Source organism: Sphingomonas sp. AAP5 (genome assembly GCF_004354345.1).
GTDB lineage: Bacteria > Pseudomonadota > Alphaproteobacteria > Sphingomonadales > Sphingomonadaceae > Sphingomonas > Sphingomonas glacialis.
The window spans coordinates 1,599,802-2,052,404 of sequence record NZ_CP037913.1 but is presented as its reverse complement, the minus strand read 5'-3'; the positions used below and the strand labels follow the sequence as shown (position 1 = coordinate 2,052,404).

Genomic DNA, 452,603 nt, shown 5'->3' with positions numbered 1-452,603 from the left:
TCGAGCCATCGGCGAGGTTGAACAGGCTGAGCACATGCCGATCGGCGATCCCCTGCGAGTTCAGCACGCTGATCGAGATCGGTGTCTTCTGCAGGTTTGTCTCGCGGCGCGTCGCGGTCACGACGATGTCGCCGATTCCAGCGCTTTGATCCTGGGGCGCTGCGGCGGGCGTGGTGGTGCCGGTGTCAGCGGCCGGCGTGGTTGCCGGAGCATCGCTGGCGGGTGCCGTTTGCGCGAGCGCCGGAGACGCCAGGACAGCAATCAAGGCGCTGCCGACCAACAAGTGAAGGCGCAGACCGGTTGCGTGAAGCATAAATGGGTTCCCTTAGCTTTGGACACTTTTGTCCTTGCCAGGCGGCCGCTACACGCGACGGGGGTCGGGGCGATTACATCGACCGTAACAAAAACGCCGCAATTTGCATGTTGGGGCGAATAACCGAAATATGGCGGCGACGGCTTGGATCGGCCTTATCCGATCTTCGCCGCCTTACGCCTCCATCACGGAGAGCAGGTCGTCGACGCTTCCGGTAGCGAAAGCGGTGTACTCATCACCAATGGCGTACGGTAGAAGGATGCGCCGTCCGTGGAGCAGCGCACCACAGCTGTAGGTCACGTTCGGGACATAGCCGCCGCGCTGTTCGGCCGAGGGGAACAGGAGCGGGGAGGGTGTTCTGGCAAGGACCTTGCTCGGATCGTCCTTGTCGAGCAGGCACGCGCCGACGCAATAGCCACGGATCATGCCGACGCCGTGCGTGAACAGCAGCCAGCCTTCATCGATTTCGATCGGCGAGCCACAATTGCCGATCTGGACAAACTCCCATGGGTATCTCGGCCCCATAATCCGCGTCCCCTTTTCCCAAGTGTGGAGATCGTCGGAATAGAGCAACCAGAGGTTCACGCTGTCCTGGCGGCCGATCATGGCGAACCGCCCGTCGATCCGGCGCGGGAAAAGCGCCATGCCCTTGTACCCCGCCATGTCCCCGGTGAGCGCGCGCATCTCGAAGGTTCGCTGATCGACGCCGCGCAGCAGTTCCGCGCGCGCCGCGCTGCCATCGAACGCAGTGTAGGTTCCGATGACGCTTTCAACCCCGTCATGATCGGTGAAGCGGACGAGACGCAGATCCTCGACGCCCTGTCGCTGGCTGGGGAGGATCGGGAAAATCACGGTCTCGGAAATGTCCTGACTGTCGTCGGCCCGCATCCGCACCCAGCCATCGTTGTCGCTTTCGATCCGGGGCGGAACGCCTTGCGCGCTCGGCGGATCGACGATCAGCCCGGTGCCCCCGTCCCACAGCCCGGTCCTGAACGTCACGGACGAGATATGACCCTCGCCGACGCCGCGCAACGAAACGATGAAGCGAACGCTTTCGTCGTTTGGATCCTGATCGGGTACGGTCACGATGCTCGGGTTGAACAATGCGGCAGACTCGAATGCATATTCCTGGCTGTAATACGCCCCAAGCAGAAGCCGATCACGCTCGGCCTCGACGTGGATGTCTGCGAGCTCGCCCTCCATTTCCCCAAATCGCCGTAGGAAAAGGTCCTTCACATTGTGGTGGCGTGCTTCCATCGCGTCCGTAAGGAGGCTCAGCATGCGGTCGCGGGTCTTGGGCTCGAGCGCAAGTACGCGCGTCGCGACGTCCTGGATACGGGTCGGTTCCTGTGCAAATGCATCCGGATAGGCAAAGCTGAACGGCCGGATGACGGTGCGCGAGGGGTCCGGCTTGAGTTCCACGTCTAGGGTCGTGAACACATCTGCTGCGATCATCAGCTCGCCTCCTTTGGATACCTTCCGAACGGAGGCGATACTCCCGCCGAGCGCGATGGGTCCGCGGTGGAGCGTCTGACTGGTAAAATTCATGGTGCGGCCAGCGCCGCATCGGCGACAGGGCCATGATTTGCCACGGTGGATTACGTCGGCGCCCTGCACGCCAACAGTTTGCCCGACGGGGGCGTTAGGATGCAGCGGCGGAGGCGGATCGCCCGCGGCGCTGGATGACGGCGCGCCTGGCCTTCGGTGCCGCGCCATCGCGCCAAGTGAAATTCATTTAAGATGCGCCACGCCTTGATCGGTGTAGGTTCAAGACCGTTATTCCATTCCGCCGAGTGCAAGACCCACATGCCACCGGATCGATCGACGAAGACTTCGACTAGGCGGCGTAAATATCGGTGCGCGGGGACGGATTTAGCGGCACAGTTTTGCTGACCTGAAACGATTGCCCATCCTCAAACACCGACGAAAGGCGATATTCAATATGATGCTCTTTGCAGCTCTGATCCTTGCCTCCCTCGATCCGGCGCAAGATTCGCATTGCTTGTTTACAGGATGGAGCACGGTCTGCCGTAAAGCGCGCGCTTCGAAGCCGGTGAAGCACTGCGTAGCAACGTCTTCCGGGGAGACCTGCTCGCCGCCGTCAACCGACAGAGCGACTGCGCCAGATGGCAAGGCCGACACGGCGCCGACGACCGCTCCCAAACCGTCAAATCCTCAAAACGACTAGTCGGTTCGTTTCACGGCGCATGAGCGTGCGGTCCTGGCGCCTGCATCTCGCAATTTCAGTAATCTCGTCATGCTATGTTGTTGCGACAACTTGGGGAAAGTTTCGTTTAGCAAGCGGTTGTGAGAAATTCGCTTTAGGTCGACGGCCGCCTAGGGGTGTTGCCCCTGGTTCTCCGGTGACCCCAATGCCGATCTATCCAGAGCCTCCCGAGCAGGTTTGGGACGTACAACCCGACGATGATGTTTGGGCGACTTGTTCACTATGTAACATGGAGTGGCATCCGCCATCGGCGCGGCCGTTGATGGGCAAATTTCTTCATCGAAGACGGGTGCTACTGGAGGATGGGCCGACGAGGCTGTGAGCCCCCCCAAACCGCCAGTGATGACCGCGAGATAGAGGTAGGCAAAGCTCATCCTTGGTTCCTTGGATTCGCAAGGCGCATGTTCGCGCGCGGGTTTTCGGATAGAGACCCGTCATGATCGGCATTCTGATGCATCAGCTATGCCATCCCCCACCGAGCGCGCGCATCAGGCCGATCGATGCCTGGAGCTGGCGCGTCTGGAGGTCGATCAGCGTTCGCCTGGTGCGCAACGCCGTGGTCTGCGCGGTGAACAGTTCGAGATAGCTGACAGCCCCCTTGCTGTACCGGTTGAGCGAAAGGCGTTCGGTTGATGCCGCCTGCCGCACGGCGTCGTCTTCAGCCGCCGCCTCATCGCCAAGATGGCGACTGCGGGCGAGATTGTCCTCGACCTGCTGGAAGGCGGCCAGAACCGTCGCACGATAGTCCGCACCGGCACTCGCCCAGCGCGCGCGGGCGACGGCGAGTTCGGCGCGACGGCGTCCACCGTCGAACAGGCTGAGGACCGTGCTCGGACCAATCGACCAGATCGTGTTCGAGGCCGAGAGCAATCCCGGCAGCCCGGTATTCTGAAACCCCCCGCTGCCGCCAAGCCGGATCGCGGGGAAAAAGGCAGCCTTGGCGATCCCGATCTCGGCGTTGGCCGAGGCCATGCGCCGCTCGGCCGCCGCAATATCCGGACGTCGCTCGACCAAGGTCGCCGGCACGCCGACCGGAATCGCAGGAATGGCGAACGCGGTCGCCGACGGCGCCAATTTAAAACTCGAAGCCGGGGTTCCGACCAGGCTGGCAATGGCGTGTTCGGTCAACGCGCGCGACGCGGCGACGTCGGCGAGTTGCGCGCGCGCCTCGTCCAGTTGCGCACCCGATCGGCCCGTTTCGATCCCGCTCACGATCCCAGCCTGGAAACGCCGCGCGATCAAATGGTCCGCCTTGGCGTACGCATCGACCGTCTGCTGCAGCAGGACCGCCTGGCGATCGTACCCACGCAGCGCCATATAGTCCGAGGCGAGCTCGGCCTGAAGACTGAGCCGTATCGCCGCAAGATCGTCGCCCGACGCTTGGACCTCGGCCTTGCCCGCAGCGACGCTGTTGCGGACGCGGCCCCACAGGTCGAGTTCGTAGCCGAAGCTCCCCTCGATCGTGTCCGCGCTGTAGATATCGGGTTGGTTGCTCCCGCGCAGCGGTCGGTTGTCCGACTGCCGGTTGTGCGTGACCGACGCGTCTGCACCAACCTGGGGCAGCAACCCGGCCTTCGCCTGGCCGAGATAGCCGCGCGCGGCATCGTAGCGGGCGAGCGCGCCGGAAAGCGTCGGGTTGTCGCTCGAGACCTTCTGCTCGAGCGCGTTGAGCGTCGGATCGCCGAACACCGTCCACCAATCGTCGCGGGTCGCGGCGCTGGCGAGCAGCGCGGGTTGCCACGGGCCCGCCTCCTTGAAGGCCGGCGGCGTCATCGTCACGGGCGGATGATAGGCAGGCGCGAATGAACAGCCAGCGAGGCTCGCCAGCGCTGCAAGCCCGATCCCAGCGCGATGGCGCTTACCCATTCGCGCCACCATCGATCCGCACAAGTTGCCCGTTGCTGAGCGAATCCGGCGGATTGTCGACGATCTTCTGGTTCGGAGCCAAGCCGGACTGCACCTCGACCGTCTGGCCGAGATCGCGACCCAGCGTGACCTGCTGCAGATGGATGTGATGATCCGGCCCGACCGTCGCCACCTGCGTTCCCTTCGCCCGGAACAACAATGTGGTCGAAGGGATTTGCACCGTGCTGGCCTGACCGCGGACGTCGAAATTGACCTGCGCAAAGCCGCCAGGGCGCAGCGCGTTGTTCGGGTTGGCCGCGATCAGCTGAACCTGGAACGTACCGCTTTGCGGGGAGATGGCCTGGGAGGTCCCGACCACCCGCGCGTCGAACCGGCTTCCGGGATAATCGGGCACCGTCAGCGTCGCGGCAAGCCCGGGGGTGATGACCGCCGAATAGCTTTGCGGGATGCTGACATACACGCGAATCTGGTGGGTGTCGGCGACCGCGAACATCGGCTGCTGCACGGTTGCGCCCGGGCCGACCAGGTCGCCGATATCGGCGGTGCGCGCCGTTACCGTACCCGCGAAGGGCGCGCGCACGGTCGAGAACGCCTTTTGTGCGAGCAGTCGCCCGAGATCGGCGCGCGCCGACAGCACCGCGGCGTTGCGCACGGCAAGGTCGCCGTTCTTCTCATCCGCTTCCTGCTTGGAGACCGAATTGTCGGTCAACAGATCGTTCCAGCGCGCCGCGGTGCTCCGCGCGAGTTGCGCATGCGCTTGCGCACTCACCAGCGCCGCGCGCGCGGATGTTATCTGCTCGTCGAGTTCAGGCGTATCGATCCGTCCGAGCGGCGTGCCCGCCCCGACCGAAGCGCCAATGTCCTTGTACCAGGCGCTGACATACCCCGGCACGCGCGCATAGAGCTTTGCCATGTTCCAGGCCTGCATCGTGCCCGAAAGGCTCAGCGCATCACTTGCTGCCGCGGCCTTGGGCGCGACCAGATGAACCGTCGGGATCGAGCGGGCATCGGACCAGGTCTGCGCCTCGCTGGTATCGTGAAAGCGGACGAACATGCCCGCGACGATCACGCCGCCGGCGAGCAGCAGCGCCACGACGCCCGCCGAGCGCAGGCCCTTGGGCGGCGGTGCCGCGATTGCATCATTCTGCATGGGCGAAGGTTCCCTGTGTGGTGGGGAGAGGAGCGGCGCGGCGTTCGCGCCGGTGAGCGATCGAGAAGATGACGGGGACGAACACCAGCGTGGCGAGCGTCGCGCAGATCAGCCCGCCGATCACCGCGCGACCCAGCGGTGCATTCTGCTCGCCGCCCTCGCCAAGGCCGAGCGCCATCGGCGCCATGCCGATGATCATCGCGAGTGCAGTCATCACGACGGGCCGGAAGCGGGTCGCGCCGGCTTCGGCAGCGGCGCGCAGCGCGTCGCCGGTCTCGGCAAGGCGTTCCCGCGCAAAGGTCACGACCAGCACCGAGTTGGCGGTCGCCACGCCCATGCACATGATCGCTCCGGTCAGCGCCGGAACCGACAGTGGCGTATGCGTGGCGAACAGCATCCACACGATCCCAGCCAACGCTGCGGGGAGCGCAGACACGATCACCGTCGGATCGACCCAGCTCTGGAAATTGACCACGATCAGCAGGTAGATCAGCGCGATGGCGCCGATCAGGCCGAAGACCAGTCCCGAAAAGGCAGTGTTCATCGTCTGGACCTGGCCGCGCAGCGTCACGGTCGATCCGGTCGGGAGGTCCTTCTTCGTCTGGTCGAGGACTTTCTGGATCGCGCCCGCCACCGCGCCGAGGTCGCGCCCCTGCGTCGTGGCGTAGACGTCGTACGATTGCTGGAGCGCATAATGCGTCACGACCGCAGGGGACGGCTCGCGATGGATCGTGCCGAGCGCGCCGAGGATCTGGTACGCGCTGGCCGCTGCCCCCGTGACTGGCAGGTTCTGCAGCGCCGAGAAGGAGTCGGTGCGATATTGCGGGGTCTGAACGACGATCGGGTAGGACACGCCGTTCTTGGGATTGAGCCAGAACGCCGGGGCGATCTGCGAGCTGCCGGTCAGATTGACGGCAAGGCTTCGCGTCACGTCATTCTCGGTGATACCGACGCGGTCGGCCTGTGCGCGGTCTACATCGAACCCCAATTCGGGTTGTGCATCGGTCTGCTGGACGCGGACGTCGGCGATCCCGGGGATGTGGCGCAGCTTGGCCGCCAATGCATGCGCATAGGCTTCGCCCTTCTTGGTATCGCTGCCCGCGACCATCACGTCGATCGGGGCGGGCGCGCCGAAATTGAGGATCTGGCTGATGATGTCGGCCGGCAGGAACGAGAAGACCGATCCCGGGAACGCCTCTGGCAGCACCTTGCGCAGCTTGCGAACATACCCTGCGGTCGGCTGGTGGTCCTTGGCCAGCGTGACCAGGATGTCGCCGTCCTGCGATCCGACCCCGCCGGTGTTCGAATAGGCGCGATTGATCCCCGACACGGGCATGCCGATGTTGTCGACGATCGAGACGAGTTCATCGGGCGGCACGACCGCGCGGATGCGATCCTCGACATGGTCGAACATCGCCGCGGTTTCCTCGATTCGCGTGCCGATCGGAGCGCGGACGTGGAGGTTGATCTGGCCCGCGTCGATCGTCGGGAAGAAATTGCGGCCGAGCATCGGGATGAGGGCGAAGGACAGCAACACGACCGCCATGAAGGCCGGCACGAAGCTGCGCCGACGCGCCAGCGCGAATGCGAGAATGGCAACGTAGTAGCTTCGCACGGCTTCGAAGCGGTGTTCGAAGTTGCTCTGGAAGCGGATGAAGACGTTGCGCGTGCCCGGACGCCCGGTCCGGGAATCGTGCGACGCCATGATCCCGGCCGTATGGGGCGTGCCATGCTCGCGCAGCAGGAAGTTGCCCATGGTCGGGACGAGCGTGCGCGACAGCACGAACGACGCGATCATCGCGAACACCACGGCCATCGCCATCGGCGCGAACAGGAAGCCGGCGATGCCCGGCAGGAAGAACATCGGCAGGAAGGCGATACAGATGCACAGCAGCGAGACCAAAGCCGGCTGGACGATCTGCTGCGCCCCGTCGAGGATCGCGTCACGAACAGACTTGCCCTGTTCGAGATGCCAATTGATGTTCTCGATCGTCACGGTCGCATCGTCGACGAGGATGCCGACCGCGAGCGCAAGGCCGCCGAGTGTCATGATGTTGAGCGTTTGTCCGGCGACCGCGAGCCCAGCCACTGCGGCAAGGATCGCAAGCGGGATCGATGCGGCGATGATGACGGTCGAGCGCCACGAGCCGAGGAACAACAGGATCATCAGGCTGGTCAGCGCCGCCGCGATCACGCCTTCGCGAATGACCCCGGAGACCGCCGCCTTCACGAACAGCGATTGGTCGGATAGCGGCTGGACCACCAATGACGGCGGCAGCGAGGCTTTCAGCGCGGGCAACAGGGCCTTTGCCTGATCGACGATGGCAATCGTCGAGGCGGCGCCCGATTTGAGGATCGTCATCAGGACGGCGCGGCCGCCATCAACTCGCACGACGTTGCGCTGCGGCGGCGAGCCGTCGCGGACATGCGCGACGTCGCGCATGAACACGGTCGTGCCGTCGACCGTCTTGATCGGCAAGTCGTTGAGCTGGTCGATCACCTCGGGCGAGTTGTTGAGCCGGACGTTATATTCATACTGTCCGATCTTGGCGGTGCCGGCAGGGACGATCTGGTTTTGCGCAGCGAGTGCCGCCCCGACATCGTTCGCCGACAGATGGCGTGCCTGGAGCGCGTCCGGATCGAGATCGATCTGGATCTGGCGTTCCTTGCCGCCATAGGGCGAGGGGATCGCAGCGCCCGGCACCGCGGCCAGCCCGGGTCGGATGAAGTTTTGCCCGAGGTCGTAGATCTTCTGTTCCGACAGGGCGCGCGACGACAAGGCAAGCTGCAGGATCGGAACGGTCGAGGCGTTGTAGTTGAGAATCTGCGGCGGGGTGATCCCCGGCGGCATCTGCTTCAGCACCGTCTGCGAGGCGGCGGTCACCTGCGCCGAGGCGGTGCGGATGTCGACGCCGGGCTGGAAGAAGATCTTCACGATGCCGACGCCGTTGAGCGACTGGCTCTCGATATGGTCGATGTCGTTGACGGTCGTCGAAAGCGAGCGTTCGTAATAATAGACGACCCGGCCCGACATGTCCTTGGGCGGCAGGCCGCGATAGGTCCATACCGCCGCGATCACCGGGATCTTGATGTCCGGAAAGATGTCGGTCGGGGTTTCGATCCAGGCGATCGAGCCCGACAGGACGATCAGAATCGCGAGGACGACGAAGGTATAGGGCTTGCTTAGCGCAAGCTTGACGAGCTGCAGCACAGGGGCCCCGATGCTTCCAAAGGAATGACGGGCGCCTATCTATGCGCGTGGGCGAGCAGCGCTAATTAAATGAATTTCACCTTGGGTTCGGCAGGCAAAATCCCGACCATCAGTCCGCTGAAGGCTTCGCCCACGTCCAGGGCATAGCCGTGAGAGGGAACAACCGGCCCGACGTCAAGGCCGGTGTCGAAGACGCGGGTATAGGATCGTCATGCACCGAATGGGCGACCCAAGGCTTCGTCACGTGAGGATACGCCCCGCGAGTCCGACTTGAGTGCGCTGACGAAATTTTCGCGCAGGCGCAGGCCTTATTCGAGCGTGCGGATAATCGCCCGCGTGACATTTCCCATGAATTGCATTCGCGCTGCGATGGGACGTCTCGTGCTGCCGATCATGACGGCGACCGCATATGTATGACCATCTGGCGCCTTCAAAAGTCCGACGTCGTTATACCCCGTCGACAAAGTGCCAAGATCCTGTCCCGTTCCCGTCTTGTGCGCAAAGGTCCACCCGGAACGTAGCCCTGACTTCAGTCGAAGCGGACCGGTCTTGCTGGCTGCCATCAACGTCAGGAGGTGCAAAGTCGAGCTGCTGCTGAGGACCTCACCGCGCTGGAGCCGGGCAAGCCCGAGGGTAACGCCGTTGGCGGACGCGCCATCATACGGAGCGGCAAGATATCTGTTGAGAGCCCTGCTGCGGGCTTCGACACTCATTTTCGAGCGTGCTTGCAGGAAGCCCCAGCCGCCGGCCCATTCGGGCTTCCAGTCGAGACCTGCGGTCTTTGCCTGGAGAAGCCACTCGCCGGGACCAAAACCTACCCCGGCGATCCCCTTTTGCATCAACATGCGCCGGATTGCGGGCGGGCCCCCGATTTTCCAAAGCAGCACGTCGTTGCAGGTGTTGTCGCTGCGTGTCATCGCGCCCTCGAGCAAGGCGGCAATCGTGGTCCTGTATCCGTCTGTTCCTACCAGTGGGAGGATGGGTTGGTGGAAGACGGTCAGGTCCGATCGGCGGACGGTGACGATGTCTGATAACGTCAGCCTGCCCCGATCAACCGCGTCCATCACTGCGATCGCCACCCAGAGCTTGCTCACGCTCTGCTGGGGCAACAAGCGGTCGGCATTATAGCCAACGATCCATCCTTCCGTTACGTCGCGAACGGCGATCCCGACCTGCCCCGGAAATCCCGAGCCGAGCGCTTGCACCGCATTGAGCAGGTCGGCTGGCGGTTGGTCGCGGCGCTTGCCCGGCAACCGGCACCGCCGAACCGGTGCCGTGCGCGATCCTCGAGGACGGCGATGACGCCGCCGCGATCGAGGCTTCGCTGATCGAAAATCTCGCGCGGCTCGATCCCGACGAGGTCACCCAATGGGCGACCTTCACGCGGCTGGTGCGCGAAGGGCGCAGCATCGAAGATATCGCCACGACCTTTGGCTTGCCCGATCTGGCGGTGCGCCGCACGCTTGCGCTCGGCAATCTGCTGCCACGGATCCGCGCGCTCTACGCGCGCGGCGAGATCGACCGTACCACCGTGCGCCACCTCACGCTCGCCAGCAAGAGCCAGCAAAAGGCGTGGCTGGCGCTCGTGGACGATCCCGAGCAGCGCCCCCCTGCTGGCCATCAATTGAAGGCGTGGCTGTTCGGCGGGGAGTCGATCGCGGTGTCGCGTGCGCTGTTCGACGTGACGACCTATGGCGGCGCAATCGTCGCCGACCTGTTCGGCGAGGACCGCTATTTTGCGGATACCGATGCGTTCTGGACCGCGCAGAACACCGAAATCGAGGCGCGGCGTGTGGCGTATCTGGAAGCGGGCTGGGCCGATGTCATGATTGTGCCCCCGACCGAGCAATTCGCGTCGTGGGAGTATGACAAGGCCCCCAAGCGCAAGGGCGGGCGTATCTATGTCGATGTCCGCGCCAGCGGCGAGGTGGTGTTCCACGAAGGCTATATCAGCCGCAAGGACGCCGCCCGGATCGCCAAGGGGGACAACAACAGCCCGGGCAAGGCGCCGCCGCGTCCCGAACTGACCACCAAGCTGCAGACCTATATCGATCTGCATCGCCACGCCGCCGTTCGCGCCGCGCTGACCGGCGCGCCGCACGTGGCGCTGCGCCTCCTGGTCGCGCACGCCATTCGGGGATCGCATCTGTGGAGCGTGCGGATCGAGCCGCAGACCTCGCGCAGCGACGCCATCGCCGAGAGCGTCGAGAACAGCACGAGCGAGGCCGCGTTCGACGCACGCCGCCGGGCCGTGCTCGATCTGCTCGGTTTTTCACCCGACGATCCGACCGTGATCGGTGGCAGTCCCTATCCTTACGATGCCGCGGGAGATCGTCTCTCGGCCGTTTTTCTACGCTTGCTCGACCTGCCTGACGCCGCCGTGTTCGACGTGATCGCGGTGGTGATGGGCGAAAGTCTGGCGGCAGGTAGCGCCGCCGTCGAGGCGGTTGGGCTGCAGCTTGGCGTGCGGATGGAGGATTATTGGCACGCCGACCCGATCTTTCTCGACTTGATCCGCGACCGCGAGGTGCTGCTCTCGCTCGTCGCCGAGGTGGCGGGACCGATGATTGCCGACGCCAATGCGGGCGAAATGGGCAAGACGCTGCGCCAGATCGTCGCCGACCATCTGGCAGGGGCGGGTGGCCGCACTGTCTGCGAAGATTGGGTACCACGCTGGATGACCTTCCCGCCGTCCGCCTATACCGGGCGCGGCGGCGTGGGCACCGTCAAGGCACATGCGCTGGTCGAAGCGGCGCGCCCCGCCGACCCGCCTCCTGAGCCCGGCGGCGCGTCCGCAGGGCCGGACCCCGACACCGATAGCGGTGCGCAGGCGCTGGTCGCGTGATCTGTTGGGACGGCGGCGGTGCCGCCGTCCCGCTTTTCCAGAGCGGGTTGAAATTCGGCCCCGCGGCTCGCGCCTCCGGCGCTCGCCGCGGGGTTTCTGTTGCAGGGCTGGTTCGAGAATCACTGGATCAGCCCCGCCCGGCGCGCTTAAGACTGCCGCATGGGGACAGACATCGATCACCGCGACCACGAAACCTGGCTGATCGACGCCGCGCATGCGGTGATCGAAAAGCGCTGCGCACAGGGCGATGACGCGCTCTCCCCGCGCGAGCGGCTGATCCATCGCTTCTGGGTGGTCGACTATGCGATGCGCAACGCCGGCGATCTCGCGACCGCGCATGACCTCGCCCCGCGCTTTCGCGAAGACGGGCTTTTGGCCGCGCACGCGCTCGATCTTGCGCACGCGCACGCCGCCTTCACGATGTCCGAAGGCGAATTGGAACGCCGGTTCTTCGACCTGTTCGAGGACGTCGTGCGCGAAGTGCGCAGCGTCTCCCCTGCGCCAGCGAAGGTTTGACGCGCGCCTGGCCGCGGCTACCACCGAGTCCGTCAGCTTAAAGCGGCAGCCTGAGTTGATCGGCATGGGCGGTGCGGTCCTGCTCGAACACCTGTTCGAGGATCGACTGCGCCAGCGCGTCCGCCGCGCGCTCGCGCATCCGCGCGTCGGGCATCGTGATCCCCACTCTGGCCCAACCGGGCGCCGATAGAATGGCCGAACTGAGATCGGCGGGGGCGGGTTGGGGGGCGAGTCTCGACATAACGGGACAGTAGAACGAAAGAAGAACGTACATCAATCCGGTTTCCGCATGGTCTGTCCACGGGAGGCTGGCCATGCGCTCCCGGTGAACCCGGATTACGCTGGCTCGCAGGATGACGCGGCAGGCTAAACAGGATGGATGCGATGGCGCGGTCGGAGGATTTGGGTGCGTTTGCGCGGTCACGCGATAGCCCGAAACCGCGGCGACGGATCGCTAGGCTCCCGCATACCGCCCCCATCGGCGCTGCGGTCTGCCGCGTCCTTCCACCCATTGCCATCGCTGGCGGCGCGGTGACGAGCGGGGCAGAGCGTCCTTGTCTTGCGGATCGGGGCATAGCCGATCGTGCGGTCGACGCTCTCCTGCGGCGTGTGCGCGCCCCGTTCCGGCTCCTCGGGCGCATGACCTGGGCCGGCCGCGACCCCTGCGAAACCATCGCCTCCGGCGTATTTCCCCGCCCGTGTGCCACGGGCTCCTCGCGCCCGCTTGCGCTCTCAAATACGCCTTCGGCTCCGGTCCTCCGCTGCGCTGCGGCCGTGCCGGTGCGCAGGGGTCGCTTGGTCCGGCCCTTAGGTCCGCCCATCGCCCGGAAACGGTTCGGGGCGACACTCGAAGGAGACTTTCAATGCCTGCAATCGGTTATGTCACCCGCGACGGCAACGGCTTCAAGGGCCAGCTCCGCACCCTCTCGATCCGCACCGACGTCGAGATCCTGCCCAACGGCCGCAAGGCCAACGACGTCCAGCCCGACTACCGCGTGATGGCGGGCGGGGCCGAGGTCGGGGCCGGCTGGATCCGCCGCAGCGAGAGTTCGGGCAACGACTATGTGTCGCTCAGCCTCGCCGCTCCGGAATTCGGTCCGCGCCGCCTCTACGCCAATCTCGGGCGCGCCGCCGGCCAGGACGATGACGACACCTACGCCATCATTTGGAACCCCGCCGACTGAACCGCATCGCCCCCGCGTCGCATCGGCGCGGGGGCCTTGCCGCATTTTTGGGGGCCGTTCTTCGTCTCTTGATGCCGTGCTTCCGGCACACCTCGTGGCACGCGCGGCGCGGCTACCCGTCGCAACATCTGTGGAGGGCTCGTCTCGGATCGTCCGAGTATGGCGGGCGCCGGCACGTCTCTCAAGGCCGGCGGCCCCTCCAATTTTGCTGTGAAGCGGAGGCTGCTGCGCAGCCGAGTCTGTTTGTACCAGCACAACAAAATCGGCTCCTCCGCCGCCGCTGCGCGGCACCTCCGCTTGCGCTCCGGTGGCCCTGACAGACGCGCCGGCACCCGCCGTCAGAGGGCTGTCCTTCACTCAAGAAGGCACAAGCAAGCGGAGGTTCTCATGACCATGGACAGCGTTATCGCGGGCTCGAACGACATCTTCCCAGCGCTGATGTCGGGGCTGGAAATCGAGTTCGGAGGCGGCGGACTGCAGGCGCTGGCGCGGCATTTCATCGAAGCGGAAAGCGCAGATTTTCACTGGGAGGCGCGCAGTGGAGAGCGGTGGTTGGGCCGGTTTGAGGGCCTGGATGACGCGGGCGAGGAGCGCGATCGGGTGGCGATTATCGGCTGTCTGGACGCGCATTGGTTCGTCGCGGTAGCGATCGTGGATGGCGAGGGTGAAGTCGATCGGATTAGCGGATTGCGGCGGTTCGAGAGCGTGTGGGATGCGCAGGAAGCCTATAGCGCGGCGCGATGACCAAGGGCGAGCGGGAGCGGGGTCGGTCAGGCTTCGTTCCCGCTTGCGTCGTGCTCTTGATCCCCCGTTCTGAGGCAAAGAGCGAAACGGCTGTCAGAGGTGATCGAGCGGTGAGCGGGAAGGTAGGGGAGGGCGCGTAAGGCAAGATAAAGCATGGCGCCATCCTCCGTACTTTTGCCATAAGCTATTGTCTGCACATCGTTTTCGAGAGGGCGCATGGCGCCATGGTGCGGGACATGGCGCCATGCGCCTCGGAAATGGCGGATTTCCGCGGGTTTCGGTAGCGCCAATTTCATCGGGCATCAAAGTGAGGCACCATCTCGAAAGATCACCCGGACGGAGCAGGGTAGGTGGCCGACGACGACGACTTCGTACCACATCTGGGTCGTATGCGGGCAGGCGGCGGGCGGCATGCCCGCCGCTATCTGCATCAGGTGCTCGCCGCCGCGACGCTGGCACGCGGCGGTCCGCTTTCCGGGAAACGCACAGGCTCGGCCAGTGGTAGTGCACGGATCGGTTGCGGCGCGGGGTATGGGGCTGTGCTCGCCCGGCGCGATGGCCAAGCGGCGGTTCATGCACGCCGCGTCGTGGTCAAGACCCGGATCGTCAAGCTCGGCGGCAACTGGTATGCGGGGGCACGCGCGCACCTGCGCTATATCCAGCGCGACGGCGTTACCCGCCAGGGTGATCCCGGCCGGATCTACGGGCCGGGCGAGGAGGGGGCCGACCCCAAGGCATTCCACGAACGCGCCGATGGCGATCGGCACCAATTCCGCTTCATCGTCTCGGCCGAGGACGGCGCTGAATATGACGACCTGCAACCGCTCACCCGGCGGCTGTTGGCGCGCATGGGAGCCGATCTCGGCACGCGGCTGGACTGGGTTGCGGTCGACCATTTCAACACCGGCCATCCGCACACCCACATCATCGTCCGGGGAAAGGATGACCGCGGTCGCGATCTCGTCATTGCTCCCGAGTATCTGACGAAGGGCATCCGTGAGCGCGCCGCCGAACTCGTCGGGCTCGATCTCGGGCCGCGGAGCGATCGCGAAATCGAGCGCACGCTGCGCGCCGAGGTCGAACAGGAACGCCTGACGTCGATCGATCGGCAGTTGCTGCGCGAGTGCGGCCCGGATCGGACGGTGGTCGCCGCAGTGCCCGAGCCGTTCCGGCAGACCCTGCGAACGGGTCGGCTGGCCAAGCTCGAACGTCTCGGACTTGCGCAGTCGCTGGGGGGTGGCCGCTGGGGGCTCGAAGAGGGATTGGAGGACACACTCCGCCGAATGGGCGAGCGCGGCGATATCCTGACGACGATGCAGCGCGAGATCGCCGCGAAACGCATCGAGCGCGCGCCGGCCGACTGGGTCGTCTTCGAACCCGGCACGGCCGATGCCAGACCGCTGACCGGGCGCCTCATCGCACGCGGCCTCTCCGACGAGCTCGCCGATCGTCACTATCTTATCGTAGATGCGGTCGACGGACGAAGTCACTATGTCGACATCGGTGCGGGCAACGATCTGGAACCGATCCCCGACGGCGCGATCGTCAGGCTTAGTCCGATCGACGCCAGCGTTCGCGCGGCGGATCGGACGATCGCGGCGGTCGCCGCCGCGAATGGCGGCGTCTACGATGTCGACGCGCACCTTCTGCATGATCCGAACGCGACTCAGGCCTTTGCCGAAACCCATGTCCGTCGCCTGGAGGCGATGCGGCGCGAGACCGGGGCGGTCGAGCGCCTGCCCGACGGGCGTTGGCAGATCGCACCGGATCATCTTGCCCGCGCGGCGCTATTTGCCGAGCGCGTAGCCGCCAGGAAGCCGGTAACGGTCGAGATCCTTTCGGCGATCCCGGTCGAGAAGCAGGTCGATATCGCGGGCGCGACCTGGCTCGATCGCGACATGGTGGCAACGGAGGCGGAGCCGGTGCGGGACGCGGGGTTCGGGCAGACGGTGCGCGCCGCCCAATTGGCGCGACGGCAATGGCTGATCGCCAACGAACTGGCCGACGCCGAGCACGGGCGGATCACGTACCGCGCCAATCTGCTTGCGATCCTGCAGCGGCGCGAACTCCTACGGGTCGGCGCGCAGATGTCCAAGGAGCTTGGCCTTCGCTTCGTGGAGACCGGGGAGGGGGAGCGCGTAGCTGGAAGGTTGGTACGGCACGTCGATCTTGCCAGCGGCCGCTTCGGGATCGTGCAGAAGGCCAAGGACTTCACCTTGGTGCCGTGGCGCCCGGTGCTGGAGCGGCATGTCGGGAAGGACCTTTCGGGCGTCGTGCGCGGGGACGGCGTCAGCTGGTCGTTTCAGCGATCCAGAGGTCCGGCGATTTAGAGGACGGCGGCGCTCGGCCCGATAACGGCCGGGCATGGGGGGTATACCCCGAATAGCTGTCGTTCGGACGGCTCCCGGCCGGGGGCAGCAATCGACCAAACCACGACGTTCACTGGCGTGGTTGCGAAGGTCAGGATCGGGCACGAGCGGCCGCCCGAGATTAATGACCTGTCCGGCGGCACACTAGCCCAGCTCGCCGGTTATCGCTGAGAGACTCTAATAATTCGGAGAGTTCCGATTTTGGCACGCGGATTGGCCGCCTATGATTGGGCGGAAGACCGTGCTCCAAACAGTGTGTCAAATCGGTCCGGTCGTGACACCGGCTCAACGCTGTCGGATAGCTGTGACCTCCGCCACAGAGCCGCGCATCCTCATAGCGAAGTCGACGCGCTGTCCGACTTTCACGGTCTTGAGAAGTGCCGGTGAAGTAGCCGTGAACGCCATCGTCATCGCAGGCCAGCCCAGTGCCGCGATCGGACCATGCTGGATTGTAACCTTGGCGGCTTTGGGATCGATCGCAGTCACGATACCACTGCCACGTCCGACCTTCACGGCCCACTTCATCGGCATGCCCTGCATGGAAGTGCTCGACTGCGCCGATGCTGTGGTCGTCGTGAGGCCCGCGAGGACGGCGAGTGCCAACAGGTTCTTCTTCATAGCGTATTCCTTTGCAGCGGTGGGACTGGGGCCGAAGGAAGGGTGGAACGCCGGGAGCACCGCAGCAGCAGGAACGCTGCCGGCAGTACCAGCATCGAGAGCAACGGTGCAGTGAGCATGCCTCCGACCATGGGAGCCGCGATCCGGCTCATCACTTCGGAGCCGGTGCCTGTACCGATCAGGATCGGAAACAGGCCAGCCAGGATCACCGCGACCGTCATAGCCTTGGGCCGGACACGAAGGAGGGCGCCTTCGCGCACGGCAGCCTCGACCTCGGCATCGTCCGGCACCGGGCCTCGGGCATCCAGCGCATGCTTGAGGTAGATCAGCATCACCACGCCGAACTCGGCCGAAACACCGGCGAGCGCGATGAACCCGACACCGGTCGCGACCGATTGGTTATAGCCGAGCAGATAGAGCAGCCATAGACCGCCGGTGAGCGCGAACGGCAGGGTGCCCATCACCAGCGCGGCTTCATCGAGCCGGCGAAAGGTCGCGTAGAGCAGCAGGAAGATGATGACCAATGTCGCCGGAACGACGATCTTCAATCGCTCGACCGCGCGCTGCAGATACTCGAACTGGCCGGTATAGGTGACACTGACGCCGGGCGGCAGTTTCACCTTGGCGGCGATCGCGTTCTGCAGATCACGAACGATGGTGGTGAGCGGCGCGCCGCGTCCATCGATGTAGATCCACGTCACCGGTCGGCCGTTCTCGCTGCGCAGCATCGGCGGTCCATCGGTGATGCGAACGTCGGCGACGGTGCCGAGCGTGATCTGCTGCCCTGCCGGCGTCAGCACGGCCAGATTGCGCAATCCTTCTATACTGTCGCGCAGCTCGCGCGGATAACGCACGCTGATCGGATATCGCGCGAGTCCCTCGACGGTCTGGCCGATCGTCTCTCCGCCGATCGCGCTCGACACGACCGACTGCACATCGGCGACGTTGAGACCATAGCGTGCCGCGGCGGTCCGGTTGATGTCGATATCGATATACCGCCCGCCGGTGAGACGTTCGGCGAGCGCCGACCCCACCCCGGGCACGGTTTTCGCGACCTGTTCGATCTCGCGCGCGGCCGCATCGATCTCGGCGAGGTTCGACCCCGCCACCTTGATACCGATCGGACTCTTGATGCCGGTCGACAGCATCTCGATCCGATTACGGATCGGGGGAATCCAGAAATTGGCGAGGCCTGGCACTTTCACCGCCTTGTCGAGCTGATCGATCAATTTGTCCTGCGTCATGCCCGCGCGCCACTGATCCTTGGGCTTGAAGCGGATCGTGGTCTCGAACATTTCGAGCGGGGCAGGGTCGGTGGCGGTGTCGGCGCGGCCGGCCTTGCCAAACACGCTTTCCACTTCGGGTACGGTCTTGATGAGCCGGTCGGTGAGCTGGAGAAGCTGGCCGGCCTTAGCGGTCGAAATGCCGGGCAGCGCGGAAGGCATGTAGAGCAGGTCGCCCTCGTTCATCTGCGGTATGAACTCGCCACCCAACTGGCTGATCGGCCAGAGGCTGGTTGCGAACACGAGGCCGGCGATGACCAGCGCCTGTTTCGGCCGCGCCAGTACCCAGTCGAGCGCGGGGCGGTAGATGCGGGTAAGGACACGGTTGATCGGGTTGGCGTTTTCCAACGGGATGCGACCGCGGATCAGAAAGCCCATCAGCACCGGTATCAGCGTGATCGACAGGATTGCGGCGCCTGCCATCGCATAGGTCTTGGTGAAGGCGAGCGGCGCGAACAGCCGCCCCTCCTGCCCCTGAAGCGAGAAGATCGGCACGAACGAGAAGGTGATGATGAGCAGGCTGAGGAAGAGCGCCGGGCCGACCTCGACCGCTGCGGCAGTGATCACGCGCCAGCGTTCAGCGCCCTCAAGCGTTTCGCCGGGATGATCGTGCGTCCAATGCTCAAGATGCTTGTGCGCGTTCTCGATCATGACGACGGCGGCATCGACCATCGCCCCGATCGCGATGGCGATGCCGCCCAGCGAGAGGATATTGGCGTTTAGTCCCTGCACGCGCATCGCAATGAAGGCGATGAGGATACCGAGTGGCAGGGTGAGAATGGCGACCAGTGCCGAACGGACGTGCCAGAGGAACAGCGCGCAGACGAGCGCCACGACGATGAACTCTTCGATCAGCTTGCTGCGCAGATTGTCGACCGCGCGATCGATCAGGCCCGACCGGTCATAGGTGGTGACGACCTCCACGCCGGGCGGCAGGCTCTTTTCCAACTCTTCAAGCCGAGTGCGTACCCCGTCGATCACCTCGCGCGCGTTCTTGCCTTGGCGCATCACGATGACGCCGCCTGCAACCTCGCCCTCGCCGTTTAGCTCGGCCAACCCGCGACGCATTTCGGGACCGATCTGAACCGTGGCGACGTCGCCGAGTGTCACGGGCACGCCGCCAACCGTCTTGAGCGGCACGCTGCGAAAATCGTCGAGCGTCTTCAGATAGCCGGTCGCGCGGACGATATATTCGGCCTCGGCCATCTCGAGGACCGATCCGCCGCTCTCCTGATTGCCGCGCTTCAGCGCCTCGGTCACCGCCTCGTGGGTGATGCCGTAAGCGGCCAGCTTCTGCGGATCGAGGACGACCTGATACTCTTTCACCATGCCGCCGATGCTCGCCACCTCGGCGACCCCCGGCACGGTCTTCAATTCGTAGCGCAGGAACCAGTCCTGGATGCTGCGGAGCTGTGCGAGGTCGTGACGCCCGGTCCGGTCGACCAGCGCATATTCATAGACCCAGCCCACCCCAGTAGCATCCGGGCCGAGCGATGCCTTCGCACCCTCGGGGAGGCGGCTTTGCACCTGGCTCAGATATTCGAGGACCCGGCTGCGCGCCCAATAGAGATCGGTCGCGTCGTCGAACAGGACATAGACGAAGCTGTCACCGACAAACGAATAGCCGCGCACCACGCGCGCGCCCGGCACGGACAGCATCGTCGTCGCGAGCGGGTACGTGACCTGGTTCTCGACGATCTGTGGTGCCTGCCCCGGATAGGTGGTGCGGATGATGACCTGGACGTCGGACAGGTCGGGCAGCGCATCGACCGCAGTCGAGCGCAAAGCGCCCACCCCGACGACGATCAGCGCGAGGGCTGCGAGCAGGACAAGAAAGCGCGCCTTGACGGACGCCTCAATAATCCGCGCGATCACTTTGTGTCCCCCGTGATCGGGCGCGCGGCGACGTTGGTCAGGCTCGCCTCGCTGTCGAGCAGGAACTGGCCCGATGCGACGACCTTTTCCCCTGCCGCCAGTCCTGCGAGGATTTCGGTCTGACCGCTCGCGTCGCGCCCGATACGGACCTCAGCTGGTCGGAAACGACCCTTGCCGTCGGCGAGCATGACGAGCGTGCGCTTGCCGGTGCGGATTACGGCTTCGCTCGGCACCAGCAGCGCGGTGTCGGACGTGCCGCCCAGATGAACGGTCGCGAACATGCCGGGGCGCAGGCGACCACCGGGATTACGCAGCTCGATCCGTACCGTCAGCGTTCGACTGTCCGCCTGCGTCGTCGGCAAGACGGCGATGACGCGGCCGGTGAAGCGCTCGCCGGGGAACCCCGCCAGCTCGGCATTCGCCGTCTGCCCGACTTTGACAGCGCTTGCGCGCACTTCCGGCACCGCGGCGTTCAACCAGACCGTGCCGAGGCCGTTGACCTGCGCGAGCGTCTGGCCGGGTGCGAGCGTAACCCCGGCGCGGGCATCGAGTGTCTGGATAACGCCCCCGATTGGGCTCCGGATGGTGGTCATCCCAAGCCCGCCCGCCACGCCGCCCGGAATGCCGATCAGTCGCAGACGCTGGCCTGCGGCAGCGATCAACGATGGATCGCCGGTTTTGCGCACCGCTTCATATTCGTTCTGTGCGCCACCCCATTCGGGGACCAACACGTCGGCGATTGGCGCCCCGGCACGGATTATGTCGCCCGGTGCGCGGCCATAGACCCGCTGGATGAACCCTGTGGCGCGTGACTGGATGACCGCGACATCGCGCTGGTTGAAGTCGATCGCGCCGGTCACATCAAGCGTGCCGGCCAACGTGCCGGTGGTCGCGGTCGCCAGCCGGATGCCGAGGCTCTGCATCGCCGAAGGGTCGACCGTGACACCTGGCTTTGCCGTCTGTCCGCTAGTTGCGTCGGCATATTTGGGAATCGTCTTCATCCCCATTGACGACAGGGAATCCGGATTGTCGTAATGCTCCTGCGGCACCATCGGGTCGTAATAATAGAGCGGCTTGCGAGGAGTATCCGGCGCCCCGGCGGCAGGTGCCCCATTCCGCGAACCGGCCAGATAATAGCCTCCAGCGCCCGCGACGAGGGCGACAGCGGCAAACGTCGCTGCGAGCTGCGACCGTTGAAGTGACGTGGTCATTGATCGACGCTCCCGAACAAGAGAATGAGCCGCGCGCCATCGGCGGCGACCGTCGCCTCGCGATCGAGCTTGGTGAGGACCGCTTCGGCAAGCGCGGAATGCGCGTCGGCGATGTCGGTGAGGGTGGCGCGCCCGGCGCTATAACTGCCGGTCTCGAGCGTCACCCGCTGCTCGGCGAGCGGCTGCAGTACGTCGCGGGCGCGCGACCATTGCGCGTGGTGCATCGCGTGATCGGCAAGACCTGCTTCGAGATCGGCGGTCAGCTCGCGCAAACTGGCATCTGCGCCGGCGCGTGCACTGTTGGCGTCGGCAGCGCGGGCCGCGATCAACGGTTCCTGACGCCGCTTTTTGAACAACGGCAGGCCGATCGTGACCCCGGCAGACACGTAATCGCCGAACCGGGGATCGCGGCGTTGGTAGGACAGATCGACGCCGAAATCGGGACGCCGTTCGGCCTCGGCCAAGCGAAGGTCGGCATCCGCGCGACCGATGGTGGCACCGGCCAACACCAACGTCGGATGCTCGCGAAGCGATGCGCGCAGGCGCGACGGCTCTACCGTGAAATCCGGGATCGGACCTGCGATGTCGGGGTCGGCTTCGCCCGTCCAGCGCGTGAGGTCGGCGCGCGCGCGGCCGACCATCGACACCAGCTCGTCGCGGCGGTCCTGTAGTTTTGCAAGGGCTTCGCGCCCGGCGAACACCTGTGCTGGCCGCGATGCTCCCGACGCGACCGCACCGGGCGACGCTTTGACGAAGCGGCCGAGCCCCTGGAGTACCGTGTCGAGCGCGGTAAGTCGCCGCTCGGCATAAGCGAGACTGATCCAGGCAAGCGCGGCCTGGACCTTGACGATGCGCGCCTCCACGCCGGTCTCTGCGTCGGCGACGCCAATGTCCGCCTCAGCGCGACCTCGTTGCGCGCGCCGCTTGGCGAGGTTGGGAATGTCCTGCGACACACCAATGCGCGCCCAGGTGAAGTTATCGCGCTGCGGCTCGAACGCGAGCGGTCCCGAGATCGGAAAGCTGTCGATCCCGAGCGCGAGCTTCGGATCGGGCAACTGTCCTGCTGCGCTTCGCGCCGATCGCATAGCATCTGCGCCGAGCGACTTCGCCTTGATCGACGGCGCGTCGGTAGCAGCTTTTCGGAGCGCCGTGTCGAACGTCAGCGGTCCGGCAATCGCCGGCATACTGACCGACGCGAGCGCGAGCCATACCAGCGCGCGCGACGCGCGGCGGCGTAAGAGGGTTCGCATTTCGTCATGTCCTGATCCTTGAGTTCACCTCGCGCCAGCCCCGTCGCACCGGCGACGGGGCCGCGTGACGGGCACGCGCGCGGACTTGAAATCAGATCAGGATAGAAGGCGGTTCTGGCTCGGGGGCGGTCGAACGGCCGCGCAAGGCTGCGCAAATGCCGATTTGCTCATCACGATCGGATCGGGCCGCAGCCTGGAGAATCATCGATGCGTCGGACAGCATCATCGGGCCGCCCGCCGCCATCATGGCGATGCAGCCAGCCAAGCCGCACTTGCACGGCTTGTGGGCTGCGTCCTTCTTCATCGCCGACATGCAATCCGGCATGGAGGCCATGTCGTTGGTTGCCATCGCTGCCATGTCCATCGCGCCTGCTGGGGCAGCAAGCGCCTGGGCCGGCTGCTGCGCAGCAAGCCCGACCATCACGCCGAACAGTATCAGGAAAAGGAACAGGCGCTTCACATGCACTTCCTGCGGGGCGCCTCTGAACCTGTCAATCGGCCAAGTCTTCTTCGTAGGTTTGTCGATTTGGTCACACGAAGAAAACGAAACTCCCGCCCTGTCGGGGAAAAAGGGAATAACAGGGCGGGTGAGCACCCGTTACTGCGGGCGCTTGTCGTGCTTGCGGAGCCAACCCTGTAGCTCGGCAATATCCTTTTCCTGCTTCGTGATCGTCATCTGCGCGATCTGCTTTATCTCAGGGTCTTTGGCATCGCGGACTGCGACGCGCGACATGGCGACGGCACCGCGATGATGCTCGATCATTTTGCGCGTCCACATTTCGGCCGCGTCACCCTGCTTTGCAGCCATCATCTTCTGATGCATGTCCATTTCGGATTGAGCGTAAGGGTTGCCAGCCATCATCTTCGACATGTCGTCATGGCGCAGGCCGGCCATCTGGCCGTGATCCATCACCTGCATCCCGCCCTGCTGGGCAAGCGCCGGGGTGGCGACGACCGCCAAGGCAGAAAATATCGGTGAAAATCGCATGTCCGTCTCCTCTGTTATCTAAAGGTTCTACGCGCGCGCGGCGCGTACCCCTCGCACTTCGGCAACTGCTCTATTTCGGCTCTGCCCTTCGTCATCAGAACCACACCCGCACACCGGCCACGAAGCTGGTGGTGGTCGGATCTTTGCCCTCGGCGCGGGTGAAATCGGCGGTACGTCCGGTCTGTGCGACATAGGAGACGCCGATATAGGGCGCGAACTGCCGCCTGATTTCGTAGCGTAGCCGGAGCCCCAGCTCGGCGTCGGTCAGCCCCGCGCCAAGCCGGTTTTCGGGCACCGCCTGCGCCGATAGATTGAACTCGATTCGCGGCTGCAGGATCAGTCGCTGCGTGATGCGCTGGTCGTAATACCCCTCGAGGCGACCGAGCAGGTCACCCTTGGTCGACAGGAACAAAGCACCCTCGACTTCGAACATATAGGGCGAAAGTCCCTCGAACCCGACGGTTGCATAAGTGCGGTTGGGTGACGGCTGGAAGTCGTGGCGAACGCCTGCCTGAAGGTTGAAGTACGGCCCGACGGCTCGACTGTAGAGCGCCTGGACTTCGGCACTTTCGACACCCTCGCGTAACGCGCCCTCGCCCTCGCTCTTCAGCCACAAGCGATTGATGTCACCGCCGAACCACGCCTCACCATCCCAACGGTAGCCGTCACGGCCTTGGCGCGCCTGATATTCGGCAAGATTGAACATGACCTGGTAGAAGGGCTGACCGCCTTGCTCGAACATCATGTCGTGCCGCGCCTTCGCCATGTCGGCCGGCGCGAACTGGCGGTCGGCGTAATGGTCCATCGGCGGCGCGGGGGCCGGTGCGTTTCCCGCAGGAAGCGCCGTGCCGGTCTTCTCCATTCCGGGCATCGTCATCCCTGCCATGCCCGGCATAGCCTGCATATCATGGCTGCCGTGCTGGTCGCCGGACATATTCATCCCCGGCATTGCTTGCTGAGCGCCCTGTGGAGCCGTTTGGCCGCTTGCTGGCATCTCCATTTCCGGCATGGATTGGGACGCGCCCTGCGCTGGCTGTGAGGCATTGCCGGGCATGGCCATGCCCGGCATCGACGAATGGTCCATCCCCGTCATGCCGGCCATCGGGTCTGCCGTGGCTTTCGGTGGCGCCTTGCGCTTCGCGGCAACGGGCTTCGCTCTGGCGCGCTTGGCTGGCGCGGACGATTTGGCCGCAGGTTTCTTCTGAGCCGGCATCGTCATGCCGGGCATGTTCATGCCCTGCATCGACTGCGCAGCGACCGGAGCCGCGAGGGTGAGCATGGCGACCGACGCCAACATAAGAGCGAGGCGTCTCATGCGACGTCTCCCCGCGGACGGACACTCACGGTTCGCATCATGCCGGCGTGCATGTGGTAGAGGAGATGGCAGTGGAACGCCCAATCGCCGACCGCATCGGCGGTAAAATCCCACGTCACCTTGCCGCCTGGCTGGACGATGACGGTGTGTTTGCGCGGCGCATGATCGCCGTGCCCCGTCACCAGCTCGAAAAAGTGGCCGTGGATATGGATCGGGTGCCCCATCATGCTGTCGTTGATGAGGTTGATCCGCACGCGCTCACCTTCGAGGAAGGGGATCGGCTTCATCATGTCGGACATCTTCACGCCGTCGAACGACCACATGAAGCGCTCCATGTTGCCGGTCAGGTGAATGTCGAGGCTGCGGCTGGGAGCCCGCACGTCCGGGTTGCGTTCCAGCGCCATCAAGTCCCGGTAGACCAGCACCTTGTGGCCGACATTCTCAAGCCCCTGACCGGGGTCGCCGGTGCGATCCATCGGGATCGGCGAAATCGTCTGGACACCCGGTCCTTTCTTGACCTGCGGGGCTTTGGAGAAGTCGCGCATCTTCATGGACCCCATGTCCATGCCGGCCATGCCCTGCTGGCCGCCCATCGAACTATGGTCCATCCCCGCCATGCCGCCCGCGCTGCCGCCCGTCGCCATCGCACCGTGGTTCATCGCCGAATGATCCATCCCTGACATTGTGCCGCCTTGCGGCATTCCGCCCATTGCCATCGCGCCTGCTACCGTGCCGGCGCCGGGGGTGGTGAGACCGGCGGACGGGTTTTTCTCATTGGTCGGGTCGGGGCCGCGCATCCCGCCGCTCGACATATCCATGCCGCCCATCGACGACATATCCATGCCCATGTCCTTCATCGTCGCGAGCGGGCGCGGACGAAGCGCAGGCACCTCGGCCGCCATGCCGGGGCGCGGGGCGAGCGTGGCGCGCGCCAGGCCGGATCGGTCGATCGCCTCGCCGACAAGCGTGTAGGCGCGGTCGTCGATCGGGGTGACGATTGCGTCGTAGGTTTCGGCGACACCGATCTGGAACTCGTCCACCTCGACCGGCATGACGTTTTGCCCGTCAGCCTGGACGATGCTGAGCTTGAGACCGGGGATGCGGACATTGAAGGTTGTCATCGACGATGCATTGATGACGCGCAGTCGCACGCGCTGCCCGGGCGTGAACAGCGCGGTCCAGTTGTCGCGCGGGCCGTGACCGTTGACGAGATAGGTATAGGCGGGGCCGGTCGCGTCGGAAATATCGGTGGGGTCCATCCGCATCTTGCCCCAATCCACGCGGTCCTTGAGCGGTTGATCCTTGCCGGAAAGCAGGCCGGCGAGGGTCTGACGCTGATAGTTGAAGTGACCGGGGTCGACTTTCATGTCGCGGAAGATGGTAGCGGGGCTGAGCTGGCTGTGGTCGGACAGCACGATGACATGTTCGCGGTCGGACTGCACCGGATCGGCGCCGACAGGATCGATCACGATCGGCCCGTAATGCCCAAGCTGTTCCTGAAGCCCGGAATGGCTGTGATACCAATACGTGCCGTTCTGCCGGATTGGAAACTCGTAGAGGAAGCTCGAACGGGGCTTGATGCCGGGGAACGAGATGCCGGGCACCCCATCGAACTGCGGGGGAACGAGCAGTCCGTGCCAGTGGATCGAACTGTCCTCGTCGAGATCGTTGATGACATTGAGACGAACGGTCTGCCCCTCGCGCAACCGGATTAGCGGGGCCGGTACGGTGCCGTTGATGCCGATCGCCTTGGACGCGCGACCATCGATCATCATCGTCTGGCGCGCGATGCGGAGCGTAATATCGTTGCCGGTGACGGTCGGCAGGGGCGTGATGATGCCTGCCGAATTGGTCTGCGCCCATGCAGGCATGTAGGCCGACAGCGCGAGTCCGCCGCCTGCAAGGGCGGCACCGCGTAGCATCTGGCGGCGGTCGATAATGCGGCTCATACGATCCTCAAGGCTTTCGATCGGGGATGTCCCCCTAGCCTTGATACGCGGTGCGTCGTGCTACCCCTCAACGATCGCCTAATTGCTCGAGCAGCTTGGCGCGCGCGCGATAAAGCCGCGTTTCCACAGCCTTCTCGCTGATCGACAACACTGCAGCGGTTTCCGCCTGGCTCAAGCCTTCGATCGTCCGCAACACCAGCGGCTCCTTCAAGGCAACGGGGAGGGCAGCAATGGCACGCGTCACCCGGTCCAGCTCCTGCCGATCGCTGGCGGCGTCGTCGATCGGCACCTGATCGTCCGTAACCGCCTCGGCCTCGATGCCGACCGGGATCGCGAATGAGAGGAAGCGGCGCACGGTCCGCTTGCGTCCCCAATCACGGCATTTGTTGAGCGCGATCGTGGAAAGCCACGCCCGCATCGACCGATTGCCATCGTACCGTGGCATGGCCTGGTGGGCAGCGACGAAGGTCTCCTGCAACAGGTCCAGCGCCTCGTCGGGTTCACCGACGCAGGCGCGGACCATCCGGAAAATCGGTTGCCGATGACGGCGCATGATCTCGGCAAAGGCCGCTTCCCGCCCCGCGATGCTGAGCGTCGCAAGCTCGGCCTCGGTGAGCGAGGTCCAGTCGAGGCTCAACGCTGATCGTCGGTGAGCGCCTTGACCACCGCCTGGTCGAACTGCCCGGTCTGGTTGGGACGGAGAAGCTGTCGCATGGCAAATATATGTGCGAGCGTAGCCTTCTGAAGCTCGCCCATGACGGCGTGGCTCCGATCGACTGCCGCGACAACGCGCGGTCCGTTGCCGTGTTCGACTTCGATAGCCTCCGCGAGACGGGCATTGTCGGCCCGCAACTCCAGCTCGAAGGCGCGGCGTTGGACCGCGAAGCGCTGTTCCAAGACTTGCAGGCGTGCCTGCTGGTCTGCGTCGAGCGCCAGCTTATGATGCAGCACCTCGTGCAGCTCCGCACCGGGCTGCACCGGCGACGGGAGAAGTGCCCGCCCGATGAACACACCGCCGATCGCTGCAACAAAGCAGGCGATCACGCACACTATCAGCCGGACGCGACCGCTCATGGCGCGCCAGCGAGCAAGATCGACGGGGCGAGCGGCGACATTGGCCCGAGTGGCGAGAGCGCAGACACCGCCCCGGCCTCTCTAGCCGGAAAGCCAGCGCCAAATACGCCCATGACGAGCGCTACGGCGATCGTCACCGCGCCGATGCCGGTGCCGGCTCGCGCCGCTGGCCGCGCCGCGATGCGCGCAAGCACCCTGGCTTCCATTCCGTCGAGGCTGGCGGGCACGGGAGCGTGCGCCATCCTCGTCAACACTGCGTCGAGGTCATCCATGTCGTTCACTCCACCCCTCTAGCATAGGTTACGCACGACGTAGCCCAATCCCTCAACACGACCTTTCAAGGGGTAGTCGATTGGGGCGCGTAACGAAGGATAGTCCCTATTACGAAGGAGCCATCCATGCGCCGCTTCCCTGTCCTGATCGCCACTGCCGCAAGCCTTGCACTCGCCGGCACCGCCTACGCGCACCCCAAACTGCTGTCTGCGAGCCCGTCCGCAAATGCGACCGTTGCCAAGCCGACGCATATCGAGCTGCATTTCAGCGAAAAGCTGATGCCAGCCTTTTCCAAGGCCGAGCTGACTATGGCGGCCATGCCCGGGATGGCCGCCATGAAGATGGCCAGCGTAGCAAAACTGGGGCCTGATGGTCGTACGCTGATCGTCACTCCCAACGGCTCGCTCCCGCACGGCCGCTATAGCGTGGCATGGCAGGTGGTCTCGACAGACACGCACAAGGTCGCCGGAAGCTATGCCTTTGCGGTGAAGTGAGACGATGAACGATTGGTCGCTGATCGGCATCCGCTTCGCGCTCTACCTGACGCTGGCGGCGCTGTTCGGCCTCGCTGCATTCGGCCTCTATGGGCTGCGGGCTGACGAGCGCGGTGATGCGCTCGCGCTGCGCGCATGGCTGGTCGGCAGCGCCGCCCTCGGCCTCTTATTCTCGGCCGCCTGGATCGTGCTGATGGCATCCTCGATGGCGGGAACGCCAGCGTGGCCGATCGATGGCGAAGCGATCGGCGCGCTGCTCACCGGCTCTGCGATCGGGGTGGCCTGGAAGCTCCGCATGGTCGCGCTCATCGTCGCAGGTGCGGCGGCAATGATGATTGCTCGCCACGGAATCTGGCTGTGCATCGTCGCGCTTTGCGGCGTCGTTGCAATCGGCACGCTGGCATGGACCGGGCACGGTGCGATGGATGACGCCGCGATCGGCTGGGTTCACCTTGGTGCCGATATTCTGCACCTCGTCGCTTCGGCGACTTGGGTCGGGGCCTTGTTCGGGCTAATCCTCCTCGTCTCCCGGCCCGCTGCGCGAGGCGGTGCAGCACACCTTGAACTGACGCACCGCGCACTGCACGGGTTCGGGATAGTCGGAACTATCGCGGTCGCTACGATCGTCATCACCGGCTTGATCAACGGCTGGATGTTGGTCGGTGTCGACCACCTCACGGACCTTGGCAAGTCGCTCTATGGTCGACTCCTGCTCGCGAAGCTGGTGTTGTTTGCAGTTATGCTCGGTCTTGCCGCCCTCAACCGCTTTCGGTTGACGCCGACTTTCGAGCGATCGATCGCCAGTGCCGATCATCGCAGGGCTCTCGGTACGTTGCGCGTGAGCCTCGTAACCGAAACCGGGTGCATCGTCGTCATCCTCGGACTCGTCGCCTGGCTGGGGACCCTCGCTCCCCCTGCATCGGCGATGTGAGGATCGGCCGCGCAGTAGTCTGGCTCCCGGCTTCCTGCTCTGATGGATCAATCGGCGTATCGCTACCGCTTGTTTCCAAGGGCAACCGACCCCGGCCGCGTAGAGTCTAGGTAGGCGGGCTTGACCTTGACACGATGTCAGGCCCTACATGCCCTCGGGTAGAAGGAGTCTCACGCCATAAACGACCCTCATTCCCATACGCCTCAAGCCAGCGGGTGCGGCTGTTCCGGGCGGAGTACCACTGAGCCTGCGGCCGCGACTGTCTCTCCCGCGCCAGCGGCATGCTGCTCGGGTGAAGCGGCTGAGGGGACTCCAGAGACGGCCAAACACGACGAGCATCACCCTGAGGCTGGAGGTTGCTGCGCTGGCGGCAGAATTTCTGAAGGCGCAGCGACGGTTACGGACCCGGTGTGCGGGATGACGGTCGATCCGGCGAAAACGGCGCATCATGCCGAGCACGCCGGCCAAACCTATCATTTCTGCAGCGCCGGTTGCCGGACCAAGTTCGTCGCCAACCCTGACGCCTATCTCGGCGACAAGCCGAAGCCTAAGGCAACGGCAACGCCAGGAGCTATCTGGACGTGTCCCATGCACCCGCAAATCCGCCAGGAGGGACCGGGAACATGTCCGATCTGCGGCATGGCGCTCGAACCGGAAGAACCGTCGCTCGATGATGGGCCTAATCCTGAGCTGATCGATTTCACGCGCCGGCTGTGGGTGGCGGGAGTGCTCGCGGTGCCGCTGCTGGCAATATCGATGGTCGCCGAAATGCTCGGCATCCATGTCGTCAGTCCTGCCGCTTCCCCTTGGGTACAGCTTGCGCTCACCGCGCCTATCGTACTGTGGGCGGGGTTGCCGTTTTTTCAGCGAGGATGGACCTCGCTTCGAACCCGCCATCTGAATATGTTCACGCTGATCTCAATCGGGGTCGGTGCCGCCTTCCTCTACAGCCTGGTCGCGACGGTCGCGCCCGGCATTTTCCCCCCGACCTTCCGCATGCACGGCGGCGTAGTGCCGGTCTATTACGAGGCGGCCGGGGTAGTGGTGGCGCTGGTGCTGCTCGGACAGGTCCTTGAACTGCGTGCCAGGGCTGCAACGGGACGCGCGATCCGCGCCCTCATGGATCTTGCCCCAAAGACGGCGCGCCGGGTGCGATCGGACGGGTCCGAGGAGGAAGTCAGCCTTGCCGATGTGGCGGCCGGTGATCGGCTACGCGTTCGTCCCGGGGATGCGATCCCGGTTGACGGCGTGGTGGTCGAGGGACGCTCCTCGGTCGATGAATCCATGCTCACCGGCGAGCCTGCCCCTGTCCTCAAGGAAGTCGAGGCTGCCGTCACCGGGGGAACGGTCAACGGCACGGGCAGCCTGGTCATGGAAGCCCGCGCTGTCGGGTCGGATACGATGCTGGCGCGGATCGTCCGCATGGTCGCGGACGCGCAGCGCAGCCGTGCCCCGATCCAGGCTGTTGCCGATCAGGTGTCTGGCTGGTTCGTGCCGTTGGTCGTGCTGGTTTCTATCGCGACGTTTGTAGTCTGGTCGCTGGTCGGTCCTGAGCCGCGCATGGGCCACGCCATGCTCAATGCCATTGCCGTGCTCGTCATCGCCTGCCCCTGCGCGCTGGGTCTCGCTACGCCCATGTCGATCATGGTCGGGACGGGCCGCGGGGCTCAGGTCGGCGTTCTGGTGAAGAACGCGGAAGCGCTACAGGGGCTAGAGAAGGTCGATACATTGGTCATCGACAAGACGGGCACGCTCACGGAAGGCAAGCCTAAGCTCATCGCGGTCCAGACTATCGGCTCGGTCGTGGAGAACGACATGCTAGCGCTTGCTGCGGCCGTCGAAAGGCAATCGGAACACCCGCTCGCACACGCGATCGTCGTTGCCGCCAAGGATCGAGAATTGCAGCTCGGCACGGTTACGGACTTCGCCTCGCAAACCGGTCTAGGGGTGAGCGCCAAGGTCAATGGCCGTTCGGTCGTGATCGGGAACGCCGAGCAAATGAGCCGAATCGGCGCTGATTCTAAGGCCGTAGATTCCGATGCCAATCGTCATCGTAGCGAGGGTGCAGGCGTAATCCTGGTGGCGATCGATGGCGCGCTTGCCGGCCTGCTCGCGGTCGCCGATCCGGTGCGTGCCAACGCCGGGGAGGCAATTGCCGCGCTCCGCCAGCAGGGGCTTCGCGTCATCATGCTGACCGGTGACAATCAAACGACCGCCAACGCGGTCGCGCGCGCCGTGGGCGGACTCGACGACGTGCGCGCCGGCCTGCGCCCTGAGGACAAGGCGCGCATCATCGGCGAGCTGAAAGCGTCCGGTGCCAAGGTTGCGATGGCCGGCGACGGAATCAACGATGCGCCCGCTCTGGCGGCTGCGGACGTGGGCCTCGCCATGGGCACGGGAACAGACGTAGCGATCGAAAGCGCCGGCATAACGCTTACGCGCGGCGATCTGTCGGCGATCGTGCGAGCGCGGAAGCTCGCCCAGGCGGCGATGCGGAATATCCGTCAGAACCTGTTCTTCTCGTTCCTGTTCAATGGGATCGGCGTGCCGGTCGCGGCCGGGGTGCTCTACCCCGTGGCGGGCATCCTCCTCTCGCCGATGCTAGCCGGCGCGGCGATGGCGCTCTCGTCCCTTACCGTGGTCCTCAACGCGCTACGGTTGAACACGGTGAAGCTATGAACATCGGAGCGGCATCAGATGCCAGCGGCGTCTCGCAGCGCATGATCCGCCATTACGAGAAGATCGGTCTCGTGCCCGCGCCGCCCCGGCGTGGGAGTTACCGCGACTATGCCGACCCCGACGTTCACCGCCTTCGCTTCATTGCCAACGCGCGTGACCTGGGGTTTCCGATCGAGGAGATTAGGACGCTGCTCGAGCTGTGGTCGGATCGCAGCCGATCTAGCAGCGAAGTAAAAATGCTTGCCCAAGCGCGCGCTGATGAACTTGGGCGTAAGGCATTTACGCTCGAAGTTATGCGGTCGACGCTGCTGGAATTGGTAGACCTCTGCCACGGAAATGATCGACCGGACTGCCCGATTCTTTGCCGCATGGAAGCATGAGGGCATCGCGCGACGCTCCTGCGGCCAGCCGACGGTTCGCGCGGTTGGCCACGCAGACTTGGAACTGACGGTCGCAGCCCGTCGAGGGCTGCGACTGTCTGGACCTATTCGGCAGGCACCGCCTCGCCGTTCCGCTGATGGGGACGCTTCGCCCCTCGAGCTGTGAGACGCGCCACCCAGGCGGTGATGGCGGGCAGCACAACCAGCGTCAGCACCGTCGAAGTAATGAGACCCCCGATCACGACGGTAGCGAGGGGACGCTGCACCTCGGCACCGGTGCCGGTGGCGAGCGCCATCGGCACGAAGCCGAGCGATGCGACCAGCGCCGTCATCAACACCGGGCGTACCCGCTCTATCGCGCCATCGGCAATAGCCTGATCCTCGTCTTCGGCATCCTCGCGGTGCTTGCGGATCGCACCCATCATCACGAGCCCATTGAGGACCGCGACACCTGACAGGGCGATGAACCCGACTGCAGCGGTGATCGAGAACGGTATACCGCGTAGCAGGAGCGCGAACACGCCGCCCGCGAGTGCCATCGGCACCGCCGAGAACACGATCAGGGCGGGGATGAAGCCGCCCAGCGCCATGTAGAGCAGCGCGAAGATTGCGAGGAAGCAGATCGGCACGACCAACATCAAGCGCAGACGTGCCGATTGCAGGCTCTGGAAGGTGCCGCCCCAATCGATGTACATGCCGGCCGGGAGCTGCATGGAAGCGATCTTCGCCTGTGCGTCTGCAACGAAGCCGCCGAGATCACGCCCGCGCACGTTGACCTGCACGGTCATCATGCGCTTGCCGTTCTCGCGGCTGATCTGATTCAGGCCCTCGGTGTACCGGAACCGCGCCACTTCACGGAGTGGGATCGAACGGGCGGTCTGCCCTTCCGCCGCAGGCAACATGACCGGAATCGATCCCAGCGTGTCGATGTCGTCACGCTGTGCGTCGGGTAGACGCACCACGACCGAGAAGCGCCGATCGCCCTCGAACAGCAATCCCGCTTCGCGGCCACCAAGCGCAGCCGAGACAGTGTTCGCCACCTCCTCGACCGACAAGCCGAGCCTTGCGACCGCCTGACGATCAATCTGAACGTCGAACGTCGGTGCACCGTCAGTTTGCTCGACGCTGACATCTCCGGCACCGGGGATAGTGCGGATGACGGCTGCGATCTTGCGCGCCTGCGCGCCCATCGCGTCCAGATCGTCGCCGTAAAGCTTGACCGCGACGTCGGCGCGGACGCCGGCGATCAGTTCGTTGAAGCGCATCTGGATCGGCTGCTGGATCTCCGTCCGGTTGCCAATCGTCGATTTCATCCGTTCCTCGATGCGACGGATGATGTCCTCCTTGCTGTGCACGTCCGCCGGCCACTCGCTTTCCGGCTTGGGGATGACGTAGGTGTCCGAAGCGTTCGGCGGCATTGGATCGGTGCCGAGGTCGGCGTTGCCGTTCTTGGAAAAGACCAACGCTACCTCCGGCAGGGTCTTCAGGACGTTCTCGATTTGCATCTGCATCTGCGTCGACTGGTCGATCGACGCCGAGGGCACACGGAAGTTGGTGACCGTGATATCCTTCTCGTCGAGTTGCGGCATGAACTCCTCGCCGAGGAAGCCGAAGCAAAACACGGCTGCGACAAAGACGCCAACACCGCCCAGGATGAAGGGCAACGGCCGTGCGATGGCCTTGGCGAGGATCGGCGCGTAACGCTCCTTGAACCAGCGAACCGGCTTCACCTCGGTTTCGCTGACCCGGCCCTTGATGACGATCGCGATCATCGCGGGAACGAAGGTCAGTGACAGGATGAAGGCGCAGGCGAGCGCCACCATCAGCGTGATCGCCATCGGCGCAAAGGTCTTGCCCTCGACACCCTGGAACGTGAGCAGCGGCGTGAAGACAAGGAAGATGATGAGCTGCCCGTAGACTGTCGGGCGGATCATCTCCTTGGCGGATGCCGTGGTCGTCTCCAGTCGCTCCTCCAGCGTCAGCAGCCTGCCTTCGGCCTGTTGCCGTTCGGCAAGGTGGCGCAGCGCATTTTCGACGATAATGACGGCACCGTCGACGATCAGGCCAAAGTCGAGCGCTCCGAGGCTCATCAGGTTTCCGGACACGCCAAGCCCGTTCATACCCGCCGCGGTCATCAGCATCGTGATCGGGATTACGGCCGCGGTGATGAGTGCAGCGCGGACGTTGCCGAGCAGCAGGAACAGCACCACGATGACGAGCAGCGCACCCTCGCTCAGGTTCTTCTCAACCGTGGCGATCGTCGCGTTGACCAGCTTGGAGCGGTTGTAGACTGGTTCTGCAAACACGTCGGGCGGCAGCGCCTTGTTGATCTGCGTCAGCTTGTCGGCGACAGCGGTGGAGACGATGCGGCTGTTGTCGCCGACCAACATCAGCACGGTCGAGATGACCGCCTCGGAGCCCATTCGGCTTCCCGAGCCGGTGCGAACCGCACCTCCGATCACGACCTGCCCCACATCCTTCACGCGGACCGGCACGCCGTTGCGGGTGGCGACAACCGCTTCCTGCATGTCCTCAATCGACTTCAGTCGGGCGTCGGCGCGGACGAGGAAACTCTCGCCGGCACGGCGGACGTAGTTCGAGCCCGCGGAGAGGTTCGCCCGCTCCATTGCCTTCGCCAGCTCAGTGATCGAAAGTCCGTAGGAGGTGAGCGCGTTGAGGTTCGGCTCGATCAGATACTGCTTCACATAGCCGCCGTTGGAATCGACGCCGGCAACGCCTTTCACGGTCCGCATCTGCGGCCGGATGATCCAGTCCTGCACGGTGCGCAGATAAGCAGCCTTGGCCAGCTCGGTGGTCAGCTGCTCGCCCTCTGGGGTCAGATAGCTGCCGTCCGACTGCCAACCGGGTTTGCCGTCGATATGCTCGGCACCGCCTTTGCCGTTGGGATGACGGAAGGCGATCGAGTAGAAGAAAATCTCGCCGAGGCCCGTGCTGAGCGGGGAGAGGTTGGGCTGCACGCCAGCAGGTAAGCTGTCCTTGGCTTGGCCGATACGCTCGGTCACTTGCTGGCGCGCGAAGTAGATGTCGGTCCTGTCTGTGAACACCGCCGTCACCTGGCTGAAGCCGTTGCGCGAGAAAGATCGCGTCATCTCCAGCCCGGGAATACCGGCAAGTGCCGTCTCGACTGGGAAGGTGACCTGCTTCTCGACGTCGATGGGTCCGAGCGACGGCACGAAGGTGCTGATCTGGACCTGCCGGTTGGTCACGTCGGGCACGGCGTCGATCGGGAGCTTCGTGATCTGCCATGCGCCGAAGCCAATGACGACGAGGGTCAGGAAAGCGACGAGCCAGCGCAGTCGCACCGAGGTCGATAGAATGCGCTCGATCATTCCTCGCCTCCCTCGTTCTTCTCGAGTTCGGCCTTGATGAGGAAGGCATTCACCGTGGCGATCGGCGTGCCTGCCGCGAGGCCGTCGGCAACCGCGACCATGCCCCCCGATCGGCTGCCGATACGGATCGACTGCGCCTTGAACCCTTGGCGGGTCCGGACGAACACCACGGTCCGGTCGCCGAGCGTCTGAACTGCATCCTGGGGAACTGTCACGCCCGCCTTGATGGCTCCGCCGCTGGCAGCAATGCGCGCCTGGACGAGTTGGCCCGGGACAAGCGTGCTGGTGCCCGCGGTCGGCGTGACCACGACGGTAGCCGTGCGCGACTGCGCATCGACGACGCCGGTCGCCGAGCGAACCCGTCCCTCGACCGTGCGGCCGTCATTGGTGGTCAGCTCCACCCGGTCGCCGACAAGGACGCGGGAAGCATCAGCCGGCGGCACATTGGCGGTGATCTGCAGGCGGCGCGGGTCGGCGACCCTGAACAGCTCGGTTTCGGCTGCGACGAACTGCCCGAGATTGGCAGCGGCACTCGTGATCCGACCCGAAATCGGGCTGACGATTGCGACCGAGCGTCCGTCGCTCGAAACGCGCGCGGCTCCCGCTGCGGCGCTGGCGCGCCTGGCGTCAGCCTCGGCGACCGCAAGGTTCGCCTGGGCGGACTCGTAGTCGGCACGGGGAGAGACACCTTGGCTGAGCAACGAACGCTCGCGCGCGAGCTGACGCGCGGCCAGCGTCACCCGTGCGGATGCGGACGCACGGTCCGCAACGATCTGCGAGGCGTCACGGCTTTCGACTAGCGCAATCGTCTGGCCGGCGCGGACCGGATCGCCGATCCGCAGGAAAATGCGTGTGACGGTGCCCGGTGCGCGCGCGGTTAGCACGGCTTCGGCGTCGGGCGTCGATCCCACGGTTGCGGAGGCGAGGATTGCCGCATCCAGTTCGCCAGAGCCAGCCGGTGCGACCGTGATCTGCGAGGTCGCGATGGCCTGTGGCGTAATGGAGAGTGCATCGGCCGTCTTCTTCGGCGCTTCCGCTGTCGTTGCAGGTGCAGGTGCAGTGGGAGGGGGCGGGGCCTGGGTGAGGCGTGCAGCCCCGAAGCCGAGTGCGGCTGCGGCAACCAGCCCGACGGCGGCGCCAGTGTAGGGTCGATCTCTATCGGTCATTGGACCGGTTCTCCGGTGATGCTGAGGCCTGACAGGCGGGCGAGATTGGTGCGGGCGTCGAGACGCGCGGCAGCAGCATCAAGGATGACGCCGCGAGCCACCCCGAGATTGTGGCGAGCGGCGAGCAGCTCGATCAGCGGCGATTTGCCTGCCTCATAGGCAATGCGTGCGAGCCGATAGGCTTCTTCGGCGGTCTTCATCGTCCGCTGCGCAGCGGCTGCGCGATTGTCGGCCGCCTCGATCAAAGCCAACACGGCGCGAGTACCGGCTTCGGCATCGAGCCGCGCCACTGCGGCTCGCGCCTCCGCGCCTTGCAACTCGGCGCGCGCTGCGTCGATGTTGCCACGATTACGATCGAAGAACGGCAGCGGAATGCCAACGCCGGCGACAATCGCCGGTCCGCTTGCGACCCGGAGCTGGCGTATGCCGAGCTGCGCGGTCATGTTCGGAACGGCAAGACGCTGCTGCACCGTCACCGCTCTCGCCGCTGCCTCGCGTTCGGCCTCGGCGACCTTGACGGTCGTAACCTGCAATGGGTCGATCGGACCGCTGGCGGGCCTGGCGTTCAAACGATCGAGCAGGGATTCCGACAGACCGGTAAAGGGCGTCGGCGAACCCGCAAGCGCCGATAGCCGTGCCAGCGCCGCCAGCTTTTGCGCGCGTGCCGTTTCGAGTTCGGATTCGAGGGTGTTCAACTCAGTCTCGGCCTGAAGCTGGCGCAACCGGGCCTCCTTGCCGGCATCGACGAGCGCGCGCGCCACCCTTAAGTCGGCGGTTGCCTCCTCCACCTCGTCCTCGGCTAAGTCGATGCGCCGCTCGGCGATCTCCGCGCCCGCATAGGCGCGTGCCAGCTCGGTGGCGTAGAGGAGCCGCCCTTCGAGATTACGCGCCTGCGCGGCTGCTATGCCGGCGTCGCCCGCGGCGATCCGCGCCGAACGCTTGCCGCCCAGCTCAATCGGCTGGTCGATCTGGAAAGTAGTCTGCTGCTGGTCGCGAGCATTATCCCTCAAATCGCCCGCAAAGTTTTCCGCGTAGATGTTGACTGTCGGATTAGGCCGCGCGCGCGCCTGTTCGGCAAGCCCCCGGGCACGCGCCACGTCGGCATCCAGCACCGTGACGCGAGGGGTCGTCTGGGCCTGACGCAAGAGTTGCGCGAATGGCGGCGCCGTCTTCGACCACGCCGTTCCCGCGGGGCATAGCGCTGCGAGTAAACCAGCCAGCGCAACCATGCGCTGCCGGCGGATAGTGCCGTTCATGATGTTCCTTCCAAGGGGTGTGAGCATGTCGGCGCCGAGCGCCGGCACGGCTCAGCCCTGTGGAGGTCGCAACAGTCCGGAAGGTCCGATCCCGCGGAGCAGGCCGGCGATGCCGGTCGGCCACGTCCTATCGGACACCACGGTCGCTCGCAGCGTCGCAGTGGCAGCGTCCAAGGTGAGCAACTGGCCGGTCGCGTGTGCGAGCACGTGAATCGGACCATCCGGATCGGTTTGGTCCGATCCGCCGTGGCTATGCTCGATCGAGACCGCGTGCACGGGATCGTCATCATGGACGATCGCACCGTGCCACCCCGACAGGCCGATCAAGCCAAGCATGGCGACGAGCGCCAGCACGGCACCGAGCAGCGCGGATCGGGATCGACGGGTTGGCATCCGCTTTAGAGTAGGCGGCACGTGTGTCCGCGGCAAGCATGTCACTGGCCCGGCCATTTCGGATGCCGGCGATAAAGGACGTAAGGATGGGTCTTGCCGGCTGCGTGCGCCAGGTGATGCGTATCGTCCGGGGCGAGGTCACCATGCTCATGGTCGAGCACGTCGGGATCGTTGGCAGGCCATAGCCACAGCGCCGCGACGACGCCGATCGCGGACAACACGGCCATGGCGGCGAAGGCCGCCGCCATGCTGACGCGCGCGCCGAGCTGTCCGACGAGCGGATAGCAGACCAGCCAACAGACGTGGCTCAACGCGAATTGCGCAGCGAACAGCGCGGGGCGATCGTCGGCGTTCGCCGAGCGGCGGAGCAAGCGGCCCGACGGGGTGACGCTTGCCGAATAGGCGATGCCCATGACGAGCCATCCGGCGAGCAGGACGTGCCAATAGGCCGGTCCCGGCGTCATCGTCACAGAGATCGCAGCAAGGGCAGCGAGCGCGAGCGTCAGCGCGGCTGCGGCGACCATCATCACTGTTCGATCGGCGATGCGATCGAGGACTTTCGGCAAGGTGAGGGCAGCGGTGATCGAGCCGCCTCCAAAGGCGGCGAGCGTCAGCGCGACGTCGCGCTGGTTAAGCCCCATGCCTCGTACGATGACGACGGTGTTGACGATGACCATCGCGCTCGCTGCCGCTGCCGAAAGCGTCAGCGCCAACAGTCCGCGCAGGCGCGGAGTCTTGAGGTAGATGCGTATGCCCCGCGTCGTCTTTTCATAGATGCCGCCCCGGTCTTCTACAGGGGCAGGCTTGGGCAGCACGGTCGAGACGACGAGCAGCGCCGAGGCGACAAAGCCGATCGCGGTGCCCGAAAAGAGCCAGTGGTAGCTCATTACCGTGAGCAGCCCTGCCGCCAGGATCGGGCTGGTCAGACTTTCCATGTCGTAAGCTAGACGGGAGAGGGAGAGCGCGCGGGTGTAGTCACGCTCCTCCGGCAACACGTCGGGGATCGTCGCCTGGAAGGTCGGGGTGAACGCGGCGGATGCCGATTGCAGGACGAAGATCAGGACATAGACCTCCCAGACCTGGTTCACGAACGGGAGGCAGATCGCGACCGCGGCACGGGTCACGTCCATGCTCACCAGCAACGCGCGTCGGGGAACCCGGTTGGCGAACGCCCCGGCGATCGGCGCAACGCCGATATATGCGACCATCTTGATAGCGAGCGCGGTTCCCAGCACGGCGCCCGCGCTGCCGCCCGCGATGTCGTAGGCGAGCAGGCCAAGCGCTACAGTCGCGAGACCCGTTCCGATCAGCGCGATGATCTGCGCGAGGAACAGGTGGCGATAGGTCCGGTTGGCGAGGACGCTCAGCACGGGCGGCACTCTGGCAGCCCACGAATATTGTCCAAGAGGAGCGCGAGGCTCATCAGATCGCGCCGATGCGGCTGAGGCCGCTCAAGCCGGAATAGGCCATGTAGCTCGCGATCACGATCATAAGGCCAGCCGATGCGTACGGTGCCTTGCGCGCGAAATCGCCGAAGCCGGACCAGTGCTTCTGAATCTGGTTGACGCTGAGGGCGGCAATGACGCCGGCGCTGACCATCGTCACCGCCAAGCCGACGCTGAACGCGCTGACCAACACGACACCCAGCGAGAGGCGCTTGAGTTGGAGGCAGAGCAGGAGAACGGTGACGGCTGCGGGGCAGGGGATAAGCCCACCCGTGAGGCCAAACAGCGCGATCTGGCCGGTCGTCACCTTCCGGTTGGCGAAACGGCGACTGATGTCGGAGGCATGGGCGCGCTCGTGCGCGTCCATGTAGGCGTTGTCGCCTGTAACCTTGAGGCCTTCGCTCGGCGCTGCGTGGTCATGTTCGTGTTCGTGTTCGGCGAAGGTGAGGTCATAGTCGTGGCTATGGCCGGCATGCCCGAGCGATACCCGTGCCGCGAACGCGTGCGGCTCCGGTATTTCTTCGACGCTCTCCAAGAAATCGCCACGATCGACGAAGCAGAACGTCTGCGAACGTCCCTCGCCGCGGTTCGTGGTGACGTTCACGTCCTCTGCCGACCATCCGCCCTTGTCGAAGCGCGCGCGCCAGCAGGGCGGAACGCCGTCCTCGAAAATCTCGAGCCGCATCATACCATGGCCGGTATCAATTGAGCGGACCTCATCCTCTCCGTGGTGGTGATGGTGGTCGTGCGCCGCCTCCGCCTTCTGATCCGCTCGCGTGCGCCAGATCATCCAGAGGCCAACGCCGAGGACGATGATGGCGGAGCCAAGTAACAAGTAAGGCTCGGTAGTCTCCGTGTTGAAGCCGCGGCCGAGATACTGCCCGCCAAGCGCAATGCCCCACACGATCGCCGTGTGAGACAGGGCCGCGCACAGGCCGAGCAGCACGGCTTGGCCGACCGTACCGCGCACCGCGATGATGAAGGCAGCCATCATCGTCTTGGAGTGGCCGGGCTCCAGGCCGTGCAACGCACCGAGCAGAAGCGCGCTCGGGATGAATAGCCAAAGGTTGGTGCTGCCCTGTTGAACGAGTTCGGCAAAAGAGGTCATCATGCGTCCCGATAGTATCAGGGCGTCCCAGCAGATAAGCGTACGTGGGTGCCAAGGTCCGGCCGACCTATAACCCCCCAGGGGGATGTCGTCTATCCCCCCAGGGGGTTAGTCGACAAATGCTCAATCAACGTTCTATATGAGGTCACATGTCGCACAACGCTCATTCCAGCCATCCCGCGATCATCAAGCGGCTGAACCGCGCGACCGGCCATCTCAAGAGCATCGTCGGGATGATCGAGGAAGAGCGACCTTGCGTCGACATCGCACAGCAACTCCAAGCGGTCGAAAATGCCATCGCCAGCGCCAAGCGCGCACTCATCAACGACCATATCGATCATTGCCTCGTCCACGCCGAAGAAGGCGAGGGCACAAAGCACGCCGTCGATGAATTTCGGGCGATCTCCAAATATTGGTGATCGAAACGCCGACGGCGTGGAGCCGGAAAGGAATGACGCCGTGAACGAGGCTACGAGGGAGAAGTTGGCAAGTAAGGTGCCAGCGGTCACGCTGGGCTTCTGGATCATCAAGATACTTGCGACCACGCTTGGCGAAACCGGCGGCGATACCGTCTCGATGACGATGAACCTCGGCTATCTGGTCGGCACCGCGATCTTCCTGACGGTGCTGGTCGCCCTGGTCTGGTTGCAGGTAAGCGCGCGGCGCTTTCACCCGTTCCTCTATTGGGCAACGATCATTGCCTCGACGACGGCCGGCACGACGATGGCGGACTTCGCCACGCGCTCGCTCGGGATCGGCTACGCCGGCGGATCGACGCTGCTTATGGCCTGCGTGCTCGCCTCTCTGATCGTCTGGTATTGGGCGCTGGGCTCGATCTCGGTCGCGACGGTGCGGGAGCCGAAGGCCGAGCTGTTCTACTGGGTCACGATCACTTTCTCTCAAACGCTCGGCACGGCGCTCGGGGACTGGACGGCTGGTACTGGCAACCTCGGCTATGTGGGCGCTGCCACAATCTTCGCGGGACTGCTCGCCGTGCTGGCGCTGCTCTACTACCTCACCAGCGCCAGTCGGGTGCTCCTGTTCTGGGCAGCTTTCATCTTGACGCGTCCCTTGGGGGCCGCAGTCGGCGATTGGCTCGACAAGCCGCTCGATCATGGTGGCTTAGCCTTCAGTCGTCCGCTTGCGTCGGTGGTGCTGACGGCTGCGATCCTGCTCCTGATCCTCGTCCTTCCCCAGCGCGCGGGGCAGCATCCGGATCACCGGGGTGATGCCTGACCATCATACCCGAGAAGGTAGCGGTCTGCGCCAGGTAGTCCGCTATGTTGCTCTGCTAAACCTCAGCTATTTTGCGGTGGAGTTTACCGTCGCCGTGGCAATCGGATCTGTATCGCTGTTTGCCGATAGCGTCGATTTTCTCGAAGATGCGGCCGTTAACCTCCTGATCCTCGCTGCCCTGCTCTGGTCAATGCGCAACCGAGCACGACTTGGCATGGCGCTCGCGCTGATCCTGCTTGTGCCGGGCATCGCGACGCTGTGGACAGCCTGGGCAAAGCTCAACGTGCCGGCTGCGCCCGATCCGCTGCCATTGTTGCTCACCGGGCTTGGCGCGCTCGCGGTCAATCTGACCTGCGCGTTCATGCTAGCCCGCTACCGTCATCATGGCGGCAGCCTGACGCGCGCGGCGTTCCTCTCAGCCCGTAACGACGCGCTCGCAAATGTTGGAATTATCGTGGCGGGGCTGGTGACGGCTACTCTCTGGCGCTCTGCGTGGCCCGACCTGATCGTGGGCCTTTACATCGCTCTAATGAATGCCGATGCAGCACGCGAGGTTTGGAAGGCAGCGTGGCAGGAGCATGCCGCCGTCGCTTGATCGCGCCATGCCTCGACCATCGAGATGAACGAGCGGCTGGTTCCGGGAGGTACAGCGTCCGAACCGAACGACCGCGAATGGGGTGCGCCGTGCAAAGGCGGCGCTTTCCAGTGGGTGCAAATCCCGCCCGGCGAACTGCTCCAGCCGGAAGCAACCGGGGCAGGCATGGAGGTAACGAAATGTCTGAAGCCCCCGGATGACGGTCACGTAGGTGACCGTGCGAGTGTGCAGGCCGCAACGTGAGTGAACGCTGAGCAATCCTCGAAAAGGACGATGTGCAGGCCGACCCGACACCCATTTCGGGGAAGGCTGATACAGACGGGCGAGTTTGAGCGACGTTTGGAGCTCGTCTGCTGCACCGGGGTAATGGCGGCAGCATGTACACAAGGAAAGCGCACGCAACACGGGAAGCCCCATCACGTGCTCAGGGATGAGCAACCGGACGCCCGCGAGGGATGGGACGGGCGCGGTGGGGTGGCGGAGAGGCCCGTAGTACCGGGGAAACCGGGTAATGCCGGTCGAGGGAAGGGGCCTCAGTTCAAAGCGAACGCAATACGTGGTGAGGGACAGGGGATTGGGAAACCTATCAACTCCGAAAAGCGTCCAGAAACTGCAGATGGCGTTGCACGCGAAAGCGAAGGCGGAAGCTGGCTATCGCTTCTACGCGCTGTACGACAAGATCAGCCGCGACGACGTTCTGGCGCATGCCTACGCCAAGTGCCGCTCTAACAAGGGCGCACCTGGGGTAGACGGTCAGGACTTCGCGGATATCGAGACGTACGGCGTCGAGCGGTGGCTGGCCGAACTGGCGCTTGCGCTCAGAGAGAAGACGTACCGACCGGAGCCGATCAGACGGGTCCATATACCGAAAGCCAACGGCAAACTCAGGCCGCTGGGCATTTCCACCGTGCGGGATCGGGTCTGCATGACAGCAGCGATGCTGGTGCTGGAACCGATCTTCGAAGCCGATCTTCCACCGGAAATCTATGCCTATCGCGCCGGGCGCAATGCCCAGCAGGCCGTGATCGAGGTGGAGGACCAGCTGTATCACGGCCGTCCCGATGTCGTGGACGCCGACCTTGCCGACTACTTTGGCAGTATCCCCCACCTCGAGCTGATGAAGTCCGTGGCGCGCCGGATCGTCGATCCAAGCGTGCTGCACCTGATCAGGATGTCGTTGGACTGCGCTGTCGAGGAAACGGACGAACGAGGGCGGAAGACACGAACCACGGCGGCCCGGGATCAGCGATGCGGCATCCCGCAAGGCTCACCCATCTCACCGCTGCTGGCGAACTTATACATGCGCCGGTTCGTGATGGGGTGGCGGAAGCTCGGCCTTGGGCAACGCCTCGGCGCTCGGCTCGTCACTTATGCCGACGATCTCGTCATCCTGTGTCAGAAGGGCAACGCGGAAGCCGCGCTCGATCAGATGCGCAGGCTGATGGGCAAGCTGAAGCTGACGGTGAACGAGGAAAAGACCCGCATCTGCAAGGTGCCGGGAGAGACGTTCGACTTCCTGGGCTATACCTTCGGGCGGATGTACTCGGCGAAAACGGGGCGAGCCCGCATGGGCTATCGGCCGTCGAAGAAGAGCATCAAGCGAGCGGTGGACACCATCCACGCGCTCACCGAGCGAAGGTCTACATGGCAGGATGCCACGGTGCTGGTGGCCAAGATCAACCGGGCGCTGCGCGGATGGGCCAATTACTTCTCGGTTGGAACCACGAGCCAGGCGTACAGGGCGATCGACAGCTACACAGTGGTGCGGCTGCGTCGGTGGCTTCGGCGCAAGCACGGGAAAGCCGGCAAGAGGGCGGGAGCCTATCTACCCCAGCACCTCTACGAGCAATACGGGCTCGTACGGCTTACCCAGCTTGGTCGGGGCGCGCCGTGGGCGAAGGCGTGATGCTTTGTCCGAGAGCCGGATGCAGGGAGATCCGCATGTCCGGCTCGATGAGCAGGGGGTGGAAACGGATCGTCTGGTAAGCCCCACAGGCGAGCCGCACGATACCGCGCCACCTCCTGACTCTACTCATCGCGATTTAAGGCTGGCCTAACGAAGGGCTGCTTTCTCAGACCCACCCCTGAATCCCGCCAGTCGCCTCGCGGCCCAGCCTCGGTCGTTCCTCGATCAACCTGCCCGAGGTCGCAAACGTCAGGTTTGGCTAAAACCCGATCTTCACGGCCGTGCTCGGGAATGACGGCTTCGTCCGCAAAGCCGGTCGTCCCAGACGTCGATGCTGCGCATGACCTTATGGAAGTTTTCACGGTTCGTCTCGGCGGCCAAGAACGACGAGGAATGGCGCGTAGCTGCCGCTGTTACGTCAACTGGAGCTAACCTGCCTCTCGAGCCCAATCGGAAACTGGCGGCAGCGACAAAGCCGGGCGGAACGACGTCAAGTTTGCATCGATATCGTCGCGCAACGTCACGCAGCGTCGTTCCTCTAAAGCCGGATACGCGCGATTTTACGTGATCGGCGCGCGTGGTGCGGCCGTAGCCGGATTTCGCGTAATGACACCCACTAGACTGCTCGTCGGCCAAATTGTGCTTGTCTTCGCGATCGTGATCGCGGGCGTCTGGGGCGCGACGCAGTGGGCGGCGGCGATGCTGGCGTTTCAGCCCCAACTCGGTCCGGCCTGGATAATTGCCTTCGGACACCGAATCTACCCCCCTTGGGCTCTGTTCGACTGGTGGTATCACTATGAAGCCTACGCGCCGCGCGTCTTCAACAAAGCGGGCATGCTGGCTGGAGCGAGCGGATTTCTCGCATGTGGCGCCGCAATCGCCGGTTCGCTCTGGCGCGCACGCGCGCTTGGAAACGTCACTACCTACGGGTCGGCACGCTGGGCAGCAGTCCATGAAATCGAGAAGGCTGGTCTATTCCGCGACGTCGGCGTCTTACTCGGGATCCTACACGGTCGCTACTTGCGGCATGACGGGCCTGAACACGTCATGGCGTTCGCGCCCACGCGCTCGGGCAAAGGTGTTGGGCTTGTGGTGCCGACATTGTTGTCATGGACTGGCTCGGTGCTGGTTCACGACATCAAGGGCGAAAACTGGCAGCTAACCGCTGGTTGGCGCTCGCTCTTCTCGCACACCCTGCTGTTCAATCCGACCGATCCGATGTCCGCACGCTACAACCCTCTGATCGAGGTACGGCGCGGCGAGAACGAGGTTCGCGACGCCCAGAACATCGCAGACATTTTGGTCGATCCCGAAGGAGCGCTCGAGCGGCGCAGTCACTGGGAAAAGACCAGCCACTCCCTGCTGGTCGGCGCGATCCTGCACGTTCTGTATGCAGAGGAGGAGAAGACGCTCGCGCGGGTCGCGACTTTTCTGGCCGATCCGCAGCGTACGTTTCTCGAAACGCTCAAGCGGATGGTGAACACCAATCATCTCGGCGACGACAAACATCCGCGCGTGCACCCGGTTGTCGCATCAGCCGCACGCGAACTGCTCGACAAGTCGGAGAATGAGCGCTCCGGGGTGCTGTCGACCGCAATGTCGTTCCTCGGCCTGTATCGTGATCCCACCATCGCCGCCGTCACGTCGCGATGTGACTGGCGGATCGCTGACCTGATCGAGGGCAAACGTCCGGTTTCGTTCTATCTCGTCACGCCGCCTTCCGACATTTCGCGAACCAAGCCGCTTGTCCGCCTCATTCTCAACCAGATCGGCCGACGGCTGACCGAGCATCTCGATGGCGAGAGATCCAAGACCGGGCGCCATCAATTGCTGATGATGCTTGACGAGTTCCCGGCACTCGGTCGGCTCGACTTCTTCGAGACCGCACTCGCCTTCATGGCCGGTTACGGCATCCGAGCCTTCCTGATCGCACAGTCGCTCAACCAGATTTCCAAGGCTTATGGCGAGAATAACGCGATCCTCGACAACTGCCATGTGCGCGTCGCGTTCAGCACTAACGACGACCGCACCGCCAAGCGCATCTCCGACGCGCTCGGCACCGCGACCGAGCAGCGCGCGATGCGCAACTATGCCGGGCATCGCCTTGCGCCATGGCTCGCCCACGTCATGGTCAGCCGGCAAGAGACCGCGCGTGCGTTGCTGACGCCCGGCGAGGTCATGCAGCTTCCGCCCACCGATGAACTCGTCCTGATATCCGGCATGGCGCCGATCCGGGCTACCAAATTGCGCTATTTCATGGACCGGAATTTCCGTGGTCGCGTGCTTGCGCCGCCGACTCTGGCTCTCCACGGCTATGCCGATCGTCCGTTACCGCGCACCAATCCATGGGGGACCCTCGCGCGCCGGCCAGATCCACGACTCGAGCGGATTCTCGAGGAAGCCGCGCCGACGATTAGCGATGCATCGAGCGAAGACGGGGGTGTTCAGCAACAACGCCATCCAGGGCTTGCCGAGGAGCCGCAGGCCAAGCCTATCGCACCTGAACAGCAGGTTTTCGCGGGAATGTTCGACGAGGTGGACGATCCGGGAACCGACCTTCGCGCGATCAACCAAACGCGCTCGACGAACGCCCTCACCAAGGCGGTGGCGATCGATGAAGGCGCGGGACGCGACGCCCCGGTGCCAGCATTCGGAAACGGTCGATGAAGCCCCGGCATCACATCTATTTGAGTGAAAGCCGGAGCGCTGAGCTCGCAGCACTCGCCAACGATTCCGGGGCGCCCAAGTCGGCGATCGTGGAGGATGCTTTGCGCGACTTCCTGCGAAAACGTGGAACGCGCGAGCTGGATCAGACCTTCGGTCCAAGGTTCGATCGCCTGCAGCGCGAGCTCGTAACGCTGAGACGCGACTTCGACGTCCTGTTCGAGAGCTTTGCAGCCTTCGTTCGCTACGAGCTCACCATCAACCCGCCAATGCCGGAGAACGACCCTGCCCGAATTGCGCAGGGGCGTGAGCGCTACCGCGAATTCGTGCGGCAGGTCGGACGTCAGGTCGAGGCGCGTCAGCGCAAGATCGCCGGTGGCGAAGCTGAGGTCCTTCCATGAGCCGTGAGGAATCCATCGACCGCCGCAGGGCGATGCTGCGCAGCGCGATGGGGCCTGCGATTGTCGCGGCACTGTCCGACCCGTTCGTGCTCGAGATCATGGTCAATCCCGATGGCTCGCTTCGGCTTGACCGTTTGGGCGAAGGCCGGACCGACACCGGGGTCCAGTTCGACCCTGTTCAGGTCGAGCGTATCATCCGCCTGGTCGCAAGCCATTCGCGCGCCGAGGTACATGGCGCCGCACCGATCGTATCGGCAGAGCTTCCGTCTCATGGTGAAGGGGCAGGCGAGCGGTTCGAGGGACTGTTGCCGCCAGTCTCGATCGCGCCGTGTTTTTCGATCCGCAAGCCGGCGCAGCGCGTCTACACGCTCATCGATTATGTGAACGACGGCATCATGTCCGCGGACACCGCACGGTTGTTGTCGCTGGCGGTGGTCGCACGTCGCAACATCCTTGTCGTCGGCGGAACGAGTTCGGGCAAGACGACGCTCGCCAATGCTCTGCTCGCCGAAATGGCACATCTCGACGAACGCGTGATCCTGATCGAGGACACGCGCGAGCTGCAATGCCCGGCTGCCGACACGGTAGCGCTTCGCACTCGCGCAGGATTTGTCAGCATGGCGGATCTCGTTCGCTCGACGCTGCGGCTTCGCCCTGACCGGATCATCGTCGGCGAGGTTCGCGGCCCCGAGGCGCTCGACATGCTCAAGGCCTGGAACACTGGTCACCCCGGCGGCATCGCGACGGTCCACGCCAACAGCGCGCTGTCGGCGCTCTATCGGATCGAGCAGCTGGTGCAGGAGGCGGTGGTCACCGTTCCGCGGCGGCTGATTGCCGAAGCGATCGACACGATCGTGTTCATCGCCGGCCGCGGCACCGCGCGCCGGGTCGAAACGCTCGCCCGTGTCGTCGGGCTCGATCCGGACGGCGATTACGCCGTGCTCGCGCTTTCCGAGGATTCCACCAGCGCAAACCAAGGAGATTGACCATGCGCACGTCACGCCTGCCTCGTCGTTCCTCGACCCTCATGCTGAGCGCCGCCGCCGCCGCCTTGGCGATGACGGTCACCCACCAGGCGACCGCCGCCGGAACGGGGATGCCGTGGGAGCAGCCGCTCCAGCAAGTGCTCGATTCCGTTCAGGGGCCGGTCGCCAAGATCGTCGCAGTAATGGTGATCATCACCACCGGCCTTACCCTCGCCTTCGGCGAGACCGCCGGCGGCTTCCGCCGGCTCATCCAGATCGTCTTCGGGCTTTCGATCGCCTTTGCCGCGTCGTCCTTCTTCCTGAGCTTCTTCAGCTTCGGCGGCGGGGCGCTGATCGCATGATCGGGTCCGGCCAGCACATCGCCGGCTTCGAGGCGCCGATCCATGGCGCGCTCGGGGTGCCCATCCTGCTCGGCGGCGCACCGCGCGGTATCGCGATCGTCAACGGAACGATCGCCGCCGCCTTCGGCCTCGGGCTCCAGCAATGGCTGGTCGGACTGGTCCTCTGGGCGGGCGGGCACAGCCTCGCGGTGTTCGCCGCCAGGCGCGATCCGGATTTTGCACCCGTCCTGCTCCGCCACCTCCGGCAGAAGGGGTATTTCGCATGCTGAACCTGCGTGAATACCGCCAGCGTGCCGACCGGCTGGCCGATCATCTTCCTTGGGCCGCTCTGGTGGCACCGGGGGTGGTGCTCAACAAGGACGGCAGCTTCCAACGGACGCTCGCGTTTCGTGGCCCCGATCTGGAGAGCGCGACAGAGGCGGAACTGGTCTCGGCCTGTGCGCGTGCCAACAACGTCCTGAAACGCTTCGGCTCGGGCTGGGCGCTGTTCTTCGAGGCCGAGCGGCGCGAAGCTATTGGGTACCCCGACAGCGTGTTTCCGGACGTCGCGTCGCGGCTGATCGACGAGGAGCGCCGCGCGACCTTCCAGGCTGAGGGCGCCCATTTCGAAAGCCGTTTTCACCTCACATTGACGTGGCTTCCGGGCGCTGATGGTGCAGACGCGGCAGGCCGGTCGATGATCGAGCGGCCCGAGGATGCAAAGGGCAGGGACTGGCGGGCAACTCTCGCCGCATTCGTCGCGGAGACGGACCGCATCCTCGATCTGCTCGCCGGCTTCATGCCCGAGATGCGTGGACTTGGGTCCGCCGAAACCCTCACCTACCTTCACAGCACGATCTCGACCCGCCCCCATCACGTCGGCGTGCCCGAGACGCCGATGTATCTCGACGGGGTGCTCGCCGACACGCCGTTGGTCGGTGGTCTTGAGCCACAACTCGGTGACCTGCACCTGCGTACCGTGACCGTGATGGGCTTTCCCAACCTTAGTCGACCCGGAATTCTCGACGCGCTCAACCACCAGGACTTCGGGTATCGCTGGGTTACTCGCTTCATTGCACTCGACAAGACCGAAGCCACCAAGGCGCTGACCAGGATACGGCGGCAGTGGTTCAACAAGCGCAAGTCGATCACCGCGATCCTGCGCGAAGTGATGTACAACCAGCCGACGCAACTTCTCGACAGCGACGCCGACAACAAGGTGATCGACGCCGATCTCGCGCTCCAGGCGCTCGGAAGTGATTATGTCTCGTTCGGGTATCTGACGACGACGATCACCGTTGCCGATGCCGACCGCGCTCGCGCCGACGACAAGGTGCGTAGCGTAGAGCGCATCGTCAATGGGCTCGGGTTCACCTGCTTGCGAGAGGGTATCAACGCCGTCGAGGCGTGGCTTTCTTCGCTGCCGGGACAGGTTTACGCCAATGTTCGCCAGCCGCTCGTCCACACGCTCAACCTCGCGCACCTGATGCCGCTGTCATCGGTGTGGGCGGGCCCCACCGAAAACACGCATCTTGGTGGCGCACCATTGTTGACTGCGCAGACGGCGGGTTCGACCCCGTTCCGGCTGTCCACCCACGTTGGCGATGTCGGCCACATGCTGGTCGTCGGCCCTACCGGCGCGGGAAAGTCCGTGCTGCTCGCCCTCATCGCATTGCAATTCCGCCGCTATCAGGGGCGCAACTCTATATTTTCGACAAGGGCTACTCGGCGCGCGCCGCGGTACTGGCCATGGGAGGCGCGCATCACGCGCTCGGCCTCGGCGCTGAAACGAGAGGGCAGGGCGGTATCGCGTTCCAGCCGCTGCGTGACATCGACGCGCCTGCCGAACGCGCCTGGGCGGCCGAATGGGTCACCGCGCTGCTCGCGCACGAAAAGATCGTCATAACCCCCGAGATCAAGGAGGCAGCCTGGTCGGCACTGGGGAGTCTCGCCTCGGCCCCGGAGGAAGAGCGAACCCTCACCGGCCTATCGCTGCTGCTTCAGTCCAACGCGTTGCGATCCGCGCTCATGCCCTACACGTTGGAGGGGCCATACGGTCGGCTGCTCGACGCCGCCGAAAGCGGGCTCCAGTTCGGGGATATCCAGTGTTTCGAGACTGAAGCGCTGATGGGGCAGGCGGGTGTGGTCGCGCCGGTGCTGACTTATCTGTTCCATCGCCTCGAGGAGCGGTTCGATGGTCGACCCACGCTGCTGATCCTCGACGAGGCCTGGATCTTCCTTGACCATCCATTGTTCGCCGCGCGCATACGCGAGTGGTTGAAAACGCTCCGCAAGAAGAATGTCGCGGTGCTGTTCGCGACGCAGAGTCTCGCCGATATCGGCGACAGCAGCATAGCGCCCGCCATCATCGAAAGCTGCCCGCAGCGTATCCTATTGCCCAACGACCGCGCGATCGAACCTCAATCGCGCTCCGCTTATGAGCGATTCGGACTCAACGACCGCCAGATCGAACTGATCGCCCGCGCAACGCCCAAGCGGCAATATTACCTCCAGTCGACCCGCGGCAATCGGCTCTTCGAACTTGGTCTGGGGCCGGTCGCTCTGGCGCTTTGTGGAGTGTCGGATCCGGAGTCGCAGAAACGCATCGATGCCCTGCTCGCCGAGCACGGTGCCGAGAGCTTCGCCACGCACTGGCTCAGTGAGGTCGGCCTCGACTGGGCAGCGACACTGCTCAGCTTTCTCGCAGATTCCCAACCGCAACCATCAGACTTGGAGATGCCGTCATGATTTCGCTCAGCCCAATTCGCCCGGTCCGCTTGCATACCGTCTCCAAACGGGGTTCCGGCGTGACCCTTGCCATACTTCTGACGCTTGCGAGCGTGCCGGTCCGCGCACAATGGACGGTGTTCGACCCGACCAACTATTCGCAGAACCTGCTCACCGCCGCGCGCTCGCTTCAGCAGATCAACAACCAGATCCAGTCGCTGCAAAATCAGGCGACGATGCTTACCAACATGGCGAAGAACCTCAGCCATATCGATTTTCCCGAGCTCCAAGCGCTGCGTGCGACGCTGCAGCAGATCGACACTCTGATGGGGCGGGCCAAGGCGATCGAATATCAGGTCGGCAATGTCGATGCCCAATTCCGGCAGATGTTTCCGACAGGCTTCAACGCGGCACTGACGTCGAACGGTCATGTCGCCGCTGCTAAGGCCAGGATGGATGCCTCGATGTCGGCCTATCAGGAGACGATGGGCGTGCAGGCGCAGATCGTTGCGAATGTGACCGCCGACGCCGCGACCTTGTCGGCGTTGACCGCCAAGAGCCAGCGTGCGGAAGGCGCGCTGCAGGCAGCGCAAGCGACCAACCAGCTGCTTGCGCTAATCGCCAAGCAACAGATGCAGCTCCAGAACCTGTTGGTATCGCAGGGGCGCGCCTCCGCGCTCGATCAGGCCCGGCACCTTCAGTCGCAGAGCGACAGCAGCGCCGCCACCGCAAAGTTTCTTGGTTCCGGCTCCGCCTACACGCCCAGGTAGGTGGTCGGACAGACGGCCGCGGTCCTCTCGCCGTCGCCGTCGCCGCGGGGCGCGCGGCCCCCACGCGCGCCTCGCGGCATCTTTCACGATGGGGAAGGCACTCCGATGAATGACCTCAACGTCGTCGACCAGTTCATGGCCACCTTCATTCGCTATATCGACAGCGGGTTCGGTCTGCTGGGCGGCGACGTTGCGTTCCTGACGAGTACGTTGATCGCGATCGATGTCACGCTCGCCGGTTTGTGGTGGGCAATGGGCGGCGATCAGGATGTTCTTGGCAAACTGCTAAAGAAGATTTTGTACGTCGGTGCCTTCGCCTTTATCCTCAACCGCTTCTCGACGCTCGCCGACATCATCTTCCGGTCTTTCGCAGCGGCAGGTCTGACCGCGGGCGGGGGTACGATCACCGCGGACGATTTGCTTAAACCGGGCCGCCTTGCCGCGACGGGCTTCACCGCAGCGTGGCCCTTGCTCGATCAGGTGCGGCAGCTGAGCGGCTTCACGACCTTTTTCGACAATTTCCTGACGATTGTCGTGCTGCTGTTTGCCTGGGTGATGGTGATCTGCGCCTTCTTCATCCTCGCGGTGCAGATGTTCGTGACGATCCTCGAGTTTAAACTGACCACGCTTGCGGGCTTTGTGCTGGTGCCGTTCGCGCTGTGGAATCGGACCAGCTTCCTTGCCGAGCGCGTGCTCGGTAATGTCGTCAGCTCCGGCGTAAAAGTCATGGTACTCGCCGTGATTGTGGGAATCGGCTCGGGCTTCTTCACGGATTTCACCACAGCGCTCGCGGGTCACGAGCCGGATATCGGCCAGGCCATGAGCCTGGTGCTGGGATCGCTCAGCCTGTTCGGGCTCGGCATTTTCGGACCGGGCATCGCCTCGGGTTTGGTGGCCGGCGCTCCGCAGCTTGGTGCTGGCGCCGCGATTGGGACCACGATCGGCGCCGCCGGCATAACCGCCCTTGGCGGCGGCGCGGTGGCCGGCGCCGTGAGCGCGGCCGGAGCTGGAGCGCTCGGCGCAGTCCGCGCCGGGACGGCGATGGGATCGGCGACATCCACCGCTTATGGCCTCGGCCAGACTTCCGCGGGATCGAACACCGTCGGTGCTGGCTTGAATGGCCTAGCTCAGGCGGCTGGTGGGGCCTTGCGGCAGAAGGCCAGTGCGACGCTTGGTCTCGCCGAGGCGCGGCAATCAGGTCGCGACGCCGCTTGGTCCGCGCTGAATGGCAGCTCTAGCTCTAGTCCGCGCGGTGGTCGTTCCGATGGTGACCCGTCGGTGCCCGGATGGGCACGCGCCATGCGTCAGGAGCAATCCGCGCGGCATCATCGCCACGCTGCCGTGCAGGCGCTGCGCGAGGGCGACCGCGGCGGCGCATCTGCAACCCCCGATATCAAAGAAAAGGAGGATTGATCCCATGGTCTTCAAGCGAAGCGTCCAACGCTATGGCCGCACTCCCGAACCCGAGACCCCCTATCAGCGTGCCGGCCAAGTGTGGGACAACCGCATCGGTACCGCGCGCGCTCAGGCCAGCAATTGGCGCTTAATGGCGTTTGGTGGCCTTGCCCTCTCGAGCATGATGTCAGCGGCTCTGATCTGGCAGTCGTCACAGAGCCGTGTTACGCCCTATGTCGTCGAGGTCGATCGCCTTGGAGAGGCCCGAGCGGTCACGGCGGCCGAAGCGGGCTACCGCGCAACTGATCCGCAGATCGCGTGGCACTTGGCCAAGTTCATCGAGAACGTCCGTTCGATTTCGCTAGATCCCGTGCTGATGCGGCGAGACTGGCTATCCGCCTACGACTTCGCAACCCCCCGTGGCGCCGTAGCCCTCGGCGATTACGCGCACACCGCCAATCCGTTCGCCGCAATCGGCGATAAGACGGTGTCGGTGCAGGTTGTCAGCGTCGTGCGCGCGTCGGATCGGTCATTTCAGATTAAGTGGATCGAGAATGCATATGACCACGGTGCCTCCGTCGGGGTATCGCACTGGACCGGCATCCTTACGATCGCCAACCGGACACCGTCGAACGCCGAAACGCTGCGCAGGAATCCGCTGGGCATCTATGTCGACGCGATCGACTGGAGCCGCGAGCTTGATCCGTCGGCGCCCGCGCCTGCGCAGCCTGCCCTTCCACCACCGGACCAAGCGCACACCGTTCCGGTCGGTTCGCCGGTTGACCCGACGCTCGCAACCCCATCCAACCAATCTCCAGAGGTTAAGCCATGAACCGCTTTCCTATCCTCGCAGTTCTGTCGACCGTGGCGATGATCGTGCCGCCCGCCAGCGCATTCCCCATCCCAGCAAAGCCAGTCCCGACTAGTGTCAAGCCTGGACCTGTGCCCAGCGCGGTGCCCGCCCGGGAGGGAGCCCGGGTCTCGTTGAGACCCGCGAGGCGCGTCAGCCGCCTACGTCGCCGCGCGTTGCCGTCTGCCTCGGCACATGTCGCAGCGGCCAATCGAGCAGCGACGCTCGAGCCGACGTCGCACGCCTATCTCAACGGAGTGCGGGTCTATCCCTATGCCGAGGGCATGCTCTACCACGTGTATGCAGCGCCCGAGCGGGTGACCGACATCGCGTTGCAGCCCGGCGAGGTGCTCGGCGCGGTCGCAAGCGGTGATACCGTTCGGTGGGTGATCGGCGATACCAGCAGTGGCACCGGCGCCGAAAAGCGGACGCACGTGTTGGTAAAGCCATTCGCGATGGGGCTCACCACGAATCTCGTCATCACCACCGATCGTCGGACGTATCATATAACGCTGGCGAGCACTGCCGCGGCCATGGCGGCGATATCTTGGATCTATCCGCAGGATGCAATGATCGCGCTGAAACACGTCGAGGGACAGGCTCAGACCGCGCTTACGGTGGCGACGGGAGTCGAATTAGAAGAGCTGCACTTCGATTACGCGCTATCTGGTGACCATCCGACCTGGCGACCGTTGCGTGCGTTCGACGATGGGCGGCAAACGTTTATCGAGTTCCCCGCTTCACTGGCTGTTGGTGAGGCGCCGCCGCTGTTCCTCGTTGATGGCCACGGCGTTGCGCAACTCGTGAACTACCGGGTGTTGGGGCGCTTCTACATCGTCGATCGCTTGTTCGATGCCGCAGAACTCAGGCTCGGGACCAAACATCAGGACGTGGTTCGGATCGCGCGCGCTGCCGGGCCTGCAGGTCCGCGAGGGAGGGCGTCGTGACCGAGGTCGCCGAACCCGCCGTCGAAGAACGGTCACACGAGCGAGAAATCGATGACGCCGGCGCCCCACCCAAGCTCGATCCCGAAGCGATGGTGCTAAGGGCAAGGCCCTCCCGTGCGATACGGTTCAAGCGGCAGATTATCATTGGAGGCGCTGCTCTTGCAGGGATCGTCTTCGTGGTGGTCGGTTACATCGCCATGAGGCCGACAGTGGCGCGGATGATTCATCCGGAAGATGAGCGCGCTGTTGTGGGCAAAGGTACGCCGGACGCGTTGAACGCTTTGCCGGCCACCTATGCCACAGCGCCAAAGCTCGGTCCGCCTCTACCGGGCGATCTAGGCCGCGGGATCCTTGAGCGCCAGCGCAGCCTGATGCCACAGGCCGCAATGGGAGAGGCGACCAAGGTCGATCAAGCGGAAGTTGCCGCGCGCGAGCGCCGCGACGCCGAAATTAAAGCAGCGAGAGAGTCGGGCTTGATCGTCCAATCCGCCAGCCGGACGGCAGCAAATGATCCCGTTGCCTCGCCCGACGCCTCTCCGACCGCGACAGAGCCGGTCAGGCTCGCGATGGACCCCGATCACGATCCCAATGCGCAGCAGCGCAAAGCCGATTTCGTGAGTGCCCAGTTCAAAGGGGGCGACGTCAACCCGCACGCCCTTATCGCTGCGCGGTCGCCGTACATGCTATCGGCCGGCAGCGTAATCGCGGCCAGTCTGATAACCGGGCTTCGCTCCGATCTGCCGGGGCTCGTGATCGCGCAGGTTACCGAACGCGTCCATGACAGCGTCACCGGACGAATTCTGCTCATCCCGCAGGGGGCAAGGTTGATCGGATCCTACGATAGCGTGGTGGCTTTCGGACAACGTCGCGCATTGGTTGTGTGGCAACGGATCATCATGCCGGATGGGAGTTCGCTGCAAATCGACAATGTGCCGGCGGCCGATCCATCCGGCTACGCCGGGCTTGCGGATAAAGTAGATTTCCACACCTGGTCGCTACTTAAGGGCGTGGCGCTATCCACGTTGCTGGGGGTCGGCTCAAGTCTGACTTTCACCGGCGAAAGCGATTTGGTCCAGGCGATCCGCGAATCAACACAGCAAAACATCTCGCGCGCCGGGGACCAAATCACCTCTCGAAACCTGCAGATGCAGCCCACGATCACGATCCGGCCGGGTGCGCCGGTTCGCCTCATTGTTCATCGTGATCTGGATTTTACACCGATCGCAAAATAGGAATTTGTCATGCCGGACATCAAACTGGCGCAACTGCCGGACCGAACGCCGATCAAAATCACCATCACGGTGCTGCCCGACCAACACCGGTCTCTTCTGGATTATGCGGCGGTCTATGAAGCGACCTATGGGCGCAAGGAAGAGGTTGCGGACCTCATCCCTGCGATGCTCAAGGCTTTCATCGAAGGCGATCGCGACTTTGCCCGGCGCGGGAAATAGGCGGTGTGACCATGGCGCCAACTCCGATGCCGACGCAGATTTTCGTGACCCCCGACGAGTTCGCTGCCATCGTTCGGCTCTCTCGGCGCCAAGTTGATCGACTTCGACGAAAACGTCCCGACGGCTTTCCCACGGAGTATGATCTGGGCAGTGGCAAGAGCAAGCATGGCCACTGCCCCAGGTTCAAGCTCGACGACGTGATGGCGTGGATGGAGAGCCGCGCTTTATGGTAAGGTGCCGTCTCGACCATGGCGGAAGAACCCCGATATCCGCCACAGCTTTTGGCTCGGGTACGCCGAGCAAATCCGCTACTCCCGCGCTCCTGGCGATATTGACGATTTCCGTCTCCCACCTGAGAAACCATTCGCGCATCTCGTCCTCGAGTTCGTATCCGTCGTAGACGCGCTCCAATCCCTTTTTCGCGTGATTGAGCATTGCTTCCGCGGTTTCGAAGTCGACCTTGAGCCGCTTTGTGTTCGATCGCGAAGTTCGGCGCATATCATGCGGGGTCCATCGCTCGATCGGGCGTCCTGCATATTCAGACATCCTCGCGAGGACACGGTTGCGCGATTTGTACCAGCCGCACGACGTCTGCGGGCCGTCGGTCCGCGCAGAAGGAAAAACCCAGACGCCGCTTGAGCGGAACAGGGAGAGACCCCAAGGCCCGAGTGCTATGCGATGGGCTCGCGAGTTTTTTACCCTGTTTTCAGGGATTGCCCACACATCTCCCTCCAGCTCGCCTGATCTGGCATGAATGACCTCTTTGAGCCGTGCTGCAGACAGCAGCAAAAGTAACAACCCACGCTGATACTTCTTCGGTTCCAGAGCCACGGCGCGCAGAAACCATCCTATTTCCTCCATACTCAGTTTGCGGCTTCGCGGTGCCTCCGCGAACTTGAGGTCCGTTAATCGAGCAGCGGGATTGGACGTTAGTCCGATTTCGGTGCCGCGTAACGAAGAGGCCCATCCGAAAAAGACCTTGAGTTCCGCCGCTAGCCGGTTCGCGCGAACGGGGGAACGTTTGCCCTTCGCCAGAACCAGCTTCGTCAAGTCGGATTCGACGATGTCATAGATAATCTTCTTAGCCAGCTTGGGCGCGATGTCGCACCCATAGATCGCAAGCTTTTCTGTGATTGTGCTGGGTTTGTTAATCCGCTTCGCTCGTGAGGCGCGACCCTCACGAACCGCCGTCATGTACAGCGCATGCGCGAACTCAACGGTCATCTTTGCGCGTTCGTTCGCGGCTGCCTCGAGAGCGCGTGGATCGATCCCGGCTTCAACTTGCCCATTCAGCTCGGTCGCCCATTGCCTGGCGGCAGCGATGCTGAAAGTGGGGAATGGGCCAAGCGTCATTTTCACGATCGCCCCATCGCCGGCGATCCTGCGGCGGAATTGCCACACTTTCTTGCCAGCCGATCGCACCTCGATGGACAGACCCGCGACCGACGGATCGGCGTGTTTGCCGTCCTTCAACGCCTCGATGGCGGCAGGGGTGAATGCTTTCCTTCTTTCCATTTTCCGACTCCAAGTCGGTCCGACGAATCAAAAATCCAGGTCACAAATCGGGACACAAACAGGGCAAAACAGGTCACAAATCGGGACACAAGACCTGTCTAAGTGAGTCTAGCCTGGTCTAAATCAGGCGAACCCAGTGGCCGACTTTAAATTTTCTGGATCAATGAGTTACGGTCCGAATCTCGAGGATTCGAAGTGGTGCCGGCTGCAGGAATCGAACCCGCGACATCCAGTTTACAAAACTGGCGCTCTACCAACTGAGCTAAGCCGGCACGTTGTCGCTCAATGCGTCAGGATATGCCGAAGGTCCAGCCCTCGGTGCGCGCAATTTGGGGGGTCAGCGCGCTCGGGTGCCAAAAATCGGTGCGTGCCGCGCTCTCGCGGAGCCAGGCGGCGGTGAGGATCGCGTCGGTCGCGTGATCGGTATAGCGCGCGAGCGGCGTGTGCGCGCGGCTGCCGAGCGTGGCGAGCGCCGTGTCGAGCGCGGCGGCATCGCGCAGCTTGCTGCGTCCCTTGCGCACCCCGGCGGCGCGCGCGGCGATCGTCGTGTAGATTTCGACGACGCACGCGCCGGTGTGGGGGGCGGGATCGATCGGCCAGACCGGGATGGCGGGCGCGAGATGGTGCAACAGACGCATGCCGGCAAAGCTCGCCTTGGCGACCTGGGCTGCGCCGATCGCATCGTAGACGGTCGAGGGCTTGCCGAACCCGGCGGCATTGTGATGCGCCTCGCAGCGGCGGAAGTGGAGGAAATCGGCCTTCGTTCCGTCGGCGGCGCCAAGATAGAAATGCGTCCCGCGGCGCGATTCGAGGAACGAGGCCGCGCCGAGATCGGCATCGGGGGCGTGCGCATCGACATAGCCCCAGAAGGCGGGCGCGGTCGTGGGCGCAGCCTCGCCGGGCAGATAGGCGCCGCGCTCGACATAGGGTGGCGCAAAGCTGAAGTCGAAGCCGACGAGCAGCGGCGTCTCGGCCTGATCGCGCAGCCAGTGCAGGATGTCGGCGCGCGACCAGACACCGCGCGGCGGCGAGACGAGCGTCGGGGCCGCCGCGCCAGTCTCGCACAGCGCGAGCGCGATGCCGGGGTGGCGCGCGCCCTTCGCTCCGGACCAATCGATCGCGGCAAAGCGAGTGAAGTGCGTCGGGATCACGCCCTTGTTCGCGGTTTGCTGCGTTTGCGCGTAGCCGCCTGGACGCGGTCGGGATCGTCGCTGCCGTGGCGGACGAGCAGGGTGGGCCAGCCGATCGAGACGAAGGTCCGGCCGTCCGATCCGACCTTCACCGCCGCGCCGTCATCAGGCGTCGCGGCGGTCGTGTCGGGCAAGGTCAACGCGGCGGCGGCGCGCGAAGCCCAGTCCTTCATTGCGCGTCTTTCAAGCTCGCCCACCATGCCATGCGGTCTGCGATGCGCTTTTCGACGCCGCGATCGGTCGGGACATAGAAGGTCTGCGGCTCCATCTCCGCAGGCCAATAGTTCGATCCTGAAAAGCCATCGGCCGTATCGTGATCGTACGCATAGCCCTTGCCGTAGCCGATCTCTTTCATCAGCTTGGTCGGCGCATTGAGGATGTTCTCGGGTGGCATCAGCGATCCGGTCTCGCGTGCCGATTTCCAAGCGGCCTTCTGCGCCTTGTAGGCGGCGTTCGATTTGGGTGCGGTGGCGAGATACAGGCATGCCTGCGCGATCGCGAGCTCACCCTCGGGCGATCCCAGGAAATCGTAGGCGTCCTTGGCGGCGAGGCACTGCGTCAGCGCGTTCGGATCGGCAAGGCCGATATCCTCGACCGCCATGCGGACCATCCGGCGCAGCAGATAGAGCGGTTCCTCGCCCGCGGTGAGCATGCGCGCGAGATAGTAGAGCGCGGCCTGCGGGTCCGATCCGCGCACCGCTTTATGGAGCGCGGAAATGAGGTTGTAATGCCCCTCGCGATCCTTGTCGTAGACCGCGACGCGACGCTGCAGGAAGGCGGAAAGGCCGGCGGGGTCGAGCGGCTCGGGCAGGTTGACCGCGAACAGCGTCTCGGCCTGGTTGAGCAGGAAGCGGCCGTCGCCATCGGCGCTGGCGATCATCGCATCGCGCGCGGGCGCGGTGAGCGGGAGCGGCTGGTCCTCGATCTGCTCGGCGCGGTCGAGCAACTTGCCGAGCGCGGCGTGGTCGAGCCGGTGGAGGATCAGCACTTGTGCGCGACTGAGCACGGCGGCGTTGAGCTCGAACGACGGATTCTCGGTCGTTGCGCCGACCAGGGTGACGGTGCCGTCCTCGACATAGGGCAGGAAGCCGTCCTGCTGCGCGCGATTGAAGCGGTGGATCTCGTCGACGAACAACAAGGTTCGCTTGCCCAGCCGGGCATGGTCACGCGCCTCGGCAAAGGCTTTCTTGAGGTCGGCGACACCTGAAAACACCGCCGAGATCGCGACGAAGCGCAGGCCGACGGCATCGGCGAGCAGCCGCGCGATCGTCGTTTTGCCGGTGCCGGGCGGTCCCCACAGGATCATCGACGACAGCCGCCCGGCGGCGACCATCCGCCCGATCGCGCCCTCGGGGCCAGTGATGTGCTCTTGCCCGACGACCTCGGCGAGCGTGGTCGGGCGGAGGCGATCGGCGAGCGGGGCAGTCGCGCTGACAGCCTCGGCGGCGGGCGGATCGAAGGCGGCGAAAAGATCGGGCATCAAAGCAAGATAGGCGTTCCGACGGGCGCTAACCACCCGTGGCGGATGGGGCGAGGGCTGGCTCGGGCGGGCGAGGCGCGAGCAGGGTCTCAAAAAAGTGCGCGGCAGCCCTTGCGAAGAGTGCATTAAGATATATCTTAGTGCCATCGTGTTATACAGAAGGAACGATATGTTTGGATTTTCAGAACGCGGCAGCCACGGCTGCCAACCCGGGCACGGCCGTATGGGCATGCGCGGTGGACCGGGCGGCGGGCGGCACTTCGGTGGCGGGCGCGGCGCCGGGCATGGCAGCGGTCGGGGCGAGGGTGAGGGGCGCGGTGGCCCGCGCGGCCGGCGGATGTTCGACGGCGGCGAGCTGCGGCTCGTCTTGCTCAAGCTGATCGCCGACGAGCCGCGCCACGGCTATGACCTGATCCGCTCGATCGAGGATCTCACCGGTGGCGCCTACGCGCCGAGCCCGGGGGTGGTCTATCCGACGCTGACGCTGCTCGACGAAATGGAGCTGATCGAAGCGCGGCAGGCCGAGGGAGCGAAGAAGCTCTTTGCGATCACCGAGGGCGGGACGGCGCTGCTCGCCGAAAATGGCGAATTGGTCGAGGCGCTGTTCGCGCGGCTCGCCGAGGTCGGTGCCGAGCGGGCGCGGACCGAGAGTTCGGCGGTGCGCCGCGCGATGGGCAATCTGCGCGAGGTGCTGGTGCACAAGCTGCGCCATGAGCAGGTCGAGCAGGAAACGCTCCACCAGATCGTCGCGCTGATCGACGACGCCGCGCAGAAGATCGAGCGGCTGTGATGGCCTATACCGCAACCGCCCGCGTGCCGACCGCCTCGGCGAGCAAATACCTCCAGCAGACGTGCAAGCATTGGGAGCATAATCTGGCGGTGGTCTTCACCCCCGAACACGGGACGATCGTCTTCCCCAAGGATGCGCGTGGCGCCGCGCATCCCGGCGATGCGACGGTGACGTTCGATGCGCATCCCGATGTGCTTGAGGTGCGGATCGACGCGACGTCGGTCGAGCAGCTCGAGGGGCTGAAGGGTGCCGTCGCACGCCATGTCGATCGCTTCGCGTTCCGCGAGGCACCGCTGAGCTATGACTGGCGCTAGGACCTGTCCGCCGTGTGGTTGACCCGCGATCCGCGCTTCCCGCAAGGGAGTGACGGATCGCGGGCAACGACCGTTTTACGCGGCGTGCGCGGCGCCGGTCGGGTGCTCGGAAGCGCGGCGCTCGAGCACTTTGAGATAGGTGTCGAGCACGACCTGGTTGATCCGCTCCCATTGATACGTCGCCGCTTCGGCATGACCTGCCGCGCCGGCGCTGCGGCGGAACGCGTCATCCTCGCAGAAGCGCTGGAGCGCATCGGCATAGCCTTCGATATCGGTCGGCGGGACGATCAGCCCGGTCACGCCATCGGCGATCAGCCCGACCGCCCCCGACGCGCGCGCCGCGACCACGGGCACGCCCGCCGCCATCGCCTCGAGCGTGACGTTGCCGAAGGTTTCGGTGAGGCTCGGGTTGAAGAACACATCCATCGACGCGACCGCACGCCCGAGATCGTCGCCGGTCAGATAGCCCGCGAACACCGCATTGGGCGCTTGCTGCGCGAACCAGTCGCGCGCGGGGCCTTCGCCGACGACGAAGGTGCGATGCTTGACGCCGCGCTGGTCGAGCGCGCGGAGCGCCTGCGCGAACACGTCGAGGCCCTTTTCCTTGACCAGCCGGCCGAGGAACCCGACCGCGATCTCGTCATCGGCGATGCCGAGGCTGCGGCGCCACGCGAGATCGCGCCGCGCGGGATTGAAGCGTTCGTGATTGACGCCGCGCGACCAGCGCGTGACCGGCGTCGGCACGCCCCAGTCGTGCAGGATCTCGCCCATCATCTGGCTCGGCGCGAGCACTTCGTCGACGCGGCTGTAGAAGCGCTGTTGCGCGCGGATCATCATCGGCACGAGGAACCCGAGCCCGTAATAGCTCATATAGGTCTCGAAGCGCGTATGGTACGAAGCGACGCACGCGATGTCGTGCTTCTCGGCATAAGCGAGCGCCTTGTGGCCGAGCCAGTCGGGCGCCGACAGGTGGATCAGGTTCGGCGCGAACGCCGCCAGATCGCGCCGCACGCGATTGCCCATGCCGCGCGTCAGCTTGTATTCGCCGCGCAGCGGGATCTTGATCGAGGGTGCGCTGACCAGGTCGCCGGTCGGCGGAAAAGCCGGCGTGCGGCTGGTGGGGGCATAGACGCGCACCTTGACGCCGCGGCTCAGCAAATGGCCGACGAGCAAATTGAGCGTCTGGTTCGCACCATCGCGGGTATAGTTATAGTTGCCGCTGAAGAGCGCGACACGGAGATCGGAAGCTTGCATCGGATGGCGCCATAGCGAAGCGCGGGGCGCGTGACTATCTCCTGCACGCCATCGTGGCGCGCCAAAGGAGTTCGCAATGCCCGATCTTTCCGCTTTCCCGATCACCAAGCGCTGGCCGGCACAGCATCCCGAGCGGTTGCAGCTCTATTCGTTGCCGACCCCGAATGGCGTCAAGGTCTCGATCATGCTCGAGGAAACCGGGTTGGCGTACGAGCCGCACCTGGTCGATTTCGCCAAGGACGACCAGAAGACCCCCGAATTTGAATCGCTCAACCCCAATGGCAAGATCCCCGCGATCCTCGATCCCGACGGCCCGGGCGGCACGCCGCTGGCCTTGTTCGAATCGGGCGCGATCCTGCTCTACCTTGCCGAGAAGACCGGCCGGTTCCTGCCGAGCGACCCGGTCGCGCGGCTTCAGGCGATCCAATGGGTGATGTTCCAGATGGGCGGCGTCGGCCCGATGTTCGGCCAGATGGGCTTCTTCGTGAAGTTCGCCGGCAAGGACTTCGAGGACAAGCGCCCGCGCGACCGCTATGTGGCAGAAACCAGGCGATTGCTCGGCGTGATGGATGTCGCGCTCGCCGACAAGCGCTGGTTTGTTGGCGCGGACTATACGATCGCCGATATCGCGATGCTGGGTTGGGTGAACGCGGTTGTCGACTTTTACGGTGCGGGCGCGCTTGTCGGGTTCGACGACTTTGCCAACGTCAAGGCGTGGCTCGCGCGTGGCCTCGCGCGGCCGGCGGTGCAGCGTGGGCTCACCATCCCGGCGCGCGGGTAGCGCTCAGGCGGCGGCGTGGACTTGCGCAAAGCCTTCGAAATAGCCGCGCACGGTCGGGTCGGTGATCGGCGCGACCAGCGTGGCGACGGTTTGGGAAAGCGTCATCGCATCGCCGCCGCCCGTGCCGCCGCGGCTGAAGCCCATCGCCCATTGGCCAAAGGTCGGCGTATCGATTGTCGTGCGCGAGAGGATGACGACGGCGTGGTGGCGCGGATCGGCCTTGATCCTGTTGAAGACCGTCTCGACGGCAGCTTCCGGGCCTTCGAGCGCCTGGAGGAAGCGGCGTCCGCCCGCGACGAGCAGGCCGGTCACGCCGACGGCGGCATTGTTACGGCGTGAGGCGATCAGGATAGCATCGAGTTCCGCCGTCGTGAGCGGGGATCTCGTGCTGCTTATATAGATAAGACGCTGCATGCTTACGCTCCAGATCTGGAACCTCCAATTTCTGCGCAAAGCGCGAAAGAACGGTTAAGATCTCGCGCTACGACATTTTGAAAGCGCATAAGGGTACAGCGTCGGAAAATCTGTTCCCCTCTCGTTCTCCGCTCGCTATGCTCGTCCTATGGCCAAACCTCAAAAACGCTATGTCTGCCAGGCCTGTGGATCGGTGTCGCACCGCTGGCAGGGGCAGTGCGCCGATTGCGCCGAGTGGAACACGCTGGTCGAGGAAGCAGGCGGTGGGACGGTGACGCCGTTCCAGGCCAAGCATAACCTCCAGTCGGGTGGGCGTACGATGACGCTGGTCGGGCTCGATGCCGAGATCGCGCTGCCCGAACGGATGACGTCGGGGATTGCCGAGCTCGACCGCGCGCTTGGCGGTGGCTTTGTCGAGGGATCGGCGACGCTGATCGGCGGCGATCCCGGGATCGGCAAGTCGACGCTGCTGCTCCAGGCGGCGGCGAAGATGGCGCTCGCGGGGCTGAGCGTTGCGTACGTCTCGGGCGAGGAGGCGGCCGACCAGGTCCGCCTGCGCGCGCGACGTCTGGGATTGGGGCACGCGCCGGTCCAGCTCGCCGCGGCGAGTTCGACGCGCGATATCCTGACGACGCTGGGGCAGGGGCAGCCACCCGCCTTGCTGGTGATCGATTCGATCCAGACGATGCACAGTGACCTGATCGAGGGCGCGCCGGGCACCGTCAGCCAGGTACGGGCTTCGGCGCAGGAGTTGATCCGCTTCGCCAAGGAACGCGGGACGGCGGTGGTGCTGGTCGGCCATGTCACGAAGGACGGGTCGATCGCGGGGCCACGCGTGCTCGAACATATGGTCGACACCGTGCTGAGCTTCGAGGGCGAGCGCAGCCACCAATATCGCATCCTGCGCGCGATCAAGAACCGCTTCGGCGGGACCGATGAGATCGGCGTGTTCGCGATGGTCTCGGAAGGCTTGTCCGAAGTCGGCAATCCCTCGGCGCTGTTCCTGACGCAGCGCGACGAGGGGATGACGGGGACGACGGTGTTCCCCGCGCTCGAGGGCACGCGGCCGGTGCTGGTCGAGATCCAGGCGCTCGTCGTACGGCTCGCGAGCGGGGCGACGCCGCGGCGCGCGGTGGTCGGCTGGGACAGCGGGCGGCTGGCGATGGTGCTCGCGGTGCTCGAGGCGCGGTGTGGCCTGAGTTTCTCGTCGAGCGAAGTCTATCTCAACATTGCGGGCGGCTACCGCGTGCAGGATCCGGCGGCCGATCTCGCGGTGGCGGCGGCGTTGATCTCGGCGCTGTCTGAGCGGCCGGTGCCCGCCGATGCGGTGGTGTTCGGCGAGCTTGCGCTGTCAGGCGAAGTCCGGCCGGTCGCGCACGGCGCCTTGCGGCTGAAGGAAGCGGGCAAGCTCGGTTTCGAGCGCGCGTTGCTGCCCGCCGCGGTGCAGGACGACAAGAGCGGGTTGAAGCTGACCGGCTTCCGCACGCTCGGGAGTTTCGTCGAGCATATGCTTGGACGATAGCAGCCCCTCGACTTAACCCATCGCTCGGCGATAAGGCGCGGGGATGCATCTTACCGCGCTCGATATCCTTGTCCTGCTCACCGTTGGCGGATCGGCCACGCTCGGGCTCGTGCGCGGGTTCGTCACCGAAGTGCTCTCGCTGTTCGCCTGGGTGGCGATCGTCTTTGCGCTCAAGCTGTTCCATGTGCCGCTGACGCACGCGCTGACCGGCATGGTCGGCACCACCACGGGCGCTGCGGTGCTCGCCTTTGCGATCCTTGGCGGCGTGACCTATTTCGGCGGGCGGATGGTCGCCAATGCGATCGGTGCGCGCACGCGCGATTCGATCCTCGGGCCGGTCGACCGCGCGCTCGGCTTCGGCTTCGGCGCGCTGAAGGGGCTGATCCTGGCGAGCCTCGCCTTCCTGCTCGTCGTGCTGATGACCGATACGATGAGCGGCGGCCCGACGCACCGGCCCGAATGGCTGACCCAGGCCAAGGTCTATCCGTTGCTCAACACGACCAGCGCGAGCATCGCCGACTTCGTCGACCGTCGGCGCCGTGGCGAGCCGGTGTTCGGCCCGGCCCATGTGCGGACGCCGCGCGCCGCCGAGCCCGACAACGCCGCCGACTGACCGCGGCGGGGTGACGCGCGCGGCGAGCCCGCCTACATAGGCGGCATGACCGCGCCGCTCTACACCACCGAGATCCTCCGCCTCTCGACGACGATTCCGCACCACCAACGCTTGCCCGATCCGATGGGCTCATCGGAGAAGCGTTCGCCGGTGTGCGGCAGCCGCGTGACGGTCGACGTCAACATGGATCGCGACGGGCGTGTCGCCGAACTCGGGATGCTGGTGCGTGCCTGTGCGCTGGGCCAGGCATCGGCGTCGCTGATGGGAGCCGAAGTGATCGGCAAGACCCCCGCCGAACTCGTCGCAGCGCGCGATGCGCTGGCCGCCTGGCTGGCGAGCGAGGGGCCGCCGCCGCGCTGGGCGGGGCTCGAGCTGTTCGCGCCCGCGCTGCCGCACAGCGCGCGCCATGCCTCGATCCGGCTCGCCTTCGAGGCGGCGGCGGAGGCGGCGCAAGCCGCTGCCGCCAAGGCACCGGCATGAGCGAATCGCTGCTGCTCGATGGCGTCATCCTCGGCGGCTTCGCGCTCGTCTTCGTCCTGATCTTCCGTCGCTTCGGGCTCGGTGCGACGCTCGGCTATCTGGTCGCGGGCGCGGTGGTCGGGCCGCAAGTGCTGCATCTGGTCGGCAATGCCGAATCGAAGATGGGCATCGCCGAGCTCGGCATCACCTTGCTGCTGTTCATCGTCGGGCTCGAGCTCAACCCGACGCGGCTGTGGGCGCTCAAGAAGGAAATCTTCGGGCTTGGCCTGATGCAGGTCGTGCTGTGCGGGCTCGCGGTGACGGGCGTGGTCTGGCTCTCGACGCGGCTCGGCGGATCGCCGCAGCATTTCTCTTGGGCCGCCGCTCTCGTGCTCGGCCTACCGCTCGCGCTGTCGTCGACCGCTCAGGTATTGCCGATGCTGCAATCGGCGGGGCGGCTGCGCACGCCGTTCGGGGAGCGCGCCTTCTCGATCCTGCTGTTCCAGGATCTGTCGATCGTTCCTTTGATCACGCTCGTCACGGTGCTGTCGCGCAATCCCGCCGATGCCGGTGGGCCGCCGGGATGGCTGCTGTTCCTCTACACCGTCGGTGCGGTGGCGGGGCTGGTCGCCGCCGGACGCTTCCTGCTGCGGCCGCTGTTCCGCATCATCGGCAATATGGGCGAGCGCGAGATGTTCGTGTTTGCCGCTTTGTTCACCGTGATCGGCGCGGCGGCGATCATGGAATCGCTTGGCCTGTCGACCGCGCTCGGTGCGTTCGTCGCGGGCGTGATGCTCGCCGACAGCCCGTATCGGCATGAACTGGAAGCAGACGTCGAGCCGTTCCGCTCGATCCTGCTCGGGCTGTTCTTCCTCGCGGTCGGGATGATGCTCGACCTTCATGCGATCGCCGAGCGGCCGTTCTTCGTCATCGGCATGGCGCTCGCGCTGATCGCGACCAAGGCGCTGATCATTTTCGGCATCGGCATGCTGTTCAAGATGAAGTGGCGTGCCGCGCTCGCGCTCGGGCTGTTGCTGAGCCAGGGTGGCGAGTTTGGCTTCGTGCTGTTCGCGCAGGCGCAGCACGCCTTCCTGATCGCGCCCGAGGCGGCGAGCCTGTTCGGCGCGATCGTCACGCTGTCGATGGCGACGACGCCGTTCCTGATGATGATCACGCAGCGCATCCGCGAAGAGCCGATCATCGCCGGCGAGCGCGACGGGCCGACCGCGGACGGCGCCAATGCGCTGATCGTCGGCTATGGGCGCTTTGGCCAGACGGTCGCGCAGATGCTGATCGCGCAAGGGGTGCCCGTCACGCTGATCGACACCGATATCGAGATGATCGACATCGCCAGCGAATTCGGCGCCAAGGTCTATTACGGCGACGGGACGCGGCTCGACATGTTGCGTCAGGCAGGGGCGGGCGAGGCCGAGCTGATCATGTTCTGCATGGATGGCGACCAGATTTCTGCCGATCTCGTCAAGGGCGTGAAGGAGGCGTTTCCGCACGCCTCGATCTACGTCCGCGCCTATGATCGCCGCGCGGTGATCAAGCTCAAGGGCGCGCCGCTCGACGGGGTGGTGCGCGAAGTGCTCGAATCGGCGGTCAAGATGGGGCGGATGGCGCTCAAGAGCATCGGCGTCGACCAGGCCGAGATCGACCGCACCGAGGATACCTATCGCCGCAAGGACAAGGAGCGGCTGCGCGCGCAAGTCGCCGCGGGCGACATCCGCGCCGCGCGCGAGAAGATCATCACGCAGGACGAACGCGAATCGGCGCTTCCCGAAGACGAAGCGTCGGTGGAGGAACCACGATGAACTGGATCGCCATTCTCGCTGCACTGTCGGGCGCGATCGCCGTCGGGGCAGGGGCGTTCGGTGCGCACGGCGTGAGCGGGCAGCCGGCCGAATGGCTCAAGACCGGCGCTCATTATCAGCTGATCCATGCGGTCGCGGCGCTCGTCGCGCTGAAGCTGGAAGCGCGCGGGCCGGCGTGGCTGTTCCTCGCCGGTGGCGCGATCTTTGCGGGCTCGCTCTACCTGATGGCGCTCGGCGCGCCGCGCTGGTTCGGCGCGATCACGCCGATCGGCGGCGCAGCGCTCATCGCCGGCTGGCTGTGGCTGGCCTGGATCGCCCGGGGGTAAGCGCCGCGCGGATCGGTTGACTCGATGGCCCCCTAGACGCGTGATTGACCGGGGCGATCGTTTCCGTTTTTGTACCGATGTCGGATCCCGAATGGTGTGCGCCCAATCGTGACGACGAGCCGGGATGGTGCTGGATCATCTTCACGCTCGAGGTGGGGTTTGTGGTGCTGTCGCTGGCGGTCTTTGCGAGCCTGATAGCGTAACGAGCCCGGGTGGCGATGTCGGTGGGATTGCCACCAGTTATCGCCGCCAAACCCTCCCGCGCGCCGTCACCCGCTCTTTGCGGCGCGGCGACAGCGTTCCGAGCAATAGACGACGTTGTCCCAGTCGCGCGCCCATTTCTTGCGCCAGGCGAAGGGGCGCTGGCAGACCGGGCAGGTCTTTTCGGGCAGGTTCGCCTTGGCGATGCCTTGGGGCATGAAGGGGGCCTTCCTGGTGCTGCGCGTGGACCGACGCTCAGGCGTCGAGAAACGCCCGGACGTCGGCGAGGTTCACCGATGTGTCGAGGTAGGTCCCGCCGATCCTGCGCGCGAGCAGGAAGGGGAGCTTGCCTGCGTCCATCTTCTTGTCGTGGAGCATGTGCGCGACGAGCGTCTCGCCATCGGCCTCGATCCCAGCCGCCGCTACGCCATCGGGCAAGCCGATCGCGCGCAAATGCGCCGCGACGCGCTCGGCATCGGCGGCGGGGGCGAGCCCGCGCGCCGCCGAAAAGCCGAACGCCAGCGCCATCCCGGCGGCGACGCCCTCGCCGTGGAGCAAGCTGTCGGAGAAGCCAGCCTCGGCCTCGAGCGCATGGCCGAAGGTGTGGCCGAGATTGAGCAGCGCGCGCTTGCCGGTCGTCTCGCGCTCGTCTTCGGCGACGATCCGCGCCTTGGCGGCGACCGAATGCCCGATGGCGTAGGCGCGCGCGGCGGGATCACCGGCGAGCAAGGCGGGCGCGTTCGCCTCGCACCAGTCGAAAAAGGCGGGGTCGTCGATCAACCCGTATTTCACGACCTCGGCATAGCCCGCGCGGACGTGGCGCAGCGGCAGCGTGTCGAGCACATCCGGGTCGATCAGCACCAAGGCAGGCTGGTGGAACGCGCCGACCAAGTTCTTGCCGGCGCGGGAGTTAATCGCGGTCTTGCCGCCGACCGACGAATCGACCTGCGCGAGCAAGGTCGTCGGGATCTGGACGAAGCCGCAGCCGCGCTTGACGATGCTGCAGGCGAAGCCGACCAGATCGCCGATCACGCCGCCGCCAAGCGCCACGACATGATCGCCGCGCTCGATGCCGAGGTCGAGCAGCCGGTCGGTGAGCTGTTCGAGCATCGCCCAGCTCTTGGTGCCTTCGCCCGGCGGGAGCACGATTGCTTCGCTTTCGACGCCCGCCGTGGTGAGCGACGCCTGCAGCGTCGCCAGGTGCGGCAGGACGTTTTCGTCGGTGACGATCGCCATCCGCCGGCCGCGCGACAAGGGCTTCAACCACTCGGCCGAACGCGCGAGCACGCCGGCTTCGATCACCACGTCATAACTGCGCGAACCGAGCGCCACTGGGATCGTCGTCATATCTTGCCGAGCGCTTTCAGGATGGCGTTGACGGTCGCGTCGTGCGGCGCACGGTGGCTCGAGACGCGGAGGTGTGCCGTCGCGTAGAACGGGTTGCGCACGCGCGCCAGTTCTTCGAGCACCGCGAGCGGATCGCGGTTGCGCAGCAGAGGGCGGGTGTCGCGGCGCGAGACGCGCTCGACGAGCACCGCAGGCTTCGCGTCGAGCCAGATCGCAAAGCCGTTCGACAGGATCGCGGCGCGCGTCTGCGGATCGACAAAGGCGCCGCCGCCGGTCGCGATGACGCGGCGCTCGCCGTCCATCAGGCGGGCGATCACGCGGCGTTCGCCGTCGCGGAAATGCGCTTCGCCGAATCGCTCGAAGATTTCGGATACCGCCATGCCGGCGGCGATCTCGATCTCGCTATCGGCGTCGACGAAGGGGAGGCCGAGGCGCGTGGCGAGCCTGCGCCCGACGGTCGATTTGCCGGCCCCCATCAATCCCACCAGCACGATCGGCTGGCCGGTCCAGATGGGCGGTTCGGGCGGGGAGGGGGCGGGGCTTTGCAACATCGAAGCGAGCGCTATACAGCGCACCTGCGTCTCGGGCAAAAGCTTGGTCGTTGCCCATTTTCAGTTTGTTGCAGGTTGTGAGCCCATGCCCCGTTCGATCGTCGCTCTCATCGTCGTCCTCGTGGTGGTGGTCGCTTTGCTGTTCGGCCTGTCGCGTCTGTCGCACGAAAAGCCGCTGAAGCATGTCGAGAAGGCCGTCCCGCTTGCGAATCTCCAGAAGTAAGGTCGCGATCGCCGCGCTGGCCGCGGCGCTGGCGATTCCGGCGCTAGGCCAGGACAAGCCCGAATCGATTCTTCCGCCCGGCTTCGGTGATCCCACGCCGCCGCCGAGCGCACCGCGTCCGCGCGCTGCCCAGCCGAATCGGCCCGACGCCGCGCCGACTGCGGTGCGGCCGGCGGCCCCTGCGGCGGCTCCGCTCGTTCCCGCCCCGCTCGGTCTCACACCGCTCGGTCCCGGAGGCCCAGATGCCGCGCCGACGCCGCTCGCGACGCCGGTGCCGACCGTCGCGCCCCCTGCGGCGACCGATTTCGCGGCGTTCGTTCGCGCCGACATGCCGGCGTACGCCCGCCGCTCGCTGGCGCAGGTCGGTGTCGTCGGGCCGGCGCAGGGCGCGATGGCGACCGACGCGTTCGGCCGCGCCAATGGCCGCTATCTCGAAACGCTGATGCGGCGGCTGAATCCGCCGGTCGCGTCGCGTTGGGTGTCGATCGTGTTGCGGCGCGCCTTGCTCGCGCGCGTCGATACGCCGCGCGGCGTCAACGGCGCGGATTTCGCCGCCGAGCGCGCGTGGCTGCTGGTGCGGATGGGCGAATCGGTCGCCGCGCGGGCGATGGTGCAAGCGGTCGATACCGAAGATTATACGCCCAAGATGTTTGTCGCAGCGATGCAGGCGGCGCTGGCTGCGGGCGACCCCGCGGCGTTGTGCCCGGCGGTCGAGGCGGGTGCGACGCTTGGCGCCGAGCGGGGGTGGATCCTTGCGCGGGCGATGTGTGCGGGCCTGTCGGGAATGCCCGCGAAGGTACAGCCGTTGCTCACCCAGGCGCGGCGGACGCGGCTGGCCGGGGGCGTCGACCTGTTGCTTGCGCAGAAGGTTGCCGGCACCGGGCAAAGCGGCCGCCAGGCGGTGACGATCGAGTGGGACGATGTCTCGCAACTGACCGCATGGCGCTACGGCCTCGCCACGGCCGCTGGGGTCGAGATCCCGGCAACGCTGCTCGCGACGGGAACGCCTGCGGTCGACGGCTGGCGTGCGCTTGCGCCGACGCTCGCGCCGAACGTCCGCGCGGCGGCGGCCGAGCTTGCGGCGGCACGCGGGATCCTGTCGAGCGCGGCGCTGATCGATCTGTACAGCGCGATCGACGCCGGGGACGACCAGTCGGTCGCCGAAGCCGGCATCGCCCGCGACTTGCGCGCGTCGTACGACGCGAGCAGCATGGCGGGGCGCGCCGATGCGCTCAAGCGGCTGTGGGACGAACCCAAGACCGATGAAGGCCGCTATGCGCGGCTCGTGCTCACCGCGGGCGCGGCGGCGCGGTTGCCGCAATCGCTCGAGAAGCCGGATATCGACCGCATCGTCGCGGCGATCCTCAGTGCGGGGCTCGATCCGCGCGCGATGCGCTGGCGCGAGAAGGCCGAGCGCGGCAGCAACGCCTGGGCGATGCTGACGCTGGTCGACCCGGCCGAGCCGGTGGCGAGCTATGACGAGGTCAGCGCCTATGCCGGCGCCAACGATTCGGACGGGCTCAAGCGGCGGATGTTCTTCGCTGGCCTGGCCGGCCTCGGCCGGATGTCGGCGAGCGAGATCGAGCGCGGCGCGCGGACGCTCAGCGTGCGCGTCGGGCGCGAGGACAGCTGGACACGCGCGCTCAAGACAGCGGTCGTCGACCGCGAGCCCGGCACGGTGGCGTTGCTGTCGGCGGTGGGGATGCAGACGCGTGCGTGGCGCGGCGTGTCGCCCGAGGCGCTCTATCATATCGTGACCGCGCTGCGTGCGGTCGGCTTGCCCGGCGAGGCCAAGATGGTCGCGGTCGAGGCGATGAGCCGGCTGTGACCGAGCCGTCGGCCGCGGGCGGTGACCGCGCGCTGATCGATCGCTTTCTCGAGATGATGGCCGCCGAATCGGGCGCGGCGAGGAATACCGTGCTCGCCTATCGCAGCGATCTCGAGCTGGCTTCGGGGTTTCTCGAGGGGCGGTTGAGCGCTGCGGGTGCCGACGAGCTCGCGCGGCTCGGTGGCGAATGGCTCGCACTGTCGAAGGCGAGCGTGGCGCGCAAATCGGCGGCGTTGCGGCGCTTTTTCGCGTTCCTGGTCGATGAGGGGTTTCGCAGCGACGATCCGGGTGCCGCGCTCCCACGGCCGGGCGCATCGCGCGGGCTGCCCAAGGTGCTAGACCATGCCGATATCGACCGGCTGTTCGCCGCGATCGCCGCGCGAATCGTCCGCGACCCGCCCGATCCCAACGACCTGCGGCTCGCCGCGTTGGTCGAGCTGCTGTACGGATCGGGGCTGCGCGCGACCGAACTGATGTCGCTGCCGCGCCGCGCGGTGGCGCCCGACCGCCCGTATCTCATCCTGCGCGGCAAGGGCGGCAAGGAGCGGCTCGTCCCGCTGTCCGATCGCGCGCGGGCGGCGGTGGCGGTGTGGCGGTTGCACGTTCCCGAGGAGAGCCCGTGGCTGTTCCCCTCGGGCAAGAGCCATCTCAGCCGGATCCGGCTGTACCAGTTGCTCAAGGGCCTGGCGGGCGAGGCGGGGATTCCGCCCGATCGCGTCAGTCCGCACGTGCTGCGGCATGCCTTTGCGACGCATCTGCTGGCGGGCGGGGCCGATCTGCGCGCGCTGCAGTCGATGCTCGGCCATGCCGACATCGCGACGACCGAAATCTACACGCATGTCGATGCGAGCCGGCTCGTGGAGCTCGTCAATACGCGCCATCCGCTGGCCGAGGCGACAGCGCGCGTTGACGCAAAGCGCGGCGGGCCTTAACCGCCGCTGGCTATGGCAAGTTTCCTCGATTTCGAAAAACCGATCGCCGAGCTTCAGAGCCGGATCGACGAGCTGCGCGAGACCGCGTCCGAAGGGACGGTCGATATCGGCGCGGAAGTCGGCAGGCTCCAGGCAAAGTCCGACAAGCTGCTGCGCGACACCTATTCCAGGCTAACCCCGTGGCAGAAGGCGCAAGTCGCGCGCCACGGCGAGCGGCCGCATTTCAAGAACTACGTCGCTGGCCTGTTCGAGGATTTCATGCTGCTCGCGGGCGACCGCGCGTTCGGTGACGATCAGGCGATCCTCGGCGGCTTTGCGACGTTTCGCGGGCGCCGTATCCTCGTGATCGGTCACGAGCGCGGCGACGATACCGCAAGCCGGCTCAAGCACAATTTCGGGATGGGCAAGCCCGAGGGCTATCGCAAGGCGATTCGCCTGATGCAGCTCGCCGACCGCTTCGGCCTGCCCGTCGTGACGCTGGTCGACACCAACGGCGCGTTTCCCGGCATCCAGGCCGAGGAGCGCGGGCAAGCCGAGGCGATCGCGCGCTCGACCGAAGCGTGCCTTGCGCTCGGCGTGCCGATGGTCGCGGCGGTGGTCGGCGAGGGCGGTTCGGGCGGCGCGATTGCGCTGGCGGCCGGCAATATCGTGATGATGTTCGAACATGCGATCTATGCGGTGATCACGCCCGAGGGCTGCGCGTCGATCCTGTGGCGCACCGCCGACAAGGCGCCGGAAGCGGCCGAGGCGATGAAGATCACGGCGCAGGACCTCAAGGGTCTGGGCGTCATCGACACGATCGTTCCCGAGCCGCTTGGCGGTGCGCAGCGCGATCCGGCCACGGCGATCGCGGCGCTCGGCGATGCGATCGAGGCGGCGTTGATCAAGCTCGACGGCAAGACTCCGGCCGAACTGCGCCGCAGCCGGCGCGAGAAGTTCCTGGCGATGGGGCGGCTCTAAGCCGCTCCGCCGCTTGCCGGATCAAGCGGACTTCGCAATTCCGAAATCTTGGTGAAAGTCGTCACGCGCTGATGACTGAAAGCCTTGCATCGCGGCGACGGCGATCCGCGCCGCGATGCGTGCGGATTCGGTCGCGGGCGCGGCGTTTGCAGGGCGCGCACACGAAAACGGGCGGCAAGACCATGGTCTTGCCGCCCGTCTGTCGTCACGTAAGCGCTAAAGCTTACTTGGCAGCCGAACCCAGCGTACCCGACACGTTGGTGAACGTGGTCTTGAGCGAGTTGCCCAGACCCTGCATCGCGGCGATGGCAGCGACGGCGATCAGCGCGGCGATCAGGCCGTATTCGATTGCGGTGGCGCCCTTGGAGTTCTTGATGAAATTGCGGATCGTCTTCATGATTTCGGTCTCCGTGGATAAGTGCTTCAGTACCCGGTCGGACCGGAGTGCCGGGCCAACACAGCTTGTGTAGAAGGCCAGAGTTGATAAAAGTTTAAGGCGACCGGTGGCGTTTGCGGGTCAGTTCGCTGGGGTCGCGGCGCCCGCGCTGCTGACCTTGGTGTTGACGTTGCCCCACATGCCGATGGTGGTATTGGCGAGCTGCGTGAACGACGCGATCAGCGCGATCACGACGAGCGCGGCGATCAGCCCATATTCGATAGCGGTGCCACCCCGGCGGTCGCCAAGCAGAGATTTCAGCAGTCGGATGATCATGGCGATACTCTCCGAGCCAGGTTCCGGCGTTTTGATACCTAAGGATGATTAACGAATGTCTAAACCTTTGGGCGCGGGCGAGACGGCCCCGCTGATGCCGGTGGTTGCGGCAGCGTTGATCGATCGCGACGGGCGCGTGCTGGTGCAGCTGCGCCCGCCCGGCAAGGCGATGGCGGGGCTGTGGGAGTTTCCCGGCGGGAAGGTCGAGCCGGGCGAGACACCCGAGGCGGCGCTGGTGCGCGAGCTCGAGGAGGAATTGGGGATCGTCGTTGCGCAGGACGCGCTGGCGCCGCTGACCTTTGCCAGCGCGGCGCTGCCCGGACGCCATTTGCTGCTGCTGCTCTATGTCTGCCGCGCGTGGGGCGGGGTGCCGCAAGCGCTCGATGCGACCGCGCTCGCGTGGCACGCCCCTGCCGCACTGCGCGACCTGGCGATGCCGCCGGCCGACCTGCCGTTCATCGCTGCGCTCGAGGATATCGGGGACGATCGCTAGGATCGTCGCGCCTGCCGCGCCGCGGGGCAGGAAAGAATATGGAGGCCCGACCGGGAATCGAACCCGGGTGCGAGGATTTGCAGTCCTCTACGTCACCACTCCGCCATCGGGCCACGAGACGCTGTGGGGCGTTTCGGGGAGGCGCGCTGATGCAGGGGCGCACGCGCGCTGTCAACCGCGGGCGTGCAAAAATGCCGCTACGCGTCGCTTGGCGTAGCCTTTCCATCACGATAGAAGCGAGCGCAGCAAACGAGTGTATTGCACAGCTACAACAGTTGTGCAAAGCTGGTGTCCGACAAGGGTGTGGTTCGATGACGGTGACGACGCAGGATTCCGAGATGGTGGCGATGCGCCACGCAATGGTGGCCAGCCAGCTTCGCACCAATGCGGTGAGCGATGCGCGCGTGGTGGCAGCGATGGACAGCGTCCCGCGCGAAGCCTTCGTGCCCGCCGATGCGCAGGCGATCGCGTATCGCGATACCGCGGTGCCGCTCGGCCATGGCCGCGCGCAGAACGTGCCGATCGCGACCGGGCGCCTGCTGACCCAGGCCGAACTGCGCGCGACCGACCGCGTGCTGCTCGTCGGCGCGGCGGGCGGCTATACCGCGGCGGTGCTGTCGCATCTCGTGGATTCGGTCGTCGCGCTCGAATGCGAGCCGGCCCTGGCGGCAGCGGCGCGCACGGCCCTGGCCGATGCCACCAACGTGACCGTGGTCGAGGGTCCGCTCGAGGCGGGCCACGCTGCCGGTGCGCCGTACGACGTGCTCGTCATCGACGGCGCGGTCGAGGCGGTGTCCGACGTTTTGGTTGCGCAAGTCGCGATCGGCGGGCGGGTCGTCACGGGGATCGCCGATCGCGGCGTGACGCGGCTGACCTCGGGCCGCAAGACCGCAGGCGGCTTTGCGCTGCTCGACTTTGCCGACATCGATTGCGTCCCGCTGCCGGGCTTCTCGCGGCCGCGCTCCTTCACGTTCTGATCAGAAAGACACGCCGAGCCATGCGCGCACTCTTTTTCGTCACCGGTACAGCGCTGCTCGCTCTGGTCGCAGCACCGCTGTCGGCGGAAACGCTGCGCGAGGCCTTGGTCAAGGCGTACAACACCAACCCGACGCTCGCCGCGCAACGCGCGAGCCAGCGCGGGGTGGACGAAAACGTGCCGATCATCCGCTCGCAGGGGCTGCCCGGCGTCCAGCTGCAAAGCACCTACACCGAGAATGTCGTGAAGGCGGCGAACAGCTTCGTCTCGCCCGATCGCCAGGCCGGGGCGAGCGTGACGCTCGCGGTACCGATCTACAGCGGTGGCGCGGTCCGCAACGGCATTCGCGCCGCACAGACGCGAGTCGAGAGCGGGCAACTGAGCTTGCGCGGGACCGAGGCGAGCTTGTTCACCACCGTGGTCGGCGCGTATATGGACGTGATCCGCGACGAGGCGATCGTCGGGCTCAACACGCAGAACGTCCGCGTGCTCGAGGTCAACCTTCAGGCCAGCCGCGATCGGTTCCAGGTCGGCGACCTGACCCGCACCGACGTCGCGCAATCCGAGGCGCGTCTCGCGGTCGCGCGCAGCCAGCTGCAATCGTCGCAAGCGCAGCTGATCACCAGCCGCGAGAGCTATATCCGCTTCGTCGGCACCGAGCCCGGCCGGCTCGACACGCCGCCCGACCTGCCCAATCTGCCGGCCGAACCCGATGTCGCGGTCGATGTCGCGTTGAAGAACAATCCGACCTTGCTCGCGGCGGCCAAGGCGCGCGATGCGGCGGGCTATGACATTGGCGTTGCACGCGCCAACCGCTTGCCGACGGTCGCGGTCAATGTTGGCGGCAACTATTATAATTATCTCGGCTCGCTCGGTTCGGGCACGGGGGTTGCGGTCCGACAGAGCGGGAAGGCGGCTACGGTCGGGCTCGGGCTGACGATGCCCTTATATCAGGGCGGCCGCCCGGCCGCGCAGATTCGCCAGGCGCAGGACGCGCGCGTGCGCGCGATCGAGCAAGTGACCGAGACCGAGCGCGGCGTCATCGCGCAGGCGCGGTCGGCCTATGCGGTGTGGAAATCCTCGCTCGAGACGATCGCGTCGAGCGAAGTCGCGGTCAACGCCAACAAGCTCTCGCTCGAGGGCGTCCGCGCCGAGAACAGCGTCGGCAACCGCACGATTCTCGACATCCTGAACGCCGAGCAGGAATTGCTCAACTCGCAGGTCACGCTCGTTACGGCGCAGCGCGACGCCTATGTCGCGGGCTTCGCCTTGCTCGCGGCGATGGGGGAGGCGGAAGCACGCAATCTCGGGCTCGACGGCGGTCCGCTCTACGATCCGGTCGCACACTATACCAGCGTGCGGCACCGGATCTGGGACTGGTCGTCGGACCCCGACCCGGCGGTCACCGGCACGCGGACCAACGCGACGCGCCCGCAGACCGCGAAGATGACGCAACCGCTCGACCCAATTCTCGAAGCGCCAGTTGACAGAAGCGCGCCGATCACTGCAGGTAATGCGACGAAGAACCGTTAACCATCGGATCTACGCACAAACTAGGAATGCGGTAATGGGTGATCTGAGCGCGGAGCCATCGATGGAAGACATCCTTTCGTCGATCAAGCGCATCATCGCCGAGGAAAACGACGCGACGCCGGGCCGCAGCAAGCGCCCACCGCGTTCGCTGCCGCCGCGCTCCGAAGCGGAACCCTTCGATCACGACATCCTCGAGCTGAGCGAGCCCGTCCATGAGCCGGAATATGCACGCGAGCCTGCCCCCCGTCCTGCGCCTGCAGCGGAGCCGGTAGCGGTGGCCGCCAAGCCTGCGCCAGCGTCGGTCGCGCCCGAACCGAGCCCCGAATCGCTGCTGTCGGCGCGCACCGCTGAAGCCTCGCGCAGCCCGCTCGACGCTTTGTCGCGGCTGGTGGTCAAGCCCGAGGTGACCGGATCGGACACGCTCGAGGGCGTGGTGCGCGAGATGCTGCGGCCGATGCTGCGTGACTGGCTCGACGCCAATCTCCCGACGATGGTCGAGGCAATGGTCGCGCGCGAGATCGATCGGATCACGGGGAAGTAAGACCTGCCCGCTTAGACCCGATTGCGGCGGCAGCTGCGTTCTGCTGTAACGTGCCGCCATGAAGATGCTTCTTGCCGCGACCGCCTTGAGCGCCGCTTTCGTCGCTGTTCCTGCAGCTGCCCGCCAACTCACCATCGACGACGTCGTCGCGCTGTCGCGCGTCTCGGCGCCTGCGGTTTCGCCCGACGGGCGCTGGCTCGTATGGCAGCAGCGCGAGACTGACTTGTCGATCGATGGCGGGCGCTTCGACCTGTGGCGGCTCGATCTCGCGCGTAAGGGCGCTGCGCCTGAGCGGCTTGCCGCCGAGGCCGAGGTCAATGAGACCGCACCGCAATTCTCGCACGACGGGCGGACGGTCTATTTCCAATCCGACAAAGGCGGCGACGACGCGGTCTGGTCGATCGGCATCGCGGGCGGCACGGCGACGCGGCTGACGCAATTCAAGGGCGGGATGGGCGGCTTCAAGGTCTCGCCGCAGGACGACAAGCTGCTCGTCTGGGCGGATCGCCGTCCCGGCGCGCCGAGCCTCGAGCCGGCAATGGTCAAGAAGGATGCCAACGCCGGCAACGGCCGCGTGTACGACCAGATGTTCGTGCGGCACTGGGCGAGCTGGTCCGATGGCACGCGCTCGCAACTGTTCGTGCTGCCGCTGACGCCGAGCGGCGCTACGGGGAACGGCGTTCCGATCGAAGGCGCGCTCGTCGGCGATGCGCCCTCCAAGCCGTTCGGCGGCGGCGAGGAAGTGTCGTGGAGCGCCGACGGCAAGACAGTGTTCTTCGCGCTGCGCGAGGCGGGGCGGATCGAGCCGCTCTCGACCAATCTCGACATCTTCGCGGCGCCTGCGGATGGGTCGGCCGCGCCGACCAACCTGACCGCGGCGAACACGGGGACCGACACCTTCCCGACCGTGTCGCCCGATGGGAAATCGCTTGCCTGGGTCGCGATGAAGCGGGCGGGGTATGAAGCCGACCGCCAGGTGCTGATGCTGCGCGATCTTGCGAGCGGGCAGGTGCGCGCGCTGACGCAGGATTGGGATCGCTCGATCGGATCGATCGCCTGGGCGCCCGACAGCAAGACGATTCTCGTCACCGCCGAGGATACGCAGGAGAATCCGATCTGGTCGGTCTCGCCGGTGAGCGGCAAGGTCACGCGGCTCACGCAGGCGGGCAACGTCACGGCCGTGCTGCCGACCGCGAGCGGCGTGGTGTTCGCGATGAATTCGCTGACCGCGCCCGACGATTTCTACAGGCTGACGGGCAAGACGACCGCGCGGCTGACCGCGGTCAACGCGGCCAAGCTTGCCGGCATCGACATGCCGAGCGTGACCAAGTTCAACTTCACCGGCGCGAATAACGACACGGTATGGGGCTATGCGGTCAAGCCCGCTGGCAGCACCGGCAAGGTGCCCGTCGCGTACATGGTGCATGGCGGGCCGCAGGGGTCGAGCAACAACAGCTGGTCGTATCGCTGGAACCCAGCGGTGTTCGCGGGCGCTGGCTATGGCCTCGTCGCGGTCGATTTCCACGGGTCGACCGGTTACGGCCAGGCCTTCACCGATGCGATCCGGGGCAATTGGGGCGGCTGGCCGCTCGAGGATCTGCAGAAGGGCCTTGCCGCAGCGACGGCCAAGTTCAGCTGGCTCGACGGCGACAATGCCTGCGCGCTGGGGGCGTCTTACGGCGGCTATATGATGAACTGGATCGAGGGCAATTGGCCCGATCGCTTCAAGTGCATCGTCCAGCATGACGGCGTGTTCGACGCGCGCGCCATGGCGTACGAGACCGAGGAGCTGTGGTTCGACGAGTGGGAACATGGCGGCAAGGCCTATTTTGAGGACCCCGCCGCGTTCGAGAAATGGAACCCGGTCAACCATGTGACCGCGTGGAAGACGCCGCAGCTCGTCATCACCTCGGAGGGCGATTATCGTATTCCGTACACACAGGGCATCGCGGCGTTCACCGCGCTCCAGCGGCGCGACATTCCGTCGCGGCTGGTGGTGTATCCGGGCGGGAGCCACTGGGTGCAGAAGCCCAATGAGAGCCGCCAATGGTATCGCGAAGTGCTGGGCTGGATGGGGAAATACACTGGCGGCGCGATCGCGCCGCGTCCGGCCGGCACATCCGGCGGGAAGGGCGGCTGACCGCCGCGCCGGCCCGGAGCTTTACCCGAAAAGCGGCGCGACGAGGATCGGCCATAGCATCATCAGCAGTCCGACCACGCTCACAAGGAAGATGAGCGTGCGGACATAGGGCGTGCCGGCGGCGTAGATCGGCAGATAGGCGATCCGCGCGCCGAGCCATACGACGGCGCCGATCGCGGTCCAGCGAGTTTCGATCCCGGTGATGCCGAGCAGCGCGATCGCCGCGACGACGAGTGGGAAGGTCTCGAAGAAATTGCGCTGGGCGCGATCGAGCCGGGCGATGAGCGGCGGCGGCGGTGGCATCGCCGCGTCGCGTGCTCCGGCGTTCCAGGCGGTGCCGTAGAGCTGCGTCTTGAGGACGACCGCGGCGAAGATGTGGACCAGCGCCAGGATACACCCCCAGGCAAGCACGGTGAGTTCGATGCGCATGACGGCTCCTCGGTTCTATGATGCCGTCACAATGCCGCGTGGCGGCGGATTGTTTCATCTGGCGTTCAGGTTGGTGGAATAGACTTTCCGCCGTCTTCAACCAACCGAGGAAACCATCCGATGACTCCGTTTTCGAAGATCCTTCTCGCCGGGCTGGGCACGTGCGCGCTGGCCGGGAGCGCGATTGCCGCCGAGCGCGCGACGCACGTGATGAACGTCAATCTTCCCGACGGCAGCGTGGCGCAGGTCCGCTATGCCGGGGATACGCCGCCGAAGATCGCGCTGGTGCCGGTCGAGCGCGCGATCCCGGTCGCGCTGATCGAATCGCCGTTCGTCGGGTTCGACCAGATCTTCGCCGACATGGATCGCCAGGCTGCGGCGATGCTGCAGCAAGCGGCCGCGCTGCAGGCGGCGGCACCCACGGGCGGCAAGATCGACCAAGCGGCGCTCAGGGCGATGCCGACAGGGGCGAGCTATTCGTTCACCGCGTACAGCTCGAGCAATGGCGGCTGCACGCAGAGCTATCAAATGACCGCCTACGGCACTGCCGAGCCCAAGGTCGTCTCGCAGAGCAGTGGCGATTGCAGCAAGGCTGGGCAGCTGCAAGCGGCACCCAAGCCGGCCAAGGCGATCGAAGCCCCGAAGACAGTGCCTCACGACGCAGTCTGACCGGGCTGCGCTACCTTCCCCCTCCGTTCGCCCTGAGCGTGTCGACGGGCACCTCTCCACCCGGAACGCCGGACGTCGGGAGGGCAGCGCTTCGACAAGCTCAGCTCGAACGGGGTGGGGGACGACGCGGGAATCTTGTAGGGCGGTCCGTACGGGCCGCCCTTTTCTTTTGCGGCATCGCGGCTAAAGCCTGCAGGCTATGACCGAGCTCTCCAAAACCTTCGACCCCGCTGAACTCGAGCAGCGCTGGTACGCGCATTGGGAGACGAACGGGCTGTTCCGCCCCGACCGCCCCGGCGCCGAGCCGTGGACGATCGTCAACCCGCCGCCCAACGTCACGGGTTCGCTTCACATCGGCCATGCGCTCGACAATACGCTGCAGGACATTCTCGCGCGGCATGCGCGGCTGCAGGGCAAGGATGCGCTGTGGGTGGTCGGCACCGACCATGCCGGCATCGCGACGCAGATGGTGGTCGAGCGCCAGATGGCCTCCGCCCAACAAAAGCGCACCGACTTCACTCGCGAAGAGTTTGTCGCGAAGGTGTGGGAATGGAAGGAAGAGAGCGGCGGCGAGATCACGCAGCAGCTCCGCCGGCTCGGCTGCTCGATGGACTGGGCGAACGAGCGCTTCACGATGGACGAGGGCTTCTCCAAGGCCGTCCTGAAAGTGTTCGTCGACCTGCATAAGGAAGGTCTGTTGTATCGCGACAAACGGCTGGTGAACTGGGATCCGGCGTTTCGCACCGCGATCAGTGACCTAGAGGTCGAAACGCGCGAAGTCGCCGGTCATATGTGGCACTTCAAATACCCGCTCGCGGGCGGGGAGACCTATACCTATGTCGAGCGCGATGCCGATGGGCAGGTGGTGGTCGAGGAAGAGCGCGACTATATCGCGATCGCCACCACGCGACCCGAGACGATGCTGGGCGACGGCGCGGTCGCAGTGAATCCGAAGGACGAGCGCTATCGTGCCATCGTCGGCAAACTGTGCGAAATCCCGGTCGGTCCCAAGGAGCATCGCCGCCTGATCCCGATCATCGCCGACGAGTATCCGGACCCTGATTTCGGTTCGGGTGCGGTCAAGATCACAGGCGCGCACGATGCCAATGACTATGGCGTTGCCCAACGCAATGGCATCCCAATGTACCGGCTGATGGACGAGATGGCGGCGATGCGCACCGACGGCGCGCCCTACGAGGAGGCCGCAGCGCGTGCGCGCGAAGTGGCCAGCGGTGCGACCGCCAGCGCAGCCGAGATCGACGCATTGAATTTGGTCCCCGACACCTATCGCGGGCTCGACCGCTATGCGGCGCGCAAGCAGGTGGTGGCGGATATCGACGCCGATGGCCTGATGCTGATGGTCGAGAACAAAACTATTATGCAGCCCTTCGGTGATCGCAGCGGTGTCGTGATCGAGCCGATGCTCACCGACCAATGGTATGTCGATGCGGCGACGCTCGCCAAGCCGGCGATCGAGGCGGTGCGCTCGGGCGCGATCCAAATCGTGCCCAAGACGTGGGAGAAGACCTTCTTCAACTGGATGGAGAACATCCAGCCGTGGTGTGTGTCGCGGCAGCTTTGGTGGGGGCATCGGATCCCGGCGTGGTTCGCCGAGGACGGGTCGATCTACGTCGCGCTGACCGAGGCCGAAGCGCAGGCGCAGGCCGGCGCGGGCGTTGCGCTGCGCCAGGATAGCGACGTGCTCGACACGTGGTTCTCTTCCGCGCTGTGGCCGTTCGCGACGATGGGGTGGCCCGAGGAAACCTCGCCGACGCTGCACGGCCGCTACCCGAACGACGTGCTCATCTCGGGCTTCGACATCCTGTTCTTCTGGGACGCCCGCATGATGATGCAGGGCATCCACTTCATGGGCGATGTGCCGTTCAAGAAGCTCTACCTCCACGGCCTAGTTCGCGCCGCCGACGGCGCGAAGATGTCCAAGTCGAAGGGCAATGTCGTCAACCCGCTCGGGCTGATCGACCAGTACGGCGCCGACGCTTTGCGCTTCTTCATGGCGGCGATGGAGAGCCAGGGCCGCGACATCAAGATGGATGAGAAGCGCGTCGAGGGCTATCGCAACTTCGCCACCAAGCTGTGGAACGCATGCCGCTTCGCGCAGTCGAACGGCATCGTCGCGAGTACGCACATGGAAGCGCCCGCGGCCGGGCTCGCGGTCAACAAGTGGATCATCGCCGAGACGATCGGTTGCGTCCAGGCGGTCGACCTCGCGCTGGCCGATCTGCGCTTCGATGGCGCGGCGAACGCGGTCTATCAGTTCGTGTGGAGCCGCTTCTGCGACTGGTATCTCGAGCTGATCAAGCCGGTGTTCGATGGTGACGAAAAGGGCAGCATCGATCCCGAGAGCAAGCTGGTCGCGGGCTGGGTGATCGACCAGATCCTCGTGCTGCTCCACCCGTTCATGCCGTTCATCACCGAGGAACTGTGGCACGCGATGGGCCCGCGCGAATACGATCTGATCGTCGCGAAATGGCCGATGGCGGATGCGCGCTCGCTCGATCCGGCGGCGAGCAAGGAGATCGACTGGCTGATCCGATTGGTGTCCGAAATCCGCGCCGCGCGGACTGAGGTCAACATTGCGCCGGGCACGCGGATGCAGATGCATGTCCGTGATGCCGATTCGGAAACGCTCGCGCGGCTCGAGCGGCAGGCGACGGTGATCGCCCGCCTCGCGCGGGCGAGCGTGGTGCAGGATGCGCCCGGTGGTGGCGCGCTGCAGGTGGTGGTCGATGGCGCGACCTTCGTGCTGCCGCTCGAGGGGATCATCGACCTCGCCGTCGAGCGCGAGCGGCTGACCAAGGGCATTGCCGCCGCCGCCAAGGAGCGCGACGCGCTCGCCGGACGGCTCGGCAATGCGAGCTTCGTGGAACGCGCGAAGCCCGAGGCGGTTGAGAAGGCGCGCGCCGATCACGCCGAGAAGTCCGCCGAGGCCGAACGGTTGACGGCGGCGCTCGAGCGGCTGGGCTGAAATCGACGAGTAGTCACCCCGGCCTTGTGCCGGGGTCCACCTTCGCGCACGTGCGGGCAGCATTGCGCTCGCGGGACGGTGGACCCCGGCACGGAGCCGGGGTGACGAAGGGGAGTAGAGACGATGATGGCAAACTCCCCGACGCGCCGCGGTCAGCGCGACCTGACGACCGGGCCGATCGCGATGACGCTGCTCGCCTTCGCGCTCCCGACGCTCGGCTCGAACATCCTTCAGTCGCTCAACGGCTCGATCAACACGATCTGGGTCGGGCGCTTCCTCGGCGAGGGCGCGGTTGCGGCGACTGCCAATGCCAATACGATCATGTTCCTCATGTTCGCGCTCGTGTTCGGCTTCGGCATGGCCTCGACCATCCTGATCGGCCAGAGCATGGGGCGGCGCGATGTCGAGGCGGCGCGCCGCGCGTTCGGCGCGTCGATCGGGCTGGTGATGGCAGGCGCGGTGGTGGTCGCGGCGCTCGGCTGGATCTTCACCCCCGACATCCTGCGCGTGCTCGCAACGCCGCCGAGCGCGATGACGCTCGCGCTCGCCTATCTGCGCGTGATCTTTCTCGGGCTGCCGGCGTCGATGCTGCTCGTTTTGCTCAGCATGGCGCTGCGCGGGATCGGCGATTCGATCACGCCGCTGTGGTTCACGCTGCTCAGCGTGCTGCTCGATAGCGGGTTGAACCCGGTGTTCATCCGCGGCTGGTTCGGAATGCCGGCGATGGGGATTGCCGGCTCGGCGACCGCGACGCTGATCGCGTCGCACGTCGCGGCGTTCGGGCTGCTTGCCTACGTCTATGCGCGCGACTTGCCGATCCGGCTGCGGGGGCACGAGCTGTCCTACCTCATCCCGAGCCTCGCGCTGACTCGAACGATCCTGTCGAAGGGCCTGCCGATGGGCGCGCAGATGCTCGTCATGTCGGTTGCCGCGCTGACGATGACCGGGCTCGTCAATCGCTACGGGATCGAGACGACTGCGGCCTATGCCGTGTCGCTCCAGCTCTGGGGCTATATCCAGATGCCCGCGCTGGCGGTCGGCGCAGCGGTGAGCAGCATGGCGGCGCAGAATATCGGCGCTGGCTTCTGGGACCGGGTCGACCGGATCACCCGCGCCGGGCTGATCTTCAGCGCGGTGCTGACCTCGACCATGGTGCTCGCGATCATCGCGTTCGACCGGCCGGTGATGGGGCTGTTCCTCGGTGGCGAGAGCCCGGCGATTGCGATCGCGCGGCATATCCAGGTGCTGGCGAGCTGGAACTTCATCATCTTCGGCATGACGATGGTACTGTTCTCGACGGTGCGCGCCAACGGCGCGGTGTGGGCGCCGCTGATCATGCTGTTCGTCGCGATGTATCCGGTGCGGATCGGCTTTGCGCTGTTGTTCCAGCCGACCATGGGGGCGGATGCGCTGTGGTGGAGCTTCCCGCTCGGCTCGTGCGCCAATTTCGTGATGGCGCTGTGCTATTATCGCTATGGCGGCTGGCGCAACCAGCGGCTCGTCGTGCCGGCGGAGCGCGCGCAGGAACAGGTGCCGAGCTCGGCCGAACCCGCGGGGCGGCTGCACCCGTCGAGCTGACGCGCAAGACCGCTTGCGCCCGCCCGCGCGAGGTTCCAGAACGCGCAACATGACCGCCCAATATCCAGCGCTTCGTCTTCGTCGTACTCGCGCCTCGGCCTGGAGCCGGCGGCTCTATGCCGAGACGGTGCTGACCCCCGCCGATCTGATCTGGCCGCTGTTCATCGCCGAAGGCACCGGCGTCGAGGAGCCGATCGCATCGCTGCCCGGCGTGTCGCGCTGGTCGGTCGACGGGATTGTCGCGCGCGGGCGTGAAGCGCGCGATCTCGGCATTCCGTGCGTCGCGCTGTTCCCGAATACGCCGGGGCATCTGCGCAGCGCGACGGGCGAGGAAGCGATCAATCCCGACAATCTGATGTGCCGCGCGGTGAAGGCGCTCAAGGACGCGGTCCCCGAAGTGGGCGTGCTGACCGATGTCGCGCTCGATCCCTATACCAGCCATGGGCACGATGGCTTGCTCGACGCGGCAGGCTATGTGCTCAACGACGCGACCTCGGAAGCGCTGGTCGCGCAGGCGCTCAACCAGGCGGCGGCGGGGTCCGACATCATTGCCCCTTCGGACATGATGGACGGCCGCATCGGCGCGATCCGTGAGGCGCTCGAGGCTGATGCGCACCACAACGTCCAGATCATGTCCTATGCGGCCAAGTATGCGAGCGCGTTCTACGGCCCGTTCCGCGACGCGGTGGGCTCGCGCGGGCTGCTGAAGGGCGACAAGAAGACCTATCAGATGGACTCGGCCAATGCCGAGGAAGCGCTGCGCGAAGTCGCGCTCGATCTCGCCGAGGGCGCCGACAGTGTGATGGTCAAGCCTGGGCTGCCCTATCTCGACATCGTCGCGCGGGTGAAATCGGCGTTCGAAGTGCCGGTGTTCGCGTACCAGGTGAGCGGCGAATATGCGATGATCGAGGCCGCGGTCGCGGCCGGCGCGGCCGAGCGCGACCCGATGGTGCTCGAGACGCTGATGGCGTTCAAGCGCGCGGGTTGCTCGGGCGTGCTGACCTATCACGCGGCGCACGCGGCGCGCTTGCTGGGCGCGTGAGCGACGCGGTCGTCGAGACCGAGCGGTTGCGGTTGCGCGTCCCCGGACCGGGCGACCGCGCGACGCTGCATGGCTGGTTCGGCGATCCGCAGGTGATGGCCGATCTCGCGCCGGCGATGGACGCAGCGGCGGCGGATGCCGCGATCGCGCGGCACCATGGGTATCGCGGCGAAGGCCTCGGCTTCTGGATGGTCGAGCGCAGGCTGGACGGTGTGCCGCTCGGCTTTTGCGGGCTGAAACGCGGTAACCCCGAGACGCCGCTGGCGGGCGCGCTCGAGATTGGCTGGATGTTCGGGCCCGAGCACTGGGGGCAGGGCTATGCACGCGAGGCAGCGGCGGGGGTACTCGCCTGGGCGTGGCCGAACTGCCGCGACGCCCAAGTCGGCGCGATTACCGCCCGCGTGAATGTCGCGAGCCAGCGGCTGATGGAGCGGATCGGCATGCACGCCGAGCCAGCGCTCGATTTCGAGCATCCCGCCTTTGCCGAAGGGCACCGGCTGCGCGACAGCGTGGTCTACGTGATCGACCGTCCACGCGCATGATCGAGACGCAGCGCTTGATCCTGCGCTGCTGGCGCGAGCGCGATATCGCGCCGTTGCACGCGATGGGGCAGGACCCCGAGGTGATGCGCTATCTCGGCCCGCCGCTGAGCATCGACGCCGCGCGCGAGGGGCATGACCGGATGGTCGCGTGCCAGGATGCGCACGGCTTCTGCTTCTGGGCGGTCGAACGTCGTGCCGACGGTGCGTTCCTCGGATTCTGCGGGATCAAGCCGGGCGACAGCTTCCTCGAGGGCGAAACCGAGATTGCGTGGCGGCTCGCGCGCGATGCGTGGGGGCAGGGCTATGCGCGCGAGGCGGCCGAGGCGAGCCTCGTCTGGGGCTGGGCGAACCTCGCCATTCCACGTGTCACCGCGATCACCGTCCCCGCCAATACGCGCAGCTGGGGGCTGATGGAGCGGCTCGGCATGACACGCGTCGTGGGTGGCGACTTCGACCGTCCTGATCTTGCCGTGGGCGATCCGCTCCGGCGCCACATCCTCTATCGAATCGATCGGCCGACCGCATGACGACCCTCCGAGCTCCCGTGCGCCTTGCCCGGCCGCTGTTCGTGCTGACGATCCTGGCGAGCTCGTTCCTGCTCTTCCTCGTCCAGCCGATGGTCGCGCGGATGGCGCTGCCGCGGCTTGGCGGCGCGCCGGCGGTGTGGAACTCGGCGATGCTCGTCTATCAGGCGCTGCTGCTCGCCGGGTACGGCTATGCGCACTGGCTCGGTCGGATGAACCCACGCGCGCAGGCGATGACGCATCTCGGCGTCCTGCTCGTCGCGGGGTTGTGGCTGCCGATCGGGCTGACCACGCTCCAGCCGAGCCCGACCGCGCAGCCCGCGATCTGGGTGCCGTGGCTGCTCGGTCTGTCGATCGGGCCATTGTTCTTCGCGATCTCGGCGCAGGCACCGCTGCTCCAGCGCTGGTTCAGCCTGACGCGGCACGGCGACAATCCGTATGCGCTATACGCCGCGTCGAACTTCGGCAGCTTTGCCGGGCTGCTGGCCTATCCGCTGTTCGTCGAGCCCGGGCTCGCTCTGTACGGGCAGCGCGTGGTGTGGAGCAGCGGCTATATCCTGGTCGGTCTGCTGGTGGCGCTGTGCGCGGCGACGCTGCCGCGCGGCGGGCCGGTGGCAGATGCTGCACCGCGCGCCACGTCTCCCGCGCCGGGTCGGCGACGCGTGGCGCACTGGATCCTCCTGGCGTTCGTGCCGTCGGGGCTGATGCTCGCGACCTCGACGCTCATCACCACCGATATCGTCGCGATGCCGCTGCTGTGGGTGCTCCCGCTCGGGCTGTATCTGCTGAGCTTCACGATCGCGTTTGCGAGCGACCGCACCACTGCCGATATCCAGACGCGAATCGCGCCGATCGCGATGCTGCTGTTCGGCGGCTTGCTCGTCGGTGGGATGGCCGGGATGCCGATGCTCGGCGCGATCATGGCGCTGGCGGTGCTGTTCCTCGTCTCGGTCGCGCTCCATACCGCGCTGTACCGGCTGCGGCCCGAGCCCGACCGGCTGACCGGGTTCTACCTCGCGATGTCGGTCGGCGGGGCGCTCGGCGGGGTGTTCTCGGCGCTGCTCGCGCCGCTGCTGTTCGACTGGACCTACGAATATCCGATCCTCATCCTCGCCGCGGCGGTGCTGACGCCGCAACGCGCCTTGCTCGGTGTGGTCGCGCAGTTGTGGGACGGCAATGCGCAGCGGCAGCGAATCCTGCTCTATGTCGTGGCGATCGCGGTCGTCGCGCTCGTCGCGCTCGTGCTCACCTATCCCGGCCCGATCGGTCGCCCCGGACCGACACAGCACATCACGCTGATGGTGATGGTGGCGCTCGGCTTGCTGACGATCGGATCGCGTCGTGCTTTCGCGATTGCCATGTTCGGATCGCTGATCGCATTCGGTGGCTATCACGCGGTGATGATCTCGCTCGAGCCCGATGCCCGCACGCGCAGCTATTTCGGCATCTACACCGTCCGCGGAAACCCGCGCGAACGCGAACTCGCGCATGGCACGACGGTGCACGGCCTGCAACTGCTCGGCACGCCCGCACGCGAGCGGACCGCGACGACCTATTACGTCCCTGGTGCCGGAATCGGGCAGGCGCTGCAGGCGGTCCCGGCGCTGTACGGGCCGGCGGCACGCGTCGGCATCGTCGGGTTGGGGGCAGGGACGGTGGCTTGCTATGCCAAGCCCGGACAGGACTGGCGGTTCTACGAGATCGATCCGGCGATCGTCCGAATCGCGCGGACGCGCTTCAGCTTCCTGTCGCGCTGTCTGCCCGATGCCCCGGTGGTGCTCGGCGATGCGCGGCTCAACCTTGCGCACGCGGCGAGCGGATCGCTCGATTTCCTCGCGCTCGATGCCTTCTCGTCCGATTCGGTGCCGATGCACCTGATGACGCGCGAGGCGTTCGCGAGCTATGCGCGCGTGCTCACGCCGCGCGGGCTGTTGCTGGTGCACATCTCGAACCGCTTCCTCGATCTCGAACCCGTCGTTGCGGGCGCTGCCGAGGTTGGGGGGTGGCACGCCGTCCAGCTCTTCTATCGTCCGCCGCAGGCCAACGCGGCAGGCGCGACCAAGTCGCAATGGGTGGCCTTGTCGCACGACTCCAAGATCATCGCGGCGTTGCAGCGCGGCAACGCGGCATGGGGGGCGGTCCCGGTCCGCGCGGGCTTCACGCCGTGGACCGACGATTATTCGACGATCCTGCCGCTGCTCAAAGGCGTCCGCTAGGCGCTACGCAGCTTTGCCGAGATTGCGGTGATGCGTGTGCTCTGCGCCTCGAGCGCGGCCTGTGCCGCAGTCTGGAGCGTCGCGATCGCGGGATATTCGGGTTTGCCGCCGGTGATGCGGTCCGACGCCATCGTATCCACCGCGGAGAGCGTGGCCGACGTCGTCGCGCGATAACCGTCGAGTTCGGCGAGCGCGGTCTGCGCCGCGATCCAGCGTTCGCCACCAGGCGCGTCGCCGCGGGCGGCATCGGCAAGCCGCTCGGCGCGCATCGCAGCGGGCGCGAAGTCGGCGCTCGTGCGGTCGAGCGTCTTGCGCAGCTCGGCCAGCGCCGAATCGGTCGAAGGCTCGGGTTCGGCGAGCGCGATCGGCGTTTCGGGTTCGGCATCGCTGCGCGATTCGATCGCGCGCGGGAGCAGCGAGGGATAGCGCGTCGACGTCTGCGCGGCGCATCCTCCGAGAATGAGGGTCATGGCCAGCGCAAAAGCGGCGGGGCGGGCGGGCAAAAGCGGCTGGTTCATCGATAAATTCTCTATGCTGGCAAGAAAGGTGACGCAACGCCCTTGCGTCCCCCGAAAGACGCCGCTAACAGCGCCACTCCACTGCACCCATAGCTCAGCTGGATAGAGCATCAGACTACGAATCTGAGGGTCGGGCGTTCGAATCGCTCTGGGTGCACCAACCTATTTCCGCGGGTTTGCGGGCTAAAGCCGGGTCAGAAATGATCCGGCTTTTTTGCGCCTAGCAATCACCCAGTAAGCACGGGTTTAGATTTCGTTCGGAGCGGCAGCTTCCGAAGCCGGGGATGCTGTCCAAGGCGAACGCCGATTTCGAATTGTGGCGCGGCCGCAACGGCATTAGCTTCCCCGAACGCAACCGCCGGGGGGCATTATGAAAATTGCATCAGGTCTGCCAGCGCTTATGCTGCTGTCGGCGTCGCCTGCGTTGGCGACCAACTATGTGCTGACTATCCAGCCGGCGCCGAATCAGGTCGAGCGCATGGATAACGGCCGCCAGGTCGTCGACGACGTCGGTGAGCGCACCACGATTCGCATGATGCCGCCAAAGGGGGCGACCGATAAGCGCAGCGGCGTCCGGCTCTACGTGACGAACCGCAGCGACAAGCCGTTCAACTTCGGCCCGGCTAACGTCACCCTGAAGCTCGCGGACGGGACCATTGTCGCGATGCTGACTAACGACGAGCTGATGCGGGAGGAGCGCCGCCGCGAAGGCTGGCAGCGGTTCGGCACTGCGATGGCCGCGGCGGGAAGATCGATGCAGGCCTCGCAGGCGGGGACCGTGACCAGCTATGGCAACTATTCGGGCAACACTACCGGCACGATCGGGACGACACCGTTCAGCGCGACCAGCAATGGCAGCGGCGTGGTGACGACCTACGACCCAGCCCGCGCGCAGATGGCGCAAGCAGCGGCAAACCAAGAGACGCAGGCCGACACGGAAGCGCTCGCCCAGGCGCAAGCCACAAACCAAGCGAACATCGACCAGTTCATCCAGACGACGACCGTCGATCCCGGCGCCACGTTCGGCGGCCCTACGATCTTCAACCCACCGAAGGTGGTGAAGAGCGGCAACGCGCCGGTGGCGTTGACGATCATTGTGGATGCCGGCGGCGAGATGCACCAGTTTGCGGCGACCCTGCAGAAAGCCCGATAATGACCGAATCACCTCGGCGTGAACTTGATTACGCCGATCTGCCGATCGACACTCCAAGCCAAGATCTGTTCGGCGTTGACGATTTCGTTTCGTCACTCGCTAGAAGCGTTCGGAAGATGAAGTCGCCGAAGGGTGTGGTGATTGCGCTTAATGGTCCGTGGGGGTCTGGCAAGAGCAGCGCGATCAATCTGCTTAAGCACCACTTGAAGGATCAGGCGGGCGTCGACGACCTGCAAACCGTCGATTTCAATCCTTGGTGGTTTCGTGGCGAGGAAGCGCTGGTTCTCGCGTTCTTCCGCGAGCTTTACACAGCGACCGAGCCCAGTTTAGGCGAGAAGGCGCGAAAGCTCCTCCCCAAGCTGGGCGCGCGCCTTCTGAAAGCGGGGAGCGTCGTGGCACCCGTAGCTGATGCCGCTGGAGCTAGCGGCGTGGGAACGATTGCGTCGGGTGTCATGACTTGGCTTGGCGACATGATTAAAGACGGCGAGAGCGTCGAGAAGCTCCACGCCGAGCTCGCGACAGCGCTGGCTGCGCAGGGGAAGCGGTTCGTCGTCATGATCGACGACATTGACCGCCTTGCGCCTGACGAGGCGCTCGCGATGTTCCGCCTGGTCAAATCCGTTGGGCGCTTGCCGAACGTTATCTATATCCTTGCATTCGATCGCCTGCTTGCAGAGCGCATGGTCGCCGAGCGTTTCCCGTCTGAAGGGCCGCATTATCTCGAGAAGATCGTCCAGGCTTCGTTCGAACTCCCGCCGCCCGTTGCGTCAGACCTTCATCTGTTGCTGATCACCAACCTGTTCGAGATTGCGGGGGCGCCCGAGGATCGGATGATTGTGCACGTAATGAATCTTTTTCACGAGATCGTTGCGCCGGAAATCAGCACGCCGCGAGACGCCAATCGTTTCATTAACGCCTTCTCGATCACGTGGCCGGCGGTCGAGGGTGATGTCGATTTCGGGGACTTCATGGCGCTGGAGGCTTATCGGCTGTTCCGCCCCGGCATTTATCAGGCGGTACGAGCGAACCAAGATCTCGTGGAAGGCGCCGCGGCGCTAGGAATGGGGCGCGCCGCCATGGACGGTGCACAACTGGATGCGCGATTGCTGTCATCGGTCGAGGATCCTGACCGATTCCGTCACGGTTTAATGCGGTTATTCCCCAAGCTGGAGAGCGTTTGGGCAAACGTCTGGCACCAGAGAGATGGTGCATGGGCGAGGATGCGACGCGCCTGCGCGCCCCAGCACTTTCAAACCTATTTTAGATTGTCGTTGCCTGCCGGCACCATCTCCAGGCGGGAGATCAACGAATTTATAGCACACGCAGGGGAGCCGGCATGGTCGGCGCAGCGACTAGTCGCAGCAGCATCTAATGTACGGCGGGACGGCCATACTGAAGCAAGGGATCTCCTTGACGCCTGGACCTTGCATGCCGCCGAGGTGCCACTCGACAAGGTCGAGCCGCTGCTGTCGGGTGTGTTTTCAGTCGTTGACGATTTAGATATCGAGGGCGACGAAGCGCGGGGGTTTGCGATCGGCAACAACAGCCTCCGGGTCCATTGGCTCGTGCGCGCGCTTTTGTTCGAACGGTCCGAGCTCGCGGAAAGATCTGCCATACTCAGTGTCGCCGCCAAATCTGCCCAACTGGGCTGGATGGCGGACCTTATGTGGTCCGCCTGGGGAGATCATCATCCGCGCGAAGGAGCAGAAGCCCACGGGCCGGAATCATGGCTTCTCACCAAAGCCGACACCGAGAAGCTGGTAGCCACAACCCTTGCGACGATCATCCGTGCTTCGGTGGGGAGCGAGCTGATAGAGCACGGGTCGTTGCCGCGATTGCTCTATACGTGGAAAGATTTCGGAGGCGACGACGGCGCGGCCGTTCAAGCGTGGACGGCCGAGCAGCTAGAAGATGATCACGCAGTTGCCTGCATTGCTCGGGCCTTCACCAGTCACTCTTGGGGACAGGGCATGGGGGGCTTCGGCGGCCTTGGCGACCTCGTTGCGAAGCGCAGCGACCGGGCCAACGTGGACTCTATCTCGACGCTGATGGACAGTGCGCGACTTCGGGCACGCGTTGAGGAACTGGATGCTGACCCTACAGGATCTAGCGACGACGCGGATGCGATTTCCCGTTTCCTCCAGGCATGGCGAGCCAGAGATCGCTTCGGCGACTGAGGCGTGCTAGTTCCGCGCCCGCTCCACCAAAGTCCGGAGTTCCCGATCCAGATCTGTCACCGCATTGTCGAGATACAGCCCGATCAGGCGACCCAGCTCGGCCGCAACGCCAAGATGCTCGGATGCGGCTACGGTCTCGGGATTGAGCATCGCCACGATCTCGCGAGTGAACGCGTCGCGCTGCTGGCACCAACGATCGACTACAATGTCGATCTGCGCTTCAACATAATCGTCCAACGATACGCCAGCGGGCGGGATCATCCCCCCGAAATCCTTAGCGAAGACAGCAACAGCATCAGCGCGGCGTATGTCCAGTCGATCCTGCCACTTGGCGAGATTGGACGCGACGTCGCCAAGCAGATGCTGCGCGATCGCGTAATGCAGGGGCTCGGGTAGGTTCATCGTGCGACCCCAGCAGCAACGAACCGAACCACGATCGGCATTTCGTCGGGCTTCAGATTCGCAGCGGCAACGACGGTGTCGCGATCTTCATGCGGGGGCACGAACACCGTTCGCACCTTAGGGACATGAACGCCAGCCGCATCTTCAAGGCCTTCGACTCGCTGCTTGATACCTCGAACGGACATGCTGAACTCCTAAGCTAAATGGTGTTGGTGACGACGCGGCTTTCGAACCACGCGCGCATATCTGCCGGCAGCGCGCGGATGGCCGCCGCATCCTCTTCGTTCGACCGGGGCGGTTGCGGCACAATTGACGCACGTTCTTCGTCGGTGATCGTTTCGCCGAGCCACAGCCGAACCTCCGGCGGCAGTTCGACCTTCCCCGCCTCGATCGCAGCCAGCCGACGCATCATGTCCTTGCTCATGCCCGCGGCTCGTATGGCCGGCCGTGCGAAGCCATTATCTGCGCGACGTTCGCCTCTTCGGGAGCGAATCGCATCGCCCAAGCAAAGTGCGCGGCGGGCGACATCCCGAGCTGAGCATCAAGAGCGAGCGCGGCGTCTTCCTGGTCCATCTGGTCCGCGAGTGCGGTCACCTTCTTTCGGAAGAGCGCAGCGTCCTCCTGCATTTGTCGTTTCGCCATGGGATCGGGCAGCAGCTTCACCTCCAGCCGTCCCATGCGGTCCTTGAGATTATGCATAGTCATTGCTTCGTCTCCAGTGCGGCTAGGCGGCGTTCGAGATCGCCGACTTCGATAATTGAGCGGTGCGCGGTGAGCAGGGCCATGACGCGGCCGGCTTCATCTGGGGTGATCTCGCCCGCGCTCATTGCGGCCAGGACTGCGGACGAGGCAGCAACCGTGTCCTCGGCGGATTTCACGGTCGGCAGTTCCATTGAAATGGGCGAATCCTTGCGCGGCGGCGCCAGCCGATCGAGGCATAGACGCAGTGCAGGGCCGTCGCCTTCCAACGCCATGTCTATCGCCTTGCGGGTCAGCTTCTCGTGCTCGCCCTCCAGCATCTCCTCGATCGCCAGCGTGATCTTGTGGCGCGATCCCTTGGTCCTCCCCCCAAGCGCGTTACCGGGAGCGAAGGTGCCGTCCGTTTTCCGGCCGTTAGATTTCGGATCCGTCATGCCGGTCAGGATTGCATCTGCCGTGGGCTAAGCTCGACGTCCTCGGGGTCGCAGCCAAGGACGATGGCGGCCTGATCGACGACGAAGATGACGTCGCTGCTACCGTCCAACACGTCCTCGCGCCCATCTGGAATGGCGCTGATCAGCGCTTGATTAGCCTGCGCGAGCGTCTTGCCGCTGGCGGTTGCTAGGGCCTGTGCGAGCCAGCCTAAGGTAATCGGGCGGAATCCCAGCGTCAGGCGCTTCTCTCGCGTCTCGAACCATGGGAGGCCGCCAGTGCCGATGCCCGCCAAGATGCTGCGCGCGCCTGGCAATGGCGCATACGGCGCGACGCTCTGGCCGTTCAAGTCCTCGATATAACCCTCTGGCTGGTTCTGTGCTTGGTCGGTCATTTCTGGTATCCTCTGATGGTGCGGAAGTTACTGACCATTGCCGCGGCCCCTCTGGTCTGGTGGTTCCTGCCCACCATCGCCTACATTGTGAGCGGCGGCCTTCTCGGGTGACCGCGAGATAGCGGTGCGAAGGAATTCGCGCAGGTCGAGCACGTTGTGGGCGATTGCTGGTTCCCGCGCTGCGATTGTCGACAGCTTCGATAGATAGGAGATCTGGCCGGCGCGATCGGCATCTTTTGGGATGCGGGTGAGCCAACGCAGCAGCCGCGGTGAGGTGAGCATTTCGGCGCTGATACGCTGGTATGCGGCCGGCATGGCAAGCCCAACGGCAACGATCGGATGCCCAAGTACCGCCACACCTGCAGCGCTCCACAGCGACATGCTTGTCTTGCTGAACTCGTTGATGCCGCCCGTGTTGCTGTGGCCAGCCAGCTTTTCCGATGCCTTCACGCGCTCTGCCAACAGCGCTAGATCGTTCATGGACGCACGAAGCTCGCCCCGGCCGAAGAGTACTGCCTTGGCATCGGGCGTCATGGTGTTCCAACGGGTCAGCCACCGCGAGATGCTGAAGGCGTCACCTTCGGCATTCTGCGCACCAGGCGAGGCGCGACCACCCTGATGGATAAACGTCGAACGCACCGCATTGGCTTCTTCCGGCGATAGACGCGCCATCGTCGCCTGGAAGCGCGCGGAATCGCCTAGGTTGCCGGCCATCGCATCGAGCTTTGCAAAGACCTGCTCGCCGCTGAGACCGGCAAACGGGCTGCGATTAGCGAGCGCGGCTTGTCCTGCAGCGTCATCCATCATCACCCGCATGCCAGGCTGCGGGAGCAGCGCCGATTTGCCGCGCTCAGATAGTTGTCCCCAGATCTTGGTGAAGGCCTGGGGATCGAACTCGCGTCCCCCTCGAGCGTCACGGACGATCGACGCGCGGACGGTGTTCGCATCCTCGGCCGGCATGGATCGCATGATTCGCGAGAAGGCGGCTGCATTCCCGGTCGAGCCCGGCTTGAGCATGGCCTGCACCGCCCCGAACGCCTCGTTTGGCGTCGCGTCTCCCTTCTTGCCCAGCACCATCGAAAACGTGTCGTTGATGCGCTTCATGCGGCCGTCGTAGTAATCGTTGGCGCGGCGCCAGCGTGCGAGCGCCTCAGGGCTGGCGTTGCGGGCGGTGGCCTCCATGTCGCTCGTCAGCGAGCCATACAGCGCTCGAAGCTGGCGCGGCGCGATCTTCTCGGTGAGATTCGGATCTGCGAGCATGTCCCCGACGCGGGTACGGAACTCGCTCAGGTCCTGCCACGAGAGCGCGCCGCCCTCGGTGACGTCGCGGGTCATCGGGTTGCCGGACGCGTCGAGCAGGCCAGTCTCGGTGCGCGTCACGTTGGGCGTGAGCGCGTCGAGGAAGTTCGACAGTCGCCCGTTGCGGAAGATCGCGCCAAGCTGGGGGTTGCTGCGCCATTCCGCCGTGAAGTCGTTCAGCAGGCGGCGGGTGCTGCCAAGCTGGGCCTGCTGGTCGGCAGCAATCGGGACCTGGTCGTAGAGCGCCGAAGCTCGCTCAGCCGTATCGTCCATGAAACGCGAGACACCGCGCTGTATGAGCTGGCCCGCGCCAGTCGAATCGGACGGCACTGCAAGCGCGCGCTCGACAGCGCCGCTAGTGTGATCGGCGGCCGCAACGCTGCGGGTAGAAGCCTCCGTTGCTCGGTCGCCGACGATATTTCCGGCGTCGCGAGGGGAGGGCGCGTCACCGGCCAATTCGCCGACCCGGCCGCTGAAGCTACTGTACAGCCGATCCGCAGCGTCGCCGACCACCTTCGCACCGAATGGCGACTGTGCCGCACCCTGCGTAGCGCGCTGCACTCCTCGACCACCGACGTCTTGCGGCAGGATGTCCACGCCTTGGCGAGCGGCAGCCTGCGCCACTAGCGCCGCCTCGGGGATTTCAGCGGCGGGCAGGGCGCGCGATGCGGCGCGAGACGCGTAAATCGTCGGCGCGAGCTTCTGCCCCGCCAATCCAAGAACGCCACCAGCAGCAGCACCTTCGGCTGCGCCGCCGATCGCGCCTAGAAGTCGTTCGCCGGGACCGCCATTCGATGAGCCGGCACCGTAGGCACCACCGTAAGCCGCACCTTCGATCGCGACGCGGCGCGCGATCGTCTTTCCGGCAATCGTTCGCGCCTCCTCGGCGGTGAAGCCTTCGAGCCGGGCCGCCCGGTACGAGTCCTGAGCAACCGCCGACATGCCGCGGGTAAGCCCAGCCTCCTCGCCAATAATAGGCAGGACAAGACCACCGGCAATGTTGCCAACAGTTGAGGCAATCGGGTGCTCCTGCTGGTCGGCGCCCAACTGCGCACGATCCTGGTCGACGGTCTGGTCGTATTGATCGCCGAAGCTCTTACCATGAATCGCGGCATCGATGCCATTCACCAAACCATGGATTTCATCGCTTGTGCCGAGGAGAGCCCCTTGCGACGCGCCGTCGAGGAAAGCAGTCCCCGCATCGCTATGCATCGCCTTCGGCAATCTATAGGTGACACCGAAATTGACCCGCTTGCCCGCCCGCAGCGACACATCGCGGTCGTGCGTGAATGCCGCCAGCGCCGCGTGGTCGCTAGCAAAAGCTCGTTTCTGGAGGAACTGCTGCAATTCGTCCGCGCTCGCGGTGTGTAGCAGCGCGTGATATTGCGCCTCGTCAGCAGGGCTCAGCTTCGATAGCGGCTGATCGGGCAGCTGATCATCGAAGCCACCAACGATTTGGTCGGGCGCTTCTTCCTTACCGCTATCATGTGCCTGCACAGCGGCCTGCACATCAGGATGCGCGGCGAGTTGCTCGGCAGACAAGCCCGCGGGCGCCTCGATGTCCATAACCTTACCGTTCCCGGCGTCGATCGTGTAAATCTGCGTCGGGGCACTATCCGGCGAGGGCGGCCCTAAATGTTGCACGGGTGCGATCACTTGGGGCGCACTCCAAGGATTTTAATCTGGAACGGGGCCCCACCACCGGGTTTGTAATTCCCGCCGACATTGTTGCGCAGATCGTTCCGGACATCGCGGGGTGCAGCTCTGGCGGCGGCGATTTCCTTCATCATCTGCTGGACGACAACATGGTAGGAGGCTTGATCTTGCGCCGTGTTAAGGATCTCGCGCGCATGATTCTGCGCGTCCACTGTCGGCACGCCGGTTGGGCTGACTGCCCGCGCGTAGGTGTTGACCAGCGCATTGTTGGCCGTGACGAACCGGCGTAACCGCACATCGTTCGTCCCGCTCTGGACCGACTGAACCGCCCCGGCAACCGGCGTCCAGCCCGCACGCGGGAGCGCGTCAGAAGCCGCCAGCGCCAGAGGGGCCAAGCGTTGCGCCTCGGTGGCGGCAAGCTCAACCTGTGCCGTTCGTGTGCCTGTCGCCCGCTCGCTCGCCACGACGCCGGAAAAGTCCGCCATCTGTGCGGCAATGTCGCGGCCTGTCATGCCTTGCGCCAGCGCCTGCTTGGTAATCGCGGCGCGGACCTGAGCAATCGCAGCGCCGCCCTGCTTGCCACGGCCGAGCCCCTGCAGAACGGTCTTGTCCCCAGCAAGATACTGTTGCGCCATCATGTTGGCAGATTCCGGCGTTAGCTGCGTCGCGTCGGACGGCCCGCCAGGGATAGGCTCAAGCGTGCCGTCTCCCTTGTAGCGATAGCCCGAGGGAGCCGGCCCACTGGCACCGCCTGGACGGCCCTTGGACGTGTATAGAACCTTGGTCCCGCTATCGTTGAAGTGGGCCTGAGACGTCACCGGCGCAGCGTTTGGGCTCGCACCCTGAATATGGAAATGGTCCCCGGTCGAATGCGGATCGCCCGCGTTTTCGTGGATCACTTGGACGCTAGCGCCCTGCTTCGCGTAATAGTCCTTTACCTGCTGCGTCGTGACCCCCTTGGGGAAGACAACGTCGATCGCGGTGCCAGCGACGTGCTGCGAATTGGGAACGCCACCCACCGCGGCGTTGTGCTGGGCAGAGCGAACGCCCGAAGTGACAGTGCCGCCGAACGGGACCGTCTGAGCAAGCTGCGCGCTCGACCAACGCGGCGAAGGATTAGCAGGCGTTCCGGGGCCGGTGCCCTGCGAAACAGCCGAGCTGCCGCCGCCGCCGCCTACCTGTACGATGGATTCGGAGCCGTCCCCGTTGGCTACCTTCTCGTAGGTCGGCTTTTCAATGCCGCGCGCGACAACGGCGTTATTGCCGTCGAAGCGAGTGTCACCAGCGCCGAGCGTGTAGCCATCCGGGCCAGCCATCGCCTTTTGAGCTTTAGCCAGACTCTCCGCAAACTTGCCGTCGGTATCGACCGCGGCAAGGTGCATCATCATCGTACCCTTGACGGCGTTGATTGCATCCTTGTCGCCCGATTTGAGAGCGGCGATTTCCTGGTCGTAATCGTCGGTCGGCTGACCCGCCTTGGCACTGGCATCCCGCAGCCCCTGCAGCGAGATAATCGCGAGATCCGGCCGATTGTTGTGCAGCGCACTGACGATCGGGGCGACAGCAGCGATGTGGCTTTGCCTGACTTCCGGGTCTTTGATCGCCCAGAATTCCTTTACCGCGTCAGTATGCGACGGATACTTGACCGCGATCTGGGCTAGGCCGTCCGTCGTCGGGTTCTTGAGATACGTCCCCCAATCATTTTGAAAGCTCGCGTCGGCAACGGCTTGCTGTTTCATCTGGTTAAGCTTGGCCGCGTTGAGCGCGATATTCTGGTCGTCAACCTGCTGCTTGCGTGCGTCGTTCTGCCCCTGCTGGAAGAACTGACCAGCAAGGCCCGAGTTAGATGCGAGCATATTCATTAGCTGTGTGGGATCGGTTGCCATGATTACCAGATCCCCGTCGCTGCGGTGTTGCCAAAGCCGTTCGCAGAAATTTGCGGCGGCAACTGTAAAGTAGGCTGCGGGTTGAAATACTTGCCGGCGATCTGGCTGAGGCTGTTTAGCGTGTTCTGGAAGGCGTTAGCCCCGCCGAGAATGCCCGACGAAGCCGTGTTGCCCCCTTGCGTGAGGATCGAAGAAATCGCGCTGCCCGTGTTGGTGGCGGCGGCGTTCGTGCCGGATGCGCCAGCCTGCCCGACATTCACCAGCCCCCCGAGGTTGCCTAGCTGCTGCTGGATCACGCTGGCGAGAAGGTTCGAGCGGTTATTGTATAGGCTGCTCTGCGTGTTGCCGCCCCGCAGCCCGCCCGTTGCCGCTGCGTTCTGCAAAATGGCATCGGTCCCGGTCTGATCGAGCGCCGTAAAAGTCGGAGAGGCTTTGAGCGCGTCAATCGCGCCCTGTTGACCTGTCGCACCGCCAGCCCCCAAGCCTAGCAGGTTCAACATGCTGGCAAGGCTCGACGTGCCCGCCTGCATATACGGCTGGTTGTTCGCCTGGATCGTGTTGAACTCGTTGCGCTGCTCACCGATGGCGGCTTGCTGCGCCTGCGCCTGGGCTCTGGCCGCGGCGCTCGACGCCTTGCCGCCCGTGATTCCGCCCAAGATCGAACCGGCCGCGCCGATTCCTGCTGCTGCTAAAGGCACGCCAATTCCTTCCTGAAACGTTCGACCGGGCCGAACTGATTGCTTTGTGAGATGCCGAGGGAATCCATTCCGAGCTGTCGGCAGAACCAGCGAACCGGAAGGTTATTGATCGGGCACGTTCCGAGCAGGACGCGGGCTCCGGTGGAGATTGCCAGCCAATCGAACATGGCGAGCGCAGCAGTGATCGCCTTGCGGCCCCGGCACGAACGGCGGAACATGCTGTGAAATTCCCAGCCTTTCGCGGTGTGGTCGAAACAGATCATCGCGCCGCTTCCGTCCGTCACGAAGACGATCGCGGGGTTGGCAATCCGGTCCGACATGTCGACGCACTCGGTTCCGGCGGGGAAACCACAGAATGGCAAGATGTCTGGATCGTTGGCGAAGCTGTTAACCAGCGTTGGATCGCGGGTGGCGAAGACCTCGACCATCACGAAGCCCAACCGGCGCGGCGGATCTCGAAGACGATGTCGGTCGCGTCCGATGTGGGCAACTCGCGCGCGCCGAGATGCCGGTTGAACCAGCAGGCCTTGCGGTTCGCCCGTGGGGTCGAGCCCCAGACGATCTGTGCGCCTCGCTCGAACATCCAGCGCAGCATCGCGCGCCCGGTCTCGATGGCGAGACGGCCGCGGCATGTATCGGCGAAGAGGGTGTGGACCTGGTAGACACCGGGGGCCGTTCGTTCGAACGCCGCAAGAGCATCATTGCCGTTGGATAGCAGAACTGTCCCGGTGAAGGCAGGTGAATGGCTGACGAGCGGCGCCCAGTCCATCGCAGCGCCATCTGGTCGAATGAACTCGCGCACGCCTTCGCTGTTCGCGATGCGATTAATAAAGTCGGGGCGGAATTCCAGGCTGATCAACGCGCCACTCCAATGAGTGCGATGTCCCCGGCGCAGGACATGATCAGCCGATATCTTGTAATACAGAATTTACCGTTTCGTCGCAAGCGCTATCTGCGACAGCAGCCTAAATAATTAAGCACGATACTTCTTTAGATAGTCTTCGGGCACGCGCGCCCCGACCTGATCGAGCAGGTATCTCGTAAGATTGTGGGTGTTCCCCGCCCGCTCATCGTCCGTCATGAAGCCGTCGAAGTAAGTTGCGAATGTCACATTGACCACGTCGACTGCGTCATTGCGAACGATGGCTGCCTTGCGGTCGATGGCACCTTTCCGGACAAGCTCCATCACATAAATCATATAAGCAATTGTGTGTCGGAACAGGAAATGATTGAACCTGTGATCAGACCCAGGCCATCGCAGTTTGTCAGGATGGGCGTCAAACGACTTAGCGGTTTCGTCGATGGCGACCTGCATAAACTTCAGCGCTGTTGCCCCGCTCCACTGCTCCAGGCGCCGCATTCGCTTGAGTTCATCAGGCGTAAAATGTGAGCAGAACGCTTCGATTGAAGATCGCATGTGGGCAGACTTCGCAAGCATTCGGTCCAAATGATCCTGTGCCCACTTCCCCCTCTGGAGCAGTTGCTTTTGTGTCCTCCGGTTCCCGGACTGCGCGCTGTCGATGACACGCGAAAAGTTCTCGAGCGCCTTGGTCTCCTTCTTATTGATCATGCGGTTTGCGATGCCGGCTGCGCGGGGGTCCACAAGCGCAGCGCTTCTTGTGTCTTTCAATGCAATCATCTGGGCCGGAAAATCCCTTAGGACCGTCCATGCAGACTGGATATTTTCTAGCGTGTCGCCTTTGAAGGCCTCGATCGCGGCATAATCGGTTAGAACCGCGATATTATCAGGTGCCAACGACAAGAAATCACGCAGCTCTTGGCTCGCCATGCAACAACGATCGACGACCACACGCATTGTTCGCTCCCCTGCCTTTGACTTTCACCATTCACGATTCAAATTCGAGCGGCTTCGCGACTTGCGACCGCGTCGTTAAAATAAAGTCTTGGCTGACGCACAGACCGAGGACGGTGCATATCGGCAGCTGTATCGACGAAACAGCCGCATAATCATGGTCCCGGCCGCGCGGCAGTCCAGATGGGCCTGATCTGAGGCGCGGACCCAGCGAAATTAGCGTTCCGAGGATTTGACCCGTCGCAGAGAGGCGAAAAGCCGCCGACCTTTCGATCGGCGGCTTCCTAAAGTGCTACCAGTGTGCTCGGTCTGGGCAATCGACGACGATCACTCCAGGATCGTAGATACAACGCTGGCAATGACCCCAGCGTCCATCCTCGGCTATGAACCCGTCCAGACAATCCGGGCATTTCACCTCGATCACACCGAGATCGAGGCATCGTGCACAACACTTACGCTTCGCCATTCCTTGGCTCCGCGCGCAGAATCCAGTCACTACAAGCTCGCCACGCCATGCGGCGAACAGAACAGGGAGGCTGCGCTTTCCCCCACCTGTGTTCCACCGTCCGCAGAAAGACGGGGGGCCGTGCGCATCGCCGCCAAACTGCCGCTGTGGGTCTGCAACTCTCCCTGGCGCAGACGATCTGGTGTTGAAAGCCGCGCAAAACAAGGCCTCCGCGCGCGAGTGACAGCGTTCGCTTCTCCCAATATCCTGGCGAAATGAAGATTATCGCAGGCGCAACGCGTAGACAGATCGTGATTCGGCGATGGCGCCGGTGGTGGGCGCCTTGGGATATCAGAGGGACGATCGGCGTCGCCGACCTGACAGGCCTCCACGAGCTCACCCCGCGGTTGGCGAGGCGACTGTCTGACTATGAGCTACACCTGTTCCCGCAGGTTCGGACTAACGACGCAGTGGCCCATTCGGTAGTCCAGGCCGAGATGCGGCGCAGGGAGGCGCGAACGGCTCGGCTCGCGCTTGGTGTTTCCTTGCTCGCGGTCGGCATCTCCTTTGCGGCCCTGTTGAGTCGAAGAGGCTGAGCATGTGCAACCTCGACACCGCCCGGAAATCGGCTGTGGAAGTCGCCGCGCATTTCCGCGTCTCCAATCCGGTGGCGTCGAATTCCGGCGAAAATGTCTATCCTAGCACTCCCGGCGTCGTTGTGCGCGAAGCTGATGGCCAGCGCATGATGCAGTCGATGGCATAGGGCTTTCCGCTCAAGCACAAAACGATGGCGCCGACCGCCATCGCAGAATATCGGGTCAGAATACGAACCCAAGCGGGATCAGATATTGATCGACGAATTACGTGAAGCCCGACGGTCGGCGGGCTGGTCGCAGCGGACCCTGGCCAGTAGAGTTGGTGTGGAACCGCAAACCATCAAGCGGTTAGAGGGTGGCGTCGGGTCGGTGCGAACCCTGGTCGCGGTGATGGCGGCGTTAGACTTTCATCTCGCGGGGCTGGGACCCGGCAAAACGTTGTCCGAGCAGTTGCTCACCCGCCGTCGCGCACGGTCCATGACGCTGGAAGCCGCGGCGATGAAGACGGGTCTTTCGCGGACGACCATCGCGAGTCTCGAGCGTGGCGGCGGATCGGTCGTCAGCCTTCTGCGGTTATTAGCGGTCGTCGCGCCCCACGCTCGTCGCCGTGCGCCCGAGCGATCGTATTGGGGGCAAGGGGATAAGGACGATCGCGATAGCCGTTTCACCCCTCCCGACTTCATGGCGAGCATCTACGCGGCGTTCGGTGAGATCGATCTCGATCCCTGTGCGCACCTGCTGAGCCCGGTCGTCGCAAGTCGCCGGATTTTACGTAGCGAGGGCGGAGACGGGCTTGCCGATACATGGTCGGGGCGTGTCGCGTTCGTCAATCCGCCCTATTCCGAGCTCCTTAAATGGTTGCGACGTGCTCACGATCAATGGCGGGTCGGCACGGTTGAGACAGTCGTGTGCCTGATCCCGGTTCGAACCGACTCCGCCTGGTTCCACGATGTGTTGAGCGCCGACGCGGACATTTACCTGCTGCAAGCGCGCGTGCGAGTTCTCGATCCGCGGGGCAAAGGCCAGCATACGCCGTTCTCTCTGATGCTCCTGACGCTCGGCGCGACGGCCGAGCAGAAGGAAAGGTATGAGAGCATTACGCCGGGATTTTGGCTGACACGCAGTGCCGCCGTTAGGCGCTAGCGACCAGCACCGCTAACCGAACGCTTACCCGCCCACGGTCGGGCTGGAGCGGTGGTTCGGCTGGAACGATATTGGCGGATTAATCGACTGACCGATTAGTCGGAAACCGCTTCGTTGCGATCAGGCCCCATCCTAAAACGCAGTGTGAGCCTACAGTTATAGGAGCACGCTCATGACGATTTTAAACCTCACCCCGGCTCAGCAGGACCTGGTCCACACCCGCTTTCGCATGACCGGCATTCCTGCGGAATTCGCCCACCGCTTCGACGACGATCAACTCGACAACCTCGAGGGGTACGTCGATGGCCATGCTATCAACACCTTGAAGTCGCTTCGCCGTGACCTTGGGCGGTGGTTTCCGTGGTGCCTCGCTCGCGGTATCGATCCGTTCTCGCCGGCGGCTCGCGATGTCCGCGATTTCCTTCGAGCCTTTGGCTGCGGGCGGCACCCAGACTCGCTGCGGCGCATGCTTTCGAACATCAACGTGTTCCTCACTCGTATCGTCGGCGGCCCTAACGTCACGTCCTGTGAAATGGTCCATGCGGAGATCGCCAAGACGGCACGCGCGTGGAGTGGCGACCATCGCCAAGCGCTCGCTATCCGCCGCCGTGGGGACGTGACGCACATCGAAGATGAGCCCGAGCCGTTCTCGATCTCCCGTATGGTCGACGCGCTGGAGCCTTACAGCACGGTCCGCGAAATTCGATCGCGTTTCATTCTTTCCCTCGGGGGCGATACCGGGCGTCGCGCCGCCGAATACATGGCTGCGACCATGGGCGACATCACCGAAGCCGAAAATGGCGAAGGCCTGTTCGTCGTGGTGCGCAGCAAGACCGATCAGGAAGGTGAGGGCATCACCAAGCTGCTTTCGGTGCGAACGATGCGCTTCTACCGGCAGTGGCGCTCCGCCTTGGCAGAACGAGGTGTCGACATCGGTCCCGCCAGCCCCCTGCTGCGGGGAATCAATATGCACGGCACCGTTGGCACGTGCCTTTGGCCGTCCGGCTTTCGCTACGTCGTTCGTTGCGCTGTGCGCGAAGCGCTGCGCCTGATCGACGCGGGGGAGGGCGTCATAGATTACAACGCGATTGCGCTCCAAGTCGGCGGGCACAGCTTCCGCGTCGGTCTTGCTCAAGACCTGGCGCAGGCGGGTGAGGGGATGCCCGCAATCTGTAATGAGGGCGGCTGGAAGGACGATCGTTCAGTGATTAAATACGTTCGCAATATCGCGCCCCAGTCGGGCGCTATGGCGAGGTTGCGCCGACGACTGGGCGACGAATAGCCGAGGGGCATCGGGGCCAGGGGTTAGATCAGGGAAGCGGGGCTGGTGGCTGGTAACCACCAGTGAAAGGAAAAATAGTGAGCAACACCCGTGCTTGGCGTGCGAAGCAGCGCACGTCTAAACCGAACGCGCGTCAGAAGCGAAATGGCCTGTTTCTCGACGCTCATCCCATTTGTCAGGGTTGCGGCGCCTCTCCTTCGGAAGAGGCGCACCACGACCTTCCTCATGGACACCCTGATCGCAATCTCGACCGGTACATGCGGGCGCTGTGCATTCCCTGCCATGCCGCCGTCCATTGGCCGAAAGCGCGTTATCAAAGGCAGCGTTAACCCCGAAGGCGCACCCCGGCGCCGGAGCTACTCTTTCCATCGCGAATAACAGCGCCGGGTGCGATGAACTCGATACCGCCGCGCTCGAGCGCTGACCGCATCTGCGAGATGCTGTCGGGTTGGACAGGCTGTCCAGACTCGAACCGAGCTACGGTCGCGTACCCGATCGCTGCCTGGCGGGCGAGATCGGCAGCGGACCACTTGAGCGCGGCACGCGCCATCCGACATTGCTCTGTATCCATTGATAGAGTTTATCTCACTTGCTTGCTTGTCACAAGCAATCACTGATGATAGAGACTCTATCACTCCACCAGTGGAGCGACCGAACGAGAGGCGTAGGACCCTCCCGCCCGGTCTGACCGAAACGATCGTTAGGAGATCGAATATGGCTTCGAATAGCTTACTGGCACCCGTGCGCCCGGCCAACCCCGAAGAACGCGATTTGGCAGCGTCCATGACCCGTCGCGCCATACTCGGCGGCGCCATTCTCGCCCCGGCAATCATCGCATGCGCTACGTCGGCAGTGGCGACGGCGCCCGTCGTATCGCGTGCAAGATGGGATCGGCTGGTCGCAACGTTTCACGCCACTGACACGAAAATGAGGGCAATCGGCATCGAGCACACTGTGGCGTTCGAGCGATATTATGCCGAAAGGGACAAGATCGGGGAGCGCCCAGTTGCACCGGACCGCCCGGCTTTAAAATATCCCAAGCCGATCGAGCAGATGACGATCGCTGAGATAAAGGCGACACCGGTCGAGCCCTCGGCAGGCTATGCAGCATACGAGGCTGCGCTTGCTTCATGGCAGGCCGAGGCCGAAGAGTTGGCAGCAGCCATCACCGGCGACGTGGATGCCCGTTGGGAAGCCGCTGTCGATGCACAGGATGCTGCGGCACAAGCAATTTTCGCTGAACCCATACCGGACACTGCGGCCCTACTGTTCAAGATCAATCTGGTCGAGGAAGAATATCGCGGCTGCGATCCCAGCGACAAGGTGACCAAGCTGGTATTTGAAGACGTTCGCCGCCTCATGAGCAGGGGCGCAGCATGAAGGCGCTGACCCGCCCGATCATGGGCACCGGCCTGACCGTTGGTGGCGCTGTGGCGATTTTAGCGGCAATGCCGGCCTTCTGGTCTGTTTTCGCACTTGTGTTTGTGGCGATGCCGTCATGAGCGCCGCTATCAGTCACACCGGGATCTGCGCGACCGACCCCCATCGCGGGTGGCTCGCCGATCGCAACCAAATCCTAGCGGCGATCAACAAGGAAGGTCTCCACACCGATGAGCAGATCGACGATCTTCTCAAGATCATGGTGGCGATCGAGAAGCGCATAAACGACACGCCAGCGCGAACGTCCGATGGACTCGTCGCAAAAATGGTACTCGCCTTTCAGATGACCGCAGAGGGGCACGAGCTCTCCGAGAAGGCGGCGGCGGATATTGTCCGCGAGGCGCAGTGTCTGCTGGACATCGGCAGCCTCGCTGGTGCGTCCGACGAGATCCAGATGCGGAGGGCGGCATGAGCCAGATGGAGCAGGTCCGCCCGGCGCCAGAAACCTTCGATCCCGCCGCCTGGCTGTCCGCGCTGGTGGCGATCGGCGGCGGCTACGCTCTGGCGTCTGGCCGCAAGCTCTGGTTCGTCGTGCAGGATTGCCCCGCGGACGAGTTGACCACCGTCATGTCGCACATCGTCGGCAACCCCGAACGCGTCGAGGCGGTGCGATGGACGATCGAGCGCCGGCAAGCTGGTAAGGTACTGTGATGGGGCATCCCGTCCACACAGTCCATAAATGGGGGCATCGGCGCCGGTCGATGAGCCGAACCCGCCACCGGCCGTGGATGCGGCCGAGCGACCCGCGCTACGCCAACGCGCTGCTCGCTCGCATCCCCAGCCTACCACGAGCCGCACTCGCGCATCTGACCATGCTGATGATCGACCGGCTGGACGAGATCGACGGTGATTCCGATCTCGAAGAACTGCGCGACGACGACGAAGATACGAACGACCAAGAGCAGGAGGACGCTTACGAATAGCCCCGCGAAATGGGAGCCGGCACCGTCCCGCGCTCCACAGCATCAGCCCGTTGCTCGTCACAAGCGGGTAGCGGGCTTCGACCGCGTGCACCGCTTTGAGGATAGCCATGCCCTTGCGGCCAGCTACGGGGCCGATTGGTGGATACCGATCTACCGTCGTGCTTTTCCGACGCTGATGTCGGCCGTCGCGATCGATCATGACGGCTGGGCGCAGCGGGCCGGGATCGACCGCCTGCTCACCTTGGCATGCGGCCGGACGTTCACGGTCGATGAGAAGATCAGGACGCAGGATTGGCCCGACGTGCTGCTCGAGCGCTGGTCGGACGAGAAGCGCCAAGCGCCTGGTTGGGTCCAGAAGCCGCTCGCATGCGACTTCATCGCCTATGCGTATGCGCCGGCCGCGACCTGCGTGCTGCTCCCGGTCCCGGCATTGCAGCGTGCATGGCGACAACACGGGCGGCAGTGGATTGGGCTCTACGGCCAGCGGCGCGCACAAAATCGCGGCTATACGACCATCAGTGTGCCGGTGCCACGCGGGGTCCTTATGCAGGCGATCGTCGAGGCTATGTTCGTCTCATGACCGTGCCTTGTGGGTGTACCCATGCGCGACGCCCAAGACGCTGCCGCGGATCGTCTCGACAGGGTGGTCGCGGTACTTTCGATACGCATTCTCGAATGCCCCTAAACTCATAAAGAACAGGATCGCCATGCTCGTCGGCTATGCCCGCGTTAGTTCGGCCGGCCAGTCCCTCGACGTCCAGATCGAGGCGCTGACCGCGGCCGGTTGCGAGAAAATCTATTCCGAGAAACGCAGCGGAAGGACGGCTGTTGATCGGGTTGAGCTTGCACGCACGCTCGACCAGTTGCGATCGGGCGATCAGCTCGTTGTGACACGTCTGGATAGGCTCGCGCGCTCGGTTGGGGACCTGCATCGCATCCTCGAGCAGGTCGCGTCCTCGAGCGCCGCTTTCCAATGTCTGCAACAGGGCGGCGTGGACACAGCCACCAGCACCGGGAAGCTGATGTTGGCAATCTTGGGCGCTGTCGCCGAGTTCGAGAACGACATTCGTCGTGAGCGTCAGCGTGACGGGATCGAGAAGGCGAAGGAGCGCGGCGTCTATCGTGGGCGCCCCGCGACTATCGATTACAAACGGGTAGAGGCGCTCTCGACGGCAGGGAATGGACCTGCTGCGATTGCGCGCTCTCTTGGGATTTCGCGTGCCAGCGTCTACCGCCTTATGGCCCGTCGACCTCGAAGCTAAATGCGCAAAGGGCCGCCCCTGCGACGATTGTCGGCCGGTTTGCTGATGGCTGAACGGAAATTCCGTGTTCGTGGGGCATGCATCAACCGTGTGGTTTGTGATAAGTCGCGAGCAATGATTAGGCAGGAACCCGCGACGGCGCTCATCACCATCCTTAACCAGGTGGATGAGCAAGAAGATATTGAAGTTAAAACCGTCACCGGCGAAGATGTTGGTCGCTCGGTTTTTGAAACGATCTGCGCGCTGAGTAACGAACCGGATCTCGGGGGAGGGACTATCCTGCTCGGCGTATCGCGAGACGAATCGTCGCTGTTCCCTCTATATTCCGCCAACGGTGTCGGTAACCCTGACAAGCTCAGCCTGGACATACAGTCCTTTTGTTCGAGCGCGTTCAATTCGCCAATTCGAGTGGACATCAAGACTGAGGCCGTGGGCCGCGCGGCGGTCATTCGGATCGATGTGCCCGAGCTGCCAAAGAGCCATAAACCCGCATACTTCCAGGCGACTGGCCTTCCGAAAGGCGCTTGGCGCCGGATCGGACCATCCGATGTTAGGTGTAATGATGACGATCTTTCCACATTCTACATCGGTCAATCGCACGAGGCATATGACACTCGGCTCGTGAAGGACGCGGATGCCGCCGATCTGGATGTCGAGGCTATCGAGAGCTACCGCATGGCCCGCGCCGAGACGTCGCCCGATGACGAGCACATTAAGTGGACGGACACCGACCTGCTTTACGCGTTAGGCGCTACCCGAAAGATTGAGGGCAAATGGCGTGTGACCATCGCGGGCATGCTGATGTTCGGCCGCTCACAGGCGATCAGACGATGCTTTCCGACGATGCGTGTCGACTACATCCGAGTTCCAGGAAACCAATGGATTCCCGATGCTGCAGCGTCCTATGAATCGCTCGACATGCGCGGTCCGATTATCCGCCTAATCCCCAGGGTGATCAGCGCAATCCTCGACGATCTGCCCCGGACATTCGACGTCGGAGACAGCCTATCAGGGCAGCGGACGGAGACCCCCGCAATACCGTATCGCGCAATTCGCGAGGCTGTGGTGAATTCGCTGATGCACCGTTCTTATGAAGGCTTTTCCCCGATCCAGATCATCCGGTATGCCAATCGCCTTGAGATAAAGAACGCCGGATACTCGTTGAAATCGCAAGATAGGTTCGATGACGCAGGCTCCGAGATACGCAATCCGACGATTGCTGCCATGCTGCACGAGACACGCTTCGCGGAAACCAAGGGTAGTGGCATTCGTGTGATGCAAAAGCTGATGGTTGAGCGCGGGTTGGCAAGTCCAACTTTCAACTCAGATCGGGAACGGTCGGAATTTTCGGTGTCATTTCTCTTTCACCATTTCCTTAATGAAAGGGACTGGGACTGGCTTCGTAGCTTTGCCGAATTCAATCTGAGCGAAGAACAATTGAAGGCTTTAATATTTGTTCGTGAAGTCGGAGCGATCGATAATTCGCGATACCGTAGCTTGAACAGCGTCGATACGCTGACTGCCAGTAAAGCGATGAGGAGCCTATGCAATCATGGCCTCCTCGCCGCCCGGGGCGCCGGAGTCTCGGCTCATTATCTAGCCGGCGGGGAAATGATCAGGCGGGAGAGTGAGCAGGCCAGGATGGCAACCATCCCAGTTAGCGCTCCTACCTCGGATGCTACCATCCTAGGTTCGAAGCTGAGGGTGGAGGATTTACCATTGAAAATGCGCACCCGAGTGCGAACAGCGTCTATGATGGCACGCCTCGAGGAGCCTTTCGCGCGCGACGTCATCTACGAAATTTGTAGGTGGCGCCCAATGACCGCTGCCGAGCTCGCCGACTTGCTGAACAAGAACCGTGACTACCTGTCTAGCAGGTATGTTGGCCCGATGGTCGCGGACGGTTCTTTGAAATACACTATCGCCGAGATGCCAAAGCATCCTGACCAGCGGTACATGGCGGGCGATAAGCTTAATTCTAAAGCGCCACCGAAGTAAGCGGCTTTCCTCCGTTTTACGCCGGTGGGGCTAATTTTCCCATATCCGTTCCGCCTTATTGCCCGCGGTCGAACGTATCGCTTGGGCTGCGCGCATCGCCTTCCTTATGGTGCTCGGTCTAGACGGTCGGCGCCGGGTGCGTCTCGGTCCCAGCGTTCTCGGCCAAGCCCCTCTTGCCCAGCTCGGTCTGGTCGATGCCGTTAATCAACTCGCACAAATCTTTTCCCGCCTTGAACCAAGGAATGCGCCGGGCATTTACTTCGACGGGCGCACCGGTGCGCGGGTCACGACCAGTACGAGCGTCGCGCGCCCGAGTTGTGAACGACCCGAAGCCGCGCACTTCGACTCGTCCGCCTTCCGCAAGGTGCGTCGTAATCGCATTGAAGAATGCGCCGACGGTCGCCTCGATGTCGCGCGCCGATAGATCGGGGTGCTGCGCTGCCAGCAGCGTGATGAGATCGGTACGGACCATGTTCGGGCTCCTTGGATCAGAGGGCGGATAGGCGGCGGAGGCTTAACGTCGGCCGAATTCCCATAGGGCAACGGGCGTGACGGTTGGGTGTGTGCCGTGGCGCATCCCGCCGCGGATGAAATATCTCACCTTGCCAATGTCGTCGGTCGCGATCGCTTGGACCTCATCCACTGATACGAGACGCATCCCGGCGAGCCAAACCGCCAACCCTTGGAAATCCCAGTCGTCGCGCTCCCCGACGCCGAAGATGTCGAGCGGGCTCCAGCCCAGATCTAGCGCATGCCGCGCCCAACCAGCGGCGGCTAGCATGAGCGCATCGCTTACGATCCCTTCCCAGACGTCGGGCCGCGTGATGATCGGTGCCGGCGCTTCTTTCAGCACACGCAGGCCGGCGAGGATGTCGGCCGGAAGGGAGCCAGGGTCATTGATGATATGGCACTCTCCCGCGGGGGGGATTTTGGGCAAAACTCCCCCGCCCGAAGAATTTATGTTACGCAATGACTTAGCGTATGAAATCGATGCGGGCGGGGGAGTTAGAGCCGCCTCCAGCGACGGATCTATGGGAAAGGGAATATTTTCGGATTTCTGGAAATGAATGTCCCCCTTCACGTATAGAGAAGAAGAAAAGCCCCCCAACTCCCCCTTAGCCGTCTGCAAGCTTCTGCTTAATGTGGATATTTCATCGGGGGGGATTGGCGGGGGAGTCTGCGCCAACTCCCCCCTTTCGGGGGGTACTCCCCCCGCATTCCCCGCTCGGTGGCGATGGTTGAACCTCATCGGATCGCCTTCTGCTCGATGAAGTACGTGGCGCTGTCCTTCTTCTTGCTGTCAGTGACAGGCTTCCTGCGAAGCGTCAGAATGCGGTCGCCGCTGTCAATGGCGCGCCCGACCAGCGACTTCAGCCGGAACCCTGCTTCCTGTGCGCCGATTTGCCCCCCCTGCAGGGTGCCGCCAACTGCTGCGCCCAGCGACGCTCGGAGCTGATCGATCTTGCGACGTGTGTCGTAATACGCCGTCAAATCGACGGTCATCGGATCTAGCTTCGGAGGATATTCCAGCATCTTGGAGAAATCCGCGGCTTTGAAGCAGCATCGAGGATCCGCAAGCGGCCCGGCACCCTTGTTCGGGAACTTGTCCCACAGCGCATTGAGCACCTCGCGAGTACCTTCTGCCTCGGTGTCCTCGTCTTCGTTGCTGCGAAGCAGGTCCTGAAAAGCGAAGGACGGCACGTCTTGGCCCTGCTCCCGCCGCCGCTTGGCCCACTCGTTGAAAACGCTCTCGATGGGGCCGCCGACGATCTGGTCCCAGAGCTTGAAACGGGTAGACGAGCCTGGCCCGGTGCACGGGACCAGCAGGATCGAATAGAGCGCGTTGAGGATTGCCCCGCGATGATCGAGCGTCCAGCCAATCGGATCGGAGTGGACAAAATCCCTGTTTTCCGGATCAGGCCTGCTGATTTCTAAGACAACGCGTAGGACGCGTGACGCCATGTCGCCGACACCCGCTATGCTGTTACCTGTGAAGACCAGTGTCGGGGTCGTGATGACCGTCACAATGCGCGATTCGTTCAATACGCGGTCGGTCATCTCCGGAGAGGTGAGGGAAGCCTCGATATGAGGGCAACGGATAAGCGTTCCGCGGCTGATATTATCGAAGGGCAGCATCGCTCTACCGACCATGAACGCCGACACGAGTCCTTTGCGGCGCTCGTTAGGGTCGTCCGACCAAGCCGCTGCCGCTGGTCGCACACCCGTAACGGCAACGTGGGACATAATGACGGTGGTCGTCTTGCCGCCCCCTCGCTGTCCCGCATCGATGATGTAGGCCGGTCGCTCGGCGAGCAAGTGACGCTGTATTGTCTGCGCCGTCATCGCTATGATCACCGCCTTGCCAGCGGGGCTCGTCTCGACGTCGACGAGCCAGTCGTTCATCAAGAAATCGATGCAATCGACGGCATAGTTGAGATCAACCTCCTCGGGCGCAGGCATCGCGGCGTGCAACTCGTCAGGGATGCGGAAGATGACCTGCCGGCGCGCGTCGAGCCCACGTCCCGTGAGGAGCTTCTGATTCGGCAGCACAAGGGGCAGCGTCACCAGCGCGGAAACACGCGGCAGTTTGCTGTCCATCCACGTGAGGTAAGCCTTGCCGTGGGGCTCGGGGATGCGGACGGCGTAAGTGTCGCCCTCCTTGGTCTGGCGCTCAATGCGGACAAACTTCTCTATCTCCAAAGCCGCATCGAGGTACTCGGCTGGCAGCAGTGCCGCTTGTGGGGGCACAGGGATCAGCGACAGGGTATCTCCTCGCCGTTGCGCTGCATCCTCAGCCTCGGTCAGCAACAGATGCAAGCCGCCGGGCGAGGTTTCTCGAATCAGTCCGAGGCGACCATCCGAAAGCCGAAATGGCGGTTCCGGAATGTCGATCGCGCATAACCTGGCATCGACCGCTCTAAGCGTGGGGCCTAGTTCGCCCGCTGTCGCCGGTGCTTCTAACGTCAGTCGATCGCCCTCGCTCGGTCGGCCGATAAGTCGCGCCGTGGAGCTGGCTTCACGCGCGATTTTCTGGGCGCTTTCCAATTCCTTCCGGACCGACCGCTTGCCGGCACCGCTGCGGAGCGCGGTTGCGGCGACGACGGCATCGAAGTCGGTTGGCGACAGCACCGCACTAGCCATCAGCCGCTTCACGTCCGCGATAACCGCTGCTGGCTCACGTTCGCCCACGACTCTTTCGATGACCGCGCGATCTGCGATCAGCTTAAGGGATGCACCACCGCGAGCGAAGGTGTTGATGATAACCTTGCCGCTGGCATTCACGAAGAGCTTGGCCCTACAGCGTCCCGTGTCCGGTTCCATCGGATCGGCCAGCGTCTCGTGGTCGAAAGTCGAGGGGTTGGCGAGGACCTCCCCGACGGTTGCCACGCTGGCATTGTCGAAATGGAGCTCAATATGAGGGTACAGCTTGCCCTGGTGGCGAGCAGCAACCCGCTCGCGGGCTTCGCTTTCGGAGACGCCGATCGCGCGGAGCTTGCCGACCTCAGCAGCGTCGACCGCTTTGTGGATCGGCGCCGCGCGTACATCGGCTTCCTCGCGCGCCGTCGCGATCATATCGTCGAACAATGCCGTCTCGCTCGGCGAAAGGTCGGGTATCGCTGTCCGACTATTTAGCAGCTTGCCTCGGGTGACAGCGCTCGAGCGCGGCTCTTGAACAAGCGGTTCCACGACCTGCGGAGGCCCCTCGAACACCAGCCGCTCGGGGCTGCCTACCGCTATGTCGATGATGCTGCGCTCCAGCAGCTGCCCCGCGCGGCCGACGAGAATATGACCAAAGCCGGCAAGCCAGCACCGCTGATGCAGCGCTTTCGTGGCGCGCGGGATGTCGGCGGCATCGGCTACCGCAAGATAGAGGTGGCCGCCGGCCTTATCGAAGCTGATGCCGGTCGCAGTGTTCCTTACGCCGGATGAGGTGGACGGCCGCCAGACGCGCGACGCCGCGAGGATGTCGGGCGCGACTTCGCCGAGTACCGCATCGAAGCCTTCCGACTGGATGCGAGCGAGCAGGTCGGCCGACATACCCTTGGTGTCGAAGTCGAGCAGCATGAGCCCGGGCCGACCGTTGGGAAACTGGATGAATTCGAGCGTTCGCGAAATGGTTGCTACGGCGACGGGCTCGGTGAGCTCGGCATGGCGGACAATCCGGGCGCGCCCATGGCTATCCAGGGCGTCTGGTTTGACGGTCCCCAGCGCGATCGCTTCGGCCTCGCCCAAGCCGCCGATCAGGTCGGCGAATTCCTCCATATTCGCGATGCTGATCGCGCGAGCCTCGCCATGCGACATCCTGCACGCACTGCCATCGGACACGAGCGCACCATCTTCATCGGCAGACAGCCGCTTGGTCAACGGGCCTCCTTCCTTGCGGAAGACCGTAAGCGTTATCGCGGGACGCTCCACCGGCGCTGCGGCATCGCCCTCTATCAGGGGCATGGTGAGCGCCATCATGCGTGGCCTCCTTTAACCGTGCTGAGCAGGATCGGGCGGCCAGGCGCGAGCTTCTGGATCAGCGCGACCCATTGGAACTCGTGTGCAAGCCGCGTTTCGATGATCACCGCGTTCTTGCCGCCGACCGCGGGAGCAGTCCCGGCCGCGTAAATCTCGGCAGTCGGCGCGCTTGAGACGACGGTGAAGGCGCTGCATTTCCGAACGAGACGGCGAAGCGATGGCATGTGGAAGCCATCGGGTCCGACCGACTGTTCTAGGTCATCACCTATCAGCACGATCGCCGGGCGGGTGCTTTCCTTCGGGATCGCGAATGAGCCCGCGTCCTGTCCGACGAATAGCATCCCTACGCGATGGTCGCGCACCGCGAGCAGGACGGGGTACAGATGCGGGGGAGCTTGCTCCATCGCCGTATCTAGCCGCGCCGTGGTGGCGCTGGCGTGGAAAACGCCGCTCACAGGAACACCTGCGGGGCGCAGAGCGCTTCGTCCACAAGAGGCGGCGTTGACCAGTCGTCGACTACCCACCCGGTACCCCAGTTCAAGCCGCGGGCATATGCTTGCGCGATCTCCCGATCTTCAAACCATTCTTCGGGATTGCCGTAGGTGGTGAAGAGGGACGGGGAGATGGTGACATCATAGCCGTAGGGCGCATCGAGAATGGCGATACGCATCGGGAAAAGGCGCAGCTTCATGCGACGCCTCCCGCGAATACGAGGGCGGCGTGGATCGTCGCGAGCGAATGCGGCATGCCGCAGGTCGCCGAAAGATATTGAATCCGGTAATCGGTAAGGCTATATTCCTGATTGTTGCTGTTGATGTAATTTGCGGGGGTCGGCGTGCCAGCGCCGGCCTTTCGCGTTTTACGACCGCTTGTCGCTGCTGCTGTTGCCATCACCGATCACGCCGCGACCTGAAATTTATCATTCTCGGCGGTTGAGGCGATACGACAGGTATCGCGCCATTCGGCTATGTCATCCGGGTCATAAAAGACGCGGCTTCCGATCTTCAGATGCTTGGGCCCAAGATTGTGATGAGCGCGCCACTTCTCGAGCGTGTGAGGCTCGACGCCGGCGTAAGGAGCCGCCTCGATGGTATTCAGGAGCGGCTTGAGGTTGTCCGTCAGGACCGCCTGTGCCGCGCGTGGCTTATTTTTGGAAGTCATTCATTCCGCCTCCCGTTCCCGGCCCGACAACTGCGTCGGGCTTCGGGGAACGCGAGGGAACGCTGGGTGATTCGCACGATTAGACGGGAGAACTTCCGCAAATCGTGCAAGGGGCCTTCAGACAAAACATAACAAAAACAATATGTTGTCGAATTGCCGACGCACTATTCGTGCGAGCATTCGTGTTTTAATCGTGTCCGGCCCGCGCCTTCGTGGCCTTTTCTTCAAGGAATTTATCAAGCTGCTTTTGGATCGTTCGCGCATCGTTTGGCCCGTTATACGTGCCGCGCCAGTGTCGCTTTACCAGGTCAAGCATGAGCGCAGCACTGAGCTGGCTCATGGCGTTCGAATGCGCCTCGAAGATGGCGCGCATGTTCGGAAGGATCGGATGCCGCTTGGCTCCAGGCCTCAACTGCGTGCGCAGCGTGATAGCGACTTGCGGGACGACTGGTTCTATCGGCGAGCTCCCCGATCCGACCGCTGGCTGTGGATCCGGCGGGGTCCTGATTGCGACCTCAAGAGCGCCCAGCCCCACAGCGTCTACGAATAAGAGCAACATTTCCCGCGGCCGCCGATAAGCGCTGGTGGGCCGTTGGGGATCGAGCGTGCAGTCCTCGAGCAAATGCTCCCAATTGCCGGCTACCCACCAAGTGCGCGGCCGCGCCGTATATTCACGCGGATCGCGCCGACTGGTGGAAATGACCAAGGCTTGCGCTTCGGCCGCGGCTATGATGCGATTGATGACGGCTTCGGATCGTGAACGCGCGCCGGCAGTCCTGTCCTCGGCTTTCTTCCGGTCCTCATCTTCGTATCGGGAGAGCTGCGCCGCGTCTTCGCCATCGGCGGGGCTCCACAGTTTCTTTTTTGGTTCGAGGACGCGATGGCCGGGATCGTCTGACTGCCAGTTCGCTCCAAACATGGCATGCCCAACGCGCTCGATGGCTTCGCCGAGGAATATGTGGCCCGTATTGCCCAATGGCCATTCTGCGCGCCCGCCTGGGGACCAAAAACGCTTTCGATGCAACGAATTGAGCCCCACCCGGTCGACGAACACGTCCGAGCCTACACTTGCAATTCTTAACCGTTTCTCATGCGGCGCCAGTGGGTCGATCTTGCAGTCATAAAAGACGTGCTCGAACCCGGGATTAATAAACCACTTCGCGGGCAGGCGAAAAAGTCCGTCCGCTGTCGGTATCAGTACACTCCTCAAGGGCGAGTCGAACGGTACCGGGATACGCAACTCAATGTCTTTGGTCTGGGCTTCTCGAGTGAGAGCGTCGAATACCGAATGGATGCGGATCCACGCGTCGCGATCGGCTTGCCCGCCCTGGTTGGAAGCAATGTCACGCTTTGACATAAACGGACGGGTCATATCCTCGTCCCGCCACGCTTGACCGTGCAATTGAGCTCCGAGAAGAAGAACGGCGTTGGGTAGGTAGACCGAATCGCTTAGATCGTCTCTCCAGCACGCGCGTGACCGCTCCGACCAGAACTCGCTAGGCCGTTCACGCCAAACCGCCGCGCAATTGCGATGGCTGTAAATCATCGAACCACCTTTTACGATGGTCGGAGCCTCGGGCGGTGGAGGGGCTCTTCGAACGGGCGCAACGATAGCGTGCTCCCTTCCGCCGTCCCGACAACTCGATCGATCCGCGGAAATGTTCTCGGGAGTTTTATTCATGCCGACGCTGCGATCGGAATGACGTTCGATGCCGAAGCGACACCCGTGACCAGGGTATTGAGCCACGAACCCCACGTTTCGAGCGCGCGAGTCTTCTCGGGCAAATACTCCCACAGATTGTAAATGCCCTTGATACCCTCGGCTGATCCGCCCTGATGATGATTGATGACGCGCTCGTTCACCTCAATGCTGAAGCCGAGCTGCTGTAGTTGGGTCGTTCCTGTTCGCCTGATGTCGTGGATACGCCAAGCGGGGAGGGTAACCTCGTGTCGGTCCTCCCCCGCTTCGTCAGCGCGCTCGTCCGCCGTCCGCTGCAAGATGCCGAGCATTTCCTTGTCGAGCACGGCCTTGATGTCGCTGAAGTTGCTGATCGCGGTCGAACCGGTCGAGGAGGGGAACGCATGGCCCCGCTTTTTCCATGCCAAGCTGGTCAGGATGGAGTGCGTAAGGGATGAAATCGGCACGATATGGTCATGCTTGTTTTTGGTCCGACTCCCGGGGAGGTGCCAAACGCCCCTGTCCGATACAATCTCGGGCCATTGTAACTCGGCAACTTCGGACCGGCGTTGCAACGTCGCCATGAGCACGCGAACGAAATGGCCGCGGGGATGATCGAGCTTGAAGGTGGCTTCCCACAGAGCCGACAGTTCATCCGGAGTTAGAACGCGCCTGCGGGGCTTGGCTCCCCCCGGGACGGCCATCTTGGCGAAGGGAGACCGCTCGATGTCATCACGCTTTTCGGCCCAGGCGAACATCTTGCGGGTGACCGCATACACGTTCCGCTGCAGTGCTGGCTGGGATCGCAGCTTGTCGAACACCGAGTTTAGATCGGAAACGGTGATCTTGTTGAGAGGTTGTGCGCCGAGGATCGGGGCGACGTGAAGTTCGAGTTGTCGTTTCGCATCTTTCCACGACGAGCCCCATTCGGGCTCCAGATAGCCTTTGGCGAACGTCTCGACGTAACTAGTGAAGGCTAGCGTGACGGCATCCTTCCGACGCTTCTTCTCCGCATCGACGGGATCGATCCCCTGGCCGACGAGTAGCGCCAGTCGCTCCGCTTCGTCCCGTGCTGAGGCGGGGCTCCAGGGATCGCCATGGCTTCCAATCGTCCAGCGCTTGGTCTTGGCCTCCCGTCCGCCGACCCTGTACTGATAGACATAAGATCGGCGCCCAGCCGGAGTGATCTTTACGCCAAAGCCGCGAAGTTCGTCATCCCACAAAAACTGGTCAGACGCGCCCACGAGCAAGGCGTTCACGGACCTTATTGTGATCTTTCCCGACGCCACCAATCTGCTCCACAGCAATCACCTAGCAATCACGATACGGGGAGTTTGGGGGAACATCAAGGAAACATAGGGAAGGATGCTTCTGACAGGATCGCCACTCGCGCGGCGAGTCGCGCAGGATGCCGTAATCTCGCACAAGACTACGAATCTGAGGGTCGGGCGTTCGAATCGCTCTGGGTGCACCACCTATTTCCGCCGGATGGCGGGCGATGAGCCGGGACAGAAATGTCCCGGCTTTTTTGCGTTCTGGGGGTGTCGGTGGGGGCACATCCTCAGCGTCCGAGGTCACCCCGGCCTCGTGCCGGAGCCCACCGTGCCACGCGCGCTTGGCGGGCATGCTGTGCGGCAGGGTGGACCCCGGGACGAGCCCGGGATGACGAAGATGGGTGAGGTGTCGCGCTATGAAAGCGCGGGCTTCGTGGGCCCGCTGTGCGGCACGGTTGGCCCCGTTACGAGCCCAGGCTGATGTAGCGGGGTCAGGGCAGCAGGTGTGTCGCTGCGGCAACCGCCGTGAGCACGTGCTCGGCATATTCGCGGCGGCAGATCAGCAGATCGGGGAGCAGCGGGTCGCGGCAATTGTAGACCAGCGGGCTGCCATCGATTCGCGACGCGAACAGGCCGGCCGCCAGCGCGACCGCGACGGGGGCGCAATTGTCCCATTCATATTGCCCGCCGGCGTGGAGGTAGATCTCGGCATCGCCTTGCACCACCGCCATCGCCTTGGCGCCGGCCGAGCCCATCGGCACCAGCTCGGCGCCGATCGCCTCGGCGACCGCGAGCACGACCGGGTGCGCGCGCGAGCGGCTGACGACCATGCGCGGGCGCTGTGGGGCTGCGGCGAACGGCTGGCGTGGATCGTCGGTCGCGAAGACGCGCTGGACCGCTGGCAGCGCGACGGCGCCCGTGACGGGCACGCCGTCGATTGCGAGGCCGATGTGGACCGCCCAATCCTCGCGCCGTTCGCGGAACTCGCGCGTGCCGTCGAGCGGATCGACTACCCAGACGCGTCGCGCGGCGCAGCGCAGGCCGTCGTCGGCAGCCTCTTCCGACAGGACGTAATCATCGGGGCGCGCTTCGTGGAGCAGGCGGAGGATCAGCGTATTCGCATCCGTGTCGCCGCGGTCGCCCAGTTCGGCATCCGGGCAGGCCCCCGTAACGCACAGGTCGCGCAAGAGCTCGGCGGCGGCGAGGGCCACAGAGCGGGCGAGTTGAGCGTCGGTCTGCTGGCTCACAGGTCGTGACTCCATACGCCCATGATATGCTCGACGATCCGCTCGGCCGCCGCCTCGGGGCTCTCGCGCGTGGTGTCGACGCGGATGTCGGGATGCTGGGGCGCCTCATACGGGCTCGAGATGCCGGTGAAGTTGGCGATCTGGCCGGCGCGCGCCTTGGCATAGAGGCCCTTCACGTCGCGCGCCTCGGCCTCTGCCAGCGGCGTGTCGACGAAGATCTCGACGAATGCCTCCGGCAGCATCGCGCGCACCATGTCGCGCTCGGCGCGGAACGGCGAGATGAAGGCGGTGAGAACGATCAGCCCGGCATCGGTCATCAATTTGGCGACCTCGCCGATGCGGCGGATGTTCTCGACGCGGTCGGCATCGGTAAAGCCCAGATCCTTGTTGAGCCCGTGCCGCACATTGTCGCCGTCGAGCAGGAAACTGTGGCGGCCGAGCGCGAACAGCTTCTTCTCGACGAGATTGGCGATCGTCGATTTGCCCGAGCCCGACAGGCCGGTGAACCACAAAAGCCGCGGGGTCTGACCCTTCTGGTCGGCATGCGCGGCGTTGGTGATGTCGATCGCCTGCCAATGGACGTTCTGCGCGCGGCGCAGCGCGAAATCGAGCATCCCGGCGGCGACTGTCGCGTTGGTCGCGCGGTCGATCAGGATGAACCCGCCGAGATCGGCGCCATCGGCAAAGGGTTCGAACACGATGTCGCGGTCGGTATAGACCTCGGCCACGCCGATATCGTTGAGCCCGAGCGTCTTGACCGAAAGCTCGGCGAGCGTGTTGACGTCGATCGCGTGACGCGGTTCCTGGACGGTCGCGCCAACCGTCTGCGTACTGAGCTTGAGCCAGTAGCTGCGCCCCGGCAGCAGCGGCGTTTCGGACATCCAGACGAGCGTCGCGCGGAACTGGTCGGCGACTTGGGGCGGCGCGTCGGCGAGCGCGATGACGTCGCCGCGCGAGCAATCGACCTCGTCGGCGAGCGTGAGCGTGACCGACTGGCCGGCAACCGCCTCGGGCAGATCGCCGTCCATCGTCACGATCCGCGCGACGGTCGTGGTGCGGCCCGAGGGCAGGATGCGGACCGGATCGCCGGGGCGGATGCTGCCGCTTGCGATCAGGCCCGAGAAGCCGCGGAAATCCAAGTCTGGGCGGTTGACCCATTGCACCGGGAGCCGGAACGGGCGGGCCTGGGCTGCGTCGGCCTCGACGTCGATCGTTTCGAGATGTTCGATCAGCGTCGGCCCATCGTACCACGGCATCGCGGCGGAGGCGCTCGCGACATTGTCTCCGGCAAAGCCCGAGATCGGGATCGCGGTGAAGCGCTCGATCCCGATCGCGCTGGCGAAGGCGCGATAGTCGGCGACGATCGTGTCGAATACCGACTGGTCGTACTCGACCAGATCCATCTTGTTCACCGCGAGCACGACGTGGCGCAGCCGGAGCAGCTTGACGAGGAAGCTGTGGCGGCGGGTTTGGGGCAGCACGCCCTTGCGCGCGTCGATCAGGATCACCGCGGCGTCGGCGGTCGAGGCGCCGGTCACCATGTTGCGCGTGTATTGCTCGTGGCCGGGCGTGTCGGCGACGATGAACTTGCGCTTTTCGGTCGCGAAGAAGCGATAGGCGACGTCGATCGTGATGCCTTGCTCGCGCTCGGCGGCGAGGCCGTCGACGAGCAACGCGAAGTCGATGTTCTGGCCTTGCGTGCCGACGCGCTTGCTGTCGGCCTCGAGCGCGGAGAGTTGATCGGCGAAGATCGCGCGCGAATCGTAGAGCAGTCGGCCGATCAGCGTCGACTTGCCGTCGTCGACCGAGCCGCAGGTGATGAAGCGGAGCAGCGACTTGTGCTGGTGCTGCAGGAGGTAGGCGTCGATATCCGAGGCGATGAGGGAGTCGGGGGCATATTCGTCACCCCGGCGAAGGCCGGGGTCGCCGGATGGCGGCGGGGTGGCCGGCGTTTCGCGCTCCAACGCGGCGGCTCCGGCCTTCGCCGGGGCGACGAGGTCTGGCTTGGCGCCCATCAGAAATACCCCTCGGCTTTTTTCTTCTCCATGCTGGCACTCTGATCGTGATCGATCGCGCGGCCTTGGCGTTCGGAGGTGGTGGTGAGCAGCATTTCCTGGATCACTTCAGGCAGTGTCGTCGCTTGGCTCTCGACCGCGCCGGTCAGCGGATAGCAGCCGAGCGTGCGGAAGCGGATCGAGCGATCGACCGGGACTTCGCCGGGCTCGAGCCGGAAGCGGTCGTCATCGACCATCAGCAGCATCCCGTCGCGCTCGACCGTCGGGCGCGGTGCGGCGAGATAGAGCGGGACGATCTCGATCTGCTCGGCGAGGATATATTGCCAGATGTCGAGCTCGGTCCAGTTCGACAGCGGGAAGACGCGGATGCTCTCTCCCTTGGCCTTCTTTGCATTGTAGAGGTGCCACAATTCGGGGCGCTGCGCCTTGGGGTCCCAGCGCTGGCTCGACGAGCGGAAGCTGAAGATGCGCTCCTTGGCGCGGCTCTTCTCCTCGTCGCGCCGCGCGCCGCCGAACGCGACGTCGTAGCCGCCCTGCGTCAGTGCTTGCTTGAGACCTTCGGTCTTCCACATGTCGGTGTGGCGGCTGCCATGGTCGAACGGATTGATCCCCTGCGCGACCGCGTCGGGGTTCTGGTGGACGATCAACTCCATCCCCGCTTCTGCAGCCGCGCGCGCGCGGAGATCGTACATTGCGCGGAATTTCCAGGTCGTGTCGACATGGAGCAGCGGGAAGGGCGGCTTGCCCGGAAAAAACGCTTTCCGCGCAAGATGGAGCATCACCGCCGAATCCTTGCCGACCGAATAGAGCATCACCGGGCGCTCGGCCTCGGCGACGACTTCGCGCAGGATGTGGATGCTTTCGGCCTCGAGCCGCTGGAGGTGGGTGAGGGTCGTCATGCTGCGTTGCAGATAGTGCAGAAACGCCGCCGCGCGATCAACTTATCCTGTTGGCGTCTAAAGCGCGCTCACGCCTCGGCGTTGCGCTCGACCGAGTCGAGGATGCGGGCTCCCGCCATGAACACTGCGATCGGGCAGACCGCGAACAGCAGCCAGCCACCGATGCCGGGATATTGCGAAAGATAGTGCACCCCGCGCTCGACCGCGCCGAGCGCGAGCGCGTAGATCACCGCAAAGGCTTCGAACTTGGTCTTGATGACGAACAGGCTGGAGATCTTGGTCCACATGCAACATTGATAAGCAAGGAGCGGGCCAAGCGCTGTTTCGCGTGGGTTTTCGTGTACGAAGATGGTTACCTGTCAGTTAACCCGACACCCGGGATCAGGTGCGGGCGACGTGGCTCACGACGAAATCCTCGCTCACGCGCAATGCATCGGCGGTGGCGTGATCGAGCACCACGCCGCCGTCGCACGGACGGACATTGCCATAGGCGCAGCGGAACTCGGCGAGTCGGCCGTGCGCGACAAGCGCGGGATCGCCGCCATCGCCGTCGAGCGCGACGATCCGCGACGACCGCGCATCGCGCACGGTGCGGACCTGGTCGGTCTTGGCGATCATGGTCGGGCCGCCGTCAAAAATATCGACATAGTTCTCGTAGGCGAAGCCTTCGTTCTCGAGCATGCGCATCGCCGCGCGGCCCGAGGGATGCGGCAGGCCGATCACCGCGCGGGCGCTTTCGGGGAGCATTGCGATATAGACCGGGTGTTTGGGGAAGAGGTCGGCGATGAATTGGTGGCCGCGCACCGCGTTGAATTGATCGGCGTCCTGGAAGTTCATCCCGAAGAAGCGCCCCGCGAGCCCGTCCCAGAAGGGCGATCCGCCCGCTTCGTCGATGATCCCGCGCAGTTCGGCCAGCACGCGATCGGCAAAGCGCGCGCGATGTGCCGCGATGAACAGGTAGCGGCTGCGCGCGAGCAGCATGCCAAGCCCGCCGGCGCGCTCGCCGGGATGGAGGAACAGCCCGCCGACTTCGCTGCAGCCCTCGAGATCGGTGGTCAGCCCGAGCATGTCGGCGCGGAAGGTGCGGCCGAGCTCCTTGCTGTGCTGCGTCAGCGTGCCGAGGCGATAGCTGTAGAACGGATAGCTCTGCCCAACATGCGTGAAGATCTGGCAGGTGCCGCGCACCTCGCCGGTTGCGACGTTTTCGAGCACGAGCACGAACAGGTCGTCGGCCTTGCCATCGTCGCTGCGGGCGAAGGCGGCGGCGCTGCGATCGAGCTTGGCCTTGAGCGCGGTGCGATCGGGCGGAAGGTTGGTGAAGCCGCCGCCGGTGAGCTTGGCCATTTCGTAGAGCGGCTGGAGATCGCTGTCGCGCGCGGCGCGGATCACGTGAGTCACAATAAGCCCTTTTCGGCAAGGCGCAGGATCGTCAGCGCCGAGAGCGCGGCGCGTTCGGGGAGCGAATCGACGATGAGGAATTCGTCGGTCGAATGGATCGCGCCGCCCCGCGCACCCATCGTGTCGACGACGGGGACGCCGCACGCGGCGATCGTGTTGCCGTCGCACACTCCGCCAGTCGCGCGCCACGCGATATCGAGGCCGAGCGCGGCGCCGCATTCCTTGACGAGCGCGAAAAGCTTGGCGGCGCCTGGGTCGATCGGTTTTGGCGGGCGGTTGAAGCTGCCGTGGACCGCGATGGTCACGTCGTGCGCGGCGGCGACTTCGGCCACCAGCGTGTCGATGGCCGCCTGCGCGCGCGCGATTTCGGTATGGTCGGCGGGGCGGAAATTGATTCGCAGCACGGCGTGATCGGGAACGACGTTGTTCGGCCCGCCGCCCTCGATCCGCGCGGGATTGACCGCGAGCGCGGGCGAGCGGACCGCGAACAGCCGCACCGCGAGGTCCGACGCCGCGACGATCGCGTTGCGGCCTTCGTCCGGGTTGCGGCCGGCATGCGCGCTCTTGCCGGTGACGACGATCGAGAAATTCCCAGTGCCGCCGCGCGCGCCCGCCAGCGTGCCGTCGGGCAAGGCTGGTTCGTAGGTCAGCGCGGCGAGTTTGCCGCGTGCCGCGCGCGCGATCAGCGCCGAGGAGGAGAAGGAGCCGGTTTCCTCGTCGGCGTTGATGACGACTTCGTAGCCGATGCGCGCTGCGAGCGGGCTCGCCTCGACGGCCTTCAACGCCGCGAGCATCACCGCGAGCCCGGCCTTCATGTCGGCGACGCCCGGGCCGTTGAGCGTGCCGTCGTCGCGGAAGGTCAGCGTCTGGAAGGCGTGGTCGACCGGATAGACCGTGTCCATGTGGCCGGTCAGCAGCAGCTGCACCGGCGCATCGGGGCGGACGACGAGATGCAAATGCTTGCCGTGATCGAGCGTGGTGACGGTCCCGTCGGCGGCGACGCTCTCGGCGGTGTCGCCCGTGACGAGCGCCAGTTCCCCCGGCAGCGCGCCGAACGCCGCCGCGAGCTGTTCGGCCACCGCCGCCAGCCCGGCCAGATTGCGCGTGCCGCTGTTGATCGCCGACCAGGCCTCGACCTGTTCCAGCATCGGCTGCGTCGCGACATAGGCGACGGCCGCGCGGTCTGTTTCTGTCATCCCCACCATAGGCTCGGTCTAGCCGGTCTGCGCGGTACGCTCCACCCCTGGCACCGCGTCAGGACAGATGCGGCGCGAAGGCAGCGAGGACGTCCTCGTACAGCGTCTTCTTGAAGGGGACGATGACGTCGGGGAGCGTCTCGGGGCGGATCCATTGCCAGGATTTGAACTCGGGATGCTCGGTCGCGATGTCGATATCGGCGTCGCTGCCAAGGAAACGGTAGAGGAACCAGCGCTGCCGCTGCCCGCGCCACTTGCCTTTCCAGACGCGGCCGACGAGCTCTTCGGGCAGATCGTAGAACAGTTCGTGCGGCGCGGCGGCGATCAGTTCGACATGCTTAGATGCGATGCCGGTTTCCTCGCCGAGCTCGCGCAAAGCGGTGGCCTCGGGGTCCTCGCCATCGTCGATCCCGCCTTGCGGCATCTGCCACGCTTCGACTTCGGCATCGATCCGCTGGCCGACGAAGACGAGGCCGTCGGCGTTGAGCAGCATGATTCCGGCGCAGGGGCGATAAGGCAGGGTGGTGGGGTCGGTCATTGGGGACTTTCGTTAGGAAATCCTCCCGCGCGGAACGGGGGAGGGGGACCCTGAGCATTCAGCGAGGGGTGGAGGGGGGCTATCCGCGAGCGGTACGCGTGTGACGGCCCCCCTTCACCACCAGCCTGAAGGAGGCTGGCTGTCCGCCTCCCCGGTTCCCGGAGGGGGGGATTAAAGGGCTTCGGCGATCAGCGTTTTTGCGGCGGCCAGCGCACCAGCGACATCCTCCGCCGAAGACGGGATCGCTTTGCGCAGCGTGATGAAACCGTGGATGTTGCCGACCGCCTCGCGGAAGACGACCGGAACGCCCGCCTCCGCCAGTGCCGCGGCGTAGGCACGGCCCTGGTCGCGGATCGGGTCGAGGCTCGCGGTCACCACGACCGCGGGTGGCATGCCCGCAAGGTCGCCCTTGAGCGGCGACGTGCGGATATGCTCGGCTTCGGCCTGATAGGCGGCGTTGAACCATTCCATGCTGTCGCGCGTCAGCAGGAAGCCGTCGGCGAACTGCGTGTAGGATGGATACTCGCGGCTCGTGTCGGTCGCGGGATAGAAAGGCAGTTGCGCGATCACCGGCACCGCCGCGGGCGCATCGCGCAGCGCCATCGCGGTGACGATCGCGAGATTGCCGCCGGCGCTGTCGCCGCAGACGATCAGGCCGGTGACCGACCGACCGAGCGCCTCAGGGCTCGCCGCCGCCCAGCGCGCCGCCGCCTCGCAATCGTCGGGTGCGGCGGGCCAGGGGCTTTCGGGCGCGAGGCGATAATCGACCGCGAGCACGGGCAAGTCGAGGCTGCGCGAGATTTCGGCGCAGAAGCTCGCATGCGTGTCGAGATCGCCGATCACGAAGCCGCCGCCGTGGAAGAACAGGACGAGCGGCCCCGCCGCGCGCGTCGCAGCGGTGTCGAACAGCCGCGCGGGAATGTCGCCGGCGGGGCCGGGGACCTTCAGGTCGGTGATCGTCGCGAGCTCACCGACCGGCGGATCCGCAATGTCCTTCATCGCGGCATAAGTCGCGCGCGCGGCGGGTGCCTCGAGCTGGTGCATCTTGGGGCCGGGAATATTATTGAGGAAAGCGAGGAAGCCCGCGACATCGGGGCGCACATACGGATCGGTCACGCTGCTCTCCATCTGGTCTATGCCGTGTTTGCTCCTACCTAGGGGGGATGATCGCGGTCGTCCATCACCCAGCCTATGTTGCGAACGGCCAGGCAGCCAACCCGAGCCAGCTCAGCAAGAATGCCGCGATCCGCGACCTGCTGCGCACGCATGGGAGCGCGATCGACTGGCACGAACCCGAGCCGATGCCGCTCCACTGGCTCGAGGCGACGCACGATCCCGGCTATGTCGCCGAAGTGCTCGAAGCCCGCGTGCCGCGCGAGAAGGAGCGGCGGATCGGCTTTGCGGTGACGCCGAGCGTCGCGGCGCGCGCGCAGGTCGTGCCGGCGGGCACGTGGCTCGCGGCGCGGCTCGCGCTCGAGCGTGGGTTTGCCGCCAACAGCGCGGGCGGGAGCCATCATGCGCTCGCCGAGACCGGCGCCGGCTATTGCGTATTCAACGATCTCGCGATTGCGGCGGTGCGGCTGGTCGAGGAAGGCGATGTCGCGCGCGTGCTGATCGTCGATTGCGACGTGCATCAAGGTGACGGCACGGCGGCGCTCACCGCCGGCCGGCCGGGAATCGCGACCTATTCGATCCATGCCGAGAAGAACTTTCCGGCGCGGAAAGCCCGTTCGAGCCTCGACGTGCCGCTTGCCGACGGGATCGGCGATGCCGCGTATCTCGCGACGCTCGAAGCGACGCTGCTGCCGCTGATTCGCGACTATCGGCCCAACCTGATCCTCTATCAGGCAGGGATCGATCCGCTCGCGGGCGACCGGCTCGGTCGGCTCGCGCTGACACCCGAGGGGCTTGTTGCGCGCGACCGCTTCATCGCCGAAGCCGCCGCAACGCGCGGCATCGCGCTCGCGAGCACGGTGGGGGGCGGGTATGGCGACGACGTCCGCGCGCTCGCCGCGACGCATGTCGCGGTGATCCTGACCTTGGGGCGCGCATATCACGCGGCGCGGGCCACTCCGGGAACGATGGCGCTCCCGTCAAGTTGAGCATGACGGAAGCGGGGCAGGGTGCCTAAAGAGGTGCCGCTCCCGTTCGTTTGTGAGGCAACGCTTGACCGATTCCGTTCTTCTCTGGCTGCGCCGCGACTTGCGACTGGCCGACCAGCCCGCCTTGCTCGCTGCGATCGAGGATGGGGCGGTGATCCCGGTCTACATCCTCGATGACGACACGCCGAAACACTATGCGATGGGCGGCGCGTCGCGCTGGTGGCTGCATCACAGCCTCGAAAGCCTCGACGCCGCCTTGCACGCGAAGGGATCGCGGCTGATCCTGCGGCGCGGGGTGTGCGATGTCGAACTCGCCAAGCTCGCAGAGGAAACCGGGGCGAAACGCGTCCATGCGATCCGCCATTTCGAGCCATGGTGGCGCAATGCCGAGCGCGCGGTGGCGAAGCGGCTTGATCTGGCGTGCCACGACGGCAATTATCTCGCGCCGCCGGGCTCGGTGACGACGGGCTCGGGCGGGCAGTACAAGATCTTCACGCCATTCTGGCGCGCATTGAAGTCGACGCTGCCGCCGCCCGAACCGACGCGCGTGCCCGCGCATATCCCCGCCCCGACGCACTGGCCGAAGAGCGATTCGCTGGCCGACTGGGATCTGCTTCCGACCAAGCCCGACTGGTCGACCGGGTTCGGCAAGGAATGGACGCCCGGCGAAAAGGGCGCGCACAAACGCCTGAAGGCGTTCGCGGATCATGCCGACCGCTATGACGAGATGCGCAACCTGCCCTCGGTCGAGGGCAGCTCGCGACTGTCGCCGCATCTGCATTTCGGCGAAGTGTCGGCGGCGCAAGTGTGGCACGCGGTCGCCGATGCGGGGGGCTCGGTCGATGTCTTCCTCAGCGAGATCGGGTGGCGCGATTATGCGCAGACCGTCATCCAGCAATATCCCGATTATGGCACCAAGAACGGTCGCGACGCGCTCGATGACCTCGCCTGGCGGACGGGCAAAGCCGCCAACGCCGATCTCGAGGCGTGGCAGCAGGGCCGCACCGGCTATCCGATCGTCGATGCCGGGATGCGCCAGCTGTGGACGACGGGCTGGATGCACAACCGCGTGCGGATGATCACCGCGAGCTTCCTGATCAAGCATCTGCTGATCGACTGGCGCAAGGGCGAGCGCTGGTTCTGGGATTGTCTGGTCGATGCCGATTACGGATCGAACGCGGTCAACTGGCAATGGACCGCAGGCACCGGGATCGATTCGAACATGTTCGTGCGGATTATGGCGCCGCTCGTCCAGTCGCCGAAATTCGATGCCGGGGACTATATCCGCGAGTGGGTGCCCGAGCTTGCCAGCATCAAGGGCGATGCCGTCCACGATCCCGAAGAGGCCGGCTGTCTCCCGCGTGGCTACCCCGCAAAAATCATCGGGCATCGCGAGGCACGCGAGCGGGCGCTCGAGGCGGCACGCCAGGCGCGCTGAAAATCCCGTTGCGGTACGCGGGCATGGATGCGAGGGGGCGCGCGATGCTTGGGGCCTTCTCGAAATTGTTTCACCGCCTGCTCGACCGGATCGACGCGGGTCTGGTCGCGGGATCGCTTGCCGCGCACTTGCCCGACGGGCGCGACCGGTTGCTGGGCGGCCGCGCGCCGGGGCCGGCGGCGGTGGTCGATCTGCGCAGCTGGCGCGCATTGCTGCGGCTGGCGACGGGGGGATCGGCGGGCTGGTACGTCGCCTGGTCCAAGGGCGAATGGGCGAGCCCCGATCCGACCGTGCTGTTCGAGCTGTTCATGCGCAACCGCGTGACGCTCGGCGGCACCGCGCGCTCGGGCGGGGTGATCCGCACGCTGCGGCGTATGGCGAACAGCCGGCGGCGCAACTCGCGCGTCGGCGCACGGCGCAACATCGAATTCCACTATGATCTCGGCAACGATTTCTACCGCGTCTGGCTCGACCCGAGCCTGACCTATTCGAGCGCCTTGTTCGCCGAGCCGGTGTCGGCGGCGGAAAGTCTAGAGGCCGCGCAGGCGACCAAGATCGACGCGATCCTCGACCGGCTGGCGGTGGCGCCGGGGGACCGCGTGCTCGAGATCGGGTGTGGCTGGGGGGCGTTTGCGGAAGCCGCGGCGCGGCGCGGGCTCACCCTCGATGCGATCACGCTGTCGGCCGAGCAGGAGCTGGCGGTGCAGCAGCGGATCGCGGCGGCCGGCTTGAGCGACGTGACGGTCTCGCGGATCGACTATCGCGACGTTACCGGCGAATACGATGCGGTCGCTTCGATCGAAATGGTCGAAGCGGTCGGGCAGGAATATTGGCCGGCCTATCTCGCCGCGGTGGCGCGCGCCTTGAAGCCCGGCGGTCGCGCGGCGCTGCAGTACATCACGATCGATGACGCGATCTTCCCGGCCTATGCCGAGAATGTCGATTTCATTCAGCGCTACATCTTTCCCGGCGGAATGCTTCTTTCGGAGAGCCGCTTTCGCGCGCTGGCCGAGGCGGAAGGGCTCGAGTGGCAGGACAATCGCACCTTCGGGCTGCATTATGCCGAGACGCTGCGGCGCTGGCGCGTGGCGTTCGATCATGCGGTCGCGGCCGGGCGGTTGCCGGACAAGTTCGACCGGTCGTTCATCGACTTGTGGCGCTATTATCTGATGTATTGCGAAGGCGGTTTCCGCGGCGGCGGGATCGATGTCGCGCATGTCACGCTGGTGAAGATTTCCCCTCCCGCTTGCGAGTTTGAGGTCGGTCATGCCCCCGGCATGACCTGAACGATGCGGGGCATCGTTCACCTCAAACTGGGTTAGGGGAGGGGCGTGCCTCGCGCGCCGCGCCCTCCGGCATTTCCCTCCCCCAGCCCCTCCGGCAAGCGGGAGGGGAGTTTTGAGGGCTTCCCTCCCGGAAGCGTGAGGGGAACTCTATTCGACTCGTGCGCTCTATTCGACGCGTTCGAAATGCCCGGTCGCGAAATCCTCGGTCAGCAGCGCGACGATCCGATCCGCCACCACCGACGGATCCTTGACCGACTTGGGGTCTTCGCCCGGATAGGCCTTGTGGCGCATCGCGGTGCGCGTCGCGCCGGGGTCGATGATCGCGGTGCGGACCTTGCTGATCAGCTCCATTTCGTCGCCATACGCGGCGAGCAGCGTCTCGAACGCCGCCTTCGACGCGCCGTACATCCCCCAATAGGCGCGCGGCTTGCGCCCGACGCTCGATGTGAGGCCGATCACCCGGCCGTGCGCCGATTTGCGCAGCATCGGGTCGAACGCCGCAATCAGCGCGGCCTGCGCGCTGACGTTGAGCGTAAGCACCTGCGCCATCTCCTTGGCGTCGATCGCTGGGACGGCGGACAATTGCCCGAGCATCGCGGCGTTGAGCACCAGGATGTCGAGCGCGGGCCAGCGCTCGCCGATAGCGGTGCCGAGGCGCGCGATGCTGTCGGTCTCGGTCAGGTTGAGCGGTGCGATCGTCGCCGAGCCGCCGGCGTCGAAAATTGCGTTCTCGACCGTCTCGAGCCCCGCCGCGGTGCGCGCGGTGATCACGACATGTGCGCCCGCCGCGCCGAGCGCGAGTGCGGTTGCAGCGCCGATCCCGCGGCTTGCGCCAGTGACGAGGGCAACTTGATTGGCGAGTGGCTTGTCGGTCATTCGGGGCTCTCTCCCTTTGAGCCCCTCCCCTTCAGGGGAGGGGTTTGGGGGTGGGGACGTGCCTCGCAGAGCGCCAGCGCCCGTTACCTCCCCACCCCAACCCCTCCCCTGAAGGGGAGGGGCTATATGTCGCTTAAATGACGCGTTCCGCGAGCAGCGCGAACTGATCGACCGAGGATACGTCGTCCTGGTCGGTCAGGCTGGTCGGGTAATCGCCGGTGAAGCAGGCGTCGCAATGGCTCGGCCGGATCGCGTTGCGCTGCGGCTCGCCGAGCGCCTTGTAGAGACCGTCGATCGAAACGAAGGCGAGGCTGTCGGCCTTGATATACGCTGCCATTTCCTCGAGATTCTTGGTCGCGGCGAGCAGCTTGGCGCGCTCGGGCGTGTCGACGCCGTAGAAGCACGAATGCCGCGTCGGCGGGCTGGCGATGCGCATATGCACCTCGGCGGCGCCGGCTTCGCGCATCATCTCGACGATCTTGAGGCTGGTCGTCCCGCGCACGATCGAATCGTCGATCAGCACGATTTTCTTGCCCGCAATCAGCGCGCGGTTGGCGTTGTGCTTGAGCTTGACGCCGAGATGGCGGACCTTGTCGCTCGGCTGGATGAAGGTGCGCCCGACATAATGCGAGCGGATGATGCCGAGCTCGAACGGAATGCCCGATTCCTGCGCATAGCCAAGCGCCGCCGGCGTGCCCGAATCGGGGACGGGGATGACGAGGTCGGCCTCGACTGGACTCTCGATCGCCAGCTGCGCGCCGATCGCCTTGCGCACGGTGTAGACGCTGCGGTCCTCCGAGATCGAATCGGGACGCGAGAAATAGACATATTCGAAGATGCACGGCCGCGCCGCGACGGGCGCGAAGGGGCGGTGCGAGGTGATCTCGGTCCCCTTGACCATCACCAGTTCGCCCGGATCGATCGAACGGACGAAGGTCGCGCCGACGACGTCGAGCGCCACGGTCTCCGACGCGAAGATGATCGACCCGCCATCCGGGCCATCGATCTTGCCCATCACGAGCGGACGGATGCCGAGCGGATCGCGGCAGGCGATCATGCCCTCGGGCGTCATCACGATCAGCGAATAGGCGCCCTCGACGCGCTTGAGCGCATCGATGAACTTGTCGACGGTGGTGCGATAGTTCGAGGTCGCGACGAGATGGATGATCGTCTCGGTATCGCTGGTCGACTGGAAGATCGACCCGCGCCGCACCAGATCGCGCCGCAGCCGCAACGCGTTAGAGATGTTGCCGTTGTGCGCGATCGCGAAACCGCCCGAGGCGAGATCGGCGTAGAGCGGCTGCACGTTGCGCAACGCCGTCTCGCCGGTCGTCGAGTAGCGGACATGGCCGCAAGCGACCGAGCCGCGCAACGGGACCATGATGTCCTCGCGGTCGAAATTGCCCGCGACATGCCCCATCGCGCGATGGGTGTGGAACTCCACCCCGTCGAAGCTGGTGATGCCGGCCGCCTCCTGGCCGCGGTGCTGCAGCGCGTGCAGCCCGAGCGCAACCAGCCGGGCCGCGTCGGTCGCGCCGGAAATGCCGAAAATGCCGCACTCTTCGTGCAGCGTGTCGTCTTCATGTGGGTTCGTGGTCAGCATATCGCCCTTCGGGGGTAGCGCTCGCGGTGGCATATAGGGAGGGCTCCGGGGTTTGTCGCGCTTTTGTAACAACGCGCGGAGCGTTTGGTCGCATCGCGGGTTTTTTGGCGTTGAATAGCAGGAGGTTGCGGTGGCGAAGGATCATGGACCGAGCGTCAAGGACGACACGCTCTACGAGGATCTGCGCCGCGACGGCGCGTCGAAGGAAAAAGCCGCGCGAATCGCCAATGCCAAGGCGGCGGGGACGATCGACCATCGCGCGACTGCGCTCGAGGTTCGAACGAAGGACGATCTGATGAGGGAAGCGCGCGAGATCGGCATTGCCGGCCGATCGAAGATGACCAAGGCGGAATTGGTGAAGGCGATTCGCGAGGATTGAGGATGCCACCCGTCACCCCGGCCTCGTGCCGGGGCCCACCGTGCAGCGCGCGCGGCCGCTTGAACCAAAACGCGGGATTGCCGCCCGGTGGACCCCGGCACCGGGCCGGGGTGACGGAAGGGGGGAGCGGCGCTATTGGCAAGCTATGCCTGATCCCCGCGAAACCGGCCTAGTGCTGGACCCGAAATACGATGCCGCCGGCTTGATCACTGCGGTCGCAACCGATCGCGTGACCGGCGACGTCCTGATGCTCGCCCATATGAATGCCGAAGCGCTGGCGCTGACGGTGGAAACCGGGGTCGCGCATTTCTGGTCGCGAAGCCGGGCTGCGCTGTGGAAGAAAGGCGAGACCTCGGGGCATGTGCTCCAGGTCAGCGACATCCGGATCGATTGCGATCAGGATGCCGTGTGGCTGATCGTCGATCCCGCTGGCCCTGCGTGCCACACCGGCGCGCGCAGCTGTTTCTACCGCCGCATCGAGGGCGATCGGCTGGCATTGGCGGAATGATGCCGAGGCGGCGCACGCGCGTATGGGGGAGGGCGCAGGTCGCGCTTGTCGTACTGACCCTGCTGCTGGCCGGATGCTATCGTAGCGCATCGGATCCGGCCGCGTCGCCGACCCCGCAGGGGCTCGAAGCCGCCGCGATCCAGGCGGGCGTCATTCCCGACCCGACAAGCACCGATCTCACCGGCGTCTATGCGACCGGGAACGACCGGGTCTGTATCGTGCCGAGCGCGAAGGCATATCGGATCGGCGTCTTCGTCGATTATGACGAGACGCAGAATTGCGGCGGATCGGGCGTCGTCACGCGCGACGGCGACACGCTGCACGTGACGCTCGGCGCGAGCGGCGATGGCTGCACCATCGATGCGCGGTTCGAGGGCGATCGCATCGTTTTCCCGCCGCGCGTCCCCGACGCGTGCCAGAAGGCGTGCCGCGGTCGCGCGTCGATCGCCGCGCTCGACGTGACGCGGCTGAGTGAATCTGCGTCGGAAGCTGCAACGCTGCGCGACGCGCGGGGGCGTTTGCTGTGTGGGGATGGCGGTTAGCCTAGCCGCGGGTTCGCGACGGATTGGTCAGCCCGACCCACGAAACGATCCCGAACCGGCGCCTTGCGGGTTGACGTTCACGTAAGCGGCAACTATTTAGCGGGCATGTCCAGCGATCCCGCCTATGCTTTGATCGAGCGTCATCCCGATCGCGATCATTTCTCGATTTCCGATCTCTCGGCAGAGTTCGACGTCACCGCGCGTGCGTTGCGCTTCTACGAGGATGAGGGGCTGATCGCCCCCGAACGCCGCGGCACCGCGCGCATCTATTCGCAGCGCGATCGTGCGCGGCTCGCCTGGATCCTGCGCGGCAAGCGCGTCGGTTTCTCGCTGTCCGAGATCCGCGAGATGATCGACCTCTACGATATCGGCGACGGACGCCGCGCGCAGCGTGCCGTCACGATCGAGCGCTGCCGTAGTCGCGTCGCCCTGCTCGATGCGCAAAAGCGCGACATCGACGCCGCCATCGCCGAATTGACCGAGTTCATCGAGCTCGTCGAACATAATCATCCGAAGGAAGCCTGATGCCCCAATATACGCCCCCCGTTCGCGACGTCCGTTTCGTGCTCGAGCATGTCGTCGGCCTCGAAAACTATTCGAACCACGCCGGCTTCCAGAACGCGACCCCCGACGTGGTCGATGCCGTGCTCGACGAAGGCGGCAAGTTCGTCGCCGAAGTGCTGTTCCCGCTCAATGCTTCGGGTGACCAGGAAGGCTGCACGCGTCACGAGGACGGTTCGGTCACCACGCCGAAGGGCTTCAAGGAAGCCTATGACGCGTTTGTCGAATCGGGCTGGGGCACGCTCAGCGCGCCGGAAGAGTTCGGCGGGCAGGCGATGCCGCACGTCGTCTCGACCGCGTTCCAGGAGTTCATGATCTCGTCGAACATGGCGTTCGCCATGTACCCCGGCCTGTCGCACGGCGCGATCGCCGCGCTGCTGGCGAAGGGCTCGGACGAGCAGAAGGCCAAGTACGTCCCCAACATGGTCAGCGGCAAATGGGGCGGCACGATGAACCTGACCGAGCCGCAGTGCGGCACCGATCTGGGCCTCATCCGCACCCGCGCCGAGCCGCAGGCCGATGGCTCCTATGCGATCACCGGCACCAAGATCTTCATCTCGTCGGGCGAGCATGATCTCACCGAGAACATCATCCACCTCGTGCTGGCAAAGACGCCGGGCGCGCCCGAGAGCTCGAAGGGCATTTCGCTGTTCGTCGTGCCGAAGGTCCTCGTCAACGACGACGGCTCGCTCGGCGCGCGCAACCCCGTCACCTGCGGCTCGATCGAGCACAAGATGGGGATCCACGCCAATTCGACCTGCGTGATGAACTATGACGGCGCGATCGGCTGGCTCGTCGGCGAGGAGATGAAGGGCCTCGCGGCGATGTTCATCATGATGAACGCCGCCCGCCTCGGCGTCGGCCTGCAGGGGCTCGGCGTCGCCGAAGTCGCTTACCAGAACGCCGTCCAGTACGCCCACGACCGCCGCCAGGGTCGCGCGCTGACCGGCCCCAAGGAGCCGAACGAGAAGGCCGACACGCTGTTCGTCCATCCCGACGTCCGCCGCATGCTCATGGAAGCCAAGGCGCTGACCGAAGGCCTTCGCGCACTGTGCCTGTGGGGCGCGCTCCAGGTCGATCTCGAGCATGCCGGCGCGACCGAGGAAGAGCGCCAGCTCGCCTCCGACCTGATCGGGCTGCTGACCCCGGTCATCAAGGGCTACGGCACCGACAAGGGCTATGACGTCGCGACCAACGCGCAGCAGGTTTACGGCGGCCACGGCTACATCGCCGAATGGGGCATGGAGCAGTATGTCCGCGATGCCCGCATCGCGATGATCTACGAGGGCACCAACGGCGTCCAGGCGATGGATCTGGTCGGGCGCAAGCTCGCGCAGAACGGTGGCCGTGCGGTGCAGGCGTTCTTCAAGGTCGTCGCCGACGACGTCGCGGCGGGCAAGGCCGATCCGGCGACCGCCGACTTCGCCAGCCGCCTCGAAAAGGCCAATGGCGAACTCCAGGCGGCGACGATGTGGTTCATGCAGAACGGCATGCAGAACCCCGACAATGTCGGCGCGGGCGCGCACCCCTACATGCACATCATGGGCATCGTGGCGCTCGGCGTGATGTGGCTGCGCATGGCGACCGCCGCGACCAAGCTTAAGGCGGCGGGTGAGGGCGATCAGGCGTTCCTCGACGCCAAGCTGGTCACTGCGCGCTATTTCGCCGAGCGCGTGATGCCCGAGACGGGCGCGCTGCGTCGCAAGATCGAGGCGGGCAGCGAAGCGATGATGGCGCTCCCGCCCGAAATGTTCGCCGCCGCGTAAGGCGCACGAAACATCCTCCCCCGCGGTGGCGGGGGAGGAATCCCCCGGTCACCTGGATTCGCGCTGCGAGCAGGCGCGGTAAACGACCACGGATTTAAGACTCGCCGTTTGTCACCGTGAGCATTTCCCGCCCTACGTCGGTCATGGTCCTATTCGTCGCCCCCCGGTATCTGACGCTCAACCGCGAGCTCGAACCCGCGGATTCCCCGGTGATCTCCAGCCGATACCGGATGACGCGTAGACCGAGGCGTTCGGCCTCCTCCAGCGAGATGATACGCGCATCATTGACCCACCCGTTGTGCGGCATCACGGCGATGGCCGGCAATTCGGCGCCCCTGAGATCGACGCCACGCCGGCTCGCCGCGAGGTCCTTCCACTGCCCGACCTAACCCGCGTCCGCCGTCCAGTTGGGCAGCCCGAAGTGCGTCTTGATGAGGTCGATCTGGGTCGAGGCCGGCGTCGTTTCTCCCGGCTTCGAGAGCAGGAACAGGAAGTCGCGGTCGCCAACGGTGGTGCGAAGGGCGTCCCCCGTGAGCCTGCAGGTAATTGCGCCCCAGCCTGGACCGCCAAACGCCTGGTTCCAATGCTGGTACCCGTCGAGGCGGAGGACGGTGTCGAAGGTCCGCTCGCCAGCGGCGGTTGCCACGACGACGACGTGCCGGAGACGCAGCGCGCCGCCTGAGCGCGTCGATCCACAGCTCCCTAGCGAGAGTGCTGCGATCATCACTGCCGCGGTCCTGAGTAGACGTCCCATGCGGCTTCGATCCTATCCCTGCGATCAAGACGCTAGAACGAAAGAATTAAAGTTCGATCACCTGGTGCAGTTGAACTAAAAAATCTCCAAAGCGTGGTCGTGTCGGAGTTCGTGGAAGATCGTTCTCGGGAACGGCGGCCGGCCATCGGTAGGGCTAGCCCTTCCGGCGTCGATTGTGCGCGTGGATCGCCTGAAAGCCGAGTGGCAGCTGTCGGGCGAAACAGCGCGCCGTCGTACATCGACCAAATTGCGGACATTGCGGCGCGAACAGAAAGGCGTAACGTTGCCTCTATGGTCTTGTCGCTAAACCCGTGGACGTTGTTCGCGGCCACTTTCATCGCTGGCTTGCTGGTGCAGATGATCTTTCCCCGGCAGCGATGGATCGCGGCAGCGGTGATTGCCGTGGGCCCCCTCGCTGCTCTCACGGCCACTGTCTGGTGGGGTGTTTGGGACCGTGATCCGCTCTACGCGGTCGCGTATTTCACGGCGCTGCTGATCTGCTGCGCAGCATCGATCTCGAGCTTGCTGATGGTGGATGTTGGAAGACGGACGTTGCGAAGGTAGCGCCGAGGGAGGCTGCTGGGCCTTTCGCGATCATCGCGCGCCGCCTGCCAGCGTTCAGCGTCCCTCGGCGACCGCGCCCGGCTTGGCGATCGGCGTCGCCTTGGCCGCCGGCGCGACCTCGGCCTTGCGCCGCACGCCGACCAAGCCGTCGGCCGCCGCCGGAACCCCCGGCGCGCGCTCCGCGACGGGCAGGGTCTCGAGCCGGAAGCCGTCCGCGCTGCGCGGCGCGGGCACATAGATCTGCTGCTTCATGCACTGCGCCACGTCGGCGCGCTTGAACTCGCTGCAATTCCACAGCGCCTTGTCGTAATCATGCGCTCGGTCGCGCAGATAGCTGAACGAAAGCGCCGCGATCTGCACTGGCTGGAGGGGCAGTGCGCTCGGCAGCTTGGTCTTGTCGGTCCAGCCCATCACCTTGCAATACGGCCGGTCGCCGCAGGTGCGCGTGGCGAGCTGGGCGAAGCCGTCGGCTGTCATCTTCTTCGCGTCGAGCACCAGCAGGAAGCTGTTCTCCTCGCCCGGCAGCGCGCCCGGCAGCGGCGTCGCCGCGGCGACCGGGTCGACATAGAGCGCTTCGTTCACCTTCAACTCTGCGGCGTCCTTGTGCGCGTCGGAATAGGGCGCGAGCGCGCTGATCAGCGGCTCGTCGTTCGACACGTGGCGGTTGAAGGCGGGCGGGGTGCCCCACCAGCCGGTCCAGCGGAAGAACAGATGCGTGTTCACCGCGGCGATCTTGTCGAGGCTCGACTGCCAATAGGGCACGACCCAGTCGGTATGGTAATGCGTCGCATAGCCGACGGGCTTGAACACCGCGCCGCCGAGCGCCGCGCTCGCAGTTTCGCGCGCGCGACCCCATTGTGCATCGAGCCAGCCATGGCGGGCCAGCGCGCCGTCGCAGGTGAAGGTGAACTGGCAGCCGGTCGAGCGCTCTGCGCCCTGGAACACCACGCCGCAGATCGTCTTGGGGAAGGCGGGATGGCGGACGCGGTTGATCACCACCTGCGCGACGGCGCGCTGCCCGACCGGATCGTCGCCGGCTTCGTAGAGGACGGCTGCTGCCATGCAGTCGATCGCGCGGGCACGCTGGATCGGGTCGCCGGCGAGCTTGAACGGGCGCGCGGCGGGGTTGGGGCCATCGACGAACGGCACGCTCGCGTTGAACGCGCGGGCGTCGTCGGGGTCGAGATCCTGGAACGCGACGGGCTCGACCGGCGGCAGCTCGGCGGCGGGAACGACGCGCTGCGCTGCGCTACGCGCGACATGGTGGCGCACGAGTGGCGGCGCGAAGCGGATCAGCAGGACCGGGGCGAGGATCGCGAGCGTCGCGATCGCCACGACGATCGCGCGCAGCGTGGCGCTGGGAGGGCGGAACGGGGTCATGCGATCAAGACCGGGAATTGAGAAGCAACGGGGGCACGAACGGCTCCTGACCGAAATGGGCCAGCGCCTTTAGCGCATTCCTGCGCGGATACGAAATGGGCGCGATGTCATCGCCGTGCGCGGTCCGGTTCGGTTCGGAAGGGTACATCGATCCCCCAACCGTCACCCCGGCCTCGTGCCGGGGTCCACCGTGCCGCGTAAGCAACGACGGGGTGCGTCCATCCCGGTGGACCCCGGGACAAGCCCGGGGTGACGTTCGGTGGGAAGCGCCCGGCCCGCGTATCGCGACGGGGCTCAGCTCTCCGGCAGGAAGTCCGGCACCGACAGATAGCGCTCGCCCGTATCGTAATTGAAGCCGAGCACGCGCACACCCTCGGGCAGATCGGGCAGCTTCTGCAGGATCGCGGCGAGCGTCGCGCCCGAGCTGATCCCGACGAGCATCCCTTCCTCGGCGGCCGAGCGGCGCGCCATGTCCTTGGCGACGCTCGCATCGACCTTGATTGCGCCGTCGATCGCCTGGGTGTGGAGGTTGGCGGGGACGAACCCGGCGCCGATCCCCTGGATCGGGTGCGGGCCGGGCGAGCCGCCCGAGATCACCGGCGAGGCGGCGGGCTCGACCGCATAGACCTTGAGGTTGGGCCAATCCTGCTTGAGCCGTTCGGCCACGCCGGTGATGTGCCCGCCGGTGCCGACCCCGGTGATGATCACGTCGATCGGCGAATCGCGGAAATCGTTGAGGATCTCGAGCGCGGTGGTGTGGACATGGACGTCGATGTTCGCCGGGTTCTCGAACTGCTGCGGCATCCACGCGCCCGGCGTCTGCTCGACGAGCTCGAGCGCACGCTCGATCGCGCCCTTCATGCCCTTCTCGCGCGGGGTGAGGTCGAAGGTCGCGCCATATGCCAGCATCAGCCGGCGGCGTTCGAGGCTCATGCTCTCGGGCATGACGAGCACGAGCTTGTAGCCCTTGACCGCGGCGACCATCGCCAGGCCGACGCCGGTATTGCCCGAGGTCGGCTCGATGATCGTGCCGCCGGGCTGGAGGTGCCCGTCACGCTCGGCCGCCTCGATCATCGCGAGCGCGATGCGGTCCTTGATCGAGCCGCCGGGGTTCGAGCGTTCCGACTTGATCCACACTTCGGCGCCGGGGAACAGCTTCTGGACGCGGACGTGCGGCGTGTTGCCGATCGTGTCGAGGATCGTGTTGGCTTTCATGGCGTGGCCTCCAGTTCGAGATCGCGGGAATCTTGGGCGCTTTTGGGCAGATCGAAAGTCTTGGCGTTGCGAATGCTGGGGAACAGATACGTCCACAGGATGGTAACGACAATCGCCCCGCCGCCGCCGACCAGCACCGCGCCGACCGGCCCGAGCGCCGCCGCAAGGAAGCCCGACTCGGCCTCGCCCAGCTCGTTCGACGCCGAAATGGTGAGCTGCGATACTGCGCCCACACGCCCGCGCTTGTCGTCGGGGGTGTGCAGCGTGATCAGCGACTGGCGGATATAGACCGAGAACATGTCGGCCGCGCCCGCAACCGCCAGCGCGGCGAGACTCAGCGCCATGATCTGCGACAGCCCGAACACCACCGTAGCCACGCCGTAGACGAGCACCGCGCCGAGCATCTTGGGGCCGACATTGGTCTTGATCGGGCGGAACGAGAAGAACAGCGCGACGACCGAGGCACCGGCAGCGGGCGCGGCGGCGAGCAGGCTCAGCCCCTGCGGGCCGACCTTCAAAATGTCGTGCGCGTAGATCGGCAGCAAGGCGCTCGTCCCTGCCAGGAACACGGCGAACAAATCGAGCGTGATCGCGCCGAGCACCAGCTTGTTCTGCCCCACATATGCCAGGCCGTCGACGATCTGGCGCAGCGGGTTGCCCTTGTTCGGGGTGATCGTGCGCGGCACCGGCGGGATCGTCAGCATGCACGCCAACGCGACCGCGAACAGCACCGTGGCGAGCGCATAGGCGCCCCACGGCGCGGCGGCATAGGCAAAGCCGCCGAGCGCCGGCCCGACGATCGTGCCGACTTGCCACGAGATCGAGCTCAGCGCGATCGCGGTCGGGAGGACTTCGCGGGGGACGAGATTGGGCGCAAGCGCGCCGAACGCGGGACCCGCAAACGCGCGCCCGAGCCCGAGCAGCACCGCGACCGAGAACAGGACCGGCAACGTCATGCCGCCCGAATAGGTGACGAGCGCGAGAATCAGCGCGCACGCCACTTGCAAGGCGAGCGTGCAGCGCGTGATCAGCCGCCGGTCGAATCGGTCGGCGACCCAGCCGGTGAGCGGCGTCGTCACGAACAGCGGCACGAATTGCAGCAGCCCGATCAGCCCGAGCTGCGCCGCGGCGCCGGCGGGGGACATCGTCGTCCGCGCGATCGTGTAGGTCTGCCACCCGATCACGATGATCATCGCATTTTGCGCGATCGTCATCGCGAAGCGAGCCGCCCAATACGAACGGAACTGTGCGATGCGGAGCGGGTGGCGAGCGGCGGTCATCTTGCCCTGCCTTAAGCGGTGCGATGCGGGAGGGGCAATCGAGGATGTGCTTGGCCTGTGGAAACTTGCGCTGTTCGCACGTCATCCGGGACTTGATCCGCGATCGACGCGTGCCACGCGCTTTCGCTACCCCGGTGGCGGTTCGGCGGAAAACATCGGCGATGCGCATCGTTTTGACAGGGGCGATTGATATCGGCGCAACATCGCGCCTATAGGCTCGGCGTCCCTCTCCCCAGGTCATGAGGTCTTCCAGACGTGGCAAAAGCCCCCGCTGCCGTAAAGGCACTACCCCCCGTGCCCAACCGCGAGCGCCCCGACGAGCCCAAAGCGTACGAGGCCTCGAAGGAAGAGCTGCTCGAATTCTACAAGCAGATGCTGCTGATCCGCCGCTTCGAAGAGAAAGCCGGACAGCTTTACGGCCTCGGCCTGATCGGCGGTTTCTGCCACCTCTATATCGGTCAGGAAGCCGTTGCGGTCGGCCTGCAGTCGGGTCTCGACGGCGACAAGGACTCGGTCATCACCGGGTATCGCGACCACGGCCACATGCTCGCTTACGGCATCGATCCCAAGGTCATCATGGCCGAGCTGACCGGGCGTGGCGCGGGCATCAGCCGCGGTAAGGGCGGCTCGATGCACATGTTCTCGACCGAGAAGAAGTTTTACGGTGGCCACGGCATCGTCGGCGCGCAGGTGTCGCTCGGCACGGGCCTCGCCTTCGCGCACAAGTATAACGAGGATGGCGGCGTCGCCATGGCCTATTTCGGCGACGGTGCGTCGAACCAGGGCCAGGTGTACGAAAGCTTCAACATGGCCGAGCTGTGGAAGCTCCCGATCATCTATGTGATCGAGAATAACGAATATGCGATGGGCACGAGCGTCAACCGCTCGTCGGCCGAGGACCAGCTGTTCCGCCGCGGCGAATCGTTCCGCATCCCGGGCATCCAGGTCGACGGCATGGACGTGCTGGCGTGCCGCGGTGCCGCCGAGGAAGCACTCGCCTGGGTCCGCGCCGGCAAGGGTCCGATCATCCTCGAGATGAAGACCTATCGCTATCGCGGCCATTCGATGTCCGATCCGGCCAAGTACCGCTCGCGCGACGAAGTCCAGGCGGTGCGCGACAAGTCGGACCCGATCGACCACGTCAAGAAGCTGCTCGACGCGCAAGGCGTGACCGAGGCCGAGCTCAAGACGGTGGATCAGGAGATCCGCAAGATCGTCAACGAAGCCGCCGACTTTGCCGAGCAGGCGCCCGAACCCGAGGCTGCCGAACTCTACACCGACATTCTGGTGGAAACCTACTGATGCCCATCGAAATCAAGATGCCCGCGCTTTCCCCGACGATGGAGGAGGGCACGCTCGCCAAATGGCTCGTCAAGGAAGGCGATGTCGTCAAGTCGGGCGACATCATGGCCGAGATCGAAACCGACAAGGCGACGATGGAATTCGAAGCCGTCGACGAAGGGACGATCGGCAAGATCCTCGTCGCCGAGGGCACCGATAACGTGAAGGTCGGCACCGTCATCGCGACGCTGACCGCCGAGGGCGAAGAGCCCGACGCTGGCGGCGACGCCAAGCCGGCCGCTGCCCCGCCTGCACCCGAGCAGAAGCTCGAGGCGACGCCTGCGCCCAAGCAGGCCGAAACCGGCACGCAGCAACTGGCCGATGCCGCCAAGCACAAGGCCGAAGTCAGCGGCCCCGCGATCCCCGAGGGGACCGAGATGGTCACGCTGACGTTGCGCGAAGCTTTGCGCGACGCGATGGCTGAGGAAATGCGCGCCGACAAGCGCATCTTCGTGATGGGGGAGGAAGTCGCGCAGTATCAGGGCGCGTATAAGGTGACGCAAGGCTTGCTCGAAGAATTCGGCGACAAGCGCGTGATCGACACGCCGATCACCGAATACGGTTTTGCCGGCATCGGCACGGGCGCCGCGATGGGCGGGCTTCGCCCGATCGTCGAGTTCATGACCTTCAACTTCGCGATGCAGGCGATCGATCACATCGTGAATTCGGCCGCCAAGACCAACTACATGTCGGGGGGCCAGATGCGCTGCCCGATCGTGTTCCGCGGGCCGAACGCCGCCGCAAGCCGCGTCGGTGCGCAGCATTCGCAGAACTATGCGCCGTGGTATGCGAGCGTCCCCGGCCTGATCGTGATCGCGCCATATGACGCGGCCGACGCCAAGGGGCTGCTCAAGGCGGCGATCCGCACCGAGGATCCCGTCGTGTTCCTCGAGAACGAGCTGCTCTATGGCCGCACGTTCGAGGTGCCCAAGCTCGATGACTATGTCCTGCCGATCGGCAAGGCGCGGATCATGCGCGAGGGCAAGGACGTCACGATCGTCAGCTATTCGATCGGCGTGGGCTTGGCACTCGAAGCCGCCGAGAAGTTGGCCGCCGAGGGTATCGACGCCGAAGTGCTCGACTTGCGCACGCTGCGTCCGCTCGACACCGAATCGGTGCTCAAGAGCCTCAAGAAGACCAACCGCCTCGTCGTCGCCGAGGAGGGTTGGCCCACTTGCTCGATCGCGTCCGAAATCCAGGCGCTGTGCATGGAGCAGGGCTTCGACGACCTCGACGCACCCGTGCTGCGCGTGACCAACGAGGACGTGCCGATGCCGTATGCGGCGAACCTCGAAAAGCTGATGCTGGTCAACGCCGACAAGATCGTCGCGGCGGTGAAGCAGGTGACGTACCGGGGCTGATCAGCCCCGGATACGGATCAGCTCGTATATTTGTCGCAGGTGGAGGCGGTCGCGGCTGGAGTTGGATTGTAGATCTGACGATAGTCGCGATTGTCTCTGACGAGCAGCGATCCGGTATAGCGAATGACTTGCGGGGCGACGAACATCGAGCCGAACAGCGGTTTGTAATTGTAGTTGATCTCGACGAACATCACCGCATTGTCTTGCGGAGCGCTGACCTTGCCGCCGACTGGCCCCATGCCCGCGGACGTCACGGTTCCGGCGTTGGCTGCGGTGTTGCTCGTCCCATCGGTGGCCTTTGTCGTGCCATAGGATGAGTCGTAATTGACGCCGCTCATCTTTCCGAAACACCGCTGCCAATGGATCCGCTGAACATAGGCGGTGTCGTAGGTCTGCTTCGTGTTCTCGAGGCTCGACAGGGTGACACGCCCGTTCGTGGCCAGATCGAGCGCGGTGCTGGCGAGGCGAATGCCCTGGAACGCATCGTTTACGTCCGCCTCGCGCAATTGGATCACGCCCCCGCCGGCGTCTAGCCCGAGACGCGACGTGGTGTCGGCGAGATTGAGCGCATATTGGCTGATGCGCATGTTCGTCAGCGCGACCGACGACAATTCGATGCCATATCCGCCGACCGTCAGCACGAGCGGCAGCGTGAGGGCAAACTCCATCAGGGCAAGCCCGCTCTTGGCATGGACGAGCCGGCGCGAACAGTCGCGGAGCGCGGCGATAGGATCGGGATGGATCACGGGCACACCAAAGTGGGAGTGTAGGAGACCTGCCCGGCATAAGGCTGGTTCTTCAGATAGGTCGTGGATGAATTCGTGACCGTTTGCGAAAGGCCGGCAAGGCCGGCCATGGGAAACAGCCGGGGGTAGGTGATCGTCATCTTGTAGACGACCACGTCGCTCGCGCCGCCCTGACCCGACGCGCCGGGATCGGCGTCCCACGTCTTGTTGCCGTTGACGTCGGTGAAGCATTCGGTCGCGGCGTCGTACACCTTGTTGCCGTTATCGTCGCGGAACGATTCGGGCGCGATGTTGCCGAACTGCGAATAGCTCTTGCGCGACGAGACATAGGTCGCGCTCTTCATCACCAGCCAGACCGACGCCATCACCTTCTGGTCGATCGCGGCGCCGCTCGGGGTCGTATCGTTGCCCTGGATCGTCGAATCGCGTCCGGCCTTCTGCATCGCCCCGTCGAGGATCGACATGATGTACCCCTGATAGGCCAGGTCGGACAAACCCATGATCAACAAGATCATCACGGGGGCGACGACCGCGAATTCGATGATCGTCGCGCCGCGCGTGTCGCGGACGATCCGCACGACGCGCCGCGCTTCACGCACGATCCTCATTGCGTGATCCGAAGCTGCGCGATGCGTTGCGCGATGCTCTTGAAGGCCTTGGTCAGATCATCCTTGCTCGATGCCTGGAACGTCTGCCCGGGCGAGGCGCAATAGGTCAGGTCGGTCGTGACTCCGGTGCCGACGGCCACGACATAGATGGTGATGCCGCGCTTCTTGGCGGCATCGCATTCCACGCGGAAGCGCGCGGTATGATTGTTATAGTCGGTGGTCGAATTGCCCGCCCCGCCGGTACGATTGTCCCACTGTTCGACGCCATATTGTCCGTAGGACGTCTGGCTCGGCGACATCGTGCCGTCGGTCATGAACACGATATTGCGCGTGGGATCCTTGCGGCCCGGCCATGCTGCCGTGTCACTGGCGAAGACGCCGGCGGGTGCCAGCATGCGTGTTCCCCAGATCATCCCGACATCGTGATACGTTCCGCCGAACGGCTTGAAATCGACATTGTAGACATAGTCGTTGACCTGTTGTGCGGTCCACACCTTCAGCCGCTGAGCTGGCATACCGCATGCCGACGAGCCCAATTTGTCCATATAACCGCCCGGGCGATAGTTGAGGTTGTAGTACGCGTTGGTACTGTCCTCGACGATCGCATCGTCCTTGACGTCTTGCGCTCCAATCGTGTTTCGCAACCATTCCGCTTCGGGCCAGCGCGGACGCCATTTGTTGGCGGTTGCGTTGGGAATGATATCCGGGTCGAGATCATCGGGCAGATTGGCGACATTGAACGACGACCCCGTGGTGGTATCGAGTTCCTCGATGCAGCCGCGCCAGGTCGACGTCGATCCGTCGAGCTTGGTCGGATTGGTGACGGGGGTGCCGGTGCTGAGGCTGGACACAAGCCCGCTCGTATTGAGCGTGGTCGGCTCATAGCGCCACAACGGGCGCAACGGTTGCTGCATGCCGGAACACGTTCCGCCATTCGCCGAAGTCCACGAAAGGTTGTAGTAATTCCGCGCCTGGTAATAGCCTTGATCGGTCCAGGTAAGCCCCGTCCGTGAATAGCCGGTCGCCGGCATGCGTTGCGCAACGCAAGAGGCGCTTGGAACACCGGTATAGCTGACCGAAGTGGCCCCACCGTAGTTGTAATCTCCCTGAACGTGCCGGCTCTGATACGTCCAGTTGGTGTTCTGAAGGTAGCTCGGCGGAATGACCCCGCCGACATTGACCGCAGACGAATAGGTCACGAAGCCATAGCGAAAATGCGTCGTCACGTCGGCGCTGGACCGCATCGTCGTATCGAACAGCACGACAGCCTGCCGCAGCGCCTCGATCTTCGAATTGCTGCTTTCCTGATTATAATAGCCGGTCGTTCCGTCGCCCCGCGTGTACGACACGGCTGCATTCGCGCAACTCGTGGGATCGCTCGGCTGACACGACATCGAACCGGTCGTGTCGAGCACGAACATCACATCGGTATCCGCGAGGTCAAACACCGCCTGGCACGCAACGGTCAGCTTTATCGCCGGCTGGCCGAAAAAGGTCATCAACGTCATCGGTACCGTCGCAGTGGCGCTGCCGGTCACCGCGTTGGCGACGGTCGAGTTCGTTCCGTTGACCGCTTTGGTCGGCGTGAACGCCACCGCCGTACTCGAATAGAAACCCGATTTGAAATTGTTGGCGAAAAAGCTCTGCGCCTGCGCGGATGCCGTGGAATCGAGCGCTGTGGTCGTCGATGTATCGGTCATCGTCTTGCGCCCGGCCAGAACGCCCGCATCGCACGCTTGCTGCAGCCGGACCTTGACGACGTAGAGCCGCCCCATGTCGATCGCCGAGCCGGCGAACCCGATCAGCGGGACCATCGCGGCCGCCATGATCGCCAGGGCGTTGCCGCGCACATCGTGTCGCAGGCGGCTCAAAAATGGTCGTACGTCGTCTTTGGGTTTCGCGATACGCCGGAACATGGTTACGCCTTGAACAAAAGATCGGGCCGCCTTGAACAAGAGGCGGCTAAATTGGGTACAAGATCGATGGTAAAAGGTGCGTTAACCGCGGGGCGGGCCAGGTCGGCCGAGCGGGCCCTGGCGCTTTCCTATGCGGCCGAGACCGCGCGGTCGGGGCTAGCCGCGCTTTTCTCGCTCGACGATACGCTGGGGCAGATCCTGCGGACGACGCGCGAGCCGTTGGTGGGACAGATGCGGCTGACATGGTGGCACGAGGCGCTGCGCGCGCTCGACAGCGCGCCGCCCCCCGAGCAGCCTGTTTTACAGGCGCTCGCCGAACATGTCGTGGCGCAGGGCGTTAGCGGCGCGCAGCTCGCCGCGATGATCGATGGGTGGGAAGCGTTGCTCGAAGCCGAGGCGATCGACGGACCCGCGCTGCAGCTCCATGCCGAAGCGCGGGGGCGCGGTTTGTTCGTCGCGGCGCGGACCGTGCTTGGCGGCGCGCCAGCCGACCCCGTCGAGGCGGCGGGGGAGGGATGGGTGCTGGCCGACCTCGCGCGCCACGTGCGAGACCCGGCGGTCGCACGTCGCGCCGCGACGGCCGCCTCGCAGGCGATCGCAGCGGCAACGGCGGTGCGCTGGAGCCGCGCCGGGCGCCCGCTCGGTGCGCTGGCGCAGCTGGCGCGGATGGACCTGGCGGTCCCGCTCGATACCGCCGTGCCGCATGGGGCACCGCGACGGGTCGCGCGACTGGCGTTGCACCGCATTACCGGACGATAGACTTTCGCAAGGCGCCAGAAAGGGTTATCCTGCCGCGACAATCGTGGGGGGACGATATGTGGCGCTATCTGGTGGGCGGGCTTGCGGCTTTGGCGCTGGCGGCGGCGGGGATGCTGGTGTTCAATCGGAACGCGCGCTCGGTCGCCGCGTTGCCGCTTGCGCCGGTCGGGCAGGGACAGGCGACGGGCGCGGCGGCGGCGCTCCCCGATACCGTTCCCGAGGCGAGCGACAGGACGCGCGAGCAGAAGCGCTTCGACCGCTACGACAAGGACCGCGACGGCAAGGTGACGCGCGAGGAATATCTCGCCGCGCGGCGCAAGGCGTTCGCCAAGCTCGACGTCAACCATGACGGCCTGCTGGCGTTCGACGAATGGGCGGTGAAGGCCGAAGGCAAGTTCGCCGCGGCCGATGGCGACAAATCGGGCGCGATGACCCCCGTCGAATTCGCCAGGACCGCGGTCAAGCGCAAGCCGCCGCGCGTGCGGCGCGATTGTCCGCCGGCGGCCAAGGACGACGCGCCGGCGAACGCCGAGGAGAGCTGAACGGCGGCGTTACGCTGCCATCCACACCCCAAGCGCGTCGCGGGCACGGTCGGTGTACATTTTCTTGCGATCGGCCTTCTTGGTGCGGCCCTCGATCGGCGGGAACAGTCCGAAATTGACGTTCATCGGCTGATACGTCTCGGCGACGGCCGCGCCGGTGATGTGGTGGAGCAGCGCGCCGAGCGCGGTTTCGACCGGCGGTGGCGTCATCGCGGCCCCGCCGAGCTCGGCCGCGGCGAAGCGCCCCGCGAGCAATCCGATCGCCGAGCTTTCGACATAGCCTTCGCAGCCGGTGATCTGACCGGCGAAGCGGATATTCGGGCGCGCCTTGAGCCGCAGCGTCGGATCGAGCAGTTCGGGCGAGCGGATGAAGGTGTTGCGGTGCAGCCCGCCGAGCCGTGCGAACTCGGCATTCTGCAATCCGGGGATCGTGCGGAACAGGCGGACCTGCTCGCTATGCTTCAATTTGGTCTGGAAGCCGACGATGTTCCACAGCGTGGCCGAGGCATTGTCCTGGCGCAGCTGCACGACCGCATAGGGCCAGCGCCCGGTCCTCGGATCGTCGAGCCCGACCGGCTTCATCGGCCCGTAGCGCAAGGTGTCGACACCGCGCGATGCGGCGACCTCGATCGGCATGCAGCCTTCGAAATAGGGGACGTTCTCCCATTCCTTGAACTCGGTCTTTTCGCCTTCCATGAGCCCGGTGTGGAAGGCGAGATACTCGTCCTTCGTCATTGGGCAGTTGATGTAATCCTTCGTATCGCCCTTGTCCCACCGCGACGCCATCCAGGCGGTCTCCATGTCGATGCTGTCGAAATGGACGATCGGCGCGATCGCGTCGAAGAAAGCGAGCGCATCCTTGCCGGTCGCGCCGCCGATATTGTCGGCCAGCGCTGGCGCGGTGAGCGGACCCGTCGCGACGATCGTGAGCCCCTCGGCGGGCAGGACGTCGACGCGTTCGCGGACGATCGTGATATTGGGGTGCGCGCTGAGCGCTGCGGTGACGCCGTCGGAAAAGCGATCGCGATCGACCGCGAGCGCCGAGCCTGCGGGCACCTTGTGGACGTCCGCCTCGCGCAGGATCAGCGAGCCGAGCGTGCGCATCTCCTGGTGGATCAGCCCGACCGCATTGCTCGTCGCATCGTCCGAGCGGAAGCTGTTCGAGCAGACGAGTTCGGCGAGCCCATCGGTCTGGTGCGCCGGGGTCATCTCGCCCGATCCGCGCATTTCCGAAAGCTTGACCTTGAAGCCGGCCTCGGCGAGCTGCCAGGCGGCTTCGGAGCCCGCAAGGCCTCCGCCGATAATGTGTACGTCGTGTGTCATGTGCTGGCTGATAGCGGGCGCGGGGCGGGGTGGCAAAGGCCGTGCGTGCGGAGCGTCCGGCGGCCCCGCGTCGACAGCAATGCGTTCGCGAGATGACAGAAACTTCACGCATGAATTTCGAGACTTAGCGCGCCCGCCCTCTACCGCTCGCCCCCGCCGCGCGATATGATTGCGCTCGGAGAACGTTCCTCGCGGTTGAAAGCCGCCCCTTACGGAGTCGTGTCATGGCGATCGGCCGGTATCTTGCTGCAGCGGTGATATGGTGGGGCGTCGCGGCACCCGGCGCGGCACAACAGCCGCCGGTCCAGGCCAAGACCGGGCCCGACATCGTCGTCCAAGGGCTGTCGGATACGCCGAGCGCATGGCGTCGCGCCGAGTCGGCGCATGTCATCGTCACGAGCAAGGGGAGCGAGGCAGAACTCAAGCGCGTCACCAACACGCTCGAGCGGCTCTATGCGTTGATGGCGCGGCTCTATCACCGGACCAATGCCGCCGACGACACGGTGAAGCTGCAAGTGACGCTCGTCGACTCGGCCGATTTCTTCAAGGCGATGAAGCTTCCCAACCTGCGCTCCGAAGAAGGCCCGTATGCGACGACCTTTGCGGGCGAGCGCTATTACGATCCGCGCGAGGACGGTCCGGTCCTCGCCGTCGCGCGGACCGATCAAGTGATCAAGCTTTCCACCGCGCTCGCCGAGGACCGCGATCTCGAAGATGGGTCGACGTCGACCAATGACGAGGCGAGCGGCGGGACGAGCATGATGGGCGCGATGGCGCGTGCGCCGATCGCGCGGCGATGGGAGGCGGTGCTCTATTCGGCGTTCGCGCAGCATTTCCTGCTGACCTACGTGCCAGCCGCCTATCCGCGCTGGTATCTCGACGGGGTCGGCGCGTTGTTCTCGACGCTCGAAGTGCGGCGGGACGGCAAGGTCGACTATGCGCGCGATCCGCTCGATTACCGTCAGGTGTTCAATGCCTATGGGCCGCTGCGCGTGAAGCCGATCATAACCGGGGAATATCTCCAGGGGGATACGGGCAAGATGCGCTGGACGCCGTATCATGCCTGGCTGTTGACGCATTTCTTCCTCTTCTCGCAGCTCAAGGCCGAGCGGAGCGCGCAATTTCAACGCTATATGGCGGCGATCGGACAGGGCGTGCCGATGGCCGAGGCGGCAAAGGTGTTCGGCGATCTCAGCCGTCTCCAGCACGATCTCGACATCTATCAGGAGCGTGGCACCGAATATGCCCGCGCCGACGCCGTGCCACCACCGGGCGGCGATCCGTCGATCAACGTCGTGCCGCGCAGCAGCGCCGCGGTGATCGAGGCGCGGCTCGAACTAGGGACCCGGCTTGCCGCCGCGCCGGCCGACAGCGGATGGGTGGCACGGCTGCACGATACGGTGGCCGATCTGCCGTATAATCCCGAGGCATTGCTGACCCAAGCCGAGGTCGAGTGCCGCGCTGGTCAGAATGCCGCCTGTCTCGAGTCGGCCGAGCGCGTGCTTGCCAGAACTCCCGACAATATTCGCGCGCTCGCGTGGAAGGGAATCGCGCTGACGCATCAGGCGCTGGCAGGCCCCACGGCCGATCGCGTGGCCGCGCTCAAAGCGGCGCGTGTGCCGATCGTCCGCGCGCTGCGGATCGACAACGATACGCCGCTCCCGTTGCTCGCCTTCTTCAACAGCTATGCCGAGGCGGGCGAGCCTGTGCCCGACCAGGCGATGCTCGGGCTCGTCAAGGTGACGCAGGAAGTCCCCGCCGCGCCCGGGCCACGGCTGCTGCTCGCGCAGGAGCTGGTGCGGCAGGGGCATGCCGATCTCGCGCGGCAAGTGCTGATACCGGTGCTCTATGGCGGGTACGATTCACCCGAAAAGACCCGGGCACAGGCGCTGCTTGCGGCGTCGGGGGCCGCGCAACACGCCGCGCGCTGAGCTGCGGTATCGCGGCGGACGCATTGATCGCGCGGCGCTTCGTTCCGACATAGCGGACGAGGAGTTGCGATGAAGATCTATACGATCGGGTATGAAGCCACGACGATGGCCGCGTTTATCGATGCGCTGACTCGTGCGGGCGTCGCCCGCGTGATCGACGTCCGCGCGCTGCCTTTGTCGCGCCGGCCGGGATTTTCGAAGACGTCGCTTGCGGCGTCGCTCGCCGAAGCAGGGATCGACTATGTCCATCTGAAGGCGCTCGGCACGCCCAAGCGCGGGCGCGATGCTGCCAAGAAGGGCGATGTGGCGACGCTCGAGGCGGTCTATGCCGAACAGCTCGTCCTGCCCGAAGCGCAGGCGCAAACCGCGCAGATGCTGGAACTCGCGGCGGAAAAGCCGAGCGCCCTGTTGTGCTTCGAGCGCGACCCGCGGCATTGCCATCGCACGCTGCTGCTCGAGGCCGAAGCGGCGGATGCCGAAGTCATCGATCTGTTCGCTTAAAGTGTCGTCATACTTTGCTAAGCATCAATCTTAGGAACAGAGCTGCGTAGCGTCTGTTATCGGTCGAGGGCCAATACCCGAGTAGACAGGATTATGGGCGTGCGCAACATCAAGGAGCTTCAGACGGCGCGGCGTGAGCAGCGGTACCCGACTCGCTTCGCCGGGACAGTGATCGTCGATCGCCAGCGACTTGCGATCGAGATCGCCGATATTTCCTGCGTCGGCGCATGCGTTCGTGGGCACGATTTGCCGCAGCGCGGCCAGGAAGTCCTGTTGCTGGCCAAGGATCTCGAAGTCGTCGGTACCGTGGTCTGGAGCGACGGCACCGCGTGCGGCGTCAACTTTCACAAGCCGATCGCGCCGCTCGCCGTCGTTCGCAGCAATCCCTATCTGCCAAACCTCAACACCTTCACCAAAGCGGTGGCGATGCGCGGTTGAGCCTTGCGCTCAGCCGGCGACGGGCAGCTTGACCTTGCCGTCGGCATCGCGCTCGAGCGGGCCGTAGGCGATTACCGTCTCGAGCAGCAGCGGACCGCCGTACAGATGCGGGAAGAGCTGGCCACCGCGCGACTCTTCCCATTTGAGGCCCGCACCGAACGATCCGAGATCGACCGCAGCAACGTGCAGATCGCTCTGCCCGGCGAAATGCTTGTCGACCGTCTCGGTCAACTGCTCGGCGGTCGAGAGGTGGATGTAGCCGTCGGCGAGATCGACCGGCGCGCCGGCGAAGGATTCCTCCTGCTCCAGCGTCGCCATCTGCTCGGCGGTGAGCACCTTGTACGCGGTCAGCGGCAAGTCGCTCATTCGCCATTCTCCGGGCCGGCGGCGAGATCGTCGCCGGTATCCGCCGTATCGTCGGGCGCGATCTCGACCGCGGTCAGGTCGCGGACGTCGGCCTCGGCATCGCCTTCGGACTCTTCGATCCGCGCGGCCGAGACGACATGCTCGTTCTTGCCGACATCGAACAGCTTCACGCCCGCCGAATTGCGGCCGATCACGCGCATCGAGCCGAGCGTGGTGCGGATCACTTTCGCCTGATCGGTGACGAGCATCAGCTGATGGCCCTTGGTCGCAGCGAAGCTCGCAACGACGAGACCGTTGCGTGGGATGTTGTCGATATTGGTGATGCCCTGGCCACCGCGGCCAGTACGACGATAGTCATAGGCCGAGGACAGCTTGCCATAGCCGTTCTCGCAAACGGTCAGCACGAACTGCTCGCGCTCCATCAACTCCTGATAACGCGCGGCCTCCATCGTTGGCTCGCCCTCGCGCTCGCCCTTCCACGGTGCGAATCGGAGATAATCCTCGCGCTCGTCGGGCGTTGCGCCGACGCGGTGGAGGATCGACAGCGAGATCACCTTGTCGTCGCCCTTGAGCGCCATGCCGCGAACGCCGGTCGAGTTGCGGCTCTGGAACTCGCGGACCTCATGCGCTGCAAAGCGGATCGCCTTGCCCGCGCGCGTGGCGAGCAGGACGTCGTCTTCTTCGCTCAGCAAAGCGACGCCGATCAGGCGATCGTCTTCGTCGATCCCCTCGAACTTCATCGCGATCTTGCCCGCGGTCGGGATGTTGGCAAACGCGTCCATCGAGTTGCGGCGCACGCTGCCGTTTGCGGTCGCGAACATGACGTGGAGCTTGGCCCATTCGGCCTCGTCCTCGGGCAGCGCGAGCACGGTCGAGATGACCTCGCCCTCGGCCAGCGGAAGCAGGTTGATCATCGGCCGGCCGCGTGTCGCAGCACCGCCCTCGGGCAGCTTCCAGACCTTCATCCGGTAGACCTTGCCGAGCGTCGAGAAGAACAGCACCGGCGTGTGAGTCGACGTCACGAACAAATTGGTGATCGCGTCCTCGTCCTTGGTCGCCATGCCGGCGCGGCCCTTGCCGCCGCGTGCCTGGGCGCGGAAGGTGTCGAGCGTGGTGCGCTTGATATAGCCCTGCATCGTCACGGTGACGACCATGTCCTCGCGCTCGATCAGATCCTCGTCGTCGATGCCATCGGCGGCAGCGGCGATCTCGGTTTTCCGAGGCGTCGCGAATTCGGCGCGGACCGCGACCAGCTCTTCGCGCATCACGGCGTACAGCTTGGCGCGGTTGGCGAGGATCTCGAGCAGCTCGGCGATCGAATCGGCGAGGCCCTGGAGCTCGTTGCCGATCTCGTCGCGGCCGAGCGCGGTCAGGCGATGCAGGCGCAAGTCGAGGATCGCGCGGACTTGCAGCTCGGACAGGCGATAGGTCGCGCCGGTGACCTCGGTATCGACCGCTTCGACCAGCCGGATGTACGGCGCGATGTCGGCGATCGGCCAGTCGCGCGACAACAAGGCTTCGCGCGCCGCGGCGGGGCTCGACGAGCCGCGGATGATCTTGACGACTTCATCAAGGTTGCTGACCGCGATAACGAGGCCGAGCAACAGATGCGCCCGCTCGCGCGCCTTGGCGAGCTCGAACTTCGAGCGGCGCGTGATGACTTCCTCGCGGAAGCCGACGAACGCTTCGAGGATATCGCGCAAGTTGAGCAGTTCGGGACGGCCGCCGCGGATCGCGAGCATGTTCGCCGGGAAGCTCGACTGCGCCGGGGTGTGCCGCCACAGCTGGTTGAGCACGACGTCGGGGGTCGCATCGCGCTTGAGGTCGATGACGATGCGCACGCCCATGCGGCTCGATTCGTCGCGAATGTCGCTGACGCCTTCGATCCGCTTGTCCTTGGCGGCTTCGGCGATCTTCTCGACCAGGCCGTTCTTGCCGGTCTGGTAGGGGATCTCGGTCAGCACGATCGAGCGGCGATCGCCGCGGCCTTCCTCGACGACGTAGCGCGAGCGGATGATCACCGAGCCGCGGCCGGTCTCATAGGCCGAGCGTGCGCCCGAGCGGCCGAGGATGATCGCGCCGGTCGGGAAATCGGGACCGGGGACGATCTCGAGCAGTTCCTCGGTGGTGAGCGCCTCGCGCGCGCCGGTCTTGGCGTCGAGCATCGCGAGCGTCGCGTCAATCACTTCGCCGAGATTGTGCGGCGGGATGTTGGTCGCCATGCCGACCGCGATGCCGCCGGCGCCGTTGACGAGCAAATTGGGGAAGCGTGCGGGCAGCACCGAAGGCTCGCGCTCCGAGCCATCGTAGTTCGGCGTGAAATCGACGGTGTCCTTGTCGATGTCCTCGAGCAGCGAATTCGTCACCTTGGCGAGACGCGCCTCGGTGTAGCGCATTGCCGCGGCTTTATCCGGGTCCATCGAGCCGAAATTGCCCTGGCCGTCGATCAGCGTGACGCGCATCGACCAGTCCTGCGCCATGCGGACCAAGGCGTCGTAGATCGAGCTGTCGCCGTGCGGGTGATACTTACCCATCGCATCACCGACGATGCGCGCGCATTTGCGATACGGGCGGTTGTAGACGAAGCCGCTTTCGCTCGCCGACCACAGGATGCGGCGGTGGACGGGCTTCAGGCCGTCACGAACGTCGGGCAGCGCGCGCGCGACGATCACGCTCATCGCATAGTCGAGATAGCTCGACTTCATTTCGTCGACGATCGAGATCGGCGCAATATCGGAAGGGTCGGCGAGCACGGTCTCGTCGGTCAATTTTCGGTGCCTTCGGCTGTGTTACGGGATTGCGACAACCCTAGCCCAGCACGGCGACGAATGCCACCCCTGCGCATGTCCCGGATGGGGGCGCAGGGGTGGGGAGAGCGTTATTTGCAGGCGCTCTTGGTCTTGTTGCCCGGCAGCGAGCAATTGTAGGTGACGGTCTTGCCGTTGGCGAGTTTCGCCTGGACCATCCGGCCGCCTGTCGTGGTGGTCTTGGTAGTGCGCGAATGTGCGGCGGTGGTGGCCTTGACCGCCGTGGTGGGCGGGGTGGTCTTGGTGGTGGTCACCATCGTCTTGGTCGTCGGCGCGGCGGCTGGCTTGGCGACGGTGGTCTTGGTGGTCATCTTGGTCGCGACGGGTGTCTGCGCGAGTGCGGCGGTGCCCGACAGCAGGACGATGGCGGTGAATGCGTGTCTGATCATGACGGTCCCCTCAAAAAACCTTCGAGCGTTATGCGCGATGGGCGAGAGAATGCGGCCGATTTGCGACCATATCAATGGGTCGACGATGACAAGTTCGTCATGGAGCGGCGGCTCCTATCTCGTTCGGGCTGAGCCCGTCGAAGCCCCGCTTGCACCGGCACTTGGGGAGCGGCGCCTTTCGACAGGCTCAGGGCGAACGGGCGGGAGAGCACCCCGTTGGCTTAGAAGGGCACCTCCTTGCCTTCGAAATCGAACAGCTTGCCGGTATCGGGCGCCTTCAATTCCTCGATCACGTCGAGCAGTTGCAGCGCGGCGCGCTCGGTGTCGAACAGCCGGCCGGGCTGGACATTGCCCTGGAACGGCTTGGACAGCGCGGTGTCGACCGTGCCCGGATGCAGCGCGACGACGATCGCACGATCGTTGCGGCGCTTTTCCTCGATCGCGATGGTACGCACCAGCATGTTGAGCGCGGCCTTCGACGCACGATAACCGTGCCAGCCGCCCATCTTGTTGTCCGAAATGCTCCCGACCCGTGCCGACAGCGCGGCGAAGACGTTGCGCCCGGTCTTGGGCGTGATCGGCAGGAAATGCTTGGCGACGAGTGCGGGGCCGATCGCGTTGATCGCGTGGACGCGCGCCAGCCATGCCGGATCGAGCTCGCGCAGCGCCTTTTCCGGGCCACGCGCGTCGGCGTGGAGGATACCGGTCGCGACGATCACCAGCGTGGGAGCCGGGCCCTTGGCGACGTGCGCTGCCGCTGCCGCGATGCTCGCCTCGTCGGTCAGATCGAGATGCTGCGCGCCGGTTCGCGACCGCGCGAAACCGTGGACGACGTCGTACGCGCCTTCCTCGATCAGCGCCGCTTCGAACGCTGCGCCGATCCCGCCCGAGGCGCCGATGATGACGGCCGCGCCGCTCATGACCGCGCGAACCGCCAGCGATCGGCCGTGCTCTCGGCCGTGTCGAAACGATAGCCGTCGGTGTCGAAACCCTTCATGTCGTCGATCTCCGTGATACGATGCTCGCACAGCCAGCGCGCGACGAGTCCCCGTGCCTTTTTGGCGTGGAAGCTGACGAAACGCGGGCCATCGGGGCCGGGCTCGCGGAAATCGACGTCGATGACGCGCACGCCGTCGAGCTTGCCGAGCACCGCGCCGAAATATTCCTGGCTGGCGAGATTGAGGACGACGCCCGATCCTTCGTGCGAGACCTCCTCGCGCACCGCGGCGGCAATGCGGTCGCCCCACCATTCGTACAGGCTGTGGCGGCGTGGTGCCCAGCGCGTCCCCATCTCGAGGCGATACGGCTTCATCGCGTCGAGCGGGCGGAGCAGGCCGTACAACCCCGACAGCATCCGCACATGATCCTGCGCAAAGGCGATCGCGGGCTCGTCGAGCGTCTGCGCCTCAAAGCCGGTATAGACGTCGCCGGCGAAGGCGAACAGCGCGGGGCGCTCGGGCGCATCGGCGAAACCGGCGAAGCGGTCGGCGTTGAGCTTGGCGAGCTTGGGCGAGATATGCATCAGCTCGGACAGCCGTTTCTGCGACAGGTTCGCCGCCGATTTGGCGAGCGATTCGGCCTCGGCCACGAAGCGCGGCGTCGTCGGCGTGAGGGCGGGCAGGGGACTCTCGTAATCGAGCGTCTTGGCGGGGGAGAGCAAGGCGATCATCGCCCCGCCGTTAAGCTTCCGCCGCGAATGCGTCAAAGAGTCTCGCGTCAGGGATATATCGGGTTCAAGCGGTGTTCAGTCGCGGTGACACTACTGCCGTCGCTTGACGGTATACCCCGCGGCGTTAGAGCGGCGGCAGCAATCCGCCGCGCGCGGCCGCGCGGCAAGAGGAGAGTTCGACAATGAAGATGGTCTCGAAAATCGCTTTGGCTGCCACGCTTGTCGTCGGCATGAACGGCGCGGCGCTCGTCGCCCCCGCCTTCGCCGCAAAGAAGGAAAAGGCCGCCGATGCGGCCGCGCCGAGCCTGTCGAAGGAAGCGCGCGCTGCCGCGGTCGAAGTGCAGACCGCGATGAACGCGACCCCGAAGGATCTGGTGAAGGCAGCAGCGTCGCTCGACGCGCTCGATGCCGCTGCCAAGAGCGACTATGAAAAGTACCTCGCCTCGGGTCTGCGCCTCGCGCTGATCAATGCGCAGACCGCCGGCCAGCCCGAAACCCAGCGCGTCGCCGCGCTGACCCCGCCGCTCGACGCGATCATCGCCAATCCCGCGACGCCGAAGACCGAACTCGGCATTCGCTATAACGAGCGCGCCGGTTTCGCGTTTGCGACCAAGGATTATAAGCTGGCGGCGCAAGACTATATGAAGGCACGCGAGCTCGGCGCGACCGATGCCGACCTCCAGCTCAACATCGCGCGCTCGAAGGTCGAAGCCGGCGACGTCGCTGGCGGCACCGCCGATCTCGAAGCCGCAGTGAAGGCCGAGAAGGCCGCTGGCCGCAAGGCGCCCGAGGCTTGGTATAAATATGCCTTCACGCGTCTGACCAAGGCCGGCCTGACCGAGCAGGCCGATGCCTGGACCGCAGCCTGGCTGACCGAATATGGCACGGCGCCGAACTGGCGCGGTGCGATCTACACCTTCGGCTTCCAGGGCCCGGCGGCGGTCAAGTACAGCAAGAACCGGATCGATCTGTTCCGCTTGCTGTGGGCGACCAAGAGCCAGGCCGGCCAGCGCGAATATATCGACTATGCCGATGCCGCGCTGACGATCGGCCTGCCCAATGAAGCCAAGACCGTGATCGACGAGGGTCTCGCGTCGGGCGTGATCCCCAAGGGCAACATCACCGCGACCGAGCTGCAGACGCGCGCCAAGACCGGGATCGCGGGCAGCTCTTCGCTCGCCATCAAGGAAAAGAACGCGATGGGCGCCCCCAAGGGCGATCTCGCGCAGCAGGCGGGCGACGCCTATTTCGGCACGCGCAACTACGCCAAGGCGATCGAGATGTACCGCCTGTGCGAGACCAAGGGCGCACCCGACGCCGACCGCAACAACCTCCACCTCGGGATGGCGCTCGCGCTGTCGGGGGATCGTGCCGCCGCCAAGACGACGCTCGCCAAGGTCGCGGCCGAGCCCAACAAGGCAATCGCGCGGCTGTGGACGGTGTTCGTCGACGCGCCGCCTACGGCTGCATGAGGATCGTCTGAGACGTGAAGCGAAAAGGGCGGCCCTCGGGTCGCCCTTTTTGTTTTGGCAGGATGCCGGTCAGGCGATCTCGAGGCCGGCGGTCAGCGCCTCGATCAGCGCATCGACCTTCGGACTGAGCTGGCGGCTGCGCGGCCAGACGAGATGCAGCGGCAGCCCGACCGTCGCCAGTTCGGGGAGGATCTCGATCAGTTCGCCACGCGCGAGCTCGTCCTTGATCAGCCAGGTCGCCAGCTGCGCGACGCCGAAGCCTGCCTTGACCGCGCCAACCTGCGCCTCGGCGCTGCCGAGCACGATCCGCCCGTCCATCGTCCGCTGTTCGATCCCGCCCGCAGTATCGGCGAAGCGCCATGCGATCGTGCTGCCGTCGGCGCGGCCGTAGAGAATGCAGTCGAGCGCGGTGAGCGCCTCGACCGAAGCCGGCGTGCCGCGGCGCGCAAGATACCCGGGCGCCGCGCAGAAGATCACGCGCTCGCGCCCGAGATAGCGGTGCCCGAGATTGTCCGCCCAAACCTCCGAGCCGCCGATCCGGATCGCGACGTCGACGCTTTCCTCGATAATGTCGACCACGCGATCAGTGAAGGTAACGACCGGGCGCACCCCGGGATGTTGTTCTGCGAAGGCGAGCAGCACGGGCATCACTTGCATCCGCCCGAACGCCACCGGCACGTCGAGCTTGAGCCGCCCGACGATCTCGGAGCGCTGCGAGGCGAGCACCGCCTCGGCGTCGGCGAGGTCGCCGAGCACGCGCGCGCAGGTTTCGTAGAAGGCCGCGCCGGCGTCGGTCAAGGCGAGCCGGCGCGTCGTGCGGTCGAACAAGCGGCTGCCGAGCCGCGCCTCGAGCCGCGCGACGCTCTTGCTGACCGCCGAGTTGGTGAGGTTAAGGCGTGCGCCGGCGGCAGTGAAGCTCCCCGCATCGGCCGCGCAGACAAATGCTTCGATGCCCTTGAGACGTTCGGACGGGATCAAACCTAGCTCCATTCTGGAATTTTTGTCGCACCATAGCGGAAAAAACGCCGTGCGACTGAACTTTCCGTCGCGCGTTAGAGGCGGCTGAACAGGAGCCTGCCCATGTCGTCCGTCGTCCATCCCCATCTCGCAGCGCCGCCCGCGGTACCATCGGCGGGGCGCGGGCTCGCGGTGCTGCTGCTTGCCATCTCGGCGTTCGTGATCGTGACGACCGAGTTCATCATCGTCGGGCTGCTGCCGAGCCTGTCGCGCGATCTCGGGGTTTCGATCTCGACCGCGGGTCAACTCGTCACGCTGTTCGCTTTCACGGTGATGCTGGCGGGGCCGTTCCTGACGGCGCTGCTCTCGCATTTCGAGCGCAAGCGGCTGTTCGTCACGATCCTGGTGATCTTCGCCGGCGCCAACGCGCTTGCCGCGGCCGCGCCCGACATCTGGATTCTCGGTCTCGCGCGCTTCCTTCCCGCGCTCGCGCTGCCGGTGTTCTGGGGCACGGCGAGCGAGACTGCGGGCGAGCTCGCCGGGCCCGAAAAGGCCGGCAAGGCGGTCGCCAATGTCTATCTCGGGATTTCGGGCGCGATGGTGCTCGGCATTCCGATCGGCACGCTCGCCTCGACCGCGTTCGGCTGGCGCGGGACGTTCTGGGGGCTGGCGGGGCTGTCGCTGGTGATGGCGGTATTGCTGTTCGTGGTGATGCCGACGCTGGCGCGGCCGGCGCGCGTCAAGCTTGCCGAGCAGGCGCGGATCCTCAAGGACCCGTATTTCCTCGGCAATGTCGTGCTGTCGGTGATCGTCTTTACCGCGATGTTCACCGCCTATACCTATCTCGCCGACACGCTCGAGCAGATCGCGAAGATCCCGGTCGGGCAAGTCGGCTGGTGGCTGATGGGCTTCGGCGTCGTCGGGCTGGGTGGCAACTGGCTGGGCGGACAATTCGTCGGGCGTGGGCCGCTGATGGTGACCGCGGTCACGGCGCTCGTGCTCGCGATCAGCATGGCGGCGACGACGCTGGTGGCGGGCTCGCATCTCTGGCTCGCGGTGGCGATTGCGGTGTGGGGGATCGCCAATACGGCGCTCTATCCGATCTGCCAGGTCCGCGTGATGCAGTCGGCGAGCCATGCGCAGGCGCTTGCGGGCACGCTCAACGTGTCGATGGCGAATGCCGGAATCGGGCTCGGCGCGATCATCGGCGGGTCGGTGATCCAGCATCTCGGGCTCGGGACGGTCGGTTATGTCGCAGCGGCCATCGCCGTGCTGGCCGCTATCGTCGCGGCGCTGGTCGGTCGGCTTAAGCCGGCAAGCGCGGCCGCATAAAGCCCCCACCGCTTTTCAGGAGTATCGTCATGCCCAAGGTTTCGATCACCACCGATTATGCCGCGCGCGATGCCGGCATCGCGATCAACAGCTACACCACCGTCCTGCGCCGCCCGCGCGTGCCGCACGACGTGTTTGCGACCTATTGGCGGGACGTCCATGGCCCGCTCTGCTCGCGTATTGCCGGGCTCGGCTGGTACGTTCAGAACCATTTCGACCGCGAGCATGATGCGCATCTCTGGCCGGAAGTCGACGGGATCGCGCCGTTCCCCGACTATGAACTCGATGGTGGGGTCGAGATCGGCTTCTTGTCGGCGGACGATCAGGGCGTGTTCAACGCAGCGAGCTCGATCCTCTTCGCCGACGAGCAGAACATGTTCGCCGCGACCGTCGCATACGCTCTGCCGGACGGGTCGCGCACTTTGGTCGACCGCTTGCCCGACCCGGTTCCCAATGGCGATGACGGGATCGACCGGATCCACGTCCATTTCGGCGCGGCCGGGACCGACGCGAAGGCGTTCGGCGACTTCATGAGCAATTTTGCCGAAACGCTTGCGGCGGAGCCAGCGGTGCTGAAGCTGCGGCTGCATCTTCCGCAGACCTATGACAATGCCGAGCCGGCACCGCCCGCCCCCAATGTCGACCATCAGGTGCCGCCCGAGCGGACGACGATTGCCGTGGTCGAGATCGCGTTCGAGACGATGACGCGGCGCGCCTTCTTCGAAACCGAAGCGTTCCGCGCGACGATCGACGCGCAGAAGGCGCATATCGCCTATGCGACGGCGTTCGCGGTGAGCGGGGTCTACACCTATGTCCGCGACAAGACGCTGACAATCGCGGGCCTGCGTGGCAGCCGTGCGGCGCAGTTGATCGAGCGGCTCGGCGCGAACAATCAAGTCGCGGACGATGTCTGCGACCTCATCCGGACCGGCTCGCTCACCTAAATGCAACCGGGGCCGGCACTGCTCCGGCCCCGCCACCCCGTCAGGCGGTCTGCTCGGCGAGCGTCGGATAGTCGGTGTAGCCCTTCGCGCCGCCGCCATAGAGCGTGGCCTGATCGATCGTGTTGAGCGGCGCATGCTGCTTGAAGCGCTCAACGAGATCGGGATTGGCGATGTACGGCTGCCCGAACGCGATCAGATCGGCAGTATTCGACTCGACTGCCGTGGTGGCGAGTTCGAGCGTGTAGCCGTTATTCGCCATATAGGTGTTGGCGAAACGGCGGCGCAGCGAGGCGTAATCGAACGGCGCGAAATCGCGATCGCCGCCGGTCGCGCCCTCGATCACGTGGAGATAGACCAAGTCCAGCGCGCTGAGGTGATCGACGATATAGTCGAACAGCGGCTGTGGGTTGCTGTCCGAAACGCCGCTTGCAGGCGAGACCGGCGAAATGCGAATGCCGGTGCGATCGGCACCGACCTCGGCGACGACCGCCTTGGTCACCTCGAGCATCAGCCGTGCGCGGTTCTCGATGCTGCCGCCGTACGCGTCGGTCCGGAGGTTCGCGCCGTCCTTGGCGAACTGGTCGAGCAGATAGCCATTGGCGCCGTGCACCTCGACGCCGTCGAAACCGGCACGGATCGCGTTGGCAGCCGCGCGGCGGAAGTCCTCGACAATGCCGGGCATCTCGTCGAGCTCGAGCGCGCGCGGCGTCGAGGTGTCGACAAAGGCATTGCCGACGAAGGTCTTCGCCTCCGCGCGGATCGCCGAGGGCGCGACGGGGGCGCCGCCGTTGGGCTGGAGGTCGACATGCGAGATGCGCCCGACATGCCACAGCTGGAGGAAGATCTTGCCGCCTGCCGCGTGGACCCGGTCGGTCACGACGCGCCAGCCTTCGACTTGCGCATCGGTGTAGATTCCGGGCGTGTCCTGATAGCCTTGGCCTTGCTGCGAGACCTGCGTCGCCTCGGCGATGAGCAGGCCGGCGGTGGCGCGCTGTGCATAATAATCGGCGGCGAACGGGCCGGGGACGAAGCCCGCCGCCGCGCGGTTACGCGTGAGCGGGGCCATCACGATGCGATTGGCAAGCGGGATCGTGCCGAGCGTGTAGCTGTCGAACAGGGTAGCCATTTGTGTGTCTTTCGGTCGGTGAGGGGGATCAGGCGGCAGCGATGTCGCGGATCGCGCGCTCGAAGAATTCGGTCGGCTGGCCGCCCGAGATCAAGTGACGATCGTTGATGATGATCGCGGGGACGGAGGAGATGCCGCGCGATTGCCAGAGCTGCTCGGCGGCGCGGACTTCGCGGGCATAGGCGTCGCTCTCCAGGATTTCCGCGGCGCGTGCCCGATCGAGCCCGACCTTTTCGGCGAGCGCGACCAGGACGGCATGGTCCGAGGGATCCTGCTGATCGGTGAAATACGCTTGGAACAACGCGCGCTTGAGGTCTGCTTGCTTGCCTTCGAGCTCGGCCCAATGAAGCAAGCGGTGCGCGTCGAAAGTGTTGTAGATGCGGCTGTCAGCGCCCATCGCCATCGTGAAGCCGAGATCGGCGGCGCGCTCGCGGATCGTCGCGCGGTTGGCGGCGGATTGCTCGGGCGTCGCGCCATATTTCTCGGCGATATGCTCTCCGATGTTCTGGCCGTCCTTGCCCATCTGCGGATTGAGTTCGAACGGCTGGAAGGTGATTTCGGCATCGACCACGTCGCTCGTCCGCGCGAGCGCGTCCTCGAGCGCGCGCAACCCGATGATGCACCACGGGCAGGACACGTCTGAAACGAAATCGATCTTCATTGGCTTGGGCATAAGGCACCATCTGCGGTTGGAGTGTTGAAAGGCGATGTGGGGACTGGGCGACGCAAAAACAGGGGCGGAACTCACTTGTATCAAATTATATTGTACACAATATAACCGCTTCCCCGATCCTCACTCCAGGAGAACCACGATGAGCACGCTCTACAGCACCAAGGTAACCGCAGTCGGCGGCCGCAGCGGCACGATTCGCAGCGACGACGGCTTGCTCGACCTTCAGCTTGCGATGCCGGCCGCACTCGGCGGCAAGGGCGGCGCGACGAATCCCGAGCAACTGTTCGCCGCGGGCTATGCCGCTTGCTTCGAAAATGCGGTGATCCATGTCGGCCGCAGCAAGCCGCAGAAGGTCAAGGATGACGATATCCTCGTCGTCGCAGAGGTCGGCCTGTCGCCCAATGCTTCGGGTGGCTTTGTCCTGTCGGTCGCGCTCGACGTGACGATCACCGGGCTCGATCAGGCCGCTGCCGAGGCGCTCGTCGCGCAAGCGCATGCGGTGTGCCCCTATTCGAACGCGGTAAAGGGCAATATCGACGTCAAGATCACCGTCACCACCAAGTGACGCACACGGAGGCGGCGATGCGCGAAGACGACGATTTTCTGCGGCTCGACCGACAGGTCTGCTTCCCGCTCTACGCCGCCTCCAATCTGTTCGGCCGGCTGTATCGCCCGGTGCTGGCAGAACTCGGGCTCACCTATCCGCAGTATCTGGTGATGCTCGTGCTGTGGGAGCAGGCACCGCAAAGCGTCGGCGCACTCGGCGAGCGGCTGCATCTCGACAGCGGCACGCTGACGCCGCTGCTCAAACGGATGGAGAGCGCCGGGCTGGTGACGCGTCAGCGCGATTCCGCCGACGAACGCCGGGTGCTGGTCGGCGTGACCGCACAGGGCGTGGCGTTGCGCGACGCCGCGCGCGCGGTGCCGCAGACATTGGCGAGCGGGCTCGGTCTGTCAGCGGCCGAACTTTCCGATCTCCGCGCGACGGTGCAGCATCTCGTCGGCGTTCTCGCGACCGCCGAGGCGGAGCTCTCCTAGGGCCTCAGCCCGCGAGCCGGTGCACGCCGTCGTCGCCCGGCGCGAGCGACCGCGCCTGCGAGTCGGCGACGAAGGCGAGGCACTGCGCCATCGGCATCGGGCGCGCGAGGTGATAGCCCTGCATCATCTGGCAGCCGAAGGTCCGCAACATGCGCAGATCGTCGATGCTCTCGACGCCCTCGGCGGTCACGTCGATCCGCAGCGACTGGCCGAGGTTGAGCACCGCCTTGACCAGCACTTGGTCGCCCGCCGAATCGGCAAGCCCCGAGACGAAGCAGCGATCGATCTTGAGGCTGTCGACCTTGAGCGTGCGCAGCAGCGACAGCGACGAATAGCCGATCCCGAAATCGTCGATCGCGATGCGGATTCCCGCATTCGACAGCGCCATCAGCTTGCGTGCGCAATCGGCGGTGTCGAGTGCGGTCTCCTCGGTGATCTCGATCTCGAGCGCGGTGGGGGGCAAGCTGCGCTCCGCCAGCGCGGACAGGATCATCCGGTCGACCGGCAATTGCGACATTTCGCGCGGTGATACGTTCATCGCGACGGTGACATGATCGACACCGCGCTCGCGAAGCGCCGCGATCATCGTGCAGACGCGGTCGAGGATCAGGTCCATCAGCGGCCGCGCGAAGCCCGCTTTGGCGGCGGTCGCCATCAGATCGGCGGGCATGATCCAGCCGAGCGTCGGATGCTGCCAGCGCACCAGTGCCTCCAGCCCGAAGACCCGGGTGCCGCCATCGCCGAACATCGGCTGGAACCACACGTCCACTTCAGCCCGGATCAGCGCCGCGGGCAGATCGCGCTCGATGTCGCGGCGCAAGTCGAGCGTGCTGCGCAGATCGTCGCCGAACACGTGGCAGCGATTCCGCCCCGCCGCCTTGGCCGCATACAGCGCGAGATCGGCGCACGACAACATTTCGGGCATCTCGCTGTCGTGCGTCAAATGCAGCCCGACGCTCAGCCCGACACGCGCCACCGTGCCGAAGGTCGGGTATGGCGCCGCCACCGCGCCGATCAGCCGGTCGGCGAGATCGAGCGGCGGGGTGAGCGCGGCATCGGCCGCGAGCAGGACGGCGAACTCGTCGCCACCCCAGCGGCTGATGAGGACATCCTCAGGCAATTCGCGACACAGCCGTTGCGCCACCTCGACCAGGACCTCGTCGCCGATCTTGTGACCGAACACGTCGTTGATCGCCTTGAAGCCGTCGAGATCGAGCAGCATCAGGCAGAAGGGCGGCTTGGCCCGCTCCATCTGCGCCGCAGCGGCGCGCAGGAAACCGGCCCGATTGAGCAAGCCAGTCAGATGGTCATGGTCGGCGCGGTGGCGCATCTCGCTCGCGGTGCTCTGCGCGCTGGCATTCGCGGATTCGAGCGAGCTGTTGAGCGTCGCCATGCAGTGCGTCAGCGCGCTGGCGCGGCGGAAGGTCGCCTCGGCCTGCCGCGCGGTGGCGACCAACGCCGCCCAATAGAGCACCATCGTCGCCGCGAGCATCGTGCGATCGAACCCGCCGACCGCGAGCAGCGCGATCGCGGTCGAAACGATCGGCGGCGTGATGAAGGCGATCGGCACGCGCGCGCACGCGCCGCCATGCGACACCGCGCCGGCGGTTATGCCGCAGCCGACCGCGAGAAAGAACAACGATTGCTGCGTCGTGTAGAGCGCGCACAGCCACGGCAGCGTCGCCCACGCGCACCCCGACGCGAGCGTGACGACCCACAAGGCGCGGAGCTGGCGTTCGACGGCCGCGGGGGTGACGGGCGGTGTTGCCGCGCTGCGCCGACCTCGCGTGCGCCACTGCAAGACACCGCGTGCGATATTGACGCTCAACGATGCAGCGAGCCAGAGCAGCGCCATGCGCGTGGCGCCGGCGTGCCACGCGACGGCGGCGCAGAGCAGGGTGAGCAGGACGTTGATCGGCAGCGCGATCGCCACGCTGCGCTGCGCCTCGACCAGCTGATCGACCCGGACGCGCCAGTCCGAGCACGACGCTTCCCCAAAGGCTGACGATGCGCCGGGAGATTCGCCGGATAGAGTGGTATCGACCATGACTGCCCCTTGCACGCTATCCGTAACGATCGGGTAAAAATGGCGGCTGGCTGCGGGATGTTCCGGAAGCGATACCACTGCCGACCGCATGAGATCGGAGTGGAGACGTGGCGTGTGGGTGGATTGATCGCCGCCAAGCGGTTGCTTAGATGGCGGGACGCGGTAGCCTATGGCGCGCTCCTCCAGGGGCGAGGTGTCGGCCCTTTAGCCCAATCCACCGGAGCGACCGACGATGTGCAACCGCGCCCGCCTCAGCTACGAGCCCGAAACGCTCCATACGCACCTCGCGACGGTGTTCGAACCCGAGCGCCCGCTCGACAATCGTTTCAACCCGCGCGAGCTGATGCCGCGCGGACGCGCGTATGTCGTGCGCGAGGAGGCCGGGCGACGCGGGCTCGATATCATGACGTGGGACGTGCTCGGCGGCGCGGCGGCGTGGCCGATGACCAACGTCCGCAATCTCGGCCTGTCGCAGTGGCGTGCGCTCGCCGCCAGCCCCGAGAATCGCTGCCTCGTACCGCTCAGCGAATTTTGCGAATGGACGCCCGACGCGCAGGATCTCGGCGACGGCAAGAAGCCGCTCAAGGGCGAGATGTGGTTCCAGGTGACCGACCAGCCGCTGTTCTGCGTCGCTGGGTTCTGGCAGCGTACCGCCAAGGGCAACGGCTTCACGATGGTGACCTGCGACCCCAATCCGCTGGTCGCGCCGATCCATCCCAAGGCGATGGTCACGATCCTCGCGCCCGAGGATCACGAGCGCTGGCTGCGGGGCAGCTATGACGATGTGGTCGCGCTGCAGCGCCCGTATCCGGCGGAGCGGATGACGGTGCGCGGGCCGGTGTTCCCGACGCGGCGGAACGAGACGTAGCCATCCCCCCGCCGTCACCCCGGCCTTGTGCCGGGGTCCACCGTGATCCACATACTGCCGGTTCAGCGTACGCGGCACGGTGGGCCCCGGCACGAGGCCGGGGTGACGGCGGGGGGTGGGATCAGTCGGCCGCCACCTCGTCCTTGGGCTTCGCCTTGCCAGCGTCGCGGATCAACCACCGATACAGGCTCGGCAGCAGCACCAGCGTCAGCAGCGTCGAGGTGACGATTCCGCCGATCACCACCGTCGCCAGCGGGCGCTGCACCTCGGCACCGGCACCACTCGCGATTGCCATCGGCACGAAGCCGATCGACGCGACCAAAGCAGTCGACAGCACCGGCCGCAATCGATCACGCGCGCCTTGACGCACCGCGTCGTCGACCGGAAGCGCATCGCCGTCGCGGCCGTCGCGCAGGCTGTTGATATGGTCAATCAGCACCAGCCCGTTGAGCATCGCGATCCCCGACAGCGCGATGAAACCGATCGCCGCGGTGATCGAGAACGGCATCCCGCGTAGCCAAAGCGCCAGCACGCCGCCCGTCACCGCGAACGGAATGCCGGTGTAGACGATCGCCGCCTCCTTCACGCTGCCGAGTGCTGCATAGACCAGCAGGAAGATCAGGATCAGCGCGGCGGGCACGACGATCGACAACCGCTTCTGCGCCGCCTCGAGCTGATGGAACTGCCCGCCGAATTCGATGCGATAGCCTGGCGGCAGCTTGACCTGCTGCTCGACCTCGGCGCGCGCCTTTTTGACATAGCCGGCAAGATCGCTGGTCTTGAGATTGACCATCAACGCTGCACGGCGCTTGCCGCCGTCGTGCAGGATCGGCTCGACCGCGCGGATCGTCCGCAAGTGCGCGACGCGTGACAGCGGCACCATGCCGTATTCGCCGACACGCAGCGGCAGCGCGAGGATCGAAGCTGGATCCGCACGCAGATCCTCCTTCATCCGCACGACGATCATGTGGCGTGCTTCCTCGTGCGGGATGAAACCCTCCTCGGTCCCGGCGATCGCATCGGTGATCGCCTTGTTGACCTCGGCGGTGCCGAGCCCGAGCCGGTTGAGCGCCGCATGATCGAGCTCGACGACGATGCTCTTCGGCCGCCCGGCGGTCTCGAACTCGACGCCGGCCGTGCCGGGCTGCTTCTCGAGAATCGCCTTGGCCTGCTTGGCCGCCTTTTCGAGCACGTCGTAATCCTCGCCGAACACCTTGACCGAGACGTCGGCGCGGACGCCCTCGAGCATCTCGTTGAAGCGCATCTCGATCGGCTGGGCGAATTCGAAGGTCTGGCCCTTATAGACCTTCCGCCCGATCTTCTCGATTCCTGCGACCAGCTCTTCCTTGGTCTTGGGCTTGCCCTCGCCGGTCGGCCAGTCCTTCAGCGGCGCGTAGAAGATGTAGAGATCGTTTTCGTTCGGCGGCATCGGATCGGTCGCGACTTCGCTCGTGCCGATCCGCGAGAAGGTGTGCGTCACTTGCGGGAACTGGCGCTTGATCTGGCGCTCGGTTTCCTTCTCGATCGCCAGGCTGCGGTCGAGCGACATGCCGACCGGACGATAGACCATCGCGGTGATCGCGCCCTCGTCGAGCTGCGGGGTGAATTGCGAGCCGAGCGTGCGGAAGACGAGGAACGTCCCCGCCAGCAGGATGAGCGCGCCGAGCACGAGCAGCTTGGGATGCGCGAGCGCGCGCTCGAGCACGGGGACATAGCCGCGTTCGGCATAGCCGATCAGCCCCGTCTTGCCGCCGTCGCCGGCTTCGCCAGCGGGCGCGCGCAGCAGCCAGGCGGCGAGCGCGGGGACGATCGTGAAGGTCCAGATCAGCCCGGCGAAGATCGCGAGCATCACTGCTTGCGCCATCGGCTGGAACAGCTTGCCCTCGACCCCGCCGAGGCTGAGCACGGGTACATAGACCAGCGCGATGATCACGATCCCGAACAGCGTCGGCCGCGCGACCATCTTGGCTGCATCGGCGACGGTCTGGCGGCGTTCCTCGGGCGTCAGATCCTCGCCCTTGTCGCGCCGTCGCTCGGCGAGCAGCCGCAGGCTGTTCTCGATCACGACGATCGACCCGTCAACGATCAGTCCGAAATCGAGCGCGCCCAGACTCATCAGATTGCCCGACACGCCGATCGCGGTCATGCCCGAGACGGTTACGAGGAAGGCGAGCGGGATGACCAGCGCGACGATCAGCGCCGCGCGCCAATTGCCCATCACGACGAGCAAGACGAGCGCGACGAGCAGCGCGCCTTCGCCGAGATTGTGCTCGACGGTCGAGATCGCGCGGTCGACTAGATCGGCGCGGCTATATTGCCGGTCGAGCACCATGCCCTTGGGCAGCGCCGCCTGGATATCGGGCAATGCATCCTGCACGCGCAATGCGACTTCGCGGCTGTTCTGCCCGACGAGCATCATCACCGTGCCGAGGACGGTCTCGCGCCCGTTCTGCGTTGCCGCCCCCTGGCGCGGGGCCGAGCCGATCACGACGTTCGCCAGATCGCGCACTTGCAGCGGCAGCACGCCGGCGGCGAACTTGACCGGGATCGAGCCGATCTCGGTCGCATTGGTGACGCGGGCCTTGGTCAGCACGGTGAAGCGCTCGGGCCCGCGCACGATGATCCCGCCGCCGGCATTCTCGACATTCTTGCCGACCGCAGCGGCGAGTTCGCCCGCGGTCACGCCGTGCAGCGTAAGGCGTGCGGGATCGGGCTGGACGACGAACTGCTGCTCCATGCCGCCGTTCGAATTGACGTCGGCGACGCCGGTGACCGCGCGCAGCATCGGACGGACGGTATATTCCTGCGCCTCGTAGAGCTCCATCAGCTGGCGCTGCGCGTCGTAATCCTTGGGCGGATTCTTCCATTCGAGCGTGTAGTAATAGATTTCGCCCAAGCCCGTCGTGATCGGCGCCATTTGTGGCGTCGCACCCGGCGGAAGCTGATCGCGCACCGCCTGGATTCGCTCGGCGACGAGCTGGCGCGCGCGCAGCTGGTCGGTCCCGTCCTTGTAGAGCAAAGTGACCTGGCTCAGCCCGGTCTTGGTCAGCGAGCGCGTTTCCTGCAGGCCCGGCTGGCCCGCCATCGCCCGCTCGATCGGCAGCGTCGCGAGCCGCTCGATCTCCTCGGGCGCGAGCGAGGGGACCATCGTGTTGATCTGGACCTGGACGCCGGTGATGTCGGGAATCGCGTCGATCTTGAGCGCCGAATAGGCGCCCATGCCGAGCATCGCGACGATCGCGGTGACGATCGTCACCGCCAGCCGGTGACGCGTCACCAGCGCGAGCAACCAGCCGATCATCGCGCGAGCGCGGTCCCGCCGTTGAGCGCACGCAACTGGAGCAGCGCCTCGAGCGCCTCGCGCCGCGTATCAAGCACGGCGTTGGTCGCTTCGATATAGGATTGCTGCATCTGCATATAGACCTGCAGCGGGATCGCGCCGAGCCGATAGTTGCGGTCGGCGTCGGCGGCGGCATCGGCAAAGCCCTGCGGCGTGCTGCCCGACCATTGGCCGAGCGCCTTGCGCTTGGCCTCATATTGCGCGGCCTGGTCGAACACGTCGCGCTCGATCCGGCGCTCGGCGTTGATCAGCGTGGCATTGGCCTGCGCCTGGCGGCCTTGTTGCGCGGCGACGTCGCCCGCCTGGCGATTCCATACCGGCAGCGTGGTCGACAGCCGCACACCGTAATTGGTCTCGCGAATGTCGGAGCGGGCGCGGTCGTAATACGGGCCGACGCCGATGATCGGGATTCGCGACTTGCGCGCAAGATCGACGCGCAGACCCTGCTGCTCGAACTGCGCGCGCAGCGACTTCAGTTCGAAATTGTTGGCGGCGGCACTCGCCGCGAGCGCTGCGCCCGAGGGGAGATCGGGTAGACGCATGTCGGGGCGGATGACCCGGATCCGCGCCGCGAACGGTGCACCGCGCAACTGATTGAGCTCGTACAGCGCCGAATTCGCCTCGGCATCGGCCATCGCCGCGGTGCGCTCGGCGGTGATTGCGCCGGCCTGGAGCGATGCCGCTTCGAGCCGTGGGGCAGGGCCGGCGGGATCGCGTGCGACGAGAACGCGCGAAAGGTCGCGCATCCGTGCGGCGACGGTTCGTGCGGTGGCGGCCTTTTCGTCGGCGGCGAACAGCCCGTACCCGAGCGAGCGCGCCCGCGCGGCGAGCGTCGCGTCGAACTGCTGGAGACCGATCTTGGCAAGGTCGATCTGCCGCTCGGCGATCGCGCGACGCAGCGCGATCCGCCCGCCGAATTCGATTGGCTGGACGATCGACACGGCATAGGTCTGCCCGTCGCCGAGCAGCGCGCCGGTGGTGCGGTCGTTCGCACTCCGCTGGCCGAATTCGACCACGGCCTCGGGGTCGGCCCAGCGCCCTGCCGCGGCGCGTTCGACGCCGGCGGTCTCGATCTGGCGCTGATAGAATTGCCGCTCGGGATTGTTGGCGATCACATCCTGCGCGAGCCGGTCGAGCGACATCCCCGTCGTCTCCTGCGCTGCCGCCAGCGCTGGCGTAGCGGCGAGCACCACCGCGAGGAAAAGATTCCGCATGCTACTTCCTTTAGACCGAGCTGCACCCGTTAGCGGCGCGAGCGCTCGCGTCGACTAAACACGAGTTCAGACAGAAGGGTCCGCTGTGGTCCAGTGTCGCCTCGCAGCAAAGCTGAAAGCGAATTTAGACAACCCTTCGACCGAACGACCGTTGAGCGTGCCGAGCGAGACGCGGTGGCGTCTCCAGTGCTCGATCGAAAGGACTTCCATGCGTTCCATCCTACTCGCCACGGCGGCGCTCCTCTGTGCGTCGCCCGCGTTTGCCCAGACCCAGCCGCAGACCGGCCCGTTCCCGCTCAACAGCGTCACCGACCGCGTTCATGCGGGGCCGCAGGGCGAGGGGCTGCGCGCTTCGACCCAGGCGCTCCAGCAGACGCTGACCGAACTCCAGCAACTCCAACTCGAGACCAAGCAAGCGCATTGGAACGTCTCGGGCACCTTGTTCTACCCGCTGCACGAATTGCTGCAGGAGCATTACGAAGGCGTCGCAAAATATGCCGATGAAGTCGCCGAGCGGCTGCAGGGGATCGGCGTCTCGTCGGACGGTCGCGCCAACACGATCATCCGCACAAGCCGCATCCCTGAATTCCCGGGCGGCTTTGTCGACGATGCGCAGGTCATCCAGTGGTTCGCGCAATATTACCGGGTGACCAGCGACGAGATCGCGCAGGGGATCAAGGCGACCAACGACACCGATCCGACCACGTCGAACCTGCTGCAGGAAGTCCAGCACGCGATCGACAAATATCAGTGGCAGATGCGTGCGATGATCCAGTCGACACCGACCGATTCGAACACCGGCGCCGATCTCAACGGCGGCCGCCCGCTCGCGCCCACCGGACGCCCGAGCGCACCGGTTCAATAAGCGCAAAGGGCGGGAGCGCGTCTGGCGCTGCCGCCCCAAGCACGGTTCAGGCAGCCTTCGCCGCCATCCGCGCGGCGGCCTTTTCCTCTTCGGTCCAGACCTTGCGCTCGCGCTCCTTGGGCGCCTTGACTTGCTTGACCGGGCCGCCGCCGAGCACGGGCGCGCGCTTGGTCGAGTGGCGCGCAATTTCGCAATGCCATTGGTGATCGTCCTGGACGGTCAGCGTCTGGCCGATCTCGCGTTCGACATCGTGGAGCCAGGCGCGCTGTTCGGCATCGCACAGCGTGATGGCGTAGCCGCTGCGCCCTGCGCGCCCGGTGCGGCCGATGCGGTGGACATAGCTTTCGGGCAAGCTCGGCAGATCGTGGTTGAAGACGTGCGTCACGGTGTCGACGTCGATCCCGCGCGCGGCGATATCGGTCGCCACCAGGACTTGCACCGTGCCCGCGCGGAACGCGTCGAGCGCGCGTTCGCGCTGGCCTTGCGACTTGTTGCCGTGGAGCGCCTCGGCGGTGATGCCGCCTTCGCTGATGAACGCGCACACTTCGTTGGCGATATTCTTCTGCAGCGTGAAGACGACCGCCTGGCCCATGTCGGGGGTCCGCAGCAAGTCGAGCAATGCCGCCTTCTTGTTGGCGGCATCGAGGAACATCACCGACTGTTCGATCCGCTCGACCGTGGTCGAGGGCGGGGCGATCTCGACCTTTGCCGGATCGCGCAGCAAGCTATCGGCGAGCGCTGTGATCGACTTGGGCATGGTTGCCGAGAACAGGAGGGTGTGGCGCTCGGTCGGCACGGTCGCGACGATCTGCGCGATCGGCTTGGCAAAGCCCATGTCGAGCATCTGGTCGGCCTCGTCGAGCACCAGCGCCTCGAGCGTGGACAGGTCGCATTCGCCCTGCTCGATCAGATCGAGCAAGCGCCCCGGTGTCGCCACGATGATGTCGACGCCAGTCTCGAGCGCCTTCACCTGGTGGAACGCGCTGACGCCGCCGAAGATCGTGGTGACACGCGGCTTCAGATCGCGACCGAAATTTTCGAACCCTGCGGCGATCTGCGACACGAGTTCGCGCGTCGGCGCCAGCACGAGGACTCGTGCGCCGCGCGCAGGTGCGGGGCGGGGATCGGCGGCGAGGCGATGGAGCAGCGGCAGCGCGAAGGCTGCGGTCTTGCCGGTGCCGGTCTGCGCCATGCCGAGCATGTCGCGGCCCTGCAGCAGCAGCGGGATCGCGCCGGCCTGGATCGGGGTCGGCTTGGCGTAGCCGAGGTCGGCGAGGCTGCGCAGCAGGAAGGGCGCGAGTGCGAGATCGGCGAAAGTCATGGTCATGGGCACGCGGCGCCTCCGGCGCTGAGCAAAGCTGCGCCTGATCGGGCTTAGCGAGGTTGGGAGCGCGGGCTGGTAGGTGCGATGCTGCACTGCGTCAATCTCGAACATCTCAGGCGGGGACGCTCAAGGCCGCGTTGTAGTGGCCGCTTTATTGAAGCTCCAAAGCGCGGATCGCTTTCCCCGCGATCGTCTGTCCCGACACGCTGATCGAATAGCGCCACAGCTCTTCATCGGGATCGGTCATCGCGATGCGGATCATCTTGGCCAGAGGGCCGTCGCCAATCTGCTCGAGCACGGCCCGCTCGATCTCGTCGGGCCATTCGGCGCGCGAGCGAAACAGGACGGCAGGCTCGGACGGCGACAGGGACCGCGCAGTCATGGGATTCGCATCTTTTGCTGCTCTGCTCCTGTACCGTTTCCAACGAACGGCTTGGCCCGACATCGCCGGAGCGCACGCGAGACGCAAGTCTGCGGTGGAATATGCGTCGATTCGGCGGTAGCGAGCGATCGTCGTGCGACCCATCCAACCGCAGCGACGATGCCGCCCATGGGATTGGCGGCGTCGTGGCGGTCCGATACGGGGGTGCAACAAAGGGAGCCTGATCATCCGCCAGATTGCAGCACTGCCCTATCGCACCGAAGGGACCAGAATCGACGCGCCCGTGCGCGTGTTGCTGGTCACCTCGCGCGAAAGCAAGCGATGGGTCATTCCGAAGGGAAATCCGATGACCGGGATGGCGTCCCACCGGGCCGCCGCGGTCGAGGCCGAGGAGGAGGCCGGCGTCAGCGGGCTCGTCTGCCCGACCCCGCTCGGATCGTACCGCTACCGCAAGCGCAAGGGCAACGGCGCCTCGCTGATGCTCGATGTCGACGTCTTCCCGTTGGCGGTGACGCGCGAGCACGACGTGTGGAAGGAACAGTCGCAGCGCGAACGTCGCTGGTTCTCGCTCCCCGACGCCGCGGACGCGGTCGATGAAAGCGATTTGCGCGATCTCATCCGCTCGTTCGGCCCCGCCGAATTCAAGACCGCCGCAGAGCGCAAGGGTGTGCTTGCGGCCGTTGCCAAAACTACGAAAGTCCGTCCGATGTTCGCTTGGTTCCAACGCCTCCTGCCGCGCACCGGCAATTTCTTCGAGCTGTTCGAAGCGCACGCCGTCGCGATCGGCGCCGCGGCCGACGCGGTCGCGCGGTTGCTGCGCAACGGCACCGGCGGCGCCGCCGACCATATCCGCGAAGTGATCGAGCGCGAGCACGACGCCGACGACATCACGCGCGAGATGCTGCTGACGGTGCGGCGGACCTTCCTCACGCCGTTCGATCGCGGCGCGATCACCAGCCTGATCGGCGCGATGGACGATTCGATCGACGAGATGCAGGCCGCGGTGCAAGCGATCGACTTGTACGAGGTCGCGCACTTCACTCAGGAAATGACCGACATGGCCGCGATCATCGTCGATGCCGCGCGGCTCACCGCCGAGGCGATGCCGCTGCTGCGCGACGTTGGGAGGAATGGCGGGCGGCTGCACGAACTGACCGAGCGGATGGTCCGCATGGAGAGCCAGGCCGACGCGATCCACGCCAATGGCGTAAAGCGCGCGTTCAAGGAACTCGGCGCGAGCGACACGCTCGGCTTCATCGTGCAACGCGAGGTGTACAAGCATCTCGAACGGATCGTCGCCGCCTTCAAACACGTCGCCAACGAAATCGATGGCATCGTCATCGATCACGCCTGACCAGATCGATGTACACCTTAGCCTTGCCCTTGCTGATCGGCCTGATCGCCGTCGCGCTCGCGTTCGACTTCCTCAACGGGTTGCACGACGCGGCGAATTCGATCGCGACGGTCGTGTCGACGCGGTTGCTCAAACCCGTCCACGCTGTGCTGTTCGCAGGCTTCTTCAACTTCGCCGCCTATTTCCTGACGATCACCTTCCCGAGCCTGCACGCGGTCGCCTCGACGATCGGGAAGGGGCTGATCGCGCAGGAACTGGTGACTCCGGCGGTGGTGTTCGGCGCGCTGGTCGGCGCCATGTTCTGGAACGTCGTTACTTGGCTCAAGGGCATTCCCTCGTCGTCGAGCCACGCGCTGGTCGGCGGGATGATCGGGTCGGGAGTCGCGCATGCGGGCATCACCGGGGTGCAGTGGAGCGGACTCAACAAGACGCTGATCGCGATCGTGCTGTCGCCGGTGCTCGGCATGATCCTGTCGATGCTGATCATGCTGGTGTCGAGCTGGCTGTTCAGCCGCGCCACGCATCGCACTGCGGAGCGCTCGTTCCGCGCGCTGCACTTGATCTCGTCGGGCACCTATTCGCTCAGCCACGGGCTCAACGATGCGCAGAAGACGATGGGGATCATCACCGTCCTGCTGTTCTCGACCGGCTATCTCCACGGCGATTTCGAAGTGCCGCATTGGGTGGCGATCAGCTGCTACGTCGCGATGGGGCTCGGCACGCTGACCGGCGGGTGGAAGATCATCGAGACGATGGGCTCGCGCATCACCAAATTGTCGCAGCACCAGGGGTTCAGCGCCTCGCTCGGCGGGTCCGTGATGGTGTTCGCGGCGTCGCTGCTCGGGATTCCCGTCTCGACGACGCATACGATCACGGGCTGCATCATCGGTGCCGGCGTCGCCAGGCGCGCGTCGGCGGTGCGGTGGGGCGTGGCGCAGAACGTTCTGGTCGCGTGGATCATCACGATCCCCGCCTCGGCGGCGGTCGGCGCGGCCTTCTACATGCTGACGACGCTGTTCTGAGCGTCCAATCGCGGCGTGGTGCATCCCGGCGCGATGCCGGACGTTGGAGTGCGATGACCATCCTCGTTCCGATCCTCGGCGACCAACTGTCGCACACCATCGCCTCGCTGCACGGCGTGCCGAAAGACGGCACCGTCGTTCTGCTGATGGAGGTCGCCGACGAGACGACCTATGTCCGCCACCACAAGCGCAAGATCGCGCTGATCTTCTCGGCGATGCGGCACTTTGCCGACGAACTGCGCGCGGCGGGATGGAGCGTCGATTACATCCGGCTCGACGATCCCGAAAATAGTGGGAGCTTCTCGGGCGAAGTCGCGCGCGCGGTCGATCGGCATCGGCCAAGCGCGATCCGGATCGTCGAGCCCGGCGAATGGCGCGTGCGGACGATGATCGACCGCTGGCCCGAGCGGTTCGGGCTTCGCGTCGACGTGCTGATCGACGATCGCTTCATCTGCGGCATCCTCGAATTCCAGACCTGGGCACAGGCGCGCAGCGAGCTCGTGATGGAATATTTCTATCGCGAGATGCGCCGCAAGACCGGCCTGCTGATGACTCCCGACGACAAGCCCGAGGGCGGCCGCTGGAATCTCGACAAGGACAATCGCGCACCGCCCAAGCGCGGGCTCAATTATCCCGAGCCAATGCATTTCGCGCCCGACGAGGCGACGCAGGCGGTGATGGCGCTGGTCGCCGATCGCTTTGCCGAGCATTTCGGGCGGCTGGAGCAGTTCGCCTTGCCGGTGACCGCCGCGCAGGCGCGCGAGGCGCTCGCGCATTTCGTCAAGACCGCGCTCCCCGATTTCGGCACGTATCAGGACGCGATGGTGACGGGGCAGGACTGGCTCTACCATAGCTGGCTCAGCCCCGCGCTCAATCTCGGGCTGCTGACCCCGCTCGAGGTCGCGCAGGCCGCCGCCGACGCCTATGCCGCGGGCAGCGTGCCGCTCAATGCGGCGGAGGGGTTCATTCGCCAGATCATCGGCTGGCGCGAATATGTCCGTGGCTATTACTGGCTCGAGATGCCCGACGTCGCAGCCGCGAACGCGCTCGAGGCGACTCGGCCGCTGCCCGATTTCTACTGGACCGGCGACACGCAGATGCTGTGCCTCGCCGAAGCGGTGCGCAACACGCGCGACAATGCCTATGCGCATCATATCCAGCGGCTGATGGTGCTCGGCAATTTCGCGATGCTCGCCGGCGTGCGGCCGCAGGACGTCGCCGACTGGTTCCTCGTCGTCTATGCCGATGCCTATGAATGGGTCGAACTGCCCAACGTCATCGGCATGAGCCAGCACGCCGATGGAGGCCGGCTCGCGACCAAGCCCTATGCCGGGGGCGGCGCGTATATCGACCGGATGTCCGACCATTGCGGCAAATGCCGCTACGATGTGAAAAAGAAGGTCGGGCCCGACGCTTGCCCGTTCAATGCGCTGTATTGGGATTTTCTCGCGCGGCACGAACGTCTGTTCGGGCGCAATCACCGCATGGCGAACATGTACGCGACGTGGAACCGGATGAAGCCCGAGGTGCGCGATTCCTATCGCGCGAGTGCGCAGGCGTTCCTCGCGACGCTCGTACCGGCGGCAAAGGGATGGGCGCGCGGAAGCGGATCGGACGCGCGATGACGATCGACAGACCTGAGGCGCCTGCGCGCACCCTCGTCGTGGTGTTCGGGGCTGCCGTGCGGGCCGATGGGACGGCCAGCCCCGCACTCGCGCGCCGCGTCGGTTATGCCGCTGCGGTTGCCGAAGCGGATCCGCGCGCCGACCTGTTCCTCTCGGGCGGGGTGGGGACCTATCCACCGTCCGAGGCGGCGGTGATGGCCGAACTGCTGCACGGCACCGTCGCGCGCGATCGGCTGATCCTCGATGACGTCAGCGCGGACACGCTCCAGACGGTTCGCGCGGCTGCGGGCTATGCGCGGCGTCACGGTTATACGGCGATCCGGACTTGTACCGATGCGTACCACCACCCCCGCGTGCGGATGCTGTTTGCGTTGCTGGGCCTTGCCAGCCGTCCAGTACGGATGGTCGCGCGCGGGCCAAAGCCGTTGCAGGCCAAGATGTGGATGCGCGAGGCCGCAGCGATTCCCTACGACATGGTCGCAGGCGTGAACGCTGCCTGGCGCCATCGCCGTCGATGAGGGGAAGGCTATCGCGGTCGGTGTCCCGCCCGCGATCGTGTCGGTCTACGTGCCGGGCAGGACGGCCGATGCAGGCGTGCGAGCGACCCTGGCGTTCTCCGCTAATGTCCCGTGCTGGACTCCGATATCATGATGGCCGCAGTCTCCGCATAGACCGCTTCCCAAGCTTTACGGGCCTCCGAAGTGAAACGGCTTTCCAGAATTTCTGCGAACGTATCGATCAGCACGGCTCCGACGATCGCATATTGGTATGTGTCCACACCGTACTGAACATGCTGTCTGGCCAAGGTCGCCAAGGTCGGACGCATGCGGGCAAGGTCAGCGATGTTTTCGACCAAGACATCGATGGTTTGCCTGAACACACTCGTTTGGTGCGTCAATTCGTCAGGAAATAGCGCGCGCACGAACGGATGCTTCAGGAATAGCTGGTGATAGAAGAGGATAGAATACGGTTCGGAATGCTTGCAAATCAGCGAGTAGCTGTCCTTCACGAGCTGAACCTGCTCTGGAGTTAAAGCCACCTTCGCTGCTCCTCTCGGGTTATATCGTTCGATATTCCATCATTTCAGTGTCCGATTACCCCGCTGCCATCTTGACCCGCCAAGCTCGCAGCCTGGCAGAGAAACATGGTGCAGCACAATCTTGCGCGTCAATGATCTAGATCAAGTTCAACCCGATAGAGTGCCGATGGTTTGGGGGTACTTTTGGGTAACAGGCAGCGATCGGTAGCCATAATAGACGGGCGGTGAGAGCACATGCGCGCGCACGATTATCCCCAGTGTGGCGATCAATGAGATGGCGTTCGTGATTGAAGTTGTTGTGGACGTTGGCATGGACCGAAGCGAACTTCTGTAGGGTCCTCATCTGCCCCGTGCTCCCCATTCTCAGGCCGCTGATACCTTAGCTTTGGTGTCCGTATGCCCTTGGCTGGGGCGGTTGGTAAACTCGGCGGGTGCCAACCCGCCAAGGCTGCGGTGCGGACCCACATTGTTTTGGTCCGTCCGCCATGCCGCGATGATCCGTCTCGCCGCAGCCAGCGATGAGAACCGGTGCTCGTTCAAGCACCCGTCGCGCAAGCGACCATTAAAGCTCTCGACCAAGCCGTTCTGCTGCGGCTTGCCCGGCGCAATGTAATGCCATTCGACCCCTGTCTCCTGGCACCAGGGGAGGACGGTGTGACAGGTGAGCTCGGGGCCATTGTCGCTGAACACCGCGCACGGCAGCCCACGACGTTCGGCGATGGCGCCCAGCTCGCGAACGACCCGCCGGCCCGACAAAGAGGTATCGACGCCCTCACGCTTGAGCAGGATCGCCAGCCGCCGATAGCCGAACCGGCGGCGCTCATTGGCGATCTCGCGCATCCGCTCGCGGACAACGTCGTCCCTTCCGCGCAGCGGCTCTTATTGCCATGCCGACCGATTGACCCCGACCAGCCTGCAGGCGCGACGCTTACGAGAAGCCGTGGTCGGCCATCAGCTTCTCCACCGCAACGTAGCGCGCCGCAGACCGGGTCAGTTTTTTCCCAGCAGATCCTTCAACGCCGACACGTTCAGCATCGACTCCGCCAGCAGCTTCTTCAGCCGTCGGTTCTCTTCCTCGAGCACACGCAATCGCGCAGCATCGGACACCGCCAGCCCGCCATACTTCGACTTCCAGGTGTGAAACGTCGCATCGCTGATCCCGTGCTTGCGGCACAGGTCGGCGGTCTTCACGCCAGCCTCATGCTCGCGTAGCACGGCAATGATCTGATCCTCGGTAAATCGGCCTCGCTGCATCACTCGTCTCCATCTGACGAGCTAACGTACCAATGGCATGATTTCTGGGGAGCATGTCACACGGGACCTTGGTCTATTGACCGTCAGGAGATGTTGTGCGGCGCCGGCGGCGGCGTATCGGCAGTACCGCTGATCGTGCTCGCACGCTGCCTGATCTGCGGCGCAACCCAGCGAATCCCGGTGTCGTTCCCCCCGGCGAGAATCGCCGCCGCGCGCGACACCGCCTCGGCGCCGATCTCCGCAATCCCCACACGCATCGTGGTGAGGGCCGGAGTGACGAAGCGGGCGAGCGGGATATCGTCGAACCCCGCGACGGCGATGTCGTCGGGCACGTTAAGCCCGGCGCGCTGAAAAACGACGAGCGCGCCGATCGCCATCATGTCGTTCGCCGCGAACAGCGCATCGGGCCCCTCGACGTCTCCGAGCAGCGCCTGTGCGGCAGCTGTCCCCGATTCCTCGTCGAAATCGCCCGTCAGGACGCGCGGGTTGAGGCCGTGGCGGGTCATCGCAGCCCGATAGCCGACGATGCGCTCCTCGGCATCGCGGTTGCCGCGCGGGCCAGAGAGGTGGACGATGCGCCGCCGCCCGGACGCGACCAAATGCTCGACCATCGCATCGGCGGCGGCGACATTATCGATGCGGAACTGCGGATGGTCCGCCGCGACGTCGGGACAGCTGATGAGGACCGTCGGCAAACTCGCCGGGATATGCGCGAGCAGGCGCTCGGGGTCGATATCGGGCGCCATGATGATCAGGGCGTCGACACGCCCGCGCATGAAGCGCAAAGTCTCAGTCCCGCGCTGATCGCCGTGCATGTTCGACAGCAGCAGCTGCAACCCGCGCGCGGAAGCCTCGGCGTCGATGCCGCGCAGCGCCTCCGAATAGAATTCGCCGTGAAGATCGGGCAACATCACGCCGATCGCGTTGGTGCGCGCCAAGCTAAGGCTGCGCGCGCCGGTGTGCGGCACGTAGCCGAGCGCGGCTGCGACCGACTGGACGTGCTCGCGCAGATTGGCGCGCACATTTCCGTGGCCGTTCAACGCACGTGAGACCGTGGCGATCGAAACGTTCGCCGCGCGAGCGACATCACGGATTGTGGCATGCGCCATAAAGCGAAGGTTTCCGGCTGTTGTTCTCAAGCCCGCTTGCACCACGAAAGCGGCACCGCGGCAAGGCTCTTGCTGTAACCGGTTACATTTGCGATAGGCCTCGCAAAACTGGGGAAGATTGATTGAACACGATACAGGTCTCGCGACGCAGCCTAATGCTCGGCAGTGCGGCGGCGCTGATGTGGCGCTCCAGTCCGGCTAGCGCGCTGCTGGAATCGCTTGGCACCGGCGCGCTGCCGCTGGCCGTCGAGGCGCTAGTAGGGCAAATGACGCTCGAGGAAAAAGCAGGGCAGCTGACGCTGATGGCTGCGGCGTGGGCGGGCGGCGCCGCAAGCAAGCTCAATCCGATCGCCCCGACCGGTGGCTATGAGAGTCAGTTGGCGGACGCCGCGGCTGGTCGGCTGACCGGCGTCTTCAACGGCAATGGCGCGAAAATGGCGCTGGCGATGCAGCAGGCAGCGATGCGCGGCCGGTTGCAGATTCCACTGATCTTCGCTGCAGACGTGATCCACGGCTTCCGCACGGTGTTCCCGGTGCCCTTGGGTGAGGCGGCGAGCTTCGATCCCGCGCTCGCCGAGCGGACCGCGCGCGTCGCGGCGTTGGAGGCGGCGGCGGCGGGGATCGATTGGACCTTCGCGCCGATGGTCGACATCGCGCGCGACGCGCGTTGGGGGCGCGGTGTCGAGGGTGCGGGCGAGGACGTGCTGCTCGGCTGCGATTTTGCGCGCGCCCGGGTGCGCGGCTTCCAGGGCAGCACGCTGACCGCGAACGACGCGGTGATGGCCTGCGCCAAGCATTTCGCGGCATATGGCGCAGGTGAGGGGGGGCTCGATTACAATTCGGTCGATATTTCCGAGCGAAGCCTGCGCGACGTCTATTTTCCGCCGTTCGCGGCAGCGCTCGATGCCGGCGCCGGGTCGGTGATGGCGGCGTTCAACGAAGTGGCGGGGATTCCGGCGACTGCCAGCCATTGGCTGATGACCGACGTGCTGCGCAAAGAATGGGGTTTCGGCGGGCTGACCGTGTCGGATTATACTGGCGATGAGGAATTGATCGCGCACGGCTTCGCCGCCGACGAGCGCGACGCTGCACGGCTGGCCTTCCTGGCGGGTGTCGACATGAGCATGCAGAGCGCGCTGTACATCAAATATCTCCCCGACTTGGTGCGTTCGGGCGCCGTCCCGATGGCTCGGCTCGACCAGGCGGTGCGGCGCGTGTTTCGCGTGAAGGTGGCGCTCGGTCTGTTCGCCGATCCGTTCCGCCGGATCGATGCGAAGCGCGAAGCGGCGCGGATCGGCACGCCCGCCAACCGCGCGGTGGCGCGCGACGCGGCTCGGCGCTCGATCGTCCTGCTCAAGAACGATGGCGCGCTGCTGCCTCTGGCGCAGAACCGCAAGATCGCGCTGGTCGGCCCATTCGCGGCGGGACAGCATGATCTGATCGGCCCGTGGAACGTCTATGGATCCGATGCCGATGCGATCGATCTCGCGACGGGCGTGCGGGCGCAAGCCGGTCCGCGGGCTGAGATCAGCGTGACGCCGGGCTCGGGCGTCGATGTGCCGCTCGACGGCGGAATCGCCGCGGCGGTCGCGGCGGCACAGGCGGCGGATGTCGTAGTGCTCGCGATCGGCGAGAGCCAGGACATGTCGGGCGAGGCCCAGGCGCGTACCGAGATCGTCGTGCCCGCGGCGCAGCGCGCGCTCGCCGAAGCCTTGGCCGCCACGGGCAAGCCGATCGTGGTGCTGCTCAAGAACGGTCGCGCGCTGGCGCTCGACGGGGCGGTACTCGCGGCACCCGCGATTTTGGTGACGTGGTTCCTCGGATCGGAAGGCGGGCCGGCGATCGCCGACATCCTGTTCGGGCGCTTCAGCCCGTCAGGGCGGCTGCCGGTCAGCTTCCCGCGCGCGACGGGGCAGGCGCCCTATTACTATGCGCACAAGGCGACCGGCCGGCCAAACCCCGATGGTCCGCTTGAGCCGTTCAAGGCGCATTATCGCGGCATTCCCAACACCGCGCTGTTCCCGTTCGGGCATGGCCTGACCTATGGCCAGGTCGCCTATGCCGGCTTGGAGACGAGCAACGGCGGCACGGTGTCGGCAGATGGCACGCTGAGCGTGTCGGCGACGGTCAGCAATACCGGCAAGGTCGCGGCGGATGAGGTCGTCCAGCTGTACGTGCACGATGTCGCTGCGAGCATCACGCGCCCGGTGCGCCAGCTCGTCGCCTATCGGCGGATTACGCTGGCGCCCGGCGCATCGCAGAAGGTGAGTTTCACGCTGCGTCGCTCCGACCTCACGTTTATCGGCACCGCCATGAAGCCGACGGTCGAGCCCGGCGCGTTTCAGGTCTGGATCGCGCCATCGGCTGAGGCAGAGGGCGTGTCGGGCCGCTTTACGCTGGCGGCCTAGCCGCGGCGCGCTCGGCCAGCGTCGCGACGATCCGCCGGTGCGTGTCGCGGCGCAGCGGGTTGGCGGCCATCGCCAGCGCCGACAGCAGGCAGCCGAGGATCGGCGCGGCGACCATGATCCAGCGGATATCGGTGATGATTTCGGGCGACTGCGCGGTTTGCGGGGCATAGCCGATCGCGGAATAGGCAAATCCGGTGATCGCGGTCGCGGCGCCGATCGACACCTTCTGCAGCAACGCGGCGACGCCGAACGACAGGGCTTCGACGCGCACGCCGCTGTGCAGTTCGCCGTATTCGACGGTATCGGGCAGCATCGCCCAGAACACGAAGCTGAACGCGGCGAGGGCGGCCTGCATCGTCACGAGGAACAGGTCCGCGCGCCAGGCGGCTCCGGTGTCGGTCAGCGCGAACACGGTGCTGCCCGCAACCGCCAGCGCGGCCGTGCCGGCAAGCGCGTCGCGCACGACCTAGGTGAAGGAATAGAGCACCGAGCGCGACAGCATCGTCGATGCGATCGCGATGCACATCATTGCCGCGCACAGCGTGACGAACGCGCGGTTGGCGCCCAATGTGGCAAGACCGCGCAGCACGGGTGTCGGCGGCGCGATCGGCGATGCGTCCGCGCCGTGTGGCGACCCGCGCGCCACATGGATCAGAAGCGGCGTCGCGATTGCCGCGAATAGCGCCGCCGCGACGAGGAACCCCGTCGTTCCGGTCGGCGTCCCCGACGCCGCGAGCGAGATCCGCTCGGTGGACAGCGAGACCACCACCGCGGCGATCGTACCGAACAGCATCCGCACGCCCGCGATCGCCGCGCGGTCGCGGCTGTCGCTGCTGATCCGTACGCTCCATGCAGCATAGGAGATGTTGACCAGCGCGTAGAGCGACCGGAACGCGATCTGCGCGACCAGCAGGCCGACGACCAGCGCCATGCCGTGGGACGGCGGCGCGAAATAGAGCAATGGAAAGGCGAGCCCGAGCGGAATCGCGCCATAGCTGATCACGCGCGCATAAGCGGGCCGTCCGCGCTCGGCCCAGATGCCGGTCAGCAGATCGGCGATACCGTCCCACACCGAACCGATCATGTAGATCAGGCCGGCCACCTGCGGCGCGAGGTGCAGTACGTCGGTATAATAGAAAAACAGAAACAGGCTCGAGCTCTGCCAGAAGAGATTGCACGCGAAATCCCCCGACGCGAACCGCAGCCGCGCGGGCCAGCAAAGCTGTGGTGCAAGGGATGCCGAATCGGTCATCGAGGGCGCGATAGCACGGCTTGGCTGATCGCTCGGCATTTCGCTTGACCGACCTCTGTAACCGGTTACATCCGCGGTGCCCGATGCGCTAGCCGGCATGGGCTGGAGAGCCCTTGTGATCGATCGCCGTACCTTCGCCGCCTCCACCTTCATGGCGGTGGGAGGGTTGGCAGGCGGAGTCACGGCGCCCGCGGAGGCGCGCGATCGCCGCCGCGATTCCATGCGCGCACCCAAGCTGCCGGCCTTGTTCGACGATCTCGAGCAACGCACCTTCCGCTGGTTCTGGGAGACGGGCAATCCGGCGAACGGGCTGGTGCCCGACGCCTGGCCCAATCCCGAATTCTGCAGCGTCGCCGCGGTCGGCTTCGCGCTGACCGCCTATCCGATCGGGGTCGAGCGTGGTTGGATCGGCCGCGCCGCCGCGCGCGAGCGCACGCTGGCGACGCTGCGCTTCTTCGATCAGGCGCCGCAGGGCGATGGAACGTCCGGCGTCGTGGGTTTCCGCGGCTTCTTCTACCACTTCCTCCACATGGATAGCGGGCTGCGCTTCCGCGATGTTGAACTGTCGTCGGTCGACAGCACGATACTGTTCCTCGGCATGCTGTTCGCCGCCGAATATTATGATCAGGACCATCCCGACGAACGCGAGATCGGCCGGCTTGCCCGAGCGATCTATGCGCGGGCGGATTGGGAGTGGTTCCGGCGCGGGCAGGCGGTGCTGTCGATGGGCTGGCACCCCGGCGCCGGCTTCATCACGCGCAATTGGGACGGCTATAACGAGGGCATGATGGTCAATCTGCTCGCGCTGGGATCGCCCACGCACGCGGTTGGCCCCGATGCTTGGGCGGCGTGGTGTGGGCCCTACGCGAAGTGCTGGCGCGGCAGCGGCGCGACGCGGCGGCTCGCCTTTGCGCCGATGTTCGGCCACCAATACAGCCAGATGTGGATCGACTTTCGCGGCATCCGCGACGCCGCGATGCGCGCAGCGGGGATGGATTATTTCGAGAACAGCCGCCGCGCGACCTGGGCGCAACGGAATTATGCGATCCGCAACCCGATGGGTTGGGCGGGCTATTCGCGCGACATCTGGGGGCTGACCGCGTCCGCCGGCCCGGCCGACGTGCAATATGACGTCAACGGGCACATCACCTATTACCGCTCCTATTCGGCGCGGGGGCCGGTCGACGAGCCCGACGGTTTCGACGACGGCACGATCGCGCCGACCGCGGCGATCGGCTCGCTCGCCTTTGCGCCCGAGATTGTGGTGCCGGCGACGCTGGCGCTGCACAAGCAGCAGGGCGACCGGCTCTACGGCCGCTACGGCTTTTACGACGCGTTCAACCCGAGCTTTTGCACCCCTGAAAAGCCGATCCAACGCGGGGCGGTCGATCCGGTGCGGGGATGGGTGTCGGAGAACTATCTCGGGATCGACCAAGGACCGATCCTCGGCGCGATCGCGAATGCGCGCGACGGCATGATCTGGCGGCTGATGCGCCGCTCGGCGCCGATCCGGCTCGGGCTGCAGCGCGCGGGCTTCACCGGCGGCTGGCTCGCAGCGTAGCAGGCAGCGCCCCGGGTTTCCCCGGGGCGCTCGCCCTTAGAACGTGTACTTAGCGCCGATCTTGAAGTTGCGTCCCTGGCTCGCGACCGAGCCAGTGTCAGGATTGCGTGTCGGGCCAGCGCCGTTGAGCGTCTGCAAACCGCCGCCGAACGTCGAATAGTTGCGGTTGACGAAGTCGAACGCGTTGAGCGCCTGGAAATAGACGGTCAGCGCCTGGCCGTGCGCGTAGGGCATCTTGAACGTCTTCGCGATGTTGAAGTCGATGTTCTTGTAGCCGATTCCACCCGGCTGATAGATGCCGAAATTGGTCGTGTAGCAGCCGCCGCCGCCGGGCGCGGTGCTCGGGATGCCGCAAAGCGCACCGCCATAGGACGGGCCCGACGAGATCGTTGCAAAGCCCGTCGCGCGGATGTTGAGCGGCAGCTTGACGGTGCCGGTCGCGACGAAGCGCCAGCGCTCGAGCCCGCTCGAATCGCCATACCCCTGCGCGCCGATCGTTGGCGCGTCGAAGTTGAAAGGATCGCCGATCGAGGCGCCGTTGCGCGTGTCGTTCGAGCGCGAGCTCGAGATCGTCAGCGTCGTGCTGAAGCCCCAGCCCGACGCCTCGGTATAAGGCTTGTCGGCCTGGAGATAGACCGCGGCATAATGCGCCTTGCCGTCGCTGTTGCCGATGAAGACCGCGCCATAGCCGGGCAGCGGCGCGGTGTTGATCGCGGCGGTGCCGTAGAAGATCCCCGCGGCATAGGGCACGCCGTTATAAGAATAGACCGGGTTGCCGCCCGGGCTGTACGATCCGTCCGGATTGCGGTTGCCGATCACTTCCTGATAGATGTTGTGCGACTTGATATAGGCGAAAGTGATCGAGGTGTTGACCACGCCCAGGCGCTTCTTCACCGCGAAATTGACCTGATCCGAATAGGGCATCCGCGTCCGGTTGTTGAGCACATGGACCTCGCCGCCCTGCATCGCGGCGAGCGTGCGCAACTGGTCGACGTTGGTCGGGATCGTCGCTACGCAGCGCGCCGTTCCTAGCGTGCAATTCGGCGGCGTGTTGATCGTAACGACCGATTCATACTGGTTCTTGATGGTCTCGATCGCCGAATCGATGAACAGTGAGCGGTTATAATAGCGTCCGCCGCCGAGCACGAAAACGAGATCGCGATCGCCTTTCACATCATAGGAAATCCCGAAGCGCGGCTGGAACGCGCCGAGGAACGGCTTCCGGTTGTTGCCGGTCGAGATGTAATCTTCGGCGTTGATCCCCGCCGCCTTCCAGCCGGGATAGGCGCGAAGGGCGGTAGCGATCGCGGCCGGCGTGACATAGTTGTTGTTAACCGCGTTGGACTCATAGTCCCAGCGCAGGCCGCCGCTGATCAACCAGTGGTCGTTCGGCCGCCAATCGTCCTGGACGAAGCCGCCAATCTCGGTGTTGTTCGCGGTGACCGGCTTGACCGCCGCGGTGTTGATCGTCGCGGCATAGGGCGCGCCGGTGTTTGCATTGCCGAGGCCGACGAAGGTGTTGGCATCGTAGAAATAGGTGCCGGCGCTATTATTATCTTCGAGCCGCTGCAACTTGGTGAAGTTGACCTTCACGCCGGCCTTGATGGTGTGCGCCCCGCCGAAGAAGGTGACGTTGTCCTTAAACAGCGTCTGATATTGGTTGTCGTCCTGCGTAAAGTTGGTGCCGCCGAGGATTAACACCCTGGTATCGCCGATATTGGGCGCCCGCGCCGCAGCGCCCGTCGTCGCGCCGTTGTTGAAGGTTACGACGCTCGACGGGCCCGTGACGTTGGGGATCGCGCCGTTGGCGGCGGCGTCGCGCGCGAAAATGAATTCATTGAGCCAGCCTTCGCCACGATGGTTCCACGTCAGCTGATACCGGTGCTCGTCGTTGCGATTGTTGGTCGAAGCGTCGATCGTCGTCGCTCCGCCATTGATCTGGAGGTTCGATTCCTTGCGGATGAACGCGCTGACGTTGACCGTATCACGCGCGGTCGCGTAGAACGTCAGCTTCCCGAAATAGAGCTTCTCGTCGAAGGTCGCGGGGAAGCTCCCGTTATACTGTGATCTGGCGCTTTGCGCATAGGTCTGCGCGGCCGCTGGCAGCGCCGACAGGAACGTACCGTTATAGACGTTGATGTCGTTCGCGCCGAAGGTCTTACTCGTGCCTTCGAAATCGACGAAGAAGGTCAGCTTGTCCTTGATGATCGGGCCGCCGAGATTGGCGCCGTAATATTTGGTGTCGAAATCGGGTTTCGCTGCGTAGGGCGCGGTAACATTGTTGCGCTTGCCCGGGCGGTCGTCATAGTTCCGGCTGATGAACGCCTTGGGCTGCCATTCGCCGAAGATCTCGCCGTGGAAGGTGTTGCCGCCGGTCTTGGTGATCGACGAGATCACCGCCGAGCCGGCCTGCTCGAACTCGGCCTTGAAGTTCTGTGTCTGGACGTCGAACTGATCGACCGCCGACGCCGGGAACGGGTTGCCCGACGACAGATTCTGCCCAACCGTCCCGCCGTGGTTCACCAAGTTTTTGATGCTGATGCCGTCGATGAAGGTGTTGGTATTGTCCGAATTGATGCCACCCGCCTGAACCTGGCGCGCCTTGCCGCCGAGTGTCGGCGGCGAGACGGTGACGCCGGGCGCGAGCGCTGCGAAGTTGAGGAAGTTGCGGTCGCCATTGGGCAAATTCTCGAGCTGGAAGCGCGAGATATTGGCGCCGACAGTCGCGGTGCGCACGTCGCGCGCGCGCGATCCGGTGACGACAATATCGTTGCCACCGCCGGCAGCGGCCGGTGCGGGTGCGGCGAGATCGACGGTGACCGCCTGGCCAAGCGGCACGACGACTTCGGCCGAGCGACTGCCCGAGGCCACGCGATACGTGCTCGGCGGCAGGCCGACCAGAATATAGTCGCCCTTGGCGTCGGCCTTGACCGTTTCGACATGGCCGGTGCCGAGATCGGTAAGCGTGACGGTCGCGCCCGCGGTCGCACCGTCGATATGCCCGCGCACGGTCGATGTCGTCTGCGCCATCGCGGGCGCGCTGAGCAGCAGCGTCCCGGTGACGAGGGCGGTAGTCGCAAGCGCCACCTTCAGGCTCGCCTTGATCAGCGTGTTCATGTCGTCTCCCCTAATTCGAGGCGGATGCCAGCCTCGTCATGTTCTCGTTCGTCAGCGGATCGGCCACGTGCGCGGGGGCCGTCGGCAGCAGCGCGGGACGGAATGTCGCGCGACCCTGCGGGCCGAAACCCGTGCGATACACCCGTCTTTTCCTGCCCCAGCGCGGTGCTGGACGGAACCCCGAACCGGCCTCTGACGGGCCGGGTAACCGGTTCCAAGACTTGCCCAGTAACCGGTTTCATGCGCATTCGCCAAGCGGAAAATGCGTCGCGTCCGAGACGCCACGGCGATTCGCGACGGCACAGGAGAGGATGACCAGTGACGAGCCTTGTTTCGCGCCGCACGCTGCTCAAGGGCGCGTCCGTATCGGCGATATCGATCATGCTTTCGCCCGCGGTCGCGCGTGTCGGTCTTATGCGCGATGCGCGGATCGAGCGCCTGATCGCCGCGATGAGCCTCGAGGAGAAGGCCGGACAGCTCAGCATCTTCAGCGATCCCGCACGGATCGACGGGCCGCCGGTCAATCCCGGGCTCGTCGCGCAGAGCATGGATACAGTGAAGCGCGAGATCGCCGCGGGGCGGATGACAGGGCTGTACAACGGCATCGGCGTCGCCGCGGGGCGCGAACTCCAGCGTGTCGCGGTCGAGCAGGGGCCGCACAAGATCCCGCTGATCTTCGCGGGCGATGTGATCCACGGGATGAAAACGACGTTTCCCGTGCCGCTCGGCGAAGCGGCGAGTTTCGATCCCGAGCTCGCCCGGCGCACCGCGCGCGCGGCGGCGGTCGAGGCGAGCGCCAAGGGAATCCACTGGATCTTCGCGCCGATGGTCGACGTCGCGCGCGATCAGCGCTGGGGCCGCGTCGTCGAGGGCGCGGGCGAGGATAGCTGGCTCGGCGCGCAGTTCGCCGCGGCGCGCGTGCGCGGATTCCAGGGCGACGATTTGACGGCAGAGGATTGCGTGCTGGCCTGCCCGAAGCATTTCGCCGGCTACGGCGCGGTGCTGGGCGGCATGGACTACAACACCGCCGACATCCCCGAGACGACACTGCGCGAGACGCATCTGCCACCGTTCAAGGCCGCGTTCGACGCCGGCGCGCTGTTGACGATGGCGAGCTTCAACGACGTGGCCGGGGTGCCTTCGACCGGCAACCGCTATCTGCTCACCGACATATTGCGCGGCGAATGGGGATATAAGGGGCTGGTCGTGTCCGATTACACATCGGACGAAGAGATGATCCTCCACGGTTTCGCCGCCGATGGCGCCGATGCGGCGGCCAAGGCGATCAACGCGGGATGCGACATCTCGATGCAGAGCGGGCTGTACAACACGCATCTGCCCGCGCTGGTACGATCGGGAAAGGTCACGCTGGCGACGGTCGATACCGCGGTGCGGCGCGTGCTCCGCGTCAAGCAGGCGCTCGGGCTGTTCGACAATCCCTATCGATCGCTCGATCTCGCGCGCGAGCAGCGCGACGTGCGCCTGCCGCAGGCGATCGTGCTGGCGCGCGAGGCGGCTGGCAAGTCGATCGTTCTGCTCAAGAACAAGGGGGATCTGCTACCGCTGGCGACGTCGGCGAAGATCGCGCTGATCGGTCCCTGCGTGTCCGACAGGGGCGACATGCCTGGGCCCTGGGCGAGTTTTCCCGATTTCGCGTCGTGCGTCACACCGGAAGAGGGGTTTCGCGCGGCACTGGCGCCGGGGGCAACGCTGCGCGTGGCGCGCGGCGCCGATTACGAGGCGCCGCTCGCGGGCGGGATCGAGGAGGCGGTCGCGGCCGCGAAGGCGTCGGACGTGGTCGTGCTGGTGATCGGCGAGAGTGCGCGCATGTCGGGCGAGGCGCAGGCGCGGGTCGAGGTGACGATCCCCGAGCCGCAACGCGTGCTGGCAGAAGCGGTAGCCGCAACTGGCAAACCCGTCATCGTGCTGCTGCGGCATGGCCGCGCCCTCGCGCTGAGCGGCGCGGTGCGCGCGGCGCCGGCGATCCTGGCGACCTGGTTCCTCGGATCCGAAACGGGCCATGCGATGGCCGATATCGTGTTCGGCGCCGTCGCGCCGCAGGGCCGCCTGCCGGTTAGCTTCCCGCAGGCATCGGGGCAGGAGCCCTTCTTCTACGACCATCGCACCACCGGCCGCCCGCAACTCGGCGCGGATCCGACATGGAAAGCGCGCTACCGCGACGTGACGAACGCAGCGCTCTACCCGTTCGGGCACGGATTGGGCTACGCGACCGCCCGCTATTCCAGCACCTCGGTTAGCGCGACGACCCTTGCCGGCGACGGCGCGATCATCGTCTCGGCGACGATCACCAACACGGGCAAACGGCGACTGCACGAGGTGGCGCAGCTGTATATCCACGACAAGGTCGCAAAGCCTTACCCAGCCGGTCCGCGCGCTGAAGGGCATTCGCCATCTCGACCTCGACCCCGGGCAAAGTGCGCGCGTGGCGTTCAGGCTGACGCGGGCGGATTTGGCCTTTGTCCATCGCGACTATCGCCGCTTCGCCGAGCCGGGGGCATTCGATGTCTGGGTCGCGCCGTCCTCGATCGCGGGCGTGCCAGCCTCAATCGTAGTGGTATAGGCGGTTGCGCGGGTGCTGTCAGTCTAACGCGGAACGGGCTAGGGGGCAGGGCTCTCGATTTGCGGCTCGTTTGGCCACGATAGCGAGCGCCTCGTTGGTCTGACAGAGCCGTCAGGACGGTTGCGGCGAGGTCGTCGGGCGTGACGACTGGTTCGGATTGATGATCGAAGCGAGCCATGCCCGCACTAGAACAAATAAAGAACAATCTCTCAAGTCGATCCGCTGCGGCGCGATCAACTGACCGTAGATCTAACTGATATTCCGCCGACCGCTTCGCGGCCGGTACGACCCGATTGCGATCGTTCGGGCCGTGCGATCCGCATTCCCTCTTCGGACGCTTGTTCAATTGGTTGGGCAGGATCGTAACCGAGCGTAGCCACTTGGGCGGTGCCGCACAGCACCGCCCTCGGGAACGTCGTGTCCCGGCTTAGAAATGCACCGCCGCGCCGAAGCGGAGATACGTCCCAATTATGCCCTGAAAGTAGGTCGCTGTCCCACCTGACGCCGGATAGGGAAAGGGTGCCTTTGCGTTGAACAGATTGTCGACGTCGGCATTGATCGAGAACTGCTTGTTCACTTCATAGCGTAGCGAGAGGTTTACATAGGTGAAGGCACCGACCTTCGGCACCGAGTAGAAATTATAAGCGGTATCAGGATCGACCCGCGCCGACCCGATATAGTTGACCTGCACCTGCCCAAAGAAACCGCCAATGTCATAACGAACCGTGGCAATCCCCTTGTGCCGCGAATAGCCGACCGAATTTCCGGTGTTGGTTGGCGCCGAACCAGCGGTCGCCGCGGTCGAGAGCGTGTCGAGATACTGATAATTGACCGAGAAGCCGATATGGCTCCCCGCGCCGAGGAAATCCGAGCGGGTACGATATTCCACCTCGGCCAGAATACCCTTGTAGCGAAGTTGCGCGGAGTTGAAGTAGGAAGAACCAACCTGCTTGAGCTGAGCATAGCCGCTCGACGCCGGCGCGGCAGAAAAATCGCGCGTTACGAGCGAGCAGAATTGATTCGCCGGGAACGTCGCGGCATCATAGCAGGCAGCGACGACTTGCGAGTTGGAATACTGGCTGATCGCATTCTGCAGCTTGATGTCGATATAATCGATCGTCGCGCTGAAGCCCTTGAGAAAACGTGGAGTCACCACCGCGCCGACCGTGAAATTATCCGATTTTTCATTCTGGAGCTTGGGGTTACCGAACACGTAGGTGAAGAACGAGCGCTGGTTCGAAAGCGAGGTGAAATTGGCCGGGACGCCTGCCGCAGCGCAGTTCGCCGCACGCGTCGCAGGGGCTGGCCCCTGGTTGCGCAAGGACTGGTCGCACACGTCGGTTGCAAAACCAAAGGAGCTCGAGGTTGGATTGAACGCTTCGGTGATTGAGGGCGCGCGGACCGCGCGGGTATAGGCCCCCCGAAACGCGATATCTGGAAGCGGGGCATACCGACCTTGGACGGTATAGGTCGGATCGTTCCCGGCGATCGAATTCCAGATATAGCGACCGGCGGTCTGGATCGACAGTTGATGGACAAAAGGCACGGCGTTCGACGGCGAGATCAGATCGGCGTTGAGTTCGCCAAAAATCTCGTTGGTGTGATATGCCCCATAGACCGGCTGGATCGGCACCGAGCGGCCGTAGAACAGGTCGATCGGATCGCCATTCTGGTCGAAATCGCCGGGATAAAGGTCGGTCGTGGCGCCCTGATAGAAAGCGCCGGGTTTAAACCGCGAGTTTTCCGCGCGATGCTCGTACCCCAGCGCAAAAGCCAAATCCCCGCCCGGGAGCTTGAGCAGCGGGCCCGCGATCGATATCACGCCGTCATACTGGTTGTTGATGTTTTCCGGCGTTGCAATGGTGGTGATATAATCCTTTGCGGCCTGCGAGACCTGGCCGCCAAACGGATTGATCGGGGCACAGGTCGCGCTGACGGTTGCGATCGGCGAGTTGACAGCACCCGGCGCGCACGTGATCTGCCCACCTGACGATACCGCGTTGATCGCGTTGAGGAAGTTTTGCTCGTTGAGCTCGGGATTGCGGCTAGTCACATGCGACCGGCCGTAATTGATATACCCCTCGAAGCGCCACGGCCGCGCCTGCAAGATCGTCACCTCTCCATCGAAACCCGCGACTCCGCGAACGACTTCCGATTTGCCGGTGGACACGCCAGACGACAGATCGACGTTAGCCCGGCCAAGGTAGAAATAATTCTGCGTCGGGCTGTCACTGAACGGGTTGGTCTGGATCGAATTGATGATCGCGGTACGCGCCGAAGGGGTGAGGTAAGGGTTGTTGATCGAGACGATCAGATTCCCGTCGCGCGAACCGCCGCCAGCGAAAAGCGCAGAATTGTAGACAGGCTGACTGGCAAGGTTGCGGCCCTGACTGACGCTGTACCAGCCTTCGGCAAAGAAACGCAGATTGCTCGAGATGTCGTACGAAAATTCCGCATTGGCACTGTAGCGCTTGATATCGGTGACCAGATTCTCGACGTCACGCAACGAAAAGCCGTTACCGCCCGAACTGAAGATCGAGGTGCCGCCCGAACCCACGACCGTACCAAAATCGATCGGGACGAGATTGCCCTGCTGGTCGAACTTCAGCTGCTGGCCCGCAGCGTTAGTGATGCCGACATTGAGGTTTGGCGCGCCGATATAGGCAGACGATTGTGCGCCCGGAGCCGTGCTGATGAAATCGGTGACGAGCGGGATGCCATAAGGCGAAATTGAGGGGATGCGCTCGTTCGCATAGATGGGCTGTGGGCCCGACCCCGAGGGCGCGACGTCAAACCGGTCGTCCGATGCGGTCTGCGCTCGGTCGGTGAACAGCAACCCCTTTGACACGTTATATTCGCCCGACACGGTGATGTTTCCGCGCCCCTCGGCGAAATTCTTGCCGGCCAGGAAACGAATGCGATTGTCGGGCGCGTCCCCTCTCGACGAAATGCCCGTTTGCCCGTCGATGTCGAAGCCTTGGTAGTTCCGCTTTAGAATGATGTTGATCGTGCCTGCTATGGCATCCGAGCCGTAGATCGGCGCGCCGATCGCAGCGACCGTCTCGACCTTATCGATGAGCTTGGTCGGGATCACGTTGAGGTCGACCTGGTTTCCACCCGAGCCGGTCGGACCGAAGATCGAGGACGTATTACCCGACACGAAGCGGCGGCCGTTAACGAGCGTGAGCGTACGCTGTGATCCCAACCCGAGAAAATTGACGAAGCTCTGTCCTGCCCCGAAGCCTGATTGGTTGAATCCGACAGGGGATGCGCCCGGCACGCCAAATGCTGGTTGCTCATTCAGCGCCTGTGCCACGGTCTGATACCCGCGCGCATCGAGGTCCTGCGACGTGATGGTCTGCAACGGCGAAGCGGTTTCGGTGCCGCGCCGCGCTATGCGCGACCCGGTGACGACGATCTCACGGTCGGTGTCAGAATCAGGGGCCGTATCGGACGACACCACCGGAGCCGGCGCAGTTTGGGCAAACGCGGGCGCCCCGACATACGATAGAGCGATAAGGGACGCGGACAAGGCAAGCTTAGCCCGCCCCTGCGAGGCACCTGGAAACATAAAAATCCCCTTGTTTATCAGTTCGACTTTATGTGCGGCCCTTTTTAGAGCTCGCCTCATTCTCCCGCCTATCCGCTCTTTTGCAACACCACTGACACATATGAACTCGAATTTAGTTTTTTATTTGTATCGGGGATTCGGTCTTGGTGTTGCGCAAACATCGAGTAGATTTGACTTTGGGCACCATCGCCTTATTTTCGTTTTTTTATCATATACTTAAGCAGATCGACAAGCGCTCGCGCATCATATGACTTCGGTCGCATTAGCGCGGAGAAGAGCTTCCATTTCGGCAATCCGACCAGAGCGAGGGATTTGAAAGATGTTGCCCTCCGGCGAAAAGACCGGGGTGTACGTCTGAGATCGCGCGTTGTTTTGAGCCAGTTCCTGGCGGCGGCGATATGAGATCATGCTAAGGAAGCTTTCGGCGAGTTGGTCGTAGCCGATGGCGATGGCAGGGTTGATTTTGGGGCGGCCGAAGAATCGTTCGATATGATTGCGTTTCTTATAGAGCGACCGGTCGTGTTCGATCTTGATCCGACGGTTTGACTGGCCCGGGATGACGGGCTGGATGGTGCGGCGCGCAAGGTCGGCTCGGATGGCGTCGGCGTCATATCCCTTGTCCGCCAGGAGCGCTTTTGGCGCCTTCTCCGGCATGGCGATCAGCGTTTCATCGGCCTTGCAACCGGCCGCTTGCCGACCGGCAGGTGGAAGGCGAGTGGTCGTCCTCGGGCATCTGCCAGACAGTGAAACTTACTGGTGAACCCGCCCCGCGAGCGACCAAGAGCGCTTCGATGAGCTTCCTTTTCCGCTTGCTGCCGAGACGTGGGAACGAACGTGGTGCTATTGATACGGTAATCGCCGCTGTCGGCCATCATCTCGGCCAGCGTGACCGATACGGCCTCCCAGACCCGGCCTCGCTCCAGCGCCAAAACCGCCGGTAGATCGTGTTCCAGTTGCCGGGTTTGGGGGCCACGTCGTGCCACGTCGTGCCGCAACGCAGCCGCCAGAGGATGCCTGTGATGATTGAACGGTTCTCTTCGGGCGGTCGCCAGGGGCCGCTGGCGCTTCGGACGATCATCAAAGCGGTGGCGCATACCTCGCCCAAATTGGCGATGGTTCAAGGTCTGCGAGGCTGTAGTAGTCGGATAGGCTGTTGATCTAAACCGGCTCAGTATTGGAGCGTGACATGAAGACGCACAACATTCTTGGCTGGGGCGCTCTTGGGCTTGGCCTTGCAACGCTCGTGACCGGAGGGTTGGGCTTGTACGAACGAAATCTCGAACAGCCTGATTATACAATCGTCGAGAAAGACGGTGCGTTCGAGCTGCGGGATTATGCCGCCATCCTCGTGGTGGAAACCGCCGTCCTCGCCGAGCGGAGCGTCGCGCTCAAAGCGGGATTTCAACGGCTGGCGAAGTATATCTTTGGCAACAAGCGCGAAAAGATCGCAATGACCGCGCCAGTGTTATCGGACCGCGCGATGGATGCCTGGCGCACGCGCTTCGTGATGCCTGCGCGCTTCACCGCAGCGACGTTGCCCGATATGCCCGACGGCGTCACCGCTGCAGAACTTCCCGCGCGCCGGATGGCGGTTGTCCGCTTCGCCGGCCTCGGCCGTGACACAAGGTTAGCCGAACAGGAGATGCGCCTGCGAGAGTGGTTATCAGCGCGGGACCTCGAAGCGACCGGCGATGTTGTGATTGCCTTCTACAACTCGCCGTTCGTAGCGCCGCCGTTTCGGCGCAACGAGGTGATGATCGCGGTAGGCTAACGGCCGGGTTGGTGTAGCTAACCGCTGTGGTGTAACCCGCCTCAAACTGTGCTTTTCCGTCGTAGTCGGGCCTTGCGGAAAAGCGGTCGTTCGCCCGGAGCAGGGATCGGGCTCCTATGCTTCCCTACACAAATGAAAAAGAGGCGCTAACCTGCCGCTGACCAACCGGACCGCCCAACCTGCCCGGCATAGGCAAAGCAAGCTAACCTATGTTCTCCGCGACATCACCGGGGGGGTGGTTTTTGGAAGCGGCGTCTTCTTCCAATGGATCGAGGGCACGCCCGCTGAGGTCGAAACCAAGACAGTTAGCCTTCATAGCGATCCGCGCCATCACGACAGCGTCGCACTGGACCGGTGTGTCGAAAGGCGCGCGCGTCTGTATCCGAATTGGCAGATGGAGTTGGTCGGAGCCGACAATATGCCTGCGGTGCTGCGGGCCGCGCTTGAGGATGCCGAAAATGAAAACAGCATTGCGGCGCTAAGGCGTATTCTCGCGCACCTCGCTTCGGGGCCTCTGGATACACTTGGGCGAACTTAACTCAGTCAGCTAATGGAGGCCTCGAACCCAATCCCCAGAGGGCCGCACCGGCAGAAGGGCTAAAGGGCACCTCTGATAAAGTGCTGCTCGCTCTCAGCTGCAGACTTTGCTTTGACCGAAACAGACGGCTCGCAATTGCCCGGAGAGGTCATCGCCAAGTCATCCGCGAAACGGTTGCGACGGGGCTGGTTGCGGACAAACCGGTCCTGGTCGGCGAATTTTGGAATAGCTGCGGTCCGTTGACCAAGTCGTAAAAATTAAACGACTCAATTCTATCCAATCGCACGACCCATCGCGGTCGAAGCAAGCACGTTCGACGCGCGCAAAAAGTACCGATGAAACGACCGAGATCACATGTTTTCGAAGATTAATTAGCGGCCGGCATGACCCAGGCTCGGACGTTCGAGCGCTCTTCCCCCGTCTCGACTTCGGTCGTTCGTTGATCTCGTTAAGTCGACTTCGTCAGAAAGCCGGCGTTCATCAGAGTGCAGATCGACCGGCAGCTTGTCGTCGCTGCGAAAAGGGATCGAAAAAACGCTAAGGATCACTTGCGAGTCGCGGCACCCGACCATCCGCTATACGCGTTCGATCGAGTCGTGAATTGGCAGTAGCGCGGCACCGAGAGCGGAACCCGCGCCACCTAGCTGCGATACATCGATGTCGTACCGCCCCTTGTCGCTGTCCGCGATATGATCGCCCCAGGTGATCGCTTGGCGGTTCAGGCGGTCGGCCAGACCATGCATAATCGTCGCCGGCAACGGACTCGTAAGTCGGATCGCGCCCGGGTCGAACCATGCCAGCGCCGAGTTGATGGTTTGCAGTAGCTGATTGGCCGCGCGATCCATCCACTGGTCGACAACCGACTCAAATCCAGCGATCACCTCTGCGAAATTGGCCAGCGATTCGACGGCGCAGCCTGCCGCCTGCAGTGTCGCGATGAGGTCCAGCGTCGTCGGACGCGGCTGGTTGCCCGGATAGAACATGCCGATCTCCCCGGCGCCACCTGACTCGCCGCGCATTAGCTTGCCTTCATGAACGATACCCGCTCCGACGCCATGGCCGAGCAGGATCACTACCGCGGTTGTGCAGCGGCGGATCAGCCCGCCCAGATAATATTCGGCGAGCGCCGCCGCCGCCGCATCATTCTCTATCCAGACCGGCAGCCGGAGTGCTTCTGCGAAAATCTCACGGAGCGGCGCGTCCTTCCAACCCGGCAGGTTGCGAACAATGTGCCAACGGTTGCCGTCACGCGACAGGGACGGACCGGGCACGCTGAAGCCGACACCGTAGAGCCGACTGCCCAGTAGGCGATGCTTGATCGCCAACTCCTGAATGCGGCGATCGACATGACGTGCGAAAAGGTGCGGATCGACGGGATCAATATTCTCTGAGGTGAGCGACACAACACCCCCGGCATAATCGACCAGCGCAATTTCGAGCAACCCGGCATAGATCGCCAGCCCGACGGCATAGCCACCGGCCGGCGAGATGCGCAGCGGCACAGTCGGGCGGCCCCGTCCGGCTAGCGCCTCGGCCGGGAGTTCTTCGATCAACGCCTGCCCGATCAGTGCCTTTGTCAGCTTGGAAATGGCGCTGTTGCTGATCTGCAGGGTCTCCGCGAGCGCAGAGCGCGACTGCGGTCCGACTGTGCGCAGTTGCCAGAGCAGCCGCCTTTCCTCGTCGAGCAGCGTGAAGGGCCGATGTCTCATCTCCGATAGTTTGTATCAGCCGGACAGGCTGTATGCGATTAATTTTCTCAGAAATAATTAATTCTGTCATCAGCTCCGCACATCGCCCCCCAGAGATTGAAAAATCACGGGGGAAACCACACATGAAGAAGCAAGATTTCGCTGTTAGTTGCGCGGTACTCGCGCTTAGCGTGCTGTCCACGCCAGCCTTTGCGCAGACCACAGCCACGCCGGCTGCCGAGCCGACACAACTCGCTGAAGGCGCGGGTGAGGACATCATCGTCACCGGTTCGGCACGCGCGCAGCGCCGCTTCGATGTCTCGTATGCGGTCAATTCGCTCAGCCAGACCGATGTCGAGAAAATCGCACCGAAAAGCTTCGCCGACCTACTCGGCACCATTCCCGGCATCCAGGTGGAGGCAACCGGCGGTGAGGTGCAGAACATCACTCGCGTGCGCGGCATTCCCAGCGATCGCGGCTATCTGATCTTCCAGCAGGACGGGCTGCCGCTCTACCACGAGATCGACGGCGTCTTCTTCAACTCCGGCGAAGGCATGAACCGCTACGACCTGATGACCGAACGGGTCGAGATCGTGCGCGGCGGCCCGGCGCCGATCTATGCCAGCAGTGCGGCGGCAATCGCCAATAACATCACCGTGTCGGGTGGCCCCCAGTCGCGCGGCAAGGCGCAGATTACGCTGGGCAACACCGGCCTTTACCGGCTCGACGCGATGCAGTCCGGCCCGATCAGCGACAACACCTATTTCGCGATCGGCGGCTTTATCCGCCAGCATGACGGCTATCGCTATGGCGGCTTCCCGAGCGACAAGGGCGGCCAGATCCGCGCCAACCTCAAGCGCGAGCTGAGCAACGGCTTCGTGAAGATCTCGGCCGAATATGTGAACGACCACAACGTCTTCTACCTGCCGATCCCGACCAACGATCCGCGCAACCCGGCCGTCTCGCTCAACAACTATATCGATTATTTCACCGGTACGCTGAACTCGCCGTCGCTGCGCAACGTCAACATCAAGTATCGCGACGGTGCCGGCGCGCTCCAGAGCATGAGCCGTGACCTGTCGAACGGCCGCCACATGCGCTTCTTCAATGCAGCGCTGGACTATGAGGCGAACTTCGGTAGCTGGAATGTCTCGGCCAAGGTCGGCGGCACTAAGGGCAAGTCGAGTTTCGACGCATTCTATTCGACCACCAACCCGGCCGACGCGAACACCTTCGCAGCCAGCTACCTGACCGCCGCCCGCACCGCCTTCGGCCCCAATGTCGCACGGCTCGGCTATGCGTTCGCGGGTACCAGCGGCACGTCGGTGTATGATCCCGCGACCGCGTCGGGCCTCGTCATGTCGGGCCAGTATCGCGCTTCGGAATCGGATTTCTACTCAGTGCAGGGCGATCTCAGCGTCACCCGCAAGTTCGAGACCGCGATCGGCACTCACGACGTGCGAGCGGGCGTCTACAGCGCCTTCTATGGCAACACGCTGCGCCAGGCCTATCAGGACATGCTGATCGAAGTGCGCAGCCAGCCGCGTACGCTCGACCTGCTCGCTTATGCGGCCACCGGGCAGGTGCTGGGCTCGGTCACCCAGAACGGCGTGCTGCGCTACACCACCACGCTCAACCAGGGCGCTGGCGACGCACAAATGATCGCCGTCTACGCCAACGACACCTGGGAAATCGCCCGCGGCCTGCGCGTCGACGCCGGTATCCGCACCGAGAAGTACAGCTATAAGGGAATCGCGCTGCCGACGACGCAGGTCAATCTCGGCGACGCGACGACGCTGGCCGACGACACTACCAGAGCCTTCACCGGTCAGGTGCTCGACCAGCGCCTTAAGCCCAGCGCGACCAACTGGACCGTCGGCGTCAATTACGACCTCAACGGCCATCTCGGCGCCTATGGCCGCATCTCGAACCTCGAAGTGCCGCCTCAGCTGGGCGCGGTGACGGGGATCAACGCGACGATCATCAAGACCAAGGCTCGCCAATATGAAGTCGGCCTGAAGGCGAGCTTCGGCCCCAACTATCTCTATGCCACCGGCTTCTATACCAAGTTCAATCCCTTCAACGCCTCGTTCGCGGCGTTCAACCCGCTGACCGGCCGCAACGACCAGACGCTTCCATTTATCGGCGAAGCCTCCGTAAAGGGTGTTGAATTGGACGGCCGCGTCTCGCCGATCCGCTGGTTCTCGCTCAACGGATCGGTGACTTGGCAGAACCCGGAATATGCCAATCTCCAGAACAATTCGGGCGCCGATCCCAGCGCGGTGAATGGCAACCAGATCATCCGCGAGGCGAAGTTCTTCGGCAATCTGCGGCCGAGCGTCGATATTGATCTTGGCGAGCAGAAGCTCTCGGTCTTCGGGCGCTTCGAATGGGTCGGAAAGCGCTATGTCGACCTGTTCAACCGCACCGCGATGCCGGGCTATCAGACGATCGGCGGCGGCGTCTTGCTCGATAGGGGCGCGTGGCACGTCCAAGTGGTCGGAGACAATCTGTTCAACGCGCACGGCCTGACCGAGGGCAATACGCGTACCGACCAATTTGCTGGCCAGGGCACTGCGCAGGCGATCTATGGCCGCCCGCTGTTTGGTCGGAACTTCCGCTTCATCCTCAGCCGCAGCTGGTGATGCGCGCCCTGCTCTCCGCCGCCGTGCTGGCGGTAACGGTACTGGCGTTCCCGGCTTCAGCCGGGGACGTTGGCGACGGCGCCTTGGCGGCGCTGTCGGCACGGCTCTTTCCCCTGCTCGATGCCGCCGGACGCAATCCGGCGGCGCTCGACCGAATCGCCGGCGCACCCGGCATGCTGAGCGTGTCGCGCGCGCGGCGGGAGCGGCGCGTGGCCTGCGGTCAGGATCTTGCCTGCCGGGCGAAGGCGCTGCTGTGGAGCGATAGCGAGAGCGAAGCGGTGCGCCGCGCGCTGGTCGCGCAGAAAGGCTTACCCGCACCGGACGACGGCGTTGCCGCGCAGGTGGATCGCGAGATCGCCGGCATCAACGGCATCGTCCGGGTCTATGCCCTGGGCGCCACGCCCACTACCGCGATCGATGGCCCCGGGACGCTGTCGCCGCGGGACCTTCGCACGCGTCTGCAGGCCGCCGACTGGCTCGCCGAGACGCCCCGCGCCCGATCGGCGCAGCGGCTCGATCCCAGCCTCGACTATGCGGCGGCCCTGCTCGACCTCAGCGACCGTACCGATGCGATCGGCCATGAGCCGCTGACCGGCGGCGTCAATGCCGCAGCGATGGACCGGGCGAAGACGCTCGACTGGAAGCGCTATCGCTACAGCGCGATGATCGTGACCGGAGTCGGCCCGGAAATCGAAGGAGAGCCGCTCAGCCCGTTCGGCAAATACCATCTCCGCCTCGCCGCGATCCGATTCGCGGCAGGCGACATCGCTTTCATTCTCGTGACCGGAGGCCGGGCGCATCCGCGCGCGACGCCGTTCACCGAGGCGGACGAGATGCGCAAGGCGCTGATCGAGCGCTACGGCATTCCGCCCGAAGCGATCGTCAGCGAGCCCTATGCCCGCCACACTACCACCAACCTGCGCAACGCTAGCCGCCTGCTCTTGGCGATGGGAGCGCCGATGGCAGCGGAGACGGTGATCGTCTGCAACCCGCTGCAGAGCGCCTATATCGAAAGCGCGACGTTCACCGATCGCAACGCCGCCGAACTCGGCTACCAGCCCGGCACAGTCGTCCGCCGGGTCTCGCGGACCGAGCTGGTGTTCCGCCCGTCGCGGGCCTCCGAGCGCGTCGATCCGCGCGATCCCCTCGACCCCTGAAAGGAACTACCATGCGCCGCTTCGCTCTGGCCGCCGCCCTCACCTTGTGCCCCGCCGCCGCCTACGCCTGGGGCGGGACGGCGCATGCGGTGATCGATCGCGCGGCGATCCAGACCGTTCCCGATGACGGCCCCATCTTCCTGCGCCGCTATGCCGAGTATATCGCCGCTTCGGCGTCGCTGCCGGACAGCTGGCGCGGAGAGTCGGAAGGCTTCTCGAAGATCGAGGAAGATCCCAACCATGGCTGGTTCCGCGAGCAATTCGCCTTCCTGACGCCGGTCCCGCGTTCGCGCTATGCCTTCATCCTCGCGCTCAAAAAATACTATGAAGTGATCAAGGGCAGCGAACCGGCGACCGCCGCCCGCACCAATGTCCGCTGGACCGGCACGCTGCCCTATGCCGCGATGGAGGCCTATGACCGGCTGATCGTCTGCATGCGCTATGTCCGCAAGGCGCAAGCGAGCGGTGGCGACGTATCCGTGCCGGAACAGCATTGCGCGTTCCAGGTGATCCGGCTCGGCCATTATATCGGCGATGGATCGCAGCCGCTGCACGATTCCGTCAACTCGGACGGTTGGCTTGGGCCCAACCCCAACGGATACACGCGCGACCGGACCATCCATAGCCGCTTCGAGACGCGCTTCGTCGATGGCATGCAACTCGCCGTGGCGGACATCGCTCCGCGGATCGGCGCGCCCGCTCATCTGCAGGGCGACATGTTCGACGCAGTCCTCGCCTTCCTCGACCGGTCAGGCGACCGGATGGAAATGGTGTATCAGCTGGAAAAGCACGACGGTTTCAGCAACTTCGCCGACAAGGACGTGCGCGGCCTGATCTACGAACGAACGGCGGCCGGTGCCGCGATGCTGCGCGACATGCTCTGCCGCGCCTGGGTCGAAAGTGCGGTGCCACCTGCCAAGGTGGCGCCTTCGCCGCTGGACTTCTCCAACCCGCGCTTCGATCCGGAGACCGGCTCTGCCCCGGCCTGACGCCGCTGCAGCGCGCGCAACAGCCGTGCATGGCCCGCATGATCCAGCGTGAAGCGGCGCAGCAGCAGTATCGCCAGCAGCGCACCCGCCAGCGGCACGCCTAGGCCCAGCCCGAGCATGCCGAGATGCACCCCGGTCGGCTGGACTGCACCCGGGACGTAGCCGAGCGCGTCCAGCACCCAGCCGATCGTCGCGGTCGACGCGGCGCCGCTCGACTTCACCAGCACCAGGTAAAAGGCGAACAGCCCCGTCTCGAACCGCCTGCCATTCCGCCACTCGACGATGTCGATCGCGTCGGCGAGGAGCCCCCAGGGCAGCATGAAAACGCTGGCAAAGCCGAAGCCGATCAGCGCGGCGCTGGCCAGCTGCCCGGCCGGCCACGCCAGACACAGGCCGAAAAAGACCAGGCCCGAGGCGCTGACCGCATGGCCCGCCGCGAGCAGCCGGCTCTTGCTGAACCGGTGGGTGAGCGCGGTCCAGCTGAGGACGCCGGCGAGTTGCCCGACGGTCAGCGCCAACAGCAACAGCATCACCGCGCCTGGACGATTGACGACATAGCTGCCCAGATAGATCAGCATGCGGCTGAAGCAGGGCATCGCAAACCCGGTGAGCAGCGCCAGCGCTCCTATCCCCAGCACCATCGGGTCACGTAGCGGCACGGCAATGCCGTCCCCGCGCATCCCCGTCTCCTCAGCGCTACCGCTGCGCCCGCCAGACGCCCAAGCGCACAGTAGCATCGTCACCCCGAAGACGCAGCCGGCGCCGATGCCGGTCATCGCCAGCGCGCCGAAGTGCCGTGCATGGCCCACTTGCTGCACGATCGGCGTAAGGAACCCGGCGATCGCCAGCGCGCTCGCTGTGCTGAACAGGAGGCGGTAGCCGGAGACGCGCCCCCGCGCCCGGCTGTCGCGAGTGAGCTGCGCCATGAGGGCATTGTGCGGCACGTCGACCAGCGCATAGGCGCCGCGGAACACCAGGATCGCCGCCGCCAGCATCCAGGCACGATGAACGCCCAGCGCCGGCATCGCATAGATCAGCGCGAACGCCGCGCCGCAGGGCAGCGCAGCAAACGCGACCGTCCAGCGATAGCCGCGCCCGGCCGCCCGCCAGTGAAGAACTAGCCGTGCCGCCAGCAGATCGAACACCAGATCGCCGAGCACGGCGAACAGCATCAGCCCCGCCGCCTGGGCGCCGCTCAACGCTAATACGTCTGTCAGCAGAAACAGGATCGTCAGATCCGCGCCGCCAAAGACCAGAGCCTTGCCAAAATTGCCGGAAGCGTAGGCGAGCATCCGGCTTTCTGCCGTCATGTTTGAAATCGGTAATGTCTTTCGGACTAACGGAAGCGGCGGGTGTCTTGCCGACGTAACGATTCGAGCACCTACGTGCTGATCATTTCAGTTTAGAGAACCGGTTGCGACGTTTAAGCGGACGAACGACCATTGCCACGGGCCTTCGTTGCCATCCTTTCCCATGGCCTATGAACGAACGGCCGCCTCTGCGGTTTAGCTCTCAAAGGCGGACCGGCCGCTCTTCACCCAGAAAGAGAAAGCGGCTCGGCCCTTGGCGGCCCTCACTGCTTTATTCTGCGAGTTGATCCCACGCGTTCTGGGAGGGAACATCGCCATCATAGTAGCGCGGCCGCTTGTCACGGCGCACCACATCAAGCCGCCGCCCGGTCTTGTCGTATTGAGTGTTGACCCAAGTCGCCTGCTGGAACGCAAACTCAACGAACTGGCTGAGCGCATCGACCTGGTCATCATTTGTTGCGTCCGGAAATCCCAGCAGCTCTTTTCTGAACGCTTCAAGCCATGGTGCAGACGCGGGCGGCAGGAAGTTTCCCGACTGAAGTGGACCGTCGCCTTGGCAAGTCGGTCTTCCTTGCTGCCCCTCGGCGCTGGCGCTCGAATGATGCCGGGCAGCCGGGCCCTTTTCGCCAGCTGGAAGAGTGCGATCCCGATGGGTACCCCTTCGATGAGCAGCGCATCTGCTTTCCATTGCCTATGCCAAGCCAACACGCGATCGGTTGGTTCGTCGAACTGCATTTGCGCCCGGACGACATCAAGAAGGTACCATTTGCCCTGACGTGACCCCCGTTCTTTCCTCCAGTTGGAGCTAGAGTCCGGCCCGAAGAAGGGACGGACAGATGAAGCGGAAGCAGTTTTCGGAAGAGCAGATCATCGGTATCCTGAAGGAGGCCGAGGCGGGCGCGGTGGTGACGGATCTGTGCCGGCGGCACGGCATGTCGAGCGCGACCTATTACGCGTGGAAGGCCAAGTTCGGCGGCCTGGAGGTGTCGGATGCGAAGCGGCTGCGTGCGCTCGAGGATGAGAACGCGCGGCTCAAGCGGCTGCTGGCGGACACGATGCTCGACAACGCAGGTCTGAAGGACCTGCTTTCAAAAAAATGGTGACGCCTGCCGCAAAGCGGGAAGCGGTCGCGCATCTCCAGACGGCGCTAGGGATGAGCGAGCGGCGGGCGTGTGCTGTCGTCGGAGCGGATCGCGCGAGCATGCGGTACCGCTCGTGCCGGGGAGATGATGGCGACCTGCGGTCGCGATTGCGCATATTGGCGCAGCAGCGGCGGCGGTTCGGCTATCGACGGCTGCACATCCTGCTGCGCCGGGACGGCATCACGATCAACCGCAAGAAGACCCAGCGGCTCTACCGCGATGAAGGTCTGACGGTGCGTCGCCGGAAGGGACGAAAGCGCGCCGTCGGCGCACGGGCGCCGGCCCCGGTGCTGGCGCTGCCCAACCAGCGCTGGAGCCTGGACTTCGTGCATGATCAGATGGCCACGGGCCGGCGGTTCCGCATCCTCAACATCGTCGATGACGTGACACGCGAGTGCTTGCGGGCGGTGCTCGACACATCGATCTCAGGCCGGCGGGTCGTGCGCGAGCTGGCCGATCTGATCGTCGAACGCGGCAGGCCGAAGATGATCGTCAGCGACAACGGGACCGAGCTCACCTCGAATGCAGTGCTCGCCTGGTCCGGTGACGCCTGCGTCGAGTGGCATTACATCGCGCCCTGCAAGCCGACGCAGAACGGGTTCGTCGAGAGCTTCAACGGTCGCATGCGCGACGAACTGCTCAACGAGACGCTGTTCTTCACGGTCCGCCAGGCGCGCTCGATTCTCGCGCGCTGGGTCGATGACTACAACACCGAGCGGCCGCACTCCTCGCTCGGCTACGCCACACCGGCGGCCTTCGCCGCCGAACTCGAAAAGCAACGGGCGGGTTTAAACCCGCCCGTTGCTTCGCCCGCGCTCCTGCGCGACAACAATGGCCGGTCTCTGGTTGCGGCTGGATGAAAGACGGGGGTCACGTCAATGTCTACCAAGTGATCGGCGCGAAGCGGCCGATCCATATGCGGCATAGCAAATTCTTAGAGGAAGTTCGTTGTGGTGATGAGCCACAAATGAGGATAAAAACGCTTGTGGAGTATGACGCAGGTGGGGCTGCGCGTATGTCCACCGGCGACCAACCTTTTAGAGACATTGTGCCGGGGTCGCGTCAGGAAACAGTCCACAGATTTATCTGCCACCCTGATCCCGCGAATGCGTTCTACCGGCTCTTCGATGGCAACACACCTGCGAAAGAAGCGATGACGTATTACATCCGTCAGCGGGACTAGCCGCCGCCGGTTCTTTTCCGGTAACCTGCCTGATGTCTCCGCGTCCTGCCACGTCTGCGAGTGTTGTGGGAATATCTGTGAAAACGCTGCAACTCGTTGCACTCAAATCAACGGTATCGTGCCGTTTCTTCGGCGGTAATTGGCGGAGCGGGAGGGATTCGAACCCTCGATACGCTTTTGACGTATACTCACTTTCCAGGCGAGCGCCTTCGACCACTCGGCCACCGCTCCGCATGTCCTGGACAGGAGGGTGGCCCTAGAGCGTCGCTGCCCGCTGTGCAAGCATTCTGCTGCGCGCGACAGGGATTGCCGCCGCCGTGCCGAGCGGGCAGGTTGGCGGGATGCCGATGCTGCTCCCGCTTTTCGCCCTGCTCGCCGCCGCCCAGGCCGCCCCCGCGCCCGCCCCCGCGCCCGCCCCGAAGCCGACCGCGGCGCAGCTCGCCGCCGCCGCTCCGGCGAGTGCCTGGGGCGCGATCGACCCGCAGGATCTGCTGCTGATCGACTTTGCCGACGGACGTCGCAGCGTGATTTGGCTCGCCCCCGCTTTTGCCCCGGTACACGTCGCCAATATCCGCACGATCGCGCGGAGCGGTTGGTGGAAGGACGCGACCGTCTACCGCGTCCAGGACAATTACGTCACGCAATGGGGCGATGCGACCGAGAAGAAGCCGCCTGCCGCCGGGATCGTCCCCAAGCCGCCGGCCGAATATGAATGGGCGTGGGGTGCGCACGGCGTCGCCGTCGACAATCCGTATCGCGATGCCTATGCCACCCGGACCGGCTTTACCCCAAGCGGCTGGGCGGTCGCGGGCGATGGTGCGCGGCAGTGGTTGCCGCATTGCTACGGGATGGTCGGCGTCGCGCGCGACCTTGCGCCTGATACCGGGACAGGGGGCGATCTCTATACCGTGATCGGGCACGCCCCGCGCCATCTCGACCGCAATATCGCGCTGGTCGGGCGCGTGATCGACGGGATGGCGGCGCTCTCGGCCTTGCCGCGCGGGACGGGCGGGGGGCTCGGCCTGTACGAGGATCCCAAGCAACGCGTGCCGATCAAGCGGATTGCGATCGCGGCCGATCTGCCCGCGGAGGACCGGCCGGCGTTTGAATATCTGCGCCCCGACGCGCGCGTCTTCGCAGCGACGCTCGAGGCGCGCGCCAATCGCGGCGGGCCGTTCTTCACGGTGCCCGCGGGTGCGACGGATCTGTGTAACGTTATGGTGCCGGTGCGCGTGGTAGGGCGCTAGGCACCGTCAAGATCGACTGCGCTCGGAAATCTCTAAGCCGCCCGCAGCGCGAACTGTGGAAGCGACGTCATTTCGAGCGTGGCAAGATCAAGCTGCGTTGACGCACGGTCGATATCGATTCCGACAATCGCGCCATCTGCATCGAGATCGATATTGACTCCATCCGCCACTTCGCGCGTCTCGGCACCCGGCACATTGCGCAGTTCGATGTAGAGGCTGTCGGTCTCTGGATAGTAATGCAGCTTCATCACTCAACCTCGCGATAGGTGCGGTCGAAGAAGGCGTTATGCACAGTCTCGCCGTCTTCGAGCGTCACGACGCGCAGAATATAGATTTTGCCGGTGTCGTCCACTATCCGTCGCCAGAGGCGCATGCGGCCGTCGGGCTGAACCGCGCGCTTGAGGGGGTGGTCTAACGTGGCCGCGATCCATTCGCGGCGCAAATAGGGGCGTTTGCGAAGAACTTGTTCCTCGAAATAGCGCGTGGTTCTCATCGATCCCCCAATCGATACTCCAACCTTGTGGCACAGCCCCACCCGAACCCCCTCCCTGAACGGGGGGGGCTTCAGAAACTAAGCCTCGACCGTCACGAACGTATCCATCACGCGTTTGCGCCCGGCGCTCTCGAAGTCGATCTCGAGCTTGTTGCCCTCGATCTCGGCGATCGCGCCATAGCCGAACTTCTGGTGGAACACGCGCATCCCGACCGAAACGTCGGCGCGGCCCTTGTTGCCGAGGCTCACCGCCGAAGCGCGCGATTCCTGGACGCGGCTTGGCTCGCGCGTGAAAGTCCGGTTCGTGTAGCCACCGCCGGGCTTGGCGGAATCGACGCCCGCCGCGCGCTGCCACCCCGGGCCGCGGCCGGTGCCGCGCGCGACGTCGGCAAACGGATCGGCGCGTTCGGACCAATTGGCACGCCACAGGCTCTCGCCGCCCGCCATGCTCGACTCGGCCTCGATATGCTCGGGCGGAAGTTCGCCGACGAAGCGGCTCGGGATGCTGCTCGTCCACTGGCCGTAGATGCGGCGGTTGGCGGCGTGGAGGATGATCGCGCGGCGCCGTGCGCGCGTGATCGCGACATAGGCGAGCCGGCGCTCCTCCTCGAGGCTCTTGGTGCCGCCCTCGTCGAGCGAGCGCTGCGAGGGGAACAGCCCTTCCTCCCAGCCGACCAGGAACACCGTGTCGTATTCGAGGCCCTTGGCGGCGTGGATCGTCATGATCGTGACCTTGGGCTCCTCGGCCGCAGCCTCATTGTCCATCACCAGCGAGACGTGTTCGAGGAAGGCGCCGAGCGTCTCATATTCCTCCATCGCGCGGACGAGTTCGGTGAGGTTCTCGAGGCGCCCGGCGGCCTCGACCGATTTCTCGGCCTGGAGCGCGGCGGTATAGCCGCTTTCGTCGAGGATGATGCGCGCGAGCTCGCCATGCGGCAGCTCGGTGACCTGCGCGCGCCACCGCGCCATGTCGATCACGAGATTGCCGAGCGATTTGCGCGCCGCGCCGCTCAGCTCGTCGGTGTCGAGCAGCCGCGCGGCGGCGGTGACGAGCGGGGCGTTCTGCGCGCGCGCGAGCTGGTGGATCTTGGCGACCGCCTTGTCGCCGAGGCCGCGCTTGGGGACGTTGACGATGCGGTCGAAGGCGAGATCGTCGGCCGGCTGCGCGACGACGCGCAGATAGGCGAGCGCGTCGCGGATCTCGGCGCGCTCGTAGAAGCGGAAACCCCCGACGATGCGATAGTTGATGCCGGTCGCGATGAAGCGGTCCTCGAACTCGCGCGTCTGGTGCTGCGCGCGGACCAGGATGGCGATTTCGTCGAGCGACTTGCCACCGCGTTGCACGCTGTCGATTTCTTCGCCGACGCGGCGCGCTTCCTCGGGGCCGTCCCACACGCCGAGCACCTTGACCTTCTCGCCCGCGTCGAGCTCGGTCCAGAGCTGCTTGCCGAGGCGGCCGCTATTGTTGGCGATCACGCCCGAGGCGGCGCCGAGGATGTGCGGCGTGCTGCGGTAATTTTGCTCCAGCCGGATGATCTTGGCGCCTGGGAAATCCTTTTCGAACTTGAGGATATTCTCGACCTGCGCGCCGCGCCACGAATAGATCGACTGGTCGTCGTCGCCGACACAGGCGATGTTCTTGCGCTCCTGCGCGAGCAGGCGGAGCCAGAGATACTGGACGCTGTTGGTGTCCTGATACTCGTCGACCATGATGTATTTGAAGCGGCGCTGGTAATCGGCGAGCACGTCGCGGTCGCGCTGCAGGATGACGAGCATGTGGAGCAGCAAGTCGCCGAAATCGCAGGCGTTGAGCGCGACCAGGCGCGCCTGATAGGCGGCGTAGAGTTCCTGCCCGCGGCCGTTGGCATAGAGTTCGCTCTCGCCGGCATCGATCTGGGCGGGCGTGAGGCCCTTGTTCTTCCAGCCGTCGATCAGCCCGGCGAGCGAGCGCGCGGGCCAGCGTTTCTCGTCGAGGTCGGCGGCCTGGATCAGCTGTTTCAGCAGGCGCAGCTGATCGTCGGTGTCGAGGATCGTGAAATTGCTCTGCAGCCCGACCAGCTCGGCATGGCGGCGCAGCATCTTCGCGCCGATCGCGTGGAAGGTGCCGAGCCACGGCATCCCCTCGACCACGTCGCCGACGAGCATGCCGACGCGGTGGCGCATCTCGCGCGCGGCCTTGTTGGTGAAGGTGACGCTGAGGATCTCGCTCGGCCAAGCCTTCCGCGTGTTGAGCAGATGCGCGAGCCGCGCGGTAAGCGCGGCGGTCTTGCCGGTGCCCGCGCCGGCGAGGACGAGCACGGGGCCCTCGGTGGTGAGCACGGCGTCGCGCTGTGGCGCGTTGAGGCCGCGCAAATAGGGCGGATCCTGATCGGTAGGGGCGGGGAGACTCATCGGTGAACAGGTAGGGAACGGCGCGCCCGCGGGCAAGCGCTTCCGCTTATTCGGCCGCGAGCGCGGGCGCGTCGATCCTGCCCGCCACCCGCGCGCGGCGCGGTGCGGCGAGCGTGTGCATGACGTCGAGATAGGCGTCGGCGGCATGTTCGACGGTGAACGCCGCGGCGGCGGCGCGCCGGGCCGTGACGACTGCGCGATCGTCGAGCGCGATCGTCGTCATGGCGCGCGCCAGTGCCGCGCAATCGCCCTTCGGCACGATCGCGCCGAAGGCACCGTGATCCAGCAGATCGCGCATGCTGACGCAGCAATCGGTCGCGACGATCGGCAAGCCGGCGGCCAGCGCCTCGATCAGTACGGCGGGGACCCCCTCATAGGTCGAGGACAGCACGAACACGTCGGCCTGCGCCAGCCATTGGTCGAGCGGGTCGGTATGCCCCGGCATGTGCACCGCGCCGGCAATCCCGAGCGACGCCGCAAGTCGTTCGAGGCTCGCGCGTTCGAGGCCCTCGCCAAGGATCGTCAGCGTATCGCCCGGCGTCACGACGCGCGCGAACGCCTCGAGCAGCAGCGCGAAATTCTTCTGCGGTGCAAGCCGACCGACCGCCAGATAATGGCGGCCGGGGCGACCGCGCGATGCCGCATCGCGCGCGGCGGCGAGCCGGGCGAGATCGTCCGCGCACAATGCCGGATCGGGGATGACGCTGATCCGGTCGACCGCGACCCCGGTCCGCTGCGCGATTTCGTCGCGCATCGCGGGCGCCATCGCAACGAAATGGTCGATGTAGCGCCCCTGGATGCGCAGCCAGGTGCGGTAGAATGCGCGCACCGGCGGCGACATGTCGGGGCGCTCGAGGCAGTTGCTGATCTTCGCGACGATCGGCGGGCATTTCCGCCCGAGCAGCAACCGCAGCACGACCGCGAGCGCGGTATAGGTATTGCCCGCGCAGAACAGGATGTCGGGACGCTCCGCCCCGATCATCGCGGGAAGCCCGCGCGCGAGTGCGACGAACCCGGCGAGCTGGCCGGCCGCCGGTCGAACGCCGACTTGTCGCGTCGCGCGCAACGGTTGCGGTGGCGCGACGCGGGCGTCGGCGAGCACCACCTGCGCGTCGAAACCACGCATGCTCCATGCCGCATGCAGCCGTGCCGCAACGCGTTCGACGCCGCCTGGCGCGAAACTGTAGAGATAGGTGAGGATCCGCAGCGGGCCAGCAATCGGTGGATGCTGGAACGGGGCAGGGGGGGGAGCGATCAGCGGAGGCTCGGCAGTATCGACTTGCGCCCTCGCGATAAAAGCCGTGCCCACCCAAATCTCTCCTGCGCCCCCCGGTCGCGTGTAAGCGCTTTAGAGCGCGGCGGCGCGACACGCAAATCGCATTACGCCATGCGCCCGGCATCGCCTACCGGAGCCGACGCTCGCGGTGAATCCTCGAAGTCGTGCCGGGCTACGAGCCGACCATTGCTTGAAATAGCGCGATTTTCCGGGCGCCGGCTCCCGACTCGGCGGCACCGATACGGCACGCGAGCCGCGCGCTGTCATCATACCGTAACAGAACACAGCGAAGGCCATAGCTGACATGGCGACCACCTTTCTCGCGTCCCCCGAATCGGCGACGGACGCATCGCATGGGCCACGGCTCGACCATAAACTGCATCCCGCGGGGCGCTGGATCTTCTTCGGCGTGCTGTTCGCCGGGATCGCCTATGCCGCCTACAGCATCTTCACCGACACCGCGAACGTCGGCGAGGGGCTGGCGCTCGGCACCTTCGCGTTTCTCGGGCTCGCGCTGCTGATCGCGCTGGGGTTCGAATTCGTCAACGGCTTCCACGACACTGCCAATGCCGTCGCCACCGTCATCTATACCCACTCGCTCCCCGCACCCGTTGCGGTGGTGTGGTCGGGATGCTGCAATCTGCTCGGCGTGCTGCTGTCGAGCGGGGCGGTCGCCTATACGATCGTCACGCTGCTGCCGGTCGACCTGATCCTGCATGTCGGCAGCAATGCCGGTTTCGCAATGATCTTCGCGCTGCTGTTCGCTGCGGTGCTGTGGAACCTCGGCACCTGGTATGTCGGGCTTCCCAATTCGTCGAGCCATGCGCTGATCGGCTCGGTGCTCGGCGTCGGCTTCGCCAACCAGCTGATCGCCGCGAACACCGGCGGCACGTCGGGGGTCGATTGGTCGCAAGCGCTCAACGTCTTCAAGGGGCTGTTCTTCAGCCCGCTGATGGGCTTTGCCGGTGCGCTCGCGCTGCTGTGGCTGATGAAGCGCGTCATCCGGAACCCCAAGCTGTATGCCGAGCCCGAGGGCCAGACGCCGCCGCCGCCGGGGATCCGTGCGCTGCTGATCGGCACGTGCACCGCGGTGAGTTTCTTCCACGGCAGCAATGACGGGCAGAAGGGCATGGGCCTCATCATGCTCATCCTGATCGGCTGCGCGCCGACCGCCTATGCGCTCAATCGCACGATGCCCGAGCGCGACATGCCCGCCTTCGTCCAGACCGCCAACCAGGCCGCCGGCGCATTCCGCGCGCATGCTGGCGATGCTCCGGACGGGACGGTGGACGCGGCGCGCACGACGCTGACCAAGGCGCTGCGCGTGCGCGAGGTGCTGTCGCCGCAGGTGTTCGGCGCGATCGATACGCTGTCACGCGACGTCAGCCAGCGCATCGAGGGCTATGGCACGCTGCAGAAGGTGCCGGCCGCGGCGACGCCCAATTTGCGCAACGACATGTATCTCGCGCTCGATACGATCAAGCTCGCGGTCAAGGACAAGGACAAGGCGGCCAAGACCTTCGCGCCGGCCGAGCTGAAATCGATCAACAGCTATGCGACCAATCTCGAGCACGGCACGCGCTACATTCCGTATTGGGTGAAGATCATCGTCGCGATCGCGCTCGGGCTCGGCACGATGATCGGCTGGAAGCGGATCGTCGTCACCGTCGGCGAGCGGATCGGCAAGACGCATCTGACGTACGGCATGGGTGCCGCTGCCGAAATCGTCGCTGCGGCGACGATCGCCGGCGCGGATTTCATCGCGGTCCCGGTGTCGACGACGCACATCCTGACGAGCGGCGTGGCGGGTGCCTCGGTGGCGAATGGCGCCGGGCTGCAGATCACGACGCTGCGCAACATGGCGCTGGCGTGGGTGCTGACGCTGCCCGCGGCAATGGCGCTGTCGGGCGGGCTGTACTGGCTGATGCTGACGCTGTTCGGGCTGTCGCATCACGTTTGAGCTAATCTAAAGCCCCTCCCCTTTAGGGGAGGGGTTGGGGTGGGGCCGTGCCGCGACTCAAACGCTGGCGGTCTCGGTGAGACATGCCCCACCCCCAACCCCTCCCCTGAAGGGGAGGGGCTTATCTGTTCAAGCCCGCCGCAGCAGCGTGATCCGCGCCTTGCCGTGCACGCGCGAAACGTCCTCGACGAACCCCGCCACCTCGACCAGCTCGGCCTTGGCGGTCTCGATGCTGATCCACGTCGCCTCGCCGATCCACCCCAGCCGGTTGAGTTTGTCGAGCGCGACCGCGCCCGCGCCGCTGTCATAGGGCGGGTCCATCACGATCAGATCGAGCGGCTTGGCGGCGAGCCCCAGCGCAAGCACCGACTGCGCGCGCACGTCGGCGCCGATTTCCTTCGCGCCGCCCAATTTGGTCAAGTTCACGCGCAGCGCGTCGAGCGCGGGCTTGTCCTGCTCGACGAAGATGCACGACGCGGCGCCGCGCGACAGCGCCTCGATCCCGAGCGCGCCCGAGCCTGCGAAGAAATCGGCGACCGCCAACTCCTCGAAGCTACCGACGCGGCTGGTGAGCATCGAGAACAGCGCCTCGCGGACGCGGTCGGCAGTCGGGCGAGTCGCTTCGCCCTTGGGCGCGACCAGCGGGCGACCGCGCCATTTTCCGGCAATGATGCGCATCTTACTTCCTGGTCCGGCTCTTGTGGATCTTCACGCGCGCCGGCTTCGACGGCGCGGCGCGCGCCTTGCCCGCGGTGCGCGGCGTCGCCTTGGCGGGCTTGCGCTCGGCGGTCTCGGTCGGCGTGGCGGTGCGGCCCGGCTTGGCGCGGACGTTGCGGCCGAGTTCGGGGCTGAACACCTTCGGCCGCTGGCCCGGCGCGATCGCGCGCGGGGCAACGGGTTCGGTGCCGGCCTTCGGCTTGGCGTCGTAGAAGCGTTTCACCTTGGTGGCCTTGGTCAGCACGACCGGATCGCGGCCGGGCTGCGCCTGGCGCGTCGGTTCGGCGAACGCCGCCTTGTCGGCGCGGTTGGCCGAGGTCTTGGTGATGCGGCGCGCGGGTTGCGGCTTAGGCGTCGGGGCCTTCGGCGCCGAGGGGATCTGCTGCGGACCACGCTGCTCGCGGCGCGGCTTCTCGACCAGCTTGGGGGCTTCGCCGCCGCCTTTTCGCGTCGGATCCTTGCGGAAGCTCACGACGTCGTGCTGCTTGACCTCGCCAATCTCGCCGACCGCGAGATCCCCCAACAGAAACGGGCCGTAGCGCGTACGGATCAGCCGCGAGACCTTGAGCCCGAGATATTCGAGCACGCGGCGCACTTCGCGATTCTTGCCCTCGGTCAGGATCATCTCGATCCACACGTTGGCGCCGGTGCGGCGCTCGAGATTGGCGTTGATCGAGCCGTAGCGAATGCCCTCGATCTCGACGCCGTGGATCAGCTCCTCGAGCTGCTCCTGCGTGATCGGGCCATAGGCGCGCGCACGGTAAGCACGCTCGACGCCCGTCGCGGGGAGTTCGAGCTGACGCTTCAATTCGCCGTCGGTCGTCATGAGGAGCAAGCCCTCGGTGTTGAGATCGAGCCGGCCGACGGGCACGAGCCGCGGCAGATCGTCGGGCAGCTGGTCGTAGATCGTCTGGCGCCCGGCGGGATCGCGCTCGGTGACGAGCAGGCCGGGCGGCTTGTGATAGAGGAACAGCCGTGCAGCGGCTGGCGCGGCGATCGGCTCGCCATCGACGGTCACCCCGGTGAGCGAGTGCAGGATCGTCGCCGGCGTATCGAGCACGACGCCATCGAGCGCGACGCGCCCCTCGGCGATCATGCGTTCGACTTCACGCCGAGACGCGACGCCGGCGCGCGCGAGCAGTTTTGCGATCCTCTGTTCGTCTTTGGGTCGCGTCGAAGGTCGCGGGGGCTCGTTCGAGCGGTCTATTGGGGTAGGGGGCTTGGACACACTCGCCTGATACCCAATTTATCTCATGTTGTGCGCACAAAATAATGTGTGCCCAATCTCGTAGCCGCGCGTTAAGGCTCGGATGCGTAACGAGGGCGGTGCGCGCGCTACCATTGTGGTGGCCCGAGAAAAAAGACGGGTATTTCCTGCGATGCTTTTCGCGAAGAAGAAGCGGCGGATTTCCAACCTCTTGCTTGTCGAAGACGAGCCGTTGGTGGCGTTCGACACCGAGCATTTCCTGCGCGATGCCGAATATTCTGTGGTGGCGACGGTCGACCGCGTCGCCGATGCGCTTGTGGTCATCGGGCGCGAGCGCGAGATCGATCTGGTGTTGGTCGACATCAGTTTGGCCGATGGCAGCGGACTCGACGTCGCGCGCGCGGCGCATGGCGTCGGCGTGCCGGTGCTGTTCGTGACGGGCTCTTGCCCCGAGGGCGGGCGTGAAGTCGCCGCAGGGTGCCTGGCGAAGCCCTATGCGCAGCGTGATTTGCTTGCGGCGATTGCCGCAATCGAAGCCGTGCTCGAGGGGAAGAAGCCCAAGCGGATGCCCAACGGCTTCAGTTTGTTCGTGACCGTAAGCTGATCGCTCGCCCCGGTCCGTGACGGGGTGACGATTGGGAGGTTCCTCCGACGTGATTTACCGCTAGTCTCGCGCTTTAACGAGCAAGGGGCGAGTGACGAATGGATGCGGTGACCGGGCGCGACCCGAATTGGTGGGACGGTGTCCGGCCGTATCTTGAAAAGGCACCGCTCGCCGCGCTGGCATTGGGGATCTCGTCGGGCTTCCCGTTCGCGATGATCGGCGCGACGCTGACGACGCGGCTGGCGCAGAGCGGCATCACCAAGTCGACGGTCACCGCGTTCAGCCTCGCCTTCCTGGTCTACAACCTCAAATGGATCTGGGCGTGGGTCGTCGACGGCGTCCACCTACCGCTGATCGGGCGGCTCGGACAGCGTGTCTCGTGGCTGATCGTCGCCGGGCTGCTGGTGATGGCGGCGGTCGCCAACCTCGCTTTGGTCGATCCAAAGGCTGATATTTACGCGACTGCGATCGCAGCGATCCTGGTCGGCGCGGCGGGCGCGACCTTCGACATCGTGATCGACGCGTATCGCATCGAAATCCTCGAGCCGCGGCAATTGGGCGTCGGCTCGGGCATGTCACAATATGGCTGGCGGCTTGGGTCGGCGGGCGCGGGGGCGCTCGCGTTGGTCGTGGCGGCGCGCTTCGGCTGGTCGAACGCCTATCTGCTGTGCGGCCTGTTCGCGCTTCCCGCGATGATCGCGGGCCTGCTCTACGGCGAGCCCGCGCGGCACCGCGAGCCCGATGCACGCGGCGGGATCGCCAATCTCGGCGCGTCGATCATCGGGCCGTTCGTGCAGTTCTTCCAGCGGCAGGGCGCTTTGCTCGTCTTGCTGTTCATCCTGATCCACAAGATCGGCGACACGCTCGCCAATCTGACCTTCCGACTGCTGTTCGACTCGCTCAAATTCACCAATGACGAGATCGCCTTTTACGACGTGTGGATCGGCTTCCTCGCCTATCTCGTCGGGATCTTCATCGGCGGGTTGATCTATACGCGGCTGGGCATGAAGCGCTCGGTGCTGATTTCGCTCGTGCTGATGATGGTGTCGAACCTCAGCTTTGCCGGGCTGGCGATGGCGGGGCATTCGAACCTCGGCATGGCGGGCGCGATCGGCTTCGAGAATTTCTCGAGCGGGATCGGCGGCGTCACCGTCGTCGCCTATTTCTCGGCGCTGACCAATTCGCGCTTCACCGCGGCGCAATATGCGCTGATCTCGGCGGCGACGAGCATCGTCGGGCGCGCGGTGACGGGCACCACCGCGGGCAGCCTGATCGACGCGATGGGCTATGTGAACTTCTACCTGCTGACGACGGTCGCGGCGCTGCCGGGCGTGCTGCTGTTCTGGTGGATGAGCCGCAAGGGGCTGATCGACGCCTCGGTCGGCGAGACCGAGGATGCGCGACCGGCCGGCTAGCGGCTTCACCCCGTAACCGGTCGCCCGGCATCGGCGAACGCCTGCGCCAGCGCGGTGACGCTGGCGAGCACGCCGTCCGGGCGACGCACGCCGATCAAGTCGCCGAGCAGCAGCCGTGCGGTTTCGGGGGCGGTCTCGGCGCGGGCGACGATCGTCAGGATCGCGGCCTCGGCGCTCGTCATCCGCAGACAGCAGCACGGCGCGATCGCGATCGGGCAAGTCGCGGAATGTGCGAGATCGGCCATCATCGTCCGGAGCAACAGCAAGGGCCGGCGAAACGCTGCGCCAAAGCTGTGAAACAACGCCTGCGCGCCGTGCGCGTCGTTGAGGCCGTTCGCGCCGAGCCGGCGGAATGCGAACAGCAGCAAGCGCGCATTGGGGTCTTCCGGCATCGCATTCGGCAAGCTGGCGGCGAGCGCCGACGGGCGCTGTGCGGGGCTGGGCGAGGGGGCTGGGCTGAGACTCATGAGGGGATGCTCCGTTGCTGAGAGCATCCTCTGGCATTCGCTATTGCAAGTCAATCGCAATAAAAGCGCGTTAGTCTGGCGCCTCGAGATTCGCCGAAAGCGCTTCCCCGGCGAGGTAGAGCGAGCCCAGAATCAGCACGATCGGCGGCTCCGCCGGATCGGCGATCGTCGTGATGTCGCGCAACGCACCCGCAATATCGGCGCTGGTATGGGCTGCGATCCCGAGGTCATGCGCAACCGCGGCGAGCGCAGCGGGCGCGTGATGCTCGTGGTTCGGGACGGGCACCGCGTGAAGCGTCGTCGCCAGTCGCGCGAACGGGGTGAGCAGCCCGACCGGATCCTTGTTCGCGAGCATGCCGAGCACCAGATGCACTTCGCTACGCCCGACGGCGGGATGCGCGATCGCATCGAGTGCGGCTGCGATCGCCTGTGTTGCGGCGGGGTTGTGCCCGCCGTCGAGCCACAGCTGACTGCCTGCTGGAAGCTGGTCGAGCAGCGGGCCGGGGTGGAGCCGCTGCATCCGCGCGGGCCAGTGCGTCGTCTCGGCGGCGATGCGATAGGCGTCGGCTGGGATCGCAAGCGTGGATTGATGCCGCAGCAGCGCTATGGCGAGCGCAAGGTTCTCGGGCTGGTGCGGGCCCGCCATGCGCGGGAGCGGGGTTTCGATCGTCCCATTGGCGTCGGTATAGATCAGGCGATCGCTTTCCACCGTGAAGTGCCAGTCGTCGCCCGCGGGCGCTGGCTTGGCTCCGGCCGTCCGCGCGACCGCAGCGACGCGTGTTGCGATCGGCGCGGGATAGCGCATCGTGACGAGCGGAACACCCGACTTGGCGATCCCGGCCTTTTCGCCCGCGATCTCCCCGAGCGTTTCACCGAGAAAGCTCTGATGATCGATCCCGAGTTGCGCGATCCCGGTGACGATCGGCGCCGGCACCACGTTGGTCGCATCGAGTCGGCCGCCAAGCCCGACCTCGATGATGCACACGTCGGCGGGCGTGCGGCTGAAGGCGAGGAAGGCGGCGGCGGTGGTGACTTCGAAGAAGCTCGCCGTCAGGTCGGCGGCGTGATCGAGCACTTCGGCGAGCAAGGTCGCGAGGGCATCGTCGGTGATGAGGGTGCCGGCGAGGCGGATCCGCTCGTTGAAGCGGACCAGATGCGGGCTGGTGTAGACGTGCGCGGTAAGCCCCGACGCTTCGATCGCCGAACGCAGGAACGCGCAGGTCGAGCCTTTGCCGTTCGTGCCCGCGACATGGATCACCGGGGGCAGGCGGTGGTGCGGATTACCGAGTCGGTCGAGCAGCGCCGTGATGCGCTCGAGCCCAAGGATGTCGGCGCCGGGGGAAAGCGACCAGAGCCGGTCGAGCTGGGCTTGGACCGCTGAGTCGGTGGAAGTTGCGTGATCGGGCATTTCAACTCCTCCACTCCCGCTTGCGGGAGGGGGTAGGGGGTGGGCGCGCGCTATCAGCAAACGATACGCGCGTTGAGAGCGCTAGCCCACCCCGGCAGGCGTAGCGCGCGTGCATAGCGCGCCAACCCCCCGGCCCCTCCCGCAAGCGGGAGGGGCGTTGGTTGCGCTACGCAGCGATCTTCGCGCCGCACAGATAGTCGATCAGGCTCGCCAGCGTCGCGCGCAGGTCGCGGCGATGCTTGACCATGTCGATCATGCCATGCTCGAGCAGGTATTCCGCGCGCTGGAAGCCGTCGGGCAGCTTCTCGCGTATCGTCTGCTCGATCACGCGCTGGCCGGCGAAACCGATCAAGGCGCCGGGCTCGGCGATCTGGACGTCGCCGAGCATCGCATAGCTCGCGGTCACGCCGCCCGTCGTCGGATCGGTCAGCACGACCATATAGGGCAGTCCGGCATCGTGCAGCATCGCGATCGCCACCGTCGCGCGCGGCATCTGCATCAGGCTGAGAATGCCTTCCTGCATCCGCGCGCCGCCGGCGGCGGTGAAGATGATGTACGGGCAATTCTCCTGGATCGCGGTCTCGACGCCGCGGATGAACGCCTCGCCGACCGCAAGCCCCATCGATCCGCCCATGAAGGCGAAGTCCTGGACGCCGATCACCGCCTTGCGGCCTTCGATCGTCCCGCGCGCCGTGATCAGTGCGTCGCCCTCCGACGTCGCGACGCGCGCGGCCTTGATCCGGTCGACATAGCGCTTGGTGTCGCGGAACTTGAGCGGGTCGTCGGGCACTTTGGGGAGCGGCACGATCGTGTAGCTGCCCTTGTCGAACACATATTCGAAGCGCAGCAGCGGCCCGATGCGATCATGATGGTCGCAATGCGGGCAGACGTGGAGATTGTCCTCGAGCTCCTTGTGGAACGTCATCGTCCCGCAGCTCTTGCACTTGTGCCACAGATTGTCGGGCGTCTCTTTCTTGACGGGGACGACATAGGCCAGTGCGTTGCGGACGCTGGTGAGCCAGCTCATGCGGGAACTCCTTCGCGGGCGGTGCGGATCGCCGCCGACAGGGACTGGATATAGGCGCGCACGGCGTGCGGAGCGGCCGCGCCATGCTCGGCGACGAGTTCGACGATCGCCGAGCCGACGACGACGCCGTCGGCGACCTTGGCGATCGCGGCGGCCTGTTCGGGCGTGCGCACGCCGAAGCCGACCGCGACGGGAAGATCGGTATGCGCCTTGAGCCGCTTGACCGCTTCGTCGATCGAGGTCTGCGCCGCCTGTTGCAGCCCGGTGATGCCGGCGACCGAGACGTAATAGAGGAAGCCGTTCGCGCCATCGAGCACGACGGGGAGGCGGGCAGCGTCGGTGGTCGGCGTGGCGAGGCGGATCGGCGCGATGCCCTTGGCGCGCAGCGCGGGGCCGAGCTCGGGATCTTCCTCGGGCGGGATGTCGACGCAGATCACGCCGTCGACGCCGGCGGCGTGCGCGGCGTCAGCGAACCACGCGCCGCCACGGATCGTCATCGGATTGGCATAGCCCATCAGGACCAGCGGGGTATCCGGGTGGCGCGCGCGGAAGTCGGTCGCGATCGCGAGGATGTCGGCGGTGCGCGTGCCGGCGAGCAAGCTGCGGATGTTCGCCGCCTGGATCGCGGGGCCATCGGCCATCGGATCGGTGAACGGCATGCCGAGCTCGATCACGTCGGCGCCGCCCTCGACGAGCGCGTCGAGGATCGCAGGCGTCGGGCCGTCACCCGCGGTGACGAAGGTGACGAGCGCGGGGTGGCCCTTGGCGAAGGCGGCGGCGAGGCGGTTACTCATCGGTCGTCACTCCGGCCTTGTGCCGGGGTCCACTGTGCAGCGAGCGCAACGCAAGAGTGTCGGACTGGGGAGTTTGCGGCTTGGTGGACCCCGGCACAAGGCCGGGGTGACGATGCCTTCTGGACGGCGCTCATAGCGCCACCCCGAGCGCCTCGGCGACGGTGAAGATGTCCTTGTCGCCGCGCCCGCACAGGTTCGCGAGGATGATCTGGTCGCGGTCCATTTCGCGCGCGCGCTTCGCCACCGCGGCGATGGCGTGGGATGGTTCCAAAGCGGGGATGATGCCCTCGGTGCGGCACAGCAGCTGGAACGCATCGAGCGCCTCGGTGTCGGTGATCGAGGTGTATTCGACGCGGCCGATCGAGTGCAGCCAGCTGTGCTCGGGGCCAATGCCCGGATAATCGAGCCCGGCCGAGATCGAGTGCGCCTCGGTGATCTGGCCGTCCTCGTCCTGCAGCAGATAGGTCTTGTTGCCGTGGAGGATGCCCGGCGCGCCGCCGGCGAGCGACGCCGCATGCTCCTTGTCGAGCCCGCGACCCGCCGCTTCGACGCCGAGCATCGCCACGTCGCTATCGTCGAGGAAGGGGTGGAACAGCCCGATCGCGTTCGACCCGCCGCCGATCGCCGCGACGAGCATGTCGGGCAGGCGGTTGATCCGCGAGAGCATCTGCGCGCGTGCCTCGATGCCGATCACGCTTTGGAAATCGCGGACCATCTCAGGGTATGGATGCGGGCCGGCAGCGGTGCCGATGATGTAGAAAGTGTCGTGGACGTTGGCGACCCAGTCGCGCATGCCCTCGTTCATCGCATCCTTGAGCGAATGCGATCCGCTCGTCACCGGGCGGACTTCGGCGCCGAGCAGCTTCATGCGGAACACGTTGGAGGCCTGCCGCTCGATGTCCTTGGCGCCCATGTAGATGATGCACGGCAGGCCGAAGCGCGCGCAGACCGTCGCGGTGGCGACGCCGTGCTGGCCAGCGCCCGTCTCGGCGATGATCCGCGTCTTGCCCATGCGCATCGCGAGCAGGATCTGCCCGATGCAATTGTTGATCTTGTGCGCGCCGGTGTGATTGAGCTCGTCGCGTTTGAACCAGATTTGCGCGCCTTTGCCCTCGGGCGCGGATTCGCGCAGCGCTTCGGTCAAGCGCTCGGCGTAATAGAGCGGGCTCGGGCGACCGACATAATGTTCGAGCAGATCGTCGAACTGCGCCTTGAAGGCCGGGTCGGCCTTGGCGGCGCGATAGGCGGTGTCGAGCTCGAGCACGAGCGGCATCAGCGTCTCGGCGACATAGCGGCCGCCGAAGTCACCGAAATGGCCGCGCTCGTCTGGCTGGGTGCGGAAGGAGTTGGGAGCGTTCATGCCGTGCCGTTTAGCACCTGGCGCGGGCGTGTCGAGCCGGGTGCGGCGTAAAGCCCTCTCCCGCCTTCGCGGGGGAGGTTTTGGTGAGGGTCTTTTTCTTGAGGCGGGGTGCGCGGCCGAAGAAAGAAGACAGAAGACCCTCACCCAACCCTCTCCCATGAAGGATGGGAGAGGGCTTCAAGATTAGAGGTCGTTTACCGCCTGTAGGAACGCGCGGATTTTCGTGACATCCTTGATCCCCGGGGCGCTTTCGACGCCCGAGGAGACGTCGACCAGCGTCGCGCCGGTCATCGCCACCGCCTCGCGCAGATTGACCGGATCGAGCCCGCCCGACAGCAACCATGGCAAGGGATGCCGGAAGCCCTCGAGCAAGCTCCAGTCGAACCGCACGCCCATCCCGCCGGGAAGCGCGGCACCGGGCGGCGTCTTGGCATCGTAGAGGATCCGATCGGCGACGCCGCCAAAGTTTGCCGCCTCCGCCAAATCGGCGCGCGTCCGCACCGCGACCGCGCTCCACAGCGGCAGGCCGGTCCGCGCCTTGATCGCGGCGCTGCGCGCAGCCGGGGTTTTGTGGAGTTGCAGAACGTCGAGATGCCCAGCCGCGATCGCGCGGTCGAGCAACGCGTCATCAGGGTCGACGAACACCCCGACACGCTGGACATGCGCTGGCACGCGCGCCGCGAGTTGTGCGGCACGATCGCGCGATAGCGTACGGGGCGACGGCGCATAGAACACGAATCCGACATGGCTCGCGCCGCCGTCGATCGCGGCGTCGAGCGTTTCGGGGGTCGAGAGACCACAGATTTTCGCGCTGATCTGCATGACGGTTCGACGGTTCCTCAGCGCTTGCTCAGAGCGTCGCTGCGATCGCGCGCGCGGCCGCGTCGGGATCCTCGGCTTGCGTCAGCGGGCGACCGATCACCAGGATCGACGCGCCCGCGTCGATCGCTGCGCGCGGGGTGACGACGCGCTTCTGGTCACCGACCACGCCGTCGGCGGGCCGTACACCTGGCACGACGAAGAAACCTTTGGGCCAGAATCTATGTGCGGCGGCGACTTCCTCGCCCGAACAGACCACGCCATCGACACCCGAGTCGCGCGCGAGTTCGGTCAAGCGCAGGACCTGTTCGTGCGGATCGCCCATGCAGCCGATCGACTTGAGATCGGTTCCGTCGAGGCTCGTCAGCGTCGTCACCGCGACCACCTTGGTGCCGGCAGGCGCCGCCGCCTTGGCATCCTCGAGCATGGCGCGTCCACCGGCGGCATGGACCGTGAGGATCGCCGGCGCGAGATCGCGCAGCGCCATGATCGCCTTGGCGACGGTGTTGGGAATGTCGTGGAGCTTGAGGTCGAGGAAGATCGGCAAGCCGAGCTCGGCCATGTCGCGCACGCCGGCGCGGCCATTGGCCATGAAGAATTCGAGCCCGAGCTTGATCCCGCCGACATGGTGGCGAAGCTTGCCCGCCATTGCGTGCGCCTTGGCGAGATCGGGCGTGTCGAGCGCGACGTAGATGCGGTTGCTCATGCCGGGTCGACCGGATGGACGACGACGAAGGATTCGGGGCTGAGCGTCGAGACCGGCACGGGTGCCGCGGTGACGCGCAGATCGTGCAGCGCACGCTCGGCTGCGGTGAGGCGGTTGCGCAGGCGCCAGCGCAACGTCGAATGCCACAGCAGCGTCGGCACGAGCCCGGCGAGGAAGGTCAGCAGCAGCAGCAGCGGCAAATTGACCAGCGCTTCCATCCCGCCCCACAATTTGATCGGCACGCTGGTCCAATTGCCGAGCGTGAAGACCGCCGCAATGAAGGCGAGAAGACACCAGAAGAGGATTTTGAGGAACTGCATGACGGCAGCGTAATGGCAATGCGGTGGGTTGCCAACCTGCCGCGTCGTTTGCCGCCTCAGCCGATCTCGCGGCGCAGCGTCTCGAACAGGCCGGGGACCGCGGTCAGCTTCTCGGCTTCCTCGTCGAGGATCGCGAGGAACGCCGCGCGCTTGATCGCGGCGGTGCGTCCAGCCTTGAGCGTCATGCCCGGTTCGAGCGCTGACAGGACGATGTCGATCATCCTTTCGGCGCCGTGCAGCCGGCCCCACAGATAGTCGTTCTCACGATAGGCGCGACTGAAGAACGCACCGAAGCTGTTGAACTGGATGCCCTTCAAACTCGCTTCGGCGCCGCCGCTGCGGATGCTCGCGGCATCGTCGGGACAGATCCGATCGACCTTGATCGGGTCGAATTCGTCGAGCCCTTCGCCCTGCAGCAGCGGCAGCGTCGCGACATCGAAATAGGGGAAGCCGAGATAGGTCAAGAGGATCGGCCGCTTGATCTCGCGACTGAGCCCGGCGAACGCCGCTGCCAGGCGCGCCTCGGTGCGGCTGTCGAGCGCCTTCAAGTCCATCGCCGTGCCCAGCGCGTCGAGCAACGGTCCGGCATCGCCGCGCAAGCCCTGCACCGCGTCGCGCAACGCGCCGTAGCGGTCGGTCCGCTTGCGCTCGAGATATTCGGCAAGGCTTTCGTAGATCGCCTCGCGGATCCCGGAGAGTTCGGCCTCGGGCTGGTCGCCTTCGAGATCGGTGATGCGGCGCGCGAGCAGGCGCAGCCGACGCAAGCGAAAGCCCAGGTCGAAGGTGCGCAGGAAACCGATCGTCGCGCGGCTCGCTCCGCCGGCAAGGCTCGATTGCATATCGTCGAACCCGCGCGCGCTCACCGCCTCGGCGATATGTCCGCGGATCCGCCGCCAATGCTGCCCGCCGGGCTCGCCGCCGGCATGGTACAGCAAGTCGGTGATCGCCTCGACCACGCCGTTGATCTTGAGATGGCCGTACGCGGCATAGCCATAGCCCGCGCTCTTGGCGGCGGCGGCTTGCGCGCGGCGGCGCCATGTCGCGAGCCGTGCCGCGGTCGGCGAATCGAGGAACAGCGTGTAGCCAAACAGCGCCTCGACTTGCTTTTCGACCTCGGGCCGGATCCCCGCGATGATCGCACGCATGCGCTCGATCTGGCGCGAGCGCGTGGCAATCTCCTCGAGATTGTCGCGGATCGGCTGCGCGCGCGGCAATTCGGTGACCGCGCCGAGGATCGTCTGGAAGAAGCCCGGGACTTCGCTCCGCGTCGCACCGAACACCAGCGCGCCGCGCGGGTTGGGGTCGATATAGACGAAGCGCCGATCGACCTGGCGGCGCGCCGGACGCTCGCGCAGCGCTTCGATCGCGGGGCGGAACGGCGCGTTGTTGAGCACCGAGCCATCGATCAGCACCGCGCTTTCGGCGGCGTTCACGGCAAATTGCCGCGGCAGGATGCGCTTGAGGAAGGCGGCGCGGCCCGGCCAGCTGGCCTTGCGCGTCTCGAGCACGCGGTCGAGCTCGCCGACCATGAAAGGCGGGAAGGCCCCCGGAAAGCTCGACGTCGCGCGCCCGGCAAAGGCGAGCTCGGCGGGGTCGGCGAGCGTCTCGCCGGCGATGCCGTGGTCGCTGAACGGGACGATCACGCGGTGCTCGGTTTCGACCACTTCGGGTGGCGAATTGAGCGTCAGCCGTTCGGGATGGCCACGGAAGTCGGTGACGGTGACGAACAGGTCGAGCGGCTGACCCGGGGGGAGCAGGCGCGGTTCGCGCGGTGAGGCGGCCATCGCTGCGAGCGCATCGAGGATCAGCCCGGTGAAACGCTCGCCGCCAAACGGCGGTTCGAACCAGCGCGAGCGGATGAAATGCGAAAGCTTGGCGCGGACTTCCTCGCGCTCGCCGGGCTCGACGGTCTGGTCGATATCCTCGCCATCGCGGCGCCCCGCCATCCAGGCGAGCGGCAGCGCCCAGACCTTGGTGAAGCGGTGCGTCGGCGCTTGCTTGGGATCGACCAGCGCCTCGATATCGGCCGAATCGAGCCAGAGCTGGGTGAGCGGTTCGAGGCTTTGGCCAGTGCTGATCGCCTGGCCCAGAAAGATGCCGTTGATCCCGCCCGCACTCGCGCCGGCGATGATGTCGACGAGCACGCGCAGCTTGAGCCCGGTCTCGGCCTCGATTTCTTCGAACAAGGCGAAATAGACCGCTTCGCTGCCCGTCGCCGCAGCCGAGTCGCCCGCGTGGAAGGCGCGGCTGGCCCGCGCGAGCCGCCAGATTTCCTTGGTGATGCCGTGCATGTAGACGGCAAGGCTGATGCCGCCATAGCAGACGAGCGCGAGGCGAAGTTCCTTCTCGCGCATCACTCGGGGTCCAGCACCGCCCAGATCGGCAGATGATCCGAGGCGCGGCGGGCGATCACGCTGGCATGCACGCCGTAATCGACGACGCGAAAGCCGCGCGTCATGATCCGGTCGAGTCGCCCGACCGGGCGGCGGGCATGGAAGCTCGGGCCGGTCGGGACGCTCGGATAGTCGCGTCCGAAATCGTGCAGGCATCCGCCGGCCGGGGTCCATTCGTTGAGATCGCCCATCAACACCGTCGGCAGGCGTGCGGGGCATCCGTCGATATGCGCGAGGATCGCGCGCGCCTGTTTGCGGCGCCACAGCCCCGACAGATCGAGATGCATCCCCAGCACGCGGATCGGCGTGCCGTTCGCGACGACATCGGCACGGATCGCGCCGCGCGGCTCGAGCGCCGGGATATGCAGCGTCGCACAGCTGTGCACCGCGGCCTCCTTGCGAACGAGCAATGCGTTGCCGTGAAACCCCATGCTCGCGCGGTCATGGCCAATCTGGATCGCGCGCCACGGGCTATGCTCGTCCATCAGACGCTGCGGGATGATGCGCGCCTTGGTGCCGAAGCGGCGATCGGCCTCCTGCAACGCGATCACGTCTCCGCCGATCTCGTGCAGCACGTCGAGGATGCGCTGCGGGTCGCGCTGCCGATCGAGCCCGATGCCCTTGTGGATGTTGTAGCTGACGACCTTGATCATGCGTCGGCTGTTCGCAGGGCCTGACCGATCGAACGCTGGTGATAGGAAAACTGGTCGATCATCGTCCATCTAACGCAATTGGCACATCGGGATGAGCGCACGATGTATAGCGCGAAGCGCTGGCGGAGGTAGGTGTTCCATATCGCGCACCCTGCATATAAACCATGTTAATTCCTGCAAGGCCGCAACCTTCTGGGACCTTTAAGACTATATCACCTTATAATAGACGGCTCTTGCGGTGCTGCGGCGCACAAAGAGCGCACACGAGGAAGAGATATTGTTGGATTTGAAGATGTTACGGCTCGTTGGCGATATTGTCATCGCGCAAGTCAGCGCCAATCGCGTCGCCAGCGGTGAAGTGCCCGAATTAATAAAGTCGGTTTACGCCTCAATGACGCAGCTTGGCGAAGCGCCGGCGGAAGCAGCCGCCGAAGCGCCCACGCCGGCCGTTTCGGTGCGCGCGAGCGTTCGTCCTGATTCGATCGCGTGCCTCGAATGCGGTGCGCGCTTCAAGGCGCTCAAGCGCCATCTGTCGGGCCACGGGCTGACGCCGGAAACCTATCGCGAGAAATGGTCGTTGCCCGAATCCTATCCGATGACCGCGGCCGACTATAGCGTCGTGCGCTCGGGCATGGCGAAGGCGAGCGGCCTCGGTCGCGTTCAGCGGTGACACCGCCCCCCTGACACCGGTACCATCGTGAGGCCTTGCCGTGGTCGCGCGGCGGCGGCAAAGCAGCGCGATGCGCACCACTTCCTCCACCGCGAGCGTGCGGCTATATTATCTCGACGAGAGCGACCCCGTTGCGCAGACGCTGTTCTACGGGTCGCTCGCCGACGCGATGATCCTCGCGCGTCAACAGCCCGAAGATGTTCAGGCAGGGCTGTGGTTCGCGACCGATAACGACGTGGTGCCGTTCCTCGATATCGACGAGGGCTGAACGGTGAGCGCGACGCCAGCTATGGGACAGACCATGCCCGATCCTGATACCAGCCCGTCGCTCGCCACCGCGGATGCGTTGACGCATATCGACGCTGCGGGCCGGGCGCATATGGTCGATGTCAGCGAAAAGGCCGATACCGCACGCGTCGCCACCGCCGAGGGGCGACTGCACTGCACCGCGGAGACGCTCGACATCGTCCTGCGCGGCGAGGCGCCCAAGGGCGCGGTGGTGCAGACCGCCGAGCTTGCCGGGGTGATGGGGGCCAAGCAGACCAGCACGCTGATTCCGATGTGCCACCCGCTGCTGCTGACGAGCATCAAGGTGCGGATTGCGCCCGATCCCGCATTGCCGGGCTTTCGCGTCGCGGCGACCGTCAAGACCAAGGGGCAGACCGGAGTCGAGATGGAAGCATTGACCGCGGTCAGCGTCGCATGCCTCACCTTGTTCGACATGCTGAAAGCCGTCGACCGGACGATGCGGATCGAGGGGATCCAAGTGACGCACAAATCGGGAGGCCGCTCGGGCGTCTGGCAAGCGGACGCGGCGTGATCTCGTTCGACGCGGCGCTCGCGATCGTCACTGCCGAGGCGAAGCCGCTCGCGGCGGAAGCGGTTGCGCTCGGTGCGGCACTCGGGCGTGTGCTGGCCGAGCCGTGCGTCGCGCAGGTCGATGCGCCGCGCTCGGACATATCGGTGATGGACGGTTATGCGCTGCGGGATGCCGATCTCGCGCTGGCGCCCCCGTTTCGCGTCATCGGCGCTGCCTATCCGGGCACGGCCTTCGACGGAGTGGTGCAGTCTGGCGCGTGCGTCAGGCTCTTCACGGGGGCCCCACTGCCGCAGGGCGCGGACCGGGTTGTCGTACAGGAGGATGTCGAGCGCGAGGGTGATACGATGCGCGTCGTCGGGACACTCTCCGGCAAGCGCTACATCCGGCCGCATGGGTCGGATTTCCGCATGGGCGAAGTCCTGCTCCCCGCGGGCACCGTGCTCGGGCCGCGCGCGTTGGTCGCAGCGGCTGGGGCGGATGTCGCGACGCTTTCGGTATGGCGACGCCCGCGGCTCAGCGTGATCAGCACGGGCGACGAGCTCGCCGAGCCGGGTCGTGCGCGCGAGCGGACGGGGAGTATCCCGGAAAGCGCGTCCTACGGCGCGGCTGCGCTCGGCGAAGGCTGGGGCGCGCAGATGATGGGGCGGTACCGCCTGCGCGATGACATCGCCGAGCTGACCGCGGGCGCGACCAAGGCGCTTGCCGAGGCCGATGTCGTCGTTGTCACCGGCGGGGCGTCGGTCGGCGAGAAGGATTATGCCAAGCAGATCTTCGTGTCGCTCGGGACCGAAATCCTGTTCTCGCGGATCGCGATCATGCCGGGCAAGCCGGTCTGGTTCGGCCGGCGCGGCGACCAGCTGGTGCTTGGGCTGCCGGGCAATCCCAGTTCGGCGATGGTCACCGCGCGGCTGTTCCTGACGACGCTGCTCGCAGGGCTGAGCGGTCGCGCGCCGTCGGCGGCGCTGCGCTGGCGGAGTGCGACGCTGACCGCGCCGCTCGATGCGGTGAGCGCGCGCGAGACCTTCGTGCGCGCGCGCTTCGACGGCGACGGCGTTGCTCCGCTCGCCAACCAGGATTCGGGGCTGCAGCGCGCGCTGGCCGAGGCCGATGTGCTGATCCGGCGGCTGCCGCATGCCGCCGCGGCACCGGCCGGGAGCACGGTGTCGGTGATCGACTTCTAGGCGGGCAGCGGACCGGGTTGCTCTCCCGCACGGAGCGCGCCATGCACGGGCTCGGCCATAGGAGTTTGACGATGCGCCCCCTCTTTCGCGTGCTCACCGTGTCGGTCGCCTTGCTGGCTGCGACTCCGGCGCTCGCGCGCGGGCCGCTCGTGCTCGCGGCGGCGAGCTTGCAGGAATCGATGAACGCCGCAGCCGATGCCTGGGCGGCGCAGCGGCATGAGCGGCCGGTGATTTCGTTCGGCGGCTCCTCGGCGCTGGCGCGGCAGATCGAGGCGGGGGCGCCTGCCGACCTGTTCGTCTCGGCCGACGAGGATTGGATGAACGCGCTCGCCAGGAAGGGTGCGATCGTGCCGGCGAGCCGCGTGACGTTCCTCGGCAACCGGCTGGTGCTCGTCGCGCCCGCAGCAGTTGCGAAGCCAGTGACGATCAAGCGCGGCTTCGCGCTGGCGCAGTGGCTCGGCAGCGGGCGGCTCGCAATGGCGGACAGCGCGGTCCCGGCGGGGAAATACGGGCAACAGGCGCTGACCGCGTTGGGGATATGGAGCGCGGTCGCGCCCAAGGTTGCGCGCGGCGATACCGTCCGGTCGGCGCTCGCCTTGGTCGAGCGGGGCGCGGCGCCGTACGGCATCGTTTATGCGACCGACGCCTATGCCTCGAAGCGCGTGCGGATCGTCGGGGTGTTCCCCGCGGCGAGCCATCCGCCGATCACCTATCCGGTCGCGGTGCTCAAGGCCGCGCCGTCGCCAGCGGCGGCGGAGGGGTTCCGCCGTTTCCTGGTGTCGAGCGCGGGCAAGGCGATCTTCCGGCGCTACGGCTTCGTGGCCCGCTGAGCGTCGCAGCGGCGATGACCCCCGAGCTTTGGACGATCGTCTGGCTGTCGCTCAAGATCAGCCTGGTCGCGGTGCTGGTGACGCTGCCGATCGCGTTCGTGCTCGCGATGCTGCTCGCGCGGGCGCGGTTTCCGGGGAAGTTTCTGCTCGACGGACTCGTCCACTTGCCGCTGGTGTTGCCGCCGGTGGTGACGGGCTGGTTGTTGCTGCTGGCTTTCGCGCCGAACGGACCGCTCGGCGCGCCGCTTGCGGCGATCGGCGTGTCGCTGCTGTTCCGCTGGACCGGGGCGGCGGTGGCGGCTGGGATCATGGCGCTGCCGCTGATGGTCCGCGCGATCCGGCTGTCGATCGAAGCGGTCGACCCGCGGCTCGAGGGTGCCGCGCGGACGCTCGGCGCGTCGCGGATGCGCGTGTGGCGGACGATCACGATCCCGCTCGCGCTGCCGGGGATCGCGGCGGGTGCGGTGCTCGGGTTCGCGCGCTCGCTCGGCGAATTCGGCGCGACGATCACCTTCGTCTCGAACATCCCGGGCGAAACGCAGACGCTGCCGATCGCGATCTATTCGGCGTTGCAGGTGCCGGGATCGGACCCGATGGTCGCGCGGCTCGCGCTGATCTCGGTGCTGCTCTCGCTGGCGGCGCTGGTGCTGTCGGAATGGCTCAGCCGCCGCGGGGGCGTCGACCATGTCTTTTGACGTCGACGTGCGGCATCGCTTCCGCTCGGGGACCGTCGCGGCGCTGGCCTTCCAGAGCGGGGCGGGGCTGACCGCGCTGTTCGGTCCGTCGGGCGCGGGCAAATCGAGCGCGCTCGCGATGATCGCGGGGTTGCTCAGGCCGGATGCCGGGCATGTCCGCGTCGCGGGTCGGACGCTGTTCGATCGCAGCACCAACGTTCCCGCCGAGCAGCGCCGTTGCGGCTATATCTTCCAGGATGCGCGGCTGTTCCCGCATTACCGCGTGCGCGCCAACCTGCTCTACGGCGCTGGCCGTGCGGCAGGGGCAGGGATGACGCTCGACGAGGTGAGCGAACTGCTCGGCATCGCGCATCTGCTCGATCGCTGGCCGCGCACGCTGTCGGGGGGCGAGGCGCAGCGTGTCGCGATCGGGCGGGCGCTGCTGTCTGGGCCGGCATTCCTGCTGATGGACGAGCCGCTCGCCTCGCTCGACCGCGCGCGGCGGGCGGAGATCATGGTGTTAATCGAGCGTGTGCGCGACGAAGTCGGGCTGCCGATCCTGTATGTCAGCCACGACCGAAACGAGGTCGATCGGCTGGCGACGACGGTCGTCGATATGGGCGCGGGGTAAGCGATCCTCGATCGAAGCGAATACGTCACCCCGGCCTTGTGCCGGGGCCCACCGTTCCGCGCGCGCTTCGGCGGCACACTCGGGTCGCGGTAGACCCCGGCACAAGGCCGGGGTGACGGCGTAGGGTTAGTCGGCGACAATCCTAACGGGCACCGACTTCGCTGCCGGCACGAAGCTTTCCTCGGCATAATGCTCGACCGGCATCAGCACGTTGCACTCGGGATAATAGGCGCCGAGGCAACCGCGCGGGATATCGTACGGCGTTACGATCAACCCGTCGCGGCGGCGCGCGATGCCGTCGCCCGCATCGCTTTCGAGCGCGACGAGTTGCCCCTCCGAGAGTCCGGCATCCGCCATGTCGGCGGCGTGGATGAAGAGCACGTCGCGCGTCCCCTTCACGCCGCGGAAGCGATCGTGATAGCCGTAGATCGTCGTGTTGAACTGGTCGTTCGAGCGCAGCGTCATGAGCCGGAAGCGACCCTCGGCATCGTCGAATCCGGTGGCGCACAGCCCGCTCGGCGCGAAGAATTCGGCCTTGCCGCTCTCCGTCAGCCAGATCCGCTCGGACGCCTTGTTCCCCTTCCAATAGCCACCGGGCCTGAACAGCTTGTTGTTGAAATCGGGGAAGATCTTTGGATACGTCTCTTCGATCGCGTCGCGGATCAGCGCGTAATTGCCGACCCAGGCGTCCCAATCGACCTTGGGATTGGGAGGCAGGAGTTGCTTGGCGAGGGCACCGACGATCGCCGGTTCGGACCGCAGATGCTCGCTTGCAGGATGCGCCTTGCCGCGCGAGGCGTGGATGCAGCTCGTCGAATCCTCGACCGTGACGACTTGCGGGCCGCTTGCCTGCACGTCGCTCTCGATCCGGCCGAGGCAGGGGAGGAGATAGGTCACCTTGCCTGGGAAGAGATGGTTGCGGTTGAGCTTGGTCGCGATCTGGACCGACACGTCGAGCTTCGTCCAGGCGGCTTCCATCGGCTCGGTCTCGGGCACCGCGCGCAGGAAATTGCCGCCGAGCGCGATGAACGCCTTGACCGACCCGTCGATCACGCCGCGGCATGCTTCGACGGTGTTGAGGCCTTTCTCGCGCGGGGCGGTGAAGCCGTACTGCTTTTCGATCTGCTCGACGGGCACGAGTTCGGTCTTTTCGGTGATGCCGACGGTGCGCTGCCCTTGCACGTTCGAATGGCCGCGCACCGGGGTGGGACCTGCGCCGGGCTTGCCGATATTGCCGCGAATCAGCAGCAAATTGACGACCATACGGACGTTTTCGACGCCCTTGACGTGCTGCGTCAGGCCCATGCCGTAGATCGCGAGCACCGCCTTCGCCTTGGCGTAGAGCCGCGCAGACTCCTCGAGCTCGGCCTTGGGCAGGCCCGATTCATGGACGATCGCATCCCAGTCGGCGGCACGCACCGAGGCGACGAAGGCGTCGAAGCCATGCGTGTGCTCGGCGATGAAGGCGGTATCGAGCACGGGCGGCTTGCCCGCGGCGAGCGCTGCATCGTGCCATTCGACGAGAAACTTCGCGATCCCCATCATTGCCGCGAGATCGCCACCGGCCTTCACCTGATGATATTGCGTCGAGATATTGGTCTCGCCGAGCGTCGCCATTTCGATTGGGTTCTGCGGATCGGTGAAGCGCTCGAGCCCGCGTTCCTTCAGCGGGTTGAAGGTGACGATCTCGACCCCGCGCTTGCGGCAGCTGCGCAGGTCATGCAGCATCCGCGGCGCGTTCGAGCCGACATTCTGCCCGAAGAACAGGATCATGTCGCATTTTTCGAAATCCTCGAGCCGCGTCGTGCCGACGGGAACGCCGATCGCCGCCTTGAGCCCGACCGAGGTCGATTCGTGGCACATGTTCGAGCTGTCGGGCAGGTTCTGGTTGCCGTACATCCGCGCCATCAGGCCGTACATGTACGATGCCTCGAGGCTGGTGCGGCCCGACGAATAGAAGACCACCGACTTGGGATCCATCGGCTTGAGCGTCGCGCCGATCTCGGCGAACGCCTCGTCCCAGCTGCACGCGACATATTTGTCGGTCGCGGCGTCGTAGCGCAGCGGATGCGTCAGGCGGCCGTTCTGCTCGAGGTCGTAATCCTTCCAGTCGCGCAATTCGCTCAGCGTGTGCTGCTGGAAGAAATCGGGCGTGGTGCGATAGCTGGTCAGCTCCCAGGCGGTCGCCTTGGCGCCTTCCTCGCAGAATTCGACGGGGTGGAGATGCTTGGGCTTGGGCCAGGCGCAGCTGACGCACTGGAAGCCGTCGGGCTTGTTCTGGCGGACGAGTTCGCGCAGCGCCTCGGGGCCGACGCGTTCGCGCGGCAGGATCTCGGCGAGCGAACGGACCGATCCCCAGCCACCGGCGGGCCCTTCGAACGGCTCGATTTCAGGGGCGTCCGACTTCTGCTTGACCATGACCGTTCCCGCATTTCGCCCGCACGACACAGCGGACCTTTTCGCTGAACGATACCGCAACCGATTGGTTCACCCACAAAAGCGCATGATCCGTGCATCGCTTGCGCGAGATTGCGCATTTGGCGATGCCGATGGATCGGCTAGGGGAATGCGATGACGGATGCTTCCCTCGATCAGACGTTTGCGCAGATTCGCGCCGACGGCACGCACAGCGAAATCCGCCGCGCGGTCGCGGTCGAGCGACCGATCGCGCTCGAGTTCAGCGGGGTCGGCTATGCCGTGATGATGGCGACGCCGACCGATCTCGCCGATTTCGCAACCGGGTTCGCGTTGAGCGAGCGGCTCATTCCTGGCGTCGAGGCAGTGCTCGGGATCGACGTGCATTCGCGCGCCGACGGCGACATCGTGCGCGTCGCGCTCGCGCCCGAGTGCGGACCAAATCTGCTCGAACGCGTGCGGCACCGTGTGTCCGAATCGTCGTGCGGCATGTGCGGGATCGAGAATCTCGAACAGGCGCTGCGCCCGTTGCCCGCCGTTACGGCGCAGAGCCGGGCCGACAGCGCCGCGCTGTTCCGCGGCTTGAACGCGCTTCGCCCGCTCCAGCCGCTCAACCGCGCGACAGGCGCGGTCCATGCCGCGGCCTTGTGCTCGGCAGAGGGCGACGTGCTGATCGTCCGCGAGGATGTCGGGCGACACAACGCCTTCGACAAGCTGATCGGCGCGATGGCGCGCGAGCGGCGCGACTGGGATGGCGGGTTTGCGTTGCTGTCGTCGCGCTGCTCATACGAATTGGTTGAGAAGGCGGCGCTCGCGAATTGCCCGCTGCTCGTGACGATCTCGGCGGCGACCGACCTTGCGTTGCGGCGTGCGGCGTCGTGCGATCTGCGCGTTGTGATGCTCGCGCGTAGCGATGCGGTGCTGGCGGCGCACGGCGCGGCATGACGCTGCTCGGCGCGATCCTCGCCGGCGGTCAGGCGACGCGGTTCGGGAGCGACAAGGCGCTCGCGCTGCTCGACGGGCAGACGCTGATCGCACATGCGGCAGCAGCGTTGCGGGCGGCGACCGATACCGTGATCGTCTGCGGGCGGACGACGCGGCCAGACGGGCTTGCCGCGATTCCCGATTGGCCGGCGGCGGATCTCGGGCCGCTTGGCGGCCTGTGCGCCGCGTTGCGGCACGCCGAAGCGCACGGGCATGACGCGGTGCTGTCGATCGGGTGCGATACGCCGTATCTTCCGACCGCACTTGTCGAGCGGTTGATGGCGGGCGGCGAAGCGCGGTTTTTGCGGCAGGCGCCGATCATCGGCTATTGGCCCGTCGCGCTGACCGAGCCCCTCTCGCACCATCTGACGCAGAGCGGAGATCGCGCGGTCTATCGTTGGGCGTCGCGTGTCGGCGCGGTGGCGATCGATGCGGGGGGCGATCTGCCCAACGTCAACCGCGTCGCCGATCTCGCGCGGCTCGCGGACCGGGCCGAATGAGCGACGCACCACGCCCCGCGCGGCCGAGTTTCGACGCCGCGCTCGCCATCATCCGCGAACAGTCGGCATCGCTCGGCGTCGAGACGGTCGGCCTGCTCGATGCGCTGCACCGCGTGACGGCGGGCGAAGGGATCGCGGCGAGCGACTATCCCCGCTTCGATGCGGCCGCGATGGACGGCTTCGCGTTCGCCGCGGCCGAGACGGTGGGAGCGACGCCGGAGCAGCCATCGCATTTGCCGATCGCGGGAACGGTCCGCGCGGGCATCAATCCGACCGCGCACGCGCCGCGCACCGCGTGCCGGATCAGCACCGGCGCGCCGGTCCCGGCCGGGTGCGATTACGTTCTGCCGCATGAGGAAGCGCGGATCGAGCAAGGCGCGCTCGTTCTCGATCGCCCGCTGCTGCCGGGGCGAAACGTCCGGCGTCGCGGTGAGGATGCGGCCGCCGGTGCGCGCGTGCTGTCGCCGGGAACGCGGGTGACGCCCGAAATCATCGGGGCGCTTGCTTGCTATGGGGTCGCGGCGCTGGACGTCGCGCGGCGGCCCTCGATCACGCTGCTGCCGACCGGGGACGAACTGCTCGTGCCGCCGAGCGTCAACCGGCCCGCCGCGATCTTCGACGCCAACAGCGTGATGCTTACGGCGCTGCTGCGCGAGCAGGGAATCGAACCGCTGCGCGCCGCGCCGGTCAGCGACGATGTCGCGCAACTCGAGCGCGCGATCGCGGCCGCGTCGGACAGCGCGATCGTCGTGACGACGGGCGGCGCGTCGGGCGGCGACCATGACCATCTCGGCCGAGCGCTGGCGCGGCTCGGCGCGCGGGTGCATTTCCACGGGGTGCGGATGCGGCCGGGCAAGCCGCTGCTGTTCGCGACGCTGCCGAACGGCACGCTGTTCTTCGGATTGCCGGGCAACCCGGTCGCGGCGTTGCTCGGCGCGCGCTTTTTCCTTGGCGCGGCGCTCCGCGTGATGAGCGGACTTCCGCGCGAACGCGGCGAAACGGTCGAGATCGACACCGATCGGCGACCCGACACGACGCTGTTCCTCAAGGCGTCGCGCGATGCCGCTGGAGCGATCCGGATCCTCGCCGATCAGCGATCGCACACGTTGCGCCCGCTGATCGAAGCGAATTGCTGGGTGGTCGCCGACACGACGCCCGACGGGGAGCGCCGCCGCGTCTATCCGCTGACCTGAGCGCTATTGGTACGCGCGCAGCGTCACGCCGATCACGCGCGGGTCGCTCGGCGTGCCGAGGATCAGCCCTGAATTGCCCGCCTGGATCGTCAGGTTCTGGATGTAGTCGGCGTTGAACACGTTGCGGACGAACACCGCGACTTCGAGGCCGGCGCGGGTCCGCACGCCCAGGCTCGCATTGGTGACGGTGTAGCCGTCGATCAGCGTGTATTTGGACAGGCTCGGATCGCCATAATAGCTGGTCCGCCAGCTCGAATCGGCATGGAGGATGACCGCCAGCGTGCCGACCGGCAACGTATAGTCGCCGCCGATCGTCTCGGACCATTTCGGCAGCCCGGCGAGCGGCCGCCCTGTCAGGTTGCAGGCGGCCGTCGCGGCGGTCTGGAGTTCGAGCGGGCAGGGGCCGGCGGGGTAGCGCGAGTATTGGCCATGCGCGTAGGCGAGGTTGCCGCGGAGCTGGAAACGGGGCGTGAGCGTGGCGGTGATGTCGGCCTCGACGCCCTTCACCGTGACCTTGGGGATGTTCGAGAGATAGCCGCGCAGCGCTACCGTCTGCGCGCTGTCGACGATCGTCGCCTGGAAATCGCGCACGGCGGTGGTGAAGCCCGCAAGATTGAAGGTCAGCCGCCGCTCGAACAGCGCCGCTTTGAGCCCGGCCTCATAGGTCGTGTTGAGCTCGGGCCGGATGACGGCGGTGGTCAGCACCGGCTGGTTGGCGGTGTCGAGCGGCAGTCCCGACAGGTTGATCCCGCCCGATTTGAAGCCGCGCGCATAGCTTGCGTACGCCAGCACTTGATCGGTCGCCTGCCAGGCGAGGTTCGCGCGGCCCGACAGGTTGCTTTCCGTGTCGTGTCCCGAATAGCTCTGCCCGCGCAGCACGCCGAGCTGTGCCGCGAGCAGCGCCGCGTTGGTGACGGTCGGTCCGCCGAAGGTATAGGCGCTGTAGCTGCCGTCCTTGACCTCATAGGTGTAGCGTAGGCCCCCGGTCAGCGTCAGGCGCGGCAGGAGCTTGTAGTTGAGTTCGGCGAAGGCGGCGTAGCTGTCTTCTTTGAGCCGGGTGTTGCCATCGGTGCCATAGCCGTCGAGCAGGTTCGCCGGCACCGCGACCGCCGCCGCGCCGGTTCCGGTGGTCGTGCCGATCAGATAGCGCGCCGCGGCGGGGCCGTAGATGCTGATCGGCTCGCCGGTGATCTTCTGGTCGAAGAAGTACAGGCCCGCGACATAGCCCAGGCGATGCTCGCCGTTCGAGGCGAGCCGCAGTTCCTGGCTGAACTGGTCCTGGCGCGAGGGGATGTGCTGCGTGATCTGGACCGGGATGCCGGTATAGTCGCGGTCGTTCGCCGCATCCCAGTTCCAGAAGCGCCACGCGCTGACCGAGGTGAGCGTGCCGATCCGCCCGAGGTTCCAGTCGGCGATCGCCGAGACGCCGCCCTCGTTCGTGTTGACGCCGAGTTGCGCGTCGATGTCGGTCTTGCGGTCGTACGGGTTGGTGCTTGGCGGCGCATAGCCGAATTGCGCGGCGAGCCCGGTCGGCCCGGCATATTGCCGCGTCGCGGCGCGCAGGCTCTGGCCGACGCGCAGATAGACCTGGGTGCAGCATTCGCTCTCGAAATTGGTGAAGTCGGCGCTGAGGCGGAGCTGGAAATCGCTCGTCGGCTTGAACAGCAACTGCCCGCGCACCGCCTGGTTGCCGATGCCGTTTTGCTTGGCGCCGGTGCGGACATTGTCGATCACGCCGTCGCGTCGCGTCGTCAGCCCCGCGATGCGAAAGGCGAGCGTATCGCCGATCAGCGGGCCCGAGGCGGACGCCTTGGCCTGGACGAAATTATAGCTGCCGACCGAGAGTTCTTCGCTCGCCTCGGGGGTGAAGGTCGGCGCCTTGCTGGTGATGCTAATCGCGCCGGCTGTCGTGTTCTTGCCGAACAAAGTGCCTTGCGGCCCGCGCAGCACTTCGATCTGCGCGATGTCGGAAAAGTCGAACGCGGCGGTGGCGGGGCGGGCGTGATAGACTTGGTCGACATAGAAGCCGACGCCGGGCTCGAGCCCGTCGTTCGCCTGACTCACCGCGACGACGCTGCTGCCGAGACCGCGGATGGTGAAGGCGGTGTTGCGCGGATTGGCCGAGCTGTAGTTGAGCGCGGGGACCAGCAGGCTGAGCTGGTTGGTGTTGACGGTGTACGACCGCTCGATCAGTGCGCCGCCCACCACCGAAATCGCGAGCGGGACCTTTTCGAGATCCTCGCTGCGGCGGCGCGCGGTGACGGTGATGTCGGCCGTGCCCTCCGCGCTGTTGTCCAGGGCGGGGACAGCGGGCGGCGCATCCTTGGCCGATGCGACGGTCGGCATGGCACTGCACAGGGCCGCCGCCGAAATGGTGGCGGCCATGATCGACACTCGCATTCGCAAAACCCCTTACGCGCCGCGTTTGGCTCGCTGCGAATCGCTGTATACCGTCGAATATAGTGAGCGGAAGTCAATTTGTCGGTCGGTGCGTTTTCGCGCGAAGGGAGGTGGCATGACGCTGGCTTCGGTCTTACGTGACGACCCAGAAACACGCGCCGCGATAGTCGGTTCGGCGCTGATGGTGACGTGGCATGAAACTCGATCTGCTCTATTTTTCCTGGGTGCGCGAAGCGGTCGGCCGTGATGGTGAGGTCGTCGAGCTGCCGACGGGGGTCGCAACGGTCGACGATTTACTCGCCTGGCTGGCAGCGCGCGGCGAGGGCTATGGCGTGTTCGCCACCACCGAGCGTCTGCGCTGCGCGATCGACCAGACCTTCGCGCCGCTGTCGACGCCGATCGGCGACGCGCGCGAGGTCGCGATCTTCCCGCCGGTGACGGGCGGATGAGCATCCTGATCGGCGTCCAGCAGGTGGATTTCGTCCCCGCGACCGAACTCGAGCGGCTCGAGGCGCTGGGGGGTGGCGCGGTGGCGAGTTTCACCGGCATCGTCCGCGCTGACGCCGCCGACACCGTCGCGCTCGAACTCGAAACCTATCCCGCGATGGCAGAGCAGGCGCTGGGCGCGATCGCGCAGACCGCGACGGAGCGCTGGCCGTTGCTCGGCGTGACGATGATCCACCGTTACGGGCGGCTCCCGGTCGGTGCGCGGATCGTGCTGGTCGGTACCGCCTCGCGCCATCGCGGCGCGGCGATGGAGGCCTGCGCCTTCCTGATCGACTGGGCGAAGACCGCCGCGCCTTTCTGGAAAAAGGAATGGCAGAGCGACGGCGCAGCGCATTGGGTCGAGCCGCGCGCTGCCGATGACGCCGCTGCGGCAGCGTGGGCTTCACGCGCGCCGAAATAAGCGCTGATTTGGTGCGTGCGCGGCAAGATCGCGTGACGGACGCTGGTCTTCTGCCGTAAAGCAGCAGTGCCGATGACTCGCCGCGATCAGGCGACTCACCATCGGCCGGGCGAGCGCGGAAATGCCGCGGCCTGGATCCTGAGGCGAGGTGCTGAATGCAATTCACAATCAACGACCGGCCCGTCGAGGTCGAGGTCGACCTTCGTACCTCGCTGCTCGATCTGCTCCGCGAACATCTCGGCCTGATGGGCAGCAAGAAGGGCTGCAACCAGGGCGCGTGCGGCGCTTGCACCGTGCTGGTCGATGGCGAGCGGATCAATTCCTGCCTCGCGCTCGCGGTGCAGTATCAGGGCCGCGCGATCACCACGGTCGAAGGGCTGGCCGACGCCGAGGGGCTGCACCCGCTCCAGCGCGCGTTCATCGCGCATGACGGGTTCCAGTGCGGCTATTGCACGCCAGGCCAGCTGTGCTCGGCGGTGGCGATGGCCGACGAGATCGCGCGCGGCATTCCCAGCCATGTTACGGGCGACTTGACCACCGAGACGATCGCGCTCGACCATGACGAGCTCCGCGAGCGGATGAGCGGCAATCTGTGCCGCTGCGGCGCGTATAACGGCATCGTCGCGGCGATCGCGGAGACCTATGCTGCCGCGCCCGCACGGCAGGAGGAAGCGGCATGACCCCGTTCAGCTATGCCCGCGCCGAAGACGTGGCGGGCGCAATCGCGCTTGCAGGCGCTACGCCAGACGCGAAATATCTCGGCGGCGGGACCAATCTGGTCGATCTGATGCGCGAGACGATCGAGCGGCCCGCGGCGCTGGTCGACGTGACCGGCCTGTCGCGTGAAATCACCGTTGGCGCCGATGGCGGCGTGGTGATCGGCGCGGGGGTGACCAACACCGCGCTCGCGGCCGACCGCACGATCCGCGCGCACTATCCGATGCTGTCGCGCGCGATCCTGGCGGGGGCGAGCGCGCAGATCCGCAACGTTGCGACCGTTGGCGGTAACCTCCTCCAGCGCACCCGCTGCGGCTATTTCTACGACGACTCCGCGCGCTGCAACAAGCGCGCGCCCGGCGCGGGGTGCGACGCGATCGACGGGTTCAACCGCATCCATGCGATCCTGGGTGCGTCGCCGTCGTGTGTCGCGACGCATCCCTCGGACATGTGCGTTGCGCTCGCCGCGCTCGATGCGCAGGTGCGCGTGGCGGGGCCGGGCGGCGAGCGGACCATGGCACTGGTTGATTTGCATCGCTTGCCGGGCAGCACGCCCGAGCGCGATACCGAACTTCAGCCGGGTGAGCTGATCGTGTCGGTCGCGCTGCCCGCACTCCCATTCGCGGCGCACTCGACCTATCGCAAGGTCCGCGACCGCGCGAGCTATGCCTTTGCGCTCGTCTCGGTCGCCGCGGCCCTCGAGACTGAGAACGGCACGATCAAGGAGGTCCGCATCGCGCTCGGCGGCGTGGCGCACAAGCCGTGGCGGGCGTTCAAGGCCGAAGCCGCCTTGCGCGGTCAGGTGCCAAGCGAAGCGAAGGTCCGCGCCGCGGCAGAGCTGGAACTGGCCGACGCCGCGGGGCTTCGCGACAACGGCTTCAAGATCGAACTGACCAAGCGCGCGATCGTCGCGACCCTCGCCGAACTGAGCGGAGAGCAGGCATGAGCATCGTCGAAAACGCCACGCAGCTTGCGCAGGGCGCGATGCAGGCGGTGATGAAGAAAGCAGTCGAGCTCGCGCCCGACAGCTGGATCCCCGGCGGCGTTCCCGATCCGCTGATCGCGCACAAGCACGGGCTCGTCGGCACGCAGGTGTCGCGGCTCGACGGGCCGTTGAAGGTCACGGGCGCGGCGCGTTTCGCCGCTGAATTCCCGCTCGACGACCTGGTCTACGCCGCGCTCGCCTACAGCACGATCCCGAAGGGGCGGATCGCCACGCTCGACGTTGCGGCGGCCGAGGCGCTGCCCGGTGTGGTGCTGGTCATGACCTACAAGACCGCGCCGCGGCTGAACCCGACGCCGGTGATGATGACCGCGCCGAAGGCGGTCGGTGGTGACAGGTTGCCCGTGATGCAGGATGACCGCATCCATTGGAATGGCGAACCGGTCGCGGTAGTGCTCGCGCAGACGCAGGAGCAGGCCGACCATGCCGCGTCGCTGATCGTCGTCACGTATGAGACCGAGATCGCGATGACGCGGTTCGAGGATGCCAAGGCCGATCGCAAGAACGCGGCGTTCATGGGCGCGCCGATGCTGCTCGAGATCGGTGATGCCGAGACCGCGCTCGCGGCCGCGCCGCACAGCGTCGACTGCACCTATCGCACGCCGCGCCACAACCACAATCCGATCGAACTCCACGGCGCGACGTTGGTCTGGCAGGGCGACGACCTGATCCTCCACGACGCGTCGCAATGCGTCGCGCACGTCGCCTGGACGCTCGCGCAGGTGTTCGGCATCGACGAGGCGCAGGTCCACGTCACCTCGCCCTATGTCGGCGGCGGTTTCGGCAGCAAGACGCTGTGGAACCATCAGATCCTGGCGGCCGCCGCGGCCAAGCTTGCCGGGCGGCCGGTGCGGATCATGCTGTCGCGTGAGGGCGTCTACCGGATGGTCGGCGGGCGCACTCTGACCGAGCAGCGCGTCGCGATCGGCGCGCAGGCCGATGGGCATTTCGATGCGCTGATCCACACCGGCGTCGTCGCGATGACGTCGCACAACAATATGCCCGAGCCGTTCATCCTGCCGACGCGCTCGGCCTATGCCGCCGGGAGCTTTCTCCTCAACGTCGAGGCGGTCGAGCTCGACATGCTCGCCAACACCTTCATGCGCGCGCCGGGCGAATCGGTCGGGACTTTCGCGCTCGAGAGCGCGGTCGACGAACTGGCGGCCCAACTCGGCGTCGATCCGATCGCGCTGCGCGAGACGAACGAGCCCGAGACCAACCCGACGACGGGCACGCCCTTCTCATCGCGCAACATCGTCGCGGCGTATCGCAGCGGCGCCGAGCGCTTTGGGTGGGACAAGCGCAACGCCACGCCAGGAACGCGGCGTGAGGGCGAGTGGCTGGTCGGTATGGGCTGCGCGACCGCGACCTATCCCTATTACCGCATGCCCGGTGGGGCTGCGCGGCTGACGCTGACCAAGGATGGCCACGCCACGGTCGAGATCGCCGCGCACGAAATGGGGATGGGGACCGCGACGACGCACACTATGGTGCTCGCCGAGCGGCTCGGGCTGCCGATGGACCAGGTCACGTTCCTGTACGGCGATTCGAAGATGCCGGGAACGGTGATGGCAGGCGGATCGCAGCAGACCGCGTCGATCGGCGCGGCGGTGATCGCGGCGCAGACAGCGCTGTTCACCGAATTGCTCAAGCTGGCGGGCAACGATTCGCCGCTTGCCGGGCTCAAGCCGAGCGAAGTCGGCGGGTATGAGGGTGGCCTGTGCAAGCTCGACGATCCGAGCGCGTGCGAAAGCTATGTCTCGATCCTGTCGCGCGCGCAGCGCGACGCGGTCAGCGTCGAGGCCGCGGGCTCGGCCCCGCTCGAGACGCAGCATTGGTCGATGCACTCGTACGGCGCGATGTTCGCCGAGGTCCGCGTCAATACGGTGACCGGCGAGGTGCGCGTCAGCCGCTTCCTCGGCTCGTTCGACTGCGGCAAGATCCTCAATCCCAAGACCGCGACGAGCCAGTTCCGTGGCGGCATCATCATGGGGCTCGGCATGGCGCTGATGGAGGAGACGCAGTTCGACGAGCGGACAGGGCGCGTGATGAACCCGAGCCTCGCCGAATATCACGTGCCGGTGCACATGGACGTGCCCGAGATCGAGGTGATCTGGACCGACATCGCCGACCCGCACGCCCCGATGGGCGCGCACGGCATCGGCGAGATCGGCATTACCGGCGTCGCCGCGGCAGTGGCGAACGCGGTGTTCAACGCGACCGGCAAGCGCGTTCGCGACTTGCCGATCACGCTCGACAAGCTGATGTAGGGGGTGGGGCTGGGGCGGGATTGATCATAGCTCGCGCCGCGATCCTCCGGCTCCGGTCACACGCGCTCGTCCCCGAACCCGTCACCCCGGCCTTGTGCCGGGGTCCACCGTGAGGCGGATTCTGCCGCCGCAGCACCTGCAGCCCGGTGGACCCCGGGACAAGCCCGGGGTGACGGATGGGGATTGTGGGCGGGGCGCGTCCTGTCCCGATAGCATAAGCGTGCCGTAGCGCTTCCAACGCTTCCGACACGCGGAACCACGCAAGACTAACCGCGGTCGTGCAGCGCCTTGACCATTCCAGCCGCAACCGACAGCGCGATTTCGCTCGCGCCGATCGCATTGATGTCGATCCCGGCCGGCCCGTCGATCCGGTCCAGATCGTCCTGGCCGAAGCCCGCCGCCGCCAATCGCTCGAGCCGCGCGGCATGGCTGCGGCGCGAGCCGAGCGCGGCGATATAGCCGGTCTCGGCGGAAAGCGCCGCGATCAGCGCGGGATCGTCGATCTTGGGGTCGTGGCTGAGCGTGATCACCGCGGTCGAGGGGCCGGGATTGTATGCCGCGACGGCTTCGTCGGGCCAGCGATCGTCGAGCGTCACGCCGGGGAAGCGCTCCTCGGTCAGGAAGCGCGTGCGCGGGTCGATCACCGTCGCCTTTACGCCGAGCGTCTCGGCGATCTGCGCGAGCGCCTGCGCGATCTGTACGGCACCGACGATCAGCACCTGGCGCGGCGCGGCATAGGTGTTGGCGAAGATGCCGTCGCCCGGCATCGGCGCGAGGCTGCTGCGCCCCGTCGCCAGATCGGTATAGACCGTCACGCCGCGTCCGGACCCTTGCGCATGCTCGATCGCGTCGAACAGCGCGGGCGGGAAGCCCGCGTCGGACACCGGCTGGACGAGCACTTCGATCGTCCCGCCGCACGGCAGACCGACTTCCCACGCCGAGCCGTCGGCGACGCCGTATTGGCGGCGTTCGGGCGTGCCGCTCGCGATCACCTCGGCGGCGAGCGCGAGCACGTCGCCTTCGACGCATCCGCCCGAAACCGAGCCTTCGAGCCGACCGTCGGCATGGACGAGCATGTGGCTGCCGCGCGGGCGCGGCGCCGATCCCCAGGTCGAGATGACCGTGGCGATCGCCATCGGTGCCCCGCGCCAGGCTGTAAATGCCGCGAGCGCCGTCTCGTTATCGGCCATCGTGTCAGCCCCCCGTGACGCTCATGTGCCGCCCGACCGCGGGCGCGGCATTTCGGTCGACGATCTCGAAGGCATGGCGCAGCGGCTTGGTCAGCAAGGCGGCGTCGATCGCCGCATCGAGCGCGGCGGGCCCGCCCTCGCGCAGCACCTGCTTCAAGTCCATCTTGTCGTCATGGCCGAGGCACATGTAGAGCCGCCCCGACGCGGTCAGCCGCACGCGGTTGCAGCCTTCGCAGAAATTGTTGGTGAGCGGGGTGATCAGGCCAAGCCGCGTCCCCGTCTCGCGCACGCGAACGTAGCGCGCCGGGCCGCCGGTGCGATGATCGTCGCGCTCGAGCGTGAAGCGCGCCTCGAGCCGCTGGCGAACGACGTCGAGCGGGAGGTAGCGATCGGTGCGGTCCTCATCGACCACGCCGAGCGGCATCGTCTCGATCAGCGTGAGGTCGAAGCCGTGCGTGCCGCACCAGCGGATCATCGGTTCGATCTCGTCCTCGTTCGCACCCTTCAGCGCGACCATGTTGATCTTGATCGCCAATCCCGCCGCCTTGCCCGCGGCAACGCCGTCGAGCACTTCGTCGAGATTGCCGGTCCGCGTGATGTGTCGGAAATTGTCGCGGTCGAGGCTGTCGAGGCTGACATTGACGCGCCGCACACCCGCCGCGAACAGCGCCTCGGCATGCTGCGACAGCCGTGTCGCATTGGTGGTGAGCGTCATCTCGTCGAGCGCACCCGTCGCGATATGCCGACCGATATAGCGCGCGAGATCGTCGACACCGCGCCGCACCAACGGTTCGCCGCCGGTCAGCCGGATTTTCCGCACGCCGCGCGCGATGAAGGCATCGGCGACCGCCCCCATTTCCTCGATCGTCAGCACTTCCTTGCGCGGCAGGAAGGTCATCGCCTCGCTCATGCAATAGCGGCAGCGCAGATCGCATCGGTCGGTCACCGACAGCCGCAGATAGGTGATCCGGCGGCCGAAGCTGTCAGTGAGCGGGGGGGGCGGGGGGGTGTCTGGGCGGATGTTCGACATCGGAGATGGAAAACTCATGGGGGACGGCGAACGGGGACGGACGACGGTCGGTGGTACTATTTAGGATGCCGGCGGCACGATTGCCATGCCGCCGGCGATCCCCGGTCTCATGCCACTGGAGGCAGGTGGGCGATATGCTTGTCGAGCGTGACCGGGTAGTCGCGCACGCGCACTCCGCTCGCATTGTAGATCGCATTGGCGATCGCCGCGCCAACGCCGCACAGGCCGAGCTCGCCGACACCCTTGGCCTTCATCGGCGACGATGTCGGATCGACCTCGTCGAGGAAGATCACCTCCTGGTGCGGGATGTCGGCATGGACCGGCACTTCGTAGCCCGCGAGATCGTGATTGACGAAGAAGCCGAAGCGCGTGTCGACCGCGAGCTCCTCCATCAGCGCCGCGCCCGCACCCATCGTCATCGCGCCGATCACCTGGCTGCGCGCCGATTTCGGGTTGAGGATGCGCCCCGCCGCGCACACCGCGAGCATTCGGCGGATGCGGACCTCGCCCGTCAGGCTGTGGACCGCCGCTTCGACGAAATGCCCGGCGAAGGTCGATTGCTGATAGGTCTTGCTCAGAGTGCCGTATTCGATCGCGTCCTCGGCGACGAGGCCGGCATCGCCCGCCGCTTCGGTCAGCGCGACGCTGCGGTTGCCCGAGCGCACCTTGCCGTCGGCGAAAGTGACGTCGGCCGAGTTGAAGCCGAGCTTCTGCGCGATCGTCTCGCGCAGTTTGACGCACGCGGCATAGACGCCCGCAGTCGCATTGTTCGCGCCCCATTGCCCGCCCGAGCCAGCCGAGACCGGATGGTCCGAATCGCCGAGCTGGACGACGACCTTGTCGACATCGACGCCCATCATCTCCGCCGCGGTCTGCGCGATGATGGTGTAGGTGCCGGTGCCGATATCGGTCATGTCGGTCGAGACGGTGACGATACCCTTCTTGTCGAGCGCGACCCGCGCGGCCGACTTCATCGCCATGCTGTTGCGGAAGCCCGCCGCCACGCCCATGCCGACGAGCCACTGGCCGTCGCGCCGCTGCGCGGGCTTGGCGCTGCGCTGCTTCCAGCCGAAGCGCTCCGCGCCCTGTTCGAGGCACTGGACGAGCTGGCGCTGCGAGAAGCGGCGCTCGGGCTTTTCGGGGTCGACCTGCGTATCGTTAGCCACACGGAAAGCGATCGGATCCATGCCGAGCTTCTCGGCCATTTCGTCCATCGCGATTTCGAGCGCCATCAGCCCAGGCGCTTCGCCCGGCGCGCGCATCGCATTGCCCTCGGGCAAATCGAGCACCGCGAGCCGCATCGAAGTGAGGCGGTTGGCGCCGGCATAGAGCAACCGCGTCTGGCTGACCGCGGTCTCGGGGCCACCACCGGGCAGATCGCCCGATCCGCTTTCGTGCGCGATTGCGGTGATCTTGCCATCGGCGCTGGCGCCGATGCGGATCCGCTGGATCGTCGCGGGACGGTGCGTCGTGTTGTTGAACATCATCGGGCGCGTCAGCGTGACCTTGACCGGACGACCCGCGGCCTTTGCGCCGAGTGCCGCCAGGATCACGTCGGCACGGATGAACAGCTTGCCGCCGAAACCGCCGCCGACATAGGGCGAAACCAGCCGGACATTGTCCTTGGGAATGCCGAGCGTCTTCGCGACGTCGCCCTTGCTCCAGGCGATCATCTGGTTCGAGGTGTACAGCGTGATCTTGTCGCCATCCCATTTCGCGGTGGTGGCATGCGGCTCCATCATCGCATGGCTGTGATCGGGCGTGGTGTAGGTCGCGTCGAGCTTGACCGGCGCGCTGCCGAACGCCGCGTCGAAATCGCCGATCTTGGTGACGGGCGGCTTGCCCTTTTCGCTGTGGAGCGGCGCGTCTTTCAACTCCTTCTCGAGATCGAACCGGCCCGCGGTGCGCGCGTAATCGATCACGATCAGCGCGGCGGCGGCACGCGCCTGTTCGAACGTCTCGGCGACGACGAGCGCGACGGCCTGGTGATAATGGTCGATCTCGGGCCCACCGAGCAGCTTGGCGGTGTTGAAATTGCCCTTGCCGAGCGGCCCTGCGCTCTCGGCGGTGACGATCGTCAGCACGCCAGGCGCGGCCTTGGCGGCGGTCATGTCGATCCGGCTGATCCGCCCCTTGGCGACCGCCGCGCCGACGACATAGCCGTACGCCGGATTGGCGACGACGTCGTGGCGCTCATAGGCGTAGGGCGCGGTGCCGGTGGTCTTGAACTTGCCGTCGATGCGATCGATCGGCTTGCCGACATGCTTGAGCTGATCGATCGGGTTCTGGCCGGCGGGTGTATCAAACTTCATGGCGTTCAGCCCTTCGCTTCGATCAGGGCCGCGGCGAGCGTGCGCTCGACCAGCGTGACCTTGAAGGCATTGTCGTGCGTCGGCTTGGCGCCGGCGAGCAGCTTGGGCGTCACCGCCGCGGCGCCTTGCGGCAGCGCCGCTTCGGCCGCCTCGACGCGCCATGGCTTCGGCGCGATCCCGCCGACCGCGACGCGGCCCGAGCCATCGCGCTGGACGATCGCGGCAACCGAAACGAGCGCAAAGGCGTAGGACGCGCGGTCGCGCACCTTGTGATAGATGTGCGTCCCGCCGATCGGCTTGGGCAGCGTGACCGCGGTGATCAATTCTCCGGGCACCAGCGCCGTCTCGATATGCGGCGTGCTGCCGGGTAGCGTGTAGAAATCGGCGATCGGGATCGCGCGCGCGGCGCCATCGGGGCGGACCGTTTCGACCGTGGCGTCGAGCAGCCGCATCGCGACCGCCATGTCGCCGGGATAAGTCGCGATGCACGCGTCGCTCGTCCCGATGATGCCGAGCTGGCGGCTGAACCCGCCGATCGCGGCGCAGCCCGAGCCGGGCTTGCGCTTGTTGCACGCTTGGTTGGTGTCATAGAAATACGGGCAGCGCGTCCGCTGGAGCAGATTGCCCGCGGTGGTCGCCTTGTTGCGCAACTGGCCGCTCGCCCCCGCGACGATCGCGCGGCTGAGCACGCCGTAATCGCGCCGTACGCGTGCATCGGAGGCGAGATCCGAATTGCTGACGAACGCGCCGATGCGCAAGCCCCCGTCCTTGGTCTCCTCGATCCGGTCGAGTTTCAGGTCCTGCACGTCGATCAGATGCGCCGGGGTCTCGATCTGCAGCTTCATCAGATCGAGCAGATTGGTGCCGCCCGCGATGAACTTGGCATTCGGGGTGCGGGCGACCGCAGCGGCCGCTTCGGCGGGCGATGTGGCGCGCGCATAGGTGAAAGGCTTCATGCGTTTGTCCCCGCAACTTCGCTCATCGCGTCGAGAATGTTCGAATAGGCGCCGCAGCGGCAGATGTTGCCGCTCATCCGCTCGCGCATCTCGGCATTGGTGGCGCGCGGTGCGTCGGTGAGGCTGGCGGTGACATGGCTCGGCGTGCCGGCCTTGATCTCGGCGAGCACCGCGACGGCCGAGCAAATCTGCCCGGGGGTGCAATAACCGCACTGATAGCCGTCATGCTTGACGAACGCCGCCTGCATCGGATGCAAATGATCGGGCGTGCCGAGCCCCTCGATCGTCGTTACCTTGTCGCCCTGGTGCATCACCGCGAGGCTGAGGCACGAATTGATGCGCTTGCCGTCGACGATCACGGTGCACGCACCGCACTGGCCGTGGTCGCAGCCCTTCTTGGTGCCGGTCAGATGCAGATGTTCGCGCAGCGTGTCGAGCAGCGTCGTCCGCGTATCGACCTCGAGCGTCTGCTTCTTGCCGTTGACGGTGAGCGTCACGGGCATCGTCATGGGGCGCTCCTGTTGTGCTGCGACCGGCGCCGCCGCTGCCGGGATCGCGGCCAGCCCCGCCGTCATCGCGCCGCCCACCAGGACGCCGCGCCGCGACACCTCTGTCTCGCTCTTGATATCCACCGCACGTCCTTCTTGTGATCAAATGGCCATGCAGCCATTGCGCCGCCAGCGTCGATTTACGGCGCCAACCTGTAATCCGTCGCAACCGAACGCTCAACCGGTCGCTTTGGTTCACGCTACAGACAGGAATCGGTGCGGCAAGGTCAAGTGTCGCTCGACAGTCCTTCGAGCAGCGTCTCGATCACGCCGAGCCGCGCCATCGCGTCGTCCTGCGCGCTGCGGAGAAGCAGCCGGTCGCCCTTCACCTCGAGCCCCGCGGCGTCGCCGGCGAAATCGTGCCGCGGCGTCAGCGCGATCGCCGCGGGGCCGGCGTCGATCCGCGCGATCCGCGCACCGAACGCGAGCACACGCAAACGCCCGACCGCCAGCAAGGCGTGCGCCTCGGGTGGCAAACTCCCGAAGCGATCTTCGAGCTCGGCCTCGAACGCGTCGAGCGCGGCCATCTCGCTCAGCCGCGACAGCCGACCGTAAAGCGCGACGCGGGCATCGTCCTCGGGGATCCAGGCCAACGGGAGGTTGCCCGCGATGCCGAGATGAAGCTCGGGCGTCCAGCGCTCGACATGTTCGCCGCGCGCGGTGCGCAGCGCCGATTCGAGCAGGTAATGGTACAGATCGACGCCGATCAGCTTCATGTGCCCGGCCTGCGCATCGCCGAGCAAATCGCCCGCCCCGCGCATGTCGAGATCGCGCGCGCTGATCGCGAAGCCGGCGCCAAGCTTGTCGAGCGCCTCGAGCGTCCGCAGCCGCTTGAGTGTGGATTCGGCGACTTTGCTCTCGGGATCGGTGAGCAGCAGGATCTGCCCGCGCCGCCCGCCGCGCCCGACGCGTCCGCGCAGCTGGTGGAGCTGCGACAGGCCGAAGCGGTCGGCGCGCCAGACGATCATCGTGTTGGCGCGCGGTACGTCGAGCCCGGCCTCGACGATGTTGGTCGCGAGCAGCACGTCACCATCGCCGTTCGCAAAGCTGACCATTGCTGTGTCGATCTCGGCGGCGGGCAGCTTGCCGTGCGCTTGCCGGATCGTGAGGCCGGGAACGAGCGCGGCGAGCCGTTCGGCCATCGGCGCGATATCCTCGATCCGCGAGACGACGACGAAGCTCTGTCCGCCGCGTTCGCGTTCGCGCAGCAACGCGGTGCGGACCGTGACGGGATCGAAGCTGCCGACGCTGGTGCGGATCGGCTGGCGCCGCGCGGGGGGCGTGGCGATGACCGAGACCTGTTGCAGCCCGATCAGCGCGGCCTGCAAGGTGCGCGGGATCGGCGTCGCGGTCAGCGTCAGCACATGGCCATCGGTGTTAAGCCCGCGCAGCTTGGCCTTGTCGGCCGCGCCGAAGCGCTGTTCCTCGTCGATCACGACGAGGCCAAGGTCGCGATAGGCGACGCCCTTCGCAGCCACCGCACCAGTGCCGATCACGATCGCGATCGATCCGTCGGCGAGGCCGGCCTTGACCGCCTTTTTCTCGGCCGGGCTCGACAGCCGCGACAGGCCCGCCACCGCGAGCCCGGTCGCGGCGAAGCGCTTGGCGAACAGTTCGAGATGCTGTCGCACCAGCACCGTCGTCGGCGCGGCGACGACGACTTGCTTGCCCGCCAGTGCCGCGATCGCGGCGGCGCGGAGCGCGACCTCGGTCTTGCCATAGCCGACATCGCCGACGACGAGCCGATCCATCGGCTTCCCCGCCGCCAGATCGACCCGCGTCGCGGCGATCGCGCGCGCCTGGTCGGGGGTTTCGGTGAAGGCGAATTCGGCGGCGAAACGCTCATAGGCGTCGACGTCGGGCTCGAGCACCGCGGCGGTTTTGCGATCGCGTTCGGCGGCGAGCGCGGTCAGCCCGCGCGCACTCTCGGCGACCGCGGCGTCGATCGCGCCGCGGCGTTTCTCCCAGCTCGACCCGTCGAGCGTGTCGAGCGCGACCGCGTCCTGGTCGGCGCCATAGCGCCAGATGCGGTCGGCATCCGCGACCGGCACCAGCCGCCGGCCGTCATTGGCATATTCGAGGACGATCGCGTCGCCGCCATCGGCATCGACCCCGACGGGCTCGATCCCTGCGACGAGCCCGATCCCGAAATCCTCGTGGACCACGACATCGCCGATGCGGATGTCGCCCATGTCGCCGCGCAGCGCCGCCGCGGCATCCGACGGCGCATGCGTCGCCTGGACGCGGCTGCCGAGCAGATCGGCTGCGGCGACGACGCTGAGTCCGGGCGCTTGCCAGCCATGGTCGATCGGCATGTCGAGCATCGCCGCGCTGCCCGGTTCGAGCGTCGCGACCTCGGCCCAATGGCTGATCTTGGTAAAGGCGATGCCCTGCGCCTTGGCGAGGCGCGGCGCGAGGAAACGGATGTCGCGCGCCGCGCCGAGCAGGACGAGCCGGTCGCCCTGCGCCAGCGCCGCCTTGGCGAAGCGCGAGAAAGCGCGACCCGCCGCCTTGCGCTCGACGAAGCGTGGGACGGGCTGTTCGTCGGCGGCGGCGACCGCGATGATCGTGCGCCCTTTCAGCGCCTTGTCCCAGCGCTTCCGATCGACGATCGGCAGCGTGTCGAGACCGCGCGCCTTGGCGGCGCTGGTGGCAAGGCCGACATAGCGATCGCGCCGCGCGGTTCCCGCGGGGTCGATCGCGATCACGGCGTCGGGCGCATGGTCGAACAGCGACTCCCAGTCGGCGCCAAGCGCTGGTTCGGACACGCGGCCAACCTGGATCGACTCGATCGGCTCGGTGCCGAGCTGCGAAATCGGATCATAGAGCCGGATCGCGCTGATCGCGCCGTCGACGATCTCGATGCGTACGGGGGCGACCGCGTCGGCGGGGTACAGGTCGACGACTTGTCCGCGCATCGCCATTTCGCCCGGCTCGTCGACCCGGTCGTCGGCGACATAGCCGATCGTGCCGAGCATTTCGGCAAGCGCCGTCATGTCGACATGGTCGCCGACCCGCAGCGTAGGTGGGGCATCGTCGAACGCCGGGGGCGGGGGGTAGGCCGCGGCAGCCGCCTCGGCGGTGGTGACGAAGGCGACGCGCTGCTGGTCGGTCAGCGCGACGCGCAACCGGCGCAACGCGGCGATGCGGCGGCCGACATTGGTGGGGGAGGCGGGCGCGGTGTCGCCTGGCAGAGCGTCGCTCGACGGACTGTGCACCACCAGCAGATCGGGCGCGGCGCAGGTAAGGGCTGCGGCCACGGCCTCGGCGCGTTGTTCGTCGGTTGCGATGTAGAGGATGTCGTGCGTCGCGGCCGCTTGCGCGAGCTTGGTCGCGACGATCCCGATCGCGGCATCACGCTCGGTCTGGCGCGCTTCAGGCGCTGGCGGATTGGCGTCAGCGAGCAGCAAGGGGCTGTTCCGACACGGGGATTACGGCACCCGCCGCACGCTTTGTCTCGCTCATGATCGGCACGGCATCGCGTCAGTCTCTCCCAGCGTCAGGAGCGTCCTAACGGGCGGAGACACGATTTTGGTCCCGCGAAAAGCGCAGCTTTCTTCGGGAATTAACTTCGATCAGGAAGAACGATCGGCTGCGTGCGCGCCGGTTTCGGTCGCTGGCTCTGCTGCAGGACCCGGCGCGAGCTTCTCGTCGCCAGCGAAGAGCCGGTCGAGCCGCCGACGTGTCGTGCGATCGAATTCGGCCTTCGATACGGTCGACGGGCGCGACAGTTCGAGCTCGTCGGCAATCGCCGCCTTGATCCGCGTTACCGCATCTTCCTGCAGGACGCCGGCCTTGACCAGTTCGGCCGAGAGCTGGAGCAAGCCGACCGCGGTGGCATGCGCGCGTAGTCCGACGAAACCGATGAGGTCATGGACTTCCTTGCCGGCTCTCGTGTCCATCGTCACTCTCCTAGGATGGGGGTCTTGCCCGCTACGGCCGCCCGTTCGCGGGTCCATCCTCTGCTCTTTTCGGGCGACCGCAAGCGCAACCGGCTCGGCTTGACGCGTGGGTGCGCCGCCCGATCCCTGCTGCCCGCTTCCTCCCGCGGCGTCAGCGCGCGTGGTGTGCGTGGAACAGCCGGCCGCCTTCGACCCAATAGACGATCGCCAGCACGACCAGCCCGATCGCGAGATAGCCGATCGCGAGCGGATAGGTCGTGCCGTTGTACGATTGCCCGATCAGCGACCCGACGATGACCGCGCCGACGCTGGTGATGAAGCCCTGGATCGACGACGCCGTCCCGGCGATATGACCGACGGGCTCCATCGCCATCGCGCCGAAATTGGAACCGCACAGGCCGATGCACGTCATGCTCAGCGCCTGAAAGACCATATAGGTCAGCAGCGTTTCGAAGCCCGCCGCGATCACGCCGATATGCAGCACCGACAGCGCGATGAGGCCGAGCAAGGCGGATTGCGAGATCAGCCGCGTCCCGAGCCGTTCGACCAGCCGGCTATTGGCGAAGGCGGCGCACCCCATCGAGAAGGCGCAGATCGCGAACAGGATCGTGAAGCGCGTGCCGGCATGGAATTCCTCGACGAAGATTTGCTGCGCCGACGAAACGAACGCGATGATCGCGCCGAAGGTCATCGACGCCGCCACCGCATAACCGGCCGAATAGCGGTTGGTCAGCGTCAGCCGATACGCCTGGCCGAGCGACGCGAGCGACAGCGGGGAGCGCCGCTCGACCGACAGCGATTCGCCCAGCCGGAAGAAGGTCCAGCTCAGCACGAACGCGGCGAACGCGGCGAGCGCGTAGAAGATGAAGCGCCACGGTCCGAATGCGAGCAGCACTTGTCCGATGCTGGGTGCCAGGATGGGTACGAGGAAGAAGATCATCTGCGCGACCGACAGTGTCCGCGCCATCTGTCGTCCCGAGAAGCGGTCACGCACGATCGCCACCGCGAGCACGCGCGTCGAGGCCGACATCAGCCCTTGCAGGAAGCGCGCGCCGAGCAGTGCCGCGAAGGTCTGCGACCCGCCCGCGAACACGCTCGCCCCGACGAACCCGAGAAGCGAGATCAGCAATATCGGCCGCCGTCCGTAGCGATCGGCGAGCGGCCCGTAGACGAGCTGGCCAGAGCCGAAGCCGAGCATGTAGATCGTGATGATCCACTGCCGCTGATTCGCGGTGGCGATCGCCAGGCGATGGCCGATATCGGCGAGCGCGGGGAGCATCAGATCGACGCCCAGCGCATTGACCGCCATCAACGCCGCGACAAAGGCGACGAACTCGCGCTGCGACATGATCCGGGCGGGCGATGTGTCAGACATCGCTGCCGCCTAGGCCGAACCGGCGCGCAAGACCATCCGTTCGTTCGATCGCCGCGCTTCCCGTCCGCTCTACGCCGATCGGATCGGGATCCCGGGCAGCGCCTTGGCAGTGCGGATCGTCAGCGATGTCTTGACGCTCGCCACGTTCGGCGCTGGCGTCAGGTGCGTCATCAGGATTTCCTGGAAGCTCTTGAGATCGCTCGCGACGATCTTCAGGATGAAGTCGATCTCGCCATTGAGCATGTGGCATTCGCGGACCTCGGGGATCGTCGCGACATGCTCTTCAAACGCGGCGAGATCGTGCTCGGCTTGGCTGCGCAGCGATACCATCGCGAACACCGTGATCGGGAACCCGAGCGTTGCTGCATCGATTTCGGCGTGATAGCCGCGGATCGCCCCGGCTTCCTCGAGTGCGCGGACACGCCGCAGGCACGGCGGTGCCGTCAGCCCGACGCGCTCGGCCAGTTCGACATTGGTCATCCGTCCGTCGTCCTGGAGCAATTCCAGTATACGCCGGTCGATCGAATCAAAGCTCATTACGTGCAGCTCCCCCGCGACGCGTCTTTCGCGTCGCATGCTCTGCCCCCAGCATAAGATAATTGCCGGTGAACGCAATTGTCCCACAATGCGACGCCTCGAAATCTTGGGCTTCCACCGAGTCCTCCCCCCGGTTAAGAAATTCTTACGGCGCGATGGGCGACCACAGGGAACGATCCGACTTGCGCTTCGACGACAGCCTCGACACGGTTCTTTCGGCAGACATGTCGACGCCGTTCGGTGCGCAATCGACGTGGCGGCAGCTGGTCGATCTGATCGGTCGCGGGCGTGTTGCGGCAAGCGACGTTGCCATCGCGCGGCTCGCGTCGATCCGGCGCGACGTCCCGCCGCCAATCCGCGCGGCGAGCGCGCGCGCGCTGGCTTTTGCCACGCCGCCCGCAGCCCTGGTGTCTTTCTTCGCCCAGGACGAGCTCGCCATCGCCGCGCCGATGCTGCGCACTGCCGATTTGTCGACCGATGAGTGGGCAGCGATCCTTCCCACGCTGTCGCCGGCCGCGCGCTCGGTGCTCCGCCACCGCCGCGATTTGGCGGACGGCGTGACGCGCGCGCTGCAAAGCTTCGGAAGCGTCGATTTCGTGCTCGGCGCGCCCGAGCCCGTCGCAGACGCCGCTGCGCCAGCCCAAACCCCGGCGCCGGCGGAGATCGTAGCGCCCATCGCCCAGCCGATACTCGAAGCCGAACCCGAGCCGTTCGCCATTCCCGAGACGATCGCACCCGTCTCGCCCTTCTTGTCGATTGCTTCGGTCGCCGCATCGATGCCGCTCGTCGCCGAGGCGCGGCGCCGCGCCGAACAGGCGAGCGAAAGCGGTTCGATGGCACCGCCGAGCGCCGATCCGAAGCCCGACAAGCCGCAATCGGGCACTTTCCCGATTGCCGAGCTCGTCGCGCGGATCGACGCCTATCAGCGCAAGCGCGCCGAGGCGCCCGCGCCGCCACCGCTCGAAATCCAGCCCGAGCCGTTCGTCCCCGCGGCACGCCAGGCCGAGACCTTCCGCTTCGAAACCGACGCCGCGGGCGTGCTGCGTTGGGTCGAAGGCGCCGCGCGCGCCCCGCTGATCGGGTTGACGCTCGATCACGGGGCGATCGGATCGCAGGTCGATGGCGTCGCGTCAGGCGCCTTCCGGCGCCGCGCCGGCTTCAGCGACGCGCGATTGGTGGTCGATGGCACGTCCGATGCGGCAGGTCCGTGGCGGATCACCGGGATCCCGGTGTTCGACCGGACGACGGGCCGCTTCACCGGCTATCGCGGCAGCGCGCGGCGCCCGCGTGCCGACGAAACCGCCGAGCCGACGCGCGAGGCGCGCAACCCCGCCGCCGACGCGCTGCGCCAGCTCGCGCACGAATTGCGTACGCCGACCAATGCCATCGCCGGCTTTGCCGAGATGATCGAAGCGCAGATGCTCGGTCCAGTCCCGCAGCCGTATCGCGAACAGGCCGGTGTGATCCGCAGCCAGACGAGCGGCCTGCTCACCGCGATCGACGATATCGACATGGCCGCGCGGATCGAGACGCACGCGCTCGACCTGCGCGCCGCCGATGTCCCGCTGGCACCGCTGCTGACGCGGATCGCCGATGATCTCGCGCCGCTCGCGACGCTGCGCGGCACCGTGCTCGAGCTGCAGGTCGACGATCCCGCCCTGGCGATCCTCGGCGATGATCGCGCGGTCGAGCGGCTGATCGCGCGCTTGCTCGCGACGCTCGTCGCAGCCGGCGGCGCTGGCGACCGGATCGGTGTTGTCGCGAGGCGCGATGATGGTGCGGTCGTGATCGTGTTCGATCGGCCCAAGGCGCTCGCCGCCTATGCCGAGGAAACGCTGCTGACGATCGACGCCGAATCCGAGGCCGATCGCGCCGACCAGTCCGGCGGTGCACCCTTGCTCGGGACCGGGTTTGCACTGCGGCTCGCGCGCAATCTCGCCGTCGAATTGCGCGGGAGCCTGACGCTCGGCGACAAGAGCTTGACTTTGCGCCTTCCGGTCGCCTTTCCTGCAGATATGGAGCAGGTTTCCAGCAACTGACCGTGGCTGCAAGCGTGCCACCCCCCGGGTATCGCCCGCGCGCGCCCGAGCCGCGCGATCTCGTGGCGTGGCCGTCGGCGTTCGGCACGCGCTTCATCGTGCTCGTCGATACCGAGGAAGAGTTCGACTGGAACGCCCCGCTGACGCGCGATACGCACGGCGTGTCGGCGATCGCGGCGCTCCCCGCGGCGCACCGCCGCTTTGCCGATCATGGCGTGCCGCTGACCTATATGGTCGATTATCCGATCACGACCGACGCCTACGCGATCGCGACGCTTGCTGGCGTGCTCGAGGACGGCGTGTCGGCGGTCGGCACGCAATTGCACCCGTGGGTCAATCCCCCGTTCGACGAGGCGCTGACGCCGTCGAACAGCTATGCCGGCAGTCTGCCCGAGCAGCTCGAGGCGGCGAAGATCGATGTGCTGACCGACGCGATCGCGGCGGGAACGGGAACGCGGCCGATCGCCTATCGCGCCGGGCGCTACGGGATCGGGCCGAACACGCTGCGGCTGCTCGCCGAGCGCGGCTATCGCATCGATAGCTCGATGCGGTCGGGTTATGCCTATAGCGGCGATGGCGGCCCCGATTTCGCCGAGATCGGCAACGCCGCCTTCCGCACCGGCCCCGACGCACGGATGGTCGAGCTGCCCTTGACCACGATCCACACCGGGTTGCTGCGCCGGGGCGGCACGCGGCTGTATCGCGCGCTCGGGTCGGTTCCCAAGGGGCGCGGGCTGTTCGCGCGGGCTGGGTTGCTGTCGCGGGTCGCGCTGACGCCCGAGGACATGCCGCTGCGCGATGCGCTCGAGGCGATCGCGGTGGCAACGGGAGAGGGCCTTCGCTTGCTCAACTTTGCCTTCCACTCGCCGTCGCTCGCACCGGGCCACACCCCCTATGTCCGCGATGCGGCTGACCTGGCGCGATTTTACGCGTGGTGGGACGCGGTGCTGACGGATCTCGCGCGGCGCGGGGTGCAGGCGGCGTCGCTCGAGGATGTGATTGTCGCTGCGGGCTTGCCAGCTTCGGGGGCAGGGCGCTAACGAGCGGGCGGGGGGCCTGTAGCTCAACTGGTTAGAGCTGGCCGCTCATAACGGCTAGGTTGCGGGTTCAAGTCCTGCCGGGCCCACCATTCATCCTTGTGAAGTCTGCAGGGTTTCCGATACCCCGGTGCTGCCGAACGGGGGGCGGTAAGCCGACATGCTGCGCGAAGCGTAGCGACCGTCGGAGCCCAGCCGCTTCGACGACATTCGGGGCGGGATCCGACGCCAGGTGCCGCGAGGCGCACCTTGCGACGCGACGGCTTGGCCCCGAGGATCCGCCCGCGTAGAGCCACGCGGATGCTCGACTCGCTCCACCATGTCGCCCTGATCTGCACCGATTATGATCGCTCGCGGCGCTTCTATGTCGAGCTGCTCGGGCTCGAGTTGATCCGCGAGGTGTACCGCGCCGAGCGGCAATCGTGGAAGGCGGACCTGCGGATCGGGACGGCGCAGATCGAGCTGTTCTCCTTCCCCGCACCGGCACCGCGGCCGTCCTATCCCGAGGCGACCGGGCTGCGGCATCTGGCGTTCAGCGTCGCCGCGCTCGACCCGGTCGTCGCTCGGCTCGAGGCTGCGGGAGTTGCTGTCGAGCCGATCCGGATCGATCCCTATACCGATCAGCGCTTCACCTTTTTCAGCGACCCCGACGGCTTGCCGCTCGAGCTTTACGAAGCGCGCTGACCCGGCGGGCGCGGCGCGGGCGGGTAGGGGGCCGTCCCGGATTTAGACATTGCTAACCATAAGAATCGTGCGTCAAAATCGTAAACGGCGCGTTAACTAGCGTCATGCAGGATACGATTTCGCTCAAGGCGCCAAGCGCACGTCACCCGTTCCGCCAGGCTTTCGTCGAATCGCGGATCGCGCGCGCGCGCGATCGCGATGACAGCGACGTGCGGTTGTTCGCGTTGAGCTTCGGGGCGTTCTTCATCTGCTTCTACACCTTCATCTTCTGAAGGCGCCGCGCGCCGCTCAGTCGCAGGCGAGGTGGAGCTTATAGGCGAGCCACGCCGAGATCGGGCACATTGCCGCCACGACGAGCAAGGTGTTCTCAGGCGAGACACCCGCGATCGCGAGCCCCTGCACGCCGATCGCGCCGATCGTCATCGCGCCGGCATTGACGACATTGTTCGCCGCCACGGTCCGCGCGGTCTCGTCCTTCGCGACGGTCGTCGTAAGGAAGGCGTAGAGCGGCACGACGAACATCCCGCCGGTCACCGCGATGCCGATCAGCGAGGCGATGACGAGCGCGGCGCGCGGCGTCTCGATGAAGGTCATCACGTCGTACAGCGTGCCGGCGGGTGCCGCGGGCCAAGAGCGGCACAGAAACGAGAAGGCGACGATGAAGCCGCCCATCGCGAGCACCGAGGCCGGGCCATATTTCGCCGAAGTGTGCCCTTTCAGCAGCGCATTGATCAGCACCGAGCCGATCGCCACGCCGATCGAGAACAGCGCGATCATGAGCGTGAGGACATGCTTGTCGGCGGTCAGCACGTTCTTGGCGAGCGGATTGAAGACGATGATCAGCACCGCGCCCATCGTCCAGAAGAAGCTGATCGCGCAGATTGCAAGGAACAGCCGGCGGATGTGCATCGTGCCCGAAATGAGCCGCCACGATGAGGTGAAGGGATTGTAGCTGACCACCAGCTCCTTGCCTTCGCGCAAGGCGGGCGGAACCTGGAGCGAGACGACCCAGCCGATGACCGCGACGACCAGCACCACGATCGCGGCATGCTGCACCGCCATGAACCCGCCCAGCACGGTGCCGATCAGGATCGCGATATACGTCGCCGATTCGACCAGCCCGGTCCCGCCGAGCACTTCGTCCTCGTGCAGATGCTGCGGCAGGATCGCATATTTGATCGGGCCGAAGAACGCCGAGTGCACGCCGAGAAACAGCACGGCGGCAAGCATCAGGATCAGGCCGGGGACGGTATAGCCGCCCCACGCGATCATCAGACCCGCCGCGCCGACGATCATGATCCCGATCTCGGCCAGCTTGACGATCCGGATGATCTTGGCCTTGTCGTGCGTATCCGCGAGCTGCCCGGCCAGCGCCGAGAGCAGGAAGAAGGGCAGGATCCCGATCGCGGTCGCGAACGCGGTGAAATTCTGTTCGAGCTTGGGGTCTGCAAAAATCTTGTAGATCGCGAATTGCACCATCACGGTCTTGAACAGATTGTCGTTGAACGCGCCCAGGAACTGAGTGACGAACAATGGCAGAAATCGGCGCTCTTTCAGCAAGCCGAGCGCGTTGAGCATGGTGTGTTCACGGCCTCGAAATGGCAGAATAAGGGCTGCCCATAGACTAGGCGGTATGCCGCCAGCAACCTGCTTCTCGATTGCGCGCGGTTCGGATGGGGTTTCACCAAGCCGATCGGACGGTTAGAGCGTAACGCGTGCTCACCTTGCCCAACCTGCTCACCCTGTCGCGGATCGTCGCGGTGCCCTTGCTCGCCTGGTTCCTGTGGTGGCCGGGCTGGTCGGATGGCTATGCCGCCGGGTTCGCTTTGTACTGCCTGATGGGCATCACCGATTATTTCGACGGCTATCTCGCGCGCGCGCAGGGGACGGTATCGAAGCTCGGCGTTTTCCTCGATCCGATCGCCGACAAGATCATGGTCGCGGCGGTGATCCTGTTGCTGGTGGGTACACGCGACGGCAATCCCGCGATGATCCAGGGCGTGCACCAAATCGCGGCGCTCGTCATCCTGCTGCGCGAGATTGCAGTGTCGGGATTGCGCGAGTTCCTCGCGCAATTGCAAGTCTCGGTCCCGGTGTCGAAACTTGCGAAGTGGAAGACGACGATCCAGCTCGTCGCGCTCGGCGGATTGATCCTCGGAGGCGCGGTGCCGGCCTATCCGGTCGTTGGGCAGATCGGGCTGGCCCTGCTGTGGGTGGCCGCCGCGCTGACCGCCATCACCGGCTGGGATTATCTCCGCGCCGGGCTGAAATACATGGATTGAAGCAAACGCGGGCGGCACCGGAGTACCGCCCGCGAGAGCGTTAGTTGAGCTTGGGAAGCACAACGCCGTTGACGACGTGAACGACGCCGTTCGACTGCTTGACGTCGGCGGTCTCGATATAGCTCTTGTTGCCGTTGACGTCGGTCAGCTGCACCGCGCTGCCGACCGTTTCGACGACGAGGGGATCGCCCTCGACCGTGACGAGCGAGGCCTTGCCGCCGCCCGCGGTCACCTTCGCCTGAAGATCAGCCAGCGTCAGCGTGCCCGGCACGACATGGTACGTCAGCACCTTGGCGAGCGTCGCCTTGTTTTCCGGCTTCATCAGCGTGTCGACCGTGCCGGGGGCGAGACGCGTGAAGGCGTCGTTGGTCGGCGCGAACACGGTGAACGGACCTGGGCCCGCAAGCGTGGTGGCGAGACCAGCGGCCTTCACGGCAGTCACGAGCGTGCTGAGGTTCGGTGCGGCCGAGGCGTTGACGGCAATCGGCTTGGTCGCGTCCATCACGGCGCCGCCGACGGTCGGGTTGGCGCCGGCTGCGGGGGCTGCCGCCATCGGCGCGCCGGCCATCGGGGTCGCGCCAGCGGCGGGGGCGGGCGCGGTTTGCGCGGTCGCTGCGGCACCGATGATCATGGCACCGGCCATCGCCGAGAGATACAGGTTGGTCTTGAAGGTCATCGCGATTCTCCACTCGATTGGGACGCGCGCTCGATGAACGGCGTGTCACAAATACGGTTCAGAGCCGAAATGGTTTCGTCACACCGCTTCGGCGAGTGCAGTGGCAAGCAGCTTGAAGTCCTTTTCGCGCGGAGATCCGCGTCGCCAGACGAGCGCGATCTTGCGCGACGGATTGGCCGCGTCGAGCGGGCGCGCGACCAGGCTGGTATGATCAAGAATGCCCGCCTTGAGCGCCATTTCGGGCAGCATGGTGAGCCCAAGGCCGTTGTCGATCATCTGCACGATCGTGTGGAGCGACGTCCCGAGCATCGTCGCCTCGGCGCGCAACTCGGGACGCGCGCACGCCGACAGCGCATGGTCCTTGAGGCAATGCCCGTCCTCGAGCAGGAGCAGCCGAGTCTCGTCGATCTCGGAGGGCGGCATCGCCCGGTCGATATTGCCCATTTCGCCCGGCTGGCCCGCGACGAACAACCGATCTTCGAACAGAGTCTGTGATGAGACTTCGCCGCACGCGAAGGGCAAAGCGAGCAGCACGCAATCGGCGCGCCCGTGATGGAGCCCCTCGCACGCCGGCCCGCTCGGCTCCTCGCGCAGGAACAGCTTGAGGTCGGGATAATCGCGCCGCAGCCGCGGCAGGATGCGCGGCAGCATGAACGGCGCGATCGTCGGGATGACGCTCATCCGCATCTCGCCCGACAGCGGGCGCCCGGCGGCGCGCGCCATGTCGCCCAGTTCCTCCGCCTCGCGCAGCACGCGCCGCGCCTTGTCGGCGATCCGGTCGCCGAGCGGGGTGAAGCGCACGACGCGCCGCGTACGCTCGACCAGCGTCACGCCGATCAGCGTCTCGAGCTCGCGGATTCCCGCCGATAGTGTCGATTGCGTCACGAAACACGCCTCGGCCGCGCGGCCGAAATGGCCGTGGTCCTGTAGCGCCGCGAGATACTGCAATTGCTTCAAGGTCGGCAGGTACGTCGCCATTTATCGCTCCAATCGATCACACGGCGACAAATAACCCATTGGATCGATAAGAACAGTCCCTATATGGGCCCTGCAACGAGACGGCGTTCAGCGCCGCGCATGAGGATGTCCGACGAGGCCCCAATTTTTCCAGGAGGCCCACAACATGTTGACCATCGGCGACAAGCTCCCCGACTTTACCGTTCCCGTCCAGCAGGGCGTATCTGCGCTCCCCGCCGGTGAGACGCTCAGCCAGGACGCGTTCCCGGGCAAGTGGAAGGTGCTGTTCTACTGGCCGAAGGATTTCACCTTCGTCTGCCCGACCGAGATCGTCGGCTATGCCGGCCTCAAGGGTGACTTCGAGGATCGCGACGCCGTGCTGATCGGCGCATCGACCGACACCGCGCACGTCCACCTCGCCTGGCGCAAGTCGGATCCCGATCTGGCGGCTGCCGACTTCCCGTGGCTGGCCGATAACGGTGGCGTGCTCGCCGCGCAGCTCGGCATTCTCGACAAGGACGAGCATGTCGCGTTCCGTGCGACCTTCATCATCGATCCCGACAACGTGATCCAGGCAGTCCAGGTCAACGGCCTCAACGTCGGCCGCAACCCCGCCGAGACGCTGCGCGTGCTCGACGCGCTGCAGACCGACGAGCTGTGCCCGTGCAACTGGAACAAGGGCGACGACGTCCTCCAGATCGCCGCGTAAAATTGGACGCGCGGGCGCGGCCTGACGGTCGTGCCCGCCATCATCGTCACCCCAGCGTAGGCTGGGGTCTTTATGGGGCGGGCGTGACGCTCGCCCTCGAGAGACCCCAGCCTGCGCTGGGGTGACGTGTTTGTGGATAGGGAAACATCAATGTCGCTCAAGGATTTCGCCGGGACGCTCCCGGATTTCGCCAAGGACATCCGCCTCAACGTCGGCTCGCTGCTCAACGAGGCGCATCTGCCCGACCAGCAGAAGTTCGGCCTGTTCCTGTGCTGCGCGCACGCCACCGGCTATAAACCGCTGGTCGACGTGACCGAGGCCGAAGTCGCCTCCAAGCTCTCGCCCGAGGCTGCCAACGCCGCGCGCGCCGCCGCTGCGGTGATGGCGATGAACAACGTCTATTACCGCTTCACGCATCTCGCCGGGAACGCCGAGTATCAGACGATGCCCGCCAAGCTGCGCATGAACGTGATCGGCCAGCCGGGAATCGAAAAGGTCGATTTTGAGCTGTTCAGCCTGGCGGTCTCGGCCATCAACGGCTGCGGCATGTGCATCGACAGCCATGAGCAGATCCTCAAGAAGGCCGGTGCCACCGCTGAGGCGATCCAGACCGCGGTGCGGATCGGCGCGGTGATGAAGGCCGTTGCCACGGTGCATTCGGCGATCAACTGACGTTCAGGTGGCGAGCGCCGACCATATCGAATAGGCGCTCGTCACCGTCAGCAGGATCCCGACCATCGCCATCAGCTTGCGCGCCGGGACGCGCTTGGCGACGACCGCGCCGATCGGCGCGGCGATCAGCCCGCCGATCAGGATCCCGAGCGTCTGCAAGGTGAACGCCTTGAGCCCGAGCGTCGCGATGAACGTGGCCGAGATCGTCGCGGTGAGGAAGAATTCGGACGTATTGACCGTGCCGATCGTGGTGCGCGGCGCAGCGCCCTGGACGAGCAGGTTCGACGTCACCACCGGGCCCCAGCCGCCGCCGCCCGCGGCATCGAGGAAGCCACCGACGAGACCGAGCGGCTCGATGATCTTGGGCTGCCTGGGCGTCACCGGTCCGCGATAGGCACGGTAGAGCAAATAGAGCCCCATCAGCGAAAGATACGCCATTACGAACGGCCTAGCGACCGCGCCGTCGATGTTGCTCAGCACATAGGCACCCAGCGCACCACCGATCATCCCCGGGATCACCAGCCGCCGGAACAGCCGCCAGTCGACGTTGCGATGCACGATATGGCTCACACCCGAGGCGGCAGTGGTGAAGGTCTCGACCGCGTGGACGCTTGCCGAAGCGAGCGCCGGTGGCATCCCGAGCAGCACGACGAGCAGCGTATTGTTGATCACCCCGAACGCCATGCCGAGCGCACCATCGACAACCTGCGCGGCAAAGCCGATCAGGATGAAGGGCAGCATCGCCGCGAAAATCGCGGGGAAATCGATGGTCGAAACCTCTGGCATGCTAAGCAGATCGCGCCTTTTTTGAAATCCCACAAGAAAGATGGGGTTTTGTTCGATAAAGTTAGCGACCGGACGCGCCTTTAATTCGACCGACCGAAGGACTAGATATCGCGCAGATGAAGGGGAAACCGCAATGATGGGACGATTGATCGCCTATCTCGATTCGATCAAGGCTCGTGATCCCGCCCCGCGTTCGCGGCTCGAGATTCTGACCTATCCTGGCGTGTGGGCGCTTGGTTATCACCGTATCGCGCACCGCCTGTTCAAGGCGCGTCTGTTCTTTCTCGCGCGCGCGGTGAACCATTTCTCGCGCTTGATGACCGCGATCGACATCCACCCCGGTGCGACGATCGGCCGCAATTTCTTCATCGATCATGGCTTTGTCGTGATCGGCGAGACGGCCGAGATCGGCGACAACGTCACGATCTATCAATGCGTCACGCTCGGCGGCACGAGCCCGGACAATGGCATTGCCGGCAAGCGCCACCCGACCTTGTGCGACAATGTCATCATCGGGTCTGGCGCTCAGGTACTCGGCCCGATCACGCTCAACAAGGGCTCGCGCGTTGGCGCGAACGCCGTCGTGACGCGTGACGTGGTCGAGGGCGCGGTCATGGTCGGCATCCCGGCGCGCGCGACGATGGTCGAAGGCGGGCAGAAGCCCGTCGAGTTCCTCGCATACGGCACGCCGTGCAGCGAGATGTTCGATCCTGCCACACAGAAGGTTGAGTTGCTGCGCTGCGAGCTCGAGACGATGCGCAAGCGGCTCGACGCCTTGCTGGTGGAAAATCACGACCTGCGCGATCGGGCTTGATGGGGACGATAACACCCTTTCCGGCGCCACGCGGTACGCCGCTGCAGATCGGCTTCGAACGGCTTGAACTCAACCGCATCCTCGATCTCTATGGGCGGATGGTCGCAGCCGGCCTGTGGCGTGATTACGCGATCGATCTCGGCTATGAAGCCGCGGTCTTCGCCGCTTTCCGCCGCGCCGCCGAACGCCCCGAATTCCGGATCGAGAAGCGTCCCGCGTTGCGCCACAAGCAGGGGATGTGGGCGCTGATCGGCGAACATGGCATGGTCCTCAAGCGCGGCCCCGAACTCGGCCCGGTCCTTGCCCCGGTCGAGCGGCGCCTGATGAAGGTGGTCGACTGAGCGCTTAGGCGATACCCGGCACGGTAAAGCACGCGATCGCGCCGCAGGTGGCGCGGTTGCGCAGCGTGATCACCCCGCCTTGCGCTTCGATAATCGCCTTGCAGATCGACAGGCCGATTCCCAGACTGTCGGCCTTGGTCGTGACGAACGGCTCGAAGACATTGGGGAGCAGCATCCGGTCGACCCCGGGACCCGAATCCGCCACGCAGACCTCGACGACTTGCCCCTTGTCGGACGCGGTGACGAGGATGTCGACCGGCGTGCCGGCGGCGGCCTCGACGGCATTCTGCAAAAGGTTGAGCAGCGTCTGCTGGAGCAGGATCCGATCGCCGAGCACGATAAGCGAGTGCGGAAGGTCGAGCGTGATCCGCGCGTCGGGTCGCCCCAGCGTGACGATATCGGCGGCGTCGCGCAGCGTGTCGGTGAGCGCGACCTGTTCCAGCCGTGCTTCGGGGCGGGTCGTCAGCGATTGCAGGGTGCGGATGATGTGGCCCGCCGTGCGGCTTGCCTCGATCGCTGCCTGCAGCGACTCGAGCACCAGCGCGGAATCCCCCCGGCTTTCGACGACGGCACGCGCGACGGCCAGGTAATTGCCGATCGTCGTCAGCGGCTGGGTGAGTTCGTTGGCGATCGTCGTCGCCATCATCCCCATCGCATTGCGGCGTGATCCGTGAATCAGGTCGTTTCCCAGCGGGCCGAGCCGCGCGCGCGCTGTGCCTGACGGACGTTCGCCATGCGGCTCGCCCATCGCTTTCTGGATGCTTGCCGGGCGGCACAAAGCGAGGAAGGCCGCCGTGATCTCGATCGGATCGGACGTCGGCGCGAAGATAACGCTGTGTGGGACACCTGAGGCTGCCCAGTCGCTGGTCCCCCGCGTCGACAGATAGCCGATCGCGACCGCCGGGTTGGCAGCGCGGGCCTGGCGCGCCACCTCCCACCCGCGCGGCAGCGCATCGTCATCGATTCGAACCAGGACTCCGTCACGGTCGAGTGCGGCGATCGATACGGCGTCGTGCGCCACGGATGGATCGAGCGTCGCGCAGGCGCCGCCGTCGCGCTCGAACGCCGCTTGGAGCGAAGTGCGCACGCTGGAATGGCGGTCGACGATCAGAATCGAGGTCACCCGGTGCCTCTTTCGTTGCGTTGAACGGCGCAAACGGCGCAAATATCCGCCTGCGTTCAAAGGAATACGCGAGATTCCGGTTTGCAACAAGGCACACGACGCACGCCGCCGGGCGAGTCGGCCGCTAGGCGGCGACCAGCGTCGCGACCGGGGGCAGGCGCTCGCCAAGACCGCCGAGCAGGCCGACCACGATCCGCCGCATCGCGGGCCAGAAGGCGGAGAGCGTCAGCAAGGCCGAGCCGATCGCCAGTGCGGTGAACGCCCACGCCAGTTCGACCGCGCCCGCCGTCTGGAACAGCGCGTACAGCGCATAGAGGACATAGGCGAGGCTCGAGACGAGCAGCGCGCGCCGGTCGACCGCGAGCGCGACGAAGGCGAAGGCGAGGTAAAGCGCGAGCACGATCAGCGCGGTGCCGATCGCGATTGCCCCGCCGAACACGCCGAGCATGTGAAAGACGGGATGGGCGATCATCGGTGCTGCGGCGAGGTGGAGCCAGAAGGCGACGTCGGCACGCCGCGTGCGCCGCTCGCGGTCCGACAGATCCCACGTAATTGCGAGCGCGAACATGCCGAGCCCGCAAATGAAGACGAGTGGATAGACCGCTTCCTTCACCAACGGGATCGCGGCGATCACCAGCGCGACGACGACGCCGACCAAGGCCGATGCGCCGGCGGCGACGGTGATCGGCACCATGAAGCGACGCCAGTGCAGCCACGCGGCGCCCGCCATCAGCAGGCCAATGCCAGCGCCGATCGCCGCGCCGGCCTGGTCGCTCGAATCGGCGTGCAGCGCGACGAGCACGCCGACCGGCGTCGCGCCGACGCCGCCGACAAAGGCGAGCAGCAGCAGGATGCTCGGCAGCGCCATCCGCCGAATGCGCGTGAAATATTCGGCGAGCCCCCAGGCCGCGACCGCGACCAGCGCGCCGGCAAGCGGGGGGGTGATCGATTCGCCGATCCAGCCGACCGCGAGGAGCACCAGCACGATCGCGATCGAGACGAAAATATCGTTGAAGCCCGACAGCAGCCGAAAGCTCTCTTCATCGACCGCGGGGGCTGCGTTGCGCGCGGCGATATGATTGCGCAGCGCGGCCGCCGCCTCGCGCGAAATCGCGCCTGCCGTCACCGCCCCGTCGATATCGCTTTCGCTGTACATGATCGTCTCCCTGTCGATGGGGAGCGTATCACGCGTGTATCAGTGTAGCAACACAGCAACTATCGTCGCCCCGACACAGGCCGGGGCGACGCGCGAGGTTAGCCGCCCTGGAGCTTCTTGAGGATGCTCATCGACTGTTCGGCACCGTTCTGCGGGGTCATCTCGCCAGCACGGTCGGTGATCTCGGCCCAGTGCGCGGCGATGCCCTCGGGCGACAGATCGTCGCCGCTCAGCAGCTTGCCCTGCGTCAGCGTGACATAGGCTGCCTGGAACACCCCGGCGCCCGCGCCGATGATCATGTTGGTCGGCGATTCCTCCGACACGAGATAGAGCGCGGCCGGCGCGACCTTCTCGGGGGCGAAGGCGGCAAACGCCTCGGCCGGGAAGAGGTCCTCGGTCATCCGCGTGCCCGCGGTCGGCGCGATCGTGTTGACCTTGATGTTGTTCTTGGCGCCCTCGATCGCGAGCGTCTTGGTGAGCCCGGCAAGGCCGAGCTTGGCCGCGCCGTAATTCGCCTGGCCGAAATTGCCGTAGAGGCCGGTCGACGATGCGGTCATCAGGATGCGGCCGTAATTCTGCGCGCGCATCGTTTCCCACACCGCCTTGGTGACGTTGGCCGAGCCGTTGAGGTGGACGTCGATCACGAACTTGAAATCGGCCGGCTCCATCTTGGCGAAGCTCTTGTCGCGCAGCACGCCGGCGTTGTTGATGAGGATATGAACGCCGCCCCAAGTCTCCTTGGCCTTGGCGACCATCTCGACCATCTGCTCATATTCGGTGACGCTGCCGCCGTTCGAGATCGCCTCGCCGCCGGCCGCCTTGATTTCCTCGACGACCTTCAGCGCCGCGTCGCTATGGCCGGTGCCATCGCGCGAGCCGCCGAGATCGTTGACCACGACCTTCGCGCCGCGCTTGGCGAGTTCGAGCGCATAGGCGCGACCGAGACCGCCGCCGGCGCCGGTGACGATGGCGACCTTATCATCGAAACGGATGGACATGGATGGACTCCTCTAGGTGGTTTGAGGCGCGTCCTAGGCAATTGCGCGCGGCGTGCAAGCCGCGATCGGCATACTCCCGATACGAAAAAGCCGGCGTGCAGGGCTTCTGCACGCCGGCCGTAACGGCAAGTCTTGAAGGCTGCGGCCGGAAAAATCCGGCGCTACCTCAGCGCTTGTGCATGCGCTTGCCCGAGTGCATCCGCGCGCCGGCAGCGTTCGACCGCTCGGTGCAGCCATCCTTCAGCGTGCGCGAGCAGGGCGGGTAGTCGCCGGTCGCTGCCATCGGTGCCGACGGCGTCGCCATCGATGCATTGGCGGCAGGCGTCGTGGCCGGCTGCGCCATTGCCGGATCAGCGGCGGGGGCGGCGGGCTGTGCCATTGCGGGGTCTGCTGCCGGGGCGGGCTGCGCGGGCATGGTTTGCGCCGGGGCCGGCTGGCTCATCGCGTCGGGGGTCGCCGGTGCTGGCGTGGTCTGCGCCAGCGCGGGCATTGCGACGGCAGCGGCGAGCGCCGCAAACATCATGATTTTCATAAACAGTCTCCTGCGAACGGGCAGCATTGTGTGCTGCTCGTCGGGTCAAACGCGTATTGTGCCGCATGGGTCCCAATATTCTTTACGCACCCGAATCGAGTGCATAGCCCGCCGAACGCACCGTGCGGATGATATCGGGGCGGTCGCCGCAGTTGATCGCCTTGCGCAGCCGCCGGATGTGCACGTCGACCGTGCGGCTCTCGATGTCGCTGTCATGGCCCCATACCGCATCGAGCAGTCGCTCGCGCGAGAACACCCAGCCGGGATGTTCGAGGAAGTGTTTCAGCAGGCGGAACTCGGTCGGCCCGAGCGGGATGACCTCGCCCGAACGCCGCACCTTGTGGCCGACGGTATCCATCTCGATGTCCGAATAGGTCAGCTGCTCGCCCGCCAACGCCGGGCGCACCCGCCGCAGCACCGCGCCGACGCGCGCGACGAGCTCACGTGGCGAGAACGGCTTGGTGACATAATCGTCGGCGCCGGTCTCGAGCCCGCGGACACGATCCTCTTCCTCGCCGCGCGCGGTCAGCATGATGATCGGGACGTTGGCGGTCTCGGGCATGCGGCGCAGGCGGCGGCACACTTCGATCCCCGACAGGCCCTCGACCATCCAATCGAGCAGCACGATGTCGGGGGTATTCTCCTTGGCCAGCAGCAGCGCCTCCTCGCCGTCGGGCGTCTGCGCGATCTCGAAATCCTCGCGCTTGAAGTGCCAGATCAGCAGCTCGGCGAGCGCGGCGTCGTCTTCAACCAGCAGCATTTTCGCGCGGGCCATATCGTTTACTCCGTCAGGCTGAGAAGGGTGCCGCGGTCACGTTCGACCATGTGCGTACCGGTTGCGGCATAGTAGATCATCTCGGCGATGTTCGTTGCGTGGTCGCCCACGCGTTCGAGATTCTTGGCGATGAAGAGCAATTGCGTGACCTGGCCGATCGTCCGCGGGTTCTCCATCATGTGGGTTACGAGCACGCGGAACAGGCTGTTGTAGAAATCGTCGACCTCGCGGTCGCGCTGGCACACTTCGACCGCGGCATCGGCGTCGCGCGCGGCGAAGGCGTCGAGCGCGTCGTGCACCATCCGCACCGCGAGCGCCGACATGGCGGGGAGCACCGAGAGCGGTTCGATCTCGCCATGGCTGTCGATCGAGGGGACGCGCTTGGCGATGTTCTTGGCATAGTCGCCAATCCGTTCGATCACCCCGGCGATCTTCAGCGCGGCGACGACTTCGCGCAGATCGTCGGCGAGCGGCGCGCGCAGCGCGATGATGCGGACTGCGAGCTGCTCGACCTCGAGCTCGAGCGCGTCGAGCTTCTTGTCGCCCGCGATGATGAGCTGCGCGCCTTCGAGGTCGTGGCGGCGCAGCGCTTCCATCGCGCCGGCAATCGCGTGTTCGGCCATTCCGCCCATCTGCGCGATGAGGCCGCGCAGCTGGCCGATATCGGCGTCGAACGCCTTAACTGTATGGTCGTTCAATGGCATGTCCTGTTCACCCGTAGCGGCCGGTGATGTAATCCTTGGTGCGTTCCTGCCGAGGATTGGTGAAGATGTCCGAGGTCGCGCCATATTCGATCAGCGTGCCCAGGTGGAAGAAGGCGGTGCGCTGCGACACGCGCGCGGCCTGCTGCATGTTGTGCGTGACGATCACGATCGCGTAGCGGCCCTTCAACTCGTGAATCAGCTCCTCGATCTTGGCGGTCGCGATCGGGTCGAGCGCCGAGCACGGCTCGTCCATCAGGATCACCTCGGGGTCGACCGCGATCGCGCGCGCGATGCACAGCCGTTGCTGCTGGCCGCCCGACAGCGCGGTGCCGCTGTCGGTGAGGCGGTCCTTGACCTCGTCCCACAGCCCGGCGCGGCGCAACGAGCGTTCGACGATCTCGCCGAGCTGGGTCTTGTTGCCGGCAAGGCCGTGGATGCGCGGGCCGTAGGCGACGTTCTCGAAGATCGACTTGGGGAAGGGGTTGGGCTTCTGGAACACCATGCCGACGCGCGCGCGGAGCTGCACGACGTCCATTTCGGGGGCGTAGATGTCCTCACCGTCGAGCGTGATGTCGCCCTCGACCTTGGCCGCAGGAATTGTGTCGTTCATGCGGTTGAGCGTGCGCAGGAAGGTCGATTTGCCGCAGCCCGACGGGCCGATCAGCGAGGTGACGTGGTCCGAACCGAAATCGAGCGACACGTCGTCGATCGCTTTCTTGGCGCCGTACCAGACGTTCACATGCTGCGCCGAAATCTTGTGTTGGTTGGGAATGCTCACCAGCGGGTCTCGAATTTGTTACGGAGGTAGATCGCGAAGCCGTTCATCGCGAGCAGGAAGACGAGCAGGACGATGATCGCCGCGCTGGTCTTTTCGACAAAGCCGCGATCGATCTGATCGGACCATAGGAAGATCTGCACCGGCAGCACGGTCGCCGGATCGGTCAGCCGCGCGGGCGGCGAGGCGATGAACGCGCGCATCCCGATCATCAGCAGCGGCGCAGTCTCGCCGAGCGCGCGCGCCATGCCGATGATCGTGCCGGTGAGGATGCCGGGTAGCGCGAGCGGCAGGACGTGGTGGAAGACGACCTGGATCGGGCTCGCCCCGACGCCGAGCGCGGCATCGCGGATCGACGGCGGGACGCCCTTGATCGCATTGCGGCCCGAGATCACGATCACCGGCATCGTCATCAGCGCGAGCGTTAGACCACCGACGATCGACGCCGAGCGCGGCAGGCCGAAGGTGCCGAGGAACACGGCCAGCCCGAGCAAGCCGAAAATGATCGAGGGCACCGCGGCGAGATTGTTGATCGAGACCTCGATCAGATCGGTCCAGCGGTTCCGCGGCGCATATTCCTCGAGATAGAGCGCCGACAGCACCCCGACCGGGAAGGCGATCAGCAGCGTGACCAGCATCGTGAACAGCGAGCCCTTGAACGCGCCCCAGATCCCCGCGCGCGTCGGATCGTTCGAGTCCGATGCGGTGAGGAAGGGGAGGTTGAAGCCGGTCGAGATCGCATGCCGCGCCTTGAGCTTCGCGACGATCGCCTCGGAGGCCGGATCGCCCTGGCGCTTGGCGGCGACGTCGATCGCATCGGCGGCGGGCACCCAGATCGTCGCGCGCGCGCCGAGAAGAGCGGGGTCGCGCTTCAACGCTTGGCGCACGCGCAGCCAGCCGCCGTCGGACACCCAGCGATCGCCGTCGGTCCCGAACGCGGCCTTGGCCGACGAATCGGTCAAGCCTTCGATATTGGCGGTCGACAGCGCGAGATCGGCGCCGGGTCCGCGCAGGTCGGCCGGCGTCAGCAACAGCCCCGAATGCGCGAAATCGACCGGCAGCGCGATCTGCGTCTGCAGGAATCCGCTGGCGCCGTTATACACCATCGTCACAAGCAGCACCGCGAGGAAGCCGGCGGAAAGCACGACCGCGCCGAGCCCGAGCCAGCGGAAGCGTCGCTCGGCGGCATAACGCTTGCGGATGCGGCGCTGCATCGACTGCGTCCGCCAGTCGGTCGGCGCGCGCTCGGCCGGGCCGGTCGCGGTGGTCGCGACACCGGGGACGAGCCCGCTGAGGATTGGGGCGTCACTCATAAGCTTCGCGATACCGTTTCACGACCGTCAGCGCGACGATGTTGAGGAGCAGGGTGATGACGAACAGCGTGAGCCCGAGCGCGAAGGCGGCGAGCGTCTTCGGGCTGTCGAACTCGGCTTCGCCGGTGAGCAGGTCGACGATCTGCTTGGTCACGGTGGTCGCGCTGGCGAACGGGTTGAGCGTGAGCGTCGCGACGCCGCTCGCCGCCATCACCACGATCATCGTCTCCCCGATCGCGCGGCTGACCGCGAGCAAGACGCCACCGACGACACCGGGAAGCGCCGCGGGAAGCAATACGCGGCTGATCGTCTCGGACGAGGTCGCGCCCATCGCCAGGCTCCCGTCGCGCATCGCGCCCGGCACCGCCGCCAGCGAATCGTCTGCCATCGAGGACACGAACGGGATGATCATCACCCCCATCACCAGCCCCGCGGCGAGCGCGCTTTCCGAGCTCGCCCAGGTAATGCCGAGCGACACCGCGACATCGCGCACCGCCGGCGCCACCGTCAGCGCGGCGAAATAGCCGTAGACCACGGTCGGCACGCCCGCGAGCACCTCGAGGATCGGCTTCATCCAGCGCCGCGCGCGCGGCGTCGCATATTGCGTGAGGTACACCGCGCTCATCAGCCCAAACGGGATCGCGACGAGCATCGCGATCACCGCGCCGATGAAGAAGGTGCCCCAGAACAACGGCACTGCGCCGAGTGTCTTGCCCGGGTCTGCCGGGTCGATGACTTGCGGGCTCCAATGCGTCCCGAACAGGAAGTCGGTGATCGGCACGACGCTGAAAAAGCGCCACGATTCGAACAGCAGCGACGCGACGATCCCCATCGTCGTGACGATCGCGATCAGCGAGGCAGCGAGCAGGCACGCCATCACGACGCGTTCGATCTTGCTGCGCGCGCGGAAATCGGGGCGGACGCGGGTATAAGCGAACCCGCCGGTCGCAAAGGCGAGCAGCAACGCGACCGCCGAGCCGATCCAGTCGTTGCGGCTCTGCGCCGCAGCATAAGCGGGCGCGAGCTTCTGCGACAGTGGGTTGAACGCGCCGAAGCTGTTGCCAGCGGCAAGGCTGCGCGCTTCGGACAGGATCGCCGCACGGTCGAACCCCGGCGGCGGCAATTGCGCGGCGGCGGGATCGCGCAGCACGCGGTCGGTCACCAGCGCTGGCGAAGTCGACGCCCAGACGCACAGGAAGAGAGCGGCGGGCAACACCGTCCACAAGGCGACATAGCCACCGAAATGCGACGGCAGCGAGCTGAACCGCGCGGTACTGCCGCGGCGGAAGCCGACGGCACGCATCCGCGCCGTCAGCCAGCCGATCAGGCCGAGCCCGGCAATGACGAGGGAAAGAGTAAGGATCGACAAAGCGGGTGGTTCGATTTCGTGTTCGAGGTGTGGGAAAGGCGGTCAGAGCAGCTTGGACGGATCCAGCGACGCTTCGGCCTTGATGATGGCTGCGCTGCGCTTGCGCACGTCGTCGGGCGCGGCGATCAGCCCCTTGGCGACGAGCGGCCCCTTGGGATCCCACGACTGCGCATAGACTGCGAGAAATTCGCGCAGCCCCTTGATCGCGGTGAGATGCGCCTTCTTGACGTAGAGGTAGAGCGGGCGCGACCCGGGATAGGCGCCGCGCGCGATCGTCTCATAGGTCGGCTCGACGCCGTTGATCGGCACGCCGTTCAACTTGTCCTTGTTCTGCTCGAGATACGAATAGCCGAAGATGCCGATCGCATTGGGGTTCGACTGGAGCTTCTGGACGATCAGATTGTCGTTCTCGCCGGCATCGACATAGGCGCCGTCCTCGCGGATCGCGGTGCAGCCCTTGGCATAGCCGGCGGCATCGCTTTCCTTCTTGTCGGCGAGCGCTGGGTTGATCGCGTCGCAGCCCTTGGCGAGGATCAACTCGGCGAGCGCATCGCGCGTGCCGCTGGTCGAGGGCGGACCATAGACCTGAATCGGGATCGCGGGCAGCGCCGGATTGACGTCCTTCCACGTCTTGGCGGTGTTGGGCTGGCCCATCGGCGTGGCGGCGAGCGCCTTGTACAGGTCGACCGCGGTCAACTGCAGCTTGGGGCCGCTCATCGATTCGGCGAAGGCGACGCCGTCGAGCCCGATCTGGACCTCGATGATAGTGTCGACGCCATTGTCCTTGCAGGTGCGATATTCGCTCGCCTTCATCCGGCGCGAGGCGTCCTCGATGTCGGGATGCGCCGCCCCGACGCCAGCGCAGAACAGCTTCATCCCGCCGCCCGTGCCGGTCGATTCGATCGCGGGCGACTTCATCCCCGGCGTCTTGTTGATGAGCTGCTCGGCGACGATCGTGGTGAAGGGGAAGACAGTCGACGATCCGACGACGGTGATATGGTCGCGCGAGCCGGCGCCCCCGCCATTGGCCTGGTCCTGGCAGGCACTGAGTGCCAACGCTGCCGCACTGCTGGCGGCAAAGGCGACGATCGCGCGTTTCCGGTTCATGGATTCTCCCCTCGGACCGAAGGGTCCGTAGAATCGCAATACCATCGCGACGGACCGCCTGTGTGACACTGTCGTTACCGTTTGATGACAGCGCCCGTCTGGCCGTGCGCTGGAAGCAGAATTGTCACCGTGGTTCCCTTGCCCACGGTGCTCGTCACATCGAACCGACCGCGGTGGCGCTCGATGATATGCTTGACGATCGCGAGCCCAAGCCCGGTTCCGCCCGCCGCGCGGCTGCGGCCCGGGTCGACGCGGTAGAAGCGCTCGGTCAGGCGCGGGATGTGCTCGGGCGCGATCCCTTCGCCCTCGTCGGTCACGCTGATCCGCACCATTCCCGCCGGATCGCGCCACAGCCCAACTGTCACCGGCGTACCGGCGCGGCCGTATTTCATCGCATTGCCGATGAGATTGTGGAGCACCTGGCTCAATTGCGCGCGGTCGCCGACCACGGGCGGCACGCCGAGGTCGAGGTCGGCGACGATATCGGCGCTGCGCGTGTCCTGCGCGTCGAGCAGTTCGGAGCGGACTTCGCCGATCAGCGCACCGACATCGACCGCGCGATCGGGCAGACGATATTTCTCCGCCTCGATCCGGCTCAGCGAGATCAGGTCCTCGACCAAGCGCTGCATCCGCCGCGCCTCGTCGAACATGATCTTGAGGAAGCGCCCGCGCACCTGCGCGTCCTCGCCCGCCTTCTCGTCGCCAAGCGTCTCGATATAACCGAGGATCGAGGCGAGCGGGGTGCGCAATTCGTGGCTCGCGTTCGCGACGAAGTCGACGCGCATCCGCTCGGCGGCGTAATTGCCGGTGCGGTCGACGAGTTGCACGATCCGCTGACCACCCCCGGCGCGGCTGACATGCATTTCCCAATGCTGGTCGAGCGCGCCGAGCCCGACGAGATTGGTCGGGCCCTGCAGATTGCCCGTCGACGGACCGGCGAGGCGTTCGGCGGCACCCGGGTGCCGGATCGCGACGCGCACGTCCTCGCCGACGATATGCTTGCCGAGCAGCCCGAGCGCGACGGCATTGGCATGCGTCACGCGCCCTTCGGCGACGATCAGCACCGGCTCGACGATCGCCTCGATCACGTCCTGCGTCTCGGGCGGGGCGAGCGCGGCGGCAGCGGGGACGGGGCGGGGCAGCTCGATCGGGCCGTCGCCGGTGCCCGTCGCGACGAGCGCCGCGGCAATCCCGCCGACCAGCGTGACCAACGCGGGCTGCAGATCGCCCGCAAGCAGGAACACTGCGATCGCCGCGACGACGATGAGACCGATCGCCGTGATCGTCCGAGAACCGAAACCCTGGAGCATTTCGCCGCCTTAGCCCAAAGATGCTTAAGCTCGATAGCCTTGCTTGCCAGCGATTTGCGAATGTGAAATGGCTGTCACCATGACCGACGTTCCGCCAGAGACCCCGAACGCCACGCGCCGCCGCGCGCTCATGCTCGGCGCGGCCGGCGCCGCCGCGGTCGTCTCGATCCGCCCGGCACTCGCCGCGACCACCGCGTCGATCTCGACCTGCGAGATTCCGGTGCCCGATCCGGGGCGGGCGGGCAGCTACATCGCCGCCGACGGCACCACCGTGCCGCGTGGGACGCTGGGGGCGTTCGCGCCGCCCGGAAGGCCGTTCAAGGGCGAGGAGGTCAAGACCGCGCTGGCCGGCGGACAGCTGCCGGGAACGAGCTATCAGCAGAGCCGCGCCTACACCAATTACATCCGGCGGCTGCAATCGGGGACGAGCGGCTTCACCTGCTTCGCGTCGTTGCAGATGCCGCGCGGCTGAGCCGGTGGCCCTGGCGGACGACACCGTCCTCTACCGCATGGCGCGGGCCGAGAGCCTGAGCATCGTCCATCTCGACAGTTTTTCCGCAGTCTATCACCGCGCCTCGGGCATCACGCACCTCATCACCGCGCCAGCGCCCGAGATTCTCGCGACTTTGGGTGAGGCGGGAATGACGCGCGCCGCGCTGCTGCAGCGGCTCGTGCGCGACTATGCGCTCGGCGATGCGGATGCGGATGTGCTGCGCGAGCGGCTCGACGAACTCGTCGCGACCGGCCTGGTGTCGCGCGCATGAACCACCAGTTCAGCGTAGCGATCGGGCCGGTCGGTTTCCGCATCGGCTCCGACTGGCGCGCGCCGATCGCGCAGCTCGAGACGCTGTATCGCGCCTATCCCAAGCCCGCCGATGGTGTCCCCGATTTCACCGTGCGCCTCTTCGCCGCGCGGCCGTGGCGGCGCGTGCTGCGCCCCTCCGTTATGATCGGCGGCGATTTCGTGCTGCCCGAGGCGGCGCCGCTGCCCCTTGCGCAAGGGCTGCTCGCCGCCGAGATGGGGATGAACCTGCAGATGGCGCTCGGCCAGCGCCGTTACCTGCTGCTCCACGCTTCGGTCGTCGAGCGCGACGGCGAGGCGCTGATGATGACGGGCGTCTCGGGCGCGGGCAAATCGACGCTCGCGGCGCTGCTGTCGCTGCGCGGATGGCGTCTGATGGGCGATGAATTTGCCTTGCTCGATCCCGAAACGGGACAGCTCCATGCCTTTCCGCGGCTCGTCAGCCTCAAGAATGCGAGCATCGCGACCGTCGCGGCAGAAGCGGCGGCGGATCGTTTCGGACCACTGCTCGAGGGCACACCCAAGGGCACGATCCGCCATTTCGTCCCCGATGCGCACGCGATCGCGACGATGCCGCAGCCGGCGTGCCCGGCGCTGATCCTCTTCCCGAGTTTCGGCTTCGAACCCGCCGCGCGCGACGTCGCGGCGAGCGAGGTGTTCGTTCGGCTGACGCAAGCCTCGACCAACTATGTCGCGCTCGGCGAGCGGGGCTTCGATGCGCTGACCAAGCTCGTGACCTCGGTCCCGGCGCGCGCGATCGACTATCCCGACACCGCCAGCGCGATCGCGCAAGTGGAGGCGGCGTGGGCGGCGCGATGATGCGCCGCGCGCCAGACGGCTGGCTGCTGGCGCGCGCGCTGCGCTTGCCGGAGAGCACGCTCGCGCTCGACGCGGAGGGCTGGACCGCCTTGCTCGCGATCGCGCGCGCCGAGCAGATGCTGGGCACGCTCGCATGGCGGCTCGATGGAATGGCGGTTCCACCGAATGTCGGGCGCATTCTCGAAGACGCGTGGCGCTCGGTCGAACAGGGCCGGGTCGTCGCCTTGTGGGAAGCCGAGGCGGCCCGCCGCGCACTCGCCCCGCTCGGCGAGCGCGTCGTTCTGCTCAAGGGCACCGCCTTCGTCGCCGCCGATCTGCTGGCGGGGCACGGTCGGTCGATCGGCGATCTCGACATCCTCGTGCCACGCGCATCGCTGGATAGGGTCGAGGCGGCGTTGCTCGACGCGGGGTGGGAATGGGTCAAGCCCGATCCGTATGACGACGCCTATTACCGCCAGTGGATGCATGAGCTCCCGCCGCTGATCCACCGCGACCGCGACCGGATGATCGACGTCCACCACACGATCCTGCCACTGACTGCGCGGATCACCCCCAACGCTGCGGCGTTGCTCGCCGATGCGGTCGAGGTTGCGCCTGGGCTGTGGGCGCTGTCGCCCGAAGACATGGTCGTGCATGCCGCGGCACATCTGTTTGCCGACGGTGATCTGGCGGGCGGGATGCGCAACCTGTGGGACATCGATCAGCTTTGCCGCGAGTTCGCGGCAACGCAGTCCGACTTCTATTTGAGTTTATACGAGCGCGCTTGGGAGGAGGGCTTGTCCGCTCAGGTTCAGCGCGCGTTGCGCCTGTGTTGGCAGCTCTATGACACGCCCGCAGTCGGCTATACCTCACCGATCACGATCGACCTGAACCCGCGGTGGTCCGACCGCCTCTATCTCCGCCGCGTCACCGCGCGCGACGGTTGGGGGCGCACCACCCGCCCGGTGACGCGGATGGCGTTCTACATCCGCTCGCACTGGCTGCGGATGCCGCCCGCGATGCTCGTGCGGCACTTATGGATCAAGTGGCGCAAGGGCGGCGCCGGGCCCGCCTCAGGCTGAGAGGCGATCAAGCGTCGGCAGCAGATCGGCGAACGAATCGATCACCGCGTCGGCGCCCATCTCCTCGACCGGCTCAAGCAGGAAGCCGAAGCTCACCGCAATGCCTGGGATCTCGGCGTTCTTTGCCGCCATGATGTCATAGATCGAATCGCCGACGAACGCCGCGCGGGTCGTGCCAATCTCGCCGCCGCAGCGCCGGATCATCTCGTCGATCGGCGCGCGGTTGGGCTTGGAAAGGCCCGGCCCCATCGTGTCGCCGCCGATGATGCACGCGAAGCGCTCGGTCAGCCCGAGATCGGCGAGCAGCGTGAGCGCAAGGCTCTCGAACTTGTTGGTGACGACCGCGCTCTTGATGCCGCGCGCGTCGAGCTGGTCGAGCGCCGCGATCACGCCGGGGAAGGGGCGCGTATGGACCGAAAGGTGCGCCGCGTAATAGGCCAGCATCCGCTTGTAGAGCGGGCGGAATTCCTCCGGCGTGCAGCCGCCGGTCGCCTCCAGCCCTTGCGCCAGCATATGCTTGGCGCCGCCGCCAACCATCGTCTTGACCTGCGCCACCGTCAGCAACGGACGCCCGGCGAAGTCGAGCGTGTCGTTGACCGCGGCGGTGAGATCGCCGCTGCTGTCGACCAGGGTGCCATCGAGGTCGAACCCCACGATCTGGAATGAATTCGTCGTCATGCGGCCCTGCCTGGCAGGGTTGCTATGGAATTGGCAAGTCCGGCGTGGCAGGGCTGGCGTCATGGAAAGCCCGTCTCGCCCCCCCATCGCCGCCATCATCCTTGCCGCGGGCAAGGGGACGCGCATGAAATCGGATCTGCACAAGGTGCTGCATCCGATCGCCGGGCGGCCGATGCTGCTGCATCTGGCGGCGAGCGTCGCGGCGCTCGACCCGGCGCGCACCGTCGTCGTGACGGGCGCGGGGCGCGATCAGGTCGAGGCGGCGGTCTCGCCGCTCGACATCGCGACCGCGCTGCAGGCCGAACAGCTCGGTACCGGGCATGCCGTCGCTCAGGCCGAAGCCGCGCTTGCTGGCTTCGACGGCGACGTGCTGATCCTCTACGGCGACGTCCCGCTCGTCTCGACCGCGACGATGCAGGCGATGCTCGATCGGCTCAACGCACCCGACGCGCCGGTGGCGGTCGTCCTCGGCTTCCGCCCCGCCGATGCCGGTGCCTATGGCCGGATCATCGCCGAGGATGGCGTCATCGCCAAGATGGTCGAGTTCAAGGACGCGACCCCCGCCGAACGCGCGGTCGATTTGTGCAACTCCGGGCTAATGGCGGTGCGCAGCGCCGATCTGTTCGCGCTGCTCGCGCGTGTCGGCAACGACAATGCGGCGGGCGAATATTACCTCCCCGACATCGTCATGCTCGCCGCCGCCGACGGTCGTCGCTCGGCGGTGATCGAAACCGGCGCGACCGAAGTTGCCGGCGTCAACAGCCGCGGCGAGCTCGCGACGGTCGAGGCATCGTGGCAGCAGCAGCGCCGCGCGCAGGCGATGGCCGACGGCGCGACGCTGATCGCCCCCGAGACCGTCTGGTTCGCGCACGATACCGCAATCGGCCGCGACGTCGTGATCGAGCCCAACGTCGTGTTCGGCCCCGGCGTCACCGTCGGCGACGGCGCGCTGCTCCACGCCTTCAGCCATATCGAGGGCGCGGAGATCGGCGCCAAGGCCGAGGTCGGCCCGTTCGCCCGCCTGCGCCCCGGCGCGGTGATGGGCGAGAAGTCGAAGATCGGCAATTTCGTCGAGATGAAGAAGGCCGTGCTCGGCGCGGGCGCCAAGGCGAGCCACCTGACCTATCTCGGCGATGCCGAAGTGGGGGCTGGCGCGAATATCGGCGCGGGCACGATCACCTGCAATTACGACGGTTTCTTCAAATACAAGACGATCATCGGCGAAGGCGCGTTCATCGGGTCGAACTCCGCGCTGGTCGCCCCGGTGACGATCGGCGCGGGCGCGATTGTCGGTGCAGGATCTGTGATCACCGCCGACGTCGAAGCCGACGCGCTCGCGCTGGTGCGGCCGCAGCAAGTCTCCAAACCCGGATGGGCCAAGCGCTTTCGCGACGCGATGACGGCGAAGAAAGCTGGCAAGTGATATCACCCGGTGATATCGGTCGATAATGGCTAGTAGGACCCTGGTTTCGCTCGGCGACGATCGCATTGCGCGGCTCGATCAGATCGCGGCCGAGCACGGTCAGTCGCGCGCGGCGGTGATCCGTGACGCGGTCGATCGGCTGATTGCGAGCGACGCAGAAGAGGGGAACCGGCAACGGCGACTGGCGGCTCTGCGCGCCGGTTTCGGAGCCTGGAAGGATCGCGCCGACATTGGGGACGCCGTCGCATGGCAGCGGCGCGAACGCGCGAGCTGGACCCGTCCCTGGGACGACGATTACGAAGACGTCAAAGCCGAGTTTCCCGATCTCTTCGACGCGGAAGATGATCGTCAGCGCGCGATCTATCTCGATCAGCTTCGGGGCGTGCAGCCGTCGCCAAAATCGTGAGCGCCACGTCGTTCGACAGCAATATCCTGATCGATGCCCTTAACGGCAACGTGTCAGCGCAGCTCGAGCTCGAGTCGGTTGACGATCGCTGGATCAGTCGGGTGACGTGGATCGAGGTCATGTCCCGGGTCGACCAGATCACGATGCCGCGAACGAAATCGCTGTTGGCGGGGTTCCTGATCGATGAGCTCGATATACCGATTGCGACGCGCGCGGCGGAACTGCGCAACGAGTGCCGCCTGAAGCTTGCGGACTCGGTCATCCTCGCGTCAGCACAAGTTCACGGACGCATTCTAGTGACCCGCAACACCAAGGATTTCCCGGCGACCATGCCGGGCATCCGCATCCCCTACACCCTTTAAGGTCGAGACATTCCATGTGTGGCATCGTTGGCATCCTGAGTACCGAAGACGTCGCCGATCGTCTGCTCGACGGTTTGAAGCGGCTCGAATATCGCGGCTATGATTCGGCCGGCATCGCGACCGATTTCGATGGCGCGATCGAGCGCCGCCGCGCGTCGGGCAAGCTGATCAACCTCGCCAACGAACTTGCCGCGCATCCGCTGCCCGGCAAGACCGGCATCGCGCACACGCGGTGGGCGACGCATGGCGGCCCGACCACCAACAACGCCCACCCCCACGCGACCGGCGAAGTCGCGGTCGTCCACAACGGCATCATCGAGAATTTCAAGCCGCTGCGCGATGAACTCATCGCCCGCGGCCGGACCTTCACCAGCGAGACCGACACCGAAGTCGTCGCGCATCTCATCAGCGAGAAGGTCGAGGCCGGCCTGTCGCCAGAGGACGCGGTGCGCGAGGTGCTCCCGCGGCTCCACGGCGCCTTCGCGCTCGCGATCCTGTTCCGCCAGCATCCCGATCTGCTGATCGGCGCACGGCTCGGTTCGCCGCTCGTCGTCGGGTACGGCGAGGGCGAGATGTATCTCGGCTCCGACGCGCTCGCGCTCGCGCCGCTGACGCAGCGGATCGCCTATCTCGACGAAGGCGACTGGGTCGTCCTCACGCGTGAGGGCGCGCAGGTCTATGACCGCGCCAATACGCCGGTCGAGCGTGCGATCACGATCTCGGGCGTCACCGGCGACCTCGTCTCGAAGGGCAACCACAAGCATTACATGCTCAAGGAGATCTACGAGCAGCCGATCGTCGTCGCCCAGACGCTGCGCTCTTATCTCCAGCGGATGGAAGAGCGGGTCACGCTGCCGATCCCCGAATTCGACCTGTCGACGATCAAGCGCGTCACGATCGTCGCCTGCGGCACCAGCTTCTACGCCGGCATGGTCGCCAAATACTGGTTCGAGCAGTTCGCGCGCGTGCCGGTCGACCTCGATGTCGCGTCCGAATTCCGCTACCGCGCGCCGGTGATGGAGGAGGGCGGCCTCGCCCTCTTCATCAGCCAGTCGGGCGAGACCGCGGACACGCTCGCCGCGCTGCGCCACGCGCGCGCCGAGGGGCAGATCATCGCGGTCGTCGTCAACGTGCCGACGAGCTCGATGGCGCGCGAAGCCGATCTGCTGCTGCCGACGCATGCCGGCCCCGAGATCGGCGTCGCCTCGACCAAGGCCTTCACGTGCCAGCTCGCGGTGCTCGCAGCCCTCGCCGCCAACCTCGCGCGCGCCAAGGGCAAGCTCAGCCCGGCCGAGGAAAAGATGATCGTCAAGCATCTCGCCGAAGCCCCCGCCGCGCTCAACGGCGCGCTCGCCTATGACGAGGCGATCGAGGCGATGGCGCACCATATCGCGGGCGCGCGCGACGTGCTCTATCTCGGCCGCGGTACCGATTATCCGCTCGCGCTCGAGGGCGCGTTGAAACTCAAGGAAATCAGCTACATCCACGCCGAAGGCTATGCCGCCGGCGAAATGAAGCACGGCCCGATCGCCTTGATCGACGAGAACGTCCCCGTCATCGTCATCGCGCCCTCGGGCCCGCTGTTCGACAAGACCGTCAGCAACATGCAGGAAGTCCAGGCGCGCGGCGGCAAGGTCGTTTTGATCTCGGATTACGACGGTATCCAGGCGGCGGGCGACGGCTGCATGGCGACGATCACCATGCCAAAGGTCCACCCGCTGATCGCGCCGCTCGTCTATGCGGTGCCGGTGCAGCTGCTCGCCTATCATGTCGCGGTCATCAAGGGCACCGATGTCGACCAACCGCGCAACCTCGCCAAGTCGGTGACGGTAGAATGAGCGCGCCCCTGATCGCCGGCGTCGAGCTGGGTGGAACCAAGGTCATTTGCGTCCTGGCAAGCGGACCCAACGATGTGCGCGAGCGCGTCCAGATCCCGACCACCACGCCCGACGAGACGCTCGGCGCGGTCGAGGACGTGCTGCGGCGCTGGTCGGGCTATGACGCGCTCGGCGTCGCGAGCTTCGGCCCGGTGTCGCTCGACCGCAGCGACGCCAATTACGGTTTCATCACCGCGACCACCAAGCCTGGTTGGTCCGATACCGATGTCGGGCTGCGGCTCGCGAAGATTGCGGGCGTGCCGTTCGGCTTCGACAGCGACGTCAACGGTGCCGCGCTCGGCGAAGGACGTTGGGGTGCGGCGCATGATGTCGAAGACCATGCCTATATCACGGTGGGGACGGGCGTCGGCGTCGGGCTCGTGCTGCACGGCGCTCCCGTCGCGGGGATGACGCATGCCGAGCTCGGCCATATCCGCCCGGTGCGGATGACGGGCGACGCCTGGCGCGGAAGCTGCGCCTTTCATGGCGATTGCGTCGAAGGGCTGGTGTCGGGAACCGCGATCCGCGCGCGCACCGGAACGGCCGCGCAGGATTTGGCGGCGAACGACCCGGCATGGGAAACCGTCGCGCATACCCTTGCGCAGCTCTGTCACATGGTGGTGCTGACCGGCATCCCGCGGCGGATCGTGATGGGCGGTGGCGTGATGGTCGGCGTGCCGCAGCTGCTGCCCGAAATTCGCGCCCGCTTGGTCGCGAGTCTCGGCGGCTATGTCGCAGCGCCCGGGCTGATGCCGATCGACCGCTTCGTCGTTCCGGCCGAGCTGGGCGGAATGGCGGGGCCGCTCGGCGCGGTCCAGCTCGGGGTCCTGGCACTCGAACGCGACTGAGTTTTGGCATTGTCGTTTACGACGCATTAACCGCCTTGGCATACGAGTTCGCAACGGGCTTTGATGCCCACTATCTTACGGGCGGGTGTGGGTATGCGAATTCTGATCGTCGATGACGAACCGGCCATGCACGACAGCTACCGGCGCAGTTTCGCGCCGGCGGCCGTCGACACCGGCGCGCTCGAGGCGATGGCTGCCGAACTGTTCGGCAAAGACGACGACGCTGCCGACCCCGCGCCCGATACCACCATCGACTTCACGTTGACGCATGCGATGCAGGGGCTCGACGGCGTTGCGGCGGTCGAGGCCGCATTGGCGTGCGACGAACCCTATGCCGTCGCCTTCATCGACGTGCGCATGCCGCCGGGGATCGACGGCAAGGAAACCGCGACGCGGATCCGCAAGCTCGATCCCAACATCAATCTCGTCATCGTCACCGGCTATTCCGATTTCTCGCCGATCGAGATCGCCAAGGCGGCCGGCCCCGCCGACAAGATCTTCTACATCGCCAAGCCGTTCGAAGTCGCCGAGGTCACGCAGATGGCAAGCGCGCTCGTGCACCGCTGGCGCGGCGACCGCGAACTCGCCGAAGCCCGCGAGACGCTCGCCGCGCAAGTCGTCCAGCTCCAGGAGCAAGGCCATGAGCTCGCCGCGAACGAAAGCCGCGCGATCCACATGGCGAACCACGATTCGCTGACCGAGGCGCCCAACCGGCTCGCCTTCCGCCGCGCGCTGACCGACCGCGCACAGCTTTCGGGGCAATTCGCGGTAGCGATGGTCGATCTCGATCGCTTCAAGCTCGTCAACGACACGCTCGGCCATCTCGCCGGCGACGAGCTGATCCGCACGATCTGCGACATCCTGCAGACCTCGATTCCCGCAGGCGGCCTCGTCGCGCGGCTCGGCGGCGACGAATTCGGGCTGCTGTTCGATACGCCCGGCGCCGAGGCGGCCGAAATGGAATGCCAGCGCATCCTGAAAGCCTGCACCGGGACCTTCAAGGTGCTCGGCAATTCGGTCCAGGGCGGCGCGTCGTTCGGGCTGATCGTCACCGAGCCCGGCGAGACGCGCGACCCGACCGACCTGATGCGGCGCGCCGATCTCGCGCTCAACGACGCGAAACGCGAAGGCCGCGGCGTCGTGCGGCTGTTCGACGAGGGCATGGACGAGAACATCCGCCTGCGCCGCGCGATCGAGGGGGGCCTGTCGCAAGCGATCGCCAAGGGCGAGCTGAGCCTCGTCTATCAGCCGATCGTCGCGCGCGAGGAGCTCGAGGTCATCGGCTTCGAGGCGCTGCTGCGCTGGAACACCAACGAGCATGGCCCGATCAGTCCGGCGGTGTTCATCCCGATCGCCGAGGAAACCAACCTGATCCACGAGCTCGGCGACTGGGTGCTCGGCGAATCGCTGAAAGTGCTCGCCGAATGGCCGGGCCAATATGTCTCGGTCAATTTCTCGCCGCGCCAGTTCCGCCGCCATAATTTCGTGGCAAGGCTCGTCGAGACCGTCCAGCGCGCCGGGATCGACCCGCGCCGCGTCCAGATCGAGATCACCGAGACCGCGATTTTCGACGATGCCGATCGCGCCGCCGACACGCTCTACAAATTGCGCCAAATGGGCTTCCGCATCGCGCTCGACGATTTCGGTACTGGCTATTCGAGCCTCTACAACATCCGCAAGTTCGCGCTCGATTGCCTCAAGATCGACCGCAGCTTCATCGACGGCATGGGCCGCGAGCGCGAGAGCGCGGCGATTGTCCATTCGATCATCCATCTCGGCCATGCGCTCGGGCTCGGCGTGATCGCCGAAGGCGTCGAGACCGAGGCGCAGCTGCAGGCGCTGCGTGTCGCCGGCTGCAGCCACATGCAGGGCTATTTCTTCTCGCGGCCGGTCGTGCAGGACCGCGCGCGCGAAATCGCCCAGGCGCGCTACATGCTCGATCCCGCGGCGGACGACGCGGTCGAACCGGGTAACGGAACGCACGGCTGATGCCCGCGCCCCCGCCGCCGTCCCCGCGCACCGCGCGCGGCCGGATCGAGGCGCTGCGCGAGCCGAGTTCGCTCGGCGCCAAGCTCGTCGTGATCCTGATGGGGATCGGCCTGATCGGCTCGGTCGCGCTGACGGCGTTGCTCGCGGCCTTGATCGTGCCGAGCTTCAACCAGCTCGAGGACAAGTCGGTCGCCGCGCATATCGAGCGGACGCGCGCCGCGCTCGGCGATTTCGCGACCAAGGTCGAGGGCGCGGTGCGCGACTATGGCGACTGGACCGCCAGCTACGATTATATGGTCCACCCGACGCCCGAGTTCGAGAAGGAGAGCTTCTCGACGCTCGCGATGGTCAATCTCAACGTCGACGGCATGGCCTATGTCGGCAAGGACGGCCGGATCGTCATCGCGCGCTGGCGAACGCCGCCGGGTCGCAGCGAATTCGTCGCCGCGCTTGGCCAGACAGATTTCAAGCGCGTGCTCGGACAGAAGAACTCGGGGCATTATTACCTGCGGCTCGGCAACGAGCTCGTCGCGGTCGGGGTCGCCGAAGTGCGGCGCAGCGACGGCACCGGCGATCCGCGCGGCTATGTGCTGATGGCGCGGCGGATCACTTCGAAGACGCTGTCCGACGTGCTTCAGCTGCCCGCGACGATCGACCTCGCCAACCGCCCCGATACCGATGCGATCGTCTCGGCGCGCTCGACGCTGCGGATCGCGGTGCCGATCCGTGGCGCCGACGGCCACGCCGTCGCCAGCGCGGCGTTCAGCGTGACGCGCGATCTCTCGCTGCTTGGCCAGCGCATGTTGCTGCTCGCGGTCGCGGGGTCGACGCTGTTGCTGCTGCTCGTGCTCGCGATGCTGCGGCGGATGATTTCGATGCTCGTGCTGCGCCCGCTCGCGCGCGTCGAAAGCCATATGCAGATGGTGCGCACCTCGGGCTCGCTCGGGCTGCTGCCCGATGAGCCGCGCAAGGACGAAATCGGATCTTTGCGCAACAGTTTCAACGCGATGCTCGAGCAATTGAAGGATCTGCGCGAACAGGTCGAAGTGCAGAGCTTCGCGCTCGGCAAGAGCGAGAGCGCGGTCGCGGTGATGCACAACGTCCGCAACGCGCTCAACCCGATCAGCACGATCCTGAGCAAGGGGATCGCGCAAGCACCGCCCGTCGAGCGCAGCATGCTCGACCGCGCGATCGCCGAGCTCGCCAAGGACGATCTGCCCGCGGCGCGGCGCGCCAAACTGCTCGCCTTCGTCGCGGCGGCGATCGAGGCCGAAGCCAAGGATCGCGCCGACCGTTACGGCGAACTGCAAATCGGCCGCGAAGCGATGAGCCATGTGCTCGAGATCATCGGTGCCCAGCAAAGCGCGGCGCACGAGCGGCCCGAGGTGGCGCCGTGCGACGTGACCGAGATCCTCGCCAAGAATGCGACGATCGCGCGCTATTCGGGCAGCGTGTCGATCGCGTTCAGCTTCCCCGCGCAAGCGTGTTACGTGATGGCGAGCCGGATCATCCTGAGCCAGGTGATCGGCAATCTCTTCTCCAACGCCGCCGACGCGATCGCTGCGACCGGCACCGACAGCGGATCGATCACCGTCACGATCACCGAGGCCGACGGCCGCGCCGTCATCGCGATCCGCGACGATGGCGAGGGGTTCGCCGCAGAGAATACCCCAACGCTGTTCCAGCGCGGCTTTTCGACCCGTCGCCACAAATCGGGCGGGCTGGGGCTGCACTGGTGCGCCAATTCGATGGCGGCGATGCACGGCTCGCTGCGGCTCGAAAGCGAAGGCGTCGGGAAGGGGGCCTATGCCCTGCTGACGCTCGACCTCGCGCCCACGATCGAACAAACGCTCGCGGCGTGACGCGCGCTTAGAATGCGGGGGCGGGGGCGCCCGCCGCGATCGTCGGCGCGTCGAACAGGATCCGCTGGTTGTTGGCAAAGGTGAAGGTCAGCGTGACGACGCGCCCCGGCTTGATCCCCGGGTTCATGTCAAAGAGCATCAGATGCTTGCCGCCGGGCGCGAACGCGACGGTCGCGCCCGCGGGGATCGGCACATCGCCGAGTGGCTTCATCGACGCCATGCCGCCCGACTGCATCGATTGGTGCAATTCGTTCTTGATCGACACTTCGCTGCTCACCGCGATCAGCGCAGTATCGGCGGTGCCGCCATGGATCGTGAAATAGGCGACCGCCGGCAGGCGCGGCGCCGCGCCGAGGCGGATATAGCCCTTCTCGACCGAGAGCTTGGGCGGCCCACTGCCGCACGCGCCCAGGGCCAGGGCAGCGATCAAAACCAGACGATTGCGCAAACGACGAACTCCCGCTTTGGGAACAACTTGTCGCGCCATACGTGCGGTGAAATCTTGCGACAAGCGAAAGCCCCCCTATATCGCCGGAGTGAAGTGTCGCGCTGCTTATTCTAAGGGCGCGATGGAATGGCAATTTTTCTAGCGATGGGGGCCCCAGAGGACCAATGGCAAAAGTAATCGGAATCGATCTCGGCACGACCAACAGCTGCGTCTCGGTGATGGAGGGCGGCAAGCCGAAGGTGATCGAGAACGCAGAAGGCGCGCGCACCACGCCGTCGATCGTCGCGTTCGCCAAGGATGGCGAGCGGCTGGTCGGCCAGCCGGCCAAGCGCCAGGCAGTGACCAACCCCGAGAACACAATCTTCGCGGTGAAGCGCCTGATCGGCCGTCGTTTCGACGACCCGATCACCAAGAAGGACACCGAGCTGGTCCCGTACAACATCGTGCGCGGCAACAATGGCGACGCCTGGGTCGGCGCCGGCGGCAAGGAATATTCGCCGTCGCAGATCTCGGCGTTCACGCTGCAGAAGATGAAGGAAACCGCCGAAGCCTATCTCGGCGAGACGGTCACGCAGGCGGTCATCACCGTGCCGGCCTATTTCAACGACGCGCAGCGTCAGGCGACCAAGGACGCCGGGCAGATCGCCGGTCTCGAGGTGCTCCGTATCATCAACGAGCCGACGGCCGCGGCGCTTGCGTATGGCCTCGACAAGGACACCAACAAGACGATCGCGGTCTATGACCTCGGCGGCGGCACCTTCGACATCTCGATCCTCGAGATCGGCGACGGCGTGTTCGAAGTGAAGGCGACCAACGGCGACACCTTCCTCGGCGGCGAAGATTTTGACAACAAGCTGCTCAACTTCCTGTCGGAAGACTTCAAGAAGGCCGAGGGGATCGACCTCACCAAGGACAAGCTGGCGCTCCAGCGTTTGAAGGAAGCGGCCGAGAAGGCGAAGATCGAGCTGTCGTCGGCAGCGACGACCGAGATCAACCTGCCCTTCATCACCGCCGACCAGAACGGCCCGAAGCATCTCGTCAAGGCGATCACGCGCTCGGATCTCGAGCGTCTGGTCGAGGATCTGATCCAGCGCACGCTCGAGCCGTGCAAGAAGGCGATGAAGGACGCCGGGATTCAGACCAGCGACATCTCGGAAGTCGTCCTCGTCGGCGGCATGACGCGCATGCCCAAGGTCCGTCAGGTCGTGAAGGACTTCTTCGGCAAGGAGCCGCATTCGGGCGTCAACCCCGATGAGGTCGTGGCGATGGGCGCGGCGATCCAGGCCGGCGTGCTCCAGGGCGACGTCAAGGACGTGCTGCTGCTCGACGTGACCCCGCTGTCGCTCGGCATCGAGACGCTGGGTGGCGTGTTCACCCGCATGATCGATCGCAACACGACGATCCCGACCAAGAAGTCGCAGACCTATTCGACCGCGGACGACAACCAGCAGGCCGTCACCATCCGCGTGTTCCAGGGCGAGCGCGAAATGGCGGCCGACAACAAGATGCTCGGCCAGTTCGATCTGGTCGGTATCCCGTCGGCGCCGCGCGGCGTGCCGCAGATCGAAGTCACCTTCGACATCGACGCCAATGGTCTGGTCAACGTGTCGGCCAAGGACAAGGGCACCGGCAAGGAGCAGCAGATCCGCATCCAGGCCTCGGGTGGCCTGTCGGATCGCGACATCGAGCAGATGGTCCGCGATGCCGAGCAGTTTGCCGAGGACGACAAGCAGCGCCGTGCAGCGGCAGAGGCGAAGAACAACGCCGAATCGCTGATCCACACGACCGAGCGTCAGCTTGCCGACAATGCCGACAAGGTCGACGCCGCGCTCAAGGGCGAGATCGAAGCGGCGATCGCCGAGACCAAGACCGCGGTCGAAGGTGGTGATCCCGAAGCGATGAAGACCAAGTCGGAGGCGCTAGCGCAGGTCGCGATGAAGCTCGGCCAGGCGATCTACGAGAAGCAGGCGCAGGCCGATGCCCAAGGTTCTTCGGGGCCCGCCGCCGAGGCCGAAGCGCCCAAGGAAGACGTGGTCGACGCGGAATTCTCCGAGGTCGACGACCACAAAGCGTAAACTGGAATGAGCCCAGCCCGTCATTCCCGCGCACGCGGGAATCCCGCTTCTTCTGCCGGCCTTTGCGGTTCGGTGGAGAGGCGGGACCCCCGCTTTCGCGGGGGTGACGGCGGAGAGGCGGGGGCTGAAACGTGACCACCGACATCGATTTCTACGAGCTTCTGGAGTGCGAGCGGACTGCCGACGACGGCACGCTCAAATCCTCCTATCGCCGCCTCGCGATGCGCTATCACCCCGACAAGAATCCGGGCTGCGGCGACTCCGAAGAACGCTTCAAGGCGATCAGCGAGGCGTATGACTGCCTCAAGGACCCGCAGAAGCGCGCGGCGTACGATCGCTACGGCCACGCTGCGTTCAAGCAGCAGGGCGGCGGCGGGGGCGGCGCACAGGATTTCAGCGGCTTCTCCGATATTTTCGAGAACATCTTCGGCGAATTCATGGGCGGCCAGCGCGGTGGATCGCGCGGACCGCAGCGCGGCGCGGACTTGCGCTACGACATGGAGATCACGCTCGAGGAAGCCTTTCACGGCAAGGCGAGCGACATCACGATCGACGTGTCGGGCGTGTGCGACGTGTGCGACGGTTCGGGCGCGACCAAGGGCACCGCCGCCAAGACCTGCCAGATGTGCAAGGGCCACGGCAAGGTCCGCGCGCAGCAGGGCTTCTTCGTCGTCGAGCGGACTTGCCCGACGTGCCACGGCGCCGGCCAGACGATCGCCGATCCGTGCGGCAATTGCCACGGCGAAGGCCGCGTCGAGAAGACCAAGACGCGCACCGTCAACATCCCGCCCGGCGTCGACGAGGGCACGCGAGTCCGCTTGACCGGCGAGGGCGAGGCGGGTTTGCGCGGGGCTCCCGCGGGGGATCTCTACATCTTCCTCCACGTCGCGCGGCATCCGCTGTTCGAGCGTGAAGGTACGACGCTGTTCGCGCGCACGCCGATCAGCTTCACCACCGCCGCGCTCGGCGGCGAAGTGCATATCGCGGGCCCTGACGGTGTCGATCACCAGATCAAGATCCCGGCGGGCACGCAGAGCGGTCGTGAGCTGCGTCAGCGCGGCGCGGGCATGCCCGTGCTGCAAGGGCGTGGCCGCGGCGATCTCGTCATCCAGATCGAGGTCGAGACGCCGACGCACCTTACCTCGCGCCAGCGCGAGCTGCTCGAGGAATTCCGCGCGACCGAGACGGGCAAGGAATGCCCGCAGACCAGCGGCTTCTTCAAGAAGATGAAGAGCGCCTGGGGCTGAGCAATTTCCAGCCCCTCCCCGTCAGGGGAGGGGCTGCCATGCTGGGTGCGTTGCCCCGAATTTTCTTGAAACCTGCTCTCGACCCCACGGCCCTGGCCGCCCCGTCAAAAGAAGGGGCGGGTGGGCCGATGGGTCAGAGGATGAGAACCTCGACCACCAGCGCGACGCCTGCAACAGCGAACAGGCCGCCGGCAAGGCTTTGAAGAATGCGCATGGTAGGTGTCTCCGATACCGGGCTCGTCCCGGCGAGGAGGCATGTGGAGATTGTTGCTTATCCGCGCAATTTTATTACGAGCATTCGCAGGTGCAGCATTTGCACGTTGAACCGTGCAAAATCATCGATGAAGGGTTTCAGGCAGACCTGGAGCGATCCGTCTCAGGCGGTTTCGAAAGCGCGCTGTCCTACAAGGGCCGATTCGGGTATACCGATCCGGCTCTTTGAAATCGTCGGGTTTACGCGTCGTATCGGTGCAGAAACCGAAACGATCGCCCCCGAACATCGCGCGTCCGGGGGTCAATCGAGTCAAGCTACCTGCGAGTCCGTCGCAATCAGGCCTGTCCGAACACGCGTGCGAAGATCGTGTCGACGTGCTTCAGATGATAGCCGAGGTCGAACTTGTCCTCGATCTCCGCGACCGACAGCGCCGCGGTGACCTCGGGATCGGCCTTGAGCAGCTCCATCAGCGACAGCGCGCCGTCCGAATCCCACACCTTCATCGCGTTGCGCTGGACGAGCCGATACGAATCCTCGCGGCTGACGCCCGCCTGGGTGAGCGCGAGCAGCACGCGCTGCGAATGGACGAGGCCGCCCATCTTGTTGAGGTTCTTCTCCATCCGCGCGGGATAGACGACGAGCTTGTCCATCACGCCGGTCAGCCGCTGCAGCGCGAAGTCGAGCGTGATCGTCGCGTCGGGGCCAATGTACCGCTCGACCGACGAGTGCGAGATGTCGCGCTCATGCCACAGTGCGACATTCTCGAGCGCGGGGGTGACGTAGCCGCGCACCATGCGGGCGAGGCCGGTGAGGTTCTCGGTCAGCACCGGGTTGCGCTTGTGCGGCATCGCCGACGAGCCCTTCTGGCCGGGCGAGAAGAACTCCTCTGCCTCGAGCACTTCGGTGCGCTGGAGATGGCGCACCTCGGTCGCGAGCCGCTCGATCGACGAGGCGATCACGCCGAGCGTGGCGAAGAACATCGCGTGCCGGTCGCGCGGGATGACTTGGGTCGAGACGGGCTCGACGCTGAGGCCGAGCTTCTCGGCGACGTGTGCTTCGACCACCGGATCGATATTGGCGAAGGTGCCGACCGCGCCCGAGATCGCACAGGTCGCGACATCCTCGCGCGCCGCGACGAGTCGCGCGCGGTTGCGGGCGAATTCGGCATGCGCCTGTGCCATCTTGAGCCCGAAGGTGACGGGCTCGGCGTGGATGCCGTGGCTGCGCCCGATCGTCGGGGTCATCTTGTGCTCGCGCGCACGGCGCTCGAGCACGACGAGCAGCGCGTCGATATCGGCGATCAGCAGATCGCTCGCCTGCGCGAGCTGCACCGCGAGCGCGGTGTCGAGCACGTCCGAGCTCGTCATCCCCTGGTGCATGAAGCGCGCCTGGTCGCCGACATTGTCCGCTACCCAAGTGAGGAAGGCGATCACGTCATGCTTGGTCACCGCCTCGATCGCGTCGATCGCGGCGACGTCGATCACCGGGTTGGTGTTCCACCACGCCCACAGCGCGGCAGCGGCTTCCTTCGGCACCACGCCGAGCTCAGCGAGCGCGTCGGTCGCGTGCGCTTCGATCTCGAACCAGATGCGGAAGCGATTCTCCGGGGTCCAGATCGCGGTCATGTCGGGGCGGGAATAGCGGGGGACCATGGGAATTCCTCGATGAGCTTGAGATCGGGCGGGCACGGAATCGCCGCGATCGACGATGAGCCGCGCGTTAGCAGGGACGAGCCGCCCCTTCAAATGCGTGCGCGTGGAGCGTCGCGTGGTCCGGTGCGTTGGGGAACCGACGCGATCGATTCGCACAGGAGATACCGATGGTGAGATTTACCCTGCTCGCGAGCGCCATCGCGCTTGCCAGCCCCGCTCTTGCGCAGGACGCGCCGCCCGCGACATCGCCCGCACCGCAATCCGCGCCGACCACGGTCGATCAAGCCGGGCCCCCGCAGAGCAGCGCGGCGCGCGACGCGGCGATCCCGGCATCGATCGTCGCCCCCGAAGCCGAGGCTGCCGCCAAGCCCGCAGCGGCGGGAACGCCGGCGGCCGACATCATCAACGCCGAGTTTGGCAGCTATGACAAGGACGGCGACGGCGTCCTCAATGCAGCCGAGTTCGGCGCGTGGATGGTCGCGCTCAAGAAAGTGAGCGACCCGACGACCGATTCGGCTTCGTCGGCGATGAACACCTATCTCGCCCAGGCCTTTGCGCAGGCCGATGCCGACAAGAATAAGACGGTCTCGAAAGCCGAATTGACGGCATTCCTCTCGCAGCAAGGGTGACGCTCAGAGCAGCCCCATCGCGCGCAAGCTCGAATGCCCGTTCGCCCCGATGATGATGTGGTCGTGGAGCGTTATGTTGAGCCGCCGCCCCGCCTCGGCGACTTTCCGGGTGACGTCGATGTCGGCGCGGCTCGGGCTCGGGTCGCCGCTCGGGTGGTTGTGCACCAGGATGATCGCCGATGAGCCGAGATCGATCGCGCGCCGGATCACCTCGCGCACATAGACCGCGGCTTCGTCGATCGACCCGTCGCTCATCACTTCGTCGCGGATCAGCATGTTGCGCGTGTTGAGATGGAGCACGCGCACGCGCTCGGTGCCGCGATGCGCCATGTCGGCGTGGAGATAGTCGATCAGCGCCTGCCAGCTCGCCAGCACCGGCTGCGCCTTGGCCTCGACCTGCAGCAAGCGCAGCGCCGCCGCCTGGACGATCTTGATCGCAGCGGCGGTAGTCTCGCCCATCCCGGGGACGCGCATCAGCGCGGCGGCATCGGCGCTGAACACGCCGCCGAATCCCCCGAACTCGGCGATCAGCGCCTTGGCCAGCGGTTTGGTATCGCGCCGCGGGACCGCCAGCATGAGTAAATATTCGACCAGTTCGTAATCGAGCAGCCCGTCGCCGCCTTGCTCGATCAGCCGCTGTCGCAGCCGCGCGCGGTGTCCGGCGTGGTCGGGGAGGGGCGCGTTCATCGTACCATTGGATAATCCTCGCGCGCCGCCCGCGCAACGCCGCAGCAGGACCGGGGTGGCCACAAGAGTTGACACTCTCAAGACAGCTTCCTAAACGGCGCGGGAAGCGGGGGCGTCGGTCTCCAACTCTCCGCATATCATCGTCGCGGTGCTGCACGCACGGCGGCGTTTTTCTATCAGGATACACGCCGCTTGGCCGAGAACCGCCCTAACGACGATCTGGACGCCCGCATTGCTTCGGCAAAGGCGGCTGGTCAGGCGCGTGGGTCGGGGCCCTTGCCGCAGGCGAAGGGCTATGGCCAGGGATCGAAGGTCCTTGCGCTGTTGCTCGGCGCCTTGTTCGGTGGCGGGATCATGGGCTGGGCGCTTGATCAGTGGCTCGGCACGTCGCCTTGGGCGCTGTTGATCGTGCTTACACTTGCGATCATCGGGGCGTTCCTCAACATCATGAAGATTTCGAAGGAGCGCGCAGAGTGAGCGCCGGCAAAATCGATCCGATGGAACAGTTCATGGTGGAGCCCGTCCTGGGCCGCCATCTGAACCTGTTCGGCTATGACGTATCCTTCACCAACTCGGCGCTCTTTATGGTCGTCGTGTTCGTGCTGCTCGCGCTCTTCATTTCGGGCGGCCTCAAGCGCCAGCTCGTGCCCGGCCGCTGGCAGGTTGCCGCCGAGGACGCGGTGAGCTTCATCGACAACATGGTGTCGGTGAACATCGGCAGCGGCGGCAAGAAGTTCGCGCCGTACATCTTCTCGCTCTTCTACTTCATCCTGTTCGCTAACCTGATCGGCGTGATGCCGCTGGCGATCCTGCCGGGGCTCCACACCTTCGCGGTGACGAGCCACATCACGGTGACGGCGATCCTCGCCTTTCTGTCGTTCGCGATCGTGCTCGCGGTCGGCTTCTGGAAGCATGGCCTCAAGTTCTTCACGCTGTTCGTGCCGCACGGTGCGCCAGCGTGGCTGATGCCGGTGATCATCCCGGTCGAGTTCGTCTCGTTCATGGTGCGTCCTTTCTCGCTGGCACTGCGACTGTTCGTCGCGATGACCGCGGGGCACATCTTGCTCGAAGTGTTCGGCAGCTTCGTCGTCCAGGGCTTCACCGCCGGCGGCGGCCTCGGCTCGGTGGTTGGCGTGCTCAGCTTCATTATGATCGTCGGCGTCAGCGCGCTCGAGCTGCTGGTGTGCGCGATCCAGGCCTATGTGTTTGCCCTGCTAACGTCGCTGTACCTGCACGACGCAGTGCATCTGCACTAGAATTTCCATAACCCAATCTACGTATTCCTAGGGAGCTTATCATGACTGATCTTGGTGCAATGTACATCGGTGCCGGCCTGGCAGCGATCGGTGTCGGTCTCGCCGCACTCGGCGTGGGCAACGTGTTCGGCTCGTTCCTCGAAGGCGCACTCCGTAACCCGGGCGCAGCAGACGGCCAGCAGGGCCGCCTGTTCATCGGCTTCGCAGCATCGGAGCTGCTCGGCCTGATCGCGTTCGTCGTCGCGATCCTCATCCTCTTCGTCGTCAAGAACTAAGGACGAAACCCCAATGCCGCAGCTATCCCAAATCGGCGAGATCTACGCGTCGCAGCTGTTCTGGCTCGCGATCGTCTTCGCGCTGATCTATTTCGGGATCGGCAAGGCGATGGTCCCCAAGATCGAGGCGACGATCGAAGATCGTAACGGCCGGATCGCGGGTGACCTCGCCGCGGCGGAGGCGGCGCGGGCGACCGCGCTGGCGTCCGAGCGCGATTATCAGGCGGGGCTCGAAGCAGCCCGGTCGCAAGCGATGATCGCGGTCGGCGAAGCCAAGGCGCGGGCGACCGCCAGCACCGAGGCCAAACTCAAGACGAGCGACGAAGGTCTGGCCGCGCAGTTGCACGCGGCCACCGGACGGATCGAATCCTCCAAGACCGAGGCGCTCGCCGAAATCGAGACCGCGACGACCGACGCGGTCGAGCAGATCGTCGCCAAGCTTTCGGGCGTGGCGGTCGATCGTGCGACGATCGAAACGCAAGTGAAGGCGGAATTGGCGCATGGCTGAGTCCTCGACAGTCAAGACCGTGGCGCAGACCGGCGTCGCCGAACTGCACCACGAACCGTCGGTCTTCGGGATCACCGCTCCGGGCTTCGTCGCTTTGTCGATGTTAGTCGTGATCGGCCTGATGATCTGGAAGAAGGTCCCGAAGATGATCGCGGGCGCGCTCGATTCGCGCATCGCGACGATCCGGACCCAGCTCGACGAAGCCTCACAGTTGCGTGCCGAAGCCGAGGCGCAGCTTGCCGAAGCCAAGGCCCGCAATGCGGCAAGCGCCGGCGATGCTGCCGCGATCGTGGCGCATGCGCAGGCCGAAGCAGCAGCGATGCTCGCCAAGGCCGAGGCCGATCTTGCCGATTTGGTCGCGCGTCGTCAGACGATGGCTGAAGACAAGATCGCCGCCGCCGAGCGTGGTGCTATCGCGGAAGTCAGGGCGCTTGCGGCTGAAGCTGCGACTCGCGCCGCGGCGACCATCCTGGCCGAGCGTCACGGCGTCGATGCCGACAAGGCGCTGGTCGATCGTACGATCGCTGGGCTTGGACGTCTGAACTAAAGGCGTCCGGCGCTCACATGCGGGGCAATTCCGCAGCGTTTCACTTGATCCAGTCCATTTCGTTTCGCCACTGGCCGGGGTAAACCTCGGTCAGCGGCGATTCGCGCCGCTTTCGCTTTCGAAAGAGGCTCTCCCATGACGTCTGTCCTTCTGCCCGTGCTCGTCGCTTTGACCGCGGCGCCGCTCGCTGCCCAGACCGCACCTGCGCCCGCCGTAACCACAACCTCGACGACCACTACTGCCTCCACCGCCAAATTCACGCTCGAAACCCCGATCGAGACGATCGCTGCCGATCCCAAGGGCAAGGCGGTGCTCGACACCGACCTCCAGAACATCACCGCGCACCCGATGTACGACCAGTTCAAGTCGATGTCGCTCGCGCAGGTTCAGCCGATGTCGCAGGGCGCGTTGACCGACGCTGCGCTCGCCAAGGTCAAGATCGACCTCGAAGCGATCAAATAAGTGCGTGCGGTGGCGGTGCCGGTGCACCGCCACCATCGCATCAGATGATACGGCCATTCGCTCGGAGCAACGCCGGTACATCGGCCCAGTCGGGCGCCGCTTCGCTTTCATAGCCATGGACCGCACCCGTGCCGATGCTGCGCGACGCGCGCATGGCGTCCCGATGTGCACCGGCAGCCAGATAGGCACACATCGCCCCCCGATCCTGCCAAAGCGACATCGTATGGTGCGTCCCGGCGATCGTCCGCGCCGCGACCGACAGATTGCCCGGCGCGCGCTGCGCCTGCTGCATCGAACGGATGGCGTGCCACCAGAAGCGCGGCACCTGGAACAGGCTTTTCGGCTTCAGGCCGGTGATCGAAACGTACATCGCGGGTCTTCTCCATCGCGGGCGAGCGCGCGGTGTGCGCGTGGATGCGCATAACCGTGGCATCCGCCGCGCGGACTCCCTAGATCAATCGCATGTCCTCGCCCAATGCGCCTGATCGTTTCAACGAAGAGAAATCCACCTTTGCCGTCCGCGGCGCCGGCGAGACGCCCGATCTCGCAGCGGGCGTCGCCGCGATTCGCAACGTGCTCGCCACGCTGCCGATCCGTCCCGGCGTCTATCGCATGCAGGATGCGCGCGGCGACGTGCTGTATGTCGGCAAGGCCAAGGCGCTCAAGAACCGTGTGACCAACTATACCCAAGTCGATCGCCTGTCGAAGCGGCTGCAGCGGATGGTCGCGCAGACGCGTTCGATGACGATCGTCACGACCAACAACGAGGCCGAGGCGCTGCTGCTCGAGGCGCAGCTGATCAAGCGGTATCGCCCGCCGTACAACGTGCTGCTGCGCGACGACAAAAGCTTCCCGTTCATTCTGCTGCGGGCCGATCACGAATTCCCGCGGATCCAGAAGCATCGCGGTGCGCGGCGCGCGAAGGGCAATTATTACGGGCCGTTCGCCAGTGCAGGATCGGTCAACAATACGCTCAACGCGCTGCAAAAGCTGTTCCTGCTCCGCTCGTGCACCGACAGCTTCTTTCGGAACCGCGACCGGCCGTGCCTGCTCTACCAGATCAAGCGTTGCTCGGCGCCGTGTGTCGGGCGGATCGATGAGGCGGGCTATGCCGATCTCGTGAACGACGCGAAGGCGTTCCTCGGCGGCAAGTCGACCCAGGTGCAGGCCAAGCTCGGCGGCCAGATGGAAACCGCGGCTGCGGCAATGGATTTCGAGCTCGCCGCGATCCTGCGCGATCGGCTCCGTGCACTGACCTTTATCCAGGGCAGCCAAGCGATCAACGCCGAGGGCCTTGGGGACGCCGACATCTTCGCGATGGCGAACAAGAATGGCGTGATCGGGATCCAGGCATTCTTCATCCGCGGTGGGCAGAATTGGGGCCACCGCAGCTTCTTCCCGCAGCACACTGCCGATGTTCCCGAGGACGAGATCCTCACCGGCTTCCTCGCGCAATTTTACGAGGAAGTGCCGCCGCCCAAGACGATCTTCCTTGATCGTGAACTCGAGGAAGGCGAATTGCTCGGCGAGGCGCTTGGGGCAGGGGTGGGCTTTAAGGTCTCACTATCGATGCCCCAGCGCGGCACGCGACGGCGGCTGCTCGATCAGGCCAAGCGCAATGCCGAGGAAGCGCTCGACCGCCGCCTCGCCGAGAGCACGACGCAGGCCAAGCTGCTGCGCGAGGTGGCCGAACTGTTCGACCTGGCCGAACCGCCAGACCGGATCGAAGTCTACGATAACAGCCACATCCAGGGCACCAACGCCGTCGGTGCGATGGTCGTCGCGGGGCCCGAGGGGTTCCGCAAGGGGCAGTATCGCAAGTTCAACATAAAGAACCCCGACACGATCCCCGGCGACGACTTCGGCATGATGCGCGAGGTGTTCCAACGCCGCTTCGCGCGCGCGCAAAGCGAAGATCCCGATCGCGATGCGGGTGACTGGCCTGATCTTGTGCTGATCGACGGCGGGCGCGGTCAGCTCAACGCGGCCAAGGCTGTGCTCGAGGAAATGGGGATCGAGGACGTATGTCTGGTCGGCGTCGCCAAGGGGCCGATGCACGGCCGCGACGGGCGCGAGGTGTTCCACTTGCTCGACGGGCGCGAGTTCCAGTTGCCCGTCAACGCGCCGGTACTGTTCTACCTCCAGCGGCTGCGCGACGAGGTCCACCGCTTCGTGATCGGTGCGCATCGCGACAAGCGCTCGAAGGCGATCGGTGCATCGCCGCTCGACGATGTCCCGGGAATCGGTCCGGCGCGCAAGAAGGCGCTGTTGATGCATTTCGGCACCGCGCGCGCGGTGCGCGGCGCGAGTCTGGCGGATTTGCAGAAGGCGCCGGGCGTGAGTGCCGCGGTCGCGCAGCAGCTCTACGATTTCTTCCACGCACGCTGAGAGGCGGCGGCGCGGTCTATTCGACCGCGCCGCCGCCTTATGATTTTCGGATCAAGCTTCGGCGGTGGGAGCGAGCGAAAGATCTTCGCTCGCGGCGGTATCGGAAGGGGCGGGATGGCTGACGAGGCGGATGAAGCCGACGACAAGCAGCATGGCAGGAACGATGTTGAAATACGCCGGGGCACTGATGATGTGCAGCGCTGATACCAAGACAAGCGCCGCGACCACGGCAAACGACCCCATTCGGTCCATCATCACTCTCCATCTTTTATAATTGTCATCAAGCTGCAACGCCGTGCGGTAGGCGTCAATCGGAAAGTTCAAGGCGCGAGACCTGGAGGATACCGCAGCGATGGCGGCGCGCTATCGCTTTGTCTTTGCTCGCTCTCTTATTCATGCTGCGCCGCAGCAATAAAAAGTCATCGTTCGCTAACGCGCGCGTTGCGACCTCTTCCCAGCTTGGTGGCGTTGGAAAGAGGAGTTCCGTTATGCACACGTCGCAATCCCCGAAACGCTCGAAGATGACCCCGACGGCGCGCGCTTCGCTGTCCTTGTTAGGGTTCGGTCTGGCGCTGCTGGCGTTCCTGATTGCAATCGACCGCCCGCAATGGTTCGTTCTGCGTCCCGCATCGGGCACCGCTGCTGCATTGGCCAAGGCGTCGGTCAAACCGGTCGATACGCATGAGACCGCACGGGTTGGTGCGGCGGCCGCGGACATCGCGCCGTAATGGTGTGGATTTGCCGCAGGCACCATTCGGCCCTATCGCGCAGCAGCGCCCTTGAAAGCCCTGAGAACCGATGATCGTCACCAACACCCCCGGCTATCGCCACATCCTCCGCGAGATCTGGCGGCCTGCTGCCTTGCTGTTCGTCTGGGATGTGATCGTGACGGTCACCTATTACGTCGTGCCGTTCACCGCGCCATCGCTCCCGCTGACGCTGTTCGGCACGGCGCTCGCGCTGTTCCTCGGGTTCCGCAGCAATTCGGCGTATCAGCGCTGGTGGGAAGGGCGCGTGCTGTGGGGGCAGATGATCAACGCCAGCCGCAGTCTCGCGCGGCAGGCTCGCAATTACCTGCCCGATGAAGCGAAGGACCTTAAGCGCACGATTGTCCTGCGGCAGATCGCCTATGTCAACGCGCTGCGCTGCCAGTTGCGGCGTCAGGCGCCCGATGGCGAGGTGCTGCGCTTCCTGTCGCGCGGCGAGGCCGACTTCGCGCTCGGTCGCGTCAACGTTGCCAACGGCATCGTCGACGGCACCGGTCGCCGGATCAACGGAGCGTGCGCGCAGGGCTGGATCGACACGATCCAGCAGGCATCGATGGAAAGCATCCTCGTCGACATCGCCAATGCGCAGGGCGGGATGGAGCGGCTCAAGAACATGCCGCTGCCGAGCCAGTATCGCTTCTTCCCGACGATCTTCACGCATCTGCTGTGCATCTTGCTGCCGATCGGCCTGGTCGAGACGCTGGGCTTCGCGACCCCGCTCGGGTCGAGCATCGCCGGGCTGATGTTCCTCGTGGTGCTCGCGATCGGCGACGATCTGGTCGATCCGTTTGCCAACACCGTTCACGACGTGCCGCTGACGGCGATGTGCCGGACGATCGAGATCGATCTGCTTCAGGCGATCGGCGATCAAGCGCCAGAGCCGCTGCGGCCCGATGCGCGCGGCGTGCTGTGGTAGGCGAGGTTTAGGCCCAGCCCTCGAGCACTTGATCGGGCGGGCGGTGTCCGTCGGCCCACATGCGGATGTTGGTGATGACCTTCTCGCCTGTCGCCATCCGTCCCTCATAGGTCGCCGACCCCATATGCGGGGTCATCACGACGTTGGGCAACGCCAGCAGCCGCGGGTCGATCTGCGGCTCGTGCTTCCACACGTCGAGCCCGGCGCCCGCAAGCCGCTGACCCTCGAGCGCGTCGATCAGCGCATCCTCGTCGACGATCCCGCCGCGTGCGGCATTGATGAGATAGACGTGCGGGCGCAGCAGCGCGATGCGGTCGGCGTTCAGCAGGCCCTCGCTGTCGGCATTGCGTGGAGTGTGGATCGTCAGAATGTCGATCGCGCCGAGCATCTCGTCGAGATTGGGGTGCCACTGCGCCTGCAATTCCGCCTCGACCACCTTCGGCAGGCGGTGGCGGTTATGATAATGGATCGACAGCCCGAAGGCGCGCGCACGCCGCGCGACCGCTTGGCCGATCCGCCCCATGCCGAGGATACCGAGCGCCTTGCCGCCGATCCGGTGGCCGAGCATCCCGCCGGGCGACCAGCCCTGCCATGCGCCCGATCGCACCAGTTTCTCGCCCTCGGCGAGGCGGCGCGGGACCGAGACGATCAGCGCCATCGTCATGTCGGCGGTGTCCTCGGTGAGCACGCCGGGGGTGTTGGTGACGATGATACCGCGCGCGCGCGCGGCCTTCAGCGCGATATGGTTCACGCCCGCGCCGAAATTGGCAATCAGCTTGAGCTGCGGGCCGGCATTGGCGATCAATTCGGCATCGATCTCGTCGGTGACGGTCGGGACCAGCACGTCGCAGTCCGCCATCGCGGCGGCGAGCTGATCGCGCGTCATGCCGACGGGCCCGCGGAACAGCCGGGTGTCAAACAGCTGCGTCATGCGTTCGATCACCGCGTCGGGCAATTCGCGCGTTACGGCGACTTTCGGGTTCGGCACGCGTCTCGTTTCGGGCATGGACATGGCTTGGCGGAGCGCTTTGGCCTCGTCAACGGTGTTGAAGCGTGTGCGCGAAGCACGATAAACGGGCGCGAACACAGACGGGGAAATAGCATGCGTATTGGGGCCAGAATTTTGCTGGCGGCAACGGCGATCACGCTCGGCGGCAGCGCGATGGCGCCGGTGCTGGCCGGGCTCGTCCAGAAAAAGCCGCCCTATTTCGCCTCGATCTCGGCGGGCAAGGCGCGGATGCGGACCGGACCGGCGCGGAGTTATCCGTCGAGCTGGCTGTACCAGCGCGCCGACCTGCCGGTGAAGGTGCTCGACGTCTACGACCATGGTGCGTGGTACAAGGTCGAGGATCCGGGCGGCACGCAAGGCTGGATGATGGGCACGCTGGTGAGCGAGAAGCGCACCGCGGTGGTGCTGGGAATGGTGGCCGAGCTCCGCGATTCGCCGCGCGATGGCGGGCGGATTCTGTGGCGCGCGGCGCCCGGCGTCGTCGGGCGGTTGAGCCGCTGTTCGCGCGGGTGGTGCCATTTCGACGTGCGCGGGCGCGGCGGCTATGTCGAAGCAAACCATCTGTGGGGCGTCGAGCCGACCGAAGAGCTCCCGTGAACGGCTGGCGCATCGTCGAGGATGATCTCACCCATCCTGCGGTGGTCGCCTTGCTCGACCTGCACGTGCGCAGCGCCAACGAAAACTCACCGCCGGGCAGCGTCTTCGCGCTCGACCTCACCGGTCTGCGCGATCCCGCGGTCACGCTGTGGACAGCGTGGGAAGGCGCGGCGCTGCTCGGGATGGGTGCGCTCAAGCAGCTCGATGCGCGCCACGGCGAGATCAAGTCGATGCGCACCGCGCCCGCGCAGCTGCGGCGCGGTGTCGCTGGCGCGATGCTTGCGCATGTGATCGCCGCAGCGCGTGCGCGCGGCTATCGACGCTTGAGCCTCGAGACGGGGACGAGCGCCCCGTTCGCGGCGGCGCATGCATTGTACGAGCGCGTCGGGTTCGTCGAATGCGATCCGTTTGCGGGCTATAGCGACCGCGTGTTCGCGCGGTACTACACGCTCGCGCTGGAATAACGCCCTTCCCCTGGGCGCAGGGGAAGGGCGCTGCCGGGCTTACGCCTCAGTTCATCAATTCCACCGCGACCGCGGTCGCTTCGCCGCCGCCGATGCACAGCGAAGCGAGGCCACGCTTCTGCCCGCTGGTCTGCAGCGCCGACAGCAAGGTCGCGAGGATTCGCGCGCCGCTCGCGCCGATCGGATGGCCGAGCGCGCACGCGCCGCCATGCACGTTGAGCCTGTCATGCGCGATGCCGAGGTCGCGCATCGCGATCATCGCTACGACGGCAAAGGCCTCGTTGACTTCGAACAGATCGACATCGTCGACCGACCAGCCCGCCTTGGCGAGCGCCTTGCGCATCGCGAACACCGGCGCGGTGGTGAACAGCTCGGGCGCGTGCGCGTGTGCCGCCTGCGCGACGATCCGGGCGATCGGCGTGAGGCCAAGCTTTTCGGCGACCGAGGCGCGCGTCATCACCAGCGCCGCGGCGCCATCCGAGATCGACGAGGCGTTCGCCGCGGTGATCGTGCCTTCCTTGGAAAATGCAGGCTTGAGCGTCGGGATCTTCGCGACATCGCCCTTGGCGGGCTGTTCGTCGAGGCTGACGGTGGTCGGGCCCTTGCGACCGCTCACCTCGACTGCGACGATCTCGCGGTCGAACGCGCCCGATTGCTGCGCGCGTTGGGCGCGGTGAAGCGAATCGATCGCGTACTCGTCCATCTGCTGGCGCGTGAACTGATAGACGGCGGCGGTGTCCTCGGCGAAATTGCCCATCAGCTTGCCGGGCTGATACGCATCTTCGAGCCCGTCGAGATACATGTGATCCTTGAGCACGTCGTGCCCGATCCGCGCGCCGCCGCGATGCCGCAGCGATAGATAGGGCGCGTTGGTCATGCTCTCCATTCCGCCCGCGACGATCAGGTCGGCAGAGCCGGCAGCCAGCGCATCGGCTGCGAGCATCGTCGCCATCATGCCCGATCCGCACATCTTGTTGACCGTCGTCGCCTCGATATGGTCGGGGAGGCCGGCTTTCAGCGCGGCCTGGCGCGCGGGGGCCTGGCCGAGTCCGGCAGGGAGGACGCAGCCCATATAGATCCGCTCGATCGCGTCGCCTGAAACGCCGGCGCGCTCGACCGCGCCACCGACGGCGGCGGCGCCGAGCTCGGTTGCGGTGGCGCCGGTAAGCGCACCCTGGAACGAGCCCATCGGCGTGCGGGCATAGGAGACGATGACGACGGGATCAGCGGACATTGGCGATCTTTCGCGAGGATAAAGGATGCGCGTGATTTAGGACGGAGCCGGCGGTTTTACAAACGAGCCGCGATCGGGTGGCTTCCCGATGCGACGGGAATGGCGATAAGGAGGCGCATGGTGGAGATGCTCCTATGGCCGGCGCTGCTCGGGCTGCTCGGCGCCGTGATCGGGAGCTTTGTCGCAACGCTCGTGATCCGCTGGCCGGAGGGGCGATCGGTGATGCGCGGGCGGTCGCACTGCGACGGCTGCGGCGCGTCGCTCGGCGCGCGCGATCTCATCCCGTTGGTGAGCGCGGCCCTGGCAGGAGGGCGATGCCGGCGCTGTAGGGCGCCGATCGACGCGCGGCATTGGCAGATCGAGCTTGGCTGTCTCGTGATCGGCGCGCTCGCCGGTTGGGCGGTGCCGGGGCCTGTCGGGCTGGCGGGCGCCGCGTTCGGCTGGCTGCTGCTGACGCTTGCCGCACTCGATATCGCAGAATTCTGGCTGCCCGACGCTTTGACGGCGACGCTAGCGGGCGGCGGGCTCGTAACGGGGTTACTCGGTGTCGAGCCCTCGCTCGTCGACCGGCTGATCGGTGGCGTGAGCGGCTTTGCCGTGCTGTGGGCGATCGGGGCAGGGTATAAGCGTCTGCGGCACCGCGAGGGGCTGGGCGGGGGAGACCCGAAATTGCTCGGCGCGATCGGGCTATGGCTCGGCTGGCGGCTGCTCCCGGCGGTCGTTTTGCTGGCCGCGCTTATCGGGCTGGCGATCGTCCTGGCCGGTATGCTGAACGGGCGGAAAGCAGGGCTGGGCGATCGGATGCCGCTGGGGGCGCTGCTCGCGATCGCGGCTTACCCGGCCTGGCTGTTCCTGCTAGGCCAGTCGTCATGAAAGCGCTTCTCTTGCTCGCGCCGCTCGTGATTGCCGCAGCCCCGCAGGCGGCGCCGGTTCCGCCAGCCCAGCCGCTCGCTTCGGTCGATGGCCTGCCGATCGGCGCGATTCCGAAGCAGGATTTGCCCGCACGCGGCTGCGCTGCCTATCTCTGGACCGCGAGTGGGACTCGAGCGCTGATCGCGATGGTCGGGGCCGATCCGGCGCGCTTGCGCGTCTCGGTTCAGGGCAAGGTGACCGATCTCGACCGCAGCGCGCAAACCGGCGCGAGCGGCTTCGGATTTCCCGAACGCGCCGAATATGGCGGCGGCCCGCTCGTGGCGAAATTGACGATGAAGGTTGAAACCCGCGAATCGATCAGTGGCGGAGCGGTCGTGCCCGAGGGATTGCTCGAGATCGACCAAGCGGGGCAGGATACGATCATAGTGCCGGTCGCGGGGTTGATCGGCTGCACGTGAGGGGAAAATGATGACGATGCTCGATGTTCTGAACGCTCAGCGCGCTGCCTTCATGGCCGAGCTGCCCGTCAGCCTCGCGGTCCGCAAGGACCGGCTCACGCGCGCCGCCGCAATGATCGCCGACAATGCCGACGCGTTCTGCGACGCGCTGAGCGAGGATTTCGGGCATCGCAGCCGCGAGCAATCGATGCTCACCGACATCGCCTCGTCGGTCGCGCCGATCCGCCATGCGCTCAAATCGGTCGAGGGTTGGACGCGGCGTGACAAGCGGGCGGTGCAATTCCCGCTCGGCCTGCTCGGCGCGCGCGCCTGGGTCGAATATCAGCCCAAGGGCGTGGTCGGCGTGATCGCGCCGTGGAATTTCCCGGTCAATCTGGTGATGGGCCCAGTCGCCGGCGCCTTCGCGGCGGGGAACCGCGTGATGGTCAAGACGAGCGAGTTTACCCCACGTACGGCGGCGCTGTTCGAAGCGGTATGCCCGAAATATTTCGCGGCGGACGAACTCGCGTTTTTCAGCGGCGCGGCCGAGGTCGGCAAGGCGTTCTCCGAGCTGCCGTTCGATCATCTGATCTTCACCGGCGCGACCGGGATTGGGCGCTACATCCTGCATGCCGCCGCCGACAATCTCACGCCCGTCACGCTCGAGCTCGGCGGCAAGTCGCCGGTGATCGTCGGCAAGGATGCCGATATCGCCAAGACGACCGAGCGCGTCGCGATCGGCAAGATGCTCAACGCCGGCCAGATCTGCCTCGCGCCCGATTACATGCTCGTGCCCGAAGCGCAGGAGCAAGCCGTGGTCGATGGCCTGAAGGCAGCGGTGTCGGCGATGTATCCGACGCTGCTCGCCAACCCCGATTACACCGCAATCATCAACGATCGGCATCACCAGCGGCTCGAGGAATGGGTCGCCGATGCACGCGCCAAGGGGGCGACGGTCGAGACGGTCAATCCGGCGGGCGAGGATTTCGCCGGCTCGAACAGCCGCAAGATGCCGCTCCACATCGTCCGCAACGCGACCGACGACATGATCGTGATGCAGGAGGAGATCTTCGGACCGATCCTCCCGGTGCGGCGCTATAGCGGCATCGACGCGGCGATCGGCGAGGTCAATCGTCGCGACCGGCCGCTCGGCCTCTATTATTTCGGACCCGATGCCGACGAGCGACGGCGCGTGCTCGACCGTACGATTTCGGGCGGGGTGACGCTCGACGACGTGGTGTTCCACGTCTCGATGGAGGAACTGCCGTTCGGCGGGATCGGTCCCTCGGGGATGGGATCGTATCACGGCACCGATGGCTTCAAGACGTTCAGCCACGCCAAGGCGGTGTTTAAGCAAGCCAAGCTCGATGTCGCCAAGCTGGCCGGCCTCAAGCCGCCTTACGGCAAGGCGACCTGGACGAGCATCAAGCGCCAGATGAAATAGGCGGTTACCAGCTTCCCCTCTAACCGTCACCTCGGGCTTGTCCCGGGGCCCACCGGGCCGCGAGCGCTGCGGCCGTGGCGCGTGCGTGACGGTGGACCCCGGCACAAGGCCGGGGTGACGAAGTAGGGCTTCGAACCAAATGTTAGCGAGCAGAGTCGATCCGGTAGTGGATCGGCTTGAAGCTCCCGCCATTGCTCGCCGGTGCCGAGCAGGCGGTGAGGCCGATCACCAGATCCATCGCCGCGCGGAAGACGATGTGATCGCCCGCCTGGCTGATCGGCGGCAGCACCGACAGCTTGCCGGTGGTCGCGTCCACCGGCACGTTCATGAAGCAGTTGAATGCGACCGGAATCCGGTCGGGCGCGACGCCATACGGCTCGAGCGCCGCCGCCAGATTGCCGAAGCATCCGCGGTGCGGCGGCAAGTCGGGATAGAAGTGGTGGAAGGTGTCGTACGAGCATGGTGTGAGCAAAAAATCGTGCCGCCCGACGGTATCAGCAACAATCTCGAGCATCGGCCGCGAGCGGTTCGAATAGAGCAAATGGCCCGTCGTCAGGAAGATCGTCTCGGCATAATCGAGCGTCCTGCCCGAAGAGATCACCTCATCGAGGTCTTCAGCGTTGAACGCGAGCAGATCGGCAACTTGCCGACCGCGCGGGTCGATCACCGTCAGCGTCTCGCCATGCGCCAGCCGGAAGGCGGTGCCGCTGCGTTCGGGGATTTCGATCGTCACGCTCATTCGGGCGTGCCCGCATAGCTGAACGGGCATTTCCACTCGGCGTCGACCACCCGCCCGCTATATTGCCGCGCCTCGCTGATTTCGCCGTGGCGCGCGAGCATCGGATTGCGGCTGCCCGCCAGCGCCTCGTCGCGCACGAGGATCTTCTCGCGCATGCCCTCGTAGCGGCCCTGGTCGCGCAAGGTGGTGAACTGGTCGTGCAGGTTGAACACCATCGTCGGACGCGCAAAGCGGCGCGCAGGGCGACTGGCGTTGGGGTGCAGCCCGACGATGAAGAACGCTTCGCCGCCGAAGCTCAGCGAGAAATGCGGGCTGTCCGGGTCGGCACTGACGCCCTTGTCATAGCCCTGGCCACGCCACACGTCCTTGTCCGAGATCGATTGAGCACGCTGCCACAGCGCCGTCTCGAACGCGTCTTCGCTGAGCGCATCGGGTCCATCGAAGATCACCGCAAAGCTGCGAAAAAGCCCGGGCTCGGCACGATAGTCGGCGGCGAAATGCATCAGCCCGTCGTGAATGCGCAAATCGTCCCACGCGCTGTCGATCCGATCGCACGCGAGGACCGCAAGCGTGCCCTTGGCCAGCGCGGCCTTGGCCCCGACGCACGGGAAATCGGCCGCCGCGACGTGCGCGTCGAGCAAGGCCTGGAAATCGCCCTGCGCGCGGTGGCGCCAGGGGAAGAGCGGAGTGGACGGGGCTGGCATGCCCATCAAGACGACTCCCGCCTGCGTAAGGTTCCCAAAAACCTAGTTGATCTCAATCAGACGCTTCACGAACTTGTGCCTTGGGAAAACCGTCCCAGGCTTGATCGTAATCGGCGTCCAGGGCGCTCGTTTCCAAGGCAAATTCGGTCGGCGTGAAGACCCAGCGGCTCTCGATCATGAAGGCCATCGTCCCGTCGAGCTTGTGCGGCTTGAGGTCGGCGGCGCTGGCACCCTGCCAGCTCGCGACGTCGGGGCCGTGCCCGCTCATCTGGTTGTGCAGCGACAGCGCGCCCGGCACGAAGCCGTCGGCCTTCGCATCATACGCGCCGTACAGCAGCCCCATGCATTCGCTCATCGTGTTGCGGTGGAACCAGGGCGGGCGGAACGTGTCCTCGGCAACCAGCCAGCGTGGTGGGAAGATCACGAAATCGACGTTCGCGGTGCCGGGGACGTCGCTCGGCGAGGTCAGCACGGTGAAGATCGAGGGGTCGGGATGATCGAAGCTGATGCTGCCGATCGTGTTGAAGCGCGTAAGGTCGTACTTCCAGGGCACGTAATTGCCGTGCCACGCGACGACATCGAGCGGCGAGCGCCCGAGGTCGGTGCGCCATAGGCTGCCGAGGAATTTCTGGACGAGCTCGTACCCGCCCTCGACATCCTCGAACCAGGCAACGGGGGTTTCGAAATCGCGTGGGTTGGCGAGGCCGTTTGCGCCGATCGGGCCGAGATCGGGCAGGCGGAAGGGCTGGCCGTGGTTTTCGGCGACATAGCCGCGCGCCGCGCCATCGGGCAGCGTGACGCGGAAACGCACGCCGCGCGGGATCAGCGCGACCTCGCCCGGCTTCACGTCGATCCGGCCGAATTCTGTGAGCAGCGTCAGCGCACCGTGCTCGGGCAGGATCAGCAACTCGCCATCGGCCGAGGCGAAGGCGCGGTTCGCCATGTCTTTGGTCGCTCGGTAGATGTGCATCGCGACGCCGGTCTGCGCCTTGGGGCCGTCGCCCGCGACGACCATCGTGGTCAGGCTGTCGAGCCAGTCGGCGTCCGACGTCTCGAGCGGCTTCCAGCGAAGCCGGTTGGGGGCGAGCGGGGCGGTGGCGACGCCGGGGGCGAAGAGCGGCGCGCCGTCATAGCGGGTGAACGCTGGATGTGCCGCGGACGGGCGCAAGCGGTACAGCCACGAGCGGCGGTTCTCGTGGCGCGGCGCAGTGAAGGCAGTGCCGCTGAGCTGCTCGGCATAAAGGCCAAACGCTGGCTTTTGTGGGGAATTGCGGTCGACCGGGAGCGCGCCGGGGACGGCTTCGCTCGCGAAGTGGTTGCCGAAGCCGGTCATGTAATCGGTCATCTCGCGATCCCATCGTCGCCCCGGCGGAGGCCGGGGCCGCTGCGTTCGTGTCGCGCCGCTCGCATCACGCGCAGCGGCCCCGGCCTCCGCCGGGGCGACGCGCGTGCTTACGCCTCGACTGCGCCCGGCACCACGCCGCGGCGGATCTGGTCGAGCTCGATGCTCTCGAACAGCGCCTTGAAATTGCCCTCGCCAAAGCCGTCATTGCCCTTGCGCTGGATGATCTCGAAGAAGATCGGCCCGACCATGTTCTCGGTGAAGATCTGCAGCAGCAGCCCGCCGCCGGTCTCGGGCGCGCCGTCGATCAGGATGTCGCGCTTGCGCATTTCCTCGACGTCGTGGTTGTGCCCGGGAAGGCGCTTGTCGATCAGATCGAAATAGGTTTGCGGCGTCGTCTGGAAACGGATCCCGTTCGCGCGCAGCGTATCGACCGTCTTGAAGATGTCGTCGGTCGCGAGGGCGAGATGCTGGATGCCTTCGCCCTTATAGTCCTTGATGAACTCCTCGATCTGCGAATGCTCGTCCTGGCTTTCGTTCAAGGGGATGCGGATCTTGTCGTCGGGCGCGGTCATCGCCTTGGAGAAGAGGCCGGTCGACTGGCCCTCGATGTCGAAATAGCGGATCTGGCGGAAGTTGAAGATCCGCTCGTAATAATCCGCCCAATAGGCCATCCGCCCGCGCTGCAGATTGTGCGTCAGATGGTCGAGCGTGTGGAGGCCGACGCTGTGGTCATCGACGCCCGCGCCTTCGACCGGGGTGAAGTCGGTTTCGTAGATCCGCGACTTCTCGTCGACCAGATACAGGTTCGCGCCGCCAATGCCTTCGATCGCGGGGAGCTCGAGCTCGTCCGGGGCAACTGCGCCCTTGACCGCGACAGCACCGCGTTCGACCGCCATCTTCAGCGCGCTTTCGCCGTCAGCGACGCGGAACGCCATCGCATTGGCCGAGGGGCCGTGCGTATCGCGGAAGCCCGCGACCTGACCCGCGTCATCCATGTTGAGCAGGAAGTTGATGTCGCCCTGCGCGTAGCGGCGGACGTTCTTCGACTTGTGGTTGCCGACGTGGGTGAAGCCCATCTTGACGAACAGGTCGGCCATCGCCTCGGGGTTGGGCGAGGTGAATTCGACGAATTCGAAGCCGTTCAGGCCCATCGGGTTTGCAGGCTTGGTGTCTGGCGCGGTCATCGGTCGGCTCCAACTGGTTTCAGATGAAACGATATAGCGGGCTTGCACGAACCGGTCCATCCCGTATCGATTGTGCATGGCAACGCTCAAACTCGACGACTTCCTGCCCTATCGCTTGTCGATCGCGTCGAACCGTGTGTCTGCCGCGATCGCCAGCGCGTATCAGGCGCTGTTCGGGCTCAAGATTTCGGAATGGCGGCTCGTCGCGGTGATCGCCGAAGGGCCGGGGATGACGCAGCAGGCGCTGGGCTTGGCGACGCGGATGGACAAGGTCACCGTCAGCCGCGCCGCCGCCGCCCTGGTCGAACGCGGGCTCGTCGCGCGGCAGCCAAATCCGGGCGATCAGCGCTCGCACATGCTCGCGCTGACGGCGACGGGCCAGGCGTTGTACGACGATGTCGCGCCCAAGGCGCTCGAGCTCGAGGCGCGGGTTTTTGCGGGATTTTCGCCAGCGGAGATCAAGGCGTTCCGCGCGATGCTTGACCGGATCGAGGCATCTGCCGCACCGTTCGACCCGGAGTGAGGAGGGAGCGGGGTTGATAGCAAGGCCTTTGCTGGCCTAAGCGACCTCGGCCCTCCCCAGGCGAACCGTGTTTTTCCAGGAGGACATCCATGCCCGACATGCTCGATCGCGCCGGCCTTTCGGTGGCGGCGCCGCTCGCCACTTTCGTCGAGGAGCGTGTCCTGCCGGGGCTCGACATCGCGCCCGGCGCGTGGTGGTCGGGCGTTGCCGCGATCTATGCCCGCTTCGCGCCGGAGAACGCCGCGCTGTTGCGCGTGCGCGACGATCTCCAGGCCAAGATCGATTCGCGCTATCAGGCGGGTGGGGCGGTCGATGCGGCGTACCTGCGCGAGATCGGCTATCTCGTCGACGAGCCGGCGCCCTTCGCCGTCACCACCGAGCATGTCGATCCGGAGGTCGCGACGATGGCGGGGCCGCAGCTCGTCGTGCCTATTCTCAACGCGCGTTTCCTGCTCAACGCTGCCAACGCGCGCTGGGGCAGCTTGTACGATGCCTATTACGGCACCGACGCGTTGCCGGGGATGGCGGTGCCGGGCGGCTATGATCCGGTGCGCGGGCGCCAGGTCGTCGTTGCCGCAAAGGCGTTTCTCGACCAGGCCGTACCACTTGCGGACCGTCCCTGGGCCGAACTCGCCGACAAGGAGCCGGTATTGCGCGATCCGGCGCAGCTGGTCGGGCGCAAGGGCGCGTCGTGGCTGTTCGTCCATAACGGGCTGCACATCGAAGTGGTGGTCGATCGCGACCATCCGATCGGGCGTGACGATCCGTCGGGAATCGCCGACGTCATCCTCGAATCGGCGCTGACGACGATCTGCGACCTCGAGGATTCGATCGCCGCGGTCGATGCCGAGGACAAGGTCGCGGCCTATACCAACTGGCTCGGGCTGATGACGGGAACGCTCGAGGAATCGTTCGACAAGGGCGGCAAGACGATCACGCGACGGCTCAACCCCGATCGCGTCTATGATGACGGCCTGACGCTGGCGGGACGCAGCCTGTTGTTCGTCCGCAACGTCGGGCACTTGATGACGACGCCCGCGCTGCGGCTCGGCGACGGCAGCGACGCGCCCGAGGGGATCCTCGACGCGATCATCACCAGCACGATCGCGCTCTACGACTTGCGCAAGCTCGGCGCGTTCCAAAACAGCCGCGCGGGTTCGGTCTATATCGTCAAGCCCAAGATGCACGGGCCGGCCGAATGCGCCTTCACCAATGCACTGTTCGACGCGGTCGAGGATCTGCTCGGCCTGGCGCGCAACACGCTCAAGGTCGGCGTGATGGACGAAGAGCGCCGCACTTCTGCCAATCTCGCCGCCTGCATCGAAGCGGTGAAGGACCGCATCGTCTTCATCAACACCGGCTTCCTCGATCGCACCGGCGACGAGATGCACACCGCGATGCGCGCGGGGCCGATGATCCCCAAGGGCGAGATGAAGACCAGCGATTGGATCAAGGCGTATGAGGACCGCAACGTCCGCATCGGTCTTGCCGCCGGCCTGTCGGGCCGGGCGCAGATCGGCAAGGGGATGTGGGCCGCGCCCGACCGGATGGGCGATATGCTCGTGCAGAAGATCGCGCATCCGCAAGCTGGCGCCAATACGGCGTGGGTCCCGTCCCCGACCGCGGCGACGTTGCATGCGATGCACTATCATCAGGTCGACGTGTTCGCGCGGCAGAAGGCGATCGCCAAGGAATCGATCCCGTCGCTCGATGCGCTGCTCAGCGTGCCCGTCGCGCAGGGCCGCAACTGGACGCCCGACGAAATCCGTGCCGAGCTCGACAACAATGCGCAGGGGATTCTCGGCTATGTCGTGCGCTGGATCGACCAGGGCGTCGGATGCTCCAAGGTGCCCGACATCCACGATATCGGGCTGATGGAAGACCGCGCGACACTGCGCATCTCGTCGCAGCACATCACCAACTGGCTGCTCCACGGGGTTGCGACCGCAGCGGACGTCGATGCGGCGTTCGAGCGCATGGCGGCAAAGGTCGATGCGCAGAATGCCGGCGACCCGCTCTATCATCCGATGAGCGGGCATCCCGACAGCCTGGCGCTGCAGGCGGCGCGCGCGCTCGTTTTCGATGGCGGCGCGCAGCCCAATGGCTATACGGAGCCGCTGCTCCACACCTATCGGCTGATGCTGAAACAAAGGTAGGGAAACCAACGCCGTTTCGTGCGTTGGCAGTCAAGTGGGAGTCGTTCGCGAGAGGTTCCCGCGCAGAAGCGGGGAAGTGAGTCGTTGAGCGTATCGGTGTTTTCGAGTGGGATTTTGGCTGTCGCTGCTGCAGGGATGCAGCAGTCGGAGCCTCCGGTAACGCCGTCGACTGCGCCGGTTGCCGCGCAACAAGCGCCCGAACCCGCGATCGTTCCCGATGCGGAATTCACCAAGGCGCTGCCGCCTTTGTCGAACGACATCAACGCTCCGCTCGAGCCGATGCTGCCCGTCGCCCAAGCGCCGGCCGAGACAGCCGCGCCGGAGCTCGCGCAACCCTTGCCTTCGCTCCAGGGCTTCGATTCGACTCCGCTGGTCGATGCGACCTTCAAGGACACGAAGTCGCCGGACATTCGCTACGATACCAAAGTTCGCGGTCTCGATGCGGTGAAACTGAAGGGCCAGTTCAACGGGCTTTCGGCGCTCCGTGGTGGCAAGGGCAAGGCCGCCAACGCGACCGTCGTTTCGGCGCGGGCGCGTGAGGACGAGGCGCTGGCGGTGCGGTTGATGAAGTCGCTCGGCTATTACGACGGCACCGCGGTTTCGACGCTCGAGCCGATCCCGGGCGATCCGACGAAGCTGCGCGCGATCGTCTCGGCGACGCCGGGCAAGCAGTACAAGCTCGGCACGATCACCGTAAAGGCTGAACCCACCACGCCGCCGGGGCTGATCGAAAGCCAGCTCCCGCTCAAGGTCGGCGATGCGATCGAAGCCGATCGAGTCCAGGGCGCCGAAGCCAATGTCGCGCTGATCCTGCCGCAGCGCGGATACCCGTTCACCAAGGTCGGCCAGCGCGACATCCTGCTCGACGATATGACCGGGACGGGCGACTATACGCTGCCGGTCGATACCGGTCCGCGCTCGTCGTTCGGGACCTTCACCACCGAGGGACGGCTCGCCTTCGGCGCCGAGCATGTCAGCGTGCTGACGCGCTTCAAGCCTGGGCAGCTCTACGACAACCGCCTGACCGACGATCTGCGCGCCGCGCTCGTCGCGACCGGACTGTTCTCGACTGTCTCGGTCGAGCCGGTGCGGACCGGGAACATCAACCCCGACGGGACCGAGCAGGTCAATCTGCTGGTCAAGCAGGAGCGCGGCAAGCAGCGCTCGCTCGCGGTCAGCGGTGGCTACAGCACGGGGCAGGGCGTCCGGCTCGAAGGGTCGTACACTGATCGCAACCGCTTCGCGCCCGAAGGCGCGCTGATCTTCACCGCAGTCGGCGGCACGCAGGAGCAAGGCGCGAGCGCGACCTTCCGCCGGTCCAACGCCGGCAAGCGCGACAAGACGGTGACGTTCACCGCATCGGCCAACCGGACGAGCTATGACGCGTACAATGCGTTGACCGCGACGTTGTCTGGCAAGGTATCCTACGATTCTACGCCGCTCTGGCAGAAGAAGTTCACCTACGCCTATGGCTTCGAACTGGTCGGGACCAACGAAAGCGTCTACGATTTCGGCCTCGGCGCGCGCAAGCGCGGGACCTATTTCATCGCAGCTTTGCCCGGCCAGGTGTTGTTCGACCGCTCGGACAGTCTGCTCAACCCGACAAAGGGCTATCGCCTCAAGCTGAGCCTCAGCCCCGAGACATCGGTCCGCGGCGCGGTGCGACCGTACGCACGCACGCTGATCGAAGCGAGCGGCTATTATCCGATCGGGGACAGCATTGTCCTCGCCGGACGGCTCCGCGCGGGCTCGATCGCGGGTACCGGGCGTGACGAGCTTGCGCCGTCGCGGCGCTATTATGGCGGCGGTGGCGGCTCGGTGCGCGGCTACGGCTATCAGCGGCTCGGCCCGCTCGATCCGCAGGGCAATCCGGTCGGTGGACGCTCGCTCAACGAGTTCGCGCTCGAGGCGCGCTATCGCTTCGGCAATTATGGCATCGTGCCGTTCTTCGACGGCGGCAACGCCTATGAAGGCCCGATCCCCAAGGGAACCGATCTGCGCTACGGCGCGGGCATCGGCGGGCGCTTCTACACCAATTTCGGGCCGCTGCGCGTCGACGTCGCCACCCCGCTCAACCCGCGTAAGGGCGACGGCAAGGTCGCGCTCTACATTTCGATCGGACAAGCCTTTTGATGGCCGAGGAAGAGGTCGTCGTCGTGCGCCGTCCGCTGTGGCAGCGTATCGTAAAGTGGGTGGCGATCACGCTGGTCGGGCTGGTGGCGCTCGTCGGGCTGTTCGTGCTCGGGCTCAACACCGCGCCCGGGCGACGCGTGATCGCCAATTATTTGGGTGGCTACAGCACCGCTTCGGGGCTCAACATCAAGGTCGGGCGGATCGACGGATCGCTCTATGGCGCGATGGTGCTGACCGATGTGCGCGTGAGCGACCAGAAGGGCGTGTTCCTGGCGTCCCCGCGGATCGCGGTCGACTGGCGGCCTTTTGCCTATGCGCAGAACCATATCGACGTGCGCTCGGCGCAGGCGGCGTTGGTAACGATGACGCGCTCGCCCGCGTTCAAGCCGACACCGACCGACCCCAACGCGCCGATCCTGCCCGATCTCGATATCGATATCGGTCGGCTGACGGTCGATCGCATGATTCTCGCCAAGCCGGTGACGGGCGAGGCGCATATCCTCAAGATCGACGCCGCGACGCACATCGCCGACAAGCGCGCACAGGTGACCGCCAATGTTGCGGCGCTGATGGGTGCCGGCATCGCTGGCGGCGATCGTCTGGTGCTCAAGCTCGATGCGGTGCCCGATCAGGACAAGCTCGACCTCGATGCGCGGCTGACCGCGCCGGCCAACGGCGTCGTTGCGCGAATGGGTGGCCTGAAGGCGCCGCTCGACTTTACCATCGGCGGCAAGGGCAGCTGGAAGGCGTGGTCTGGCAAGGCGACGGGCACGCTCGGCGGCGCTCAGCTCGCCGACTTGTCGCTCGAGGCGCATAGCGGCACCTTCAAGGTGCGCGGGACGACCAACCCCGGACTCTATCCAGGCGGCGCGCCCAAGGACAAGGCGACCCCGGTCAACCCGATCGCGCGGCTGACTGCGCCGGTCTTGCAAGTCGCGCTCGACGCGACACTCGACCAGCGCAAAGTCAATCTGACGACGACGCTGCGGTCTGACGCGCTCGCGCTCGACGCAAAGGGCCTGCTCGATCTCGCGCAGAGCAGCTTCGGGCAATTCGCCGTCAACGCCAAGCTGCTGACCCCCGGCGCGATCGCGCCCAACCTCAATGGGCGTGATGTCGCGGCGCGCGTCGTGCTCGACGGCAAGTTCGCGACGCCGACGGTCAATTACGTCATCACCGCCGGCGTGCTCGGCTTTGGCGAGACGCGGGTCGAGCAGCTGTATGCGTCGGGCCTTGCGCGCGTGAATGCCGATCACATCGTCGTGCCGGTCGCAGCGCGCGCCGCGCGTGTGACAGGGTTGAACGCGGCGGCGGGCGGGCTGCTCGACAACGTCGCGATCAACGGCGACTTCGCGATTGCCAAGGGCAAGGTCCTTTCAGACAATCTGCGGATTCGCTCGCGCAAGATCGATGCGACCGCCGTGGTGGTCGCGGATCTCGCGACAGGCCTGTATCGCGGCGCGCTCAACGGCCGCGTCAACGATTACAAGGTCGATGGTGTCGGCATCCTCTCGCTGCGCACCGACGCCAAGCTGGTGACGGTTGCGAGCGGCGGCTTCGGCATAACCGCGCATGTCGCGGCCAAGACGTCGCAGATCTTCAACGAAGGCGCGCGCAGCTTTCTCGGCGGGAACGCCGCCGTCACCGCCGATGTCGGTTATGATCCCAACGGCATCATCACCTTCCGCAACCTGCGGCTGAATGCGCCGCAATTCCGCGTAATGCGTGGGCAGGGGCGGTATGATCCGAAGGGGCCTCTGCTCGTCGACGCCGACGCGTATTCCAACCAATACGGCCCACTCACCGCGCGCGTGACGGGCACGGCGACCAAGCCTGTCGTGCTGCTCCGCGCCGCGCGGCCGGGCGTCGGCGTCGGTCTGGTGAATCTTGAGGCGCAGATACGCGGCAACGGCGCATCGTACGCGGTGCTGGCGAAGGGCGGGACCAATTACGGGCCGTTCACCGCCGATGTCCTCGTAACGCCGTCACCACGGCTGACCGCCGATATCCATAACGCGCGCTTCGCCGGCGTCGATTTCAAGGGCCGGGTCGAGCAGCTTGCCGCCGGGCCGTTCGGCGGGCGGATCACCTTTGCCGGATCGGGCATTAGCGGCGCTGCCCTGCTCGGCGCGCAAGGCAAGGTCCAGCGCGTCGACGTCGCCGCGCGCGCCAGCAACGCGAAGATCCCTGGGGCGACCGACTTCACGATCGGCCGCGCGATCATCAATGCGCAGGCCGTGCTCTATCCGAACGCGCCGCAGATTATCGCCGACGCGCAGGTCGCGGATCTGCGCTACGGCGCCGCCGTGCTGTCGGCAGCGCGCGCGAAGATCAATTACGTCAACGGCAGCGGCACCGCGCAAGTGCTCGCGACGGGTTCGAACGGGGTGCCGTTCCGCGTTGCCGCCAATGCGCGTTTGAGCCCCAAGCTGTGGCTCGTCGCGACGCAGGGCCAAGCCAACGGTATCGCCTTCAAGACCGGCAATGTCGCGCGGATCGAGATCGAGCGCGGCACGTATCGGTTGCAACCGACGCGAATCGATTTCGGCGCCGGCGCGAACAGCGCGGGTGGCAGCGCGCGGATCGCAGGCGAATATGGCAAGGGGCTCTCCGCCAAGCTGCGGCTCGACTCGCTCGACGTGTCGGTCGCCAACGCGCTTGTTCCCGATCTTGGCTTGGGCGGCACCGCGACGGGGTCGCTGGATTATACCCAGCCCCAAGGCGCTTCGGTCCCGCAGATCGCTGGCCGGTTCCGTATCAAGAACTTCACGCGGTCGAGCCTGGCGAGCGTTTCGCAGCCGGTCGACGTGATCGCACAGGTCGGGCTGACCAATGCTGGCGGCGACGCGCGTGCGCTCATCCAGCGTGGCGGCGCTACGGTCGGTCGGCTGATCGCGACCTTGCAGCCGCTGGGGGGCGGCGGCAGCTGGACGCAGCGCTTGCTCGCCGCGCCTCTGTCGGGCGGGATCCGCTATAACGGTCCGTCGAGCGTGCTGTTCTCGCTCGCTGGTCTGGCCAAGCAGCAAGTGTCGGGGCCGATCGCGGTTGCTGCCGATTTCGGCGGGCGCGTCGATGCGCCGCAACTGACCGGCTTGGTTCGCGCCGATGCGCTGACCTATGACAACGAAGTCTACGGCACGCGTCTCACGCAAATGAAGATCGCCGGTCGTTTCACCAACGATCGTTTCGACCTGACGCAATTGTCGGCGCGCGCTGGCGAGGGCAGTGTGCAGGCGCAAGGCTCGGTTGGCTTCTCGGCGGCGGCGGGCTTCCCGATCGATATCAAGGCGACGCTCAACAACGCGCGGCTTGCCAGCAGCGACGCGCTTGGCGCGACCGCGACCGGCACCGTCTCGGTCAGCAACAGCAAGGCCAAGGGTGGCTTGATCACCGGGGACATCCGTATCCCCAATGCGCGTTACGAGATCATCCGCCAGGGCCAGGCAGAAGTGGCCGAACTGACGGGAGTCCGCCGCAAGAGCGATGTGGTGAAGGCCGCCACGCAACCTGCCGCCGAGGCCCCGATCGGCTTGTTCAAGCTCGACATCCGCGTGCGCGCGCAGAATCAGTTGTTCGTGTCCGGCATGGGGCTCGAGTCCGAGTGGGAGGCCGATATGCGCGTGGCCGGAACCTCGGCCGCGCCGCAGATCCTCGGTCGGCTGCAGATCGTGCGCGGGACCTATTCGTTCGCTGGCAAGCGGTTCGACGTGACCAAGGGCGATGTCCGCTTCGCTGGCGGAGCGCTGGTCGATCCCGAGATCAACATCAGCGCGACGACGACGACCAACGACATCACCGTCGTGATCGACATCACCGGCACCGGCCAGAAGCCGCAGATCGCCTTCAATTCGACCCCGGCGCTGCCGCAGGACGAAGTGCTCAGCCGGCTGTTGTTCGGCAGCTCGGTGACCAATCTGTCCGCGATCCAGGCGATCCAGTTGGCATCCGCGCTCAACTCGCTGCGCGGATCGGGCGGCGGGCTCAATCCGCTCGGCAAGTTGCGCAGCGTCGCCGGGATCGATCGACTGCGGATCCTCGGGGCCGACTCGGCAACGGGGCAGAGCACTTCGCTCGCGGCAGGCAAGTACATCACCAAGAACATCTATGTCGAAGTGATCACCGACGCGCGCGGCTTTACTGCGACTCAGATCGAGGTGTCGCTGACCAAGGCGCTCAGCGTGTTGTCACAGGCCGGGTCGTTTGGCGGGTCGAACGCGACGGTGCGCTACAAGCGCGACTTCTGACGGGGTGGAGCCGCCGATGGCGGTTCCGCTTTCGCTTCGTGTAAAAATCGAATATCCGGTATCCCGGAGAGTGACGATGCGCACAGAACATTTCGACGTCGTGGTGGTTGGGGCCGGGCTTTCGGGGATCGGAGCGGGGTATCACCTGCAGACGCTGTGTCCCGACCGCAGCTATGTAATCCTTGAGGGAAGGGCGACGCTCGGCGGGACGTGGGACCTGTTCCGCTATCCTGGCATCCGTTCCGATTCGGACATGTACACGCTCGGCTATGCGTTCAAGCCGTGGACCGAGGCGAAAGCCATCGCCGATGGTCCATCGATTTTGCAGTATGTCGGAGACACGGCCCGCGACTATGGCATCGATCAGCACATCCGCTTCGGGCATCACGTTCAGACGGCAAGCTGGTCGACATCGGACGCCCGGTGGACGGTGCGCGCCGACGGTCCCGATGGTCCGGCCAGCTTCACCTGCAATTTCCTCTTCATGTGCAGCGGCTATTACAATTACGCACGCGGCCATACGCCCGACTGGGCGGGAACAGAGCAGTTTGCGGGGCGGATCGTGCACCCGCAATTCTGGCCCGCCGATCTCGATTATGCCGGCAAGGAAGTCGTCGTCATCGGCAGCGGCGCCACTGCGGTGACGCTCGTGCCTGCCATGGCGCAGACCGCCGCGCATGTGACGATGCTGCAGCGCTCCCCGACCTATGTCGTGTCGCGTCCGGCCGAGGATGCGACGGCGAACTGGCTGCGCCGGAAACTGCCGGCGATGCTCGCCTACCGGCTGGTGCGGTGGCGCAACGTGCTGCTGGGCATGGCGTTCTTCAACTTGGCGCGCAAACGGCCGTCCAAGACCAAGGAACGGCTGATCAACATGGTGCGCGACCAGCTCGGTCCCGATTACGATGTCGCGAAGCACTTTACCCCGAGCTACAATCCCTGGGACCAGCGGCTGTGCCTCGTTCCCGATGCGGATTTGTTCGATGCGTTGAAGACGGGCAAGGCTTCGGTCGTCACCGACACGATCGCCCATTTCACGCCGGACGGCATCACGCTCGCCTCCGGCGCGGAAGTGCCAGCCGACATCGTGGTGACCGCGACCGGCCTCGAACTGCAATTGCTCAGCGACGTCGCTTTCAGTGTCGACGGCGAGGCGGTCGATTTGGCCGACACCTATAACTACAAGGGCATGATGTATTCGGGCGTGCCGAACATGGCGTCGTCCTTTGGCTATACCAATGCGTCGTGGACGCTAAAGGCCGACCTGACCTGCGGGTATGTCTGTCGCTTGCTCAACACGATGAAGACGCGCGGCCTTCGCCAGGCGACGCCAACGCTCGAAGGTGCGCTGCCCGAGCCCAAGCCGTTCCTCGACTTCACTTCGGGCTATGTCACGCGGGCAATGGCGCGGTTCCCCAAGCAGGGCGACAAGTCGCCGTGGCGACTGCATCAGAACTATGCGCGAGACTTGCTGACGTTGCGCTTTGGCTCGGTTGACGATGCGATGGTGTTTTCAAACCCCGCGTCGACCAAGCGCACCGACAAAATCGCCGCCTGACGTCGGAACCACGGTCGATCGTCCGTGTTCTAGCGTAACGAAAGATTGCTCTTGCCCTGTTCGTTCGAACGAATTAACGGCGCCGGGTGCTTCAACAACGCCTCCTCGAAATCGCGATCGCAGAATTCGCCAGCAAGGGCCTGGAAGGTGCGAGCACGCGTAGCATCGCCGCGAAGGCGGGGACGGCCATGTCGTCGATCACATACCATTTCGGTGGCAAGGAAGGCCTCTATCTTGCCGCCGCGGATTATATCGCCGCGCAGATCGGCACCGACTTCGAAGCAACGCTTTCGATCGATGAGGTGCCCGCGGGGCTGACTCCCGATCAGGCGCGCGCCTTGCTGCATGGCATGATCCGGCGCTTCATCGATACGATGACGGGACCGAAGAGCGCGATGTATTCGCTGTTCATCATGCGCGAGCAGATGGAACCGACCGAAGCCTTCGAGCGCATCTATGGCGGATTGATGGGGCGGATGCTCGCTATGCTGGTCGAGTTGATCTGCATCGCGACCGCGCGCCGCGACGCCACCGTCGCGCAAGTCACCGCGATCACGCTGATGGGCCAGGTGATCGTGCTCCGCGGCTCGCGCGCGACGGTCCTCAAATTGCTGCAACGCCCCGACATCGACTCGGCGGCGATCGCGCTGCTCGCAGCCCGGATCGCGGCCAATACCGACGCCATTCTCGACCAACTGATTGCCGAACGACAGGAACTTCCATGAGCGAAGACCAGAGCACCGCCCGAAAGTCCGACGACGCCGAGGATCGCAAGCCCACGAATGGGCAAGGCGACGAAGACGGTGCGTCGGCCCATGCGCAAAAGGGCGATACCAAGGACGATGCGGGCGACAGCGATGCGTCGCAGGATGATGATTCGTCCGATGACAAGACGAAGAAGCCGTCGATCTTCACCAAACCGCTGTTCTGGATCATTCTCGTGATTGTTATCGCGGTCATCGCGATCGGCGGCACGTTCTATTATCTCGACGCGCGCCAGTATGAGACGACCGACGATGCGTTCGTCGATGCGCATATCGTGCGCATCTCGCCCAAGGTCGCCGGCACGCTCAAGTCGGTTGCCGATATCGACAACCGGCACGTCGAGGCCGGTCGCCTGCTCGCGGTGATCGAGCCGTCGGGCCCCGAGGCGCAGGTCGCCGAAGCCGACGCGAACGTGAAGCAGGCGCAGGCGCAATACGAGCAAGCGCGCGCGCAAGTCACCGCAGCGCAGGCGAGCCGCGATCAGGCGGCAGCACAGGCGCGTAGCCCGCTCGCCACGGCGGCCAAGGCGCAACAGGATCTCGCCCGCTACCAGGCGCTGGTGCGGCTCGATCCGAATGCCGTCGCGGCGCAGCAGCTCGACGCCGCACGCGCAACCGCACGATCGACCGCGGCCGATGCCGCCGCCGCGCGCCAGCAGATCGACAGCGCCGCCGCCAACATCACCGTCGCACGCCGCCAGGTCGCCGCTGCGCAAGCCGTGATCGAAGCGCGCCGCGCCTCGGTCCAGCAAGCCAAGGTCACGCTGGGCGACAACCGCCTCGTCGCACCGGTGTCGGGTCAGGTCGTCAACCGCTCTGTCAATGTCGGTTCCTATGTCGGGCCGGGCACGCAGCTGATGGCGATCGTTCCCGACCACATCTGGGTCACCGCCAATTTCAAGGAAACCCAGCTGCAGTTGATGACGATCGGCCGACCGGTCGAGATCAAGGTCGACGCCTATCCCGACGTCAAGTTCAAGGGGCATGTCGATTCGATCCAGCGCGGCGCCGGCCAGGCTTTCGCGCTCCTGCCGCCGCAGAACGCCACGGGCAATTACGTGAAGGTCGTCCAACGCGTACCCGTGCGGATCGAGTTCGACCTCAAGAACGGTCCCGATCCGCGCAAATATCCGCTGGGGCCGGGCATGTCGGTCGTCCCGACGGTCAAGGTCCGCTAAGATGGCCGCCGCCCCGGCAAAGATCGGGAAACGCGCGGATGGATGGGATCCGACACGATCGGCGGCGGGCAGCTACAGCCCGTGGCTGATCGTCGCGATCATCTCGATCCCGACCTTCATGGAGGTGCTCGACACCTCGATCGCGAACGTCGCGCTCGATCACATCGCCGGCGGCCTGTCGGTGTCCAACGACCAGGCGACGTGGGTGCTGACCAGTTACCTTGTTGCCAATGCGATCATCATCCCGATCAGCGGCTGGCTGTCCGACGTGATCGGGCGGAAACGCTATTTCATGATTTCGATCGGTCTGTTCACCCTGTCGTCGCTGATGTGCGGCCTGGCGCCGAACCTGTCGACGCTCGTCATCGCGCGTGTGCTGCAAGGGATCGGCGGTGGCGGCCTCGCGCCGGTCGAGCAATCGATGCTTGCCGATACCTTTCCGCCCCGACTGCGCGGGATGGCGTTTGCGGCGTTCGCGATCGTGGTGGTGGTGGGACCAGTGCTCGGGCCAACGCTCGGCGGCTATATCACCGAGAATTCGAGCTGGCATTGGGTGTTCCTGATCAACGTGCCGATCGGCATCGTGTCGCTCTTCCTCGTCAATCTGTTCGTCGACGAGCCGAAGGCGATCAAGGACGATCGCGCCAAGTTGCTCAAGCGCGGCATCCGTGTCGATTATATCGGCATCCTGCTGATTGCGCTCGGTCTCGGCTTCTTCGAGCTGACACTCGATCGCGGCGAGCGCGAGGACTGGTTTTCGAGCGGTCTGATCATCACCACCGCGACGATCTCGGCGTTGTCGTTGATCGCGCTCGCCTTCTGGGAAACCAACCACCCCGAGCCCGTGCTCGACTTGAAATTGCTCAAGAACCGCAATTTCTCGCTAACGCTGCTGGTGATGGGTGTGACCGGCATGATCCTGTTCGGCACGACGCAGCTGATTCCGCAGATGTTGCAGCAGGTGCTGGGCTACACGTCGTTCCAGGCAGGGCTCGCATTGACGTTCGGCGGGGTGGCGACGCTCGTGATGGTGCCGTTCGCCGGTCGGCTGTCGGGCGTCGTCGATGTCCGGCTGCTGCTCTTCCCGGCGCTGCTCGTCCAGGCTTTCGCGCTGTGGAATATGACGCACCTCAATGCCGACATCACGTTCCTCGATGCCGGCGTTGCGCGGCTCTATCAGGCGATGGGGCTGCCGTTCCTGTTCGTCCCGATCAGCGCGGTCGCCTATGTCGGGCTGCCGCAGAACAAGACCGCGCAAGCGTCGAGCATGCTCAACGTCGCGCGCAATCTTGGCGGGTCGATCGGCATCTCGGCGTCGCAGACGCTGCTGGCGTCGGGCTTGCAGCGTCATCAGTCGGAACTGGTCAACGGCCTGAGCCCGCTCAACCCCAATTACAACGAGTGGCTCGCCAAGGCGGGGGGCGCGTTTGGCGGGGTAGGGGATCCGACGACGACGCCGCTCGCGGTGCTCTATCAGACGGTGCAGCGCCAGGCGTGGATGCTGGCGTTCCTCGACGTCTTTCATTCCCTGATGATCGTGGTGCTCTGCATAGCCCCGGTCGTCTTCTTTATGCGCTCCGGCAAGTCCGGTGGCTCCGGTGGAGGCATGGCCCATTGACCCGCTCTCTCGTCACGACTGCGCTGCTGGGCGCGACTCTGCTCGCCGGCTGCACCGTCGGCCCGAACTATCACGCGCCCGAAATGGCGGTGCCGCCCGCCTTCAGCGAGCCGCAAGCCACCGCTCCCGGCGCGACGATCGACCCGGCCCATTGGTGGACCGCGTTCGGCGATCCGACACTGACCTCGCTCGTCGAGCGCGCGCTGAAGGACAGTCCGAACATCGCGATCGCCGGCTCGCGCGTCCGCCAGGCCCGGCTGCAGGAAATCGCGGCGCACGCGATCGGCAAGCCGACGGTCGATGCGACGGGCAATGTGACGCATGTCGAGTTCAGCAAGAATGCCGGCTTCTCCTCGCTCGCCAGCCTGTTCTCGGGCGGCGGCGCAGGGGGCTCGGGCAGTTCGGGGGGAATCGCGCTGCCGGGCAGCGGGATCACCACCTATGCCGCAGGCTTCGATGCGAGCTGGGAGATCGATCTGTTCGGCGGTGGGCGGCGGAGCGTCGAGGGCGCTCTGGCGCGCACCGACGCCGCGATCTGGTCGCAACGCGATGCCGCGGTCACGCTCGGTGCTGAAGTGGCGCAGGCCTATTTCGCGATGCGGCTCGATCAAGCGCAGATCTCAGTGGTCGAGGACGAACTCGGGCGACAGCGTCGATCGCTGCAGATCGCGGGCAATGTCGCCAAGGTCGGGCTCTCGCCGCAGATCGACGTGACGCGTCAACAGCAGCAGATTACCACGCTCGAAGCGCGGCTCGAGCCGCTGCGCGCGGACGTGCGCGTCCGCATCCACGCGCTGGGTATCCTGCTCGGCGCGCAACCCGAAAGCCTGACCGCCGAGCTGACCGCGCCGTTACCGCCATTGCAGGCCATGCCCGTCGTGCCGGCAGGGCTGCCATCGGATTTGCTGCGACGGCGTCCCGATATCCGCATGGCCGAGCGCAATCTCGCGGCGTCGACCGCCGATATCGGTGTCGCGGTGGCCGATCTGTATCCCAAGTTCAAACTCACCGGGATGGCGGAGCTCCTGTCGACGTCGCTCGCCTCGCTGTTCTCGCGCGACAGCATTCAGGCAACGGGCGTCGGCGGCGTGACGTTTCCGCTGCTCGACTGGGGCCGGCGTCGCGCGACGGTCGGCGTCCGCAAGGAGGACCGCGAACAGGCGTATCTCCAATATCAGGCAACGGTGCTTGGCGCGTTGCGCGATGTCGAGGATCCGCTCGCGCGGATCGACGCCGAGCGACGGCGCAACGCGGCATTGCGTCGCGCGGTCGCCGATGCGGAAGCGACCAACCATGCGGTCTATGCGCAATATAGCGCAGGGTTCGTTGCGCAGAACGCGCTGATCGACGCGCAAGTCACCGTGCTCAGCGCGCGCGAGCAACTCGTCGCGAGCGACGCGCAGTTGCGGCAGGACACGGCGGCGTTGTTCAAGGCGATCGGCGGGGGCTGGGAGGAAGCCAAGGCCGGGTGATTGGCAGCGGTGCGCGGGACGCCTAGGATTGGCCGATGGACCTCTCCGACGACCTGCAAACCGCCGCGCTTACGCATCTCGAAGCGCTGATCGGTTTCGACACCACTTCGCGTGATTCGAACCTTCGGCTGATCGAATATGTCGAGGCGTACCTCGGTGGCCTCGGCGTTGAGTCGCGTCGCGTCGCGAATGCCGATGGTTCGAAGGCCAATCTCTACGCAACGGTCGGGCCGGCCGTGCCGGGCGGGGTGGTGCTGTCAGGGCACACCGATGTCGTCCCCGTCGACGGGCAGGCGTGGGCGAGCGATCCGTTCACGCTGACACGCCGCGGCGAGCGGCTGTACGGTCGCGGGACATGCGACATGAAGGGCTTTCTCGCGCTGGCTTTGGCGGCGGTCCCGGCCTTTGCGCGCGGCGAAACCGCTCGGCCGCTGCATCTGGCGTTCTCCTATGACGAGGAGGTCGGCTGCCTCGGCGCGCCGTCGATGATCCGCGCGCTGGTGGCCGAGCTGCCGGCGCCAATCGCCGTCATCGTCGGCGAGCCGACCGATATGGAGGTCGTGAGCGGCCATAAGGGCATCTCGACTTGGCGCGTGACGGTGACGGGGCACGAGGCGCACTCGAGCCTGACGCACCTCGGAGTCTCGGCCAATATGGTCGCGATTGGGCTCATGGCCCAGTTGCGCCTCCTGGCCGAATCGTTCGAGCGGCATCCCGATCCCGAATCGCTCTATCACCCCCCGCATGCGACCCTCACGATCGGCCTGATGCAGGGTGGGACTGCGGTGAACATCCTGGCGCGCGAGTGCGGCTTCACCTTCGATCTGCGGACGCCCCCGGGGCAGGATCCGGATACGATCATCGCGCCGTTCCTTGCCGCCTGCGCGCAGGAAGATCAGGCGCTCAAGGCGCGGTTTGCCGACGCCGGTGTCGTTGTCGCGCGTCGCTCCGCAACGCCTTCGTTCGCGCCCGAGGCCGGTGGTGCGGCCGAAACGCTGGCGCGGCGCCTGGCTGGAGACAATGGTCCGGCGCGTGTCGTGCCCTATGCAGCCGAGGCCGGGCAATTTCAGGGTGCGGGATTTTCGACGATCATCTGCGGGCCGGGCTCGATCGAGCAGGCGCATCAAGCGGATGAGTATCTGGAGGTCGCTCAATTCGAGCGCGGCGCAGCGTTTATGCGGCGGTTGATAGAGGCGTTGCGTTAAACGCCACAAAAAATTATTTGTTGGCCGAAGTGTCGGCCGAACTGAAATCTAGTGCGTCCGCCAGATCAGAAACGATCATCGGGTACGCAGTTTTATATTGGGCAATCTTAACTTCGAATATGAGGTCTAGGAAGAGATGACCCGACACTGCCGATAACTCGCTCCAAAAAGGACCTGATTTCGTTCGTGTCGGGTCGGAACGAGGTTTAGAAGGGGCGAGCGTTTTCGCCGTAGATCATCGCGAGGATAAAACGCAACATTACTTTTCTCCCATACGCATCCAGTTGGATGCAAAACATCCTTAATGCACTGTTAACGATGAATCAATCAGACTTTGCCCGGTCGGCCTCGTTCCGGGTGTGCCTTAACTGTTCTTTCAATTCTGGCGGTTAGCCCAGTGTCATGGCGCGCATCCTGCAACCTCACCTTCCTCCCCGGCGTCCGGCCCGGGGTTCATCGCCACGCGGTGCTGCCGATGGCGCCACTACCGTGGCCAGCGTCGCACCCTCGCGCCGCACCAACGTAAAACGTGGTCTGCAACGCGGCGCGGCGCCTGTCCGGATCGGTGCATGGCAGTTCGTGTGCCTCGTCCAGATCGGAAATTTTGCCGCGCTGCGCCGTCATCTCGGGCCAACCCGCGCCGAAGACCTCGCGCGCGAACTCGAGGCGCGTATTGCGGTGGCGTTGCCCGAGGCGTCGAGCCTGGCGATTGGTCGTGCTACGATCGAAGTGGCGTTTATCGGTGATGGCTTCGGAGCGCTTGAAGCTGCTGTTGCAAAGTTGCGAGAGGCAACGGCGCGACCGTTCGACATCGACACCGAATTGCACGCTTTCGAGATTTTGGTGGGGGCAGCCGGGGCGCCGCGTGGTACGACCGAAGACGTCCGCTTGGTCGAAGAAGCCGAAGGGGCGCTCGACGATACCCATGCCGATCAGGACACCGTCCTGCGCGATCTGTCGGCGGGCACTGCCGCGTTCGATCGGCTGACACTGACGCGCGAGCTGCCGCGTGCCATCGCCGGTGGCGAGATGTTCCTCCAGTATCAGCCCAAGGTGCATGTTCGTAAGCAGGAAATCACCAGCGCCGAGGCACTGGTTCGCTGGCAGCACCCGACTCGCGGATTGATCCTGCCCGGTGACTTCATCACGGTCGCCGAGGAAGCTCGGCAAATTTCCGCACTGACGCTTTGGACGATCGATGAGGTGATCCGCGACCAGCGCGTGCTCGCCGCCGACGGCCATGACCTGACGATCTTCATCAACATTTCCGGCCAGTTGCTCGGCGACAAGCATTTCGTCGAAACGGCATGCGCAGCAGTGCGCGAAGGCGGCGTCAAGATCGGCTTTGAGATCACCGAGACCGCCGTCATTCGCGATCCGGAATGCGCCATCGCCAATCTGCAGATTCTGGCTGATCAAGGCATTGTCATTGCGATCGACGATTATGGGGCGGGGCTTTCGTCGCTCGCCTATCTCAAGCAGCTGCCGGCGCGCGAGCTCAAGATCGACAAGATGTTTGTCTTGCAATTGACCAGCAGCAATCGCGATCCCTTGATCGTGCGGTCGTCGATCGACCTCGCGCATGCGCTCGACATGGAAGTGACGGCCGAAGGCGTCGAGACCCAAGCGGCGATGGCGCTCCTATCGGTGATGGGGTGCGACATGATCCAGGGATATCTGATCAGCCGCCCGGTCTCGATTGATGCCTTTCGGCGCTTCCTCCACGATTACCGCGAGCGCCCGGCGGAGGATCCGCGCAAGTCGATGTTCCAGCGTTCGGCAGCGTTCTGGAAAAGTGCCTGAACCTTCAAAATTTAGAAGTTAGCGCGCTTTTAACACTTCATATAATATCATACTGATAATGTGGCGGCCCTTCCTACGCGCGATTGCGATTTTGGTAGCGGTGGCGATTGCTGCTGGTTTCGTCGCTCATCAGGCTGGCGCTCGTGATCTTCAATCTACGTCCGCTAGCTTTGAGGCTTTGACAGCAGAAGCTAAATCCAAGATGGTCGTCGCTCCCGCGCAAGCTATCGAACTTGCGAGACGGGCAGAGGCGCTGGCTTCCCGCAAGAGTGGGCGCAACCGAGCGATTGGAGTCGCGACCGCGCTATGGTTGCAGGGCGAAGCCTATCTCCAACTCAATGAAAGCGGCCGAGCGACACCCCTCATCGATCGTGCGATAGCGCTTGTTTCAACTGCAGGGCCTGTCACCAAATTAAATGGTGATTTACTGCTTTCCAAGGGCGGTTTGCAGACATCGACGGCGGATGTGGCAGGTGCCTTATCGTCTTATCAACGAGCTCACCAGATTTTTCACGAAGTTGGCGAGACGCGAAGCCGTTCTATTGCCTTGATTTGTATCGGAATTCTATATCAAGAGGCAAATGACAACCAAACTGCACTGAGGTATTACGGCCAGGCTCTAGACGTATTTGACGGTGACCCGCAGCTACTTTACTCAATCCACAATAATCGTGGTAATGCTTTAAAGGAACTGGGTCGATTCAAGAGTGCTTTGGCCGAGTTCCAGACTACGCTGATTATCACTCGCAGTCTTAAGAGTTCTTTGCTCACCGCTAAAACATTGCGGAACATAGCCCGCGTTGAGCTCCTCGAGGGGCAAGTGCGTGCCGCGGACAAGACGATTGCGCAGGGTGCGGAATTATCGCGTGGTGCGGAAGCGCTCGCCGATCGCAATCAATTCCTGGTGCTCTCCGCTTGGTCCGCTCGATTACGCGACCATTTGACGCTCTCCGAACGATTGATCACGCGCGCCCTCGTCAATGTCGATCCCAAAGCACCCACGCTCGACGTTCGCGAGGCGCATCAGACCGCTTATGATATCTTCAAACAGGCCGGGAATCAGGCGCAGGCGCTGATCCATCTCGAGGCGCTCAAGGCGCTCGACGACAAGACGTCCGAGCTGGCCGCTTCGGCCAACACCGCGCTCGCCGCCGCGCGGTTCGATTTTGCGAGCCAGGAACTCAACCTCGAGAAGCTCCGGCGCGCGCAACTGCAGCGCAACATCGACGATGCGAAGCTGCGTGCCCGCACTCAGCAAACGATCTTCGGTGGCGCCGCGGTCGCGACGCTGATCATCATGGCGATGCTCGCTTTCGGCTTGATCACGATCCGCCGCAGCCGCAACGAGGTGCGCGCTGCCAACGTCGACCTTGCCAAGACCAATGCCGCGCTCGCCAAGGCGCTCGCCGCCAAGACCGAGTTTCTCGCGACGACCAGCCATGAGATTCGCACGCCGCTCAACGGCATCCTCGGCATGACCCAGGTGATGCTTGCCGACCGCACGCTAACCGATTCGTTGCGGGACCGGATCGGCGTCGTCCACGGTGCGGGCGTCTCGATGCGGGCCCTCGTCGACGATATTCTCGATGTGGCGAAGATGGAAACCGGCAACCTCACGCTCGAAGACGTGCCGTACGATCTCAAGGCTACGCTGCGCGACGTCTCCCGGCTGTGGGAGGAGCAAGCGCGTGCTAAGGGCGTGCGCTTCGTGCTCGACCTCGACGGTTGCCCCGATCACGTGGTCGGTGACGCCGCGCGCGTGCGGCAGATCGCCTTCAACCTGTTGTCGAATGCGCTGAAGTTCACCGCGGCGGGTGAAATCCGGCTTGCCGCATCAGCGCGCGATTCGGTTCTGGCGATCGCGGTCACCGACAGCGGGATCGGCATTCCCGCCGACAAGCTCGGCATCATCTTCGAATCGTTCCGACAGGTCGATGCGGGCACGACGCGGCAATTCGGCGGCACGGGTCTTGGCCTTGCCATCTGTCTGAACCTGGCCGAGGCGATGGACGGCGCGATCGGCGTCACGAGCACAGTCGGAAGTGGCTCGACCTTCACGCTCGAACTGCCGTTACGACTGGCTGCAGCCCCCGCGGCGGTCGCGGTGGATCCGGCCGTGGAGGCGACCGCGCTCCTCATTCTCGACCGCAACCCCATTTCGCGAAGCATGTTGCGCGCCGTGCTCGCCGCGCGCGCGGGCGAGATCGTGTTCGCGTCGTCGGTTGACGAAGCGGTCGCCCGGATCGGGGAGGGCGGTGTCGCCCATGTGCTGATCGATGACGGCACGATCACGGCCGAGCCGGATCTCGATGCGGCGCTTGCCATGCTCGGTAGCTGTCCCGTACGGACAACATTGTTGTGGCCTGCACCCGATGAAGCGCACCGTGTCCGTTTTTCCGTCGCAGGGATCAATCAGCTTGTCGCCAAACCGATCGCGGGCGTTGCGCTTGCGGCGGTGTTGTTCGACAGCGCCCCCGATGATAGTCGCACCGTATTCACCCGTGTCACTCAAGCGGCATGAAATAGAGATTCCGTAATGTCGTATGTGTCCTACCCCTTTAATCGCTTGGCAATGGTGTGATGAATATTCTGTTCATCGAAGACGACCCAATGAATCGCCGTGTTGTGAAGGACATGCTCGATGTCGCGGGCGCAACCATGACTGGTGCCGAGAGCGGCGAAGCCGGTCTCGCGCTGATCGACACTCAAGACTTCGTGATCGTGTTGCTCGACCTGCGCATGCCGGGGATGGATGGCTTTGAGACATTGCGCCGCATCCGCGGGCGCGGCGACGCAAAGGCCGATCTGCCGGTCATCGTCCTCACCGCCGATACCGCGGTCGATCTGCGCGAGCGATGCCTTGCCGAGGGGGCCGACGAAGTGCTGTTCAAGCCCGTCGCGATGGACTCACTGTTCGATGCGATCGGACGGATGCTCGCCAAGGGGATTGGCGACGGGATGATCGGCTGAGCGCGCGCTGCCGGCCGGTCGCCCGAGCACGCCCTCCATCGATGCGGTCGCGCTGCCGCGTCGCGCCGGTTTGGGTTGCGACGGGGCAGGGGACCAGCCGGTAAGATAGACGATATCGAAATGCTCGACGGTCTTGCCGTCGGGCTCCGCGCGCGCCGCAAACAGGTCTGCCGCGCGCGCGAGGGTGTCGCGGCGTAACGGGGTGCGGTCGCGCAGGATGTTGGTGCCGCCCATCCCGCGCAGATCGCGGAGCAACCCACCGATGCCGCGATAGCGCACGCTCAGCGGCTCGATATCGGCAACCGGGAGCGCGAAGCCGGCGCGCATCAGCAAGTCCCCCGCTGATCGCACGTCGATTTGCGGATGGATCCGCGCCGCGGGGCGATCGCCTTCGGCCTCGCGCAGGACCGCGCGCAGCGTCGACAGCGTACCCATCCCGCAAAACGCCGCGAGGAACAGCCCATCGGGCCGCAGCGCACGCCGCGCGAGCGTCAAAGCACCCGGCAGATCGTTGACGCTGTCGAGCACCCCCACCGAGACGACCAGATCGAACGCGCCGGCGGCAAAGGGGAGCCGGTCCTCGTCCGCCTGTATGCCACCTGCGCGCGCCGCGAACGCCGCGCCCGCGTCGCAGCGCGTCACGGTCGCGCCTTCGGGGCCTTGCAGCGCGCCGTCGAAGCAGCCGAGATCGAGCATGTCGGTGAAGCGGTGCGTCACGCTCGCCAATCGCTCGGTGATCCCGTCGAGCATCGCCGTGCGCAGGAAATCGAACGCGGCAAAGCCGGGAGCGGCGCGGTCGCGGCGAAGGCGGCGCGCATCGCGGTCGAAGATATCGGGGACACTCATTGCCGCGCTTGTGCCGCTGGCGAGGCCGCGCGACAAGGGCCGGCGTGTCGCCCTGGCTTATCCCCTTGCGCTTCGTCGCCGATTTCGCGCTTCCGCCGCGCTGCCCTGGATGTGGCGGCGTGACGGGCGACGACCATCAATTCTGCGCCGAGTGCTGGAGCAAGCTGCGCTTCCTCGCGCCGCCCTGGTGCGCCGGATGCAACGGTCCGTTCGCCTATGATCGCGGCGACGACGCATTCTGTCCGCAGTGCCTCGCCGACCCGCCCGACCATGCCGGCATCCACGCCGCAGTCGCCTATGGCGAGGTCGCGCGCACCGTTGCGCTCCGCTTGAAATATGGTGGCCGCACCGCCCTCGCCGAGACCGTCGGGCGGCAGATGGCGCGGCTGATGCCCGCCGATGCGGCGTTGCTGATCCCGGTGCCGCTGCATCGCTGGCGCTTATGGTCGCGCGGCTTCAACCAGGCGGCGCTGATTGCGGACGCGCTGACGATTGCATGCGACGTGCCGAACGATCCGCTTCTGCTCCGCCGCGTGCGCGCCACACCGCCGTTGCGCGGTATGGGCGCCAAGGCACGCTCGCGCGCGGTTGCAGGGGTGTTTCGCGTGGTCGATCCGCGCGCCCGCCTGCGCGACAAGACGGTCGTCCTGATCGACGACATCTATACCAGCGGCGCCACCACCGCTGCGTGCGTACGCGTCCTCTTGCGCGCGGGGGCTGCGAAGGTCTCGATCCTGTGCTGGGCTCGCGTCCTCGACGACGCGCGCGACGCTCGCTGATTGACAACACCGCCTTGCGTCCACATCTTTGATCGATGCCAAAGATCGAAATCTATACCAAAGCCTTCTGTCCCTATTGCGCGCGTGCGATGAAGCTGCTCGCCTCGAAGGGCGCCACGCCCGAGGAGTTCGACATCACGATGGGCGGCCCCAAGCGTGCCGAAATGCTCGAACGTGCCAATGGCGGCACCACCGTCCCGCAGATCTTCATCGACGGGAAGCATGTCGGCGGATCGGACGATCTCGCCGCGCTCGAGCGCGCGGGCAAGCTGGACGCGCTGCTGGCGGCATGAAGATCGCGCTGGCGCAGATGACGAGCGGGATCGATCCCGCCGCCAACGCCAGGACGATCGTATCGGCCGTTGCGGACGCCGGCGCGGCCGGTGCGGCGATGCTGTTCACCCCGGAAATGTCGGGGCTGGTCGATCGGGACCGCGGCCGTGCGGCGCAGCACCTCCGCCGCGAGGAGGACGACCCGGTGCTGTCGGCCGTGCGATCGGCCGCGGCGGAGCATCGCCTTTGGGTCCATCTTGGATCGCTTGCGGTGCTTGGCGCTGACGGCCGGCTCGCGAACCGCGCATTCGTGATCGACGATAGCGGCGCGATCCGCGCGCGTTACGACAAGCTTCATTTGTTCGACGTCGATTTGCCGAGCGGGGAGAGCTGGCGCGAATCGGCGAGCTATGCCCCGGGCGCGGGCGCCGTTGTCGCGCAGACGCCGGCAGGAGCGCTTGGCCTGTCGATCTGCTACGATCTTCGCTTTGCTGATCTCTATCGCGCGTTGAGCAACGCCGGCGCGACGGTGCTTGCGGTGCCTGCGGCGTTTACCAGGCCGACCGGTGCCGCACACTGGCATGTGCTGCTCCGCGCACGCGCGATCGAGGCGGGCGCCTATGTCGTCGCCGCTGCACAGACCGGGACGCACCAGGACGGACGGGAGACCTACGGCCATTCGCTCGTCGTCGATCCATGGGGCGAGGTGATCCTCGACATGGGCGACGCGGCGGGGCTCGGTTTTGCCGAGATTGACGCGGCCCGTATCGCCGATGTGCGAGCGCGGATTCCGGTCCTCGCGCACCGTCGACCGATCCCCGAGGTCACGTCGGCGTGATCGTGTTCGATTTGCGCTGTTCGAAGACGCACGTGTTCGAGGCGTGGTTCGGGTCGAGCCGCGCGTTTGAGGACCAGCAGGAAAGCGGCCTTCTGGCGTGCCCGATCTGCGGCGATCGGACGGTGACCAAGGCCGTGATGGCGCCCAACGTCGGCGCCAAGGGGAATAGCCGCAGCGCGGTCGCCGTCACCAAGCCGGATTCGCCAGCGCAACCCACGCCGCAAGCAATCAAGGCCGCGCTGCACGCTCTGGCCTCTGCACAGGCGCAAATGCTTGAAACCTCGCAATGGGTCGGACGCGGTTTTGCCGACCAGGCGCGTGCGATGCATGTCGGGGAGACGGCGTCCACACCGATCCACGGAGAAACCACGGTAGCGGAGGCCAAGGCGTTGATCGACGACGGCGTCCCGATCGCCGCACTACCCCTGCCAGTCGTCCCGCCCCGATCGGTGAACTGACCGGGTTTGTTACGGCAGTCGGGTGCGGCTGGCCCTATTGCGGGCGCTGGCTGGCGTGTTCTGCTTGGTGACGTGCCCGTGATACAAACATCGTGCGCAGCGTTGGTTAGAGCGAGTTTGCGGTTGCCCCGCCCCGGCAGCTATGGTTCAGACCAACGGCACCGCAGGGGCCGCCGGGCTCGATCCTCCGCCAATGCGGCGAGCCTTGGCACCTCGTTCGAAACCTATCGCGACGTAACCGATAATAGCAGGGAATACCGTAAGTGGCGAATCTAGCTGATTGCGTAGCGCATGGCATTCAATGGTTTCATTCGTTCGACTTGCCCGACGGTGAATCGATCAAGGGCTATAAGTCCGAAGCGATTCTCCGGCGCGAGGCCGCGGCGATCCTGCCCGATGACCTGACCGGCAAAAGCGTGCTCGATATCGGCGCTTGGGATGGGTATTTCTCGTTCGAGGCTGAGCGACGCGGTGCCGCGGATGTGCTGGCGACCGATCATTTCTGCTGGTCCGGGCCGGGCTGGGGCACCAAGGACGGCTTTGATTTCATTCATTCCCGGCTTGGCTCCAAGGTCCGCTCGTTCGACGTCGAGCCATTGGGTCTGACGCCCGAAAAGTTCGGTCAGTTCGATGTCGTGCTGTTCCTCGGCGTCCTGTATCACGTCACCGACATCTACCGCCATCTCGAGGCGGCCGCGGCAATGTGCCGCGATCATTTGGTCGTCGAAACCGAGACGACGATGATCAATACCAAGGCGCCGTTGGCACGTTTCATCCAGAGCCACGAGCTCGGCGGGGATCCGACCAATTTCTGGGCGCCCAATCCCGCGCTGGTGCGCTTGCTGCTCGAGCGCCTGGGTTTTTCGCGGATCGACGTCACGATTGCCGGCAAGCCTCATGCAGTTTCGTGGTTGCCGCGAGCAGACTTGAAAACCCGTCGCATGATCGTTCACGCCTACCGCTGACAGGCCGCGTGCAACTCAACTCTGCACGGGCTGTGATGTGATCGAGATTGACCTGGGGGCGCTGCAAATCTAGGGACATCCCCGGAGCCCCCGTAGCTCAGGTGGATAGAGCGACGGTTTCCTAAACCGCAGGCCGGTGGTTCGAATCCACTCGGGGGCACCATTGTCGTCCGACGGGGGTTTGGAGCGCCGCGATAGCTGAACGCACGCCAGACCACCCTTGCTTGCCGCAACCTAATGAGACGGGCGGATCGCCGCCCGCGGAATCGTGAAATCCTATGACACCCAGCGAAACCTACCGCGCCAACGCCGCTGCGCAGCGTGAAGCCGCGCAGAAGACCACGCTCGCCAACCGTCGCGAGATGCACGAGCGGTCGGCTTATGCGTGGGAAGCGATGGCGGAAGCCAATGAGGCGACCGCGGCGCGCGCTGTCGTGAACGCGGCGGCAAAACTCGCGGGCTGATCCATCGCCGCAAAGACGCGGTTTCTGCCCGATCGCAGGCCGATCATTCGAAGGCGCTCAAACGCAAGACACCGACAGTCCGTGAGGAGTGTCGGTGCCATGGTGCTAAACTGTGCGGAAGCGCTCAGGCCTTCATATGGCCAGCGAGATGCTTGTTCATCTCGAACATCGTGACCCGGTCCTTGCCGAAGATCTTCTTCAGCTTTTCGTCGGCGACGATCTCGCGCTTGTTCTCCGGGTTCTGGAGCTCATGCTGCTTGATGTACGCCCAGACCTTGCTGATCACTTCGCTCCGCGGCAGCTTGTCCGCGCCGACGATCTCGGCGAGGTCGGCCGAAGGCGTGATGGGCGCAAAGATGCCGCCGGTCTTGGGGGCGTCGCTCTTTGCGGTTGGGGTCTTGGCCATAGATTGTCCTTCCTGATGTGCCGTTAAAACCGACATCGGTTTCACGCCTTCGTTAGCGCTGCGCTCTTGTGCGCTGCCTTTCCGCCATTGTCACTCCTAACAATGAACTCGGGATTCTCGGGTGTTGCGGCGACTTTGTGCCCCTTGATCGTGGTCGGTTTGGTCTGCTTCTTCTCGACCACGCCGTGTGCCGTGCCGCCGTGCGATTTCCAGGTGACGTGATCACCCTTCTTTGGTTCGGTCATTGCTACGCTCCTTGTCTGTAGCAATGCAGCGCACGGCGCAGGCATTCGGTTGCATCGGGGGGCTCCAACCGACCGATCAGAACGCCTTGCGCAGCGTCAAGCCATAGGTCCGCGGCTGATTGGGATAGCCGCTGTAGCTCCCATCCTGTGCAACCGTCGGGAACGCGCTGATCAACTGGTTGTCCTTCGTCAAATTGCGAACCCACAGCATCGCCTCGAGCTTGGCCTTCTCGAAGGTGAAGCCAAGGCTCGCATTCACGTTGTTCTGGCCATAGGTGTTGAGCGCTGGTGGCACCGTATCGGTGAGCTGGAACTTGCTGGTATAGTCGTATTCGCCGCGCAGATAGGCGCTGACGCTCGGACTGAAGGTGTGCGAGATGACCGCCGAAACCGACGAGCTCCACTCGGGAATGCCCGTCGGCTTCGTCCCGGTGAGGTTGCGGAAATTAGGAATGAGGCCGGTCAGCGGATTGATCGGGCACCGCACCGTGTCGTACGAAACGCACGCCGCGCCTGTGAAGCTGTCATATTTCGGATCGAGATAGGTCACCGCGCCGTTGAGCGACAGCCACGGGATTGGCTTGTACGCGGCGTCGATCTCGAACCCTTTGACGGATTGTTGGCCGGCATTGACCAGGCTGTAGCCCAGCCCGGTGAACGCGTTTGACTGGAAACCCTTGATGGTCTGCTTGAAGACCGCGACGTTGAAATAGCCGCCCTTGAACCTGGCCTTCAATCCGGCTTCGTAAACGGTAACATTCTCCGGTGCTGCGGTGCGTCCGACGCCGTTGAGCGGTGGGCGGCTGTCCGACGACAGGTTGAAGGCACCCGCCTTCCAGCCGGTCGAGTAACTGATATAGGCGTTCACGACCCCGAAATTGTACGCCGCGCGAGCCGCATAGGTGACCTTGTCACCCTTGAGAATGCCCGATTCCGTCGCGTTGGGGAAGTTGATCGGCGCGTGCGCAGGGCTGTTGCCGTAGAAGAACTGGAGAGCGTTGAGGCCGAATGGATTGAGTCCGGCGGGCGAGGCTGGGCAGGGTGCGCTGCCTGGACCCGGCAGCGAGGAGCCGAGCGATGCGCCAAACAGATTGACGGGCACGTTGCCTGCGGTCGTCGCCGGATTGAAGCCCTTTTGCAGCAGGCAGCCCGAGATCGATGCAGGCAGCGCGGCAAATGGGAGAACGCCCAGACCGGGAACATTTTCAAGGTTCAGAAGCGAGAAACGGTCGTTGAGCACGACGTTCGATACCGCGGCCTTGCGATCGTTGAGATAGGCGAGCCCGCCTGTGATGGTGAGACGATCTGTGATCTTATAGTCTGCCTGGCCAAAGATCGAATAGCTGTCCTGCTTGAGCTTGTAGCGATCAGAGATCCCTTGGCCTTGCGTGAAATAATAGCTGCCGGGGGTGATTGCTGGGTTGGTGGCGCGCTGGAGCGATTCGAGCGCGAAGATAAGTCCCCCAGGCCCGCCGGTCAGCCCGTTCACGAAGGTGCGGATGTCCTTGCCGAAACGGATGTCGCGGCCAGTGTCGACGTTTTCGTGCTGGTAAAAGCCGCCGAGCAGCCAGCTGAACGGGCCGTCGCTGTTTGACGTCAACCGCACTTCCTGCGTGAACGTCTTGATCTTGTTTGCCGTGATGTTGTTCGAGACATCGGCGCCGGTGAAATCAATGTCTTGGTTCGACTCATTCACTTGCTCGCGATACGCGGTGATCGAGGTCAGTTTCGCGATCCCGAGGTTCCAGTCTATCTCACCGGAAATGCCCTTACCTTGCAGGCGATTTTTAGGGTCGGTGTTGAAGATGACGTTGCGGTCGAAGATCTTGGTCGTGTCGGAGATCGCGAACCCTGCCGCCCCGATCGCAAGGGTACGCGGCCCGTTGAAGATCGACGTGACGCCGCAGCAGACTTCCTTGACGAGGTTGTAGTCGCCGATGACGCGGACCGAGAAGTCCGACGACGGCTCGAACAGAATGTCGGCGCGGATCGAGGCGCGATCGCGGTCATTGATCTTCGCACCGGTCGTCAGATTTCTGAAATACCCGTCGCGCTGATTGACGCTGCCCGAAAGCCGGAAAGCGAGCGTGTCGGTGATCGGTCCAGTGATCGTCGCCTTGGGGTTGATCAGACCGTAATTGCCGATGCTAACCTCGGCCTTGCCGCCCCATGCAAAGGATGGGCGCCGCGTCGTGATGCTGATCGCGCCGGCCGAAACGTTCTTGCCGAACAGTGTCGACTGCGGGCCGCGCAGCACTTCGACGCGTTCGATCTCAGGCAAATCGTCGAGCGCCGACGACGTGCGCGAGCGATAGACGCCATCGATGAAAACGCCGACCGAGCTTTCGATACCGTCATTGCCGTTGCCGTTGCCGAAGCCGCGAATGATGAAGTTCGTCTGCCCGGTTGCGTTGAGCTGCGGCACTTTGAGCGAGGGAACGACCGACTGCAGGTCGATCAGATCCCTGATCTGCGCCCGTTCGATCGTCGCTTGGCTGGTCACGGAAACCGAGATCGGCACGTCCTGCAAGGATTGCTCGCGCTTGGCGGCGGTAACGATGATGTCGTCGCTGCTGTCCTGGCTGGCGCTGCTCGGCGTCGGTCGCGACGGCGCGCTTTGCGGGGCTGGCGCCGTTGCACTTGTATCTTGCGCCGCTGCGGGACACGCGTAGAGCGAGACCAACGCCGACGCAGCGAGCAGTTCGAATTTCTTCATGATGGCATCCCCTGTCTCTGCCGCCTCCAGTCTGTGCCGGATGACGGTTTTCGAAGATCAGGTTCGTTAAATGGCGAGGCATAGTCAATGGGCTAAATTACCTAACGGCGGGGGCGTGCAATGGCGCAAGCCGCCCGGTAGAGTTGCAAATAAGGACTATTTCCATGTTGCAGTACGGCGAACCCAAGCCGCCGTACGGTCATTGCATGGGTGGATCGCGAAGGAAGCAGCGTGGACGGACGTAAAGACGAAGATTTCGGCAGCACACAGGTCGGCGCTGACGGCAAGATTGTGGTGCCCGATGCGGTTGCCGATGCGGTCCGCACGCTGATCCGCTGGACGGGCGACGATCCCACGCGCGAGGGTTTGCTCGACACGCCGGCGCGAGTCGCGCGGGCGTGGAAGGAATATTGCGTCGGTTATACCGACGATCCGGCCAAGCATCTCTCGCGCGTGTTCGAGGAAGTCGGCGGCTATGACGAGATCGTCTTGCTCAAGGACATCCCCTTCCAGTCGCATTGCGAGCATCACATGGCGCCGATCATCGGCAAGGCGCACATCGCCTATCTGCCGGGCAATTATGTCGTGGGAATCTCCAAATTGGCACGCGTGCTCCACGCCTTTGCGCGCCGCTTGCAAGTGCAGGAGCGGCTGACCGCAGAGGTTGCCGACTGTATCTGGACCAACCTCAAACCGCTCGGCGTCGCAGTGGTGATCGAGGCGAGCCATGCTTGCATGACCGCGCGTGGCGTGCGCACGCCGGGCGTGACGATGGTGACGAGCCGGATGATGGGCGTGTTTCGCGACGACGAACGCAGCCGCAAGGAAGTGCTCGCGCTGATCGGGCGCGGATGAGCGCTGCGCGAACCGTTCTGGTGACCGGCGCGGCGCGTCGGCTCGGCGCGACGATCGCGCGGCAGCTTGCGGGGCAGGAGTGGCGGGTCGCGATCCATCACCATCATTCGAGCGCCGACGCCGACGCACTCGCCGCCGAGCTGCCCGGCGCGATCGTGGTGTCGGGCGATCTCGCCGATCCGGGCGTTCCCGGGGCGCTTCTCGCTGCCGCACGCACGGCATTCGGCGGGCCGCTGTGCGGGCTCGTCAACAGCGCGTCGCTGTTCGACTATGATACCCCGCCCGACATCACCGCGGCATCGCTACGCACGCACGCGGCGGTCAATCTCGCTGCGCCGGTGTTGCTGGCGAGCGCGCTCGCCTCGCAAGACGATCTCGATGCGGGCGCGGTCGTCAACATCCTCGACCAGAAGGTCGCCAACCTCAATCCCGACTTCTTCTCGTACAGCTGCGGCAAGATCGCGCTCACCGGCGCGACGACGATGCTGGCGCAAGGCCTCGGCCCTCGGATCCGCGTCAATGCGGTGTCGCCGGGCCTGTCGTTGCCGAGCGCCGACCAGAGCGAGGCGGAGTTCGTCGCCGCTGCCTCGAAGAACCTGCTGCGACGCCCGGTCGACCCCGGCGATATCGCGCGCGCGGTCAGTTTCCTGCTCGATGCCGAAGGGTTGGAGGGGCAGAATGTATTCGTCGATTGCGGCCAGCGTTTCCTCAAGCGCGACCGCGACGTAATGTTCGAGGACCGCGCATGACCGCCCGCTTCACCACAGTCCTCGAGGGCCTAGAGGTCACGATGGGGCTCGGGATCCACCCCGAAGAACTCGCCGCACCGCAGCGTGTGATCGTCTCGGTGCGGATGGAGGTGGTCTATCCGACCCCGCCGAGCGAGGACCGGATCGACGCCGTGCTCGATTACGATTTCGTTCGAAGCGGTGTCCATGCGCTGATCGCCGGGCGGCACTTCCACCTCCAGGAAACGCTGTGCGAGGCGATCGCCGCGCTGTGTCTCGCCGACTCGCGCGTCGAACGCGTGACGGTGCGGACGTCGAAGCCCGACATCTATCCCGACGCGGCCGTCGGGTGCGAGATCATCCGGGCACGGTGAGGCGCGATCCTCCCCGTGTCGGGGAGGATCAGGCGCGGTTGGCGGCGCTGAGCACGGCGCGGACCGACGCGGTCGCGATGTCGGCGTCGATGCCGACGCCGAATACCGTCTGCCCGCCAGCGGTGCGGCACTCGACATACGCCGCCGCCTGCGCATCGGCACCGTGGCCGATCGCATGTTCGCTATAGTCGACAACGTCGAGCTGCGGCCCGGTGGTGTCGCCAAGTGCAGCGATCACGCCCGAGATCAGGCCGTTGCCACGCCCGGAGATCGAGCGCTCCTCGCCATCGACCGCGACATGCCCGATGAAGAGGCGATCGCCGACGCTCCCGCTCTCGTTATAATCGAGCAAACGGAAGCGATCCGTGTCACGCGCGAGATAGGTCGCCTCGAACAGCCCCCAGATATCGCTCGCATTCATCTCGCGGCTCGTCTCGTCGGCGAGGCGCTGGACGTGACGGCTGAAATCGGCCTGGAGCCGCTTGGGCAGCTTGAGGCCCTTGTCCTGCTCGATCACCCAGGCGACGCCGCCCTTGCCGCTCTGCGAATTGACGCGGATCACCGCTTCGTAGCTGCGCCCGAGATCGGCGGGGTCGATCGGCAGATAGGGGACTTCCCACAGCGTATCGTTCTTGGCTTCCTGCGCGGCGAAGCCTTTCTTGATCGCATCCTGATGGCTGCCCGAGAAAGCGGTGAACACCAGCTCGCCGGCATAGGGCGTGCGCGGGTGGACGGGGAGCTGCGTGCAATAGTTCACGGTGTTGACGACGGCATCGATGTCCGAGAAATCGAGCTTCGGATCAAGGCCTTGCGTGTACATGTTGAGCGCGACCGTCACCAAGTCGCAATTGCCAGTGCGCTCGCCATTGCCGAGCAGGCAGCCCTCGACGCGGTCGGCACCCGCCATCAGCCCGAGCTCGGCGGCGGCGACGCCGGTGCCGCGGTCGTTGTGCGGGTGGAGGCTCAGCGCGACGGTGTCGCGGTTCCGGATGTTGCGGCCGAACCATTCGATCTGGTCGGCATAGACGTTGGGCGTCGCGCACTCGACCGTCGCGGGTAGGTTGAGGATCAGTTGGTGGTCGGGCGTCGGGCGCAGCACGTCCATCACCGCCTCGCAGACCTCGAGGCTGAAATCGAGCTCGGCGGTCGAGAAGGTCTCGGGGCTGTATTCGAAGAACCAGTCGGTGTCGGGCTGGGCTGCGGCCTGGTCGCGCAGGATCATCGCGCCGTCGATCGCGATCTGCTTCACTTCGGCGCGGGTCATGCCGAACACGATCTTGCGCCAGGCGGGGCTGACGGCGTTGTAGAGATGAACGATCGCGCGCGGCGCGCCACGCAGCGAGGCGAAGCTCTTCTCGATCAGGTCACGGCGCGATTGCGTCAGCACCTGGATCATCGTGTCGTCGGGGATGCGCCCGCTGTTGACGAGGCCCGAGATGAAATCGAACTCGGTCGCGCCCGCCGCGGGGAAGCCGACTTCGATCTCCTTGATCCCGACCTTGACGATCAGGTCGAACATCCGGGTTTTCTTCTCGGCGTCCATCGGATCGATCAGCGCCTGGTTCCCGTCGCGCAGATCGGTCGACAGCCAGCGCGGTGCGGTGGTGATCGTTTGCGACGGCCAGCGGCGATCGGGCAAGTCGATCGTCGGAAAGGGGCGGTATTTGGTCGAAGGGTCACGCAGCATGATCGGTCTCGCTCGGAATCGCCGTTTTGGGGCGCGGTTCGCTAGGGGCGGGGGATCCTCAGGCGCGCCGCGCTGGCCGGTATCGGCGCGCGGCAGTGTCCACGCCTAAGGGCGCGTAAGTCGAAGCGAGGTAAGGCCCAGGGCGAGATCCATGCGCGTTGAATAGCGCTCGACGATCGGCCGTGTCCAGCATCAAGATGGGGTTGAGCGATATCAATTTCAGCACGCACGCGCTGGGGTAAACCAGCGGCCATGCGTCAAATCATCTATACCAGCGTCACGACCAATCCCAGCGGTCGGGCCGAGGACGAGTCCGTGGCGATCCTGCGGCAGGCGTCGCTGCGCAACGGGCTCGATGGGATTACCGGCTTGCTCTACACGCAAGGGTCCGAGTTCCTGCAGGCGCTCGAGGGGCCGAACGACAGCATCGCCGATCTCCTCCTGAGCCTCACGAGCGACCCGCGCCATCGCGACCTGCGCATCCTGATCGATCGCGAGACCGAGGATCGCGAGTTTGGCGACTGGATGATGGTGCACCGGGAGCGGCGCGAGAGCGTCGACGATTTCGATCGTCGGCTCCACGGGCTGTTGCTGGGCGTATCGCGCGAAACCGCCGAGTATTTCCGCGCACTCGTCCCCGCCTGAGCCCCAGACCCGGCGAAGCCGCCAGTGAGCCCGGTACGGCTACACTGGCGGCCAGGCATTGCTTATTGCAGTTCGAACGCGGCGTTGATGACAAGCACAGTCTCGTCCGAAACGACGGGCACATACTTCGTCACGCCGAAGTCCGAGCGACGGATCACCATCCGGCCGAGGAAGCCGATCGATGCCTTCTTGCTCATCGGGTTGGTCGCCGCGCCGAACAGCTTCGCGCGGAAGCTGACGGGCTTGGTTACGCCGTGGAGCGTGAGCGTGCCATCGACCTGCACGGCGTCGGGGGCGATCTGCGCGACCTTGGTCGAGCGGAAGGTCGCAGTCGGGAACTTCGCGGCATCGAACCAGTCGGCGCTCTTGAGCTCACCCGTGAGCACATCGCTCGTCGTCTGGACGCTCGCGATCGGGAGCGTCACGTCGAGCTTGGCCGCGGCGGGCTTGGCAGGATCGAGCGTGAGCGTGCCCGAGGCATTCGAGAAGGTGCCGGCATAAGGCGAGATGCCGAAATGGCTGACGCTGAAGGTCACCTGGGTGTGGTTCGGCTCGATCTTGTAGGTGCCGGCCTTGACGTCGGCGACGGTGCCGGCCCCCCGCATCATCTCGGGCGAAGCGGTCTGGGCGAGCGCGGGCGCGGCGATCAGCAGCGCGGCGGTCGTGGCGGCATGAAGCAGGTTAAAGCGCATTAGATACTCCTGTTAAGAAATACCCAAGTGCGGTGCCCGCGCCGCAGCGTCAAACCCCGTTTCGGCAACGAAGCGTTTCGCTGGAGTGAGCCCCTCCCCCAAAAGGGGAGGGGCGCTGGACACGGTCAGTTCTTGCTCTGATCGACCAGCTTGTTCGCGCCGATCCACGGCATCATTGCGCGGAGTTCGCTACCAACCTTCTCGATCGGATGTGCCTCGGCCTGCTTGCGCGCGGCCTTGAGCTCGGGCTGGCCGGCGCGGTTGTCGAGCACGAAGTTCTTGACGAAGCGGCCCGACTGGATGTCGGCGAGGACGCGCTTCATCTCGGCCTTGGTCTCGGGCGTGATGATCCGTGGACCGGTGGTGATGTCGCCATATTCGGCGGTGTTGCTGATCGAATAGCGCATATTGGCGATGCCGCCCTCATAGAGCAGATCGACGATCAGCTTGGTCTCGTGCAGGCACTCGAAATACGCCATTTCGGGGGCATAGCCCGCCTCGACCAGCGTCTCGAAACCGGCCTGGATGAGGTGGGTGATGCCGCCGCACAGCACGGCCTGTTCGCCGAACAGGTCGGTCTCGCACTCTTCCTTGAAATTGGTCTCGATGATGCCCGAGCGGCCACCGCCGACGCCCGACGCATAGGCCAGGCCGATGTCATGCGCGTTGCCGCTCTTGTCCTGGTGGATCGCGATCAGGCAGGGGACGCCGCCGCCGCGGACATATTCGCTGCGCACGGTGTGGCCCGGCCCCTTTGGCGCGATCATGATGACGTCGAGATCGGCGCGTGGCTCGATCAGGCCGAAATGCACGTTGAGGCCGTGGGCGAAGGCGATCGTCGCGCCCTGCTTGAGGTTCGCATGGAGATCGTCGGCGTAGATCGCCGCCTGATGCTCGTCGGGGGCGAGGATCATCGTGATGTCGGCCCAGGCGGCTGCCTCGGCATTGGTCATCACCTTGAAGCCGGCGGCATACGCCTTCTGCGCGGTTGCCGAGCCTTCGCGCAGCGCGACGGCGATGTCGGTGACGCCCGAATCGCGCAGGTTCTGGGCGTGGGCATGGCCCTGGCTGCCATAGCCGACGATCGCGATCTTCTTCGACGTGATCAGGTTCAGGTCGGCATCGGCATCATAATAAACGCGCATGGTAGTCCCTTTTTGGCAGTCGTCGCCCCGGCGGAGGCCGGGGCCGCTTCGTTGCTGGCGCTGTCCGCACAAACCGGACGGCCCCGGCCTCCGCCGGGGCGACGCGAGAAATCTAGATCGACGCGTTCCCGCGGGCCATTGCGACGATCCCGGTGCGCGCGACCTCGCACAGCCCGACTTCGCGCATCAGCGTGATGAACGTGTCGATCTTCTCGCGCCCGCCGGTCACTTCGAACACGAAGCTGGTGGTGGTCGCATCGACGACGCGCGCACGATAGACATCGGCGAGGCGCAACGCCTCGATCCGGTGATCGCCCGTGCCCGACACCTTGAGCAAGGCAAGCTCGCGCTCGACATGCGGGCCGAGCGCGGTGAGGTCGGTCACCGAATGCACCGGGATCAGCCGGTCGAGCTGCGCGAGGATCTGCTCCATCGTCGCATCGCTCGCCGAGGTGACGATCGTGATCCGGCTGACCGCCTTGTCGGCGGTGACGTCGGACACCGTCAGGCTCTCGATATTGTAGCCGCGCGCGGTAAACAGGCCGGCGATCCGCGCGAGAATGCCGGGCTCGTTGTCGACCATCACCGCCAGAGTGTGGCGCGAGGCTTTTTCCTTGGTGATGTGCATTAAACCAGCGCCTTCGCTTCGTCGTCCATCTCGCCCGACACTTCGCTCGCCTGGAGCAGCATCTCGGTATGCGCCGCTCCGCTCGGGATCATCGGGAAGCAGTTTGCCAGCTTGGCGACGCGGCAATCGACGATCACCGGACCGTCATGGTCGAGCATCGCGGCGATCCCGTCGTCGAGCTGGCCGAGCCCTTCGATGCGGATGCCCTTCCAGCCATAGGCCTCGCCGAGCTTGACGAAGTCCGGCAGGGAATCGCTGTAACTCTCGGAATACCGGCTCGAATAGGTCAGTTCCTGCCACTGGCGGACCATCCCCATATATTCGTTGTTGAGGATGAAGATCTTGACCGGCAGCCGGTATTGCGACGCCGTCGCCAGCTCCTGGATGTTCATCTGGATCGACGCTTCGCCGGCGATGTCGATCACCAGCGCCTTGGGATTGCCGAGCTGCGCACCGATCGCGGCGGGCAGGCCGTAGCCCATCGTGCCGAGGCCGCCGCTGGTAAGCCATTTGTTCGGCGCGTCGAAGCCGAAATGCTGCGCCGCCCACATCTGGTGCTGGCCGACCTCGGTGGTGATGATCGGGGCACGTTTGTGCGTCGCCTCCCACAAGGCGCGGACCGCTCGCTGTGGCATGATGTCGTTATCAACCTCAGGAAAATCGAGGCTTTTCTTGGCGCGCCACTCGCCGATCATCTGCCACCAGGCCGCGAGATCGGGCTTGGGATGGCGTCGCGCCTTGAACACGCGGACCATGTCCTCGAGCGCATGGCCGACATCCGCCACGATCGCGAGATCGACGCGCACGTTCTTGTTGATCGACGAGCGATCGATATCGACGTGGATTTTGCGGCTGAACGGGCTGAACGCGTCGAGCCGCCCAGTCACCCGGTCATCGAAGCGCGCGCCGAGGCAGACGATCAGGTCGGCCTTGTTCATCGCGAGATTGGCTTCGTAGGTGCCGTGCATGCCGAGCATGCCGAGCCACTGCTCGCCGCTCGCCGGATAGGCGCCGAGGCCCATCAGCGTCGAGGTGACGGGCGCGCCGCTGATCCGCGCGAGTTCGCGCAGCAACTGGCTCGCCGCCGGGCCGGCATTGATGATGCCGCCGCCGGTGTAGAGGATCGGGCGTTCCGCGGCCGCGAGCATGTCGACCGCTTGCTCGATCGAGGTCTGGTCGGCCTTGATCTGCGGGCGATAGGTCTTGTGGCGGATCGGGCCAGGCTTGGTGTAGCGCGCGGTCGCGACCTGGACGTCCTTGGGGATGTCGATCACCACCGGACCGGGGCGGCCCGACGTGGCGATGTAGAACGCCTCGTGGATCGTATCGCCGAGCTTGGCCGGATCCTTCACCAGATAATTGTGCTTCGAACAGTGGCGCGTGATGCCCACCGTGTCGGCTTCCTGGAACGCGTCGGTACCGATCAGCGCGGTCGGCACCTGGCCGGTGATCACCACCATCGGGATCGAATCCATCAGCGCGTCGGTGATCCCGGTGACGGCATTGGTCGCGCCGGGGCCCGAGGTGACGAGCACCACGCCGGGCTTGCCGGTCGAGCGGGCATAGCCTTCGGCGGCATGCGTCGCGGCTTGCTCGTGGCGCACCAGGATGTGCTTGATCCGCCCAGAGCGGAACAGCGCGTCGTAGATCGGCAGGACGGCACCGCCCGGATAGCCGAAGACGACCTCCACGCCGAGATCGCACAGCGCCTCGATCAGGATGTCTGCTCCGCTTTTCTCGGTCACGTCTCGTCTCCCGTCGCGCCGCCAACGATTAGCAGCGTTCGAGCGGTGCTGCTAGAGAAACGAAATGTGCGTGTCAACGGCTATATGCGTAATAATATGTCGAAACTACCGCTTCTTTCGTCGCTTTCTAACGCGGCAGTCCGATGCCAGCTCGCCGGAGGCTGATTGCGGAACCAGGTATATTGGCGTTTTGCATATTGCCGCGTTGCGAGTGCGACCGCATCAACCGCTTGTTTTTGCGATATTTCTCCCGACAACGTAGAAGCAACCTCCCTGACGCCAATGGCGCGCCGGATCGGGGCTTCGGGGGCGATTTCGCTGCGCGCGAGCAGCGCGCTCACTTCCGCGCGCGCACCGCCCGCGAGCATCGTCGCCGCGCGGCTATCGCAGCGTGCCCACAGCCAGTCGCGGTCGGGCAGCAGGACGATCGCGGCGAGCGCGATCCGCTCACCGATCCCACCGCTTCGCTCTTCTTGCCAGCGTGTCAGCGTCCGCCCGGTCGAGCGCACCACTTCGAGCGCGCGCGCCACGCGCGTCGTATCGGCGGGGGCGAGCCGCGCGGCGGCGGGGGGATCGAGCGCGGCGAGTGCCGCATGCGCCTGCGCAACCGGCAGCGCGCGGACCTCCGCGCGGATGGCCGGGTCGATCTCAGGCACCGGCGCGATTCCGTCGAGCAGCGTACGCAGGTACAGGCCGGTACCGCCGACCAGCACGGGCAGCTTGCCGAGCGCGTGCGCACGGTCGATCTCGGCGCGCGCCTCGTCGGCCCAGCGCGCGGCGGAATAGCTTTCGGCGCCATCGACCTGGCCGAACAGCCGGTGCGGCACGCGCGCTTCGTCCGCCTCGGTCGGGCGCGCGGTCAGGACGCGCAGGTCGCGATAGACTTGCGCGGAATCGGCATTGATGACGATTCCGTCGTGACGTTCGGCGACCGCGATGCCGAGTGCGGACTTGCCGCTCGCGGTCGGCCCTGCGATGAGCGCGACCTGCGGGAGATTCACTGTGTTCATTGCCACCTTGATAGCATCGGAAACGCTCAGCGCAGGCGATCTTTCTGCAGCGATCGACCGGATTGCGGCTGTGGGGTGCGCACCGGCGACCTCGGCGTGGATCGAGCCCGAGAAGGCGGTCGATATCCTGTTCGGTGTTTCGCCCGACGCTGCGCGGAAAGCACTCGAGGGTGTGTTCGAAGGCGTCGATGTCGTCGTGCAATCGGTCGAAGGGCGCGAGAAGAAGCTGCTCGTCGCCGACATGGATTCGACAATGATTACCGTCGAATGCATCGACGAGCTCGCCGATTATGCCGGCATCAAGCCGCAGATCGCGGCGATCACCGAAGCGGCGATGCGCGGCGAGCTCGATTTCGAGGGCGCGCTCGACGCGCGGGTCGCATTGCTCAAGGGGCTCGACGAGGCGGTGATCGAGCGCTGTCTCGCCGAGCGCGTGACGATCATGCCGGGCGCCGTGGCGCTGGTGCGGACGATGCGGGCGCGTGGCGCGACCGCGATCCTGGTGTCGGGCGGCTTCACGCGCTTTGCCGAGCCGGTCGCCGAGCGGATCGGCTTCCACCGCGCGATCGCCAATCGGCTCGAGCTCGGCGACGGCGTGCTGACGGGCACGGTCGCGAAACCCGTCGTTGGCTCCGACACGAAATTGCAGACGTTGCTTGCGGCGCGGGCCGAGCTCGGCTTGCTGCCCGAACAGACGCTTGCGGTGGGCGACGGCGCGAATGATCTGGCGATGGTCCAGGAAGCGGGGTTAGGCGTCGCCTATCACGCCAAGCCGATCGTCGCGGCGGCAGCGGCGGCACGGATCGATCATGGCGATCTGTCGGCGCTGCTCTACGCCCAGGGCATCGCGCGTGACGATTGGGTGACCGCCTGACGCGTGGCGTCCGCCGCACTTATGGCGCGACGGGCACGCACGGCTTGATCGATCCGCACGCCGATTGCGCGGCGCCTTTCGACGCGAAGGGCCCGACGAGCACGCGCGTCATCGCGCCGCTCTTTACATAGGATACGTCTGCACCGCCGAACCGCCGACCGACCTGGCTCCACAGCTTGCGCGCATTGGCGGGGTCACCGAACGAGCCGAGCTGCACCTTCCAGCCGCCGCGGCTGGTCGCAACCGCGGTCGGCGCTGGCCCGCGTGCCGGTTCGGGGGTGGGGCTCGGCGCGGGCGGGCGTGGCCGTTGCGGCTGAGGACGCTTCGGCTGCCGCTCGGGCGCTAGAGCCAGCACCTCGGGTTTGCGCGGGACGTTGGGGTCGTACGCGGACGGCGGCAAGTCGGTGCTACGCACGCCAGCGCCGCCCGGCTTGCTGGCGAGTGCAGGCGGCAGTTCGGGGCGTTGCGCCTCGGCCTCGTAGCGTCGCGCGAGCTCGAGGCCTTGCTGGCGCTGGTCGGTCGGGATCGCCTTGTCCATCTGCGCTTGGACTTCGGACGCCTTCGGCGTGTTGGCGGCAGCCGCGCGGACGATCCATGCATAGGCGCGCGGCCAGTCCTTCGCGCCACCATCGCCGTTGAACAACATCGTGCCATAGACCAGCTGCGCGCGCGGCTCACCGCGCAGCGCTGCTTTCTCGAGCCACGGCGCGGCGTCGTTCGGCTTGTGCTGATCGAACAGGATCAGCCCGTATTTCGCCTGGGCGGCGACATGGCCCTGGAGCGCCGCCTTGCGGAACCAGCTTTCGGCGACGGGAATATCGGTGGGTACGCCGCGCCCGAGCGTATAGGCCTGCGCGAGGTTGAACTGCGCATCGGCATCGCCGGCGTTCGCCGCCGGGCGCCATTCGGCAATAGCTTTCTTATAGTCGGCGCGGCCCCACGCCTCGACGCCCTCGCGCACATCCGCCAGCGTGGGGCTCGCCGAAAGCAGCGTTCCCGCCAGCGCCATCCATACTCGTTTGCGCATGATCGTCGTCCTGTCCCGTGCGTCTGTACCACCTGACCATGCCGACTAGCGCGGGCTTGGCAAAGATTTCGTTAGCCGTTTTGCGCCGCGCGCCGGCAGCACCGAGGGCGTTAACCCTTCCTTGACCGATCCTATGGCATTCGGTGGCCTCGATTAAAGGGGCGAAAGGGGCTCATGCGCGTTCTTGCGATGGCATCTCAAAAGGGCGGATCGGGCAAGACTACCTTGTCCGGCCACCTGGCAGTACAGGCGCAGCTCGCAGGGGCGGGGCCGGTCGTGCTGATCGACATCGATCCGCAGGGGTCCTTGTCGGATTGGTGGAACGAGCGGCAGAGCGAGTTTCCCGCTTTTGCGCAGACCACCGTCGCGCGGCTCGCCGCCGATCTCGAAGTGCTGCGCCAGCAGGGCTTCAAGCTGGCGATGATCGATACCCCGCCCGCCATCACCATGGCGATCCAGAGCGTGATCGCGGTGGCCGAACTGATCGTCATCCCGACGCGGCCGAGCCCGCACGATCTGCGCGCCGTCGGCGCGACGGTCGATCTGTGCGAGCGCGCGGGCAAGCCGCTGCTGTTCGTCGTCAACGGCGCCACGCCCAAGGCGCGGATCACCTCCGAAGCCGCGGTCGCGCTGTCGCAGCATGGCACGGTCGCCCCGATCACGATCCACCACCGCACCGATTTCGCAGCGTCGATGATCGACGGGCGGACGGTGATGGAAGTCGACGCGAAGGGCCGCTCGGCGCAGGAAGTGCGCGACCTGTGGACCTATATCTCCGACCGGCTCGAGAAGAATTTCCGCCGCACGGTGTTCGCGACGCCGACCTCGATCAACGGCTTTGGCGCGCCGCGTCCCGCCGCGGGAGGTGGTTTCGGCCGCCGCGTGGTGAGCTGAGATGAGCATGTTCGGAAACCCCAAGCCGACCGCCCCCAAGGCGACGGCGTCGCTGTCCTCGACGCTGCTCGCGCGCAAGGGCATGGCGAAGCCCGCGATGCGGCCGCAGGGCTTTGGCGGGTTCGGCGCGATGCCGGGCGCGCACGACGATCTTGGCTGGAACGACATGGGCGACACGCCGCCGGTTCCGCCGGTGCTCGTCCAGCGCGAAGTGCTGCGTGAGGAATTCGCGCAACCCGTCGCGGCGCCCGAGCCGGTCGTGATGCCTGAACCCATTCCGGTCGCTGCCGAGCCCGAGCCGGCTGCAGCGTTGGAGCCCGAGCCTGCGCGCCTCGTGTCGAAGCCCGTTTCGGTCGCAACCGCGACGCGGATCGGCCGCGAGACGAGCAAGAAGCACAACAAGAAGCGCCCCAAGTCGGCGTTCACGCTGCGGCTCGACGAGGACCGGCATCTCCGCCTGCGTCTGGCCAGCGCGCTGCACAATGCCTCGGCCCAGTCGCTGGTCACCGAGGCGCTCGATCAATTCCTGCAAACCTTGCCCGAAGTCGAAAATCTGGTGCGCCAGTTGCCGACACGGGCGCAGCGCTAAACCCCGAGGAGGGCGTTACGATGAAGACCCGGTCCGCCATCACTTTCGGCCCGCTTACCGTGGGGCTTTCGCTCCTCATGCTCGGGGGCACGGTCGCGGCCACCGCAGTGTCGACGATCGCCGCTGCCAGCGCCCGCGCGCAATCGCGCGCCGAGAAGGAAGCGCGCACCGAGGCCGCCGCGGCGCAGCAGGCGTTGCGCGCAGGCCGTTTCGCCGAGGCGATCGGCCATGCCGAGCGCGCGGTCGGCGACCAGCCCGACGCAGCCGAATATCGCATGATCCTCGGCCAGAGCTATCTCAAGGCCGGGCGCTTCGCTTCGGCGCGCGATGCCTTTGCTGACACGCTGACGCTTGCCCAGGGCAACGGCAAGGCGGCATTGAACCTCGCGCTCGCGCAGATCGCGACGGGCGACTGGGCCGGTGCACGCACGACGCTCGACGCCAACGCGGCGACGATCCCGGTCAGCGACCGCGGCCTTGCGATCGCACTGGCGGGTGACCCCGCAACCGCGGTCGAAATGCTCGGCGCTGCGGCGCGCGGCCCCGAGGCCGACGCCAAGGTCCGCCAGAATTACGCGCTGAGCCTGGCGCTTGCCGGACGCTGGCGCGAGGCGCAGGCGGTGGTGGCAATGGATGTCGCCCCGGCCGATGTCTCGCGGCGCATCCTCGATTGGTCGACCTTCTCGCGGCCCAGCTCGGCGTCGGATCAGGTCGCGACCTTGCTCGGCGTGACGCCAGCGGTCGATCCCGGCCTGCCGGTCGCGCTTGCACTCAACGGCGCGGCGCGCGGCGGCACGACCGCGCTGGCGAAGGCCGAACAGCCGATCGACAGCTATATGCCCGGCCAGGTCGGGGCCGAGCCTGCAGCCCCATCGGCCCCCGTCGCAGTGGCCGAAGTCGCCGCGGCGCCGACGCAGCAGGTCGCCGCGGTCGGTCCGACGATTGCCGGCGTGGTGTTCGCCGAACGCAAGGAAGTCGTCCAGGCGTTGCCGGTCGCCTATGCCAAGGCCCCGACCAAGCGCGGCAGTGTGGCAGAACGCATCGCGGTCGCGAGCAGCGGCGCTGCGCCACGCGCTGCGTCGGCATTCCCCGAACCGCGTGCGCCGATGCGCGGCGGCTTCGTCGTTCAGCTGGGCGCCTATGATACCGCAGGCGTCGCGCACGATGCGTGGACGCGTGTGACGCGCCGGTACGCCGGTTTCGCGAGCCACACGCCGCAAGGCATGACTGTGTCGCGCGGCGGCAAGCAATTCTACCGCTTGTCGGTCGGCGGCTTCGCGCGCGCCGATGCGGTGTCGATGTGCCAGCAGTATCGCAGCCGTGGCGGCGCGTGCTTCGTCCGCGCCGGCGCGGGCGATCAGGTCGCGATGTGGGCCAAGGGGCGCGAACTGGCGTCGCGCTGAGGCGGCGTCAGGCGGGGACGGGAAGGGCTGTACCGCCCTTGAACAGCCGCAGCACCTTGCCCTGTACCGGCAGCCCGTCGAACGGCGTATTGCCGGCCTTGGCGTGAAGCCGGTCGCCCGCAATCTGCCACGGTGCTTCGGGCGCCAGCAGCAACAGATCCGCGGGCGCGCCGACGCCAAGCGACCCCGCTTCCACGCCGAGCACCTTCGCCGGATTGGCCGCGAGCAGCGCGAACAGGCGCTGGAGCGAGATCGTCTCGTCGCGCACCAGACCAAGGCCAAGCGCGAGCAGCGTTTCGGCGCCCGCCATTCCCGATGCCGAGTCGGCGAAGGGCAGGCGCTTTTCCTCGGGCCCACGTGGATCATGGCCCGAGCACAACACGTCGATCGTCCCGTCAGCGATTGCGGCAACGGCCGCCTGACGGTCGCTCTCGCTGCGCAGCGGCGGCGAGAGGTGTGCGAAAGTGCGGAAATCGGTCATCGCGATGTCCGACAGCAGCAGATGCGCGGGGGTAATCCCGCACGTCACGCGGACACCGCGCCGCTTGGCCGCACGCACCAGCTCGAATCCGGCGGCGGTCGTGACTTGGCGGATGTGGAGCGTCGCGCCGGTTTCCTCGGTGAGCATCAGGTCGCGCGCAATCGCGAGTGCCTCGGCGATCGACGGGGCGGAAGGGAGCCCCATCCGCGTCGCGGTCTCGCCTGCGGTGGCGACGGCGCCTGCAGTGACGCCGCCGTCTTCGGCATGGGTGATGACGCTCAGACCCAGATCGCCGGCATAAGCGAGGACTTTGCGCATCACCCCCGAATCGGCGATCCAGCGAGCGCCGGTCCCGACCGCGCGCGCACCGGCATCGCGGTTGATCGCCATTTCGGCGAGATCGGTGCCGGCGAGGCCACGCGTCGCCGCGGCGATCGGATGGATCCAGAGGCCAGGGCGGCCGATCAGCGCTGCGCGCTGGACGATGCCGGGATCATCGAGCACCGGCGACTGATCGGGCATCAGCCCGACGCGAACGATGCCGCCGGCATGGAAGGCGGGCAGGTCGATCGCGAACACGCCGAGATCGACGATCGCGGGCGCAAGCGTCGCGCCGCCGCAATCGATTGTCTCGGCCCCTGCCGGTACGTCGATCAACCCCGTCGCGACGATCCGGTCGTTCTCGACGAGCACACCGCCCTGCGACACGCCGCCGAGCGGGCAGACCAAGGTCGCGTTCAGCAAGGCGAGCATCCGGCTCATGCCCAGCCCGCCACGCCGCGCGAGCGCCGCGTCAGCACATCGAGGCACGCCATGCGGACGGCGACTCCCATTTCGACCTGTTCGGTGATCGCCGATCGCGCATGGTCGGCGACGGCCGAGTCGATCTCGACGCCGCGGTTCATCGGCCCCGGGTGCATCACCAGCGCATCGGGCGCGGCGCGTTCGAGTCGCTTGAGCGTCAGCCCATAGCGCAAATGGAACTCGCGGTTCGACGGGATGAAGCCGCCCGCCATTCGCTCGTTCTGAACGCGGAGCATCATCACGACGTCGGCGCCCTCGAGCGCGGTGTCGAAATCGGTGAAGGGGGTGACGCCCATCCGCTCGATTCCCTCGGGCATGAGCGTCGCCGGTGCGCAGACGCGGACCTCGGCGGCGAGCGCGGTCAGCGCGAGAATATTCGAACGGGCGACGCGGCTGTGGAGGATGTCGCCGCAAATCACGACGCGCTGCCCGGCGATCGTGCCGCGGCGGCGACGGATCGTCAGCGCGTCGAGCAAAGCTTGCGTCGGATGCTCGTGCTGCCCGTCGCCGGCGTTGAGCACCGGGCAATCGACCTTGCCCGCGATCAGCCGGACCGCGCCCGAGCTCATGTGGCGGATGACGATGACGTCCGCGCGCATTGCGTTGAGCGTCATCGCGGTGTCGATCAGCGTTTCGCCCTTCTTCACCGAGCTTTGCGCCGCGTGCATGTTGACGACATCGGCGCCGAGCCGCTTGCCCGCGATCTCGAACGACAGCAGCGTGCGCGTCGAATTCTCGAAGAAGGCGTTGATCAGCGTGAGCCCGCCCAGCCGCTTGTCACTGATCGCGCGTGTGCGGTTGGCGGCGACCCAGCCATCGGCTTCGTCGAGCAGGAAGACGATTTCGTGGGGCTGCAATCCCTCGATGCCGGTGAGGTGCCGGTGCGGAAACACGGCGCGGCCCGGGATGAGCGAGGCGGGGCGGTGATCGGAGGGTTGCATCGAGGCCGTCGGGTAGCCGTGCCGCGGGTTGCTGGCAAGGCCGGATAGGGTGGGAGAGGGCCGCGAGCGACCCTCTCCCAACATCGTATGATCAGTTCGACGGCTCGTGATACGGGCAGCCATTCACCCGCGCGCGGAAGTCCGCCGAGTGACGATAGGTATCGCGCCGGGCGCGGTTGATATTGCCGAGCGGTTGGTGCGCGGCGATCCCGGTCCACACGCTGAAGCGCGTTTCCTCGTTGATCTGCTGGACGTGGGCGTCGCTCCAGCTGTCCTGCGCCGCGGCGCGAATCGTGCCGACGCGCACGAACGGGCTGGTCCACAGCACAGTCGCATCCTCGACCGGTTGCGCTTCGAGATCGCGGCACAGTTGGACGCGGAATTCCCATTCTGCGTCGAGCGTGCGCATTTCGGTGCGGACGTCTTCGCGGATCGCGTCCTGACGACCCTCGATCGCGATTTCCTTGCCGCTGAGCGCGGTCATTGCCGGCGCCACGGGTGCGATGCTGAACTTGGCGATATAGTCGCCGAAGCGGAAGGCGGTCGCGCTGTAATAGGTCTCGCCGAGCGGCTCGACATTGGGTGCGCCGCCAAGCGAGTTGATCGCCGCCGGAGCCTCGGCCCCGACCGCTTCGAAGGCATGCCGTACGCCGCGCAAGGCGGCCGAGACGACCTTCTTGGTGCCCTCGAGCCGATCGGTGGTCTTGGCCAGCAGCTTGAGGTTGCCGAGGAACTTCTCGGCGGTCTTCGCCTGGAACACCGGGCCGTTGACCATCACGAAGTCCTGCGCGGTGCCCTCGGAGCCTGGCAAACGGTCTCCAGCGACATCGAACACCTTCATGGCGAGGCCGCGCGGCAGGCCGATCGCATCGGGCAGGATATCGCCGGCATTGGTCGACAGCCGGATCAGCACCTTGTGGCGTCCGCCCTGCGCGAACAGGCCCTGCGCGAGCTCGGCCGGCAAGTCCGAATCGATCGTCAGTTCGCCTTCGAGCAGCCCGTGCGACTTGGCGTGTACCGATCGCACGGCATGACCATAGTCCTCGGCCGTCCGTTCGAGGATTATGTCGAACGTTTCATTGAGATCTGTAACGGTTGTTTGCTCATCGGGCTGGGGTTGCTCGACGTCGGGACGGTAGCGGATCGGGGACTGTAGCATAGAGACGCCTTTACTTGGGGGGCTGCATCTTAAGGAACACGCGAGCCCAACGCGCCAGCGCGACAAACGCTGCCTGTCGTGTTTCCTGCTGCCTTTCAGCAAGCGTTCAGAATTGCCGATTTGGCGGTTTTCCGCGGAATAGCGTGGTTTCTCCCTGCCGTGGAAGCCGCACGTCCTGCCGGATAGCGGTTGCCAATCCGGGCACGGCTGCGCTTGTGAACCGCACCACGCCATTTCAAAAGGGTAAGTATATGCGTTCGAATATTGTGAAGTCCGCAACGGTAGCCATGATCCTCGCCGGATCGATTGGCGTCAGCGGCTGCGCGACCAAGGGTTATGTCAACCGCCAGATCGCCACCGTGAACACGCGCATCGACGGCATCGATGGCCGTGTCCGCACCGTCGAAGGCGTATCGGGCCAGGCGCTCACCCAGGCACAGGCTGCTGCCGGCCAGGCACAGCAGAACGCACAGCGGATCGACCAGATCAGCGGCCGCGTCGATGGGCTCGACCAGCAGGTCCAGCAGCAGGCACAGCGCGCACAGCGCCGCCCGCGCGGCTGATCGCACTCCCGCATTCCTCTTATTGTGACCGGACGCATTGCTGAACCAAGTCGAGATGCCAAACAGGCCGTTCTCTCTGCGTCATGGTGTGGGCATGGCCGCAGCACTGCTGGGTCTGATCGCAGGCGCGATCGGACCCACGGCAGCGCTCGGCCGTGCCCCGCTGTCCGACAAGGCGGCGTCGCCTTCGGTGACGACGCCCAGTCGCAAGCCCGTAAAGGCTAGGGGTAACGCCCCGGCCAAATCCCGATCTAAGGGTGGGGCCAAAACCGCCGCTGCGCGACGCGCGGCGGCCAAGGCCAAGGCCACCGACACGCCGCCGCTGCCCGAACCGGTGCGGTCCGAGGCGGCGAGCCGTGTGATCGCCTGGGTCGGATCGGCGCACGACAATGGTGCGCTGCCCTATATCGTCATCGACAAGCAGGCGGCCTCGCTTTCGCTGTTCGATGCGAAGGGCACCTTCCTTGGCGAGACCCCGGTGCTGCTCGGCATCGGCATCGGCGACGATTCCACTCCCGGGGTGGGCGCGAAAGACCTGTCCGAGATCGGGCCGGCCGAACGCACGACGCCAGCCGGGCGGTTCGTCGCCAAGTTCGGCCGCGCATTCGGGCGCCAGCGCGTGCTGTGGGTCGATTACGCCAATTCGGTCGCGCTTCATGCGGTGATCACGACGCACAAGAAGGAACAGCGCGTCGCGCGCCTGCTGTCGCCGACGCCCGACGACAATCGCATCAGCTTCGGCTGCATCAATGTCGGGACGAGCTTCTACACCAAGCAGATCCGGCCATTGTTCCTCAAGACGGGCGGGGTGGTCTATATCCTCCCCGATACCAAGCCGCTCGATACCGTCTTCCCGCGGGTACGCTTGTTGCCGTATCTCGCACCGGCCGAGCAGGTCTCGGGCTAGGGGCTGTTGGCTCTCCCGGCAGCCGCGTGCCCGGATCAAAGGAAGTGCCATGATCTTGCTTGCCCTCGCGATCGCCGCACCCGAAGCACCGCCGGTGGTGGTGAGCCCGCTCCAGACTTCGCAACTCGCCGAGGCGTGCAGCGGCAAGGATGCCGACACGACCGCGAGTTTCTGTACGGGCTATATCCTCGGGGCATTCGACGCCTTGTCGTTGTCGCACCAGATCTGCCCCTCGGCGGCCAATGCGTCGACGATCAAGGTGGTGAGCGTCGCGCGCAAATATCTTCGCAGCCACAAGAAGGGCTGGAGCAGCGCGCCGATCTTCGTGATCCGCACCGCGCTGAAAACGGCCTTCGCGTGCAAGGGCCCCTGAACGCCGCTCGCGCCGGCCGCTCGGTCCATGCGGCCAAACGGGGATGACAGGACCGCGAAACGCTCCTAGGTCCGCGGGCGATGGCCGCCCTTCGCATCCTGTTCCGAGCGCATCGGCGGCTGGCCGGCCTGCTGCTGGCGCTCGCGCTATTGGCCAAGATCATCATTCCCGGCGGCTTCATGCCCGTGGTCACCAGCGATGGCCTCGTGCTCGAACTGTGCTCCGGCATGGAACGCACGCAAGCGCCGATGGCGATGGCAATGCCGGGCATGGCGGGCGACCATCACGACCAGAAGGGCGACAAGGCCGACAGCCCGTGCAGTTTCGCGGGTCTGACGGCACCCTTCATCGCCGGTGCCGACCCCGCATTGCTCGCGATTGCCGTGCTGTTCATCCTTGCGCTCGGCCGGGTGGCGGAGCGTCGGGTCGTGCTGCCGTATCGCCATGCGCTGCGACCGCCGTTGCGTGGACCCCCGGTAGCGGCGTGATTCCTCGCCGCTAGGCTGAGCGACGGTGCGCGCGGATCAGGTCCGGGCGTACGGGATAGCAATCGCGATCGCTGACAGGCCCTGCGCCCGCTTCCCGATCCCCGTCGACAGTCCGTGTGGCGAGCAGCGCTCGATCGTATCGCACGATGATCGACCGTCAGCGCACGAACCCGTGTGCGAGGCACCCGAACGGGCTGCGCGCGATGGGCTTCGTCCCATTACCCTATCGAACAGGGACCTTCTCATGGTCAGCCGCACATCCGTGCTCGGCGTCACGTCGTTTTGCGCCATGCTCGCAAGCACCACCGTTCCGGCCTTTGCCGACGAGCGCGCATCGCCAGCGCCCGATTCAAGCCTCGACGATATTCTCGTCACCGCACAGCGCCGCGCCGCGACGATCGAGAACGCGCCTTCGTCCAAGGCGTCGATCGACGCCGCGACGATCGCGACGACGATCAACGCGCGCAATGTCGAGGATACGCTCAAATATCTCCCAAGCCTCGTCGTGCGCAAACGCCATACCGGCGACAGCCAGGCGCCGCTCGCGACACGCACCTCGGGGCTCGGCGCGAGCGCGCGCAGCTTGATCTACGCCGACGGTGCGATTCTCTCGGCGCTCGTTGGCAACAACAACACCTCCGCCAGCCCGCGCTGGAGCCTGGTATCGACCGAGGAGATTGCCCGCGTCGACGTGCTCTACGGGCCGTTCTCGGCGGCATATCCCGGCAATGCGATCGGCGCCGTTGTCAACATCACGACGCGCTTGCCCGATCGCTTCGAAGGCACGCTGGTCGCGGGAACCACGGTGCAGCAGTTCGACCTCTACGGCACGCACCGCACCTTGCCGGCCTATCAACTCGGCGGCACGTTCGGCGATCGGTTCGGGCCACTCGCGGTCTTTGGAAGCGTCGATCATGTCGACAGCCGTGGTCAGCCGATCGGCTTTGCCAGCGCCACCGCCACCAAAAGCGCGACCAGCACGCCGACGACGGGCGGCTATGACGACGTCAATCGCACCGGCGGCGCGATCCGCGTCGTCGGCGCGACCGCGTTCGAGCATCAAGTGCAGGATCGGCTCAAGCTCAAGGCTGCGCTTGATCTCTCCGCCGCGCTGCGGCTGACCTATGTCGGCAGCCTGTTCCTCAGCACCACCGATTCGACGGTCGAGAGCTATCTCACCAACCCGGCGAGCGGCCTGCCATTCTATGCCGGCACGACGAGCAACAATGGCCAAATCTACACGCTGGCCGCCAGCGCCTTTGCCGGCAGCGTCTATCGCACCGAGCAGCGGCAATGGTCGCACAATCTGTCGCTCAATGGCAGCGGTACCCGGTTCGACTGGCAAGTGATCGGCACGCTGTACGATGTCGCCAAAGATAAGCAGCGCGTTTCGAATATCGCGCTGCCGGCCGGGCAAGCGGGCGGGGCGGGTTTCATCACCGACCTCCCGGGCACCGGCTGGAAGACGCTCGACGCCAAGGGCGCGGGGCGATCGGATGCGGCGGCGACGCATACGGTAAGCTTCGGGGCGCACGCCGATTGGTACGAACTCGACAGCAATCGCTACAACACCAGCGACTGGGTCAACGGATCGAAGGGTGCGCTCAACCTGCAAGGCAGCGGCAAGACGCGCACGTACGCGCTGTGGGCGCAGGACGCCTGGCGGATCCTGCCGCCGCTGACGCTCACGCTCGGCGGGCGCTACGAATGGTGGCGCGCGTATGACGGTGTGAATTTGGCGCAGTCGCCAGCGATCGGACCGGTCCGTCAGCCGGCGTTGAGCAGCAATAGATTTTCGCCCAAGGCAGCACTCGCCTATGCGATCGACCCGCATCTGACCGCGCGGCTGTCGTTCGGCCAGGCGTGGCGCTTCCCGACCGTCGGCGAGCTCTATCAGATCGTCACGACACCCGTCGCGTCTGTGCCGAACCCGAGCCTGCGCCCCGAACGCGCGCGATCGCTCGAACTGGCGCTCGAGCGGCAGGACAGCCGGGGAAGCTTGCGGTTCGCTTTGTTCAACGAAGTGATCAGGGACGCGCTGATTTCGCAGACCGGCCTGCTGGCGGTGACCCCGGTTCAAGTCGGCACCTATGTTCAGAATGTCGACGAGACGCGGGCGCGGGGGGCCGAGCTCTCGATCACGCGGACGAACGTCGTCCGGCGGGTCGATGTCTCGGGCAGCGTGACCTATGCCGACGCGATCACCAGCAAGAATGCGGTCCTGCCCGGCGCGGTCGGCAAGCTGCTCCCGAGCGTGCCGCGCTGGAAAGCGACGGCGGTCGCGACATGGCGACCCGTCGACGGCGTCGCGCTGACGGCTGCTGCGCGCTACGCCAGTCGCAACTACGGTGCGCTCGATAACAGCGACGTGGTCGGCAACACCTATCAGGGCTTTTACAGATATTTCGTCGTCGATCTGCGCGCGCAGTTTCGCGTCGCGCAGCATATCGAATTCGGGATCGGGGTCGATAACGTCAACAACGACCGCTACTTCCTCTTCCACCCCTTCCCGCAACGCAGTTTCGCCGCCGATGTGAAGGTGACGTTCTGATGCCGGCGACCGCGACCGCAGCAAGCACGGTTTCGGCCGGGCCGGCGCAGTACCGCTGGGTGTGGCGCTGGCACTTCTATGCCGGGCTGTTCGTCCTGCCCTTCATCCTGATCCTGGCGATCACCGGATCGATCTATCTGTTCAAGCCGCAGGTCGAGCGGTGGGAAGAACGGGCGTTTTGCGGTCTCGGGACTGAGGGCGCAGTGGCTCCCGAGGCACAGCTGTCGGCGGCGCTGGCAGCCAACCCCGGGATGCGGTTCAACCACTATCGCTTGCCGCGCGAAGCTGGCGACGCCGCGATGCTGCAGTTGGTGGATGCGGACGGCAAACCGCGCGAGGTCTACGTCTCGCCGCAAGGGCGCGTGCTCGGCAGCCTCGACCCTGCGGCGCGGATCGAGGCGGTCGTTGCGCGGATCCACGGGTCGCTGCTGATCGGCACGCTCGGCGATCGGCTAGTCGAGCTCGCCGCGAGCTGGACGATCGTGCTGATCCTGTCTGGCCTGTACCTGTGGTGGCCGCGGCCGTTCCGGCTGGCGGGAACACTCTGGCCGCGATTCTGGCTGCGTGGGCGGCCGTTGCTCAAGGATCTGCACCGCGTCACTGGATTCTGGGTGGCGGGGCTGGTCCTGGTGATGCTCGCGAGCGGCCTGCCCTGGGCGGGCGCGTGGGGCGGGACGTTCAAATGGGTGCGAGCCGAGCTTGGGCTGGTGAAGGGGCGGCAGGATTGGAAGATCGGCGTCGATGGAGGCCACGCCGGTCACCACGGCGCGATGACCGATATGCCGACGGCCCGGGCGCCCGAGCCGAAGGGCCTGCCGCTCTCGGTCTTCGTCGCCAAGGCAGCGGCGGAGCGGATGGCGTTTCCCGTGCTGGTGCTTCCGCCGCACACCGTCCAGAAGTTCGGACCACCGACCGGTGCCGTATGGACGGTGAAGTCCGAGGCGCAGAACCGCTGGCTGGATCGGCGCGTGACCTATGATCCGGCGAGCGGGATCGAGACCGGGCGATCGGGCTTTGCCGACCTGCATGTGATCGACCGGATCGTCAACACCGGGGTCGCGTGGCACGAGGGGCAATTGTTCGGCCTCACGAACCAGCTGATCGGGGTGGCGACCGCGCTCTCGCTGATCGCGATCAGCGTGCTCGGCACGCTGATGTGGCTGAAACGCCGACCCCGGGGGCGGGTGGGGGCGCCAACCCGGAGCGGCGCAGCAGCGCCGGGGTGGATGTTCGCGGTCGTCATCGTGCTCGGCGTGCTGCTCCCGCTGTTCGGCGCGTCGGCGCTGGCCCTCGCACTGGTCGATCGGATTGTCGTGTCGATCCGTGCGCGGCGTCAGGCGGAGGTGACGGCATAGCGCAGCGCGACGATGCCATGCGCCTGCGTCTCGGCGCCGAGCAAGCTCAGGCGGACTTTGCCGTTCAAGCCCTCGGTGCCGTAGGTCACGATCCCGTCCACCGCTGCGCCGCCATCGAGCGCGGGCGCGACGAGGACGTGGAGTTCGTCGACCACTCCCGCCGCGAGCAGTGACCCGTTGATCCCGCCGCCGCCCTCGAGCAGCAGCTTGGCGATGCCGAAGTCGCGCCCCAGCGTCTCGAGGATCTCGGCGAAATCGAATTCGTGATCCGGCGAGACGATATAGGAAACGCCGTCGGCGGCCAGCTCTGCGAGATGGCTGTCCGCCACATCCGGACCGAGCAGCACGATGACGGCATCACCCCCCACGGTGCCACCGTCGAAATGCAGCTTGCCCGAACGATCGAGCGCGATCGCATAGCTGTCGGCGCGGGTCGCGACGTGGAGCGGTCGTTCGACCGCGCCCCGCGATGCGGGCGGATGCGGCGCGGCCTTCGACATCTCCGCCATCGTCACGCGGCCGACGAGCCAGGCGTTGCCGCCGAGCGCGTCGTGCGCGCTTTCATACGCGGCGGCCCAATCCTTGCGGCTCCCGTCGGGGCTTTCGGTATAGCGGCTGGGATGCAGTCGCCCGTCGATCGACGACTGCATCAGGCAAATCACATACGGCTTCGACGCCGCACCCGCGTCGCTCGCGGTTACCATTCGACACCGATCTTGCCGAAATGCCCCGCGCCCATCTCGTAGCGAAAGGCATCGCAGAGCGCCTCGAGCGGGAAGCGGCGATCGACCACCGGGCGGATCCCGGTCGCGTCGAGCGCGCGGACGAACGCCTGCTGTTCGCGCCGGCTGCCGACGATCAGGCCCTGCAACCGCGCTTGCTTCGCCATCAGCGCCGCGGTCGGAACTTGGCCAGCGCCGCCGGTCAGCACGCCGATCAGCGAGATATGCCCGCCGACGCGCACCGCTTCGATCGATTGCGCGAGCGTGCCGGGACCGCCGACTTCGACGACATGGTCGACCCCGCGGCCGTCGCTCCAGTCGCGCACCGCTCTGCCCCACTCCGAGTGCCCGCGGTAATTGAGCGTGAAGTCCGCGCCGAGGCGCTTCGCGCGCTCGAGCTTCTCGTCCGACGACGAGGTGATCGCGACGGTCGCGCCCATCGCCTTGGCGATCTGCAACGCCCAGATCGACACGCCGCCCGTGCCGAGCAGCAGCACGCTGTCGCCCGCCTTGAGCTTGCCGTCGACAACCAGCGCGCGCCAGGCGGTGAGGCCAGCGGTGGTGATCGTCGCCGCCTCGACCGCGTCATAACCCTTTGGCGCATGCGTGAAAGCGCTGGCGGGCAGCACGACGAATTCGCAGGCGAAGCCATCGATCCCGTCGCCGGGCGTGCGGCTGAAGTCGCCAATCGTCGCGCTGCCGTCCTGCCAGTCGGGGAAGAAGCACGAGACGACGCTATCGCCGGGTGCGAATTCGGTGACGCCTCCGCCGACAGCCTCGACGATGCCGGCGCCATCGGCGAGCGGGATACGGCCGTCTGCGGTCGGCATCCGCCCCGTTGCGACGCCGAGATCGTGGAAGTTGAGCGAACTGCCGTGCAGCGCGACGCGGATCTCGCCCGCGCCCGGCGCGCCCGGATCGGGGCGGTCTTCGAGTGTCAGATGATCGAGCCCAATCGGGGCCTTGAGAACCATCGCCTTCATGCCGGAAATCCTTGCTGTGTGCGGGCGCAACGCTTGGGGGGCGTTAGTTTTCCCCCGATCACCCGATATTGCGACGGGCGTTGTCTCCGTCGGAGCGAACCCGCTCGCGCATCGACTGCCGGACGTAGAACAGATGCGAGCCGACTTGCGCGACCTTGACGAGCGAGTCGCGCCAATAGGGGACCATCCAGTCGGCGTGATAATGCGTCGCGCGTCCGACATCGGCGAACACGCGCCCCGCGAGCGCGCGGCGGGCGGCCTGGCGTGCCGCGGCCCAGCCGTCATGCACCGGGCGCCGCACGAACGATCCATCGCAGGTGAACGAGAATTGGCATCCGATCGTGCGCGTATAGCCTTGATAGACCACGCCGCAGATCGTCCGCGGAAAGCCGCGCGCGCGGACGCGGTTGAGGATCACCTGGATCACCGCTTTCTGTCCGCGCGCGTCGTCGCCCGCTTCGTAGAGCGCGGCGGTGGCGAGGCATTCGGTGGCTTGCAAGCGCGCGGCGGGGCCACCGTCGAAGCGGTAGCGCGCGGCGGGGACGCGGAAGCGCGGCTCGACCGGGACGGCGCGGTTCGATGCGCGGGCTTGCGCCATCGTCAGCGGCTTGGCGCGCTCCGGGTTCCGTTCTGCGGGCACGCTTGGATAGAGGAACGTCGCGATCAGCAGGATCGCGGCGACGCTGCCGAGCAGCAGCAGCCAGGTCTCCGAAGCGGCGTCGCGCGCGGCGCTGCGCGATCCTGCGCGTCGCTTCGGAGGGGGTGGTTTGCGCGCCATGGCCGCGCGCTTATTCAAAGCTTCCGGCCCGGGCGCAACCGCTCGTGTGGAGATGCCTGTCGGCGCGGGTTTTAGCGCGCGGTTTGCTGGTCCGTGGGATCGGGAAGCACGACATAGGCGGCCCCCGGAATCGCCAACGACATGCCCGTCGGGTGGAGACGCCCGTCGGCGTCGATCGTCAGCGTCGTCGCGGTCTGCGCCCTTTCGTGCGCGACGATCACAAGCTCTGCATCCTCGAGCAGCAGGAAGTGCCGCGGCGAGGCGCCGCCGGTCGCGGTATGACCAAGCAGCGTCGGAACGCCGGCATCATCGAGCGCGAATACCGCGATGCTGTCATGCCCGCGATTGGAGACGTAAAGGCGATCGCCCGCGCGATTGATCGCCAGGTGCGCGACGATCGAATCGCCATGCCAGCCGTCGGGCAGGGTCGAGAGCGTGGCACGATGCGTAAAGCTGCCTTCGCTGCGATCGAGCAAGCTCAACGTATTGTCGAGTTCGCCGATCAGATAGGCGCGCCGATCAAAGTTGGGATGAAGCAGGAGATGCCGCGGTCCCGAGCCCGGGGCGGCGCGATAGGCGCGCTGCGGGGCGTGCAGCGTCCCATCGCTCGCGATCGGAAAGGCAAGGATCTCGTCGGTGCCGAGATCGGTCTGGTAGAGCCAGCGTCCGTCGGGGCTGAACCCGACCCAATGCGCGTGCGGCGCTTCCTGCCGCGCCGGATTTGGCCCCGATCCCTGATTGGCGCTGACCTGCACGGCGCCCGTGGGCAGCCCGCTCTGCGAATCGAGCCGCAGCAGCGTCACGCTTCCGCTCATATAGTTGGCGACCGCCAGCAGCGTCTCGGTCGGATCGAGCGCGATATGGCACGGCGCCGCGCCATCGACCGCGATCGACGCGAGCCGCTCCCACCGCTGGTTGGCGTAGCGGTGGACGCCGACGCTGCCCGCCTCGGCCTCATCGACGATATAATGCAGCCCGCGTCGCGGCGCATAGACGCTGAACGAGGCGTTGGGGGCGTCGGCGTAGGGCGCGCCGAGCCGCCACGCTCCCGCCTCGTCGCGGCACAGCGGCTGGATCCCGGCGCCACCGCCGCCACGATAGGTGCCGATGCCGACGCAGAGGGCAAAGGGAGTTTCGGTCATCGGAAATCCTGCTCGGCGGCGGCTACGGCGTTACGACGCAGCGCCCGCGACGCCGAGCTGATCGAGCACGAACGCCTGCCACTCGGCATTCTGGCGGAAGCGTTCGAAGCGGCCCGACTTGCCACCATGCCCCGCCTCCATGTTGACGCGGAACACCAGCGGATTGGCGTCGGTCTTGAGTTCGCGCAGCTTGGCGACCCATTTGGTCGGCTCGTAATATTGCACCTGGCTGTCCCACAGGCCGGTGCCGACATACAGCGCCGGATACGCCTTCGCCGCGACATTGTCGTAGGGCGAGTAGCTCAGCATATAGTCGTAATACGCCTTTTGCGCGGGGTTGCCCCATTCGTCATATTCGAAGGTGGTGAGCGGGATCGAGGCATCGAGCATCGTCGTCACGACATCGACGAACGGCACCTGCGCCACGATCGCCTTGTAATCTTGCGGCGCCATGTTGGCGACTGCGCCCATCAGCAGCCCGCCCGCGCTGCCGCCCATCGCCGCCACCCGGTCCTTCGCGACGTATTTCTGCGCGACGAGGAAGCGCGTGACGTCGATAAAATCGGTAAAGCTGTTGCGCTTCTTGAGCAGATGGCCGTCGTCATACCAGCCGCGCCCCATTTCCTGCCCGCCACGAATATGCGCGATGGCATAGACTACGCCGCGATCGAGCATGCCGATCCGGCCGGGATCGACGGCGGGATCGGTCGACATGCCGTAGCTGCCATAGGCGTATTGGAACAACGGTGCGGTGCCGTCGCGCTTCAGCCCCTTGCGATAGACGATCGACACCGGCACGCGCGTGCCGTCGCGCGCGGTCGCCCAGACGCGCTCGGTGACGTAATTGGCGGGGTCGTAGCCCGGCACCGGCGCGACCTTGAGCACGCGCCGCGCGCCGGTCTTCACATTGACCTCATAGGTCGTCGTCGGCGTGACGAGCGAGCCGTAGGTGTAGCGCACCCACGGTGTCGCGGTCTCCTCGTTGACGTCGAGCGCCATCCGGTAGGCGGGCTCGTCGGCCTTGACCGGGATCGATGTGCCGGCGTCGGTGAGCAAGCGGATCATGCGATTGCCGCCTTCGCGCTGGTCGATCGCGACGAAGCCGGCGAACGGCTTGAAGCTTTCGATGAACACGCTGTCGTTCGCCGGCGTCAGGTCGCGCCATGCGGAGACGCCCTTGGCGACGTCGGCATCGGTGACCGTAACGAGTTTGTAGTTCTTCGCCGCGCGGTTGGTGCGGATGATCCAGCGCCCGCCCTGATGATCCGCGGTGTAGCGGAACTCGCGGGCGCGCGGCGCCAGTACTGTGAATGCGCTCGGGTTCGACGCCGGCGCGCAGCGTTGCTCGTCGCTGACCGTGCTCCCGACGGTGATGCAGATGAAGCGATCGTCGGCGGTGCGGGCAATGCCCATCTGGAAGGTGTCGTCCTTCTCTTCGTAGAGCAGCATGTCCGAGGCGGGCGCGGTGCCGAGGACATGCGCCATCACGCGATAGCCGCGCAGCGTCACCGGGTCCTTCGCGACGTAGAGGATCGTGCGATTGTCGTCGGCCCATACGACGCTCGGCTCGGCATTGGCGATCGTGTCGCTGCGCACCGCGCCGGTCGCGAGGTCCTTGACCTTGAGGACGTATTGGCGACGCCCGACGGTATCCTCGGCCCAGGCGACCTGCGCATTGTCGGGGCTGACCGCCCAGTCGCTCAGCGCGAAGAAGCTGTGGCCCTTGGCCATTGTCGGCTCGTCGAACATTGTCGTGGTGGGCGCGGTGGCGGTGCCCTTGCGACGCTCGATCAGCGGATAGTCGGCGCCGGCGGCGAAGCGCGAGGCGTAGTAATAGCCGTTCTTGGCATAGGGAACCGAGCTGTCATCCTGTTTGATGTGCGCGACGGTCTCGGCATAGAGCTTGGCCTGGAGCGGCTTCAACGGTGCGAGGCGCGCATCGGCATAGCCGTTCTCCGCGGCAAGATAGGCGAGCATCGCCGGATCCTTGCGGGTGTCGTCGCGCAGCCAGTAATAGTCGTCGGCGCGCGCGCCGTTGGGCGAGGTTACCTGGAACGGCCGCTTGGCGACATGCGGGACAGGAGGCAGCGTCTGCGCCTCGGCCTGCGACCCCAGCATCACGGCGCCACACGCCACTATCGTCCACCGCATCGTCGCATCCCCTGTCGATCGAGTTCGCGGGCAGGGTGGCGACCCACTGCCCGACGCGCAAGGGGACTTTGCCACCCGCGCGTCGGGGCGCAGCGGTCACTCCGCCATATAAGCGGCGAATGCGTCCTTCCAGTCGGGGTGCCAGCGTGACAGGGCAGGGCGGTTCTCGGTCACGTCGCCGGCCGCCCAGGCGATCCGCTTAGAGTCCTGCTCCGACGTCGTCTCGTTATCGGGGCAGACGATGTAGAAATCGCCCATCGCGAGCCGCTCCAGCATCAGCGCAACGACTTGCTCGGGGGTCCATGCCCCCGCGGGCTTTTCGGTGATGCCGGGGCGCGTCATGCCGGTGAAGGTGAAGCCCGGCACCAGCAGATGTGCGCTCACCCGATCGCCGCAGCGAGTGCGCAGCGTGTGCGCGAGGCCTTCGGTCAGCGCCTTCACCCCGGCCTTGCTGACATTGTACGCGGTGTTGCCGGGCGGCTGGGTGATGCCCTGCTTCGAGCCGGTGTTGATGACGAGCGCCGGGCCGCCATGGTCGAGCATCGCGGGAACGAAGCTCTGCACGCCGTTGAGCACGCCGAGCAGATTGACGCCGAGCACCGCATCCCAGACCTCGGCATTGGCGAACACGTCGCCGCCCGCACCGATCCCGGCATTGTTCATCAGCAGCGCGACCGTGCCGTGCTCAGCGACGATCCGGCCGGCAAGCGCCTGCATCGCCGCGCGGTCCGACACGTCCATGGTATGCGCGATCGCGCCATCGATCGCGGCGGCGGCGGCCTCGAGCGCTTCGCCCGAGCGGTCGACCAGCACGACGCGCATCCCCGCCGCTGCAAAGGCGCGCGCGGCGGCGAGGCCGATCCCGCCTGCCGCGCCGGTGACGACGGCGAGGTTGCCCGGCGCGATCGCCGCAAACGAGGCCGTGCTCATTGGTCCACCGTCGCCATCGAGACCGCGGGGTAGCGCATCCCCTCGGCACTGCCCGGCGGCAGCACCGCATCGATCCGCGCGAGCGCGTCGGCATCGAGCACGATTTCGAGCGCGCCGAGATTGTCCTCGAGGTAGCTGCGCCGCTTGGTGCCGGGGATCGGCACCACGTCATCGCCCTGCGCGAGCACCCAGGCAAGCGCGAGCTGCGCCGGGGTGCAACGCTTGGCCGCCGCCATCTCCTTGATCGCCGCGACGAGATCGAGGTTCTTCGCGAACGCCGCACCCTGGAAGCGCGGATGCGCGCGGCGGCTGTCGCCTTCCGCCAGATCCTCGGGCTTGGTGAACTGCCCGGTCAGGAAGCCGCGGCCGAGCGGGCTGTAGGGAACGAAGCCGATGCCGAGCGCGCGGACGGTCGGCAGGATTTCGGCCTCGACGTCGCGACTCCACAGCGAATATTCGGTCTGCAGCGCCGAGATCGGGTGCACCGCATGCGCACGCCGGATCGTCTCGGGCGCCGCTTCCGACAGGCCGAGATAGCGGACCTTGCCTGCCGCCACGAGCTCGCTCATCGCGCCGACGGTATCCTCGATCGGGACGCCGGGATCGACGCGGTGTTGATAATAGAGGTCGATCACGTCGAGCCCGAGCCGCTTGAGGCTCGCATCGCACGCCTGGCGGACATAGTCGGGATGGCCGTTCACGCCGCGGAAGCTGCCGTCAGGCCCGCGGACGTTGCCGAACTTGGTCGCGACGACGACCCATTCGCGGCGCGTTCGCACGACGCGGCCGACCAGCTCCTCGTTCGCGCCGACGCCGTACATGTCGGCGGTGTCGAGGAAGGTGACGCCGAGATCGAGCGCGCGGTTGATCGTCGCGACCGATTCGGCTTCGTCGCGGCTGCCGTAGAAGTCCGACATGCCCATGCAGCCGAGACCGAGCGCCGAGACTTCGAGGCCTTGCTGGCCGAGCTTACGCATTTGCATTGCGGACGTCCTTGTCGATGGGGCTTGTCGAGGGGGAAAGCGAGCGCACAACGAAGCCGCGGGCGCTTGTTTCCAACGGGTTCGCGGCGGCCCGAATGCCGCGAACCCGCCGCCCGCCGGGTCAGTCGACGAGCGTCGCGGTATCGCCCATCAGCTTGGGGAAGAAACCTTCATGCGCGGTGCGCAGCGCGTCGAGCGTGACGACATGATCGTCGTCGGGCAGTTCGAAGATCAGCCGACCCGCGATCGTCCGGCCGATCCGCTCGATCTCGACGCCAGCGGCGTCGGCGGCGGTGAGCGTTTCGAGCAGCAGGTGATCGGCGATCGTCGCGACGTAGAGGCCCTGGTCCTCGCCGAACAACGAGCAGGCGACACCGCACGGCAGCGGCGCGTGGAGCATCGCGCCGACATTGCCCGCAAGCGCCATCTCGGCGATCGTCACCGCAACGCCGCCATCGGACACGTCGTGCACCGCGGTCAGCGCGCCGGTGGCGATGTGGGCGCGGACGAACTCGCCGTTGCGGCGCTCGGCCTCGAGATCGACCGGCGGGGGCGGGCCTTCCTCGCGGCCATGAACTTCGCGCAGCCACAGCGACTGGCCGAGATGCCCGCGGCGGTCGCCGATCAGGACGATGACGTCGCCGGTGCCCTTGAAGGCGATCGTCGCCGATTTGGACCAGTCGGCGAGCAGGCCTACGCCGCCGATCGCGGGGGTCGGCAGGATCGCTGAGCCGCCGCCGGTCGCCTTGCTCTCATTGTAGAGCGAGACATTGCCCGAGACGATCGGGAAGTCGAGCGCGCGGCACGCATCGCCCATGCCGTCGAGGCAGCCGGTGAGCTGCGCCATGATTTCGGGGCGCTGCGGGTTGGCGAAGTTGAGGCAGTTGGTGACGGCGAGCGGGGTCGCGCCGACTGCCGAGAGGTTGCGGTAGCATTCGGCGACCGCTTGCTTGCCGCCTTCATAAGGGTCGGCATAGCAATAGCGCGGGGTGCAGTCGGTGCTCATCGCGAGCCCCTTTTGCGTGCCGTGGACACGCACCACAGCGGCATCGCCGCCGGGGCGCTGGACGGTGTCGGCGCCGACCTGGGTGTCATACTGCTCCCAGATCCAGCGACGCGAGGCGATATCGGGCGAGGCCATCAGCTTGAGCAGGTCGGCGGCGATGTCGCTCGCCTCGGGCGTGGCGCCGAGCGGGGGCACCTTGGCCCAGGCCTGATATTCTTCCTTCGACGCCGCGGGGCGATCGTAGAGCGGGGCTTCGTCGGCGAGCGGGGCGAGCGGGATGTCGCAGACGGTCTCGCCGTCGAACTTCAAGACCATGTGGCCGGTCTCGGTGACCTTGCCGATCACCGCAAAATCGAGCTCCCACTTCTTGAAGATCGCTTCGGCGAAGTCCTCGCGGCCGGGCTTCAAGACCATGAGCATCCGCTCCTGGCTCTCGCTCAGCATCATTTCGTACGGCGTCATGCCGGTTTCGCGCTGCGGCACGGCGTTCATGTCGAGCTCGATGCCGACGCCGCCCTTCGACGCCATCTCGACCGCCGAGGAGGTGAGGCCGGCGGCGCCCATGTCCTGGATCGCGACGATCGCGTCCGAGGCCATCAGTTCGAGGCACGCCTCGATCAAGAGCTTCTCGGTGAAGGGATCGCCGACCTGGACGGTCGGGCGCTTCGATTCCGAATCCTCGCCGAAATCGGCCGAGGCCATCGTCGCGCCGTGGATGCCGTCGCGGCCGGTCTTCGAGCCGACATAGACGATCGAATTGCCGATCCCGCTCGCCGCCGAGTAGAAGATCTTGTCCTGTTGCGCGATGCCGACGGTCATCGCGTTGACGAGGATGTTGCCGTCATAGGCGGGGTGGAAGTTCACCTCGCCGCCGACGGTCGGGACGCCGACGCAATTGCCGTAGCCGCCGATGCCGTGGACGACGCCCGCGATGAGGTGGCGCATCTTGGGATGATCGGGCCGGCCGAAGCGCAGCGCGTTGAGGTTGGCGATCGGGCGGGCGCCCATCGTGAAGACGTCGCGCAGGATGCCGCCGACGCCGGTCGCCGCACCCTGATACGGCTCGATGTACGACGGGTGGTTGTGGCTCTCCATCTTGAAGATCGCGGCCTGGCCGTCGCCGATGTCGATCACGCCGGCATTCTCGCCGGGGCCGCAGATCACTTGCGGGCCGGTGGTGGGGAGCTTCTTGAGATGGATACGCGAGGATTTGTACGAGCAATGCTCGGACCACATCACCGAGAAGATGCCGAGCTCGGTCAGGTTGGGCTCGCGGCCCATTGCGACGAGCACGCGCTCATATTCTTCGGTGGACAGCCCGTGCTGGGCGACGATCTCGGGGGTGATCTGGCTCATGGTGTGTGCCTTTAGCGGGCGGTTGCGCGTCCGTCACCCTTGTCGCGCGGGTCGATCTGCGACGAAGCGAGTTTGCTTGACTCGATTGACCCCTGGACGGGGTGTTGTGCGCGGCGATCGTTTCCGATTTTGTGATGATCTGCGGGGTTCGTGGTCGCGCGTGCGGGCCGCCGTTGCGGTTCGCTGTTCCTAGACTTTCTACGATTTGAAAGAGCAGGCCGGAACATACCAGAAACACGGCCTGTAGGACAGCGCTTTTACATCCTCCCTGGCACGGGGAGGGGGACCGTCCGCCCCCTTCGGGCGGATGGTGGAAGGGGACCTCCGCGACCGTTACGCTCGCGGCGCGCCCCCTCCACCCTTCGCTGAATGCTCAGGGTCCCCCTCCCCGTGCCGGGGAGGAGTTACGCCTTCGCCTCCTCGACAAAATCCACGTCGCGGCGTTCGGGGCCTAGCCAGGTCCAGAGTACCAGCACGAGCGCGGTGATGCCCGCGACCAGCGCCATCGCGTAGCCGTAATTGCCGCCATGCGCCTCGGCGATCCCGGCCTGGAGCGGCCCGTTGCGCGAGGCGATCAAATTGCCGAGCTGATAGGCGAACCCCGGAAACATTCCGCGCACCAGCGCCGGCGACAGCTCGTTGAGATACACCGGCACGATTCCCCACGCGCCCTGCACCGCGACCTGGACGAGGAATGCGCCGAGCCCGAGCAGCAACGGCGTCTGCGCGAACGCCCAGAGCGGGATCACCGGCAGGATGAGCAGGCTGGCGATGATGATCGCGCGCTTGCGGCCGATCGTCTCGGACCAGATGCCGAAACTCAGCCCGCCGACGATCGCGCCGATATTCATGATCGCGGTGAGCGTGCCGATCGTGTGCGTGTCGAACTTGTGCTGTTCGCGCAGGAAGGTCGGGTAGAGATCCTGCGTGCCGTGGCTGAAGAAGTTGAACGCGGTCATCAGCACGACAAGGTAGAGCGCGATCTTCCAGTGGCGGGCGAGCTCGACGAACGGGTTGGGTTTCGCCTCGTCCTTGCGCGCCTCGAACGCCGGGCTCTCGTCGACGTGCGAGCGGATGATGAAGACGAGGATCGCGGGCGCGATCCCGACGACGAACATGCCGCGCCAGCCGATCTGGTCGAACAGCAGGAAATAGACGAGGCTCGCGAGGAAATAGCCGGAAGGGTAGCCCGACTGGAGCAGCCCCGACACCGGCCCGCGCAGCTTGGGCGGGATCGATTCCATCACGAGGCTCGCGCCGATTCCCCATTCGCCGCCCATCGCAAAGCCGAACGCCGCGCGGACGACGAACAGCATCGTCAGCGAGGTGACGAAGGCCGAGGCGAGCGAGAAGAAAGAGAAGAGCAGGATGACGATCATCATGATCGGCCGCCGCCCGACGCGGTCGGCGAGCCAGCCGAAGAAGAACGCGCCGAACGGCCGCGCGGCGAGCGTGAGGAAGGTCGCTTCGGCGACATGCTTGACGTCGGTGCCGTATTCGGTGGCGATCGCCGAGAGCATGAAGACGAGCAGGAAGAAGTCGAACGCGTCCAGCGTCCAGCCGAGATAGCTCGCCCAGATCGCATTGCGTTGCGATGGGCTGAGCGTGCGCAGTTGGTCGATCAGCGTCATGGCGGCTCCAGGGCGGTCGTGGGGAGCTTAGGGGGGCGGGGCGAGGAGGCCAAGCGGTTAGCGGGGGGCGGGTGGTGCGAGACGACTCGCCTCCTTCGTCACCCCGCCCTTGTGCCGGGGCCTACCGTCCCGCGAGAGCCGCACGCGCCGAACGCGCGTCTCTGTGGACCCCGGCACGGGGCCGGGGTGACGGCGGGGGGCGCGATTCCCTTGGCTTCGTGTCTTCGCGTCTTCGCGTCTTCGCGTCTTCGCGTGAAGAAGAAGTCTGGTTCACGCGAAGGCGCGAAGACGCGACGCGCATCCCCTTTGCGTCCTCCGCGCCTCTGCGCGCAAAAAGAAGATGGTTCGCGCAGAGGCGCGGAGGACGCGGAGAAGAAGTGGCGCAGAGACGAACAGGCGACACCGCCGCCGATCCACCAATTCTCCCATCCGTCACCCCGGGCTCGTCCCGGGGTCCACCGTGCCGCGCGTTCTGCGCGTGCAGCTCTTGCGGACGGTGGACCCCGGCACAAGGCCGGGGTGACGTCGGCAGCGGCGGCGGGGGGGGCGTCGGGAATGGTCTATCCGGCCGGCAGCCCCGCGACGAAGCGGTCGAGGTCGGCGGCGCTTTGATCGGGATGTTCCTCCATCGGCACGTGCCCGATCCCGGGATAGACGATCAGTCTGCTCGTCGGGATATGGCTATGCAGCCATTCGCCCGACGATAGCGGGATCAGATGATCGAGCGCGCCCCACAGGATGAGCACTGGCATTTTCAGCGCGGCAAGCTGCGCCGGTGTCGCGCTATCGGGCGGGAGTGCGAAGCGGTCGAGCGTCGCGACGCGGTTGCCGGGATAGCGCAGCAGCTCCCAATAGCGATCGATCATCGCCGCATCGACGCGGCGCGGATCGCCGAATACCTGGGGCAGGCTGTCGGCGATCAGGCTGCGTGGGGTGATGACTGCGGCGATATTGCGCAGGATCGGGATCCGCGCGATGCGGAAGGCGAGCGGGGCGTCGTGCGATCCGCCCGGCTCGGGCTGACCGACCGAATCGACCAGGACGAGCGCGCGGACATGCTCGGGATGCGTCAGCGCGTAATGCCACGCGACTCCGCCGCCCATCGAATTGCCGACGACCACCATCCGATCGACCGCCAGCCGCGCGCGGATCCGCTCGACGACATCGACATAGGCGGCGGGGCGATAGTCGTGGGTCGGGCTCGCGCCGGTCAGGCCGTGGCCGGGCAGATCCATGCGGATGAGGCGATAGCGCGTCTGGAGTCGCTCCGCCCACGGCTCCCAGGTGTGGAGCGAGGCGTTCGAGCCGTGGACTAGAAGGAGCACCGGCGCATCGCGCGGGCCGGTGTCGCGCAGATGGACGCGGAGGCCCCCGCCGAGATCGACGAACTGCGATGGCGGCGCGCCATATTTGGCGCGCATCGCGCGCGGATCGGTGTCGGGGCTGCGAAAGGAGAGAAAGGCGATGAACAGCGACGCGAAGATCGCTGCCGCGATTGCAGTGAGAATTCGTGTGCGCACCGATTTCCCCTTGTCACCCCCGACGCCGTGATGTGGCGCCGATCACCGCATCATTACGGGTTCGCAAGGAATAACAAGGGGAAAGGGGATCAGGCGTCCTGGCGCGCGAGCCATTCCTCGAGCCACTTGATCGTATAGTCGCCCTTCTGGAAGTCGGGGTCCTCGATCAAGGCCTGGTGGAGCGGGATCGTCGTCGTCGGGCCGTCGATGACGAACTCCTCGAGCGCACGGCGCAGCCGGCGGATCGCCCCGGCGCGGGTGGTGCCATAGACGATCAGCTTGGCGATCATCGAATCGTAGTACGGCGGCACGCGGTAGCCGGCGTAGAGCCCGCTATCGACGCGGACATTCATCCCGCCCGGCGCGTGATACGCCTTCACCAGCCCCGGCGACGGCGCGAAGGTGCGCGGGTCTTCGGCGTTGATGCGGCATTCGATCGCATGGCCGCGGAACTGGACGTCTTCCTGGCGGAGCGTCAGGCCGTGGCCCTCGGCGATGCGGATCTGTTCGCGCACCAGGTCGAGCCCGGTGATCGCCTCGGTGACGGGATGCTCGACCTGGAGGCGCGTGTTCATTTCGATGAAATAGAACTCGCCATTTTCCCACAGGAATTCGATCGTCCCGGCGCCGCGATAGCCCATGTCGGCCATCGCCTTCGCACAGACGCCGCCCATGCGTGCACGATCTTCCTCGCCGAGCACGGGGGAGGGGGCCTCTTCGAGCACCTTCTGGTGGCGGCGCTGGAGCGAGCAATCCCGCTCGCCCAAGTGGATCGCATTGCCTTCGCCGTCGCCGAACACCTGGAATTCGATGTGGCGAGGATTGCCGAGATATTTCTCGAGATAGACCGTCGCATCGCCGAACGCGGCCTTCGCCTCGCTGCCGGCCTGTTGCATCAGCGTTTCGAGCTGGTCCTCCGAGGTGCAGACCTTCATCCCGCGACCCCCGCCGCCCGACGCGGCCTTGATGATCACCGGATAGCCGGCCTCGGCCGCTATTTCCTTGGCTTCGGCGAGATCGCTGATCGGACCCGCGGAGCCTGGAACGAGCGGCAGGCCGAGCGCGCCGGCGGTGCGCTTGGCCTCGATCTTGTCGCCCATCGTGCGGATATGCTCGGGCTTGGGGCCCACGAAGATGATGCCGTGCGCTTCGATGATCTCGGCGAACTTGGCGTTCTCCGAGAGGAAGCCGTAGCCCGGATGGATCGCATCGGCGCCCGAGATTTCGGCTGCCGAGATGATGTTCGGGATGTTGAGATAGCTCTCGGTCGCGCTCGGCGGCCCGATGCAGATCGCCTGGTCGGCGAGGCGCACGTGCATCGCATCGGCGTCGGCGGTCGAATGCACCGCGACGGTCTGGATGCCCATTTCGTGGCAGGCGCGGTGGATCCGCAGCGCGATCTCGCCGCGGTTCGCGATGAGGAGCTTCTTGATCTCGGCCACGTGCTTACTCGACCACCACGAGCGGCTGGTCGAATTCGACCGGCTGGCCGCTCGTCACCAGCACCGCGGTGACACGGCCCGCGCTCGGCGCGAGGATCGGGTTCATCACCTTCATCGCCTCGACGATCAGCAGCGTGTCGCCGGCGGCAACGCTGTCGCCGACGCTGACGAAGGTCTTCGCCTCGGGGTTGGGCGAGAGATAGGCCGTACCGACCATCGGCGATTTGACCGCGTTGAGCGCGGCCGCTGGCGATGCGACGATCTCTGCCGGCGCGCTTGCCGCAGCGGGGGCGGAGGCAACCGGGGCCGGGGCATATTGCACGGCGCTCGCGACAGCTGCCGCCTTGCGCGCGATGCGAATCTTGCGCCCGCCATCTTCGACTTCGATCTCGGTCAGCTGCGTGTCATCGAGCAGCTGGGCGAGCTGACGCACCAGATCAACGTCGATCCGCATTGCATCCGTGTTCGTATCTTCGGCCATACGACCCTTATCTCCCTTGTTACGGCGCGTCCTGTCAGAGACGCGCGGCGGCTTCAAGCGCCAGCATATAGGAAAATGCGCCGAAACCGCAGATCGTCCCGTGCGCTACGGGGGAGATACGGCTGATGTGGCGAAAGGCTTCGCGCGCGTGCGGGTTCGAGAGATGAACCTCGATCACCGGCGTGCGGATCGCCTTGATCGCATCGTAAAGCGCGATCGAGGTGTGCGTGTAGGCGCCGGCGTTGAGCAGCACCGCCTTGGCGGGGAGCGCCTGTGCCTCGTGCAGCCAGTCGATCAGATGCCCCTCGTGGTTCGACTGGCGCAGGTCGATCGACAGGCCGAGCTCGCGCGAGCGGTCCTCGAGCTGGCCGGCGATGTCGTCGAGCGTTTCGTGGCCGTAGATCTCGGGCTCGCGCGTGCCGAGCAGATTGAGGTTGGGACCGTTTAGGACGAAGATCGTTTCGGGCATCGCGCGGGACTTCCGGTTGCGGGCGGTTGAATGCTGCCAGGCCTCGGCCTAGTTGAGCAGACCCATAGCCCGTTCGCCCCAAGCTTGTCGAAGGGCTGTTCGTCCCGGCCGGGACGGACAGGGTTTCGCCAAGCTCAGCCCGAACGGGGAACGAACGTGCCGCATACCGATGGAACCGTCAGCATCCAGGTCAATGGCGAGCATCGCCGCGTGCGCAGCGGGCTGAGCCTCGCCGAGCTGGCGCAGGATCTCGGGCTGCTGCCCGAGAAGGTCGCGATCGAACGCAATCTCGAAGTCGTGCCGCGCTCGACGCTCGGCGACGTGCTGGTCGAGGATGGCGACGAGCTCGAGATCGTGCATTTCGTCGGCGGTGGGGATCATGCCGCCGCAGTCGATGCCGACACCTGGAGCGTCGCGGGGCGTACCTTCCGCTCGCGCCTCATCGTTGGCACGGGCAAATACAAGGATTTCGCGCAGAACGCCGCCGCGCTCGAGGCGTCTGGCGCCGAGATCGTCACCGTCGCGGTGCGCCGCGTCAACGTGTCGGACCGCAACGCGCCGATGCTGACCGATTTCATCGACCCGAAGAAAGTCACCTATCTGCCCAATACCGCGGGCTGCTTCGATGCCGAATCGGCGATCCGCACGCTGCGGCTCGCGCGCGAGGCAGGCGGCTGGGACCTAGTGAAGCTCGAAGTGCTGGGGGAAGCGCGGACGCTTTATCCCGACATGGTCGAGACGCTGCGCGCGACCGAGATCCTCGCCAAGGAAGGCTTCCTGCCGATGGTCTATTGTGTCGACGATCCGATCGCCGCGAAGCGGCTCGAGGATGTCGGTGCGGTCGCGATCATGCCGCTCGGCGCGCCGATCGGATCGGGGCTGGGGATCCAGAACCGCGTCACGATCCGGCTGATCGTCGAGGGCGCGAAGGTGCCGGTGCTGGTCGATGCCGGGGTCGGCACCGCGTCCGAGGCGGCGCAGGCGATGGAGCTCGGCTGCGACGGCGTGCTGATGAACACCGCCATCGCCGAGGCGAAGGACCCGGTGATGATGGCGGCGGCGATGAAGGCCGGGGTCGAGGCGGGGCGGCTCGCTTACCGTGCCGGGCGCATGGGGCGGCGGATGTATGCCGATCCGTCGAGCCCGCTCGCCGGTCTCATCTGAGCGGAATCAGCCATAGTATGAAACATAAGTTATGGAACCAGCGCGAGACTAATCCGTTTAAACCTCGGGACTAGCCGATGTCGACCCGCGACATCGAACACCGAAAGGATAGTATCATGGGCGAATTCGTCGACAAGGTCAAAGGCAACGTCAATGAAGCCATTGGCAAGGTGAAGCAGCACAGCGATAATCCCGAGACGAAGGCCGAAGGCGCCGCGCAGGAAGCCAAGGGCAAGGCCCAGCAGGCTGCCGGCACCGTCAAGGGCGCGCTCGGCGACGATATCTGATCTTCGGATCATTTGCGTAACGCGTACCGAAAGGCCGCTCCGATTACGGAGCGGCCTTTTTGGTGTTTGCCGCCATCGCAGACAGCGTCGTTCCGGCGGTGATCGCCTCGATGTCGGTCTTGAGATGGAGCAGGCGTACGCCGGTCTCGGCCATCGCGCGGGCGAGCGCCGGGGCAAACGCCGCGGTCGTCTCGACCGTCTCGGCCCAGCAGCCATAGGCGCGGCCGAGCGCGGCGAAATCGGGATTGTGCAATCGCGTGCCGGTGACGCGGCCGGGATATTCGCGCTCCTGGTGCATGCGGATCGTGCCGTAGCCGCTATTGTCGATCACCAGCACGAGCATGTCGGCGCCATGCGCGACCGCGGTGGCGAGTTCCTGGCCGTTCATCAGGAAGCAGCCGTCGCCGGCGAGCGCGACGACGGTGCGATCTGGATGGCGGAGCGCGGCGGCGGTGGCGGCGGGGACGCCGTATCCCATTGCGCCGGCGGTGGGGGCGAGCTGCGTGCCCGGGCCGGCATAGCGCCAATAGCGATGCCACCAGCCGCTGTAATTGCCAGCGCCGTTGCAGATGATGCTGTCGGCGGCGAGGTGCTCGCGCATCGTTGCCACGCAGGGGCCGAGGTCGAGTGCAACGCCTGCGCGCGGGGCGGGGGTCGACCAAGCGAGATACGCAGCGTGCGCGTCGGCGCCTGAGGCGAGCATCGGCATGTCGATCGCAAGCAGCGCGTCGGCGAAGGTCGTCATGTCGGCGCAGATCGCCAGATCGGCACGGTAGGTCTGGCCGAGTTCGTTCGGATCGGGGTGGATATGGACGATCTGCTGGCCGGGATGGTCGGGCGTGATCAGCGTATAGCCATCCGTCGTCGCCTCGCCGAGCCGGGGCCCGGCGACGATCAACAGGTCGGCTTCGCGAATCCGCGCGACGAGCGCGGGATTGGGGCCGTACCCGAGATTGCCCGCCCATACGGGCGATTCGTTCGCGATCGCATCCTGGCGGCGGAAGGCCGAAGCGACGGGGACGCCCGATCGCTCGGCCCAGGCGGCGAAATCGCGCGCGGCGGCTGGCGTCCAGCCCGCGCCACCGATGATCGCGAGCGGACGCTCGGCCTCGCCGAGCAGGGCGGCAAGGTCACACATCTGGATCGGATCGCAGGCCTGCACGACGCGCTCGACGCGTGGGCGATCGAGCGCTGCGACGTCGTCGAGCAGCATGTCCTCGGGCAAGGCGAGCACGACCGGCCCCGGCCGCCCCGACATCGCGACGTTCCACGCGCGCGCGACATATTCGGGGATGCGGCGCGCGTCGTCGATCTTCGCCGCCCATTTCGCCATGGGGCCGAACATCGCGGGAAAGTCAATTTCCTGGAACGCCTCGCGATCCTTCGTGCCGCGGTCGACGTCGCCGATGAACAGCACCATCGGCTGCGAATCCTGCATCGCGACATGGACGCCGATCGAGGCGTTGGTCGCGCCCGGCCCGCGCGTGACGAAAGCGACGCCGGGCCGCCCGGTCAGCGCGCCGTCGGCACACGCCATGAAGCCGACCCCGCCTTCCTGCCGGCACACCACCAGATCGATCTGCGGCGTGTCGTGGAGCGCGTCGAGCACCGCGAGGAAGCTCTCGCCGGGGACGGTGAAGATTCGATCGACCCCTTGCGCGACGAGTTGATCGACAAGGATGCGCCCGCCGGTGCGGGGGGTGGGGGAGGTGGTCATCGCCATTTTGTAGCGGGGCCGCGGCGGCTTGGGTAGGGCTCTGCGGGACCGCAAGTGGCGTGGGAAACGTCGCGTTCCCCGGCGGAGGCCAGGGCCCAGGTGCGATGGCGGTGAAGGGGACCGTCGCGCGCCCGATCGGCGATGCCGCGACTAGGCCCCGGCCTTCGCCGGGGAACGATGTGCGGCGAGCGGGCGGCTATCTGTCGAAAAATCTTACAGCTGCAACCTGGCCGCTATTGGCGTTAACTAGTTGAAACCGCGAGAAACCGGGATTTCTCAAAACTGGCACGCGCGGTGCAATACTCTGTGCACGCCGAGCGGTAATCGCTTCAGCAGGGCGGGCCAGCGCTACAGAGCGCGGCCCGCCCGACCCGGCATCCTCACTTCTCGGTCGAAACGCCCTGTTCTTCGAGCAATGCGGCGAGCTCGCCGCTCTCGTACATCTCCATCATGATGTCCGATCCGCCGACGAACTCGCCCTTCACATAGAGCTGCGGGATCGTCGGCCAGTCGGAGAATTGCTTGATCCCCTGGCGGACGCCCTGGTCCTGCAGCACGTCGACGCTGCCGAACTCGGCGCCGAGATGGTTGAGGATCGCGACCGCCCGGCTCGAAAAGCCGCACTGCGGGAAGAGCGGGCTGCCCTTCATGAACAGGACGACGTCGTCCTTCTGGACGAGTTCGGCGATGCGGATCTGGTCTGGATCGGTGCTCATAGGTTTACTCCTGGACTGGTACGGCGGTGGTCAACTGGAGCGCGTGGAGCACGCCCCCCATCTTGTCACCGAGCGCGGCGTAGACGGCGCGCTGTTGCTTGAGGCGGGGCAGCCCGCGGAAACTTTCCGACACGACGCGGGCGGCCCAATGGTTGTTGTCGCCCGCAAGATCGGTCATCTCGACCTGCGCGTCGGGGATCCCCGCGACGATCAGCGAGACGATCTCATCGGCGGCCATCGGCATTATTGCGACCCCATCAACTGGCGACGCGCCTCGACGGTCTTTTCCTCGATCGCGCGGCGAATCGCCGGCTCGTCGATCTCGACGCCTGCGGCGGTCAAGTCGCTGACGAGCTTGCGGATTACGTCCTCGTCGCCGGCTTCCTCGAAATCGGCCTGCACCACGGCGGTGGCATAGGCGTCCGATTCTTCCTTGGTCAGCTCCATCTGCGTCGCGGCCCATTGCCCGAGCAGACGGTTTCGGCGCGCCACGATCCGGAAGGCAACTTCTTCGTCGCGGGCATATTTGGTTTCGAAAGCGCGCTCGCGATCGTCGAAAGTGGTCATGGTCGGTCCCCTTGGGCCTGTCGAAATAGCGCCTTCGAGATAAGCGTGCTGCAGGGCATGCGCAACGCCCGCCGCGCGGCTTCGCATCGAAAGCAACTTTGTCGCATCTGAATCGCTTGCTTGGCCGTAGCCGGAACAGCCCGCATCGGTTTACACGCAATCGATCGCTTCACTGTCCAAAGCCGGGATTTCGACCATCAATGGCCACATTGCCCGACCGATCCTCTCCGCAAGACCTGGCGCCGTCGTTGCCCGAGGCGCACCGCACGCTCAAGGTATGGGCGACGGGCGATGCGCGGCGTTCGGGCTGGCGGCAATGGCTGGGCTTTGCCGGGCCGGGGTTCCTGGTCTCGGTCGGCTATATGGACCCGGGCAATTGGGGGACCGATCTCGCGGGTGGTAGCCAGTTCGGCTACAGTCTGCTGTGGGTCATCCTCGCCTCGAACCTGATGGCGATCTTCCTGCAGATCCTTTGCGCGCGATTGGGCATCGTCACCGGGCGCGACCTCGCGCAGTCGTGCCGCGATTATTATCCGCGGCCCGTCGCGGTGGCGCTTTGGCTGCTGTGCGAGATCGCGATCATCGCCTGCGATCTGGCCGAGGTGGTCGGCTCGGCGGTGGCGCTCAACTTGCTGCTCGGGCTGCCGCTGGTGTGGGGGGTGCTCGTCACCGGGCTCGACGTGCTGCTGTTGCTGCTGCTGATCAATCTCGGGTTTCGCAAGATCGAGGCGGTGGTGATGGCGCTGATCGCGACGATCGCCTTGTGCTTCGTCTACACGATCTTTCTCGCCAAGCCCGACTGGAGCGCGGTGGCCTTGGGGGCGGTGACGCCGGCGATTCCGAATACCGCGGCGTTGCTGGTGGCGCTCGGCATCCTCGGCGCGACCGTGATGCCGCATAACCTCTATCTGCACAGCTCGATCGTCCAGACGCGCGCGGTCGGGCGCACGCCGCGCGACGTCAAGGCGGCCTTGTGGTTCAACACGCTCGATACCGTGCTCGCGCTGGGCGCCGCGTTCTTCGTCAACGCCGCGATCCTGGTGCTGGCGGCGGCGGTGTTCTGGCGCTCGGGGATCGTGGTGGATGATCTGCGGCAGGCGTTCGAGTTGCTGCGCCCGGCCTTGGGCGGCGTGGCGGCGACGGCGTTTGCGCTGGCGTTGCTGGCCTCGGGGCAGTCGAGCACGATTACCGGGACGCTTGCCGGGCAGATCGTGATGGAGGGGTTCCTGCGGATCCGTATTGCGCCGTGGATCCGCCGGCTGGTGACGCGCGGGATCGCGATCGTGCCGGCTCTGGTGGTGATCTCGGCGAGCGGCGGCAAGGATACCGTCGAGCTGCTCGTGGTGTCGCAAGTCGTACTGTCGATGCAGCTGCCGTTCGCGATCTTCCCGCTGATGATGGTGACGAGCAGCCGCGCGCGGATGGGGGACTATGCCAATCCGCTATGGGTGAAGCTGGTCGGGTATGCGATTTGCAGCGTGATCGCGGTGCTCAACGTTTATCTGCTGTGGCAGACGATCGGGCCGGTGTGGGTTGGGGTAATGGCGGCGGTGGTGGTGGTGTTTGCGGGGTCTGTGTGGCTGTCGGAGAGCCGTTCGGCGGAGCGCGCTTAGCGGGACGGTAAGCGCGGCGTCGCGTCTTCACGCTTTCGCGTTAAGAGACGTGGGTTCACGCTAAGTCGAGAACCATCTTCTTCTCCGCGTCTCCGCGTCTCCGCGAGAACCAAATTTCTTGTTCACGCGGAGACGCGGAGAGAAAGAAGAAAACTCTTAGCGATACCCTTTCCGTCGCCCGCAATAGGTCCGGGGTGACGAATGGGGGCGTCAGTCCGCTACCTTCACCACCAGCTTCCCAATCGCGGCGCGGGCGGCCATCTTGGCGATCGCCTTGCCGCCATCTTCGAATGCGAAGGTCTCGGTGACGCGCGGGGCGATCTTGCCGTCCTGCCACAGCTGGAAGAGCCGCGCGATGTGCGCGGCGTTGGCCTTGGGATCGCGTGCGGCGAAGGCGCCCCAGAAGACGCCGCAGACGTCGCAGCTCTTGAGCAGCGTCAGGTTGAGCGGGAGCTTGGGGATGCCGGCGGGGAAGCCGACGACGAGATAGCGCCCCTCCCATGCGATCGAGCGCAGCGCGGGCTCGGCATAGTCGCCGCCGACCGGATCGTAGATCACGTCGTAGCCGGCCTTTCCGCCGAGCGCCTTGAACTGTTCGGCCAGCGCCTTGGACTGGTCCTTGTCGAACGGCGCGCGGGCGTAGATCAGCGTCTCGTCGGCACCCGCATCGCGCGCGGCCTGCGCCTTTTCCTCGGACGACACCGCCGCGACGACGCGCGCGCCGAACGCCTTGCCGAGTTCGATCGCCGCCAAGCCGACGCCACCCGCCGCGCCGAGCACGAGCAGGCTCTGGCCTTCGGCGATATGCCCGCGGTCGAGCAGCGCGTGGATCGTGGTGGCATAGGTGAGCAGCAGCGCCGCACCCTCGGCGAAATCGCGCTCGGGCGGGAGCGGGTAGAGCGATCCGGCCGGCACCGCGACCTTCTCGACCAGCCCACCGTGCCCGGTCATGCCGATCACGCGGTCGCCGACGCTCCAGCCGGTCACGCCTTCGCCGATGCTCTCGATCACGCCGGCGATCTCGCCGCCCGGCGCGAACGGGCGTTGCGGCTTGAATTGATATTTGTCCTCGATGATCAGCACGTCGGGATAGTTGATCGCGCACGCCTTGACCGCGACCACGACCTGCCCCGCGCCCGCCACCGGATCGGGCAGTTCGTCGAGACCTAGAGTTTCAGGTCCGCCCGCCGCTTTCGACAGAAGTGCTCGCATGTGCCCGGTCTCCGCTCATCCACGGCCGGTGTTCTTTTACCCCGGCTTCGTATTTCGAAATCTGGGTATCTCTTGCCAGCGTCAGACCGATCTCGTCCAGCCCTTCCATCAGGCACTGGCGACGAAACGCGTCGAGTTCGAAGTCGAAGCGATCCTGATAGGGAGTGGTGACGGTCATCGTCTCGAGATCGACGGTGATCGGCTGGTCTTGCGCGACCTCGATCAAGCGGTCGATCGCGTCCTGCGGCAGCACGACCGCGACGATCCCGTTCTTGAAGGCGTTGCCCGAAAAGATGTCGGAAAAGCTCGGCGCGAGGACGGCGCGGATGCCCATGTCGGCAAGCGCCCAGGCGGCATGCTCGCGGCTCGACCCGCAGCCGAAATTGTCGCCCGCGATCAGCATCGGCGATCCGGCATAGCGCGGATCGTCGAAGATGTTGCCGGGGACCGCGCGCACCGTTTCGAACGCGCCATTGCCGAGCCCCTCGCGGGTGATCGTCTTGAGCCAGTGCGCGGGGATGATGACGTCGGTATCGACGTTCTTCTGGCCCCAGGGATAGGCCTTGCCCGAAACCTGCGTCACTGGCTGCATGCGTTAGCGTCCGGTTGATGTCGGCGTGGTCGCCGCATTGGTCTTGGCGGTGGCGACATAGGCGGCCATCCCGCTGAGAATGGTGCCCATCACGAGCAGAACCAGAACGCGCTTCATACAATGCCCCTCAAGAACTCGTAACCAGGTTACGAACATCGCTCAGTCTTCCCGTGACGGCGGCCGCAGCCGCCATCGCGGGTGAAACCAGATGCGTGCGCGCACCCGGTCCTTGCCGTCCTACGAAATTGCGGTTCGAAGTGGAAGCGCAGCGTTGCCCCGGCGGCACTTTGTCGGGGTTCATCGCCAGGCACATCGAGCACCCCGGCTCGCGCCATTCGAACCCGGCGGCGAGGAAGATGCGGTCGAGCCCCTCTGACTCCGCCTGCGCCTTGACCAGCCCCGAACCGGGCACGACGAGCGCGGTGACGCCATCGGCGACGTGACGCCCGTCGGCGACCTTCGCGGCAGCGCGGAGGTCCTCGATGCGGCTGTTGGTGCAGCTGCCGATGAAGACGTAATCGACGCCGACGTCCTGCATCGCGGTGCCCGCGGTGAGGCCCATATAAGCGAGCGACTTGCGCGCGGCGTCGCGCTTGGCGGGATCGGCGAAGCTGTCGGGATCGGGGACGACGCCGGTGATCGGCACGACGTCCTCGGGCGAGGTGCCCCAGGTCAGCAGCGGGGCGATCTCGGCCGCGTCGATCGTGACGACCGCGTCGTACACCGCGCCGGGGTCGCTCGGCAGCGTGCGCCAATAGGCAAGCGCTGCGTCCCAATCGGCATCTTTGGGCGCCATCGGGCGGCCTTTCAAATAGGCGAAGGTCGTCTCGTCGGGCGCGACGAGGCCGGCGCGCGCGCCCGCTTCGATCGACATGTTGGCGATCGTCAGGCGGCCCTCGATCGACATCTCGCGGATCGTCGAGCCGGTATATTCGAGGACATAGCCCGTCCCGCCGGCGGCACCGAGCTTGCCGATGATCGCCAGCGCAACGTCCTTGGCGGACACGCCGAAGCCGAGCGTGCCGTCGACGCGGACTTCCATCGTCTTCGACTGGCCGAGCAGCAGCGTCTGCGTGGCGAGCACATGCTCGACCTCGCTCGTGCCGATGCCGAAGGCCAGCGCGCCGAGTGCGCCGTGCGCCGAGGTGTGGCTGTCGCCGCAGACGAGCGTCGTGCCGGGGAGGGTGAAGCCTTGCTCGGGGCCGACGACATGGACGATGCCCTGTGCGGGCGCGAGCGCGTCGATATAGTCGATGCCGAAATCGGCGGTGTTGCGGGTCAGCGCGTCGAGCTGCGCCGCGCTTTCGGGATCGGCGATCGGCAGCGGGCGGCCGGCGGAGTCGCGGCGCGCAGTGGTCGGCAGGTTATGGTCGGGTACCGCGAGCGTGAGGTCGGGGCGGCGGACGGTGCGGCCGTTTGCGCGGAGGCCGGAGAAGGCCTGCGGGCTGGTCACTTCGTGGACGAGGTGACGGTCGATATAGATCAGGCAGGTGCCGTCTTCGCGCTGTTCGACGACGTGGTCGGCCCAGATTTTTTCGTACAAGGTGCGGGGGTGGTTCGCCATAAGGCGCTCGCCCTAGCCGAAAGATGCGCCGAGGCAAAGCTTTGGATGCCGGAAGTTGCGCCGCGCGCAAGACGGCGACTGCGCGTACCCGTCGATACGCGCAGCGCCGCTCCCTCACTTTGCAGTGATAAAGGGGTCCCAATTGACGTAATAGGAGATCGGGCGGAGTTGGCCGACCGTCACCTTGATCTGGATCTGATAGGTCTGGTGGCCGACATTCATCGCCTGACCGATCCAATAGGCGCCGACCGGTTCGGTACCGATCGGCGGTTGTTGCTGTGGATAGCCTTGCGAGCCGAACACCGACCCCTGCGACACGGTGAAACCGGTGATGATCACGGTATCGCCGCTGCCGGGATTGATCGGCACGGTGTTGAAGCCGATCAGCGAGCCGACCGGGACGACGGTCGACAGCTCCATCTGGCCTTCGTTGGTGCTGCCGTTCGAGACCTGATTGTCCATCATATAGACGCCGTGGCTGATGTTCTGTCCCTGCTGCGAGGCGACATAGGCGGTGTCGACCGCGATGGTAACGAAAGCCTGGGGCTGCAGCACCGCCGTCTGCACCAGCACGAGGTTGGATGCGCTCATCATTGTGACGATTCCTTTGCGATTTCGAGAAGATCGGATCGGGCGCGCGTCGCGCGCTTATTTCACCGCCATCGACGGGTCGAAATTGATCGTGATGCCCGCGCTGCCCGGCTGCTTCTGGGCGTTGATCGTGACTTGGTAAGCATCCTGACCGGTCGCCTGGACCTGGCCGACAAAGGCGCCGGTGCCGTCGGCTTGCGGCTGGCCGCCCGCGCCCCAGATGTTGGCGTTGCCGATCGCGGTGAGCGTCGGGACGACCGTGCTGGTCGCATCGATGTTGTAGACGTTCCATTGGATCGTCGAGCCATTGGTCACCTGCGTCAGCAGGTTGGGCGTGCCTTCGTTGGTGCTGCCCGCGCCGACGCGGTTGTCGACGGCATAGACGCCCCTGGTAGAGCCATTCTGGATCGCGTTGATATCGACCCAGATCTGGATGAACACGGTTGCTGAGCTTGCCACTCCACTCTCCTTCGCTGCGTGATGGGGAACGCGGTGCGCGGCAGCGTCGGGGAAATCGGGTCCGATCGCTGTCGCGCAGGGCTTAGCCGACGCAGGAGGGGCGCGCAGGCGATGTTGGCGCCGAAACGACCCGAACCACGGGCGCGCGCGCGGGCGACGGCGCGCGGTCCTGGATATTTCCGCTGCACAACGGATGCGATTGTTCGCAAAGGCCAGTCGCGCGCGTGCGCGGCTCAGCGCGCGGGCATCGTCCGGTTCAGGAAGGCGACGCTGTCGGCGAGCACGGGCGCCTTGCCGCGGAACGGCACCGACAGCGCCATCGCGACATTCTCGTGGTTGATGCCGGGATAGTTGCGGAACTCGACTGCGCCGCCCTGTGCTTTCAGCGCAGCCGTCAGATGGATCGCATTGCGTGGGCGCACCTCGGTGTCCTCGGTCGAGGTGACGAGCAGCATCGGCGCGGCGTCACCGCGCGCGAAGTGGATCGGCTGCGTCATCAGCGGGTCCTTCGCGCCCTGCATCGCGTCGATCGAGCGCTTCTTGTCGAACGGGTAGAAATCGTACGGGCCCGACAGGCCGACCGCGGCCTTGATGATCCTGGGGTCGACTTGCTCGGCCGCGAGCCAGCGCGGGTCGAGCGTCAGCATCGCGACGGTGTAGGCGCCCGCCGAATGGCCCGCGACGCCGATCCGTGCCGGGTCGCCGCCATATTCGGCGATGTGGTCGCGCGTCCATCTGACCGCCTGCGCGCCGTCCTGGAGCATCGCGGGGAAGCGGATTTGCGGGACCTTGCGGTAATCCGGGACCACCACGACGAAGCCGTTTCGCGCAAAGGCGCGCGCGGCGAAGGCATATCCCTGGCGCGTGCCCGCGACCCAGCCGCCGCCATACCAGAAGATCAGCACCGGGCGCTTGGTCACCGGGCCGGCGGGGCGCCACACGTCGAGCGTCTGGCCCTCACTGCCGAAGGGGAGCGCGGTGCCGGGGCGTTCGACGCCCGAGCCACCGCCCATCGCCGCGTCGAGCAAGCTGAGCTGGCCGGGCGGCGAGACGAGCGCGTAAAGTGCTCCGCCGGCGACGACGAGGAGCAGCACGATTCCCGTCAGCGCCCAGCGGATCATGCGCGATGATCCGCGGTGATCATGCCCGCTGCGGCGAGTTCGGCCTCATGCGCCGCCTCGCGCCAGCTTTCGGTGAGCGCGGCGCTTTCCCATTCGCGCATTGCCGGATGCTCGAGGATGCGCGCGACCCACGCAGCGCCCGCCGCGCCGACATCGAGGCCATAGGTGCGCACGCGGAAGGCGACCGGCGCGAAAAAGGCGTCGACCGCGCCGAACGTCGGGCCGGCAAGCCACGGCCCGCCGAAGCGATCGAGCCCCTCGGCCCAGAGTTCGGCGAGCCTGGCGATCTCGCGGGCGAGCGCCGGGGTCGGGGCGGGGGGGCTGACCCGGACGCCGACGTTCATCGTATAGGCGTTGCGCACCGCGCCGAAGCCGCCGTGCATTTCGGTGGTGGCACACTGCGCCCAGCCGCGCGCGGCTGCGTCGTCCGGCCAGACGCCGGGGTGCCGCTCGGCGAGATAGAGGACGATCCCGAGCGAATCCCACACGGTGCGGTCGCCGTCGAGCAGAACGGGGACCTGCCCGGTCGGCGAGAACGCCCGGAAGGCGTCGTAATTGACGGCTTGCGTGAAGGGCTCGAGCCGATCCTCGAACGGAATCTCGAGCGCGCGCAGCAACAGCCACGGCCGCAGCGACCAGCTCGAATAATTCCGGTTCGCGGTGATCAGCGTGTAGCCCATCGCCTTACACCGCGTACTGCGCGGTGGTCTTGGCGGCGATCTCGTCGGCGGTCACGCCCGGCGCCATCTCGATCAGCTTGAAGGGCGACTGATGGTCGGGCCGCTGGAACACCGCGAGATCGGTGATGACCATGTCGACGACGTTCTTGCCGGTCAGCGGCAGCGTGCAGGCCGGGATGAACTTGGGGTCGCCGTTCTTCGAGCTGTGCTCCATCACGACGATGATCTTCTTGACGCCGGCGACGAGATCCATCGCGCCGCCCATGCCCTTGATCATCTTGCCCGGGATCATCCAGTTGGCGATGTCGCCATTCTCGGCGACTTCCATCGCGCCGAGCACGGTCAAGTCGATATGCCCGCCGCGGATCATCGCGAAGCTCTGGTCCGAGCCGAAATAGGCCGATTGCGGCAGCTCGCTGATCGTTTGCTTGCCGGCGTTGATGAGGTCGGCGTCTTCCTCGCCTGCGAGCGGGAAGGGGCCGATGCCGAGCATGCCATTCTCCGACTGGAGCGTGACGGTGACGCCCGCGGGGATATGGTTGGCGACGAGCGTCGGGATGCCGATGCCGAGGTTCACATAGAAGCCGTCCTGCAATTCGCGCGCGGCGCGGGCTGCCATTTCGTCACGAGTCCAGGCCATTATTTCTCTCCAGAATTGGTGGGCGTCCAGCGCTTGTCGGCGGGGAAGACCTGGTCGATCCCCCCTTTCAACGCGGTGCCGTAAACGGGGTTGGGCAGGACGAACCAGAAGCGGCCCCACATGCCGTGGATAGGAGGCGACGAGGCCACCGCGCGGCGCTGCTGCGGGGTGCCGGCGAACAGGTCGGAGAAGTCGCCGAGCTGGTCGCCGCCCATCGCCACGACGCAATAACGCGCGGCGATCGCCTGGCGGCGGGTGTCCTTGCCCGAGCCGCTGCCGAGATCGCCCTTGAGCCACAGCGTGTCGCCGTGTTTGGCGGTGCCGAGGCCGGCATGGCCGATCGCCTGTTCAGTGAAGCTGGCGGTCGCGGCGGAGCGGTTGGTGTTGAAGACGACCGTCACGCCCATCGCGCGAAGCTCGTTGACCGCGGCGATCGCGCCGGGGACGGCCTCGACGCGGTCGACGCCGGCTTGCTCCCATTGCTGCCACAGCGCTGCGTCGTAGGGGCGCCCGGGGTGCCGCGCGTCGTCATATTCGAAGCCGAGGTTGAGCAGCAGCGTCTCGTCGACGTCGAACACGACCGCGCGGGGGCGGTCGCCGCAGGGGATGGTAGCAGGCTGGTCGAGCGTGGCGCCGGGCTGGAGGACCGCCGAGGTGCGGTCGCTCATCGCCTTGAAATCGGCCTTCTCGCTCGCGATGCGGCGGCGGACGGCGTCGACCAGGACGTTGTAGGCCTGGTGATCGAGCGCGGCGGCTTCGCCCGAGCCGTAGAGGAATTGCATGCCGGGGGGGATGGTGGGGGCGGCTGACACGGGCGCGACGGGTGCCTGCGGCACGGTCGTACATGCGGACAGCATCAACGCGAACGCTGCCGCTATCCCCCTCCCGCTTGCGGGAGGGGTTAGGGGAGGGAATGACCTGGAAGCTTGGGCGACGCCCGAGACAGGCCCTCCCCCAGCCCCTCCCGCAAGCGGGAGGGGGGAAGAAGAAGCGAGGTGATTCACGCCGCCTCGCGGACGGTGCGGAATTCGATGCGCTTGTCGTATGGGCTGCCGATGATCATCCGCTTCACATAGATTCCCGGCAGATGGATGCAGTCGGGATCCAACGACCCGACCGGGACGATCTCCTCGACCTCGGCGACGCAGATTTTGCCCGCGGTCGCCATCGGCGCGTTGAAGTTGCGCGCGGTCTTGCGGAAGATGAGGTTGCCGCTCTCGTCGGCCTTCCAGCCCTTGATGATCGACAGATCGGCGCGGATGCCGCGCTCGAGGATGAACTCTTCCCCGTCGAACACCTTCACTTCCTTGCCCTCGGCGACGAGCGTGCCGACGCCGGTCTTGGTGTAGAAGCCGGGGATGCCAGCACCACCCGCGCGGCAGCGCTCGGCGAGCGTGCCCTGCGGGCAGAATTCGACCTCGAGTTCGCCCGAGAGATACTGCCGCTCGAATTCCTTGTTCTCGCCGACGTACGAGGAGATCATCTTCTTGACCTGGCGCGTGCGGAGCAGCTTGCCGAGGCCTTCGCCGTCGATGCCAGCATTGTTGCTGGCGATCGTCAGGTCCTTGGTACCGGCGTCGCGGATCGCGTCGATCAGCCGCTCGGGGATGCCGCACAGGCCGAACCCGCCGGCGCAGATCGTCATGCCATCATGGAGCAACCCGTCGAGCGCAGCTGCCGCATCGGGATAGAGTTTCTTCATGATGCATCGACTCCTTGTTTTGGAGCGCGATAGGCGGGGCCGCGGCATCGATCAATAAGGAGGGATCAATATGCCAGGCGCAACCCCGGCCGCGGCCATTCCATGCTCACGAGCTGCCCGGTGCCCGACAGCGTGATGTAGGCGGTGCGCATATCGGGGCCGCCCCAACAGATGTTGGTGGTGAACGGATCGGGCGTGGCAACGAAATCGACGAGTTCGCCCGCAGGCGAGATGACCGATATCCCGCTCTCGCCGATCGTCGCGACGCAGATGTTGCCGCATTCCTCGACGCCGAGCGAATCGAAGAATTTGTAGCCGGCGGGGCGGTAGAGCGGGATGCCGGGTCCGCCGAGGCCGGCGGTGAGATCGACCTCGCCCGGCGCGGTGATGTCGAACGCCATCAGCCGGCAGGTATAGGTCTCGGCGGCGTAGAGCCGCTTGCCGTCGGGCGAGAGCCCGATGCCGTTGGGGTTCTCGCTCGGGAAGATCACCTCGGCGAGATGGCGCCCGTCGGCGTGCGAATAGAAGATGCCCGTGACGTCACGCTCCCGCTCGCGCGTTTTGCCGTGGTCGGTGAACCAGAAGCCGCCGGCATCGTCGAACACGATGTCGTTGGGACCGCGCAGGCTGCAGTGGAAGTCGCCGTCCTTGTAGAGCACCTCGACCTCGCCGGTCTCGATGTCGATCCGCTCGATCCGCCCGCCCGAATAATCATCGGGCTGGCCGTGCGGGACGAGCAGCCCGCTCGGGGTTTCGACATAGTGGAAGCCGCCATTGTTGCAGCAATAGAGCTTGCCGTCGGGGCCCAGCGCCAGGCCATTGGGGCCGCCGCCGGGTTCGGCCACGGTGGTCTTGGTGCCGTCGGGATGCACGCGCGTGATGCGGCCGGCTTCGATCTCGACGAGGATGACGCTGCCGTCGGGCATCGCCACGGGGCCCTCGGGAAAGCGCAGGCCGGTCGCCAGGGTGGTGAAAGTCATCGCTCCGCTCCTGTTTTTTGGGGCAGCCTATCCCTCCTGCCGGGACGAGCAAGCAGGCACTTGACTACAGACGTAATCGATACGATTACATCCGTAGTCATTACGGAGAGCGACTCGTGGCCGAACGCATCAGCGATGCCGAACATGCAGTGATGGAAGTGTTGTGGGACGAGAGTCCGCTGACCGCACAAGACGTGGCCGAGCGCATTCCCGACACGCGCGAGTGGAGTGCCAACACCGTCAAGACCTTGCTCGGGCGTCTGCTCGCCAAGAGCATTATCGCGCATGAACAGGATGGCCGACGCTATCTGTATCGTCCGCTCGTGAAGCGGGAAGACTATGTCGCGGGCGAATCGCGCAAGTTGATGGATCGGCTGTTCGGTGGCAGACTGAGCCCGCTCGTCGCGCACCTCGCCGACCGCGATGCGCTCACCGCACAGGATATCGCCGAGATCGAAGCACTGCTCAAGGAGCTCAAGGCATGACCGACTGGATCTCGCCAAGCTGGCTGATCGAAGCGCTGATCGGATCGAGCGTGCTGATGGTCGCCGTGCTGCTGTTGCGGCGCCCGGTGCGCAAGGCGTTCGGCGCCGATGTCGCCTATGCGCTGTGGCTGCTCCCGGTGCTGCGGCTGGCGCTGCCGCCGCTGCCAAGCGCGTGGCATGACGCGGCCGTCGCGCCGGTGCTGCACGCGACCGAGCAGATGAGCGTGCTGTTCGCCGAGCCCGTCGCCGCCGCGACCGCGGCGTCGGCGCCGGCGCAGGAATGGCTCGTTCCCGTGCTCGCCGCACTGTGGATCGCGGGGGCGGGGGCGTTCGTCGCGTGGCATGCGCTGGCGCATCACCGCTTCTGCCGGCGGATGCTCGACCAGGCCGCGAGCAGCGAAGAGCATGGCGGCGTGTACGTGATCGAAACCGGCGCCGCGAGCGGTCCGCTCGCCTTCGGGGTGTGGCGCCGCTACGTCGCCTTCCCGCACGATTTCGCCGAGCGGTTCGAGGCCGAGGAGCGCGATCTCGCGCTCGCGCACGAGCTTGGCCATCATGCGCGCGGCGACCTGATCGCCAATTGGGTCGCCTTGGTCGTGCTCGGGCTCCACTGGTTCAATCCGATCGCCTGGCGTGCCTTTCGCGCGTTCCGCGCCGACCAGGAAATCGCCAACGATGCGCGCGTGCTCGCCGGCATGAACCCGATGCGCCGCCACACCTATGCCTGCGCGATCCTCAAGGCGGCGCATCCGAGCTTCCTCGGCGGCACGGTGTCGGCGACCTGCCATCTGCACACGATCGACGATCTGAAAGGGAGGTTGAAGATGTTGACCACGACCAGGACGTCGCGCACCCGGCTGCTGGCGGGGGCAGGAATGCTGACGCTGCTCGCCGCGGGTGGGCTTGGCCTCACCGCCTCGGGCACCGCCGCCGCCGCCAAGGTGCGCAGTACGGTGGAGGCGGCCACGGGGGTCGATCTCGCGAGCCTCGACCAAGCGGTGGCCGCCCCGCCGCCGGCCGCCGCCGTCCCTGCGGCCCCGCCTGTCCCGGCCGCGCCACGCCCGGCACCGCGGATGCGCGAACACGTCGAGGCCTCGGACATGCCCGGCCCGGGCCTGCCGCCCGCGCCCGAGCCGCCACTCTCGCCGTCGGACACCGCCGATGCCGTTCCGCCCGCGCCGCCTGCACCGCCGATGCCCGCGACCGGCAAGTCCGGCCCGGGCATGACGACGACGATGGTCACGGTGACCAAGGACGGCAAACGGGTCGTCCGCTATGGCCGCTACGTAAAGCTCAACCGTGATGGCAGCGCGACGCTGGTCGGGGAGATCGGGGCGATGCCGCCGATCCCTGCGATGCTTGCGAGGCCTGCGATCGGATCGATGCCGCCCATCCCGCCGATGCCGCAAGTCTCCTCGCGGAATTGCGGTCCGCGCGGCAAGGACGGAACGATGGTGATCAAGGAGCGCAGCGCGATCCGGCAGCGCATCATCATCTGCACCGATCGGATTGCTGCCGCGGCCGCCAACGGCGCTGCGATGGCTGCGAACAGCAAGGACATGGAGCGCAACGCGTACAGCCATGCGCTCGACGGGCTTAACCGCTCGCGCGCGCACGTCATGGCGTCAGCGGCAATGACTGCCGCGCAGCGCAAGGAAGCGCTCGCCGGAATCGATACCGCGATCGCCGAACTCGAAGCGGATCTCGCGCACGCCCGATAAGACCTGGCGGGAATGGCTGGGCATGAGATCCGACGGGTCGCGCCCTTGCCTTCGCCGGCGCGACCCGCCATTTCGATGCGATGAGCGAGCAAACCCCCGGCGTGCCCGAGCAGCTCGAGCCTCTTGTCGCCCGCCTGCTCGCGCCCAATCCGTCGCCTTTCACGCACACCGGCACGCAAGTGCATCTGGTCGGGACGACCGACCTCGCGGTGATCGACCCGGGACCCGACGACCCAGCGCATATCGACGCGATCGTCCGCGCGATCGCCGGGCGACCGCTCCGCGCGATCATCATCACCCATACGCACCGCGACCACAGCCCCGGATCGCGCCCACTGGCCGCCGCGATCGGCGCGCCGATCGTCGGCTGTGCGCCGCTCGCGCTCGACGACGCAGGGATCCGCGCCGATGCGGCGTTCGACCGCGGCTATGCGCCCGACCGCGTGCTCGCCGAGGGGGACAGCGTATGCGGGGAGGGGTGGACGCTGACCGCGCTCGCGACGCCGGGGCACACTTCGAACCATCTCGCCTATGTTCTGCCCGAGGCGCACGACGGCGCGGGGGCGCTGTTCAGCGGCGATCATGTGATGGGCTGGTCGACCAGCATCGTCTCGCCCCCCGATGGCAACATGACCGCGTATATGGCGAGTCTCGAGAAGCTGCTCCCGCGCACCGAGCGTCGCTATTATCCCGCGCACGGCGACCCGATCGAGAACCCGCAGCGCCTCGTTCGTGGGATGTTGGGGCATCGCAAACAACGCGAGGGGCAGATCCTGCGCAGCTTGCGCGACGCGCCCGCCGCGATCGGCGAGATGGTCGCGCGCATGTATGTCGGGATCGATCCGCGGCTGTTCCCCGCCGCCGAGCGATCGGTGCTCGCGCATCTGATCGACTTGCGCGACCGCGACCGCGTCGCCGAGCAGGGCGGGGTCTGGAGCCTGACGTCATGACCTTCATCGGCAAGTTCGCCGCGGCGCTCGCGCTGATTGCGCTGTTCATCCTCGGGCTGGTGTGGGGCATCGGCGCGCTGGTCGAGCACAAGCTCGCCGGCCCCGATCCGGTGACGATCGCGAGCGGCTCGCTCGAGGGCTTACGCGAACAGAACCGGCTCTCGGCCTTCGCCGCGCGCTTCGTCGCGGTGTCGACCTCGACGCAATCGCAATTCGGGCTGCAGGCGAAGAAGACGCTGATCATGCCCGGACTCGTCGAATATCATGTCGACATGGGCCGCCTCAGCAAGCGCGACGTGACGTGGGACGCCAAGACGCGGACGCTCGGCGTCGTGCTGCCGCCGGTCGAGGCATCGGCGCCGCAGATCGACCTGACGCAGATCCGCGAATATGGCGAGGGCGGCATCCTCGCGACGATTACCGATGCCGACGCGCGGCTCGAAAAGGCGAACCGTGCCGCGGGGCAGCGCGAGTTGGTGCGCCAGGCGAGCGGCGCGGTGCCGATCCGGCTCGCGCGCGACGCCACGCGCCGTGCGGTCGAGCGCAGCTTCGCGCTGCCGCTGCGCGCCGCGGGGCTCGATGCGAGCGTCAAGGTGCGCTTTGCCGACGAAGCCAAGGACGGCAGCGAAGTGTGGGATACGACCAAGTCGATCGCCGAGGTTCTCGCCAACCGCTCCTGATGGATGTTAGCGAATCAAGCCCGCTTCGCCTGCTCGAGTTGCGTGTTTTGCCCGCTCGACTGTGGTAAGACGCGTCCACGAGTCGGTTTCATCGGGGGGTGGGCATGGCAACTATCGCAGCGCCGGATACGATCGTGCGGAGCGACGATCGTTTCTTTCTCGTTACATCCTATCTCATGGCGTTGGTCGTCTTTGCGGGCTTTTCCCTTGCGCTGGCGAGCGGCCGGTCGAGCTTCGCCTCGCCACCGATCGTCCATGCCCATGCGCTCGTCTTCATGGGGTGGGTGGTGCTGTACGTCGCGCAGAACAGTTTGGTGTCGCGCGGCGCCATAGCGCTGCATCGCGGGCTGGGCTGGATCGGCGCGGGCTGGGTCGTCGCGATGGTGGTGCTCGGAACGCTCGTCACGACGAGGCTGGCGCAGCTCGGGCGCGTGCCGCCCGTTTTCCTGCCAGCGCAGTTCCTCGTGTTCGACCCGGTGCTGATCCTGACCTTCGCCGGGCTGACCGCCGCGGCGATCGTGCTGCGGCGGTCGACGCAGTGGCATCGCCGGCTGCATTATTGCGGGATGGCGCTGCTGCTCGGGCCCGCGTTCGGCCGCCTGCTGCCGCTGCCGTTGCTCATTCCGTATGCCTATGAGGTCGATTTCCTCGCTGTCCTGATCTTCCCGCTGATCGGTATCGTCGCCGACATCCGCCGCTCGGGTTCGGTCCATCCGGCGTGGTGGTGGGGGCTCGGGGCGATCGTCGGGTCGACGGTGCTGGTCGAGCTGATCACCTTCAGCCCGCTCGGCGCGGCGTTCTACGCGGCGGTCGTCGCTGGAACACCCGGCGCGGCGGTCTCGGGCTATGCTTTCCCACCATTCCCGGGAATGCCTTGATCCCGCGCGCGCGTGCGTCCATTTGACGACCTCCACGACGAGGAACTGACTATGGACGCGCGCAACGGGATCGGCGGTAGCCTGACGGGATTGGACTTGCGCGCCGAGATCGACCGGCTGCGGACCGAGCGCAACGCCGTCATCCTCGCGCATTATTACCAGAAGCCCGAGATTCAGGATCTGGCGGATTTCGTCGGCGACAGCCTCGACCTGTCGAAAAAGGCCGCGGCGACCGACGCCGATGTCATCGCCTTCTGTGGCGTGCGCTTCATGGCCGAGACCGCCAAGATCCTCAGCCCCGACAAGATCGTCGTGCTGCCCGACATGGATGCGGGCTGCAGCCTCGAGGACAGCTGCCCGCCCGACAAGTTCGCGGCGTTCCGTGCGGCGCATCCCGATCACATCGCGCTGACCTACATCAACTGCTCGACCGAGGTGAAGGCGCTCAGCGACGTGATCGTGACGAGCTCGTCGGCCGAGAAGATCCTCAGCCAGATCCCGCTCGACCAGAAGATCATCTTCGGCCCCGACAAGAATCTCGGCGGCTATCTTGCGCGCAAGACGGGGCGCGAGATGCTGTTGTGGCCGGGCGTGTGCATCGTCCACGAGGCGTTCAGCGAGACCGAACTGCTCAAGCTCCAGCTGCAATATCCCGGGGCGCCGGTCGCCGCGCATCCCGAATGCCCGCCCTATATTCTCGATCATGCCGATTATGTCGGGTCGACCAGCGGGATCCTCGCCTTCGCCGACACGATGCCCGGCGACACGCTGATCGTCGCGACCGAGCCGCACATCATCCACCAGATGCAGAAGGCGGCGCCGCTCAAGAATTTCATCGGCGCGCCCGGCGCGGACGGCAACTGCAACTGCAACATCTGCCCGTACATGGCGCTCAACACGCTGGAAAAGCTCTACGTCGCGCTACGCGACCTCACCCCGCGCGTCGAGATCGAGGAAGGGCTTCGCTTGCGCGCCAAGAAGAGCCTCGATGCGATGCTGGCGATGGCGAGCGGGACGGTGGGGATGGGCGATCTTGGCCCATTACGTGTGTCCGGCGACTGATTGAGTTTATGGAAGCACCCCCGATGCTATGCGAAACCATCGGGATGCAGCGCTATTTCTTCCATGTCCTGAACCAGACCTCGTACGTTCGCGACGAGGTCGGTGCCGAGCTGGCGTCGCTCACGCTTGCGCGCGCGCGCGCGTCAGACGCGGCGGGGGAGATCCTGACCTCGGACCTGCGCGAGGGAAAGACCGACATCGTCTTCGACGTGCACGTCGAAGATGACGAAGGCGCGCGCTTCCTGACGGTCCACATCGTCGCGACCGTCGAGGCTGGAGCGCCGCCGCACTGACGCGCCGGCTTCGGTTATGACAGGTGCAGATAGCGCGGGTTGAAATCGCTCGCGTCGCGCAGTGCGTCCCAGTTCAGGATCTTGATCTTGCGCCGGTCTCGCGAAATGAGGCCGCGCTGCGTCAGGGCGCGCAGCACGCGATTGACGTGCACCGGGGTGAGGCCGACGGCGTCGCCGAGCTGCTCCTGCGTCATCGGCAAATCATAGTGTCGCTCGTTCGCGCCGGTGGTGATGTGGAGCCTGACCGCCAGTTCGCACAGCAAATGCCCGACACGACTGTGCGCGTCACGCCGCCCGACATTGACGATCCATTCGCGAGAAATCGACGCGCTGATCAATGCTTCGGTCCACAAGGCCGTGCCGATCGCCGGACGCGTCAGCGCGAGCTTGCGCAGCGCGGCCGAGTCGATCTCGGCAACGCTGCCGCGTGTCAGAGCCTGGACGTTATGATCAGACTCGCTGAGGAAGAGATGCTGCAAATCTATGAAATGCCCTGGTATTTCGATCGACACGATTTGGCGGGCACCCTCGGTCGTCAATTTCTGGCGATAGCAGAAACCCGACAGCAGGAATGTGCAGCGCGGGGTCGGCGCGCCCTCGCGCACGAGATAGCTCGAGGTTTCGACCTCGCGTCGCGTGTACGCCAGGGCGCGCATCGCGCTACGGTCGTCATCGGTCAGGGTCGCGCGCGATTCGAGTCGGGTGACGATCGTCTCGAGAACAGGATCGAAATGCATTGGCCCTCCGCCGGGGCGGGAGCGTAAGCATCTCACAGTCGCCTAGGACCCTGTAGCGGTGCGCGGTATGCCGCGCTTTAGCGTGGATCGTTCTGGCTGCGCCTATCAAATATCAATACTCTCAATGCGGTGCGCGGTTTTCGGTAGAGCGCGGAGGGGCGCGGTGATAGGCTCGGAGCGAAGCCGAACCGACGGACCGGCGTCCGTGAGACGCGTACCCGTCTCTCGTCTCATGCGAGGAGCGTATATGCCTCGGTGGTATTTCCACCTGTATCAAGCCGGCGATCTTTTGCTGGATCCCGAAGGCGTCGAGATTGCCGATCTTGCCGAAGTGCGGACACGGGCGGTCGCGTGGGCGCGCGATATCATTGCTGCCGATGCGAGGAACGGAGCGCTCTATCTCGACACGCGGTTGTGTGTCGCGGACGATCGCGGCGCCACTGTGCTCGACATCGCCTTTGCCGATGCGATCGCTGTTGTGCCCGGCCGCGATACGGTCGCCTGACTCGGTCGCCGTTGCGCGCCGAGCGGCAATTTCTGGCCTGATCGCCTGCGCCATCCTATAGCGGCCCGCTTTCCACCCCGCTGCCGGAGGCTGCCGTGCGCTTCACCCTCGATCGCTTCGATCTCACTGCCTTTGTCGCCGCCACGCTGGCCGAGGATCTCGGTCCGGGCGGCGATATCACGTCGAGCGCGGTCATCCCGGCGGATGCGCGCTTTACGGGCGTGATGGACAGCCGCGACGCGATCGTCGTGGCGGGGTTGCCGATTGCCGAGGCGTTCTTCGTGGCGCTCGATCCGGCGGTCGAGATCGAGCGGCTGGTCGAGGATGGCGAGCGCGTTGCGGCCGGGACCGCGCTGCTCCGGCTGCATGGCCTGGCCCGCGCGATGCTGACCGCCGAGCGTTCGGCGCTCAACACCGTCCAGCATCTGTCGGGGATCGCGACGATGACGCGCGGCTATGTCGATGCGATCGCGGGAACCGGCGCGACCTTGCTCGATACGCGCAAGACGATCCCGGGCCTGCGCGCGCTCGAGAAATATGCGACGCGGATGGGCGGGGCGACAAACCACCGCATGGGGCTGTGGGATGCCGCGATGATCAAGGACAACCATGTCGCGGTTGCTGGCGGCGTCGGCCCAGCGGTCGCGCGCGCCGTCGCGGCGGGGATCGCGCGGATCATCGTCGAGGTCGATTCGATCGCGCAGATCGAGCCCGCGCTGGCGGCGGGCGCGACGCACCTGCTGCTCGACAACATGGACCCGCCGATGCTGCGCGCGGCGGTGACGCTCGTCGCCGGGCGCGTTCCGACCGAGGCATCGGGCGGGGTGCGGCTCGACACGATCCGCGCGATCGCCGAGTCGGGCGTCACCTATGTCAGCGTCGGTCGGCTGACCCAATCGGCGCCGGCGGCCGATATCGGACTCGATTTCACCACGCTCGGATGAGCCATTGCGCGGGGCGCGCTCGGCGCTAATCTGACGCACAAGGGCTTCTAAGGGGGGGAAGAATCGTGGAACGTCCAAACGCGATCGTGCTGTTCGAACGCTGCTATCTCGGCGGCGTCCTCGTCGGGTTGGTCAACGCCGCGCTGTCGTGGAACGCGAGCGTGACGCGGCTTACCGAAGATCCGGTGGCAGCCCAAATGGGGGCGTCATTCGGGGCCGGTACGCTGATCGGCGGGATCCTGCTCGGGCTCCTGATTTCGCTGTTCCTGTGGTACTTCACCGCGCGCGCGCAGTCGGTCGTGACCAAGTGGTTCATCACCGTGTTCTTTGCGATCGGCGCGCTCGGCTTTGTCTGGAGCGTGGTGCGCGGCACCAGCCCGCAGGGGATTGGCGCGGTGCTTTCAGTCGTCGCCTTGGTGCTCGATGGCATCGCGGTCTGGCAGCTGTTCAAGCCCGAGAGCAAGATCTGGTTCGGGGAAAGTGTCGCATGAAACTTCTGTCCAAGGCCGTCGTCGTCGCAGCGCTTGCGCTGCCGAGTGCCGTCAGCGCGCAGGCGCTGCAATGCAGCGTTCCCGCGAGCTTGCCGCGCCCGCATCCCGATCTTGCGTCGGACAAGCAACCGCAGCGCGTCCGCCCGATCACCGGCTACACGCTCGCGCTGACCTGGGCCCCGGAATATTGCCATGGCAATTCCAACGATCCGGCCAAGAGCTTTCGGTGCGGCGGCGGCAACCGCTTCGGCTTCACGCTGCACGGGCTGTGGCCCGATGGCGTCGGGCAGGAATGGCCGCAATATTGCGCTGCAACGCCGCTACTCTCGCCTGAGCTGATCAAGCAGCATGTCTGCGCGACCCCGTCGCCGCAACTGCTCCAGCACGAATGGGCGAAGCACGGCACGTGCATGGGCATCACGCCCGACGCCTATTTCGCGCGCTCGAACGGCCTGTACGGCAAGCTGCGCTACCCCGACATGGATCGGCTGTCGCGCCGACCGCTGACCGCCGGCCAGCTCGCCAGCGCCTTCGCCGCCGCCAATCCCGGCGTCCCGGCGAGCGCGGTGCGCGTGACGGCGAACAAGAAGGGCTGGCTGGACGAGCTGTGGCTGTGCCTCGACAAGAGCTTTGCCTATACGCGCTGCGTCGCCGGGTCGGGCGGGCTGGCGAACGCCGACAGCGTCAAGGTGTGGCGCGGACGACGCTTCTGAGCGCCGCCCCCGCCGACCGGACACTGCTTGCGCGTCAGCGCGCGTCGATCACCGCCGTGGCGGGATAGTGTTTGTCGAGATGGCGCTTGATGATTTTCAAGTTGCGCGTGTTCGAGCGGAACAGGAAATCGGGGATCGCGCCGATGAACGGCACCGCGCCGAGCACGAAATCGATGCCGACATTGCCGAACATCCGCGCCATCTGCGTCTTCGACATGCCGAGATTGCGCGCTTCCCACACCATCCACGCGCCCATCGCTGCGCCGACCGCATCGCCGCCGATCGGGATGAGATCGAGGATCACGTCGAGCCCGACCTTTCGGTTGATGCCCGGAATGGTAAACAGGCCCTCGAGCAAATGCTCCATCGCCTCGATCCGTTTACGCACCGCCGCAGGGTCCTTGCCCGCATAGCGCGCTGCAAAGTCGCCGAGCGGCGGGGGAGTCATGCGAGACGTGTTGGCCATGTCACCTCAATTGGAATCGTTGCGCAAGTGACTCAACGGGTGCCACGCGCGCGAGTTCCCCGTCCACGCCTTGAGGCCGACACTGACCAGCGACCAGCGCAGCGGACGCGCGAGCGGAATGAACGCGACATCGGCGGCCAGCGCGGCATCGGCGGCGGCAATCTGCTGCGCGCGCAGCCGCGGGGAATCGGCCTCGCGCGCCGCCTCGATCGCAGTGCTCGCGGCTTCGCTGCACGGCTGACAGGCGGTGGCGACGTACCAGCGCCCGCTGTCATACGGCGCAACGGCGTCGACCAGCCGCAGGTCGGCCGCGGCATTCGGCGCGACGCGCTCGGGCTCGATGCCGAGCGACAGCAACGCCGCCCCGACATAGCCGAACAGCACCGTCCCGCCGGGGCCGCCCGGCACCGCGACGCGCAGCCGGATATCGCCGGGATTGAGCGCCCGCCATTGATCGATGCGCGCGCGCGGCGATGGATCGCCCTCGGCCGGCGCGAGCGACCATCCGGGCACCGCGGGCGGGGCGGCCGAGTCGAGCTGTTCGGGGAGGAGCTGCGTATCCGGCGCCCAATCCGCCGCGATCGCCGCGACGAAGCCCGCGCGGTCGATCGCGCGCGCGATCGCCGCACGGTTGCCGGGATCGGCGAGCACGCCGCTGCGGTTGACCACCGCGAGCCCAAACAGACCCGCCGCGGGATCGAAGCGGCGGTTGGCGGGGGCGATCTGCGTCGTCATCACGAGCGGCCAATCGTCGAAGCTGCCGCCGGTGACGAGCGCGGTCTCGCCGCGCGTGAAGCGCACGATCGCGCGCGCGGCGCGCTCGCCGATGAGCTGGACGTTGGCGGCGGGGGAGGGTTCGACCGGCTCGTCCTCGACCGCACGCCCCGGGTCGAATGCGGGGCGCAAGGTGACGCTGTGGCGGCGCTGCGCGATCACGCGATACGGCCCGCTGCCGCTCGGCGGCTGGACGCGGAAGATCGCGAGCTCGGGCTGCGCGAACAGTTTGAGCAGATCGGGGCGGGGGCGCTTGAGCCGGATCTCGATGACCTCCGGGGTCATCTCGACGATCTCGTCGATCGCGGTGAGGAACGGGCGCAGCGGGTTGCGCGATTGCGGCGCGAGCTGGCGGCGCAGCAGCTTGACGACTTCGGCTGCGGTCACGGGCTGGCCATCGGCCCATTCGCCGCCGCGCAGCCGGAAAATGTAGCTCGTGCCGTTGTCGATCACGCTCCAGCGCTCGGCGATGCCGGGCTCGACCTGGCCCGTGGCATCGAAGCGGACCAGTCCCTGCGCCGTCGCGTCGAGCATCAGCCGCGCCGGCGTGTCGAGCGGATCGCGCGCCGGGTCGGCCAGGGTCGGTGCGCCGCCGATGGCGCTGACCACGACGGGCCCAGTATCGGCGCGCGGCGTGCACGCGGCGAGCGCGAGCAGCGTGGCGAGGCCGAGGGTCTTGCTGGTCGGCACGAGGCGGGACGGCGCGGGCATCATCCGCGCGTCTTGCCACGCGCCTTGGCGGAGCGCCACCGTGGACCGGCCGGTGGCGTGCGGACAAGCTGGCGTTCCTCTGGCGGCGCGCTCGGTGTTCGTGGCCCCGCAAACGTGAGTCTCGAAGGCATTGATCCGCCGTACAGAGGTGCGGCGCGCGCCAGACGCCGCGGCACCAGCAACCGCCTCGTCAAACTTTGCCGACACCGTCGCGCCGGCAGCGCTCACCGACGCCTTCAATGGTGCCAAACGGCCGCGACCAGGAAACGCGCGACCAATCGGCAACGCCACGGCCGATCTGCCCGCGATGCGCTATGCCAGCGGGGCCTCATGGCGGGACCGGGTTATCCGTCGCCCGCCGCATCGCGCCGCTTTTCGGAGTGGACGATCAGGTCGACGGATTTCGACACCGTTCAGGCCTTGAGCATTCGCGAGCGGCCATCACGGAGCATGGGGGGTAAGATCGGTACCCGCAGCGATCAGTTCGAGCCGCTGCGGAACCGTGCCAATGTCGATCCCTGCGGCCCGGAATTGGTCGAGCAACGTCATCAGCACCGTGCTGCGCGCGGCATAGACCGCGCGCTGATTGGCGACGTGACCAAAGCAGTTGAATTCGATCCGTCCTTCGGTGAGCCCGTCGATGAAGACCTTGGGGGGCGGTTCGTCGAGCACTGCAGCATCGCTCGCAAAGGCCTCCTGCACCATGGCCCGTACCTGGCCGGCGTCGGTATCGAGCGGGACCGAGAATTTGATCTGGATCCGCCCCAGCGGGCCCGCCATCGTCTTGTTGAGCACCGACTTGGTGATCAGCTCGGAATTGGGGACGATCAGCGTCGAATGATCGGCCAGCTCGATTTCGGTCGAGCGGACGCTGATGCGCTTCACGTCGCCCTCGTCATTGCCGACGCGGACGAGATCACCGATCTTGATCGGGCGCTCGGCCAGCAGGATCAGCCCCGACACAAAGTTCTGCGTAATCGCCTGCAGGCCGAACCCGATGCCGACCGACAAGGCCGATAGCAGCAACGCGACTCGTTCGACCCCGATGCCGAGCGATGCGAGCGCCCAGATAAAGGCGACCGCGATCGCGACATAGCGCGCCACGAGGCTCACCGAGTTGCGACCGCTCCCGTCGAGGTCGGTGATCGGCAAGTAGCGGTTTTCGAGCCAGCCCATGAACGCGCGGGTGAGCGCCAAGCCGATGCCGAGCACGACGATCCCGCGCAGGATCGTTGCCGGCGAAATCGAAACACCCCCCACTTCGATGCCCTGCGCGAGCACCCCGAGCCGCCCGAACACCGCCGCAAGACCGCCGCTGCCCCCGAACGGCGACACCAGCAGCCCAAGCGCGACGCACACCAGCACCAGGCGCAAGACGGCCGAAAGCAGGACGCCGAACTGGTCGATAACGCTGCCGCGGACCCCAAGCGCGCGGGTCAGCGTGACGCCGAGCCGGCTCGACCGCGTGAAGGCGCTCGTCGCGACATCGTCGACCGCGGCAGTCATCAGATACACGGTGGCGCCGAGGATCGCCGCCCAGGCGATGACCTGCGCGGTGAACAGGCTGAACGCGATATAGCCGAGCAACAGGGCGGTCGACGCGATGAAGACGAGCACCCACACCACGAGCAGCACGATGCCGACTCCGGCGCTTGCGGTCCCATTCGCGGCATCGTCTTGCGCCGATCGTTCGGCGCGCAGCCGCCCCAGCACCAGCAGGAACGTTGCGATCAGCAGCAAGTGCAGCAAGGCAATCAGCGTCTGGCTCGCGACCTGAGCAGCCTGGCTCGCGCCGATCGCGGTATCGAATGCCGACAGCAGGATCGTGCCAAACGACAGTCCTGCGAGGATCCAGGTGAGCGGCCTCACGCGCGCCGCCGTCTCGTCGTCGATCGCGGCGATCCGCCATGAGGGCTGGCGGCGCATGAGCAGCGCTCCGCTGACGGCGGCGGTAAACGCACTGAAGCCCGTCGCGAGCACGACCGCATCCCCCATGCCGGCCCACCGCAGCGGGAGCAGTCCCGACCAACGCAAGCCCTGCATCACGATCATCGCGGCGAGGAGCGGGCACAGCGTCCCGATGATCACGCGCCACAGCGCATTGGCCGATCGCCGCACGCGGCGCCCCGGCGCGCCTTCGACCAGAACCTTCTGACCGAGCGCGCGCGCCCAGATTCGCACGGGGAGGAAAACGACGAAGCCAAGCACGAGGCCAAGCAGCGCTTGCCAGGGCAGGCCATGGCGCGCGCTGCCGATCTGATCGATGCCCTGCTTGAGAAAGAGACCGACCCGCTTGATGTCGCGCGGAAGCGAAGCCAGCAACGTCTGCCAGAACGTCGGCGCCAGCGGCGACGCCGCCTGGGCCGAGATCTTCTCGTTGAATTGCTGCTCGCGGCTTTGTTCGATTTCGTCGACCAATTGTTGGGCTTCGACGCTGGCGAGCCCGGCGCGCTTGGCGGTCGCATCGAGCGCGGACCGCTGTTGCGTCAGCGCCGCGCGTTGCGCCGTGATGTCGGGCGCTTCGGTCACGCCGGGTGCCGCGGGGCCGAGCCCGGCGATCCGCGCATCGAGCAGCGTGATCTGATCGTCCAGCGCGGCGCCGACGTCCTTGGCGACTTGCTGTGCGGCGAGCGCGCGCATGCGCAGCGCCTTTTGCGCGTCAGCGTCGACGCGTCCGTCGAGCGCGCGATCGACTGCGCGCAGCTCGGTCTCGGTTCGCGCAAGTTGGCCCGAGAGCGTCACGGCAGGCGCCTGCGCGGCCAAAGGCTGTGCGATCAGGATCGATAAGGCCAGGATCGATAAGGCGGGCGCGCCCAGCAGTCGTTTTCTCATGATATCCGTCCAAACACCGCACCCGCCCTGCTCGACTGGAACGCGGGGCGCCAGCGGCGTATCCGATGCTGGGTGATCACACTACCGCTTTGCCCCGGTCGACGCGGTGCGGAGGGGACTTGCGCCCAGTTTTCCAAGCGGGTCGGTGTGGACCTTCAGCAGGGAAGGGGGGCGGGCTTCAAGACACCGTCTCGGCGGCCGCGCCCCCGCATGTCACGAGCCAAGATGGGGTGTCGGGATGCATGGGGCTTCAGGCGCTGCGGGCCCAAACGGGCAAAGCGATTACCAAAAAATTTAAAGCTGGTGCGGACGGCGGGACTCGAACCCGCACACCCTGAGGGCGAGGGATTTTAAGTCCCGTGCGTCTACCAATTTCGCCACGTCCGCGCGGTACTCGTCCAAGCGCACCGAGCGCGCGGCGTCAACCCACTCAGACGTTCAAATTGGCGCGCATTTCCTTGCCGGGTTTGAAATAGGGCACGCGCTTTGCGTCGACGTCGACCAGTTCGCCAGTGCGAGGGTTGCGCCCGGTGCGCGCATCGCGTGCGCGGGTCGAGAAGGCGCCGAAGCCGCGCAGTTCGACACGGCCGCCAGCCGCAAGCCGCTTGATGATTTCGTCAAAAAAGGTCGTGACCAGAGCCTCGATATCGCGGGGCGACAAATCGGGATTTTCGGCAGCCAGTGTCTGCACCAATTCTGATCGTATCATCGTACGCGTTCCTTACCCCCAAGCCTCGCCCGAGCGGACGAAATGGCCGCTTCGGCTTGATCTATAGCAAGCCTAGCATGGGGATAGGTTGAAAACGACGGAAAAAAACGAAAGGGGCGCCTTCCTCCCGGAAAACGCCCCTTCGTCATCCTAAAGTATTACTTCTTGGCGTCGGCACCCTGCGCCTTGAGCGCTGCACCGAGGATGTCACCCAGCGACGCGCCCGAGTCGGACGAGCCATACTGCGCAACCGCCTGCTTCTCTTCGGAGATCTGCATCGCCTTGATCGAGAAGGTCGGCTTCTTCGAGCGGTCGAAGCCAGTGACCATCGCATCGAACTTCTGGCCGGTCTGGAACCGCTCAGGACGCTGCTCGTCGCGATCGCGGCCGAGGTCGGTGCGCTTGATGAAGCCCGTCGCGCCGTCGTCGCCGACCTGCACTTCGAGACCCGCGTCGCGGACTTCGAGCACGGTGACCGTGACGATGGCGTTCTTGTTGAGGCCCGATGCCGCTGCCGAGATGCCGCCGGCGGCAACGCCGCCTGCTGCAGGGGCACCACGCTCGAGCTGCTTCATGCCGAGCGAGATACGCTCCTTCTCGGCGTCGATGTCGAGCACGATGGCCTGAACCATTTCGCCCTTGCGATGCAGGTTGAGCGCGTCCTCGCCCGAAACGCCCCAGGCGATGTCGGACATGTGGACCATGCCGTCGACGTCGTTGTCGAGGCCGATGAACAGACCGAATTCGGTCGCGTTCTTGACTTCGCCTTCAACGGTCGAACCGATCGGATGCGCTTCAGCGAAGGCCTCCCACGGGTTGCTGATCGCCTGCTTGAGGCCGAGCGAGATGCGACGCTTGTCGGGATCGACCTCGATGACCACGACGTCGACTTCCTGCGAGGTCGAGACGATCTTGCCGGGGTGAACGTTCTTCTTGGTCCACGACATTTCCGAAACGTGCACCAGGCCTTCGATGCCCGGCTCGAGCTCGACGAACGCACCGTACTCGGTGATGTTCGTGACGCGGCCGGTGAGCTTGGCGCCGACCGGGTACTTCGCGGCTGCACCTTCCCACGGATCGCTCTCGAGCTGCTTCATGCCGAGCGAGATACGCTGCGTGTCCTTGTTGATGCGGATGATCTGAACCTTGACGGTATCGCCAATGTTGAGAACTTCCGAAGGATGGCCGACGCGCTTGTAGCTGAGATCGGTGACGTGCAGCAGGCCGTCGATGCCGCCGAGGTCAACGAACGCACCATAATCGGTGATGTTCTTGACGACGCCGTCGATGATCTGGCCCTCGGCGAGCGACAGGATGAGGCCCGAACGCTGCTCGGCGCGGGTCTCTTCGAGGATCGCGCGACGCGACACGACGATGTTGCCGCGCTTGCGGTCCATCTTGAGGATCTGGAAGGGCTGGGGGATGTCCATCAGCGGGGTGACGTCGCGCACCGGGCGGATGTCGACCTGCGAACCCGGCAGGAAGGCCACGGCGCCGTTGAGGTCGACCGTGAAGCCGCCCTTGACGCGGCCGAAGATGACGCCCTCGACGCGCGCGGTCTTGGCGAATTCGGTTTCGAGCGTGTCCCATGCGGCTTCGCGGCGGGCGCGGTCGCGCGACAGCATCGCTTCGCCGTGCACGTTCTCGACACGGTCGACGAACACTTCGACTTCGTCACCGACCTTGAGATCGGCCTTCTGGCCCGGCATCGCGAATTCGCGCAGCGGAACGCGGCCTTCGGACTTCAGGCCGACGTCGATGACGGCCAGATCGTTCTCGATTGCGGTGACGGTGCCCTTGACGACGCGGCCTTCGAAGCTGTCGGCACCGCCGAGAGTCATTTCGAGGAGGGCGGCGAAATCGTCGCGGGTTGGGTTTGGCTGAGTGGCCATAAAGGGATCAGATCCTAAATCATTGTTCCGGCCAGCCGGTTGTCTCCGGCGGTCTTGGCCTATGTGTCGGAACAGCCGAATGCCGGCCCGACATCCGCCGATTGACGTTCACGGGGGCGGGCAACTCGCTAAATGCGAAAAGGGCGCGAGAGGACATGCCTGTCGCGCCAGCCTCCGCGAGCACCGCTCGCCGGACCTTGCGGCTATAGCCGAGCGCGAGGGGGCGATCAAGTCGCGTTGGTGTTGACAAAGATTGGCAATATGAGACCTTCGACGTCGGAGATTCACATGGCCACGATGAACATTTCCCTGCCCGATGCGATGAAGGATTGGGTAGAGGCGCAGGCCGCGACAGGCCGCTTCGGCAACAGCAGCGATGTCGTCCGCGACCTGATCCGGCGGGAGCAGGTTCGGGTGGATAAGATCGCCAACATGCAGAGGATGGTCGACGAAGCCCTGGAAGGTGGAGTCTCCGACCTGACAGCGGAAGACGTGTTTGCTGAAGCTCGCCGGCGTTTCCTCGCGCGTGACGGTAGCGATGCCCTATAGGCTCTCGCAGCCAGCGAGGCGTGACCTCGACGAAATCTACATCCGGGGGGCGGAGCTATTCGGCATAGCCCAGGCCGACGAATACAGCGCTGGCATGGCGCAGACGCTCACGTTTTTGGCATCCTATCCGCGCGCAGCGCGGGAGCGAACCGAGATCGTGCCGCCGGTGCGTGCGCATCGGTACAAGGCGCATGTCGTGATCTATCGTTTGGCGGAAGATGGGATCCTGATCTTGCGGGTCCGTCACGGGCACGAAGATTGGACGTCCAACCCAGTATGATCAATCGCGGGTGATTCTCGAGTCGACGATATCGATCGCACGCTGCACCGACGCCTCGATCGACAGGAAGCTGGTGTCGAGGAACGCCGCGTCGTTGGCGGGGACGAGCGGTGCGTTCGAACGTGTCGAATCGCGCAGGTCGCGGGCGCGGATGTCGGCGAGCACCTTGTCGATGCTGATCAGTGACCCGTGCGACCGCAGCTCGGCGTGACGGCGCTTGGCGCGGATGTTGGGCGTGGCCCGCACGAACAGCTTGGCGTCGGCGTTGGGGGCGATGACCGTGCCGATGTCGCGCCCGTCGAGCACCGCGCCGCCCGGTTGCTGCGCGAAGCGCTTTTGCCGCTGGAGCAACGAGGCACGCACGAGCGGATGCGCCGAGACGACCGACGCCAGCGAGCCGATCGCATCGCTGCGCAGCATCGGATCGTCGAGCAGCGAATCGTCGAAGTCGCACGCGGCGACCGCATCGGCCTCGACCGCGGCGTCCAACTCGAGCCGCTGCACGTTTGACGCGACCGCGCGATAGAGCAGCCCGGTATCGAGATGCGGCAGGCCATAATGCCGCGCGAGCGCACGCGCGATCGTGCCCTTGCCCGAGGCGGCGGGTCCGTCGACCGCAATAATCATCGGCGTCTAGCCACGATACGTACCAATCCAATGAGAGCGATTGCGGCCCAGGCCAGTTCGAGGGCGAGCGCGGGGAGATTGTAGTTCACCACGAGCGACAGCGCGAGTAGCGACGCGCCCAGAAAATTGAGCCCGTTCGACAACAGGTTCGGAGCGGCATTGCGGAGCGTCTGGTACGCGAAGCCGGTCAGGATGACGATCGCGCCGACAAAGCCAATCAGATCGGCGGTATGCGAATCGATCATGCGTCGCCGCTCTGCAACTGCGCGATCTGGTCGAAGAAAGCGGGATAGCTCGTCGCCACCGGCGACGCGTCGTCGAGCGTGATCCCGGCGCCCGCGCTCCCTTCGCGGCAATGCAAAGCCGCCACCGCCATACTCATCGCGATGCGGTGGTCGAGCAGCGTCGCGATTGTCGCGCCGCCGGGCAGCGGATCGCCGCCGGTGCCGTCGATGATCATGCCGTCCTCGACTTCCTCGACACGCGCACCAGCGGCGCCGAGCGCGGCGGCCATCGCCGCGATGCGGTCCGATTCCTTGACGCGCAGTTCGTCGGCGCCGCGCGCGATCGTGCGGCCGGTGGCGAAAGCGGCGGCGACGAACAGCACGGGATATTCGTCGATCATGCTCGGCGCGAGATCGGGCGGGATCTCGATGCCGGTGAGGGCCGCGTGGCGGACGCGCAGATCGGCGACGGGCTCGCCGCCGACTTCGCGCGGGTTCTGCTCTTCGATGCTCGCACCCATCAGGCGAAGCGCGGTGAAGAGGCCGGCACGGGTCGGGTTGAGCCCGACATTCTCGACCACGACGTCCGATCCCGGCACGATCGTCGCGGCGACGACGAGGAACGCGGCGGAGGAGGGGTCGCCCGGCACGACGATCGCTTGCGGCGTGAGCTCGGCCTCGCCGGTGATCTCGATGATGCGGCCTTGCGGCGATGGCTCGACCGTCACGGTCGCGCCGAAGCCGCGCAGCATCCGCTCGCTATGGTCGCGCGTCGCGATCGGCTCGATCACGCGCGTGATCCCCGGGGTGTTGAGGCCGGCGAGCAGGATCGCCGACTTCACTTGCGCCGAGGCGACGGGGAGGGTGTAGGTGATCGGGATCGCGGGGCACAGGCCGCGCAGCATCAGGGGGAGGCGACCGCCCGGGCTCGACGTCACATCGGCGCCCATCTGCGACAGCGGGGTGATGACGCGGCCCATCGGTCGCTTCGACAGCGAGGCGTCGCCGATGAAGGTGGCGGTGATCGGGTGGCTCGCGACCAACCCCATCAGCAGCCGCGTCGAAGTCCCCGAATTTCCCATCTCGAGCGCGGTCGCAGGCTGGAGCAGTCCGCCGACGCCGACGCCGTCGACGTGCCACACCGCATCGTCGCCGCGGCGGATCGTCGCGCCCATCGCGCGCATCGCGGCCGCCGTGGCGAGCACGTCCTCGCCCTCGAGCAGCCCCTCGATCCGGCTCGTGCCGACCGCAAGCGCCGAGAGCATCAGCGAACGGTGGCTGATCGACTTGTCGCCGGGGACGCGGACGCGCCCCTTGAGCGGCCCGGATGGTTGGATTTCGCGGGGGACAGGCGTAGGGTGTGTCATCGGGGCCGCGCTTTGACAGTGCGCTTGCGCTATGGCAAGGCGCGCACCACTTTGCGGCCCTTCGGGTCGCGAGACCCCAATTCCTATCAGCCCCATGGCCGCGAGGCCTGCCGGCTCAACAAAAAGGTCTATCGGCATATGATCCAGCCGGAATGGGGCACGAAGCGTACGTGCCCGAAATGCGCCACCCGTTTCTATGACCTCGGCAAGGACGATCCCGTCACCTGCATCAATTGCGGTGCGCATTGGGAGCCCGAGCCGATCCTCAAGTCGAAGCAGCCGCTGCCGTTCGAGCAGGCCAAGCCCGAGCTGGTCAAGAAGGACGACGATCTCGCCGGCGACGACGAGGATATCGACACCGGTGAAGACGAGGAGCCCTCGCCCGACGACGAGGTCGATCTCGGCGGCGACGACGATCTCGGCGTGGAAGCGCCGCAGAGCGAAGACGAGCATTGATCCACAGCTAATTGATGTTTTTTCTGGCAAGCGACACTCAGACCGCTTGCCAAGGGCGCGTCGCCTCGGTAGGGGCGACGCCTTCCCGCAAAGAGGTCCCGGTTTCGGGTCTCTCTTTCCAGAATACGATGGGGCCGTAGCTCAGCTGGGAGAGCGTTCGCATGGCATGCGAAAGGTCAGGGGTTCGATCCCCCTCGGCTCCACCATTCTTCCACAAGCGATCGATGTTTCTCGCTTGATGGCGGTGGGCCCGACCCCCGTCTCAAAAACTTTCAATCTATCGTAGCGTTCGTCGCAACTGCGCTTCTCGTCGCGATGTCGGTGCGTTAGGCGCGACGGTGTCGTGGCCCGCTCCTCGTGCGGGCCTGTCGAAGTGTGGAGTTCCGAGTATGCGTCGTAAGCGTCCCGAAGGGATCAAGGATTATACCGGCCCGGCGGGCGGCTGGGGGGCGCTCAAGGCGGTCGCGGTCTCGCTCAAGGCGCAGCAGATCGTGTCGCAGGGCGCGCAGACGCTGCTCAAGTCGAACCAGCCCGACGGCTTCGATTGCCCGAGCTGCGCCTGGCCCGACCCGAAGCACTCCTCCTCCTTCGAATTCTGCGAGAATGGCGCTAAGGCAGTCGCCTGGGAATCGACCGCCAAGCGGATCGGCGGCGATTTCTTCGCGCAGCATTCGGTCTCCGAGCTGTGGGAAAAGACCGATCACTGGATCGAGGATCAGGGCCGCGTCACCGAGCCGCTGCGCTACAATCCGGCGACCGACCATTATGAAGTCGTCGGCTGGGACGAGGCGCTCGCCGAGATCGGTGCGGGTCTGGCCGCGCTCGAGGATCCCAACCAGGCCGAATTCTACACTTCGGGGCGCTGCTCGAACGAAGCCGCGTTCCTCTACCAGCTGTTCGCGCGGCTGTACGGCACCAACAATTTCCCCGATTGCTCGAACATGTGCCACGAAGCGACTTCGGTCGGCCTCCCCAAATCGATCGGCATCGGCAAGGGCACCGTCAGCCTCGAAGATTTCGACCATGCCGACCTGATCCTCTCGATCGGCCACAATCCCGGCACCAACCATCCGCGGATGATGGCGACGCTGCGCGACGTGGCGCGGCGCGGTGGCAAGATCATCGTGTTCAACCCGCTCAAGGAGCGCTCGCTCGAACGCTTCGAATCGCCGCAATCGGTGGTCGAAATGGCGACCTTGTCGGCGACGCCGATCGCGACGAGCTATTTGCAGGTCAAGGTCGGCGGCGATGCCGCGGCGCTGAAGGGCATCGCAAAGGCCTTGGTGGCGCTCGACACGCCAGAGACGCCGGTGCTCGACCATGCCTTCATCGCCGAGCATACGGCAGGCCTCGAGGCGTTCCGCGCCGATCTCGATGCGACCGACTGGGCCGCTATCGAGCGATCGAGCGGCCTCGCGCGCGCCGATCTCGAAGCGGTCGCGCAGATCTATGCGCAGTCGAAGGCGACGATCTGCTGCTACGGCATGGGCATCACGCAGCACCGCACGGGGACGAGCAACGTCCAGCAAATCGCCAACCTGCTGCTGCTGCGCGGCAACATGGGGCGGCCTGGCGCGGGCATCTGTCCCTTGCGCGGCCACAGCAACGTCCAGGGCGACCGGACCGTCGGCATCACCGAACGGCCGAGCGCGGCGCTGCTCGACAAGATCCAGGACGTATTCGGCTTCGATCCGCCGCGCGCCGATGGGCATTCGGTGGTCGAAAGCATCGCTGCGATGCGCGACGGGACGGCCAAGGCGATCGTCTGCCTCGGCGGCAACCTCGCGATCGCGTCGTCGGATCCGCAGGCCTGCGCGCAAGGCTTCCGCAACATGGATCTGGCGGTCCACATTACCACCAAGCTCAACCGCACGCATTTGCTGATGGCCAAGGCGAGCTATGTCCTGCCGTGCCTCGGGCGGACCGAGCGCGATACGCAGGAGGGTGGCCCGCAAGCCGTGACGGTCGAGGATTCGATGTCGATGGTCCATGCCTCGCGCGGCTTCCTGATGCCACCGGGCGAGAACGTTCGTTCCGAACCGTGGATCGTCGCGGGGATCGCCAAGGCGACGCTCGGCGGCAAGGGCGCGATCGATTGGGACGGCTATGTCGCCAATTACGACCGTATCCGCGACAAGATCGAGGCGGTGTTCCCGGCGTTCAAGGACTACAACACGCGCATCCGCGCGCCAGGCGGCTTCCACTTGCCCAATTCGGCGGCCGAGCGTGTCTGGAACACCGATACGGGCAAGGCCAATTTCATCGTCGCCACGGGCGTCGAGGAAGACGAGACGACGCGTGATCCAAGCGTCCTGCGGCTGACGACGCTGCGCTCACACGATCAGTACAACACCACGATCTATGCCCTCGACGATCGCTATCGCGGCGTGTTCGGGCGGCGCGACGTGCTGTTTCTGAACGCCAAGGAGATCGCGCGGCTCGGCTTTGTGGAAGGCGATGTCGTCGACGTGACGACCGCGCTCGCGTTCAAGCGCGACGACCGGATCGTCCAGGGGCTGATGCTCGTCGAGCATGCGCTGCCCGATGGGTGCTGCGCGTCCTATTACCCCGAGACACAGCCGCTGATCGCGCTCGAGGACCATGATCCGCAAAGCCTGACCCCGTCGTACAAGTCGGTGCCGGTCCAGATCCGCAGCGCGGGAACCAAGAACGCGGCGGACCGTATCGTTGCGCGGGCGGGCGTTGCTGGCCGCAAAATCTCTGTGAAAGCGTAAAATCCATGTATGCACCGACGGTAACCGGCTTCGCTGATCGCGCCGCCGCCGAAGCCGCTTCGATCCGCCGCTCGCCGCTGGGCTTCTTCGTCGGCGCGATGCTGGCGGGGGCCTATATCGGCATCGCGATGATCCTCGCCCTCAGCACCGCCGACGCCTTGCCGGCCGGCGTGCGCCCATTGGTGATGGGGGCGACCTTCGGGCTCGGGCTGATCCTCACCGTGTTCGCCGGGGGGGAGCTGTTCACCGGCTATGTGATGTATCTCGGCTTCGGGTTGATGCGGCGCAGCGTCAGTGTCGCGGATGCCGCCCTGCTGATCGTCGTGGTGTGGATCGGCAATCTGGCGGGCGCGCTGTTGCTTTCGGCGATCTTCATCGCGGGCGGCGGCGGCTTGGTGTTCGCCAATGCCGCGACGATGTTCAACGCCTATGCCGCGCACAAGGTCGAGGCCGATGCGACGGCGTTGATCGCGCGGGCGGTGCTGTGCAACTGGCTGGTCTGCCTCGCGATCTGGACCGCGGCACGCGTAACCGGCGATGCCGCGAAAAGCCTCGTCATGGCGTGGGTGCTGCTCGCCTTCGTCGCCGCCGGGTTCGAGCATTCGGTCGCCAACATGACCGCGCTGACGCTCGGCCTGTTCTCGCCGGGCGAGACGATCACGCTGGCGCAAGTGTTGCGCAACCTGGCGTTCGTAACGCTCGGGAACGGGATCGGCGGGCTGCTGTTCGTTGTCGGCGCCTATGGCCTTGCGGCGAAAACCGACGCGCCGATGGCGCGCCAGTAATCGCGCAGCGTCAGGCCGGCCCGGCGTCGATCTTGATCCGCAGCAGCTCGTAGGGTTTGCGCCGCAGATCCTTGCCCTTGTGGAAGCCGGGCTGGCGGTGGAGTTGGTTGGCGGTGAAGTACAAATAGCCGTCGGTGCCGATCGACAGCGTGTCGGGCCACAGGATCCGGCGGTCCTGCGCGATCGTCTCCCACTTTCCATCGGCGAGCCGGCGGATCGCATTATGCTCATAGTCACCGCCATAGATGCGGCCGCGCGAATCGACCGCCAGACCGTCGGAGGCGCCCTTGAGCCCGAGATCGCACACGGCGGCCGAGAGCTTTGCCGGGTCGACGACGGGATCGCGCAGCAAGGCGGTCGGGACGGCGTAGAGGTGGCGGCTCGACAGCGGTGAATAATAGAGCGTCGCGCCATCGGGCGAGAGCGCGATGCCGTCGGCGGCGACCTTCCATGGCTTTGCCGGACCATCGGCGGGGCGCGTCATCACCGGCTTGCCTTCGACGACGGGCGCGAAGGCGGGGTCGGGCATCGTCGTCGCATCCCCCGACAGCCGGCGGACGGCGGCACCGCTCGCCAGATCGACGACGATGATCGCGCCGGGGCCGGTCACCGAACTGTCGGTGATATAAGCGACGCCCGCGATCCCCTGGCGCAGATCGAAGCGCACGTCGTTGAGGTAGGTCGTCGGCAGCACGACGTCGGGGCCGAGTACGATCGTCTGCACCACGCGGTTGCGCGCGAGATCGACCGCGACGAGCTTTGCACCGCCTGCGATCGGCGCCGCGAAATTGGGGGCGGCGGTGTCGAGGATCCACAAGCGGTTCGCGCTGTCGGCGACGACGCTTTGCACGCTGATCAGCGTTTCGCCCGGGCGCGCGGAGTCGGCCTGGTTGATCGCCTGGTCGGGATAAGCGGTGACGACACCGTTCTTGAGTTCGCCGACGGTGAAGCGCGGATTGTCGCCCCACTGCGGATAGTTGACGAAGATCCGGCCGTTCGCCGCGACGGTGACGCCCGTCGGCATCGCATCGCCGAAGGTCGCGATGCGTTCGACCGGCGACGGGGATGGCGACGGGGACGGGCGCCGCGCCAAGGCGCCGATGGCCGCGGTCGCGACGAGCGTGATCGCGCTGGCGCGTAGCGCGGTGCGGAGCAGGGAACGGCGCGTCATGGCGCGACCTGCTTGACCGGGCGGACGAGGATTTCCTCGACCAGCACCCGCGGCGGCTGCGCGAAGGCGTAGACCAGCGCCTGCGCGATATCCTCCGCTTGCAGCGCGTCGAGCGATTCGCGGCGCTCGCGCATCGTTTCCTCGGGGACGTTGTGGCCCCATTCGGTCCACACCGCGCCGGGTTCGATCAGCGAGACGCGAATGCCCGCATTGCCGACTTCCTTGCGCAGCGCATCGGCAAAGCCGACCACCGCGAACTTGGTGGCGTTGTAGACCGACCAGCCGGCGATCCCGTACCGCCCGCCGACGCTCGACACGATCGAGACCATCGCGCCCGCGCGGCCGTGCATCAGCGGCAAGGCGGCGTGGGTGCAGTTGAGCACGCCATAGAGATTGGCGTCGATCTGCGTTTTCCAGTCGTCGGGATTGCTGTCGGCGAACGCGCCGTTGACGCCCATGCCGGCATTGTTGAACAGCAAGTCGATCCCGCCGAAGCGCGTCTTGACCGCGGCGACCATCGCCTGGACCGCCGCCAGATCGGCGACGTCGGTTTCGATCGCCATCGCGCTCTCGCCGATCTCTGCGGCGATCGCGTCGATCCGGTCCTTGCGCCGCGCGACGAGCACGACGTGGGCGCCTTCCTTGGCGAGCAGGCGCGCGGTCGCTTCGCCGATCCCGCTCGAGGCGCCGGTGATGACCGCGACCTTCCCGGTCAGATCCTGCATGTCCATCGCGTCACTCCTTCGCGCCATGGCCGCGGCGGCCAGCGTGTCGGTGTAACACGCCGGCGCTGTGGAAGTTGCGCGAGGGACGGCGTCGGAACGCCGCGAACAGCGTCAATCAGACTTGATGGTGGTGTGATCGGAAGGACTAAGCTGCATCGCGATCGGGCATGGTCCCGATGGCTGTATCGCGGCCGCGCGGTTGATCTCGAAGCGATCGCGGTGGCCGAGCAGCATCGTCTCGATCGCGGTAAAGCGCGCGTTACGGTTGCTTGCCTGTCCCGGTGCGGCGGCATCGGTCGCGACGAAGCGGCTTCCCCACGCGTCGGCGAGGGCAAGCGCTTGCTCGACCTGGAACGACGGATCGCTGATGACGATCGAGGGAAAGGGCAGGCGGCAGGCGGGGCCGTTCTGCATCGCCGCTGCGGCCGCAATCTGATCGAACCCGACGTGCAATGGCGTGTGGAACAGCGCCCCGCTGATCGCCCGCAAATAGCTGCGCGGCGAAAGCTGTGCCCACCACGCCACCGCGCGACAGGCGATGCCATCCGCCAGGATGACGACGGGGGCCTCGTGCCGCGCGAAAACGGCGTCGAGGTGGAGCGCCCAGCGTCCATTGTGGAATTTCGAGAGATCGAGCTCGATCCGTGCGGGCAACGCCGGCGCGGCCGAATCGCCTTTCGCCGTCACTACGATCGGGACGGGACGCTCGGTCGGCGACTCGAATGCAAGCGTCATGACGGCTCTCCTCTTGCAGAAGCGCAGTCCGGTGCGACGATCTCAGCGCGCCGACTCGGAACACGCCCCCCGGCACGCGAGGGTATGCGCATCGCCTAAACCGGCAAGAGCGGAAGCGCTGGAAGGCGTCTGGAAAGCGCCCAGCCGAGCGACGAGCGGTGCACCCGGATCTAGCGGCATTGCACGACCGGATAGCCAGCGGGGATCGCGTCGACTGGGCCGCGGACGGGCTGGCGTGGTTAGATCGCGACGAGCGCGTCGATCGCGCCTTGCAGGATGTACGCAGCGGCCATCTTGTCGACGAGCTCGGCACGCTTGGCGCGGCTGGCGTCCTGCTCGATCAGCGTGCGCGTAACCGCGACGGTCGACCAGCGCTCGTCCTGCAGGAAGATCGGCAGGTCGAGATCGGCCATGTTGCGCGCGAACGCCCGGCTCGACTGGCTGCGCGGGCTCTCGCTGCCGTCGTTCAGATTGAGCGGCAGGCCGATGACGATCCCCTTGACCTGCTGCGCAGCGATCAGCTCGGCGAGCGCGAGCTTGTCCTTCTGGAACTTGGTGCGGCGGATCAGCAACGCTGGCGAGGCGAAGCTCCACCCGGCGTCGCACAAGGCGGTGCCGATCGTCTTGGTGCCGACGTCGAGCCCGATCAGCCGACCACCAGCGGGAAGCGCGCCACGGAATTCGGTGCGATCGGTCGTGATCATTTCGCGAAGACCGCCAGCCGTCGTGCCGCATCGGCGCGGACGTTCGCCCAGAACAGGCTGTAGTCGTAGACGTGGTAGTTGTTGCCCGGCAGCACGTAACCGCCGAGCTTGGGCGGATCGCCGATCAGCAGGAGCCCGCGCGAATCGCAGCGCGCCGGAACCTGGCCCACGACGATCGTCGCGCTCGAGAGATCGGCCGAGGGGACGAGCGTGCCGAGATTGGCGGTCGCGGGCGCGGTCGCATCGGGGGTGCCCGTCAGCGGATTGGTACAGATCATCGGCGTGCCGCGGCGCGGCGTGCCATCGCTGCCGCGGCTGGCGTTGTAGGTGTCGAGCACCAGCGACGGCTCGGCGGGTTCGGCGAAGCTCTCCCACGACTGGATGCAGCCGGCCTGATCGGCGCTGCGGCATTCGGGCAGGCCGAGCTTTGGCAGGTCGACGCTGCGCGACACCGGCCAGCCGACGACATAGGCCGCGACGATCCGCTTCTGCAGCGGCGTGCCCGCGATCTTCTCGCGCAACAGCCGTAGCAGGTGCAGCGCGCCCTGGCTGTGGCCGGCGAGGATGATCGGCCGGTCGCCCGCTTGCGCCACGAACGCGTCGAATGCCGCCGCGACGTCACCATAAGCGAGGTCGAGCGCCTTGGCGGCATTATCCTGCGTCGTGAGGAACGCGCCGAAGGTCGCCTGGCGATAGCGCGGCGCCCAGATCGCGCCGACCGCGTTGAACGCGCTGGCCTGGCCGCGCAGGAACAGCTCGGCGCGGGCATTGGCCTCGGCATCGTCGAGCGGCGCGTTCCAGCGCGAACGGTTGAGGAACGAGGTCGGGTGGATGAAGAACACCGCCGCGCGCGTGTCCTTGGCGGGCGTGTAGCCGGGCGGAAGCCATAGCGCCGGATTGCCCGGCTTGTCGGGGCGCGCGAGCCACATCTCGGCACGGCGGTACGCAGCGGCGGGCTGGCGCGGCTCGGCGATGAAGGCGGCGCGCGGGATCATCGCCAGCTTGATCAGCTCGGTGCCCCAGATCGCATAGGCAAACGCACCCGCGATCACGATCACGATCAGCACGGTGAAGATGTAGAGAAACTTGCGCGCCAAACCGGTCGACCTCCCACGGCATGGCGCGGCGGTGCCCATGCAAGCGTGCTGCGGTTTTCCGTGCCGCAGGATCGCCGCGCTTGCAATCGCCTTGGTGCTGGCGTTGGTGTGGGCACGGCGCGGGAGAGCGATGCGATGAACGAAAGTCCGGGATTCGAAGGCGATACCCACAGCTGGCCGTTGCGCCCGATGCTGCTCGCCGTGGTCGGCGCGCTCGCCGCGCTCGCGGTGCAGCAGCTACTCGACCGCGGCCCCCACTTTCCCGTGATCGACCCGGCGGCGTGGCGAATCGCGCTGACCACCGCGATCGGTACGGGGGCGGTGACCTTCGGCTTCGCGTTCGAGCGGCGGCGCTGGTGGTGGGCGGCGGCCTTCGGGGTCGGCATCGGCGCGGTCGCCGGGCTGATCGTCTATTGGAACGGTGGCGGCTGGGGCGCGTGGTACAGTTGGCGCGGCGCGAGCCTGTTCATCGCGATCGCGATCGCCGTGCCGCTGTTCCAGACCGCGCGCGATCATGCTGCGGTGCGCTTTCCCTATGCCGACGTGCATGGCGACGCATGGACCAACGTCGTGCTGTGGTGTGCCTGCTGGCTGTTCACTGGCGTCGCATTCGCGCTGGCATGGCTGCTCGCCGCGCTGTTCGACTTGATCGGCGTGCATGTGCTGCGCGATCTGCTGCGCCACGAATGGTTTACCGCGCTGTTGGCGGGCGCGAGCTTTGGCGGATCGCTCGGGTTGCTGCGCGAGCGCGACGACGTGCTGAGGCTGCTCCAGCGCGTGGTGACCGCGGTGCTCGCGGTGCTTGCGCCAGTGCTCGGCGCGGGGCTGCTGGTGTTCCTGCTCGCGCTGCCCTTCACCGGGCTCGACGCACTGTGGGAGGCGACCAAGTCGACCACGCCGATCCTGCTCAGCTGCGTGATCGGCGCGCTGATCCTCGCCAATGCGGTGGTCGGCAATGGCGCGGGCGAGGAAGCGACCCATCCGGTGCTGCGCTTCGGCGCGATCGCGCTGGCGCTTGCAGTGCTGCCGCTGGCGGTGATCGCGGCGATCGCGACGGGATTGCGGATCGCGCAATATGGCCTGACGCCCGACCGGCTGTGGGCAGCCGTGTTCGTGGGGTTTGCGAACCTTTACGGCGTTGCCTATCTCGTCGCGGTGCTGCGCGGGCGGTTGGCGTGGAGCCGCTATGTGCGGCCGAGCAATTTGCGGATCGCGTTCTTCGTCGCCGGTGTCGGGCTGCTGCTCGCCACGCCGCTGGCGAGCTTCAACGCGCTCGCGACGCTCGACCAGGTCGCGCGGCTCGAATCGGGGCGGGTTGCGCCCGCGAAGTTCGACTGGGCGGCGCTGGCGTTCGATTTCGGTGATCCCGGCAAGGCGGCGCTGCGGCGGCTCGCCCGCTCGGCGATCCCGGGTATCGCGGCGCGCGCGAAGCAAGTCGCGACCAAGACCAACCGCTGGGACGTGGCGAGCGTCGACCGCGCACAGGCCGACGCCGATGTGCTCGTCAAACGGCTGCGCGTGATGCCCGTGGCGGTGGCCGTGCCATTCGCACTGCGCAAGGTGTTGACCGACTGGCAGGGCTGCAGCACCGATGTCAAAGACCGCTGCACCTTGCTCTATGCTCCGGGTGCCGACGAAGCAGTTGCGATCTCTAGGTTTTGCGTCGATCAGCTAACGACGCCGCCGAAGGTCGAGACCTCTGGCCGCGATCCTGCATTCGCATTCCAGTCGGCGTGCGGCCCCACACGCTATCGGCGCACCGGCGAGAGCTGGACGCGGCTCGACACAAATATGCGCGCGCCGCTGAGTACGCCCGAGCGCGTCGCGCTCAAGGCGGGCGATGCCGCGGGCAAGGTCGAGATCCGCGCCGTGCCCGCGCGCCGGGTGTTCGTCGGGGGCGTTCCGCTCGGCGATCCGTTCGAATAGGTTGCGCTAGGCTCGGGCGCTCTGCTAGCCGCAAGCCATGCCAGTCACCATCGCCACCGTCAGCAAGATCGCGAGCCTCGCCCGCATCTCCATCACCGAGGAAGATGCCGTGCGCATCGCGCCCGAGCTCGAAAACATCATGGGTTGGATCGAGCAATTAAGCGAGGTCGACACGGCCGGCGTCGCGCCGATGACCGCGGTGATCCCCAACCACCTCCGGCTGCGCGACGACGTCGTCAACGCCGACCCGCTGACCGGCGGCGGCATCCGCGATGCCGTGCTGGCCAATGCTCCCCAGGCCGAGCACGGCTTCTTCACCGTGCCCAAGGTGATCGAATGATCCGCGCCATCGTCGCCCCGGCGCAGGCCGGGGCCGCCGCGTTCGTCGCGAGCGGCCTGCACCACAACGAAGCGGCCCCGGACTATGCCGGGGCGACGGGAATGACCGTATGACTGACCTCACCGATCTCGGCGTAGCCGCCATCCGCGACGGCGTCCGCGCCGGCACCTTCTCCGCGCGCGAAGTCGCCGAAGGGTTCATCGCCAACGTGTCGAAGGCCAAGGCGCTCAATGCGTTCCTGGTCGAAACGCCCGACCACGCGCTCGCCGCCGCCGATGCCGCCGATACGGCGCGCGCTGCGGGCGAGACGCTCAAGCCGCTCGCCGGCGTGCCGATCGGGATGAAGGACCTGTTCTGCACCAAGGGGGTGCCGACCACCGCGGCGAGCTTGATCCTCGAAGGCTTCGTGCCGCCGTACGAATCGACGGTGTCGGCCAATCTGTGGGATGCTGGCGCGGGCATGCTCGGCAAGCTCAACATGGACCAGTTCGCGATGGGCTCGTCGAACGAGACCAGCGCTTTCGGCAACGTCATCTCGCCGTGGCGGCGGAGCGACGGCGGCAATGCGCCGCTTGCGCCCGGCGGGTCGTCGGGTGGTTCGTCGACGGCGGTCGCGGCGCGGCTGTGCCCGGCGGCGACCGGCACCGACACCGGCGGCTCGATCCGCCAGCCTGCCGCCTTCACCGGCATCAGCGGTATCAAGCCGACCTATGGCCGCTGCTCGCGCTGGGGGACGATCGCGTTCGCCTCGTCGCTCGACCAGGCTGGGCCGATGGCGCGCGACGTGCGCGACTGCGCGATCCTGCTCGAGGCGATGAGCGGCTTCGACGCGAAGGACGCGACCTCGCTCGATCTGCCGGTGCCCGCGTGGGAAGCCGGATTGTCGGGTGATCTCAAGGGCAAGCGGATCGGTATTCCCACGGAATATCGCGTCGACAATATGCCCGCCGAGATCGATGCGCTGTGGCAGCAGGGGATCGACTGGTTGAAGGACGCCGGCGCGGAGATCGTCGAGGTCTCGCTCCCGCACACCAAATATGCGCTGCCGGCTTATTACATCATCGCGCCGGCGGAGGCTTCGTCCAATCTCGCGCGCTATGACGGCGTGCGTTACGGCCTGCGCGATCTGCCCGAGGGGGCAGGGCTGCAGGATATGTACGCCGCGACGCGTGCCGACGGGTTCGGCGACGAGGTCAAGCGCCGTATCATGATCGGGACGTATGTCCTGTCGGCAGGGTTTTACGACGCGTACTTCACACAGGCATCGAAGGTCCGCACGCTGATCGCGCGCGATTTCGAACAGGCCTGGGCGAAGTGCGACCTGCTGCTCACCCCGACGGCGCCGTCCTCGGCGTTCGCGCTGGGCGAGAAGTCGGCCGATCCGATCGCGATGTATTTGAACGACGTCTTCACCGTGCCGTCCTCGCTGGCGGGTTTGCCGGCGATGTCGGTGCCGGGTGGCCTCGACGGCGCCGGACTGCCGCTCGGCCTGCAGATCATCGGCAAGCCGCTCGACGAGCAAGGCGTGCTCAATGCCGGGCTCGCGCTCGAGCAGCGCGCCGGGTTCATCGCACGCGCTGAGGCGTGGTGGTGATCGCGCTCTCCTTCACTTCGGGCAAAGAAGGGCAGGGCGTCGACACGCTCAGCTCGAACGGAATTTAGGTCATGACTGACACCAAATACACGATCCGCGGCGAAACCGGCGACTGGGAGGTCGTGGTCGGCCTCGAAGTCCATGCGCAGGTGACCTCGAACGCCAAGCTCTTCTCGGGCGCGGCGACCGCGTTCGGCGCCGAGCCCAACACGCAGGTGTCGCTGGTCGACGCCGCGATGCCCGGCATGCTGCCCGTTCCCAACCGCGAGTGCATCCGCCAGGCGGTCCGCACCGGAATGGCGATCGACGCGCAGATCAACCGCTGGTCGCGCTTCGACCGCAAGAACTATTTCTACGCCGATCTGCCGCAGGGCTATCAGATCAGCCAGCTCTACCACCCGATCGTCGGCGAGGGCGCGATCGACATCAGCCTCGACGACAAGAACCCCGACGCTGCGGGCAAGCGCATCGGCGTCGAGCGGATCCATGTCGAGCAGGATGCGGGCAAGCTGATGCACGACCAGCATCCGACGCGCTCCTACGTCGACCTCAACCGCTCGGGCGTTGCGTTGATGGAGATCGTGTCGAAGCCCGATATGGCTTCTCCTGCCGAAGCAGGGGCTTATCTCCGCAAGCTCAGATCGATCCTGCGCTACGTCGGGTCGTGCGACGGCAACATGGAAGAGGGCTCGATGCGCGCCGACGTCAATGTCAGCGTGCGGAAGGCCGGTGACGAGCTCGGCACGCGCACCGAGACCAAGAACGTCAATTCGGTCCGCTTCGTGATGGCGGTGGTCGAGCAGGAGGCCAAGCGCCAGATCGACGTGCTCGAAAGCGGCGGCCGGATCGTCCAGGAAACGCGGCTCTACGATCCCGATCGCAACGAGACGCGCTCGATGCGCTCGAAGGAAGACGCGCACGATTATCGCTACTTCCCCGATCCCGATCTGCTCCCGCTCGAGCTCGACGACGCGTTCCTCGAAGAATGCCGCGCGTCGCTGCCCGAGCTGCCCGACACCAAGCGCCGCCGCTACGAGGCGCTCGGCATCACGCCTTACGCCGCTGCGGTGATGACCGCCGAGGTCGAGGCGGCGCGCTGGTTCGATGCGTTGCTCGACACGGGCGTGGCGCCGGTTGCTGCGGCGAACTGGACGACGTCCGAGCTGTTCGGCGCGCTTAACCGCACCGGCCGGGACATCGAGAATTCGCCCGTCAGCCCCGATCAGGCCGCCGAACTGCTCGGCCTGATCGCCGATGGCACGCTGTCGGGGACGCTCGCCAAGCAGGTGTTCGAGATCATGCTCGAGACCGGGCAGGGCGCTGCCGAAATCGTCGAGGAGCGCGGGCTCAAGCAGACCAGCGACACCGGCGAGATCGAGCGCGTCATCGCCGAGGTGATGGCGGCGAACGAAGACAAGGTCGCCGATTATCGTGGCGGCAAGGACAAGCTGTTCGGCTTCTTCGTCGGCCAGACGATGAAGGCGATGGGCGGCAAGGCCAATCCCGGCGTCGTCAACGACGTGTTGAAGAAAATGCTGGGGTAAAGAAACGCGGGCGCCCGGCCAACCGGGCGCCCTGACTGCGGGTAGTCAGCCTTTCTTTGCGGTCATCGCCTTGCGCGCGTTGTTGGCATATTCCTCGAAATTCTTGTCGAACACCGAAACCAGCTCATTGAGCGCGGCAGTCGCGTCCTCGCCTTCCTTGGCGGGAAATAGCTTCAAGCCATTGCCACCCCATGCTTTATATTCGTAATCGATCGTCTGGTCGTTGCCGAAGTCGCGCAGCATGAACAGCGTGCGCAGCGACCGGCCGTAGATCGCCGCCTTCTGATAGAAGACATCGGCGACGATCAGCTCGGAATAGCAGGCCGCGGTCGAATCCGACCGACGCGTCTTGACCTTGTTCATCGTCTTGCGCTCGAGCGGTGTTTCGTGGCGCACGATGACGGTGCCGGGCTGACGGTTGAGCAGATCGGTCAATTTGAGCGACTGCAGCGCGTCGAGCTGCGACGGACTATCGAGCGCGCTTGCCATCTGGGCTTTGTTGCTAGCGTCCTTCCCGCTGTGGAGTGCGGCATCGAGCAGACCGCCGCCGAGCAATCCGGTCGTCATCGAGTTCATCCGTTCGGCCGGCCAGATGTGAAGTTCGCACGGCGCTGCCTGAGCGCTGCCGATGCCTCCGATCGCACAGGCGACTGTAGAGAAAGCGGCTCCCAGGACGCGATGGACTGCGTTGGTCATTATAGTCTCCCCCTTTGGTTTCGGCCCCTTTCCCAGGGGTCGTCATGGACGGCCTTATTTAATGTGACGCTTTGGTCTTTGATGGCTTTGCCAAGGCGCTTGCGAAAAGCGCGACATCGCGGGTGAAGGCCGCGCGCAGTTCGGCGGCGGCGGCGACCATGTCGGTTGCGGGCGTCGGCGGAAGCAAAGTCAGTCTGGTCTTGGTCCAGGTGCTGAAGACCCGACGTGGTGCGGGCTCGGTCGTGAAGTCGCGGTAGCGGAAAAGGATCTTGAGGTAACTCCCGTCGACGATGTCTTGCTGGAAGAAGACACTGTCGACGATAAATTCCGCATAACAGGGCGCCGACGAAGGCGCGATGCGCGCGACGCTTGTCCGCATGATGCGACTCGACAACGCCTCCTCGTGGACGATTGTCTGATACTTTGCCAAGTTAAGTTGATCGCGCAAAGCAGCACTTCGCAGCAGTTCGACCTGATTGGCGGTGTCGATGGGTTCGACCGCCAAGGTAGGATATCCGTCTCGCCCGGTGACTGCACCGTTGACGATGCCTCCGTGGAACACGCCACTGTAAACAGAATTAAGGCCCGCGCCTGGCCAGATATGGAGTTCGCAGGCTCCATCCGATGACGACGACTGTGCAGCGGCGGGAAAGCACGCGATAAAAGCGGCTGCAAGACCTATCGAAACCTTGAATACCACCGTATCCCCCCGGACATGTCCGGGGGGAATTAGACGGATATTCAGACCGTTGCAACGGGAGCTGATTTACTGCGCGTCGTCGTCCTGGTTTTTCACCACGCCGCCGGTTCCGCCGACGCCGTCTTCCATGCCCGGAGACGTAAAGGCATCGGGCTCGCGCCCGCCTTCGCCGCGCTCGACCGCGTCCTTGCGCGCTTCGACTGCTTGTTCGATGTCGCTGCGGGTATCGTTGTCGTTCTCGGGCAGGCTGTCGGGGTGCGGGTCGCTCATGCGAAGTCTCCCGTCATGCCGGTGTCGGTCGGCGCGATCGGCGCACCGCCGGGGTCGCCGGCGGGATCGGGCACGACCACGTCGGGCGTCGGGCTCGGCAGCTCGGTCGGCATCGAATCGGGCTGGCCGGGTTCGCTCGGGATCGGCAGTTCGGTTGGGGGCGTGCTGGCCATAACGTCTCTCCTCTTACGCTGCATCAACGCGCCATCATCCTAGCGGTTGCGTGGCGATGCGGCATCGGGTGTTTGCCCGCTTGCCCCCGGGCGCATGGCTGGTATAGACGCCCCCCACACCGGCGGTGTCCTTGCGGGCGTGGCGGAACTGGTAGACGCAGCAGGTTTAGGTCCTGCCATCGAAAGATGTGGGGGTTCGAGTCCCTTCGCCCGCACCAGTCTCTCATGCGTTTGTGCATGGGGACTGCGACACACTATCCCTGAACTCCTTATCCATTGGCGTGAGATCTGAAATGCAGACTGTCGAGACGTTGAACGAAGGCCTCAAGCGCGCCTACACGCTGACGATCACCGCGAAGGATATCGACTCGCGTGTCGATGCCGAACTGAAGCGCGTCGCGCCGACGGTGAAGATGCCCGGCTTCCGCCCCGGCAAGGTGCCCGCGAACCTGGTGCGCAAGATGCACGGCGACGCGCTGATGCAGGACGCGCTCAACAGCTCGATCCAGCAGGGTATCCAGGAGCTGATCGCCGAGCAGAAGCTGCGCCCCGCGCTGCAGCCTTCGGTCGAGCTCGCCGACGGTTTCAAGCTCGGTGACGATGCGCAGATCACCGTCACGCTCGAAGTGCTCCCCGACGTGCCGACCCCGGCGATCGACGCGCTCAAGCTCGAGCGCCTCACCGTTCCTGCCGACGACGCGACGGTCCAGGCACAGCTCCAGAAGTTCGCTGACCAGCAGAAGAAGTGGGACGACGCGGCCGAGGGCCATGAAGCGCAGATGGGCGACCTGGTCGTCATGGACTTCGTCGGCAAGGTCGGAGACGTGGCGTTCGAGGGCGGCACCGGCAGCGACATGTCGGTCGAGCTCGGCACCGGTCGTCTGATCCCCGGCTTCGAGGAGCAGGTCGTCGGCGTCAAGGTCGGCGACGAGCGCCAGATCACGGTGACCTTCCCCGAGGATTATCAGGCCAAGGAACTCGCCGGCAAGCCCGCGACCTTCGACCTCAGCATCACCGCGGTGAAGACCGCCGGCGAGAGCGTGATCGACGACAGCCTCGCGACCTCGCTCGGGCTCGAGAGCCTCGAGCAGCTCACCGGTCTCCTGAAGGGCCAGATCGAGCAGGAACTCAACGGCCTCACGCGCACCCACATGAAGCGCAAGCTGCTCGATCAGCTCGCCGAGGGTCACGATTTCGAAGTGCCGCCGTCGATGGTCGAAGCCGAATTCGACCAGATCTGGCAGCAGCTCCAGCACGAAGCGACGCACGAGGAAGATCCCGCGGCAGCACTCGCCGAGATGGAGTCCGAGCGCGACGATTACCGCAAGATCGCCGAGCGCCGCGTGCGCCTTGGCCTCCTCCTGTCGGAAATCGGCCAGGCCAATGGCGTCGAAGTCAGCCAGCAGGAAATGAACCGCCTGATCGCGCAGGCCGCGCAGAACTATAACAACGAAGACCGCCAGCGCTTCCTGCAGTACATCCAGCAGGAGCCGATGGCGGCAGCGCAGCTGCGCGCGCCGCTGTACGAGGACAAGGTCGTCGACTTCCTGTTCGAGAAGGCCGAGATTTCGGACCGCGAAGTGACGCGCGAAGAGCTCGAAGCGGCGATCGAGAGCGAAGAAGGCTTCTCGAGCGGCACGCACACCCACGATCACGACAACCACAAGCCCAAGGCAAAGAAGGCGGCTGCTAAGAAGGCGAAGCCCGCTGCCGACGACGCCAAGGAAATGGAAGCGGCTGACGTCGAGCCGGCAGCCGCTGGCGACGATCTTGTCGAAGCCGAGCCGGTGAAGAAGGCCGCGACCAAAAAGGCGCCCGCCAAGAAGGCCGCCGCTGCTGCCGACGCTGAGGCCGAGGCTGTTCCGGCTGAGGAGGCTGCTGCCCCCGTAAAGAAGCCGGCTGCCAAGAAGAAGGCTGCTGCCGACAAGGCCGAATAAGGCGCACACCCGCCCGCTCGACTCCATCATCCGTCACCCCGGCCCTGTGCCGGGGTCCACCTCGCCCCGGACGATACGTCGAGCGGCATGGTGGACCCCGGCACGAGACCGGGGTGACGGCGTTGTAAGGTCTGGGCCGGCGGCGGCAAACGCAGACGCCACGCCGCACACCACAAAACAGTCGAACCCGTCACGATAACGCCCTAAGGCTCGGCCATGACATCCCGTATCGCCGTCCTGCTGCCGTGCTACAACGAGAGCACCGCCATCGCGCAGACCGTTGCGGCGTTCCGCGCCGCGCTCCCCGATGCGACCATCTACGTCTATGACAATAACAGCCGTGACGACACCGTCGCCGTGGCGCGCGCGGCGGGCGCCGTCGTTCGCACCGAGCGGATGCAGGGCAAGGGCAACGTCGTCCGCCGCATGTTCGCCGATGTCGATGCCGACATCTACGTCATGGCCGATGGCGACGCGACCTATGACGCGACCGCCGCGCCGGCGCTCGTCGCGCGGCTGCTCGACGAGCAACTCGACATGGTGGTGGGCAGCCGCGTGACGCAGGTCACCGCCGCGTATCGCCGCGGGCATGTGCTCGGCAACAAGGCGATGACGGGGATGCTCGCGCAGCTCTTCGGGCGCAGTTTCACCGATATCTTCTCGGGGTACCGCGTCTTCTCGCGGCGCTTCGTCAAGAGCTTCCCGGTGCTGTCGGCCGGGTTCGAGATCGAGACGGAAATCAGCGTCCATGCGCTCGAACTCAAGATGCCGACGGGCGAGATCGAGACCGCCTATTTCGCGCGGCCCGAAGGGTCCGAATCAAAGCTCAGCACGTATCGCGACGGCTTCCGCATCGCGCGCACGATCGTCACGCTCTACCGGATCGAGCGGCCGCTGCTGTTCTTCGGCGCGATCGCCGCCCTGCTGTCGCTCGCCGTGCTCGCGCTCGGGATCCCGCTGATCGTGACCTATATGCACACGCATCTTGTGCCGCGGCTGCCGACTGCGGTGCTGGTCGTCGGGCTCGCGATCCTCGCCGCGCTCAACGTCTTTACCGGGTTGATCCTCGACACGGTGGTCCGCGGCCGGCGCGAAGTGCGGCGGCTCGCTTACCTCAGCCACCGCGCTCCCGGTGGCGATGACCGTCGCTCGGACGCCGTCGGGGCTTGAACTCGTTTCGTGCAGCGCCGATGTATGCGGTTCTAGGGGCATAAAGGACTAAAAGGCTCATCATGCGCAATCCGTTCGACACCGGCGACTTTCTGGCCCCCATCAATGACGGCCTCGTTCCGATCGTCATCGAGCAATCCAACCGCGGCGAGCGCAGCTTCGACATTTATTCGCGACTGCTGCGCGAACGCATCATTTTCGTGACCGGCGGCGTCGAGGACCATATGGCCTCGGTCATCTCGGCACAGCTGCTCTTCCTGGAGTCGGAGAACCCCAAGAAGGACATCTTCATGTACATCAACTCGCCGGGCGGCGTCGTCACGGCGGGCATGGCGATCCATGACACCATGCAGTACATCCGTCCGCGCGTCGGCACGGTCTGCATGGGCCAGGCCGCCTCGATGGGCTCGTTCCTGCTCGCCGCCGGTGAGCCGGGCATGCGTGTCGCGCTGACCAATGCGCGGATCATGATCCATCAGCCTTCGGGTGGTGCGCAGGGCATGGCGTCGGACATCCAGATCCAGGCCAAGGAAATCCAGCGCATCAAGAACCGGATGAATGCGCTCTACGCGCAGTATACCGGCAAGCCGCTCGAGGAGATCGAGCGCGCGATGGATCGTGACACGTTCCTCGAAGCGCACGAAGCCAAGGATTTCGGCCTGGTCGACCAGGTGTTCGACAAGCGTCCGGCACTGCCCGACGATTCGAGCACGCCGCCTGCGCTGACCTCGGCGTAAGCTTGCCGGTTAAGGTTCTGTTGGGCACCGGGGCGTCATACGTACGTCCCGGTGCAGACATCACCGGGTATTTTGGTGATTGTCGGATTGCGCGAGGACGGTCTAGGATACACGTTCCGCATATGCGCGCCTGGTGGCGCCAAGGATGGTTAGAATGACGAAGCTCAGCGGCGGCGATTCGAAGAGCACGCTTTATTGCTCCTTCTGCGGCAAGTCGCAGCATGAAGTCCGCAAGCTCATTGCCGGACCGACGGTTTTCATCTGCGATGAATGCGTCGAACTGTGCAACGACATCATCCGCGAGGAGACCAAGTCGGCGCTCGTCTCGAAGAAGGATGGCGGCGTGCCCACGCCGCAGGAAATCTGCGACGTGCTCGACGATTATGTGATCGGCCAGAAGCGCGCGAAGCGCGTGCTTTCGGTGGCGGTGCACAACCATTACAAGCGCCTCAACCACGGCCAGAAGGGCGCCGATGTCGAGCTCGCAAAGTCGAACATCCTGCTCGTCGGGCCGACCGGCTGCGGCAAGACGCTGCTTGCGCAGACGCTCGCGCGCATCCTCGACGTGCCCTTCACGATGGCCGATGCGACGACGCTGACCGAAGCCGGTTACGTCGGCGAGGACGTCGAGAACATCATCCTCAAGCTGCTCCAGGCGTCCGACTACAATGTCGAGCGGGCGCAGCGCGGGATCGTCTATATCGATGAAATCGACAAGATCAGCCGCAAGGCCGAAAACCCGTCGATCACGCGCGACGTCAGTGGCGAGGGCGTCCAGCAGGCGCTGCTCAAGCTGATGGAAGGTACGACGGCGTCGGTGCCGCCGCAGGGCGGGCGGAAGCATCCGCAGCAGGAGTTCCTGCAGGTCGACACGACCAACATCCTTTTCATCTGCGGCGGCGCGTTCAGCGGCCTCGAGAAGATCATCGGCGATCGTCTGCAGGGCAAGTCGATCGGCTTTGGTGCCTATGTCGCCAGCCCTGAGGAACGCCGCACCGGCGAGACGCTCAAGGCAGTCGAGCCCGAGGATTTGCTGAAGTTCGGCCTGATCCCCGAATTCGTCGGCCGTCTGCCGGTCATCGCGACTTTGGAAGATCTCGACGTGCCTGCGCTGGTGACGATCCTGACCGAGCCGAAGAACGCGCTGGTCAAGCAGTATCAGAAGCTGTTCGACATGGAGGCGGTCAAGCTCGGCTTCACCGACGAGGCGCTCGTCTCGGTCGCGAAGAAGGCGATCGACCGCAAGACCGGCGCGCGCGGTCTGCGCTCGATCCTCGAGGGCATCCTGCTCGACACGATGTTCGACCTGCCCGGTATGGACAGCGTCGAGGAAGTGATGATCGACAAGGACGTGATCGAGGGCCGCAAGGAGCCGATCCGCGTCTACGGCAAGAAGGAAAAGGCCGGCGCCGGCGCGGCCTAATCTGGTCAGCCCCTGTCCCCTTCGCGGGGCAGGGCGCTGCGTGCGCGGAGGCGTCCGATGACGCCTTCGCACGGTTCGGTCGTGCGTCCCGACCGGAACGCTGACCCTGTCGCGGGTGTCCGGGTTGCCGGCACCGCCGATCGTGACCGTATCGTCGCGCTGCTCGCGCGCGCTTTCGCCGATGATCCGGCGATGGCCTATATCTTTCCCGATCCTGCTGACCGTGCGCTCCGGCTGCCGCGGCTGTTTGGCGTGCTGTTCGATTCCGACGCGTCCAGCGGCATCCGGCTGGTGACCGCTGGCGGCGAGGCGGCCACGCTGTGGCGTGGACCGGGGCAAACGTCTGACAGCATGCTCACGATGTTGCTCCACGCCTGGCCGCTGTGGCGCGCTCTCGGCGGATCGATCGGCCGTGCGCTGGCGGTGTCGAACGCGATCTCGGCGCATTTCCCGCGCGAGGCCGTGTGGTATCTTCACCTCGCGGGTTGCGATCCCGCGGCACAGGGCCGGGGCTTCGGCGCGGCCGCGGTGCGCGGCGGTCTCGATCGCCTCCTCGGGAGCGGGCTCCCGGCCTATCTCGAAACCGCAACCGAGCGGAACCTCGCTTTCTACCGCGCGCTCGGCTTCGAGATCACCGCCGAATGGATCGTGCCCAAGGGAGGCCCGCGCTTTTGGTCGATGCTGCGCCCAGCCAGTTCATAGGACGCCCGGCACGAAGCGTTTGACCCGCGCGGCATAGGCGTCGAACGCGGGCCCGAACGCTGCGCGCAGCACCACCTCTTCGTGCCGCACGCGCATCCATGTGCCGAGCGCGAAGAGCGGGATGCCGACGACAAGGCTCGCGGTGTGACCATAAGCGATCGCCATCGCGACCATCACGAACGCCAGCGAGACGTAGATCGGGTTGCGGATCAGCGCGAACGGACCCGTTTCGACCAATTGCCCGTCGTCGCGCGTCCGTGCGACCAGCGCCCAGTTCCGCCCCATCGCGCGCGACGCCCAATCGAACAGCCACGCCGCGGCGAGCATCAGCGCGAGCACGACGCCCGCCTCGATCAGCGCCTTGGCCGAAAGCGGATCGAGCGCGATGCGGATCCGACCGAGCCCGGCGCTGCCGATCCCCAAGCCCTGCACGACGATCCACAGGATCGAGGCGTTGCGGCGTCCTGAATCGGGGCTGGCCGGGGCGCTCCGGCCACGCGCGCGCGCGAGCAGCAGCGCCGTCAGTCCCGCGAGTATGCCGATCGCAAACGCCGCGAGTCCGGGAAGCCCGACCGAGTCCAACGGGATGAAATTCATGGCGAAGCCCCTTGCAACAGCGCTGTAGTATTCAGCTATGACACCGCGGTGTCAACTGGAGGGTTCGGCGGCCTTTGCCGCTGCGTCGCGCCACGCTTGATAGTCCTCGATCGCGGTCGATCGGCGCAGCAGCTTGGCGTTCGGATCGATCACGAGATGCGCCCCGCGCGGGACCGCGATGCTACCAAAGCCGCCCGCCATCGCAAGCTGCACGATCCGCCCGCCGATCTGCACATCGACCGGCATCGGGAACACCCCGCCGCCCGGCGCCTGCCAATGCAATGTCAGCCGGGTCGCGCTGCGTGTCTCGATCAATTCTGGCAACGCCGCCTGGCGCAGATAGACGTCGAAGAACCAGCGATAGTCCTTGCCCGTCACGCGCCGGACGATCCGCTCATAGTCGGCGGTCGACGCGTAGCGCGGCGTGAAATTACCCGGCTGAGGGTCGAGCCGGCCGTACACGATCAGCCGCGTCACATCGCGAAACGCGCGGTCGCCGATCAGGGTACGCAGGCTGTGGAGCATCCACGAGCCCTTGTAATAGATGTCCTGGCCGGGGCCGCCCTTGCTGATCTCGTACACCTCTTCCTCGGTGCGGATCTTGCCGGAGATGACGGGGCGGAGGTTGGCGATCTTGTTACGCTGTTCGGAGATCATCGTCGCATAGCGCGCCTCGCCCTCGCGCCAGCGGCCGTAGAGCGGCTGCATGTAGCTGCCATAGCCTTCGTGCAGCCAGTAATCGTCCCAATTGGCGGCGGTCAGCTGATTGCCGAAGAATTCGTGCGCGAATTCGTGCTGGAACAGCCAGTCGAAGCCTTCGGGCGCCTTGGCATAGCCGTTGCCGTAAGCGTTGATCGTCTGGTGCTCCATGCCCTTGTACGGCGTCTCGACCACGCCGAGCTTCTCGTCGCCGAACGGGTAGGGGCCGACTTCGCTCTCGAAGAAATCGAGCGTCGGCGCGAATTCGGCGAACAGCGCCTTTGCTTTGGCCTCTTCGCCGGGGAGATACCAATAGGCCATCGGGATCGTGTTGCCGTAGCGGCTCTTGTAGCTGCCCGAAATCTCCTCGAACGGCCCGACCGTCAGCGCGATGCCATAGGTGTTGGGGTGCTTGACGCGCCAGTTCCATGTCGTGCGCCCATCGGCGAGCGTGTCGACGCCGAGCAGCACGCCGTTCGACGGCGCCTTGAGCCCCTTCGGCACGGTGATGTGGAGCGTGACGAGGCCCGGCTCGCCGGTCGGGAAATCGAGGCACGGCCAGAACAGGTCGCACCCGGCGCCCTCTGCGGTGGTGCCGAACCACGGCGCGCCGCTCGGCGTCTTCGCCCAGACGACGCCGGGGTCCCACGGTGCATTGACCGCGACGTGCGGCGTGCCGCCATAGGTCAGCTTGGCGGTGACGTGCCCACCCGCCGCGACCATGCGTGGCAGCGTGATGACGAGTTGGCCCTCAGGATTGCGCCAGGCCGATGGCGCAAGCGGTGTGCCGTCGACCGATACCGCATCGACGGGCAGATTGCGGTCGAGATCGA

At 65.8% G+C, this 452,603-nt stretch carries 426 protein-coding genes, 9 tRNA genes and 5 pseudogenes (2 of these 440 only partly in view); 221 read left to right on the top strand and 219 right to left on the bottom strand.

Translation table 11 applies throughout. From position 1 onward, the window contains the following. From E2E30_RS09455 to E2E30_RS09430, 6 genes are all read right to left on the bottom strand, one after another. Positions 1-313 carry the 5' end (the start) of a TonB-dependent receptor gene (locus tag E2E30_RS09455; protein ID WP_206365547.1) on the bottom strand. It extends 2,231 nt beyond the left edge of the window, so only the first 313 of its 2,544 coding nucleotides appear in the window; the start codon lies at positions 311-313; its stop codon lies beyond the left edge, outside the window. 174 nt (positions 314-487) lie between these two features. After that, positions 488-1,768 (bottom strand): glycoside hydrolase family 130 protein, encoded by a 1,281-nt coding sequence (locus E2E30_RS09450; protein ID WP_133192020.1) that lies wholly within the window; start codon positions 1,766-1,768, stop codon positions 488-490. Between the two features lie 1,228 nt (positions 1,769-2,996). Further along, positions 2,997-4,406 (bottom strand): efflux transporter outer membrane subunit, encoded by a 1,410-nt coding sequence (locus E2E30_RS09445; RefSeq protein ID WP_165954494.1) that lies wholly within the window; start codon positions 4,404-4,406, stop codon positions 2,997-2,999. After that, positions 4,399-5,556, bottom strand: a complete 1,158-nt coding sequence (locus tag E2E30_RS09440) for an efflux RND transporter periplasmic adaptor subunit (RefSeq protein WP_133189220.1) — start codon at positions 5,554-5,556, stop codon at positions 4,399-4,401. The genes E2E30_RS09445 and E2E30_RS09440 overlap by 8 nt, the downstream gene beginning before the upstream one ends. Continuing rightward, positions 5,546-8,767 (bottom strand): efflux RND transporter permease subunit, encoded by a 3,222-nt coding sequence (locus E2E30_RS09435; protein ID WP_133189218.1) that lies wholly within the window; start codon positions 8,765-8,767, stop codon positions 5,546-5,548. The genes E2E30_RS09440 and E2E30_RS09435 overlap by 11 nt, the downstream gene beginning before the upstream one ends. A gap of 308 nt (positions 8,768-9,075) precedes the next feature. Beyond that, positions 9,076-10,020, bottom strand: coding sequence for a serine hydrolase (locus E2E30_RS09430; RefSeq protein ID WP_240698895.1), 945 nt, complete (start codon positions 10,018-10,020; stop codon positions 9,076-9,078). Between the two features lie 17 nt (positions 10,021-10,037). On the opposite strand from E2E30_RS09430, the gene E2E30_RS09425 reads away from it, so the two are divergent. Beyond that, positions 10,038-11,612 (top strand): ParB/RepB/Spo0J family partition protein, encoded by a 1,575-nt coding sequence (locus E2E30_RS09425; RefSeq protein WP_206365546.1) that lies wholly within the window; start codon positions 10,038-10,040, stop codon positions 11,610-11,612. A gap of 159 nt (positions 11,613-11,771) precedes the next feature. Further along, entirely contained in the window at positions 11,772-12,128 is a 357-nt protein-coding gene (locus E2E30_RS09420; protein WP_133189216.1) for a hypothetical protein, read from the top strand. Positions 12,129-12,165: 37 nt separating this feature from the next. On the opposite strand, the gene E2E30_RS09415 is transcribed toward E2E30_RS09420, so the two are convergent. Beyond that, a complete protein-coding gene (locus E2E30_RS09415) occupies positions 12,166-12,369 on the bottom strand; it encodes a DUF6771 family protein (RefSeq protein WP_133189214.1) in 204 nt (67 codons plus the stop codon). A 622-nt stretch (positions 12,370-12,991) separates the two neighbouring features. Here E2E30_RS09415 and E2E30_RS09410 point away from each other — a divergent pair. From E2E30_RS09410 to rlxS, 3 genes are all read left to right on the top strand, one after another. Beyond that, positions 12,992-13,312, top strand: coding sequence for a DUF736 domain-containing protein (locus E2E30_RS09410; RefSeq protein WP_133189212.1), 321 nt, complete (start codon positions 12,992-12,994; stop codon positions 13,310-13,312). A 387-nt stretch (positions 13,313-13,699) separates the two neighbouring features. Beyond that, positions 13,700-14,056 carry a hypothetical protein gene (locus tag E2E30_RS09405; RefSeq protein WP_133189210.1) on the top strand — a complete coding sequence of 119 codons (357 nt, stop codon included), beginning with the start codon at positions 13,700-13,702 and terminating at the stop codon, positions 14,054-14,056. Positions 14,057-14,406: 350 nt separating this feature from the next. Continuing rightward, complete coding sequence (gene rlxS, locus E2E30_RS09400) at positions 14,407-16,386, top strand: relaxase/mobilization nuclease RlxS (RefSeq protein ID WP_272482929.1); 1,980 nt, start codon at positions 14,407-14,409, stop codon at positions 16,384-16,386. A 324-nt stretch (positions 16,387-16,710) separates the two neighbouring features. On the opposite strand, the gene E2E30_RS09395 is transcribed toward rlxS, so the two are convergent. The 11 genes from E2E30_RS09395 to E2E30_RS09345 all read right to left on the bottom strand — a co-directional run bounded on the left by E2E30_RS09395 (position 16,711) and on the right by E2E30_RS09345 (position 28,260). Further along, positions 16,711-17,043: a copper-binding protein gene (locus tag E2E30_RS09395; protein WP_133189208.1), complete on the bottom strand. Its 333-nt coding sequence runs from the start codon at positions 17,041-17,043 to the stop codon at positions 16,711-16,713. Further along, complete coding sequence (locus E2E30_RS09390) at positions 17,040-20,201, bottom strand: efflux RND transporter permease subunit (protein WP_133189206.1); 3,162 nt, start codon at positions 20,199-20,201, stop codon at positions 17,040-17,042. Before E2E30_RS09390 ends, E2E30_RS09395 begins: the two co-directional genes overlap by 4 nt. Then, entirely contained in the window at positions 20,198-21,412 is a 1,215-nt protein-coding gene (locus E2E30_RS09385; RefSeq protein ID WP_133189204.1) for an efflux RND transporter periplasmic adaptor subunit, read from the bottom strand. The genes E2E30_RS09390 and E2E30_RS09385 overlap by 4 nt, the downstream gene beginning before the upstream one ends. Further along, positions 21,409-22,662 (bottom strand): TolC family protein, encoded by a 1,254-nt coding sequence (locus E2E30_RS09380; protein WP_133189202.1) that lies wholly within the window; start codon positions 22,660-22,662, stop codon positions 21,409-21,411. The genes E2E30_RS09385 and E2E30_RS09380 overlap by 4 nt, the downstream gene beginning before the upstream one ends. Before the next feature lie 91 nt (positions 22,663-22,753). Further along, on the bottom strand, positions 22,754-23,122 hold the full coding sequence (locus E2E30_RS09375) for a hypothetical protein (protein ID WP_133189200.1): 369 nt from the start codon (positions 23,120-23,122) through the stop codon (positions 22,754-22,756). Positions 23,123-23,260: 138 nt separating this feature from the next. After that, positions 23,261-23,650 carry a DUF305 domain-containing protein gene (locus tag E2E30_RS09370; RefSeq protein ID WP_206365545.1) on the bottom strand — a complete coding sequence of 130 codons (390 nt, stop codon included), beginning with the start codon at positions 23,648-23,650 and terminating at the stop codon, positions 23,261-23,263. Between the two features lie 94 nt (positions 23,651-23,744). After that, positions 23,745-24,965 carry a copper resistance protein B gene (locus tag E2E30_RS09365; RefSeq protein WP_133189198.1) on the bottom strand — a complete coding sequence of 407 codons (1,221 nt, stop codon included), beginning with the start codon at positions 24,963-24,965 and terminating at the stop codon, positions 23,745-23,747. Beyond that, positions 24,962-26,914 carry a copper resistance system multicopper oxidase gene (locus tag E2E30_RS09360; RefSeq protein WP_133189196.1) on the bottom strand — a complete coding sequence of 651 codons (1,953 nt, stop codon included), beginning with the start codon at positions 26,912-26,914 and terminating at the stop codon, positions 24,962-24,964. The genes E2E30_RS09365 and E2E30_RS09360 overlap by 4 nt, the downstream gene beginning before the upstream one ends. A 67-nt stretch (positions 26,915-26,981) precedes the next feature. Continuing rightward, on the bottom strand, positions 26,982-27,551 hold the full coding sequence (locus E2E30_RS09355; protein ID WP_010165211.1) for an RNA polymerase sigma factor: 570 nt from the start codon (positions 27,549-27,551) through the stop codon (positions 26,982-26,984). Beyond that, entirely contained in the window at positions 27,548-27,988 is a 441-nt protein-coding gene (locus E2E30_RS09350; RefSeq protein ID WP_010165212.1) for a periplasmic heavy metal sensor, read from the bottom strand. Before E2E30_RS09350 ends, E2E30_RS09355 begins: the two co-directional genes overlap by 4 nt. Next, the gene (locus tag E2E30_RS09345) at positions 27,985-28,260 is read right to left on the bottom strand and encodes a hypothetical protein (RefSeq protein ID WP_010165215.1); all 276 of its coding nucleotides are present in this window, start codon (positions 28,258-28,260) and stop codon (positions 27,985-27,987) included. Before E2E30_RS09345 ends, E2E30_RS09350 begins: the two co-directional genes overlap by 4 nt. Positions 28,261-28,386: 126 nt before the next feature. Between E2E30_RS09345 and copC the strand changes: the two genes are divergently transcribed. From copC to E2E30_RS09325, 4 genes are all read left to right on the top strand, one after another. Continuing rightward, positions 28,387-28,755, top strand: a complete 369-nt coding sequence (copC, locus tag E2E30_RS09340) for a copper homeostasis periplasmic binding protein CopC (RefSeq protein ID WP_133189194.1) — start codon at positions 28,387-28,389, stop codon at positions 28,753-28,755. Positions 28,756-28,759: 4 nt separating this feature from the next. Continuing rightward, the gene (gene copD / locus E2E30_RS09335; protein ID WP_133189192.1) at positions 28,760-29,686 is read left to right on the top strand and encodes a copper homeostasis membrane protein CopD; all 927 of its coding nucleotides are present in this window, start codon (positions 28,760-28,762) and stop codon (positions 29,684-29,686) included. Positions 29,687-30,061: 375 nt separating this feature from the next. Then, a complete protein-coding gene (locus E2E30_RS09330; protein WP_206365699.1) occupies positions 30,062-32,365 on the top strand; it encodes a heavy metal translocating P-type ATPase in 2,304 nt (767 codons plus the stop codon). Next, on the top strand, positions 32,362-32,745 hold the full coding sequence (locus E2E30_RS09325) for a MerR family DNA-binding protein (protein WP_133189188.1): 384 nt from the start codon (positions 32,362-32,364) through the stop codon (positions 32,743-32,745). The genes E2E30_RS09330 and E2E30_RS09325 overlap by 4 nt, the downstream gene beginning before the upstream one ends. A 104-nt stretch (positions 32,746-32,849) precedes the next feature. Here E2E30_RS09325 and E2E30_RS09320 read toward each other — a convergent pair whose 3' ends face one another. From E2E30_RS09320 to E2E30_RS09295, 6 genes are read right to left on the bottom strand one after another with little or no spacing between them, the layout of a single operon-like run. Beyond that, complete coding sequence (locus E2E30_RS09320; protein ID WP_133189186.1) at positions 32,850-36,095, bottom strand: efflux RND transporter permease subunit; 3,246 nt, start codon at positions 36,093-36,095, stop codon at positions 32,850-32,852. Further along, a complete protein-coding gene (locus E2E30_RS09315) occupies positions 36,092-37,261 on the bottom strand; it encodes an efflux RND transporter periplasmic adaptor subunit (protein ID WP_133189184.1) in 1,170 nt (389 codons plus the stop codon). Before E2E30_RS09315 ends, E2E30_RS09320 begins: the two co-directional genes overlap by 4 nt. After that, positions 37,258-38,517: a TolC family protein gene (locus E2E30_RS09310; protein WP_133189182.1), complete on the bottom strand. Its 1,260-nt coding sequence runs from the start codon at positions 38,515-38,517 to the stop codon at positions 37,258-37,260. Before E2E30_RS09310 ends, E2E30_RS09315 begins: the two co-directional genes overlap by 4 nt. 51 nt (positions 38,518-38,568) lie before the next feature. Continuing rightward, positions 38,569-38,910: a hypothetical protein gene (locus E2E30_RS09305; RefSeq protein WP_133189180.1), complete on the bottom strand. Its 342-nt coding sequence runs from the start codon at positions 38,908-38,910 to the stop codon at positions 38,569-38,571. A gap of 41 nt (positions 38,911-38,951) precedes the next feature. Beyond that, on the bottom strand, positions 38,952-40,280 hold the full coding sequence (locus tag E2E30_RS09300; RefSeq protein ID WP_133189178.1) for an MFS transporter: 1,329 nt from the start codon (positions 40,278-40,280) through the stop codon (positions 38,952-38,954). Positions 40,281-40,332: 52 nt separating this feature from the next. After that, positions 40,333-41,463 carry a nickel/cobalt efflux transporter gene (locus tag E2E30_RS09295; RefSeq protein ID WP_133192016.1) on the bottom strand — a complete coding sequence of 377 codons (1,131 nt, stop codon included), beginning with the start codon at positions 41,461-41,463 and terminating at the stop codon, positions 40,333-40,335. Between the two features lie 149 nt (positions 41,464-41,612). Here E2E30_RS09295 and E2E30_RS09290 point away from each other — a divergent pair, with 149 nt between their 5' ends. The 16 genes and pseudogenes from E2E30_RS09290 (at position 41,613) to E2E30_RS09215 (ending at position 57,711) form a co-directional block, all read left to right on the top strand. Then, positions 41,613-41,882 carry a metal-sensing transcriptional repressor gene (locus E2E30_RS09290; protein WP_133189176.1) on the top strand — a complete coding sequence of 90 codons (270 nt, stop codon included), beginning with the start codon at positions 41,613-41,615 and terminating at the stop codon, positions 41,880-41,882. 16 nt (positions 41,883-41,898) lie between these two features. After that, positions 41,899-42,699 carry a COG4705 family protein gene (locus E2E30_RS09285; RefSeq protein WP_240699105.1) on the top strand — a complete coding sequence of 267 codons (801 nt, stop codon included), beginning with the start codon at positions 41,899-41,901 and terminating at the stop codon, positions 42,697-42,699. Then, on the top strand, positions 42,692-43,294 hold the full coding sequence (locus tag E2E30_RS09280) for a cation transporter (protein WP_133189174.1): 603 nt from the start codon (positions 42,692-42,694) through the stop codon (positions 43,292-43,294). The genes E2E30_RS09285 and E2E30_RS09280 overlap by 8 nt, the downstream gene beginning before the upstream one ends. A 616-nt stretch (positions 43,295-43,910) precedes the next feature. Beyond that, a complete protein-coding gene (gene ltrA / locus E2E30_RS09275) occupies positions 43,911-45,200 on the top strand; it encodes a group II intron reverse transcriptase/maturase (RefSeq protein WP_206365544.1) in 1,290 nt (429 codons plus the stop codon). A gap of 606 nt (positions 45,201-45,806) precedes the next feature. Next, complete coding sequence (locus E2E30_RS09270) at positions 45,807-47,867, top strand: conjugal transfer protein TraG (protein WP_133192015.1); 2,061 nt, start codon at positions 45,807-45,809, stop codon at positions 47,865-47,867. Further along, positions 47,864-48,265: a CopG family transcriptional regulator gene (locus tag E2E30_RS09265; protein WP_133189172.1), complete on the top strand. Its 402-nt coding sequence runs from the start codon at positions 47,864-47,866 to the stop codon at positions 48,263-48,265. The genes E2E30_RS09270 and E2E30_RS09265 overlap by 4 nt, the downstream gene beginning before the upstream one ends. Continuing rightward, on the top strand, positions 48,262-49,251 hold the full coding sequence (gene trbB, locus E2E30_RS09260; protein ID WP_133189171.1) for a P-type conjugative transfer ATPase TrbB: 990 nt from the start codon (positions 48,262-48,264) through the stop codon (positions 49,249-49,251). The genes E2E30_RS09265 and trbB overlap by 4 nt, the downstream gene beginning before the upstream one ends. Before the next feature lie 41 nt (positions 49,252-49,292). After that, positions 49,293-49,592 (top strand): TrbC/VirB2 family protein, encoded by a 300-nt coding sequence (locus tag E2E30_RS09255; RefSeq protein WP_240699104.1) that lies wholly within the window; start codon positions 49,293-49,295, stop codon positions 49,590-49,592. Then, entirely contained in the window at positions 49,589-49,861 is a 273-nt protein-coding gene (locus E2E30_RS09250) for a VirB3 family type IV secretion system protein (protein WP_133189169.1), read from the top strand. Before E2E30_RS09255 ends, E2E30_RS09250 begins: the two co-directional genes overlap by 4 nt. Continuing rightward, a pseudogene (trbE, locus tag E2E30_RS09245) lies at positions 49,855-52,319 on the top strand (conjugal transfer protein TrbE). The gene E2E30_RS09250 and the pseudogene trbE overlap by 7 nt, the downstream one beginning before the upstream one ends. A gap of 59 nt (positions 52,320-52,378) precedes the next feature. Next, the gene (trbJ, locus tag E2E30_RS09240; RefSeq protein WP_240698893.1) at positions 52,379-53,068 is read left to right on the top strand and encodes a P-type conjugative transfer protein TrbJ; all 690 of its coding nucleotides are present in this window, start codon (positions 52,379-52,381) and stop codon (positions 53,066-53,068) included. Positions 53,069-53,173: 105 nt separating this feature from the next. After that, on the top strand, positions 53,174-54,481 hold the full coding sequence (gene trbL / locus E2E30_RS09235) for a P-type conjugative transfer protein TrbL (protein WP_133189167.1): 1,308 nt from the start codon (positions 53,174-53,176) through the stop codon (positions 54,479-54,481). Positions 54,482-54,485: 4 nt separating this feature from the next. Beyond that, positions 54,486-55,295 carry a conjugal transfer protein TrbF gene (gene trbF, locus E2E30_RS09230; protein ID WP_133189166.1) on the top strand — a complete coding sequence of 270 codons (810 nt, stop codon included), beginning with the start codon at positions 54,486-54,488 and terminating at the stop codon, positions 55,293-55,295. Positions 55,296-55,489: 194 nt separating this feature from the next. Continuing rightward, positions 55,490-56,260: a P-type conjugative transfer protein TrbG gene (trbG, locus tag E2E30_RS09225; RefSeq protein WP_443018316.1), complete on the top strand. Its 771-nt coding sequence runs from the start codon at positions 55,490-55,492 to the stop codon at positions 56,258-56,260. Next, positions 56,257-57,492, top strand: a complete 1,236-nt coding sequence (locus E2E30_RS09220) for a TrbI/VirB10 family protein (protein ID WP_240698892.1) — start codon at positions 56,257-56,259, stop codon at positions 57,490-57,492. Before trbG ends, E2E30_RS09220 begins: the two co-directional genes overlap by 4 nt. 9 nt (positions 57,493-57,501) lie before the next feature. Beyond that, positions 57,502-57,711: a DUF2274 domain-containing protein gene (locus tag E2E30_RS09215; protein ID WP_133189165.1), complete on the top strand. Its 210-nt coding sequence runs from the start codon at positions 57,502-57,504 to the stop codon at positions 57,709-57,711. 183 nt (positions 57,712-57,894) lie between these two features. Here E2E30_RS09215 and E2E30_RS09210 read toward each other — a convergent pair whose 3' ends face one another. The 5 genes from E2E30_RS09210 to E2E30_RS09190 all read right to left on the bottom strand — a co-directional run bounded on the left by E2E30_RS09210 (position 57,895) and on the right by E2E30_RS09190 (position 61,896). Next, positions 57,895-59,226, bottom strand: coding sequence for a tyrosine-type recombinase/integrase (locus tag E2E30_RS09210; protein ID WP_133189164.1), 1,332 nt, complete (start codon positions 59,224-59,226; stop codon positions 57,895-57,897). A 196-nt stretch (positions 59,227-59,422) separates the two neighbouring features. Next, a tRNA-Thr gene (locus tag E2E30_RS09205) sits at positions 59,423-59,498 on the bottom strand. 18 nt (positions 59,499-59,516) lie between these two features. Then, positions 59,517-60,377 (bottom strand): hypothetical protein, encoded by an 861-nt coding sequence (locus E2E30_RS09200; RefSeq protein WP_133189163.1) that lies wholly within the window; start codon positions 60,375-60,377, stop codon positions 59,517-59,519. Next, entirely contained in the window at positions 60,374-60,589 is a 216-nt protein-coding gene (locus tag E2E30_RS09195; RefSeq protein WP_133189162.1) for a hypothetical protein, read from the bottom strand. The genes E2E30_RS09200 and E2E30_RS09195 overlap by 4 nt, the downstream gene beginning before the upstream one ends. Next, positions 60,586-61,896, bottom strand: coding sequence for a replication-associated recombination protein A (locus tag E2E30_RS09190; RefSeq protein WP_133189161.1), 1,311 nt, complete (start codon positions 61,894-61,896; stop codon positions 60,586-60,588). The genes E2E30_RS09195 and E2E30_RS09190 overlap by 4 nt, the downstream gene beginning before the upstream one ends. Before the next feature lie 169 nt (positions 61,897-62,065). Here E2E30_RS09190 and E2E30_RS09185 point away from each other — a divergent pair, with 169 nt between their 5' ends. Further along, on the top strand, positions 62,066-62,686 hold the full coding sequence (locus E2E30_RS09185) for a PadR family transcriptional regulator (protein ID WP_438810913.1): 621 nt from the start codon (positions 62,066-62,068) through the stop codon (positions 62,684-62,686). Beyond that, entirely contained in the window at positions 62,686-63,000 is a 315-nt protein-coding gene (locus E2E30_RS09180; RefSeq protein WP_133189160.1) for a DUF2218 domain-containing protein, read from the top strand. Before E2E30_RS09185 ends, E2E30_RS09180 begins: the two co-directional genes overlap by 1 nt. 75 nt (positions 63,001-63,075) lie before the next feature. Here E2E30_RS09180 and E2E30_RS09175 read toward each other — a convergent pair whose 3' ends face one another. Then, entirely contained in the window at positions 63,076-64,254 is a 1,179-nt protein-coding gene (locus E2E30_RS09175) for a glycosyltransferase family 4 protein (RefSeq protein WP_133189159.1), read from the bottom strand. Positions 64,255-64,330: 76 nt separating this feature from the next. Between E2E30_RS09175 and E2E30_RS09170 the strand changes: the two genes are divergently transcribed. Then, the gene (locus E2E30_RS09170; RefSeq protein WP_133189158.1) at positions 64,331-65,035 is read left to right on the top strand and encodes a glutathione binding-like protein; all 705 of its coding nucleotides are present in this window, start codon (positions 64,331-64,333) and stop codon (positions 65,033-65,035) included. Between the two features lie 3 nt (positions 65,036-65,038). Here E2E30_RS09170 and E2E30_RS09165 read toward each other — a convergent pair whose 3' ends face one another. Further along, positions 65,039-65,449 carry a BLUF domain-containing protein gene (locus E2E30_RS09165; protein WP_133189157.1) on the bottom strand — a complete coding sequence of 137 codons (411 nt, stop codon included), beginning with the start codon at positions 65,447-65,449 and terminating at the stop codon, positions 65,039-65,041. Between the two features lie 148 nt (positions 65,450-65,597). On the opposite strand from E2E30_RS09165, the gene radA reads away from it, so the two are divergent. Genes radA through E2E30_RS20745 form a run of 6 tightly spaced genes read left to right on the top strand, consistent with a single transcriptional unit; the run spans position 65,598 to position 70,389 of the window. After that, entirely contained in the window at positions 65,598-66,971 is a 1,374-nt protein-coding gene (radA, locus tag E2E30_RS09160; protein ID WP_133189156.1) for a DNA repair protein RadA, read from the top strand. Positions 66,972-67,014: 43 nt separating this feature from the next. After that, entirely contained in the window at positions 67,015-67,584 is a 570-nt protein-coding gene (locus tag E2E30_RS09155) for a CvpA family protein (protein WP_133189155.1), read from the top strand. 45 nt (positions 67,585-67,629) lie between these two features. Then, on the top strand, positions 67,630-68,064 hold the full coding sequence (locus E2E30_RS09150) for an iron-sulfur cluster assembly scaffold protein (RefSeq protein ID WP_133189154.1): 435 nt from the start codon (positions 67,630-67,632) through the stop codon (positions 68,062-68,064). Next, positions 68,061-69,860, top strand: a complete 1,800-nt coding sequence (locus E2E30_RS09145; RefSeq protein WP_133189153.1) for a cation:proton antiporter domain-containing protein — start codon at positions 68,061-68,063, stop codon at positions 69,858-69,860. The genes E2E30_RS09150 and E2E30_RS09145 overlap by 4 nt, the downstream gene beginning before the upstream one ends. Further along, positions 69,857-70,186, top strand: coding sequence for a DUF423 domain-containing protein (locus E2E30_RS09140; RefSeq protein WP_133189152.1), 330 nt, complete (start codon positions 69,857-69,859; stop codon positions 70,184-70,186). The genes E2E30_RS09145 and E2E30_RS09140 overlap by 4 nt, the downstream gene beginning before the upstream one ends. A gap of 44 nt (positions 70,187-70,230) precedes the next feature. Then, positions 70,231-70,389 carry a hypothetical protein gene (locus tag E2E30_RS20745; protein WP_165954492.1) on the top strand — a complete coding sequence of 53 codons (159 nt, stop codon included), beginning with the start codon at positions 70,231-70,233 and terminating at the stop codon, positions 70,387-70,389. 66 nt (positions 70,390-70,455) lie between these two features. On the opposite strand, the gene E2E30_RS09135 is transcribed toward E2E30_RS20745, so the two are convergent. Genes E2E30_RS09135 through E2E30_RS09125 form a run of 3 tightly spaced genes read right to left on the bottom strand, consistent with a single transcriptional unit; the run spans position 70,456 to position 72,285 of the window. Next, positions 70,456-70,605 carry a DUF2256 domain-containing protein gene (locus E2E30_RS09135; protein WP_133189151.1) on the bottom strand — a complete coding sequence of 50 codons (150 nt, stop codon included), beginning with the start codon at positions 70,603-70,605 and terminating at the stop codon, positions 70,456-70,458. A 37-nt stretch (positions 70,606-70,642) separates the two neighbouring features. Continuing rightward, positions 70,643-71,734, bottom strand: coding sequence for a 3-dehydroquinate synthase (gene aroB / locus E2E30_RS09130; protein WP_133189150.1), 1,092 nt, complete (start codon positions 71,732-71,734; stop codon positions 70,643-70,645). Then, entirely contained in the window at positions 71,731-72,285 is a 555-nt protein-coding gene (locus tag E2E30_RS09125; RefSeq protein WP_133192011.1) for a shikimate kinase, read from the bottom strand. The genes aroB and E2E30_RS09125 overlap by 4 nt, the downstream gene beginning before the upstream one ends. Before the next feature lie 85 nt (positions 72,286-72,370). Between E2E30_RS09125 and E2E30_RS20740 the strand changes: the two genes are divergently transcribed. The 4 genes from E2E30_RS20740 to E2E30_RS09110 are packed head-to-tail and all read left to right on the top strand — an operon-like array spanning position 72,371 to position 76,228. Then, entirely contained in the window at positions 72,371-72,508 is a 138-nt protein-coding gene (locus E2E30_RS20740; protein ID WP_165954491.1) for a hypothetical protein, read from the top strand. Further along, the gene (locus E2E30_RS09120; RefSeq protein WP_133189149.1) at positions 72,489-74,336 is read left to right on the top strand and encodes a hypothetical protein; all 1,848 of its coding nucleotides are present in this window, start codon (positions 72,489-72,491) and stop codon (positions 74,334-74,336) included. Before E2E30_RS20740 ends, E2E30_RS09120 begins: the two co-directional genes overlap by 20 nt. Then, the gene (locus E2E30_RS09115; RefSeq protein ID WP_133189148.1) at positions 74,333-75,268 is read left to right on the top strand and encodes a tyrosine-type recombinase/integrase; all 936 of its coding nucleotides are present in this window, start codon (positions 74,333-74,335) and stop codon (positions 75,266-75,268) included. The genes E2E30_RS09120 and E2E30_RS09115 overlap by 4 nt, the downstream gene beginning before the upstream one ends. 12 nt (positions 75,269-75,280) lie before the next feature. Beyond that, on the top strand, positions 75,281-76,228 hold the full coding sequence (locus tag E2E30_RS09110; RefSeq protein ID WP_133189147.1) for an acetyl-CoA carboxylase carboxyltransferase subunit alpha: 948 nt from the start codon (positions 75,281-75,283) through the stop codon (positions 76,226-76,228). Between the two features lie 223 nt (positions 76,229-76,451). Here the strand turns inward: E2E30_RS09110 and E2E30_RS09105 are convergent, their stop codons facing one another. Further along, the gene (locus tag E2E30_RS09105) at positions 76,452-76,625 is read right to left on the bottom strand and encodes a Flp family type IVb pilin (protein ID WP_133189146.1); all 174 of its coding nucleotides are present in this window, start codon (positions 76,623-76,625) and stop codon (positions 76,452-76,454) included. Positions 76,626-76,745: 120 nt separating this feature from the next. Further along, positions 76,746-76,940: a Flp family type IVb pilin gene (locus tag E2E30_RS09100; protein ID WP_133189145.1), complete on the bottom strand. Its 195-nt coding sequence runs from the start codon at positions 76,938-76,940 to the stop codon at positions 76,746-76,748. A gap of 55 nt (positions 76,941-76,995) precedes the next feature. Here E2E30_RS09100 and E2E30_RS09095 point away from each other — a divergent pair, with 55 nt between their 5' ends. Then, positions 76,996-77,433 carry a (deoxy)nucleoside triphosphate pyrophosphohydrolase gene (locus E2E30_RS09095; RefSeq protein WP_133189144.1) on the top strand — a complete coding sequence of 146 codons (438 nt, stop codon included), beginning with the start codon at positions 76,996-76,998 and terminating at the stop codon, positions 77,431-77,433. Between the two features lie 39 nt (positions 77,434-77,472). On the opposite strand, the gene E2E30_RS09090 is transcribed toward E2E30_RS09095, so the two are convergent. Further along, a tRNA-Cys gene (locus E2E30_RS09090) sits at positions 77,473-77,546 on the bottom strand. A gap of 198 nt (positions 77,547-77,744) precedes the next feature. Here E2E30_RS09090 and E2E30_RS09085 point away from each other — a divergent pair. The 4 genes from E2E30_RS09085 to E2E30_RS09070 are packed head-to-tail and all read left to right on the top strand — an operon-like array spanning position 77,745 to position 82,623. After that, positions 77,745-78,410 (top strand): protein-L-isoaspartate O-methyltransferase family protein, encoded by a 666-nt coding sequence (locus tag E2E30_RS09085; protein WP_133189143.1) that lies wholly within the window; start codon positions 77,745-77,747, stop codon positions 78,408-78,410. A gap of 20 nt (positions 78,411-78,430) precedes the next feature. Then, positions 78,431-79,942, top strand: coding sequence for a TolC family outer membrane protein (locus E2E30_RS09080; protein ID WP_165954490.1), 1,512 nt, complete (start codon positions 78,431-78,433; stop codon positions 79,940-79,942). Between the two features lie 34 nt (positions 79,943-79,976). Further along, the gene (locus E2E30_RS09075) at positions 79,977-80,483 is read left to right on the top strand and encodes a DUF2497 domain-containing protein (protein ID WP_206365675.1); all 507 of its coding nucleotides are present in this window, start codon (positions 79,977-79,979) and stop codon (positions 80,481-80,483) included. 58 nt (positions 80,484-80,541) lie between these two features. Then, a complete protein-coding gene (locus E2E30_RS09070) occupies positions 80,542-82,623 on the top strand; it encodes a S9 family peptidase (RefSeq protein ID WP_133189142.1) in 2,082 nt (693 codons plus the stop codon). 21 nt (positions 82,624-82,644) lie between these two features. Here the strand turns inward: E2E30_RS09070 and E2E30_RS09065 are convergent, their stop codons facing one another. Next, positions 82,645-83,052: an MAPEG family protein gene (locus tag E2E30_RS09065; RefSeq protein ID WP_133189141.1), complete on the bottom strand. Its 408-nt coding sequence runs from the start codon at positions 83,050-83,052 to the stop codon at positions 82,645-82,647. A 120-nt stretch (positions 83,053-83,172) separates the two neighbouring features. On the opposite strand from E2E30_RS09065, the gene E2E30_RS09060 reads away from it, so the two are divergent. The 7 genes from E2E30_RS09060 to E2E30_RS09030 all read left to right on the top strand — a co-directional run bounded on the left by E2E30_RS09060 (position 83,173) and on the right by E2E30_RS09030 (position 92,609). Beyond that, entirely contained in the window at positions 83,173-83,721 is a 549-nt protein-coding gene (locus E2E30_RS09060) for a hypothetical protein (protein WP_133189140.1), read from the top strand. A 199-nt stretch (positions 83,722-83,920) separates the two neighbouring features. Continuing rightward, a complete protein-coding gene (locus E2E30_RS09055; protein ID WP_133189139.1) occupies positions 83,921-86,707 on the top strand; it encodes a valine--tRNA ligase in 2,787 nt (928 codons plus the stop codon). 126 nt (positions 86,708-86,833) lie between these two features. After that, positions 86,834-88,285 carry an MATE family efflux transporter gene (locus tag E2E30_RS09050; protein WP_133192008.1) on the top strand — a complete coding sequence of 484 codons (1,452 nt, stop codon included), beginning with the start codon at positions 86,834-86,836 and terminating at the stop codon, positions 88,283-88,285. A gap of 49 nt (positions 88,286-88,334) precedes the next feature. Beyond that, on the top strand, positions 88,335-89,327 hold the full coding sequence (gene hemB, locus E2E30_RS09045) for a porphobilinogen synthase (RefSeq protein WP_133189138.1): 993 nt from the start codon (positions 88,335-88,337) through the stop codon (positions 89,325-89,327). Then, positions 89,324-89,869 (top strand): GNAT family N-acetyltransferase, encoded by a 546-nt coding sequence (locus tag E2E30_RS09040; RefSeq protein WP_133189137.1) that lies wholly within the window; start codon positions 89,324-89,326, stop codon positions 89,867-89,869. Before hemB ends, E2E30_RS09040 begins: the two co-directional genes overlap by 4 nt. Continuing rightward, the gene (locus E2E30_RS09035; protein ID WP_133189136.1) at positions 89,866-90,396 is read left to right on the top strand and encodes a GNAT family N-acetyltransferase; all 531 of its coding nucleotides are present in this window, start codon (positions 89,866-89,868) and stop codon (positions 90,394-90,396) included. The genes E2E30_RS09040 and E2E30_RS09035 overlap by 4 nt, the downstream gene beginning before the upstream one ends. Further along, a complete protein-coding gene (locus E2E30_RS09030; RefSeq protein WP_133189135.1) occupies positions 90,393-92,609 on the top strand; it encodes a spermidine synthase in 2,217 nt (738 codons plus the stop codon). The genes E2E30_RS09035 and E2E30_RS09030 overlap by 4 nt, the downstream gene beginning before the upstream one ends. On the opposite strand, the gene E2E30_RS09025 is transcribed toward E2E30_RS09030, so the two are convergent. Continuing rightward, complete coding sequence (locus tag E2E30_RS09025) at positions 92,606-93,127, bottom strand: hypothetical protein (RefSeq protein ID WP_165954489.1); 522 nt, start codon at positions 93,125-93,127, stop codon at positions 92,606-92,608. The two genes, E2E30_RS09030 and E2E30_RS09025, sit on opposite strands and share 4 nt — an antisense overlap. A gap of 83 nt (positions 93,128-93,210) precedes the next feature. Here E2E30_RS09025 and E2E30_RS09020 point away from each other — a divergent pair. The 3 genes from E2E30_RS09020 (at position 93,211) to E2E30_RS09010 (ending at position 96,457) form a co-directional block, all read left to right on the top strand. After that, positions 93,211-93,287, top strand: a tRNA-Arg gene (locus E2E30_RS09020). Between the two features lie 210 nt (positions 93,288-93,497). Next, the gene (locus E2E30_RS09015; RefSeq protein ID WP_133189133.1) at positions 93,498-94,280 is read left to right on the top strand and encodes a hypothetical protein; all 783 of its coding nucleotides are present in this window, start codon (positions 93,498-93,500) and stop codon (positions 94,278-94,280) included. Further along, positions 94,280-96,457 carry a KAP family P-loop NTPase fold protein gene (locus E2E30_RS09010; protein WP_133189132.1) on the top strand — a complete coding sequence of 726 codons (2,178 nt, stop codon included), beginning with the start codon at positions 94,280-94,282 and terminating at the stop codon, positions 96,455-96,457. Before E2E30_RS09015 ends, E2E30_RS09010 begins: the two co-directional genes overlap by 1 nt. Before the next feature lie 6 nt (positions 96,458-96,463). Here E2E30_RS09010 and E2E30_RS09005 read toward each other — a convergent pair whose 3' ends face one another. From E2E30_RS09005 to E2E30_RS08950, 12 genes are all read right to left on the bottom strand, one after another. After that, positions 96,464-96,859 carry a hypothetical protein gene (locus E2E30_RS09005; protein ID WP_133189131.1) on the bottom strand — a complete coding sequence of 132 codons (396 nt, stop codon included), beginning with the start codon at positions 96,857-96,859 and terminating at the stop codon, positions 96,464-96,466. Then, positions 96,856-97,044, bottom strand: coding sequence for a hypothetical protein (locus E2E30_RS09000; protein ID WP_133189130.1), 189 nt, complete (start codon positions 97,042-97,044; stop codon positions 96,856-96,858). Before E2E30_RS09000 ends, E2E30_RS09005 begins: the two co-directional genes overlap by 4 nt. Positions 97,045-97,058: 14 nt before the next feature. Continuing rightward, positions 97,059-97,283, bottom strand: a complete 225-nt coding sequence (locus E2E30_RS08995; RefSeq protein ID WP_133189129.1) for a hypothetical protein — start codon at positions 97,281-97,283, stop codon at positions 97,059-97,061. After that, positions 97,280-97,558, bottom strand: a complete 279-nt coding sequence (locus E2E30_RS08990; protein WP_133189128.1) for a hypothetical protein — start codon at positions 97,556-97,558, stop codon at positions 97,280-97,282. Before E2E30_RS08990 ends, E2E30_RS08995 begins: the two co-directional genes overlap by 4 nt. Positions 97,559-97,560: 2 nt before the next feature. Then, positions 97,561-97,992 (bottom strand): hypothetical protein, encoded by a 432-nt coding sequence (locus E2E30_RS08985; protein WP_240699084.1) that lies wholly within the window; start codon positions 97,990-97,992, stop codon positions 97,561-97,563. A 5-nt stretch (positions 97,993-97,997) separates the two neighbouring features. Continuing rightward, positions 97,998-98,384: a hypothetical protein gene (locus E2E30_RS08980; RefSeq protein ID WP_133189127.1), complete on the bottom strand. Its 387-nt coding sequence runs from the start codon at positions 98,382-98,384 to the stop codon at positions 97,998-98,000. 27 nt (positions 98,385-98,411) lie between these two features. Continuing rightward, positions 98,412-101,249 carry a hypothetical protein gene (locus E2E30_RS08975; protein WP_133189126.1) on the bottom strand — a complete coding sequence of 946 codons (2,838 nt, stop codon included), beginning with the start codon at positions 101,247-101,249 and terminating at the stop codon, positions 98,412-98,414. Positions 101,250-101,335: 86 nt separating this feature from the next. After that, positions 101,336-103,225 carry a D-Ala-D-Ala carboxypeptidase family metallohydrolase gene (locus E2E30_RS08970; RefSeq protein ID WP_206365673.1) on the bottom strand — a complete coding sequence of 630 codons (1,890 nt, stop codon included), beginning with the start codon at positions 103,223-103,225 and terminating at the stop codon, positions 101,336-101,338. A gap of 2 nt (positions 103,226-103,227) precedes the next feature. Then, positions 103,228-103,923, bottom strand: coding sequence for a hypothetical protein (locus E2E30_RS08965; RefSeq protein WP_133189125.1), 696 nt, complete (start codon positions 103,921-103,923; stop codon positions 103,228-103,230). Then, on the bottom strand, positions 103,914-104,351 hold the full coding sequence (locus E2E30_RS08960; protein ID WP_133189124.1) for a hypothetical protein: 438 nt from the start codon (positions 104,349-104,351) through the stop codon (positions 103,914-103,916). The genes E2E30_RS08965 and E2E30_RS08960 overlap by 10 nt, the downstream gene beginning before the upstream one ends. Then, positions 104,351-104,782 (bottom strand): hypothetical protein, encoded by a 432-nt coding sequence (locus tag E2E30_RS08955; protein WP_133189123.1) that lies wholly within the window; start codon positions 104,780-104,782, stop codon positions 104,351-104,353. The genes E2E30_RS08960 and E2E30_RS08955 overlap by 1 nt, the downstream gene beginning before the upstream one ends. Positions 104,783-104,896: 114 nt before the next feature. Further along, positions 104,897-105,739, bottom strand: a complete 843-nt coding sequence (locus tag E2E30_RS08950) for a hypothetical protein (RefSeq protein WP_133189122.1) — start codon at positions 105,737-105,739, stop codon at positions 104,897-104,899. Positions 105,740-106,779: 1,040 nt separating this feature from the next. Between E2E30_RS08950 and E2E30_RS08945 the strand changes: the two genes are divergently transcribed. The 11 genes from E2E30_RS08945 to E2E30_RS08895 all read left to right on the top strand — a co-directional run bounded on the left by E2E30_RS08945 (position 106,780) and on the right by E2E30_RS08895 (position 114,825). After that, positions 106,780-106,944, top strand: coding sequence for a hypothetical protein (locus E2E30_RS08945; RefSeq protein WP_206365672.1), 165 nt, complete (start codon positions 106,780-106,782; stop codon positions 106,942-106,944). Positions 106,945-107,029: 85 nt separating this feature from the next. Next, positions 107,030-107,920 (top strand): DNA N-6-adenine-methyltransferase, encoded by an 891-nt coding sequence (locus E2E30_RS08940; RefSeq protein ID WP_133189121.1) that lies wholly within the window; start codon positions 107,030-107,032, stop codon positions 107,918-107,920. A 172-nt stretch (positions 107,921-108,092) separates the two neighbouring features. Beyond that, complete coding sequence (locus E2E30_RS08935) at positions 108,093-109,202, top strand: tyrosine-type recombinase/integrase (protein WP_133189120.1); 1,110 nt, start codon at positions 108,093-108,095, stop codon at positions 109,200-109,202. Between the two features lie 714 nt (positions 109,203-109,916). Beyond that, complete coding sequence (locus tag E2E30_RS08925; RefSeq protein ID WP_133189119.1) at positions 109,917-110,582, top strand: hypothetical protein; 666 nt, start codon at positions 109,917-109,919, stop codon at positions 110,580-110,582. Continuing rightward, complete coding sequence (locus E2E30_RS21130) at positions 110,579-110,704, top strand: hypothetical protein (protein ID WP_272482947.1); 126 nt, start codon at positions 110,579-110,581, stop codon at positions 110,702-110,704. The genes E2E30_RS08925 and E2E30_RS21130 overlap by 4 nt, the downstream gene beginning before the upstream one ends. Then, positions 110,701-111,054, top strand: coding sequence for a hypothetical protein (locus E2E30_RS08920; RefSeq protein ID WP_133189118.1), 354 nt, complete (start codon positions 110,701-110,703; stop codon positions 111,052-111,054). The genes E2E30_RS21130 and E2E30_RS08920 overlap by 4 nt, the downstream gene beginning before the upstream one ends. Then, positions 111,051-111,293: a hypothetical protein gene (locus tag E2E30_RS08915; RefSeq protein ID WP_240699083.1), complete on the top strand. Its 243-nt coding sequence runs from the start codon at positions 111,051-111,053 to the stop codon at positions 111,291-111,293. Before E2E30_RS08920 ends, E2E30_RS08915 begins: the two co-directional genes overlap by 4 nt. A gap of 50 nt (positions 111,294-111,343) precedes the next feature. Further along, positions 111,344-111,565 carry a hypothetical protein gene (locus E2E30_RS08910; protein ID WP_133189117.1) on the top strand — a complete coding sequence of 74 codons (222 nt, stop codon included), beginning with the start codon at positions 111,344-111,346 and terminating at the stop codon, positions 111,563-111,565. Between the two features lie 85 nt (positions 111,566-111,650). Beyond that, positions 111,651-112,145, top strand: a complete 495-nt coding sequence (locus E2E30_RS08905; RefSeq protein WP_240699082.1) for a hypothetical protein — start codon at positions 111,651-111,653, stop codon at positions 112,143-112,145. A 127-nt stretch (positions 112,146-112,272) separates the two neighbouring features. Then, positions 112,273-112,827, top strand: coding sequence for a recombinase family protein (locus tag E2E30_RS08900; protein WP_133189116.1), 555 nt, complete (start codon positions 112,273-112,275; stop codon positions 112,825-112,827). 45 nt (positions 112,828-112,872) lie between these two features. After that, positions 112,873-114,825, top strand: a complete 1,953-nt coding sequence (locus E2E30_RS08895) for an ATP-binding protein (protein WP_165954488.1) — start codon at positions 112,873-112,875, stop codon at positions 114,823-114,825. A 199-nt stretch (positions 114,826-115,024) separates the two neighbouring features. Here E2E30_RS08895 and E2E30_RS08890 read toward each other — a convergent pair. The 17 genes and pseudogenes from E2E30_RS08890 to E2E30_RS08810 form a co-directional block, all read right to left on the bottom strand. Then, a pseudogene (locus E2E30_RS08890) lies at positions 115,025-115,297 on the bottom strand (HU family DNA-binding protein); the annotation flags it as partial. Positions 115,298-115,339: 42 nt separating this feature from the next. After that, positions 115,340-116,011: a hypothetical protein gene (locus E2E30_RS08885; protein WP_165954487.1), complete on the bottom strand. Its 672-nt coding sequence runs from the start codon at positions 116,009-116,011 to the stop codon at positions 115,340-115,342. A gap of 59 nt (positions 116,012-116,070) precedes the next feature. Beyond that, positions 116,071-119,289: a hypothetical protein gene (locus E2E30_RS08880; protein ID WP_133189112.1), complete on the bottom strand. Its 3,219-nt coding sequence runs from the start codon at positions 119,287-119,289 to the stop codon at positions 116,071-116,073. Continuing rightward, complete coding sequence (locus tag E2E30_RS08875; RefSeq protein WP_133189111.1) at positions 119,286-119,744, bottom strand: hypothetical protein; 459 nt, start codon at positions 119,742-119,744, stop codon at positions 119,286-119,288. The genes E2E30_RS08880 and E2E30_RS08875 overlap by 4 nt, the downstream gene beginning before the upstream one ends. Beyond that, the gene (locus tag E2E30_RS08870) at positions 119,741-119,980 is read right to left on the bottom strand and encodes a hypothetical protein (protein ID WP_133189110.1); all 240 of its coding nucleotides are present in this window, start codon (positions 119,978-119,980) and stop codon (positions 119,741-119,743) included. The genes E2E30_RS08875 and E2E30_RS08870 overlap by 4 nt, the downstream gene beginning before the upstream one ends. After that, positions 119,977-120,180, bottom strand: a complete 204-nt coding sequence (locus E2E30_RS08865) for a hypothetical protein (protein WP_133189109.1) — start codon at positions 120,178-120,180, stop codon at positions 119,977-119,979. Before E2E30_RS08865 ends, E2E30_RS08870 begins: the two co-directional genes overlap by 4 nt. A 6-nt stretch (positions 120,181-120,186) precedes the next feature. Then, positions 120,187-120,450 (bottom strand): helix-turn-helix domain-containing protein, encoded by a 264-nt coding sequence (locus E2E30_RS08860; RefSeq protein ID WP_133189108.1) that lies wholly within the window; start codon positions 120,448-120,450, stop codon positions 120,187-120,189. Positions 120,451-120,637: 187 nt separating this feature from the next. Continuing rightward, the gene (locus E2E30_RS08855; RefSeq protein WP_133189107.1) at positions 120,638-121,822 is read right to left on the bottom strand and encodes a hypothetical protein; all 1,185 of its coding nucleotides are present in this window, start codon (positions 121,820-121,822) and stop codon (positions 120,638-120,640) included. Positions 121,823-122,127: 305 nt separating this feature from the next. Then, a complete protein-coding gene (locus E2E30_RS08850; protein ID WP_165954486.1) occupies positions 122,128-123,387 on the bottom strand; it encodes a tyrosine-type recombinase/integrase in 1,260 nt (419 codons plus the stop codon). Positions 123,388-123,893: 506 nt separating this feature from the next. Beyond that, positions 123,894-124,649, bottom strand: a complete 756-nt coding sequence (locus E2E30_RS08845; RefSeq protein ID WP_133189105.1) for a 3'(2'),5'-bisphosphate nucleotidase CysQ — start codon at positions 124,647-124,649, stop codon at positions 123,894-123,896. Next, a complete protein-coding gene (gene cysN / locus E2E30_RS08840) occupies positions 124,646-126,664 on the bottom strand; it encodes a sulfate adenylyltransferase subunit CysN (protein WP_240699081.1) in 2,019 nt (672 codons plus the stop codon). Before cysN ends, E2E30_RS08845 begins: the two co-directional genes overlap by 4 nt. Continuing rightward, positions 126,664-127,563, bottom strand: a complete 900-nt coding sequence (gene cysD / locus E2E30_RS08835) for a sulfate adenylyltransferase subunit CysD (protein ID WP_133189104.1) — start codon at positions 127,561-127,563, stop codon at positions 126,664-126,666. Before cysD ends, cysN begins: the two co-directional genes overlap by 1 nt. A 68-nt stretch (positions 127,564-127,631) precedes the next feature. Beyond that, positions 127,632-127,850: a hypothetical protein gene (locus tag E2E30_RS08830; protein ID WP_133189103.1), complete on the bottom strand. Its 219-nt coding sequence runs from the start codon at positions 127,848-127,850 to the stop codon at positions 127,632-127,634. A gap of 94 nt (positions 127,851-127,944) precedes the next feature. Continuing rightward, the gene (locus E2E30_RS08825; protein ID WP_133189102.1) at positions 127,945-128,961 is read right to left on the bottom strand and encodes an arginine N-succinyltransferase; all 1,017 of its coding nucleotides are present in this window, start codon (positions 128,959-128,961) and stop codon (positions 127,945-127,947) included. Further along, a complete protein-coding gene (locus tag E2E30_RS08820; RefSeq protein ID WP_206365670.1) occupies positions 128,958-130,166 on the bottom strand; it encodes a hydrolase in 1,209 nt (402 codons plus the stop codon). Before E2E30_RS08820 ends, E2E30_RS08825 begins: the two co-directional genes overlap by 4 nt. Positions 130,167-130,215: 49 nt before the next feature. After that, positions 130,216-130,695: an RNA pyrophosphohydrolase gene (locus E2E30_RS08815; protein ID WP_133189100.1), complete on the bottom strand. Its 480-nt coding sequence runs from the start codon at positions 130,693-130,695 to the stop codon at positions 130,216-130,218. 171 nt (positions 130,696-130,866) lie between these two features. After that, positions 130,867-131,823 carry an alpha/beta hydrolase gene (locus tag E2E30_RS08810; protein ID WP_133189099.1) on the bottom strand — a complete coding sequence of 319 codons (957 nt, stop codon included), beginning with the start codon at positions 131,821-131,823 and terminating at the stop codon, positions 130,867-130,869. Between the two features lie 35 nt (positions 131,824-131,858). Here E2E30_RS08810 and E2E30_RS08805 point away from each other — a divergent pair, with 35 nt between their 5' ends. The 3 genes from E2E30_RS08805 (at position 131,859) to E2E30_RS08795 (ending at position 135,521) form a co-directional block, all read left to right on the top strand. Next, positions 131,859-132,797 (top strand): histone deacetylase family protein, encoded by a 939-nt coding sequence (locus E2E30_RS08805; RefSeq protein WP_133189098.1) that lies wholly within the window; start codon positions 131,859-131,861, stop codon positions 132,795-132,797. Positions 132,798-132,861: 64 nt separating this feature from the next. Continuing rightward, positions 132,862-134,235 carry a cryptochrome/photolyase family protein gene (locus E2E30_RS08800; protein ID WP_133189097.1) on the top strand — a complete coding sequence of 458 codons (1,374 nt, stop codon included), beginning with the start codon at positions 132,862-132,864 and terminating at the stop codon, positions 134,233-134,235. A 44-nt stretch (positions 134,236-134,279) separates the two neighbouring features. After that, positions 134,280-135,521 carry an SAM-dependent methyltransferase gene (locus tag E2E30_RS08795; protein ID WP_133189096.1) on the top strand — a complete coding sequence of 414 codons (1,242 nt, stop codon included), beginning with the start codon at positions 134,280-134,282 and terminating at the stop codon, positions 135,519-135,521. A gap of 165 nt (positions 135,522-135,686) precedes the next feature. Here E2E30_RS08795 and E2E30_RS08790 read toward each other — a convergent pair whose 3' ends face one another. Next, positions 135,687-136,397 carry an SDR family NAD(P)-dependent oxidoreductase gene (locus E2E30_RS08790; RefSeq protein ID WP_133189095.1) on the bottom strand — a complete coding sequence of 237 codons (711 nt, stop codon included), beginning with the start codon at positions 136,395-136,397 and terminating at the stop codon, positions 135,687-135,689. Between the two features lie 133 nt (positions 136,398-136,530). Then, positions 136,531-138,000: an amidophosphoribosyltransferase gene (gene purF, locus E2E30_RS08785; RefSeq protein ID WP_133189094.1), complete on the bottom strand. Its 1,470-nt coding sequence runs from the start codon at positions 137,998-138,000 to the stop codon at positions 136,531-136,533. 130 nt (positions 138,001-138,130) lie between these two features. Between purF and E2E30_RS08780 the strand changes: the two genes are divergently transcribed. From E2E30_RS08780 to E2E30_RS08760, 5 genes are all read left to right on the top strand, one after another. Then, the gene (locus E2E30_RS08780; RefSeq protein ID WP_133189093.1) at positions 138,131-138,379 is read left to right on the top strand and encodes a DUF7218 family protein; all 249 of its coding nucleotides are present in this window, start codon (positions 138,131-138,133) and stop codon (positions 138,377-138,379) included. A 145-nt stretch (positions 138,380-138,524) separates the two neighbouring features. Further along, positions 138,525-138,887: a phosphoribosyl-AMP cyclohydrolase gene (gene hisI / locus E2E30_RS08775; protein WP_133189092.1), complete on the top strand. Its 363-nt coding sequence runs from the start codon at positions 138,525-138,527 to the stop codon at positions 138,885-138,887. After that, positions 138,887-139,429, top strand: coding sequence for a hypothetical protein (locus E2E30_RS08770; protein ID WP_133189091.1), 543 nt, complete (start codon positions 138,887-138,889; stop codon positions 139,427-139,429). The genes hisI and E2E30_RS08770 overlap by 1 nt, the downstream gene beginning before the upstream one ends. Positions 139,430-139,534: 105 nt before the next feature. Beyond that, positions 139,535-139,954 (top strand): MerR family transcriptional regulator, encoded by a 420-nt coding sequence (locus tag E2E30_RS08765; protein WP_133189090.1) that lies wholly within the window; start codon positions 139,535-139,537, stop codon positions 139,952-139,954. After that, the gene (locus E2E30_RS08760; RefSeq protein WP_133189089.1) at positions 139,954-141,756 is read left to right on the top strand and encodes an acyl-CoA dehydrogenase C-terminal domain-containing protein; all 1,803 of its coding nucleotides are present in this window, start codon (positions 139,954-139,956) and stop codon (positions 141,754-141,756) included. Before E2E30_RS08765 ends, E2E30_RS08760 begins: the two co-directional genes overlap by 1 nt. Positions 141,757-142,141: 385 nt before the next feature. On the opposite strand, the gene E2E30_RS08755 is transcribed toward E2E30_RS08760, so the two are convergent. Beyond that, positions 142,142-142,510 carry a hypothetical protein gene (locus E2E30_RS08755; RefSeq protein WP_133189088.1) on the bottom strand — a complete coding sequence of 123 codons (369 nt, stop codon included), beginning with the start codon at positions 142,508-142,510 and terminating at the stop codon, positions 142,142-142,144. A gap of 201 nt (positions 142,511-142,711) precedes the next feature. Between E2E30_RS08755 and E2E30_RS08750 the strand changes: the two genes are divergently transcribed. Then, on the top strand, positions 142,712-143,074 hold the full coding sequence (locus tag E2E30_RS08750; RefSeq protein ID WP_165954484.1) for a hypothetical protein: 363 nt from the start codon (positions 142,712-142,714) through the stop codon (positions 143,072-143,074). Between the two features lie 54 nt (positions 143,075-143,128). Here the strand turns inward: E2E30_RS08750 and E2E30_RS08745 are convergent, their stop codons facing one another. The 3 genes from E2E30_RS08745 to E2E30_RS08735 all read right to left on the bottom strand — a co-directional run bounded on the left by E2E30_RS08745 (position 143,129) and on the right by E2E30_RS08735 (position 146,949). After that, a complete protein-coding gene (locus E2E30_RS08745) occupies positions 143,129-144,454 on the bottom strand; it encodes a cell wall hydrolase (RefSeq protein ID WP_206365669.1) in 1,326 nt (441 codons plus the stop codon). A 294-nt stretch (positions 144,455-144,748) separates the two neighbouring features. Then, on the bottom strand, positions 144,749-145,669 hold the full coding sequence (gene cysK / locus E2E30_RS08740) for a cysteine synthase A (protein WP_133189086.1): 921 nt from the start codon (positions 145,667-145,669) through the stop codon (positions 144,749-144,751). Beyond that, complete coding sequence (locus E2E30_RS08735; RefSeq protein WP_133189085.1) at positions 145,666-146,949, bottom strand: MFS transporter; 1,284 nt, start codon at positions 146,947-146,949, stop codon at positions 145,666-145,668. Before E2E30_RS08735 ends, cysK begins: the two co-directional genes overlap by 4 nt. Before the next feature lie 255 nt (positions 146,950-147,204). Between E2E30_RS08735 and pdhA the strand changes: the two genes are divergently transcribed. Further along, positions 147,205-148,251, top strand: coding sequence for a pyruvate dehydrogenase (acetyl-transferring) E1 component subunit alpha (gene pdhA / locus E2E30_RS08730; RefSeq protein ID WP_133189084.1), 1,047 nt, complete (start codon positions 147,205-147,207; stop codon positions 148,249-148,251). Continuing rightward, a complete protein-coding gene (locus E2E30_RS08725) occupies positions 148,251-149,651 on the top strand; it encodes a pyruvate dehydrogenase complex E1 component subunit beta (RefSeq protein WP_133189083.1) in 1,401 nt (466 codons plus the stop codon). The genes pdhA and E2E30_RS08725 overlap by 1 nt, the downstream gene beginning before the upstream one ends. Before the next feature lie 17 nt (positions 149,652-149,668). On the opposite strand, the gene E2E30_RS08720 is transcribed toward E2E30_RS08725, so the two are convergent. From E2E30_RS08720 to E2E30_RS08710, 3 genes are read right to left on the bottom strand one after another with little or no spacing between them, the layout of a single operon-like run. After that, positions 149,669-150,397: a TadE/TadG family type IV pilus assembly protein gene (locus tag E2E30_RS08720; RefSeq protein ID WP_240699080.1), complete on the bottom strand. Its 729-nt coding sequence runs from the start codon at positions 150,395-150,397 to the stop codon at positions 149,669-149,671. Further along, entirely contained in the window at positions 150,394-151,005 is a 612-nt protein-coding gene (locus E2E30_RS08715; protein ID WP_133189082.1) for a TadE/TadG family type IV pilus assembly protein, read from the bottom strand. The genes E2E30_RS08720 and E2E30_RS08715 overlap by 4 nt, the downstream gene beginning before the upstream one ends. Further along, on the bottom strand, positions 151,002-152,876 hold the full coding sequence (locus E2E30_RS08710) for a TadE/TadG family type IV pilus assembly protein (protein WP_240699079.1): 1,875 nt from the start codon (positions 152,874-152,876) through the stop codon (positions 151,002-151,004). Before E2E30_RS08710 ends, E2E30_RS08715 begins: the two co-directional genes overlap by 4 nt. Before the next feature lie 111 nt (positions 152,877-152,987). Between E2E30_RS08710 and E2E30_RS08705 the strand changes: the two genes are divergently transcribed. Both E2E30_RS08705 and E2E30_RS08700 read left to right on the top strand, forming a co-directional pair. After that, the gene (locus tag E2E30_RS08705) at positions 152,988-153,680 is read left to right on the top strand and encodes a squalene/phytoene synthase family protein (protein WP_133189080.1); all 693 of its coding nucleotides are present in this window, start codon (positions 152,988-152,990) and stop codon (positions 153,678-153,680) included. A 56-nt stretch (positions 153,681-153,736) separates the two neighbouring features. Next, a complete protein-coding gene (locus E2E30_RS08700) occupies positions 153,737-154,222 on the top strand; it encodes an EF-hand domain-containing protein (RefSeq protein ID WP_133189079.1) in 486 nt (161 codons plus the stop codon). Positions 154,223-154,231: 9 nt separating this feature from the next. Here the strand turns inward: E2E30_RS08700 and trmFO are convergent, their stop codons facing one another. Then, positions 154,232-155,545 carry a methylenetetrahydrofolate--tRNA-(uracil(54)-C(5))-methyltransferase (FADH(2)-oxidizing) TrmFO gene (gene trmFO / locus E2E30_RS08695; RefSeq protein WP_133189078.1) on the bottom strand — a complete coding sequence of 438 codons (1,314 nt, stop codon included), beginning with the start codon at positions 155,543-155,545 and terminating at the stop codon, positions 154,232-154,234. A 224-nt stretch (positions 155,546-155,769) separates the two neighbouring features. On the opposite strand from trmFO, the gene E2E30_RS08690 reads away from it, so the two are divergent. The 3 genes from E2E30_RS08690 to E2E30_RS08680 all read left to right on the top strand — a co-directional run bounded on the left by E2E30_RS08690 (position 155,770) and on the right by E2E30_RS08680 (position 158,415). After that, entirely contained in the window at positions 155,770-157,476 is a 1,707-nt protein-coding gene (locus E2E30_RS08690) for a tetratricopeptide repeat protein (RefSeq protein ID WP_133189077.1), read from the top strand. 69 nt (positions 157,477-157,545) lie between these two features. Next, entirely contained in the window at positions 157,546-157,977 is a 432-nt protein-coding gene (locus tag E2E30_RS08685) for a DUF488 domain-containing protein (RefSeq protein WP_133189076.1), read from the top strand. A 99-nt stretch (positions 157,978-158,076) separates the two neighbouring features. Next, on the top strand, positions 158,077-158,415 hold the full coding sequence (locus E2E30_RS08680; protein ID WP_165954483.1) for a PilZ domain-containing protein: 339 nt from the start codon (positions 158,077-158,079) through the stop codon (positions 158,413-158,415). 9 nt (positions 158,416-158,424) lie between these two features. On the opposite strand, the gene E2E30_RS08675 is transcribed toward E2E30_RS08680, so the two are convergent. The 5 genes from E2E30_RS08675 to yaaA form a co-directional block, all read right to left on the bottom strand. Continuing rightward, positions 158,425-158,781 (bottom strand): DUF952 domain-containing protein, encoded by a 357-nt coding sequence (locus E2E30_RS08675; RefSeq protein WP_133189074.1) that lies wholly within the window; start codon positions 158,779-158,781, stop codon positions 158,425-158,427. Further along, complete coding sequence (gene gyrA / locus E2E30_RS08670) at positions 158,778-161,549, bottom strand: DNA gyrase subunit A (RefSeq protein ID WP_133189073.1); 2,772 nt, start codon at positions 161,547-161,549, stop codon at positions 158,778-158,780. Before gyrA ends, E2E30_RS08675 begins: the two co-directional genes overlap by 4 nt. A 110-nt stretch (positions 161,550-161,659) precedes the next feature. Then, positions 161,660-161,977, bottom strand: coding sequence for a hypothetical protein (locus E2E30_RS08665; protein WP_133189072.1), 318 nt, complete (start codon positions 161,975-161,977; stop codon positions 161,660-161,662). Positions 161,978-162,198: 221 nt separating this feature from the next. Beyond that, positions 162,199-162,897 carry an SDR family NAD(P)-dependent oxidoreductase gene (locus tag E2E30_RS08660; RefSeq protein WP_133189071.1) on the bottom strand — a complete coding sequence of 233 codons (699 nt, stop codon included), beginning with the start codon at positions 162,895-162,897 and terminating at the stop codon, positions 162,199-162,201. Beyond that, positions 162,894-163,646 carry a peroxide stress protein YaaA gene (gene yaaA, locus E2E30_RS08655; RefSeq protein ID WP_133189070.1) on the bottom strand — a complete coding sequence of 251 codons (753 nt, stop codon included), beginning with the start codon at positions 163,644-163,646 and terminating at the stop codon, positions 162,894-162,896. The genes E2E30_RS08660 and yaaA overlap by 4 nt, the downstream gene beginning before the upstream one ends. 182 nt (positions 163,647-163,828) lie before the next feature. Between yaaA and E2E30_RS08650 the strand changes: the two genes are divergently transcribed. After that, complete coding sequence (locus tag E2E30_RS08650) at positions 163,829-165,118, top strand: tetratricopeptide repeat protein (RefSeq protein WP_133189069.1); 1,290 nt, start codon at positions 163,829-163,831, stop codon at positions 165,116-165,118. Between the two features lie 69 nt (positions 165,119-165,187). Here E2E30_RS08650 and E2E30_RS08645 read toward each other — a convergent pair whose 3' ends face one another. After that, a complete protein-coding gene (locus E2E30_RS08645; protein ID WP_133191999.1) occupies positions 165,188-166,096 on the bottom strand; it encodes a LysR family transcriptional regulator in 909 nt (302 codons plus the stop codon). A gap of 102 nt (positions 166,097-166,198) precedes the next feature. Here E2E30_RS08645 and E2E30_RS08640 point away from each other — a divergent pair, with 102 nt between their 5' ends. Next, positions 166,199-167,407 (top strand): MFS transporter, encoded by a 1,209-nt coding sequence (locus tag E2E30_RS08640; RefSeq protein WP_133189068.1) that lies wholly within the window; start codon positions 166,199-166,201, stop codon positions 167,405-167,407. A gap of 29 nt (positions 167,408-167,436) precedes the next feature. Continuing rightward, the gene (locus E2E30_RS08635; RefSeq protein WP_133189066.1) at positions 167,437-168,351 is read left to right on the top strand and encodes a hypothetical protein; all 915 of its coding nucleotides are present in this window, start codon (positions 167,437-167,439) and stop codon (positions 168,349-168,351) included. 40 nt (positions 168,352-168,391) lie between these two features. On the opposite strand, the gene E2E30_RS08630 is transcribed toward E2E30_RS08635, so the two are convergent. Beyond that, complete coding sequence (locus tag E2E30_RS08630) at positions 168,392-169,477, bottom strand: alkene reductase (RefSeq protein ID WP_133189064.1); 1,086 nt, start codon at positions 169,475-169,477, stop codon at positions 168,392-168,394. Between the two features lie 28 nt (positions 169,478-169,505). Further along, entirely contained in the window at positions 169,506-170,150 is a 645-nt protein-coding gene (locus tag E2E30_RS08625; RefSeq protein WP_165954482.1) for a DsbA family oxidoreductase, read from the bottom strand. A gap of 139 nt (positions 170,151-170,289) precedes the next feature. On the opposite strand from E2E30_RS08625, the gene E2E30_RS08620 reads away from it, so the two are divergent. Together E2E30_RS08620 and E2E30_RS08615 are read left to right on the top strand one after the other, a co-directional pair. Continuing rightward, the gene (locus tag E2E30_RS08620) at positions 170,290-170,715 is read left to right on the top strand and encodes an organic hydroperoxide resistance protein (protein WP_133189060.1); all 426 of its coding nucleotides are present in this window, start codon (positions 170,290-170,292) and stop codon (positions 170,713-170,715) included. 17 nt (positions 170,716-170,732) lie between these two features. After that, a complete protein-coding gene (locus E2E30_RS08615; RefSeq protein ID WP_133189058.1) occupies positions 170,733-171,188 on the top strand; it encodes a MarR family winged helix-turn-helix transcriptional regulator in 456 nt (151 codons plus the stop codon). Between the two features lie 4 nt (positions 171,189-171,192). On the opposite strand, the gene E2E30_RS08610 is transcribed toward E2E30_RS08615, so the two are convergent. Beyond that, entirely contained in the window at positions 171,193-173,235 is a 2,043-nt protein-coding gene (locus E2E30_RS08610) for a putative bifunctional diguanylate cyclase/phosphodiesterase (protein WP_133189056.1), read from the bottom strand. 232 nt (positions 173,236-173,467) lie between these two features. Here E2E30_RS08610 and E2E30_RS08605 point away from each other — a divergent pair, with 232 nt between their 5' ends. Further along, on the top strand, positions 173,468-174,103 hold the full coding sequence (locus tag E2E30_RS08605; RefSeq protein ID WP_133189054.1) for an SOS response-associated peptidase: 636 nt from the start codon (positions 173,468-173,470) through the stop codon (positions 174,101-174,103). Positions 174,104-174,224: 121 nt separating this feature from the next. Here E2E30_RS08605 and E2E30_RS08600 read toward each other — a convergent pair whose 3' ends face one another. Then, the gene (locus E2E30_RS08600; RefSeq protein WP_133189052.1) at positions 174,225-177,404 is read right to left on the bottom strand and encodes an efflux RND transporter permease subunit; all 3,180 of its coding nucleotides are present in this window, start codon (positions 177,402-177,404) and stop codon (positions 174,225-174,227) included. Continuing rightward, positions 177,401-178,657 (bottom strand): TolC family protein, encoded by a 1,257-nt coding sequence (locus tag E2E30_RS08595; RefSeq protein ID WP_133189050.1) that lies wholly within the window; start codon positions 178,655-178,657, stop codon positions 177,401-177,403. Before E2E30_RS08595 ends, E2E30_RS08600 begins: the two co-directional genes overlap by 4 nt. A gap of 208 nt (positions 178,658-178,865) precedes the next feature. Between E2E30_RS08595 and E2E30_RS08590 the strand changes: the two genes are divergently transcribed. After that, on the top strand, positions 178,866-179,522 hold the full coding sequence (locus E2E30_RS08590) for a Dps family protein (protein ID WP_133189048.1): 657 nt from the start codon (positions 178,866-178,868) through the stop codon (positions 179,520-179,522). Between the two features lie 46 nt (positions 179,523-179,568). Here the strand turns inward: E2E30_RS08590 and E2E30_RS08585 are convergent, their stop codons facing one another. Next, positions 179,569-180,849 (bottom strand): DEAD/DEAH box helicase, encoded by a 1,281-nt coding sequence (locus E2E30_RS08585; RefSeq protein WP_133189046.1) that lies wholly within the window; start codon positions 180,847-180,849, stop codon positions 179,569-179,571. Between the two features lie 148 nt (positions 180,850-180,997). Beyond that, entirely contained in the window at positions 180,998-181,228 is a 231-nt protein-coding gene (locus tag E2E30_RS08580; protein ID WP_133189044.1) for a hypothetical protein, read from the bottom strand. 244 nt (positions 181,229-181,472) lie between these two features. Between E2E30_RS08580 and E2E30_RS08575 the strand changes: the two genes are divergently transcribed. Genes E2E30_RS08575 through E2E30_RS08560 form a run of 4 tightly spaced genes read left to right on the top strand, consistent with a single transcriptional unit; the run spans position 181,473 to position 185,747 of the window. Then, entirely contained in the window at positions 181,473-182,582 is a 1,110-nt protein-coding gene (locus E2E30_RS08575; RefSeq protein ID WP_416194525.1) for a DUF47 family protein, read from the top strand. Between the two features lie 8 nt (positions 182,583-182,590). Next, positions 182,591-183,604 carry an inorganic phosphate transporter gene (locus E2E30_RS08570; protein ID WP_133189042.1) on the top strand — a complete coding sequence of 338 codons (1,014 nt, stop codon included), beginning with the start codon at positions 182,591-182,593 and terminating at the stop codon, positions 183,602-183,604. 53 nt (positions 183,605-183,657) lie between these two features. Beyond that, positions 183,658-185,229, top strand: a complete 1,572-nt coding sequence (locus tag E2E30_RS08565) for a cryptochrome/photolyase family protein (protein WP_133189040.1) — start codon at positions 183,658-183,660, stop codon at positions 185,227-185,229. Continuing rightward, positions 185,226-185,747, top strand: coding sequence for a YdcF family protein (locus E2E30_RS08560; RefSeq protein WP_165954481.1), 522 nt, complete (start codon positions 185,226-185,228; stop codon positions 185,745-185,747). Before E2E30_RS08565 ends, E2E30_RS08560 begins: the two co-directional genes overlap by 4 nt. 101 nt (positions 185,748-185,848) lie before the next feature. On the opposite strand, the gene E2E30_RS08555 is transcribed toward E2E30_RS08560, so the two are convergent. The 3 genes and pseudogenes from E2E30_RS08555 to E2E30_RS08545 all read right to left on the bottom strand — a co-directional run bounded on the left by E2E30_RS08555 (position 185,849) and on the right by E2E30_RS08545 (position 188,631). Continuing rightward, positions 185,849-186,268 carry a globin domain-containing protein gene (locus tag E2E30_RS08555; protein WP_165954480.1) on the bottom strand — a complete coding sequence of 140 codons (420 nt, stop codon included), beginning with the start codon at positions 186,266-186,268 and terminating at the stop codon, positions 185,849-185,851. Positions 186,269-186,631: 363 nt separating this feature from the next. Then, positions 186,632-187,522 (bottom strand): annotated as a pseudogene (locus E2E30_RS08550) (integrase core domain-containing protein). Positions 187,523-187,605: 83 nt separating this feature from the next. Further along, complete coding sequence (locus E2E30_RS08545) at positions 187,606-188,631, bottom strand: LacI family DNA-binding transcriptional regulator (RefSeq protein ID WP_133189034.1); 1,026 nt, start codon at positions 188,629-188,631, stop codon at positions 187,606-187,608. A gap of 179 nt (positions 188,632-188,810) precedes the next feature. On the opposite strand from E2E30_RS08545, the gene bglX reads away from it, so the two are divergent. Then, positions 188,811-191,039 carry a beta-glucosidase BglX gene (bglX, locus tag E2E30_RS08540; protein ID WP_133191997.1) on the top strand — a complete coding sequence of 743 codons (2,229 nt, stop codon included), beginning with the start codon at positions 188,811-188,813 and terminating at the stop codon, positions 191,037-191,039. On the opposite strand, the pseudogene E2E30_RS21000 reads toward bglX, so the two are convergent. Further along, a pseudogene (locus E2E30_RS21000) lies at positions 191,023-192,291 on the bottom strand (MFS transporter). The gene bglX and the pseudogene E2E30_RS21000 overlap by 17 nt on opposite strands. Before the next feature lie 115 nt (positions 192,292-192,406). Here E2E30_RS21000 and E2E30_RS08525 point away from each other — a divergent pair. Then, on the top strand, positions 192,407-193,852 hold the full coding sequence (locus E2E30_RS08525; protein WP_133189028.1) for a glucoamylase family protein: 1,446 nt from the start codon (positions 192,407-192,409) through the stop codon (positions 193,850-193,852). Between the two features lie 36 nt (positions 193,853-193,888). Here the strand turns inward: E2E30_RS08525 and E2E30_RS08520 are convergent, their stop codons facing one another. Next, positions 193,889-196,969 carry a TonB-dependent receptor gene (locus E2E30_RS08520; RefSeq protein WP_133189026.1) on the bottom strand — a complete coding sequence of 1,027 codons (3,081 nt, stop codon included), beginning with the start codon at positions 196,967-196,969 and terminating at the stop codon, positions 193,889-193,891. Positions 196,970-197,350: 381 nt separating this feature from the next. Here E2E30_RS08520 and E2E30_RS08515 point away from each other — a divergent pair. Further along, positions 197,351-199,550: pseudogene (locus E2E30_RS08515) on the top strand (glycoside hydrolase family 3 N-terminal domain-containing protein). A 427-nt stretch (positions 199,551-199,977) separates the two neighbouring features. Here the strand turns inward: E2E30_RS08515 and E2E30_RS08510 are convergent. The 3 genes from E2E30_RS08510 to E2E30_RS21225 all read right to left on the bottom strand — a co-directional run bounded on the left by E2E30_RS08510 (position 199,978) and on the right by E2E30_RS21225 (position 204,199). Continuing rightward, positions 199,978-203,010: a TonB-dependent receptor domain-containing protein gene (locus E2E30_RS08510; protein ID WP_165954478.1), complete on the bottom strand. Its 3,033-nt coding sequence runs from the start codon at positions 203,008-203,010 to the stop codon at positions 199,978-199,980. 354 nt (positions 203,011-203,364) lie between these two features. After that, complete coding sequence (locus E2E30_RS20915; protein ID WP_133189022.1) at positions 203,365-203,775, bottom strand: transposase; 411 nt, start codon at positions 203,773-203,775, stop codon at positions 203,365-203,367. Between the two features lie 217 nt (positions 203,776-203,992). Then, on the bottom strand, positions 203,993-204,199 hold the full coding sequence (locus E2E30_RS21225) for a transposase (RefSeq protein WP_133189020.1): 207 nt from the start codon (positions 204,197-204,199) through the stop codon (positions 203,993-203,995). Between the two features lie 108 nt (positions 204,200-204,307). Here E2E30_RS21225 and E2E30_RS08495 point away from each other — a divergent pair, with 108 nt between their 5' ends. Both E2E30_RS08495 and E2E30_RS21220 read left to right on the top strand, forming a co-directional pair. After that, positions 204,308-204,892 carry an SOUL family heme-binding protein gene (locus tag E2E30_RS08495; RefSeq protein WP_133189018.1) on the top strand — a complete coding sequence of 195 codons (585 nt, stop codon included), beginning with the start codon at positions 204,308-204,310 and terminating at the stop codon, positions 204,890-204,892. Positions 204,893-205,043: 151 nt separating this feature from the next. Next, entirely contained in the window at positions 205,044-205,430 is a 387-nt protein-coding gene (locus E2E30_RS21220) for a BLUF domain-containing protein (protein WP_133189016.1), read from the top strand. 575 nt (positions 205,431-206,005) lie between these two features. Here the strand turns inward: E2E30_RS21220 and E2E30_RS08485 are convergent. Then, positions 206,006-207,139 (bottom strand): ROK family transcriptional regulator, encoded by a 1,134-nt coding sequence (locus E2E30_RS08485; RefSeq protein ID WP_133189014.1) that lies wholly within the window; start codon positions 207,137-207,139, stop codon positions 206,006-206,008. A 122-nt stretch (positions 207,140-207,261) separates the two neighbouring features. On the opposite strand from E2E30_RS08485, the gene E2E30_RS08480 reads away from it, so the two are divergent. Beyond that, positions 207,262-209,763, top strand: a complete 2,502-nt coding sequence (locus E2E30_RS08480; protein ID WP_133189012.1) for a TonB-dependent receptor — start codon at positions 207,262-207,264, stop codon at positions 209,761-209,763. Beyond that, entirely contained in the window at positions 209,763-210,920 is a 1,158-nt protein-coding gene (locus E2E30_RS08475; protein ID WP_133189010.1) for a YdcF family protein, read from the top strand. Before E2E30_RS08480 ends, E2E30_RS08475 begins: the two co-directional genes overlap by 1 nt. 835 nt (positions 210,921-211,755) lie before the next feature. On the opposite strand, the gene E2E30_RS08470 is transcribed toward E2E30_RS08475, so the two are convergent. Beyond that, positions 211,756-213,219 (bottom strand): MFS transporter, encoded by a 1,464-nt coding sequence (locus E2E30_RS08470; RefSeq protein ID WP_240699078.1) that lies wholly within the window; start codon positions 213,217-213,219, stop codon positions 211,756-211,758. A gap of 501 nt (positions 213,220-213,720) precedes the next feature. Between E2E30_RS08470 and E2E30_RS08465 the strand changes: the two genes are divergently transcribed. Further along, complete coding sequence (locus tag E2E30_RS08465; RefSeq protein WP_133189008.1) at positions 213,721-213,999, top strand: hypothetical protein; 279 nt, start codon at positions 213,721-213,723, stop codon at positions 213,997-213,999. Between the two features lie 56 nt (positions 214,000-214,055). Next, positions 214,056-215,221, top strand: a protein-coding gene (locus E2E30_RS08460) for an IS3 family transposase (RefSeq protein ID WP_443018398.1) whose coding sequence is annotated in 2 segments (ribosomal slippage) — positions 214,056-214,308 and positions 214,308-215,221 — 1,167 coding nt in all. Because the reading frame shifts where the segments join, the coding sequence is not laid out codon by codon here. 463 nt (positions 215,222-215,684) lie between these two features. Here the strand turns inward: E2E30_RS08460 and E2E30_RS08450 are convergent. Next, positions 215,685-215,775, bottom strand: a tRNA-Ser gene (locus tag E2E30_RS08450). 110 nt (positions 215,776-215,885) lie between these two features. On the opposite strand from E2E30_RS08450, the gene E2E30_RS08445 reads away from it, so the two are divergent. Next, entirely contained in the window at positions 215,886-216,791 is a 906-nt protein-coding gene (locus tag E2E30_RS08445) for a peptidylprolyl isomerase (RefSeq protein WP_206365666.1), read from the top strand. Positions 216,792-216,823: 32 nt separating this feature from the next. Here E2E30_RS08445 and E2E30_RS08440 read toward each other — a convergent pair whose 3' ends face one another. From E2E30_RS08440 to E2E30_RS08425, 4 genes are all read right to left on the bottom strand, one after another. After that, entirely contained in the window at positions 216,824-217,039 is a 216-nt protein-coding gene (locus tag E2E30_RS08440) for a DUF2283 domain-containing protein (RefSeq protein WP_133189000.1), read from the bottom strand. Beyond that, positions 217,039-217,284: a hypothetical protein gene (locus tag E2E30_RS08435; RefSeq protein ID WP_133188998.1), complete on the bottom strand. Its 246-nt coding sequence runs from the start codon at positions 217,282-217,284 to the stop codon at positions 217,039-217,041. The genes E2E30_RS08440 and E2E30_RS08435 overlap by 1 nt, the downstream gene beginning before the upstream one ends. A 78-nt stretch (positions 217,285-217,362) precedes the next feature. Next, a complete protein-coding gene (locus E2E30_RS08430; protein ID WP_133188996.1) occupies positions 217,363-219,675 on the bottom strand; it encodes an ATP-dependent helicase in 2,313 nt (770 codons plus the stop codon). A 46-nt stretch (positions 219,676-219,721) separates the two neighbouring features. Continuing rightward, positions 219,722-220,984 (bottom strand): glycosyltransferase, encoded by a 1,263-nt coding sequence (locus E2E30_RS08425; protein ID WP_240699077.1) that lies wholly within the window; start codon positions 220,982-220,984, stop codon positions 219,722-219,724. 271 nt (positions 220,985-221,255) lie between these two features. Between E2E30_RS08425 and E2E30_RS08420 the strand changes: the two genes are divergently transcribed. Continuing rightward, entirely contained in the window at positions 221,256-222,911 is a 1,656-nt protein-coding gene (locus E2E30_RS08420; protein WP_133188994.1) for an inorganic phosphate transporter, read from the top strand. Between the two features lie 129 nt (positions 222,912-223,040). On the opposite strand, the gene rsmD is transcribed toward E2E30_RS08420, so the two are convergent. Together rsmD and E2E30_RS08410 are read right to left on the bottom strand one after the other, a co-directional pair. Then, complete coding sequence (gene rsmD / locus E2E30_RS08415) at positions 223,041-223,589, bottom strand: 16S rRNA (guanine(966)-N(2))-methyltransferase RsmD (RefSeq protein WP_133188992.1); 549 nt, start codon at positions 223,587-223,589, stop codon at positions 223,041-223,043. Between the two features lies 1 nt (position 223,590). Further along, positions 223,591-224,724, bottom strand: a complete 1,134-nt coding sequence (locus E2E30_RS08410) for a pseudouridine synthase (RefSeq protein ID WP_240699076.1) — start codon at positions 224,722-224,724, stop codon at positions 223,591-223,593. 283 nt (positions 224,725-225,007) lie between these two features. Between E2E30_RS08410 and E2E30_RS08405 the strand changes: the two genes are divergently transcribed. Together E2E30_RS08405 and E2E30_RS08400 are read left to right on the top strand one after the other, a co-directional pair. Continuing rightward, positions 225,008-225,439 carry a response regulator gene (locus E2E30_RS08405; protein ID WP_133188990.1) on the top strand — a complete coding sequence of 144 codons (432 nt, stop codon included), beginning with the start codon at positions 225,008-225,010 and terminating at the stop codon, positions 225,437-225,439. A 98-nt stretch (positions 225,440-225,537) separates the two neighbouring features. Next, positions 225,538-226,854, top strand: a complete 1,317-nt coding sequence (locus tag E2E30_RS08400) for an AmpG family muropeptide MFS transporter (protein WP_133188988.1) — start codon at positions 225,538-225,540, stop codon at positions 226,852-226,854. A gap of 5 nt (positions 226,855-226,859) precedes the next feature. On the opposite strand, the gene E2E30_RS08395 is transcribed toward E2E30_RS08400, so the two are convergent. The 10 genes from E2E30_RS08395 to E2E30_RS08350 all read right to left on the bottom strand — a co-directional run bounded on the left by E2E30_RS08395 (position 226,860) and on the right by E2E30_RS08350 (position 236,801). Further along, positions 226,860-227,321, bottom strand: a complete 462-nt coding sequence (locus tag E2E30_RS08395) for a DUF6628 family protein (protein ID WP_133188986.1) — start codon at positions 227,319-227,321, stop codon at positions 226,860-226,862. Between the two features lie 70 nt (positions 227,322-227,391). Then, positions 227,392-228,729 carry a bifunctional folylpolyglutamate synthase/dihydrofolate synthase gene (locus E2E30_RS08390; protein ID WP_133188984.1) on the bottom strand — a complete coding sequence of 446 codons (1,338 nt, stop codon included), beginning with the start codon at positions 228,727-228,729 and terminating at the stop codon, positions 227,392-227,394. A gap of 166 nt (positions 228,730-228,895) precedes the next feature. Further along, positions 228,896-229,756 carry an acetyl-CoA carboxylase, carboxyltransferase subunit beta gene (accD, locus tag E2E30_RS08385; RefSeq protein WP_133188982.1) on the bottom strand — a complete coding sequence of 287 codons (861 nt, stop codon included), beginning with the start codon at positions 229,754-229,756 and terminating at the stop codon, positions 228,896-228,898. Then, positions 229,753-230,550 carry a tryptophan synthase subunit alpha gene (gene trpA / locus E2E30_RS08380; protein WP_133188981.1) on the bottom strand — a complete coding sequence of 266 codons (798 nt, stop codon included), beginning with the start codon at positions 230,548-230,550 and terminating at the stop codon, positions 229,753-229,755. The genes accD and trpA overlap by 4 nt, the downstream gene beginning before the upstream one ends. A 130-nt stretch (positions 230,551-230,680) precedes the next feature. After that, positions 230,681-231,910: a tryptophan synthase subunit beta gene (gene trpB / locus E2E30_RS08375; RefSeq protein ID WP_133188979.1), complete on the bottom strand. Its 1,230-nt coding sequence runs from the start codon at positions 231,908-231,910 to the stop codon at positions 230,681-230,683. A gap of 183 nt (positions 231,911-232,093) precedes the next feature. Beyond that, positions 232,094-232,732 (bottom strand): phosphoribosylanthranilate isomerase, encoded by a 639-nt coding sequence (locus E2E30_RS08370; RefSeq protein WP_133188977.1) that lies wholly within the window; start codon positions 232,730-232,732, stop codon positions 232,094-232,096. A 28-nt stretch (positions 232,733-232,760) separates the two neighbouring features. Then, on the bottom strand, positions 232,761-233,435 hold the full coding sequence (gene pyrF, locus E2E30_RS08365) for an orotidine-5'-phosphate decarboxylase (RefSeq protein ID WP_133188975.1): 675 nt from the start codon (positions 233,433-233,435) through the stop codon (positions 232,761-232,763). Further along, positions 233,432-233,755 (bottom strand): hypothetical protein, encoded by a 324-nt coding sequence (locus E2E30_RS08360; protein ID WP_133188973.1) that lies wholly within the window; start codon positions 233,753-233,755, stop codon positions 233,432-233,434. The genes pyrF and E2E30_RS08360 overlap by 4 nt, the downstream gene beginning before the upstream one ends. A gap of 56 nt (positions 233,756-233,811) precedes the next feature. Then, a complete protein-coding gene (locus E2E30_RS08355; RefSeq protein WP_206365665.1) occupies positions 233,812-236,109 on the bottom strand; it encodes a patatin-like protein in 2,298 nt (765 codons plus the stop codon). Next, on the bottom strand, positions 236,109-236,801 hold the full coding sequence (locus tag E2E30_RS08350) for an endonuclease/exonuclease/phosphatase family protein (protein WP_133188969.1): 693 nt from the start codon (positions 236,799-236,801) through the stop codon (positions 236,109-236,111). The genes E2E30_RS08355 and E2E30_RS08350 overlap by 1 nt, the downstream gene beginning before the upstream one ends. A 292-nt stretch (positions 236,802-237,093) precedes the next feature. On the opposite strand from E2E30_RS08350, the gene E2E30_RS08345 reads away from it, so the two are divergent. From E2E30_RS08345 to E2E30_RS08315, 7 genes are all read left to right on the top strand, one after another. After that, the gene (locus E2E30_RS08345; protein WP_133188967.1) at positions 237,094-237,471 is read left to right on the top strand and encodes a MucR family transcriptional regulator; all 378 of its coding nucleotides are present in this window, start codon (positions 237,094-237,096) and stop codon (positions 237,469-237,471) included. Positions 237,472-237,541: 70 nt separating this feature from the next. Then, positions 237,542-237,739 (top strand): hypothetical protein, encoded by a 198-nt coding sequence (locus tag E2E30_RS08340; protein ID WP_133188965.1) that lies wholly within the window; start codon positions 237,542-237,544, stop codon positions 237,737-237,739. Positions 237,740-237,772: 33 nt separating this feature from the next. Continuing rightward, positions 237,773-238,291 carry a cyclic pyranopterin monophosphate synthase MoaC gene (gene moaC / locus E2E30_RS08335; protein WP_133188963.1) on the top strand — a complete coding sequence of 173 codons (519 nt, stop codon included), beginning with the start codon at positions 237,773-237,775 and terminating at the stop codon, positions 238,289-238,291. Further along, entirely contained in the window at positions 238,288-239,472 is a 1,185-nt protein-coding gene (locus E2E30_RS08330; protein ID WP_133188961.1) for a molybdopterin molybdotransferase MoeA, read from the top strand. Before moaC ends, E2E30_RS08330 begins: the two co-directional genes overlap by 4 nt. Positions 239,473-239,543: 71 nt before the next feature. Further along, positions 239,544-240,302, top strand: a complete 759-nt coding sequence (gene modA, locus E2E30_RS08325) for a molybdate ABC transporter substrate-binding protein (protein ID WP_133188959.1) — start codon at positions 239,544-239,546, stop codon at positions 240,300-240,302. Positions 240,303-240,316: 14 nt separating this feature from the next. Then, positions 240,317-240,997, top strand: a complete 681-nt coding sequence (modB, locus tag E2E30_RS08320; protein ID WP_133188957.1) for a molybdate ABC transporter permease subunit — start codon at positions 240,317-240,319, stop codon at positions 240,995-240,997. After that, positions 240,987-241,607, top strand: coding sequence for an ATP-binding cassette domain-containing protein (locus E2E30_RS08315; RefSeq protein ID WP_133188955.1), 621 nt, complete (start codon positions 240,987-240,989; stop codon positions 241,605-241,607). The genes modB and E2E30_RS08315 overlap by 11 nt, the downstream gene beginning before the upstream one ends. Positions 241,608-241,733: 126 nt before the next feature. Here E2E30_RS08315 and E2E30_RS08310 read toward each other — a convergent pair whose 3' ends face one another. Continuing rightward, on the bottom strand, positions 241,734-244,025 hold the full coding sequence (locus E2E30_RS08310; protein WP_133188953.1) for an FdhF/YdeP family oxidoreductase: 2,292 nt from the start codon (positions 244,023-244,025) through the stop codon (positions 241,734-241,736). A 153-nt stretch (positions 244,026-244,178) separates the two neighbouring features. Here E2E30_RS08310 and fdhD point away from each other — a divergent pair, with 153 nt between their 5' ends. From fdhD to E2E30_RS08295, 3 genes are read left to right on the top strand one after another with little or no spacing between them, the layout of a single operon-like run. Continuing rightward, entirely contained in the window at positions 244,179-244,967 is a 789-nt protein-coding gene (fdhD, locus tag E2E30_RS08305; RefSeq protein WP_133188951.1) for a formate dehydrogenase accessory sulfurtransferase FdhD, read from the top strand. Continuing rightward, positions 244,964-245,506: a molybdenum cofactor guanylyltransferase gene (mobA, locus tag E2E30_RS08300; protein ID WP_133188949.1), complete on the top strand. Its 543-nt coding sequence runs from the start codon at positions 244,964-244,966 to the stop codon at positions 245,504-245,506. Before fdhD ends, mobA begins: the two co-directional genes overlap by 4 nt. Continuing rightward, on the top strand, positions 245,503-246,699 hold the full coding sequence (locus E2E30_RS08295) for a molybdopterin molybdotransferase MoeA (RefSeq protein WP_133188947.1): 1,197 nt from the start codon (positions 245,503-245,505) through the stop codon (positions 246,697-246,699). The genes mobA and E2E30_RS08295 overlap by 4 nt, the downstream gene beginning before the upstream one ends. A gap of 3 nt (positions 246,700-246,702) precedes the next feature. Here the strand turns inward: E2E30_RS08295 and E2E30_RS08290 are convergent, their stop codons facing one another. After that, complete coding sequence (locus tag E2E30_RS08290; protein ID WP_240699075.1) at positions 246,703-249,084, bottom strand: TonB-dependent receptor; 2,382 nt, start codon at positions 249,082-249,084, stop codon at positions 246,703-246,705. A gap of 209 nt (positions 249,085-249,293) precedes the next feature. On the opposite strand from E2E30_RS08290, the gene moaD reads away from it, so the two are divergent. The 5 genes from moaD (at position 249,294) to E2E30_RS08265 (ending at position 253,996) form a co-directional block, all read left to right on the top strand. Further along, positions 249,294-249,548 carry a molybdopterin converting factor subunit 1 gene (moaD, locus tag E2E30_RS08285; protein WP_133188943.1) on the top strand — a complete coding sequence of 85 codons (255 nt, stop codon included), beginning with the start codon at positions 249,294-249,296 and terminating at the stop codon, positions 249,546-249,548. Continuing rightward, positions 249,545-250,006, top strand: coding sequence for a molybdenum cofactor biosynthesis protein MoaE (locus E2E30_RS08280; RefSeq protein ID WP_133188941.1), 462 nt, complete (start codon positions 249,545-249,547; stop codon positions 250,004-250,006). Before moaD ends, E2E30_RS08280 begins: the two co-directional genes overlap by 4 nt. Before the next feature lie 155 nt (positions 250,007-250,161). Continuing rightward, complete coding sequence (locus E2E30_RS08275; RefSeq protein ID WP_133188939.1) at positions 250,162-250,686, top strand: 2Fe-2S iron-sulfur cluster-binding protein; 525 nt, start codon at positions 250,162-250,164, stop codon at positions 250,684-250,686. Beyond that, positions 250,683-251,669: an FAD binding domain-containing protein gene (locus tag E2E30_RS08270; RefSeq protein ID WP_133188937.1), complete on the top strand. Its 987-nt coding sequence runs from the start codon at positions 250,683-250,685 to the stop codon at positions 251,667-251,669. Before E2E30_RS08275 ends, E2E30_RS08270 begins: the two co-directional genes overlap by 4 nt. Beyond that, a complete protein-coding gene (locus tag E2E30_RS08265; protein WP_133188935.1) occupies positions 251,666-253,996 on the top strand; it encodes a xanthine dehydrogenase family protein molybdopterin-binding subunit in 2,331 nt (776 codons plus the stop codon). Before E2E30_RS08270 ends, E2E30_RS08265 begins: the two co-directional genes overlap by 4 nt. A 266-nt stretch (positions 253,997-254,262) precedes the next feature. On the opposite strand, the gene E2E30_RS08260 is transcribed toward E2E30_RS08265, so the two are convergent. The 9 genes from E2E30_RS08260 to E2E30_RS08220 form a co-directional block, all read right to left on the bottom strand. Next, positions 254,263-255,186 (bottom strand): XdhC family protein, encoded by a 924-nt coding sequence (locus E2E30_RS08260; protein ID WP_133188933.1) that lies wholly within the window; start codon positions 255,184-255,186, stop codon positions 254,263-254,265. Between the two features lie 4 nt (positions 255,187-255,190). Then, positions 255,191-256,234: a GTP 3',8-cyclase MoaA gene (gene moaA / locus E2E30_RS08255; RefSeq protein ID WP_443018395.1), complete on the bottom strand. Its 1,044-nt coding sequence runs from the start codon at positions 256,232-256,234 to the stop codon at positions 255,191-255,193. Positions 256,235-256,323: 89 nt separating this feature from the next. Further along, positions 256,324-258,528: an aldehyde oxidoreductase molybdenum-binding subunit PaoC gene (gene paoC / locus E2E30_RS08250; protein ID WP_133188931.1), complete on the bottom strand. Its 2,205-nt coding sequence runs from the start codon at positions 258,526-258,528 to the stop codon at positions 256,324-256,326. A 5-nt stretch (positions 258,529-258,533) separates the two neighbouring features. Then, positions 258,534-259,484 carry an FAD binding domain-containing protein gene (locus E2E30_RS08245; protein ID WP_133188929.1) on the bottom strand — a complete coding sequence of 317 codons (951 nt, stop codon included), beginning with the start codon at positions 259,482-259,484 and terminating at the stop codon, positions 258,534-258,536. Then, the gene (gene paoA, locus E2E30_RS08240; RefSeq protein WP_133188927.1) at positions 259,481-260,116 is read right to left on the bottom strand and encodes an aldehyde dehydrogenase iron-sulfur subunit PaoA; all 636 of its coding nucleotides are present in this window, start codon (positions 260,114-260,116) and stop codon (positions 259,481-259,483) included. The genes E2E30_RS08245 and paoA overlap by 4 nt, the downstream gene beginning before the upstream one ends. Before the next feature lie 143 nt (positions 260,117-260,259). Next, a complete protein-coding gene (locus E2E30_RS08235; RefSeq protein ID WP_133188925.1) occupies positions 260,260-263,442 on the bottom strand; it encodes a helicase-related protein in 3,183 nt (1,060 codons plus the stop codon). A gap of 165 nt (positions 263,443-263,607) precedes the next feature. Further along, positions 263,608-263,934 (bottom strand): hypothetical protein, encoded by a 327-nt coding sequence (locus E2E30_RS08230; RefSeq protein WP_133188923.1) that lies wholly within the window; start codon positions 263,932-263,934, stop codon positions 263,608-263,610. Between the two features lie 151 nt (positions 263,935-264,085). Beyond that, entirely contained in the window at positions 264,086-265,282 is a 1,197-nt protein-coding gene (locus E2E30_RS08225; RefSeq protein WP_133191993.1) for a multidrug effflux MFS transporter, read from the bottom strand. A gap of 96 nt (positions 265,283-265,378) precedes the next feature. Continuing rightward, on the bottom strand, positions 265,379-265,846 hold the full coding sequence (locus tag E2E30_RS08220) for an Lrp/AsnC family transcriptional regulator (protein WP_133188921.1): 468 nt from the start codon (positions 265,844-265,846) through the stop codon (positions 265,379-265,381). Positions 265,847-266,070: 224 nt separating this feature from the next. Between E2E30_RS08220 and E2E30_RS08215 the strand changes: the two genes are divergently transcribed. The 5 genes from E2E30_RS08215 to E2E30_RS20730 all read left to right on the top strand — a co-directional run bounded on the left by E2E30_RS08215 (position 266,071) and on the right by E2E30_RS20730 (position 269,878). Continuing rightward, a complete protein-coding gene (locus tag E2E30_RS08215) occupies positions 266,071-267,885 on the top strand; it encodes a sensor histidine kinase (protein ID WP_133191992.1) in 1,815 nt (604 codons plus the stop codon). A 14-nt stretch (positions 267,886-267,899) separates the two neighbouring features. After that, positions 267,900-268,925, top strand: a complete 1,026-nt coding sequence (locus E2E30_RS08210; protein WP_206365663.1) for a polysaccharide deacetylase family protein — start codon at positions 267,900-267,902, stop codon at positions 268,923-268,925. Between the two features lie 12 nt (positions 268,926-268,937). Then, a tRNA-Ile gene (locus tag E2E30_RS08205) sits at positions 268,938-269,014 on the top strand. A 208-nt stretch (positions 269,015-269,222) separates the two neighbouring features. Beyond that, positions 269,223-269,606, top strand: coding sequence for an SMU1112c/YaeR family gloxylase I-like metalloprotein (gloA2, locus tag E2E30_RS08200; RefSeq protein ID WP_133188917.1), 384 nt, complete (start codon positions 269,223-269,225; stop codon positions 269,604-269,606). 104 nt (positions 269,607-269,710) lie between these two features. Beyond that, positions 269,711-269,878, top strand: coding sequence for a hypothetical protein (locus E2E30_RS20730; RefSeq protein WP_165954477.1), 168 nt, complete (start codon positions 269,711-269,713; stop codon positions 269,876-269,878). Positions 269,879-269,894: 16 nt separating this feature from the next. Here the strand turns inward: E2E30_RS20730 and E2E30_RS08195 are convergent, their stop codons facing one another. Then, positions 269,895-271,184 carry an MFS transporter gene (locus E2E30_RS08195; RefSeq protein ID WP_133188915.1) on the bottom strand — a complete coding sequence of 430 codons (1,290 nt, stop codon included), beginning with the start codon at positions 271,182-271,184 and terminating at the stop codon, positions 269,895-269,897. Between the two features lie 137 nt (positions 271,185-271,321). Between E2E30_RS08195 and pgsA the strand changes: the two genes are divergently transcribed. Next, positions 271,322-271,888: a CDP-diacylglycerol--glycerol-3-phosphate 3-phosphatidyltransferase gene (pgsA, locus tag E2E30_RS08190; RefSeq protein WP_133188913.1), complete on the top strand. Its 567-nt coding sequence runs from the start codon at positions 271,322-271,324 to the stop codon at positions 271,886-271,888. Positions 271,889-271,928: 40 nt separating this feature from the next. Here pgsA and E2E30_RS08185 read toward each other — a convergent pair whose 3' ends face one another. Both E2E30_RS08185 and E2E30_RS08180 read right to left on the bottom strand, forming a co-directional pair. Then, positions 271,929-272,564: a fasciclin domain-containing protein gene (locus tag E2E30_RS08185; RefSeq protein WP_133188911.1), complete on the bottom strand. Its 636-nt coding sequence runs from the start codon at positions 272,562-272,564 to the stop codon at positions 271,929-271,931. A 78-nt stretch (positions 272,565-272,642) separates the two neighbouring features. Continuing rightward, positions 272,643-273,542, bottom strand: coding sequence for a hydrogen peroxide-inducible genes activator (locus tag E2E30_RS08180; RefSeq protein ID WP_133188909.1), 900 nt, complete (start codon positions 273,540-273,542; stop codon positions 272,643-272,645). Between the two features lie 145 nt (positions 273,543-273,687). Here E2E30_RS08180 and E2E30_RS08175 point away from each other — a divergent pair, with 145 nt between their 5' ends. After that, positions 273,688-274,230, top strand: a complete 543-nt coding sequence (locus E2E30_RS08175; RefSeq protein WP_133188907.1) for a peroxiredoxin — start codon at positions 273,688-273,690, stop codon at positions 274,228-274,230. Positions 274,231-274,380: 150 nt separating this feature from the next. Then, positions 274,381-274,902 (top strand): carboxymuconolactone decarboxylase family protein, encoded by a 522-nt coding sequence (locus E2E30_RS08170; protein ID WP_133188905.1) that lies wholly within the window; start codon positions 274,381-274,383, stop codon positions 274,900-274,902. A gap of 3 nt (positions 274,903-274,905) precedes the next feature. Here E2E30_RS08170 and E2E30_RS08165 read toward each other — a convergent pair whose 3' ends face one another. Beyond that, on the bottom strand, positions 274,906-275,688 hold the full coding sequence (locus E2E30_RS08165; protein WP_133188903.1) for a sulfite exporter TauE/SafE family protein: 783 nt from the start codon (positions 275,686-275,688) through the stop codon (positions 274,906-274,908). 133 nt (positions 275,689-275,821) lie between these two features. Between E2E30_RS08165 and epsC the strand changes: the two genes are divergently transcribed. Then, the gene (epsC, locus tag E2E30_RS08160) at positions 275,822-276,502 is read left to right on the top strand and encodes a serine O-acetyltransferase EpsC (RefSeq protein ID WP_206365662.1); all 681 of its coding nucleotides are present in this window, start codon (positions 275,822-275,824) and stop codon (positions 276,500-276,502) included. Further along, complete coding sequence (locus tag E2E30_RS08155) at positions 276,502-276,843, top strand: DUF2794 domain-containing protein (RefSeq protein WP_133188901.1); 342 nt, start codon at positions 276,502-276,504, stop codon at positions 276,841-276,843. Before epsC ends, E2E30_RS08155 begins: the two co-directional genes overlap by 1 nt. Before the next feature lie 4 nt (positions 276,844-276,847). Here the strand turns inward: E2E30_RS08155 and E2E30_RS08150 are convergent, their stop codons facing one another. The 11 genes from E2E30_RS08150 to E2E30_RS08100 form a co-directional block, all read right to left on the bottom strand. Next, positions 276,848-277,966, bottom strand: coding sequence for a hybrid sensor histidine kinase/response regulator (locus E2E30_RS08150; protein WP_133188899.1), 1,119 nt, complete (start codon positions 277,964-277,966; stop codon positions 276,848-276,850). 124 nt (positions 277,967-278,090) lie between these two features. Then, positions 278,091-279,122, bottom strand: a complete 1,032-nt coding sequence (locus E2E30_RS08145) for a hypothetical protein (protein ID WP_133188897.1) — start codon at positions 279,120-279,122, stop codon at positions 278,091-278,093. 98 nt (positions 279,123-279,220) lie between these two features. Beyond that, on the bottom strand, positions 279,221-280,120 hold the full coding sequence (locus E2E30_RS08140) for an SDR family NAD(P)-dependent oxidoreductase (RefSeq protein WP_133188895.1): 900 nt from the start codon (positions 280,118-280,120) through the stop codon (positions 279,221-279,223). 166 nt (positions 280,121-280,286) lie between these two features. Then, positions 280,287-280,652 (bottom strand): hypothetical protein, encoded by a 366-nt coding sequence (locus tag E2E30_RS08135; RefSeq protein WP_133188893.1) that lies wholly within the window; start codon positions 280,650-280,652, stop codon positions 280,287-280,289. An 82-nt stretch (positions 280,653-280,734) separates the two neighbouring features. Beyond that, positions 280,735-281,427 carry a phosphate regulon transcriptional regulator PhoB gene (gene phoB / locus E2E30_RS08130; RefSeq protein ID WP_133188891.1) on the bottom strand — a complete coding sequence of 231 codons (693 nt, stop codon included), beginning with the start codon at positions 281,425-281,427 and terminating at the stop codon, positions 280,735-280,737. A 5-nt stretch (positions 281,428-281,432) separates the two neighbouring features. Next, positions 281,433-282,131 carry a phosphate signaling complex protein PhoU gene (phoU, locus tag E2E30_RS08125; protein ID WP_133188889.1) on the bottom strand — a complete coding sequence of 233 codons (699 nt, stop codon included), beginning with the start codon at positions 282,129-282,131 and terminating at the stop codon, positions 281,433-281,435. Between the two features lie 7 nt (positions 282,132-282,138). After that, entirely contained in the window at positions 282,139-282,909 is a 771-nt protein-coding gene (pstB, locus tag E2E30_RS08120) for a phosphate ABC transporter ATP-binding protein PstB (protein WP_133188887.1), read from the bottom strand. Then, complete coding sequence (pstA, locus tag E2E30_RS08115) at positions 282,906-284,219, bottom strand: phosphate ABC transporter permease PstA (protein ID WP_443018394.1); 1,314 nt, start codon at positions 284,217-284,219, stop codon at positions 282,906-282,908. Before pstA ends, pstB begins: the two co-directional genes overlap by 4 nt. Continuing rightward, on the bottom strand, positions 284,212-285,588 hold the full coding sequence (gene pstC, locus E2E30_RS08110; RefSeq protein WP_133188885.1) for a phosphate ABC transporter permease subunit PstC: 1,377 nt from the start codon (positions 285,586-285,588) through the stop codon (positions 284,212-284,214). Before pstC ends, pstA begins: the two co-directional genes overlap by 8 nt. A gap of 42 nt (positions 285,589-285,630) precedes the next feature. Further along, entirely contained in the window at positions 285,631-286,695 is a 1,065-nt protein-coding gene (locus tag E2E30_RS08105) for a substrate-binding domain-containing protein (RefSeq protein WP_133188883.1), read from the bottom strand. 74 nt (positions 286,696-286,769) lie between these two features. Then, a complete protein-coding gene (locus E2E30_RS08100; protein WP_133188881.1) occupies positions 286,770-288,005 on the bottom strand; it encodes an ATP-binding protein in 1,236 nt (411 codons plus the stop codon). A gap of 79 nt (positions 288,006-288,084) precedes the next feature. Here E2E30_RS08100 and E2E30_RS08095 point away from each other — a divergent pair, with 79 nt between their 5' ends. Genes E2E30_RS08095 through E2E30_RS08080 form a run of 4 tightly spaced genes read left to right on the top strand, consistent with a single transcriptional unit; the run spans position 288,085 to position 290,687 of the window. Continuing rightward, entirely contained in the window at positions 288,085-288,477 is a 393-nt protein-coding gene (locus E2E30_RS08095) for a hypothetical protein (RefSeq protein ID WP_133188879.1), read from the top strand. Between the two features lie 4 nt (positions 288,478-288,481). Then, positions 288,482-288,769: an HPr-rel-A system PqqD family peptide chaperone gene (locus E2E30_RS08090; protein ID WP_240699073.1), complete on the top strand. Its 288-nt coding sequence runs from the start codon at positions 288,482-288,484 to the stop codon at positions 288,767-288,769. Further along, positions 288,766-289,626 (top strand): HprK-related kinase A, encoded by an 861-nt coding sequence (locus E2E30_RS08085; protein ID WP_133188877.1) that lies wholly within the window; start codon positions 288,766-288,768, stop codon positions 289,624-289,626. The genes E2E30_RS08090 and E2E30_RS08085 overlap by 4 nt, the downstream gene beginning before the upstream one ends. Further along, positions 289,626-290,687: a nucleotidyltransferase domain-containing protein gene (locus E2E30_RS08080; RefSeq protein WP_133191988.1), complete on the top strand. Its 1,062-nt coding sequence runs from the start codon at positions 289,626-289,628 to the stop codon at positions 290,685-290,687. Before E2E30_RS08085 ends, E2E30_RS08080 begins: the two co-directional genes overlap by 1 nt. On the opposite strand, the gene E2E30_RS08075 is transcribed toward E2E30_RS08080, so the two are convergent. Continuing rightward, the gene (locus E2E30_RS08075; protein WP_133188875.1) at positions 290,679-291,365 is read right to left on the bottom strand and encodes an HAD hydrolase-like protein; all 687 of its coding nucleotides are present in this window, start codon (positions 291,363-291,365) and stop codon (positions 290,679-290,681) included. The genes E2E30_RS08080 and E2E30_RS08075 overlap by 9 nt on opposite strands. Positions 291,366-291,426: 61 nt before the next feature. Here E2E30_RS08075 and glmU point away from each other — a divergent pair, with 61 nt between their 5' ends. The 7 genes from glmU (at position 291,427) to E2E30_RS08040 (ending at position 300,132) form a co-directional block, all read left to right on the top strand. Further along, positions 291,427-292,788, top strand: coding sequence for a bifunctional UDP-N-acetylglucosamine diphosphorylase/glucosamine-1-phosphate N-acetyltransferase GlmU (gene glmU, locus E2E30_RS08070; RefSeq protein ID WP_133188873.1), 1,362 nt, complete (start codon positions 291,427-291,429; stop codon positions 292,786-292,788). Positions 292,789-292,813: 25 nt separating this feature from the next. Then, positions 292,814-293,194, top strand: coding sequence for a ribbon-helix-helix domain-containing protein (locus E2E30_RS08065; protein WP_229839191.1), 381 nt, complete (start codon positions 292,814-292,816; stop codon positions 293,192-293,194). Then, positions 293,191-293,556, top strand: a complete 366-nt coding sequence (locus E2E30_RS08060; RefSeq protein WP_133188869.1) for a type II toxin-antitoxin system VapC family toxin — start codon at positions 293,191-293,193, stop codon at positions 293,554-293,556. Before E2E30_RS08065 ends, E2E30_RS08060 begins: the two co-directional genes overlap by 4 nt. 14 nt (positions 293,557-293,570) lie before the next feature. Beyond that, a complete protein-coding gene (gene glmS, locus E2E30_RS08055) occupies positions 293,571-295,394 on the top strand; it encodes a glutamine--fructose-6-phosphate transaminase (isomerizing) (protein WP_133188867.1) in 1,824 nt (607 codons plus the stop codon). Next, positions 295,391-296,281, top strand: a complete 891-nt coding sequence (locus E2E30_RS08050) for an ROK family protein (RefSeq protein ID WP_133188865.1) — start codon at positions 295,391-295,393, stop codon at positions 296,279-296,281. Before glmS ends, E2E30_RS08050 begins: the two co-directional genes overlap by 4 nt. Before the next feature lie 93 nt (positions 296,282-296,374). Next, positions 296,375-298,270, top strand: coding sequence for an EAL domain-containing protein (locus E2E30_RS08045; protein WP_133188863.1), 1,896 nt, complete (start codon positions 296,375-296,377; stop codon positions 298,268-298,270). Next, positions 298,270-300,132 (top strand): sensor histidine kinase, encoded by a 1,863-nt coding sequence (locus tag E2E30_RS08040; RefSeq protein WP_165954476.1) that lies wholly within the window; start codon positions 298,270-298,272, stop codon positions 300,130-300,132. The genes E2E30_RS08045 and E2E30_RS08040 overlap by 1 nt, the downstream gene beginning before the upstream one ends. A gap of 7 nt (positions 300,133-300,139) precedes the next feature. Here the strand turns inward: E2E30_RS08040 and E2E30_RS08035 are convergent, their stop codons facing one another. Next, on the bottom strand, positions 300,140-300,580 hold the full coding sequence (locus E2E30_RS08035; RefSeq protein ID WP_240699072.1) for a copper chaperone PCu(A)C: 441 nt from the start codon (positions 300,578-300,580) through the stop codon (positions 300,140-300,142). Positions 300,581-300,744: 164 nt separating this feature from the next. Between E2E30_RS08035 and dnaK the strand changes: the two genes are divergently transcribed. Both dnaK and dnaJ read left to right on the top strand, forming a co-directional pair. Then, entirely contained in the window at positions 300,745-302,655 is a 1,911-nt protein-coding gene (gene dnaK / locus E2E30_RS08030) for a molecular chaperone DnaK (RefSeq protein ID WP_133188859.1), read from the top strand. 131 nt (positions 302,656-302,786) lie between these two features. Beyond that, entirely contained in the window at positions 302,787-303,902 is a 1,116-nt protein-coding gene (dnaJ, locus tag E2E30_RS08025) for a molecular chaperone DnaJ (protein WP_133188857.1), read from the top strand. A gap of 549 nt (positions 303,903-304,451) precedes the next feature. Here the strand turns inward: dnaJ and purB are convergent. Beyond that, on the bottom strand, positions 304,452-305,768 hold the full coding sequence (gene purB, locus E2E30_RS08020) for an adenylosuccinate lyase (RefSeq protein WP_133188855.1): 1,317 nt from the start codon (positions 305,766-305,768) through the stop codon (positions 304,452-304,454). 167 nt (positions 305,769-305,935) lie between these two features. On the opposite strand from purB, the gene E2E30_RS08015 reads away from it, so the two are divergent. Continuing rightward, positions 305,936-306,397, top strand: coding sequence for an EF-hand domain-containing protein (locus E2E30_RS08015; protein WP_133188853.1), 462 nt, complete (start codon positions 305,936-305,938; stop codon positions 306,395-306,397). 3 nt (positions 306,398-306,400) lie between these two features. On the opposite strand, the gene radC is transcribed toward E2E30_RS08015, so the two are convergent. Beyond that, entirely contained in the window at positions 306,401-307,084 is a 684-nt protein-coding gene (radC, locus tag E2E30_RS08010; RefSeq protein ID WP_133188851.1) for a RadC family protein, read from the bottom strand. A gap of 192 nt (positions 307,085-307,276) precedes the next feature. Here radC and E2E30_RS08005 point away from each other — a divergent pair, with 192 nt between their 5' ends. The 6 genes from E2E30_RS08005 (at position 307,277) to E2E30_RS07980 (ending at position 310,132) form a co-directional block, all read left to right on the top strand. Continuing rightward, positions 307,277-307,561 (top strand): AtpZ/AtpI family protein, encoded by a 285-nt coding sequence (locus tag E2E30_RS08005; protein WP_133188849.1) that lies wholly within the window; start codon positions 307,277-307,279, stop codon positions 307,559-307,561. Further along, positions 307,558-308,340, top strand: coding sequence for a F0F1 ATP synthase subunit A (locus tag E2E30_RS08000; RefSeq protein ID WP_133188847.1), 783 nt, complete (start codon positions 307,558-307,560; stop codon positions 308,338-308,340). The genes E2E30_RS08005 and E2E30_RS08000 overlap by 4 nt, the downstream gene beginning before the upstream one ends. Positions 308,341-308,399: 59 nt before the next feature. Continuing rightward, on the top strand, positions 308,400-308,615 hold the full coding sequence (locus E2E30_RS07995) for a F0F1 ATP synthase subunit C (RefSeq protein ID WP_133191986.1): 216 nt from the start codon (positions 308,400-308,402) through the stop codon (positions 308,613-308,615). A gap of 13 nt (positions 308,616-308,628) precedes the next feature. Further along, positions 308,629-309,123, top strand: a complete 495-nt coding sequence (locus E2E30_RS07990) for a F0F1 ATP synthase subunit B family protein (protein ID WP_133188845.1) — start codon at positions 308,629-308,631, stop codon at positions 309,121-309,123. Then, positions 309,116-309,670, top strand: coding sequence for a F0F1 ATP synthase subunit B family protein (locus E2E30_RS07985; protein WP_133188843.1), 555 nt, complete (start codon positions 309,116-309,118; stop codon positions 309,668-309,670). The genes E2E30_RS07990 and E2E30_RS07985 overlap by 8 nt, the downstream gene beginning before the upstream one ends. Positions 309,671-309,805: 135 nt before the next feature. After that, positions 309,806-310,132: a hypothetical protein gene (locus E2E30_RS07980; RefSeq protein ID WP_133188841.1), complete on the top strand. Its 327-nt coding sequence runs from the start codon at positions 309,806-309,808 to the stop codon at positions 310,130-310,132. A gap of 40 nt (positions 310,133-310,172) precedes the next feature. Here the strand turns inward: E2E30_RS07980 and E2E30_RS07975 are convergent, their stop codons facing one another. Further along, positions 310,173-310,502: a hypothetical protein gene (locus E2E30_RS07975; RefSeq protein WP_133188839.1), complete on the bottom strand. Its 330-nt coding sequence runs from the start codon at positions 310,500-310,502 to the stop codon at positions 310,173-310,175. 92 nt (positions 310,503-310,594) lie between these two features. Here E2E30_RS07975 and uvrC point away from each other — a divergent pair, with 92 nt between their 5' ends. Continuing rightward, positions 310,595-312,520, top strand: a complete 1,926-nt coding sequence (gene uvrC, locus E2E30_RS07970; RefSeq protein ID WP_133188837.1) for an excinuclease ABC subunit UvrC — start codon at positions 310,595-310,597, stop codon at positions 312,518-312,520. A 51-nt stretch (positions 312,521-312,571) separates the two neighbouring features. Here the strand turns inward: uvrC and E2E30_RS07965 are convergent, their stop codons facing one another. Continuing rightward, a complete protein-coding gene (locus tag E2E30_RS07965) occupies positions 312,572-312,844 on the bottom strand; it encodes a hypothetical protein (RefSeq protein ID WP_240699071.1) in 273 nt (90 codons plus the stop codon). Positions 312,845-313,041: 197 nt separating this feature from the next. Here E2E30_RS07965 and E2E30_RS20725 point away from each other — a divergent pair, with 197 nt between their 5' ends. Together E2E30_RS20725 and E2E30_RS07955 are read left to right on the top strand one after the other, a co-directional pair. Then, a complete protein-coding gene (locus E2E30_RS20725) occupies positions 313,042-313,248 on the top strand; it encodes a hypothetical protein (RefSeq protein WP_165954416.1) in 207 nt (68 codons plus the stop codon). Positions 313,249-313,318: 70 nt separating this feature from the next. Then, on the top strand, positions 313,319-314,203 hold the full coding sequence (locus E2E30_RS07955) for a bestrophin family protein (RefSeq protein WP_133188833.1): 885 nt from the start codon (positions 313,319-313,321) through the stop codon (positions 314,201-314,203). A 7-nt stretch (positions 314,204-314,210) separates the two neighbouring features. On the opposite strand, the gene E2E30_RS07950 is transcribed toward E2E30_RS07955, so the two are convergent. Next, positions 314,211-315,209 (bottom strand): 2-hydroxyacid dehydrogenase, encoded by a 999-nt coding sequence (locus tag E2E30_RS07950; protein WP_133188831.1) that lies wholly within the window; start codon positions 315,207-315,209, stop codon positions 314,211-314,213. Positions 315,210-315,305: 96 nt separating this feature from the next. On the opposite strand from E2E30_RS07950, the gene E2E30_RS07945 reads away from it, so the two are divergent. Further along, on the top strand, positions 315,306-315,809 hold the full coding sequence (locus tag E2E30_RS07945) for an SH3 domain-containing protein (RefSeq protein WP_133188829.1): 504 nt from the start codon (positions 315,306-315,308) through the stop codon (positions 315,807-315,809). Next, entirely contained in the window at positions 315,806-316,273 is a 468-nt protein-coding gene (locus tag E2E30_RS07940) for a GNAT family N-acetyltransferase (protein WP_133188827.1), read from the top strand. Before E2E30_RS07945 ends, E2E30_RS07940 begins: the two co-directional genes overlap by 4 nt. 46 nt (positions 316,274-316,319) lie before the next feature. Here the strand turns inward: E2E30_RS07940 and E2E30_RS07935 are convergent, their stop codons facing one another. After that, on the bottom strand, positions 316,320-317,507 hold the full coding sequence (locus E2E30_RS07935; RefSeq protein ID WP_133188825.1) for an acetyl-CoA C-acyltransferase: 1,188 nt from the start codon (positions 317,505-317,507) through the stop codon (positions 316,320-316,322). 117 nt (positions 317,508-317,624) lie between these two features. Between E2E30_RS07935 and E2E30_RS07930 the strand changes: the two genes are divergently transcribed. Genes E2E30_RS07930 through E2E30_RS07920 form a run of 3 tightly spaced genes read left to right on the top strand, consistent with a single transcriptional unit; the run spans position 317,625 to position 320,261 of the window. Continuing rightward, a complete protein-coding gene (locus tag E2E30_RS07930; protein ID WP_165954475.1) occupies positions 317,625-318,380 on the top strand; it encodes a prepilin peptidase in 756 nt (251 codons plus the stop codon). Further along, positions 318,377-318,838 carry a hypothetical protein gene (locus E2E30_RS07925; protein WP_133188823.1) on the top strand — a complete coding sequence of 154 codons (462 nt, stop codon included), beginning with the start codon at positions 318,377-318,379 and terminating at the stop codon, positions 318,836-318,838. Before E2E30_RS07930 ends, E2E30_RS07925 begins: the two co-directional genes overlap by 4 nt. A 10-nt stretch (positions 318,839-318,848) precedes the next feature. Next, positions 318,849-320,261, top strand: a complete 1,413-nt coding sequence (locus E2E30_RS07920) for a coniferyl aldehyde dehydrogenase (RefSeq protein ID WP_133188821.1) — start codon at positions 318,849-318,851, stop codon at positions 320,259-320,261. Between the two features lie 142 nt (positions 320,262-320,403). On the opposite strand, the gene E2E30_RS07915 is transcribed toward E2E30_RS07920, so the two are convergent. The 4 genes from E2E30_RS07915 to hppD all read right to left on the bottom strand — a co-directional run bounded on the left by E2E30_RS07915 (position 320,404) and on the right by hppD (position 324,233). Beyond that, positions 320,404-321,000 (bottom strand): DUF1989 domain-containing protein, encoded by a 597-nt coding sequence (locus tag E2E30_RS07915; RefSeq protein ID WP_133188819.1) that lies wholly within the window; start codon positions 320,998-321,000, stop codon positions 320,404-320,406. Continuing rightward, a complete protein-coding gene (gene gntA, locus E2E30_RS07910) occupies positions 320,997-321,704 on the bottom strand; it encodes a guanitoxin biosynthesis heme-dependent pre-guanitoxin N-hydroxylase GntA (RefSeq protein ID WP_133191983.1) in 708 nt (235 codons plus the stop codon). Before gntA ends, E2E30_RS07915 begins: the two co-directional genes overlap by 4 nt. A gap of 52 nt (positions 321,705-321,756) precedes the next feature. Continuing rightward, positions 321,757-323,049 carry a homogentisate 1,2-dioxygenase gene (gene hmgA, locus E2E30_RS07905; RefSeq protein ID WP_133188817.1) on the bottom strand — a complete coding sequence of 431 codons (1,293 nt, stop codon included), beginning with the start codon at positions 323,047-323,049 and terminating at the stop codon, positions 321,757-321,759. A gap of 107 nt (positions 323,050-323,156) precedes the next feature. After that, positions 323,157-324,233, bottom strand: a complete 1,077-nt coding sequence (gene hppD, locus E2E30_RS07900) for a 4-hydroxyphenylpyruvate dioxygenase (protein WP_133188815.1) — start codon at positions 324,231-324,233, stop codon at positions 323,157-323,159. Positions 324,234-324,309: 76 nt separating this feature from the next. Here hppD and E2E30_RS07895 point away from each other — a divergent pair, with 76 nt between their 5' ends. From E2E30_RS07895 to E2E30_RS07835, 13 genes are all read left to right on the top strand, one after another. After that, entirely contained in the window at positions 324,310-324,756 is a 447-nt protein-coding gene (locus E2E30_RS07895) for a MarR family winged helix-turn-helix transcriptional regulator (protein ID WP_133188813.1), read from the top strand. An 89-nt stretch (positions 324,757-324,845) separates the two neighbouring features. Continuing rightward, complete coding sequence (locus E2E30_RS07890) at positions 324,846-326,912, top strand: malate synthase G (protein ID WP_206365661.1); 2,067 nt, start codon at positions 324,846-324,848, stop codon at positions 326,910-326,912. Positions 326,913-327,047: 135 nt separating this feature from the next. Further along, positions 327,048-329,045, top strand: a complete 1,998-nt coding sequence (locus tag E2E30_RS07885) for a BamA/TamA family outer membrane protein (RefSeq protein ID WP_133191981.1) — start codon at positions 327,048-327,050, stop codon at positions 329,043-329,045. Then, the gene (locus E2E30_RS07880; protein ID WP_133188811.1) at positions 329,045-333,289 is read left to right on the top strand and encodes a translocation/assembly module TamB domain-containing protein; all 4,245 of its coding nucleotides are present in this window, start codon (positions 329,045-329,047) and stop codon (positions 333,287-333,289) included. Before E2E30_RS07885 ends, E2E30_RS07880 begins: the two co-directional genes overlap by 1 nt. Before the next feature lie 76 nt (positions 333,290-333,365). Further along, on the top strand, positions 333,366-334,847 hold the full coding sequence (locus E2E30_RS07875; RefSeq protein WP_206365660.1) for a flavin-containing monooxygenase: 1,482 nt from the start codon (positions 333,366-333,368) through the stop codon (positions 334,845-334,847). Positions 334,848-334,933: 86 nt separating this feature from the next. Next, a complete protein-coding gene (locus E2E30_RS07870; protein WP_133188809.1) occupies positions 334,934-335,572 on the top strand; it encodes a CerR family C-terminal domain-containing protein in 639 nt (212 codons plus the stop codon). Beyond that, positions 335,569-336,789 (top strand): HlyD family secretion protein, encoded by a 1,221-nt coding sequence (locus tag E2E30_RS07865; protein ID WP_133188807.1) that lies wholly within the window; start codon positions 335,569-335,571, stop codon positions 336,787-336,789. Before E2E30_RS07870 ends, E2E30_RS07865 begins: the two co-directional genes overlap by 4 nt. Before the next feature lies 1 nt (position 336,790). Continuing rightward, a complete protein-coding gene (locus E2E30_RS07860) occupies positions 336,791-338,407 on the top strand; it encodes a DHA2 family efflux MFS transporter permease subunit (RefSeq protein ID WP_133188805.1) in 1,617 nt (538 codons plus the stop codon). After that, positions 338,404-339,879 carry an efflux transporter outer membrane subunit gene (locus E2E30_RS07855; RefSeq protein WP_133188803.1) on the top strand — a complete coding sequence of 492 codons (1,476 nt, stop codon included), beginning with the start codon at positions 338,404-338,406 and terminating at the stop codon, positions 339,877-339,879. Before E2E30_RS07860 ends, E2E30_RS07855 begins: the two co-directional genes overlap by 4 nt. A 35-nt stretch (positions 339,880-339,914) precedes the next feature. Next, positions 339,915-341,084, top strand: a complete 1,170-nt coding sequence (gene argE / locus E2E30_RS07850; RefSeq protein WP_133188801.1) for an acetylornithine deacetylase — start codon at positions 339,915-339,917, stop codon at positions 341,082-341,084. Positions 341,085-341,486: 402 nt separating this feature from the next. Next, positions 341,487-342,887 carry an EAL domain-containing protein gene (locus tag E2E30_RS07845; RefSeq protein WP_240699070.1) on the top strand — a complete coding sequence of 467 codons (1,401 nt, stop codon included), beginning with the start codon at positions 341,487-341,489 and terminating at the stop codon, positions 342,885-342,887. Between the two features lie 58 nt (positions 342,888-342,945). Then, positions 342,946-345,408, top strand: coding sequence for an ATP-binding protein (locus tag E2E30_RS07840; protein ID WP_133188799.1), 2,463 nt, complete (start codon positions 342,946-342,948; stop codon positions 345,406-345,408). Between the two features lie 59 nt (positions 345,409-345,467). Further along, positions 345,468-345,857 carry a response regulator gene (locus E2E30_RS07835; protein WP_133188797.1) on the top strand — a complete coding sequence of 130 codons (390 nt, stop codon included), beginning with the start codon at positions 345,468-345,470 and terminating at the stop codon, positions 345,855-345,857. Here E2E30_RS07835 and E2E30_RS07830 read toward each other — a convergent pair. Further along, positions 345,795-346,703, bottom strand: a complete 909-nt coding sequence (locus tag E2E30_RS07830; RefSeq protein WP_206365659.1) for a methyltransferase domain-containing protein — start codon at positions 346,701-346,703, stop codon at positions 345,795-345,797. The two genes, E2E30_RS07835 and E2E30_RS07830, sit on opposite strands and share 63 nt — an antisense overlap. A 44-nt stretch (positions 346,704-346,747) precedes the next feature. Between E2E30_RS07830 and E2E30_RS07825 the strand changes: the two genes are divergently transcribed. The 7 genes from E2E30_RS07825 to E2E30_RS07795 all read left to right on the top strand — a co-directional run bounded on the left by E2E30_RS07825 (position 346,748) and on the right by E2E30_RS07795 (position 350,480). Next, entirely contained in the window at positions 346,748-347,482 is a 735-nt protein-coding gene (locus tag E2E30_RS07825; protein ID WP_133188793.1) for a ComF family protein, read from the top strand. 35 nt (positions 347,483-347,517) lie between these two features. Beyond that, on the top strand, positions 347,518-347,775 hold the full coding sequence (gene grxC / locus E2E30_RS07820; RefSeq protein WP_133188791.1) for a glutaredoxin 3: 258 nt from the start codon (positions 347,518-347,520) through the stop codon (positions 347,773-347,775). Then, positions 347,772-348,593 (top strand): carbon-nitrogen hydrolase family protein, encoded by an 822-nt coding sequence (locus E2E30_RS07815; RefSeq protein WP_133188789.1) that lies wholly within the window; start codon positions 347,772-347,774, stop codon positions 348,591-348,593. Before grxC ends, E2E30_RS07815 begins: the two co-directional genes overlap by 4 nt. Then, on the top strand, positions 348,590-349,051 hold the full coding sequence (locus E2E30_RS07810; protein ID WP_133188787.1) for a DUF1178 family protein: 462 nt from the start codon (positions 348,590-348,592) through the stop codon (positions 349,049-349,051). Before E2E30_RS07815 ends, E2E30_RS07810 begins: the two co-directional genes overlap by 4 nt. A 263-nt stretch (positions 349,052-349,314) precedes the next feature. Next, positions 349,315-350,016 carry a class I SAM-dependent methyltransferase gene (locus tag E2E30_RS07805; protein WP_133188785.1) on the top strand — a complete coding sequence of 234 codons (702 nt, stop codon included), beginning with the start codon at positions 349,315-349,317 and terminating at the stop codon, positions 350,014-350,016. Positions 350,017-350,102: 86 nt separating this feature from the next. Continuing rightward, positions 350,103-350,179, top strand: a tRNA-Arg gene (locus E2E30_RS07800). A 115-nt stretch (positions 350,180-350,294) separates the two neighbouring features. Further along, on the top strand, positions 350,295-350,480 hold the full coding sequence (locus tag E2E30_RS07795; RefSeq protein ID WP_010186188.1) for a hypothetical protein: 186 nt from the start codon (positions 350,295-350,297) through the stop codon (positions 350,478-350,480). 124 nt (positions 350,481-350,604) lie between these two features. On the opposite strand, the gene E2E30_RS07790 is transcribed toward E2E30_RS07795, so the two are convergent. The 3 genes from E2E30_RS07790 to E2E30_RS07780 form a co-directional block, all read right to left on the bottom strand. Continuing rightward, complete coding sequence (locus E2E30_RS07790; protein ID WP_133188783.1) at positions 350,605-350,886, bottom strand: SWIB/MDM2 domain-containing protein; 282 nt, start codon at positions 350,884-350,886, stop codon at positions 350,605-350,607. Between the two features lie 41 nt (positions 350,887-350,927). Further along, a complete protein-coding gene (locus tag E2E30_RS07785) occupies positions 350,928-351,131 on the bottom strand; it encodes a DUF2945 domain-containing protein (protein ID WP_133188781.1) in 204 nt (67 codons plus the stop codon). Positions 351,132-351,207: 76 nt separating this feature from the next. Further along, positions 351,208-353,847 (bottom strand): TonB-dependent receptor, encoded by a 2,640-nt coding sequence (locus E2E30_RS07780; RefSeq protein WP_133188779.1) that lies wholly within the window; start codon positions 353,845-353,847, stop codon positions 351,208-351,210. Positions 353,848-354,078: 231 nt separating this feature from the next. On the opposite strand from E2E30_RS07780, the gene folE reads away from it, so the two are divergent. The 3 genes from folE to E2E30_RS07765 are packed head-to-tail and all read left to right on the top strand — an operon-like array spanning position 354,079 to position 355,804. Then, positions 354,079-354,702, top strand: a complete 624-nt coding sequence (folE, locus tag E2E30_RS07775; protein ID WP_133188777.1) for a GTP cyclohydrolase I FolE — start codon at positions 354,079-354,081, stop codon at positions 354,700-354,702. Continuing rightward, positions 354,699-355,451: an SDR family oxidoreductase gene (locus E2E30_RS07770; protein WP_133188775.1), complete on the top strand. Its 753-nt coding sequence runs from the start codon at positions 354,699-354,701 to the stop codon at positions 355,449-355,451. The genes folE and E2E30_RS07770 overlap by 4 nt, the downstream gene beginning before the upstream one ends. Beyond that, entirely contained in the window at positions 355,448-355,804 is a 357-nt protein-coding gene (locus E2E30_RS07765) for a dihydroneopterin aldolase (protein ID WP_133188773.1), read from the top strand. Before E2E30_RS07770 ends, E2E30_RS07765 begins: the two co-directional genes overlap by 4 nt. Before the next feature lie 28 nt (positions 355,805-355,832). On the opposite strand, the gene leuA is transcribed toward E2E30_RS07765, so the two are convergent. Continuing rightward, on the bottom strand, positions 355,833-357,491 hold the full coding sequence (leuA, locus tag E2E30_RS07760; protein ID WP_133188771.1) for a 2-isopropylmalate synthase: 1,659 nt from the start codon (positions 357,489-357,491) through the stop codon (positions 355,833-355,835). A 252-nt stretch (positions 357,492-357,743) separates the two neighbouring features. Here leuA and E2E30_RS07755 point away from each other — a divergent pair, with 252 nt between their 5' ends. Next, positions 357,744-358,136 (top strand): BLUF domain-containing protein, encoded by a 393-nt coding sequence (locus E2E30_RS07755; RefSeq protein ID WP_133188770.1) that lies wholly within the window; start codon positions 357,744-357,746, stop codon positions 358,134-358,136. Positions 358,137-358,198: 62 nt separating this feature from the next. Here the strand turns inward: E2E30_RS07755 and E2E30_RS07750 are convergent, their stop codons facing one another. From E2E30_RS07750 to miaA, 5 genes are all read right to left on the bottom strand, one after another. Beyond that, a complete protein-coding gene (locus E2E30_RS07750) occupies positions 358,199-358,828 on the bottom strand; it encodes a YceI family protein (protein WP_133188768.1) in 630 nt (209 codons plus the stop codon). Positions 358,829-358,953: 125 nt separating this feature from the next. Continuing rightward, a complete protein-coding gene (ilvC, locus tag E2E30_RS07745; protein ID WP_133188766.1) occupies positions 358,954-359,973 on the bottom strand; it encodes a ketol-acid reductoisomerase in 1,020 nt (339 codons plus the stop codon). Between the two features lie 112 nt (positions 359,974-360,085). Then, complete coding sequence (ilvN, locus tag E2E30_RS07735; protein ID WP_133188762.1) at positions 360,086-360,601, bottom strand: acetolactate synthase small subunit; 516 nt, start codon at positions 360,599-360,601, stop codon at positions 360,086-360,088. Further along, positions 360,601-362,346, bottom strand: a complete 1,746-nt coding sequence (locus tag E2E30_RS07730) for an acetolactate synthase 3 large subunit (protein WP_133188760.1) — start codon at positions 362,344-362,346, stop codon at positions 360,601-360,603. Before E2E30_RS07730 ends, ilvN begins: the two co-directional genes overlap by 1 nt. Positions 362,347-362,426: 80 nt before the next feature. Then, the gene (gene miaA, locus E2E30_RS07725; RefSeq protein ID WP_133188758.1) at positions 362,427-363,356 is read right to left on the bottom strand and encodes a tRNA (adenosine(37)-N6)-dimethylallyltransferase MiaA; all 930 of its coding nucleotides are present in this window, start codon (positions 363,354-363,356) and stop codon (positions 362,427-362,429) included. Between miaA and serB the strand changes: the two genes are divergently transcribed. Then, positions 363,349-364,230: a phosphoserine phosphatase SerB gene (gene serB / locus E2E30_RS07720; RefSeq protein ID WP_133188756.1), complete on the top strand. Its 882-nt coding sequence runs from the start codon at positions 363,349-363,351 to the stop codon at positions 364,228-364,230. The genes miaA and serB overlap by 8 nt on opposite strands. Positions 364,231-364,249: 19 nt before the next feature. On the opposite strand, the gene E2E30_RS07715 is transcribed toward serB, so the two are convergent. Continuing rightward, positions 364,250-365,257, bottom strand: coding sequence for an SPOR domain-containing protein (locus E2E30_RS07715; RefSeq protein WP_240699069.1), 1,008 nt, complete (start codon positions 365,255-365,257; stop codon positions 364,250-364,252). 174 nt (positions 365,258-365,431) lie between these two features. On the opposite strand from E2E30_RS07715, the gene E2E30_RS07710 reads away from it, so the two are divergent. From E2E30_RS07710 to E2E30_RS07700, 3 genes are read left to right on the top strand one after another with little or no spacing between them, the layout of a single operon-like run. After that, complete coding sequence (locus E2E30_RS07710; protein ID WP_133188754.1) at positions 365,432-366,151, top strand: ParA family protein; 720 nt, start codon at positions 365,432-365,434, stop codon at positions 366,149-366,151. A 1-nt stretch (position 366,152) separates the two neighbouring features. Then, positions 366,153-366,740 (top strand): hypothetical protein, encoded by a 588-nt coding sequence (locus tag E2E30_RS07705; RefSeq protein ID WP_133188752.1) that lies wholly within the window; start codon positions 366,153-366,155, stop codon positions 366,738-366,740. 20 nt (positions 366,741-366,760) lie between these two features. Beyond that, positions 366,761-368,143 carry an SPOR domain-containing protein gene (locus E2E30_RS07700; protein ID WP_133188750.1) on the top strand — a complete coding sequence of 461 codons (1,383 nt, stop codon included), beginning with the start codon at positions 366,761-366,763 and terminating at the stop codon, positions 368,141-368,143. A 7-nt stretch (positions 368,144-368,150) separates the two neighbouring features. On the opposite strand, the gene E2E30_RS07695 is transcribed toward E2E30_RS07700, so the two are convergent. The 3 genes from E2E30_RS07695 to E2E30_RS07685 form a co-directional block, all read right to left on the bottom strand. After that, positions 368,151-369,386 (bottom strand): dihydroorotase, encoded by a 1,236-nt coding sequence (locus E2E30_RS07695; RefSeq protein ID WP_133188748.1) that lies wholly within the window; start codon positions 369,384-369,386, stop codon positions 368,151-368,153. Then, positions 369,383-370,369, bottom strand: coding sequence for an aspartate carbamoyltransferase catalytic subunit (locus E2E30_RS07690; protein ID WP_133188746.1), 987 nt, complete (start codon positions 370,367-370,369; stop codon positions 369,383-369,385). The genes E2E30_RS07695 and E2E30_RS07690 overlap by 4 nt, the downstream gene beginning before the upstream one ends. A 91-nt stretch (positions 370,370-370,460) precedes the next feature. Next, entirely contained in the window at positions 370,461-371,528 is a 1,068-nt protein-coding gene (locus E2E30_RS07685) for a catalase family protein (protein WP_133188744.1), read from the bottom strand. Between the two features lie 251 nt (positions 371,529-371,779). On the opposite strand from E2E30_RS07685, the gene E2E30_RS07680 reads away from it, so the two are divergent. From E2E30_RS07680 to E2E30_RS07655, 6 genes are all read left to right on the top strand, one after another. Beyond that, on the top strand, positions 371,780-372,091 hold the full coding sequence (locus E2E30_RS07680; protein WP_229839185.1) for a hypothetical protein: 312 nt from the start codon (positions 371,780-371,782) through the stop codon (positions 372,089-372,091). Between the two features lie 94 nt (positions 372,092-372,185). Continuing rightward, the gene (locus tag E2E30_RS07675) at positions 372,186-372,998 is read left to right on the top strand and encodes a hypothetical protein (RefSeq protein ID WP_133188742.1); all 813 of its coding nucleotides are present in this window, start codon (positions 372,186-372,188) and stop codon (positions 372,996-372,998) included. Positions 372,999-373,047: 49 nt separating this feature from the next. Further along, a complete protein-coding gene (locus E2E30_RS07670) occupies positions 373,048-373,371 on the top strand; it encodes a Rap1a/Tai family immunity protein (RefSeq protein WP_133188740.1) in 324 nt (107 codons plus the stop codon). Between the two features lie 80 nt (positions 373,372-373,451). Further along, positions 373,452-373,859: a DUF2946 family protein gene (locus E2E30_RS07665; protein ID WP_133188738.1), complete on the top strand. Its 408-nt coding sequence runs from the start codon at positions 373,452-373,454 to the stop codon at positions 373,857-373,859. 244 nt (positions 373,860-374,103) lie between these two features. Next, positions 374,104-376,410, top strand: coding sequence for a TonB-dependent receptor (locus tag E2E30_RS07660; RefSeq protein ID WP_133188736.1), 2,307 nt, complete (start codon positions 374,104-374,106; stop codon positions 376,408-376,410). Next, positions 376,410-377,765, top strand: coding sequence for a PepSY-associated TM helix domain-containing protein (locus tag E2E30_RS07655; protein WP_240699068.1), 1,356 nt, complete (start codon positions 376,410-376,412; stop codon positions 377,763-377,765). The genes E2E30_RS07660 and E2E30_RS07655 overlap by 1 nt, the downstream gene beginning before the upstream one ends. On the opposite strand, the gene E2E30_RS07650 is transcribed toward E2E30_RS07655, so the two are convergent. The 13 genes from E2E30_RS07650 to aroQ all read right to left on the bottom strand — a co-directional run bounded on the left by E2E30_RS07650 (position 377,744) and on the right by aroQ (position 393,359). Further along, positions 377,744-378,469 carry a RibD family protein gene (locus tag E2E30_RS07650; RefSeq protein WP_133188732.1) on the bottom strand — a complete coding sequence of 242 codons (726 nt, stop codon included), beginning with the start codon at positions 378,467-378,469 and terminating at the stop codon, positions 377,744-377,746. The genes E2E30_RS07655 and E2E30_RS07650 overlap by 22 nt on opposite strands. After that, positions 378,463-379,470 carry a zinc-dependent alcohol dehydrogenase family protein gene (locus tag E2E30_RS07645; RefSeq protein WP_206365658.1) on the bottom strand — a complete coding sequence of 336 codons (1,008 nt, stop codon included), beginning with the start codon at positions 379,468-379,470 and terminating at the stop codon, positions 378,463-378,465. Before E2E30_RS07645 ends, E2E30_RS07650 begins: the two co-directional genes overlap by 7 nt. A 58-nt stretch (positions 379,471-379,528) precedes the next feature. Next, positions 379,529-380,248 carry a cell wall hydrolase gene (locus E2E30_RS07640; protein WP_133188730.1) on the bottom strand — a complete coding sequence of 240 codons (720 nt, stop codon included), beginning with the start codon at positions 380,246-380,248 and terminating at the stop codon, positions 379,529-379,531. 71 nt (positions 380,249-380,319) lie between these two features. Further along, positions 380,320-381,390: a lactonase family protein gene (locus E2E30_RS07635; protein WP_133188728.1), complete on the bottom strand. Its 1,071-nt coding sequence runs from the start codon at positions 381,388-381,390 to the stop codon at positions 380,320-380,322. A gap of 30 nt (positions 381,391-381,420) precedes the next feature. Next, the gene (locus E2E30_RS07630) at positions 381,421-383,541 is read right to left on the bottom strand and encodes a S9 family peptidase (RefSeq protein WP_133188726.1); all 2,121 of its coding nucleotides are present in this window, start codon (positions 383,539-383,541) and stop codon (positions 381,421-381,423) included. 96 nt (positions 383,542-383,637) lie between these two features. Then, positions 383,638-384,471: an SDR family NAD(P)-dependent oxidoreductase gene (locus E2E30_RS07625; protein WP_133188724.1), complete on the bottom strand. Its 834-nt coding sequence runs from the start codon at positions 384,469-384,471 to the stop codon at positions 383,638-383,640. Further along, positions 384,468-385,454 carry an aldo/keto reductase gene (locus E2E30_RS07620; RefSeq protein ID WP_133188722.1) on the bottom strand — a complete coding sequence of 329 codons (987 nt, stop codon included), beginning with the start codon at positions 385,452-385,454 and terminating at the stop codon, positions 384,468-384,470. Before E2E30_RS07620 ends, E2E30_RS07625 begins: the two co-directional genes overlap by 4 nt. A 121-nt stretch (positions 385,455-385,575) precedes the next feature. Next, positions 385,576-387,816 carry a phosphoribosylformylglycinamidine synthase subunit PurL gene (purL, locus tag E2E30_RS07615; RefSeq protein ID WP_133188720.1) on the bottom strand — a complete coding sequence of 747 codons (2,241 nt, stop codon included), beginning with the start codon at positions 387,814-387,816 and terminating at the stop codon, positions 385,576-385,578. A 404-nt stretch (positions 387,817-388,220) separates the two neighbouring features. Further along, positions 388,221-389,447 carry an MFS transporter gene (locus E2E30_RS07610; protein ID WP_133188718.1) on the bottom strand — a complete coding sequence of 409 codons (1,227 nt, stop codon included), beginning with the start codon at positions 389,445-389,447 and terminating at the stop codon, positions 388,221-388,223. Positions 389,448-390,007: 560 nt separating this feature from the next. Further along, complete coding sequence (locus E2E30_RS07605; RefSeq protein WP_240699067.1) at positions 390,008-390,967, bottom strand: alpha/beta fold hydrolase; 960 nt, start codon at positions 390,965-390,967, stop codon at positions 390,008-390,010. Positions 390,968-391,056: 89 nt separating this feature from the next. Next, positions 391,057-392,409: an acetyl-CoA carboxylase biotin carboxylase subunit gene (accC, locus tag E2E30_RS07600; RefSeq protein ID WP_133188716.1), complete on the bottom strand. Its 1,353-nt coding sequence runs from the start codon at positions 392,407-392,409 to the stop codon at positions 391,057-391,059. Between the two features lie 4 nt (positions 392,410-392,413). Next, a complete protein-coding gene (gene accB, locus E2E30_RS07595) occupies positions 392,414-392,890 on the bottom strand; it encodes an acetyl-CoA carboxylase biotin carboxyl carrier protein (RefSeq protein ID WP_133188714.1) in 477 nt (158 codons plus the stop codon). A gap of 34 nt (positions 392,891-392,924) precedes the next feature. Further along, positions 392,925-393,359, bottom strand: a complete 435-nt coding sequence (aroQ, locus tag E2E30_RS07590) for a type II 3-dehydroquinate dehydratase (protein ID WP_133188712.1) — start codon at positions 393,357-393,359, stop codon at positions 392,925-392,927. 156 nt (positions 393,360-393,515) lie between these two features. Between aroQ and thiS the strand changes: the two genes are divergently transcribed. Next, a complete protein-coding gene (thiS, locus tag E2E30_RS07585) occupies positions 393,516-394,523 on the top strand; it encodes a sulfur carrier protein ThiS (RefSeq protein ID WP_133188710.1) in 1,008 nt (335 codons plus the stop codon). Positions 394,524-394,639: 116 nt separating this feature from the next. Next, complete coding sequence (locus tag E2E30_RS07580; protein WP_133188708.1) at positions 394,640-394,810, top strand: CsbD family protein; 171 nt, start codon at positions 394,640-394,642, stop codon at positions 394,808-394,810. A gap of 43 nt (positions 394,811-394,853) precedes the next feature. Here the strand turns inward: E2E30_RS07580 and E2E30_RS07575 are convergent, their stop codons facing one another. The 4 genes from E2E30_RS07575 to E2E30_RS07560 form a co-directional block, all read right to left on the bottom strand. Continuing rightward, positions 394,854-396,527 (bottom strand): thiamine pyrophosphate-binding protein, encoded by a 1,674-nt coding sequence (locus tag E2E30_RS07575; RefSeq protein WP_133188706.1) that lies wholly within the window; start codon positions 396,525-396,527, stop codon positions 394,854-394,856. Between the two features lie 380 nt (positions 396,528-396,907). Next, positions 396,908-397,243 (bottom strand): Grx4 family monothiol glutaredoxin, encoded by a 336-nt coding sequence (gene grxD, locus E2E30_RS07570; protein WP_133188704.1) that lies wholly within the window; start codon positions 397,241-397,243, stop codon positions 396,908-396,910. A 4-nt stretch (positions 397,244-397,247) separates the two neighbouring features. Beyond that, complete coding sequence (locus tag E2E30_RS07565) at positions 397,248-397,487, bottom strand: BolA/IbaG family iron-sulfur metabolism protein (protein ID WP_133188702.1); 240 nt, start codon at positions 397,485-397,487, stop codon at positions 397,248-397,250. Next, positions 397,487-397,810 (bottom strand): DUF1476 domain-containing protein, encoded by a 324-nt coding sequence (locus E2E30_RS07560; RefSeq protein ID WP_133188700.1) that lies wholly within the window; start codon positions 397,808-397,810, stop codon positions 397,487-397,489. The genes E2E30_RS07565 and E2E30_RS07560 overlap by 1 nt, the downstream gene beginning before the upstream one ends. 200 nt (positions 397,811-398,010) lie before the next feature. Between E2E30_RS07560 and E2E30_RS07555 the strand changes: the two genes are divergently transcribed. Next, the gene (locus tag E2E30_RS07555; RefSeq protein WP_133188698.1) at positions 398,011-399,423 is read left to right on the top strand and encodes an Nramp family divalent metal transporter; all 1,413 of its coding nucleotides are present in this window, start codon (positions 398,011-398,013) and stop codon (positions 399,421-399,423) included. A 210-nt stretch (positions 399,424-399,633) separates the two neighbouring features. Here the strand turns inward: E2E30_RS07555 and E2E30_RS07550 are convergent, their stop codons facing one another. From E2E30_RS07550 to E2E30_RS07500, 11 genes are all read right to left on the bottom strand, one after another. Then, entirely contained in the window at positions 399,634-400,635 is a 1,002-nt protein-coding gene (locus tag E2E30_RS07550) for an NADPH:quinone oxidoreductase family protein (RefSeq protein WP_133188696.1), read from the bottom strand. Continuing rightward, complete coding sequence (leuD, locus tag E2E30_RS07545) at positions 400,598-401,227, bottom strand: 3-isopropylmalate dehydratase small subunit (protein ID WP_133188694.1); 630 nt, start codon at positions 401,225-401,227, stop codon at positions 400,598-400,600. The genes E2E30_RS07550 and leuD overlap by 38 nt, the downstream gene beginning before the upstream one ends. Positions 401,228-401,354: 127 nt before the next feature. Then, positions 401,355-402,791: a 3-isopropylmalate dehydratase large subunit gene (leuC, locus tag E2E30_RS07540; RefSeq protein ID WP_133188692.1), complete on the bottom strand. Its 1,437-nt coding sequence runs from the start codon at positions 402,789-402,791 to the stop codon at positions 401,355-401,357. Positions 402,792-402,905: 114 nt separating this feature from the next. After that, the gene (locus E2E30_RS07535; protein ID WP_206365657.1) at positions 402,906-403,382 is read right to left on the bottom strand and encodes an AidA/PixA family protein; all 477 of its coding nucleotides are present in this window, start codon (positions 403,380-403,382) and stop codon (positions 402,906-402,908) included. Positions 403,383-403,439: 57 nt separating this feature from the next. Next, complete coding sequence (locus tag E2E30_RS07530; RefSeq protein WP_133188688.1) at positions 403,440-403,841, bottom strand: hypothetical protein; 402 nt, start codon at positions 403,839-403,841, stop codon at positions 403,440-403,442. A gap of 233 nt (positions 403,842-404,074) precedes the next feature. Continuing rightward, positions 404,075-404,962 carry an alpha/beta hydrolase gene (locus E2E30_RS07525; protein ID WP_206365656.1) on the bottom strand — a complete coding sequence of 296 codons (888 nt, stop codon included), beginning with the start codon at positions 404,960-404,962 and terminating at the stop codon, positions 404,075-404,077. Further along, positions 404,959-405,642 (bottom strand): glutathione S-transferase family protein, encoded by a 684-nt coding sequence (locus E2E30_RS07520; protein WP_133188686.1) that lies wholly within the window; start codon positions 405,640-405,642, stop codon positions 404,959-404,961. The genes E2E30_RS07525 and E2E30_RS07520 overlap by 4 nt, the downstream gene beginning before the upstream one ends. Positions 405,643-405,646: 4 nt before the next feature. Then, the gene (locus tag E2E30_RS07515) at positions 405,647-406,282 is read right to left on the bottom strand and encodes a 3-oxoacid CoA-transferase subunit B (protein WP_133188684.1); all 636 of its coding nucleotides are present in this window, start codon (positions 406,280-406,282) and stop codon (positions 405,647-405,649) included. Further along, complete coding sequence (locus E2E30_RS07510) at positions 406,282-407,139, bottom strand: 5'-nucleotidase, lipoprotein e(P4) family (RefSeq protein WP_133188682.1); 858 nt, start codon at positions 407,137-407,139, stop codon at positions 406,282-406,284. The genes E2E30_RS07515 and E2E30_RS07510 overlap by 1 nt, the downstream gene beginning before the upstream one ends. A 143-nt stretch (positions 407,140-407,282) precedes the next feature. After that, a complete protein-coding gene (locus E2E30_RS07505; protein ID WP_133188680.1) occupies positions 407,283-407,984 on the bottom strand; it encodes a CoA transferase subunit A in 702 nt (233 codons plus the stop codon). Between the two features lie 65 nt (positions 407,985-408,049). Further along, complete coding sequence (locus tag E2E30_RS07500; RefSeq protein WP_133188678.1) at positions 408,050-408,964, bottom strand: SMP-30/gluconolactonase/LRE family protein; 915 nt, start codon at positions 408,962-408,964, stop codon at positions 408,050-408,052. Between the two features lie 116 nt (positions 408,965-409,080). Here E2E30_RS07500 and E2E30_RS07495 point away from each other — a divergent pair, with 116 nt between their 5' ends. The 7 genes from E2E30_RS07495 to E2E30_RS07465 all read left to right on the top strand — a co-directional run bounded on the left by E2E30_RS07495 (position 409,081) and on the right by E2E30_RS07465 (position 415,033). Continuing rightward, positions 409,081-409,449: a BlaI/MecI/CopY family transcriptional regulator gene (locus E2E30_RS07495; RefSeq protein ID WP_133188676.1), complete on the top strand. Its 369-nt coding sequence runs from the start codon at positions 409,081-409,083 to the stop codon at positions 409,447-409,449. Beyond that, positions 409,446-411,170, top strand: a complete 1,725-nt coding sequence (locus E2E30_RS07490) for a M56 family metallopeptidase (protein ID WP_133188674.1) — start codon at positions 409,446-409,448, stop codon at positions 411,168-411,170. The genes E2E30_RS07495 and E2E30_RS07490 overlap by 4 nt, the downstream gene beginning before the upstream one ends. 80 nt (positions 411,171-411,250) lie before the next feature. Continuing rightward, positions 411,251-412,120: an MBL fold metallo-hydrolase gene (locus tag E2E30_RS07485; RefSeq protein WP_133188672.1), complete on the top strand. Its 870-nt coding sequence runs from the start codon at positions 411,251-411,253 to the stop codon at positions 412,118-412,120. Then, positions 412,117-412,800: a DUF4230 domain-containing protein gene (locus E2E30_RS07480; protein WP_133188670.1), complete on the top strand. Its 684-nt coding sequence runs from the start codon at positions 412,117-412,119 to the stop codon at positions 412,798-412,800. Before E2E30_RS07485 ends, E2E30_RS07480 begins: the two co-directional genes overlap by 4 nt. A 104-nt stretch (positions 412,801-412,904) precedes the next feature. Further along, the gene (locus E2E30_RS07475; protein WP_240699066.1) at positions 412,905-413,678 is read left to right on the top strand and encodes a hypothetical protein; all 774 of its coding nucleotides are present in this window, start codon (positions 412,905-412,907) and stop codon (positions 413,676-413,678) included. 51 nt (positions 413,679-413,729) lie between these two features. Beyond that, positions 413,730-414,740 (top strand): quinolinate synthase NadA, encoded by a 1,011-nt coding sequence (gene nadA, locus E2E30_RS07470; protein WP_133188668.1) that lies wholly within the window; start codon positions 413,730-413,732, stop codon positions 414,738-414,740. An 8-nt stretch (positions 414,741-414,748) separates the two neighbouring features. Beyond that, positions 414,749-415,033, top strand: a complete 285-nt coding sequence (locus E2E30_RS07465; RefSeq protein ID WP_165954474.1) for a DUF6894 family protein — start codon at positions 414,749-414,751, stop codon at positions 415,031-415,033. Positions 415,034-415,047: 14 nt separating this feature from the next. Here the strand turns inward: E2E30_RS07465 and E2E30_RS07460 are convergent, their stop codons facing one another. Continuing rightward, entirely contained in the window at positions 415,048-415,770 is a 723-nt protein-coding gene (locus E2E30_RS07460) for a Crp/Fnr family transcriptional regulator (protein WP_133188664.1), read from the bottom strand. Positions 415,771-416,017: 247 nt separating this feature from the next. On the opposite strand from E2E30_RS07460, the gene E2E30_RS07455 reads away from it, so the two are divergent. The 4 genes from E2E30_RS07455 (at position 416,018) to E2E30_RS07440 (ending at position 418,423) form a co-directional block, all read left to right on the top strand. After that, positions 416,018-416,275: a DUF6894 family protein gene (locus E2E30_RS07455; protein ID WP_133188662.1), complete on the top strand. Its 258-nt coding sequence runs from the start codon at positions 416,018-416,020 to the stop codon at positions 416,273-416,275. A 95-nt stretch (positions 416,276-416,370) separates the two neighbouring features. Further along, the gene (nadC, locus tag E2E30_RS07450) at positions 416,371-417,219 is read left to right on the top strand and encodes a carboxylating nicotinate-nucleotide diphosphorylase (RefSeq protein WP_133188660.1); all 849 of its coding nucleotides are present in this window, start codon (positions 416,371-416,373) and stop codon (positions 417,217-417,219) included. A gap of 65 nt (positions 417,220-417,284) precedes the next feature. Further along, entirely contained in the window at positions 417,285-417,710 is a 426-nt protein-coding gene (locus E2E30_RS07445) for a hypothetical protein (protein WP_133188658.1), read from the top strand. After that, positions 417,707-418,423, top strand: a complete 717-nt coding sequence (locus E2E30_RS07440) for a ribonuclease T2 family protein (protein WP_133188656.1) — start codon at positions 417,707-417,709, stop codon at positions 418,421-418,423. Before E2E30_RS07445 ends, E2E30_RS07440 begins: the two co-directional genes overlap by 4 nt. Positions 418,424-418,457: 34 nt before the next feature. Here the strand turns inward: E2E30_RS07440 and E2E30_RS07435 are convergent, their stop codons facing one another. The 6 genes from E2E30_RS07435 to rpsA form a co-directional block, all read right to left on the bottom strand. Further along, on the bottom strand, positions 418,458-418,871 hold the full coding sequence (locus E2E30_RS07435) for a DUF4112 domain-containing protein (protein ID WP_133191972.1): 414 nt from the start codon (positions 418,869-418,871) through the stop codon (positions 418,458-418,460). A gap of 24 nt (positions 418,872-418,895) precedes the next feature. Further along, positions 418,896-420,374: an ABC transporter substrate-binding protein gene (locus E2E30_RS07430; RefSeq protein WP_133191971.1), complete on the bottom strand. Its 1,479-nt coding sequence runs from the start codon at positions 420,372-420,374 to the stop codon at positions 418,896-418,898. 441 nt (positions 420,375-420,815) lie between these two features. Further along, positions 420,816-423,206, bottom strand: coding sequence for a DUF3772 domain-containing protein (locus tag E2E30_RS07425; RefSeq protein WP_133188654.1), 2,391 nt, complete (start codon positions 423,204-423,206; stop codon positions 420,816-420,818). A gap of 301 nt (positions 423,207-423,507) precedes the next feature. Beyond that, positions 423,508-423,593 (bottom strand) — tRNA-Leu (locus E2E30_RS07420). A gap of 43 nt (positions 423,594-423,636) precedes the next feature. Continuing rightward, complete coding sequence (locus tag E2E30_RS07415) at positions 423,637-423,915, bottom strand: integration host factor subunit beta (RefSeq protein ID WP_133188652.1); 279 nt, start codon at positions 423,913-423,915, stop codon at positions 423,637-423,639. A 158-nt stretch (positions 423,916-424,073) separates the two neighbouring features. After that, positions 424,074-425,807, bottom strand: a complete 1,734-nt coding sequence (gene rpsA / locus E2E30_RS07410; RefSeq protein WP_133188650.1) for a 30S ribosomal protein S1 — start codon at positions 425,805-425,807, stop codon at positions 424,074-424,076. 288 nt (positions 425,808-426,095) lie between these two features. On the opposite strand from rpsA, the gene E2E30_RS07405 reads away from it, so the two are divergent. Both E2E30_RS07405 and E2E30_RS07400 read left to right on the top strand, forming a co-directional pair. Then, positions 426,096-426,356, top strand: coding sequence for a type II toxin-antitoxin system ParD family antitoxin (locus tag E2E30_RS07405; RefSeq protein WP_133188648.1), 261 nt, complete (start codon positions 426,096-426,098; stop codon positions 426,354-426,356). Continuing rightward, entirely contained in the window at positions 426,304-426,636 is a 333-nt protein-coding gene (locus E2E30_RS07400; protein ID WP_240699064.1) for a type II toxin-antitoxin system RelE/ParE family toxin, read from the top strand. Before E2E30_RS07405 ends, E2E30_RS07400 begins: the two co-directional genes overlap by 53 nt. Here E2E30_RS07400 and cmk read toward each other — a convergent pair whose 3' ends face one another. The 3 genes from cmk to aroA are packed head-to-tail and all read right to left on the bottom strand — an operon-like array spanning position 426,637 to position 428,854. Next, positions 426,637-427,263 (bottom strand): (d)CMP kinase, encoded by a 627-nt coding sequence (gene cmk / locus E2E30_RS07395; RefSeq protein ID WP_133188646.1) that lies wholly within the window; start codon positions 427,261-427,263, stop codon positions 426,637-426,639. Continuing rightward, positions 427,260-427,508, bottom strand: a complete 249-nt coding sequence (locus E2E30_RS07390; RefSeq protein WP_206365655.1) for a CBU_0592 family membrane protein — start codon at positions 427,506-427,508, stop codon at positions 427,260-427,262. Before E2E30_RS07390 ends, cmk begins: the two co-directional genes overlap by 4 nt. Beyond that, complete coding sequence (gene aroA, locus E2E30_RS07385; protein ID WP_133188644.1) at positions 427,505-428,854, bottom strand: 3-phosphoshikimate 1-carboxyvinyltransferase; 1,350 nt, start codon at positions 428,852-428,854, stop codon at positions 427,505-427,507. Before aroA ends, E2E30_RS07390 begins: the two co-directional genes overlap by 4 nt. A gap of 138 nt (positions 428,855-428,992) precedes the next feature. Between aroA and E2E30_RS07380 the strand changes: the two genes are divergently transcribed. The 4 genes from E2E30_RS07380 (at position 428,993) to E2E30_RS07365 (ending at position 432,830) form a co-directional block, all read left to right on the top strand. Then, a complete protein-coding gene (locus tag E2E30_RS07380; protein WP_133191968.1) occupies positions 428,993-429,310 on the top strand; it encodes an FYDLN acid domain-containing protein in 318 nt (105 codons plus the stop codon). 130 nt (positions 429,311-429,440) lie between these two features. Continuing rightward, a tRNA-Ala gene (locus E2E30_RS07375) sits at positions 429,441-429,516 on the top strand. Between the two features lie 183 nt (positions 429,517-429,699). Further along, positions 429,700-432,045: an FdhF/YdeP family oxidoreductase gene (locus tag E2E30_RS07370; protein WP_133188642.1), complete on the top strand. Its 2,346-nt coding sequence runs from the start codon at positions 429,700-429,702 to the stop codon at positions 432,043-432,045. Between the two features lie 5 nt (positions 432,046-432,050). Then, positions 432,051-432,830, top strand: coding sequence for a formate/nitrite transporter family protein (locus E2E30_RS07365; protein ID WP_133188640.1), 780 nt, complete (start codon positions 432,051-432,053; stop codon positions 432,828-432,830). A 10-nt stretch (positions 432,831-432,840) separates the two neighbouring features. Here E2E30_RS07365 and E2E30_RS07360 read toward each other — a convergent pair whose 3' ends face one another. The 5 genes from E2E30_RS07360 to E2E30_RS07340 all read right to left on the bottom strand — a co-directional run bounded on the left by E2E30_RS07360 (position 432,841) and on the right by E2E30_RS07340 (position 437,262). Continuing rightward, entirely contained in the window at positions 432,841-434,001 is a 1,161-nt protein-coding gene (locus tag E2E30_RS07360; RefSeq protein WP_133188638.1) for an L-dopachrome tautomerase-related protein, read from the bottom strand. Next, positions 433,998-434,732, bottom strand: coding sequence for an SDR family oxidoreductase (locus E2E30_RS07355; RefSeq protein WP_133188636.1), 735 nt, complete (start codon positions 434,730-434,732; stop codon positions 433,998-434,000). The genes E2E30_RS07360 and E2E30_RS07355 overlap by 4 nt, the downstream gene beginning before the upstream one ends. 105 nt (positions 434,733-434,837) lie before the next feature. Then, the gene (locus E2E30_RS07350) at positions 434,838-435,461 is read right to left on the bottom strand and encodes an alpha/beta hydrolase (protein WP_133188634.1); all 624 of its coding nucleotides are present in this window, start codon (positions 435,459-435,461) and stop codon (positions 434,838-434,840) included. 239 nt (positions 435,462-435,700) lie between these two features. Then, positions 435,701-436,165: a Holliday junction resolvase RuvX gene (ruvX, locus tag E2E30_RS07345; protein ID WP_133188632.1), complete on the bottom strand. Its 465-nt coding sequence runs from the start codon at positions 436,163-436,165 to the stop codon at positions 435,701-435,703. After that, the gene (locus tag E2E30_RS07340) at positions 436,162-437,262 is read right to left on the bottom strand and encodes a DUF3089 domain-containing protein (protein ID WP_133188630.1); all 1,101 of its coding nucleotides are present in this window, start codon (positions 437,260-437,262) and stop codon (positions 436,162-436,164) included. Before E2E30_RS07340 ends, ruvX begins: the two co-directional genes overlap by 4 nt. Positions 437,263-437,397: 135 nt before the next feature. On the opposite strand from E2E30_RS07340, the gene E2E30_RS07335 reads away from it, so the two are divergent. The 4 genes from E2E30_RS07335 (at position 437,398) to gatB (ending at position 442,666) form a co-directional block, all read left to right on the top strand. Continuing rightward, on the top strand, positions 437,398-439,188 hold the full coding sequence (locus E2E30_RS07335) for a DUF4153 domain-containing protein (protein ID WP_133188628.1): 1,791 nt from the start codon (positions 437,398-437,400) through the stop codon (positions 439,186-439,188). Positions 439,189-439,225: 37 nt separating this feature from the next. Continuing rightward, positions 439,226-439,528 carry an Asp-tRNA(Asn)/Glu-tRNA(Gln) amidotransferase subunit GatC gene (gatC, locus tag E2E30_RS07330; RefSeq protein ID WP_133188626.1) on the top strand — a complete coding sequence of 101 codons (303 nt, stop codon included), beginning with the start codon at positions 439,226-439,228 and terminating at the stop codon, positions 439,526-439,528. A 109-nt stretch (positions 439,529-439,637) separates the two neighbouring features. Next, positions 439,638-441,122, top strand: a complete 1,485-nt coding sequence (gatA, locus tag E2E30_RS07325) for an Asp-tRNA(Asn)/Glu-tRNA(Gln) amidotransferase subunit GatA (protein ID WP_133188624.1) — start codon at positions 439,638-439,640, stop codon at positions 441,120-441,122. Positions 441,123-441,193: 71 nt separating this feature from the next. Beyond that, entirely contained in the window at positions 441,194-442,666 is a 1,473-nt protein-coding gene (gatB, locus tag E2E30_RS07320; RefSeq protein WP_133188622.1) for an Asp-tRNA(Asn)/Glu-tRNA(Gln) amidotransferase subunit GatB, read from the top strand. A gap of 45 nt (positions 442,667-442,711) precedes the next feature. Here gatB and E2E30_RS07315 read toward each other — a convergent pair whose 3' ends face one another. From E2E30_RS07315 to E2E30_RS20720, 4 genes are all read right to left on the bottom strand, one after another. After that, positions 442,712-443,362 carry a hypothetical protein gene (locus tag E2E30_RS07315; protein ID WP_133188620.1) on the bottom strand — a complete coding sequence of 217 codons (651 nt, stop codon included), beginning with the start codon at positions 443,360-443,362 and terminating at the stop codon, positions 442,712-442,714. Between the two features lie 58 nt (positions 443,363-443,420). Then, a complete protein-coding gene (locus tag E2E30_RS07310) occupies positions 443,421-443,867 on the bottom strand; it encodes a hypothetical protein (protein WP_133188618.1) in 447 nt (148 codons plus the stop codon). 261 nt (positions 443,868-444,128) lie between these two features. After that, a complete protein-coding gene (locus E2E30_RS07305) occupies positions 444,129-444,332 on the bottom strand; it encodes a hypothetical protein (RefSeq protein ID WP_133188616.1) in 204 nt (67 codons plus the stop codon). After that, the gene (locus tag E2E30_RS20720) at positions 444,329-444,505 is read right to left on the bottom strand and encodes a hypothetical protein (protein ID WP_165954473.1); all 177 of its coding nucleotides are present in this window, start codon (positions 444,503-444,505) and stop codon (positions 444,329-444,331) included. Before E2E30_RS20720 ends, E2E30_RS07305 begins: the two co-directional genes overlap by 4 nt. Before the next feature lie 133 nt (positions 444,506-444,638). Here E2E30_RS20720 and E2E30_RS07300 point away from each other — a divergent pair. The 6 genes from E2E30_RS07300 (at position 444,639) to E2E30_RS07275 (ending at position 450,474) form a co-directional block, all read left to right on the top strand. Continuing rightward, positions 444,639-444,723, top strand: a tRNA-Leu gene (locus E2E30_RS07300). A gap of 75 nt (positions 444,724-444,798) precedes the next feature. Next, complete coding sequence (gene tig / locus E2E30_RS07295; RefSeq protein ID WP_133188614.1) at positions 444,799-446,442, top strand: trigger factor; 1,644 nt, start codon at positions 444,799-444,801, stop codon at positions 446,440-446,442. A gap of 216 nt (positions 446,443-446,658) precedes the next feature. Next, the gene (locus tag E2E30_RS07290) at positions 446,659-447,612 is read left to right on the top strand and encodes a glycosyltransferase family 2 protein (RefSeq protein WP_133188612.1); all 954 of its coding nucleotides are present in this window, start codon (positions 446,659-446,661) and stop codon (positions 447,610-447,612) included. Positions 447,613-447,674: 62 nt separating this feature from the next. Further along, on the top strand, positions 447,675-448,349 hold the full coding sequence (locus E2E30_RS07285; protein ID WP_133188610.1) for an ATP-dependent Clp protease proteolytic subunit: 675 nt from the start codon (positions 447,675-447,677) through the stop codon (positions 448,347-448,349). 154 nt (positions 448,350-448,503) lie between these two features. Then, positions 448,504-449,772, top strand: a complete 1,269-nt coding sequence (clpX, locus tag E2E30_RS07280) for an ATP-dependent Clp protease ATP-binding subunit ClpX (protein WP_010186846.1) — start codon at positions 448,504-448,506, stop codon at positions 449,770-449,772. A 57-nt stretch (positions 449,773-449,829) separates the two neighbouring features. Continuing rightward, positions 449,830-450,474: a GNAT family N-acetyltransferase gene (locus tag E2E30_RS07275; RefSeq protein ID WP_133188608.1), complete on the top strand. Its 645-nt coding sequence runs from the start codon at positions 449,830-449,832 to the stop codon at positions 450,472-450,474. Here E2E30_RS07275 and E2E30_RS07270 read toward each other — a convergent pair. Both E2E30_RS07270 and E2E30_RS07265 read right to left on the bottom strand, forming a co-directional pair. After that, the gene (locus tag E2E30_RS07270; RefSeq protein WP_133188606.1) at positions 450,469-451,071 is read right to left on the bottom strand and encodes a methyltransferase family protein; all 603 of its coding nucleotides are present in this window, start codon (positions 451,069-451,071) and stop codon (positions 450,469-450,471) included. The genes E2E30_RS07275 and E2E30_RS07270 overlap by 6 nt on opposite strands. A 51-nt stretch (positions 451,072-451,122) precedes the next feature. After that, positions 451,123-452,603: the 3' portion of a M1 family metallopeptidase gene (locus E2E30_RS07265; RefSeq protein ID WP_133188604.1), read on the bottom strand. It continues 247 nt past the right edge of the window; 1,481 of the gene's 1,728 nt are visible here — the last part of the coding sequence; its start codon lies beyond the right edge, outside the window — the gene reads right to left on this strand; its stop codon occupies positions 451,123-451,125.

What these genes read in the sequence shown, in the direction of transcription:
- E2E30_RS08370 (WP_133188977.1), bottom strand. Translation starts at nt 232,732, where the DNA reads ATGCAGATCAGCGCGAAAATCTGTGGTCTCTCGACCCCCGAAACGCTC.
- E2E30_RS07865 (WP_133188807.1), top strand. Translation starts at nt 335,569, where the DNA reads ATGAGCGAAGACCAGAGCACCGCCCGAAAGTCCGACGACGCCGAGGAT.
- purL (WP_133188720.1), bottom strand. Translation starts at nt 387,816, where the DNA reads ATGAGCCAGATCACCCCCGAGATCGTCGCCCAGCACGGGCTGTCCACC.
- E2E30_RS08945 (WP_206365672.1), top strand. Translation starts at nt 106,780, where the DNA reads ATGTGCAACCTCGACACCGCCCGGAAATCGGCTGTGGAAGTCGCCGCG.
- E2E30_RS07475 (WP_240699066.1), top strand. Translation starts at nt 412,905, where the DNA reads ATGGCAACTATCGCAGCGCCGGATACGATCGTGCGGAGCGACGATCGT.
- E2E30_RS07840 (WP_133188799.1), top strand. Translation starts at nt 342,946, where the DNA reads ATGTGGCGGCCCTTCCTACGCGCGATTGCGATTTTGGTAGCGGTGGCG.
- E2E30_RS07640 (WP_133188730.1), bottom strand. Translation starts at nt 380,248, where the DNA reads ATGGCGCGCAAACCACCCCCTCCGAAGCGACGCGCAGGATCGCGCAGC.
- E2E30_RS09250 (WP_133189169.1), top strand. Translation starts at nt 49,589, where the DNA reads ATGATCGGGTCCGGCCAGCACATCGCCGGCTTCGAGGCGCCGATCCAT.
- gntA (WP_133191983.1), bottom strand. Translation starts at nt 321,704, where the DNA reads ATGCCAGCCCCGTCCACTCCGCTCTTCCCCTGGCGCCACCGCGCGCAG.
- E2E30_RS07425 (WP_133188654.1), bottom strand. Translation starts at nt 423,206, where the DNA reads ATGAGAAAACGACTGCTGGGCGCGCCCGCCTTATCGATCCTGGCCTTA.
- E2E30_RS07845 (WP_240699070.1), top strand. Translation starts at nt 341,487, where the DNA reads ATGGCGCGCATCCTGCAACCTCACCTTCCTCCCCGGCGTCCGGCCCGG.
- E2E30_RS08985 (WP_240699084.1), bottom strand. Translation starts at nt 97,992, where the DNA reads ATGACGGATCCGAAATCTAACGGCCGGAAAACGGACGGCACCTTCGCT.
- pstA (WP_443018394.1), bottom strand. Translation starts at nt 284,219, where the DNA reads ATGAGTGACGCCCCAATCCTCAGCGGGCTCGTCCCCGGTGTCGCGACC.
- E2E30_RS08735 (WP_133189085.1), bottom strand. Translation starts at nt 146,949, where the DNA reads ATGACCGCCGCTCGCCACCCGCTCCGCATCGCACAGTTCCGTTCGTAT.
- E2E30_RS07830 (WP_206365659.1), bottom strand. Translation starts at nt 346,703, where the DNA reads ATGAGTGTCCCCGATATCTTCGACCGCGATGCGCGCCGCCTTCGCCGC.
- E2E30_RS08595 (WP_133189050.1), bottom strand. Translation starts at nt 178,657, where the DNA reads ATGCGGAATCTTTTCCTCGCGGTGGTGCTCGCCGCTACGCCAGCGCTG.
- E2E30_RS07675 (WP_133188742.1), top strand. Translation starts at nt 372,186, where the DNA reads ATGGCCGCAGCACTGCTGGGTCTGATCGCAGGCGCGATCGGACCCACG.
- gatC (WP_133188626.1), top strand. Translation starts at nt 439,226, where the DNA reads ATGCCAGTCACCATCGCCACCGTCAGCAAGATCGCGAGCCTCGCCCGC.
- radA (WP_133189156.1), top strand. Translation starts at nt 65,598, where the DNA reads ATGGCCAAACCTCAAAAACGCTATGTCTGCCAGGCCTGTGGATCGGTG.
- E2E30_RS07920 (WP_133188821.1), top strand. Translation starts at nt 318,849, where the DNA reads ATGACGATGCTCGATGTTCTGAACGCTCAGCGCGCTGCCTTCATGGCC.
- E2E30_RS07755 (WP_133188770.1), top strand. Translation starts at nt 357,744, where the DNA reads ATGCGTCAAATCATCTATACCAGCGTCACGACCAATCCCAGCGGTCGG.
- E2E30_RS08760 (WP_133189089.1), top strand. Translation starts at nt 139,954, where the DNA reads ATGCCCCAATATACGCCCCCCGTTCGCGACGTCCGTTTCGTGCTCGAG.
- E2E30_RS07370 (WP_133188642.1), top strand. Translation starts at nt 429,700, where the DNA reads ATGCGTCGTAAGCGTCCCGAAGGGATCAAGGATTATACCGGCCCGGCG.
- E2E30_RS07665 (WP_133188738.1), top strand. Translation starts at nt 373,452, where the DNA reads ATGGCCGCCCTTCGCATCCTGTTCCGAGCGCATCGGCGGCTGGCCGGC.
- E2E30_RS08435 (WP_133188998.1), bottom strand. Translation starts at nt 217,284, where the DNA reads ATGAGAACCACGCGCTATTTCGAGGAACAAGTTCTTCGCAAACGCCCC.
- E2E30_RS08260 (WP_133188933.1), bottom strand. Translation starts at nt 255,186, where the DNA reads ATGGCCGATAACGAGACGGCGCTCGCGGCATTTACAGCCTGGCGCGGG.
- E2E30_RS07790 (WP_133188783.1), bottom strand. Translation starts at nt 350,886, where the DNA reads ATGGCCAAGACCCCAACCGCAAAGAGCGACGCCCCCAAGACCGGCGGC.
- E2E30_RS09185 (WP_438810913.1), top strand. Translation starts at nt 62,066, where the DNA reads ATGTTTGGATTTTCAGAACGCGGCAGCCACGGCTGCCAACCCGGGCAC.
- E2E30_RS08685 (WP_133189076.1), top strand. Translation starts at nt 157,546, where the DNA reads ATGAAGATCTATACGATCGGGTATGAAGCCACGACGATGGCCGCGTTT.
- E2E30_RS09305 (WP_133189180.1), bottom strand. Translation starts at nt 38,910, where the DNA reads ATGCCAACCCGTCGATCCCGATCCGCGCTGCTCGGTGCCGTGCTGGCG.
- E2E30_RS07515 (WP_133188684.1), bottom strand. Translation starts at nt 406,282, where the DNA reads ATGGCCTGGACTCGTGACGAAATGGCAGCCCGCGCCGCGCGCGAATTG.
- E2E30_RS07575 (WP_133188706.1), bottom strand. Translation starts at nt 396,527, where the DNA reads ATGACCACCTCCCCCACCCCCCGCACCGGCGGGCGCATCCTTGTCGAT.
- E2E30_RS09150 (WP_133189154.1), top strand. Translation starts at nt 67,630, where the DNA reads ATGACCGCGCCGCTCTACACCACCGAGATCCTCCGCCTCTCGACGACG.
- E2E30_RS09315 (WP_133189184.1), bottom strand. Translation starts at nt 37,261, where the DNA reads ATGACCGATAGAGATCGACCCTACACTGGCGCCGCCGTCGGGCTGGTT.
- E2E30_RS21130 (WP_272482947.1), top strand. Translation starts at nt 110,579, where the DNA reads ATGAAGGCGCTGACCCGCCCGATCATGGGCACCGGCCTGACCGTTGGT.
- E2E30_RS08980 (WP_133189127.1), bottom strand. Translation starts at nt 98,384, where the DNA reads ATGACCGACCAAGCACAGAACCAGCCAGAGGGTTATATCGAGGACTTG.
- E2E30_RS09065 (WP_133189141.1), bottom strand. Translation starts at nt 83,052, where the DNA reads ATGCGCATCGAACTCACCGTGCTTGCCTGGGGGTGTATCCTGGCGCTG.
- bglX (WP_133191997.1), top strand. Translation starts at nt 188,811, where the DNA reads ATGTGGCGCTCCAGTCCGGCTAGCGCGCTGCTGGAATCGCTTGGCACC.
- E2E30_RS08960 (WP_133189124.1), bottom strand. Translation starts at nt 104,351, where the DNA reads ATGGTCGAGGTCTTCGCCACCCGCGATCCAACGCTGGTTAACAGCTTC.
- E2E30_RS07365 (WP_133188640.1), top strand. Translation starts at nt 432,051, where the DNA reads ATGTATGCACCGACGGTAACCGGCTTCGCTGATCGCGCCGCCGCCGAA.
- E2E30_RS08900 (WP_133189116.1), top strand. Translation starts at nt 112,273, where the DNA reads ATGCTCGTCGGCTATGCCCGCGTTAGTTCGGCCGGCCAGTCCCTCGAC.
- E2E30_RS08830 (WP_133189103.1), bottom strand. Translation starts at nt 127,850, where the DNA reads ATGTGGACCAAGATCTCCAGCCTGTTCGTCATCAAGACCAAGTTCGAA.
- E2E30_RS08910 (WP_133189117.1), top strand. Translation starts at nt 111,344, where the DNA reads ATGAGCCGAACCCGCCACCGGCCGTGGATGCGGCCGAGCGACCCGCGC.
- E2E30_RS08995 (WP_133189129.1), bottom strand. Translation starts at nt 97,283, where the DNA reads ATGAGCAAGGACATGATGCGTCGGCTGGCTGCGATCGAGGCGGGGAAG.
- E2E30_RS08815 (WP_133189100.1), bottom strand. Translation starts at nt 130,695, where the DNA reads ATGACCGACCCCACCACCCTGCCTTATCGCCCCTGCGCCGGAATCATG.
- E2E30_RS08725 (WP_133189083.1), top strand. Translation starts at nt 148,251, where the DNA reads ATGCCCATCGAAATCAAGATGCCCGCGCTTTCCCCGACGATGGAGGAG.
- E2E30_RS07430 (WP_133191971.1), bottom strand. Translation starts at nt 420,374, where the DNA reads ATGCCCGCGCCGTCCCGCCTCGTGCCGACCAGCAAGACCCTCGGCCTC.
- E2E30_RS07290 (WP_133188612.1), top strand. Translation starts at nt 446,659, where the DNA reads ATGACATCCCGTATCGCCGTCCTGCTGCCGTGCTACAACGAGAGCACC.
- E2E30_RS07625 (WP_133188724.1), bottom strand. Translation starts at nt 384,471, where the DNA reads ATGAGCACGGCCTCGTTTGCGGCGATCGCGCCGGGCAACCTCGCCGTC.
- E2E30_RS08615 (WP_133189058.1), top strand. Translation starts at nt 170,733, where the DNA reads ATGCGCGAAGACGACGATTTTCTGCGGCTCGACCGACAGGTCTGCTTC.
- E2E30_RS09265 (WP_133189172.1), top strand. Translation starts at nt 47,864, where the DNA reads ATGAAGCCCCGGCATCACATCTATTTGAGTGAAAGCCGGAGCGCTGAG.
- E2E30_RS09385 (WP_133189204.1), bottom strand. Translation starts at nt 21,412, where the DNA reads ATGACCACGTCACTTCAACGGTCGCAGCTCGCAGCGACGTTTGCCGCT.
- E2E30_RS09005 (WP_133189131.1), bottom strand. Translation starts at nt 96,859, where the DNA reads ATGAACCTACCCGAGCCCCTGCATTACGCGATCGCGCAGCATCTGCTT.
- E2E30_RS09165 (WP_133189157.1), bottom strand. Translation starts at nt 65,449, where the DNA reads ATGCAGCGTCTTATCTATATAAGCAGCACGAGATCCCCGCTCACGACG.
- E2E30_RS07505 (WP_133188680.1), bottom strand. Translation starts at nt 407,984, where the DNA reads ATGAAGAAACTCTATCCCGATGCGGCAGCTGCGCTCGACGGGTTGCTC.
- E2E30_RS07360 (WP_133188638.1), bottom strand. Translation starts at nt 434,001, where the DNA reads ATGACGCGCCGTTCCCTGCTCCGCACCGCGCTACGCGCCAGCGCGATC.
- trmFO (WP_133189078.1), bottom strand. Translation starts at nt 155,545, where the DNA reads ATGACACACGACGTACACATTATCGGCGGAGGCCTTGCGGGCTCCGAA.
- E2E30_RS08610 (WP_133189056.1), bottom strand. Translation starts at nt 173,235, where the DNA reads ATGGTCGATACCACTCTATCCGGCGAATCTCCCGGCGCATCGTCAGCC.
- E2E30_RS08765 (WP_133189090.1), top strand. Translation starts at nt 139,535, where the DNA reads ATGTCCAGCGATCCCGCCTATGCTTTGATCGAGCGTCATCCCGATCGC.
- E2E30_RS07930 (WP_165954475.1), top strand. Translation starts at nt 317,625, where the DNA reads ATGGTGGAGATGCTCCTATGGCCGGCGCTGCTCGGGCTGCTCGGCGCC.
- E2E30_RS07480 (WP_133188670.1), top strand. Translation starts at nt 412,117, where the DNA reads ATGACCTTCATCGGCAAGTTCGCCGCGGCGCTCGCGCTGATTGCGCTG.
- E2E30_RS08050 (WP_133188865.1), top strand. Translation starts at nt 295,391, where the DNA reads ATGAGCGCGCCCCTGATCGCCGGCGTCGAGCTGGGTGGAACCAAGGTC.
- E2E30_RS07815 (WP_133188789.1), top strand. Translation starts at nt 347,772, where the DNA reads ATGAAGATCGCGCTGGCGCAGATGACGAGCGGGATCGATCCCGCCGCC.
- purF (WP_133189094.1), bottom strand. Translation starts at nt 138,000, where the DNA reads ATGCTGACCACGAACCCACATGAAGACGACACGCTGCACGAAGAGTGC.
- gloA2 (WP_133188917.1), top strand. Translation starts at nt 269,223, where the DNA reads ATGCTCGACTCGCTCCACCATGTCGCCCTGATCTGCACCGATTATGAT.
- E2E30_RS09105 (WP_133189146.1), bottom strand. Translation starts at nt 76,625, where the DNA reads ATGAAGACGATCCGCAATTTCATCAAGAACTCCAAGGGCGCCACCGCA.
- E2E30_RS07995 (WP_133191986.1), top strand. Translation starts at nt 308,400, where the DNA reads ATGTACATCGGTGCCGGCCTGGCAGCGATCGGTGTCGGTCTCGCCGCA.
- E2E30_RS08665 (WP_133189072.1), bottom strand. Translation starts at nt 161,977, where the DNA reads ATGATCAGACACGCATTCACCGCCATCGTCCTGCTGTCGGGCACCGCC.
- E2E30_RS07985 (WP_133188843.1), top strand. Translation starts at nt 309,116, where the DNA reads ATGGCTGAGTCCTCGACAGTCAAGACCGTGGCGCAGACCGGCGTCGCC.
- E2E30_RS09210 (WP_133189164.1), bottom strand. Translation starts at nt 59,226, where the DNA reads ATGGAAAGAAGGAAAGCATTCACCCCTGCCGCCATCGAGGCGTTGAAG.
- E2E30_RS09295 (WP_133192016.1), bottom strand. Translation starts at nt 41,463, where the DNA reads ATGACCTCTTTTGCCGAACTCGTTCAACAGGGCAGCACCAACCTTTGG.
- hmgA (WP_133188817.1), bottom strand. Translation starts at nt 323,049, where the DNA reads ATGACCGATTACATGACCGGCTTCGGCAACCACTTCGCGAGCGAAGCC.
- E2E30_RS07435 (WP_133191972.1), bottom strand. Translation starts at nt 418,871, where the DNA reads ATGACTCCCCCGCCGCTCGGCGACTTTGCAGCGCGCTATGCGGGCAAG.
- E2E30_RS08045 (WP_133188863.1), top strand. Translation starts at nt 296,375, where the DNA reads ATGCGAATTCTGATCGTCGATGACGAACCGGCCATGCACGACAGCTAC.
- E2E30_RS07695 (WP_133188748.1), bottom strand. Translation starts at nt 369,386, where the DNA reads ATGAGCCGGATGCTCGCCTTGCTGAACGCGACCTTGGTCTGCCCGCTC.
- E2E30_RS08180 (WP_133188909.1), bottom strand. Translation starts at nt 273,542, where the DNA reads ATGGCGACGTACCTGCCGACCTTGAAGCAATTGCAGTATCTCGCGGCG.
- E2E30_RS08970 (WP_206365673.1), bottom strand. Translation starts at nt 103,225, where the DNA reads ATGGCAACCGATCCCACACAGCTAATGAATATGCTCGCATCTAACTCG.
- paoC (WP_133188931.1), bottom strand. Translation starts at nt 258,528, where the DNA reads ATGAAGTTTGATACACCCGCCGGCCAGAACCCGATCGATCAGCTCAAG.
- E2E30_RS07915 (WP_133188819.1), bottom strand. Translation starts at nt 321,000, where the DNA reads ATGAGCGTGACGATCGAAATCCCCGAACGCAGCGGCACCGCCTTCCGG.
- epsC (WP_206365662.1), top strand. Translation starts at nt 275,822, where the DNA reads ATGATGGGACGATTGATCGCCTATCTCGATTCGATCAAGGCTCGTGAT.
- E2E30_RS08275 (WP_133188939.1), top strand. Translation starts at nt 250,162, where the DNA reads ATGCAATTCACAATCAACGACCGGCCCGTCGAGGTCGAGGTCGACCTT.
- E2E30_RS08600 (WP_133189052.1), bottom strand. Translation starts at nt 177,404, where the DNA reads ATGATCGGCTGGTTGCTCGCGCTGGTGACGCGTCACCGGCTGGCGGTG.
- E2E30_RS07620 (WP_133188722.1), bottom strand. Translation starts at nt 385,454, where the DNA reads ATGCAAATGCGTAAGCTCGGCCAGCAAGGCCTCGAAGTCTCGGCGCTC.
- E2E30_RS08880 (WP_133189112.1), bottom strand. Translation starts at nt 119,289, where the DNA reads ATGATGGCGCTCACCATGCCCCTGATAGAGGGCGATGCCGCAGCGCCG.
- E2E30_RS09380 (WP_133189202.1), bottom strand. Translation starts at nt 22,662, where the DNA reads ATGCGAACCCTCTTACGCCGCCGCGCGTCGCGCGCGCTGGTATGGCTC.
- E2E30_RS08650 (WP_133189069.1), top strand. Translation starts at nt 163,829, where the DNA reads ATGAAGATGGTCTCGAAAATCGCTTTGGCTGCCACGCTTGTCGTCGGC.
- aroA (WP_133188644.1), bottom strand. Translation starts at nt 428,854, where the DNA reads ATGACACACCCTACGCCTGTCCCCCGCGAAATCCAACCATCCGGGCCG.
- E2E30_RS08585 (WP_133189046.1), bottom strand. Translation starts at nt 180,849, where the DNA reads ATGACCATGACTTTCGCCGATCTCGCACTCGCGCCCTTCCTGCTGCGC.
- E2E30_RS07520 (WP_133188686.1), bottom strand. Translation starts at nt 405,642, where the DNA reads ATGGGCTACACGCTGATCACCGCGAACCGGAATTATTCGAGCTGGTCG.
- E2E30_RS07945 (WP_133188829.1), top strand. Translation starts at nt 315,306, where the DNA reads ATGCGTATTGGGGCCAGAATTTTGCTGGCGGCAACGGCGATCACGCTC.
- E2E30_RS07655 (WP_240699068.1), top strand. Translation starts at nt 376,410, where the DNA reads ATGCCGGCGACCGCGACCGCAGCAAGCACGGTTTCGGCCGGGCCGGCG.
- E2E30_RS07975 (WP_133188839.1), bottom strand. Translation starts at nt 310,502, where the DNA reads ATGTACGTTTCGATCACCGGCCTGAAGCCGAAAAGCCTGTTCCAGGTG.
- E2E30_RS09135 (WP_133189151.1), bottom strand. Translation starts at nt 70,605, where the DNA reads ATGCCCCAAGGCATCGCCAAGGCGAACCTGCCCGAAAAGACCTGCCCG.
- E2E30_RS08745 (WP_206365669.1), bottom strand. Translation starts at nt 144,454, where the DNA reads ATGACCCCGTTCCGCCCTCCCAGCGCCACGCTGCGCGCGATCGTCGTG.
- E2E30_RS08295 (WP_133188947.1), top strand. Translation starts at nt 245,503, where the DNA reads ATGAGCGACGCACCACGCCCCGCGCGGCCGAGTTTCGACGCCGCGCTC.
- E2E30_RS08400 (WP_133188988.1), top strand. Translation starts at nt 225,538, where the DNA reads ATGGATGCGGTGACCGGGCGCGACCCGAATTGGTGGGACGGTGTCCGG.
- E2E30_RS08270 (WP_133188937.1), top strand. Translation starts at nt 250,683, where the DNA reads ATGACCCCGTTCAGCTATGCCCGCGCCGAAGACGTGGCGGGCGCAATC.
- E2E30_RS08015 (WP_133188853.1), top strand. Translation starts at nt 305,936, where the DNA reads ATGGTGAGATTTACCCTGCTCGCGAGCGCCATCGCGCTTGCCAGCCCC.
- yaaA (WP_133189070.1), bottom strand. Translation starts at nt 163,646, where the DNA reads ATGATCGCCTTGCTCTCCCCCGCCAAGACGCTCGATTACGAGAGTCCC.
- E2E30_RS09445 (WP_165954494.1), bottom strand. Translation starts at nt 4,406, where the DNA reads ATGGGTAAGCGCCATCGCGCTGGGATCGGGCTTGCAGCGCTGGCGAGC.
- accD (WP_133188982.1), bottom strand. Translation starts at nt 229,756, where the DNA reads ATGAGCTGGCTCACCAGCGTCCGCAACGCACTGGCCTATGTCGTCCCC.
- E2E30_RS07700 (WP_133188750.1), top strand. Translation starts at nt 366,761, where the DNA reads ATGAAGACCCGGTCCGCCATCACTTTCGGCCCGCTTACCGTGGGGCTT.
- ltrA (WP_206365544.1), top strand. Translation starts at nt 43,911, where the DNA reads ATGGCGTTGCACGCGAAAGCGAAGGCGGAAGCTGGCTATCGCTTCTAC.
- E2E30_RS09350 (WP_010165212.1), bottom strand. Translation starts at nt 27,988, where the DNA reads ATGAGCGGTCGCGTCCGGCTGATAGTGTGCGTGATCGCCTGCTTTGTT.
- E2E30_RS08790 (WP_133189095.1), bottom strand. Translation starts at nt 136,397, where the DNA reads ATGACCGACAAGCCACTCGCCAATCAAGTTGCCCTCGTCACTGGCGCA.
- E2E30_RS07860 (WP_133188805.1), top strand. Translation starts at nt 336,791, where the DNA reads ATGGCCGCCGCCCCGGCAAAGATCGGGAAACGCGCGGATGGATGGGAT.
- E2E30_RS07355 (WP_133188636.1), bottom strand. Translation starts at nt 434,732, where the DNA reads ATGGACATGCAGGATCTGACCGGGAAGGTCGCGGTCATCACCGGCGCC.
- E2E30_RS07835 (WP_133188797.1), top strand. Translation starts at nt 345,468, where the DNA reads ATGAATATTCTGTTCATCGAAGACGACCCAATGAATCGCCGTGTTGTG.
- E2E30_RS07285 (WP_133188610.1), top strand. Translation starts at nt 447,675, where the DNA reads ATGCGCAATCCGTTCGACACCGGCGACTTTCTGGCCCCCATCAATGAC.
- rpsA (WP_133188650.1), bottom strand. Translation starts at nt 425,807, where the DNA reads ATGGCCACTCAGCCAAACCCAACCCGCGACGATTTCGCCGCCCTCCTC.
- E2E30_RS08405 (WP_133188990.1), top strand. Translation starts at nt 225,008, where the DNA reads ATGCTTTTCGCGAAGAAGAAGCGGCGGATTTCCAACCTCTTGCTTGTC.
- E2E30_RS08570 (WP_133189042.1), top strand. Translation starts at nt 182,591, where the DNA reads ATGTACACCTTAGCCTTGCCCTTGCTGATCGGCCTGATCGCCGTCGCG.
- E2E30_RS08445 (WP_206365666.1), top strand. Translation starts at nt 215,886, where the DNA reads ATGCCGATGCTGCTCCCGCTTTTCGCCCTGCTCGCCGCCGCCCAGGCC.
- E2E30_RS07335 (WP_133188628.1), top strand. Translation starts at nt 437,398, where the DNA reads ATGAACGAAAGTCCGGGATTCGAAGGCGATACCCACAGCTGGCCGTTG.
- E2E30_RS07750 (WP_133188768.1), bottom strand. Translation starts at nt 358,828, where the DNA reads ATGCGCTTTAACCTGCTTCATGCCGCCACGACCGCCGCGCTGCTGATC.
- E2E30_RS08925 (WP_133189119.1), top strand. Translation starts at nt 109,917, where the DNA reads ATGGCTTCGAATAGCTTACTGGCACCCGTGCGCCCGGCCAACCCCGAA.
- E2E30_RS09110 (WP_133189147.1), top strand. Translation starts at nt 75,281, where the DNA reads ATGGCAAGTTTCCTCGATTTCGAAAAACCGATCGCCGAGCTTCAGAGC.
- E2E30_RS09290 (WP_133189176.1), top strand. Translation starts at nt 41,613, where the DNA reads ATGTCGCACAACGCTCATTCCAGCCATCCCGCGATCATCAAGCGGCTG.
- E2E30_RS08795 (WP_133189096.1), top strand. Translation starts at nt 134,280, where the DNA reads ATGCTTGGGGCCTTCTCGAAATTGTTTCACCGCCTGCTCGACCGGATC.
- E2E30_RS07895 (WP_133188813.1), top strand. Translation starts at nt 324,310, where the DNA reads ATGGCAACGCTCAAACTCGACGACTTCCTGCCCTATCGCTTGTCGATC.
- E2E30_RS08040 (WP_165954476.1), top strand. Translation starts at nt 298,270, where the DNA reads ATGCCCGCGCCCCCGCCGCCGTCCCCGCGCACCGCGCGCGGCCGGATC.
- E2E30_RS09095 (WP_133189144.1), top strand. Translation starts at nt 76,996, where the DNA reads ATGTCTAAACCTTTGGGCGCGGGCGAGACGGCCCCGCTGATGCCGGTG.
- E2E30_RS08410 (WP_240699076.1), bottom strand. Translation starts at nt 224,724, where the DNA reads ATGATCGCCGAGGGGCGCGTCGCGCTCGATGGCGTCGTGCTCGATACG.
- trbL (WP_133189167.1), top strand. Translation starts at nt 53,174, where the DNA reads ATGAATGACCTCAACGTCGTCGACCAGTTCATGGCCACCTTCATTCGC.
- E2E30_RS08935 (WP_133189120.1), top strand. Translation starts at nt 108,093, where the DNA reads ATGACGATTTTAAACCTCACCCCGGCTCAGCAGGACCTGGTCCACACC.
- E2E30_RS07380 (WP_133191968.1), top strand. Translation starts at nt 428,993, where the DNA reads ATGATCCAGCCGGAATGGGGCACGAAGCGTACGTGCCCGAAATGCGCC.
- E2E30_RS09190 (WP_133189161.1), bottom strand. Translation starts at nt 61,896, where the DNA reads ATGCCCGATCTTTTCGCCGCCTTCGATCCGCCCGCCGCCGAGGCTGTC.
- E2E30_RS08755 (WP_133189088.1), bottom strand. Translation starts at nt 142,510, where the DNA reads ATGGGACGTCTACTCAGGACCGCGGCAGTGATGATCGCAGCACTCTCG.
- E2E30_RS08355 (WP_206365665.1), bottom strand. Translation starts at nt 236,109, where the DNA reads ATGCGCGAGAAGGAACTTCGCCTCGCGCTCGTCTGCTATGGCGGCATC.
- rsmD (WP_133188992.1), bottom strand. Translation starts at nt 223,589, where the DNA reads ATGCGCATCATTGCCGGAAAATGGCGCGGTCGCCCGCTGGTCGCGCCC.
- E2E30_RS08165 (WP_133188903.1), bottom strand. Translation starts at nt 275,688, where the DNA reads ATGCCAGAGGTTTCGACCATCGATTTCCCCGCGATTTTCGCGGCGATG.
- E2E30_RS07275 (WP_133188608.1), top strand. Translation starts at nt 449,830, where the DNA reads ATGACGCCTTCGCACGGTTCGGTCGTGCGTCCCGACCGGAACGCTGAC.
- E2E30_RS08565 (WP_133189040.1), top strand. Translation starts at nt 183,658, where the DNA reads ATGACCATCCTCGTTCCGATCCTCGGCGACCAACTGTCGCACACCATC.
- copD (WP_133189192.1), top strand. Translation starts at nt 28,760, where the DNA reads ATGAACGATTGGTCGCTGATCGGCATCCGCTTCGCGCTCTACCTGACG.
- E2E30_RS09025 (WP_165954489.1), bottom strand. Translation starts at nt 93,127, where the DNA reads ATGAACCAGCCGCTTTTGCCCGCCCGCCCCGCCGCTTTTGCGCTGGCC.
- E2E30_RS08590 (WP_133189048.1), top strand. Translation starts at nt 178,866, where the DNA reads ATGCGTTCCATCCTACTCGCCACGGCGGCGCTCCTCTGTGCGTCGCCC.
- E2E30_RS07455 (WP_133188662.1), top strand. Translation starts at nt 416,018, where the DNA reads ATGCCTCGGTGGTATTTCCACCTGTATCAAGCCGGCGATCTTTTGCTG.
- radC (WP_133188851.1), bottom strand. Translation starts at nt 307,084, where the DNA reads ATGAACGCGCCCCTCCCCGACCACGCCGGACACCGCGCGCGGCTGCGA.
- E2E30_RS07890 (WP_206365661.1), top strand. Translation starts at nt 324,846, where the DNA reads ATGCCCGACATGCTCGATCGCGCCGGCCTTTCGGTGGCGGCGCCGCTC.
- E2E30_RS07935 (WP_133188825.1), bottom strand. Translation starts at nt 317,507, where the DNA reads ATGTCCGCTGATCCCGTCGTCATCGTCTCCTATGCCCGCACGCCGATG.
- E2E30_RS21225 (WP_133189020.1), bottom strand. Translation starts at nt 204,199, where the DNA reads ATGATCGTCCGAAGCGCCAGCGGCCCCTGGCGACCGCCCGAAGAGAAC.
- cmk (WP_133188646.1), bottom strand. Translation starts at nt 427,263, where the DNA reads ATGATTATTGCGGTCGACGGACCCGCCGCCTCGGGCAAGGGCACGATC.
- E2E30_RS08605 (WP_133189054.1), top strand. Translation starts at nt 173,468, where the DNA reads ATGTGCAACCGCGCCCGCCTCAGCTACGAGCCCGAAACGCTCCATACG.
- E2E30_RS07440 (WP_133188656.1), top strand. Translation starts at nt 417,707, where the DNA reads ATGAAACTTCTGTCCAAGGCCGTCGTCGTCGCAGCGCTTGCGCTGCCG.
- E2E30_RS08350 (WP_133188969.1), bottom strand. Translation starts at nt 236,801, where the DNA reads ATGATCAAGGTCGTCAGCTACAACATCCACAAGGGCATCGGGCTCGAT.
- cysN (WP_240699081.1), bottom strand. Translation starts at nt 126,664, where the DNA reads ATGGGCGCCAAGCCAGACCTCGTCGCCCCGGCGAAGGCCGGAGCCGCC.
- leuD (WP_133188694.1), bottom strand. Translation starts at nt 401,227, where the DNA reads ATGCAGCCAGTGACGCAGGTTTCGGGCAAGGCCTATCCCTGGGGCCAG.
- E2E30_RS07350 (WP_133188634.1), bottom strand. Translation starts at nt 435,461, where the DNA reads ATGACGCTTGCATTCGAGTCGCCGACCGAGCGTCCCGTCCCGATCGTA.
- E2E30_RS08360 (WP_133188973.1), bottom strand. Translation starts at nt 233,755, where the DNA reads ATGCAGTTCCTCAAAATCCTCTTCTGGTGTCTTCTCGCCTTCATTGCG.
- copC (WP_133189194.1), top strand. Translation starts at nt 28,387, where the DNA reads ATGCGCCGCTTCCCTGTCCTGATCGCCACTGCCGCAAGCCTTGCACTC.
- E2E30_RS08895 (WP_165954488.1), top strand. Translation starts at nt 112,873, where the DNA reads ATGGCTGAACGGAAATTCCGTGTTCGTGGGGCATGCATCAACCGTGTG.
- mobA (WP_133188949.1), top strand. Translation starts at nt 244,964, where the DNA reads ATGACGCTGCTCGGCGCGATCCTCGCCGGCGGTCAGGCGACGCGGTTC.
- E2E30_RS09370 (WP_206365545.1), bottom strand. Translation starts at nt 23,650, where the DNA reads ATGCGATTTTCACCGATATTTTCTGCCTTGGCGGTCGTCGCCACCCCG.
- E2E30_RS08485 (WP_133189014.1), bottom strand. Translation starts at nt 207,139, where the DNA reads ATGAGACATCGGCCCTTCACGCTGCTCGACGAGGAAAGGCGGCTGCTC.
- E2E30_RS08135 (WP_133188893.1), bottom strand. Translation starts at nt 280,652, where the DNA reads ATGAAAATCATGATGTTTGCGGCGCTCGCCGCTGCCGTCGCAATGCCC.
- E2E30_RS08065 (WP_229839191.1), top strand. Translation starts at nt 292,814, where the DNA reads ATGGCTAGTAGGACCCTGGTTTCGCTCGGCGACGATCGCATTGCGCGG.
- gatA (WP_133188624.1), top strand. Translation starts at nt 439,638, where the DNA reads ATGACTGACCTCACCGATCTCGGCGTAGCCGCCATCCGCGACGGCGTC.
- E2E30_RS07535 (WP_206365657.1), bottom strand. Translation starts at nt 403,382, where the DNA reads ATGAGCGCATCCAACCTCGTGCTGGTGCAGACGGCGGTGCTGCAGCCC.
- E2E30_RS07580 (WP_133188708.1), top strand. Translation starts at nt 394,640, where the DNA reads ATGGGCGAATTCGTCGACAAGGTCAAAGGCAACGTCAATGAAGCCATT.
- E2E30_RS09010 (WP_133189132.1), top strand. Translation starts at nt 94,280, where the DNA reads ATGACCGAATCACCTCGGCGTGAACTTGATTACGCCGATCTGCCGATC.
- E2E30_RS08085 (WP_133188877.1), top strand. Translation starts at nt 288,766, where the DNA reads ATGAACCACCAGTTCAGCGTAGCGATCGGGCCGGTCGGTTTCCGCATC.
- E2E30_RS07885 (WP_133191981.1), top strand. Translation starts at nt 327,048, where the DNA reads ATGCAGCAGTCGGAGCCTCCGGTAACGCCGTCGACTGCGCCGGTTGCC.
- E2E30_RS07690 (WP_133188746.1), bottom strand. Translation starts at nt 370,369, where the DNA reads ATGCAACCCTCCGATCACCGCCCCGCCTCGCTCATCCCGGGCCGCGCC.
- E2E30_RS09440 (WP_133189220.1), bottom strand. Translation starts at nt 5,556, where the DNA reads ATGCAGAATGATGCAATCGCGGCACCGCCGCCCAAGGGCCTGCGCTCG.
- E2E30_RS20915 (WP_133189022.1), bottom strand. Translation starts at nt 203,775, where the DNA reads ATGCCGGAGAAGGCGCCAAAAGCGCTCCTGGCGGACAAGGGATATGAC.
- E2E30_RS08265 (WP_133188935.1), top strand. Translation starts at nt 251,666, where the DNA reads ATGAGCATCGTCGAAAACGCCACGCAGCTTGCGCAGGGCGCGATGCAG.
- E2E30_RS09345 (WP_010165215.1), bottom strand. Translation starts at nt 28,260, where the DNA reads ATGGATGACCTCGACGCAGTGTTGACGAGGATGGCGCACGCTCCCGTG.
- E2E30_RS08185 (WP_133188911.1), bottom strand. Translation starts at nt 272,564, where the DNA reads ATGACCTTCAAGACCAACCTGTATCTCTCGGCGATGGCCGGTGCCATG.
- E2E30_RS08440 (WP_133189000.1), bottom strand. Translation starts at nt 217,039, where the DNA reads ATGAAGCTGCATTACTATCCAGAGACCGACAGCCTCTACATCGAACTG.
- argE (WP_133188801.1), top strand. Translation starts at nt 339,915, where the DNA reads ATGGACCTCTCCGACGACCTGCAAACCGCCGCGCTTACGCATCTCGAA.
- E2E30_RS09055 (WP_133189139.1), top strand. Translation starts at nt 83,921, where the DNA reads ATGACCGAGCTCTCCAAAACCTTCGACCCCGCTGAACTCGAGCAGCGC.
- E2E30_RS07490 (WP_133188674.1), top strand. Translation starts at nt 409,446, where the DNA reads ATGACCGACTGGATCTCGCCAAGCTGGCTGATCGAAGCGCTGATCGGA.
- E2E30_RS09180 (WP_133189160.1), top strand. Translation starts at nt 62,686, where the DNA reads ATGGCCTATACCGCAACCGCCCGCGTGCCGACCGCCTCGGCGAGCAAA.
- E2E30_RS09035 (WP_133189136.1), top strand. Translation starts at nt 89,866, where the DNA reads ATGATCGAGACGCAGCGCTTGATCCTGCGCTGCTGGCGCGAGCGCGAT.
- E2E30_RS09155 (WP_133189155.1), top strand. Translation starts at nt 67,015, where the DNA reads ATGCATCTTACCGCGCTCGATATCCTTGTCCTGCTCACCGTTGGCGGA.
- glmU (WP_133188873.1), top strand. Translation starts at nt 291,427, where the DNA reads ATGGAAAGCCCGTCTCGCCCCCCCATCGCCGCCATCATCCTTGCCGCG.
- E2E30_RS07405 (WP_133188648.1), top strand. Translation starts at nt 426,096, where the DNA reads ATGGCCACGATGAACATTTCCCTGCCCGATGCGATGAAGGATTGGGTA.
- E2E30_RS07270 (WP_133188606.1), bottom strand. Translation starts at nt 451,071, where the DNA reads ATGAATTTCATCCCGTTGGACTCGGTCGGGCTTCCCGGACTCGCGGCG.
- E2E30_RS07770 (WP_133188775.1), top strand. Translation starts at nt 354,699, where the DNA reads ATGAGCGCTGCGCGAACCGTTCTGGTGACCGGCGCGGCGCGTCGGCTC.
- trpB (WP_133188979.1), bottom strand. Translation starts at nt 231,910, where the DNA reads ATGAACGCTCCCAACTCCTTCCGCACCCAGCCAGACGAGCGCGGCCAT.
- E2E30_RS09395 (WP_133189208.1), bottom strand. Translation starts at nt 17,043, where the DNA reads ATGAAGAAGAACCTGTTGGCACTCGCCGTCCTCGCGGGCCTCACGACG.
- E2E30_RS07650 (WP_133188732.1), bottom strand. Translation starts at nt 378,469, where the DNA reads ATGGTAACCGCGAGCGACGCGGGTGCGGCGTCGAAGCCGTATGTGATT.
- trbF (WP_133189166.1), top strand. Translation starts at nt 54,486, where the DNA reads ATGGTCTTCAAGCGAAGCGTCCAACGCTATGGCCGCACTCCCGAACCC.
- E2E30_RS08105 (WP_133188883.1), bottom strand. Translation starts at nt 286,695, where the DNA reads ATGAACCGGAAACGCGCGATCGTCGCCTTTGCCGCCAGCAGTGCGGCA.
- E2E30_RS07630 (WP_133188726.1), bottom strand. Translation starts at nt 383,541, where the DNA reads ATGCGGTGGACGATAGTGGCGTGTGGCGCCGTGATGCTGGGGTCGCAG.
- E2E30_RS08145 (WP_133188897.1), bottom strand. Translation starts at nt 279,122, where the DNA reads ATGTACAGCGAAAGCGATATCGACGGGGCGGTGACGGCAGGCGCGATT.
- E2E30_RS09410 (WP_133189212.1), top strand. Translation starts at nt 12,992, where the DNA reads ATGCCTGCAATCGGTTATGTCACCCGCGACGGCAACGGCTTCAAGGGC.
- E2E30_RS07645 (WP_206365658.1), bottom strand. Translation starts at nt 379,470, where the DNA reads ATGAAGGCGATGGTTCTCAAGGCCCCGATTGGGCTCGATCATCTGACA.
- E2E30_RS08820 (WP_206365670.1), bottom strand. Translation starts at nt 130,166, where the DNA reads ATGGTGGGGATGACAGAAACAGACCGCGCGGCCGTCGCCTATGTCGCG.
- tig (WP_133188614.1), top strand. Translation starts at nt 444,799, where the DNA reads ATGCAGACTGTCGAGACGTTGAACGAAGGCCTCAAGCGCGCCTACACG.
- E2E30_RS09325 (WP_133189188.1), top strand. Translation starts at nt 32,362, where the DNA reads ATGAACATCGGAGCGGCATCAGATGCCAGCGGCGTCTCGCAGCGCATG.
- leuC (WP_133188692.1), bottom strand. Translation starts at nt 402,791, where the DNA reads ATGGCGAACCACCCCCGCACCTTGTACGAAAAAATCTGGGCCGACCAC.
- E2E30_RS09175 (WP_133189159.1), bottom strand. Translation starts at nt 64,254, where the DNA reads ATGCAAGCTTCCGATCTCCGTGTCGCGCTCTTCAGCGGCAACTATAAC.
- E2E30_RS09070 (WP_133189142.1), top strand. Translation starts at nt 80,542, where the DNA reads ATGAAGATGCTTCTTGCCGCGACCGCCTTGAGCGCCGCTTTCGTCGCT.
- E2E30_RS09140 (WP_133189152.1), top strand. Translation starts at nt 69,857, where the DNA reads ATGAACTGGATCGCCATTCTCGCTGCACTGTCGGGCGCGATCGCCGTC.
- purB (WP_133188855.1), bottom strand. Translation starts at nt 305,768, where the DNA reads ATGGTCCCCCGCTATTCCCGCCCCGACATGACCGCGATCTGGACCCCG.
- E2E30_RS09125 (WP_133192011.1), bottom strand. Translation starts at nt 72,285, where the DNA reads ATGTTGCAAAGCCCCGCCCCCTCCCCGCCCGAACCGCCCATCTGGACC.
- dnaK (WP_133188859.1), top strand. Translation starts at nt 300,745, where the DNA reads ATGGCAAAAGTAATCGGAATCGATCTCGGCACGACCAACAGCTGCGTC.
- clpX (WP_010186846.1), top strand. Translation starts at nt 448,504, where the DNA reads ATGACGAAGCTCAGCGGCGGCGATTCGAAGAGCACGCTTTATTGCTCC.
- E2E30_RS07685 (WP_133188744.1), bottom strand. Translation starts at nt 371,528, where the DNA reads ATGCTACAGTCCCCGATCCGCTACCGTCCCGACGTCGAGCAACCCCAG.
- fdhD (WP_133188951.1), top strand. Translation starts at nt 244,179, where the DNA reads ATGACGGATGCTTCCCTCGATCAGACGTTTGCGCAGATTCGCGCCGAC.
- hemB (WP_133189138.1), top strand. Translation starts at nt 88,335, where the DNA reads ATGACCGCCCAATATCCAGCGCTTCGTCTTCGTCGTACTCGCGCCTCG.
- E2E30_RS08395 (WP_133188986.1), bottom strand. Translation starts at nt 227,321, where the DNA reads ATGAGTCTCAGCCCAGCCCCCTCGCCCAGCCCCGCACAGCGCCCGTCG.
- trpA (WP_133188981.1), bottom strand. Translation starts at nt 230,550, where the DNA reads ATGAGTAACCGCCTCGCCGCCGCCTTCGCCAAGGGCCACCCCGCGCTC.
- E2E30_RS08920 (WP_133189118.1), top strand. Translation starts at nt 110,701, where the DNA reads ATGAGCGCCGCTATCAGTCACACCGGGATCTGCGCGACCGACCCCCAT.
- E2E30_RS09050 (WP_133192008.1), top strand. Translation starts at nt 86,834, where the DNA reads ATGGCAAACTCCCCGACGCGCCGCGGTCAGCGCGACCTGACGACCGGG.
- E2E30_RS08170 (WP_133188905.1), top strand. Translation starts at nt 274,381, where the DNA reads ATGTCGCTCAAGGATTTCGCCGGGACGCTCCCGGATTTCGCCAAGGAC.
- phoU (WP_133188889.1), bottom strand. Translation starts at nt 282,131, where the DNA reads ATGCCATTGAACGACCATACAGTTAAGGCGTTCGACGCCGATATCGGC.
- E2E30_RS08390 (WP_133188984.1), bottom strand. Translation starts at nt 228,729, where the DNA reads ATGCCCGATCACGCAACTTCCACCGACTCAGCGGTCCAAGCCCAGCTC.
- E2E30_RS07485 (WP_133188672.1), top strand. Translation starts at nt 411,251, where the DNA reads ATGAGCGAGCAAACCCCCGGCGTGCCCGAGCAGCTCGAGCCTCTTGTC.
- hisI (WP_133189092.1), top strand. Translation starts at nt 138,525, where the DNA reads ATGCCTGATCCCCGCGAAACCGGCCTAGTGCTGGACCCGAAATACGAT.
- grxD (WP_133188704.1), bottom strand. Translation starts at nt 397,243, where the DNA reads ATGAGCACCGATCCAGACCAGATCCGCATCGCCGAACTCGTCCAGAAG.
- E2E30_RS08860 (WP_133189108.1), bottom strand. Translation starts at nt 120,450, where the DNA reads ATGACTTCCAAAAATAAGCCACGCGCGGCACAGGCGGTCCTGACGGAC.
- E2E30_RS08855 (WP_133189107.1), bottom strand. Translation starts at nt 121,822, where the DNA reads ATGACCCGTCCGTTTATGTCAAAGCGTGACATTGCTTCCAACCAGGGC.
- E2E30_RS07875 (WP_206365660.1), top strand. Translation starts at nt 333,366, where the DNA reads ATGCGCACAGAACATTTCGACGTCGTGGTGGTTGGGGCCGGGCTTTCG.
- E2E30_RS08975 (WP_133189126.1), bottom strand. Translation starts at nt 101,249, where the DNA reads ATGGACATCGAGGCGCCCGCGGGCTTGTCTGCCGAGCAACTCGCCGCG.
- E2E30_RS09365 (WP_133189198.1), bottom strand. Translation starts at nt 24,965, where the DNA reads ATGAGACGCCTCGCTCTTATGTTGGCGTCGGTCGCCATGCTCACCCTC.
- E2E30_RS07660 (WP_133188736.1), top strand. Translation starts at nt 374,104, where the DNA reads ATGGTCAGCCGCACATCCGTGCTCGGCGTCACGTCGTTTTGCGCCATG.
- E2E30_RS08230 (WP_133188923.1), bottom strand. Translation starts at nt 263,934, where the DNA reads ATGGACACGAGAGCCGGCAAGGAAGTCCATGACCTCATCGGTTTCGTC.
- E2E30_RS09450 (WP_133192020.1), bottom strand. Translation starts at nt 1,768, where the DNA reads ATGATCGCAGCAGATGTGTTCACGACCCTAGACGTGGAACTCAAGCCG.
- ilvC (WP_133188766.1), bottom strand. Translation starts at nt 359,973, where the DNA reads ATGCGCGTTTATTATGATGCCGATGCCGACCTGAACCTGATCACGTCG.
- E2E30_RS08195 (WP_133188915.1), bottom strand. Translation starts at nt 271,184, where the DNA reads ATGCTCAACGCGCTCGGCTTGCTGAAAGAGCGCCGATTTCTGCCATTG.
- E2E30_RS09360 (WP_133189196.1), bottom strand. Translation starts at nt 26,914, where the DNA reads ATGAGCCGCATTATCGACCGCCGCCAGATGCTACGCGGTGCCGCCCTT.
- miaA (WP_133188758.1), bottom strand. Translation starts at nt 363,356, where the DNA reads ATGAACACAGTGAATCTCCCGCAGGTCGCGCTCATCGCAGGGCCGACC.
- E2E30_RS09015 (WP_133189133.1), top strand. Translation starts at nt 93,498, where the DNA reads ATGAAAATTGCATCAGGTCTGCCAGCGCTTATGCTGCTGTCGGCGTCG.
- E2E30_RS07305 (WP_133188616.1), bottom strand. Translation starts at nt 444,332, where the DNA reads ATGAGCGACCCGCACCCCGACAGCCTGCCCGAGAACGACAACGATACC.
- E2E30_RS09215 (WP_133189165.1), top strand. Translation starts at nt 57,502, where the DNA reads ATGCCGGACATCAAACTGGCGCAACTGCCGGACCGAACGCCGATCAAA.
- E2E30_RS09420 (WP_133189216.1), top strand. Translation starts at nt 11,772, where the DNA reads ATGGGGACAGACATCGATCACCGCGACCACGAAACCTGGCTGATCGAC.
- E2E30_RS08770 (WP_133189091.1), top strand. Translation starts at nt 138,887, where the DNA reads ATGCCGAGGCGGCGCACGCGCGTATGGGGGAGGGCGCAGGTCGCGCTT.
- E2E30_RS20725 (WP_165954416.1), top strand. Translation starts at nt 313,042, where the DNA reads ATGACCCCGACGGCGCGCGCTTCGCTGTCCTTGTTAGGGTTCGGTCTG.
- pyrF (WP_133188975.1), bottom strand. Translation starts at nt 233,435, where the DNA reads ATGAGCAACCGCATCTACGTCGCGCTCGACACGCCCGATCTCGCCAAG.
- E2E30_RS08495 (WP_133189018.1), top strand. Translation starts at nt 204,308, where the DNA reads ATGAAGACGCACAACATTCTTGGCTGGGGCGCTCTTGGGCTTGGCCTT.
- E2E30_RS08580 (WP_133189044.1), bottom strand. Translation starts at nt 181,228, where the DNA reads ATGACTGCGCGGTCCCTGTCGCCGTCCGAGCCTGCCGTCCTGTTTCGC.
- ruvX (WP_133188632.1), bottom strand. Translation starts at nt 436,165, where the DNA reads ATGATCACGACCGATCGCACCGAATTCCGTGGCGCGCTTCCCGCTGGT.
- E2E30_RS08690 (WP_133189077.1), top strand. Translation starts at nt 155,770, where the DNA reads ATGGCGATCGGCCGGTATCTTGCTGCAGCGGTGATATGGTGGGGCGTC.
- E2E30_RS08520 (WP_133189026.1), bottom strand. Translation starts at nt 196,969, where the DNA reads ATGAACACGCTGATCAAGGCGAGCCTGAAGGTGGCGCTTGCGACTACC.
- nadA (WP_133188668.1), top strand. Translation starts at nt 413,730, where the DNA reads ATGGACGCGCGCAACGGGATCGGCGGTAGCCTGACGGGATTGGACTTG.
- E2E30_RS08310 (WP_133188953.1), bottom strand. Translation starts at nt 244,025, where the DNA reads ATGGTCAAGCAGAAGTCGGACGCCCCTGAAATCGAGCCGTTCGAAGGG.
- E2E30_RS09170 (WP_133189158.1), top strand. Translation starts at nt 64,331, where the DNA reads ATGCCCGATCTTTCCGCTTTCCCGATCACCAAGCGCTGGCCGGCACAG.
- E2E30_RS07880 (WP_133188811.1), top strand. Translation starts at nt 329,045, where the DNA reads ATGGCCGAGGAAGAGGTCGTCGTCGTGCGCCGTCCGCTGTGGCAGCGT.
- modB (WP_133188957.1), top strand. Translation starts at nt 240,317, where the DNA reads ATGACCCCCGAGCTTTGGACGATCGTCTGGCTGTCGCTCAAGATCAGC.
- E2E30_RS09100 (WP_133189145.1), bottom strand. Translation starts at nt 76,940, where the DNA reads ATGATCATCCGACTGCTGAAATCTCTGCTTGGCGACCGCCGGGGTGGC.
- E2E30_RS08095 (WP_133188879.1), top strand. Translation starts at nt 288,085, where the DNA reads ATGACCGACGTTCCGCCAGAGACCCCGAACGCCACGCGCCGCCGCGCG.
- E2E30_RS07925 (WP_133188823.1), top strand. Translation starts at nt 318,377, where the DNA reads ATGAAAGCGCTTCTCTTGCTCGCGCCGCTCGTGATTGCCGCAGCCCCG.
- E2E30_RS09270 (WP_133192015.1), top strand. Translation starts at nt 45,807, where the DNA reads ATGACACCCACTAGACTGCTCGTCGGCCAAATTGTGCTTGTCTTCGCG.
- accB (WP_133188714.1), bottom strand. Translation starts at nt 392,890, where the DNA reads ATGGCCGAAGATACGAACACGGATGCAATGCGGATCGACGTTGATCTG.
- E2E30_RS08280 (WP_133188941.1), top strand. Translation starts at nt 249,545, where the DNA reads ATGAGCATCCTGATCGGCGTCCAGCAGGTGGATTTCGTCCCCGCGACC.
- E2E30_RS07555 (WP_133188698.1), top strand. Translation starts at nt 398,011, where the DNA reads ATGGCCACATTGCCCGACCGATCCTCTCCGCAAGACCTGGCGCCGTCG.
- E2E30_RS08480 (WP_133189012.1), top strand. Translation starts at nt 207,262, where the DNA reads ATGAAGAAGCAAGATTTCGCTGTTAGTTGCGCGGTACTCGCGCTTAGC.
- E2E30_RS08950 (WP_133189122.1), bottom strand. Translation starts at nt 105,739, where the DNA reads ATGCGTGTGGTCGTCGATCGTTGTTGCATGGCGAGCCAAGAGCTGCGT.
- E2E30_RS09195 (WP_133189162.1), bottom strand. Translation starts at nt 60,589, where the DNA reads ATGAAGGACTGGGCTTCGCGCGCCGCCGCCGCGTTGACCTTGCCCGAC.
- cysD (WP_133189104.1), bottom strand. Translation starts at nt 127,563, where the DNA reads ATGACGACCCTCACCCACCTCCAGCGGCTCGAGGCCGAAAGCATCCAC.
- E2E30_RS08865 (WP_133189109.1), bottom strand. Translation starts at nt 120,180, where the DNA reads ATGGCAACAGCAGCAGCGACAAGCGGTCGTAAAACGCGAAAGGCCGGC.
- E2E30_RS09085 (WP_133189143.1), top strand. Translation starts at nt 77,745, where the DNA reads ATGACGGTGACGACGCAGGATTCCGAGATGGTGGCGATGCGCCACGCA.
- E2E30_RS08465 (WP_133189008.1), top strand. Translation starts at nt 213,721, where the DNA reads ATGGTGCAGACGCGGGCGGCAGGAAGTTTCCCGACTGAAGTGGACCGT.
- E2E30_RS07315 (WP_133188620.1), bottom strand. Translation starts at nt 443,362, where the DNA reads ATGACCAACGCAGTCCATCGCGTCCTGGGAGCCGCTTTCTCTACAGTC.
- E2E30_RS07635 (WP_133188728.1), bottom strand. Translation starts at nt 381,390, where the DNA reads ATGACCGAAACTCCCTTTGCCCTCTGCGTCGGCATCGGCACCTATCGT.
- ilvN (WP_133188762.1), bottom strand. Translation starts at nt 360,601, where the DNA reads ATGCACATCACCAAGGAAAAAGCCTCGCGCCACACTCTGGCGGTGATG.
- leuA (WP_133188771.1), bottom strand. Translation starts at nt 357,491, where the DNA reads ATGCTGCGTGACCCTTCGACCAAATACCGCCCCTTTCCGACGATCGAC.
- moaC (WP_133188963.1), top strand. Translation starts at nt 237,773, where the DNA reads ATGCCCGATCCTGATACCAGCCCGTCGCTCGCCACCGCGGATGCGTTG.
- E2E30_RS08705 (WP_133189080.1), top strand. Translation starts at nt 152,988, where the DNA reads ATGGTAAAAGGTGCGTTAACCGCGGGGCGGGCCAGGTCGGCCGAGCGG.
- E2E30_RS08625 (WP_165954482.1), bottom strand. Translation starts at nt 170,150, where the DNA reads ATGCCCAAGCCAATGAAGATCGATTTCGTTTCAGACGTGTCCTGCCCG.
- E2E30_RS07390 (WP_206365655.1), bottom strand. Translation starts at nt 427,508, where the DNA reads ATGATCGATTCGCATACCGCCGATCTGATTGGCTTTGTCGGCGCGATC.
- E2E30_RS08475 (WP_133189010.1), top strand. Translation starts at nt 209,763, where the DNA reads ATGCGCGCCCTGCTCTCCGCCGCCGTGCTGGCGGTAACGGTACTGGCG.
- E2E30_RS08345 (WP_133188967.1), top strand. Translation starts at nt 237,094, where the DNA reads ATGTTACGGCTCGTTGGCGATATTGTCATCGCGCAAGTCAGCGCCAAT.
- E2E30_RS07680 (WP_229839185.1), top strand. Translation starts at nt 371,780, where the DNA reads ATGCGTTCGAATATTGTGAAGTCCGCAACGGTAGCCATGATCCTCGCC.
- E2E30_RS08155 (WP_133188901.1), top strand. Translation starts at nt 276,502, where the DNA reads ATGGGGACGATAACACCCTTTCCGGCGCCACGCGGTACGCCGCTGCAG.
- E2E30_RS08635 (WP_133189066.1), top strand. Translation starts at nt 167,437, where the DNA reads ATGCCCAAGGTTTCGATCACCACCGATTATGCCGCGCGCGATGCCGGC.
- E2E30_RS08620 (WP_133189060.1), top strand. Translation starts at nt 170,290, where the DNA reads ATGAGCACGCTCTACAGCACCAAGGTAACCGCAGTCGGCGGCCGCAGC.
- E2E30_RS07510 (WP_133188682.1), bottom strand. Translation starts at nt 407,139, where the DNA reads ATGCTGTCCGCATGTACGACCGTGCCGCAGGCACCCGTCGCGCCCGTG.
- aroB (WP_133189150.1), bottom strand. Translation starts at nt 71,734, where the DNA reads ATGACGACGATCCCAGTGGCGCTCGGTTCGCGCAGTTATGACGTGGTG.
- E2E30_RS09320 (WP_133189186.1), bottom strand. Translation starts at nt 36,095, where the DNA reads ATGATCGAGCGCATTCTATCGACCTCGGTGCGACTGCGCTGGCTCGTC.
- E2E30_RS08470 (WP_240699078.1), bottom strand. Translation starts at nt 213,219, where the DNA reads ATGACGGCAGAAAGCCGGATGCTCGCCTACGCTTCCGGCAATTTTGGC.
- E2E30_RS08140 (WP_133188895.1), bottom strand. Translation starts at nt 280,120, where the DNA reads ATGTCCATCCGTTTCGATGATAAGGTCGCCATCGTCACCGGCGCCGGC.
- E2E30_RS08990 (WP_133189128.1), bottom strand. Translation starts at nt 97,558, where the DNA reads ATGCATAATCTCAAGGACCGCATGGGACGGCTGGAGGTGAAGCTGCTG.
- moaD (WP_133188943.1), top strand. Translation starts at nt 249,294, where the DNA reads ATGAAACTCGATCTGCTCTATTTTTCCTGGGTGCGCGAAGCGGTCGGC.
- E2E30_RS08225 (WP_133191993.1), bottom strand. Translation starts at nt 265,282, where the DNA reads ATGTCGCAGCGCGAGTTCGTCGCCTTTGTCGCGGCGTTGATGGCGGTC.
- E2E30_RS09255 (WP_240699104.1), top strand. Translation starts at nt 49,293, where the DNA reads ATGCTGAGCGCCGCCGCCGCCGCCTTGGCGATGACGGTCACCCACCAG.
- E2E30_RS08220 (WP_133188921.1), bottom strand. Translation starts at nt 265,846, where the DNA reads ATGAGCTTTGATTCGATCGACCGGCGTATACTGGAATTGCTCCAGGAC.
- E2E30_RS09310 (WP_133189182.1), bottom strand. Translation starts at nt 38,517, where the DNA reads ATGAACGGCACTATCCGCCGGCAGCGCATGGTTGCGCTGGCTGGTTTA.
- E2E30_RS08915 (WP_240699083.1), top strand. Translation starts at nt 111,051, where the DNA reads ATGAGCCAGATGGAGCAGGTCCGCCCGGCGCCAGAAACCTTCGATCCC.
- E2E30_RS07780 (WP_133188779.1), bottom strand. Translation starts at nt 353,847, where the DNA reads ATGAAGAAATTCGAACTGCTCGCTGCGTCGGCGTTGGTCTCGCTCTAC.
- E2E30_RS08315 (WP_133188955.1), top strand. Translation starts at nt 240,987, where the DNA reads ATGTCTTTTGACGTCGACGTGCGGCATCGCTTCCGCTCGGGGACCGTC.
- E2E30_RS09060 (WP_133189140.1), top strand. Translation starts at nt 83,173, where the DNA reads ATGACTCCGTTTTCGAAGATCCTTCTCGCCGGGCTGGGCACGTGCGCG.
- E2E30_RS07795 (WP_010186188.1), top strand. Translation starts at nt 350,295, where the DNA reads ATGACACCCAGCGAAACCTACCGCGCCAACGCCGCTGCGCAGCGTGAA.
- modA (WP_133188959.1), top strand. Translation starts at nt 239,544, where the DNA reads ATGCGCCCCCTCTTTCGCGTGCTCACCGTGTCGGTCGCCTTGCTGGCT.
- E2E30_RS08175 (WP_133188907.1), top strand. Translation starts at nt 273,688, where the DNA reads ATGTTGACCATCGGCGACAAGCTCCCCGACTTTACCGTTCCCGTCCAG.
- moaA (WP_443018395.1), bottom strand. Translation starts at nt 256,234, where the DNA reads ATGAGTTTTCCATCTCCGATGTCGAACATCCGCCCAGACACCCCCCCG.
- E2E30_RS08430 (WP_133188996.1), bottom strand. Translation starts at nt 219,675, where the DNA reads ATGAGTCTCCCCGCCCCTACCGATCAGGATCCGCCCTATTTGCGCGGC.
- E2E30_RS07415 (WP_133188652.1), bottom strand. Translation starts at nt 423,915, where the DNA reads ATGATACGATCAGAATTGGTGCAGACACTGGCTGCCGAAAATCCCGAT.
- E2E30_RS07550 (WP_133188696.1), bottom strand. Translation starts at nt 400,635, where the DNA reads ATGCGAGCACTTCTGTCGAAAGCGGCGGGCGGACCTGAAACTCTAGGT.
- E2E30_RS07980 (WP_133188841.1), top strand. Translation starts at nt 309,806, where the DNA reads ATGACGTCTGTCCTTCTGCCCGTGCTCGTCGCTTTGACCGCGGCGCCG.
- E2E30_RS07950 (WP_133188831.1), bottom strand. Translation starts at nt 315,209, where the DNA reads ATGCCCGAAACGAGACGCGTGCCGAACCCGAAAGTCGCCGTAACGCGC.
- E2E30_RS09030 (WP_133189135.1), top strand. Translation starts at nt 90,393, where the DNA reads ATGACGACCCTCCGAGCTCCCGTGCGCCTTGCCCGGCCGCTGTTCGTG.
- grxC (WP_133188791.1), top strand. Translation starts at nt 347,518, where the DNA reads ATGCCAAAGATCGAAATCTATACCAAAGCCTTCTGTCCCTATTGCGCG.
- E2E30_RS08545 (WP_133189034.1), bottom strand. Translation starts at nt 188,631, where the DNA reads ATGGCGCATGCCACAATCCGTGATGTCGCTCGCGCGGCGAACGTTTCG.
- E2E30_RS08340 (WP_133188965.1), top strand. Translation starts at nt 237,542, where the DNA reads ATGCGCACCACTTCCTCCACCGCGAGCGTGCGGCTATATTATCTCGAC.
- E2E30_RS09000 (WP_133189130.1), bottom strand. Translation starts at nt 97,044, where the DNA reads ATGTCCGTTCGAGGTATCAAGCAGCGAGTCGAAGGCCTTGAAGATGCG.
- E2E30_RS08100 (WP_133188881.1), bottom strand. Translation starts at nt 288,005, where the DNA reads ATGCTCCAGGGTTTCGGTTCTCGGACGATCACGGCGATCGGTCTCATC.
- E2E30_RS08810 (WP_133189099.1), bottom strand. Translation starts at nt 131,823, where the DNA reads ATGGAGAGCAGCGTGACCGATCCGTATGTGCGCCCCGATGTCGCGGGC.
- E2E30_RS09280 (WP_133189174.1), top strand. Translation starts at nt 42,692, where the DNA reads ATGCCTGACCATCATACCCGAGAAGGTAGCGGTCTGCGCCAGGTAGTC.
- E2E30_RS09145 (WP_133189153.1), top strand. Translation starts at nt 68,061, where the DNA reads ATGAGCGAATCGCTGCTGCTCGATGGCGTCATCCTCGGCGGCTTCGCG.
- E2E30_RS07710 (WP_133188754.1), top strand. Translation starts at nt 365,432, where the DNA reads ATGCGCGTTCTTGCGATGGCATCTCAAAAGGGCGGATCGGGCAAGACT.
- E2E30_RS07560 (WP_133188700.1), bottom strand. Translation starts at nt 397,810, where the DNA reads ATGACCACTTTCGACGATCGCGAGCGCGCTTTCGAAACCAAATATGCC.
- cysK (WP_133189086.1), bottom strand. Translation starts at nt 145,669, where the DNA reads ATGAAAGCCAACACGATCCTCGACACGATCGGCAACACGCCGCACGTC.
- E2E30_RS07670 (WP_133188740.1), top strand. Translation starts at nt 373,048, where the DNA reads ATGATCTTGCTTGCCCTCGCGATCGCCGCACCCGAAGCACCGCCGGTG.
- E2E30_RS08290 (WP_240699075.1), bottom strand. Translation starts at nt 249,084, where the DNA reads ATGGCCGCCACCATTTCGGCGGCGGCCCTGTGCAGTGCCATGCCGACC.
- E2E30_RS09075 (WP_206365675.1), top strand. Translation starts at nt 79,977, where the DNA reads ATGGGTGATCTGAGCGCGGAGCCATCGATGGAAGACATCCTTTCGTCG.
- E2E30_RS08870 (WP_133189110.1), bottom strand. Translation starts at nt 119,980, where the DNA reads ATGAAGCTGCGCCTTTTCCCGATGCGTATCGCCATTCTCGATGCGCCC.
- E2E30_RS08560 (WP_165954481.1), top strand. Translation starts at nt 185,226, where the DNA reads ATGACGATCGACAGACCTGAGGCGCCTGCGCGCACCCTCGTCGTGGTG.
- E2E30_RS07715 (WP_240699069.1), bottom strand. Translation starts at nt 365,257, where the DNA reads ATGCGCAAACGAGTATGGATGGCGCTGGCGGGAACGCTGCTTTCGGCG.
- E2E30_RS09405 (WP_133189210.1), top strand. Translation starts at nt 13,700, where the DNA reads ATGACCATGGACAGCGTTATCGCGGGCTCGAACGACATCTTCCCAGCG.
- E2E30_RS07565 (WP_133188702.1), bottom strand. Translation starts at nt 397,487, where the DNA reads ATGCCGATGGCCGCCGATGAGATCGTCTCGCTGATCGTCGCGGGGATC.
- E2E30_RS09080 (WP_165954490.1), top strand. Translation starts at nt 78,431, where the DNA reads ATGCGCGCACTCTTTTTCGTCACCGGTACAGCGCTGCTCGCTCTGGTC.
- E2E30_RS07525 (WP_206365656.1), bottom strand. Translation starts at nt 404,962, where the DNA reads ATGATCCGCTGGGCGCTGACGGGAATCGTGCTGCTCCTCGTCGTCGCC.
- E2E30_RS08215 (WP_133191992.1), top strand. Translation starts at nt 266,071, where the DNA reads ATGTCGACGCCGTTCGGTGCGCAATCGACGTGGCGGCAGCTGGTCGAT.
- E2E30_RS07990 (WP_133188845.1), top strand. Translation starts at nt 308,629, where the DNA reads ATGCCGCAGCTATCCCAAATCGGCGAGATCTACGCGTCGCAGCTGTTC.
- E2E30_RS08630 (WP_133189064.1), bottom strand. Translation starts at nt 169,477, where the DNA reads ATGGCTACCCTGTTCGACAGCTACACGCTCGGCACGATCCCGCTTGCC.
- E2E30_RS07465 (WP_165954474.1), top strand. Translation starts at nt 414,749, where the DNA reads ATGGAAGCACCCCCGATGCTATGCGAAACCATCGGGATGCAGCGCTAT.
- E2E30_RS08640 (WP_133189068.1), top strand. Translation starts at nt 166,199, where the DNA reads ATGTCGTCCGTCGTCCATCCCCATCTCGCAGCGCCGCCCGCGGTACCA.
- E2E30_RS07785 (WP_133188781.1), bottom strand. Translation starts at nt 351,131, where the DNA reads ATGACCGAACCAAAGAAGGGTGATCACGTCACCTGGAAATCGCACGGC.
- E2E30_RS07955 (WP_133188833.1), top strand. Translation starts at nt 313,319, where the DNA reads ATGATCGTCACCAACACCCCCGGCTATCGCCACATCCTCCGCGAGATC.
- trbB (WP_133189171.1), top strand. Translation starts at nt 48,262, where the DNA reads ATGAGCCGTGAGGAATCCATCGACCGCCGCAGGGCGATGCTGCGCAGC.
- E2E30_RS07705 (WP_133188752.1), top strand. Translation starts at nt 366,153, where the DNA reads ATGAGCATGTTCGGAAACCCCAAGCCGACCGCCCCCAAGGCGACGGCG.
- E2E30_RS08660 (WP_133189071.1), bottom strand. Translation starts at nt 162,897, where the DNA reads ATGAGCGGCGCGGCCGTCATCATCGGCGCCTCGGGCGGGATCGGCGCA.
- E2E30_RS08080 (WP_133191988.1), top strand. Translation starts at nt 289,626, where the DNA reads ATGCGCCGCGCGCCAGACGGCTGGCTGCTGGCGCGCGCGCTGCGCTTG.
- E2E30_RS20730 (WP_165954477.1), top strand. Translation starts at nt 269,711, where the DNA reads ATGCAGGATACGATTTCGCTCAAGGCGCCAAGCGCACGTCACCCGTTC.
- E2E30_RS09415 (WP_133189214.1), bottom strand. Translation starts at nt 12,369, where the DNA reads ATGTCGAGACTCGCCCCCCAACCCGCCCCCGCCGATCTCAGTTCGGCC.
- gatB (WP_133188622.1), top strand. Translation starts at nt 441,194, where the DNA reads ATGACTGACACCAAATACACGATCCGCGGCGAAACCGGCGACTGGGAG.
- uvrC (WP_133188837.1), top strand. Translation starts at nt 310,595, where the DNA reads ATGTCCTCGCCCAATGCGCCTGATCGTTTCAACGAAGAGAAATCCACC.
- hppD (WP_133188815.1), bottom strand. Translation starts at nt 324,233, where the DNA reads ATGACCGCGCCAGACACCAAGCCTGCAAACCCGATGGGCCTGAACGGC.
- E2E30_RS08245 (WP_133188929.1), bottom strand. Translation starts at nt 259,484, where the DNA reads ATGAAGCCTTTCACCTATGCGCGCGCCACATCGCCCGCCGAAGCGGCC.
- glmS (WP_133188867.1), top strand. Translation starts at nt 293,571, where the DNA reads ATGTGTGGCATCGTTGGCATCCTGAGTACCGAAGACGTCGCCGATCGT.
- aroQ (WP_133188712.1), bottom strand. Translation starts at nt 393,359, where the DNA reads ATGCCCGAAACGATCTTCGTCCTAAACGGTCCCAACCTCAATCTGCTC.
- E2E30_RS20740 (WP_165954491.1), top strand. Translation starts at nt 72,371, where the DNA reads ATGCCCCGTTCGATCGTCGCTCTCATCGTCGTCCTCGTGGTGGTGGTC.
- E2E30_RS08700 (WP_133189079.1), top strand. Translation starts at nt 153,737, where the DNA reads ATGTGGCGCTATCTGGTGGGCGGGCTTGCGGCTTTGGCGCTGGCGGCG.
- E2E30_RS07765 (WP_133188773.1), top strand. Translation starts at nt 355,448, where the DNA reads ATGACCGCCCGCTTCACCACAGTCCTCGAGGGCCTAGAGGTCACGATG.
- E2E30_RS07460 (WP_133188664.1), bottom strand. Translation starts at nt 415,770, where the DNA reads ATGCATTTCGATCCTGTTCTCGAGACGATCGTCACCCGACTCGAATCG.
- E2E30_RS08805 (WP_133189098.1), top strand. Translation starts at nt 131,859, where the DNA reads ATGATCGCGGTCGTCCATCACCCAGCCTATGTTGCGAACGGCCAGGCA.
- E2E30_RS07500 (WP_133188678.1), bottom strand. Translation starts at nt 408,964, where the DNA reads ATGACTTTCACCACCCTGGCGACCGGCCTGCGCTTTCCCGAGGGCCCC.
- E2E30_RS08075 (WP_133188875.1), bottom strand. Translation starts at nt 291,365, where the DNA reads ATGACGACGAATTCATTCCAGATCGTGGGGTTCGACCTCGATGGCACC.
- E2E30_RS07610 (WP_133188718.1), bottom strand. Translation starts at nt 389,447, where the DNA reads ATGACGCTGATCGACCAACTGCGCACGCTCAGCCCATCGCAACGCAAT.
- phoB (WP_133188891.1), bottom strand. Translation starts at nt 281,427, where the DNA reads ATGGCCCGCGCGAAAATGCTGCTGGTTGAAGACGACGCCGCGCTCGCC.
- E2E30_RS08420 (WP_133188994.1), top strand. Translation starts at nt 221,256, where the DNA reads ATGGCGACCACCTTTCTCGCGTCCCCCGAATCGGCGACGGACGCATCG.
- E2E30_RS08675 (WP_133189074.1), bottom strand. Translation starts at nt 158,781, where the DNA reads ATGAGCGACTTGCCGCTGACCGCGTACAAGGTGCTCACCGCCGAGCAG.
- E2E30_RS08715 (WP_133189082.1), bottom strand. Translation starts at nt 151,005, where the DNA reads ATGAGGATCGTGCGTGAAGCGCGGCGCGTCGTGCGGATCGTCCGCGAC.
- E2E30_RS20720 (WP_165954473.1), bottom strand. Translation starts at nt 444,505, where the DNA reads ATGGCCAGCACGCCCCCAACCGAACTGCCGATCCCGAGCGAACCCGGC.